This window comes from Bacillus cereus group sp. RP43 (genome assembly GCF_040459645.1).
Lineage (GTDB): Bacteria > Bacillota > Bacilli > Bacillales > Bacillaceae_G > Bacillus_A > Bacillus_A mycoides_C.
Map to the genome: position 1 here is coordinate 2,190,169 of NZ_JARVHQ010000001.1, position 461,373 is coordinate 2,651,541.

The following is a 461,373-nucleotide window of genomic DNA, read 5'->3' on the forward strand; positions in this document are numbered from 1 at the left end:
CTGGTAACAATTCAAATGATCAAGAATAATTGATCTAACAGATTTCGTTAGATTGCCATCATCTTTTTTGTAATAGAATAGATTCATTACCGTTTCAAACCTATGTATGAATTCATAACCTAACAGTAAAAGGGGGGATGATTGAAGGTATGGCGATTAATGAGGAATCAATTTGTCAACAGTTTGCAAGAATTATCGATGGCCAAGAAGGATTCGCCGGTGGAAAATGCGTGGCAACAATAAACCGAGATGAAATACAAGCAACAATCTTAGGAAAACGTTTTAGAGTAACAACTTCTTTCTCATTCGAATCAAGAGATAATAAAACTGGACGTGCATTATGTCTAGGGCGGGTAGCACTTTTACAAAAGGAAGTTACTGAATTTGTTGCTACAATTATTAAACAAGGAATAATTGTGTCGTCTATACACAATGAGTGGTTATGTGATGATCCAAATTTGATTTACGTTAATATCGAAGACGTTGATGATCCACTAAGTTTCGCAAGAAAAGTTAGAAGAGCGTTATGCAATTAACCGACTTTTTTAGTTAATTGAGTGATTATGTTGATTAGAATATTTCAGAGTGTTGAATGGTATATTTGGAAAATAGATTTAAGTGGATGGTTTTATAAAATCTCATATATAGCTAAAAAGAGTAACTCCATTTTGATCACTCTTTTTCAAAATGGAGTTTTTGTAATTACTTTTAAATAAGGAGTGAAGAGAGCTTTTTAATCAATCTTTATTCTGAAGCTACAGACGAGCATACATTATGCTCGTTTTTCAATTGGTAGTTTAAATGTAAAAGTACTGCCTTCTCCTAATTCACTTGCAACGGTAATTTCTCCTCCGTGTAGTTCTATAATCCATTTTACCATCGACAATCCTAAACCTGTGTTTCCATTGTTTGAAGATGTTCGTGCTGCGTCAACTCGATAGAAGCGGTCCCATATTTTCGCAATATGTTGCTCGCTGATGCCTATGCCATTATCGGAGACTTTACCTATTATGTTGGTTTCATCCCGGAACAGTTGCATATTCACAGTGCCGTTCGCTTTGCTATAAGCAATCGCATTCGTTAGTAAATTCATTAATAAACGCATCATCAATGTTTGATCTGCTTTAATAAACAAGTCTTCCTCTATATTAGTTGTTATATTAATCGAAGCTTCTTGAACCATTAATGAAAGCTCTTCTACAACGATTTCCGTTAATTCACTCATATTGATACATTCAAATTGAAAAGTATTATGCTTTTCTTGGTCAACTCTTGCTAATAATAAGAGTTGCGAGATTAACGCGGACATTTTACGTGACTGCCTTAAAATTACTTCTAACGATTCTTCCATTTCTTTCGGATTCTTCCTCTGCGATAAAGCGTATTCGCATTGCGAAATAATAACAGATGTTGGTGTTCTTAATTCATGAGATGCGTCAGATGTAAATTGTTTTTCACTTTCAAATGATGTCTCTAATCGCTCAAACATTTTGTCAAAAGTTTGTGCTAAATGATACATTTCGTCTTTCGGTGAACCTTGTAAATTAATTCTCTTCGAAAGGTCTTTACCATCACCAATTTTACTAGCTGAATCACTCATTTGTTGCACAGGTCGAAATGCTCTTTGCGTAATAAAATATCCTCCCACTGCGGCAATGAGAATAAGTAATGGGAATGAGATGAGTGTTATCACAATAAGCGTATTCATGGTTGATGATAATTGGTTCATAGTCATTATTCCACGAACCCACACTTGCTCACCGCCGCCTGCATTATGGAGAAAATCATATACTATCCATTCTTTATTACCGTCTTTAATAGTTTGTATTTCATCGGATTTAAGCGATATCTTTTTATTAAAGCTTGTTGGACTATTACCTGCCAGCAGCTCACCTTGTTTACTATAAATGATGATATTTACTCCATCTTCAAAGGTTTCAAAATCATCGTCCATCTTTAATTGTCCATGCTTATATTCGATATCTTCAATGCTTTCTTTTACTGTGCTCTTCAATTGATCTTTCATATTAAAAAGCAAAACTTTATCTGAAGAAGTTAAAATAAAAGCTAACACGAGTGCCATAATAATTACAATTAGCCCCGTATACCACAGGGTCACTCTCATTTTTATTGATAGTCTTTTCATGATTCAACTCGCAATACGTAACCAGTTCCTCGTATTGTATGAATTAACTTCGTTTCAAACTGGCTATCAATTTTTTTGCGAAGATAGCGGACGTAAACATCAATAATATTCGAGCCACCTTCATAGTCGTAATTCCACACATGTTGCTCAATTTTATCTCGTGTCAACACAACTTCTTTATTACGAATCATATATTCTAAAATAGCAAATTCTTTACTGGAAAGAGTGATAACCTGGTATCCTCTTGTTACTTTATGCATATTGCAATCCACCACTAGGTCAGCGATTTCAAACACATTAGATGTATTTCCTGTTTTTCTTCGCATCAACACTCGAATTCTTGCTAACAGTTCATCAAAAGCAAACGGCTTTACTAAATAATCGTCCGCACCTAAGTCGAGTCCTGTTACGCGATCATCAATTGTATCTTTAGCTGTAAGAAGCAAGACAGGAGTTGTATTATTGTCCGCGCGTAATCTTTGTAATACTTGTAAACCATCTATTCCGGGAATCATTATGTCAAGCACAATCAAATCATAGGTAGCCATGTTTATATAATCCAAGGCATCTTCTCCATTCCCACATGAATCGACACTATAATGTTCTGCATTTAATCGTTTTACCAATATATTTTGTAAGTCTTGTTCATCTTCGACAATAAGAACTCGCATTAACATTCTCCTTTTCTTCTTATTAATATGTATCACTATAATTCCAAAACATTAAAGAAAGATTAGAAACTATTTAATTATATCATTTTATTTTTTGTACATTAATCTTCCTTTAATGTTTGTTCAGTAATATAAAGGCAAGGATAAGGTGCACATGTAAAGGGAGGAAAACAGAATGGGAAAATGGATGTTGATTGGAGCAATGTCTTGTTTATTCTTAACAGCTTGTTCTACTCAATCTGATAACAATACAGAAGTAAAACAACTGAAAGTGGAAAATGATAAATTACAAAAAGAAGTTGCTCAACTGCAGCAAGAACCAAACAAAACAGGGCCTGCTATGAATGATACTAAGCAAACACAAGATTTCAAAAACGAAGTCACATCTATTGTTGAAAAGGCAAATAACACGAAACCAGTTGGAGCAAAAGAAGATAACTTAAATACGTACTTAGCAGCAAAAAAAGAAATTGACCAATTAGATGAAAAGATAGATCTATCTGATGATCAGCTAGAAGCAGATTATCACGCTGGAACGATAACTGTTGAACAATATCAAATACAAGAAAGAGAACAAGATATACTTGAAGATCAATTAGAGCAAGCAGAAAATGCACTTGAAGCAAGATTTGGAATAGATGATTAATCATTAAGGAGTGGATGAAAATGTTAAAACATAAAAAGAAAATAATCATAAGTGTAATTGCTATTTTAGTAAGTGGTATTGCTATTGTTGGTGGATATTATGGTATGGGTTACAATTATGCCAAAAAGAATGAAAACTACACAGAGAAACAAGTTCGTGAAATTTCTTTAGCTCATACAAATGGAGAAATTATTAATGTGAAAAAAGAATTCGAATTAGAAGATGACAACTTAGCACAATCTAAATTTGAATATGAAGTGGAAATCAAGACACCTGATAATCTATTAAATATTTTAAAGGTTAGTGCTAGAACAGGCACAATAGAAATCAATAATGAAGATTGAAGAAATATTGACAAATAACATATCACGTATTTTAAAAAACTCCTAACAAAATTTGTTAGAAGTTTTTTTACGTTTATACTCTACTATTCTAAAAGGGGACCCGCTACATCGCTATCAAGTTAAGAAATACACTCATCTTTTTCGTTTTTGGGACAATTACTCGCTTAAGTTGATAGATGTGTGGCGGTAGCCCATACCTATCAGGCTAAGAAAAGCAAATACCCCAAAATAAGAAAATCGACATCCTCAGGTGAAAATGTACAATTTTTTATTTTGGGGATACTTCAAATTGTTAGGTTTCTGGGCATTTGGTGCTATTTTTTATTATACATCTTTAAATTTTAGAGAATGTTTACAGCTGTAATTTTGCAGGTTGAAATAGCAAACCTAACGATTGTAGTTGGATTTATAGGTAAAGTACCTAGAACTATACCAAGACCTGTTTGTTCCACGTTAAAACCTGCTGCAGTAGAACCAGTACTTGCTAAAAGGTTCACTGTAGTACCGATAAGCGTATCCAATAACTCCCTAATCGGTCGTTCACGACAATCACATTCGCATCCTGAGTCTACAGGCGGAAGTAATATTATAGATGGACCTGGTGGTAAAAATCCTACCCCTGTTACATCAGAAATATTGACCACAAAGGATGTGGTACCATCTGTAACTGTAACTAAAAAATCATTTACAGAAGTGATAGTAAATAAAAAGAAAAGAGGGGGGACGTTGGGCGCGTCTGCAATAGTCCCAAGAATCACAGTTTCCCCAATAAGTTGTTGCAAAACATTCTGCATAGGTAAAACACAGCAATCACAAAGACAACCTTCAGTTGCTCCTGTTGGGCCTGTTGCTCCTGTTGGGCCTGTTACTCCCGTCGGGCCTGTTGCTCCCGTTGGACCTGTTGCTCCCGTTGGGCCTGTTGCTCCCGTTGGGCCTGTTACTCCTGTTGGGCCTGTTGCTCCCGTTGGGCCTGTTGCTCCCGTTGGGCCTGTCCCTCCTGTTGGGCCTGTTGGTAGAGTAAATGGTGGAATTGGTGGCAGTGTAGGGCCAATTAAATTTGGATTCAATGCATTAGCTTGAAGTATTTCGTTTTTATCAAACATATAACTCCCTCCTACGGTTATACTTTATATACAGTTATCTTACATAAAATTTATTTATCATTATATAATATGCTATACCTTTACTATTGTGTGTTTTGTGATGACCCAATGACAGTATTTTTGTATTAATAGTAAATCCGGTTGTGACACAAAGAGTGTACCCATTTGAAAGAGGTATATTAGAGTTTTAATGGAACCTGTTCTTGTGAGCATCTCACAAAATGCCCATCAAATTAGGCGTTTTTAATATTCATAAAATGGAGTAAATGTTTCAACGGACCAAACAAAGGTTAATACAACAAGTAGTATACAATATACATATGGAGAGCCGTGGGGTTGATTTGCATACGTTATTATATTTTAAGATGAATATTGTCTTATCCGATTACAAAAAACCTTACTATCAAAGATAAGGTTTTTTGCTGTTAAAATGAAACAAAAGTTTCATTTTAGAGGGTAAAATAAAGGGGGAAGTTGTGTGTTTATGTTGTTAGAAAGTATGTAGAAAGGGGTATTTTTCAATCTAGCTTTAGAGAATTATGTGAATAGCACCCATTAAAAAGACCTCTATTTTTATATTCTTGAAAAAATCAGATATTTTGCTGCGCGCTCAGGTTGTAACAATTCTGTTCAGATATATAACTTAAAGGAAAGAAATAGGGTATTCTATTTCTTTTTATTTCTATAATAATTAGAAGTAATAATTCTAAAAGTGCTTCTGTTTTTCCATTTTGTAAAGATTTAATAAAGAAATCCCATTCTTTTTCATAGGGGGGCTGTACCCAATTTCGTTGCAGTCCTATATACATTCCATTTAAGAAAAAGATAACACTTAATAGAATCCTTCCAATAAATACAGCAACTACTGTTAAACTCCAATCCTTTATCTTGATTATATAAAGGATTGGAAATAGTATAAGCACCCAAAAAGCAAGAATTTAAACAGTATTCATCATTCTCTATACTCCTAACAAAATGAATGATCCTTAATCTTGGTGAATTTTCAGGTTGAAGGTATGTTTAATTGTTAATGGTCGCTGCACTTACAAAAACAAGGGCCGAAATTCCGGCTCCTTTTTTATCTCTCCGTCTCAAAAAACTCAATCCACTCTCCATCAGGGCCAGCGAAGAATATGTAACGTGTTCCATCTGGTAATGTTTCGATTTCTTCTCCTAGTAAAAATGTTACTTTGTGGCTTTCTAGTCTTTTGATTTCATCTTCTAATGAATCCACTTTAAAGCAAATGTGATGTACTTTTCCTTCGGCTGGAAGGGAAGAGTTATAACCTTCAATTAGTTCAAGTATCGTTTCTTTTGATTCTTCTACGCCTAAAAATGCGAGCTTTAAGTTTGGGTTTGGATGTCCCATGCGCTTAATAAGTTGTAAGCCAACTACTTTTTCATAAAATGAAATAGATGTTTCTAAATTTGTGACCATAAGTCCGACGTGTTCGATTCTTCTAACTGGCATGTGCACTCCTTCTTTCTGAAAATTATATACAATATATTATTGAAAATTAAGAAAATAAGCAAGATAAAAACCTTACAAATTTTAGCGTGTTATATGGTATAGTGAGAAAGTATGTTTGGGGAGAAGGAAGGAGATTATACTATGAATACAACTACTCAAACTCCTTCATTATCGGAAACAATGAAAGAGTGGCATTATGCATTAGCATATGAAATTAAACATTGGAAAACGATAGGTGGTAGTAAAATCTCTATCATTAACGGTCGTTTTTTATATACAGATTATGAAAGTACAGTATACGTATTTCAGCTTATATCGGAAGTAAGTTTACCTGAAGGTTCACCAATTCGAATTGAGTTCGATGGTGAGGAAGCGACGGGGGAAGTATTATCTGTACATGGATTAGAAATCGAATTGAAGTTAAATGATTATATACAAGGCGAAATACGAGAAGCTGTTTTATACAGTGAACCGTGGCAATTGTTAGAACAACTGCAAGAGAGATTGAAAGAAGCACATAAAGATAAGCTGAAACGTAATCGTATAAAGCGTCTTGTTGATGGGACGAGCAGTCCGAAACATATTGAAAAGATGAAAAATACGAAAAATGAATTGGCTTACCGTTCTTTTTACAATCCGACAACGTATGTGTGGGGACCGCCTGGAACAGGGAAGTCGTACAATTTATCACGTATTATTTCGGCTCATTATCAAAAAGGAAAATCGGTACTTGTGTTAGCTCATAGTAATGCGGCAGTTGACGTATTAATGAGCGAAGTAACGAAGCAAATTGAGAAGAAAAAGAAATGGACACCTGGTGAAATCGTTCGTTACGGTTTTAGCCAACATGAACATATACGAAATCATGAAACGTTACTTGCATCGAAGTTAGTTGAAACGACGAACGGATCTTGGGGAGAAGAAAGACTCTATTTAGAAGAGACACGACAAGATCTTCGTGAAAAGATTTTATCATATAAAGCGACTTCTGCTGATAAGAAGCGTATACAAGAGATTGAAAGTGATCTTCGAAAGCAAAAAGCGAAAATTAAAGAAGTAGAAAAAGAATATATTGAAAATGCGCAAGTAATCGGTGCGACTTTATCGAAATGTGCCATTGATTCACTTATTTATGAGCGTACATTTGATTTAGTTGTCGTAGATGAAGTAAGTATGGCATATGTGCCGCAAATCGCATTAGCTGCTTCTCTTGGAAAACGTATCGTCGTTTGTGGCGACTTTTTACAATTGCCTCCGATTGCGATGGCAAACCATGAACTTGTTAGAAAATGGCTCGGCGAAGATATGTTTTACCATGCAGGGATTGTTGATTCTGTAAATAAATCAGAAGCACATCCCAACCTTTTTATGTTGCAGGAACAAAGACGTATGCATGCGGATATATCGAAGTTTACAAACTCATTTATTTATAAAAATAGAGTATATGACCATCCGTCTGTTTCAGAGCGTAAAGAACTTGCGCAATTGCAGCCGTTCGCAAATGAGGCGAGTGTTTTATTTGATACGAGCTTAATGGGAGCATTTTCCTTAAAAGACGCTGCATCTGGTTCTCGTTTTAATATTATGTCTGGTTTAGTAGCGATGCAAATGATGTTAATCGGACTGCTAGATGGTGTGCAATCTATCGGTGTGGTTACGCCTTACAGGGCGCAGTCACGCTTTTTATCAACGTGTATCAGGGAAATGTTGCAGAGAACGAAATATCAAAACATACCAGTATTAGCGGCAACAGTTCATAAGTTTCAAGGGTCTGAAAGAGATATGATGATCTTTGATACAGTTGATAGTTATCCGCAAGAACGACCTGGTGTGTTATTCTTTGATCATAAAAACCATCGTCTCGTCAATGTAGCAGTAACGAGAGCGAGAGGGAAGTTCATTCAATTATCGGATTGCCATTATATGCGTAAAAATCTTTCGAGAAAACAAGCGTTATCACAATTAACAGCTCATATAGAACGTCACGGAGATGTGTATGATCGCACGACATCAAGACAATTATGGGAGAGAAAAATATCGAAACGATTACGCTGGTTTATGGAAATGAATCTCGAGGAAACGAAAGGGCTATTAAAAGATATTTTAGCTGCAAAACGAAAAATCATTATTTCACTTCCAAGTACGAAGCAAGTAGATAAACGAGTATGGCAAGCGTTAATGCGTACGAATGCACAAGTAACGGTATATAGTGACGGACCAGTTCCATTAAAGAATGTAAAGTTACAAAGGCAAAACAAAGCGTTCCCATTTATAGTAATCGATGATGAAATCTTTTGGGCAGGGGCACCTCTCACATCTCAAATGATGTTTGAAGGTAGTACGGAATTTCCGTACATATGTGCAAGATTACAAGCACCTGAAACAATTGGTGTATTAAAAGGGTTTTTAGATATTCGGTAAATTCGGATAGGAATTCCTTGACTTTTATTCGGAATAAATTTAGAATGAAAATAATTTAATATAATTTAATATAATTTTATGAAAATTCTTATCACGAGAGGTTGAGGGACTGGCCCTATGACACCTCGGCAGCGGATTCTTTATGAATACTGTGCCAATTCCAGCAAGGTAACTTGAAAGATAAGAAAGAAGCTCATTTTGACTGTATATACAGAAGCCTCTTTCTATCTTTTAGAAAGAGGCTTTTTTACGTGAAAATAAAAGGAGGAAGAAAAATGGGAGCGACAGGAGTAACGTCACAAAGAAAAACAATTGAAGAGAGTATCGAAAGAAATAAGGAAAAGTACATAAAAACAAGTCATGATATTCATGGGAATCCGGAGATTGGTAACCAAGAATTTTATGCATCAAGAACGTTAAGTTTATTACTAGGTAGTGCAGGATTTCAGTTGCAGCACAATATAGCTGGTCATGAAACAGGTTTTATCGCACGAAAAAGTTCAGGGAAACAAGGACCAGTTATCGCATTTTTAGCTGAGTATGATGCTTTACCAGGACTCGGTCATGCGTGTGGTCACAATTTAATTGGCACAATTAGCGTTGCGGCAGCAATCGCATTATCAGAAACGCTTGAAGAAATCGGCGGAGAAGTTGTCGTGTTTGGAACACCAGCAGAAGAAGGCGGGCCAAACGGTAGCGCAAAGTCGAGTTATGTAAAAGCTGGGTTATTTAAAAATATCGATGCAGCGCTTATGATTCATCCGAGCGGAAAGACAGCGACGACGAGTCCTTCATTAGCAGTCGATCCACTTGATTTTCATTTTTACGGAAAAACAGCTCACGCCGCAGCTTCACCTGAAGAAGGGATTAACGCATTAGACGCGGTAATTCAGCTTTATAACGGTATTAACGCACTTCGCCAACAACTTCCGTCAGATGTGAGAATTCATGGCGTCATTACAGAGGGCGGAAAAGCACCTAACATTATTCCTGACTACGCTGCCGCACGGTTCTTCATCCGTGCAGCTACGCGAAAAAGATGTGCGGAAGTAACAGAAAAAGTAAGAAATATTGCACAAGGAGCAGCGTTAGCAACAGGCGCAAAAGTAAAAATCCATCAATTCCAAAATGAAATCGATGAACTACTCGTAACAAAAACATATAACGACATCGTAGCGGAAGAATTAGAACTATTAGGTGAAGATGTAAATCGCAAAGAAAGAGTAGGGATCGGTTCAACCGACGCCGGAAACGTAAGCCAAGTCGTACCGACCATTCACCCGTACATTAAAATCGGACCAGATGACTTAATTGCACATACGAATGAATTTAGAGAAGCAGCACGTTCAGAACTAGGAGATAAAGCGTTAATTACATCGGCAAAAGCATTAGCAAATACAGCGTATCGATTAATTACAGAAAAAGGACTGTTAGAGAAGGTGAAAGAGGAGTTTAGAGAGGCGCAGAGGAATCAGGGGTAGAGGGTTAAAAGGAGTGGATCATCCACTCCTTTTTCTTTTTTGAGGAAAGCTGGTGCCTATCAATTTAAATAAAGTGTTCATTTTCACATTGAGATGTCAATTCTCTTATTTCTTTATCAAAACGACAATTTCTCCTCAAATTCACTCTTTAAAACAATTAAAGGAGACGATAATCCAAATTGCATTAAAGAGTCTAAAAATGCAGCGAGAGAATCCATCGAATCGCTCATGACTTTCATCATATAATTAAATTCCCCGCTAATTCGATATAAATCTGTTACTTCAGGAGCGGCATTACAATATTGGATAAAATCAGAGCATTGACTCGTTTTAAACATGATGAATGCTTGAATGTTCTTATTAATTTTGGAAGGCTCAAATTTCGTTCGGTAAGCAGCTATAACCCCTTGATCTTCAAGTTTGTTAATACGCTCTTTTACAGCAGGTTGCGTCATGGATATAATTCGTCCTATTTCTGAAACAGAAATTCTCGCATTTTCATACAACAAGTTCATAATTTTATGATCGATTTCATCCAGTTTTACTGTGTTTTGCATTGTGTAGCCTCCTTATTTTATTTTTTAAGTAAATCACAAATTATAACTATAATATCATAAGTGAACGAACTAAATTACCTATAAATCTATATTTGAAATTATTGGTTTTTGAATAAAAATATAAGTATAGGATTTATTAAACGGAAATTTAGGGAGGATGGAAAAAATGAAAAATCTTGATGGGAAAGTAGCGTTAGTAACAGGAGCGAGTCGCGGCATTGGCCGTGCCATTGCAATGAGATTGGCGAAAGATGGGGCATTAGTTGTGATTCACTACGGCCGAAATAAAACAGCTGCAGATGAAACGATTAGTGAGATTGAATCTAATGGAGGAAAAGCGTTCGTAATTGAAGCTGAGCTCAATTCAATTGATGGTGTCAAAAAGCTAGTAGAACAATTAAAAAATGAATTACAAACAAGAGTTGGTACATCAGAGATTGATATTTTAGTAAACAATGCAGGCATAGGTACACAAGGAACGATTGAAAATACGACAGAAGAAGTTTTTGATGAAATTATCGCCGTAAATATGAAGGCACCGTTCTTCTTAATTCAGCAAACATTACCGCTTCTACGAGAACAAGGACGTATTATTAACATTTCATCAGCTGAAGTACGGCTTGGTTTTACAGGATCAATTGCATACGGTTTAAGTAAAGGTGCGCTTAATACGATGACACTTCCTCTAGCTAAATATCTTGGAGAAAGAGATATAACAGTGAATACAATTATGCCGGGATATACGAAGACAGATATGAATGCGAAATTGCTAGATAATCCGGAAATACGAAATTTTGCTACGAATTCATCTGTGTTTGGACGAATAGGGCAAGTTGAAGATATTGCAGATGCAGTAGCGTTCCTTGCTTCTTCTGATAGTCGCTGGGTAACGGGGCAAATCTTAGATGTTTCAGGAGGCTTTTGTTTATAAGGGCAGCACTCTACAATTATCAAATTGAAATTTTTTAAAAAATATAGAGACTCCACTCCTTGGAAATATTTTCACTATTAAGTTGTAACAAAAACCGTAGTTTTTCATTTTTGAAAAGGCTATGGTCCTTTTTAGTTGTAGCAAAGATATGATGCGAGGAAGGTTTTTATAAATCAAAAAAACTTGATTAATTAGTTGCATAAGGGCTTAATCAGCGTATATACTATAAATATCAAAAAAAGTTGATGAAGGGAGAGTGAACTACAGTGGCACAAGATTTTCAGCTCTATGAGAAAAAATTTAAAGCGTTGGCTGATCAGAAGCGTTTAGAGATTATGTATGAACTTTGTCAGCGAGGCCAGACTTGTGTATGTGATTTAACAGAGATTTTTGAAATGACGCAATCTAAGTTGTCATATCATTTAAAGATTTTATTAGATGCAGGTTTAATTGTAAAAGAAACAAAAGGTACGTGGAGTTATTATGATTTAAATGATGCGGAAGTAAATAATTTATTATCAGAAGAATTGTGTTGTATTTTTAGAAAAACCGGCAAAGGAAGCTGTTGTTAAAATTTTACACTATTAATCAAAAAAACTTGATTAATAACATGTAAAGAGGAGGAATAAGCTATGAGATATGTTCATGTTGGTATAAATGTTACTAATTTAGAGAAGTCTATTGAATTTTACGAAAAGGTATTTGGTGTGTCACCAGTTAAGGTGAAAACGGATTATGCAAAATTTTTATTAGAGATGCCAGGACTTAATTTCACGCTGAACGTGCGAGATGAAGTGAAGGGAAATCAGGTAAATCATTTTGGTTTCCAAGTGGATACAGCTGAAGAAATCACATTACATAAAGAAAGATTAGAAAAAGAGGGTTTCTTTGCGCGTGATGAGATGGATACTACTTGTTGCTATGCGGTACAAGATAAGTTTTGGGTAACGGATCCTGATGGTAACGAGTGGGAGTTCTTTTATACAAAAGCAGATAGTGATGTTCATAAAATAGAAGAGTCATCTTGTTGCACGACTTCTAATGAAGTAGCTAAAAATTCTTGTTGTTAATGGGAGATGGAAAATAAAATGAAACGTTTATCTTTTCTAGACCGATATTTAACACTATGGATCTTTCTAGCGATGGCTATTGGAATTGGTTTAGGATTTGTGTTTCCTAGTGTAGTAGACGGACTGAATACATTACAAGTTGGCACGACGTCTATTCCGCTCGCTATTGGTTTAATTGTAATGATGTATCCACCATTAGCGAAAGTTCGCTATGAGGAAATGGGCCGAGTATTTAAAGATGTAAAAGTGTTAGTTCTATCTTTAGTACAAAACTGGATTATTGGTCCGGTACTTATGTTTGTTTTAGCAATTATTTTTCTTCCAGATAAGCCTGAATACATGGTCGGACTCATTATGATTGGTTTAGCCCGTTGTATTGCAATGGTGATTGTTTGGAACGATCTTGCTGATGGAGATAAAGAGTATGCGGCAGGTTTAGTGGCTTTTAACTCGGTATTCCAAATGTTATTCTTCTCCCTTTATGCATACGTGTTTGTAACAGTAATTCCGGAATGGTTAGGCATTGAAGGGGCTATTGTCGATATTACAATGGTAGAAGTAGCGAAATCAGTATTTATCTATTTGGGAATTCCTTTTATAGCAGGTATGTTGACACGTTTTGTACTAGTAAAGCTAAAAGGAAGACAGTGGTATGAAAAGGTGTTTATACCTAAGATTAGTCCACTTACATTAATTGCATTGCTATTTACGATCATCGTTATGTTCTCTTTAAAAGGGGAAATGATTGTTAGCGTGCCGCTAGATGTAGTAAGAATAGCGATTCCGTTATTAATCTATTTTATTGTGATGTTCTTTGTTTCTTTCTTTATGGGAAGAAAAATTGGTGCAAACTATCCGGTAACAACAACGTTAGCATTTACAGCAGGTAGCAATAACTTCGAGTTAGCGATTGCTGTAGCAGTTGGTGTGTTTGGTATTCATTCAGGCGCAGCATTTGCAGCGGTTATCGGTCCTTTAGTTGAAGTACCTGTCATGATTGCACTTGTAAACGTCGCTTTTTGGTTTAAGCGTAAATATTTTAATGATCAACCAGTATAATTTAAAAACAAAGGTGGAAAACAACATGGAAAACAAAAAGACAATCTACTTTTTATGCACAGGAAATTCATGCCGCAGCCAAATGGCAGAAGCCTGGGGGAAACAATATTTAGGAGATAAGTGGAATGTATATTCTGCAGGAATTGAAGCACACGGAGTAAATCCAAATGCTATTAAAGCAATGAACGAAGTAAATATTGACATAACGAATCAAACATCGGATATGATTGATTCAAATATTTTAAATAACGCTGATTTAGTTGTTACGCTTTGTAGTCATGCGGATTCTGTTTGTCCTTCGACATCTCCGCACGTAAATCGTGTTCACTGGGGATTTGATGATCCAGCAGGAAAAGAGTGGTCTGAATTTCAACGTGTTCGCGATGAGATTGGTGAACGTATAAAACGATTTTCTGAAACAGGGGAGTAAATAAAGGAAAGAGCCAATTTTCTATTATATAGGGGATTGGTTCTTTTTTATTATATATTTCATTGGTTTAAAACAATTATTAAAACGAATATAGAATATTCTGTTATCTCATTTAGATGGATATGGTGAGTTTATAAAGTTGTTAGAAAATAAGGGTGGTACATGTAAGGAATTGCAGAGGTATATGGATCTAGCAAAGTATCATATAGAATGCGCATATACGACTGATTTGAGGTTTATTGTACAAACAGATTTAAATCCTTTAAATGTCATATGGAACTCAAATCAATGTGTAAAAGGAATTGTAGATTTTGAATCGATTGGATATATTGATCGTATTGAAGGGTTAGCCTTTTTAATAAAGTGGTATTCCCGGACAAAAGGAATAGAGTCACATGAAGTATATTCAAGTGTTGCTATTTCATTTTTAGAAGGGTATAGGGCCCATAATATTTTAACCTCAAATGATTATAAGAGACTTTCTTCATTATTATGGTTATCTGGTGCTTTGAATTGGAACTTCGTTAAAAAAACGTTAAGTATGTTAGATGATGTGGGGCGGTTAGAAGAACATTTGAAAGTTTATAGAGTAAGGGGAGAAAGATTGTCCTCGCTAATAAGTAGAGAAAGAGCCAAATCGTGTGAGTAGGCTCTTTCGTTTGTATACAATTATACCTCTTTATAAAACTATCATTCGAAATGTTGATGATAGTGAATATGATGTTTTTAAAAATTTATATATGTGCTCATAAATTTATGCAGAGAACTCATATGACTTCGCAAAAATACTTGAATATGCCGAAGACTATGGTTCATATAGGTCAGGATTTATTTCTTTAGTGTTATTAATTGAAAAAAGACTGTTACCAGAATATAGTGCTAACTTATCAGGAGCTTGTAGACTAAAAATTTAATAAGACTCATCCCGCAAAATCGAGGAAGCAGGAATGTGTACAGATAATTGATGATTTTTCTGATCCGCTCATTTTAATAATAGTAAGGGAAAATAGAGGGAATCTTTAAGGGAGATAAAAGAGAGTTTAATAAAGAAAATGAATAATTAATATTAAATAAAAGAACGCAATTTAGAATTTATTTCTAATTACGTTCTTTTATTTTGTAACAATGCTATGTGTAAAGAACTTGGTAATTTATTCAGAAAAAAATAAAAAGAGAGTCTTGCAAACAAAGGTTTCATTTTATAGAAAAAGAGAAATTAAAAAAGAGCACTCTATATAAGTGCTTTTTAAGATAGGGAGTAACTCATTGGGCAGAACGTCTAGGATAGTAGTATATGATGTGAAAAAATAAGAACAAATTTTATTATTAACTCCATATAAAAGAGTAACTTATTTCCTATTGATCGTATTTGGTATGATGCCTTAGAAAAACTTGCTTGGACTCCTTCTAGTATGACAATCGGAATTATTTGGGCTGTATTATAGGGACTTATTGCATTATCAGTTGCAATTATTTACAATAAGTATGGATTTAATCCAAAAACATTTTGGTTTTTATTCCTTTTAAATTATGTCTGCAATCAAGCATTTAGTTATTTTCAATTCAGCGAAAAAGATTTATTTTTAGCAACAATAGATTGTTTACTAGTTGCTATTACTACGTTGCTTCTTATAGTGTTTTCTTCCAATTTATCTAAGGTATCAGTATGTTTGTTCATTCCATATCTTTTATGGTCTGCGTTTGCTACATACTTATCTTGGGCAATTTATAGTATAAATTAGAGGTGTAAATGAAAACTTGAGCATAATAAAAATGCTCAAGTTTTTTATGTTTGTTAGTCGATATATAGAAATAGCGGAAATAAAGAAACAAAGTTTCCGCTCAAGAAAATCTTCTTATAATTAATTGTTGTTATTTAATTCTTTTATACATTCTTGAACAAGTGTGACTGCCTGACTCATGGTAGGGCCTCCGCCAAATGCAGCTGTTACTCCAACCGTTTCAAGGATTTCTTGTTCTGAAGCACCTTGATCAATACATCCCTTTGTATGATAAATGATGCAATACTCATCCTGAGAATAAAGACTTATACCCAATGCAATCAATTGTTTTTCCTTCTTTGATAACTTACCATCTTTGAAGCACTCTTCTGTAAAAGAATTAAATTGTTCAGTGAATTTTGGCATTTTCTCAGCAAATAAACCCAATCCATATTTGTATTGTAATAGTGCAGCTTCTGTGGAATTTTTATCTTTATGTTCCATTTTGAATTCAACTCCATATTTAGTATGTATTAAACAAAGATTAGTATGGGCGTAAGTAGTTTTGATTAATCATAATTGTAAAAAGAAAAACAGATAAGAAAATTAAATTGAATCTTTCTTCAGTCTCTAGTGCTTTAATGAATGAAAAATATTTTTCAGTGAAAATTCCACATATTTTTACTGAAAAGAAAAATACTAATACCTGTTTTAGTACTTTACTCTTAAAGCATTAAAACAAAATTACTAACTACGATACAAGGAGGCAATCACTGTGGATATTCGTGAAGGATTAATTCCAACGGCACTAGGTACAGCAGTGACAGCAGCAGGTTATGCTCTTAAACAAACTCGTGGAACTAATAAAATGATTGCAAATACAGTATTTGGATTTGGTTTAGCTCATGTTGTTTTAGGTGTAATTGATCTTGTAGAACATCGTCGTTAGAACAAAAGGCAAGCATATATTAATGCTTGCCTTTTGTGTATTACAATCAACATTCATATTTTAAAGTGCATTTACAGGAAAACATTTACAATTTATAACTTTGTACATTGAATTTTATAAAAAGAAAAGGTGATTGAATGGAATTTTCTAATGAAAGTAAAGCTTACCATGCTGGAGATATTGTTTATATTTTTTACCGAAATCCCCACACTCAGGATGTAGCAAATATACAAGCTGCAGCAGTTGTAAATAATCCTGAAAGACCTAATGAATTAGCACTATTTCTTTATGAAACGTATTATCCACTAGCAAATGAGATGGCTGTATATGCTACCGAAGATGAGGCAAACCAAGCGTACAATTACTATTATGGGGATATTTCAGAGGAGATGTTAGAATGAATAACCCATTTATGCCTAAGCTTGTATATTTTGAACCAAAAGCATTAGATTATCCGTTAGGGAAAGAGCTTTTTGAGAAGTTTTCAAAGATGGATGTTGAAATTCGGCATACTACTTCCCATAATCAAGTGAGAGATTTGCCAGGCGATAACGATTTTCAAAAGTATCGAGTAGCAAAGTCTACTCTTGTTGTTGGGGTTAGAAAAACTCTGAAATTTGATACTTCAAAGCCTTCAGCAGAGTATGCTATTCCTTTTGCAACAGGGTGTATGGGGCATTGTCATTACTGTTATTTACAAACAACGATGGGGAGTAAGCCATATATCCGTACTTATGTAAATGTCGATGAAATCCTAGAAGCTGCTGATAAATATATGGAGGCTCGTATACCTGAATTAACAAGGTTTGAAGCCTCGTGTACATCAGATATTGTAGGGATTGATCATTTAACTCATACTCTTAAGCGTGCGATTGAACATTTTGGAGGCTCTGAATATGGGGAATTACGATTCGTGACGAAATTTCATCATGTGGATCACTTGCTTGATGCAAAACATAACGGAAAAACAAGATTTCGCTTTAGTGTAAATGCTGATTATGTTATTAAAAACTTTGAGCCAGGTACTTCGCCCTTAGCTAAACGAATTGAGGCAGCAGGAAAAGTAGCCAGAGCAGGATATCCCCTGGGGTTTATCGTGGCTCCTATTTATCTTCATGAAGGGTGGCAGGACGGGTACTATCATATGTTTGAACGCCTTGATGCTGAATTACCCCTTGATGTAAGGGATGATATTACATTTGAATTTATTCAACATCGTTTTACAAAGCCAGCTAAGAGGGTGATTGAAAAAAACTACCCTATGACCAAATTAGAATTAGATGAAGAGAGAAGAAGATATAAATGGGGGAAATATGGAATTGGTAAATATATCTATCGAAAAGAAGAAGAAGAGGATATAAAAAATTATCTTTATTCTTATATGAAAAAGTTCTTTCCAAATGCAAAATTAGAATATTTTACATAATAATAATTAATAGCATTAAAATACAATGCGTAATTAAGGAATCTGCAGACCAAAGATCAAAATTACATGTATGTTTGTTGAGTTTTATTATTTACTTACACTTATACGTCGTAAAGTAAGAAAAGTTTTAATTATCATAAAAATATTTAATTGATATGAAAAGGAAGGGGAGAGCTTTAGTTCCCTTCCTTATTAAATATAATTTAATGCTTATTTTACAGTCTCTTTTAAACCTTACACTTCTGTAAATTCAATTTTTTCCTCTAGTAATAGGCGGTATATAGGAGGATTACGTCTTGGGTATGTAATAAGTATATGAAAACTAATAAACGGTACAGATACCTTTTTTAAGAGATTTTGTGATTTAATCTAGGTAAACATGAACAGATATGTGGACATCTTTTTAGTAAACAGTGATTCTGCAGATACTTAATTAAATTAATTACTATATGTTTTGGTGTTTCCTGAAAGTGCTACAATATCAGCTACAAATAAAAAACATTTTATATTGAGACCTTACATGTTGTATATTACATTCTTTCATATCTAATATACATTGGTATTAATTATGAAAAGCTTTTAAATTTAAAATAACTCAAATGAAAGCAACCGTTCCTTAAGCCTTCATACAAATTATATTTAATCATAATAATATTATGTAACAAGGAAGTTGAACTAAATTAGAAAAAAACAGTAAGGGAAGCGAGAAGATAATATGAAGAGATTCGCAAATCAACATGTTGATTACATGAATTCAAAAAAATATGTTGAACTTTTAAAAGTTATGGCACACCAATGTGTTAAAAACTGATTAGTGAGCTTTCTAGGTATAAAACATTAAGTGCAAAATAGGTGACAGAAATTTAAAATATTCCACAATTAACTGTGTAACAATTATCTCTTAGGCTTTTTTTGTTTTTTTTGGTAAAAATAAAACTGGAGGTGTCTTTTAGATGAGTAAAGACTGGATTAAAGTATTTGTTGCTGCTTTCTTTGAAATTTTTTGGGTTACTGGTTTAAAATATGCTGATGACTTTTGGACTTGGACGGGAACTATCATTGCTATATTTTTCAGCTTTTATTTAATGATTATGGCAGGAAGAAAGCTTCCCGTGGGAACCGTTTATGCTGTTTTTGTTGGGTTAGGTACAGCTGGAACTGTCTTTTCTGAAATCCTATTCTTCGGTGAACCGTTTAAAGTGGGAAAAGTACTCTTGATTTTATTTTTATTAGCTGGAGTAATTGGCTTGAAATTAGTCACAGATGACAAAGTTCAGGGAGGTGACGAATCGTAATGGCATGGATTTCTTTAATCTTAGCAGGTTTGTTTGAAATGTTTGGTGTTGCTATGATAAATAAACTGCATAAAGACCGAAATTGGCAATCATTAGTTTTCTTAATCCTCGGATTTGGATTAAGTTTTATATTCCTTGCTTATGCAATGGAAACACTACCTATGGGAACAGCTTATGCAATTTGGACTGGAATTGGTGCGTCTGGTGGTGCAATTATAGGTATGGTTTTATATGACGAATCAAAAGATTGGAGAAGACTTGTTTTTATAGGTATGGTTTTAAGTGCCGCAATTGGTCTAAAACTCGTTTCATAAATAATTTTTCAGATTAATTTATTAGGAAGATACTCTGTTTTTATTAAGCAAATTATCTTCTCACTTTTTTTAAGTATGTAGTTTAATTTAAGAATTCAAATTATAAATAAAGTGTACAGCGCGAAAAATCTACCGCTGAAAAAACGTTAATTTTCTTGTTTACAAACAAGAGGGCATAGGAGTAATATATTGTACATAAATTCATATCACAATTCGCTGAATCCATATGGAGCGGGGGAACCAAATTTTGTGCGATTGCACTCGGGGTGAATCCTTCTTAAATGAAGGTAGGGCTACTCTCAAGGCCCGAATCCGACAGCTAACCTCGTAAGCGTTTCGAGAGGGGATACTATGGTGATTTTTAAAAACACTGGGTGAACTTTAGTGTCTTTTTTTATACTCTTTTTTAGAAAATAATTCAAAAAAAGGATGAGACACTTGAAAGAAACACCCATAAAAACGAGAAATTCACTTTTTTCTTTTTCTTCTAACTCCCAGCCTTCTGAATTAAGAAGAGAATTAGGGATGAGACATTTAACAATGATTTCTATAGGTGGAAGCATTGGAACTGGGTTATTTATTGCAAGTGGAAATACGATTCATACAGCAGGACCTGGTGGGGCAATTATAGCTTATTTGTTGATGGGTTGTATTGTTTACCTGTTGATGACCAGCTTGGGAGAGATGGCAGCGTATATGCCTACATCTGGTTCTTTTAGTACATATGCTGCTAAATTTGTAGATCCTGCATTTGGTTTTGCGATTGGTTGGAATTACTGGTTTAGCTGGACTATTACTCTTGCAGTTGAAATTTCATCAGGAGCTATTCTTATGAAATATTGGTTTCCATATAGTCCATCTATTCTTTGGAGTGCGTTATTCATACTGTTTATGTTTGGAATTAATATTCTTTCAGTGAAGCATTATGGAGAAATGGAGTTTTGGCTTTCACTTGTAAAAGTTATTACTATAGTCACGTTTATTATATTAGGAATAGCCACGATATTCGGAATTTTCAAAGGGAATCCTATTGGATTTCACAATCTAACAATTGGAGACGCACCGTTTCATGGAGGTATTCTTTCCATTTTTAGTGTGTTTATGATTGCGGGGTTTTCCTTCCAAGGTACAGAAATGGTCGGAGTTGTAGCTGGAGAAAGTAAGGCTCCTGAAAAGCATATTCCAAAAGCTGTGCGGCAAATCTTTTGGAGAATTCTCTTATTTTACATACTTACCATTTGCATAATTGGAGTCATAATTCCCTATACAGATCAGAATCTAGTTAACAATGACATTAGTAATATTACAATGAGTCCCTTTACCCTAGTTTTTGAGAAAATTGGATTCGCATTTGCAGCTTCTATTATGAATGCGGTTATCTTGATATCTGTTCTATCAGCTGGTAATTCTGGAATGTATGTTGCAACCCGAATGTTATGGGTAATGGCAAAAGAAGGGAAAGCTCCAAATTGCTTAAAAAAAGTAAATAAACAAGGTATTCCTATTAATGCTTTACTTATGACAACGGCTGTGTCAATCGTAGCGTTTGCAGCTTCTTTATTTGGAGAAGGGCAAGCATTTATATGGCTTTTGAATGCTTCAGGACTTTGTGGATTTATTGCATGGTTAGGAATTGCTATAAGCCATTATCGTTTTCGTCAGGCTTTTTTACATCAAGAAAAGAATTTAAATAAGCTCCCGTATCAAGCAAAGTGGTATCCCATCGGTCCTATTTTGGCTTTTGTAATATGTACTATTATTATTTTAGGGCAGAATTATTCAGCCTTTATGGGATCACATGTCGATTGGTATGAAGTGCTTGCTACTTATATTGGTTTACTACTGTTTCTTGTATTTTGGTTCGGCTATAAAATTATAAAAAAAACAAAGGTGATTCCATTACAACAAGTCAATTTAGATCATGATAATCATTAAGAATGGAAATTAAGGAGACAGAAATATGGAACTAGACATTCTACTTAGGTTACTTGTAGCAATACTTGTTGGAGCAATGATTGGATTAGAGCGCCAATGGCACAATTGCATAGCTGGATTACGTACAAATATACTTGTTTCCGTGGGTGCTGCACTTTTTGTACTATTAAGTGTACTCACTCCAACCGATAATACACCTACAAGAATTGCTTCTCAAATTGTAAGCGGGATTGGTTTTTTAGGTGCTGGAGTTATTATGAAAGATGGATTGACAGTTCGAGGACTGGATACCGCAGCAACTTTATGGTGTTCTGCAGCTGTAGGAACGTTAGCTGGTAGTGGTTATTTACTTATAGCTATAACAGGCACCATTCTTATTGTTAGCATAAATAGTTTACTAAGACCTGTTTCGAAGTGGATTTCCGAAAAATCTGAAAAGGGTTTTAAATATTCCCAACAAGTTACTTCTCTCTCTTATAGAGTAAAACATAAATCATCAGAGAAGAAAGATTGTTAACGAGAAGCTAATTTAAGACCGTTTAACTACAAACACGCTCTCGAAAATCCTGGATGGTTAAATGCCAATAGTGATATTAGTAAATATAATGTTAAAGTGGGTAGAGATGAATGTAAAAATGTCTGGCATGAAAATGTATATAAAAATTACACTGATTTTAATAATTGGAAGCAGCAACTCTTAACCTGCTGTGAGTTCAGGAAATTCACTCATGTAGAACTACAAGAAATCAAAAATGAAATTGATAAATAGATGACTTAAAATGTTTCAGAAATGAAACTAATTGAGTCATCTATTTTTATTATGTAGGGAATGTTGTAAAGTAAATGGAGAAGGTACTTTTTACTTGGTTAAAATCTAAGTCTATTAAAAAGTAAGTCAAAAACTTTCTTTTGTACAACAAAGTAGCTAGCTTAAGCAGCCAACTACTTGTTGTACAAAAGAAATCAGGCCATACAAAATGATATGTAACTTTATGGTTCTTAAATTTATTAAGAGACATGGATTAATATAAGCTAGAATATATTAATCAAAAAATAGATTAGACAATTGCATAATGAACTCGGGGCACGCATCAAACGCTTTGCTGAAAGAAGAGAATAAAGACTCTTATAACATATATATAGCCAGAGATAGACAAAACGCAGATTTCGTAGGTTATCAGATAAAATATAAAGCTCCTGACATATTATATATGACGAATATGTTAGGAATTTTTATTTATTCATTCGTTTTTGATCTCGTTAAAACCATAAACAAAGTAATTATACAAAAAGCAATTAACACTAAGAAGGGGATAGTTATAAAACCTAGCCAATTTATATAATCAACATTATTGTTTGTTTTTCCTTCTCATTCTTATCTGTCATGACAGTTTTCTCCTTTTTGAGATAAACAAGCATCGTTTTTATCACATGACGCTACTACATTTTGTACGTCATGAAAGACAACATCAAACATAGCGAGTAACTGTTCAATTTGCTGATTGCGCAAGGAATAGTGGACGTATTTTCCTTCTTGTCTACCTAGAATGATTCCGCATCCTTTTAAACAATTTAGATGCTGAGATACGTTTGATTGATTTCCTTGGGTGATTTCTACAATTTCAGATACTGTTTTTTCACCATCCATCATACATTGAAGAATTTGTAGTCTTGTTTTATCAGCAAAGCCACGAATGAACTTTGCTTTTACATCTAAATCATTTGAGTTGCACAATTGTATCCTCTCCATTCGTATTAGTAATGACTAATATGTGTGTCAAAAAGAATTAAGAAAAGTTTGATATTTTTTGTTTTTTAGGGGATAAGTTTTCACAATATATTCATAAACTAGTAAAAAGCAGTTTACAAATTTGTATCTAGCTTATATAATTTGACTCATATAAAAAAGTTTCCTTAAGGAAACTTAGTTGTGAATTTACATTCGCATTATATTTTTTTGTTTGAAAGTTGCCTTTACGCAAAAAAATTACATATACGAAAAAAAGAAAGGAGGATGCATAAAAAATGACTGAGGCTATAATTGTCAAAGATTTATTTGTATCCTATCAAGGGAATCAAGTAGTTCAAAATGTTTCTTTTGAGATTGAAAAAGGAAAGCTCGTTGGGATTATTGGTCCAAACGGAGCAGGAAAGTCGACTTTGATGAAAGCTATTTTAGATTTAATCCCGAATGATAAGGGATATGTTCGGGTTCTTGGAGAGGATATTCGAAGCGCTAGAAAGCGTATTGCGTATGTACCACAAAGAAGTGATATAGATTGGGATTTCCCGATTACAGTTTTAGATGTAGTGCTAATTGGAACGTATCCATCTTTAGGGATGATGAAAAGACCGAGGAAAGAGCATCGAGATTGGGCATTTGAATGTCTAAAAAAAGTCGGAATGGAGGAATTTAAAAATCGCCAAATTGGTGAGCTTTCAGGCGGACAACAACAACGTGTCTTTTTAGCGAGAGCATTAGCACAAAAGGCGGAGATATTTTTCTTAGATGAACCGTTTGTTGGAATTGATGTAACGAGTGAAGAGACAATTATTAAAATTCTTAGAGAATTACGTAAAGAAGGGAAAACAATTGTTGTTGTACATCACGACCTAAGTAAAGCAGAGTCCTATTTTGATAAATTACTATTATTGAATAAGAGCTTAATTCATTACGGGGAAGTACGACAAGTATTAGAACCAACAGTTATGTCAAAAGCATATGTGAATCAAGGAATATTCTTCAATAATCCAGCGGAGGTACATTCATCATGAAGATTGTAGAATTTATAGATGCGTTAATGCAGTACGGTTTTCTGCAGAAGGCGTTATTAACTTCCGTGATGGTAGGAGTTATTTGTGGTGTAATTGGATGTTTTATTATTTTACGAGGTATGGCATTAATGGGTGATGCCATTTCACATGCTGTTCTTCCAGGAGTAGCGCTTTCTTATATGATTGGAATGAACTATTTTATAGGAGCAGTTTTAACAGGTGTTATAACTGCAGTTGGAATTGGATTTGTAAGTCAAAATAGTCGAATTAAACATGATATGGCTATAGGGATTATGTTTACATCTGTTTTCGCTGTTGGAATTATTTTAATTACCTTTATGAAGAGTAGTTCTGATTTGTACCATATTTTATTCGGGAATGTTCTATCGGTTCGTTCTTCTGATATGTGGATGACACTTATTATCGGAGTGGTCATTATTAGTCTTGTAATTTTATTTTACAAAGAATTACTTGTATCTACTTTTGATCCAACGATGGCGCAAAGTTATGGATTGCCAAATAAATGGATTCATTATGGCTTAATGATTCTACTTACAATGGTTACAGTTGCTTCACTTCAAACCGTGGGAATTATTTTGGTTGTTGCGATGCTGATCACACCAGCGGCTACAGCGTATTTATTAACAAACCGTTTATGGGTCATGATTTATTTAGCGGCAGGCATTGGTGCGCTTTCATCTGTAGTGGGGTTATTCTTTAGTTTCTCTTATAATCTTGCTTCAGGTGCAACGATAGTTCTTGTTGCAACATTCTTGTTCGGATTAGCATTCTTTTTCTCACCGTCACAAGGTTTGTTTTGGAGAGCTATCAAAATTAGAAAAAATAGAGCAGAGTTGTCATAATTGATTGGAGGATAATGATGAAATTTAAAAATATTTTATTATCGGTAATTTGTATGTTCGTATTTGCATTAACAGCGTGTTCTAGTAACACAAATGGAAAAGAAGAGGGTAGTGGAAAATTAAAAGTTGTAACAACATACTCAATTATATATGATATGGTGAAGCAAATTGGTGGAGATAAAGTTGAGATTCATAGTCTTGTTCCAATTGGAGCTAACCCGCATGAATATGATCCGCTACCAAAAGATGTTATGAAAATGACAGATGCAGATATGGTGTTTTACAATGGGCTAAACCTTGAAGAAGGCGGAGCGTGGTTTAAAAAGCTATTGAAAACGGCAAATAAATCAGAGAAAGATGCACCGGTTTATAAAGTAAGTGAAGGTGTAGAAGCTATTTATTTAGAAACAAAAGGATTAGAAAAAGAACCAGACCCACATGCTTGGATGAACATTAACAATGGTATTGTATACGCTGAAAATGTGAAGAAAGCATTAATTAAAGAAGATCCTAAAAATAAAGAGTTCTATACTAAAAATGCCGACAAGTATGTAGCAGAACTTCAAAAATTACATGATGAGACAGTAAACAGAATTCATCAAATCCCGGAGGAAAAACGTTTCTTAATCTCCAGTGAAGGTGCTTTTAAATACTTTGGAAAAGCATATGGTATTAAGACAGGATACATTTGGGAAATTAACTCAGAAAATCAAGGTACACCAGATCAAATTCGAGATGTTGTAAGTTTAATTCAAACAAACAAAGTTCCAGCTCTATTTGTAGAAACTAGTGTAGATCGACGTAGCATGGAAACTGTTTCAAAAGAAACAAACGTACCGATTGCCGGTACAATCTTTACAGACTCACTAGGTAAATCAGGTGAGGATGGAGATACTTATTTGAAAATGATGAAATGGAATATAGATACAATTATTAATGGGTTACAAAAGTAAAATCTAGCTGTTTTTCAATGTAGCGTAACTATTGAAATTTTATAAAATAAGAGAAGAAAGAGCCAGCTCATATGAGTTGGCTCTTTTATTTATCCCGCTATTTGCGGGCCGGTAAGACTCCCACCTTAAAATTCGGCGAATGCGAGGGAGTTAGGTGGGAGTCGGGATGCACGTAAAAGCACGATTGGTTTGGGCTATTAATCATTGGGGGATGGCCCCCCAATGATTAAAGTTTCATTTTATAGTTTTTTACTTTATTAATAATGGATTTGTTAGAAAGGATAATCATTTGTTTGATATAATTAATGGATGTGAAGTAGGAAATAGATAGAAAGATACTTCTAGCGATTTATACTTAAAATGTAGGGAGACTGAATAGAGTTATGGGGAATGAAAAAGAAATTAGTTCCGCTAAATTAATATGGAAGATGACGAGACCACACACATTAACGGCGACGTTTTCTCCTGTAATATTAGGGACTGTGGCATCACTTTATGTTGCCGAGATTCATTGGCTTTTATTTATTGCGATGATGTTTGCATGTTTAGCATTGCAAATAGCAACGAATTTATTTAATGAGTACTATGATTTCAAACGTGGATTAGACACTGCTGATTCTGTTGGAATTGGTGGTGGAATTGTCCGTCATGGATTGAAGCCAAAAAATGTTTTAACAGTTGCGCTTTTATTGTATGTAGTAGCAGCTTTTATTGGCATTTATATTTGTATGAATAGTAGCTGGTGGTTAGTGGTCATTGGTTTAATTGGGATGGCGGTTGGCTATTTATATACAGGTGGTCCATTACCAATTGCGTACACCCCATTTGGAGAATTAGTTTCTGGCTTGTTAATGGGGACATGTTTTGTACTCATTGCTTTCTTTATTCAAACGAATACTTTAACGATTGAAAGTGTATTGATTTCCATTCCAATTGGTATTTTAGTAGGTGCAATCAACATGTCGAATAACATCCGAGATATCGATGAAGATATTAAAGGTGGAAGAAAGACGTTAGCTATCCTCCTTGGGCGAGAGAAAGCAGTGGCAACACTAGCTGCAGCCTTTTTTATTGCTTATTTATGGATCGTTGTGATTGTGTTGATGGGTTATATAGGCCCTTGGGCATTAGTTATGTTCCTAGGTTTGAAAAAGCCAATCTCTGCAATTCAAGGTTTCCAAAAAGGAGTAAAGGAACCTGGATATATGCGCATAGCAATGAAATCAACAGCGATGACAAATACGATTTTTGGCTTCTTATTATCAGTCGGATTATTAATCAGTTATTTGTTTTAAATGAAAAACTATTGTTAAGTGATTAAACCCAAATTTTTCAATTTTAATATAGAGAAATTTGGGTTTTTATTTTTGGATTTTTATAATGTTGTAAATATATTTTTTACTGGTGGTAGCCCATGCCAATCAACCTAAGATTTTAAAGTATCCCCAAAACAAAAACTAAGCGAAATGCAGGGATTTTAGGGATGAAGTTGCAGCTACGAAAGAGAAGAAGAAGCCGTGGTGGAAGTTCTGGTAAGAATAAGATTTTATTGGACAAATGTACAAGCTAAGTTACTTAATTTGAATATCAATAATTATATTGATTTTCAAAAAAAGGTGGTGAATTATTTTGAACTCATATTTTTCAAAATCTAAGGGATGCTGTGGTAAGTTTCTTCCCGCTCATCCACCTGCTGTTCACTCGTTAGAATTCTCACCAGCGTATCGTAATTTCTGGCAAAATACATTTGTTACGATACCTAATGGACAGAACATTCCATTTAACAACCAAAGTATAGCTAACGCAGGAGGAATTGTTTTACTTTCTCCTACTACAGTATTTATTCCATTAGCTGGAGATTATGAAATTAACTATGTAATTACAACTGCTGTTTTTACAGAAGTAAATCGAGAACAACAAGTAACGGCTATTCTAAACGGAGCGCCAGTACCTAATTTCCAAACATCTTTTGGAACGATAACCAACATTGGAGAATCATGTGACCAATTTTCAGGAACAGCTATTTTAAGAGTACCAGCTAAATCAATTTTTTCATTAAGAAATACAAGTCTTAATGGAAGTTCTATCTCTCTTTGTAATCTAGTTGAAAGTGGTGCAGCACTAAACATTAAAAAATTAAGTTAAAATTTTTTAAAAAGGCTAGAAAAAACAGCTTTTCTATCGGTTATTGCAGTCTGTATAGTAATGTGGCATAAACTAAAATCTCCTTCAAATCCTCTAAAGGAGATTTTCTAGTTTTTTAGATGTACTAAAAAAGCAAAATGTTACTTCAACATTTTTTATGCAAGGTAGCAATTTACAAAATACAGGTTTTCAGGAAAATGTTATCTAATTTTACTGATAAAGAAGCCGATGGTGCTCAGGGCAACTTCTTTTAGAATTGATTCATGCAATGTAGCCTATGGGAAAAGTAACATTATAAAACAAAATAAAAGAGCCAGCTCATACGAGTTGGCTCTTTTATTTATCTACTATTTCCAATTGTCCTCTTATTTTCTCCGGTATGTCCTTTTCAGAAACAACGTCGTAAGAATAGACATACTTTCCTTTCACATGAATTTTTAAGTAAGTTTTTTTTATAAAATCATTAGGGGTGTTAGTTCCTACTGTATATTCTTTCTCATTCCTTGATTCATCAACACCTTTTAGTGAGTACATAGCTCTTCCTTTATGATGATAATCCAGAACGCCATATCCCTTCGCAATGGCGTTATTGAATTACGCTTCTAAAAAAAAGAAGAAAACGCAATATCGAGTGAATAAAGTAATACAGTTAATGATTAAAGAAGGACAAAAAATCAATTTTAATTCAGTTTCAGAAAAAGCACTTGTTTCTAAAGCATATTTATATAGAGAACCCTTAATCAGAAAAACGATTGAAGAGTTACTTCAACAACAAGAAGGAATACATGATTTTAAAAAGACATCCGATGCCTCAAAAGATGTAATCATAAAAACTTTAAAAAATAAAATCAACCTTTCAAAACATAGGAACAAATTATTAGAAAGTGAAAATGCGCATCTAAAAACACAACTAAAAAAAATTAGGAAAAGTATATGGAAATTTATAAATAGGAAGAAACATCGTATCATTTTTAAAATAACATACTTAACAGTACTAGGGTCTTTGCACACTTTTATGTTAAGAAAAAGAATTTAAATCATAATGATACATATTAAAATCTTTTGCAAATATCTCTTGAACCAACTGAAGTGTTTCTGCGTCATAAAAACTATCATAAGTAGGTAATCGTGGGAAAAGAGGCTTGGTAATATCAGCTTCTGCATAAATCCCTTTGTAAATCATCTTGCTACTTTGATAATGCCAAGATTTTGATAACAGATCTAATGGTGATTTTTTTAATTTATATACTTCTTCTAGTTTCGAAATTCCTGTGTTGAAATTTTCTAGATAAATATAGTTCGTAACGAATTCCTCTTCTCCTTGTATATATTGTTGTGTAAAGTGAGGATCTACTTGATCTAATTTGGTCATATGTGCTTTTAAATAATACAAAAATAGTTTAAAGGAAATGGGTTTATTGCAGGTTTCATCACCATACAGAAATTGTCGAATGGGTTTCCATGCGGGATTCTCAAAATTTGGTGGCGGAATCAGAGCAACAAAAGAACTTACTGCTCTTCTATAAGGATTTCTTACTAGTTTATACGTATTCTTCTCTTTAGTTTGTAATCCACTAGCTAAGTGTGCTAAATAATGTGTAGAGCTTTTATATACTTCATACTCATAGTTGTGAATGAACGGGTTGTATTTTATCGCTTCTTTAAATAAATTAATTTGATAAAAAAACCAGTGGGCTAGCGAAGTACAGCCGCTTTTTTGGCTCCAAAATAAGATTAAGGGGAAATCTTTATGGAAATGAGGGACACGCCCTTGTTTGTATATAAAATTATATAGTTCTGTATGATCCATTTTGAACCTCCATTCTTATATAGCAAAAACATAAATTTTTTTTAATAAGCGATAACTAACTTTAGTCCACTAATACCAATAATGATAGCTAGAAATATTTGAAGGGGTTTAACGGGAATCTTAGTGGAGAATTTACTACCAAGTATGACACCTGGGATAGAACCAATGAGTAAATGAATTAACAAGAGATAATCTACGTTGCCTAAATTCATATTTAGTATGCTTGCAACCGTCACTAATAAAAAAGCATGTGTAATATCTGTGCCTACTAACTCGGATGGTCTCAGTTGATATAAATATATCATTGCAATAGCGAATAAAGAGCCTGACCCCACAGAAGTAAGTCCCACGATAAAACCGAGTATTGCACCAATAAGAATTGTTAGGCTCTTTTTTTGTACCATAGTCTGTCTTTGAAAATAATTTTGTGTAGATTCATTATAGAAAAATGCCTTTATGAAAATAGAAATTGCCGCAAGGATTAGAACATATCCTAATATATACTTTATAATTCCTTCTCGACTATAGTGAAAGATCGGTAAGAAATGAATCGTTACTACTGCGATAATTGCACTAGGTATACTCCCAATAGCTAGATATTTTACTAGTCTAAAATTGATGGTCTTCTGTTTCCAGTGTTGGGATATTCCAAACATTTTAGTAATAGAGTTATATACTAGATCAGTTCCAACAGCTACAGAAGGACTTATACCTAATGTTAGAAGAAATGGAGTCAGTAATGCGGCCCCACCTATCCCTGTTACTCCAACCAATCCCCCTATGATGAAACCCATCATTATAATAGAAATACTCATTATAATTCCCCTTCCATACCGCTGGCTTTTAATAGTGGTTTTCGTTTTTAAAGAGACTCTATGCATAGTGGGGGGATAGGTATATTAGTTAAAAATTAATTTCATTCTTTTTATATCCATATGCTTCAAAATCGTCATTATATATTTCTGAAACAAGCTTTAGAGCTTCTTCATCATAAAAACTTCGATAGGTTGGTAATGAAGGGAATTGTGGATTTGTAATATCTCTATTTGCATAGTTTCCTTTATAAATCATTTGATGTGCCCTATGATGAGTGAAGTTTGTAAGGAGTGATATATCAGAAGAAAGTAATCCATATTCTTTCTCCAACTTCGGAATTATTGTATTAAAATTCTCTAGTTTTATATTTTGTTTGATGACCTTTTCTTCCCCCTCAATATATTGTTGTGAAAAATGTTGATCTAACTGACTGGATTTAGCTCCTATTTCTTTTACATAATATAAAAATTGCTTAAATGAAATTCCTTTCGAATCATTTTTATCATTATAAAAATATTCTCTAATCTGTTCCCAGTGTTTCGAGGCATACGGGTTGCACGCAGGTTTTATGGTATCCTTACTTAGTTTCAAGAGCTGCATTTCTAAAATTGTGTAGTAATCAATTTTATTTTTGTATATTTCAGATTTATAGTAATGAATGAACGGTGCATATTTCATTGCTTCCTCATATAACCCAATTTGGAAGAAAAACCAATTCGTCAGGGAAGTTCAACCGCTTCTGTGACTCCAAAATAAAATTATAGGGAAATCCTTATGATAGTGCGGAATACGTTCGCCATACTCAATCAATTCTTTGACATTGTCCTTCATTATTTATGATATTTCATACTGGCAGTTATAATGAACGCTTAAATATAATGGTAACTACTCATACCATTGTATTTAAACATTACTGTAAAGGTACTTATTTGCATATAAAATCCCAGTGTATTAAAAATAACTTATATATGTACCTGAATTTTCTAAGCATATCGAAACGTAATAATTACTTATCAAATTTTAAAATATAGAAATCTGTTATAAGGAGAATTATGTATGAAGATATGTGTACAAAGATAGAGGTATTAATATCGCTACAATAATTTATAAAATGTCTTGATAATATGGTAAAGTGGCAACAGTTTGCTAGTATGCCAGAACAGTTCGCCTGTATTAAAGAAATGATACAGGAGCAAACGAAAGTCTCACGTCCAATCTTAACGCAAGATGCAAAAGAACGGATTGAAAGTAAGCTGTTATGTTCATTTTTAGGTGAGGAAGAGGTTTTGCTTACATATTATAAAGATGGCTACTTATATAAAAATTACATAACAGCGGTCGATATTAATCCATTACATGAGATGATTATATGTACTGATGCTTTTCGTAATAAGAGAATGTTTAATTTTGGTGATGTAATTGAAGTGAATTAGAGGGGGAGAAATAAAAAAAATTACCTCTTCCTAACTTAATTATATCATGTAATTAAAGGTCAAAATAGACTGTTTATTCTCATTTACTCTTGCTACAATCAATAACACATGAATAGTAAGGAGAGATGCCGAATGAGTTCTTTTGTTCTCGATTTTCAGGAAGTAGAAAAAACGCAGCTTACGCTTGTTGGTGGAAAAGGATTGAATTTAGGGGAATTATCAAATATTCAAGGGATACAAGTGCCAGAAGGATTTTGTGTTACAACGGTAGGGTATGAAAAGGCCATCGAACAAAATGAAGAGTTTCAAACTTTGTTGCAGCAGCTAACAAAGTTGAAAATTGAAGAGCGAGCTCAAGTTGGTGAAATTAGCAGGAAGATTAGAGAAATCATTATGGCAGTAGAAATTCCTTCTGATGTAGTGGAATCAGTAGCTCATTATCTCTCTCGCTTTGGAAATAAACATGCGTATGCAGTGCGTTCTAGCGCTACTGCTGAAGATTTACCACATGCATCGTTTGCAGGTCAACAAGATACGTATTTAAATATCATCGGAAAAGAAGCAATTTTGCAACATGTAAGAAAGTGCTGGGCTTCTTTATTTACAGATCGAGCAGTCATTTACCGAATGCAAAATGATTTTGAACATAGCCAAGTTTCTATATGTGTTGTCGTTCAAAAAATGGTTTTCCCGCAAGCTTCGGGAATTTTATTTACTGCTGACCCAATTACTTCTAATCGGAAGGTGGTATCAATCGATGCTAGCTTTGGACTTGGCGAGGCTTTAGTAGCAGGCTTAGTATCTGCTGATAACTATAAAGTGAAGGAAGAAAAAATCGCCGGAAAGATGGTCGCAACTAAAAAATTGGCTATCTATGCCTTAAAAGAGGGCGGAACAGAGACAACACAAATTGCCCTGAATCAACAAAATATTCAAACACTTACAGAGCAACAAATTTTACAACTAGCACAGCTCGGAAGGCATATCGAAGCTTATTTTGGTTGTCCGCAAGATATTGAATGGTGTTTAGTTGATGATGCATTTTATATTGTTCAAAGTCGCCCAATCACGACTTTATATCCAATTCCAGAAGTAAATGATCAGGAAAATCATGTGTATGTATCGGTTGGTCACCAACAAATGATGACTGATCCTTTGAAGCCATTAGGAATGTCTTTATTCCAGTTAACATCCTTTGGACCAAGGTTTCAAGCTGGAGGAAGGCTGTTTGTTGATGTTGCACAAAGATTGGCTTCGCCTGCTAGTAGAGCACTTTTATTAAATACAATAGGGGACTCGGAGCCGCTTATTAAAGATGCATTAACGACTGTAATAGAGCGAGATGATTTTATCAAATTGTTACCGGATGATGAAAAAGAAAAGAGTCTTGGTAAAAGTATGCCACCTGCAAGTTCGCAACCACAAATCGAAAACGATCCGGCAATCGTTATGGATTTAATAAAGAATAGTCAAGCATCGATCGAAGAGTTAAAACAAAACATTCAAACGAAATCAGGGCTGGATGTACTTGATTTTATTTTGGAAGATATTAAGCAATTAAAGAAAATATTATTTCACCCGCAAAGTATGGCTGTCCTTATGGCAGGTATGAATGCTTCATCATGGATTAATGAAAAGATGGAGCAATGGCTAGGTGAAAAAAACGTAGCAGACACACTTTCACAATCTGTACAAAACAATATTACGTCAGAAATGGGGCTAGCATTATTGGATGTTGCAGATGTGATGCGGCCATATCCAGAAGTTATTACGTATTTACAGCATATAGAAGAGGATAGCTTTTTAGATGAGCTAGTTAAGTTTGAAGGCGGGGATAAAGCACGAGATGCAATCTATGCTTTTCTGAATAAATACGGAATGAGATGCAGCGGAGAAATCGATATTACGAAAACGCGCTGGAGTGAAAAGCCAACTACAATTATTCCGATGATTTTAAATAACATAAGAGATTTTGAAATTGGTGCTGGTAAAAGGAAATTTGAAGCAGGGCTGCAGGAAGCTTTGAAAAAAGAAGAAGAGTTATTAGAGCGATTGCAGCACTTGCCGGATGGTAAACAAAAAATAGAAGAGACGAAGCGAATGATTAGTAACATCCGGAATTTTATCGGTTATCGTGAATATCCAAAATACGGCATGATTAATCGCTATTTCATATATAAGCAGGCAATATTGAAAGAAACCGAGCAACTCTTGCAAAATAACGTTATTCATGAAATAGAAGATATATACTATCTAACTTTTGAAGAACTTCACGAAGTTGTCCGTACGAATAAACTGGATTCCGAGGTTATTAATAAACGGAAAAATGAGTACAAATTATATGAAAAACTAACACCTCCGCGTGTTATGACGTCTGATGGAGAAATCATTACAGGTAAGTACAAACGAGAAAACCTCCCGGCCGAAGCGATAGTAGGTCTGCCTGTTTCTTCTGGAGTGATTGAGGGGAGAGCGCGCGTTATTTTAAACATGGAAGATGCGAATTTAGAAGATGGAGATATATTAGTTACTGCCTTTACTGATCCTGGATGGACACCATTATTTGTGTCTATAAAAGGATTAGTTACCGAAGTTGGCGGACTCATGACACATGGAGCAGTTATTGCACGTGAATATGGATTACCAGCAGTTGTCGGGGTAGAGAATGCGACGAAAATAATAAACGACGGTCAACGAATTCGGGTACATGGAACGGAAGGGTATATCGAAATACTGTAGTTAAAAAGATCATTCGCTATATGTAGTGGATGATCTTTTATTTTTTTGGCTCTGTTAAATTTTAATGTTGATAATCGAGTGAATTAGAGGGAAATCCTTATATTTGGGTTTCTCGTTTTTATACTTTCGACTTTTTCGCTGTTAAGAAACATTTTTTAGCCAAGTAATAATTCGAAGTACCTGAAATGGTTCAAACCAAGTAATTAAAAACATCACAACGAAGAAAGAAATAAGTGATATGAATTTCAATGTTCCTTTTTCCCGTTTAGCAACTGCTATAAAATTTAGTACAATTCCAACTAAAAAAGAAATAAAACTAAAAAGGACAATCAGTTCAGAATAGCCATCTATTATCCAATTTAATCCGAATAATAATAGCCCTATAAACATCAAGAGCATTGATAACTTACTGAATTTTTCCATAATTACACCTCCAAATATGATTTTACCATTTTAAGGAGTAAATGATAATTATTTTTTATTGCATAAGAATTAACAATTACACGATAAACGTAAGCTCTCATACGTATCAATCATTTCATACACAAATGACGATAGGAGAAACTCTTTTATATTGTGTTTAGTGCTTTCGTTACTACAACTATCAACAAATGTAATACATTCGTCACTTTTTCGAGTACGGTAAAGAACGGTATTCGTTGTATCAGTAAATGTTTTACTACAGCACTTGCAACGATCATTATACTTTCCAAACCTTACAACATGTTCGGAAGCACAAAGAGGACATTCGAATCCCTCTTTGAAACGTGTTTCACGCATTTCATTGATTAAATGATCACCGACAGAGGAAGAAGGCTCTACATAACGTTTTACCCATTGAAACACTCGCTCTTTTTCTATGTGGGGTAATTTGTTGATATGTTTTAATAAATGTCTGAACGCTTTGCTCAATCTTGCCACAACTTGAACGTTTGTTCTTTTTATACTTAGTTTCAGGAGAGTTATCAAATATGAACATTTACCTTTAACAGAGCCATTTTTTAGCCAACTGCTATCACCTGAAACTGAAAATCAAAATAAAAATGAGCATATGAATTGGATTTTTTTGAATGTCCCTGTCGTAAAAGAAAACATACATGCCACGATTCGAATTCACATGCAAGAAGCAACCATAAACATCGATGAATCAGAATGTATACCAATCTAAAACAAAGAATATTTTCAAAAATATTACAAATTAAGACAATATATTGCGAATTATCAGAATATTATTTATTATATAAACGTTGTAACGTATTTAATATTGGGGAGGAATGGGGATGAAGAAAAAGCCTTTTAAAGTGCTGTCTACGCTTGCGGCGACAGCTGTGCTTAGTTGCACATTTGGATTTGGTAGTCAATCTGTTTATGCAGCAACGCCGTCTAATGTAGGAGCTTTAAGTCCAATTGATGAAAATTTAATTCCAGAGGAGCGTTTAGCAGATGCGCTCAAGAAACGCGGTGTAATTAGTGAAGCTACGTCGAAAGAAGACACATTAAAAGCTGTTGAAAAATACGTAGAGAAGAAAAAAGGCGAAAATGCTGGAAAAGAACCAGTAGCGGGGGACAGTGTTACGAGAGAAGCTTCTGATTTTTTGAAAAAGGTTAAAGATGCAAAAGCAGATGAGAAAGAAAAAGCAAATCAACCTGTTAGTGGCCCGGTAGCTGGACAAGAGCCGGTTAAAGGGGGATTAAACGGAAAAGTACCAACTACTTCAGCGAAGCAAAAACAATATAACGGTGATGTTCGTAAAGATAAAGTTCTTGTATTGCTAGTAGAGTTTGCTGACTTTAAGCATAACAATATTGATCAAGTACCAGGTTATATGTATTCAAATGATTTTAATCCAGAACATTATCAAAAAATGTTATTTGGTGATGAGCCGTTTACACTCTTTGATGGTTCAAAAGTCCCAACATTTAAACAATATTATGAAGAGCAATCTGGTGGTAGTTATACAGTCGATGGGACAGTAACAAAGTGGTTGACAGTTCCTGGTACAGCAGCGGATTATGGTGCAGATGCAGGAGATGGCGGTCATGATAATAAAGGACCAAAAGGACCTCGCGATTTTGTAAAAGAGGCATTAAATGCAGCTGTAGAAAGTGGTATTGATTTATCTGAATTTGACCAATACGATCAATATGACAATAATGGTGATGGCAATAAAAACGAATCAGATGGTCTTATTGATCACTTAATGGTCATTCACGCTGGAGTTGGGCAAGATGGAGGCGGTGGTAGACTAGGTGATGACGCAATTTGGTCACATCGCTGGAACCTTGGAACACCATATCCAATTGAAGGAACAAAAGCAAAGGTTGATAACTGGGGCGGTAAAATGGCAGCATACGATTACACAATTGAGCCAGAAGACGGAGCAGTTGGTGTATTCGCGCATGAATTTGGTCATGATTTAGGTCTTCCAGATGAGTATGATACGAAGTATTCAGGAGCAGGTGAGCCAATTAACTCTTGGTCTGTGATGAGCGGCGGCAGCTGGGCTGGTAAAATTGCAGGTTCAACGCCACCGAGTTTCTCTCCGCAAAATAAAGAGTTCTTTCAAAAGAACATGGGTGGAAACTGGGCAAATATTGTAGAAATCGACTATGATAAATTAAATCGCGGTATCGGTCTTGCGACGTACTTAGATCAAAGTGTAACGAAATCAAATCGCCCTGGTCTGATTCGCGTTAACTTACCAGATAAAGATGTAAAAGGTATTCAGCCTGCATTCGGTAAGAAATATTACTATAGTACAAAAGGCGATAATCTTCATACAACAATAGAAACGCCAGTGTTTGATTTAACAAATGCAACAATGGCGAAGTTTGATTACAAATCATTGTATGAAATTGAAACAGATTATGATTTCCTTGAAGTACATGCAGTGACAGAGGATGATAAGAAAACGTTAGTGGATCGAATTGGCGAAAAGAATGTGAAAAATGGTCTAGACACAACGGATGGTAAATGGGTAGATAAGTCATATGATTTAAGCCAATTTAAAGGACAAAAAGTAAAACTAGTATTCGAATACATTACAGATGGTGGTTTAGCACCGAACGGTTTTACTCTTGATAACGCTACATTAACTGTAGATGGAAATGTTGTGTTCTCTGATGATGCAGAAGGCGAAGCGAAATTAAAATTAAATGGTTTCGTTACAGCAAACGGTTTTGATAAGAAGAAACATAACTATTATTTAGAGTGGAGAAACTACGCTGGTGCTGATCAAGCGTTAAAATATAGCGGTGGTGTACCGTATAATACAGGTCTTGTTGTATGGTATGCAGACTCTAGCTTTACAGATAATTGGGTTGGTATTCATCCAGGCGAAGGTTTCTTAGGGGTTGTTGACTCTCATCCAGAGGCAATTATTGGAACGCTAAACGGCAAACCAACTGTTAAAGGTAGTACACGATACCAAATCGCAGATGCTGCGTTCTCCTTTAACCAAGCGCCAGCATGGAAAGTTGTATCTCCAACACGCGGAACATATGATTACAAAGGGTTACCAGGTGTAACGAAGTTTGATGATTCTAAATTGTATATGAACGATTTAATCCCAGATGCAGGACGTAAAGTACCGAAGCTTGGATTGAAATTTGAAGTAGTTGGACAAGCAAATGATAATTCTGCAGGAGCAGTTCGTTTATATCGTTAATAATGGAGAAGCTGTTGAAGAGGATTCCTTTCAACAGCTTTTTTCATAGGAACATAAATTTCAAGTTACTAGTAAAAATAATAGTAACTACTCAGCCATACATTTCATTTAGAAGGTTGTTGATGCTCAGATTGATTAAAGCATGTTTCTATGCAGGGCAAGCTTATTTCTTTAAACCAGCTGCATAGAAAGGACCATGAACTGCGATTGTTGATAAAATACGAGCAATTTCCTCCGGTGTTTCTTTTTGTCCATTATTTAACCATTGTTGAATAACACCTATATGAGCAGATGCCATATAAGAAGCTAAGTATTGGCTTGGAACAAGTAAATTCTCCTTATTAATGAGAGCACCATTCGTATCTTCAAATAGCGTTTTCCACATAAAGTCTTTCAATTTTGTTTGGAAAGATAAATCTCCTTTTGTGCTTAGTACAGCTTTCATAAAATCACTATTTTCATTTAGAAATTCAAGGATAGAAGTGATAAGTACAAACGGCGTTGTTGGAGAAGGATTTGATCCAAGGTCAGCAATAACTTCCGGAAATTTCTGTTTGGCGATGCTAGAAAACTCATACATAATTTCTTCTTGGCATTTCGTCATTAAATCGAATTTATCTTGATAGTGCGCATAGAAAGTACCGCGATTTATGTTTGCTTTCGTTGTAATATCTTTCACTGTAATGGCGTCAAAACCTTTTTCCTCAATTAACTCAACCAATGCATTTCGTATGGCAGTTTTCGTACGAATAACACGTAAATCTAAATTACTATCGCGCAAAGCATGTCCCTCCTTACATTTTTTTCAACACATTTAGAAATTGTGTCTTATAACCGACACATTCACGATTTTTGATTATTGTATAAGATTTAACTCAAACATATAATTCAAATATAAATAAACAACACGTTGTTGGTTATTATAGATCAAATTAAAGGAGGAGAAAAGAAAATGTTAAAAAACAAGCTCTTATTTTTATCACCAATTATTGCACTACTTGTTGTTTTTATTTTTTCATTAACATTATTTCCAAGCGTTCAACCTAAGCCGAAAAACTTGCCAATTGCAATTGTGAATGAGGATCAAGGAGTAGAAATTCCGAATCAAGCCAAAATGAATATGGGACAAACAATTGTTGATATGATCAAAAAAACATCAAAAACAGATGAAGAACCTGCGGTAAAATGGGTAGAAGTAAAAAATAAGGAATCTGTTCAAAAAGGTTTAAATAATCAAGAGTATTACGCAGCGTTAGTCATTCCGAAAGACTTTAGTACAAAACAAGCATCATTACGAACAACACAGCCATCTTCACCAGAGGTAGAAATATATATAAATCAAGGAATGAATACGGCAGCTTCAACTATGGCAGGGCAAATGTTAAATGGAGTAGTTGATAATATGAACAATAATATTCGTACTCAGTTATTAGAAGGATTTAAAGCAAAAGGGACTACTTTAACAACGGACCAAGTTTCGAAATTGGTAACACCTATTACAAAGAAAGTGACAAATGTAAATGAAATCGGCAAAAATAGTGCGAACGGTAACTCGCCAATTTCTTTATTCCAACCGTTATGGATTGCAAGTTTAGCTAGTGCAGCGATTATCTTTATTGCGATTAGTAGAATGCCAGTAGGTACAAGAAAAGAAAACTTTGTATTAAAACTAAAACAGATAATAACAGGAGCTATCGCGGCGCTTGTAATTGGATTCGGTCTTACATGGATCGCAGATGGAATGGTAGGGTTAAATATTTCGAATTTCACGGATACGGCTTTGTTCTTATCCATTACTTCTTTTAGTTTCTTGTTAATGATTTCTGCGGTGCTTTCATTAGTTGGTTTAAAGGGAATCGGGTTATTTGCACTGTTACTTTTCTTTGGTGCACCGCTATTGGCGCTAGCACCTGAAATGATGTCTCCATTTTATCAAGACTGGATTTACTCCTGGTTACCGATGCGATTCATGATAGAAGGTCTAAGAGAAATCTTCTTCTTCGGAAAAGGATTAGCTTGGAATACTCCTATTACTGTACTCGTTTGGATTGGTGTAGTAAGCATGGTTATCATACTTGGAACAGCTTTAAAACGTAGCGTAGTAAAGGAACATAAAACTGAAGTAAATGCTTGAAAAATAGTAGAGGAAAAACCGTTTCACTAGTAGTGGGGCGGTTTTTTTGTTGGGGAATACAAGCTAAATAGTAGTGAATTACGTTATATAATGTATTAAACAGAACAGAAATAAATAAGAAAGGAGCAAATAAATGAAAAGGGGAATTACAGTCGATATTCCAAATGAATATGATAATTTACTTTGGAAAGTGTTAATGCCGATTGATATTACTGCATTTGATTGGTGGGGAGTGAGGAGTCGTACTTAGTAGCACATGGTGGATTGGATGAAGCATTATTTCCAGAAGAACCAACTATAGTAGAAGGATCAGATTTGAAAAGATTATTTAAAGGCAACATATATTATGTTATTTTTGCAGATTTAAAAGCGTATCCAAAAGGAGAGGAAGTAGTAGATATTGAAACATATAAAGAATTTAAAGAGAGTGAGTGTGAATTAGTTTTACTAGTTGCGGATTGTACATACGTCACAATTTACGCTAAAGACCAAAACGCAATTAAATTGATGTATGAAAATGCAATTGATCAAGGGTTTTATGTTGAATATGTTACAGATGGAAATGATGGAAGAACTCGTTTATCCGTGTGATAGGTATATAAAGGGGGAAGTAAATGAATCATATTACTGCTGATTTAGTTAAAAAGTTAATACAAGAGCAATTTCCTAAATGGGCACATTTAGAAGTGAAACCTGTAAAGCTTAGCGGGAACGATAATAGAACATTTCATTTAGGGGACGAGATGAGTGTTAGGTTGCCAAGTGATGTAGCATATGTACCGCAAGTAGAGAAAGAAAATACTTGGTTACCTATATTAAGTAAGGGACTTTCTTTACAAATTTCTGCACCAATTGCGAAAGGGAATCCGACTAAAGAATATCCGTGGCCTTGGTCTATTAATAAGTGGATCGAGGGAGAGACGGTGACGAAAGAAAATATTCGTGATTTAGATGAATTCGCAGCAGACTTAGGAGCATTTTTAATAGATTTACAATCAATTGATGCGAGTAACGGACCAATAGCTGGAGAACATAATTTTTACCGAGGCGGGCTTATATCTGTATACGATGAAGAAGCGAGAGGGGCTATCGAAAATAATAAGGATGTTTTTGATGAAACAGTATTAAAGCATCTTTGGGATGTAGCACTTCGTTCAACATGGGACCACAAACCAGTTTGGGTTCATGGAGATGTTGCGCCAGGAAACTTACTCGTTAAGGATGGAAAACTTTGTGCCGTAATTGATTTTGGTATTTTAGGAGTAGGAGATCCGGCTTGTGATGCAGCGATGGCATGGACATTTTTTGATAAAAATAGTAGAAACATATTTAAAGAAGTATTGCGCATAGATGAAGAAACGTGGAATAGAGCGAGAGGGTGGGCGCTTTGGAAGGCGTTAATTACATATGATGCGAATAGGGATAGTAAAGAAAAAGTAGCCGAAGAATCGTATCGTGTAATTCAACTAATTGCTGATGATTATGGGGTGTAATAGAAAAAGCCTATTTTGAATCATATGATCAAAATAGGCTTTTTACATTATTAATCGATACTTAAAGCTTTTTTACCCATTTGATTATAACTGTGCTCAAATCGGGATTTTACCATTGGTTGGTCTTTTTTACCGTCTAATGGGTCATTATAGTAAATGTTACGATCATCTACACCAGTTATGATAATCGTATGTGCATTTCTGTATCCATTCACGGTTTTTCCTTGAGGTGTTTGCCAAGTATGTTCTAGTTGCGGAGCAGTTATTTTGTTCCCTACCCACGCTACAACTGGTTTGCCATTACGTACATAGCTTTCTAATACAGAGAAATCCTGTCCTGTTAAATCTGTACCTCTTGCATGTTTATCAAGTAATTGTTTCAATGGTGCTGGGTTAATAGAGTAACCATAGCTCTTTCCACTTACGTCACCAACGAATCCGATGTCTGGATCACCCCAAACTGTAACTTTTCCGTTTCCATCAGTCTTGCGTCGCGTTGTATCAAATGGCATTTGATTAGCAAAGTCTACTTTATGTAATGAACGTCCTGTATAGTATTCTAAAAGCATTTGCAGTGAAACAACTGTACTTCCTTTTTGTAGTTCCGGCAATTGATTAATAGCAGGAACATTTAAGAGAAGCTTTGGACGTAAGAGATAAGACATATTTACCCATTTTGGTCCTTTATCTGTACGAATTTGTACCCATCCGTCATCTGTCTTAGCTAATTCTTCTATACCACCTTGTGGAGCATACTTTCCAGATACTTTAGAAGAAAAATTAGGGCTATCGTAAGCAAAAAATGTTCTTGGTATGTATGTTAGTTCTTTTCCTTCACCCTCTTTTAAATATGGATTCATCCATTGAAGACCTTCGCTAGTACGAATTTTTAACCAGATGCTATTTTCTTCAACGACAGTTACAGTTTGAGGGGGATACTTACCAACCACGTATCCTGTTCTTGACGGTCTATCAAAGGTAACAAAATTTATATCAATATATACTTGTTTTTCTTGTAATGGTGTCCACTTCAACCCATGATCCGTAGCGATTTTAATCCATCCGTTTTCAAATTCATCGAATACAGTAACGGTTTGTGGTGCATATTCAGCAAGTATACTTGAATGAAGAGAGGATTCAGGATAAATAAAATAATTTTGTTTCATAGTAACTTGCTTTAATTTAATTTCTTTATCTTTCGATTGGTCTGTGCGAGCAACTAAACTTGCAGCTTCTGCACGGGTAATAGTGTTATCTGGATACCAATGACTACCACCATAACCCGCTGAAATACGAAGAGCAACAAGAAGATTGGCCGACTTTTCACTCCAGTGTCCTTTTAAATCTTGAAATACAGTAGGTAATAGTTCAGTAGATTTTTTGTCTAAGTTATATGAATGAGCAAGCATAGAAGCCATAGCAGCTCTCGTTAGTTTTCCAGAAGGATTGAAATTCCCATTACCTACTCCTTTAATAATTCCAGCTTTCTCAACTGCAGCAATATAAGGAGTAGCCCAATGGTCTTGGGAGTCCTTAAATGAGGGCTTAGCTGAAGCATCTATTTGTAAGTTTAATATTTTTGCCATGATAATTGCGGCAGAAGCTCTATCGATTTCAAGGTTAGGTCCAAATGTACCGTCTGGTAAACCAGATAAAACTTTTTTCTTTACTAAATAATCAACGGACGGCTTTGCCCACCCAATAACATCGGGAAACTGATAGTAGTTATCGTCTTCATGAATTTCAGGCTGTGCATTACTTTTTGGTGTTACAGTTTCACTCACAGCTAAAGAACTAGATGGAGCGATGAGAGCGCCAAGTAGCAGTGTGCTTGCCATAGTTATTTTTATTGTTTTCAATTTTACATTCTCCTTCTATTTTAAGTAGGTTAATTTAATGAGTAAATTGACAAAAGGAAATAAAATGGTTACAAATAATATGTTTTAAGTATGTATATGTAACATTACTGAAGAACATTATATGATAATTTTTGGAGACTGACAATGAAAAAGTAAGATTATTACTTGTTTAATTGTCGATTAATAAGGAGGAATTCTATATAATTATACGGAATATTTAGATAATAGGAGGTGTCGAATTTTGAGTGAAATTGAATTAAAAAGGAATGTAATTAAGACAGGGCGAGAGAAGGGGATTATTCTTCGGTTTATACTCGCTAGTTTAGTTGGGGTGTTTATGTTTTTCGTACCAGTTACGATAAACGGTGCTTCGTCTATTATGATTGATCATATTGTATCGTGGATCCGGACTTCAGTTCCTTCTGTAGTACCATATTACGCACTACTTGTAATGATAATTGGTGCGATTTATCCATTTTATACGAAAAAATGGAATGCATCTATTGTAGATATTTGTTTTTCTATTTTAAAAGTAGTAGGTGTTGTTTTTGGCGTATTATATTGTTTGAAAGTAGGACCAGCTTGGTTCTTTGCGCCAGATGTTGGACCGTTTTTGTATGAGAAGTTAGTTATATCAGTAAGTTTACTCGTCCCAATTGGCTCGGCATTTTTAGCGTTATTAGTCGGGTACGGATTGCTTGAGTTTATCGGCACGTTTTGTCGTCCGATTATGAGACCGTTATGGAAAACACCTGGGCGATCAGCAATTGATGCGGTTGCTTCATTTGTAGGAAGCTATTCGTTAGCCTTATTAATTACTAACCGTGTTTATAAAGAAGGAAAGTATACGACGAAAGAAGCAGCAATCATCGCAACAGGCTTTTCAACGGTATCCGCAACATTTATGATTATCATCGCAAAAACACTAGACATTATGCATTTATGGAATGTTTATTTTTGGACTACGCTGGTTGTAACATTCATCGTGACCGCTATCACCGTAAGAATCCCACCACTTAGTAGAAAACCAGATACATATATTACGAAAGAAGGGTTCCCAGAGCCAGTTTATAAAGAGAAAATGTTAGAACGAGCTTGGGAAGATGCATTAGAAGTATCAAAATCAGCACCGGGTATTATGAAAAATATCGCAGTGAATTTGAAAGATGGATTCATTATGACGATGGGGATTTTACCATCGATTATGTCAGTAGGATTAATTGGTATCGTCTTGGCAAAGTTTACGCCAATATTTGATTGGATTAGTTATATTTTTTATCCATTTACATGGGCTTTACAGCTTCCAGAAGCGGAACTAGCTGCAAAAGCAGCATCAGTTGGTATTGCAGAAATGTTTTTACCTTCTCTTTTAGTTGTAAGTGCACCGCTTGTGACAAAGTTTGTGATTGCGGTTGTTTCGGTATCATCTATATTGTTTTTCTCCGCATCAATCCCTTGTATATTATCGACAGATATTCCGTTAAAAGTATCGGAACTTATTATTCTATATGTGCAAAGAACAATTTTAACGTTGCTTATTATTACGCCGATCGCATACATACTTCTATAATGAATGAGCTCGCTTTAAAGAAAAGCGAGTTTTTTTATGACACTTACTTTAAGATATATAAATAATACGTTATCGTTTCGTATGATATAGTTACAAGAGAGGAGGGGTAATAAATGGAAATTGTTCACGAAAGAGCAAAGTTACGGTTAATGGATAGCAATGATGTCGAAAAAATGTTTTCAATCGTGGAAGGAAATCGAGAAATTTGGGCGTATTTAATCTTTAAAATGGATACTGTTCAAGATATGCAGCAATATGTTCAAAAGGCGATAAAAGCTTATGGGGCAGGGAAGGATTTGCCATTTGTTGTTGTGGATCAAAAGACGAATGAAATAGTAGGGAGTACACGCTTATATAACATTTCAGTTGAAGATAAGACGGTGGAATTAGGGCAAACGTGGTACAACCCAAGTGTGCAACGTACGAGTATGAATACAGAATGTAAGTATATGTTATTACAATATGCTTTTGAAAAATTGCATATGAGGAGAGTACAAATTAAGACGGATGCACGAAATGAAAAAGCACAAAGAGCAATTGAAAGACTCGGTGCAGTAAAAGAGGGTGTACTTAGAAACGAAAGAAAATTGCCGAGCGGGCATGTTAGAGATGCAGTTGTGTACAGTGTTATTGCAAGTGAATGGCCAGCTGTAAAAGAACGGTTATTAGAAAAATTAGAGTCTTATAAAGAAAAACGATAATTCATATTAAGAAAGGTGTATTGATCGTCAAGATGAAAAATATACCTTTTTTCTTACAAAACGGTTACTTCTTTTATTTACTTTTGTTTCATCATTCCATTATGATAAAAAATTCGTTACAATGTAGTTGTATGGTAATAAACTTATAAATTACACAAATGTAATGAAACCGCAAACGAAAAATGAATTGATAATCCTCAATTTTAAATGAAAACCCTTTAATGAATATATATGACAAGAAAAATTCCTTCTTTTAAACAAATTCAAACAAAATGATTTGATATATACGTTTTTATATAGAAGTATGGATGATGTACGGAGGCAGTTATAAATGAAAGAAAATAAGAAAAGTAAGAAAAGAAGAATCTTGCAAGTATTCTTGCTTATGATTTGTTCTATTATTTTATATGTAAGTTATGCAGCTTACGATATTTGGAGTTATCGCTTTAAAACAGATGATGATGTGAAGACAGATGCTGGTATCGTACTGGGAGCAGCTTCATGGAACGGAAAACCATCTCCTGTATTTAAAGAAAGAATTAATCATGCAATTTCTTTATATAAGAACGGTAATATTAAAAAGATTATTTTCACAGGCGGTACAAAGTTTGAGGCAGAGCTTGAGGAAGCGCGCACTGCTAGAGTGTATGCACTGAAACATGGTGTAAAAGAAGAGGATATTCTAATTGAAACAAAGTCCCTTTTCACAGAGGATAATTTAAAGAATGCAAAGCAAGTTGGAATAGAGAACGGAATACGCACATATACGATCGTGAGTGATCCACTTCATATGAAGCGTGCGATGAAAATTGCGAAACATATTAAAATTGAAGCGTATGCATCACCAACTCCAACGTCAGCGTATAAAACGTTAGATACAGAAATTCCCTTCTTTTTTAAAGAATTATGTTCGTATATTGGATATGTAACCTCTTTGCCATTAAAGGCATTGAAAGGGGATTAATATAAGAAAAGAACCTATCCTTTTATAGGAACTTTTCTTATTGTTCAAAAGCATTGTATTTTTATCGGAATAGTGAAACAATAGAGAGGTAGCTTCATATAATCATAATGAAAAAATGAACGGTTTATGAATCGAACATAAAGGAGATTATAGTATGGCACTCTCATTTGTTGAAACAGAAGAACAATCTTTAGTTATTGAACAAATAAATAAATTGATTCCGAAGTTCATGGAAAGGGAGCATCAACTAAGTGAATTAGGATCATTTCCGTATGAAAATATTAATAATTTGAAAGATATCGGATATACGAAATTAACGTTGCCAAAAGAATTGGGAGGCAATGCGATTTCTTTATATGACTTTGTTTTATTTCAAGAGAAAATAGCAGAAGGCTGCGGTGCTACCGCATTATCAATTGGATGGCACCTTGGCATTGTAAAAGAATTAGCTGAAAATCGCTCTTGGAATGAGGAAATGTTCACTTGGTTTTGTGAAGAAGTGCGTAATGGTGCGCTTTTTAATCGAGCAGCGACAGAGCCGAATACAGGTAGTCCTACGCGCGGCGGGAAACCAGAGACGTTAGCTGTCAAAAAAGGTGAGAAGTGGATTATAAATGGAAGAAAAACGTTTACGACAATGGCACCAGTACTTGATTATTTTATCATTTCAGCAAGTATTGAAGGCCAGGAAGATATCGGAGAGTTTGTCATTCCAAAGAATACGCAAGGCGTGACAATTGAAGAAACGTGGGATAGCATCGCAATGCGAGGAACTGCGAGCCATGATCTCGTTTTACAAAATGTAGAGATACCAGATCGCTTTTTCACTGATATAAAGGGTTCAAAAGTTAAAGCTAAGGGTATTGGCTGGTTGCTACATATACCAGCATGTTATTTAGGAATTGCACAATCAGCAAGAAATTATGCAGTTCAGTTTGCGGTATCATACAAGCCAAACAGTTTAAATCATTCTATAAGTTTATTACCGAATGTTAGAAGGTTAGTTGGAGAATTAGAACTTGAGCTTATGCAAGCTCGTGTCTTTTTATATCAAATTGCGAAAAAATACGATGAGGCAGAAGATAAATTATCATTGCAAGCTGAACTAGCAGCTGCAAAATATGTTGTAACGAACGCGGCAATATCTATTGTAGATAAAGCAATGCGCATCGTAGGAGCGAAAAGCTTATCAGAAGAAAATCCGCTTCATCGTTATTATTTAAACGTCAGAGCAGGACTACACAATCCGCCGATGGATGATGCAACACTATCTATGCTGGCGGATGCGGCGTTTCGGTCGTAATGAAGAAATATAAAGTCTGTTCCGTTCTGGAACAGACTTTTCGTTGTCGGTGAATCAGTATTCTATGTTGAATCGTTGATATATTTAGAGTTATGATAGATATATTTGAAAAATTGTTGATATAATTCCATGTATTATGTCATTGTTCAAAGAATAGGGAATTCTCGTTTTACAAATTAAAAAGGCTATCCTTTTGATAAGAGGATAGTCTTTTTAATTTGTTCTATTGTGGTTGTACTTCAAGATTCATACTACTTTCAGAACCGTCTTGATTATGTGCAAATAACGAATAATCACCTGGTAAAGGATTAGCGATAAGTGAACGTAAAGTAAAGGATTGGCTTTCATTTGGCTGTAACGTGTGTTTGACTAAACGATCTTCTTTGAATTTAATTGAATACGTAAAACTGTTTGTACCAGCATTTTTAATCGTAATATTTAAGTCACCTTGGCCGCTAAAGTCAAAGCCTGTACCTGTGTCACCTTTGAATGTATGTGAATTATTAAATGAAGATGAACGAAATGTTGGGATTTCTTCTTTATTACTTGATGAAAGGGTAATAGTTTCTCTTTCTATACTTGAAGATGAGGAATCTAGTTTTGTATTTTGCTTTGTTAATAAAGTAATCGTGCAAAGTGATGCGATGAGAATAAATGAACTAGAGATAACGAACCCTTTTTTTGTAAAAAGTATATATCTCTCTCCTTTTATAAGAATATAAGAATGTATAATCGCAAGAAAAACATAACATATATTCCATTTATTATCAATTTAAAAAATCTTTCTTTTCATTCTTCTTTTTGTAGTTTTATAGTGGAATGCTATTTTTCTTATTTCACCTACTGTATAATAAGAAAAAAGTACGAAAAGAGGTTATCTCATGCTAGAGGTTATTGCAACTTGTTTAGAAGATGTGAAGCGAATTGAAAAGGCTGGTGGAAATCGAATTGAACTCATTTCATCGTATACAGAAGGTGGTTTAACACCGAGTTATGCTTTTATAAAAAAAGCAGTAGAAGCAGTGCAAATACCAGTTCATGTCATGATTCGTCCGCATGCGAAGTCTTTTACATATACGGAAGAAGAAATTGAAATGATGAAAGAAGATATTGTAGTTGCTCAAAATCTTGGGGCTGCTGGTGTTGTATTAGGTGTATTAAATGAACAAAATGAAGTTGATGAAGAGGAATTAGCAGATTTATTATCTGTTGTAGATGGAATAAATGTAACGTATCACCGTGCGATAGATGATACAGAAAATCCAGTAGAAGCGATGAAAGTTTTGAAGAAATTTAATAAAGTTACTCACGTGTTAACTTCAGGCGGACAAGGAAATGTAGTAGATAATATTCCGGTGCTTACAGAGATGCAAAAGGAAAGTGAAGGGAATATACAGCTTGTTGTCGGAAGCGGAGTAACGAAAGAGAATGTAAAACAATTGCTAGATGAAACTGGAATTACGCAGGCGCATGTAGGTACAGCGGTTAGAGAAGATAAGTCATGCTTCTCTGAGATTGACCTAAAGTTAGTACAAGAATTAGTTGAAATAATAAAGTAAGTATTTAAGAAAGAGGAGAAACGATGAAGACAAATACGAAGAAAGAATTGATCTCATGGATTAAAACGATAGGTATTACACTTGCGATTGCCTTTATCGTTCGCGGGGTGCTATTTACGCCGTCATTAGTACAAGGTGAGTCGATGATGCCAACTTTAGAAAATAATGAGCGCGTTCTCGTTAATAAGATTGGTTATAGTATAAACGGATTAGATCGTTTTGACGTTATCGTCTTCCACGGGAAAGAAGGGTACGATTTAGTAAAACGAGTAATTGGTTTACCAGGTGATACAGTTGAGTATAAAGATGATGTTTTATATGTAAACGGAAAAGCGATGGAAGAACCGTATTTAAAGGAATTTAAAGAAAAGGCGTCAGGTCGTGTATTAACCCCTGATTTTACGTTAGAACAAATCACAGGGAAAACGAAAGTGCCAGAAGGCCAAGTGTTTGTTTTAGGAGATAATCGTGAAGTATCTAAAGACGGTCGTATGTTTGGATTTATTTCAGAAGATGAAATTGTTGGAAAAGGACAAGCTGTTTTCTGGCCATTGAAACAAGTGAGAGCGTTATAAAGTAAAGCAAAAGTATGGGAGAAATATTCTTCCATACTTTTTTTGTTTGTGAAAAATATATTGATAGAATTGAAAGAATATTTTATAATTTTAAATTATATGTTTGTTTCGAAAAACGGAATTGAAGTTCCGAAATTCGGAACACAAAGGAGATAGGATGAGTATAAATAAAACGGCAGTTAAGACAATGGATATTTTAGAGTTGTTTTATGAGCATGAGGAGCTAAGTTTAACAGAGATGGTTCAGCTTACGAATATGCCGAAAACATCTGTTTATCGTTTAATTGGTTCGTTAGAAGAAATGGACTTTTTACAAAAAACAGAAAAGGGCAAGTATCGTCTCGGAGTCGTTTTTTTACGATTTGGTCAACTTGTTTCACAAAGGTTATCCGTAAGAAATATTGCGATTCCTTATATGAAAGAGCTTAGAGATAGTTTAGGGCAAGCAGTAAATTTAATTATTCAAGATGGCAATGATGCAATTTATGTTGAAAAAATGGAAGGAGCTCAGCCGGTACGTGTTTATACGGCGGTTGGAAGAAGAGCACCGCTTTATGCGGGTGCGTGTCCGAGAATTTTACTATCGTATTTTTCTGAGGAAGAGAAAAGAAAGTATGTAGAGGAAGCAGATTTAAAACAGTTTGCGGATGGAACGATCGTGAATAAGGAGCATTTGTTAGAAGTATTACATATGGCGAAAAAAGAAGGGTACACAATTAGCTACTCTGAATTAGAAAATCACACAGCGGCTATAGCAGCACCAATTTTCGCAAGTGATGGAACGGTTGTAGCTGGCATTAGTATTTCGGGATTAGCAATTGAGTATAGCGAAAGTAACATTTCATATTTTACTGCGAAAGTGAAAGAAACAGCATATCGCATTTCAAAAGAACTCGGCTTTTGGGCATAGAAAGAGGGAGTGGGATGAAATTTTCTGCGTTAGGGGATCAAGCAATTATTGTTACATTTGGTGAAGAAATTGGGATGGATATATACGAAAAAGTACAACGATTATTTCAAGCGGTGAGGCGGCATCCATTTACAGGAATGGTTGAATGCGTTCCGTCGTTTACTTCATTAGCGGTGTACTACAATTTGTACGAAGTATGGAAGGAAAATGATAGAAATATAAGGCCATATGATCACGTTTGCCAGTATATAAGGGAGCTATGTGATTCATATAAAGAAGAAGTGAACCGAGATGTGAAACATATTTCTATACCAGTCTGTTACGAGGGAGAATATGGACCTGATTTAGAAGAGGTTGCACATTATCAAGGCTTACAAGTAGAGGATGTTATTCGAATACATAGTGAAACAACATATTTCGTGTATATGTTAGGTTTTACACCTGGGTTCCCGTATTTAGGCGGGTTACGAAAAGAACTAGAAACACCTAGAAAAGAAACACCGCGGTTACAAATTGCTTCTGGTTCAGTAGGTATTGGCGGAAATCAAACGGGTATTTATCCGCTTGAAACACCAGGAGGCTGGAATATTATCGGCCGAACACCTATTTCTCTATTTAATCCAAAAGAAGAAACACCAACATATATTCAAAGTGGTATGTATTTACGATTTATACCGATAACAAAGGAAGAGTACGTATCGCTTGAGGGGGCTAAAGAATGGATGTAGAGGTTTTGCATGCAGGAATGTTTACAACAGTCCAAGATTTAGGGAGATTTCATTATCAGCAATACGGTGTACCTGTTGGCGGGGCTATGGATAAAAATGCGCTCAGGATGATTAATATGTTAGTAGGCAATGAAGAGAATGAGGCTGGACTCGAAATTACAATAATGGGACCTAAATTGTTAATAAAGAAAACGACATTGCTCGCGATTGGCGGAGCGGATATGGAACCGTTATTAAATGGAGAGCGCATTCCATTATGGCGTCCCATATTAGCTGAAGAAGGAAGCATGCTTTGTCTCGGAAAAGCGAAAAGCGGTTGCAGAGCATATGTGACTTTTGCGGGCGGTATAAATATTGATCGTACGATGGGAAGTAAAAGTACTTACATACGTGCTGCTCTTGGCGGTATTGAAGGGAGAATGCTGAAAAAAGGAGATTATTTTCAAATTGGTACAGGGGCAGAAGTTGCAAGTCGTTTCATTCAAAATTTACAAGAAGAAGAGCGTATAAAAACGAAGTGGGCAATTTGTAACGATGCTTTACCAAAATATAAGAAGCATCCTATTCTTCGCGTCATAACAGACTTTGAATATGATCAATTTACAGAAGAAAGTATAAAGTCGTTTTTTTCGAAAGAGTATAAAGTATCCAATTATGCTGATCGCATGGGGTATAGGCTTGACGGAGATGTTTTAAGTAGAGTTGAAGAGATAGAAATTTTATCGAGCCCAGTTACATTCGGAACAATTCAAGTACCGAATGGTGGACAGCCTATTATATTAATGGCGGATAGACAAACGACAGGTGGTTATCCGAGAATTGGAAATGTAATTTCAGTAGATTTACCTCTTCTAGCGCAGCTGAAACCAGGAGACTATGTAACTTTTGAAAAAATAACTATGGAAGAAGCTGCACAATTATATATAGAACAGGAAACAAATATGAGTCTATTAAAGAAATTCATCGCTTTACGAAGCTGAGATTAGGAGGAAAACATCGTGACTACAATCGATTTAAACTGTGATTTAGGAGAAAGTTTTGGAGCTTATAAAATGGGGAATGATGATGAAATTCTTCCGTTCGTTTCCTCTATAAATGTTGCTTGTGGTTTTCATGCCGGTGATCCGGCTGTTATGCGGCAAACGGTTGAAAAAGCTCTGCAGCATAACGTAGCAATAGGAGCGCATCCTGGATTTCCTGATTTAATTGGATTTGGAAGAAGGAATATACATGTTTCAGCAAGTGAAGTATACGATTATGTTTTATATCAAATTGGCGCATTAGAAGGATTTGTTAAAGCTGCTGGAGGGAAAATGCAACATGTAAAACCGCACGGTGCCTTATATAATATGGCAGCAACGGATTCGGAAATTGCGGATGCGATTGCAAAGGCAATTTATCATATTAACCCTGGATTATTACTTTACGGATTAGCGAATAGTGAGGCATTTATAAAGGCAACAGAAAAATATAATATAACTCTCGTACAAGAAGCTTTTGCTGATCGCACGTATAAGCAGGATGGAACTTTAACGAGCCGTACAGAAGAAAATGCTCTTATAAAAAATGAAGATGAAGCAATAAAACAAGTACTTCAAATGGTGAAAGAAGGGTATGTAGAATCGGTTAATGGGGAGAAAGTAGCAGTTCAAGCGCAAACGATATGTTTACACGGGGACGGAGAGAAAGCAGTCCAATTTGCGGGAAAAATATACAGAACATTCGAACTTAACGGTGTTTCTATAAGTGCACCGAAATAATAAATGAGGGGAAGTGCTGGAAATGATTAAATTAATTGGGATACTACTTGTTGCAGTTGGGTTTTTATTTAGATTAAATACACTGTTAGTAGTAATGGTTGCGGGTATTGTTACTGGTATGGTTTCAGGCTTAAGCTTTTATGATGTGATCAGCATGTTCGGTAAATTTTTCATAGAAAACAGATATATGTCTATGCCAATCATATTAACTTTACCGGTAATCGGAATTTTAGAGCGTTACGGTTTAAAAGAAAGAGCAGAAGCACTTATAACGAAATCAAAAGGAGCAACAACTGGAAGAGTATTAATGTCATATTTTACGATAAGAGAATCATCAGCAGCGCTTGGACTTAATATCGGTGGTCATGCGCAAACAGTGAGACCGCTAGTTGCGCCAATGGCAGAAGGAGCTGCACAAGGTAAATATGGTAAACTCCCTGAAAAATTGAGAGAAAAGATTAAAGCAAACGCAGCAGCTGCGGAAAATACAGCTTGGTTTTTCGGAGAGGATATTTTCATCGCAACTGGTGCCATTTTATTAATGAAAGGGTTCTTCGATTCAGTAGGTATGCATGTCGGTGTATGGGATATGGCGCTTTGGGGTATTCCAACTGCGATATCTGCCCTTATTGTGAGCTGGATTAGGTTTAAAAGGTTTGATAAGTATATAGAGAAAACAATGAAGGCAGAAGAAAAACAAGAGAAGGAGGCTATATAAGATGAACATCATAACAATGGATACAATTTATTATGTATTAGGAATAATCGTTGCATTTATCGCTGTTCGTATTGCATTTGATCGTGAACATCCAAACCGATTCGGTTCTAGCTTATTTTGGGCATTGTTTGCAGTTACATTCATATTCGGAAATGTAATACCTTCATTTTATGTTGGCTGTATTGTGCTCGCTATGGTCGTTTTAGCTTCATTAAATAAAGTAACAAAATCTGAGGAGAAAGAAGTACCAGTGCAAGAACGTGTGAAACATGCTGAGAAATTAAAGAATAAAATTTTCATGCCTGCACTATTAATACCTATTTTTACGATTATCGGTACATTAACGTTAGGAAAAATAAAATGGGGAAATGTCGCACTTGTTGATCCAGATAAAGTAACGTTAGTTGCATTAGCATTAGGCGCACTACTCGCATTCATTGCGGCAATGCGTATTACAAAATCAAAAATAACAACACCTGTTCAAGAAGGAAGTAGGTTATTACAAGCAGTTGGTTGGGCAGTTATTTTACCACAAATGTTAGCAGCGCTTGGCGGTATTTTCGCGAAGTCTGGCGTTGGCCAAGTTGTTTCTGATTTAGTCGGACAAGTGTTACCGACAGAGTATCCATTCGTTGCTGTTATGGCGTATTGTTTAGGAATGATGTTGTTTACAGTCGTAATGGGGAATGCATTCGCCGCGTTTGCAGTAATCACTGGCGGAATTGGCTTACCTCTAATTGTACAAATGCACGGAGGGAATCCAGCTATTATGGCGGCACTTGGTATGTTTGCTGGATATTGCGGAACACTGATTACTCCAATGGCGGCAAACTTTAACATCGTTCCGGCAATGCTTTTAGAATTGAAAGATAAGAATGCTGTCATTAAGGCGCAAGTACCAATTGCTCTTTCCATTTTCATTATAAATATGTTTATAATGTACGGCCTTGTCTATCGTTTCTAATTAGGAGAGTGAAACTATGAAAACAGTATTATTAACAGGATTTGATCCATTCGGCGGAGAAAGCATCAATCCAGCTTGGGAAGTCGCAAAAAGTTTGCATGAAAAAACAATCGGAGAGTACAAGATTATTAGTAAACAAGTTCCAACCGTATTTCATAAATCAATAAGAGTATTAAAAGCATATATAGAAGAATTGATGCCTGAAATTATTATATGTATTGGACAAGCTGGGGGCAGACCAGATATTACGATAGAACGAATAGCAATTAATGTTGATGATGCAAGAATTGCTGATAATGAAAGAAATCAGCCAGTGGATATGCCGGTTGTAGAAGAAGGACCTATTGCGTATTGGTCTACACTTCCGATGAAAGCAATCGTGAAAAAACTTCGCGAAGAAGGTATACCAGCTTCTGTTTCACAAACGGCAGGTACATTTGTTTGTAATCACTTATTCTATGGTCTCATGCATGAACTAGAAAAACATGATAAGAAAATAAAAGGTGGATTTGTTCATATTCCGTTCTTACCAGAACAAGCTACTAACTATCCAGGTCAACCGAGTATGTCACTTTCTACTATTAGTAAAGGGATAGAATTAGCAATCGAGGTAACGACGGAAGTGGAAGTAGATATTGTAGTGTGCGGCGGTGCGACGCATTAAGTAAAAAGCATGTTAATTAAAGAGGGCTGATGCAGCCCTCTTTGTGTGTTTGTATTTTGTAATTGAAGATGCAGTATAGAATATAAAGAGAAAGGTTGCAATGGGAGTATTCTAACAAATATGGAATTGTTCCAAATAAAAGGCAACTTTTTAAATAGTTTCTTAATGATGTAGAATTTTCGTCTATATGAATGGATAAAAAGTTAAGTTCTGATAAACTCAAAGACATATAAAGTAATGATTTTAAAATGGTGTGATAAAAAATATCACACCATTTTTATGTAAAACAAACAGAGTGAATTTTTGCCATTAGTAAAGTATAACTGGGTAAGAGATAATCATCAGAATTGTTAATTGTACTATGAATTTTCAAAACTGCTAAATTTAAATATAAGTACGGTAAGAATGCAATATTTATCTAACTTTTACAAAAAAGAGTATTATAATATATTTATATAAGAAAATCGATATAGATGCTTTGAGAATTAGTTATCTAATAAAATATAGGGAATTTGGCTTTAGTTGAAGCACTTACTGGAATTAACAAGAATGAGGGATGAAAATGGCGAAAGATTCAACAAAATTAATTCAAGAGAAACTCAAGGAAATTGGCGAGGATTTAGGGTTTTATAGTGAAAAGGAATTTCAATTTTCCGATAGTGGTTACGCACCTCAATGAGTTGGAGTTTTGGTCTTTTATTCGCAAATTTCCCGTTCATCGAGTAAATCGATGACGCAGTCTTTATGTTTAAGAAACTCCTCTTTAGATAAATAGTCAGCTCTCTTACCAAGTTGCATTAGTCTATTAGGTATGTTTTGTTTTCCTAGAAATATCATTGCTCCAGCATACATTATATTGCGTTTGTGTGGAGATTGCTATGGTTATACAAAAAAAGAGTAACCCGTTTGGCTACTCTTCACATAGAAACTTGTATTTGTTCATTTCAATAAGAGACCGTTATTGAAGTCCCTTCATGAAATTTTGGATTTTTGATGATAATGCAAACAGCAGGATGCTAACTAAAATGGAGATAGCACCAATAACACCAAAGTAAATTGCTTCTGTTGCAGGATTATACAGTTTAACAACTTGGGCATTTATTGCTTGCGCAGACGCAGTTGATAAGAACCATAAGCTCATGGTTTGCGAAGAGAAAGCAGCTGGAGCCAGCTTCGTCGTTATTGATAACCCTGAAGGAGATAAACAAACTTCTCCAATTACAATTAAAAAGAAGCTAAGGACTAACCACATAGGATTCACTAAAGAGTGAGTACCGTTGATTAAAGCCGGAATAATCATAACTAAGAATGAGAAACCTGCAAATAGCAATCCAATAGCGAATTTTTTTGCCGTTGAAGGCTGCTTCTTGCCTAACTTTATCCAAACCCATGCAAAAATCGGGGCAAGCGTTACGATAAAGATTGGACTTAATGATTGGAACCAAGCGGAATGCAATGTAATTCCATTGAACTGTAATTGAGTTCGTTGATCCGCGTATGTCGCTAAGATAATAGCACCTTGTTCTTGTATAGACCAAAATATTGTAGCTGCAATAAAGAGTGGTATATACGCAAGAAGACGAGATTGCTCTACTTTTGTTGTTTTAGGACTACGATACATATAAATGAAATAATAGGCTGGAATAACAATCCCTAAGATACTAATCAAGAATGTAAAACGATTTATAGTTAACAACCCAGTTGGAATTGTAACCACACCTAGCAATGTTAATACAACCAGACCAACACTGAAATACTTAATAGTCTTTTTTCTTTCCGAATCTGATAATGGATTAGGTACTTGCGTACCGACTAGACCAAGGTTTTTCTGTTTTGTTCCAACAAATACCCCTAACCCAATTGCCATACCAATTGCTGCAACTCCAAAACCAAGGTGGAAATTATATTGCTGACCTAATGTTCCGACAACTAAAGGTGCAAGTAAGGCACCTAAGTTAATACCCATGTAGAATATACTGAACCCTGAGTCACGACGCGCATCTGTTTCACTGTATAAACTTCCTACGATGTTCGATATGTTAGGCTTTAACAACCCTGTTCCTAGAACTAAGAAGACCATAGAGATAAATAACGCACTTTTACTACCCGGTAAAGCTAAAATAAGATGGCCAATCATAATTAAAACCCCACCAAAGAATACGGTTTTACTTGGACCAAATAAACGATCCGATATCCATCCACCGATAATACTAGACATGAACAGTAAGGAACCGTAAATTGCCATTATCGAGGTTGCGGTAGATTGCTCAATTCCTAATCCACCTTTTGCGACCGAATAGTACATATAATACAGTAAAATAGCTCTCATTCCATAATGAGAAAACCTTTCCCAAAACTCAGTGAAGAATAAAGAGAATAATCCTTTTGGATGCCCAAAAAATCCTGTTTGAGGAATACTTTGAACAAGTTCGTTTTTTTCTTTCATAATGTTAATATTACCCCTTATTAATTTTTGATATTATACAAGTATAACTTAAGAGGCTCCCAGTAGTCCATAACTATCTAAGCCCATCGATGAAGAAAAGCAGCCTTCTGGCTGCTTTCTAAATGAAGTGAAAAATCGTCATTTGCTCATTAGACACATCTACCTCTAAACAATCCAAAATTGATTGTGAGAGTGCTTTAGCTACTAAGAATGCTACGCCATTACCAACAAGTGTATCTTTGTGTTTCCTAGCAAGGCCGACTACATTCTCCATAACATAATCAGTTGTGAATTTATTTTAATGGAACAGTAGTTACCTTGGAAATTGTAATTACGCCCAAAAAAGTTTGGGTTTAGATAATGCAACGTAGTAAGTAAACCGAATTGTACAACACCTCCTGTAAACAACTGGTATAATAAGTATAGGAAAATATATAGAGGTGATTTTTGTGCAGCAATTTGAAGAAGTACGTTCAATTTTAGAAAAAGCGAAGAAAATTACAGTGTTAACAGGTGCTGGTGCAAGCACAGAAAGTGGAATCCCTGATTTTCGTTCAGCAAATGGATTATATGCTGATGCGAATGTAGAGATGTATTTGTCGAGAGGCTATTATAATAGAAATCCGAAAGAGTTTTGGAAGCATTATAAAGAAATCTTTCAAATTAATACGTTTCATCAATATAAACCAAATCGAGGGCATCGCTTTTTAGCGGAGCTAGAAGAACAAGGGAAAGACATAACGATTTTAACGCAAAATATTGATGGTTTGCATCAAGTAGGTGGTAGTAAACATGTAATTGATTTACATGGAACACTTCAAACTGCACATTGTCCGAAGTGTAAAACGGGATATGATTTACAATATATGATTGATCATGAAGTACCGCGTTGCGGGAAGTGTAATTTCATTCTAAACCCAGATGTTGTTTTATACGGAGATACGTTACCACAATATCAAAATGCGATAAAACGTTTATATGAAACAGATGTACTTCTCGTAATGGGAACGTCATTAAAAGTACAGCCTGTCGCTTCATTCCCAGAAATCGCAAAGAGAGAAGTAGGCGCAACAACAATTTTAGTAAATGAAGAGTTAACAGGGCAAGAATACAATTTTGATTTTGTTTTTCAAAATAAGATTGGTGAATTTGCCAAAGGGTTATCTTCGATTAAATAAGTTTTTGTTTTCGTAAAGAAACTGAGGTGAATGATGTCCACCTCAGTTTTTTTGTATGAATTATATTCATGTTATTGCGTATAAGGGGAATGGTAATAAATAGGATGAGAAAATAAAAAACTGAAAATTAAATCTTTTATTTCTTTTGTAATTAATATAAAATTCTATATATAGCATATAAATAAATTTAATACATAATGATTCATGCGTAGAAATGTTAATAGAATGAAGCGAGGGAGCAAAATGAGACAGAAAAAGGAGAAACAGAAACAGTCGAAAAAGAAAAAGACTCATATTCCGTTTCGGTTAAATGTACTATTTTTTATCGTTTTTCTTTTATTTTCAGCTATTATTATTCAATTAGGTAAAGTACAAATCATTGACGGAGAAACGTATCGAAATGAAGTGAATAAAAAGGAAGATGTAACGGTGAGTACGCCAGTTCCGAGAGGGAAGATGTTTGACCGGGAAGGGAAAGTTATTGTAAATAATAAACCGTTACGAACTGTTACATATACGAAGATGAAAGGAGTGGACTCAAAAGAGGTTTTAATAGTGGCAAGAAATTTAGCACAGCTAATTGAAATGCCGCAAGAAGATATGGACAAGTTAACAGAGACAGATAAAAAAGACTTTTGGATGCAGTTAAATGAAAAACGCGCAGCAACAAAAGTAACGAAAGAAGATGAGAGTAAATTTAGGAAGCAGGAAATAGAAGGGAAAGACTTAGATAAGAAAGTAGAAGAGTTGAGACGAGAAAGAATTACACAAGAAGAATTAAACGAGCTTTCGAAAGAGGATATAGAAGTACTAGCAATTAAAAGCAAAATGAATGCGGGATATAAAATGACGCCACAAATCGTCAAAAAAGATGTAAGTCAAAATGAATATGCAGTAGTGAGTGAAAGATTATCGATCTTGCCAGGCGTAGATACGACTGTGGATTGGGAACGAGAATATCCTAATGATAAAATACTACGTTCTGTACTTGGTAGTGTTTCTACTGAGAATGAGGGATTACCAAGGGAGCAATTAGACTATTATTTAGTGCGAGATTATAACCGAAATGATCGTATTGGTAAGAGTTACATCGAAAAACAATACGAAGATGTGTTACATGGAACGAAAGAACAGTCTAAAAATATTACGGATAAAGCTGGAAATATTATTCGGACTGAAAAAGTGACAAAAGGAAAAAGTGGAAATAATTTAATGTTAACAGTTGATATGGATTTACAGAAAAAGGTGGAGGAAAGTCTTGAAAGGAATTTAAGGGCATTTCATTCTTCTGAACCGATGATGGATCGTGCATTCGTCGTTATGATGAATCCGAAAAATGGTCAAATTCTATCATTAGCAGGAAAGAAAATTGTAAATAAAGATGGCGGGATGCAAATAGAAGACTACGCTTTAGGAACGATGATAAGTTCTTACGAGTTAGGATCAACGGTGAAAGGAGCTACGTTATTAGCTGGATATCAAGCAGGGGTGATTAAGCCATATACGCATTTCTTTGATGCACCAATGTACTTTAAAGGAAGTTCGAAGCCGAAGAAATCTTGGAAAGAATTTGGAGATATTGATGATTTAAGAGCTTTGCAAGTGTCATCGAACGTATATATGTTTAATACAGCTTTAAAAATGGCAGGTATTGATTATGTACCAAACAATCCGTTAGATATTAAACAAGAAACATTCAATAAAATGCGCTATTACTTTAGACAATTTGGTTTAGGTGTACCAACCGGTATTGACCTTCCAAATGAATCGATTGGTCAAATGGGTAGAACAGATGATATACCTGGTTTTTTACTTGACTATGCCATTGGACAATATGATACATATACGCCGCTTCAGCTTGCGCAATATATGTCAACGATTGCAAATGGTGGTTACCGAATGAAACCACAAATTGTACAAGAAATTAGAGAGCAACCGAATAGACCAGAGGAAGTCGGGAAAGTTATGCAATCGATGGAACCAGTTGTGTTAAATCGAGTGGATATGGATCTGTCATATATAAATCATGTGAAAGAAGGATTTAGAAGGGTTTTCCAAGAGGCTGATGGGACAGGTACTGGAACTTTTAAAGGCTTACCTTATAAACCGGCTGGGAAAACAGGAACAGCAGAAACAGTGTACGGTGGAGAAAGTGATATTGGAAGAGATGAAAACAACTATCGAAAAAAATGTTATAATTTAACTCTCGCCGGGTATGCGCCATATGATGCTGATCCGGAAGTTGCTTTTTCTGTTGTTGTGCCATGGGTAAATAATGATAAATCAGGTATTAATTCTGCAATTGGTAAAGAGGTTTTGGATGCATATTTTGACTTAAAAACGCAGAGATCGGTTGCAAGTCCAGTCCCAGTAGCACAATAGCCGAGTAAGGAACAGTAAAAAACTTCAAATTGTAGTATATCACTGCGCAAATGAAAGCATATTGTGCAGTGATATATTTTTGAGTTGAAAAGTGTTTTGATAAGGTGGGAATGGATATGAAAGAGAAGATTAAGAGAGGTTGGGGAAAGTACATACTATTTATATTTGTCCTAGTAGTAACGTACCAGTCTTTCACTCTATGTAAAGTGGAAGGAAAATCAATGCAGCCAACTTTACATGAAGAAGACTACGTATTTGTAAATAAAGCCGCTGTACATTTTTCTAGCTTACAGCACGGAGAAATCGTCATTATTAAGGAAGAGGATGAGTCGAAATATTATGTGAAACGCGTAATAGGACTTCCTGGTGACGTAATTAACATAACGAATGGAGCTGTATACGTAAATGACAGAAAGCAAGATGAACCTTATATAAATAAAGATTTATACAACAATACACAAGTGTTTTACAACTTTCAAAAGACAAAGATTCCGCCAAATAAGTTATTTGTAATGGGAGACAATCGTGAACATAGTAAGGATAGTCGAAATGGTTTAGGTTATATTGAAGAAGATAACGTTATTGGCAAGGTGGAATTTATATATTATCCTTTTTCGAAAATGAAAATACTAGACTAGTTTATGTAAAACATCTCGTTTCACAATAGGAAAAGATGCGTTAAAATACTAAGAAAAAGCCAAATCCTTTATTGGGATTTGGCTTTTTTGTAGTGAATGCTAATTCAAATTTTACTCTTCATAATTTGCTTTAATAATAAAGCGGTGTTGCTTCACATCGAAATATCCTTTTTGCAAGATGATTTCATGTATGCGATACAATTCCTCATTATAGCTTTCTACTGTAAATTCAGGAATTTGCCACGGAATTGCTTTTAGGTAATAGACAACAGAACCGACATCATAAAAACGCTGAAGAGGGAACTCTTCCTTCGCTTCTAAAATTGTAAATCCGCTTTTCCTCAATTCACTACATGCCGTTTTGAGTGACCAACTTGAAAATTCGCTATTCAGCGGTGTGCCAAACTGCTCATTAAGTTCCGCACAATCAAGACCACCGACTTGTTGTGTAAGAAATGTTCCATTGGTGGAAAGAATTCTTTTCACCTCAGAAGCAGAATATGATTCATGTTGATTCACAATTAAATCAAACTGATCATCTTGAAATGGTAAAGTAGTATCATCAGTCACTTTTACAACTGTAACTCCTAGAGGTTCTAATTTCTTTCGTGCAATTGGTACATTTGGAGCATAGCCCTCAGTAGCGTATATAGTTGGCGGGAACGGTTGTAACATAGATAAAAACTCTCCGCCACCAGTCCCCATATCTAGCACTGATTTTGCACGCTGCATAAGCTGGAAAGCAGTGCTACCGTATGACCATGATAGGGGCTCGCTATTCATACGGCCAGTTTCTGAAATGAAAGAGAAATCCCAGCCGCTAAAGTTTGTCTTTGCACTTTCTAATAGTGCTGAAAATAATGGATCACGTTTCATATTGTTGTCCTCCTACTTCGTTAATGAATGATATAGTAAGAAAAGAAAAAGGGAGGACCTCTTATTAAAATGAAGCGGTTTTACGTTTCGTGTTCGAATAAATTCATATAAATTCGCTCCTTGTGAGAATGGTTATTTATATATTCGGGAGTATCGAGTGAAAATCCTTTGAAATTATAGGGGAAGGCAGTTGTTTAATGAAAAATTGGATGGAGTTTACAGACAAAGAGTACGACCAAATTTGGGACATGATAGATAGTAAGCTTAAGTTTTTGCCAAGTGTCTCTATATTCCCATCATTTAAGGTGCCAAGTCCTTTTGTAACATATGATATTTCTCATTACTTCGGAGAGTCGGTAGATTTAAATGTATATGACGATCTGGAAGAAAAAGCATTACTAGTTTTTAAAGAGAATACAGTATCGGATGAATATATAATGGCACTTGATTGGCAACATGAATGTTACTGGGTAAATCCACATTTAAAGTTCGATAGAAATGAATTTGATGAGTGGACAATCCCGATTTTTCCAAATGGAGATTACTATTTCTTTATTCAGAAGGACTTTAAGTGGGGGTATTTAGGTCATCCTTGGGAGAAGAGTATAACGATATTTGGAAAAGAATTAATAGATGCTTTTGCACAACATAAACCGGAAATGTTTTATAAGATTTTAAGACAAGGTTAATGTTTAAAAGAGAAAAAACGTTTATACTTCCAAATGAAGTATAAACGTTTTTATTATTAGCTGTTTTCATATAGATTGTTGCTTTCTTTACAAATACTTAAAAACAAAAATCTTTTGGTAAAGTGCCATTTTTTATCATCGTTCTTAATCCATGTTTCATAATCCAAGGATTAACAGGATGGTTTTTATCGAGTAATTGTTGCAACCATTGAAAAACGAGTTCGTTATTTTCTTTCGTAATATCATTAATGTGATTGGCTACAGATTTTTGAACATACTTAGAAGGATCATTCATTAATGGCTCAAGAAGCTTTAAATTATTTCTGTAGTCACCTTTCAGAGCTCCGATTTTTTTTGCCCAAGGAAGTCTTGGTCTAGTACCTTCTGAAACTAATCTCCTGATGTGGCTGTTTTCGTCACGTAACCACTGTTGCAATATGTCCAAGGTTTCTTCATGGTATTTTTCAAGATAAGGACGAATGGCATATTCAGCAGTATTTCTTTTTGTTATTTCATACATTGCGTTGAATGAGGAGTCAAAATCGTTAAGGCCATATTTTTCAACGTATTTTGCGATAGGCATATACATATAACCCTTTGTAAATGTGCCGACTTCTGTTGTATTTTCTGGTCCTAATGTTTTCAGTAATATATGTATTGCTTCATTAAAATCTTTTTGTAATGCATTGTGTAATTCATCTGCTATTACTTCTACACGTTGCTTTAACTCTAAATTTTCAACTTTATATGTTACGGAATCTATAAATTTTTTTTTAGAGAAATTAGAATCATGTTTAGAAATAGAATCAGCCATTTTTTCTGCTAATTCTTCGTTGAATAAAAATTTTAACGGAACATATTTGCCCATTTTTTCACCTCAGTGGTCAGTTGAAACAATTGTTATTTTTTTATCGACAATCCATACACCAACGTCTCACTAGGAGTCGTAATGCTAAAACCAGTCGTCTTATAATCAAGTTTTAACGTATCACCAGTGTAGTCTTTCGTGAATGAGTCCATTTGTACAATAAGCTGTTCATCTTCATAAACAACATCATCTGCATTATATGTATCCCAAATTAAATCAACATCAACGAAAATGCTGCAAGAGTTTGTCATAGTTCCTCTAATGCGAATAATCTTTTTGTCTTCACGTTCTAGTCTATGTATAGCTACTATTGCTTCATCAGTAATACGAATGTTCATGTAATCCCAACCTTTATTTATATTTCCTCTATTATTGCAAAAACAGTGGCAATAGGGAAGGGAGATGAATTGTAATAAAAAACGAGCAAACAAATTTGTTTGCTCGTTTTGCTATACTTCCTTCTATTTCAGTTCACATTTATCAAGTGGAATTACTTTCGTTTTCTTAGTGAATTTATATCCTAACCATAGTACTAAAAAGAGTGGTAAACCGATGTAAGAAACGAGTACACCGTTCCAGTCGATAGATGCTCCCGTAAATGCTCCGTAGTTTTGACCTAAAATAACGATAACACAAAGTGTAAATGCAAAGATTGGACCGAACGGGAACCATTTCGCTTGATATGGTAAATCTTTCAAATCTTTCCCTTGTGCAATATAAGCTTTACGGAAACGGTAATGACTAATAGCAATCCCTACCCAAGCAATAAATCCTGACATCCCAGAAGCATTTAATAACCAAATGTATACAACACCGTCACCGAATAAAGAAGCGATGAAAGCGACGCTACCAACTACTGATGTTGCGATTAATGCGTTAACAGGTACACCGCGGCTATCTAATTTGCCTAAGAACTTTGGTGCTTTTCCCTGGCGAGCTAAATCCCAAAGCATACGAGTTGATGCATACATTCCAGAGTTACCAGCAGATAGAACTGCAGTTAAAATAACAGCGTTCATAACAGAAGCAGCGAAGGCAACGCCCGCTTTTTCAAATACAAGTGTAAATGGACTTACTGTAACATCACTCGCTGCAAGGCTTTCAGTCGTATAAGGAATTAATAAACCGATAACGAGAATTGCTAAAATGTAGAATAATAAAATACGCCAAAAGATAGAACGAATTGCTTTTGGAATATTGCGTTCTGGATCAGCAGTTTCACCAGCAGCTACTCCTAATAATTCAGTTCCTTGGAATGAGAAACCAGCAGCCATAAATACACCGATAATTGCCATGATTCCACCGTTAAATGGTGCATCTGCAACAGTGAAGTTTTTAAAGCCGACAGATTCGCCACCCATAATTCCAAAAATCATCATAAAACCGACAATTAAAAAGATAATAATAGTAACTACTTTAATAAGTGCGAACCAATATTCAGATTCACCAAAACCTTTAACAGATAAATAGTTTAAGAGAAAAATAATAGCTAAGCAAAGTCCACTCCAAATAAGAGAAGGGGTATCTGGGAACCAAAATTTCATAATTAATGTTACGGCTGCAAGTTCAGCTGCAATCGTAATCGCCCAGTTATACCAATAGTTCCATCCAAGTGCAAAGCCAAGTGATGGATCAACAAATTTTGTTGCATAAGTGCTAAAAGATCCAGTAACAGGCATGTAAGCTGCGAGTTCAGCTAAGCTTGTCATTAAGAAATAAACCATAATTCCAATTGCGGCGTATGCGACTAGTGCACCGCCAGGACCAGCTGAATGGATCACACCACCGCTGGCAAGAAATAGTCCGGTACCGATTGTACCACCGAGAGAAATCATCGTAAGGTGACGAGATTTTAATCCGCGTTTTAATTCACCTTGTCCTTGTGTAGTTTGCGTTTTAGAGGTAGATTGATTTGTTGCGCTATTCATGTTCAACACTCCTTTTCTTGTAGGTTAGGAAGGAGCGGGGGAGAAAAATACAAAAAACCGCCAAAGGAATTAGGCGGAACGTTTCACAAATAACCACCCCATCATACCCTTCCGTTAAGATAGCACCCCACGTTTACACGGTAATTTTGTAAACGTGACAGTTCTGTTCCTTTCGGAGACAGACCCAGCTCATATTTCCAGAGAAGAAATACAAACTTCGGCAACTTTTCCTTTCAAACGGAGTCAGTGACATTCTCTGTGTCTCGTCCGTTTTACTTTTAAAAGTCGCAACCTCTACCTCATCGGATTGATGAGGATTTATATATTGCTAAGATATTTAATATATGGCAATTGTAATGACTTTCTGAATATATTGCAAGGAATTTTGTTAGGAAAAGTCAAAAAATATCGGTTATTGTATAGGAAACGCTTGCAAAACTCCACCCGAACCTACTATTATGTAGCAATAAGCAAAGAAAAAATTGTTATACAAATGTTTCGCAAAAAATAATGAAAAACCCTTTAAAATTAAAAGAAAATTCAGAAAATATAATTCGACATAACTATTGAAGGGAATCACCTCTTTTATTTTGTTTCAAAGAAAAAACATAAGTATAAATTAAAAGAGTGAATATTCTTTCTTTTTGTAGTAAAATCGAAGTACCGTTTAATTAAAAAGGGGACGTCGTTATGAAATTAGAAACGGAAAGATTACATATTATCCCATGTGCAGAAGAATGGGTTCAAATTGCGAAGAATCAAGGATACAATAGTGGCCCGCATATTGCAGGGCATGTAGAAAGTGTAAAACAAGACGCAGCTTTATTACCTTGGGGTGCGTGGTATGTCATTCGAAAAGAAGATGACATCGTACTAGGGGATATAGGATTTAAAGGGAAACCGAACGAGAAACGTACAGTAGAAATTGGTTACGGTTTTATTAAGAAATATTGGAATAAAGGGTATGCTACAGAATCTGTAGATGAATTAATAAAGTGGGCTTTCCAGACAGAAGAGGTAGATACAATTATTGCGGAGACACTCCTTGAAAATGGTAGTTCGATTCGTGTATTAGAGAAATTACAAATGAAGAGAGTAGATACAACAGATACGATGATTAATTGGAAAATAGAAAAATAAAAAATACCGCTCGATATAGTTCGAGCGGTATTTTTATCATTATGGTAGCATTTGTTTTTGATCTTTCGGATAACCATCTGTCGATACGTTAGAACGATTGGAATGATTACGGACAGCAATAAAAATGGATATAATAACGACAAGACCAACTGCAATGTAAGAAAGTGAAATAATAGTTGGATCTACTTTAAATGTAGTAAGCAGTGTACGAATATTCGTAAAGATTATAAGGCCACCAACTAGTACGCCAAGCAAATGTGCTGGAACGATGCGAACTAACCATGCGGCGATTGGTGCAGCGACAATACCACCGAGCATGAGAGCAAATACCCAAACCCAGCTTACTTGTTCCCAGCCAAGTGAAATGAAAAAGCCAATCGTTGCAGCGAGTGAAACAGGAAATTCACTCGTATCAACAGATCCAATAACTTTTCTAGCTTCATTTCCTCTTGCAAGAAGTACAGGTGTTGTAATCGGTCCCCAACCACCGCCGCCTGTTGAATCGACGAATCCAGCGAATAAGCCGAGTGGCACAAGTTGTTTGGCAGACATGCGCTTTTTGGAAGTAACAATTTGTTTTTGAATAATGAATCGTAATAAAATATAAACGCCTAAAGTGAATAAAAATATTGAAATGTACGGTTTAATCACATCGCCAGGTAAATTACTTAAAAAACATGCCCCAATAAATGCGCCAATTGCCCCTGGTAATGTAAGTCTGGAAACCGTATATTTATCAACGTTTCCAAATTTGATATGCGATGCACCAGAAGCTGCGGTTGTAACGACTTCAGCTAAGTGAACAGATGCGGAAGCTACAGCTGGTGCAATACCAAACATTAATAATAGTGAGGTAGATGTTACCCCATACGCCATTCCAAGTGCGCCATCGATCAATTGAGCGAAAAATCCAATAATAGCAAAGACAATTAATTTCTGCATAAATAATCCCCCTGTAATAATAAATGAAAAAGGCACTTTTCCCGTATGAGAAAAGTGCCTTTGGTTTTTCCAATCAGCAATAATTAAATTTGTTTCATTATAATACACATTAATCGTATAAATCAACTGGGTTTTAAAGTTTTTTGAATTGAATGAAAGAAAAATAAAATATACAATAAAAGGATGGAGAGAAAGGGGAGAAAGACTATGTTAATGTTTGATCATCTCGTTCACGCAGTGAATTGTACACCGGAGGAAGCGGCAAAACAAATACAGGCACTAGGTTTTCATACTGCGTTAGGCGGAGAGCATACGAACTGGGGAACTTGGAATAGTTTATGTTATTTTGATTTATCATACATAGAATTTTTAGCTGTGCAGCATGAAGAAAAAGCGAAAGAAGCAGAAAATCCATTAGTGCAGGAAACGGTTGTTAAATTGCAAACTGGAGAAGGAATGCTACAAATCGCAATTCGAACAGATGCAATTGAAGAACTAGCAGTTAAGTTAAGCAAACATGGGTTACATACGATAGGGCCATTTAAAGGGAAACGTATGAGAAAAGATGGCCGGCTTTTAGAATGGAAAATGTTATTTGTAAAGCAAGAAGAAAGCGGGCCGAAATTACCTTTCTTTATACAGTGGAATGAAACCGATGAAGAAAGAAGAAACGACTTACGTAACATAGGGACGATCAAGGAACATAAAAACAAAGTGCAACAAATTGAAGTGATCCATTATGCAGTGAAAAATGTTCGAGAAACAGCGCGAAAGTGGAAAGAAGTAATGGGGCTAACTGCAAGTTCAGTCACAAAAAATAAAAAATGGAATGCTGAGTGCCAAAGTGTAGCGTTTGGTGACATTCATGTACAGTTTTGTGAACCGATTGGGGAAGGGCTAGTGAAAGAACACTTGAATAAGAATGGTGAATATCCTTTTGCAGTGGAATTTAAAGGGGAAAATAGACGAGAGTATGAAGTGTTAGGTAGTTTGTACATATATGAATAGAGGAGATGTTTTGGAAGGAATAGTAAGAGAGATAGAAAGAGGACTAGAGTGGCCCTGTATTATAAAATGTACAGCCATTACAAAAGGTTTTTCGCATGAGGAGAAATATAAAATTGAACTAGAGAATCGAGAAACGTATTTTGTAAAAGTGTGTGATTCTGCTAATTTTGAACGAAAACAAGAAGAATATACGTATATGAAACAATTAGAGTTATTACATATTCCAACGCCCAAGTTAATTCATTTCATAAAACTTGAAGAATTAAATAAATGTGTTCAAGTATTTGAATGGATTGACGGAATAAATGGTGAAGAGAGCTTACGGAAGTTATCGGTGGAAGAACAGTATGATGCAGGAAGAAAAGCAGGAGAAGTATTAAAGAGAATTCACTCAATTGAAAGAGAAAGTGCAAGTAATAAATGGGAAACATTTAGATGGAATAAATACGAAAGATACATAGAGGCACTAGCAGATTACGAGGTGAATTTTCTGGATTTGAAACCAGTATTAACCTTTGTAGAAAACCATAAAGACTTATTAAAAAATCGTCCAATCACATTTTTACACGATGACTTCCATCCAGCAAATAGTATGATTCATAACAAGGAGTTTATCGTTATCGATTTTGGGGGATATGATTTTGGTGATCCCATACATGATTTTTATAACGTAGCGATTTTTACTACAAGAATAAGCAAACCATTTGCGGTTGGACAAGTTCATGGTTATTGCGGAGGCGATCCGTCGCTCCATTTTTGGCAACTGTATTCATTATATGCAGCAATGACGTTCCCAGCGGACATCGTTTGGACAAACCGAAGCACGCCACATTTAGTAGATGATATGAAGGAAAGACTTAATGGAATTTTAGAAGAACATACTCATTTTTCGTCCTATGTTCCAAGATGGTATCAATCCTATCATATGGATATAATGAAAAATAAATAATGGAGGGATTCATTTGGATAAAATAGCAGTAATTTCAGATATTCATGGTAATATTCCGGCACTAGAATCTGTGCTGAAAGATATTAAATTAAGAGGAATCGAGCGCATTATTTGTCTTGGAGATTTAGTAGGGAAAGGTCCTCATTCTAGCGAAGTAATTGAAATCGTTCGTAAAGAATGTGAAGGAGTTGTAATGGGGAATTGGGATGATTTCATTACAAAGCCGACTGAATTTGAAGCGTTAAAATGGCATCAAAAACAATTATCAGAAGAACAAAATGATTATTTAAGAAGTTTACCATTTTCAATGGAATTTTTTATGAGCGGCAAACTGATTCGTATGTTCCACGCTTCACCAAGAAGTTTATATGAAAGAATACAACCGCATGCCTCAAGAGAAGAGCGTATTAGTATGTTCGAAAATAGTGAGCTCACAGAGAATATAGAAGGGGAAAGAAAACCAGATGTCGTTTGTTATGGTGACGTTCACCAAGCGTTCGTTCAAAATTTTAGAGGGAAAACGTTATGTAATGCTGGTAGTGTAGGAAACCCACTTGAAATTACACAAGCCTCCTATTTAATCTTTGAAGGAACTTACAATGAAAAAGAAGCAGCGAGCTTTTCCATTCAACTCGTACGAGTACCATATGATATTGAATTAGCCATCCGATTAGCTGAAGAGTTGGATATGCCAGAAATTGAGGAATACAAACAAGAATTACGGACTGCATTGTATCGAGGGTTTAAGGGGAAGTAAGGAAAATATAAAACAAAAAAATATATCAACGATTCGACAAAGGATATGGACTTACCAACAAATAGTGGTAAAATCATTTATTATAATTATATTATGTAAACTTGTTGTGGGAGGTAATATCATGCACCGAAAACAATGTATGAAAGAAATTGCTAATCATATTTTAAGGTTAAACTTAACCCATTCAATACGAGTTGGAGTAAGCGGTATTACAGCTTCAGGAAAGACAACATTTGCAAATGAGCTGGCAGAGGAAATGAAAAAACGAGGAGTACAAGCAACACGCGCAAGCATTGACGATTTTCATAACCCGAGAGTGATTCGTTATGCACAAGGAAAAGAGTCTGCAAGAGGATATTATGAAGATGCACATGATTATTCAGCTTTTAAAGAAAGATTATTGAAGCCTTTAGGACCTAATGGGAATTCACATTATGAAACGATATCTCATAACTTAATAACGGACATCCTTGTACATAATGAGCCGCTAGTGGCCTCTCAAAATATGGTATTAATAGTAGATGGAACATTTCTATTGAAAAAAGACATTGCACATCTATTTGATTATAAAATTTTTGTAGATACAGATTTTGAGATTGCGAGAAAACGTGGTGCAAAGCGAGAGACTGAAGCTTTTGGAAGTTATGAAGAAGCAGAGAAGATGTTTTTGAACAGGTATCATGCAGCTTGCCGGATATATATAGACGAGCATAATCCGAAAGAGTGTGCGGATGTTGTATTTTCTAATAGTGATTTTGAGAATCCAGAAGTTGTATTTAAAGGAATATAAAATCGTTTATATAGCAGAATAAAAAGGTAGAAAGGGGGTAGCTATCTATGCTTGAAACTCTACCAAATATAGATGTAATAAAAATCATTGCAGTTTTGAATGAGTTAAAATAATGAACTGAAATAATTTGTCTCTATAAACATGGAATTTCAACATAAAAAATAGTGTTATAATTTGTGAAAGGAGATGTTTTGGATGGATAAAAAAAATAATCCAAATGATTGGCCTTTATGGGCGAATGAGTCAGTAGAGATAGTTAATGCAAATCCTGATTGGCAAGATAAAGGAAGATGTGAAGAACAGCAACTTTATGAACTGCTTACTCCTCTCGGTATAAGTAAGGTAATACATATAGGAAGTACATCCATACCTGGTTTACCTGCAAAACCTATCATTGACCTAATGGCTGAAACAGAATCATTTGATAGAGTAGTAGATATTTCAGCTAAATTGGCTATATATGACTGGCATTATGTAAGCCCAGAAGTAGATGAAAGACCTTGGAGAAGGTTCTTTGTGAAAGTAAAGAATAATAGGCGTGTAGCTCATCTGCATTTGATGGTTAAAGGAACTGAGCGATGGGAGCAACAACTTTTATTTCGTAACCGCTTACGAGAAAATACACAATTAGTTTATGATTATTCAAATCTAAAGCAAGAGTTAGCAAAAAAGTTTAACCAAGATAGAGAAGCATATACAAAAGCTAAAACAGAATTTATTAAACAAGTTCTAAAATGATTTGAATTTTGATTGTAACTACGTTTGAATACAAATGAAAAAACATAATTTATTTTATAACCTAAACTTACATGAAATGCATGTAAACAAAGTGAGAAGCTTTGGTGTTCCAATGTATTTCCTTTTATTTCTCGGGAGAAATTTTATATAATTGAATCAATTTCATAGAAGGATAGATACTTAGTGAAAACGATTTTAGAAATCTACTTAATTTTATGAAATGAATTGAATTGCAGGGAGATAAGGTAAAAGGGGAAATATAAAAAAATCTTTAAAAAGGGGATAGGAAATATAATGACAGAAGTACTAGAATTAAAAGAAGAATTACAACAAATTAAAAATAATAATTATGCTGTGCCAGAAGACGTAGACGCATATCCATATGCACAGTGGATGCTAGATTATATCGGATCACCTGATGCTGAATTACGTGATGATTTGATATATAGTACGCTTCACACATGGATTACAAATGATGTATTTAGACAAAAAGAATTACGAGGATTAATGTTACAAGCGATTAGTCCTGATTATTTATTTTATAAAATTGGTGAAAAGGGAACAGATTCTGTATTTAAACGTGCGTTCTCCGTATTAATTCCGCCGCTTATTTTATCTGTTCATGAAAGAGAACCGCTGTTATCTGAAGAACAGCTGTATAGTGTGGCAGAACAAGTTCTGGAATATGTCTATTTAGAAGAAGATGTAAGGGGTTACGTAGAAGGAAAAGGCTGGGCACATTCTACTGCACATGCGGCAGATGCACTAGATGCTTTAGCACGTACAATACAAAATCGCGAGTTTTCATATGCAATACTAGCTGCTGTTCGTCAAAAAGTTCGTATGAATGACTACGTATACATACACTTTGAGGATGAGAGATTAGTAACGCCAATTATGTCGTTACGTAATCAAAATCTTTTAACTGAAGAAGAGTGGAGCAACTGGCTACATAGTATAGCAATTGTTGAAGACATCCGACATCCTCAGCATGCTATTTTAGTACAAAATATTAGAGCTTTCTTAAGAAGTTTATATTTTACAGCTTTAGAGAATGAGGGTGCTACTGCCTTTACAGATGATATATTGGAGACTTTGAAGGATTTGCGTAGGTATTAAAAAAGGCATTTGAATTGGAAATTTTAAAAGAAATTCATACTTAGAAACAAAGAGAAAATATTAATTTTGAAAAATTTATTAGAAATTTATTTTTACATTGTACCCTTTCAGTATGGGCTGAAAGGGGTGTCAAATGAAAAAATTATTGAAGATAGTAAAGATTATATTTTTTGTGTGTAGTAGCATTATTTTCCTTGGAACAGGCGCTGTATTTGTATATCATAACTATCAATTAAGAATGGAATCGAAATTAATAAATAATGAAGGTGAATTTGTTAATTTCAATAATAAAAAAGTGAATGTTTATAACGAGGGGAGCGGGAAGGATACGTTTGTATTTATGGCCGGATCTGGAATTGCCGCTCCTATTTATGAATTGAAAGGCTTATATAGTGAATTTTCGAAAGAAAACAAGATTTCTGTAATTGAGAGAGCTGGTTATGGATACAGTGATGTTTTTCAAGATGATAGAGATATTGATACGATACTAGAACAAACGAGAGAAGCACTTATTCAAAGTGGAAATAAACCACCATACATTTTAGTACCACACTCTCTATCGGGAATAGAGGCTATTTATTGGGCACAAAAATATCCAAGTGAAGTAAAAGGGATTATTGCGTTAGATATTGGTTTACCTAAACAGTACGTAACTCATAAAATAGGCATGGTTGATTCATTAAAAATAAAAGGGATGAATATTTTAACGAAAATTGGTTTTCAGAGATTAGTTCCCTCTATCACTTATAATCCCGAGGTCATTCGGCAATCCTTTTTAAACGAACAGGAAAAAGATGTTTATAAAGCGCTTACGTATAAGAAGGCTTTTAATGATGATATGAAGCAAGAGCTTTTACAAAGCTACAATAACGGTAAAAAATCAAATTCCTTATCAATCCCAAAAGAAACACCTATTTTATTTATAGATGCGATTGCTAGGCAATATAAAGATTCGAAGTATACAAAGCAAAAAAACGAAGATTATAAGGAGTTTGCTAGCAAGTTATTAATAGCTGATGTGAAAATAATTGAAGGTACACATAGTATTTATTTATACGCTCCTGATAAAATATATGTATTTGCTATGGATTTTATTAATAATAAAGTAGTTAAGAACTAAGCTATTGTTATTATAGCGATGAAAGGTCTACATAATGAAAGTATATAACATATTAATTGTTGAAGACGATTTAATTATAGGCGATTTATTACAAAAAATTTTGCAGCGAGAGAAGTATAATGTGTATTGGGAGAAAGAGGGAAGGAAAGTTCTTGATGTAATTCATGAAATAGATTTAGTCATAATGGATGTTATGTTACCAGGTGAAGATGGTTATCAAATTACAAAGAAAATAAAAAAATTAGGATTAAATATTCCAATTATATTTCTATCAGCTCGGAATGATATTGATAGTAAACTAAAAGGTTTAACTATTGGAGAAGAATACATGATAAAACCCTTTGATCCTAGAGAATTATTGTTAAGAATTCAGAAAATGTTAGATAATCAATATGGTACTTTCACGCAAATTAAACATTTATTTTTAGATGCAGAATATAAAAGAGTTTTCATTAATGGTTTACGTGATGAAGTTGCTTTTACTGCAATTGAGCGTAAGATATTCTTCTATTTATATGAAAATAGAGATAGAATTTTATCGAAAGAACACTTCTATGATTACCTATGGCAACTCGAAGATAGAAATCAAAATATCATGAACGTACATATAAAGAAAATCAGGACCAAAATTGATGATAAAACAGGTGATATTATTCAGAACATATATGGAGAAGGGTATAGACTAAATACCTATACGAAGAAATGAACTTAAAGAAAAAGTACCAGTTACTACTATTCTCCGCTATTATTAGCGTACCACTGTTATTGTTGTCGATTAGTATCTTTGTATCAGTTATTTATAATGCTGCCTTTAAAACTAAGAATAAGAACATTCCTTTTCACGAATCCTTTGCATATCCTACGATGTTAATCATATTTTTATTATCACTATTAGTATTAGCTTTTGTATTTTCAAAATCGATTAACACAGTATTAAATAAAATTAATGTATTAAATCAAACGATTCGAGATTTAGCTAGTGATAAAAAAATCCCTAATATAATAGATGTTAAAAGTGAGGATGAAATGGGTGAACTGATTAGGTCAGTAAACTTGCTTATAGAAAGAACGACTTATCGTGAATTAGAACTACAACAACAGGAACAAATTAAAAAGGAACTATTAAATAAATTAAGGCATGATATTAATACACCCTTAACAGCTGTTAGATTGCAATTATATTATTTAGAAGACGAATACGAAGAACAAGCAACAGTACTTGAATCAATGTATAAACAGATACAATATATTAGTGATCTAACTAACGAATTTAATATTCAATCTACAGAAACTTTAGAGGATACTTATATTGTGAATGATGAAGTGAATATACATAATTTAATAGAAAATACGATTAAAAAATGGAGCTATTTGTATAGCATTCATAAAATTGAATTAGTATATAATCCACAAGATAAAGAGTTGATATGGAATAGTAATGAGTTATGGATTCAAAGGCTATTTGATAATATTTTTCAAAATGTCATTAAACATTCAAAAGCTAAAAAACTCAAAATCATTATAGGTAAAGATATTGTTTCCTTTAGAGATAATGGGATTGGGTTTGATATAAATAGTAAAGGAACGGGCCTTGGTTTGAAAAATATTGAAGATATATCAAAGATGTTCGATATAAAATACACTTTACAATCAAATAGTGAGGGTACTATGTTTTCATTTAAAAATACTAAAGTTTAGAGCAAATTACATAAAACCAACACCTCCCAACCATACTAATAAAATGTGTTGGAGGTGAGTTTTATGGACAAAAAAGACTTTGAAAAAGTTTATAATGATTACTTACATCAAGGAGAAGCGCAAGCTCAATTTGAAGTAGACCATGAAGTCAATTCAGGAGCAGAACAAATTATTGCCGTTCGTAAAAATGATGATGGGGATTTAATTGCTTTTAAAACAAGTAGCGGGAGAGAGTTAGATTATATTACTGTTCTTAGTGAAGCGAAATCAGGGAAGTTAGCACATGTGGACGTATTTCATAAGTATGGTAGGGATATTATACGTAGTGAACCTGATGGAATAAAAGAAAATAACTTAGATAATTTACCTTCATTTTAAACGGGTAAACCCCAAGAAGAGAATGTTCATTTGGATATTCTCTTCTTTTTTATAAAGCTTTCCCTATAAATAGAAGATCCATTTCTAAAGTGCAATCATACTTTTAAAGAGCGCTCTAAATTTCTCTTTATCTTCTGCTGTAAATGGTTTTGGTCCCTTTGTACGCTTACCGCTCTTTCGAACCATTGCACTTAAATACCGTGTTTGTAATAGTTGTTCAATGTTTTCATTTGTATACTTGTACCCTTTATGGTGTAGCACGATACAGCCTTTTGCTAAAGCGAGTGAAGCAAGACCGTAATCTTGTGTTACGATTAAATCTTCTTTTTTTGCTAACTGCATAATCCGATAATCTGCAGCATCTGCTCCAGAATCAACATAAATTGTTTCTACGCCTGTTGGCTGTTCTGCATTAGAATAATGAGAAAAGCTAGTAACGAGGATAACAGGGATTTCTACATTCGTAGCTTCGGAAATAATCACATCTTTTACAGGACAAGCATCTGCATCAACGTAAATTTTCATTTTATCACTCCTAAAACTAGGTTCGAGTTGATGATAATGGTAGATTTAGGTTTTGTCAAACGATGATTTTGTATTTTAACTTACAAAAATTGTATATTTTAAAAAATTATGCTAACATAGAGTTGAAGGAATAATAAAAATTTTCAGAAAGAAGGAATTGAATGATTTATAAAGCAGATAACAATGTAAGGGAAAAGTTAGTTGAGATGTTTGATAATTTTGATAGTACTATTGTACTTTCATATCTACAAGGGCATATGGGAAGTGCATGGGTAGACAATCTTGAAAATCCAACTGTTGCTCAAATAACTGTAGGGATTTTTGTGTTTTATGCTGGGAATCCAAATGTAGAAGAAGCGAAAGAGTTACTATACAATCTTCCTGATTTTACTCTCGCTATTGTTGATTCGAATGAATGGAAAGAACGGATAGAGGCTATACATAAAGGATCAATTGAGAAGTTTAAAAGATTCAGATTTAATAAGAACCCTGACGATTTAGATAAAGGATACATACGGGATCTATTGTCTACATTACCTCAAGATTACGAAATGAAAAGAGTCGACAAAAATATAGCAAAGTCTTCGTCATTCCATGCACTCTCAGAAGATTTTATAAGTCAGTTTGATTCAATCGATGATTTTATTGATAGAGGCGTAGGGTATGCTATTTTAAATAAAGGAAAAGTTGTTTCTGCGGCAACATCATTTAGTGTATATGATGATGGAATCGAGATTGAAATTGCTAGTCATCCTGAACATAGAAGGAAAGGTTTAGCAACAATTGTAGCATCTGCACTAATATTAGATTGTCTAGATAGAGGGAAATACCCTAGTTGGGATGGAGCAAATTCTGAGTCTGTTGAACTAGCAAAAAAGCTAGGCTACACTTTTAAAGAATCTTATGATACATATTTTATTGAAATAAAAAAATGAACCAATACAAGTACATAAACTAAAGTGTTTTTAGTTTATGTACTTAGTTAAAAATTAATTAAATTCTATTGACGATATTTAAGGATGCTACTCATTTTTCACATACCAAAATAGCCTCACGTAAACGAGAAATACCTTCCTCGATTTGATCAATATTCACTTTTCCATAAGATAAACGAATATAACCATCTTTCGCGCCGAAAATACTACCTGGCATAAAAGCAATTTCTTGTTTTAAACTTTGCATAATAAGCTGTTTTTCGTTTATCGGTTCTTTTAATTTCCCCCATATGTATATACCACCGGTCGGGTTGGAAAAAGAGATTTTATCGTGAAGTTGCTCGTTTAAAGCACGGACGATAACATCTCTTTTTTCTGCCAGTTGTTTTCGTAACGGTACGATATGCGACTGAAATGGTACAGTTTCAAAAAATTGTTGCATCAGCCACTGGGGAAATATGCTCATACCTAATTCCATTTGGTGCCGTGCATCGGATAATCGCTCTACTACTGACTGCGGAGCGACAAGCCAGCCGACTCGTAACCCTGGTGCAATCATTTTTGATAAGGAATGTACATATATGACAGTTCCATTTTCATCAATAGATTTCAAAGTAGGGCAAGGTTGTTTATTTTCTAACGTAAGTAAACTAGATGGATCATCTTCAACGATCGCAATTCGTAAGTCTGCGCAAAGTGATAAAAGTTTTTTTCTACGGTTTGGATGCAGCATCGTTCCCGTAGGGTTTTGGAAATTTGGATTTAAAAAGATCATTTTAATACGATGCTTTCTATATAACTCTTGCACATCATCCGGATTAATACCATGCTCATCGACAGGTAATGGGAAAATACGAATACCTGCTGATTGGAATAACGGTAATGAATAGCAGTGAGAAGGACTTTCGAAAGCGACTGCATCACCTGGATTTAATAAACATTGTACGATAAGGTGAAGTGCTTGCTGCGCGCCAGATGTAATCATAATCGACTGTTCGGTCGCTTCAACCTTCAAATATTCTTTCATATATTTTACTACCGCTTGTCTTAGCGGTAGATACCCTTGCGGATGATCGTAACTTAATGACTGCGTTAACGGTTGTTCTCGTAAAATCGTTTGTAGTTGATCGTGAGGATAGAGGTTACAACCGAGCTCCCCGTTTGCGAAATCAATAATGTTTTCATTTTGCTGCACTTCTGCCCGAATATGGCGAAGTAACGGTAAGTTTGGTAAGAAAGTCCCGCCTTCTACGAAACCTCTCCAGTTCGGCGTTAATGTTGGAGAAACACCCCACATATGTGTACTCACACGTGTACCTTTACCAGTCGTACTTTCTACAATTCCCATAGCCCGCAGTTCATTATAAGCAGTCGTTACCGTACTTCGGTTTACATTTAACTGCGTAGCTAATTTTCGTTCTGAAGGGAGGAAGCTACCTGGAGGAAGCTCTCCGTATGTAATACGTCTTTCAATAAAGTCAACAACTTGCTGATAAATAGGAATTTTACTGTCACTATCTAGCTTCCATTCCATAAAAAACGCCTCCGTATCTTTTCACTACATCAAGTATAACAAATTGGCTGGGTAAAAAAACAGCCAATTGGACGGTGTTTTATCCAGCCAATTTTACTATGCTAAATAGGGAAGGGGAGATTCGGATGAAACGATGGCAAATGGAGTGGCTCCTAGTATCAGTTGCATTAGTATGGGGAGCAAATTATACAATTGGAAAGTATGGCGTGGCATTTATGTCATCCATTCAATTTAATAGTTTACGATTTTTAGTAGCATCACCGGTATTATTACTTATTACATTTTTAATGGAACGCTCATTACGTATTGAAAAAAAAGATTGGTTACGATTATTAGCAGTCGGTATCGTTGGAACGACAATGTATCAAACGATGTTTATGCTATCTGTGAAATATACTTCAGCAACGAACGCCTCATTATTAATTGCGATGTCACCTATATTTACAGGGATATTAGCAGTATTACACAAACAAGAACGATTTTCGATGAAAGTACAAATTGGTTCGATAGTAGCATTTATTGGTGCAGCATTCGTTTTATTAACAGGGCATACAGGAGGAGCTACTTACGAGTATGCATGGCTTGGAAATATAATTGGATTACTCGCAGCGATTGCGTGGGGATGGTATCCAATATTAGCGCAGCCTCTTATTACAAAATACTCCGCAATGAGAGTCACATCATGGTCTACTTTAATTGGAATTGTACCACTCGTTGTATATTGTTTATTCAACGTAAATACGTTAACGTGGCCAGTAGACATGCCAAGCTGGGGATCACTAGCATATTCAATCGTCTTTGCGACAATCTTTGGACTTGCAATGTGGTATGTCGGTATTAGTAAAATCGGCTCAACGAAAGTAATGGTTTATATGTATCTCGTACCATTGTTCGCAGTTATCTTTGCGGCTGTAACTATTGGAGAGCAAATAAACATGATGCAACTAGTTGGCGGTCTAATTATCTTTATCGGTTTATATGTTGTAAAAAAAGGCGGAATCAAAAAGCCAGCTCTCAATTTGAAAAAAGTAAGTTAACAGTAAAAATGATCTCTTTCATATAGAAGGAGATCATTTTTTGTTTCGTAATAAAAGCGCTTGTTCAACAGCCCATTTTTGATGATTATGAATTAGAAGCTCTACAGCATGTAATGGGGACACCCACTTTAAAACATGATCTTCTTCACAGTTATCGGTTTGTTTCTGTACCATGTTTGCAATGTAAAAGAACCCATCGTTTAAATAATATGTATCTTCCTTTTCCGCATAAAAATATCGCGTTGCATTACCGATATACTGTTCGATTTCAATTGTCCATCCTAATTCCTCGAGTAATTCACGGTGCAAACATTTTTCTTTTGTTTCATTACCTTCCATACCGCCACCTGGTAAAAAATAACGTTCTCCATTTTGAATGATAGCTATGTTTGAAGTAGTTGGATCAAAAATAACCGCATAACAGCTTGGCCGTAATACATACTGAACAGTAGGTTTTTTATAACCAAATGTGAGTTTCGAAATCATAAAACACGACCTTTCTCTATAAAATACATAAAAGGGATAATAAGGTAAATGTCGAATTATATTAAGATAATCATAGTTGATTGGAGTGATAACAAAATGATAAATCGAAAATGTTCAAGGTGTAAAAAAATAACAGGGACAATACATGGTGGTAAAAAAATTAATGAAGAATTTTTATGCGAAGATTGTCTGCAAAAAGGAATTGCGAGTGGGGAAATCGAATTATCACAAGTGGAGAAAGAACAAACTTCGTATCTTTCTATAAAAATATTAAAAATAATGAGTGTTATTTATCTAGTAGTATCTATTATAACCACTTTTTCTGCTGGAGCACTTATACAGGATCCAGGGCTTGGTGGGATATCATTTTCAATAACAGGTGCAGTTGGTGTTATGATAATTGGATCGATATTCCAATCTGTTCTTGTATTTTGTGGTATTTGGGTGTTCATCCTTCTAGTAGAAACCGTCATTAAAATATATGAAAAAATGAAGTGAGTGAGAGGGAGAAATACATGCGCGTAAGAAACATTCAAGGGGAAGATTATGAAAAGATTCATTCTGTTTTAAATGATTGGTGGGGCGGGAGAGACATGGCTCATATGTTGCCAAAATTGTTCTTCGTTCACTTTCAAGAAACGAGTTTTATCATTGAAGAAGAGGAAGAAACGTTAGGTTTCTTATGTGGATTCTGTTCACAAACACATAAAGAGGAAGCTTATGTACATTTTATCGGTGTAAATCCAAAGTATAGAAGAAGAGGAATCGCATCGACATTGTATTCTTATTTCTTTGATATTGCTCGTGCAAATAATCGTAAAGTTGTAAAAGCAATCACATCACCAGTTAATAAAAAATCGATACTATTTCATCAAGAAATTGGTTTTCGAATTGAGGCTGGGGATGATGAAATAGAAGGTGTATCCGTACATACAAATTATGATGGGAACGGCGGGAGTAGAGTTTTATTTTTAAAACATGTGTAAAGTAGGCTAACGTGAGGTTAGCCTTTTTGTTGTGAGGAGGAAAGAACATGGAGAGTTCTCAAAGTAGAAACGAGTATTTACGACGTATTTATAAAGTGCAAGATTATATAGAATCACACATAAATGATTCACTTTCCATTGAAGATTTAGCTAATGTGGCAGGCTTTTCAAAATTTCATTTTCATAGAATTTTTAAAGGGATGATGGATGAGCCATTATCTCGGTATGTGAATCGTTTAAAGCTAGAAAGAGCAACAAATCTACTTACATACCGTCGAGATATGACGATTACAGATGTTGCTTACCATTTTGGTTTCACAGATTCAGCAGTTTTCTCCCGAACATTTAAAAGTCATTATGGAGTAAGTCCGTCTTACTATAGAAATCACAATAGCAAGAATTGCAAAGACGTTAGGCAAGGTTCTCAATACAATGAGTGTAAGAAGGTTCGAGGAGAGGTCGAAATTGTAACAGCGGACAATGTAAACGTCGCATACATAAGACATGTAGGTACATATAAAGACTTAGCTAAAGCTTTTCCGGAAATGATAGAAAAATTATTTCATTACGCAATGGAGCAAAATTATCATGTATTCGAGGATACGAAGATATTAACAATTTATCACGATCATCATGAATTCACAGAAGACAATCATTTAAGAACAAGTCTATGTATAACAATTCCAGATGGAGTAGAAGAAGGAAATAGCGAAATTGGACTAATGACAATACCATCAGGGAAATATGCAGTAGGACACTTTGAAATATCGCAAGATGAATATAAAGGAGCATGGGATTTTTTATACGGTGAATGGCTGCCGAATAGCGGATATAAACCGAGAGATTCGTATCCTTTTGAAGTATATAGAAATGATGCAGGGCAGCATCCGGAAAATAAACATATAGTCGATATATATGTACCTATCGAACCTTTTTAATCATAGATTAAGGGGGAAGAAGAATGAAAACGGCTGAACAGTTAGATTGTGTTGTAAAAGAAGAATATAAAAATATTAATGGTATGTTAGTAATGCAGAAAGGTAATGTTACTTTTGAAAATTATTATAATGGTTACGGTCCAGATGATGCATATCATGTAGCATCAGTAACAAAAACGATAATCTCTGCATTAATTGGGATATGTGTAGATAAAGGTTATATAAAAAATGTTGATCAAAAAGTAATAGAGCTTTTTCCAGAATATAATCTAAAGGAATCTGAGGTAACAGTAGGACATCTTCTTACAATGACAGCTCCATATCCTTATGTGGACTGGCAGGAACCGTTAGAAGAATTATGCACACAACAGGACTGGGTGCAGTATACACTTAATCGAATTGGGAACGGCGGGCAAATTGGAGCTTTTAAATATTCATCTGCAGGAGCTCATTTACTATCAGCAATTATTACGAGTGTAACAGGGAAAAGTGCTCGTGAATTTGCGAACGACCATCTATTCCAGCCTATTGGCATGAGAGAAATTCCAAACTACAATATGAAAGCATTTGGATTTGATGACTTATTCGGAAAAGATGTGAAAGGATGGGTTCACGATCCAAATGGTATTACAACTGGCGGCTGGGGACTGACGTTAACGGTTAGAGATATGGCTAAGTTTGGACGTTTGTATTTAAACGAAGGTATTCATAATGGAGAGCAAATTCTATCAAAATCATGGGTAAAAGAATCAACAGCAATGAATTCGAATCAATACGGTTACTTATGGTGGTTACGAGAAGAAGATGGTGTCTATTCATATTGTGCAATGGGAGATGGTGGAAATGTAATTTGTTGTATACCGGAGAAGGAATTGGTGGTGGTAATTGCGTCTGAGATTATACCGGAAGCGAAGGATAGATGGGAGCTAATTTCGAAATATATTCTTTCTTGTATACAAACAAATAATTAATTTTAGCAAAAAAAGATGGTATGAACTGGAATTTCATAACGTCTTTTTTGCTATTATGTATAAGTAAGAGATAGAAAGAGATTTCTCTAGATGGATAAAAGACGTTGTTTGAAAGGTGAGGGTATGATGACAAAGTCTAATGTTGTGGAAATAATTTCAGCTTTAGTAGCTATTATCGGTGTGTATATACTAATAAATACACCAGAAATGGGGAGTAAGGCAGCAAGTGAAGCTGTTGCAGAGCAAGGCGGTCATATGGATACGGGTACATATGTAGCTATATTACAAGGATACGGAAATTCTTATACAATTCTAGGTGCGATTTGTTTATTCATGGGGTTGCTCAGTTTAATTTCGATTATTTCAATTCAAGTGTATAAAAATAAATAGAGGTTAAAAAATAATGCTCCTGCTAATTTGGTAGGAGCATTACTTTTATAAATAAGATTTTTATATTATATGTTAATTATTATATTGGGATAACTGCTTTTTATTGGTTCCGTTGGCTCGAAATAGGCAAAGACTTAGCATTTGATAAAAGAGTAAAGCAAATGCTTATTTCAGTGTGTCAGAAGTCTATAGACCAGTTGAAATTAAGGTATGCATAGAGAAACAGACCCTTTAAAGAGGATGTTTAAGCGGTTTTACCTTGTTCCTCCCAAGATATGAAATTACCAATGCAATCGGAGCAACAAAAGGTAAAAGGGGAGTCCAACCAATGAAATAAAATATTGGTGCTAAGAAAGCCATCCCACCAAAGAGCATTGTTAATTGGGATTTTTTCTCGAATCCATAAACAACTAATAATAATCCTGCTACTATCAACATTACAAAAGAGATATTAAGCAAATTCATATAATCACCTCCGACTAATCTGTAAAATAATTCTATATATATTATATACCAAATTACATGAAAATTTCATTTCATAAAAAACAACAATGTTTACGAAAACAGCCAATATTAATTAAATGTAAATGATGTGTTGGTAATGTGAAATTTTCCATCTCCTGATTTTGCCCTATGTTTTCTATGTATAATAAAAATACTAAATCAATGTGCCTATATAAAGCACTAATAAGAACATTATCAATTTAACCTCTTCCATTTCACTCACCTTAAAAAAATAAATACATTCAGTAGTTTCATAGTAAAGATTTATACATAATCAAAATCATTAAAAAGGTAATAAAAATGCGGAGGATATATGAATCTAATATTAAAAGAAATAGCAGTGAACAGAAAAATATTCATTATGTTACTTATTGGATTTGTATTAACGATATTGCCGATACTAATAGCTATATCTACTCGTGATTATTATGATGAGAAATTTTATGAGCGTAAAAATGGTTACTTTAAATATTACTATTCTATTCATCTTACGAGTAAAGGGGAATTAAGTTTTAGTGAAATAAGAAGGAATAGAGTTCATAAAACAAGAAATGAAATAATCGGGTTTATTTTTCAATATTTCGCGTTGTTAAAAGAACATACTGTACTGGATAATGTAGCACTACCGCTAACATATAGAAAGTTAAAGCAACGGGAAAGAGAAAATAAGGCGAAGTTCTATTTGGAAAAAGTAGGTTTAAAAGAACAAATGCATAAAACACCCGATGAACTATCAGGTGGTCAGCAACAGCGGGTAGCTATCGCAAGAGCGTTAGTAGGCGAACCAGAATTAATTTTGGCCGATGAACCGACTGGAAATTTAGATAGGAAAACGGGAGAAGAAATTATGAATCTGCTATTACAACTGAATGAAGAAGGTAGAACGATTATCATTGTAACGCATGATATTGAAGTAGCGAATCAGTGTAATAGAATAATTGAGTTAGTTGATGGGGAAGTTGTGCAGAGTTAAAGAATTAATGAACAGAATGAGAGTTAGCAATTCAGCTAAGGTACATATAAAAATACAATTACTTACTATTTAAGAAACCATGATGATTAACTTTTTAAAATGGTTTCTTTTTAGTATATGGACTTGAAAGTGTAGTGGAAAAATAAATTATTCACCCGTAACTTTCCACAATAAAAAATCGTTAAACAATAGAGATGATTTTTAATCATGAATGGGGGAGAAACATGAAGATTTTAATTCTAGGTGGTACACGTTTTTTAGGAAGAGCTTTAGTAGAAGAGGCTTTGAACAGAGGGCATGAAGTTACATTATTCAACCGTGGAACAAATAAAGAAATTTTTCCAGACGTAGAGCAGTTAATCGGTGACAGAAATGATGATGTTTCAAGTTTAGAAAATCGAAAATGGGATATGGTCATAGATACGTGTGGATTTTCCCCTCATCACATTAGGAAAGTAGGAGAAGTACTTAAAGATAATATAAAGCATTATACATTCATCTCAAGCGTTTCCGTATATAAAGATTGGATCCCGCATCACATAAAAGAAGATTATAAATTACTACCTGAACCACCAAGTGATAAGGTAAAAGCTGTAGAGAATGGAGAAATATCTCCATATGAGTATTACGGTGCGCTAAAAGTATTATGTGAAAAAGAGGCAGAGAAGTATTGGCCTGGTCGTGTTTTACACGTAAGAGCAGGACTTCTTTCAGGAATGTTTGATTATACAGATAGACTTCCTTACTGGGTTCAGCGCGTAGCAAAGGGCGGCAATATATTAGTTCCCGGCAGGAAAAATCGACCAGTGCAGTTTGTTGATATAAAAGATGTTGCAAGCTGGGGATTAAACATGGCAGAAAACAATAAAGTAGGTACATTTAATGTAACGGGTCCGAAAGATGAATTGACGATGGAGGAGTTATTAAATACGTGTAAAAAGGTTACGAATAGCCATGCTGAATTCGTTTGGGTCGATGAATCATTTATGAATGAGAATAAAGTGCAGCCATGGACAGAAATGCCATTATGGCTTCCGGAAACTTTTTCATTAGAAGGTGAAACGAAGCCGTGGAAAGGTGGATTTTCTATTAGTATCGAGAACGCTGTTAAAGAGGGGCTCGCTTTTAGCACTTTAGAAGATACAGTTACAGATGTGTATGAGTGGATGAAAGAAACGAAAGATAGGGAATTAAAGGCAGGTATTTCAATTGAAAAAGAAAAGGTGCTGTTAGATAAGTGGTACGAAATAAAGAGAGTTTAAATAAGAATCCTATGAAAAAAGGACTCTGTTTATTGGTTAAACAGAGTCCTAATATTAGTCTACCACTCAATCGGATCTTCCCCGTACATTTCCCATAGCATAGGAAACATCTTTTTCAATCCTTCTTCGTCATATTCATCCCAATCTAATTCGATGTCAATATTAGAAGCTCTTTCATTTGAAAGTACATGATAAAGTGTAAAGTATGTATCTTCTTCATTCCCAGTCTTTTCTTCATATACAGTTTGACCATAATATAGAGTAAGTTCTTCTAATTCTGGGACGTCATCTTCGCTCATATTGTCTAACACAGGAATTAACCGTTCTGGATCTTCAATACACGCTTCATAAACTTCTTTTCCTTGGAACAATAACCATCCGCGGAAGTAATCAAAAGAATCATCCGAACAACCACCCATAATAATATAGGCCGCTGCCCATAAACGAGAAGTATAGGAATCTTTCAAAATACGATGCATATGTGTATCAAAAGCTACAATTTCATGTACTGTACGTTTAGCAAGATGAGAAGTAAGCCATTCTAGTTGTTCTTCTTGATCTTCATCTTTCGTTTTTGCACGAGCGAGTAGCTCCCAAAATTCTTCTTCCGTTATCGTCTTTTCTTTTATGTAATCTTCTCCAAGAATAGGGTCTGTATATCCTTTTTTTCGTTTGGAAGCGATTAGTTTGTTAGCTTCTTTTATACACTCTTCTTCTGTTTCAAATTCTTTCGCTTTCACACTACCAACTGTGCCGATTTTTCCGTAAAACACAACATAGTCTCTATCTTTTACAACGATTTTCCAAAACTTATTCGATTTCTCAGTTTGCTGGATTAATAACGTTTCCATTCGTACCCCCATATTGCTTTTCTAGTGTGCATTGTGATTGTAACATACGTATAAATACCTGTAATGACAAAAAGGTGAGTGTAGTTTTTGGAAAGTTCGAAAATCATTGAATGCAATAGAAAAATTTAGTAATCTTATTTGTACAGCACATACATATTAGTTTTTTAATGATTCGATATTTAAATAAAATATAGGGGGAAATCGGTGTGGATCTTACGTTTAAAGTAGAGGAAACATGTTTTAATTACCGCGTCGGAGCAATTTGTAAACACGATAATAAAATACTCATTCTTCAAAATGAAGGCGAAGATTATTGGTACGTACCAGGCGGGCGCGTGAAAATGCTAGAAAATAGTGAAGATGCGTTAAGACGGGAGCTTGCAGAAGAACTAGGCGTTCCTATTGAAGTGAAAAGATTAATATGGTCAGTAGAAAGCTTCTTTACACTTTCTGAGCGAAAGTTTCATGAAATCAGTTTTTATTATGAAGTAGAGCTGCATGAATTACCTGCAAATGGGGTGGATCAATACATTCTTGAAGAAGAAGGAAGAACGTATGTATTTAAGTGGGTACCGGTGGAAGCGTTAGATGCATATAACTTACAGCCGGCATTTATAAAAGATAAAGTAAAGGACATGGCTATTCACGTAGAGCATATTCTTTTACAAAATTAAAGGCATTCGGAGGGGAAAACGGTGAAAGGGACTAAAAAAGAGATTCATATAGATGACAAAGTAATTCGTTACACACATATAGAAAAGGGCTCTAAAACGATTTGCTTTATGTTTTCAGGTTCCGGTTACAATTATGATAAGCCGTTATTTTATTATGCAACGATGCTTATGCTTGAAAATAAAATAGATGTAGTACATATTCATTATTCTTACGACGAACAGGCAATGAATAAACCAATGGAAGAAATAACGAAAATAATGATGGATGATATTAATCCTATAATGAATGAAGTATTAAAAAATGGGCAATATAGCAATTCGATGTTTTTAGGGAAATCACTCGGAACAATCCCGATTGCAAATGACTTAATGAAGAGAGAAGAATACTTACATTCAAAAATGATATTACTCACACCCTTACTGACGTTTGATTCGATTTTTGATTCTATCTTACATAGTCATCACGACGGGCTTTTAGTAATTGGAGACAAAGATCATCAATACAATGCAAATCAAATTGATCAGTTACATAAAACGAATTTAAAAATCGATGTTGTCAAAAACGCAAATCATTCTGTAAATGTTGGGGAATATGAAACAGAGAATTCAATTGAAGCTATAGCGAAAGTAATAGAAAAACTTAAAGAAGTTGTTAGGATGAACTAATTTAAGTTTTTAATACATGTAAAAAGAGATGCGAATTGCACCTCTTTTTTATTTAATAAGCCTTCAACACATGAAGTAAATAATCTTTCCGATTTAGCGGATTAAAGTCAACACGTTTTCGAGTAGGGAAGGGAGCCGTAAGCTTTGTGAAACCAGTTGGCTTTGTTGTGAAGATACCTTCTCCTTCAGTAAATGAATGGAGCATTTGTTTAAAATTCTCTGTTTTCGCAATAGGTAACGATCCAGTTAAGTGATAAGAATCATTATGCAATATAGGCTCTGCGAAAGTTGCTGGAATGGCTGCGAGCTTATACATTGCGGTACTAATTGCGTGCTCCGGTACAGTTAATTCAAATTCGTTTAATGGCTCAAATACACAAGTTTCAGCTTGCTGTAAAGCATCCATTAAAACGAGCGGTGTTAAGTTTCTAAAGTCACTCGCTGTTGTAACAGGGCTTGCATAACCAGTATGTGTTAACGTGACAGAAATGTCCGCAACTTCCCAGCCGTATAAACCTTGTTTTAACGATTGAAATACAGTATCTTCAATCGCTTTATGAAATGCTAAAGGTAGTGATCCAAGTTCAACGCCTAAGTTATACGTTATGCCAGAGTTAAGTTCACCCCGTTCAACTTTGAAGCCGATTGTTGCGTAAAAAGGATTCTCTTTTTCACCCATTACTTCAACGCTATTCCCTAAGCCAATTGGTTTTTCAATACATACAACTCGTGTATTTGAAAAAGTAACTTGTAAATTGTATTTTTCATAAAGTGTTGTTTCGATAACTTCTTTTTGTACTTCACCGAACAGGCGAATGTATAGTTCATTATGAACATCGTCTTTCCACACTTTAATGAGTGGATCTTCTTCGCACAGTTCCATAAGTGCAGCGTATAAATCATGAATTCGCTCTTTAGGCACTGCATCAATTGCAGCTTCCATTTGTGGTTCGGCAAAGTAAATGTCCTTAATATAATCTGTCCGTTCACCGATAATATCCCCAATTTTAATATTCGTAAGTCCCCACACTTTGCAAAATTCTCCACTATGAATAGTAGAAGCTTGAACTGTATTTCCGTTATGAAATATGCACATTTTTTTAATCTTTTCTTTACGTGACAGATATTCACCACGCTGAATATCAATATATTTTCTAACATGTAAACAACCAGAAAATAATCTTACGTAAGCAATCTTTTCACCAGAAGGTTCACGTTCAATTTTAAAAACAATACCGGACAATTTTTCATCTTGTGACGATTTAGTAGCTGGAATTAGGGCTGAAATATTTTCAAGTAACTCAGTTACTCCAATACCTGTCATTGCTGAACCAAAAAAGATAGGAAACACATTTGCTTGCTGTATTTGCTTTTCGAGTTCTTTTCTTAATAGTGCGTCCGGTATTATTTCGTTATTTACATATGATGCAAGTAAAGATTCGTTATATGGCGCTAATTGTTCGATACAATCGTCATATGATTTATATTCAATAATACGAGCTTCCTTTGTCCCTTCGTTCTCTACAGAGTAGAAGGAGATTGCATCATTTGAAAGAATTTCTTTTATTTGCTTCACAACTTTTTCAGTATTTGCGCCACTACGATCAATTTTATTAACAAGTAAAACAGTCGGTATGTTTAATTTCTGTAATGTTCGCATTAAAATCTTCGTTTGTGCTTGCACACCTTCAACGGCAGAGATGACTAAAATTGCACCGTCTAAAACACGGAATGATCGCTCCACTTCAGCGATAAAATCAGCGTGTCCTGGTGTATCAATGACATTTACTTTTACATCATCAATAAAGAAAGAAACGACAGATGCTTTAATCGTAATTCCGCGTTGTCTTTCTAATTCCATTGAGTCAGTTTGCGTACTTCCGCTATCAACACGGCCAATTTCTTTAATTACATTCGTTTCAAAAAGAATTCGCTCAGTCAAACTCGTCTTGCCAGCGTCTACGTGCGCGACAATCCCTATATTTATTGTTGTCATATGTGAATATCCTCATTTCATTTTCCATTGTCATTTCCTCATTTCTATTTGTGTATTGCCGCATTACAATCACTCTCCAGTCATTTAAATTATTACTATTATAATGTAATTTACATTTTTTGTAACGCTACAAAGCGCCTTAATTTGGAAAAAATAAAATGAAAACAAAATGCTTGCATTCTAAATCGATATAGATTATATTAATTGACATATCAACTATTGATACATCAAACGTTTTTAATTTGGATGTAAAGGAGGGGTAATTTGACAAGTTCATGCTCAAAAGAAGCGATTATTTTATATAAATTACACTTTCTAAATAAAGAAGTAAGTTCGAAGTTTGAAGGGTGTACGGGTATGAGTCAGTCTCGATTAGAGCTTATACTTCAGTTATTTGAAGTAGGTGAAATTAGTCAAAAAGCACTTCAGCAAGAAGTGAATATTGATAATGCTGCGATTACGAGGCATTTAAAACAGCTTGAAGCAAACGGAATGATTGTAAGACGTAAAAATCCGGATGATAACAGAATTACGCTAGTTTCTCTTACTGAAGAGGGGCGAAATAAAATTCAAGCGTTTCAAGAGGAAAAAGAACGTTTTGCAGCATCTGCATTTAAAGGATTAAGTGAGGAAGAACGCGATAATCTTTTAAATATGTTAAATCACATTCAAGAAAATATAAAAGAATTATAAAAAAGGGAGAATACAACTATGACTAACTCAGTAAAAACAAATGATTTTAACGAAATTTTAACAGGACGCCGTTCTATTCGTAAGTACGATCCTTCAGTGAAAATTAGTAAAGAAGAAATGACTGAAATTCTTACAGAAGCAACACTTGCACCATCTTCAGTAAACATGCAACCATGGAGATTCCTAGTTATCGAAAGTGACGAAGCAAAAGCAACACTTGCGCCACTTGCAAAATTCAATCAATCTCAAGTAGAAACATCTTCAGCAATGATCGCTGTATTTGGTGACTTAAACAACTTTGATAACGCAGAAGAAATTTATGGTACAGCAGTAGAGCGCGGATTAATGCCAGCTGAAGTAAAAGAAGATCAAATGCAAAAACTTTCAGCTTACTTCTCAATGGTTCCACCAGAAGTAATGAAAGATACGGTACTAATTGACGGTGGTCTTGTAGCGATGCAATTTATGTTAGCAGCTCGTGCTCACGGCTATGATACATGTCCAATTGGTGGTTTTGAGAAAGATCAAATCGCTGAAGCTTTCGGATTAGATAAAGAGCGTCACGTACCAGTAATGTTAATTTCAATCGGAAAAGCTGCAGACATGGGTTATCAATCAGTACGTCTTCCAATTGAAAAAGTTGCTGAGTGGAAGTAATTTTATAAAAACAGAAATAAGTGAGATATGAGAGGGGAAACACCATGATTATTATTCACGCAATATTTCAAGTAGATCCAGCAAAAAAACAATCATTTTTAGAAGAAATTCAGCCACTACTTCATGGTTCAAGAGAAGAAAGTGGAAATGTATCTTATGACTTATATAAAGATACAGAAAAAGAAAATGTTTATACGATGGTAGAAGTATGGAAAGATGGAGAAGCAGTTGCGAGTCATAATACGAGTGAACACTTCACATCTTTCGTTAGTAAAGCAGCACAATTTTTGACTGCTCCGCTTGATATAAAGGTTTATAATGGAGAGTTAGTAAAATAATGAGGTAGAAAAAGATGACTTTAGCGTATGCTAGGTCATCTTTTTTATTTTGATAGGAATATATTTACTTCTAACTTAATGTGTTATAATTTGGAAAATAAATATTCTTAATTTTTAAAATATTAAAGGTGGTAGTGAAATATATGAACATATTAAAGAAAATCACTAACAATATTTCAAAGGTCATTATAGGAAAAGATGAATCGATTGAACTCGCAGCAATAGCTCTTATAGCAAGAGGACATATTTTATTAGAAGATGTACCTGGGACTGGAAAAACAACATTAGCAAAAAGCTTAGCAAAAAGTGTGGACGCTAAGTTTCAAAGAATTCAATTCACAGCTGATACTTTGCCGGGAGATGTCATTGGCCTCGAATATTTTAATGTGAAAGAATCGGAATTTAAAACGAGGTTAGGGCCTATTTTTGCAAATATAGTATTAGTTGATGAAATTAATCGAGCTGTACCGAGAACGCAATCTTCATTACTTGAAGTTATGGAAGAACGTACCGTTACGATTGCGAAACGGACACATTCATTACGAGAACCTTTTTTAGTTATTGCAACGCAAAATCCTCTCGAGTCAGCCGGTACATTTCCTTTACCCGACGCTCAATTAGACCGATTTTTACTGACTATACGTCAAGGTTATCCAACAAGAGAAGCAGAAAAGGAAATGATGAGACGATTTCAAACGAATGATCCTCTAGAAGCATTACATTCTATTATTTCAACTGAAGAAATTATTGATATACAAAAAAGAGCAAGAGAAGTGTTAGTAGGGAATGATGTGCAGGATTATCTTCTTGAAATCATTGAGGCAACGCGTAAGCATGAACTGATTGAAATTGGTGTAAGCCCGCGAGGTACATTGGCATTTATGAGGGCGATTCAAGCACGGGCGATATTAAATGAAAGAGATTACTGTACGCCAGATGATATAAAGACACTTGCTGCATCTGTCTGCGCCCATCGGTTAACGTTAACGATTGAAGGGGAGATGAAAACGACAAAAAATCAAATCATTAAAGAAATTTTTCATACGATTAGTGTACCAGTGGAGAATGTACGATGAATCAACAGCTCGTGTATACACCGTTAGCGGAACCCTTCGTAATAGGAGTTGTGTCAGTTGTAGCCGTTATTTTATGTGTATTTTCAAGTGATCTACTGTTTTTATCTCTCGTATTTTTGTATTTAATTTTAATAGGTGCTGCGCATGTATACATACGGAAAGTATCTCGCATTAACTGGGAATACGAACAAGGAAATTCAAATGTTTTTATCGGTGAGACGAACACGTGCAAAATAAAAATTTCAAACAACTCGATATTTCCTATTTTCAATATCGTATTTCGATTTAAATGTGAAAATAAGCTAGCTTGGGAGCATGATGAACTAAACAAAAATCATAGTACAGGTTCAAATTATTATATGAATTTCAATATAAAAGGTGGAGAGACAGTTTCATTTGATTTACAAGCTATAGCATTAAAAAGAGGTATTGCAAAATGGGAAGAAGTTGAAATTGTTATTACTGATCCCTTCGGATTCATAACGAATCATATAACATATAGTCATGTTGATACACCGTCCTATTTAGTTTTGCCAGCTGTTCCGAAAATACAAGTACCTGAATTACAGGAATGGTCACGCGGATTTCGAAAAGCAATGTCTTCTCCGCTATATGATGAAACGAAAGTAATGGGCGTGAAATTTTATGAAAATGAAGATTTTCGTTCTATCCACTGGGGTGCAACAGCAAAAACAGGGACGATAACAGCCAAAAAATACGAACGAACACAATCAGATAAATACGCGGTTTATCTTAATTTACAAAATAAAAGTGGCGTTTCTTTGCGAAATGATACAGAGGAACTAATTGAATTAACAGCAGGCATATGCAAACAATTGCTCATGCAAGATTGTTCATTTGAATTATGGATTAATAGCGTGAAAGATAACGGATTGTTGCATATAAAGAACGGCGATAATCGAAAACATTTGCAAAATGTATTAAAAGTACTTGCCTCAATATCGGACCAAGATACTCCTGTATCTTCTTCTTATTTTTACACAGCTGGTTTTCGTCGAAAGGAATTGGATGCAGTTCCTTTAATTCTTGGTACTTCCCCAAGGAAATACAGTAGAACGAATAAATGGATTGTAATTAAAGAATAAGAAGGGGCTTATGTCATGATTAATAAAAAGAGGCATATGAAAGTGAAGTTTTGGAGTGTAAGAGCTTTAATCATACTTTTCTTTGCGATTAGTGCGATAATGTTATCGCAAGGTGTGGTGCATGTACAAGACATAGTAAAAGAGCGTTTTTTTAGTGAAAAGAAATCTAAAGAAATTTATAAGGAAACAATAAACTCCGGAAATATTGAAGATTATGGAACACCTATAGAAGATAAAAAAGTGGGAGATAATGTGGAAAGAACAACAACGGGTAAAAAATTTAAAGGTTTCGAACGGGAAAATTCATGGAGAGGCGTATTTTTTGTGCTTTCAAATTCATGGATTACTGTAGCTTTTTCTGTAATTATTGCAGTGGCAATCATATATTCTTTCTACAAGTATATTAGGAAAAGATTGATGAAAACAGAAATAGAACAGGAGAAACAATCTGAAACAAAAGAGAATTCGGTAAGAACCGTAAAGAATGAAAAAGTCATTCATCAGTCAGAGCAGCCACTGCCTAAAGATACGATAAGGAAAACGTTAGTTGAATGGGAAAGAACTTTACCATTTCATGAACAGCGAAGGTCCTATGAAACGATGCAACAATGGTTAAGAAGAATTTGTAGAACGAGAGATATTATTCCTATATATGAGTCTGTTCGTTATGGTGAAAAGACGTATACGAAGTTAGATGTAGAAAAGGCGATGCGATGGATAGAGGGAGATGGGAAAGGGCGGAAATAATCTGAATGTAAAAATTATATAAGTAAATAAAATTAACTGTAAATTAATTTTATTTACTTATATTTAATTGCATGTTAATGTATACTTAATTTTTTATATCTCTACCAATGGAAAAGAATATACAAGCTATATGTAACTCTTTGTAGAGTATTGCTTATTAAATTGTTCATGGGTATATCTTTATTTTATTAATATAGAATGAAAAAAGGATGTATTAAAGCTAAACGATTAACGGGTAGCATGTAAATAAAAAATTGCATGAGTTTAGTAAAAACTTATAATTTATTTTTAAGGGTGTGAAAATATAATGAAACCGATATTGAAAAGTATACTTCTTTCCTTTATTTTTTCTGCAGTAGGGATGTGTTGGCTACTGTTCATGTTATTTAGAGGAGGCGGAGACTGGTTATTATCTTGGATAGGTGTATTAATGGCATATTTATCTTTATACACTTTAATAGATTTATATTGTAAAAATACATACGAAAAAACATTAAATAAATTGCTTATAAAATCAACAGTTACTACCTTTAGTTTTGGAGTATTAGGAATCACATTTGGTATAATACACGAGCTATTAACACCATGGAGTCTCAGTTTAATGGTTTGGTATTGGTTGCTAATTCTACTTTTATTTTTAACGACCATAATATTAGTAGTGATTTTAGTATTTGTAAATCGTAAAGATCATAATTTCTCTGGGGTATATAGAATACTTATACTTCTAAATATACTTCTTACGTTAGGGCCGGTACTGTGGCCACTTTTGCTCACTATTCTTGGAAATGGTATGAATGCTAGTGCGGGATGGTAAGAGTGAATGAAGATTAGTTGTATAAAGAATAGAATGGAATAAAAAATTAATATAAGGTTTTAAATATTTAAGAGAGCGTGTTTACATAAAAAATGAAAACACGTTCTCTTTTTATTTGCATACATAACCCTTTCTCAGCTTATCGTATCAAAATTTGAACGTAAGTATTTCGTAAGGAATGGATAAGAAAAAAGAGAGATTTATCATATAGGATTAAAGTATAACTTGAATCAATACGATATTAACAGAGAAGAGGAAGCCTTATGAAAAAATGTGATTCAATTAAGTTAGCAAGTTTGGCAATTTTATTAGCGGGTACTACTCTATTCACACCAGGTTTTACTGTGAAAGCAGAGTCTGTTCAAAATTTATCTAGTCCGTCACAAGCACATGATCAAAAGAACCGGAATGGTTGGAAACAAGTAATGCAGGAATCAGTACAGCTTGGAACACCAGGGGTATTAGCTAAGACGTTTAACAACGGAAAAACTAGTAGCTATACTGCTGGCGTGGCAGATTTAAGTACAAAGAAACCGATGAAATCGGATTATCGTTTTCGGATTGGTAGCGTGACGAAGACGTTTACTGCTACGACTGTTCTTCAATTAGTAGGAGAAAATCGCGTACAACTTGACGATCCAATTGAAAAGTGGCTACCAGGTCTCATTCAAGGAAATGGGTATGATGGCAATCAAATTACGATACGTCAACTTTTGAATCATACGAGTGGTATAGCTGAATACTTAAAGTCAAAAGACGCTGACATAATGAATTCAAAAAAAACGTATACAGCAGAAGAAATAGTAAAAATGGGACTTTCTCTACCACCTGATTTTTCGCCAGGTAAGGGGTGGTCGTATTCAAACACAGGATACGTAATATTGGGAATGCTTATTGAAAAAATAACTGGAAATAGTTATGCAGAAGAAATTGAAAAGCGAATTATTGAACCTTTGGATCTGTCAAATACGTTTTTACCAGGGAATTCAACCGTTATCCCAGGAAAGAATCATGCTCGAGGGTATATGAAAATTGAAGGAACAAGCGAATTGAAAGACATAACGTATTATAATCCGAGTTTAGCTAAGTCAGCTGGAGATATGATTTCTAATGCGGACGATTTAAATAAGTTCTTTTCATCTTTACTCGGCGGTAAGTTATTGAAGGAAAATCAACTAAAAGAAATGCTTACTACAGTTCCTACAGAAGGAGAAGGCGTTGGTGATGGATATGGCCTTGGAATCTATGAGACTAAACTTCCAAACGGTGTTTCAATTTGGGGTCACGGAGGAGCAATTCCTGGATTTACAACTTTTGCTGGGGGAGTAATTGGAGGCAAACATACATTGGCGGTCAGTATTAACTCTTTAGGTGCGATTGATATTATTAAGCAGTTTAATAAAATGATGCAAATTGAATTTAAAAAATAGATGAAAAGAAAGTGAATTGGATTCTGCTATAGTTGTATATAAAAGAGGAGATTTTTGAATTTTGCAAATATTGACAGTGTTAGCATTTATGATATGGCATCAAGTTTATGTGGAACATAAATACGATATAACTGCATTTCAAAGTGAAAGTCAATCTTATAGCTCTTAGTATAAAAATAAAAGGGATGTCAGTTGCGTGACATCTTTTTTATTTTGGAGCAAAGAGGTATATCTTTAATTCTGAAAATTGTTATTTTTTCAATCGTTCCATATAATAAAGGTTATAGTGATTTATACAGGGGAGTTATGAATGGAGAATACTTTAGTTGATTAACTATTTCTCGTTTTAACCAATATAACAATTAATAGATTTGGAGTTGAGTACATTGGGACAAAATCATTATAAATGGAGTAATAAGCAATTACGAGAACATGTTGAAGTACTAGATGGTACGAGAAGTCCACACATTTTATTAAGGAATGCAACATACTTAAATTCCTATATGCGTGAGTGGATGAAAGCAAATATTTGGATCTATGATGACCGCATTGTATATGTAGGAGAAAAATTACCAGAGCAACTACAAGAATGTGAAGTGATTGATTGCGATGGAAAGTATGTAGTTCCTAGTTACATAGAACCGCATGCACATCCATATCAATTATATAATCCAGAGACTTTAGCAAATCATGCGATGCAATTTGGTACAACAACTTTCATTAATGATAATTTAACTTTGTTTTTCACATTACAACGGGAAGTAGCGTTTCGTTTATTAGATGAATATAAAAAGATTCCGGCAAGCATGTATTGGTGGTGTCGTTTCGATGGACAAACTGAGTTGCAAAATGGCCAATCGTTGTTTAATAGTGAAGAAATAATGGAATGGCTGAACCATGAAGATGTTCTTCAAGGAGGGGAGTTAACAGCATGGCCAAAACTATTAAATGGCGATGAGGAAATGTTAAATTGGGTACAGGAAACAAAACGATTACAGAAGAAAGTAGAAGGTCATTTTCCCGGAGCGTCTGAAACAACTTTAGCAAAGTTAAAATTGTTAGGTACGGATTGTGATCATGAAGCGATGACAGGGCAGGAAGCATTAACACGCCTTATGCAAGGTTACACTGTTTCTCTTAGAAATTCTTCTATCCGTCCAGATTTAGAAATTTTAGTAAAAGAATTGCTAGAACTAGGTGTTAAACAATTTGATAGATTCATTTTCACAACAGACGGTTCGCATCCGTCATTTTATGAAAACGGAATGACAAATAGATTGATAGAAATAGCGATTAAGCAAGGGATACCAGTTATAGATGCCTATAATATGGCAAGTTATAACATTGCTCGTTATTATAATATGGAGCATTTACATGGTGCGATTGCCACAGGGAGAATCGCCAATATTAACATTTTGGAAAGTAAAGAAAATCCAACTCCAATAAGTGTAATTGCAAAGGGTAAGTGGATGAAGCGTGAAGGAGTAAACAAAAATAAATCAGTAAGTATAGAGTGGGATAAATTCCAAGTAGCACCTTTACAATTAGACTGGTGTTTGCAGAAAGAAGATATGATTTTCACTGATACAAATGGTATAAAATTATTAAACGACGTCATAACAAAGCCATATGTTAGTGAAATCGAATTAAACTGTGATGAACTTTCCCTTGACCATGATGAGTGTTTCCTTATGATGATTGCTCGTGATGGTACGTGGCGAGTGAATACAGTTGTGAAAGGTTTTGCGAAAGAATTAGGAGGCCTTGCTAGTTCGTATTCCGGAACAGGTGATATCATTCTTATTGGAAAGAGTAAAGAAGATATGCTTACAGCTTTTCATAGAGTGAAAGAGCTCGGTGGCGGGATCGTAATAGCTGAAAAGACTGAAGTGATACACGAAATTGCTTTACCATTGCTCGGGATTATGTCTGATTTAAAAATGAGCACATTAATACATAAAGAGAAAAAGATGGTGAAATTATTGCAAGAGCGAGGCTACGCCTATAACGATCCGGCATTTACGATTTTATTCTTTTCTGCAACGCACTTGCCTTTTATACGGGTAACACCTATAGGTTTATATGATGTGAAAAGTAGTAAGCTACTTGCTACGCCTGTGAAGTTAATAAAGCAATATTAATATGAAAGGTCCTATAAAAGTCTAATTTATAGGGCCTTTTATATTATTAGCATAAGAATAGAATCTCCTCAAAAACAAATAATATAGTATCTAAATTATTTGAGGTGATACTTAAATATGAAAAAAATATTGTATGTTTTAAGTGTATTTATTTTGTGTGTATCTATACAGCATGTGGTACATTCTCAGTCAAATGCACCAAGGTTGTCTTCGGATTGTCTGGAAGAAAGTAAAATGCGTGATGAAAAGTATGTGAAAAATATTATGAAGGACATCATATCTACGTTTGATTTAAATATTGATGAAAATAGTTTTATGGAAGTCAGCAAAAGAGATCTAGAGGCTGCACATTTGATGTATGGTGGGCGGGTTGATGATTCTTATTATAATTCACTAACTAAAATTTATGATAGTGGTGGATATAGAGGAGAGCCTAGGTTGTTTGTGAGGGCGCAAGAAGCATTTTTACTTTATAAAGAAATTGACGATACTAATGTAATGAAACGCTTAAACCTTGAAAAAGGGGAATGGGTTGTTACCGAAACGAAAAAGAAGCAAGGGAAAATCGTGGAATACAGACCGTTACAATGTGAAAAAGATTATCTGAAAAAGAGAAATGAGTACCATAATATGAAATGAGATAAAGAAAATCTTGAAGGGGAAAGATTTCGTTAATAAATGTACAGTGGCCGATAGAAATCACTAGTAAGTTCGCCATAAAAAAACGTCATTTTCATCATTAAAAATGACGTTTTTTATATTTTTAAAGCCTTTGCATCGCACTCTCAATCCTATTCACCAAATCAGCTGACACTTTATGAAAATACCCCAAAACTACCTTTTTAATATCCTCAGATATAACTTTCAAATCACTAGCTAAGTTTTCGGCAAGATGTTCTTTTTCTATCGGTTGTAACTTCGCATAAAATTCACCAGCCTGCTTAAAGTCATCTTGTTTAGTTATAGAAGTTCTTTCAAGTTTTCCTTCAACATATCTTCCGTCACCGCTTGTTGCTTGATTAGCAGGTGTCCAATCTTGCTGTTGGTTAACCTGTAATTTACGAAATTCAGCCCCAATCCTTCTTCTTTGAGAATCACTATAAATATTAGCGCGGCCTTGCAGTATTTTATCATCAGATAATTCTGTGCCGTCTAGTAAATTAGAAGGGGAGAAGGCGGCTTTTTCTACTTGTTCCATATAATTATCAGGATTTTTATTTAATACCATTTTGCCTACTGGTATTAGAGGATACTCTTTTTCATCCCATACTTTTGTATCGTCTAAAGGATCATAAGAAAGATTTGCTTCATCCTTAGGGTCCATAAGCTGAACATATAGGCCGTATTCCACCGGTTTGCCACCCGCAATCGCATCGTATAAATCTTTACCAGCGTAATCAGGATTTTCAGCGGCTAGTCTATTTGCTTCTTCGCGACTAATGTATTGTACACCTTCAAATGGGTACCAATGGTATTTAACGTACTTTCTAATACCTTGAGCATTTCTCCAAACATATGTATTTACACTATGTCCTGGAATGTGGCGAAGACTTTTTATCGTACCAGCATCAGAGTATAAACGTACAATAAAATGAATCGATTCAGGCGCTCTTGCTACAAAGCCCCAAGACCTATCAGGATCAATTAAATTATTTTTAGGTGAAGGTAAGAATGCTTTAATAAATTCCGGGAAACGCATCGGATCACGAATAGAAAAGACAGGAATGTGATTACATATAAGGTCAAAAATGCCTTCTTCTGTATAAAATTTTGTAGCAAAGCCACTTACATTTCTAGATGTATCAGGTGTTCCTTTTATACCGACAGCTAAAGAAAAGCGAACCATAACAGGGATTTTCTCATTAGAATTTTGTAAAAATATCAGTTTTGTATGCTCAGACATCGGATATATCGTTTGGAAATAACCAAATGCACCAAATCCTTTTACATGAACAGGTCTTTCTAAAATTTTTTCATGAATAAATTCTTGTAACGACTCATGAAGTACACTATCTTGCTTCAAAACAGGCCCACGTGAACCAACTGTTTGAGAGTGAAGTTTAGCTGGTTCATTAAGTTCTCGATTGCTATTTAAGTCTTCTCCTAATAAAGATTGCCTCTGTTTATCATGTTTTTCATTCATCGACATAGCCTCCAAAAATTTTTCGTTGATTGTTACTAAATATGATTTTTTAACCTTAATTATGTATTACATACGAAGTTCAAATTAGTAACATACCGCTAGATGAAAAAAATGCGCATAGCGTGGACCTGTTGAAATAGAAGAAATTATGGAAAAATGAATATCGGGAAGAGAAATAACACGTTTTAGTAAAAGATAGAAGAAATCACAATTAAAATTTCAATCATAAAAATTAATTTATAAATGACTTATAGACAATGAACATGAAAAACGGGAAAAATAATTAGGAGGAATTTAACATGTCGGATTGGTTTCAATTAGATAAAGAATATATGATGCCTACGTATTGTCGTACGAAGGTTGCGATAGAAAGAGGAGAAGGTTGTAAACTGTATGATGTAGATGGTAAAGAGTATTTAGATTTATTTTCTGGCGTAGGAGTAAACGTATTAGGATACAATCATTCTAAAATTGTGCAAACGACAATGGAGCAAGTTACGAAATCGTTGCATCTACCATTTCACTTTTTAAACCCAGTTGCGATTGAGTTTGCAAAGAGATTAGTTGATTGCTCTTTAAAAAATGGAAAAGTTTTTTTTACAAACTCTGGTACGGAAGCGACAGAAACAACGTTAAAATTAATTGATAAATATAAATCTATTACGAATGAAGAACGTGACGGAGTCGTTGTGCTGAAAGATAGTTTCCACGGGCGAACATTAGGGGCGTTACATTTTACGAGACAAGAAAGTGTATATCAAAACTTCCCGAAAACATCGATTCCTGTATATGAAGTGGAACGTGAAAATATAGAGCAATTAGAAGATATGATTGTTAAAGAAAATCCAATTGCAATTATGCTAGAGCCTGTCTTAGGAAGCGGCGGGATCTATCCTTTATCAAGTGAATATCTACATGGTGTTCAACATCTTTGTGATAAATATAATGTGCTGCTTATCGTGGATGAAGTTCAAAGTGGTATGGGGAGAACGGGGAAATTGTTTGCTTATCAAAATTTCAATATTACACCTGATATTATTCAAATTGGTAAAGGTGCAGGAGGCGGGATACCGCTAGGTGGGATTATTGTAGGGGAAAAGTTATGTGATGTGTTTTCACCAGGAGATCATGGAACAACGTTTGCTCATTCATCAATGGGAACGGCTTTAGGTTTAACGGTTTTAAATACATTGATTGACGATGGTTTAATGCAAGAAGCGTATGAAACATCACACTATCTAAATGATAAATTGCAAGAAATTCAGAAAGAAAATTCTTATTATATTCAGGAAGTACGTCATGCTGGAATGATGTTTGGAATTAGTTTGAATGATAAGAATGAAAATGTTAAGAAATTACAGGTGAAGCTAATGGAGAAAGGAATGTTAGTTGATGTTACACAAGGGAACATCATCCGTTTACTTCCTCCATATATAATTACTAAAGAAGAAATTGATGCATTTATTTATGAGTTTATCTCCTGTATTCATAGCTTATCAGCTATAGCGAGTGTTTAAAAAACTTTATAAAAAAGCACCTTATTTTTAATTCAAATAGGAAGAAAATAGGGGTGGGAAAAATAAATTTACGTATTAAAATAAAAAGCTGAAAAAGGTACTCGTATAGCGCCTTCTTCAGCTTTTTAAAATAGTAAATTACTTAATCTAGGAAGCATCTCGTTGGACAAATAATTAATTATGTGAAACAATAATAACAGATAAGGAGACGTTGCTTTTCCTTAAGTGCTTCGTATTGAATTTATTCTAGTAAGAGAAGGTGTGCTTAAAGAAGTTAAATTAAATAAGGAGCTGTTTTATTATATGCAACAAAATAATGATTTAAATTTTGAACCTCAAGACGTTAATATTGTCAATCCTAAACAAGCCAGGAAAGCAGTCGTTGCTACTGGTATAGGGAATGCAATGGAGTGGTTTGACTTCGGATTATACGCGTATTTAGCGGTGATTTTAAGTCAATTATTCTTCTCAGGTGTGAATAATAGTGGTTTGCAACTTGTACTAACATTTGGTACATTTGCGGCGGCCTTTCTCGTTCGACCAATCGGAGGTATTTTCTTTGGTAGAATAGGAGATAAATACGGCCGAAAGATTGTTTTAAGTACAACTATTATTTTAATGGCACTTTCTACATTATTCATCGCATTACTACCAACCTATGAACAAATTGGTGTATGGGCACCAATACTACTTTTAGTTGCTCGAATGATTCAAGGCTTCTCTACAGGCGGCGAATATTCAGGAGCAATGGTTTATATCGCAGAATCTTCTCCAGATAAAAAGCGTGGTATACTCGGTAGTGGTCTTGAAATTGGAACACTCTCAGGTTACATTGCTGCCTCGGTAATTGTTACCATTTTGACGTTATTATTAACAGATGAGCAAATGCTCAGCTGGGGATGGCGTATTCCTTTCTTAATTGCTGCACCAATTGGTTTGGTCGGTTTATATTTACGACGTCATTTAGATGAATCTCCCATCTTTGAAGAGATGGAAAAAGCACAAGAGGAATCTGAAGACAACGAACAATTTTCATTTATGGATATATTAAAATATCACAAAAAAGACTTCTTATTAAGCACAGTAATTGTTGCCTTCTTTAACATTACAAACTATATGATCCTTTCGTATATTCCTTCTTATTTAACACAAGTACTAAAAGTCAAAGAAACAACTGGCTTATTAATTATTTCAATTACGATGGCACTTATGATTCCACTGGCACTTTATTTCGGTAAATTAAGTGATAAAGTAGGTAATAAACGCGTAGTACAAATTGGTTTACTTGGTTTAGCATTATGTTCAATTCCAGCATTTTTATTAATTGGTAACGGACATATTGTAGCCATGTTTGCGGGTATTTTCGTCTTAGGTTTCTTCCTTAGTGTATATGAAGGAACATTGCCTTCGTTATTACCAGCACTCTTTTTCACCGATGTACGTTATCGTGCACTTTCTATCTCCTTTAATATTTCTGTATCTATATTCGGTGGTACAACGCCGCTCGTATGTTCATACTTAGTTCATGCTACTGGTAATCCACTAGCACCAGCATTTTATTTAACAGGTGTAAGTGTAATTGGATTAATTGTATTTAGTGTACTGTTTGTCACAACATCAGGACGTGCACTAAAAGGATCTTATCCTACTGTAGAATCGAAAAAAGAAGCACATCAAATCGCTAAAGAGGATCCTGAAGAAACACTATGGTGGCATGAAGAATCTTTAGAAATTGAAGCAGGGAAAAAAGCATAAATTGTGAAAAGTAACGTGGACTTTTACACAAAAAGACTCCTAGTTTAATAGGAGTCTTTTTGTATACATCATTTTCTCTTCTTCTTCAAACTCTTCTGATATGCATAAAGCTTATGAATCTCTTCCTTAAATTTATGCAAAAGTACAGTGTTTTCACCATTTGAATACCGTACTGTATTATAAGCATCTATAATAATATGACTCTGAATATTTGCACCTTCTTCAAGATTTATTCTTTCTAGCCAAGCCTCAACCGTTTCTCCTCGTTCTCGGTTTAAAGGGGGGAATAGTTTGCTCTCGAGTTTGAAAATTTCTTTCCGAATTTCGTTATTTGGTGGTTTATTTCGTTTGAACCGTTTTTGGCTAATGCCTTCTTTATCAGTAATGATTGTAGATTCAAAGACAGGCATATTTGGTAAACTTAAATGTTTTCGTTTTTTTACTATTTTCCAAACGACGTAAATAGCGATGGCTGTACAGGCTATTATTGTAATGCTATTAATGAGAGTTGGATCAAAAGGACGCTGCCCCAATTCCTCTTTAATTTGAGGATCTTTTAAATTTCCTTTATTCGACCAAAAGTCGTCTGTATCTTTTAATGCAGCTGCCGAGAACAATGGATTTAAAGCATAACCAAATCCTAAGGCAACTACTTGTATGATATAAGAAAAAAGAAGCCGAATATAAGGAAATACCGGAATAAGTAAAGCGCTAATTATTCCAATCGTAATAATAGAAGTGAAACGTAATAGCTGTTGATTGCGATTGGAACCTGTTAACCAAAATGTAATCATTATGTGTAAAGTTAATAGTAACAATTTCCACAATGGCGGAAAGGGGGCATAAAATATAGCTGAAACGACAAACCATACAATACCGCCTAACGATTTTTGTACTGGATATCCCGGTCCAACAGAGTGTACGATAAAGAAAAACAGTGGTAATAATATTGTGCCTAAAATAGAGAAAGGTAGAAATAAAGAACAACCGATTATTTGAATAACTAACAGTAGTACAAAACCTGTTGTTTTTATATTCATAAATTTATGAATAAGAAATACTCCTACATAACCGGTCATTAAAAATATAGCAATACCAATGAGTTCATCTCTTTCCGTTAATAATGAAAGAAGGAGGAGTAGAATAAAGTCATTAACGTGATAGAGCCAAGTTTTCAAGCTTTTCCACCATCCCTTCATTATTAATGAGAAACGTAGGCTGAGATAGAAGAGGGAGCTCATGCTTCTGCGTACCAATGTATATCATTGTAGATGAGCGCTCTCTTTTTCTCGTTATATAGTGAAGAAATCCTTGTTTCGGAAGTAACGTACTATCTTCTGTAATACGTGCTAATTCCTCTAAAGCTTTTGCATATTGCGTTTGTCCTTCATTTAACGGTAAATGTAATGCACCCCCTTCTGCTAATACACTAATAAACAATTCAAACGGTATTTGATGTTTCGTTGCGAATTGACAAATGTATGTTGTAAATGAAACAAGGTCTTCTACATTTTCTTTCCAACCGAATCCGCGATCAGCAGCTAAAGAAAGACAAATCGTCCAACTATAATTTTTTACAGGTTCATATTGCTTCGCTTGTAACACCTGCATTTTGGCGGATGCTTTCCAATGAATAGAGCGGAAAGATTCACGTTCATATCGTTTAATACCGATAATGGAAGTTTCATCATTGTAAAAAGAGAAATTCGTTCGATAAGAACCTGTTAATAATTGCTGAAGTTTTTGTAAACCGGCTACTTCTTTAGGAGTAGGGTATACAATAATTTCAGTCTTTAATTTATCGAAAACAGGTAAATGTACAGTTAATAAATGAAAAGGGTCTTTTAAAACACATTCAAATTGTTCAATTTGAAAAACACCACGCTTCGTTGCGGTTAATGTTAAATCCCATTTTTGCGCTGAATGAGCAGGTTGTGAAAATGGGAAAGAAAATAACGTTTTTGATATTTGTTCAATCCCTTGATCTTTATGCGGTATAAGGGACGAATTTAAATGAAAATAACAAACACCATTAACGAGTGGTATATTTGCTCCATTTTTTAAATGAATAAAAAACTGTCCGGATTCATCAGGGAAAAGCCGAGTTGTTTGTTTTTCATTTATAACTTGAAATCTTTTCTCTATGTAAGCGACATATTTATAAATGAAAAGCGCAAATAAATAATAGAAGAAAAAGAGAAACATAATAATCCGTTGCGGTAGAAAAAACGTAAAAAGTAAAGCGATGGGCACAGTTAATTGAATAATGTGGATTTGAAAAAATAAAGGTACAGTTACAACGCGCTGTCCATTCATGCTTGTTCAATCTCCACAGGTACGTCAACTTCTTTTAAAATCCTTTGCATTAATTCATTTTTTGTCGTACGTAAAGCTCCTTCCATTGACAAGACGATACGGTGATTCCAAACAGAAGGAACTAAAAATTGTATATCTTCAGGTGTGCAATATTCTCTCCCGCGTAAAAAGGCTAATGCTTGAACGGCACGCACTAAAGCTAAAGTGGCACGCGGGCTTACACCGTTAGCGATGTAATCATGATTTCTTGTAGCGTGAGCAAGTTTAATAATGTAATGTTCTAACGGTTCTGATACGAAAATTTCTTTCACTTGTTGCTGCGCTTCTAAAATGTCTTCTAAAGAAATGACAGATGTGACGCTTTCTAACGGTGCATTGTTACGAAAACGGCGCATCATTTTTAATTCATCTTCAGGAGCCGGATAACCAATTGAAATCGTCATTAAAAAACGATCAAGTTGTGCATCTGGAAGCGGGAAAGTCCCTTGTGATTCAATCGGGTTTTGCGTCGCAATAACAAAAAATGGTTTCGGAAGAGGAGTAGACTGCTTTTCAAGCGTTACTTGTCGTTCTTCCATCGCTTCTAACAAACTAGATTGTGTTCTCGGCATCGCGCGGTTAATTTCATCTGCGAGTAGTATATTTGTCATAACTGGTCCAAGTCTTAATTCGAATTCACTAGTTTTTGGATTGAAATATTCAATACCTGTTACATCACTCGGAAGTACATCAGGGGTAAATTGAACGCGAGAAAAATTACCACCAATGCTTTTAGAAATTGTTTTTGCAAGTAATGTTTTTCCGGTGCCAGGCACATCTTCGAGTAGTACATGTCCATCAGCAAGCAGTGAAACGAGGAGTAAATCAATTACATTTTCCTTACCGACAAAAACAGATCCTATGTTTTCTTTCAATTTATTTATCATATGTATCATTCCTTTCAAAATAAAAGTGGATATTTCTATATTTTAACAAATTATTCAGAAAATTGATATGATTTTTTAATTCAAAGAAATGGATATTTAATTATTAAATTACTCTTGCATATTTTGGAATATGATTATATAATATCGACATACGATATATCGTAATTCGATATATTAGTAAGCGATGTATCGGAGGTAATTATAATGAATGCGAAAGCGCAAAAATATATTCCGTTAACTGAGGCAACATACTACATATTATTGTCACTTGTGAAGCCAATGCATGGTTACGGAATTATGCAAATGGTAGAAGAGATGACAAATGGGGAAGTAAAGCTCGGCCCCGGTACTTTATACGGCAATACGACGAAGTTATTAAAAGAGAAGTTAATTGTTGAAGTTGCCTCTACAGACAGAAAGAAGTGCTATGAGTTAACACCATTTGGTAGAGAAGTGTTAGAGCTGGAGTACAACAGGTTGCAGAGATCTGTAAGGAATGGACATAGTATATTAGGGGAGTGAATGGAAGATGGAGACAAAAAGGGTATTTAAATTTTTTACGGCATGGAATTTAGAAAAAGAAGAAGCTTTTTTACGAAAGATGCATCAAAAAGGTTGGGCATTACAAAAATACAATTTAATGTATACGTTTAAGAAAACTGAGCCAAAAGATGTAATATATAAAGCTGATTTTAGATTGGTTTATAGAGATTCGAAAGAACAACAACAAGAGTATTTTGAAATATACGAAATGTCAGGTTGGAAACGCGTGACGAGTTTTACAAGATGGAATTATTTTTGTAAAGAAGTAGAAGAGGTAAATGAATTGCCCGATATATACTCAGAAAAGGAGACGAGGATACAAAAACTAAATGAATTACTGCTATTCCTTGTTATTATATCAGCAAGTATATTACCATCAATGTATAACCTATTTTTAAGCCCGATGGAATCAAGAGTGCCAATTTGGGCGAAAATTATGACAGGTCTTACAGGTTGTATGTGGATATACTTCTTTATAAGACTTTCTTGGAAAATTAAGAAACTAAAAAGTGAAATATTATAATAAAGAGTGGAGTTAAAAAGAAGTTGATTTTAAGAGAAAGTCAGGAGTCGGAATCAACTTCTTTAGTTTCTAAATAATTGTATTTTGTTCACTCTTTTTTATATAATAAAAATCTGTATAAAGGTACAAAAATAACAGTAACATAAATAATAAATCCCAAAATAATAAATGAAGAAAAAACGATCCATATAGAGGGCAAAAAATAAAAGATGACTAAAAAGGTGTGGGGTGTAACTTATAATAAGGAAGAAAAACATTTTTTTATTAACATTTTAAATGGAAAACCCCCTATAGAAAATTGGTAGGGGGTAATAAAAATGTTTAAGAAAAAGACTGATTTTGAGCAGGTTTAATAAATTGTTCTGGGTTTTCAACAAGCCCGCATACAGCACATTGGACGCGGTAAGTAGGTCCTTGATAAGCCATATGAAAAGCGTTCATCGTTTCATTTGTGTATTCTTCTTCTACTTGACCAGTTTGTGGATTTAATTTGACTGGTTTTACTTGTTGCTCAAGAATATTAAAGCGAGTTCGGTTCGTTTTACAACTTGGACATAGCATTGGTTCCATATGTATACACCTCCATTTGTAGCATTTCTTAAGCGGTATGATTTTATGCAAGTAAAAAAACTTTCTCAATATAAATAGGTGTTTAATGTATTTAAAATTCAGAAAAAATAAAATATAATAAAAGTACGAACTGGTTATGTCCAAACCAAATCTCCTGTTTTATGCCAATAAGCTGGGGGGCCGAGAAATCGGCCTCATTTTTTTGTGCTCGGCTCTATGAGGTACAAGGTTTTTAAAAACATTTGTCGAATTTTTAGAGGTGAAGGTAAAGGGGGAATAATTATGAACTTAAAAATGAAATACATTATTTTATATGTAGAAAAGTTTGAACAATGTCTTCAGTTTTATAAAGAAATTTTAAAATTACCAATAAGAGCTGAACACGGTACATATATTGAATTTGAAACAGGAGCAACAATTTTAGCGATGAATACACGAGAGGATGTTAAGGCGTTAACGGGACTACCTCTTACAGAAGGTGTACTACAATCTTCTCATTTTGAGTTAGGGTTTGTTGTAGAAGATGTAAAGGGAACGATTGAGAAATTAAAAGAACAAGGGGTTAAAGTTCTAGTTGAGCCAATCGTAAAACCGTGGGGACAAACAATTGCTTACATTGCCGATCCAGACGGTAATTATATTGAAATTTGTAGTTCATTAGAATAGAAGGAGAAAAAGAGGATGGGGTTTCCAAAATTAGAAACAGAACGTTTACTATTAAGAGAACTTACACTATTAGATGCAGAAGCGATGTTCCATTATTTTTCAAAAGAATCTGTTATTCGTTATTTCGGAATGGACTCTTTCGAAAATATTGAGCAAGCGAAAACGACTATTCAAACGTTTAGAAAGCGTAATGAAGAGGGAAATGTGTTTCGCTGGGGGATAGAGAAGAAAGGTACGGATCAATTAATCGGTACGTGTGGGTTTCATTTAATTAACAATCACCATAAACGAGCTGAAATTGGCTATGAGCTAGATGATACATATTGGGGACAAGGATACGCGACTGAAGCACTGCAAGCAATGCTAGCTTACGGATTTGAAACGTTGCACTTTATAAGAATTGCAGCTGTCGTATATATAGAAAATGAAGCTTCCCGTAATTTATTAAAGAAAGTCGGGTTTCAAGAAGAAGGATTACTTCGAAAATATATGATTCAAAATGATGTTGCTCATGATACGGTCGTTTATTCATTATTAAAAGAAGATTGGAAAAAGCAATGAGCACAAATGATATAATGAAAGTTATTCAGGAACATAAAGATGAGCGATTTATAATCGGTATAGACGGACTAAGTCGTTCGGGTAAAACAACATTGGTAAAAAAATTAGAAGAAAATATGAAACGAAGTGGAATCTCGTTTCATATTTTTCATATTGATGATCACATTACCGAGCGAAATAAGCGATATAATACTGGATTTGCAGAGTGGTATGAGTACTACAGCCTTCAGTGGGATATCGATCGGTTACTACGAAACCTTTTTCAAAAGTTACAAAGCGACATTGAATTAGAATTACCTTTTTATCATGATGAAACAGACTCATGTGAAATGAAAGAAATACAGCTTCCTTTAGTAGGTGTAATAATTGTAGAAGGAGTTTTTCTTCAGCGAAAAGAATGGAGAGATTTCTTTCATTATATGGTGTATTTAGATTGTCCAAGAGAGACAAGATTTCTGCGAGAAAGCGAAGAGACACAAAAGAAACTTTCGAAGTTTCAAAATAGGTATTGGAAAGCAGAGGATTATTATTTGGAAATGGAATTGCCGAAGGATCGGGCAAATTTAGTCATACAATGATTGGAAAATAGAAAGGTGAATACAATGAATATTTTATGGGACTTTGATGGTACGTTATTTGATACGTATCCTGCATATACAATGATGCTATCTGAAATATTGGGTGATAGTGTAGATGAACAAGAAATATACAAAAACCTAAAAATATCATACTCTCATGCAATTCAGTATTATAATATTTCATGCGAACAGGAAGAAAAGATTAAAATTTTGAAGGGAAAATTCAATCCAAAAGATATGAAACCTTTTGCAGGTGTCGAAGAGATTTTGAAATATGCGGATAAAAATGTGATTATGACCCATAAACATAGGGCGGGGGTTATGGGAATTTTAGAATATTACGGCTGGAACAAATACTTCGTAGACATGGTTACAATTGACGATGGTTTCCCCCGAAAACCGAACGCTTTATCTTATGATTATTTGCATAAAAAGCATAAGATTGATTTAGCTATTGGTGATAGAGAATTAGATTTATTACCTGCAAAAGAATTAGGTATTTCAACATGTATGTTTCAAGGGAATTGTGATGTAGCGGATTATTCTTTATCGCATTACGCGGAATTTTTTAAGGTAGTGATTGATAGAGAGGTTTCTTTATAAAGTAAGTTTTTATTAAAGACTGTATCTTTAAATTTAAAGGTACAGTCTTTAATTTTTAGAGCAATTGTATTTTTATTTTCTATATACTTCAATACGTTCTTTCCCCCATGTATGCAACAAATTATCTATATTTACTAATTGCCATGGATTAAAGAATGATTGACCATCTTTATTAAAGAAATAGCCGTTTCCTAGATGAAAAGAAGCGTGTATAATTTTGTTATTTTCATTTTTCCACACAAGGATATCGCTAGGCAGTAAAGAATCGATAGAAACTGATTTCACCCCATATCCTTTCATTATTAAACCTTTTAGAAAACTATTATCATGTACCCATTTCGTAATAACCCATTGCGCTTCAGATTTTTCGGTACAAATACTTGCTAAAGTAGCTGCAAGACAGTTTGCTCCGTTTGCAGTAGAAAAAGTATTAAAATACGGAGCAATATGGGGAAACTTTCCTTCAAACTTTTTGATTTGCTCTGCACTTAATGAAGTTTGACAAACAAATTGTGTCGTTAGTAAAAGTAGAAATTTATATTGAAATTCTTTATGTAAGTTATCCCATAGTGATTTTTGCATACTTATATAGCGTTTTGAATCATTTTCAAACGAATAAAAAGATAAGAGTTCCAATATGGAAGTTTTAATTGAAGTAGATCGGATATCTTCCAATATTGATTCAATAATATCCCATTTATAAATAGAACCTCTGTTTACTTCAAGTTGAGTTTGGAATATGCTTTTACGTGTTTCTTTGTCCCATTGAGTAATCAAACTAGGGTTTGCTACACAAACGAATTGAATGTCTTTATGAATATTCCATACTTGATAGCTATTTCTACTATCAATATTGTTGAAGATGGAATGGTTAGAAAATTCTTCTTTAGACATAAGTAAAGTATTAGAATTGAAATGTTTTACTACAGTTCCGTACTTTGCAGGGAAAAAGAATAAATCATATTCAGGTAGAAATTGTTCAATCCATTTATTTAGTATATTTATTTCTATTTGTATACTATTCATTAAAAATCACCTCTAATCTAAATTCTATAATAGTACTTCAAATGCCTTTTTAATATATAGAAAAAACGATGTTAATTATCATTGAATATGAAAATTTAGGGAATATTATTCAGTATTTGTAAGTAATCATGTTATTCTAATAATAGATTTCAATAAAGCGAGTGATAACATGAGTATTTTCATTTTAGAAGATGATGTCATACAAGCACAGCAAATGAAGCGGCTAGTTGAAGAGATTTGCGAGAAATATATGTTACCTTTTGATTTTATAGAGGTGACTAGCAAAAGTGAAAACATCATTACTAACATTCCTAAGGCAAGGTATGTCCCAATCTATTTTTTAGATATAGAGATAAAAAGAGAAGAGCGTAAAGGTTTAAACGTGGCGCAAGAGATACGAAAGTATGATACGCAAGGAATTATTGTATTTGTAACGACACATTCTGAATTTGCACCTATTTCATATCAATATATGGTATCAGCTTTAACTTTTATTGATAAAGGGTTGCCATACGAGGAAAGGCGTAAAGTTTTTGAACAATGTTTACTTCAATATGAAGTGCGTAATAAACACCTCATTCCATCCGATGATTTTATCATTGAAAATAGTAATGCGACTGTGCGGGTTCCTTTTCATGAAGTTGAATATGTTATGACTGATGAACCGCATCGTTTAGCGTTAGTGACGTTAGATCGAATCGTTTATTTTTATGGAACATTAAAGGAGATTGAAATAATAGATGAACGCTTATTTCGTTGCCATCAATCATATATCGTGAATACGAAGCAAATGTCTTCTTATGATGCGAAGCAAAAAATGATAGTTTTAAAAAGCGGGAAACGTATTCCAGTATCACGTCGTTTAGTGAGTAAAGTACGTAACATATTAAAGGGTGAGATATAATGTATATTTATGATTTATTTGCAATACTGCTTACTAGTATGAGCCATACGTTTTTATACATTCAATTAATCCGGTACAACAGGTTGTCAGTTAGAATGTTAATAGCTTTAAGTGCAGTATTCATTATTTTACTTGCGATTGTTGTAACGGTAACGAGATATCCAGAGTTGAATAGTACCATTGTGTTATTTTTAATAAGCTTAGGATTAATGCAAAATGAATTGAAATTGAAGCATAATTTATATTTTGCACTAGTGAGCATGGTGATTATAACGTTAGTGAAAATGTTGCTATTTGATTTAGGAATGAAAATCTTTATGTTAACGCCATTCAATTTATATTTATGGACAGGTAGCATGATTCATCTTATCGTATCGACACTTACTTTTATCGGTATTTTAGTAGCTCGCAAAAGAATTCAAAAAATTGCTCAATATATAGTAGGTAGTCCGTTATACTATGTAACTTATATATTATTAATTGTCGGATTTGTTATTGAACTAATTTTAACTCGGCCATCTACTGAGTTTTTAGCAAAGCTAAATCAACAATACAGTGATGTAAGTTATATTTCAGCGATTATTGTATTTTTATTATTAGTCATCATAGTACTTATAAGTTCACACTTATCGAAAGCAAAGTTACAAGAAGAGCATGAAAAACGCTTAGATAAAGAGTTATTAGATTATGTGGAGAAATTAGAGGATATGCATGACGAGCTTGCTAGTTTCCGTCATGATTATATGAATGTATTACTATCGTTAGAAGAGGGGATACGTACAAAAAATGTGAAAGAAATTGAGCAAGTGTACTATGACGTTATAGCTCCTACGTTAAAAACAATAAATGATCATGAACTTGATATTGCGAAATTATCTCGCGTACATATTCCTGAAGTGAGAAGTGTATTAAGGGCGAAAGTTGGCACTGCCCAGCACCAACAAATAAAAGTAATGCTCGATATACCAGAGAACATTGAAAGGGTTTCAATGACGATTATTTCATTTATCCGCATCATTTCAGTTTTAGTAGACAATGCAATTGAAGAAGCAATGCATAGTGAGGAAAAGATATTGCAAATCGCATTCTTTGAAATGGATTCACGACAATATTTTATTGTGCGTAATAGTTCAAAGAGTGAAGCGATTGATTTACAAAAAATTTATGAGAAAAACCATTCAAGTAAAGAAGGAGCTCGAGGATACGGGCTATTCTCATTAAAACGTATCATGAATAAAACAAATAACGCGACGTTAGAAACAACTTATGTAAGTCCTTATTTCACGCAAACATTCATATTAAAAGAGATGAAATGACCATCTATGATTAAAATGAAACCGAATAGGAAAGAACTACATACTTTCTTCACTCGTTTTTATACACTTCAAGTAAGAGGTGAAGCGAGATGAATGGTCTTATTTTTACAGCAATGATTAGCTTTGGTTTACCGCTTGTTGCACTTTTATATGCTTTTTGGAAGAAACGCTATATTCCATATATGTTAGGTGTATTGGCTTTTGTTGTATCACAAATATTGATTCGCATACCAATACTGAATTATGTAAATGGAACTAGCACAAATTTTCAAATGTTTTCTGTTATGCAGCCTGTACTATTTGTACTTTTGCTTAGTTTATCAGCTGGTATTTTTGAAGAGATAGCTCGTTTTATTGCAATGCGTTATTTTATGAAGCAACGAGATTGGCAGTCTGGTTTTTTATTTGGAGCAGGGCATGGTGGTATTGAGGCGGTGTTGATAGTTGGTATGCCGGTAATATCCCTATTATTGTCACAAACAGTCATTCAAAATGGTGACAGTTACTATTTTGGCGGTATTGAGCGCATCTTCGCGATGGTATTGCATATTGGGCTTTCCTTCATTGTATTGCAAGCTGTCGTCCAAAAGAAATTTCGTTATGTTGTATATGCAATTCTCATCCATGGGACTGTAAATGCAATAGCTGGTATTATATTGCAATATGTACCAGGGAAAAGCGGGATCATTATGTCAGAAGTTTCAATAGCAATTTGTGCTTTACTCGTTTTTAGTTATAGTTTCATTTTAAAAAGAAAGGGTGTATTAAAATGAGAAGAATGTTACTAATTATTATAAGTGCTATCGCGGCGTTCGCACTTGCAGCATGTACCGGTAATAAAGTAGATGAAAGTACATCAAAAAACTTTATTCCGAAGGCGGAAGAAATTGTATCACTATTAAATGAAGCAAATTATAAAGAAGTACACGAAAAATTTGATAGTAAAATGAAAGCTGCATTGCCAGAAGAAAAGATGAAAGATCTTACACCTGTAATTGAGAAAGCTGGTACGTTCGAAAAAATTGAAAAACAATCGATTGAAGAAAAAGATGGTTTATATACTGTTATTCTTGTAGCGAAATATAGTAAAGAACAACGGACATTTATTATAACTTATAATGATAAAGAAGAAATAGCAGGTTTAGTTATTAAATAAAAAGCAGATACAGTGGGAATTTCCGCTGTATCTTTTTTGCTTTAACCAAATTATGGTTATTTGTGCTAATATGAACTCATAGCTATAGAGAAGGGGTGGGTTAGTATGAAAACTGAAATAGTTCCTAAAAAGAAGTACAGTATAATAAGCTATATATCTTTACTCATCGGCATTTTATGTTTTCTGTTCGTTTTTATTACACCGACAAGGATAGCGAATGCAGGTAATATAGTGGGAGATTATATTACAATTGCTCTGACAGGCATAGGTATCATACTTTCAATAATCACAATGACGAAAAAAACTGAGAAGAAGGGGCTTGCTATTATTTCATTAATACTGTCCTCATCATTTGTTATATTTTGGATAATCGCAATTATTTTAGTATTGACTGGTCAAGTTAGCTTTGCACCGTAATGAGCAATAAAAAGAGTCCTTCATTAATAGAAGGACTCTTTTTATTCGGTATCTTCAGGTTGATATTCTAAAATATCCCCAGGTTGGCATTCTAATGCTTTACAAATAGCATCTAAAGTTGTAATTCTAATTGCTTTTGCTTTTCCATTTTTTAATATAGAAAGGTTAGCCATTGTAATTCCAACCTTCTCTGAAAGTTCAGTTACGCTCATTTTTCTTTTCGCTAGCATTACATCAATATTCACGATAATTGCCATGTTATTCACCTCAGACCGTTAAATCATTTTCTGATTTTATATCTATCGCATCTTTTAGAAGTCTTTGGAGAACGGCAGCAAAGACTGCGATAACCATTGAAGCAAAGATTAGGAGCATGCCAAGTATAATAATACCAGGTGCATCATCTCTTTCCGCCACAAGATAGAAGAGTGGCATACCTACCACATATAAAATACTGATTGTTACTGCGCAGTTTTTTATCTTTTTTAAAGCTCTAACAGATAATTTCGAGAAAGCGTTACCCTTGTCAATGAAGCTTACAAGTTTAAAAGCTTGATACAGAGCGAAATAAAAAGGTACCACCGTTGCATACAGATTGATTAAAATAAGATATTTTATATATGCAATATCGGGATACAATTCCGCTGCATAATTCCCTATGTTAGGAACTAAAAATATACACAAAGCAAGAACAGGGATTCCAATCAGAATAATAGCTGTCTTTAAAAAGAGTGTTGATCCTTGTTTCATATAAAGCACCTCATTTATTAATTGTCTATTTAATCTAACATGAAATTTATCGTTTAACAATAAATTTTTATTTATTATAATCGTGTTTTTATTGTTAAGTAAATTTAAATTTCAGATGAAAATAAAAAGTACTACTCTTTATAAAAAAGTATGGTGAATATAACAAGGTGATATATATCATTGTTCCTTTGACGAAATATAGTAAAGATAATCGTTCCTTCTTTCTGTAAATGATGTTATGTTAAAAGTAACGATTCAGTCTTTCTTATAATAAGAGTTTTTAGAAAATCAATATTTTGCGTAATTTGACGAGGTGTTAATGAAATGAAATCGTACACACAATTTGAACGAAGAAAACACATACTAGATGAATTAGAAAAGTATAACCGAGTGATGGTAAATGATTTAGCAAAGGTATTAAATGTTACAACAGAAACGATACGAAGAGATTTAGATATGTTGCACAAGGAAGGGCAGCTTACGAAAATACATGGTGGTGCAATTAAGAAGAAAGATCAAACACTAGAATTTCATTTTGATAAACGTCGATCTGAGAATATTGAAGAAAAACGAAAAATTGCAATGGAAGCAAGTAAAATTGTAGAAGATAATGATATTATCGCAATTGAAATTGGGACAACCACAATGCAAATTTTAGATTACATATACGATAAAAAGAATTTGACAATTTTAACAAACTCGATACCAGCTGTAAATAAAATTATTGAGCTGAAAGACCAGTATGATTCCTTTGATTGTAGGTTAATAGTCATAGGGGGAATATTGAATACGAATTCCTTAGCATTGTCTGGAGAAATGACGTTAAACTATCTGGATCATTTCACTGTTAATAAATTATTTGCTTCTTGTGATGGTATTTCATTAGAAAAAGAACTGACATGTTCGTATATTGAAGATGCACAAATATTTAAGCAGTTAAAGAATAATGCAAAACAAGTTGTAATGATGGCTGATGAGTCAAAGTTTAATTTAACAAAGTTTTATAAAAGCGGGAGTTTTAGTGATATAGATGCATTGTATACGAATGCAAAGCTTGATGAATCATGGCAAAATGTGCTAACAAGTAATGGGGTTGAAGTAATAACAGTATAGAAAAACTAAAAGAAGACTATTTCTTAGTAAGTTGAGAAATGGTCTTCTTTTCTTGTTTATATGTTGTTTTATTTTGTTAATTTGTTGTTTTTTTACAATTAGTTAACAAATTAACAACATTGTGTTAATAATGTACCCGTACAATATGAATTAGGAGGTGGCAAGAATGCAAATAAAACTATCAAAAGCTGTGTTCTTTTTACTACCAGTTGGAATACCTCTAATCTTGTTTTGGATTATTCCGAATTTCATTAGTTTAGGTATTAGTTTTACTGATTGGGATTTTATGACGAATGATTTTAACTTTGTTGGTTTAGAAAACTATTTTAATTTATTTACACAAGATTCTTTTATGCAAGCATTGCTCAATACGTTTTATTTCGGAATTGGAACAGTCATTCCAACAATTGCATTGGGCTTAGGTTTCGCATTATTCTTCCGAAAAAAATTTAAAGGTTCCGCATTGTACCAATTAATGATTTTTTCACCTTGGGTAACGCCAACAATAGCTGTATCCATTGTGTGGTCACTTTTATATGAACCTCAATTTGGAGTTATTAATAAAGTGCTAAACTTTTTCGGGATACCAGGTTTGGACTGGCTTCAAAGTAGTCAAACAGCGATGTTAGCAGTCATTATTATGACGGTTTGGAAATTAGTTGGTTGGACAATGATCTTCTATATCGGTGCATTAGAAAAAGTTCCAGATAGTTTATATGAAGCAGCTAGTATTGATGGGGCAAATTCATGGCAGAAATTCCGATATGTAACACTGCCGATGGTTTCATCAACAACTTTCTTCTTAGTTGTCGTCAATACAATTTCTTCGGTGCAGGCTTACGATCAAATAAAGATTTTAACACAAGGTGGGCCTAGTGGTTCGACGCGTACGTTACTGTATTTATTCTTCCAACAAGGGTTTGAACAGTTTGATATGGGATCTGCAACAGCAATCGCATTTATCATACTAATTATTACAATTTTCCTATCTGTTATTAACAAAATAATAGGTGATAAGTGGGTGAACTATTAAGGTGAATAATATGAAAAAAGGTCCATTAATCGTAAAGCATCTCTTTTTAGCATTATCAAGTATACTATTTGTTTTTCCGTTCATATGGATGGTACTTGGTTCGTTTAAAACATCTAGTGAAGTATTACAAGGAGGTTTTTGGCCTAAAGAATTTCACTGGGAAAATTATCGGCAAGTATTAGACATACTACCATTTAACACATATTTATTTAATAGTTTTTATACATCTTTCATCATTACTATATATGTGCTCGTTTCATCTGCACTGTTTGCTTATATGTTAGCATTTTACAAGTTTAAAGGTAAAAATATTACATTTAGTGTCGTGATGGCAACCTATATGATTCCTGGAGCTGTTTCGTATGTTCCTGTATATGTAATGTTAGGGAAATTCGGGCTACTTGATTCACATTTTGGATACATGATTTCTATGGCTGTTAGCGTATTCGGTATTTTCTATTTAAAACAATCGTTTCACAAAGTTGGTTTTGAAATAGTAGAAGCAGCCAAAATTGATGGAGCAAGTGATTGGCGTATTCTTTGGAAAATTATTTTTCCAATGACACGATCATCATTTGTAACACTAGGATTGGTCACATTTATTGGTAATTATAATAATTACGTCTGGCCAGCTCTTATATTGAAAGATAATACGCAAAAGTTAATTACGAATGGAATTGCTGATTATTTCATTAATAGTTCCTTAGGGCGAGATTGGTCACACATTATGGTTGCAAGTACAATCGCAACAGTGCCGCTCTTAATCGTATTTTTGATTCTACAAAAATGGTTCTTATCTGGTGTTACTGATTCAGGAATAAAGGGGTAATTAAATAGTAAAGGAGAGTTGTGGGATGAAAAAATTATTCATGCTTCTAACAGTTATAACACTGTTTGTTGGTGCACTTGCGGGTTGTTCAGGCGGAAAAGGAAGTACGGTTAAAGCGAGTAAAGAAGGGGAGAAGGTTGTTGTTCCATTCATTAATGGAGTAGGGGGCTCTCTTGCAGATCGTGTAGATAAGATTGTGGAAGAATACAATAAAAGTCAGGACAAATATGTAGTGAAAACGACAAAAGCGGGTAGCTACGATGAGTCATATCAAAAGTTACAAAGTGGCTTTGCAGCGAATAACCAAGAAGCAATTGCATTACTAGGTTCTGATGTCATTCAAGAATATGCTAAAAAACAGTTAATCGCACCTATAGATGAATATGTTAAAAATGATACTAATTTCAAAAAAGAAGATTATGGAAAAGGGTTTATGGAGCAAGCAACAATTGACGAGAAGTTGTATGGAATTCCATTCTACGGTACAACGCAAATTCTTTATTACAATAAAAAAGCATTAGCAGAGAATGGCTTTACAAAAGTTGATTTAAAGACGTGGGAAGGTGTAGAAAAGGTAGCAAAAACAGTCGCAAAACGTGGTGAAAATGGAAATGTGACATATGCGGGCTGGATGCCAATGTGGGGAACTTCCAATTTAATTGATGCGGTTCGCAGTGCCGGTGGAAACGTATTAAGCGAAGATGGTAAAAAAGTATTAATTAACGATGACACTTGGGTTTCGGTATGGGAGAAATTCCGTACATGGCTACATGAAGATAAAATTATGAAAATACATTCAGGTGGTACTGGATGGGAATATTGGGATAAAACTGTAATTGATTTAGTTGAAGGTAGAACATTAGGATTTACAGGATCATCTGGTGATCAAGGATTTGTTTTTAAATCATTAGGTAAAGGAATGACGGAAGAAGAACGTCTTAACACTTTTGAAGCATTACCTCAACCAGCTTGGGGGAATAATAAACCAGCGCCAAAATTAGAAACATACTTATTCACATTAACGAGAAATATTGATCCAGAAGTAGCAAAAGGCGCGTATGACTTTATGAAATTTGCGACAAGCACTGAGAAAACGGCTGAATGGTCAATGGCAACAGGCTATATCCCTGTTCGTAACAATGTAACAGATTATGGTCCATATGCTGAATTCGTTAAAAAACAACCACAAGCATTAGTTCCATTAGAACAAGCTAATAATAATGGAGTGGGACCATTTGTAGATCCAACGGGCGGTAAAATTAATGACGCCTTAAATGTAGCGAAAGATAAAGTAGAGATTGAAGGAGTTCCAGCGAAAAAAGCATTAGATGAAGCAGCTAAAGTTGCGCAAGAAGAGTTAGATAAAGTTCTGAAAAAGAAGAAGTAATATTACCAACATGAGGTGCTTTTGAACGAAGGAAGTGCCTCTAAAATTCCATCATTAAAACGTAAAAAGGTGTGAGAACGATGATCGAAATAACAAGTACGATAACACTCTCTCCATTCGTAAAAAATAAACATTGTTTCCAAATGGATGAAACTGATATTAAAAATTTCACATTAACTATTGATCAAGGGGACAGCCGGAAAATCCCGCTTTTATTAATCTTGCGAGACCCGAACGGTTATGTACGTATACAATATCAAACTCCAGTTACAAATGAAAAACTAGTCGTTTCGAAAGATTTAAAGTTTTGTTCCGCAGGTTGTAGTGGAGGAGAAATAGAGTCAGGTAATTGGGAATTAGAAGTCGTCTATATTCCGCATTGTGCAAAGAAAGTAGTAAAGTTTACCGGAGAAAAAGTTGACTATACAGTAAATATAGTAGTGAACGATCAGTTGGAACGTAAGTATAATAGAGATCATTTTTGTAAGGGAAATGTTTTTATCGATGAAGACCGTTTTAATAAGGTAGTAAATGAAGAATATCGCTGGTACAAAGGGGATTTTCATGAACATACAGATTTAACAGACGGAGAGATAGATGATGAACTTGGAATGACAGTATGTGAAAAACAAGAATTAGATTTTTTATATGCGACGGAACACAATATTGTTATGCCATCGTATCAAAAAGGAAACACATTAATTATACCATCTATGGAACTTACAACTCCTTTCGGTCATTACAACATATTTGGTATAAGAGAATTCATTGATTTTACAGAGTATGTAGATGAAGCATTTAGCGCTGAAAAAATGAATGCACTATTTTTACTCACGAAAGAAAAAGGCTATTTATTGAGTGTGAATCATCCGTTTATGAAGCCTTGGGCGAACCAAGTGAATATTAACTTAGAAAATGTTCATACGATGGAAATTATGTGTGATCCAACTTATAAAAAAAGTAAATCATCTACTTTAGAAGCTTTGCGTTGTTTCGATCAAATGTGGTCAAATGGTCTTAAAATCTGGGGAATAGGAGGAAGTGATTCTCATTTACATCCGTCTAAAACCTTCCCAGGATCAAAAGACCCATCAATTTACGGTGATCCAGGAACATATGTATTATGTAACGGTTTATCAATTAAAAACTTAAAATTTGCGATCAAAAACGGAAGAATTTATTTCTCTCGATTTAGAAAACTAGCGATAGATATTCAAAACGAAGGTGAAACGATTTATGTCGGTGATGAGGCTAAAGGAAATATTATTTACAACATTGCTACTGACAAACCGTGTGAGTGGAGACTACTTATAAATGGACAAACGATTGAAAAAGAATACGGAAGCGATGTAACCTTTGCATTCTCTTTAAATGAAGGGGCGTACGCTAGAGTTGAGGGATGGGAAGAGGACGAATTAGTAGCGTTTATTAATCCTATTCATAATAAAGTTCAGTATAAAAATATAAAAACATGGAATGAAGTTATAGGGGGAATAAAAGGTGAATAAAGCGATTATTTTTGATAAAGATGGAACATTAATACAGTTAGATTCAGTTTGGTACAAGATTGTGCATCGTGTGTTAGATGATATATTTCAAACGTATCCAAATGAAAAAAGTAAACGAGATGATTACTTATCGATTATTGGTATGAATGATAACGATTTTGAGAGTACGAGTTTACTAGCATGTCGCACAAATTACTTCATTGCGGCTGCATGGTATTCGTTGTTAGAAAATCAACATGTGAATAAAGAGGATTTTATTCAAAATGTATGTCTTCTATTCAAAAAGTACTCTACAGCAGATGATCTTGTATTTACAGAAGTGGAAGGTGCAAAGGAAACGTTACGATATTTAAAAGACAATGAATATATTATTGGGGTTGTTACGGCAGACGATGTTGATGCAGCGATTCATTCTCTAAAAATGACTGAGTTATATGATTATGTAGATTTTTTAGGTGCAGATGACGGTGTGAATAGAACAAAACCTGAAAGTGACTTTTATCATATGTTTAAAGAAAAATTTTCATTAACTGAAGAAGATGTACTAATGGTAGGTGATACATTAACAGACGTTACATTTGCGAGAAATAGTAACATTAAAGTAGTGGGCGTCTTATCGGGTGCAAGTAGGAAAGAAGATCTAGAAGGGAAAGCGGATTATATTTTAGACAGTATGAAGGATATTTCGAAGATTTTATAATTCATGTCATCATAATTTTTAACAATATCTATAAATATAGCTCAAATTCTAGGAGGATATTATGGCTCAACTATCATTCAAAAACATTTACAAAAAATATGATCATGATGTGACAATCGTAAAAGATTTTAACCTAGAAGTAAATGATGGAGAATTTATCGTTTTGGTTGGCCCTTCAGGGTGTGGGAAATCTACAACATTACGTATGATTGCAGGACTTGAAGAGATTTCAGAAGGCGACTTTTATATTGACGGAAAACGTGTAAATGATGTTACACCGAAAGATAGAGATATTGCAATGGTATTTCAAAACTATGCACTTTATCCGCATATGAGTGTGTATGAAAACATGGCATTTGGATTAAAACTAAGAAAGTATAGTAAAGAAGAAATTGACCAACGTGTGCAACATGCAGCAAAAATTCTTGGGCTTGAGCAGTATTTAAGCCGAAAGCCAAAAGCACTTTCAGGTGGGCAGCGTCAGCGTGTTGCCTTAGGCCGAGCGATTGTTCGAAATGCAAAGGTATTTTTAATGGACGAGCCTTTATCAAACTTAGATGCGAAATTGCGCGTTCAAATGCGTGCTGAGATTACAAAATTACACAAGCACCTGCAAACAACAACTGTGTATGTTACACACGATCAAATAGAAGCTATGACGATGGCAACGCGCTTAGTTGTACTAAAAGATGGTATTGTACAACAAGTCGGTACACCAAAAGAAGTGTATGATAATCCAGAGAATGTATTTGTTGGCGGATTCATTGGTTCTCCTGGAATGAATTTTTTCAAAGGAGTATTAACAGATAATGCAGTTATGATTGATAAGTGGAAAATTGAAGTGCCGGAAGAGAAGATGAAAGACTTGCGAAATAACGGCTATACGAATAAAGAAATCATAATAGGAATACGTCCAGAAGACTTTTATTATGGAAAAGCAATCGAGGCTTTGTCATATAACGCAAAAGTAACAGTACCGATTGATGTAGCAGAATTAATGGGGGCAGAAACATATCTATATTCTAACATTAATGGACAATCTTTTGTTGCACGTGTGGACACATCTTTAGATGTGCAAAGTCAATCAAATATAGAGCTCGGTTTAAACATGGACAAAGTTCATTACTTTGATTCAGAAACTGAGAAACGGATTGTTTTATAGATAATAATTAATATGATTATACCTTTAGAATTTCTTCAACTACTACAAATAAATGAATAGCAAAAAGCCGATTATCCTTTAGATTACAGGGAATCGGCTTTTTTATATAAAAGATTGCTTAGCGTATATTATCAAGACCTAAATCCAAAAAACCCTTAAAATATCACGCTCCTAACATATTGTATATGACTAATATGTTAGGAGCGTTTATTTTTGGTAATGAGTTTTGAAACTGAATTTGAATAGTATTTTTCTCAATCTGGATAAAAATAAGGAAAGTACCATAAACGGTCGTTTTGGGTACTTTCCTTATTTTTTTGTAGGTTTAAATTAAAGCTCGATCAAAAACATGTATTAGAAACATATAATTTTTCTTATTTAATTAACAGCGGATAGGTGTCTGCAAATAAATTATATCAATCAGAAGTTGTCTACAAAGAAATATGTGATTCTAAAATTGTTGCGGAACTAGCCGTTGCATACCGAAAGACGAATATAAACCTAGAGTTACAAGAGTTTTTGAAAATAGCGAAAGGCAAGGCGATGAACACATTTACAAAATGACAAAACTGTAAGAATGCACGAATGTATGTAAGAAAGTTCGATGTTTTCCTTTTTCTTTTTTTATTATAGTGAAAAAGAAGAAAGAAGAAGGAGATGTCATACTCATGGTGATGCCTATTTTTATGAAAGTAAAAAAGCGTGGGAGAGGAAGGAAGATGACGCTTTCTCAGCTCGCGTTTAAAAACGTTAGTCGAAATATACGTACGTATGCCGCTTATTTTTTAAGTGAAAACGTCATGTTAGAGGAAGAAACAGTACATTCACATAGTTAAGAAGTAGTTAAGTCCCATTTAAACCTTTTTTCCCATAATAAAATTATAAGCGTACAAGAAGGTTGGTATTTTTGGATGAGTACAATAATCAAAACTATTCATGTAATGAAGGTATATGGCAATCAGTTAAACACCTTACTATAAAGGAGGGATTTGAAAATGTCTTTTTCTCAATTCAATATTGATATTTTTCGAGCAATTAATGATTTAGGTAAACAATATTCATTCCTAAACTCAGCCATGGTATTTTTGGCAGAATATATGGTATATATTTTTGGTTTAATTATTATAGCTTATTGGTTTACCGGGTCCAGAAAAAGTAGGGTGATGGTTATTCAAGCGATGGTTGCTTTTGTGATTGCTGAGGTGATTGGAAAAATAGCAGGGAAATTTCATTTGAATTATCAACCGTTTGCAGTATTGCCTGATGTTAATAAACTTGTCGACCATGCTGTAGATAATTCATTTCCTAGTGACCATACGATTCTCTTTTTTTCGATTTGTTTTTCGTTTTGGATTGTTCGTAAAAAGACTGGATGGTTATGGATTATACTTGCATTTTGTGTAGCGATCTCTCGTATTTGGGTAGGGGTTCATTATCCTTTTGATGTTGCAATGGGGGCTTTAATAGGATGTGTTTCAGCGTTATTTTCGTATTGGTTAGTACCGAAATTTTCTTTTATCAAGCAATTGCTTACTCTATATGAAAGAGTAGAGAAACATGTTTTACCATCCAAAAACAAATCAAAGGGATTTTGAGTATACAAGTATAAAAGTTAGCGTGAAAGATACAGATGCTGACGACCTATATACGGAATGTATTCATGTTGCAGCTATTGCTGAACAAATTAAAGAGCAACAATAAATGAAGAAGGCTTCTTAATTTGTTGTGTTTGTGGATGTGATAAGCGCCCAGGTTTTAGGCAGTGTTGCGGTTCTCTTTCGTTGCAAAGTAAACGTCAAGTAACTTCAAAATATACAATACAAGTTGGTTTTGGAGTTATTTTTTGTTTGCTTCACTTTTTTTCGGCACTCTACAGCTAGATGGTATTACTGACACGTACAAGTTATCAACAATCTTTATGTTGAAAGAATCTTAGCGTACGAAAATCGCTTTTTGTTGGCAGTGCCCTGTCACAATCAAGCTGAGAAAAACAAATAATCCAAAACGAGAAAATTCTTAAGTTGATGGATGTGTGATGCTACTCCTATGTTAAGGTTCGAGTCATTTTAAACAGCAACCTCTATATTGAGTGGTGTTAAAGCGACCTATATGATAAAAAAGATGTATCGCTTGTAAAAAATTTCATCACCTTGAATGAGCTAATACGACAAGAATTCGTGTTGGGCCTAATTAGGGAAGGCAGTACAGATTAGTATATAGTATACAAGCATTCCCTTTCTATAAATACGGTATGTTTTTAATATAATTAAAAGAAAATTTTTGTGTTCTTTAATATGATGTGACATAATACCAGTTTTTTTCTATTTTTGTGATTTCTTTATATTCATTATTAAAGTCGTATTTGTTTGGTCTAGTATCATTTGGTGTGTAAATAAATCCTGAAAAATTATCTAATATACCACGATAAGTAAAAAAGAAAACAGAAATACTATTTTTATTTTGTTGAATAATTACATCCCCACCGTTTTTGGAAGTGGATGCAAAATGTTTAGGTAAATGAATTTGTCTACTATCATAATGAACATTAGGAGTTAATTCTTTATGTTCTATAAGTGCTATAACTTTTTCACGGTCTTCTTTATAGATAATAAAATCTAAATTTATATAAATCTCATTAAATGGTATACATATCCAAGTAATTACTATGATTAGTTGAATAATTAACGGTTTCCAATTTTTGTATTTGATGAGGTGTATGATTGTGAAAATTAATATTAAGAAAAACAATCCATGAACTATTATTGAAAGAAACGGCATAACAAATGGGGTAAGGAATTCAACTAAATACCATTTAAAAAAATGATAAAGTATAAGAGCGATACCGCTTATTAATGTAATTTTGGTTAAATGCTTATTCAAATTTTGAATCTCCTTTATATACTAAAAACTATGTGATTTTAGTATGAATATAAAATATTTTTTCATAAATTTACCTTGTTTTCATTTTATTAACTTTGCATGATTAATATTTTGAATATATCATAAATTTAAAATTAAATAAACGGACATTAAATTTTTATATTTTATATAGAATAACCGTTAAATAAAAGTGAAGGAAGTTTTCAAAATAGACTAGTTTTTTATTTTAAATGTAATTTGATTTGTTTCATGAAATAGATCCAGTTCCGGTAAAATCAGTTGCAACAAGTGAACATTACGTTCATCGATAGATTAAGGGGGAAACTAAGAGGAGCATATCAAAGTCGGTGACACCGACTTATGGGACAGCTCACTTCTGGTTGTGGAAACGGGGCAGTACAGAAGTGAAAAAAACTCTGTGTTTCTTTTAAATTAATATATTTATTTGGAAAAACTTTGGGGTTTACGGCACAAATGCTCCTTCTATCCTATAATAGAAGCTATTTTGGACGTAAGCAATTTGTAAGGAATGAGTAAGAAAAAAGAGATTTTCATAGTATAAAATATTTATTATACCTACGTATAACACCTACTACTAATAATGTGTTATAATACGAATTAGCAACATAAAGGAAAGGAATTAGAAAAAATGACCTTACAAAATACTAAAAATTTAAAAAAACAAGTTGCTCCTTTTGAAAAATCAACGGCAAAAAAAAGTGTTTGGCAAATCATCAATACGGTAGTGCCATTTATTATCTTATGGTACCTTGCTTATAAAAGTTTGTCCGTTTCTTATTGGTTAGCATTAGTTCCATCTCTGTTAGCCGCTGGATTTATGACACGGGTTTTCATTATTTTTCATGATTGTACCCATCATTCTTTCTTTAAAAGCCGTCGTGTAAATAGAATAGTAGGGACATGTATGGGTGTTTTAACTTTATTCCCGTTTGATCAATGGGGGCATGAGCATTCCGTTCATCACGCTACAAGTGGTAATTTGGATAAGCGAGGTACAGGAGATATTTGGACCCTTACAGTGAATGAATATTTAGCAGCGCCATTTAGACTCCGTTTAGCATATCGTTTATATCGCAATCCATTGGTTATGTTTGGTTTAGGTCCGATTTATGTTTTCCTACTTAAAAATAGATTTAACAGAAAAGGTGCTAGAAAGAAGGAACGCATGAATACCTATTTAACGAATGTTTTAATTGTTGCTTTAGTAGGGTTACTTTGCTGGGCAATCGGATGGAAATCGTTTCTTTTAGTACATGGTTCCATATTCTTAATAGCAGGTTCAATAGGTATTTGGCTGTTTTACGTACAGCACACATTCGAGGATTCTTATTTTGAAGAAGATAAAGAGTGGGAATATGTGAAAGCGGCAGTGGAAGGAAGTTCTTTTTATAAACTTCCCAAAATCCTGCAATTTCTAACTGGTAATATTGGGTATCATCATGTTCACCATTTAAGTCCAAGAGTACCTAACTATAAACTAGAAGAGGCACACAATAATGCGCTTCCTTTAAAAAATGTACCAACGATTACTCTTGCTACAAGTTTGCGGTCACTCCGTTTCCGTCTTTGGGATGAGCAAAGTAACAATTTTGTTAGCTTTAAAGATGTTAAAAATTTAGTGAAAAACAATGTTTCTATTCCAGTAAAATCAGAACTATAACTTCATCAAATATGACTGACTCCCCTTAATCATTTTCGATTTAAGGGGAGTTTTTGTTTAACTAGTAGATGCACGATATGGTGAAAACTTAAATGATTTAAATTGTAATTGCGGAGGATTAGGAAATAGTAGGTATTAATATAAGAAGACGATAAAATTATTATGTTAACTATTTTGGGCGATTGATATTACTTTTTTCAATAGATATTATGCTTAGTCTCTGAGTATATTTCATCTGCTGTGCATCATGTCTTACAAGAAACGTATGATTTAAAACTTAATACAATCTGCAGCAAATACATATGAAAATGATGTTACCTTAATAAATAAAAGGGTATTACGCTATGAAATAAATGATAATAAGAATAGGTGAATTATTTTAGAATAACAAAATACAAAACGGACAAACTCAATTATCCTTGAATTTGTCCGTTCAGTTACGGGTGAAAAAGGAGGAGTATGTAAATGGAATATGCATATAGTCTAAAACTATTTAAAGATATGTGTATTCAGCTAAAGTGATCTCTTTTACAGTTTTTACTCTTTAGTTTGCCTAGATAGTTCAACAGACTTTTGTGTACAACGCTGCATAGCTGAAATGATGGCTGTTCGTAAGCCTTTTTCCTCTAATGTTGCTACAGCTTCTATTGTCGTTCCGCCTGGAGAACAAACCATATCTTTCAATGCACCTGGATGTATTCCTGTTTCTAGTACCATTTTTGCAGAGCCTAACACAGCTTGAGCTGCGAATTTATATGCTTGATTTCTTGGCATACCATCTAATACAGCTGCATCTGCCATCGCTTCTATAATCATATATACATATGCTGGCGAAGAACCACTTACAGATGTTACAACATCCATTAATTTTTCACTTACGATCTCTGTTTGACCAAAACTATTGAAAATGATTAGTACATCTTCTAAATCTTTTTCTGTCACCATTTCATTAGGACATAACGCAGACATTCCTTCTCCAACAAGAGCAGGTGTATTAGGCATTACTCTTACAACCTTTAACTTTTTATGAAAAGCATCCTCAGTACTTTTGATGCTTTTTCCTGCAGCGATCGTTACGACGATAACATCGTTTTTTATCACTTCTTTTATTTCGTTAATTATTGATGCGTATAGGTCTGGTTTAATTGATAAAATTAAAATATCAGCATTTTTAGCTACTTCATTGTTGTCAGTTGTTGTAGTTAGTCCATATTTTTCACTAGCATTTTTTAAATTCGTAGTGTTTAAATCTGAACAAATGATTTTATTTGAAGGCACTATATTTTTGTTTATCATCCCGCCAATCATAGCCATCCCCATATTTCCGCATCCGATGAATCCAATTTGTTTGTCCATAATAACTCAATCTGGCTCCTTTTATAATAAATTATATCGGTCTGATATTGTTATTCTAAAATAATAATGATATCTCCATGCAATATAAAGAAACATTTTAAGAGAGTGTGTGCCTTTTTGCAATACAAAATATAAAAATAAATTATATTCGACATTATGTAAGTATACGCATTATATTTAAAGATTGTATATTATCCCGCTATTTGTGGGCAGTAAAACTCCCACCTCAAAATTCAGGTGGAGCAAAGAAGTTAGGTGGGAGATAAACTGCCCGTAAACGCCTTCACTTTATATACCTTGGTATGGAGAACAATATATGTTATCAATCGCATGAATGACAGGAGAGATTTTTTTCAAGATTTTATGTTTATGAATATGAGTATAGTTATATCAATTTTCACTATCATCCAGTATGTCCATAATCTCATACAAGAAATTTGTCACCATATTCATTTTGCAAAATACCTCTTGACACAAAAACGAACTATATAGCATAATATAAAAAAATTAAATTGAAAATCGTTGAAGGGAATTAGTACATATGTCTTCTTACGAAAGAGAGTGGAATTCACCGGCTGAAAGATTCCTCGTATAGAATGTATCGAACCTATCCCTGAGTCTTAAATGAAAGTTTAGGCGTTCGCCTGCGTTATAGGCGCCAAGTGGATATCTATGTATATCAATTAAGGTGGTACCGCGGAACAATGACCGTTTCGTCCTTTTTATTTTATTAAGGGCGAAGCGGTCATTTTTATTTTGCCCTTTAGTACTATAGGTGCAGCATTGATGAGGATAGACATAGCTGCAAACTGTATAAATAAAAGTGTAATTTATAAAAACTTTGATTTTAGACTTGGGGGATAAAAAAGTGAAAAAACAACGAATTGTTGTAAAGATTGGGAGTAGTTCCTTGGCAGCGAGTCATGGAGGCATCTGTAAAGAACAACTTTCAGATCACGTTGCCGCATTGGCACGATTGAAAGAGGAAGGGCATGAAGTTTTGTTGATTACATCCGGGGCCGTCGCTGCAGGTTTTTCTGCTCTAGGGTATCCTAGCAGACCTGTGACAATTAAAGGGAAACAGGCTGCTGCCGCTGTCGGGCAAAGTTTATTAATGCAGGCATACACGGAAGAATTCCGTAAATATGGTATCGTTACTGCACAACTTTTACTAACGAGAAGTGATTTTTCTAGAAAAGAACAATACAGTAACGCTTACGCTACTTTAGGAGAGCTACTAAACCGTTCCGCTCTTCCTATAATCAATGAAAATGATTCCATTTCTTTAGAAGAGCTGACGTTCGGTGATAATGATATGCTGTCAGCTTTAGTAAGCGGACTGGTTTCGGCAGATATGCTCATGATTTTTACCGATGTGAACGGTTTATATGACCAAAATCCTCAAAAAAATGCGGATGCAAAAAAATATCATTTCCTTCCTGAGGTAACGGAAGAAATTGCTTCTTTTGCAGGAGATGCCGGCTCAAAACTTGGGACTGGCGGTATGAAATCAAAAATCGATGCTGCAAAGACGGCACTATCTCTTGGAGTGAGTGTATTTATCGGAACGGGATGTGGACAGGAGAAGTTTTTAGATGTTATGAAGGGCAAAGGTGATGGAACATATATCGGGAATGCTCCTCAAAAATTGATTAAGATGAACAAGCAATGGATCGCCTTGCATTCGCTTGTTAGCGGACAAATTGAAGTAGATGCGGGGGCAGCCACTGCCATCATTCAACATGGAAAGAGTTTACTTCCTGCTGGTGTTACTAATGTATCAGGATTTTTCCAAGTGGGTGAAGTTGTGGAGGTAATCACGCAACAAGGGCGCGTAATAGGAAAAGGACAATGCACATATAGCGCAGAGGAACTAAGGAATTTAAAAGGTATGCAAAGCCAAGATATTCAAGCAAGAGGCGAAAGACATAATTATGAAGTCATCCATAGAGATCACTGGGTTTCATTTTAAGAAAAGAGAGCACTCAAATTTTAATGGGCAGGAAAGATTTAGATACTGGTGTTAAATGGTTCTCAAATAAAAACTGATTAACCTTAAAAAGGAGGAAATAAAAATGAATGAAGTGTTGGCAAAGGGGAAAAAGGCGAAAGAGGTTGCTAGAGAACTTGTGCTTAAATCTACAAATCAAAAAAATGAAGCACTTGCTGCGATTGCTGATCAGCTGATAGTAGAAACAGCTTATATTTTAGAGGAAAACAAACAGGACATTGAAGAAGGTAAGGCAAAAGGATTTTCTGAGTCACTTCTTGATCGCCTTATGCTGAATGAACAGCGTATCATTGATATGACTGAAGGAATTAAGCAGCTAATTGATTTACGTGATCCTGTTGGAGAATGTGTAAGTGCATGGGAAAGACCAAATGGATTATCTATTCAGGAGATGCGCGTACCACTTGGTGTTGTCGGAATGATTTACGAGGCAAGGCCGAATGTGACAGTGGATGCTGCTACAATTTGCTTAAAAACAGGAAACGCAGTAATACTACGTGGTAGTTCTTCTGCTATTTATTCTAACAAAGCCATCGTTAGCGTTATTCACCGGGCGCTCAAACAAACAAGCTTGCCTTCAGAAAGTGTACAGCTCATAGAAGATACAACACGTGATAGTGCAAAGCAGTTGTTTACATTGAATGAGTACTTGGATGTTCTTATCCCAAGAGGCGGCAAGCAGTTAATAGATACTGTAGTGAGAGAAGCATCTGTTCCAGTACTTGAAACAGGTGCGGGAAATTGTCATATTTTCATTGATGAAACAGCGGATAAACAAATGGCATTTAATATTATTATAAACGCAAAAACGCAGCGTCCATCTGTATGTAATGCAATTGAAACGATTATACTTCATGAGAATTGGGCGCAGCAATTTGGTAGCGAGCTATTTTCTTCCTTGAAGGAAAGAGGCGTGGAGCTACGTGGTGATAATAAAGCATTGGCAATTGATTCTTCTATTGCATTAGCTTCAGAAGAAGACTGGGAAACAGAGTTTTTATCTCTTACACTGGCGGTTAAAGTGGTTTCCTCAGCGGAAGAAGCGATTCATCACATAAATACGTATGGATCCATGCATTCCGAAGCGATTATTACAGAGAACGAGGAAAACGTCAGTAAGTTTTTCACATCTGTTGATGCCGCAGCACTCTACCATAACGCATCGACTCGTTTTACAGATGGATCTGAATTCGGATTCGGTGCAGAAATTGGCATCAGTACACAAAAGCTACACGTAAGGGGACCAATGGGGCTACCTGCATTGACTTCCACAAAATATGTGATTCGTGGAAATGGACAGATTCGGGGATGAAAATTATAAAAGAACAAGTGAAATAATAACAAAAGACACCCAATTTCATTTAGGTGTCTTTTGTTATTATAAGTATTTATTTACCACACAAAAAGCCCCACGAGCATAGCGCTTAACAAGGAAACAGCCATTCCGCTAACAAGAAGCTTCCAAACATTTTTACCGATTATCGATGATTTTTCTCCGCCAAATAATGAATTGTAAGTTCCGTAGATCATACCTACTGTACTAAAGTTAGCAAAAGAAGCTAGAAATGTAGTTGCAACAGCAATCGTATGCGGTTGTAAAGACTTTAAGTTTGATTTTAAATCCATCATGGCAACAAATTCATTCGTTGTGATTTTGATCCCCATTAATTCAGCTACATACATAGCATCACTGCCTGATAAACCAAGTAAAAAAGCGAAGGGACTAAAGATAATCGAGAAGATTTTTTGAATTGTTAAACCTGCTACAAAAAAGCTCAAAATACCATTTAAACATGCTGTTAATGCTACATAACCAATTACCATCGCTAAAATAACGATAACCATGTTCATCCCGACTAACATACTGTTTGAAATAGTAGAAAAGAAATCTTTTTTTTCATTTTTTGAAGGTGAATAAATAACATCATCTTCTTTAGTAACTTCTACAGGATTTAAAACATTAGCCAAGATTAATGCGTTAATACAGTTTAAAGGTATGGCGCTGAAAATATATGTTGCGGGAACCATTGATAGATAAGCACCAAGAATGGATCCGCTGACGCTACTCATACTCATAATTCCAAAAGTCAACAAACGATTTTCTTTTAACACAGATAATTGATCACGAACAACTGCAAGTGCTTCCGTATTTCCTAAAAACATCATTTGAATGGAAAAGAAGCTTTCTAACTTTGGTAAACGAGAAATCTTTGAAATGATTGCACCAACTTTATCGATAATCCAAGTTAAGATTCCAAAATACGAAAGAATATCAAAAAAAGTGATAACAAAAATGATGGGTAGTAATGCGCTAAAGAAGAAATCAACGGTTTGATTTTCCATAGCTGAAGGAAATGCAAATCGAATACCTTCATTAGCGCACGATAGTAACCAACTGAAAAATGATGCAATTTTATTAATGATAATACTGCCCAATTTGGTTCCTAACATAAACCACGTAATAAAAAGCTCCAATATTATTAGAATAACGATTGGTCTCCATTTTATTTTTCTTTTATTAGGCGAACATAGGAAAACGATTAATATTACAACGAAAATCCCTAACATATTTAATATGAAATGCATGTCAACAACTCCTTGAGGCTTATTATTTGTATATAAAAAAGCCCCTATTCTTCCAAATTTGGATTATGATCAGAAGTTATGAAGAATGTAAATTATGTTTGGGATTAATCTATTTCAATTAATGTACTAAAAATTAATGTTTTTTCGCTTTATAAAGGATATTTATTAATAAGGTAAAGCAACAAAATAAATCTATTGGCGGAACGAAGGACAACTAACAACTGCATCCATTTTTAAATTGTTTAGGTGAAATACCAGTATGTTTTTTAAAGATCTTTGTAAAATGACTTTGGTCGTGAAAATTTAATAATGTAGAAATTTCGGATATAGAATGTCTCGTATAAGTCATTAACTTTTTTGAAAAGGGAAGATAAATAACTAACTAGGGTTTAATGTGACTATTTCTGCTAGATGGGATAGTGATGCCTCTGAAATGATGGATGATATGCCATTACGAGCATTAGTGAACTTTAGCGCAGGTGCTTTTACAGAAGAAATGTTGAGTGAAATAATTGGGCTATTGAACGATGCACAAATGAATTAATAAGCGGTGAATGCAAGGAAGTTAGGCGGGAGATAATGGCCCGTAAATGCCTAATTAAAGTTTTACTTTATCCATTGAACATTCTTTGTTGAATTTTAATTAAGCTTAATAATTCATTGCAGGACGTTTCTCCAGCATGCAAAAAGGCAAATGAGAGTTAGAATCTCATTTGCTTTTTTTGTACTTATTCTGCTAAATGTAGAATCATATGCTTGTCTATCATCTTTAATCATTGCTTATAAATATGAACGATGAGATGGCCATGAACCTTGGAGTTTACGAAGTTGTATAATTTGACCTGTATGATAAGCATCGTGCAATAGGATATTCAGATATTGTTGCCAAACTGGTAGAGAAGGACTTGGTTGATCCAGTTCTGCTTCTTGAAGGGATGTTAATGAAGATTGTAAGGCATCATGTACTTGAAGCGTTCGCTTCACTGTTTGTTGCCACGCTTCATCATCATTAGGTCCACCTTGGACAAACGTGTCATCATTATTTTGTGGAGCAACAAATGTGTCATCCTGATGTAAGCGGGAAAGTAAACGCTCTTTAAAGGTTAGTAAATGGTTTGCATTTTCCCAAATCGTATTACTGGCCGTTCCTTCTGGTTGCCAACATGCTTGTGCAGCGGTAAGATTCTTTAACGCTTCTGATATCGGTGGGTACCATTCTTCTTCGTAAAAAACTTGCTTGACCCCATTTTGTAATATTTCTTTTTTACTCATTCGTATAGCCCCCTTAACTATGAGATAGACCAACAATAAGTGTTAGATAAATTAGGTAGAAACGTACTTACTTATCATCTGATTGATGTTTGGAAGGTTCTAAAAGAACAATATGGCGCCGTTGTAGTAATTGCAGAAACAAACGTATGCTTTCTAAATCATTTTTCTTACTGCAATAAATTCTCCTTTCTCTTTAATAAACCTGCCTCATAGTTGAACAAGAAAATCAATTGCAGCTTAAATTTAAAAATTTGTAGCAATATAAAGTTTTAGAAGGTTTTAAAATTCTAAAAAATTAGAAGGTATAATTCGATAAATATAGAATTTAATACATAGCAAATAAGGAGGGGATTAAATGGAAGTCTTTCACGTAACGAGTAGAAAGAGGGAAACGTACAACGTTCAAATGAAATATTCGATACTTTTCGAATGTGCACTTGGCATTGCGGCAGTTACTCATAAAAGGTTAATCGACACGCTTGAAAAATCTCAAAGCGAATGGGAAGAAATTAGACAATCATTATCGGTAGAGATGAGAGAGCATTTACAGTTTGTAGAAGAAAATAATACATGGAAAGCATTGCTTCAGTTATTGTATGAGGGAGATTTTCAGGATCTATCACAGTTTATTGCAAATATCGATTCACTTTCAGAAGAAGATTTAAAGTATATATGTTTACCGTTTTTAGGAGAAGCGTATCAAGCGAAAAGACGTTTAGCCGCAAGCGGAGAAGTATCTGTAATACATGAACTAAAGGAACTGACACATGATCATCAGTTTTTCTCTACGTATATAGAGTTTGTATGTCATGCCGATGTGCGCGAACTAAAAACGCATTTAATCGCCGTTATGACAGGTTGGTATGACAGTGTTGTTAAAAAAGAGGCAGAAGAAATTGTTTCTATACTACAGCGAGATTATGAAGCGAAAAATGAAATGAATAAAAAGATGAAACCGGAAGAGTTTGTCGAGTGGGCTACAGGTGGCGTTACATATATGCCAGAGCCAAGTGTTCATCACGTACTTCTTATCCCGCAAATTACGTACAGACCGTGGAACATAGAAGCTGATATTGAAGATACGAAAGTGTTTCATTATCCGGTCGCAAATGAAAGTATACATCCAGAAGATCCGTATGAACCGAGTTATTTTTTAGTTCATAAATATAAGGCGCTCGGGGATGAGGCAAGACTCCGTATTGTAAAACTACTATTTGAACAAGAGCGTACGCTGCAAGATATAACGGAAAGATTACAACTAGGAAAATCGACAGTACATCATCATTTGAAACTTTTACGTTCAGCAAAGTTAGTTGATATTCAAGACGGAAAATATGTATTGAGAAAGAAAGCAGTGCAGTCTTTAGCGAAAGAATTAGATGCATTTTTGAATAGATAATATACAACGAGAATGTACATAAAGGGAGGAATTTAATAGAAAAGTTGGTGAGCTATAGTGAAGAGTGTATTGAAAAACCGTTCATTCCTTTTTATGTGGATAGGTAGTGCAATTTCAGAATTAGGCGGGGCTTTCGGGACGTTATGTAATTCAATTCTCGTGTATGAATTAACAGGATCAAAAACCGCATTAAGTAGCATGTGGTTACTATATTTTATCCCGTCGCTCATACTACAACTTATAAGCGGGCCATATATTGATAAATGGAGCAGAAAGTGGATTATGATTTTTTCGCAATGGATGCGGGCCTCTGTTTTCTTACTGCCTTTAGTAATGCTTGTTACTAACAGTGTAGAAGTGTGGCACATTTATGTTGTTCAAATTATAGTAGGGCTCATTACGCCGCTTTATACACCTGCCAGTCAAGCGATTACACCAAGCATTGTAAGTAAAGAACAGCTTCAAGACGCAAATGCGTATATTGATGGGATGACTCGCCTTATGATGTTTCTAGCGCCAGTATTAGGTGGTATCGTTATTCATTTTATTGGAATGGAGTTAACACTATTTTTTGTGTGTATTTGTCTATTCATTAGTGGAGGGTTGTTGCTTTTCATTAGAGAAAAGAGGATAAAGCAAGAACTTAGAAAAACGTGGCTAGAGCAATTTCTTCATGGATTTACATATTTTTTCACAAGACCAGTTATCGTTTGGCTTGGTATCTTTCTAACATTCGTTCAATTTGGAGTAGGAGTAACGATGGTTACGAATCTTCCTTACATTAAAGATGAACTATCGGCAGGGTATGCTGAATACGGTTATTTTATGGCCGGTTTCCCACTTGGCTATGTAGTTGGATCAATATTAGTCGGAAAAGTAACATATAAAAGCCGGCGAATACTTATGCTTGGAGGATTGTTTATAGGTGGCCTTACATACATTTCTCTAGGGTTCAATCACAGTATTATAATTGCGGTAATTATTGAAGTAATTGCAGGTATTTGTATTTCATTTTTCAATGTTCATAATACGACGATATGCCAACAAACAGTCCCGAACAATATGATAGGGAAAGTATTTTCAGTACGACTATTCTTCATACGATCCGCTATGCCATTAGGTGTGTTATTAGGGGGAATACTGAGTGAAATGTGGGGAGTGAGAGCACTATACTTTATCATTGGTTCGATTATATGTGTCACTTCTTTAATAGGAATATTGCTTCCGTATTTCAAATTTTTAGATGAGGCGATTGAGGAGAAGTCAGCATAATTCTAAAAATTTAAAACTTTACAATTGAAAATAATTATCATAATCAATTATAATGGAAGAATACTAGTATTCGTATTATAAAAAGGGAGTGGGATTAAATGTTTATCGAAACTAAAACATTTACAGTAAAAGAAGGTACATCTAATATAGTTGTAGAGCGTTTTACAGGAGAAGGCATTATTGAAAAATTTGAAGGCTTCATCGACTTAAGTGTTCTCGTGAAAAAAGTGAGACGCGGAGATGAAGAAGTTGTAGTTATGATTCGCTGGGAATCTGAAGAAGCATGGAAAAACTGGGAAACAAGTGAAGAGCATTTAGCTGGACATAGAGCGGGCCGCGGTAAACCAAAACCAGATCATATCATTAACGTTGAACATGGGGTTTATTATGTGAAATCATCGAAATCGGCTTATCAGAAGTCGTAATAATATAAGCAGAGGATACATGTTGTAGAAACTAACATGTATCCTCTTTTTTAGTACTGGGGGGATGTAAATGACAGAGAACCTTTCATTCATTGCATATGAAAAACATAAAAAATTGGTACAAACAATATTAAGTGAAAGTGTATCTATGTATAAGGTAAATGGATTAATGCTCATCGGATCTATCGCAAGAGGTGACGCATACCCGGAATCCGATTTAGACTTATATGTTCTTTTAGAGAAGGGACAAAAGAAGGATTTTCATGCAGAAATGAGAGAAGATATTTTAATTGAATATAAGTATGCTGATTTTAATCTAATACAAGTAAACTTTAAAAACAATCCGATGGAACTATACTCATTTTTAGAAGGGAAATTTTTATTTGATAAAAGCGGTGAGTTGAAAAAGTTAAAGGAAATAGCTAAACATGAATTTGAAAACTACCGTGTTTCTAGTGATAAAGTAAAAGGCATTTCTCATTGGTTACATAGTTCGCTAATTAAAATTAAGACTGCTCTGAAAGCAAAAGATGAGTTAAAAGCATCATATATAGTTCAAACATCAACTTGGACATTGTTAGAGGGAATATGGGCTATTAATAACAAGCCAGTACCGCCAGCTGGATCTGTTTTGAAATATATTGAAACATTATCTAAAGTACCAACGAATTTTGCAGGTTTTATATATAAATTGTTTTTAGGTGATACGACAGAGCGCATCTCTTCAGCAATTTTCTTGATTGAGTGGGTTTTACTTAATTTGGAGAATAAATAATATGGCTATAACACTTGTCAATTTATATAGGTAAATCGATACTCCATATCGAATTGTTCATATGATTGCATTCATTTCGAAAAACGTTCTAAGCTATAGGAAAAAGCATAAGACTATTAAAAAATAGTCTTATACGGAACACTTGAATATCTTTCCTTACATATGTAAGTGTTATTAATATGAGTATATATACCCTCTGCTTAAAAGGAGATGAGTGAATGAAGTTGAATCATTTAAATCTATGTGTTGATGATTTATCAGAAGCTAGACATTTCTTTGAAACATTTTTTGATTTTCAATTTTTGGAGCAAAAGGGAAAGGCACTTGTAGTAATGAGTGATGAGAGTGGATTTATACTTGTGCTAAGTGATCCAAAAGCATTTAAGGGGAATAAGGAAGTTATGTATCCTGAAGCTTTTCATATTGGTTTTTTAGTGGAAACTTCAAGTGAAGTTGATCAATCATATAATCGTTTAGTAGCTGGTGGCATTGAAATAGGCAAGGAACCTTATACGATGAGAGGTAGTAGTTATGGTTTTTATTTTACAGTATTTAACGGCTTATTAATCGAAGTGTCTTGTATTGATTATAGAGATGGTAAGAAATTTTCAAAATCCAATGACACTCATCAAGAGTAATTGTTTGAAGGTGTATATGTAGCCCCTTATCCAGTTTGGAAAGGGGCTTGATACCATTTTAATCCTCTTTTTTAATGGAACACTAAAGTGAAAAAGAAGCGTCTTTTAGTCAGAAATTCGACTTATGAGACAGTTCCTTCATTTTTGTTTTCATATTTTATTATAACTGAAACAATTCCCATTTTTCGCAATGTAATCAATTAATCGAAATATTGCGAAAAATGGGATGTTTATGTGTTAAAATAAATATAGAAAACCATTTATTAACTATCGGCAGGTTAATAGAAAAAGGGTGTAAATAGTTAATAATGTCACAATTAAAATGCAACTAGATAGTTAGGAGGAATCATTATAGTGGATACTACACAACAAAATAGTAATGCATGGGATAAGAAGGTTGAAGAAGGTTCTAGATACACTCAACCTGTAAGTAGTGAGGTTATTGAAAAAAGTAAATCAGGTGAATGGGAAATCACAGTCACCACAGAAAAATCAGTTCCTAGAGATTGGTTTCCAAAGTCATTAGAGGGATTAAAGATACTTTGTTTAGCATCAGGTGGAGGGCAACAAGCACCAGTACTGGCTGCTGCTGGAGCAGATGTAACAGTTACTGATATATCTAAGAAGCAATTGGAACAAGATGAAAAGGTAGCGGAACGGGATGGATTAACTTTAAAAACAGTACAAGGAGATATGTCAGACCTTAGTGATTTTGAAGATGAATATTTTGATATTGTCATAAATCCTGTTTCTAATTTGTTTGTAAAAGATGTTTATCTTGTATGGAATGAGATTTCAAGGGTTTTAAAGAATAAAGGTATTCTTATTTCTGGATTTACAAATCCTTTACTATGGATTTTTGATGACAACCAAGAACAAAAAGGTATTTTGGATGTTAAACATTCAATACCTTCATCGACATTGGATTATTTACCAGAGGATGAAGTTCAAGATTACATTAATTTAAATCAAACAATAGAATACGCACATACTCTAGAAGATCAAATCCAAGGTCAAATTGAAGCTGGTTTTGTTATAATGGGTTTTTATGAGGATGATTTTGGTGGAACAAGGATATTAGATAAGCATATTAAAACTTTTATTGCTACAAAAGCTATAAAGTTAAAGGTTGATTAAAATTTTTGGCTCGTTAGTCGAAGAAGGAAACTTGAAAACAGTAAAAGTTCAATGTATGTCAAAAAGGATGGCACTTGCCATCCTTGAGTGTCAAAACAAGTTTTACACCTCTTAACCGAACCGGTTATAATAAATAGTCTGTCATTTTCCCCTTAATTTTTCACATCATTATATAGTTCCAGCGCCTCTTTCACATTCAATCTATTTTTCACAATGCCATGAATTGCTTGAATCATCGCAGCTGGATGTTCGGATTGCCATATGTTTCGGCCCATGTCTACTCCGATTGCGCCTTCTTGCAGCGCATTGTACGTAATGTTTAATGCGTCTTCGATTGAATCTAGTTTTGGGCCGCCCGCGATTACGACTGGAGCAGGGCAGGTACTTGTGATTTTTTCGAATCCTTCGCAGTAATACGTTTTAATAATGTCAGCTCCCATTTCAACACACACGCGGGAGGCGAGTGCTAGAAAGCGAGCTTCACGTTTTTGTAGCTCTTTCGCAACGGCGGTAATACCGAGTACTGGTAGGCCGTAATCGTGAGCTTCAGAGACTACATTTGCGAGATTTGAAACAGTTTGTGTTTCATAGTCTGATCCAACAAAGACAGAAACGCCGACGCCAATTGCGTTTTGTTTTACTGCTTCTTTCACAGGTGTAACAATTGTTTCATTCGCTAAATCTTTGCCGACTACAGTTGCACCGCCTGATACACGCATAACCATCGGTGTGCTGCAGTTTTCAGGAATACAGGAGCTGAGTACACCTCGTGTTAAAAAGAGGGAGTCTGTATATGGCAGCAAGTTTTTAACTGTTTCTAGCGGTTGTTCAAGTCCGTGAATTGGTCCTAAAAAATAGCCGTGATCTATCGCTAACATAACCGCTCTGCCGTCAGGTAAAATTGTGTTTAATCGATTTTTAAATCCCCAAGTCATTAGGAATCACTCCTTCGTTAATTTTGGATTTTCAGTTTGTACAGTATCTTTATTTGGTAAATGTGGTGACTTTATAAAAACAGCTTTAAAAGGTTTGTCAGAATGGTTAATAAGATAGTGAGATTCATGAGGTCGAACTTGCAAGACATCACCTTGTTTGATTGGAACTCTTTCGTTATTTATATAGAAATCTATTTCACCTTCTAACGCATAGAAGACTTCTTCGCACGTTGTATGATAGTGATTTTGAAACTCTTGCCCAGGCTGAATAACGACTAGGCCAAGATCGATATTTGGACCTTGTATTAAATATTTCGGCCCGTTATCACCGAAGCGATAGGTGAAATCGTCCTCATTCACTTTAAGCATAGAAATCACTCCTTTATGTAAAATGTGTTACAGCGCACCTGGGGCAATCCACATATGTGATGTGAGGCCTTTATCAGCTAAAGAAAGTTGGCTAGCATACACTGTTTTCCATGTTTCATAGAACCCTTTATAAAGCTCATGATTTTCAGCGTTTGGCTTAAATGTGTTTTCCCACTGTACAAATTGTTCGGCAGTTTCTTCCATCGATTCAAAAATGCCAGCGCCAACTCCAGCGGCAATTGCCGTACCTAAAGCAGCGGCTTCTTTTACAACGGGTACTTTAACAGGGATTCCTAGGACATCTGCTAGTATTTGTGGCCAAAGTTTTCCTTTAGCAGCGCCGCCAGCAAAAATCACTTCAGAAGGGAATTTCCCTGTGAGAGCCTCTATTAATTTCAAGTTGCCGAATGTAACGAAGGCGGCATTTTCTTCTATTGCGCGGAACATTTCTTTTTTACCGCATTTTTCAGCATCTAAACTTAAATTTAAAAAGGATGGTGCAGCATGTCGCCAAGAAATATAGTTCATTACATTTGAAAAAATAGGGATTATACCGTGAGAGCCTATAGGAACATCTTTTGCTTGTTCTTCTAGTAATTCATAAGCATCTACGCCAAATTTTTCAGCAAGCCTTTTTTCTTCTTGGCAAAAAGCATCTCGAAACCATCTCATAACAAGGCCAGGGAAGAAAGCGATTGTTTCGTATTGCCATAGGTTAGGAATGACGTGACAATTTACACGAATCGCCGCATTTGGATCAGTTTCTGGTTTTGTTATATTTACTTCTTGTTGCCAAAAACTGCCCCCGCATATAAATGTTTGTTCAGGCTTTACAACTCCAGTTCCAAGCGATGCCATTTGTGCATCTCCGCCGCCAGCAACGATCGGTGTTCCTTCGTGTAATCCTGTTAATTCAGCACTTTGTTTTGTGATATTCCCGATAACTGTACCAGCTTCATTTACTTTTGGAGAAAAGGTTAGAGTAAGACCGCATTGCTTAGCAACACAGTTATCCCAAGCTCTATTTTGTAAATCGAATATACCGGACGTACATCCATTTGAAGAATCAATTTGCAGTACGCCGCACAATTTATATAAAATCCAATCGTTTAACATTGTGAAAGAATGAATGTTTCTGTATACGTCTGGTTCATGTTTTTTAATCCAAAGTAAGCGAGGTAAAGCACCTAACGAAAAAGTTTGACCTGATTTTCTATATAAATCTTCTTCAATTTCGGAACGAATTTGTTTTAGCTCACTAACTTCCGCTGATGCGCGGCCATCAACATTTGCACAAGCCCATATTTCTTGCCCGTTTTTATCGTATAAAACAAAGCCCTCGCGCATACTCGTTGCACTAATACCTTTAATAGAAGAGGGGGGCGTATTACTTTTTTGAAGTACTTCTTTCGTACATTTTTGAACGAGCGGCCAGTTTTCCATTACATCAAAATTCATAGAACCAGGGTAACGACTATCTGATTTATGAATCCATTCTTTTTGACTAACAGCAAGTTGATTACCGTTTAAATCAAAAAGAACTGCTCGAATGCTCCCTGTACCAGCGTCGTAAGCTAAAAGAGTAGACATTAAGAGTCACCTTCCTTTCTTATTAAGGAGAGGGCAGTTTCTTCATCGGTAATTAATGTATGAATGAATTTCCCTTTTAAGGCGCCGTAAATTGCATCGATCTTTTCCGTGCCGCCAGCTACACCGACGACATGTTTCATATTTTGAAGAACAGAGAGTGGTGTGCCGATAAGACGGTTATGATGGAGAAGTTCTAATTGTTTTCCATCAGTATTATAAAATTGTCCTAAAATATCTCCTGCCCCGTTTTGACTACGTATATAAGTCATTTCACGTAGTGTTAATTTTTCTTCTTTCACAATTGTGGCGTCTTGAGATAAACCGCCAATGCCAACTACTGCTGTATGAGCGAGTGAAGCGACGTGAAGCATATCTTTCACGCTCGGTTCAGATAGAATAATTTGCGTCATTTCGTTTGTCGATGTTAGAAAAGGGGTAGGAATAATATGAAGATCGCCTTGCATGTAGTTTAAATAGCTTTGGTTTCTTGGAACATAGTGGTTTACGCCTCCTGTAAGAGTAACGATTGAAAGATTCATAGAGCTATCAAAATGAATGTTTTCTAGCATTTTACTTATCGTCTCTCCCCAGCCAATCCCAAGTAAATCTCCTTGTTGCAGATGAGTTTCTAAATATTGTGCGGCAGCTTTTCCGAGTGAACATGCATAATCTTCTGTTGGCGTTGGAATAACGAAAGCATCTTTGAGATGGAATTTTTTCATAAGGTCACGCTCGATGCTTAAACAGTGCAAACCAGTACCTTTTACGTGAAATGTGACGACACCTTCCGTCCGCGCTTTATCTAACAACCGAACGACTTTATTTCTTGAAATGTGAAGAAGTGAAGCAATTTCTTGCTGGGTTAATTGATCTTTATAATAGTACCAAGCTACTTTTGTTAACAAATTGTCTTCAAAGTTGAGCTGTGACATACTCTTCATCCCTTTCAACAATTGACCACTGCTTAAACATATGTGTTCGTTATTTTGTTTATTCCAGTTGAAGGGATAAATAGTCCGGTGAAAAAAGTGTTCTAGATATGGAAAAAGAAATATACAATGCTACAAAACAAGTAGAACAAAAAATCATTTTCTCAAAAAATGTTCTGCATAAAGGCAGGTGACAACATGTGGAGAACGTGCCCTTATTCCAAGTTACAAAGATGAGTAAATCATTTGCAGATCAACTAGTATTAAAAGAGGTGAATTTACAATTAGAGCCTGGAGATGTATACGCTTTAGTCGGAGGAAATGGTGCCGGGAAATCAACGTTAATGAAAATATTAACGGGTTTGTATTCATACGATGCTGGCAAGATGTATGTGAAAGGGGAAATACAACAGTTTTCAAACACAGCAGAAGCACATCAACATGGCATATATTTAATACCACAAGAGCCACTCATCTTTCCGCATATGACAATTGAAGAGAACATTTGTATCGGAATGAAAGCGAAAAAGAAAGAACTTCGAAATAAAATTAATAAGTTGCTAGAAGGCTTAGGTTGGAACATTCAACTTCAGAAGCTAGGGTTATCGTTATCCATTGCCCAGCAACAATTAGTAGAAATATTGAGGGGATTAATAAGGGAAGCTGAGATTCTTATTCTAGATGAGCCAACATCGACATTAACAACTCACGAAATTAAGAGTCTTTTTGTGTTGATAAAAAGCTTAAGAGAAAAAGGAATTGGCATGATATACATTACGCATCGTTTTCCAGAAATCTTTGAAATTGCAAATAAAGTAGCGATTTTGCGTGACGGTATGATTGTAAGTCAAGGGGATGTATCAAGCTATACATATGACATGCTAATGGAGGGGTTATTACCGAAAGGTTATAAACTTGAGGAGAAGAAAGAAATCGCGCAAGAAGAAATAGAGCATTCGGAAAAAGTATTAGATGTCATGAATGCGTCTAGTTATGCTTTTCAAAATGTATCATTAACTGTACACGCTGGAGAAATTGTCGGGATTTCAGGTATTGTCGGATCAGGTAGGACTGAATTAGCTGAATCAATATTTGGATTAATGCCTTTGAAATCAGGTTCCGTTTTATTAGAGGGAAAATCCATTACGAAGTATTCGGTACATAAGCGAATAAAGGAAGGTATGGTGTATGTACCGGAGGACCGAGCAGGGAATGGTATATTTTCAATTGCGTCTGTTAAGGAAAATATAACATCTGCATCTTTAAAAAGTATGAGTAGCTTCTTTTTAAACAACAAAAAAGAAAGCGCTTTATCAGAGTTGTATATAAAACAGTTTCAAATTGTTGTCCCTCATATGAATGAGAAAATGACGTCTTTATCAGGTGGGAACCAACAGAGGGTCGTGCTAGCGAAATATCTTGCATGTAATCCGAAAGTGATTATTCTTGATGAACCGACCCGCGGTATTGATGCGAAAGCAAGACTAGAGGTATACGAAACGATACAAAGTTTGAAGAGAGAGGGACTTGCGATCATATTAATCTCTTCAGATGTAGAAGAAATTGTTCAATTAGCGAATCGGGTATATGTGATGAGAAACGGAGAATTCGTCTCTCATTTAGAGAAGAAGGAAATTTGTATTGATGAAGTTACACGCCTTGCGTACGGAGGAAAGGGAGGTGTAACGGAGTGAAGCGTTTATTTAAAATGCATGAGACGTCTATTATTATTTTATTACTTCTTTACATAGCCTTCGTTGGAGTAATGAATCCGAGTTTTGTGCAGTTTAGCTCTTTATCTTTAATTATGAAATCAAGCGTTATTTTAGTTATTTTGGCAATTGGTCAATCTTTCGTATTGTTTACGAAAAATATAGATGTATCAGTAGGATCTATCATGGGATTAAGCGCTGCGGTTTGTGGGATGTTGTTAACAGATGGATACAGTGCTTTTATTTCGATATTTGCGGCAATTATATTTGGTGCTCTTATTGGTATGGTAAACGGAATTGGCGTTACGAAATTTCGAGTGCCAGCCATCATTATGACATTAGGAATGCTCGGTATTATTAGAGGTGCAATGTTAATATTTACGGGCGGAAAGTGGATTGAAGATATTCCGAATGAGTATAAACAAATTGCTTCTATTATGATGTTAGGTATTCCGATAACGGTATGGACCGTTCTTATCATATTACTACTACTATATTTCTTTTTAATGAAAGTTCAAATTGGAAGATATTTTTATGCGGTCGGTGATAATGAAGATGGTGCAAGGCTTATTGGAATACATGTAGATAAAGTGAAAATATACGCGTTTATCATATCAGGCATAAGCGCTGGGCTCGCTGGATGTATATTCGTAATGAATATTGGATTCGTTCCAAATCAAACAGGTACAGGAATAGAATTGCAAGTTATCGCCGCTGCTGTTTTAGGTGGTATTCATTTAAAAGGAGGAACAGGCTCTATATTTGGAGCGGCATTAGGTGCATTCTTCTTAGAAGTGATAAGCAGTTCACTCGTCTTTTTAAAAATACCTGCATTTTGGAATAGTGCTATTTCAGGATTTTTACTTCTACTCATCATCGTATTAGATAGTGTCTTAAAAAAATGGAAGAAACTCCGGCAATTAGAAGAAAGGAGGGTGAATCTATGAAAGGAATACGTAGCTTGTATAGATGGGAAGGGGTTCTTCTCATATTGCTTCTCGTAGAATTCATTCTCTTTAGTTTCATAAATAGTGATTTCTTAAACATTAGTAACCTCCTTTTTAGTATGAACGATTTCCTCATTATTTCAATCGCGGCTATTCCGATGACATTTGTTATTGTAACCGGTGGAATTGATGTATCAGTAGGATCTATTATGGGACTTACTTCGATTCTTATCGGAGTATTTTGGATGAATGGCATGCCTATACTGTTGGCCGTTATCATTGCGCTCGTAGTAAGTTGTATAGCGGGCGGATTAAATGGACTTATTATAAAAATGACAGATGTAGAACCTCTTGTTGTTACACTTGGAACGATGTTTTTATATGCGGGAATCGCCCTTGTTATTTCAGGTGGTTCGGGTGCAGCGGGCTATGAAGGAATAAGTGGTTTACCAGATTCGTATGTGCAACTGGCAAATGGTAGTTTTATCGGTATACCTAATCTATTATGGCTCCTTGTCATTTTAACGATAGTATTTACGATATTGTTTCACCGTACAACATATGGTCGCTACGCAAAATTAACTGGCGTAAATGAAAGTACGGCGAAATATTCCGGTATTCGAACGAAGAAAGTAGTGATTATTGCTTACGTACTTTCTGGGTTAGGTGGTGGATTAGGAGGAGCTTTCTTAACAGCTTATTTCGGTTCTGCTCGTGCTGATATTGGAAGTGAAACGATTTTGCCAGTTATTACGGCAGTTGTATTAGGCGGCACACTTATTACGGGCGGAAAAGGGAGTATTATTGGGACGGTACTAGCGAGTATTTTTATAGGACTCATGCAGTACGGTTTGCAAATGACGGGCTTAACGAATGAACAATCAAATGTAGTAATAGGTATTATCCTTATTATTTCTGTTATTATGAGACATTTCAAATTACAACGATTCACTACGGGGAAAAGAAGGAATTTGCATAAGGGGGAAATGTCATGAAGAGAAAACTGGGGATTGTTATGATTATGTGTATTTGTTTAATCGGTTTAATTGCTTGTTCTAGCCAAACAGCGGATAAGAAAAAAGCAGATGATGTAAAATTTGCGTTCATTCCGAAATTAACGGGAGTTGGCTTCTTCACATCAGGCGGTGAAGGTGCAAAAGAGATGGGGGATAAGTTAGGTGTACAGGTGAAGTACGATGGACCGTCTGAGGCGAGTGTATCAGGGCAAGTAAAATATATAAACAATTTCATTAATCAAAACTACGATGCAATTATGGTTTCATCTACGTCAGTTGATGGTCTCTCGCAATCACTGCAACGTGCAAAGAAAAAGGGGATGACTGTATTAACGTGGGATTCTGATGTGAATCCGAAAGACCGTTCGTTTTATATTAGCCAAGGTACACCAGATCAACTTGCAAATTTATTAATAGAAATGACATCTAAGCAAATTGGAGATAAAGGGAAGGTCGCATTCTTTTATTCAAGCCCAACTGTAACAGATCAAAACCAATGGGTAACGAAGGCGAAAGAGATTATAAAAGAGAAATACCCGAACTGGGAAATTGTAACGACGCAATATGGTGAAAATAATGCACAAAAATCTTTATCAGTAGGGGAGAGTATTTTAAAAACGTATCCGGATATTAACGCAGTAATATGTCCAGATGCAACAGCACTTCCAGCGATGGCGCAAGCAGCTGAAAATTTGAAAATGGATAAAAAAGTAGTCGTAACTGGTTTTTCGACACCGAATGTTATGCGTGATTATGTAAAACGAGGAACGGTACAACAATTTGGATTATGGGATGTAAAACAACAAGGTGCACTCGCAACGTATGTCGCAAATGAAATTGTTGTAAAAGGGAAAAAATTAAAAGTAGGCGATAGCTTCGAAGTAAAAGGAATCGGCAAAGTGAAAGTAGAACCAAACTCTATTCAAGGGTATGACTATGAGGCAGCAGGAAACGGTATTATCGTACTTCCTGAACGAGTTGTATTTACGAAGGATAATATTGATAAATATAATTTCTAGTTGAGAGTTAACGGAGGTTTTTCATTTCTTGTCGAATTGCTGATATAATTTTAGTCACTATATTTCTTCGTCAAACATAATAAAAACGTCCGAATATATCGGACGTTTTTATTATGTCGTTTTTTTAATCTATTCATTAATTGTGAACAGCTTCTTTTTCATTTAACCCAAGTGTGCGTCCTGTTGAAGCGTGAAGTTCTTGGAACAGTCTTGGATTTTCCGTAAGTGATATACCATATGAAGGAATCATTTCTTTTATCTTTGGCTCCCATGCTAGTATACGTTCTGGGAAGCATTTTTCTAATACTTCAAGCATAACGTGAACAGCAGTAGAAGCACCTGGAGAAGCACCAAGTAACGCAGCGATTGATCCGTCATTTGCACTAACAACTTCTGTACCAAATTGAAGTGTTCCTTTACCACCTGCGTCAGTATCTTTAATTACTTGCACACGTTGTCCAGCAACGACAGTATCCCAATCTTCACTTTTAGCGTTCGGAATAAACTCACGTAATTCTTCCATACGCTTTTCGTGTGATAACATGACTTGTTGGATTAAGTATTTTGTTAATCCCATTTCTTTTACACCGGCTGCTAACATCGTTAAGACGTTATTCGGTTTTACAGAGCCAATTAAATCAAGATTTGAGCCAGTTTTTAAGAATTTAGGTGAGAAACCTGCAAATGGTCCAAACAGTAAAGCTTTTTTGTTGTCTATATATCTTGTATCAAGGTGAGGTACAGACATTGGCGGAGCGCCAACTTTAGCTTTTCCGTATACTTTTGCATGATGCTGCTCTACAACTTTTTGGTTTTTACATACCATAAATAGTCCACTTACTGGGAATCCTCCAATATGTTTTGATTCAGGAATACCAGTTTTCTGAAGTAGAGGTAGACTACCGCCACCGCCGCCGATAAAGACAAATTTTGCAGTATGATGCTCGATTTTACCACTATTCATATCGTGTACTTTTACTTCCCACAAACCATTTTTCGTGCGTTTAATATTTTCGACACTATGTTTGTAGTTTAGTTCGACATTTTTAGTTTGTAAGTAATCAAACAACATGCGTGTTAATGCACCAAAGTTAACATCTGTTCCAGAGTCAATCTTCGTTGCAGCCATCGGTTCATCAGGTGTACGGCCTTCCATTATGAGCGGAAGCCAATTTTTTAATGTTTCAGGAGCATCAGAAAACTCCATTCCTTGAAACAGTGGATTTTTTGAAAGCGCTTCAAAACGGTTTTTTAGAAACTCTACATTTTTTTCCCCTTCTACTAAACTCATATGAGGAAGTGGCATAATGAAATCTTGTGGATTACGAATTAATTTGCTTTTTACAAGATATGCCCAAAATTGTCTTGAAAGCTGGAATTGCTCATTCACTTTTACAGCCTTACTAATATCTATAGATCCGTCAGATTTTTCGGAAGTATAGTTCAGTTCGCATAGCGCAGAATGCCCTGTACCTGCATTATTCCATTCGTTAGAGCTTTCTTCCCCGGCACTTGCGAGTTTTTCAAAAACTTTAATTTCCCATTCAGGTGCTAATTCTTTTAGTAATGAGCCTAACGTTGCACTCATAATTCCTGCACCAATTAAGATAACGTCTGTTTTTTGCTGCATGTTGCTCATGATAATCTCTCCATCCCCTATATTGGCAAAAAAGAGTAGGTGTTTTCTATGTCTAAGCCGTAAAAGAGAAACACCGCCTAGGCCCCACCTAGGTGTATACCTTTTTTGTCTCAATTATATAACCATCTCATACTCTATTATAATAATTAATAGACTAAAATATCTAGTGTTATCTGATAATTTTAAACTATTTAACGTTTTATTTCATAGAATTCTTCTGTCATAAGGGTAAAAAGCATAGTAGTAAAGCGGAATTTGGAGAAGAATTCCAATTTGATGTTATCCCGGAAAAACTTCTATTTTTATGTTTTATCTTTGGAAACTAGTGAAATTCTATTTTTGTAACATCTAATTTGAAAAAATAGAGTAAATAACAAACAAATGATAAGATTATTCTGAAAATAAAACAGGAGGGATACCAATGCTTACAAAAGAAAAAATAGCAAACTTATTTCGAAATTTTTCTACGAATGAATGTAAAGGATCGAGTCCTTTATACGAATACTTATCAATAAAAATTTCTGAAGATGAGGAAGTTCTTACGTTAGCTTCCTACGCAAAACCTGGTCAACCGGTTCCGAACTTATTAGTAGGTGCGGTCCATTATTTATTGTTAAAAGGAAAAGAGCACAGTTTAAAAAACTATTATCAAAGTTTAGTTGGAAATGCTCATATAAATTTTGAAAATGCCTTTTACCAATTTAAAGATTTTTGCCATGTATATAGAGAAGAAATTATCTCTTTATTACAAACGAAACTTGTTCAAACGAATGAAGTAAGACGATGTGCCTATTTATATCCAAGTTTCTGTTACATATTTAACAAAGTGAACAAACCATTGGCGTTAATAGAAATTGGTACAAGTGCGGGATTACAACTATTTTGGGATCAATATCGTTATTCATATGGAACAGAAGAAGTGTATGGAAATAGACAATCAAATGTTCATTTACAATCAGAAATAAAAGGGGAAAAGAAGCCATCCTTTTTAAAACAAAGTCCACCTGTTGTAGAAAGAATCGGACTAGATTTACATGTGAACGATTTAAATGATGACGAAGATTATTTATGGTTACGCGCGCTTATTTGGCCAGAACATAAAGAAAGACTTGAATTATTCGATCAAGCAGCAACGCTTGTAAAAGAAAAATCAGTGCAATTAATTGAAGGGGACGGTGTAGCACTTCTTCCGGCCATTGCAAATCAAATAAGGGAAGATGCTGTAATCTGTATTTTCCATACACATGTAGCAAACCAAATACCTGAAAATGTAAAACATACGCTAGAAAAACAAATTAAAGAAATTGGTGCAAAACGTGATGTATTCCACCTATATAACAACATGTGGGACCGGGACCTTCATATTGATTATTATATTAACGGAAACGAATATTGTGAAACTGTTGGGGAAACGGAAGGGCATGGGAGATGGTTTAGTTGGAAGTTGGGGGATGAGACGCTTTGTTAATGTAATCCTATAGGATGGGGACTTTTTGTTTTAAAATTAAAAACTTTTGATTAATATGATAATAATTTATGATATGTTGTATATAAGGATAAAATAAAAAGGATGATAAGCATGCAAAAGAGACCAGAAGCAAATGAATATAACCCGTATTATTCAACGTACATAAACTTAATACCAGATGGAGATATCATACATATTCTAGAGCAACAAATGAAGGAAACGAATCTTTTATTGAAGGATATTTCTGATAGTGAGGGACATTTTAGATATGCTCCTAATAAATGGAGTATCAAAGAAGTAATCGGTCATATTGCGGATACTGAACGTATTATGGCGTATCGATTGCTTTCCATAGCAAGAGGCGAGACAGCAGAACTTCCTGGATATAACGATGATATGTATGTTCTTAGAGCAGCTTTTGATAAGCAATCTATGCAAGATCTTCTTGAGAATTTAACAGTTGTTCGCCAATCTACTATGCATTTGCTTAAAAGTTTAGATAAAGAAGCTTGGTTACAAAGTGGAATTGCGAACAATTCTGAAGTCACGGTTCTTGCATTAGCAAACATAATTGCTGGTCATGAGCTTCATCATCGTCAACTTATAAAAGAACGTTATTTGGGTTCTAAGGCATATCCAGCATGTTGAAATATGAAAATAAAAAGAGAATGATTCATAGGGAATTTCTGAATTATTCTCTTTTTATTTTTCTGCTATCAGTGGAATTATAAATGTTTTTTTACAAGGTCTATTCCTTCTCGTTTATGCTAATAGGGGGCACTATACATGCCCATCCAGCTAAGGATGGGTATTGGGGTTTGTGTAGCAATGGAGCCAAATCACGCAATAAGCATTAGCGAACATTAGAAATAGTAAAAATGCCACTTTTTCCTGTTAAAACGAGGTGATTTTAAATTTCAAATTCTTCTTTTACAACAGTCGCTAGTCCATCAATTGATTTACGTAAATCTGTTGCCCCTTGTGCAAGCTATACCTTTTCAATTGTGATTTCTGACAGCTTATTTATTAGTAAATTCATCGGGAGTCCAAGTAGCGATTTCATTTCCAGGTACAGCAACTACAAGCCAATCCTCACATTGTACCCCAGCTTGCCAACATTCATAATAGTTATGAAAACCATTTACAAACAAGCTTTGTCCGCTCTCAAGTAGGATAAACAAATGTGGAGTTTCCTTACCTAATTGCACGTCTATAACTTTTTGCCTTCTTATTTTAAAAATTCTATTATATTCTTCTTCCTCGGAATAATCGTCAAATTCATCCTCATTAGACGGGTACTTTTCTGGTGGATTATTAAATAAAAACCATTTCGATTCGATGTTGATATATAATTGCCCATCATAATCAACTACAGCTTCAAAATTTGTAAAATGAATTTTTATAGTTGTTGGAGAAATACCAAATTGCAATCCATCAACTTGTGCTCCTATGAAGAGATGCTTTAATACATTTTCAGCATAAAGTTTGTCTTCTTTGTTCATTATACGAATCATCCTTTCTGTAAAATATATATTATATTTTTATTGTAATAAATAAATTTTTATGTAAAATGAACTTTTTATGAGAAACGGACGAATATAGTGTGAAGGATCATGAGAGGGGAACGTAATTTTGGATGAAGTAGAATTAAAAGAATGGCTATATAAAATGGAGTCTGGGGACAAAGAAGCCTTTCAAGTTATTTATAAATTAACAAGTAAAGATATTTATAGCACAGTAGTATTTTTATTAGGGAATCAACACCAAGATGTAGACGATATAGTTAATGAAGTGTACATAAAAATGTGGAAGTCTGTAACGAATTATGATATGAACCGTTCATTTCGTTTTTGGTTACATGGACTAGTTGTCAAGCAAGTACAAGATTGGCGTCGTAAATCATGGCGACGATTTCGAATCTTTGAAAAGAAGAAAATGTATGAACAAGATCGGTCTTACATAATGGATGAAGGTATTTTACATAAAGAAACACGTAGTGAATTAGTGGAAGTTGTACAAAAATTATCTTATAAGCATCGTGAAGTTGTTATTATGCGTTACTTCCATGAATATAGCTTAGATGAAATTGCCGCACTTCTTCAAATCCCTGTTGGTACAGTGAAATCTCGATTACATATGGCACTAAAACGATTAAGAACAGAAATGGAGCATATGCCAGCCAGAAGAGAGGGAGAAGTAAATGGATTTTGAAAAATATATAACGGATGAATTGAAAAGAAAAGCAGGGTCAATCGAACCAACTACTAATTTAGAAGATCAATTACAAACCTCTTTTCATAAATACCAACAAATGAAAAAGAAAGGGAAAACTTCTATGAAGAAAAAGTTATTACTTGGCTTTGTAGCAGCGGCGGTTCTTATACCAACCGGTACTTTTGCGGGTACAACAATAATCGATAAAATCTTAGGTACACCTGAAGAAGCGAGAAAGGATATGGGAATGTCAGTGGAAGGTTATACAGGATTGATGGAGAGGATAGAAGTTGCTAAAAACTTATTTGCAAAAGAGGACTTTGAAAAGTATGTAGAGTTATTACAAGAAACATATCATTTTTATAAGAAAGTTAGTGTCGTAGAGAACGGCGAAAGAAAACATACAGCTATAGGTCGTTTAAATACTGATGAAGAAAAAAGAGATAGTGAGGTAATGGAAGAGCTAAACAAATATGAGGAAAAAATAAATCAACATTTTACATATACATTTGAACAAACAGGAGAAATAACTGGTTTTCCAATAAAGCGTCCTAGCTATATTCCAAAAGACTATGTTCTTATTTCAGAAGAGGCAAAGGCAGATGCCACAGTAGGAAAACCAAGACCTCTTATTACAATGAGGTATGAAGATAGTAATGTGAAAAAGGGACCAACTACATCAGATGTGGATTTAGGGTTTAGACTATACCAATCTGGAATATTCGATGATAATAAAGATTATATGGATAAACCGTTTGATCAAGCAACTGAAAAAGGTCCACATTATTATAAAGATATAAAGACTTATCAATTAAAAGGATACGATATTACGTATGGGGAATATAAAGAATCCAATGTACGAGCTATGAAAATAGTGGTTCCTGCAACAGAAGGGAAAAATGCATACCAAGTCTATATAAATGGTAGTACATTATCAAAAAAAGAACTTGAGAAAGTTCTCCTTTCGGTAGTTGAATAGTGTACTAAATCTAAAGAATAAATATGAAGTAATGAAAAAATTGGATTTTATTGAAAGATAAAAACCACTTCATAATATTGTTATGTAAACAAAAATGATGAACGTACAGCTTGTTAAATAGTTCAATATTTTTGATTTCTCTCTGGCTGCATAAGTATGATGTTTGTAGGAGGGGATCATATGAGTATACACAAAAAAATCATAGCGATTTCAGGAAGTATTAGGGAAGGATCATCCAACACAAACATATTAAAAACTTTAGCGGCATTTATTCCAGAAGGTATAGATTACACTATTTATAATGGGATAGAGGAACTACCTCATTTTAACCCGGATGTAGATCGAGTTGGAGCACCGGTTGTTGTTGAAGAATTTCGAAAGACATTAAGTGAAGCTCATGCACTTATTATTTGTACACCAGAGTACGCAAAAAGTATTCCAGGAGTTTTGAAGAATGCTTTAGAATGGCTTGTTTCATCAGCGGAACTTTATAAAAAGCCAGTTGCTATTATAACAGCTTCACCGTCGATTGCTGGAGGGGATAAAGCCCATGAATCATTATTACTTACGCTAGGTATGCTAGATACAATTGTCGTTCAAAATGGCTCGCTATTAATCCCATCTGTGCGAACTAAATTTAGTGATGATGCAAAAGTAACAGATGAGGATACAAAGAAAGCTCTTAGCTCTTTAGTTCAAAGTGTAGTAGACGAGATAAAGAAATAATGATTTAGTTCGTATTAAGGTAAAAATGGGACTTTTATAATAAAAAAAGATAAAGGCAATGCTACGGTTAGTTCAAATGTAGCATTGCTTTTTTATATAGTTAAATATATGTACTCAAAATCTCCCCAGGTAATCCATCAACCTCACATACTTTCTCAGATGTAAAACCAACGTTTATTAATATTTTTCGAGAGGGGATATTGTTTGGATCGATAATTGCCTTTAGTACGGTTACTTCTGTCTGCTTCGCTATTTCAATTAATTCTCTTGCAATACAACTACCATATTTTTTTCCCCAGTGTTCTGGCAATAGCATATAACCAAGTTCAGCTTCTTTAAAATCATCCTCATTTACTGTTATATGTCCAAGTCCGATAAATTCATTTGTAGCACTGTCATAAACTTTATACGACCCAAGCAGTTTATGTTTTTCATTACGTATTAACAATTTTTCATAATCATTTTGCGCTTCTGTTAACGGAATAGCACGCTCCGTAATTTGTGCCATCACTATTTCATTTGAGACAAGCTGGAAGTATAGATTAAAATCTGTTGCTTCAAATTTTTTAAAATGTAGCTTATGCATATGCGTCCTCCAAACTAATTTTCATGTGTTCTTCAGAAAAGATAAAACGATCGTTAAATAGTGATTTCTATTTGATTGCCTTCTGGATCGCTTATTACACTTTCGGAATAAACGATCCAGTGAAACGTGGTCCATTTAATAAAGGATAACCTGCTTCTCGTTTTTGTCAGTGCATTCACACGTTCTTCACTTTCAACAGAGAATGTCATATGTGCATAACTAGTAATATTAAGGTTAGGCTCATTTTATATACCTTTTTACGCATGAGTTCAAGCCTTGCTCCAGATTCGAACGTAATAAAATAAGATTCAAATTGTTTTGCTTCGTTATGGTATAAAGAGTTTGCCTTGTCGTTGAAATACTTCGTATAAAAAGTACGCATTAATTCTAAGTTATATACCCAAATGGCTATATGTTCGATTTTCATTTGTTTCAGCAATCCTATCTTTATGTAAATTAATAAATATTTACTCTGTAATAATTAGCGAAGGTGAATAACACTAATTAGATGTTCACTGTATTAAATTTGCAACCATATTGCAAGAAATAAGAATGGGCGTTAGGAGAAATCAAATGATAATGATTTTACTAAAGGAGTTTGTTAATTTTTAGGTCACAACATGCATACAATGTCTAATTAAGTGAATTACGTACGTAACAATTGCAAATAAGGAGGGACTAATTTGTGGGGCAAATTGAACAAATGATGATTGTCGGCATTTCTATGTCTTTTATACTATCTATTATGATATTAGGGTCTTCATATTATAATCCTCGTCTTTGGCTAAATGATTATCCGAAAGATATTCAAAAAGTAGTTTTGCCAAAATCGATAAATGAAAAAAAGCAAACATATTATTTCGGAATTATTTACAATATTATTCTCTTCGGAACGCCTTTAGTTTCTACGTATATACTACATCAACATGAAAAATTATTGTATATTGAGGCCTATTTACATACTTTTGGGATTGTAATGATTTTCAATTTAGTAGATTTATTAATAATCGATTGGCTTATTTTTTGCTGGATTACCCCGAGGTTTGTTGTTATTCCTTGTACGGATGGGATGAAGGGATATAAAGATTACATGTTTCATTTAAGAGGGGCTATAGTGGGTACTCCATTTTTAGCAATTGTAAGTTTATTTCTGGCAGGAATTGCGACAACTATTTAGTATAAAGAAGAAAGATAGGAAACGTTTATATAAGGTAAGGAGATTTATAATTTATAGAATTAAAAATGAGAATTTGATACTATTGAAGCAAAGGGTTCTAATAGCGGTATATTAAGCGATATAAATATACGGTTACTAATGTTTTGATATTCCATGAAATCACCTGATTTTATGGAAGCATTTGATAGAACTCGAAAAAACGCAATGGAGGCTAATATGAAAAAGATAATTGGCGCAGCAACAGCAACAGTTCTTGGATTGGGGGCTTTTACCACATCTGCTATCGCAGAAACTATCGTAACAGCGGATGTACTCAACGTACGTGAAAAGCCAACTACGGAATCAAAAGTTGTCGAAAAAGTAAAAGAAGGACAAAAGTTAAAGGTCATACATACTGAAGAAGGATGGTCAAAAATTGATTTAAATGGTAAAGAATTGTTTGTAAGTTCGGAGTATACAAAAGATATTTATCATGTAACAGCAAACCTATTAAATGTACGTTCTGAAGCAAACACAGAATCAGAAATTCTTGGCAGACTGAAAAAAGATGATGTAATTGAATCAACACATCAAGTTAAAGATGGATGGCTACAATTTGAGTATAAAGGAAAAACAGCTTATGCAAATGTTTCTTTCCTATCAAGTACAGCACCAAGTGAAAAGAAAGCTGAAGAGAAAACGAAGAAAGTAGCGAAAGTACAAAAAGCGGTAAAAGCAAAGGAAGAAGCAAAAACGCAGAAAGTAGCAAAAGCACAGGAAATAGCAAAGCCTAGGGAAGAAGCAAAAGCACAGGAAATAGCAAATTCTAGGGAAGAAGTAAAAGTACAAGAAGTAGCAAGGCCTAGGGAAGAAGTAAAAGTACAAGAAGTAGCAAAGCCTAGGGAAGAAGTGAAAGTACAAGAAGTAGCAAAGCCTAGGGAAGAAGTAAAAGTACAAGAAGTAGCAAAGCCTAGGGAAGAAGTAAAAGTACAAGAAGTAGCAAAGCCTAGGGAAGAAGTAAAAGTACAAGAAGTAGCAAAGCCTAAGGAAGAAGCAAAAGCACAAGAAATAGCCAAAGCAAAAGAAGAAGCGAAAGCGAAGGAAGAAGCAAAAGCACAAGAAATAGCCAAAGCAAAAGAAGAAGCAAAAGCACAAGAAATAGCCAAAGCAAAAGAAGAAGCAAAAGCACAAGAAATAGCCAAAGCAAAAGAAGAAGCGAAAGCGCAAGAAATAGCCAAAGCGCAGGAAGAAGCGAAAGCGCAAGAAATAGCCAAAGCAAAAGAAGAAGCAAAAGCAAAAGCAAAAGCACGAGAAATAGCAAAGGCTAAGGAAGAAGCAAAAGCAAAAGAAGTAACAAAGGCACAAGAAGTATCTAAAAATAACACACAGTCTGCTAAACGTGAACTAACGGTAGTAGCGACAGCTTATACTGCTGATCCAAGTGAAAATGGTACATATGGTGGACGCGTTTTAACTGCGATGGGGCATGATTTAACGGCTAATCCGAATATGAGAATTATCGCAGTTGATCCGAAAGTAATTCCATTAGGATCAAAAGTATGGGTAGAAAATTATGGTGAAGCAATCGCTGGTGATACCGGAAGTGCAATTAAAGGTAATCGTATTGATGTTTTAATGGGTTCAAAAAGTAAGGCAATGAATTGGGGAAGACAAACAGTTAAAGTAAAAGTTCTATAATAACGATAGTTATCCAAAAAGAAGTCAGTTCTCTTTATTGAGACTGGCTTTTATTTTTTTGGTTAGTGCAACTCATTGAAAAACTCTGTTGACCTGGCCTAGGATTTTTAAGAGATTTATTACTAAATCTTCACCAAAACTTAAATTAAATATGAAACTTGCATCATGTCTATAAAATGAAACTATATTAAGAACGAGGTGAGTTTAATGTTTATTTAAATGAGTTTGAGGTGTGGAAATATATATTTGGTATCACGAAGATGCCGGAATTGAAGAAATAGCCACAAGTTTAAAAGAATTTATTATAAAAACCATTCAGAAAGATAACGACTTTTAGTGTTCTCTTTCTTATAATAAGGTGGATCAGATTTATATTAAGCGAGGATGGAATATGACAACAGAATTATATGGCACACATTACACTGAAATAAAAGGGTATAGAGTAATTGAAGGGAAAGATTCATATAATCATTACTTTGGTGGTCAAGATTGCAATTTGCCAGTATGTAAGCTATGCGGTGAGAAGATGCATCAAATTCTCTGTTTTGATTTGAAAGATGAGAGGGTTGCTGAATTTAAAAGTGGTGAATTAAATGTTTTACCATTAGTTTCTTGTCTGAACTGTGCGATGGTGTGGGAACCTCAATATTTTCAGTTAAGTAATGGGGGTAAAACAGTTCAAATAATAAAGCAGGATAATACGGAAGATTGGGTAATGGAAGATGAGGATAAGCTACCGGTTCACCTACTAAAAACGAATGTAAAGTTAACGAATATGAAAAATGAAGATATACCTACTGATGAAGATAGTTACTGGGAAGCTTTCGACTTGTTCGGTTCAGAATATGTTTGTAGATTATTAGGGGCACCATTATATGAAGATCTTCCAGAGGATTTGGCATGTCCAACTTGCTCTAAAGAAATGAAGTATGTTGCTACAATTACACAAGATATTGAGGAGCGGAAACTTATTTCAGTAGTTGATTTCCAGTTCGGGGAAATGAATATATATTTTTACTTATGTAAAGATTGTTCAATTATAAAAACCGAAATATAAAGCACATAACGAAAATAAGACTGACATATTCTGTCGGTCTTATTTTCGTATCGCAACATCATTAAGAATCGCATGAAATATATCTTTTTGCGTGAAAGCATCTGTAAAAACAGTCTCCCTATTCACTACAATTGTATCGTGAGGATTATACCATTTTCGTAATGAATCCTCTCCAAACTCAATTCGTTTTTCTCTTGTATTATGGCGTCTAATCGTTTCCTCTAATGATAAATCGAAGTAGTATGTATATGCGTTTCCGTCAAAATGCTGTATTAATTCTTTCAGCATATCACCGTATCTACAACTGTTTAAAATACCTTCTAAAATAACAAATTCGCATTTTCCTTTTCCATACTTCGTAATTTCGAATAGTAAATCATGAGATAAGTTACCCATTGTGTCGTGTACTTTTAGCATATCTCTACGCACGACATCTTGTGAGACTAGTAGTGTACCTTGCCCGAAATGTTCTTGCAGTTCCTTTGCGATTGTTGTTTTTCCACTTGCGGAGTTTCCCCGAAGGATAATTAAAGTTGATTTTTGTATAGGATTAGACATCATATATTTCCCCCAACATCTTTGATTGTATAGAAAATTTTAACAAATAAAGGGAGGAAAGTGTATAATCAATATGATAGAAATAAAAAAGGTTAGAGATAGATGGAAGATACATTAAATAAAGTGTAGCCGATTTGGAATTGAATTTGGTTTCGGTATTTAGGGGCATTTTTAATTGTACAATTCATCTTTATTACTTGTGATGTTACTGAATGGAAACCAAACTTTAGACTAGGCGAAGAGTTCTTTAATAGAATTTTAAATTCTCAATTTTTCACGGAATGGTTCACACCATATAAAATCTCGCAATTTAATGTATTTACAGTATTTTTTGCGATAACATTACTATCATATGCACTAGTAGGTGCAAGTAAAGATGTAATAGTAAAGAAAAATATATAGGAACAATAGAGGTGTCACATGCTTTTTCAAAAAGGAGCTTTATTGGTTAGGTACGTAATAGAAGATGACGCACCAATCATTTCTAAATGGCTAACAGACCCAGAAGTTTTGCAGTATTACGAAGGGCGAGATAATCCGCAAACTGTAGAAAAGGTGCTTAATCATTTTATACATAATCCAAGTAGTAACGAAAAAAGATGTTTAATAGAATTTGATGAAGTGCCGATCGGATACATTCAAATGTACCAAGTTGATTCTGAATGGAAAGCGTTATATGGATATGAAGAATCGCATAATGTATGGGGGATGGATCAATTTATCGGAGAACCGACTTTTTGGGGAAAGGGAATTGGCACAAAACTTGTTCAATCAGCAAGTACATACATTATGGAGAGTTTAGGAGCAGAAGCGATAGCGATGGACCCTAAAGTAAATAACGAACGTGCGATAAAGTGTTATGAAAAATGCGAATTTAAAAAAGTGAAGATTTTAAAGGAACATGAACTGCATGAGGGAAAATTAGAAGATTGTTGGATGATGGAATATAAACAATTATAATGATTTATGAAAGGGCTTATACAAACAAAGGGGGATGCGCGAAATGAAAAAAGCATTAATAGTAATTGATGTGCAAGCAGGTATGTATACAGCAGGAATGCCAGTACATAATGGGGAAAAGTTTTTAGAAACATTGCAAGAGCTTATTGAAGAATGTCGCTCAAATGATATTCCGGTTATTTATGTCCAACATAACGGGCCAAAAGATCACCCGTTAGAAAAAGGTACAGATGGCTGGAAGGTGCATGTGGCAATTGCACCACAAGAGGTTGATAGTATTGTTGAAAAGACGACGCCAGATTCATTCCATAAAACAAACTTAAACGAAGTGTTACAAGAAAAAGGGATTGAGCATGTTATTATTTCAGGAATGCAAACAGAGTACTGTGTGGATACGACAACGCGCAGAGCGTTTAGTGAAGGGTATAAAGTAACATTAGTGAGTGATGCGCATAGTACGTTTGATACAGATGTATTGCGTGCTGAAGATATTGTGAAACATCATAACTTAGTGTTTGGAGCATTTGCTGATGTTGTTACGTTAAAAGATTTGAAAGTGGCTGTCTCTAAATAAGAGGCAGTTTTTTTATTTGAAGATAACGTATCAAATATTGTCGGTAAGTTTATATCATTTCATGTACCGAAATGATAGTACAAAAAAAGGAGCCCACATGATTAAAAAGGGAGCTCCTTTATCAAAACGTTACTTTTTCTTATCTTTATCCAACACATTTTGTTCTTCAGCAAACTCCGTACCATATGCAAACCGGCGATTAATTCGAATGTTATCATTGTTGTGCCTTGTGTGGGAATTAGAAAAGCGATGGACGATTACTTCTGATAATGTAAAGACGATGGCAGAAAGGATACTGCCCCACGCAATTTGCATGTAGTTGTCTAATAAAATATTACCGAAAATCCAAACGCTTAAATACGTAAGTAAGAAATCCGTCATAATGGCAGCGGAATTGCCAATTCGATTTAAAATAATTTTATCAACAAACATATAAGAAACGATTGTGACGAAGAGACTAAAAGAAATGATTTGGACGAACGTTGCTGGGAAAAATAGAGCTAGTCCGATACTAAAAGCGATGATGCATGATATAAATTTGATAAGTATTACAGTAATATCACTCAATATTTACACCTCCCATTTATACATAGTTTTACAATAAATTCAGGAGTTCATACATTGGAACGGTTTAATTTATATAAAACTTTATCATGCTGAAATTTTATCTAAATATTAAAAAAACAATTTAAAAATGTTATAGTGAAATGAGAGCGTATGACATTTTTAGGTAAGGGGGAATCCGGGATGTGGATTACTTCAGAAGTAGAAATTCCAGATGAGTTAATTGATCACCTTGAACAAGGGAAGTTAGTATTATTCGTTGGAGCAGGAGTTTCTATGAAGGGGAAATCAAACTTGCCGAATTTCGATGATTTAGTTGATGAAATTTCGAAAGCTTTATATGTCGAAAGGCGTGAGATGACAGAACCCCACGATTATTATCTCGGTAAAATTGCGAAAACGAAAGATGTGCATCAAGTTGCAAGAGACCTCGTTAATATAGAAAAATCAAAACCAAATCCATTACACTATGCGATTCCAAGGCTGTTTCCGTTAGATACGGATGTTCGAATTGTAACGACAAACTTTGATCAACATTTTACGTCTGTAATTACAGAAATGAATAGAGAGCTGAATATTTATTATGCACCTGCTTTACCGACAGGGAGAGCGTTTAAAGGGTTGGCTTACATACATGGGAATGTAGAACAAGAGAAAGAAGCTTTAATTTTAACGGATGGTGATTTTGGAAGGGCTTACTTAACAGAAGGATGGGCGAGACGATTTTTAGTTGATTTATTCTCAAATTACACTGTTTTATTCGTTGGGTATAGTCATAATGATCCTGTAATGAAATATTTAGCAACAGGCTTACCACCGAGTACAAGGCGTTACGCTTTCGTCGCACAAGGTGATAATACATATCATTGGGAGCATTTAGGGATAAGACCGATTGTGTATCCGAATAAGGCAAATAATCATCAGGCACTTGTGAAAGCAGTGAAGCGGTGGGCGGAATTAATGGGGGATAATTATATTACGAAAAGAATGCGTATTCGTGATATTGTAACCGTTCCTCCATCAGTAGAGCAGGAGCAATTATCCTATATAAAACAGTCAATAAAAAAAATTGAAACTGTTCGGTACTTCGTTGAATTTGCTCGTGATTATGAATGGGTGGAATGGCTTGAAGCAGAAGGGAAACTAAGAAATTTATTTCTGCTTACAGCAAATTATGATGAAGTAGATGAATTGCTTGCGGAATGGTTAGTGGAGCAATTTCTATTTAGTCATCAAAAAGAACTATTTCAATTGATTTTTAAAAATCATTCTAAAATATCCCCGTTATGGTGGCGAACAATTTGTACTTACTTAAACGAAACGAAAGAAACGATGGACCCTTTGTTGTTTGCAAGATGGACATTGCTTTTATTAGAAACAGCAGAGAAAGATAGTAGCTCTATTGAAATAATCACATATTTATTGCAAAAATGTTCTTTCCCTGAGCATAAAGAAATTGGCTTGTTGCTATTAACGTTTATTTTAGACGGAAAACTTAAACTGAAGCGTGTAAGAAGATGGGGAAATGATACGCGAGAGTCGATTGAACTCGAGGAATCGAGTCGTATACCGATGCCTATTTTTTCTCATGTGGAGCGAATTTGGAAAGAAAAAATGAGACCGCATATTACTTACTACGCAAATCCAATTATGGTTATGGGATTAGAAAAGATACAACTATTGTCATTAAGACAACATGCACTGAAAAAAAGAGATAGAGAAATTTCAGAGCAGGAGTTACAGCAAAATGATTTTACATTTTTAATTCAAATTGTAAAAGAGTGTCTTACATATTTATGTGAAAACAATGAGAAAAAAGCAAATTATTATATTACAGAAATGATAGAAACTGATAGTGTACTTCAAAAGCGAATTGCGATTGAAGCAATGATTAATAATGTATTCGTTACAGCGGATGACAAACTGAAGTGGTTGATACATGCAGATGTTCTGTTAGATTTCACATGTAAACATGAAGTGTTTCAACTTGTAAAGAATTATTACGCAGATGCTTTAGAAGAAACTAAAGAAGAAGTAATTCAACATGTATTAGAGTATCTTGCAGAAGAGAGGACGTTTGATGCTTGTCTTGTATTGGACTTACTATTCACGTGTGATCCGAATAGTAAGTCTACGGGGGAAGGATACGAGCTAATGAAGCAGAAACACCCTCATTTTTCTTCAAATCAATACAGTGTTCCAAAGAAAGAGTCAAATGAACAACGTATTACATGCAATGTAACAGCTGATGGATTACTGCAGCTGAAAGACGATGAAATAATGGAGCAAGTTCGGCAATTTTCAAGAGACGGTGTTTTTGAACAACGCCATTTTTTAGAGATGTTATCAAAAGCGTGTAAATTGAATGTAGAGTGGAGTATTTCGTTTGCTTATCAACTAGTAGGCGTGCACGAAATTAGTAATGAAGTATGGTTTGTTTGTATTAGAGAGTGGCGAAATAATAGGAATTTGACGAATGAACAAATTCAAAAGATTATACCGTTATTGCAGAAGTTTGTTAGAAATACTGCTTTTCATTGGTTAATTAGTAGTTTTCTATATGAAATTAGTAACCGATTAGAAGAGTTAGATGAGAATAGTATACGGATTGTAAAACGCTTTGCTTTTTCTGTACTTCCACAAGTTATGAGAGGAGAATCGGATTTTAAGATTGGAAAACAAGATTTTTACAATGAATCTATTCAGCACCCTGTCGGGAAGATGACTGCTGTATTACTAAAATTGTTAGCATATGATCATTTATACGATCGCAACGTGTATGAATATTTATTTTTATTTGAGGAGCAGGTAAGGGTTACTTCGGAAAGAACGAACTTCATGTTTGCTCGTTTAACAGCAGATATTACGTTTTTATACCATATTGAGAAGCAATGGTGTCGAAAAAATTTATTACCTTACTTAGATTTAAAGAAAGAAAGTGAGCTTACGAAATATGCGTGGGCGGGATTATGTTATACGCAAATTAATGTACCTTTGTTTACAGAAATAAAGAGATATATTAAGTATGCGGTAGAACATTTAGATGCACTACATCCATATACGAGAGAAGCATTTTTAAAATGGCTTAGCTTTGTATTTATTAAATGCGTATTATATTGGGAGCAAAAAACAGATTGGTTATATCCACTTTTGATGCAAGAAAACGAAGAGAATAAAATTAAATTTATGCAGTATTTATGCTACTACGTAAAAACTTTAAGTGGTAAGGAACAACAAAAATTTTGGACAGCGTGGCTTAGTGTGTTTTTAAGAGAACGTCCGAAAATGGGCGTAATATCAACGAGAGAATACATGATGCTTTTACGTATTGTTTTATGCATGGATGAGATTTTAGAAAAAGGACTAAATATTATTTCGAGTAAATTTCAAGGTGTGGAAGGACAATGTAATCAAGAAGAAATGAAACAGTTGTTTATAGAGATACTTGAAAAAAAAGAGAGTATGAAAGCGTATAAAGAATTGTATGCAAATGTGTTTTTCACTTTACTTCAGACGTGTCAAGAAGCCGATTTACTTGAAAGTGAGATCATACAAATAAAAGAACTATCAACCAAGTATGGAGTAGAAAGACATGTATTAAATTTAATAGAAAATGAAATAATTCGCATCGGAATCGTAACGGAGAATTTACAAGAGGGATCATAGGGCGAAAATGGAATTTTAAAAAATAAATAAAAAGTTGTTGACAGTGTTTTGAAAAGCGTTCTATAATACGAATCATACTTATTCAATTTCAAAAACATTTGAATAAACAAAGTGCAATGAAGAGATCACAGTAGTGGTTAGTCTTACTGTAACAGAGAGCTGGTGGTTGGTGTGAACCAGTACAGGGATAATCATGAATTACAGTCTTGGAGCATCTTTTTCGTAGTAAAGATAGTATTGTCTTTATGAAGAAAGAGCGGTCAAATGATCGTTAACAGTGAAGAGAGGTAGACGGAAAGTTAGTCTACAACTAGGGTGGTACCGCGATAAATATCGTCCCTACTGATTTATTCAGTAGGGACTTTTTGTATTTTAATGGTCCAACTTGAAAATAAAATATATATGCGTTGAAAGGAAAAGGAGTAGTTGTTGTTTCCCTGTAACAGAGAGCTGGTGGTTGGTGCGAACCAGTACAAAAACAAGAGCGAATTACAGTCCTGGAGCATCTTTTTCGTAGTAAAGATACTATTGTCTTTATGAAGGGAAAGACGGTCAGATGATCGTTAACAATGAAGAGAGGTAGACGAAATAAGTCTACAACTAGGGTGGTACCGCGATAAATATCGTCCCTACTGATTGAATCAGTAGGGATTTTTTGTACAAAAAAAGTGATTTTTAACTAGTAGATAGTGTCTTTATGGTAATTATTAGTTTAAAATAAGTAGAGGTATCGATTCCACGAAACAATTGTATAATTTATCAGTTCAGAAAATAGAGAATTTTACATTCTCTTACTATACTTTTAAAACATTAGAGGAGGATTTCCAAATGGCAAATCATGAATTAGATCAATTACGTAAACAGGTAGATGAAATTAACTTACAACTATTACACCTTTTAAACAAACGCGGTGAAATCGTTCAAAAAATTGGAGAGCAAAAACAAGTACAAGGTACGAAACGCTTCGATCCAGTACGTGAGCGTGAAGTGCTTGATATGATCGCAGAGCATAACGAAGGACCATTCGAAACGTCAACGGTTCAACATATTTTCAAAACGATTTTCAAAGCAAGCTTAGAATTACAAGAAGATGATAACCGTAAAGCATTACTAGTTTCACGTAAAAAGAAAAAAGAAAATACAATTGTTAATGTTAAAGGTGAATTGATTGGAAACGGAACACAAACGTTCATTATGGGACCTTGTGCGGTAGAAAGTTTAGAGCAAGTTCGCCAAGTAGGGCAAGCGATGAAAGATCAAGGACTTAAATTAATGCGCGGCGGTGCTTTCAAACCGAGAACATCTCCATACGATTTCCAAGGTTTAGGAGTAGAAGGTTTACAAATTTTACGACAAGTAGCAGATGAATTCGACTTAGCGATTATTAGTGAAATTTTAAATCCGAATGACGTAGAAATGGCGCTAGAATACGTTGATGTAATTCAAGTTGGAGCACGTAACATGCAAAACTTCGATTTACTACGAGCTGTAGGTAAAGTTAATAAGCCAGTATTACTAAAACGTGGATTAGCAGCAACAATTGATGAGTTCATTAACGCAGCTGAATACATCATTGCACAAGGTAACGACCAAATTATTCTATGTGAGCGCGGTATCCGCACATACGAAAGAGCAACACGTAACACATTAGACATTTCAGCAGTACCGATTTTAAAGAAAGAAACACATTTACCAGTTATCGTAGACGTAACACATTCAACAGGGCGTAGAGATTTATTATTACCAACAGCAAAAGCGGCACTTGCAATTGGAGCAGATGCAGTAATGGCGGAAGTACATCCGGATCCAGCAGTGGCGTTATCAGATTCTGCGCAACAAATGGACATTCCAGAATTCCATAGATTCATGGATGAGTTAAAAGGTTTCAAAAATAAATTATCTTAATTCCATATCATATATGCGCTGAAGAGGAAAACAGTAGTGCTTATCTCACTGTTAAAGAGAGCTGGTGGTCGGTGTAAATCAGTACAAAGATAAGCATGAATTACAGCCTTGGAGCATCTTTCCCGCCAACTTTTGAAGGGAAGGACGGTCAAACGATCGTTAAAGAAGAAGAGAGGTAGACGAAATAAGTCTACAACTAGGGTGGTACCGCGATAAACATCGTCCCTACTGAGCGCTCAGTAGGGACTTTTTTGTACAAAAAAATAATAAAGGGGCAAGAGAAATGAGATACATTACAGCTGGAGAATCACATGGGCCGCAGTTAACAGTTATTTTAGAAGGTGTACCAGCAGGTTTAACATTAACAGCGGAACATATTAATAAAGAATTATTAAGAAGACAAAAAGGGCACGGACGCGGAAGACGTATGCAAATTGAAACTGATACAGTTGAAATTGTAAGTGGTGTTCGTCATGGGATGACACTTGGCTCACCAATAACGTTAATCGTTAAAAATGATGATTTCAAACATTGGACGAAAGTAATGGGTGCAGAGCCAATTTCGGAAAAAGAAAGTAAAGATATGAAACGTACAATTACAAAACCACGTCCAGGACATGCGGATTTAAACGGAGCAATCAAATACGGTCATCGTGATATAAGAAACGTACTAGAGCGCTCATCTGCAAGAGAAACGACAGTTCGTGTAGCTGCTGGTGCAGTTGCGAAACAAATTTTGAAAGAATTAGGCGTAGAAATTGCAGGGCATGTTCTTGAAATTGGTGGGGTACAAGCGAAACGAATTTCAAACTTACCAATAGAAGAAATTCAAACGGTTACTGAAAATTCACCAGTTCGATGTTTAGATAAAGAAGTAGAACAAGAGATGATGGATGCGATAGATAACGCTAAAAGTAACGGGGATTCAATCGGAGGTATTGTTGAAGTCATTGCAGAAGGTATGCCAATAGGTGTTGGTAGTTACGTTCATTACGATCGTAAATTAGATGCAAAACTTGCTGGTGCAATTATGAGTATTAATGCATTTAAAGGTGCTGAAATTGGCGTTGGTTTTGAAGCAGCAAGACAGCCAGGAAGTAAAGTGCATGATGAAATTTTATGGGATGAAGAACAAGGATACACAAGAAAAACGAATAATGCCGGCGGTTTAGAAGGTGGTATGACAACAGGAATGCCAATTGTCGTAAGAGGTGTTATGAAGCCAATTCCTACATTGTATAAACCGTTAGCAAGCGTAGATATTGATACGAAAGAAGCGTTCCAGGCAAGTATTGAAAGATCTGATAGCTGTGCAGTACCAGCAGCAGGTGTTGTAGCTGAAGCTGTTGTTGCGTGGGAACTTGCAGATGCACTAGTCGAACAATTCGGAAAAGATCGCATGGAATTATTAAAGCAAAACATTTTGCAACATAACAAATACGCAAAAGAATTTTAATGAAAAGGTGGATTTAACATGCGAGTAAAAGATCAATTATCATCATTACAACCGTATAAACCAGGTAAATCACTAGAGCAAATGAAAGAAGTATACGGGGACCATTCATTTGTTAAGTTAGCATCAAATGAAAATCCATTTGGCTGTTCACCTCGTGTTTTAGGGGAATTACAAAAATCTTGGCAGGAACATGCATTGTACCCAGATGGCGGAGCTACAACGCTCCGTCAAACGATTGCAGAGAAATTACAAGTGCAAATGGAACAAGTGCTTTGTGGTAGTGGGCTCGATGAAATCATTCAAATTATAAGCCGTGCAGTGCTCTGTAAAGGAGATAATATCGTAACTGCTGGCATGACATTCCCTCAGTACCGTCATCATGCGATTATTGAAGGATGTGAAGTGAAAGAAGTTCCTTTAAATAACGGTGTATATGACTTAGATAGAATTTCTTTAGCTATTGATGAACATACAAAAATCGTTTGGATTTGTAACCCGAATAATCCGACAGGCACATATGTTGATGAGCGAAAATTAAATCAATTTATTGAGGGAGTTAGTGAAAATACGTTAATTGTCATTGATGAAGCGTACTATGAATACGTAACAGCAAAAGATTTCCCAGAGATATTACCTCTTCTAGAAAAACATAAAAACATTCTTGTACTTAGAACGTTTTCTAAAGCGTACGGATTAGCTTCTTTCCGCGTTGGATATGCAATTGGACAGGAAGAGTTAATTGAGAAATTAAATGTCGTCCGCTTACCATTTAACGTGTCTTCATTAGCACAAAAAGCAGCAACGATTGCCTTTAGTGATGAAGCGTTTATTGAAGAAATAGTACGTGTTAACGAAGAGGGATTACAACAGTACGAAAGTTTTTGTACAGAAAATGAAATCCCGTTTTATCCGTCGCAAACGAACTTTATCTTCTTACCAGTAGATGATGCTGGGGAAATTTATGAAGCTTGTGCGCATGCAGGGTTTATTATTCGTCCGTTCCCAAATGGCGTACGCATTACAATTGGAACAAGGGAACAAAATGAAGGAGTGATTTCAGTGTTAAAACAACACTTTGAAAATAAAAAAAGTAAGTCTCGAGATGAGGCAAATGTGTAAAAAGGTAGTACTAATAGGTACTGGATTAATAGGAGGCTCACTTGCATTAGCGATTAAAAAAGAGCACGATGTAACGATAATCGGCTATGACATATTTAAAGAACAAGTAGAGCGCGCAAAAGAATTACATGTAGTTGATGAAGTAGCAGTAGATTTACAGCATGCATGTGAAGAGGCACATTTAATTGTTTTTGCCTCTCCAGTTGAAGAAACGAAAAAGTTATTACACAAACTTGCATCATTTCATTTACGAGAAGATGTTATTGTTACCGATGTAGGAAGTACGAAAGGGACAATCATGAATGAAGCGGAAGCTTTATTATCAAAGAAAGTTTCTTTTATTGGCGGACATCCGATGGCAGGTTCTCATAAAACTGGCGTTGAAAGTGCAAAGGCGCATCTTTTTGAAAACGCGTTTTATATTTTAACGCCAATGAATCACGTGCAGGCGGATCAGGTGGATAAGCTAAAAGAATGGCTAAAAGGAACAGGCTCACATTTTCTCGTTTTAAATACAAAAGAACACGATTATGTAACAGGCATTGTTAGTCATTTCCCGCATCTTATAGCAGCAGGATTAGTAAAACAAGTTGAGAAACATGCCGGGGATAACCCGCTTATTCACCAACTAGCGGCAGGCGGATTTAAAGATATAACACGTATCGCATCAAGTAGCCCGAAAATGTGGAGTGATATTGTAAAACAAAATCGCGGGCATTTATTGGAACTATTAGAAGAATGGATCTCAGAAATGGAAGAGTTATATAAGACTGTTTCTAAAGGAGATGCAGGTGAAATACAAAACTATTTTGCAGATGCGAAAGAATACCGTGATTCTTTACCAGTGCGAAAGAGGGGCGCAATTCCTGCCTATCACGACTTATACGTCGATGTTTTAGATAAAGTAGGGGCTTTAGCTCATATTACGAGTATTTTAGCAGAAGAAGAAATTAGTATTACAAACTTGCAAATATTAGAAGCCCGCGAAGGACTACTTGGGGTGCTTAGAATTAGTTTCCAAAGAGAAGAAGATCGCATGAAGGCAAAGTTGGCGCTAGGAAAAGAAGAATACCAAACGTATGAAACAATTTAAAAAAGAAGGTGAGAACGTGAAAGAAACAACAATACAACCTGTAACTAATGGATTGAATGGCACAATCACAATCCCAGGTGATAAATCAATTTCGCATCGCGCTGTCATGTTTGGCGCAATTGCAGATGGAAAAACAACAATTAAAGGATTTCTTCCTGGTGCGGATTGTTTAAGTACGATTTCTTGTTTTAAAGAAATGGGAGTAGAGATTACGCAAAATGAAGACGAAGTTACGGTAATTGGAAAAGGATTAGAAGGTTTGCAGGAACCAAAAGCTGTATTAGATGTTGGTAATTCTGGTACAACGATACGATTAATGTCAGGAATACTTGCAAACACACCATTCTTTTCTTGCGTGCAAGGTGATGATTCAATTGCGAAGAGACCGATGCAGCGTGTAACAAATCCACTAAAGCAAATGGGTGCAAAAATTGATGGCCGAGAAGAGGGGACGTTTACGCCGCTCACAATACGCGGAGGAGATTTAAAAGCAATTGAGTACACTTCACCTGTAGCAAGCGCACAAGTAAAGTCAGCTATTTTACTTGCAGGTCTTCGTGCAGAAGGTGTAACAACTGTTACAGAACCACATATTTCACGCGACCATACGGAAAGAATGCTTGAAGCGTTCGGTGTAAAGGTAACTCGCGTGGGGAAAACCGTAAAACTAGTGGGTGGCCAGAAGTTAACAGCAACAGACGTTCATGTGCCAGGTGACGTATCATCAGCGGCATTTTTCTTAGTAGCAGGTGCAATTATCCCAAATAGTAAACTAGTATTACAAAATGTAGGAATGAACCCAACACGTACAGGTATTATAGATGTTTTAGAGAGAATGGGTGCTACATTTACTGTAGAGTCAATTAACGAAGGGGCATCTGAACCAGCTGCAAATATTACAATCGAAACGTCTTCACTAAAAGGAATCGAAATTGGCGGAGATATAATCCCAAGATTAATCGATGAAATTCCAGTTATCGCCTTAGCAGCAACACAAGCAGATGGAATTACAGTCATTAAAGATGCACACGAGCTAAAAGTGAAAGAAACGAATCGTATCGATACAGTCGTTGCTGAACTAACGAAACTCGGAGCCCGCATTGAAGCAACTGATGACGGAATGATTATTTACGGCAAATCAACTTTAAAAGGTAGTACAGTACATAGTCACGGAGATCATCGCATTGGCATGATGCTTGCGATCGCCGGCTGTATTGCAGAAGGAGAAACAACGATTGAAGATGCAGAAGCAGTAGGCGTATCATATCCTACATTTTTTGAAGAGCTTCAAACGTTAGCTAAATAAATTGATGAGAAGCAGATGCGTAATGTATCTGCTTTTTTATATAAGATAGGTCGATATTCTTTGTTGAAGTGCCGATATAATTTCATTCACCTCACTGGAATATTAAGAATTATGGTACAATTCAAACAGAGGATGGAGGGAGAAATATATGAACGTCATACAATTAAAAGAAGATAAATTCAGAGAAGCACTAACCTTATCAGAATACGCTTTTCAATATAAAGCAAGTGAAGAACGAGTAGAGCAACAACTTACTCGAATGAAAGAAAGCCATGAAATATACGGTATTATGGAAGAGGGAAACTTAGCAGCAAAACTCCATCTTATTCCGTTTCATATTTACATAGGAAAAGAAAAGTTTAAAATGGGCGGCATTGCAGGGGTAGCGACGTATCCAGAGTATAGAAGAAGCGGATATGTAAAAGAGTTGCTTCAGCATTCACTGCAAACGATGAGAAAAAATGGATATAGTGTATCGATGTTACATCCATTTGCAGTGTCATTTTACCGTAAATATGGATGGGAACTTTGTGCGGATCGCCTTATATGTCATATGACAAAGAGCGATTTAGTTATGAAAAAACAAGTGAATGGTACTGTGAAACGTTTCAATAAAGAAAATCACCCAGAAGAAGTAGAGAAGATCTATGAAACATTTGCGGAACGTTTTTCAGGTATGCTAGTTCGCAGTGGAAAATGGTGGTTACAAGCGGTCTATCATGATTTAACATTAGCGATTTACTATGATGAAAATAAAACAGCAGCTGGTTACGTGTTATATAAAATAGAAAATTATAAAATGACAGTAGAAGAATTTGTTCCATTACATAATGAAGCGAGAAATGGCCTATGGAACTTTATTTGCCAGCATGATTCTATGATTAAAGAAGTTGAAATGATATTAAGTGAGAAAGAACCGTTGTTATATACATTGCAAGAGCCGCGAGTGAAGGTGGAAATGAAACCATATTTTATGGGTAGAATTGTAGATGTGCAGCAGTTCTTAAATCAATATGAGTTTAACTGGAACACTATGCAACAAGAAGTGATTTTACATATTACAGATTCATTTGCTCCGTGGAATAACGTAACTGTGAAACTTGTAAATCATGAAGTAACAATGATAAAAGAAGAGACATTAAATAAAGGAATTAGACTGGATATCAATGTGCTATCTACAATAATGTTTGGCTACAAACGTCCGTTAGAGCTAAGTAATCTTGAATTAATTAGTGGAAGCGAAGAAGAGATACGAACATTTGAGAATGTAGTCCCGGTGCGTGAAGCGTTTATTTATGATTTCTTTTAATTTGTAAATAGGAAATCGAGCTGTTCAAAAAGAAATTTTGGGACAGCTTTCTCTTATTTTATCAGTTTTTGTCGGCAAATCGATATATATTGAAAATCGCCGATATAAAAATTCTACACTACTTTGAAACACCCTTGACTTTTAATCCATGTAATTTATAATTAAAAACGGAATGAATTTTCATTCCTGAAAATTGAGGTGGAAAAAGTGGCTAAAAACAAACAAGAGGATATTTTTGATGCTGCGATACAACTTTTCGCAGAGCGTGGTTACGATGGTACGACAATTCCGATGATCGCTGAAAAAGCAAAAGTCGGCGCTGGTACTATTTATCGCTATTTTGAAAATAAAGAGGCACTCGTTAACTCACTATTTTCAAAAAGCATGTTGCAATTATCTGAAATACTAAAAACTGATTTTCCTGTTGAAGCAAATATTCGTGAACAGTTTAGTCATATTTATAACCGTTTATTTGAATTTGCGAGAAACAATGTGGATGCTTTTCTTTTTACAAATTCTCACTGTGATAGTTATTTTCTGGATGAACAGAGCAACAAAATATTTGACGATTTTATAGGCTTCTTTATGAATATTATAGAAGATGGAATCGCAAAAGGTTTTCTCCGTCCATTGCCTCCAGTTGCTTTAATTATTATTGTATATCAACCGTTAGAAAAATTAACTAAAGTAATGGCAACAGGGCAATTAGAATACTCAAAAGAATTAGTAAAAGAATTGGAAGAAAGCTCTTGGAATGCTATTAGAATCATTTGATTCTATAGCTTTATAAGGACAGGAATGAACATTCATTCCTAAATAAATATAAAAAACTATTACAGGAGATGATATATCCGTACAATCAAAGGAATGAATATTCATTCCGCAGGTAGAGGTTTGATAGAATTGAAAAATAATTTAATAGGATAATAGGAATGAATATTCATTCCGTTTAGAGTATAAAAGTTTATGAGTGGGAGAGGATCGATATGAGCAAGCTAAAAAGTTGGAGAAGTTTATCGTTTCTATTATGGATAGTTATTACTATTACAATGATCGTAACGATGCCTAATATGGATAAATTAGTGAAAGAAAAAGGGCAAATTACGATTCCTAATACAGAACAAAGTAGTATTGCTGACAAGATAATAAAGGAGATGGATAAAGAAGGGACTGAAAAGTATGAAATTATAGCTGTCTTTAATAGTGGAAGTAAGAAGGCTTTAACAAATGAGCAAAAAGAGGAAATAACGAAAACGATCAATGCTTTACAAAATGAAAAAGAGCAATTAGGAATTAAGGAAGTTGTTTCACATTTAGATAATAAAGATTTGGAAAAACAGTTGATATCTAAAGACAATACGACCATTTTAACGCAAATCTCAGTAGATAAAAAAAATGGTGAAATATCAAAAGTTGCAAATGGGCTTCATAAAAAAGTGCAAACGAAAGGGGTAAAAACGTACTTAACAGGAAGTGATTTAATAGCGGGTGATTTTCTTACTTCCTCTCAAGAGGGAGTGAAGAAGACAGAAGTTATTTCTATCATTTTCATTCTAGTTGTATTAATCATTGTATTTCGTTCGCCAATTGTTCCGATTGTTTCCCTTCTTACTGTTGGTGTATCATATTTAGTTTCAATGGGGATTATTGCACATTTAGTGGATCAATTTAATTTTCCGTTTTCTAACTTTACACAAGTGTTTGTAGTCGTTGTCCTGTTTGGGGTTGGAACAGACTATAACATTTTATTATATACAAGATTTAAAGAAGAATTAAGTAAACAAGAAAATGCATTTTTGGCTACGAAAGAAACGTTTAAATCAGCAGGGAAAACCGTTTTATATAGCGGGATAGCAGTACTAATTGGTTTTGCATCTCTTGCTTTAGCGAGTTTTAAATTATATCAATCTACTTCAGCCGTAGCAATTGGTGTTGCAGTATTACTACTCGTATTAACTACTTTAAATCCATTTTTTATGGTGCTTTTAGGAAAAGGAATGTTTTATCCAGTTAAAACATTTAAAGGTCATGAGGATAGTCGCTTATGGGGATTTCTTGCGAAAAATTCAGTAGCAAGGCCATTTTTTGCTTTAATCATTGTATTCGTGATATCGATTCCTTTCGTATTAAAATATTCTAACACACTTAATTACAATGATTTATTTGAAGTAGATAATAAGTATGAATCAAAAATGGGGATTAACGTAATAGAAGAGCATTTCCCGCCTGGTTTCTCTTCACCGGGTACGCTAGTTATTCAATCTGAGAAAAAGCTAGATGAAGCGACTTCTCTACAAAATTTAGATGAACTAACTGAAAAAATTTCGAAAGTTAAAGGGGTTTCAGAAGTATATTCACCGACGCGTCCAACTGGAGATAAGATTAAAGAATTATATATAAATAAACAAGCCGGAGAATTGAATACAGGCTTAGGAGATGCAAATGGTGGTATAAAAGAAATTAATGACGGATTAACTGATGCGAAAGACAAAATGGGTGATAATGACTCAAATAGTCTCGCAAATGTTCAAAAGTTAATTGATGGAACAAATGAGGCGAAAAATGGCGTATCAGCATTAGGAACAGCTTTAAATCAATTATCGAATGGAATAAACAATGGAGCACAAGGGGCGAAGCAAATAGAGGATGGGCTAGCATCATTAAACGGAAATATCAATGCCCTTTCAAATGCAACTTCGCAGCTTCATGCTGGTTATGCTCAGTTAGAAAAAGGTTTAAGTTCGTACGATCAATATTTCGGAAGCATTTCTCAAGCGATTGATGGTGCGAAAAAAGGATATGAACAAATTGAAACGTTAATGAACAATTTCATTCAAACAAAACCAGAATTAGCAAATGATCCTAATGTGCAGCAAACATTAGGAATTGCAAAAGAAGCTCAGAAGCAATTAAGTGTCGTTTCAAATGAATTAAATCAATTAGCGACGCAGCACAAAGCAGCAATGAGTTCATTTAAAGAAGCAAATCAATCGTTACTAAAAGTAGATAATGGTTTAAAGGAAATGAACAATGGAGTAACGCAATTACAAAAAGGAGCAACCGAGCTGAAAAATGGCTTGAACGAAGGAGCTACAGGTTCAAAACAAATTACGAACAAGTCAGGTGAGTTACAATCTGGATTAACGAAAATAAACGATGGGCAAGGGCAGTTATTAACGGGGCTAAAAGATTTGCAAGAGAAGATGGGCCAATTACAATCAGGCTTATCTAAAAGTACAGAAGGTTTAGGAAAAGTAAGTAACGGTCTAGGGGACGCTCAAAAATATTTAGGTGAGCTGAATGAATCGAAAAGCTCTGAGAAGTTTTATATTCCAAAAGAAGTTTTGGAGGGAGAGGATTTCCAAAAAGCACTGAATACGTATATGTCACATGATAGAAAAACTGCTAAAATGACAATCATTTTAGATGTAAATCCGTATTCAAAAGAAGCGATGCCTATTATTCAAGAAATAAATAAAACAATAGATGGCACTATAAAAGGGACGGAAATAAATGATGCGAAAACAGCAATCGGAGGGACAACAGCTAGAAATGTTGATTTAAAAGAAGTAACTGGGCAAGATTTCTTGCGTACTGCTACGATTATGTTGATTGGAATTGGGATTGTATTAATTGTAATTACCCGTTCATTCTTAAATTCAATTTTTATTATCGGATCTTTAATTTTAACGTACTTCACATCACTTGGTATAAGTGAGCTAATAAGTACGCATGTATTAAACGTTGAGTCATTAAGCTGGAATGTTCCATTCTTTAGTTTCATAATGATTGTCGCTTTAGGAGTGGATTATAGTATCTTCTTGATGATGCGCTATAACGAGCTAGAAGGGGATTCAGTAACGAAAATTATAACCGCATCTCGTCACATAGGCGGAGTCGTATTATCAGCAGCACTTATTTTAGGCGGGACATTTGCAGCTTTAATACCTTCAGGTGTATTAACTCTTATACAAGTTGCATTAGTTGCTGGCATCGCTCTTATACTATTAGCTTTAATTGTTATGCCAATTTTATTACCAGCTTTAATAGGGTTAACGAGTAAAATACAAAGTTATAAAAAGAAAATAATTGATACGAAGTAATAAAAAAACTGTAGAGAGTGTGTTCTCTACAGTTTTTTATTGAAAACAGAGTGAAGAACGTTTGCGAATAAACGAAAAAATACTTTCTAATATATGGTAAAATATAGTTGGGGAAATACGGAAAATATTCACGCCCTTTTTTGTAGTAGGAGGGATTTATGGGTAACAAACAAATCATTCGTTTATGGTATGTTAAGTTTTGTTGGGGCAATTATATTCTTGAGGTTGTGCGAATATCTTTTTGATATGAATTTGTATAACGAAATGACCGATTCATTTATATTCACTTTTCTTTCATACATAATATCCCAATGGAATATCGTGTGTTTCCGTTTGTTTTGAGTATTGTTACTAGTTACGTATACCGAAAAACAAATTCATTGCTAGCACAAATCCTTATTCACTATATATGGAATTTAACTAGTATTATTTAAAATGCTGTATTAACCAGTAAATCAATGTAATAACCACACGATAAAAGTAATCAACCGTTGCTATTCATCCAGCTTCTACTATATAATAGCTATAGTCTACAATAATTGAGTCGTAATATGCGATTTTTTAAGACAATCGGTGAGAAAACGCTGAAATAAGTGGTATTAGTAGGAGGACACAAATGATTACAGTAAGTAACGTTAGTTTGCGTTTCGCGGATCGCAAATTATTTGAAGATGTTAACATAAAATTCACACCAGGTAATTGCTACGGTTTAATCGGAGCAAACGGTGCTGGTAAATCAACATTTCTAAAGATTTTATCTGGTGAAGTTGACCAATCAACAGGTGACATACATATTACGCCAGGTGAGCGTCTAGCAGTATTAAAGCAGAATCACTTCGAATATGAAGAGTTCCCGGCACTAGAAACAGTAATGATGGGTCACACACGTCTTTATAAAGTAATGCAAGAGAAAAATGCAATTTACATGAAAGAAGACTTTAGTGATGAAGATGGCATGCGTGCTGCAGAACTTGAAGGTGAGTTTGCTGAGCTAAACGGTTGGGAAGCTGAGTCAGAAGCTGCAATCCTTCTAAAAGGATTAGGTATCGGCGAAGATATTCATGATAAAAAGATGTCTGAATTAACAGGGGCAGAGAAAGTAAAAGTATTACTTGCTCAAGCTTTATTCGGTCAACCTGATATTCTATTACTAGATGAGCCTACCAACCACTTGGACTTAAAAGCGATTCAATGGTTAGAAAACTTCTTAATGAACTTTGAAAATACAGTTATCGTTGTATCCCATGACCGTCACTTCTTAAATAAAGTATGTACGCACATGGCTGACCTTGATTTCGGTAAAATTCAATTATACGTTGGTAACTATGACTTCTGGTATGAATCAAGCCAATTAGCATTAAAACTAACTCAAGATTCTAACAAGAAAAAAGAAGAGAAAGTAAAAGAGTTACAAAACTTTATTGCGCGCTTTAGCTCAAACGCATCTAAAGCGAAGCAAGCAACTTCTCGTAAAAAATTATTAGATAAAATTACATTAGATGATATTAGACCTTCATCACGTCGTTATCCGTTCGTTGGTTTCACACCAGAGCGTGAAGTAGGAAATGACTTATTAACAGTTGAAGGTATTTCTAAAACGATTGATGGAGAAAAAGTATTAGATAATGTGAACTTCATTTTAAATAAAGGTGATAAAGTTGCATTTATCGGCCGTAACGATATTGCGATGACAACATTATTTAAAATTCTTATGGGTGAAATGGAGCCAGACAGTGGTTCATTCAAATGGGGTGTAACAACATCTCAAGCTCATTTCCCAAGAGATAACTCTGAGTACTTCGAGAACAGTGATTACAACTTAATTGATTGGTTACGTCAGTTCTCTCCACAAGATGAATCAGAAAGTTTCTTACGTGGTTTCTTAGGCCGTATGTTATTCTCAGGCGAAGAAGTTAAGAAGAACGTTTCTGTATTATCTGGAGGAGAAAAAGTTCGTTGTATGCTGTCTAAGATGATGTTAAGTGGTGCAAACGTATTAACATTGGATGATCCAACGAACCATTTAGACCTTGAGTCTATTACGGCATTAAACAATGGTTTAATCGCATTTAAAGGTACGTTACTATTCACATCTCATGACCATCAGTTCATACAAACAATTGCAAACCGTATTATTGAAGTAACGCCAAACGGTGTAGTCGATAAGGAAGCAACATATGATGAGTTCTTAGAAAATGAAGAACTTCAAAAACAAGTTGTTGCAATGTACAAAGGTTAATAATGAATGATTAAAACCCTCGCTCTCTTTTAAGAGAGCGGGGGTTTTATGTAATATACTTCAAGTAAAAAAACATTCGTTTTAATATGAAGTGGAGGAGAGTTAAGATGAATAATTATTCAAAAATAACATTAGCGATGGTAAGAAACTTTGATGCTGCACCTGAAGAAGTTTTTGAAGCGTGGATAAACCCTGAAATGATGAAGAAATGGTTTTTTACATTGGAAGGGACGAATAAAGTAACGGAAAATACTCCTGAAGTAGGAGGAAGTTGGGAAATTGTTGATCATCGTGATGGAAAAGATTATCGAGCAATTGGGGAATACATCGAAATGAATCGTCCAAAAAAATTAGTATTTACATTTAAAATGCCACAGTTTAGTGAATTAGAAGATACAATTACAGTTGAGATAAAAGATCATCAACAAGGATCTGAAATGACATTTTCACAAAACATTATCGTTCCTCATGAAGAAAATTGGACAGAACTTCATATTGAAAAAGCGCTTAAAGAGCATCATGACGGGTCTGAACATGGTTGGAATTTAATGTTTATGGGGTTAAAGGAATTAGTTGAAACTGGGGAAGTTAGTTATAAAGGATAAGATTGTAGAAAAAGTGTAGTTTGAGCAATTACTTCAAACTACACTTTTTCTTATGTGAAATATGTACCAAAACTGGAGATAGATTAGTTTGCAAATGAGGAAATAAAGGATTATAGTTTGTGGAGTCATAATTAGTGGATGAGCCCCTGGGAGAAAATAGGAAATGTTACAAATGTATTTTGTTAAATAGAAACCAAGGTCAAAATGTTTAAAAAGAAATAGTTGAATAAATAAAAGCTACAAATTATAATTACTAATATTCTTCATATAGTTAAACAAATAAAATCTATTTGAAGAAGAAAAATTGAATAGAGAGACAGACTTATATAAAATAAGCCTTGGATGATCAAAAGAGGTGGAGAGATGCAACAATTTTTATTAAAGAGTAAAAGAGTATTAAGTAATCATTTTGGATTTTTCGTATTTGCTGTTATTTTACTTTGGTTAAAAACATATGCAGCATATGTGACAGAATTTAATTTAGGGATATCGAACACAATCCAAAAGTTCTTACTGTTTTTCAACCCGTTAAGCTCAGCAGTTCTATTTTTAGGGCTCGCATTATTCGCAAAAGGGAAACGAGCTTACATTTGGTTAATTATTATTAATTTGCTAATGTCTATACTTTTATACGCAAACGTAGTATATTATCGCTTTTTCAGCGACTTTATTACGTTCCCGACATTAACACAATCGAATAACTTTGGAGATTTAGGTGGTAGTATTTTTGCGTTGCTACACTTATATGATCCACTATATTTCTTAGATACAATCATTTTAATTGTTTTAGTCGCAACGAAATTTGTAAATCCTAAACCAATCCGTGTTGCGAAGCATAAATTATCTCTAGTATTTGTAGCAGGTATTTTATTCTTTAGCGTTAACTTAGGTCTGGCAGAATCTGACCGTCCTGAATTGTTAACAAGAACATTTGATCGCAATTATATCGTGAAATATTTAGGGGCGTACAACTTTACGATTTATGATGGTATTCAAAGTGCGAAAGCATCAACAGAACGAGCATTAGCGGATGGAGATAATATGACAGAAGTTAGAAACTATCTTTCATCAACTTATGCAAGTCCAAATCCTGAGTATTTCGGTAAAGGAAAAGGAATGAACGTAATTTATATTCATTTAGAGTCGTTCCAAAACTTTTTACTAAACTACAAACTAAATGGTCAAGAGGTCACACCATTCTTAAACTCATTTACAAAAGATGCGAATACGTTATACTTTGATAACTTCTTCCATCAAACAGGACAAGGTAAAACATCTGATGCGGAGTTCATGTTAGAGAACTCAATGTTTGGATTACCACAAGGATCTGTTTTTACAAATAAAGCTCATAACACGTATCAATCAGCACCGGCTATTTTAGGCCAACAAGGATACACATCAGCAGTGTTCCACGGAAATTATAAAACGTTCTGGAACCGTGATGAAATTTATAAATCATTTGGCTTTAATCAATTCTTTGATGCGTCATACTATGATATGAACGAAAAAGATGTAGTAAACTATGGTTTAAAAGATAAACCGTTCTTTAATGAATCAATTCCGTTATTACAAACGTTAAAACAACCGTTCTATACGAAGTTCATTACGTTATCGAACCATTTCCCTTATCCGATTGATAAAGCGGAAGCAACGATTGAACCAGCTAAAACAGGTGATTCATCAGTAGATACGTACTTCCAAACAGCACGCTATTTAGATGAATCTGTAAAAGGATTCATGGATTACTTGAAACAATCTGGTTTATACGATAACTCAATTATCGTTATGTACGGTGACCATTACGGTATTTCAGATAATCATAGCGCAGCAATGTCTCAAATAATGGGTAAAGAAATGAACTCATTTGAAAATGCTCAATTACAACGTGTACCTTTAATCATTCGCGTACCAGGAATGAAAGGCGGCGTACAACATCAATACGGCGGAGAAATTGACGTTCTTCCAACGTTATTACACTTACTAGGTACAGATACGAAAAATTATGTTCAATTCGGATCAGATTTATTATCACCAGAGCATAAACAAGTCGTTCCGTTCCGTAACGGTAACTACGTAAGCCCAACAGTTACTGCACTTAACGGCAAATATTATGATACAGCGACTGGGAAACCTGTAGAATTTACAGATGAAATAAAACAAAATGAACAAATGGTTCAAAAATCACTAAAATACTCCGACCAAGTTGTTAACGGTGACTTATTACGATTCTACACACCAGAAGGATTTACACCGGTAGATCGTTCTAAATATAACTATAACAATCGTGATAACAATAAAACGAAGGTGAAGACGACTGAAGACGGGGAAACAAAATAAATAATAAAAAATCCTACTCGTATAGAAAATGAGTAGGATTTTTTGTTTTAAGATTTACTTTCGGATTTTTGGATTGCTACTTTTTTAGGCATAAAACATGCAATAATCAAAGCTACAAAGGATAAGACTAACATAAATACGTAGGCATCACTTGAGCTGAAGATAGAAGATAATTTCGTTACTTGCATAGCTGAGATGCTTCCGTGCTCACTAGATAACTGTGAAGTATGTGCAGTGGATTGAATTGTATACACAGTGATAATGAATGCTGTTCCAATAGCACCTGCTAATTGGCGAATTGTATTATTTACTGCTGAACCATGCGAACCTAGTTCTCTTGGTAAAGCATTTAAGCCTGCTGTATTTAAAGGCATCGAAATGAAACTTAACCCAATTCGTAGAATAATGGTACGAACCATTAAATACATATAAGTTGTGGATTCGGTCAAATCAATTACACCCAACATCGAAATAACGATACATATTAATCCTGTGATAAAGAGTGGTTTTGCTCCGTATTTATCAAACATTTTCCCTGTGATAGGTGATAAGAAGGCATTAATCACAGCTCCAGGTAAAAGAAGTAAACCTGATTCAAATGCAGTAAAACCTCGTCCATTTTGCAAGTAAATTGGTAATAGAATTAAATCTGCATACATAATCATCGTAATGAGTACGTTAATGACTGATGTAAGAGTGAAAACTTTATACTTAAATACTGATAAATTTAATAAGGGATCGTTAGACTTTATTTGACGTAAACAGAATAAAGATGTAACGATTATACCGATGATAATTGTTGTAATAACAACTGGATGATCCCATCCTTTGCTTCCTGCACTACTAAACCCGAATATAATACAACCAAAGCCAATCGTTGATAAAATGACACTTACGATATCTAATTTTGCTTTTGTTGTCTCAGCAACATTCATTAAATATTTTAGCGCGAGAAGAATAACGATTAATACAAATGGAGCTAATCCAATAAATAGCCATCTCCATGATACATATTCAATAATAAAGCCAGATAATGTTGGAGCGATAGCTGGCGCAAAAATTATGGCGAAACCAATAGTCCCCATAATGCTTCCACGCTTTTCACTAGGGTACAAATATAAAATAACTGTCATCATTAGTGGCATAATAATTCCTGCCCCAACTGCTTGAATCATTCTTCCTGTTAACAAAATGCCAAAATTCATGGCGCATGCACAAAGAACAGTCCCGATAAACAAAGAGAGCATGGAGCTAATAAATAGCTGCCTTGTAGTAAATCGTTTCATTAAAAATGCAGTAATTGGCACTAGAACGCCATTTATGAGCATAAAGCCTGTTGATAGCCATTGTACTGTTGCAGCCGTAACATCAAATACTTCCATTAAATTACTCATCGCCACATTTAATAGCGTCTGATTTAATGTTGATAAAAAACAGCCGGCAATGAGCACAACTAAAATGATTTTTTTATTTCTTGCCGAAATTTCCTTTTGCATTGATAAACTCCTTCATTGTTTTCTTGATTTATCGACATGGTGTCGATAAAATTAATGGTAACAAAATAAATTTTCTTTGACCATGAACAGTTTTTTTGAAAATGTTCACTACTCGACATAGATGGTATATGATGTCGATAAAGTTAAAGAAAATCTATAAAGGGGTTTAAAAATGTCTACACCTAAAAAAGAAGATCCTCGTACAGTACGTTCAAGAGAAATGTTTAAAGATGCTGTTATTTCACTCTTATGTGAGAATTCTAGTATTTCAAGTTTAACGATTCAGAAAGTCGCAACTAAAGCAGGATTAAATCGAACAACATTTTACTTACATTATCAAGATATTCAAGATTTAATAGGCCAAATCACGAATGAGATTTTAAATGAGCTTTCTAATAAAATTGTTGATTTAATGCATGCAAAAGATTTATCAGAAAAACAAAAGCTAACACAATTACTTGATTATATATATATCCACCGAAATTATTTATTTATATTATTTAAAATGAATCAATTTGAAGAGCAATTATTTTTATTTTTAAAAGAATTAATTGAAACGAGAAGAGAGAATACGAAAAAGGATTTACCTGATAATTATGTTGCGGTTGATATTAAAACAGCCTCATTGGTAGGTATTATCATGTGGTGGATAAGGAATGGACTTCACTTTAGTTCAGATTATATTGCAAATCAAATTTATTTTATGTATAAAGGGTAATAAATTTAAACAATTTATCCGTATTAAAAAAAGATTAAAATAACCTAGTATAATTTAAAGTATCGGGATTAATAAAAATTTATAAAACAAAAGATCCAGAGATAGAAGGGGGATATTCATGAATTTTAAAAATGAAAAAATATCATTACATTTAGAGGTTGTAAATTACCAATATAAAGATGCGAAAGACGAGTGTGATAGAAATTGGTTAAGAGTAAAAGCGAGACTGTCAGAAGAAAATAAAGTTTTTGAAACGATGGATCCTTTTTTACAAACACCCGATTTACAGTACATGATAAAATGGTTTCAATCATTACCAAACCCTACATATAACGAACTAGATTTCATCGAGCCAAATTTAGCGTTTGAATTTATGGGAGAAAAAGAAGGGGAGTTTCACCTTGTTATTCGCTTATCGCTGGAACTTAATCCTTCATGGTGTAAGGAAGAGGAGTACGAATTTTCTATCAGTATCACTCAAGATGATAGAGAGAATATTATTCGTTCTATTGAAGAGCAACAAAGGAAATTCCCAAAACGATAATAAAAAGACTTGATAACCTACTAGAGGAAATCAAGTCTTTTTTATTAAATACGATTATCATGCCAGAAGTTTAATGGGAAGTGTTCGTTCTCATGATAACTTTCTAATTCATATCCTCTTTCTTTCAGCCCTTTAATAATTCCAGGTACTGCTTTAACTGATTGTGGATGAATATCGTGCATAAGAATAACTTCTGTTGGATTTGTAGCACCAGCTAGAACGTTTTCTACGATTTTAGCTGAAGCAGCATCAACTGGCATTTTGTTGTATTTCCAGTCTAATGAATCAATTGTCCAATCCCATACTTTTAAACCATTCTCAACAACTTTGTTGCGAAGGGCTTCATTTAATCCTGGCATTGAGCCGTAAGATGGGCGAGTTAATACTGGTGATTTACCGAGAACGCCAGCGATTAAGCCTTGGTCTTCCTTCATTTCATCAACGTAGTGACCTTCTGTATACAGTTTCTTGTAGTTATGAGTCATACTGTGCATCCCAACATAGTGGCCTTCAGCATCTTCACGTTTTACAAGATCAGGGAAAGCTTTCACGTTTGAACCAATTAAGAAGAATGTTGCTTTTGCATTTTCGCTCTTTAACATATCTAAAAGCTCAGCTGTGTATTTTCCAGGACCATCGTCAAATGTTAAGTAAGCAACTTTTCTAACTTGCCCGTTATAGTGCTTTGGAGCTTCTTTCGGGGCAAGGGATGTTTGAATTTCACTTACAAGTTGAACAGATTTAGCTTCATCCTCTGTACTTGCTAGAGCGATATGTGTTGATCCGTAAACAGCTTCGTATGTAAATAATACCCCAGCGCAAATCAACAGAGCCCTTTTCACTAAAGTTGTCATCCGAATTCCATTGTGCATAATTTTCCTACTCTCTATAAAAGTTCTACTCTACTATATTAGCAATTTTAGAGGGGGAAATGCAAAAAAACTTTTTTACAAGTGTAAAAAAGTTTTTCCAAAAGTATGCAAGATTTTATAATAATTGCGTTTTGAAAAAATGGATAATTTGAATCTTTAATAGGAAACACTACAAAGGATATTAATTTTAGGAGGTGCTTTAATTGAAGTATAAAAAAATGCTTTCTATATGTATGACAAGCATATTTACAGTAGGACTGCTATTTGGGTGTAATACAGCTCAAAAGGATGAACAGGAACCAGATCCAACGGAGGAACCTTCTGAGCAAAAACAACAGGATAAGAATAAACAGGAAGATCCTTCTAAAGAAAAAAATAATGAGTTAAATAAAAAAGATGAACAGGAGCCAGATCCAACTGAAGAACCTTCCGAAGAAAGAAAAGAGAAAAAAGAAAATGAGTAATTGTGGATTAGTAAAATTCACAGCATGAAAATGAAAAATAGAAGTAAGTAACTTTAAATCATAAAAGCCCTTTTCTCTTCATTTAAGGAAAGTGGCTTTTATACATTTTAAACATTCCTTTAGAAAGCCCATTCTTATTAATAGATTTTATTGTATCCATCGGTCCAACGATATAGATTGGGCCAACTTATACTGTATTGCTTAGGAAGTGAAATGGTTATGGGATAAAAAGATGAAAAGTTTTTTTGAGGACAGTTTTAAAATTTCACATACCGTACTTAAAAAATAAATATAGGAAAACCAAAAAGTAATGTAGAATATATCGTACATACGTATATGAAGTCAACATAAAACATAAAAGAGGTGGGCATATGTTACTTGAAGAAGTAATGCAGCAACTAGAAGAATATGGGACAGAACAAACTCGTAAGACATATAAAAACCATGGGGCGAAAGAGCCGTTATTTGGAGTTAGTTTTGCGAATTTAAAATTGTTAAAAAAGAAGATAAAAAAGGATCATGATTTAGCAATTTCATTATGGGAAACGAAAAATATGGATGCAATGACTTTAGCAACGATGATTTTAGATCCGAAGGAACTAACGTCAGAACAACTAAATAGATGGGTTCAGGATGTTGATTATTATTGTTTAATGGACGTTCTTATGACGGCTATATGTACGTCGCCAATCGCGATAGAAAGAATGGCAGAATGGACGAAGTCTGATGATGAATGGATTGGAAGAGCAGGTTGGTCATTATTAGCGAATATCGCAATAAAAAATAAAACGTTAGATGATGACTACTTCTTACCGTATTTAGAAGAGATTAAAGTTCAAATACATAATGAAAAAAATAGAAAAAAGGAAGCAATGAATAGTGCTTTAATTGCGATAGGGATTCGAAATGAAGCTTTAGAGCAACAAGCAATTGAAATTTCACGTGAAATTGGAAAAGTAGAAGTTGATCACGGTGAAACGTCATGCAAAACACCAGATGCAGAATCCTATATTAAAAAGACACGAGAAAGAGCTGAAAAGAAGAAAGTAAAATAAGAGAAGGAGAAAGGCTATGAAACCACTTGAAGCGGCACAAAGTATTATTACATCACAATTTTCGAATTGTGATGTTGCTTTACTAGGGGGAAGTGTTGCTAGAGGAGAGGCTACGAAAACATCTGACCTTGATATTGTAATATTCGACCAAAGTTTGTCATCTTGTTATAGAGAATCTTTCTATAGTAATGGTTGGCCTGTTGAAGTATTCGTACATAATTTTGAAACGTACAAAACCTTTTTTAAAAGTGATTGTGAGCGCGGGCGACCTTCATTACCTCAATTGGTTTCAGAAGGTATTGTGTTAAAAGGAAAAGATGAAATTGTAGAGATAATCAAAAGAGAAGCAAATGATTTATTAAATAAAGGTCCTGAAAAATGGTCAGAAGAAACGATGAAGCAGAAGCGCTATTTTATTACGGATACTTTGGATGATTTCATTGGTGCAACAAAGAGAGAAGAAGAATTGTTCATCGCAAATCTATTAGCTGATTTAGTACATGAATATGTTTTAAGGATAAATGGTAGGTGGCTTGGAAATTCAAAATGGTTTATTAGGGTGTTAAGAAGGTATGACGAGCAATATGCAGAACATTTTGTAGCAGCTTTTGATCATTTTTATAAAACAGAGAAGAAAAATGAATTAATTAGTTTTATAGAAAATACGTTAGAGCAGTATGGAGGAAGAGTTTTTGAAGGGTTTTCTATCGGGAAATGAAAAGGGGATAGCAAAATGAATGTACCATTCGTTCAATTAAGAGAATTGACACAAGACGATGTAGAAGATCGATATCAATGGTCATTAGATACAGAAGTAACAAAGCATTTAGTTGTACCAGATCAATATCCACCGTTCACTCGTGAAGATACGAAAAAATGGATTGAAGCATGTATAAGTCGAGAGAATGGTTATGAACAACGAGCTATCGTTACAAAGGAAGGTATACACATTGGATGGGTAGACTTAAAAAACTTTGATAATACAAATAAAAATGCTGAACTAGGGATTGCAATTGGAAATAAAGAATATTGGGGTAAAGGATATGGAATGGCAGCTCTGTACAATATGTTACAAATTGGCTTTTCTGCATTCGAATTAGAAAAAATATGGCTACGAGTAGACGAAGATAATTTACAAGCTAGAAAGAGTTATGAAAAAACAGGATTTGTTTGTGAAGGAATAATGAGAAATGATAGATTACGTCATGGTAAATTCATTCATCGATATCGTTATAGTATGTTAAAAGAAGAATATCAATCAAATAGTCTATAAAAATATTATGTAAACTTAAAGGGGATAGAGAAATGATTCGATTACTTACGAAAGAAGATGCAGAAAAATATTGGGACTTACGTTTACAAGCATTACAAGTAAATCCAGAGGCATTTGTAACAACTTATGAAGAAGCGGTACGGCAAGAAAATCCTCTTGAGCGAGTTGCAAATAATTTAACATCTAATACTAGCTGTACATTCGGTGCTTTTAATGAAGAAAATCAATTAACTGGAGTTGTCACTTTACTAACAGAAGAGAAAGAGGCGTATAAGCATAAAGGTCATATCGTTGCGATGTATGTAGATGCACAAAATAGACGGAACGGTTTGGCACGTGAGTTAATTGCAAATGCAATTCAAAGAGCGAGAGAAATAGAACTAGAGCAATTGAACTTAGGTGTTGTATCCACAAACGAACCAGCAAAAAAATTATACGGATTAATGGGCTTTAAAACTTATGGAATTGAAAAGAGAGCTTTAAAGATGAATGGTGTATATAGTGACGATGAATATATGGTGTTATTTCTTTAAAGAATACATATATAATGAGAATTGCGAATTTTAATTATATTTATTTTGTTGTATAGTATAACAAGAAACTAAACAAGGGGTTTTAAAATGAAAGCTATTGCAGTAGGGATATTGGCATCGTTTTTCTTTGCCTTTACCTTTGTTTTAAACCGGTCGATGGACTTAGAAGGTGGAAGTTGGATTTGGAGTGCATCTTTACGGTATTACTTTATGGTTCCAATGCTATTACTTATTGTCATGTATAGAGGGAACTTAAAACAACTCTTTCAATATATGAAAAACAATCCGAAAGAATGGTTGTTATGGAGTATTGTTGGATTTGGTCTCTTTTATGCACCGCTTAGTTTTGCGGGTGCGTTTGGACCGGGGTGGCTCGTTGCTTCAACTTGGCAAATTACGATAGTCGCAGGGATTTTATTAACACCATTTTTCGCGGTAGATCCATTACATAAAAAACTTCCTATGAAGGAATTAGTAATGTCAGGCATTATTTTATTCGGTGTTGTTCTTATGCAAGTAGAACATGCTTCTTTAGGGATTCGTGAAACTGTTTTATGTGTAGTTCCTGTACTCATTGCAGCGTTTGCGTATCCACTCGGAAATAGAAAAATGATGCAAGTATGTAAGGGCGAATTAGATGTATTCCAACGAGTTCTCGGTATGACATTAGCAAGTTTACCATTTTGGTTATTACTATCTGGTTACGAAGTATCTACAAGCGGATTACCGTCAAGTAACCAAGTTTTTCAATGTTTTATCGTTGCGATTAGTTCCGGTTTAATTGCGACAGTATTATTCTTCTATGCGACAGATCTTGTAAAAGATGATCCGCAAAAATTAGCAACAGTCGAAGCGACACAGTCCGGTGAAGTTTTATTTGCGTTAGTAGGAGAGCTTATCTGGTTATCTGCTCCAATTCCGTCTTCTTTATCTTGGATTGGAATGAGTCTCGTTATTGTCGGAATGATACTTCATAGTTATGTAGCTGTAGTTGTGAAAAAAGACGAAAAAATAACAGCGTAATGAGATTAGCTCTTTTTCATAAAGAGCTAATCTTTTTTCATGAAAAGGGATGGCGATATGATGTTACAGCGTGTTAAGCATATAGAAATAGATCCAATTAAGAAAGTGTTAAAGCATGCGACTGGTCCGAGTGAAGTAAGCTTAATAAAAGCAGTTTCATTGTATGAAAATAATCATGCAGTACTATATAAATATTGGAATAAGGGTTGCATAGGTATAGCGCTAATTCATACAAATAGAGCGAGAATATGTCACATAGCGGTTTCTAAAAAATATCGCAATCAAGGAATTGCACTTCAAATGATTAAAGAAATAATTAGGAAATATGAGTTAACATATATTGAGGCTGAGACAGACAAAGAGGCAGTCGGATTTTACAAGAAATGTAACTTTAAGATTGAAAGTTTGGGAGAAAAATACCCGGGGGTAGAAAGGTTTTATTGTTATTTAGAGAATGAATAAAATAAAGAGCTCACCATTTGTGATGGACTCTTTCATATGAGTATAAAGTTTAAATTAAGATTGCTAGAGTGAAAGTTTTTCATTGCTGTGATGTAACGCTTTCATTTTGTTTCATTACAAAAATTTTCTTACCATCTTCATCTACAATTTTAATAGAATCTCTAAGTTTAGGCACACCGATATACATAACAGGGTTTTTATCTTTTCCTTTGTTTTTTTCAATACGTAAGACGATAACGGATGTATCTTTTTCGTCTTTAACTTCTTTTACTGTAATTTTATCGTTTTTATACTTTTCTCCAAATGCTAAATATACCATTCTCTTTCCTTCACTAATGCTATCATTTGAGTAATGAATCATAGTTGGATCTTCTTGTGCTTTTTCGTATAAGTGTGAAGGACCATATCCACCTTCGTTATATCTAGACTTTTCTAACACCCAAAAATCTTCATATTCATTATTAGAAAAAGTACAGCCACTTAAGCTAATAATTCCTAATATGAAAAGGGGTAATATAATTTTCTTCATTGTGTTCACCTTCCTTTATTAATTTCAAATAAACATACCATAATTTAACTGTTTTCGATATGATAAGAACGATAGGTGTATAGTGATATAAATGATTATGTTAAAAATTAAGAAAAATATGATAATATATGTATGTATTAGTTTAAAGCAAAATGGGGGAACAATCGTGAAAATGAATGAAATAGTGGCGAGTACACAACTTCCAAATACAATCGAAACAATTACTAATGATTTAAAAGAATTAGGGATAGAAAAAGGAATGACAGTTATTGTTCATTCATCATTAAGTTCGATCGGTTGGATATCTGGTGGGACAGTTGCCGTAGTAGAAGCGTTAATGAAAGTTGTTACAGAAGAAGGAACGATAATTATGCCAACTCAATCTTCAGATTTATCTGATCCAAAACATTGGTCAAGACCACCTGTACCAGAAGAGTGGTGGCAAATTATCCGGGATAACGTCCCAGCATTTGACCCACGTATAACACCAACAAGGGCAATGGGAAAAGTAGTTGAATGTTTTCGTACATATCCGAATGTATTGCGCAGTAATCATCCGCTCAGTAGTTTTGCAGCATGGGGGAAATACGCAGAAGAAATTACAGCGAATCATTCACTTTCCATAAGTTTTGGTGAAGAATCGCCATTACGAAAAATATACGATTTAGATGGATACATATTATTACTTGGTGTCGGTTATGACTCCAATACGTCCATACATTTATCTGAGGTACGTACAGGTGCACGCGAGTTAATAAAGGTAGGAGCGCCTATTATAGAAGAAGGTGTAAGGGTATGGAAAGAATTCGTTGAAATGGATTACGATTCTGACACGTTTGTAGAAATCGGAGTTGAATATGAGCTTAAAGGAACAGTTACGCGTGGGAAGATAGGGAATGCGACGTGCCGTTTTATGAGGCAGCGTGATGCAGTTGACTTTGGAACAGAGTGGTTTCGTGCGAAAAATCAGTAAGGGATGGTTATTATGCAGGGGAAAAAAGTATTAATTACGAGCGGCGGCTGCCTAGAAAAATGGGATCAAGTACGCGGACATACAAATTTAGCAAAAGGTACGATTGGAAGAATTATGGCGGAAGAGCTTATGGCAAAAGGAGCACATGTTATATATTTGCATGGCTATTTTGCTGAGAAGCCAATGGGTGTAAATAACCAATTAGAATTGCACCCATTTGAGGGGATTATTGATTTACAAGATAAGATGAAAAGTATTATTACACATGAAAAAGTAGATGCGGTTATTATGGCTGCAGCTGGCTCAGATTGGGTTGTCGAAAAGATTTGTGATCAAGATGGAACTGTTCTTAATATGAACGGAAAGATTTCAAGTGATATCGCACCAATTATTCATTTTCAAAAAGCGCCAAAAGTATTAAAACAAATAAAGAGTTGGGATCCAGAAACGATACTCGTTGGCTTTAAACTGGAAAGTGACGTAAATGAAGCAGAACTTATTGAAAGAGCCAGCAAAAGAATGGAAAGTGCAAAAGCGAGTGTAATGGTAGCGAACTCACCGCATTCTTTATATTCTCGCGGTGCTGTACATCACGTTATTGGACAAGATGGTAACGTGAAGTTATGTAATGGGAAAGATGAAACTGCAAAAGAAATTGTCAATATGTTAGGGCATTTATGCAATCGTATTACTGCTATGGAAATTTAAGCTTTTAGAAAGAGCCGTAGTCGCATAGTATATAATGGAGTTAATATTAAATTAGTGGGGGAACGTATCCCTCACTGATTATTAAATTGAGCCAATAGAATAGGCCATTAGCTGCCCGTAAATGTGTAATACATGATATATGCATAATGAACATTTTGTGAGGAGTGGATTGTATGGAACATTTATTAAAGCAAGCTATTAAACTTAGAAATGAAAAAAAATATGCGCAGTCTAGAGAGATACTTATAGGATTAACAAACTTTACGAGGGATGCAGAAGTGCTATATCAATGCGCTTGGATACATGATGCCATGGGTCTTGAAACGGAGGCGGTTCCTTATTATGAACAGGCAATTGCGAACGGACTTGATGGTGAATCCCTTCGCGGTGCGTATATCGGTCTTGGCAGTACGTATCGTTGTATAGGGGAATATGATAAAGCAATTACTGTATTAGAAGCAGGGATAAAGAAATTCCCAGAAAATGATGTAATGAAAGTGTTTTTATCATTAGCAAAATACAATGTGAAAGATCATGAAGAAGCGGTGAAATTATTGCTTGAAACGGTCGTAAAAGTAGATGAGGTAAAAGAATTTGAACGTGCTATCTCATTTTATAAAGATAATTTAAATGAGGTCTTTAAATAGAGGAGAGAAGGAATGAATCCATCAATTTCACGAAGGAAAAAAGGTATTTGGATTGGACTCGTATCTTTAATTATGTTGTCAAATTATTTATTGTATGCCCTTCCAATAATGCCAGCTGCCCCGAAAGAAGTAGTCCTCGGTTCATTATTAGATTTTATGTTTGTAATTCCAGTCATCACATATTTCTTTATTATACGGAAAAGATATTCGTTAACGTATATGTTTCCTGTAGTTATAGCTGGATATGTATTCGCAAGATTTATAATTCCTAATGATTATTTACAAGCTTTTTCATTTGTTTCGTATGTAATAGTTGCTGGAGAAATTGCGTTCGTATGTTTTGAACTGTTTCTTATATATAAAATTATAAGAGTACTTCCTAAAATAATAAAACGATATAAAGAATATCGAAGTGAGTATTCTTCATTTTCTTATGCGATTGATGCAGCATTTGATGTTAATATGAAGAGAAGTAAGACAGTAAATATCATTCTAACAGAGTGTAAATTACTCTATTATGCTTTTTTATCGTGGCGTGAAAAAGTACTAGAAAATGAATTCACATATTCATATCATAAGAAGACCGGTGCAATAGGTGTTTATATCATGATTATTCATGCAACATTAATTGAAAGTATCAGTTTTCATTATTTACTTCATCAATGGAATCCAGCTATAGCTTGGATTTTACTCATTTTGAACATATATGCGATGGTTTATTTTTTAGCTGAAATACAAGCGATGCGTAAAAATCCAATTGTCGTAACAGAAGAACAAGTTATCATTCAAATTGGATTAGGAAAGAAAGTTGTATTGCCATTTACACAAATTGATAACATTGTGTTTTATAAAGGTGAATCTTTAACGAAAGAAGAAGAGAAAGAGGTTCTTGACGCAACTGTTATGGAATTTATAAAGGAACCTGCAACTTTTGAAATAACGTTAAAAGAGCCAATTAAAGCGCAGTTGTTATATGGATTTTCTAAAACAGTAAGTCGTGTCCATTTAAATGTTGATAATGAACGGAAATTTTATGATGCGGTTATGGAGAAGTTAAAATAGGAGTAAAATGCTAAAGTCTCACCGTGCGTTTGGTGTATATGGAGTTTGTATTGAAAAAAATAAAAGACCATATATGAATTGTGGTTAATAAAATAGTAGTAGTTCATTAACTCCTTCCATTATAGAAGGAGTTTTTATGATGCGGAATACGGTATACTTTCTTAATCAGGAGCGTAAAGGATATAATTAAAACGGACGCATTATATGATAGAAGGGGTAACTAAAAAATGAATTGTTTACGTACATCAAGGATTGAAATTATAGAAAGAAAAATACGTTACGATTCTACAACTGTAGATCATGTTTGTTTATTAGTAGAAGCACAACCGAAGAGAATCGTACTATTTCATGAGGTACAGTATCCTTTTACTATGACAGCAAAGGAAATAAAATTAACTATTCCTAAAGGTAGTTATACAACCGCGTATTACTGGGGAAATCGTCCGTATAATTTATACATATGGAGAGATAGTGCAGGACAATATCTAGGTTCATATTTTAATATTGTAAAAAACACAAACATAACAAATGAGTTAGTATCCTTTGAAGATTTAATTATTGATATTATGGTTCTTCCTAACGGTGAATATTTCATATTAGATGAAGATGAATTACCTGAGTCATTAGATAAATTTGAGAATGGTTATGTGAAAGAAGCTCTTAACGTATTAACGGATACAGTTCATGTCTTCTTACCTCAAATGATTTTAGAAACGGAGACTATATTTAAACAGAAAGAGATTTTTTCTACATGAAAAATAAAAAAACTCGCAGCTTAATAGCTTGCGGGTTTTCGTCGTAAACAATTAAAAAATATGATAAAATTAAGAGGTAACTTATGGTACGGCTGGTTGTTCAATTATCACTTCTCCGAGTAGGAGGGGGGTGATAATACGTGAGTGAAATTACGTTGCTGCTGCAAGGTGGACTGTTTCTCATTGCATTGTTAACGTTTATTGTCGTCTTAATTGACAAGCTCAAAAAATAACAACCCACCTATGCCTATAGAATGTGGGTTGTTGTGTTTGTACGAAACAAATAGGATAAATGAACAATCCAATCTGCTAAGTTACGTGGACTAGTGTGTAGCCGCACACTAGTCTTTTTTATTTATATACAGTTTTTAATTGTTTTATGTGATTGTATTGTTCTTTTCATACTCATTATAACACAGTGTCTTTTCATGAAGAAAGGAGACCGTATGTTCTTATGTGGATTAAATAGAACGTGTAGTTTCTTTAAATAGCCCATCCATATACTGTTTTAAACTTTCCACAAAAAATCCTTTTTTGTCTACATTATTTACGCCGACAATTGGTGATGGAAGATTGTATCTCTTTTCTGATAAATGAACAACAACATCAAAAATATCAAATAGGCGAATGAAGCAGAACAGACCGTCTTTATCACTAAGTAAAATAAAGTAATGGTTTTCGCTCGTTGTATTTAATGTATTCCATAAAGAACTTTTGCTTAAGTCACGAACGATACTCTTTTCCTTTAATTCCATGAAATCGGCATTTAATAGAATGGTAGAAATATCAATCGCATCTGGATCGTCAAAGTAGCCATCAATTGTTTGTACAGCAAAAGTATAAGCCATTTTTAATACACTCATCTTATATTTACGGTTATCTAAAAGCAATTCACGTTGAATCGAACTAGCCACTTTTGTTACGCGCTCTTCTTTCCAAATTTCATTATGTAATGAAATATCGTGCTTTTTACATAGTTTCATAATTAATGCATTGGAATAAAGTATCTCATCACTTACTTCGACTACATCTGTCTCAGCGGCTGCTAGCTCCTCACCATGTTCATTCGTATAGAGAGGGGAGTCGATTTGTTTTTTCATTTGCTCAATCTTATATTGACTTAATTTATGTCTAATTAAAGGACGGTCAATATTTGTTGTCATATGTTCATGACAGGAATCACAAATTGAGTTTGTGAAATAATATCCACATAATATCTCTGGAATGACATATTGTTCACTAAGTTCTTTCGTATCTTTTCTGCAAATGATGCATTGTGTCATATTTATCACCTTTACCTGCAAATTTGTCTGTAATCTCATTGTAGTGTATTTAATGGTATTTTGGAATATTGTAAAGGAAAATATTATGTAAAATTCATGTTTATTTTGGTACAATGAAAAGAAGTGCTAGTTTAAAGGAGGATGTTTTTTTGAAATCGAAAGTGCACTTTTGGACATTAGAAGTGCTGATGGTTGTAGGAATTATATTTATTTGCACAAAAATATCGTTTCTATTTCAACCGATTGGTATCTTCATATCAACATTATTTTTCCCGATTTTAATCGCGTTATTTTTATACTTCATATTTAACCCAGTGTTAGTCTTTTTGGAGAATAAAAAAGTACCTAGAGGTTTAGCGATTTTACTACTGTATCTTTTTATCATCACATTAACTGGAGTTGCTATTGGAGTAGTTGTTCCAACCATCTCACAACAGCTAATGGATTTAGTGAAAAACATGCCGACTTATATAAAAGAGGGGAAAGTATACATACAAGATCTATCCCATCATAGGTTATTTGAATGGTTATCAACACAAAACTACGTTTCCATTGAAACAATTGAGAAAAATGCGATTGAATACTTAAAGGAAATACCAAACACAATTACGTCGAGTGCAACGGCTTTATTTGGTATCATCACGAACGTTGCGTTAGTTATCTTTACAGTACCGTTCATTTTATTTTATATGTTTAAAGATGGACATGCATTTCCAGGAAAAGCTGTTAGTGTATTACCAGAGTCTTACCGTGAAGAAGGACTTCGTATCATAAAGGAAACGAACGAAACATTATCTGCATATATTCAAGGTCAAGCGCTCGTTTGTTTATTTATAGGTGCCTTTACATTTACTGGTTACTTAATTATCGGTTTACCGTATGCTTTCGTTTTAGGAATTATCGCAGCATTTACAAACATCATTCCAAACTTGGGCCCATTTATCGGAGCAGCACCAGCTGTCATTATAGGTCTGTTCGTATCTCCGATGCAAGCTTTGTATGTTATTATTATTGTAACAATTGTACAACAGTTTGAAAGTAACATTATATCGCCACGTATTATGAGTTCAAAATTAAACATCCATCCGTTAACAATTATCATCCTTATTTTAGGGGTAGGTAATTTCGCGGGAATTATCGGAATGATTTTAGCAGTGCCTGCTTATGCGGTAACTAAAACAGTTGTTTCGAACTTAGTGAGATTGTTTAAGACGAAACGAAGTAAACGGAAATAGAATATGTTGAGAAAGATACACCGCTTAATAAGTGATGTATCTTTTATTTTTTTGAGTGTATGAAATACTTATTATTATATATTTTTTATACATCAAATCAGTCGGTAAATTTTTGTTAAATAAACTTTATCCCGCTATTTGCGGACAGTAAAACCCCCACCTCAAAATTCAGGTGAAGCAAAGAAGTTAGGGGGGAATCGGGCTGCCCGTAAACGCCCGATTGGTGAGGGCTAATAATCAGTGGAGGACGAACAAAATCCCCACTGATTAAAGTTTCACTTTATAAACTATGTGGAATCCCTCTGAACTATCCAAATCATTTCTTTACACCGCGTCATTAACATCATAATCGACTCCTTTCATTTCTAATATAAGTTCAAGCAATTATAGGTGAGTGTAGTACTTGCTTCTACGATCACGAATTTCATCTATAATCTTTTTATACTGTTTCTCTTGTTTTGCTTCATTTGCAGATATAGTTTCTTTTTGAATCGTAATGGTTAAAAAGAAAAGGTGAAACTTCATACATGAATTCCTCCTTTCGAATAGGAATTACAGGTGACTACAATAATGACTTTGTCGTTCTTTTACATTGTCCATCGACTGTTCAATTTGTCGGTCATGAAGTATATCAGACTCAGACAGTTTATTTTTTTGAATGGTAATAGTTAAAAATAATACTCTGAATTTCATTGGATTTTTACCCCTTTATAATTTAATTAGTAAAGACGATTGTAATAAGAGGACTGTCGTTCTTTTACTTCGTCCATAATATTTTTAATTTGTTGTTCACGTAAGATTTCAGCTTTTGAAGATTTACGTTTTTGAATGGTGATAGTTAACAAGAAAGCTTTAAATTTCATTAGGATATTGCCCCTTTATAATTTAATTAGTAAAGACGATTGTAATAAGAGGACTGTCGTTCTTTTACTTCGTCCATAATATTTTTAATTTGTTGTTCGTGAGAAATTTCGTCTTTTGAAAGTTTACGTTTTTGAATGGTAATCGTTAAAAAGAAAGCTTTAAATTTCATTAGGATATTGCCCCTTTATAATTTAATTAGTAAAAACGATTGTAATAAGAGGACTGTCGTTCTTTTACTTCGTCCATAATATTTTTGATATGTTGTTCGTGAGAAATTTCATCTTTTGAAAGTTTACGTTTTTGAATGGTAATCGTTAAAAAGAAAGCTTTAAATTTCATTAGGTTATTACCCCTTTAAAAAATATTTTTAATACATTTGTGTATAATACGAACTTTTAATGTCCGTTATTTTATCCATAGTTTGTTTTAATTGTTGTTTACGAAAGATTTCAGCTTCAGATAAAGTTTTTTTCTGAAGTGCAGTCGTAAAAAAGAAAATATGAAAAGTCATAATCGAATTCCTCCTTTCGAAAAGGAATTACAAGTGATCGCAATAATGTGCTTGGCGCTCCTTAACACGATCCATTGCTTTTTCAATTTGTTCATTATGAAGCATTTCAGCCTTTGAAAGTGTGTTTCTTTGAATCGTAATACTTAAAAACAATACGTTAATAGTCATCGAATGTTGCTCCTTTCTTAAAAAAATAATGTAAGAGACTAAAAAATCGCACAAAAAAGCCACAGGAAGATATCGTTCTCCTATGGCTGGGCGTGAAAAAGCCACAGGAAAGTATACGACCTCCTGTGGCGAATTTATGAATTAATAGAAATAAAGTACGATTTTCAATTCTCCGTTAGGGTGGTCGAATTCATATTTAATTGTCCGAAAAACACAGGTGCAGTTAACGCTAAAGTTAAAGCATGTAATTGTAATTTCATCATTTCCTTCGACCTCCTTTTAGAATATTTTTCTTACGTTAGTAAGTATATACAATTAATGGATAATTGTAAACATAAAAATTGAAAATTTTTAATTTTGATTAAAATGCGTATATTTTAAAGGGTACGTTGTATCGATTGGATAATAAATAGAACTTGGGGGGTGTCTAATGAAGTATATGAATAGAATAGCAGGTGTTATGCTAACAATTTTTATATTTGGTACTGCTTGTTCTAATGGAGAACAAATAAAAGAAATACTACATATTGAACCTGGGGCTTTTAAAAAATATACGGGGACATACGTTGGAAATAATTCCGACGTGTTTGCGATTGTTAAAAACTTACCTGGTGGTGAAACAGTTCAAAGTTTAAATTTAGAAAATGAAAATATTAAAGTGGAATATGGTGCAAAAGAGAATGGAAATCTTACAGAAGAAATGATTGAGACGTATTGGTTTGATGGGAAGGATACGATGAAGAAGAATTTTCTCTTTAATGCTATTTATCTTGCAGTTTTAGTACCGAATGCGAAAGGGTATGAGTTTCGGGTTGAAAATCAAAGTTTTGCATTGAAAAGAGAAGAACTTTTACCCATACTCTATAAAGAATTTTATGATTTGCCAAAGGATGATCTTATATGGAATAGGGCAATCGTAATGAACTTCTTTTACGGTAATCAAAAAAATAGAAAGGCTAGTTAATAATAAAGATTTTCGAAAGCAATTTTTTGATAGATATCCTGTACGGGAATCTAAGTTATAGGGAGGGAGATGGGGTTATTTCATGATTGAAAATACGAACATTTTTAAAGGGAGTCATTCATTATCGAATGACTCTTTTTCGATGAAAATTATGGAAAAAAATATAACGATGTGCTATGGTTAATTACATAAGTAATGAACCTATGAACTTAAGGTGGTGAAATCGTGAAACCTACTTTAGAACAAAATAAGTTAATATACATACAAATTGCAGAAACCATTGAATCTGATATTTTAAAAGACATATTGCTTGAAGAAGAACAAGTTCCATCGACAAATCAATTTGCGAAGATGTTACAAATTAATCCGGCTACAGCTGCAAAAGGAGTAAATCTACTAGTGGATGAGGGGATTTTATATAAAAAGAGAGGGATCGGGATGTTTGTTACAAAGGGAGCAAAAGAAGTCGTACTAAAAAAAAGACAAAATACTTTTATGACCGAGTATTTACCTAAAGTGTGGGAAGAAGCAAAAGTACTAGAAATATCAAAAGACGAATTGATGGAAATGATACAAAAAATTACGAAGGAGGGGAAAGAGTAATGTTTGCACTTGAAACGAAAGGTTTAACGAAAAAATATAAAAGGAAACTAGCTGTAAATGAAGTAACAATTTCATTGGAAGGACATAAAATATATGGTTTGCTTGGAAGAAACGGAGCGGGGAAAACAACATTATTAAACCTTCTTGCTGGACAAATTATTTCAAGTAGTGGAAGTGTATCTATATTTGGCGAAAATGTTTTTGAAAATAGTAAAGCGATGCGAAATATTTGTTTCGTAAAGGTGAAAGAAAACATTAATTTAAGTAGTAAGGTAAAAGATGTTTTTTATTTGTGTAACATGTTTTATGAAAATTGGGATCAAGAATATGCTGAGGAACTTATAAAAAAATTTCAATTGAATGCAAAAGAAAAATATTATGATTTATCCCATGGCATGCAAACAATTGTTGGTATTATTAAAGGTTTAGCTAGTAGAGCACCAATTACTATTTTTGATGAGCCGACTACCGGTTTAGATGCAGCACATCGAGAGTTGTTTTACGAATTACTATTGGAAGATTATAGTGAATATCCACGAACAATCATCTTATCAACACATTTAGTTGAGGAAGTGTCCCATGTTATAGAAAATGTAATCATATTAAAAGAAGGATCATTAGCTGTTCAATCCTCTGTGGAAGATTTTTTAGAAAAAGGACACATAATATCAGGACATAAAGATAAAGTGACAAATTTTTTAATGGGGAAAAATGTTGTAAAGCAAGAGTTGTATGGGAATAAAGAGATTTCTGTGATATGGGAAGATCTTTCTGCTAGAGATTATGAGCTGTTAGAAACTGAAGGGTTAGAAATAGACAGAGTAACACTGCAAAAACTATTTATTTATCTAACAGATAATGAGGTGAAATGAAAATGCTTTTAAAACAATTAAAGTTACATATGAAATTTCATTATAAGGCTGTTCTTATCTTTTGGTGTGTGGCATTACTTATAAAATGGACAACAACTGCAACTGATATAAAGGGACTAAAGGTAGCATTTTTACATGATATCTTCAATAATTCATCTATTGCAATTGCAATATTTATTGTGGCAGGTGTTTTTCTTGTTCAAGATGACATATTTCGTACAGTTGTCTCATTTGGCGTTACTAGATTACAATTCTTTATTGGTTCAGTATGTTTTATTATATTACAATCAGTAATTTTTTCATTTCTTCAGGTTTTGCTTTTACAAGGTACATTTTATGAAACGAAACATATAAATTTAGGAGCACATACAATCGAACAATTCTTTGCACAGTTCGTGTTCTATCTTTTATTAGCTAGCTTATTTCAATTAACAACTATTTTTCAGAAAAGATTTAATTGGATAGGCTTTGCTTTTAGTGTGATTTTTTTCTTGGGGTTGACGAGTACAATTTATGGTAAGGTAGGTTTGAAAGAATTGGTATTTATTGATAGTAAATCGTTACTTGATATACCTAATTTTATATCAATTTCGATAGTGCTTATTTTAATATACTTTATAATTAGCGCTCTATTTATTCGTAAAGTTTCTTTTGAGGATACGATTTAAGCACAATTACTTGAAGAGAGAAGGAAGACTGTATGGGAGATACTTCTTCACTAATAACCGTCTTTTTATGCGTAGCACTGCTGATTTTTTGGCGACGATATCGTTCTATGTATAAGCCGATAAAGGGACAGGGAAAACGTATTTTGTGGCCATTACTATTTTTAACACCAGGTATTATATTGTTTTTTGGTCCAGTACACCCAGCTATATTACAAGTGACTATAGCGGTATTCATTGGGGCTCTTTTCGCCGCACCACTTATATTTCTTACAAATTATGAGCGAAGAGAAGACGGAAACATTTATACGAAAAAAAGTGCAGCCTTTTTAATTACCTTTATCGGAATTGTTATTTTAAGATATGGTTCAAGACAATCTATTGTTGACTTAGATCAGCAAACAATTGGTTTATTATTTTACGTCGTTGCAGTATCGTATATTATTCCGTGGAGAATTGCTTGTTATATAAAATTCAGGAAAGTTTTGAGAGAAAATAATAACCATGCTATATGAAAACTTCTCAAATGAGAAGTTTTTTATTTTTATATGCAAGCAAAATAATTTGTTGAGGTTCACGCTACCATACAATATGATAAATATAAAAAAATTGAGTGGAAGTAGGGGATATAAAAGTGCGTACAATTTTACTGTTTTTACATAACATGCCCATTGATGAAATAGAAAGTATCAGAGAAAAGCATGATCCTTTATTCAGATTAATCCCTCCTCATATAACAATTGTATTCCCATTCGAAAGTTCCATTTCGAATGATGAGCTGGAATTACATATGTTGAAAGTGACAAAAGGGGTTCATCCGATTGAAATTGAGTTTTCTAGCTGGATAAGTAGCAAGGGAGAGTATCTATTTTTGGAAGTTGAAAGAGGGAAAGAAAAAATAGAAGAATTGCACGATAGATTGTATATAGATCCTTTACTACAATTTTTGAGAACGGATATTGTATACATACCACATGTAACAGTTGGAAGGAAAGGTAGCACGGAGTTAGCAACTGAAATAGCGAAGGAGATTCCTAGTTTTCATGAGAAGTTGAACTGTGTAATTAATAGAATTAGTGTGGAACGAATTGGTGAGAATGGGGAATCAATTATTGAATTTGAAGTACCATTGCAAAAAAGCTGACAAAAGTCAGCTTTTTTATTTCGTAACATGAAGTAAAGCACCAATCGCACCACTATAACCGTCGTCTTGTAAAAAGACGGGTATTTTGTTTTGATATTCTGTATAGCTACTTATAATATTTTGAAGATGTACGTTATTACATAGAGTAGAGCCGATGTAAATGATATGGTCAATATTTTTCGCTTCGGCGAATTGAAGGCTTAATGCTGTGACGACTTCACCGACAAGTCCTTGAACGGTAGCTAGTATATCTGAATTACTATAATTTGAGTCTGTAATGGTCGCTTTTCCGAAATTGCTAGCAGTTAAGTTATTATCAATAGGGGAGAGAATCCCTCCATAAATATCTCCAACTGTAATATCTAGACTGTTTCTTGAACCAATTTTCGTAAGCGGAATCACATCTTCAAAATGATCTATATTTGTTAATAGTTTTGAAAGACCCATAATAGTACCACCGCCAACTCCAGTTCCACCAGCACGAACGTATTGCTTGTCGTGAACGTAGTGAATAGAAGTACCTGTACCGATATTTGTTAATACAAAGTTGTTTATAGCACGTTTTTCTTCTTTTAGAATGTAGCGTACGCCTGTTAAAGTAGCTTCAAACTCGTTCAACTCTACTATTTTATATGAACCTGAAAGTAGTTGTTCTAACTGTTTAGCTTTGCCACCTGTAATGCATAATTGTGTAATTGAATTATGATTTTGAAGCCATTCTTTAATTCTTTCTTGTTCATATGAATAAAATTTTTCGAAAACTAATTTGTTCATTTCGTTAAAGTAAGCAATTTTTGTTAATGTTCCCCCAGCATCAATACCAGCAACATTCCGCATTTTTCTACTCCTTACTATGTAATCTGTTTAATCAGCTTGATATATTAATAGCTTTTCAATGGTAACGATTGATTGACCGTTTACAGAGGCAATTCCTTTCCCAAGAATAAACCCTCGTCTGTTACGTGTTAATTCATAATGTAAGTCAAGTTTATCACCGGGATACGCATTTTCATGAAATTCCACCCCATCTAAAGAGGAGAGGAAACCAAGTCCTTCAGATTCACCTGTACTTACAAAAGCACTAAGTTGAGCAAGTGCTTCTACAATTAACATATGAGGCATATAGTTTTGATTTTCATTAATAAACCACTCGTTATTTGTAATCAGTTTGTATCCTGTAGCTGATTGAGATTCTTTAACGTTTGTAATTTTATCGATCATTAAAAATGGATAGCGATGTGGAAGAGTATCTTTAATATTCATATCGTACCTCCAGGAATAATAATACCCCTGCTAAAGTTAAGCAGGGGAGTTATTATTAATTTTTAACTAATTCTTCTACTTTTTCAATAGAGAAAATACCGCTATTTTTAATGTTTTCAACTGCTTCTTGTAATACTACTTTATCTTGAACAAGTGCAATACGTACAAAGCCTTCTCCATGAGGACCGAATGCATGACCTGGTGTGACAACGACATTTGCACGATCCATAAGTGCATAAGCGAACTCTAGAGAAGTCCATCCTTTCGGAATTTCAGCCCAAACGAACATACTTCCAACTGGTTTATCGACATTCCAGCCGAATTTGCGGAATCCGTCCACTAAAGTATCTCTACGTTCTTGGTAAATGCTTCGGTTTTTCTCGCAAAATGCAGCGCCGTGTCGTAATGCAGCGGATGCAGCTTTTTGAATTGGTAAAAACACACCGTAATCTGTATTAGACTTAAATTGCGTAAGCGCGCCGACAATTTCTTCGTTACCAATCATATAACCAATACGGCTACCAGCTAAACTATAACTTTTAGATAAAGAATTAATTTCTACACCAACTTCTTTTGCACCAGGCACAGATAAGAAGCTAATTGGCTTTTGGCCATCAAAATAAAATTCAGCATAAGCAAAATCATGGATAACGATAATATTATGTTTTTTCGCGAATGCGATTACTTCTTTAAAGAAATCTTCATGAGCCATTGCTGGAACTGGATTTCCTGGGAAGTTCAAAATCATCATCTTCGCTTTATCGGCGATTTCTTCAGGAATAACTTCTAAGTTAGGTAAGAAATCATTTTCTTTCTTTAATGGCATGTAGTAAGATGTTGCACCGGCCATTTGAATTCCTGTTTCATAAGCTGTATATCCTGGGTCAGGAACTAGTATTATATCTCCCGGATTTGCAAAAACCATAGGTAAATGAACGAGTCCGTCTTGTGAACCCATTAATAATAAAACTTCTTTTTCAGCATTTAATATAACATTGTGAGTGTTGTTGTAATATTCAGTTACAGCTTCGTGAAATTCTTGTATGCCTGTTAATGTGTATCCATAACTTTCTTTTTCACTCGCCGTATGTACCATTTCTTCTCTTACAAAATCAGCAGGAGGCATATCAGGATTCCCGATACTTAAATCAATCATTTTATGACCTGCTGCAATTTTTTCTTTTTTATAGGCCCCTAATTCACTAAATATAGAAGATTGGAATGCTTTCATTCTAGTTGCTAACGTGTAAGTCATCAAAACCCCTCCTAAAAACAGTGTTTTCTTTCTACGTTTTTAATTATTCTGAAAACACATGTTTACATTTTATCATTTTTTTATGAAAATTAAAACGATTGACAAATTTAGAGGGAGGATAATAAGGAGAGAAATAAAAATAACTCAGAAAATATTTTCTACGTTATAAATGGAGATTAATTGTTTGTTTTTTTATCCCGCATTAACGGGCAGTAAAACTCCCACCTCAAAATTCGGCTGGAGCAAAGAAGTGAGGTGGGAGTTGGGCCGCCCGTGAACACCCGATTGGTGAGGGCTAATAATCAGTGGGGGATGCCCCCCCACTGATTAAAGTTTCGCTTTATATGTACATGTTTTTTCAGTTGTAAAAAAGTATACAATTAATTTATTATCGACAACTTTTAAAGATTGATCTGATGTAAACGAATTACCATAATCAATATGATAAACGTTAGAATTTTTAACAAACGACCCTTTAAATAAATCCTCTTTTTTATTGGTTGTTTGCATTTCCACTAAATTGTGAACAACCTTTTCTTTCTTTTCTTCTTTTACAACTGTTTCAAATTTATAATACACAGGGCATTCACCTTTTTTATTATCAATGACTTCCCAAGAGCCGTATATATCATTATTGCTACATCCACTAAGTAGAACGATTAATATAGGGAAAATAAGTAGAAACTTTTTCATTGTGTACTCCTTTCTTATTATTTTTTATAAACGTGCGAATACAATAAGAATATTGTAATGAATAAAGTTTAAATTTTTATAAAGAATTAATAAATTTCACATAAAAATTTGGAGAAGGGTGGGATTTCAAAATAAAAAGGCATGAATCTAGTGTAATACCAGATTCATGCCTAGAACTCTATCTTATGTTATGTCTTTTGAGGATAAATGAAGCGGAAAGAAGAATGACAATTCCATTTACAACATACGTATTTGCACTAATAAAGGCTAGGTTAGCTGCGCCAAATCCACCTTTATCGAATATGGTAGCGAATGCTGTAGTAGTCAAAAAGATAATGGGAGTTAACAGTAAGAATAAGAAACCTGCAACAATCCTTCTTTTAAAGTTATTTTGAGATAGGGAAATGGCTAAAAAATTAAGGACGCCAAACATAACGAATGAAAACAGAAGGGTAATTAATAATTGCATACCAGCAGACATTTCCACAGCTCCTTTTTGAAGAATCTATAATTTATTGTATTCGAAAGTAGTAGGGGATACTCCTTTAAAAATTGGAACTATACAAAGCATATAAATTTCAATCCTAGAAATTGAAAAAGAATGGAGCCATATTAAAATATTGGATCCATTCTTAAGAAGTATTAGTTTTATAAATTCGCAGATTGTGACGTTTGTTTTTCAAATTGTTTCTGCTTAGATAGGGAAATAAATATAATCAACAACGAAATGACGCCGAAAATTAGAACCATATACTGTAATCCAATTGTATCTAAGAAGAAGCCAGTTCCAAGTAAGACAATTTGGAACATAACTCTTTCAAACATATTACGGAATGAGAAGAGGCGGCCGTGATAGCTTTTTTCTACTTTCGTTTGGAAAATTGTCGACATAATAGGGAAGAAACAGCCGACACTAAAGCCAAACAAACCAAACGATGTAAGAGCCATCCATTTTATATCGCTAAAGAACAATGAAAGGTGTGCAAAAGCGGTACAAATTGCGAAGAAATATAGTAACTTTTCAGGTTTGAAATGATCAGATAAACGTTTAATAACGAAGGCACCTAACATAAATGCTACACCTTCAATTGTATATATGAATCCTTTAATCGTTGGATCGTGTTGCATTTCGCTAATGTTAATAACCATTAAATTGAATCCAGCTATAAATAATAGAGGGATAATACTTAATATAAGTGCTGTAAAAGCGATAGGAATTCCTTTTAAAATACGAAATACTTCCATAAAGCTATTATCTTTAGCTGATTCTTTACTTGATGTAGTTGACTTTTTATCTTCAAATTGTAGGAAGAAAGTTGAGAGGAATAATAAAGCGTATGCTGCCATTGAGAAGGCATACATATACTGTAAACTCATTACAACTAAAAGAATTCCACCTAGTGAAGTACCCGCAATACGAGCGATTGTACCAACATTCATATGTACACCGTTCATCTGTAATAACTCATGCTCACGAACGATTAGAGGAATTACAGATTGTAATGCAGGAAAATAAAATGCAGCTGAAATTTGAAGTGCAATCATAAATGCAATCATGAATGCGATACTTTCATATTGAATGGCGAAAAACATGAAAATAACACTAATAACACGACCGAATCCAGCGTAAAGAAGAACTTTCTTTTTTTCATATTGATCAATGACACGCCCAGCCATTGGACCAACTAGAACACCAGCTAACAGTCCGATAAATAATATAACGGATTTCATAAAATCAGAAGGGACGTATTTTTGCATAAATTCAAGATTACCAAGAATACCAAGCCATAACCCTAGACCAGCAATAAACTCCCCAATTAATACGATCCAAACATTTTTATTACGCCACATAATTTAAACCTCTCAGTCTTTTAAAATTAAAAACTCGTATATAAAACCTCCGTATTTATTCATTATTTTTTAACGCGCTTTTTTAGAGTCAGAGTCTATATTACGTGTTTCATTAGTGGATTTCAATTTTTTTGATTTGTTGAAAATTTGATTAATTATATGATGAAATAAGTAATTCAAAATGTGAAAAACTCTTGATTAAATACAAATTGAAAATAAAGAAAAACATAGAGAAAATAAAAAAGTGAGAACGTAGTTACTACTTCTCACTTTTCTCAAATGCAACATCAAACACTAGATTCTTTTAGCGACACTTATGATCTTGTCCAATAGCTAAACCGCTAAAAGATAGTGGACCAACAACATCTGCACTTGCACCACTAGTAAGGTTTTCTACAGTTAATGAATATTCGTGAGTCCCGCAGCTAACATTTTGATCTATAGCTTGAAATGTTTGCGCGTAAAATTGCTCAGAATCTGTAGATTCAATTCCTACTTGAGCGTTGAAGATTTCTGTATTGTCACGGAAAATTCGGAATAAAACTTGTGAAATCTCAGTTATACCTTCAACTCCAACTGTAGCAATTAATTCTACTCGATTATTACATGCATCTCTTCTAGAAATTTTTAATTTAATATTAGCTAGAATTGCTTTGTTTGGGGAATGGGGAATCGTAAAAGTAGTTTCACCAGTTTTATTTATTGGTTGAGTAGCTTGGTAATCAATGATATGAGTCATGTTCGTCACCTCCTTATATGCTAAGATATGAAAGTAACGATGAATTAGCTTGGACATATACTAGAAGATGTTAATAGAATTGAGAATAAAGTTGAATATAGGGCGATAATATAAAAGCATCGAGAAAGAATCACAATACTGTGAGTTGTTCCTTGATGCTGTTTGTACATTAGGCAGAATATTCTTCTTTACGCACTTCAAAGAATTCATTACGGCGTAAGTAATTAAAAATTTTTTCCGAAACCGCTTCTTCTTGAGATATTAAGAAACGATGATCAAAAGCATAGAAAGATTGACCTTTAATTAATTTTACGTAGTATATTTTACACGCCTCCTTTAAATTAGGATTCTTAAATACTTTCTATTATGATGACCTATCTGGTTGTTAATAATACTTAAAGTTTCAAAGGGAAGAAGTATAAATTCAAAAAAATATTGAAACAGCTTACAAATCTGTAATGTTTTTGTCACCTTTAACGATAGTTAAAATCAACCAATATCTCCTATGCTACAAATAAGTTACATAAAACAAGGAGGTAGAAAGATGGAGGAAGTAATTGGAGAAGTTGTAGCAGAGATTTGTGAATTTGTAGTTGAAGTTACGGTGGATGTTTTAGGAGATTTAGTTTCCGGAAATGATGAAGAGAAAGAAACATTATAAAATTTGTAAAAAGTTTAAAGATAAACAATGTGTAAAAGCTGATTTCTAAAGGGAAGTCAGCTTTTATATTTTTTACATTATATTAATAATATTTAAACATCGACCTGTTATGATATTAATGAAACCAATAAGGGAGCTGATCGATATGAATATGCCTAATTCTAGATGTGATGTACCTGATTCTAGTAAGATTGTGGCGACTATAAATGAAAAGGAATATCACTTTATGGTTCGTAAACATCCACTTGCAGGAAAGATTATAGCGCTATTTGAAAATGGGAAAGAATATGGTTTGCTTGATAAGCAAATCGCTAGTAGGGGTAAATTTATTAGGTCAGAACTTACTAAGTTGGAGCATTTTAACATAGATATTCTTTATGATAGTCCTGGGTGGATATGGATTGGCATGGATCAATATGGATTGCATGCAAGAGAGGCTACTAATAGCGAAGTAGAAGTTCTTGTGAAGTTACAGGAGGATTAAGTTATTTAGACGTGTAAGAAGATTCTCAAATATAAGAGATACTTTGTCGGGTTATGGGATAAGTTCCCATAACCTTTTTTGTTTTGTACTTAAAAATAAAAGAGTTAAATTTTTTTGATAGAAGGTCTCTAATAGAAGAGACGATACTAAAAGAGGATTTGAAATTATATAAAGAGAACTTATAAATTAAATATAATACTTTATAGAAAGAAGATGATAAAAATGAGTAAAGAAGAACTTGTGAAACAACAATTTGGTAGTAATGCAGAGAAGTATGTGAAAAGTAAAATTCATGCAAAAGGACCAGATTTACAATATGTAGTTCAGCAAGTTGAAACTCGTCATAATACTCGTCTTCTAGATATTGCTACTGGTGGTGGACATGTTGTAAATTTGTTAGCCCCAATGTTTAAAGAGGTAGTCGCTCTTGATTTAACAGAAAAAATGTTAGAAAAAGCAAAAGGTTTTATAGAAGGGAACGGGCATGAAAATGTATCATTTGTAGCAGGAAATGCAGAAAATTTACCATTTGCTGATGAATCCTTTGATACAATTACATGCCGAATTGCAGCACATCACTTTGTTGATCCCTTGCAATTTATTTTTGAAGTAAATCGAGCGTTAGAAGATAATGGATTATTTATATTAATTGATAACGTTTCACCAGAAAATACTGAATTTGATACATTTTATAACTTTATAGAAAAGAAGAGAGATCCAAGCCATGAACGAGCTTTGAAAAAAACAGAATGGATTACTTTATTAGAGAAACATGGTTTGCAAATGCAGTCATGTCATACTTTTGACAAGAAGTTCGATTTTGATTGGTGGTGTGATATGATGGATGTACCTTTGCAAAAACGTGTAAAGTTAACAGAGTGTATGATGAAAGCATCAAATGAAATGCAGGAATTTTTCAAAATTCAATTTGAAAATAATAAAATAGAATCGTTCTATACTGAAATGGCACTGTTCGTATGTAACAAAAGTTCAACATTAAAAAGATAAATTTCTTGCAGTCTTTCTGATGTACGATATACTTAGTACAGAGAAAATGAGAATTGAGGAATAGCAATAATGATTCGTGTACGTATTGAGGGAACTGAGGAAGAGATGCTTGAATTTTTAGAGGAAATGCCTGACATTCCTGGGTTTGAAAAAACACATATGAGAGAACCGAGAAAAGGGAATAATCCGAAATATGATTCAAGCAAAAATGTATTAGCGTATTTATCGTATAAGAAGATTGAAGTCGCCAATAAATAGGCGGCTTTTTTAATTATCTCCGTTTCACCGCCTTGTCTTTTTCGCATAATAATAATAGTAGATTATGCTGGAGAGGGGTGAGGAAAGTTAATCAAAAAATAATCTTTTTCGGAGATTTTGGTATTGATGATGCAGTAACGTTAATTTATGCGAATAAAACATGCAAGTTAGATATTATAGGTATCGTTGCAGAGTATGGAAATGTATCAAGAGAAATTGTAACGGAAAATGTTTATTTTTTAGAAAGATACTATGCTACAAAAGTGAAAATTATTGAAGGTGCCAGTAGACCGATGACAGCTGAAGAACCTTTATTTTCCCCTGAAATTCATGGGGATCACGGTTTAGGTCCAATTATTCCACCGAAAATGAGAATTTGTGAAAGAGAAAATTTTTGTGAATTGATTAAATTAATTGAGCCTTGTCCAGAAGATATTATTATAGTGGCGACGGGACGATTAACAACACTTGCAACATTATTTTTATTGTACCCCAATTTAATGAATTGAGTATGTTCTTATTATATAATGGGCGGTGCTTTTCTATTTCCAGGTAATGTTACACCAGTATCTGAAGCCAATTTTTACGGCGATCCAATTGCGGCAAATATCGTAATGAGATATGCGAAGAACGCTACTATATATCCGTTAAATGTAACGCAAGAAGCATTTATTACCCCTGAAATGGTCGATATTATTGATAAAGAGGGAACAGGACAGGCGAAACTTATTAAGCCAATGATCGATTTTTATTACGAGAACTTTTACAAAAAAGAATATCCAGGTATTGCTGGGAGTCCGATTCACGATTTACTTCCGTTCATTTCATTTATTAATGATGACATTTTTGAATATAAAAAATCAGCAGTTTGGATAAGTACGACAAATGATGTAACGAGAGGTCAAAGTGTTGCAGATTTTAGAAGAATAGCTGAGCCAACGACGTTTGATAATCGTCCTATACAAAGAATTGCGGTTGAATTTAATTATCAAGCGTTTAAAGATGAATTTATGAGAACAATATTGAAGCCAGATGGTCCTTAATATGTTGAGCAGATTTGAATGATTTTCATAAGACGAATAACTTATGAAAAATGTAACATAACTAATGGTAAGCAATTGTTTCTGATTATAATTTTATTGTTCAAAAATAAAGGAGGTAAATATATGATTTGGTATTTAATCGTCGGTGGTATATTGGGATGGTTTGCAAGTTTGATTACTGGAAAGGATGTACCGGGCGGTGTAATTGGTAATATTATTGCGGGTATTATCGGTTCTTGGCTTGGTACGTTATTACTTGGTAAATTCGGTCCTGTTATAGGGGGATTTGCAATTATTCCAGCTTTAATAGGTGCGATTATTTTAATCTTCATCGTGAGTTTTCTATTACGAGCAATACGGAAATGAATTTAGTTGGACTGTTTACATTTGTAAGCAGTCCATTTTATATGTTATGCTACTATTATACAATCAGGAGGTGTCAGCATTGAAATCATTTACAGTAAATTTTCATCAAGAGGATAATGCAAAGGCAACAACAGTACATAAATTAAGTGAAGAGGACTTCGATAAAGCAACAGAAAAAGGTACTCGTCATCTATTTGATTTAGATACAAACGTTGGTTTCTTCGTATTCTTTGATGCTGAAGATGCAGAAGGAAACGAGCAATACTTAATGTTACAATATGAAGGAGATCATGAAGAGCCAAGTGCTTGCTACGGATTTGATTTGAAATTGTTCTATCAATTTTTAGCACTATACTTAAATGATCTTGAATTCCAAGGTGAGACAAATGAAGAAGAGGAAGAAAATGGTCCAATTCATCATTTAGCACACCTACTTTACCATATCGTTGAAGACGGTAAATCTATCGAAGTGTAAAAATACATATTTGAAGCTGTCCTTAAATAGGACAGCTTTTTTAATTATATGAATAGGCAATCTTAGTAGGTGTAGTTTTATATTTCTTCCATGTTTCACCCGCAACATTTCTGTTATAATTGGCGTAACTAAATTCATGGAGGCTATTTCTATGCTCGTAGATGTAAAACATTTTATAAAAGCAGCAGGATTAACTGTTATCACATCGTTAAGTGGAGACAATACATTGGCTCACAATTTTGAAACTGTAAAAAGCACTTTCACTACATACATAAAGAAGTTAAGATTAACCTTTTAATTTTATTTTTATAATTTAAATAGACACATTACTTAGGGGAGATAATTTGTTTACAATAGAAAATTACACAAATTCTTTAAAAAAAGGCCTCGAAGAAAAATCGGATGATTTGATTCGAAAGATAAAAGAGACACTTCAGTTTAATTATTATGAAGGAATAGATATATTAGATTTCACAGCTTTTGTTCAGTCATTTGAAATGTCCGTTGTCATGTTTTCGATGGATAGAGGAGCAAATGAAGTTTTTTATGAAGGAAAGGATAGCAGTGTCTTTTCTGGTAGTCACGATTTGATAGATGATGTGGAATATTATAAATTCCATGATGACGAATCAGACGGATTTTGGGAGTTTTATGAAGAAAACGATGAAGCATTATCTGAAATTGAAACGAAAGCTATAGTGGAATGGTTTGCTATGTGTTGGAATAAAGCAGGTGGTACCACTGCTAAATTACCGTCTTATTTTACTTTTCATGATTATGATGAATGCTTCGATTTACATAACAATAAATGGATTTCTGATGGAGACAAATGGTTTGATTAAACTCAAAAACAAAAGGGAAAGATTTATCTTTCTGTTAACAAGTAAAACAGTCTTTTACTGAGCAAAGGGTTCTGTAACAGGTTAAATCTACAGAAGTTATTGATTGAAAATAAAAAGCATGACAATTTTATGTCATGCTTTTTATTTATATACGTCAAATTTAAATACTATAAGTGTACGTGATTTATAAATAGTTTGGTGTGATTTAACACATATAACTTTCTTTTGTCATATCCAGCTCCATATATAACTTTACATGTGCCATAGTAGAAAATACCTTACTTTATTTATATAAGAAAGATTTCTTAACCTCATTTTATTATTAAGGATAGCTAGATTATGTTTGCGAATGATATCATATCGGACGATCAAGTGGCTTAAAATTCATTTATTAATATGTTTAATGCTTTTGATTTTATTCTTTCATACTCCATAGCTTCAGTGAGTTCAGCAGCAAGTAATGGTGATTTTCTGACGTATTTTTCACGGATTACATCATATAATTCGTAGGGAAATAGCATATCAATAAACATGATTTTTTTTTGCTCGGCTGTTAAAGGAGAAACTGATTCATATGCATTAATCATAATGTTAAATTGTTCTTCGTTCCATGTACCTGTTGTATCTAATAAAGGAATAATCATTTTGCGTAAATCCCGAATCGGTAGATCGAACGAAACGGTATCTAAATCAATTACCCAAATTTGATTATTCGTATCCAGTAAAGAATTTCCTGTTCCATAATCCTGGTGACATAAATTGGGGGATGCTCGTAATTCTTCTGTCCACTTTCGATATTCAGACTCTAATAAACGTTGATACGTAAGTTTTGCTTCTGTAATAAAAGGATCGATTTCAGCTAAGTATAGTTGTGAAAAAGGGTCATCAATCAAGGTTTCAGATAGGTTTTTCCAAACCTCCATCTGTTGAAATCTTTTAATATAATGATTAGGCCAACGACCTAATTTTGTAAAGATAGGTATACCTGGTGGTGGCTTATAACCAATAGAAGCTACGTGAAAATCTGCTAATCCCTTCATAATCATTTCAAGATCTTCTTGCATAGTCAGTTCAAAAGGTCTACCTTCAATCCACTCGTATAAAACAAATAAAAATGGACCGTGTTTTGTATAGAGTTGGTCCTTTTTATTAGGAATTATATTTGGAACACGCATGCCTTTTTTAGAAAGATAATCTTGAGCATGAATTGAAAATAAAGCTTTCTTTTCAGGTCGATGAATTCTTTTTAAACAAAATGGTCCATCTGAAGTATGAATTTTCCATACTAGGGCAAGTTGCCCACCTTGTATAAGTTCGATTGTAGTTGTATGAATATCCCAATGTTTAACCATGCTTTTTGCTAATGATATTAAATTTAGTTCCTCTTCAGGTGATAGTATATATTCCGCTTCCTCATTGTGAATTTCCAAATATGTCACCATCCTTTTGTGTTCTCTTATTACTTTATGGTGCATGGTCATTTTTGTTTGAGATATTCGCCTATAAAACAAAAAAGTGATGTTTTGCCTAATTTAATTGTAAAGAATAGAAAAAACAATGAATAATTCACAAAGATAAAACTTATTCCGTAACATATACTGAAAAGAATTATATTTTTATGAAATAGGGAGGGTAAAGAATGAAAATTGCAATAATTGCTACTGAAAAGCTACCTGTACCTGCCGTGAGAGGGGGGGCTATTCAAATTTATATAGATTCCGTCGCCACCATTATTGCCTCTAAAGGAAATGATGTAACAGTTATCTCCATTACGGATCCAAATTTAAAAACGGAAGAAAAAAATGGTGGTGTAAGATATATACGTTTTGCAGAAGAGGGATATCTTCATGATATTCTTGAACATTTGAGAAATGAACAATATGATGTGATTCATTTATGTAATCGTCCTAATTGGATTACGTTATTAAGTGAAGTGGCAACAAAGACAAAATTTGTATTAAGTGTGCATAATGAAATGTTCGCGTATGAAAAGATGAGTGATCAAGAAGGAGAAGCATGTATTAAAGCCGTTTCGAAAATTATAACAGTGAGTGATTATATAGGAGAAACGATTACCTCGCGCTTTAAGACAGCACAGTCTAAAACAAAAACAGTATATTCAGGTGTAGATTTAAATGAATATTATCCGGATTGGACTATAAATGGAAAAGAAGTTAAACGTTATGTAAAGAAAGAGTTGAATTTGCAAAATAAAAAGGTGGTTTTGTTTGTTGGGCGCCTGAGTAAAGTGAAGGGACCTCATATTTTGCTACAAGCTCTCCCTAAAATTATTGAAAAAAACCCAGATATTGTAATGGTTTTTATTGGATCAAAATGGTTTGGTGATAACAATGTAAACAACTATGTTAAACATTTATATACATTGGGAGCAATGTTTCAAAATAATGTAATCTTTATTAAATTTGTTAAGCCTAAGGATATTCCAACACTGTACACTATGTCAGATATTTTCGTTTGTTCTTCTCAGTGGCAAGAACCTCTTGCCAGGGTACATTATGAAGCAATGGCGGCAGGATTACCAATTATCACTAGTAATCGGGGTGGTAATCCTGAAGTAATTGAAGAAGGAAAGAATGGTTATATTGTCAATGATTTCGAGAATCCTGATGCATACGCAGAGAAAATTATTAGTCTATTAAATAATGAATCTAAGAGAGAACAAATGGGGAAATATGGACGTTTGAAAGTTGAAAAGGATTTTGGTTGGAATCGCGTTGCCATGAATTTAATTGGAGTATATAAGGAAGTGCTATAGAATTCAAGAGGAGGATGAAGAGAATTGGAAGAAATAGCTGGATTAGAGAAAGAACATTTAAATAGAATCCTTAGTTTTTATCCATTTGAGGTAAATAATATTATTCTGCAATCAAGTAGAAGTGGGAGAACTGTTTGGGAAGTGGAGACAAATGAAGGGTTAAAAATATTAAAACAAGCACATATGAAACCGAAAAGAATGTTATTTATTGCTGGAGCACATTTACATCTTTTTCAAAAAGGATTGCCAATCACAAAAATGCATAAAACAAATAGAGGAGGGGTTTGTATTGGAGCTGATGAGTATGCATATGTATTATATGATAAACATCAAGGAAAAGAAGTAATTTATTATAATAAAGAACAAATGGAAAAAGTGCTTATATATGCAGGTAAGTTTCATCAAGCATCAGAAGGATATATCCCACATCAAGAAAGTAAAATGAGAAGTCGATTAGGAAAATGGCATAAGTTATATAGGTGGAAATTACAAGAATTAGAAGGAAACAAAAAAATTGCACAATCTTATCCTAATGATGTGTTTTCAACAATGTTTTTAGAATATGTTGATAAAATGATAGCTCGTGCCAAAAGGGCATTACAAGAAATTGATGAACCATTTTATAACGAATGGACAAAACAAGTAATTGCATCTAAAGGTTTTTGTCAACAAGATTTTACATTGGCAAGATTTGAGGAAATAGATGATTCTATTTTTATGAAGGAGTTACATTCTATTACAAATGATTTACCAGTAAGAGATTTACGTATTATTTTAAATAAAGTAATGAAAAAAATGTCAGTTTGGGATATTAATTTAGTGATTCATATGCTGAGTGCTTACGATTCAGAAAATCCATTATCAGAAAAACAATATCGCATACTTTGGACGGATTTAACGTTTCCTCATTTATTATGTTCGATTGCACATAAATATTATTTAGGGCAAAAGCGTTCGTGGTCTGATGAAAAATATATTTGGGCATTACAAAATATAATTGCACTTGAAGATTCTAAAGAGGAATTTTTATCTCGATTTTCAGATATTTATGACGAAATCAAGAATAAAAGTGGAGGAGGAAGAAAATGAAATTAGAACCGGAAGAAATAGTCATACCTATTTTAGATTTAGAAAAATTTATGTTTTCTCCACCAGGGCCAATGGGATGGGAAATGTCAGAATATGAGCAAACATTAGAGAAGCAAAAAGATATTGTACTTGATGAATCATCTATATTAGAGAATTTAGCGATTATTAATGACATAGAATTAGTGGAGTTACCAACAGTTGGATTACTAGAGTTAGAAACAATAAGCAGTAAAACAAACACAATAGTTAAGGACATTGTAGATGAAATAAATGATGAAGATATTCAAATCGTTGAAGAGGAAGCCGTACAATCGGATTTCAGTACTACTGAACCAGAAAAACCAAAAATAAAAATACAAATTATTACACCTAACGAGCCATTAAAAAGACCATGGATAGCTGAAGTTTTAAAACATTTCAAGGGAAAAGAATAATGAAAAGTCCGCAATTACAACAATCATTTTTTACTTTCTAGCATATTTTAAATATAAGTCAAATAAGGAAGGAGTTATGTAAATGGCTGATGTAAAAAGAGCAAAAATAAAAATAGATTTTGAGAATGGCTTTAGTATTAATTCTGATCAAGATATACAAGAGGTATTAAAACTTTTGGCTGAAGTTATTCAATCTGGTGGACATACTGGTGTAGAAGTAGAAGTTCAATATATTGATGAAACAGAAATAACCTTTACTGACGAAGAAGAAGAGGACGAAGAGGACGAAGAAGAAGAGGACGAAGAAGACGAAGAAGAAGAAGAAGAAGAAGAAGAAGAAGAAGAAGAAGAAGAAGAAGACGAAGACGAAGACGAAGACGAAGAAGACGAAGAAGACGAAGAAGACGAAGAAGACGAAGAAGACGAAGAAGAGGACGAAGAAGACGAAGAAGACGAAGAAGAGGACGAAGACGAAGAAGACGAAGAAGACGAAGAAGACGAAGACGAAGAAGACGAAGAAGACGAAGAAGACGAAGACGAAGAAGAGGACGAAGAAGACGAAGAAGACGAAGACGAAGAAGAGGACGAAGAAGAGGACGAAGACGAAGAAGACGAAGAAGACGAAGAAGACGAAGAAGACGATGCATAAGACAAATCCCCCCTAATATAAAGGGGGGATTTGTCTTATACGCTTGTTCATTTTATGAAATTAAAATACTAAATGAGAGGTTGAAGTTAAGGACGAATTTATTTGCTGTGGTTCTGTAAAGGATAAATGTATTTGTCAGTAAGTTTAACTTTCACGCATTAACTGCCCGTAAAAGCCCGAGTGGTGCAACTAATAACCAGTGGGGGGAAAAACACTGATTAAAGTTTCATCTTATATAATTTGAATTTTAAGTGGCCGCATTAGATTTTTTACAGGTTGATTTGTTGGTATTATAACTTGCTTATATACTTGTTTTAACTTATTAGCTGTATGCATAAATGTAAAGTTTTTTTCAACAATCTGCCTGCCATTTTGAGCCATCAATTTTGCGAATTCTGGTTGAGATAGCAAACCTTGGATAAGCCTAGAAAACTCTTTCGGGTTATTATATTGTTCAATTAAGCAGCCGTTATGTTCATCTGTTATAACTTCTGCATTTCCACCACGGTTTGTTGTAATGATAGGGGTTCCAGCAGCCATTGCTTCATAATGAACACGTGCTAATGGCTCATGCCATTGCGAGCTGCAAACAAATATGTCTCCCATTAAAAATATATTATGAATTTGATCCGCCGGAATAAATTTAGTGAAAATCACGTGTTCTTTAATAGGTTTAGCGAGTTTATGCAATTTTTTAATATATTTATTTATTCTGTTATCACTAAACCATTTACCTCCAACTATAACGAGTACCGCATCTTTATGGATTTTAATAATCTCTTTCATAGCATGGATGAGTATATCTGGTCCTTTGTTTTTGGTCAATCTACCGACAAATAGAATCACCTTTTTATCTTGGATAGCGTATTTCGTCCGAAATTCATTTCTAATTTCTTGTCCTTTGCGTGTCCAAATTGGAGGAGATGTTTTTATGTTTACACCAGAGTAGACAATCGAAATTTTATGTTCAGCATGTGGAAATCGTTCAATTACTGTTTCTCTAATATAGTTACTAACAGTAACGATAGCTGTAACCATTTCAATAATTAGGTTGCCTTCAGGGATGGATATTTTGTGTTCAGCAAACATATCGTTATGAAGGCCTAATACAAATTTACTGTCTGGAGAGGCTTGTTTATATAGGGGGATATTTTTGGGACGATTAAAAACGTGTATAATATCAAAGGTATTGGATTGCAGTGCTTTTATAACATTCTGCTCATATTCTATTTGATGGAAATACATGTAATGAATATTGTCTTGTGTTGATTGTTTTGGAAGACTTGGGTCCGAGATGGAAAAAATAGTGAGTTCGAATTCTTGACATATATAGGGGGATACTCCATCAATCATCATTTGAATTGCACCACCTTTAATTGCTGGAGAAGGTAATTTTTCAGTACATACATATGCGATTTTCATAAACTAGTCTCCTTTATAAAGTTGTTTTATATATTGATATTCTGCTTCCAATCCATTGGATAAAGAAACAACAGGATGATATTGTAATAGTTTATTAGCCTTAGATATATCTGCCCATGTTTGTTTTGGTTCGCCAGGAATTGATTTTAGAAAAATTTTATTTGCTGATTTACCTAATATTTTTTCTAGAGTAGAAATGATATTTAAAATGGAAGATCGTTCTGTTCCACCGATATTTATAACTTCTCCTACTATATGTTCGCTTGTCTCTAAAGCAGCTATGGTTCCTCGTATACAGTCATCGATATAGGTAAAATCACGTGTTTGTGTTCCATCACCAAATATTGTGACAGGTTTATTTTCTAGCATTTGTTTAATTAATCTGTGGAATGCCATGTCAGGTCGTTGTCTCGGTCCATAAACTGTAAAATATCTTAAAATCACAATTGGTATATGAAAATTTTTGTGATAAATATGACATAGGTGTTCACTACTTAATTTTGTGACACCGTATGGAGAAAGTGGAATCGGTAATAAGTTTTCAGAAACCATCCCAGATTTTTCTCCATAAACAGAAGATGTTGATATCTGAATGAATTTCTCTAACTTTACTTCCTTACATGCTTCAAGTAAATATTGTGTAGCAAGTATATTATTGGTTACATAAGGATCGAAATCTTTTCCCCAGCTTGTTCTTACGCCAGGGATAGCAGCTAGATGATAAACGACTTTTACATCTTTTAAAAGCTTGGGTAAATCTGTAGTTAATATATTGTCTCTTATAAATTGAAATCGTGGGTTCATTTGGAGGGTTTGAATATTATCTGTTTTTAAGGCCGTTGGGGTAGGGCCAATAAAGTGATCAATTCCAACTACATGATATGACTTATTCTTAAGTAATGCTTGACATAAATGAGAACCAATAAAACCGGCGGCGCCTGTTACAAGTATTTTCATGAACGACCAACTCCTATATAGCGTAAACTGTACTGCTCTATTTCATCTTTATCAATACAATTTCGTCCATCCACAATTGTGCATCCTTTCATTAATTGTTTGACTTCTTGCCAATTAAGTTTTTTAAATTCATCCCATTCTGTGGCAAGAATAATACAATCAGAATTTGTGATTGAGGATTTTAGTTCTTTATGTTGTGTAACTTGTTTATTCAAATACGGAGGAAGAGAAGCTTTTGGATCATACGCATGAAGGTTGTAACCAAGAGGAAGTAATTTTTCAAGAAGTTCTACAGCAAGTGAATTACGAATATCATCAGTGTTTGGTTTGAAGGAAATTCCTAAAACAGTTATTTTTTTTGAAGATGGCACTTTTATGGTATTTTTAATTTTTTCAACATAGAGGTCAATCTGTGTAGAATTAATGGATTGTACAGCTTGCAAAATAGGAACTGTTACCTGCCTATCATTTGCTGTATATATGAGTGAATGTAAATCTTTTGGGAAACACGATCCTCCATATCCCATTCCTGCTTGAAGAAAATGGGGGTTAATTCGAAAGTCGTAGCCAATTCCTTTTGCCACTTCATTAATATCAATGTGATACGCGTCACAAATTCGGGCGATTTCATTTATAAAAGATATTTTTGTAGCCAAAAATGCATTGGCGGTATATTTAATCATTTCAGCTTCGCTTAGACCTGTACAAAGGAATGGAGCATTAATCTTTTTATATATATTTTGCATAACTTTTAATGACTTTGTGTCATTTTTTTGGATACCAATAATAGTTCTATCTGGAATAAGCATATCTTGAACAGCAGATCCTTCACGGAGAAATTCAGGGTTAGAAACAATATTAAATAGGGATGACGGTACACCATTTTTGATGAGCATTTCATATAAATGTTGATTCGTTCCAGGTGGAACTGTACTTTTTGTAATAATTGTTTTATAGGATGTTATTGCTGGAACTAGTAGGTCAATAACAGAGTATAAATATTTTAAGTCTGTCTTTCCGCTGGGGCTAGAAGGGGTTCCTACAGCAATAAGAATAACTGGTGATTGTTGTATAGCTAGACTAATATCATGCTGGAATTGTAGTTGTTTTTGATTTTTGTAAATAAGTTCCTTTAAACCAGGTTCGTAAATTGGACATTCGCCCCTCTGGAGAGCTTGGATTTTATTAAAATCTTTATCTACACAAATAATAGAATGACCTAAATCGGCTAAAACCGCCGCCGATGTGAGCCCAACATAACCAGATCCTATAATACATATATTCATATGGCAATCACCTTTCTGAAGTTATTACTAGTTTTTACAGTATATTAGTGGACAAGTTAGATTGGTGACATATAAAAAGGCCTATTCATACAAGCGATGTAAGATAGGAGCCTTTTTTTAATTTGTGATGCGCGGTTAAGGGTTCTATTGAGTATAATATTGAAAACATGTTGAAGAAGGGAGGAGAGAGGAATGATAAAAAAAGCGATCATTCCAGCTGCTGGTTATGGTACAAGGAGTCTTCCTATTACAAAGGTAGTTCCGAAAGAAATGTTTCCAATAGGTAATAAACCTGCAATTCATTATATTGTAGAAGAAGCTATGAAGTCAGGTATTGAACAAATATTAATTGTTCTTTCAAGTAGAAAGAACTTAATAGTTGATTACTTTGATTATTCATTAGAACTAGAGGCATTTTTAGAAAGGGAACAAAAAGTCGAATTGTTAAAAAAATATAATATTCCTAACATTCAAATCCATTATGTAAGACAGCCGTATGCGAGAGGACTTGGTGAGGCAATAAAATTAGGAGAAACATTTATTGGTAATCATCCTTTTGCTGTGCTTTTGCCAGATGATATCATAATTTCTGATAAAGAAACTGCCTTAAATCAACTAATTAAGATATACGAAGAGACAAAAAGTAGTGTATTAGGTATCCATACAGTACCAGATGAAGATTTAGGGAGATATGGAATTGTAAATGGGAATAGTGTTAAAGCAGATTATATTCAGATTACAAATATTGTTGAAAAACCAAAAGTAAATCCTCCATCTAATCTTGCGGTGATTGGACGCTATATTTTTACGCCAAATATATTCCAGTTGCTAAAAAAGGTTGCGCCTGGACACGGAGGTGAGTATCAACTAACTGATGCAATAGAGTCTTTGCTTATGACTAAGAACGTGTATGGCAAAATTATTGATGGAAAAAGATTCGATATTGGACAAGAAAATGATTATATTCAACTTCTTAATTTTATACATGAAAAAAATAGAACAAACATGAATTGAAATGGTGTGAAATTTCTTAATATACATGAACTTAAAAAATCCAATGTGGATATACGCTTACTTAAATCATTGATAGTACAGGAATAAAGCGAAATATGATTTTGAACTCAAGAAAATCTCAATGTATTTTCTACTTCATACCGTGCAAATGAGATTATTAATAACTGTATATAATAATGGGATATAAAAAAGTTCTTTATTAAAATGTGGTATGTATACTACTTTTTAATAAAGAACTTTTTTATGTAACGACAATTTTTTTGTTTTTTTTATTTAAAGTGAATTTTGTAACAATTCATTTTAAGTTATAGTAGAAGGATTGTAATAAGTAATGAGAGAAGGTGTATACAAGGAGATGAATAAGATGATTAACAATACAATTCCAAGCTTTTTGAAGCTTTTGGAAAGCGATGATATAGGATTATATGACTTGAAAAAATATTATGATATGTACCCAGAAGCCTTCGAAGAGTATTTTAATTATCATTGTCCTAAGACGGAAGAACGTCTTTCTAGTGCAATTAAAAAGTATCCTGAAAAACTAGAAGACATTCGTATTATTTCGGAAATTTTACCATCTATTATTCAAGAAATTAGTGAGGAGTATCGCATTCAATTTGGTTTTAATATAGATTTGACTTTTCATCTATTTGTAGGTGGATTTGGTTCCAATGCATTTGTAGAAAGAGATATTATGGGGGATATATTTCTTGCGGTAGAAAAATTATCTCCTGAAAGGGAGCATCTTCGTGTTATCGTTGCCCATGAAATCGGTCATATATATCATAATTTCGTATTGCAAGAGAGTGGAATGGATTGGACTAAAGCACAATGGGCTGATGCAGCGGTTAGTTTATATCGTGAGGGAGTCGCGACATATTTATCGCAAAGAATAGCTAAAGGATTAAGTAAATCAGTCTATTATTCATATGATAATGATGGTGACGATTGGTTGTATTGCTATGAAGAACATAAAGATCAAATTAAGAAACATTTTTCACAAGATTATATTAAAGGGTGGACAGATGAAAAAGAGAAAGAATGGTTCCGTTTATCAGGAGGGACTTATTTCGGATACAACCGACTCGGTTATTTTTTAGGAAAATCATATATAGAATATATAGTCCATACTTTCGGAGAAACCGAAGCACTTACTTTTTGGAGTAAAAATAATTTAAAGAGTAGTGTTATGGAATGGTTACAAAAGTGAATATGATGAAAAGGGAGGCTGAAAAGGATGAAAGTATATATGAAAGTGCTTATATTGTTCCTAACTTTAACGTGTGTAGTGGCTTTAACCGCGTGTAATAACGCTGAGGAAAAGAAACAAACTAATTCAACATCAGAAAATAGTACAGAAAAAAAGAGCGATACGTCAGAAACGGGTAAAAAGAATGAGGACACCGCTCAAAAAACAGAGAAAGAGTCTATGGAAAAACCAAAAGGTCAAGATTCGGTAAAACCATCAACGGAGTCTAATACGAAAAATACAGTGCTTAATCAAAAATCAATTAACCATGTAAAAGATTTATTTGAGCAAGCGAAAGAAGGTAAAGTACCTAACGTACCATATGCAGCACATACAGGTGACATCGAGGAAATAGAAAAAGCGTGGGGAAAAGCAGATAAAACTGATCAAGCGGGCAACGGGACGTATGCAACTTTTACAAGTGAAAATGTAGCATTTGGCTTTAACAAAGGATCTCAAGTCTTTGACGTTCGCTCATATCATTCAGAACTCAAATCGATTACGTTACAAGAAATCGAAAAGGCTTTAGGAAAACCAGCGTCAGTTAAAGTAAATGGTAATGATAAAATTTATGTTTATAAAGTAAATGATCAGTTTGAATTGAAATTTATAATTCCGAAATCGACCGGTAAAGTACATCATATTTCTGTGTTCTCACCGGAGGATAGCATAAATAATATGGCAGGTTAAATAAAAGAGCTGTTCCTATAGGGACAGCTCTTTTGCTTTTGTTCTCTCTAACGACTGAACAAAAAATGCTTGAATGATACCACCAATTATTAATAAGAAGGCACAAATATAAAATAGAGTACTACCGCTTAATTTACTTAATAACAATGCACCTACAAAAGGCCCGCAAGTTCTTGAAATATCCCAATGTATACCATATATAGAAAAATATAATCCGCGTCTATGACTTGGGGCGATTTGTGAAACGAATCGTAGTAAGTGATTCAAAGCTATACTTTGCCCAATTACTAAAAGGAGCAATGTGAAGAATAATGACCATATTGTTGTGGAATAACCGTAGCCAATCGCAGCTAACGTATAGCAAGTATAGGAAATAACAATGATTTTAGGCATAGAAAATCGTTCAGACCATTTCACAAGGAAAATTTGGAGAATAACCTCCATGATTGCTTTGCAAGTTGAGATAAACACGAGTATGAATAAAAAATTTGGAAATACACTTTCGGCGAATATACGATAATTCGATTCGGTTTGAGCGTAGAAAAAACTAATAGGTAGCGTAGAAACCATAAGTCCAAACACAGCATAATGCTTTGAAATAAATTGTTTTGGCGAATATACTTCTTTAGTTTTATTAACGCTTTGTCTGAGTGGGACCGTTTCAGGAAGCTGCGTCCAAACGAGAATAGCATATAGCGTAAGGGCTACACCTTGCAAAATAAATAAATATTCAGGGTGACTAGTATAGAAAAAAGCACCAATTAATGGTCCGATTACAGAGCCAATCGCTCCCGTAGTATGCAGAACAGCAAATATTTCTGCCTGTTGTTCTTCCTTCGTTAAGTCAGCGATTTGAGCTCGCTGTGCCGGAATATATAAAGAGCGTCCAATACCATTTATGACATACAATAAAGCGAAAAAAGTGACTGATTCAGCAAAAACGAATCCGCTTACGGCAAAAGCTTGTAAAAGTAATCCGAGTAACATGATTTTCTTTCGGCCGTATTTATCTGTTACCCCCCCAGCGATTAATGTAAATACTATATCAGCGAGTGGCTGTAATCCGAAAAGAAGCATTGTAACTATGACATTACCATTTAAAGCTTTATTAACGTGAACAATAAAAATGATAGCTAACATCGCTTCAGTCGTTCGAACTAACAATTCACCGAACAACCGAATGCGGATGGGCTTATTATAACGTTTTAAAAGATGATTCATTTCTAACTCCTCCTTTCTATATTTAAATGATAAGATGGAAGCTAGAAATGAAAAAGGGTAGAATGAAAGAGGAAGATTTTTCATCTTTTAGGGGGCGTTTTATGACTATTTTGGAGCAATATATGCACCTGTGGCTCCAGTATGGAAAAGGGAGAGCAGAGGGAGAACAATTAGAAATAACTATACAAAATATATCTGAAACTTTATTTTGTACAGAGCGAAATAGTAAATTAATCATAAAAAAATTAGAAGAATTAAATTGGATTATGTGGTTTCCAGGCCGAGGGAGAGGGAATCGTTCAAAATTGTTATTTCAAAAATATCCACTTTCTTTAATTTTAGAAAGAGGAAAAGAAATAACGAAACAAGGGGATGTAAAAAGCGGAAGTGCATTTATTGAAAGGTATAGCTCATATTTTCCATCGCTTCAAACTCAATTTCAAACTTGGATAGATTCGATATTCGGTTATCAAGTCGAAAGGACATCTAAAGGGAGAAGAGATGTGCTACGTTTGCAAGTACAAATGAATCTAGATATTGCATTAGACCCTGTATACGCTACGATGCGTTCGGAATGTCATATGGTAAAACATATATATGACGCATTAGTGTATGTAGAAGGAAATACAAATAGTGTAGAGCCAAGACTTGCGTTTTATTGGGAATATGATGACCAAAAATATAAATGGACTTTTTATTTACGAAAAGGTGTTCAGTTTCATAACAGGAAAGAATTTACCGCTCATGACGTTGTGCATACATTTAAACGATTTATGAAAGCAAAAAATAACCCGCATGCTTGGATGTTACAGCACGTTGAAAGTTTACATATTCTTGATGACTATATTGTGCAGATTCGTTTATCTACAGATAATAAGTTGTTTTTACATGCTTTAAGTACAGAACAGTGTTCGATTGTAAATGAAGATCAAGACGGGAAGTTAATCGGTACTGGACCGTTTCGGTTATGTGAAAAGAATGAGGATGTATTCGTATTAGAAGCAAATGATTTATATTTTCGCGAGCGACCTTTTCTCGACCGAATTGAATTATGGAATGTAGAGCACAGAGTTAATACGTGCGATATATTAGCGAAAGCACGTTATAAAAATATAGAAAGCCATCATAAAGAAGTATCTAGACTTGAGTCGAATGTAACTTACATTACGTTAAATACTGCAAAAGAAGGACCTATGCAAAATGTGATGTTTCGTAGAGCTTTATATAAAATTATTCATGGTAATAAAATTGTTGAAGAATTACAGGGAGAGCGCGGAGAAGTAGCGGATGGATTAGTACTCACAAAGAACGGTACAATTCAAATTAACAGGGATATACATACATTTATTAAATGCAGCTCTTACCGTAATGAAACACTGCGATTATATACATTTACAGGGCAAGATCACATTGAAGATGCGCATTGGATACAAAAAGAATGTGCAAAATACGGAATTAAAATTGATATTGAGTTTCTTGAACAAGAAGAGTTATTGCAAATGAGTACGATACAAAAGGCTGATATAATGCACGATAGTGCGACAATTAGCGAACGGATAGAAGAGAGTTTACTATATATGTTTCTTACAAAAAACAGCTTTATTCATCAGCATAGCAATATAAACTTTAACGAAGTATTGCAGCCTTATTTTACAGAAAATCAATTAGAGAAACGGGTGACACTGTTACGCGATATTGAGGGCACACTGTTACGTGAAATACATATCATTCCTTTATATCGTAATAAACAGCGAGTAAGTTCACACGAAAAAATACAAAATGTAATGATTAATTCACAAGGCTGGATTGATTATTACGATATATGGTTTAAAGCTTGATATATAAAGGTTCTTATGCATTTTGATGAAATGCGTAAGAACCTTTTTTTATATAAAAAGGAGGTTTGTTTTACACATTGTTACGCTACTTATTATAAAAGTCCGTTTACAGCGTAACAGTGTTATGTTACATTGTTATCAGGAAGGAGTGTTATACAGTTGAGTACAGATTTAATTTCAAAAAAAGATTTATTAGAACTAACTGGTATTTCATACGGACAGTTATATAGGTGGAAGAGAAAAAATTTAATACCGGAAGATTGGTTTGTACGGAAGTCAACGTTCACAGGTCAGGAAACATTTTTTCCGAAAGAAAAGATATTAGAACGTATTGATAAAATCCAAACGATGAAAGAGGATTTATCACTTGATGAATTAGCAAATATGTTTTCACCGAGCGTGACAGAAATTCTTTTAACAAAGGATGATTTGTTACGTAAGGGTATTGCATCAGAACCAGTCTTACAATTTTTTATAGAACAAACGAATAAAACGGCAGAGTTTCAATTTGCAGATATTCTTTACGTGTATATGTTAGAAGAACTTCTTCAATCAGGAGACGTTAGTTTAGAAGAGGGGAAAATGGTCTTACAAGTATTAAGTGAAAATTACGAAGCGATTAAGCATAAAAATTGTGACGTAATTATCGTTCGAAAGTTAGGGATTTCTACATGTTTCTTAGTTTCAAACGTGGACGATTTAATTTTTGAAAAGGGAACAAAAATTGTTTTACGGGAAGCAATTACGAAATATACCGAAGCATTAAAAACTAAACTGTTGTAGTGGAGGAAAAATCATGCGTACAGAAAATTTAATTATAAACGGTTACGGTTCATCGAATGGTGGTGAGTTTCACAAAGTACAGCTAAACGGAAAAGGAACTGTTAATGGAAATGTTGAATGTGAGCAATTTGAATGTAATGGTTACGGTGCAGTTACTGGTGATTTGAAAAGTAGTAATGCAAGAATTAGCGGATCGGGTAAAGTTGATGGTACAGTTAGCGCAGAAATGATGCGCATCGATGGGAAAGCGACAATTACACAAGATGTAAAGGCGAACAGTTTAAAAATTGCAGGAAAAGGTACGATAGGTGGAAATGTCACCGGTGAAGAATTTAAAATCAATGGTCAAGCGACGATTGATGGTAATTGCGAGGTTGATGTTTTTTCTTCTGAAGGACAATTTACAGTTGGTGGATTATTAAGCGCAGATGAAATTAATATTAATATTCACGGCACATGTAGAGCGAAAGAAATTGGCGGTCAAACAATTAAAGTAAGACATAGATTGAGTACTTTTAGTAAACTTTTTAAAACAGTATTTGGCCTGCAGTTAGAGGCTGAATTGTTAGAAGGTGACAATATCGATATTGATTATGCTCACATTAAAACGGTAAGAGGAAACAACGTTACAGTAGGACCGAACTGTGAGATTGATCTTATTGAATATACAGGTGTACTTAATGTTGATAAAAACGCAAGTGTGAAAGAAATTAAGCAGGTTTAAAGGAAGGGAGCGATCGATATGGAAAATCAACATAGTCTTACTGTAAATGGATCAGGTAGCTCGGCAGGTGGAGATTATAATAAAGTGAAGATTCGCGGCGAAGGAACAATCTCTAATCATATGAGTTGTAATGATTTTAAAACGTATGGTACGAGTGAAGTACGTGGCAATATGAAGGCGAAAAATTATGTCGTGTATGGAGATAGTGAAGTACAGGGGAATATGGAGGCGGAATATGTAAAAGTATATGGCAATGCCCAAGTACAAGGCGACGGACAAATTAATAAAACAAAAGTTAGAGGTATGATAGAATTTAAAGGGAAGCTATCCGGCGATTTCGTAGATGTGAAAGGCGCTTTAAATGTGAAGGGAGATATAGAAGTAGAGGAATTATTACTAACTGGTGGTCTTGAAAGTGATGGTTTGCTTAATGCTGAAAATATTGAAATCTCACTTCGTTATGAAGGAAGTAAAGTGAGAGAAATCGGTGGGAAAAAGATTAGAGTACGTAAAAAAGCGAGATTTATTCCTTTTACAAGTCATGCAGGAAGCCTTCAAACATCAATTATTGAGGGGGATGATATTTATTTAGAACATACAATAGCAGATGTAGTAAGAGGAAATCATGTTATAATTGGCCCTGGCTGTGAAATTAGTGTTGTAGAATATCATACTAGTTTTAACCAAAAAGGGAATTCAGTCGTAAAAGAAAACAAACAAATATAAGTAGTATGAGGGAGAGCAAGAAATATGGTTGAGAAGAATAATAAACTCGGCTTCGTTGTTGCCGGTTTATTGCTAGGTATCTTAATGGCATCAATGGATAATACCATTGTCGTAACAGCGATGGGAACAATCGTTGGTGATTTAGGAGGCCTTGAAAATTTTGTATGGGTCGTTTCTGCCTATATGGTCGCAGAAATGGCAGGTATGCCGATTTTCGGTAAACTATCAGATATGTATGGTAGAAAGAGATTCTTTATTTTCGGTTTAATCGTCTTTATGATTGGTTCGGCACTTTGTGGTACTGCTGAAAATATTACACAGTTAGGCATTTATCGTGCTATTCAAGGTATTGGCGGCGGGGCATTAGTGCCGATCGCGTTTACGATCGTGTTTGATATTTTCCCTCCTGAAAAGCGCGGGAAAATGGGTGGTTTATTTGGAGCAGTATTTGGTTTATCAAGTATTTTCGGGCCATTACTTGGCGCATATATTACAGATTATATTAGCTGGCACTGGGTATTTTATATTAACTTACCGCTTGGCATTTTAGCACTTATTTTTATTACATTCTTTTATAAAGAATCACGAGTTCATAGAAAGCAAAAAATTGATTGGTTTGGCGCAATTACTTTAGTTGGTGCAGTAGTTTCTTTAATGTTTGCCTTAGAGCTTGGCGGACAAAAGTATGATTGGGATTCTAGCTTTATTTTAAGTTTATTTGGTGGATTCACTATTTTAATAATCGCCTTTATTTTTATTGAACGAAAAGTAGAAGAGCCAATCATTTCATTCGAGATGTTTAAACAACGTTTATTCGGAATGAGTACCATTATTGCATTATGTTACGGGGCTGCATTTATGTCAGCGACTGTGTATATTCCGTTATTTATTCAAGGTGTATATGGGGGTACCGCAACAAACTCAGGGTTATTACTTTTACCGATGATGTTAGGATCAGTCGTAACAGCGCAGTTAGGCGGATTTTTAACGACGAAGCTTAGCTACCGAAACATTATGATTATTTCTGCTGTTATTATGCTAATTGGACTATTCTTATTAAGCACATTAACGCCAGAAACAAGTCGAATATTATTAACGGTTTATATGATTATCATTGGATTTGGAGTAGGTTTCTCATTCTCTGTACTAAGTATGGCAGCTATTCACAACTTTGGTATGGAACAGCGTGGATCTGCAACTTCAACGAGTAATTTCATTCGTTCATTAGGAATGACACTAGGTATTACAATCTTCGGAATGATTCAAAGAACAGGTTTCCAAGATCAATTAGAAGAAGCTTTTAAAGGTATGAGCGGAGGAATGAATACAAACGCTTTAGGAGATTCAAGAGCTATTTTATCAGAATCGGCTAGATCTCAAATTCCGCCGCAAATATTAGATAAAATTATTGACGCTCTTTCTAGTTCAATCGTTCAGACATTTATGTGGGCGTTAGTCCCAGCAAGTTTAGCGTTCGTATTCATTTTCTTTATGGGAAATGAGCGCATGGTATATAAGAAAGAACAAAATAAGGTGAAAAGTGAAACATCAAAAGCGTAAAGAAAAAGCTCCTTTCAATTTTGAAAGGAGCTTTTTCTTATGTACGGAGTCGAATTAGCCTTCGATAATTTCGTATTCTTCGTCTGCTAATAATAAAATATGTGTTTTTTTACCTTTGTTTTGAACTTCGATTACATCATATGTACCTAAGTCTCTTAGCTTGCTTTGAGAAGCGTTAACCATAACTTCCATAGAATCAATTAAGATATCTTCTTCAATGTATGATTCAGGCAATGCCATATCTTCAGTATCTAATACACATGCGTATAGATTTTGTAAGTTTTCAGCAGTTGGGTTTTGTTCCTCAACATCAATAATGTTTTTTACTGCTTCCATATTTTCTTCTTTTACTTGATATACTTTAATTTTAGTCATTGTTTTAATCTCCTTTATAACGTAATCTTAGAGGCTGCACCTCATTATAACGCTTTTTCATTGAAAGATGAAATTGTTATATGTATTTATAGTAAAAATTATGTGTTATTACTTATTATTGGTGTAATTTCCATATTGATGTTAGGCGTAACTAATTATATTCTTACGTTAAAATTATATTGTCCAAGCTTTTCATATATCCCGCTCATATTATGTGTATTAGATAAAAACATATAGGGAAGGGATTGAATGTAAGTGGATTGCGAGCCGAAACGAAATTGTCAATGTTGTCAAAATAGTATATGTGAATTTTTGAAAAGCTTAGATCCTTATTCTAGGATTGAGAGTATCACAATAGACGGAAACGAAATAGTTGTATCCTATTTCATTTCATTTAATGAGATAAAAGGTATAGTTGCATTTGCACAAGAAGACAGTGAGGTAATATTTGTAGATTGTTCAAGAATTGATGCGATTCGAATAGGAAAAGTGTGTAGTTGTAAAGCGAAAGTTAAATTTATTGAAGAGGATTTTAGTCTCCTTGGAAATGTTTGTCCACAGTGTTTAACGGAGGGAAGTACACTCTTTTTCGACTTTTATAATTCTGAATTGAATTTATCTCTACAAGCAAAAACAATTGATGCGCCTAGATGTATTGAATTTACTGATGAACTTGGGAATGTAGTAAAGCAAATTACAATAGTAGGTGAAGCGATTGTTTCTAAAGATTTTGTTCAAGTGCCAGAACTGTTAGATTTTCGATTGATATTATCGGATACAGCTGCAAATCCTTTGAACTTCGGAGTACTGTTCATTAATTTCCCTGATATTACGTTTATCATTCTTTTCGCATCAAGTGGATATCTCAACATTTCAAACTGTTTAAAAATAGAGAGTGGAACTGGCAATGCGGAAATAGAAGAGATGAAAAAAATGATAATTAATGATAATAATACGTACAAGTCAATTATTAAATTGACTAAAATATATAAAAATGGTGAGACAGAATCTTATATTTCTAAGAATGAGATATAACGTATCTATTACAATTATCCCTCGTATATTATAATGAGGGTTTTGAAATGATTAAATACAATATTGCTACATTAATATTTGGTTGTTTATTATGTGGAAGCGGAAATTATTTCTTTTTCCTTTGTATACATTAATGAAAGTAAAGGTTTTTATTGTTTTCTATACTGGATATGCCGTAGTAGCGTGTAATAAGCTGGTTCGTATTTTCAATTATGCATCCAGCTTACGCAACAAAATATGAAAGAAATCAATTGCAGCGGGATTTTTATTTAAGTGTAAATAAATGTAGCGCTGGAGTAGGAACTTATACAATATTAGTAAAATAATTAAAAAAGGGCTGCTACGACAGCCCTTTTTTAATTATGTAAATACCTGCTGTTATTTTTTTATGGAGTGAATTTTATTAGGGGTAATTAGTCATCATAGTTACCATACATCGCCATCAAGTTAACGAAAATACAATACCAATTCTGATTTTAGACAGGATTGATTTTTTATTAAGATTTTACTTGCTAAGCTCTCTTTGGGCTCCCATATAGCTACCAATGATATTTTGATAACTTGGAAGATGTTTAGCAAGTAAAGCTCCGAAACCTTCAACATCATTTCGCCAGTCACGCTGTAATTCTGCTGCAACGCTAAACCAATTCATTAGTTGGACCCCTCCATGAGCCATACGCAAAAGAGCAGCATCTGCTACTTGTTTACTAACAGTTCCTGATGCATCGGTTACAACAAAAACCTCATATCCTGCGTTTACAGCGGATAGTGCTGGGAACGCAACACAAACATCAGTGACTACCCCTGCGATAATTAGTTGTTTATTACCTGTTGCCTCAATGGCTTTAACGAATTCTTCATTGTCCCATGCGTTAATTTGTCCAGGACGAGCTATTTTAGGTGCATTCGGAAATAGTTCGATTAATTCCTGCATGAGTGGGCCATTAGGGCCGTCTTCAAAGCTTGTTGTTAAAATGACTGGTAAATCAAAAAACTTAGCGGTATTAGCAAGAGCTAAAACATTGTTCTTGAATTCATCAACACCATAGTCGCGCACTAGACTGGAAATAAGACCTGTTTGATGATCCACTAGAAGAACGGCGGCATCACTTTTTGAAAGACGAGAATACAAATCAGACATTTAATAATCCCCCTTAATAAGCTTATTTACAAATCAATCTTACAGTTATTTATCTTGATTTGGTATACATGCAAAAATTTATCAATAAATAGGTTTTATTAGAATATCAAGATGTTTTTATTTTATTTGAGGAATTACAAATTTTTCGTTTTGGTGAACAATGTATTTATTGAGTGAATAGTAATGTTTTTACTTGTAAATAGAAAATGAGATATGAGGATTAAAATGAATCTGAAAATAGCAATTCTTGATTGGGAAATCATTTCAATGTAATTAGATGTTATAATAAATTTGCATTTACGTATAATTTATAATTATTTGATATTTGAGTTTCATAGACATTTACTTAGATAATAAATAAGTGTGTATAAGAATACTAATAAAAGTCAACTCATGAAAATGTTGAGTCTAGTTGATTTTAAAGAAAGCGGGAATGTAAATGATATATGAGGCAAAAATACATACAAGAAAAAAATTAGTTTCTATGTTCGAGGATTTTAATAATGTTGTTCTACTTTCTTATTTACAAGGACATATGGGCAACGCCTGGGTGAACGATCTTGAAAACCCGACAGTAGCGCAAATTACGGTAGGGATTTTCACATTTTACGCTGGGGATCCAAATGCAAAAGAGACAGAAGAGTTATTACGTAACATCCCTGAAAGAATTTTAGTAATCGTAAATAGTGATCAATGGAAAAAGCGTTTAGAAATATTCCACGAAATAAAAATAGATAAGTTTTTACGGTATAAATTCAAACGGAATTCAGAATTGTTTAATCATACAAAATTACAATCTTTTATATCGGCACTTCCAAAAGGATATGAATTAAGAAAGATAGATGAGCATATTGCGAATAACCCATCATTACACAAGGTTTCTGAAGATTTTATAAGCCAATTCCGTTCAATAGATGATTATGTAAATCGAGGTATAGGTTATTGTATTTTGTATAATGGAGAAGTCTTATGTGGTGCATCATCATATAGCATTTATGATGGTGGTATTGAAATTGAAGTTGCTACTGACCCGAGTCATAGAAGAAAGGGATTGGCAACTGTAGTTAGTGCAGCATTAATATTGGAGTGTTTAGAAAATGGGAAATATCCAAACTGGGATGCAGCGAATAGCACTTCTGCTAAACTAGCTGAAAAGTTAGGATATGTTTTTGATAAAGCGTATGATACTTATTTTGTGAATAATAGGTAAATGAACGAGTTTGTACAAATTAAATTGTACAACATAATAAGGCTGGCAAATCCTATTAAATTAACATTAATTAGTCCCTTTTTAAAATTATAAATTAAAATATCCAAAGATAATTTTACCTAAGCTAAAGACATTAAGAAAGATGTTAATTAATAGAATTGAAAGGGAGAATAATGACAAGATTATTTTCTTTAGAAGCGTTGATAATTTCTATTGGAAAAGGTGAGAGTAAAACAACGATATGAATGACAAAGATGAAGTGATTCCACAACAATTTGGGTATAAAAGCCGACTTTATTAAGTCGGTTTTTATTTTTTAATAATAAGGTGCTACCAATATTAAATTGCAGTTGCATAGATATTATGAAATGAAGAAATCAATAAATTTAAGAATAGATTTTTTGAAAGTTCCTTTAAAAATATGGTTATCTTTTTTACTATTGAATTTAATTAACATATCATTTTATTCTCCTACGATGAGAGTTAATAAATTTTATTTTTTATCGGTAAACACTCATAAAAACTCAGTATATTAAGTTGTGTATATTTGACTATTAAAGGGAAATTACTCTTTTTTTTGTAAATGATAAAAGTGACTATGATACAAACCCACGCATTAATAGAAGAGATACATATACAGTATAGAGAGTTTAAAAAAGCTCTAAATTTTTCATATAAAGGAGATTATAAAATATGAGCGAACAATGCCCGATTAATGTACCATGTCAGGTAGAAGGACAAACTCAAACACCATTAAGTGATGCAGCTGCAACACCAATTCTTACTCCAGGAGCACCGATTGTAAAAATACCAGTTGTATTAGCAGAAAGAACAATTCAAATTGTTGTAGAATCTGATATTTCATTAGATCCTCCAGCAGTTGAAATTAAACGTATCTTAAAAAACGTGTTTTTAACACAATGTAAATTAGTTCCTGTAGCATTTACTCCAGTACCAGGTACAAATTACCGCCGAGTTACAAGAGCAAAATTATTTGTACAAGGATATATTCGTAAAAATATTGAATATGCAAATGATGAGTGTAATGGAGTGCTATATGATCGTATTGCAAATGTTCCATTTTCTGGTTTTGCAGATTTAACAGCAGCAGATTTTCTATCACAAGCTATAGTAGCTTCTTCTTCAGATACTACATCTCACTTTATTAATCCTAAAAATGGTGATTTACCACGTTTAGACAAATACTTCTTCGAAAATACAGTGTTTTATAATGAACAACCATATTGTGAATTAGTAAGCGCTCAATTTTTTGAATTAGACTTTTCACCTTGTCCAACAGAATTAAACGAGCCATTTGGAACTCTTCGTGAAAAAATTGTACTAGACCTTACTTTAAAAGTTTTACAAGTACAACAAGTACAAGTATAAAACTAAAAAAGCATTGTCTTTATTAAAAAGACAATGTCTTTTTTATTATTATAAAACATATATAATGATGAAATGGTCGCGTACAAAAAGCATATTTTTATGAATTTCATCAGATGGGGGGATGGTGATGAATAAGCCATGGGTTGGTAAGGAAATATGGAACAAAGTTTACAAAGGGAAAATGCTGAATGTTCAAGATGATTCGCGCGAAATAAGAGAAAAAAAGGAAAGTATAGAAACTGAAGCAGAGAAAGAAGGTATAGCAATTGGATTAGAGAAAGAAAGTGAAGAAACTGAATTAAAAAAAGAAGATAAAGTAATTAAATCAGAGAAAGAAAGTAAAGAAACTGAATCAAAAAAAGAAGATAAAGCAATTAAATTAGAGAAAGAAAGCGAAAAAACTAGATCAGCAAAAGAAGATAAAGTAATTGGATTAGAGAAAGAAAGTAAAGAAACAGAGTCAAAAAAAGAAGATAAAGTAATTGGATTGGAGAAAGAAAGCAAAGAAACAGAGTCAAAAAAAGAAGGTAAAGTAATTGGATTGGAGAAAGAAAGTAAAGAAACAGAGCCAAAAAAAGAAGATAAAGTAATTGGATTAGAGAAAGAAGAAATGGCAATTGAATCAAAGAAAGAAAGTGAAGAGACTGAACCAGCAAAAGAAAATAAAGTGATTGGATTAGAGAAAGAAGAAGTAGCAAATGAATCAGAGAAAAAAAGTGTAGAAACTGAATCAAAGAGAGAAAGTATAGATTTAGGATCAAAAATAGAGACTTCAGTGCATTCAATGGTAGTGAAAACTCCATTTTCTATTATTTCAGAAGTGTCTAGCTTTAAAGTATTTCCAAAAATAAATGTGAAAAATCAAGATGCATTTGTATTTCGAAATGGAAAAGATGCAGAGGGGCGTGAATTAGATTCTAAGTTATTAACTACAGTGCAACAGTATCATTCGGAGGCTTATTGTAAAATAGTATCTTTAAACCTTAATGAAAAGAGAGTTCTTTTTGAATTATATAACCAAAAAGTTAAAGGGAATAATGAAGAGAATAAGGTAGAGACATCTTCATGGATTCCTATTCACAGCATAATATTAGAGAGTGAAAATGGGGGAGAAGTAAATAATTTTATAACAGCGAAACTACCAATAGAAATAGGAAGATATAAAGGTGAAATTAGTTTACGAGAAAAAGTTATATTTAAAGAAAAAGTCATAGGAATAAAAGAGGTGGAACAGGAGATTATTTTGACAAAAACCGAATTTTTAGTACCAAAAGTAAAAAAGAATGGACAAAATAAATTTAAAGTTGAAAAAGGGAGCTTATTGGTAGAAGGATATATATATCAATGTATTGAATACATATCAGAACAAAGTACATTTCATGATAATGTGTATCAGTTAGTACAAAATATTGTATTGGAATTAATAATTCAAGTAATACAAGAACAGGAAGTACAAGTGCGAATTACATAAAAATGATTATATTCCCTTGATTAGCTGATTATTTTTATTCGTAGCATATCGATGCGTATTCTTTTGTAAATCACTCAGTGCTATAGAATATCCTCCAAACAGTTTATCTTCAATGAATTCATTTTCATATTTATGAAGGATGATATTGTTGCTAGTTAGGATAGTTACTTAATTGTATGAATTTCTTCAGGTTTATGTTTTAAAAAAGTGCTAACAAGTTTTTAAACGTTCTTGCTAACACTTATTTAAAACGGACATAAAATTGGCGTAAATGTTGTTTGATTAATGAAGCTAATTAAATAACATAGATAATTACATCTTATAACCTAGGGTGTAATATAAAGTATATTCACTCCTTTTTTACAAAACTCACAATTTAAATAGTAAAACATGTTTATCGTAATTTTCCAAACACCAATTATATTTTTTTAGAATAATTGGGTGGACGTCTTCTTCTGTAGTATCGACTTCAGTATAGCCGTATTTTTTATAAAAGCTTTCTAGTTCTTCAAAAGGAAGACAATACACATTTTGTATTTGTAATTTTTTCGCAGTTTGTACTAAAAATGAAACAAGTTCCCCAGCTAATTGTAGACCCCTGAATTTAGGAAGAATGAAAATTCCACCCATTTCAATTGTATCTTCATCTATTTGGACTAAACGTCCAACACCCGCATACTCTTTGTTGTATGTAATGATCGCAACCTTATCTCGTGATAAATCACTCGGTACAAATCCGATTGATTCGTATTGGTTATTAATCCATTCTATATCATTAGGTATAGCTAGTTGAATTCCCATTTTTAGGCCTCCATTTGAAATGTTTTAATATTTCTATTATATAAAGAACGATACGAGTTGTAATTCATAATTGGCACAATAAATTATGGAAATAGGAGAAAACGGTATCATTTTTAATAATAGTTCAAGTTTTGAAGAAGAGTGCATATAATATAAAGTCTTTTCCTTTCTTCATTTAAGTTTTACGTATATAATTTAAAAGTACTATTTTTATTTTATATTTTTTATATTTATAACAGAATAGAGGTTTAAAAATGGGTGTTAAAATCATTACGGATAGTGCGGCGGATTTACCGGTAGAATTGCTGCAAGCATATGATATAGATTTAATTCCACTCCGTGTATATGATGAAGCAGAAACAGAGTATTTAGATGGGGTTACATTAAAATCAGTTACATTACTGCAAAAAATGAGAGAAGGCGCAGTTTATAAAACGTCATTGCCTTCACTTGAAACATTCCAAGAAAAATTTGTTTCCTATGCAAAGGAAGGTAACCCTTGTATATATTTAGCCTTTTCATCTGAATTGTCTGGTACATATCAATCGTCAGTTCTCATTAAAGAAGAAGTGAAAGAAACATACACTGATTTAGATTTAGAAATTATTGATACAAAATGTGCCTCACTCGGTCAAGGTATTGTCGTATTAGAAGCTGCCAAAATGGCAAAAGAGGGTGCGTCAAAAGAAGAAATCTTAAACCGTGTCGCTTTTCTAATGGAGCATATGGAACATATCTTCACTGTAGCTGACTTACAGTACCTTGTTAGAGGTGGACGTTTAAGTAAAGTGGCCGGTTTTATCGGTGGTTTATTAAACATTAAGCCAATTCTAAATGTGGATGAAGGAAAACTTGTACCACTTGAAAAGGTAAGAGGGAAAAAGAAAGTATTAAGCCGCATTGTTGATATTATGGAAGAGCGTGGCAAAGATCTTAAAGGTCAAACAATCGGTATGACTCACGGTGATGATTTAGAAACCGCCGAAGCATTAAAAGCATTAATTACTGAAAGATTCGGCTGTGAAGTATTTATCGTAAATACAATTGGAGCAGCAATCGGAGCGCATACAGGACCTGGTGCGTTAACATTGTTCTTCTTAAATGAAGTAGAGTAAAGGATTGATCTTTTGATCAATCCTTTTTTAATTCTAATATAATTGTTCTATGCGAATGAAAAATATGTAATGTTTTATTAGTTAGTAGCTTTCTTTTTAGTAGGTAAGAAGGTAGATAGGAAACTGGTGAAGGCTAGCATGAAACCAAATGTTTCAGTATCATCAACTACTAAACCATTGTTCCACTGATAAAGGAAGGATGCTAGTATTAAAAGAGTAGCGAATCCTCCAACATATCTTACTATTTTTCGTGTTGAATCGTTTTTAGGTTTTACAATCATATTTATCGCCCTTTCATATTTAATAAATAATTCGATGAACTAACTTATAGGATGTGATATTTGGAATTCATCTATTAAGCCTATTTAAATCAAGAAAGATAGTTAACATTTGATGAATCTTTTTTAAATTCTAAAATAAATGTTTTATGCGAATGAAAAATATGTAATTACTTCTTAACTTTCTCTTTAAAAGGTAAGAAGGTAGATAGAAAAGTAGTGATAGCTAGTGCAAAGCTGATTCTTTCAGTATGATCAATTACTAAGTCATTTTTCCACTGATAAAGGAAAGAAGCGATTATTAAAAGTAAAACGGCCCCTCCAACATATCTTACTATTTTTCGTGCTGATTCATTTTTAAGTCTTACAATCATGTTTATCATCCTTTCATATTTAATAAATAATTCGATAAACGAACTTATAGGATGTGACGGTTATAATCAATCTATTAAGATTAATTAATTTCTTTCGGATTTACAATAGATGCTCTCTATGTAATCGGCAAGTTTAACCAACCATACTATCCAAATCAGGAATGATAGTTTACATTTAGTTAAATCCCTTTTATTAAGTTTATCGTAATTCAAGTATATGGCGCTGTCTTTGTTAATAACAAGAAGTAAAATTGTATGAAAAAAGTGGTCAAAAACCCTAAATTTAAACCATTAAATTTAACAAGCTATCTAGAAATAATCATAATATGAATGTAAAATTAATATGGATGATACATTTTTTTACATTTGTGAAATTATACACTTTATTTAGTATGAAAGATTAAGAAATACATAATGACTTAATTAGCAAAAAGAATGAAATGGTTAGACAGGGAGAGTAGAGAGATGGAAATAGGGGAACGTATTCGGCAAGTTCGTATGCATAAAGGATTAACACAGGGGGATCTCGTATCAGGAATATGTTCAATAACATATTTAAGCAGAATAGAAAGTGGGAAAATCAAACCATCATCATCTTTTTTAATAAAAGTTTCAAAGAAGCTGGGTGTTAATTGTGATTTTCTTATAGATGGTAATCATGAGGAGATAAAGCTTACTATTCTTGAAATATGTGATAAATATAAAAAAGATAAAAGTATAACTGAAGCTGAATTATCTTTGTTAGAATTATACGTTCGTGAAGTGGACTCAATTCCTTTATTATTAAAGACGTATGGCGTCATCATATACTATCATGTCCGAAATAAAAACGTATTATATGTGAAGTTATTTGTAGAACAAGCTTCGCAAATGATTCCAAGTCAAGTGGAAATGAAAAATACTGAAGATTATATATATTACTTAAGAGCTCGAGGTCTTTATTTTTCTAATAAAGGGGATTATTTTACAGCATATGAAGTTTACAAAAAGATAGAAAATATGCTGGAACCAGAAGAGACAGAGTTGCACGCAGATACGTATTACAATCTAAGTATAGTAAGTCAGAATCTTAATAAAGATCAAAGTATTAGTCGCATATATGCAAAAAAAGCATATACATTGTATAAAAAGTTTAATATAGAACAATATAAAATTTATGCGTTAATACTTCTTGCGATGCAATATAACAAAGATAAACAGTATGAACAAGCATATGAAACTTTAAAACAAGTAGAAAATGAATCAAAGGTGGAAAATGAGCCATTAAATTTATGTTTTTTGAAATATAATTACGGGAAAATTTATCAAGCATTAAAAGATTATAAAAATGCAATAAAGTGTTACGAGGAAAACTTGATTCTTTGTGAGTATTTACCAAACAAAGAAGGTAAGGTATATACAATTCGGAATTTAATAGAAATTTATATAGAATTAAAAGATTGGCAAACAGTAACTAAACTTATAGATGAGGCATTTGAAATTTTATCGATTTGTGATGTACCGTATGCCCATGTTCAACTATATGGATTTAAAGCGGAAAAATCTAAAATATGGGCAGATTATAATGGATATGAGAAGAATATGAAAACAGCAATTGAGATGGGGATAGAAAAACAGCAATATAGCTTGGTTACTGAATTAGCTTATAAATTAGGAGATTATTATTATGAGAATCGTTCCTATAAATTATCTGCAAAGTATTTTAAAATATCAGCTGAAAATAAAATGGATTAAAACAGGGTTTCAGTAATATGTTTTCTTAGTTTATAAATTATTAGAGGTTATCCTAAAGAGTACGTGTTTTAACGCTCTTAGGGAGAAACTTTTTTTATCCCGCATTAGCGGTTCTGTATGGAAAAAACCGCTAATGTGAATTGCATATGCGAAGCAAAATAAAAAAGAAAAAGCCAATGTCCTAATCGTATGGAAATTGGCTTTTGTTTATCTATATTATAGAAACCGGCCTACTGGAAAATCAAGATTAATAGTGGTATGGCGCAACATTGATTTATGGGAGTTCGCTTTTTTGGAAAACAAACGTATTAAAACAGCAACTTCTAAGGATGCACTAGATAAAGCATTTTCATCTTCTCTACCAATAAGTACTACATCCGGTATAACAGGCCAAGAGCCAGCACGATTATAAAAGGGAGCTAAAGACGGTTTACATGTAAATATACCGAAATCTATATCGCTTTGTTTTTCAATCCATTCGGTAGCGGCAGTAACTGTATGTAAACCTAAACCTTGACCATGATAATCTGGATCAGTCGCTACACAACTCAGTCCGGCTATATTAAATGGTTGTCCCTTATGATGGATAGTTTTGCGCACTACACCTGCATAGCTGACTAGCTTTCCATCTATATAGGAATAAAATGAGCGTACATTAAATTTTTTAAGATGTGTTTCAGGAATTTTTTCCTCAGGAAGGGGATCGAAATCTGGCCAAACCCGCTGTAGCATTACAGCAATTTCGCGTCGTAATGCATCAGATACTTGGTTATAGTCGGTCGATTGTACAATATAAGTTGTCATAAGTTATTTTCCCACTTTCTTCTATGTTTAAATTATATATATCGGTAAAAGTCAGCATCTTTAGATTGTTAAGTTGGTATTTTCTTCGATCTGTTTGAAATATATTTAAAAATCAGTTCCAGTCATTCGAGCTAGCATAAATGTTATTAAAAATATTGACTCGCAAGTAAAAGCTCTGATTTATTTGATGTTTAATAAGCTAAGAATAACATAAAAAGAATAGTCATTATTTTTTAGAGCAGCCGAAAGTTTATCATCTAATAAGCCTGGAGTGAATCTCATGCTAAAGAGTAAACAATCCCTAATAATTTACGGAATTTTAATAATGGTCATATTTGCATCTCCGAAAGAAGGAAACGCAGCTAACATATCTGATAAAGATTTTTATGGTTCCTATAACACTTTATTGGCTCCGTATGCAAGTCGAACGATTCAAAGCAAACTTGGACCGTATCATCAGTATAGTTTAACTGATGCGAAGGTTATAAAAATTGACCGATTCCCAAAATACACTTTTAACTTCATTGTCGTTGCAAAGTATCGAACTTATACCAACATCCATAATCCTCCAAATCATGTTGTAACAATTACTTATAATATTAATCCAAGTGGAGTAAAAGTTATAAACTTCAAACTTAAGAAAGAGTAAAAAAGCAGAGCTGTATATTCGAACATAGAAGTTCCTTAAAAGAAGTAGTAATACTTACAACTTATATAGATAGGTAGAAACAGAAAATGAAGTGTCAAATTACATTCATATAAGTCGGAATATTTCAAGATGTTAAAAATTAAATAGTTCATATATAATAGTGAAGAGAGTGGAATTTTGTAACTATTTGTAAAAAAAGGAGGATGTAAAATGAATAAAATAATACAAGCCCAATCTGAATCACAATGGGATTTGGACAGGCTATATCCTCAAGAACAAAACTTCACGTTTTCTATAGAAACGATAGAAAGATTAAAAATTGAATATAAAGCAACAAAAGACTCAGTAATCCTTTCACAACTTATACAGGCTATTGAAAAAGCAGAGTATTACTTATATTGCCGTGCTGCTGAAGATGAGAAGCATCCTGAAGATACTTTACTAAGTGTAAAAGTAAATCAATTAAAGAAAGAAGTTCAACTATTAATAGAATCTAGTAAGCAAGAACATATTAATACTAATAATTTAAGTATTAAACTAATAGAAAATGAACTAAAAGCTTGGGAAGATATGTACATACAATTACGGAATAAATTAGAAATAACTCACGATAAAGAGACTTTATCTTTTGGACAAGCGAATTATGTTGCGATGAATAGTGATGATCATAATGAAAGGTTAAAAGTATTCAATTCTCTTACAAATGCTTTGAATAAGGAAAAAGAAATCTTTGCTACTGTATTGAATCAAATAGGAAGATTACGTAACACAAAGAGTAATGAATTAGAAAGGAGAGCAGTTTTAACTCAATCCCTTCAAATGAATGGCATTTCTGAAGTTGTATTATCACAAATGTGGGATGCAACGGAATCTAAACTTGATAAGCTAGTAAGTGCTTTAAACACTTTTAAAAAGGAAAAGAATTCGATTACATGGCATGGACTCATGACATTAAAAGAAAGTAATGAGAATGTTTTTCCTTTTTCAGTAGGAGTACAAAACATATATGATGCATTTGAAAATGTAGATAAAGAATTGGCAAAGTTCGCGCGGAATGCGATAGCGAATGGTTGGATTGATGCTGAACCGAGAGATAGTAAACCACCAGGGGGTTTTTGTGCTCCTTTTTTCAGTGAAAAAGAATCCCGTATATCAATGCGTTATGATGGAACAATTGATAGTGTAAGAGTACTTGCTCACGAACTAGGACATGCTTGGCATTTTTATGTAATGAGTTTTGAACAGTCTACTACATTTCTAGACGATTATCTTCCGATGAGTATGGCTGAATCAGCATCTATTTTCTTTGAAATGGTACTCGTAGATCACTTAATTAAAACAGCAGAATGTACAGAAATGAAAAAGTCATTGCTTAGCTGGAAAATTAGAAATAGCTTTAATTATGTTATGGCAATTCGTGCATCGTTCCAGTTCGAAAAGAGTTTTTATGAAAAAAGTAAAGAAGGTCCTATAAGTGCTGATGAAATTGAGGGATTATCTATAGCAGCGCAAGAAAAGGCGTACGGAAATGCACTAACAGAATATCAGCCGTTTGTTTGGATGAAATACGTTCAGTTTTATATAGCAGATGTTCCTTTTTATAATTATCCATATACATTTGGTTATTTAGTAAGTTTTAGTTTATTAGAATTAGCGAAAGAAAATAAAAGTGAATTTCATTTGAGGTATAAAGAATTTTTGCGAGAAACGGGAAAAGCTCCAGTTGAAGAACTTATGAAAATACATTTTGAAATCGATTTAACAAATTATGAATTTTGGAATAAAGCTTTTATACAAATTGAAAAAGATATTGATGAATATTTGCAGATTATGTAGGGGGAGCAAAAATTAATAAAGGGGACTACACACATGAACAGAATCGGTATTATTGGAGCAATGCAAATTGAAATAGACTTACTTTTAGAAAAACTACATATAAAAGAAGAACATACAGTTGCGGGAATGCCTTTTTATAAAGGACACTTCATGGATACAGAAGTTATTATTACACGCTCTGGTGTAGGAAAAGTTAATGCAGCTGCATGTACACAAATATTAATTAGTAAGTTTGATGTAGACTCTATCATTAATACAGGTGTTGCGGGTGGATTACATTCGGATGTGAAAGTTGGCGATCTAGTTATTTCTACAAATGTTACGCATCATGATGTTAATAAAAATCAAATGAAGAATCTATTTCCGTTTCTAGAAGAGTTTCATGCAAGCGAGGAATTAAGAGCTTTAGCCCGAAAAGCTGTTAATAGTAGTAGTTTAAATATTACTGTTCATGAAGGAAGAATCGTCAGCGGAGAATGCTTCGTCGAGGATTCAAAATTAAAGGAGCAATTAGTCACTGAATATGCACCTCATTGTACAGAAATGGAAGGAGCGGCAATTGGACATGTTGCTTATATAAATGACATACCGTTTCTCGTTTTGAGATGCATTTCTGACAGTGCAGATGATTCAGCGCAAGTTTCATATGATGACTTTGCGAAAACCGCAGCGAATTATTCTTCAAAAATTATTGTTGAGATGCTTAAAAATAAATCTTATAAAACTGTTTTATAGTTTAAATGTAGAGAATGGGAGAGATTGAAATGTTACAAGCACTAATTTTTGATATGGATGGAACTTTATTTCAAACAGATAAAATCTTAGAATTATCACTAGATGATACATTTAATCATTTACGTTCACTACAATTATGGGATGCGGAAACACCTATTGATAAATACCGTGAAATTATGGGTGTTCCTTTACCTAAAGTTTGGGAAGCGCTGTTACCTGATCATTCAAATGAAGTGAGAAAGCAAACAGATGCTTATTTTTTAGAAAGATTAATTGAAAACATAAAGAGTGGGAAAGGTGCTTTATATCCGAATGTAAAGGAAGTTTTTAGTTTTATAAAAGAAAATAACTGTTCCATTTACATTGCTAGTAACGGTTTAATGGAATATTTACAGGCAATCGTATCTTATTATGATTTAGACCAATGGGTTACGGAAACGTTCAGTATTGAGCAAATACAATCGCTTAATAAAAGTGACTTAGTAAAAAGCATTTTGATGAAATATGATATAAAAGAGGCAGCGGTAGTTGGTGATCGTTTATCTGATATAAATGCAGCTAAAGACAATGGTTTGATTGCGGTTGGATGTAATTTTGATTTTGCACAAGAAGATGAACTTGCTCATGCTGATTTAGTAATTGATGATTTAATGGAACTGAAGGGGATATTACTAGAATTGAAGAATACGTACATAACAAAATGAATAAGTTCACATTCAAATGAATGCTCAGGATGATATATTCTTGGGCATTTTTATTTTTCAAAAAGATACATTTGGATAGAGAAAGTGGGGGATTAAGCTGGAAGATATACAAATTAAGCAGATTGAAGATTTGTTTAAATATGAGATTAATCACCTTATTCAAGAAAGTACAAAAGAGGGATTTAACTTCTTAATAAAACTAATAAATGAATATGAAAGTAAAAGAAATACATTTAGTAAAACGGGCGAATGTTTATATGGCATTTTTCGAGGGGATACGTTAATTGGAATGGGGGGATTAAATCAAAATCAGTATACGAAAGATAATAAGATTGGCCGATTAAGAAGGTTTTACATTGCAAAAGATTACCGGCGGAAAGGATTAGGAAGGTTACTATTAGGGAGAATCTTAAGCGACGCAAAAATCTATTTTACTATTGTTGTCTTACATACAGATACTAAACAGGGGGATCAATTTTATACTTCGAGTGGATTTGTGAAGGGGAAAATGTATGTAGGAACAAGCCATTATCTAGACTTAGATAAAAGGATGTAGTGAATTATTATTTGACCTTAAAGGGAACGTTCGTTCTACCTTATGTAGATTTATGGTATAATTTATTTGAATCTACTATTAGAATGGGGATTAGATGATGGGAGAAAATAAAATTATTAATGATTTTAAAGATTATTCAATGTGGATAACCACATTGAAAGGTATGAAAGAAGAAGTGTGGACAGCGCCAATATCAGAGGGGAAATGGACTATTGGTGAGATTGTATCTCATATTATGAATTGGGATGACTATCTTTTACGTGAGACATTATCATCAGTGAGAGATGGACAGGGAATGGAGTTCCCTGACTTTGATACATATAATAAACTAGCCTCTAATTATGCAAAATCAGGTATATCTAAGATAAAACTTCTTGAAGAAGCACAAGCTAAAAGAGATTTACTTGTTCAAGAGCTTAACCGACTGTCTATTGGAAAGCTAAAGGAACATTTAACTGCCAATGGAGTATCATATTGTCCTCATACTGGAATGCCGTACTCTCTAATATATATTATTAAAGAATTCGTAGATCACGATAACCATCACAAAAGGCAGATTATTAATTTTTTAAATGAAAATCAAGTTGTTAACTGATAAAAAAAGATCCCGCGAATGATACTTGCGGGATCTTTTTTAATTATAATTTAACATTCATTTGTTTCAATAAACCCTTCGGATCACCTTTTACATAATAAAAATGGGGATTATTCTCATCATCGTAAAGCATAATGTAAGGTTTTTCATTAAGTGGGAGTAGGATGAGTACTTCATCAATTGTTGTATGTAACCATTGATTTGTAATAGGAACAGGTTTTGATAACGGGATTTTTATCATATGACCATCTTTCGGAACGACATTTAAGTTTTTAAATGGACCAGTAATTGATTTTGCATATTGAACTGCTTCTTTTTGAATAGCCGCATCTAAAGATTGTTTTTGGATTACCATTTCTTTTTTGCAATCAAATACTTCAATTTGTTTATTTGTATTTGCGAACGCATTTGTTGATAATAAAAAGAAGAGAAGAGTAATGACTCCTATTTTTTTGAACATGAAATAACACCTCACACTTACTATACCCTCAAACGTTGTAAATATTTTTCTGTCACATTCATGTAACAAAGAAGTTGTATGATAAAATTGATATTTGTTTATAAGTAATGGAGGAAATGTAATGAAAGTATTAATCGCGGATGATGAACAAGATATGCTAAAAATTTTAAAAGCGTATTTTGAAAAAGAAGGCTTCGAAGTTTTATTAGCAAAGGATGGAGAGGAAGCACTTCAAATATTTTATGATGAGAAAATTGACTTAGCTATTTTAGATTGGATGATGCCGAAAAATAGTGGTATTACTGTCTGCCAGGAAATAAAAAAGAATTCAAGTGTAAAAGTATTAATGCTTACTGCGAAAAGTGAAAGTGAAGATGAATTAGCAGCTCTTCAAAGCGGGGCAGATGAGTATGTAAAAAAACCATTTCATCCAGGAGTGCTAATAACCCGAGCGAAAAAGCTTGTGCAGCATGAAGATGTTATTCAAGTTCAAGATTTAAAAATAGATTTCACCAAAAATAAAGTATATAAAAATGAGAAAGAATTAGACATTACAAAGACAGAATTACAATTAATAAAGTGCTTTTTAAATCATAAAGGCACGATTTTAACGCGAAAAAAGTTGTTAGATATCGTCTGGGGATTTGATTATTTCGGGGAAGAGCGAACGGTTGATACGCATGTAAGAAGGTTGCGTAAAAAAATAGGAGAAAATATTATAAAGACACATCGTGGTTTAGGATACAGTTTGGAGGAAGAGTGTGAATAAGCTCGGTAAAAAGTTATTTTTCAGCATTTCTTTAACAGTCATCCTTATTTTTGCCATCTCTTTATTATTAATTAACTATTTTTTACCAAAATATAATGTGCACAAAACACGTGAAAGCTTAGAAAGCATTACAGCGGAAATACAGTCGATACCGCGTGAAGAACTTGATGATGCTATAAATCGCATTGAAAATGAAGGTAATGTTACGATTGCATATACATCAATAAATAATTCAGAAGATGCTATTAATGAAGAATTACGCATGCAACTTACAAAAAAGAGAGTGGCACTAAACAAACTTTGGATTACGAAAGAAGAAATAATGAAAGTGAAGAACGTCGGTCAATCAAATAAAATTTATGATCAAGAGAAGATCAAATCTAGTTTTTTTGTAAAGTACATTGCGAAAGAAGATAAGTTAATTTTAGTAGGGGTTTCTATCGCAAATTCAAATGAAGTGATAAAAACACTTAATTCATTTTATTTATACATTTTAGGATTTTCGATTTTTCTTATTATCGTGCTCGTTTGGATTCTTTCAAAAACAATCACTACTCCACTGAAAGAATTAAGTGATGTCGCAGAAGATATTTCACGTCTGAAATTTAAACGGACGAAAGTTAAAACGAATGATGAAATAGGTGATTTAGCAAATAGTATTAACATCATGAGTGATAAATTACATGAAGCACATCAAGATTTAACAGATCGAAATGACCACTTAAAACGATTTATGGGCGATGTAACTCATGAATTAAAAACACCAATCGCATTAGTAAAAGCATATTCTATAGGAATAAAAGATGGTTTAGATGATGGCACATATGTTGATACAATCATTAAACAAACAGATCAAATTTCAAATTTAATTGAAGAGTTATTGCGATTTTCTAAACTAGAAAGAGATATTTTACAAAAAGAAGAATTCCCTATTGAACCACTAGTCCAAAGTATAATAGATAAGCATAAAATTGAACTGGATTCGAAAGAAATCAAGTTGCAAGTGAACTATAGTGCTGGTGATACGATTGTTTATGCTGATTTAAATAAAATGAGAATGGTCTTTCAAAATTTAATCTCTAATGCGATAAAATATACAACGAATCAAAATATACAAATCACATTAGAAGAGAAAAATGACGTTGTGTATTTTCAAATTCAAAATGGTATTGCTGCTGAGGGCAGTAAAGAGATAGATCAAATTTGGGAACCTTTTTACGTATTAGAATCTTCTCGTAGTAAAGAAAAATCAGGTACTGGATTAGGACTAGCGATTGTAAAAAGTATTTTAGAAAGGCATGGATTTGAATACGGGGTTTCGGTAGTAGATGGGGAAATACAATTTTATACGTATATAGATAGGAACTAATTGTTATTAGTTCCTTTTCTTGTATATAAAAAGATTTGATAGTTCTACAAATTTCCCAACTTTTTATAAATATAAACTGAATTTTCTGTATTTTTAATGTATAGTAAGAGAAGGAACATATGGGGAGGGAAGGGCATGAAGCAAAAGAAATTAGCAATTACACTTTCAGCTATAGTATCTTTAACAATTACTTCAGGAGTTTCTAGTATAACTGCACATGCGGAAAATAAGGAAGGGAGCTTCTTAAAAGAGAATGATGTTAAGTTAAATGGACAAGTTTCAGAAGCTTTAACTCCAAATACGAAAATTCAATTGGAAAATGGGATGACAAAACCAATCTATTCACTTGATGAAGCCATTGTAGAAGATCTATTTGTAGAGACAGAAGTTGATAGTGATCGAGATGGTAAAAAAGATCGTGTATCAGTAAAGGTTATGCGTCCAAAGACGAATCCAGATGTGAAAGTTCCCGTTATTTATGAAATGAGTCCATATCGAGCTGGTTTAAAAGATGTTCCTGTTTATAATGTTGATGAAGAATTGTATGCGTATGGAGGAAAACCGTATGGGGCAGTTAATCTTGGATCGTATGGTAATTATTATGTTCCGAGAGGATATGCAGTCATTTTAGGTGAAAGTATCGGAACTGGAAAATCAGATGGATGTCCGACAACTGGAGATGAGCAAGAAATACTTGGGACGAAGTCTGTCATTGATTGGGTGAATGGTCGTGCAAAAGCATATACAGAGGATGGTAAGGAAGTAAATGCAAATTGGTCTACGGGAAATGTAGGGATGACAGGGGTTTCTTATAATGGTACGTTACCAAATGCTGTCGCAACGACAGGAGTGGAAGGGTTAAAAACAATTATCCCAATCGCAGCGATTAGTAGTTGGTATGACTATTATCGTGCAAATGGGGCAGTAATTGCACCAGGAGGTTATCAAGGAGAAGATACAGACAATATGGCAGAAGCAGTACTAACAAGAAAGAACCCTGAAGTTTGCGGGCAAATTATTAAAGAACTAACAGCTGGACAAGATCGTAAAACAGGCGATTATAACGAATTTTGGGATAAACGTAACTATGTAAAAGATGTAAAAAATGTGAAAGCAAGTGTATTTGTTGTTCATGGGCTAAATGATTGGAATGTAAAAACGAAGCAGTTTTCACAGTGGTGGGAAGCTCTTGGCGAAAATAATGTTCCTCGTAAAATGTGGTTACATCAAGGTGGGCACGGCGGAACATCAAGTAATAACTGGCAACAAACGCAAAATAAATGGTTCGATTATTGGTTATATGGAATTGAAAATGGGATTATGGATGAACCGATGGTAGATGTACAACGTGAAAATAAATCGTGGCAAAAAATAAAGAATTGGCCAGATCCAGCGGCTGTACCATCAAAAGTCCGTATGTATTTAAATAATAAAGCAGTCAATCTACCATTAAGTATGGGATCAGTAAACAATGTTTTCTCATTAGTAGATGATGCTAAAATAAAGTCAAATCAACTAGTAGAAAACCCTGAGTTAGAAATAGCGAATCGATTAGTATATACAATGCCTGTACTGCAAAAAGATATGCGAATAAGTGGTACGCCTAAGATTTCAATAAAAGGAAATATTGATCGATCTGTTTCAAATTTAACAGCTTTACTCGTTGATTACGGCGGAGCGAAGCCTGAAATTGTAACGAGAGGTTGGATGGATCCGCAAAACTTAAATAGTATAGAAAATTCAACAGCGATTCAACCTGGTAAAGATTATACATTTACATGGGACATGCAGCCAGATGATTACGTATTTAAAGCAGGACATCAAATGGGGGTCGTTTTAATCGCAAGTGACTACGATTATACAATTAGACCGAAAGCAGGAACAAAGCTTACGGTGAAATTGAGTGAAGTAACATTACCGATTGTGAAATAAATGGTTTTTGATGAAGAGCTTACTATAGTAAGCTCTTTGTTTATAATCAGAATTTTCAACTTTGATATGTTCAATCGTGAGGAAATAGTATACAATGGAAATATATTACATAGAAAGTGAGTGATAAATTATGATAGTCAGCTCTTTCGAATTCTCATTAAAATTTGAGGTACGGAAAGATTAAGTAAATTAAAATCTTCCGTACACATAAAACGGAGGAGAAAATAAATGTTTAGTTTTTATAGTACACTTTGTACAGAACTTTATGATTACACAAAACCTGTCGGTTACTCTTTGAATGGTGATATTGAATATTATCAAGACCGTTTGAATAATTGTGGGGGCAGAATTCTCGAAGCAGCAGTAGGATCAGGGCGTGTCATTATACCACTTCTTGAAGCTGGTTTTAAAGTTGATGGGATAGATTATTCGCCTGAAATGCTAGATTCTTGCCGAAAGCGTTGTAAAGAAAGAAGTTTAAATCCTAATTTATATCAAGGAAGCTTACAACAATTTTCACTGCCACATAAATATGAAGCGATAATAATTCCTACTGGCTCCTTTTGTTTAATTGAAAATCGTGATGATTCTATAAAAGCTTTGAAATGTTTTTATCAACATCTTAATCCAGGTGGGCGTTTAATTGTAGACCTTGGACTTCCGTATGATTGGAAGAAAGGTGAGATTCATACATCGACTTTTTCGTTACCAAGTGGAGATGGGATTACACTAGAAAATAAATCAATTGAAATAGATTGGCTTAACCAAGTAACTGTATCATATTTAAAATATGAAAAATGGAGTAAAGGACAGTTAGTACAAACTGAACTCCAACGCTTTGCAATGCGTTGGTACGGAATAGAAGAGTTTAGACTCCTTTTAGAAAGTATAGGTTTCTCTAACATTACTTGCTCTGCGGACTATGTTTATGAAAAAGCGCCGTCAAATGCAAATCAAATTATTACTTTTGAAGCTGTGCGAGAAGAATAATACAAGAATTATTCATGAAAATAAGGTAATCGACATAACATCGACTGCCTTATTTTTAATTTAAGGAGAAGTTTCGATTGTAAATTACTTAAATGTTGTTACGCTTTCATTGTCCAAGCATTCTCTAACTAACTACATATACTATTTATGTTAAAGTCAGTCACTATTTTAAATAGACTGCTATTTTACTATAAATGATACTTTAGAGTAGTGGGAGGAATAAATTTGGAGAACGAAGAACAAGGAAGAATTGAAAATCAAGTGTATTCTAATCGAGTATTAAGATCGGAATTTGATGAGAATTGGGCAACTTGTATTTCGAAAAGTGGATATGTAATATATACGGCTACAAGTGACAATGCGGAAGTAGTAGTTTTACTTTCTGATGGTTCAAGAAAATTATTAATCTTTGAAAAAGGCGGTAAAGTAATAGTAGGCGGTGGTGGAACAAGTCATTATAGTAAACCGCATATTGCAAGAGATATTCTATAAGGTTAAAAATGCTAATCAAAAAGACACTGACAGTCCCATGATTTTCAATTTGTATATATGTGTATCATTTTGTAAGGGAAATAAGATGAAAAAGATCTTTAATTATTAAAGGTCTTTTTTGTTTTATTCATACATAATTTCCATAGAGGTGAGCTAATTATGAAAAATATTGGTGCATTCTATGTTCTTTCTGGAGTTCTTCTTTTTGGCCTTACATATATAACCACTGCAATTTACGGGAGTTCATTAGAAATTTGGGATAGACCAAGCGGAAAATTCTTTACTGCATTTTATGAAATTCATGGTACAATTTTATCGATAATTTCAATTTGTTTTATTATAGTGGGAATATACTGTATACATAAAAAAGTGTAGTGAAAACCAATCAGCCTTTCATGTACTATACATGAAAGGCTGATTGGTTTTATGTATTGAAAGAGTTTTTTATAAGAATTGTAGTTTTTAGGTTGATAGTTAAAAATGTAACTGCTTAAGTATGATTAAAGTTATTTTGTCAAATGAATGTCACATAAAAATCTTATAGTTTATATAGAAGGTGAAACATACATAAAGCAGGAGATGAAATGATGAAAAAGGCGCTACAATATATATTCATATTACTTACGCTATTTACTTTAAGTTATGTAATTTTTACTAATTATGAAAAACAGAAAGAGATTAAAAATAATAAACAAGTAATTAGTGAGGTTGCAAAGAGGTATGGTATTCCAGATTGGATACCATTATCTATTGCTGATCATGAAACGAAGTTTAATCGAAAAGCGATAGGGGACAATGGAACATCTTTCGGATTATTCCAATTGCATCGCGGTGGATTAGCACCAGCACAATTATCGGAAGAGAGCTTAATGGATTCACAAATAAATGCAACAATAGCGATTTCTAATATGGTTAAATCGTATGAACGCGGTGTGAAAAAAGGCTTGGCTGATTGGGATTTACTTAAATATATTGCCAATACATCAGGATGGCCAGGAAACTTAGGGGGAGAATGGACGGATAATAATACAAAATATAATAAAGGGCTAGAACAATCATATCAATTATATAAGTAAGAGAGATACATATAAAAGGCATTTCCAATTTGGGGAAATGCCTTTTATATGTTATAGTATAATAGCGTTTAAAAGGTATTATATATCGATATATCTTTAATTTTGTTATGTAGTATTTTTATATTAAATAATTGCTAAAATCATTTTTTTATATAAGGAGTAATAATTAGGAACATGAAAAATATAGATTTTATACTAGAAAGCGATGAAACATTAAAACCGTCAGAACGATTAGTACTATTATTATTAGAGAAGCATAGAATGTTATACACGAATGATCTATTAGCTCTTTCAAATTTATCATATAAAACATTAACGGATTCACTAACAGCACTCGTTTTAAAGTCTTATGTACTGAAAGATACAGGTAAGGGAAGAAGACAGAATTGTTATAGATTAGTATGATAAGAGTACTGCTATAGAGCTTAGTTACATATGTTTTTTCAAATGTAAGGATAAATCTAATTTTTGTTTCCAAATGAAAAAATCTTTTAATGTAAGTAAATAGCCCGTTTCGATATGCAAATAGTTCATGGCTGCTAAATATATAATTTTATTTCATTTTTATTAATGCTAATTCGTTGTAAATAAAAACGCTAATTTTTTAAAAATTATAAAAATGAATTTCAAAAACAATCTACTCATTAGAGGGGGTTGTTTTTTTATTAGAATAACCAATTGTAAAAATAATATTGTTATGTAAACTTAATTGTTTAGAAAGGAACATGTGAGTATAAATAGAATTTATAAAGTGGTACTTAATATCTGTATACATGGAGGTTCATTATGGAAAAAATCATATCAATATCGCAAGCAGTCATAAGCGGAGAAAAAGAAAAAGTAGTGGAGATAATAAACTTGGATCAAGGTATTGTAAATTCATTTAGTGAAGATGGTTGGACACCGCTTCATTTAGCTGCTTATTTTGGACAGAAAGAAATTGCAAGCTTCCTTTTAGAACAGGGTGCAGATATACATATTAGAGCAAAAAACGAAAATGAAAATACATCTCTTCAAGCAGCAATTGCGAATAAGCAAAGCGAGCTTGTAGCTTTCTTAATTGAAAAGGGATCAGATGTGAATGCTGTGCAAAGTGGTGGCTGGACAGGACTTCATGAAGCAGCGTTATTAGGAGATGAAGAAATCATTATATTACTTCTTGAAAATGGTGCTAATAAAATGATTAAGAAAAATGATGGGAAAACCGCATATGATATTGCTTTAGAAAAAGGGCATGAGTCCCTATTACATCATTTGCAAGAGGAAGTGAGCTTATGATGAGCCACTGGAATGTAGGGATTTTTCTTTTTAATGAAGTGGAAGTGTTAGATTTTGCGGGCCCATTTGAAGTGTTTTCCGTTACAGCAACAAGTGAAGGTCAACCATTTATAGTTCATACTGTTAGTCAAGATGGAGAAATGATTACAGCGCGAAATGGATTAAAGGTACAACCGGACTATAGTATCGAAAACTTGCCTCCAGTTGATATTTTAATTATTCCTGGTGGGTTAGGTGTTAGAGAAAACGAAATGAAAAATGAAATAATAACAAATTGGATCCGCGAGCAAATGAAAGAAGTAAAGTTAATGACTTCTGTTTGTACCGGTGCGCTTTTACTTGCGAAAGCTGGATTACTCGATGGCTTAAAAGCGACAACACATGGGGCAAGTATTGAAAGTTTTAGAAATGATTTTCCGAATATTGAAGTATTAGAAAATGTAAAGTTTGTAGATGAGGGGCATATTATTACGTCTGGTGGAATTTCAGCCGGAATTAACATGTCATTTCATATTGTGAAAAACTTGTTAGGTGCTCGGATTGCTGAAGAAACAGCGAAGAGAATGGAATATGATGTAGATTTAAAATATTAAAAGTAAAACAAGACCAGCAGTTGGGTGTTTTCAACTGCTGGTCTTGTTTTATAGTGAACGAATATATGCTAATTCTTCATCTGTAAAAAGGGGACGAGTTGACGCACCTGTGTTTTCTTTTGCTTGCTTTTCTGTTTTCGCACCAGGAATTGCGACCGATACCGCTGGATGAGTGAGGACATAACGAAGTGCAAGTTGCCCTAAGGTTTGATTTTCATTTGAGAGTAATCGTAGTTTCTCTACTTTTTGTAAATCTTTTTGAAACCAAGTTTCTTTTGGCCATTCTTTTCGTAAATCTCCGTCAGGAAAAGTTGTTTTATTTGTAAACTTTCCAGTTAATATCCCCATTTTTAAAGGGCCGCGTATAACAGTTCCTAAATTGTTCTCTTGTAGGAAGGGCAGTATGTCGCTTTCTGGTTTTCGGTTTAATATGTTGTAATCAAGTTGCACAACATCAATTTCATCGTTTTTATTGAAGTGTTTTATATATTGTAGGTCGTGAGTTGAAACACCAACAGCTCTTACTTTTCCGTCCCGTTTTAATATTTCAAATGCGCGTAAAAATGCTTCTGTTTCTTCTTGTTTATCCCACCAAATGTGACAGAAATAAACATCAATATAATCTGTTTCTAGGCGCAGTAAGCTAGTTTCAAATACTGCGATCACTTTTTCGGCAGTATTATAAACAGGCTCTCCACTTGGATCATAGTGATGCCCAATTAAACCGCCTTTCGTTGATAAAATGATATTATTACGATGCTCTCTTATCGCTTGATTTACTAACCTTTCACTGTGTCCTAATCCGTATACATCAGCAGTATCAATAAAGTTTACGCCGCATTCAATTGCTTTTTTCATAGCGGTTATAGATTGTTTGTCGTTAACAGGACCCCATTCATCGCCGCCAATCGCCCACGCTCCAAAGCCAATTTCAGAAACAATAATTCCAGTTTTACCTAATGTACGGTAGTGCATCGCTTTTCCTCCTTGTATGCATGTTATAACATCGGTATGCCAAAAGTGGAATTTATGTGTGTAAAAATGTTTTCTACAATTGGGGAAAAAGAATAACATAAACTACTATTTTATAGCAGCATAAATAAAAATTTTCATTTTAAATACAGAGATGTCGTCGAACGTTATCTCTAATTGGTTAATTTGTGAGATTTTTTTGTGAAGGAGCTTATTTTATAAGAATAGAATTTAAGTTAGTAAGAGATCGTGCCTATGGTAGTGAAAAAATATGGGTTAGGGGGATTTGAAAATGAGGAAACTCAAAAGAGTAAATGTTCCTAATATACCAGAGCAACTATCACAGCCTAACGACAATCGAACTATAAATAAGAAGAAGTTAAGGCGCTTTATTTTCATGTTCATTTTTATCGCTGCGACTACTTTGTACGTTCAATATATTTTAACGAAACAACAAGAAGTAATTAATGGCAAAAAAAATACAATAACGAACCAAAAGAAACAATTAGTTTCTTTAAAGAAAGATCAAGGTTCTTTAAAGACTAACATCGAGAATTTAACGGATAATGAAGAAGAAATTTTAAAGTTTGCGAGAAAAGAGTATCAATTTTCTAAGTCAAACGAAACAATATTCGTATTGCCAAAGTGAAGTGGTGGAACAGTTAGCGATAGCTAACTGTTTTTTGATGTATGAGGAAAAATGGTGTTTGTAGTGTGAATGTCATGGTACAAGGAGCAATGACATATTGTAAAAATGAGAAGTTTGAGCCATTTTTAATTGTTTTAAGAGATTTTCATAATTATGGAATATATGTCAAAATAAATATTGTTAAAATTCTGTCAATTGTATATAATACAAGGTAAGCGGATACATTTTTTGATCAACGTTGAGTTAACAGCTCATACGTCTGTTAAGAAAACCGTTATCCTCGTATAAGAAAGGAAGATAGCTGTGTACGCTTCAAATACAATTTACGTCGTAGGGGATGCGAAAGCACCTCAAAATAATCCCATTACCGAAAAGTTCAAAAGTTATTTTGTAGCATTTGTACTTGAGAAGGATACAGGGGAAATTGTAGATGCAGATTGCTCAGCAACAATTGCATTAACATCTCAATTTGTTAAATATTTATTTCTACATAAAAATATTAATGACCCAGCATTAGTAACAGAAATAAAAAATCGTTATTTCGGTTCGTCTCAAAAGGCGTTGCTTGTAGCACTGAAAGATGCACAAAAAAAATATAATCAGATCGCTGCTTTGTCTACCCACTCATAGACAAAATCCAGCCGTAAGAATCTTCTTATGGCTGGATTTTTTTGTTTCGCATTAACGGGCAGAATAAAGCCTCCCGTGGATTAAAGTATCACTCTATAAACAACGAAAGGATGAACAAAATGAAAATTACCGATGTGAAGGTAAACCGCCGACATGTAAAGCTTCATACACCGTTTAAAACAGCGCTTCGTACTGTAACGGAAATCGAAAGTATAGATGTGTTTATTCATACAGATGAAGGAATTGTTGGAAAAGGAGCTGCTGCAGCAACGCCGGTTATTACAGGTGATTTTGCCAACGGGATGGAGGAAGCAATATTAGGACCAATTCGTTCTGTATTAGTTGAAAAAGATGTACTGCAATTTCAAACGTTATTGTTACACATTCAAATGAGTTGTATAAGAAATACAAGTGCAAAAGCGGCGGTAGATATGGCTTTATACGATGTGTATTGTCAATTTCACAACATACCGTTATACGCATTACTAGGTGGAAAGAAAGAGATTTATACTGATATTACAGTAAGTGTAGATGAACCTTTATTAATGGCAAAAGAAGCGAAAAAGCATATTGAAAAGGGATTCCAAACACTAAAAATTAAGGTGGGTAAAGAGGCACATTTAGATTTGGAACGCATAGAGGCAATTCGAAATGTAGTGCCAAAGAATACGACGTTACGTTTAGATGCAAATCAAGGATGGAAACCGAAAGAAGCGGTTTCTATTATTAGAGAAATGGAGGATAGAAATTTAAATATAGAATTTGTAGAACAACCAGTTCATGCGAAAGATTGGGAAGGATTAAAGTACGTGAAGGACAATGTACAAACGTCTATTATGGCAGATGAAAGTATGTTTTCGGCAAGCGACGCATTAAAGATTGTCCAAGGAGGATATGCAGACCTACTTAATATTAAATTAATGAAATGCGGTGGTATTCGAGAAGCATGGAAAATTGCGGATATTGCGGAAGCAGCAGGTGTGAAATGTATGGTTGGAAGTATGATGGAATCTTCACTTTCAGTTAGTGCTGTTGCACATTTAGCTGCGGCTCATCCGAACATTCATTACTTTGATCTTGATGCACCGTTATGGTTAGTAGAAGAGCCAGAAGGAATGACTTACACTGGTCCAAAGGTAAACCTGCATTCTGTAGTGAATATACAATCTTAGAAGTAGTACCTAGTAAACTATCTTTTAAGGGGGATATATATGAAAAAAGTAGGAACTGTATTTTTAACAACTTTATTTATATTTTCATCGTTTACATCGGCAAATGCTGAAGAGAAGAAGGATAATAAAGCATTTATAGATGTATCTGCTGCAACGCTTTGGACTGCGCCTGATTCATTACGACCAATTGATGCACCGAGCACAACAAATCCAGTTGATTTGTGGAAGTGGACGAAATCAATGACGCTTGATGAGAAGCTTTGGTTAACGAGTGCAAATAAATTAGAAACGCAAGCGCTACTCGGTCAAGAGGTAACGGTCATTGATAAAAAAGGTGATTGGGTAAAAGTACTAGTGCATGGACAGCCAACGCCGCGAAATGAGGAAGGGTACCCAGGGTGGATGCCTGAAAAACAATTAACGTATAATCAAGAATTTGCAGATAAGGCAGGACAGCCTTTCGTTTTAATTACAAAACCGACAGCTATTTTATATATAAACCCTTCTGGAAAACATAAATCACTGGAAGTCAGCTATAATACGCGACTGCCGCTATTAAGTGAAGATACGATTTCATACCGCGTGTTGTTGCCAAATGGTCAGAAGGCGTGGCTACGGAAAAATGATGGAACTGTTCACCGTTCTCAAAATGATATCCTTGCGCCAACAGCTGATGATTTAATAAACACTGGCAAGATGTTTTTAGGATTACCATATATATGGGCTGGTACAAGTGGGTTTGGTTTTGATTGCTCTGGATTTACACATACGATTTATAAATCACATGGCATTACAATACCGAGGGATTCTGGGCCACAATCAAAAGCGGGAATTGCGGTTGATAAAGAAAACCTACAAAAGGGCGATTTAATATTCTTTGCACATAACCAAGGAAAAGGTAGTGTTCATCACGTTGGAATGTATATTGGTGATGGAAATATGATTCACTCACCAAGAGCTGAAAGATCAGTTGAAATTATTCCGTTAAATACACCAGGATATATAGAAGAATACGCTGGTGCTCGTCGTTACTTACCTTAAAAAATAGAGGGGGTTTTCAAATGAAAAAAATTGTTCGTTACTCATTAGTTAGTACTCTATTAGTTTCGTCATTTTTAGTGGGCTGCGCAAAAGAAAAAACAACGACAAAGCCGAAAGATGAGAAGAAAGTATTACAGCTACTAGAAACGGGTGAAATTCCATCGTTAAATTCAGGAAAAGTAACAGACGCCGTATCGTTTAACGTTTTGAATAATGTAATGGAAGGGCTGTTCCGTTTATCGAAAAATGATGAAGTGATTCAAGCGGAAGCACAAAAATATGAAGTGAGTAAAGATGGAAAGACTTATACATTCCACTTGCGTGATACGAAATGGTCTAACGGAGATCCAGTAACAGCACAAGATTACGTATATGCTTGGAAGCAACTTATTAATCCAGATACAGCCTCGCAATATGCGTATATTGCGTACGATGTGAAAAATGCGGAAAAAATAAATAAGAAACAATTAGGATTAGAAGAATTAGGTGTGAAAGCAAAAGATGATAAAACGTTCGTTGTGGAATTAGAACATCCGGTACCGTATTTTACAAAACTACTTATTTTACCGTCGTTCTATCCAATTAATGAAAAGTTTGCGAAAGAGCAAGGTGATAAATACGGGTTAGAGGCAAATAAAGCAGTGTATAATGGGCCATTTACGTTGTCGGAGTGGAAGCACGAAGCAAGTTTTACAATGAAGAAAAATGATAAGTATTGGGATAAAAAAGAAGTGAAGTTAGATGAAGTAAACTATCAAATTGTTAAAGAAATTTCAACTGCGGTAAATTTATATGAAACGGATAAGGTTGATAGAGCGGTCATTTCTACAGAATTCGTAGATAAATATAAAACTAATAAGGAACTGAAACAATATACAGATCCAGTAATGTATTTCTTCCGTTTCAATGAAAATGTACCGATTCTTAAAAATAAAAATGCGCGTCTGGCGTTAAGTACAGTGTTTGATAAGAAGGGTCTTGCGATTTCATTTTTAAATGATGGTTCTGTTGCTGCAAACTACTATGTACCAAAAGGGTTTTTAAAAGGTCCAGATAAGAAAGACTTTAGAAGTACAGCGGGCGAGTTTAATAAGACAGACGTAAAACTGGCAAAAGAATATTGGGAAAAGGCAAAGCAAGAAACAGGAACGAATGAAGTAACGCTTGAGTTATTAAACTATGACTTAGAAAACTTTAAAAAAGTAGGCGAATATATTAAAGAACAGCTTGAGAAAAACTTACCTGGGCTAAAAGTAAATGTGAAATTACAACCACATACGCAAAAACTAGCGTTAGAGAAGAAAAAAGAATATGAAATGTCTTTATCCCGCTGGTTACCTGATTATCCAGATCCAATGACGTACTTAGAAGTTTTCCTTTCGGGAAGTACCGTAAATAATACAGGATATGCAAATCCAGAATATGATGCGTTAATTAAGAAAATTAAAACTGAATTAGGTAATGATGAAAAAGCCCGTTGGAAGGCATTGCAAGATGCGGAAAAAATGCTCTTTGATGATGCAGTAATCGCACCAGTATTCCAGCGCGGATTATCTTACTTACAAAAACCATACGTAAAAGAATTATATGTACATCAATTTGGCCCAGCAACAAGCTTGAAATGGGCAGATGTACAAAAATAAAGTGATGGAGAAACAGACTTCACGTATGTGATAGTCTGTTTTTTCGTATAGCTTCCAATGAATTATAGACATTTTATATATTTTTTCACTGTTTAAAAATAAAATTATTACTAAATTTCCAGTGTGAAATATATGTAGAATCTTGTATAATTAACGTGTTTCTTTGGAAACATTTTCTTGCGCTATTTGTATAGGACTTAATAGAACAAGGAAGGAAATACATACATGTATATAATAGATAAATAGAATGGAACATGTATAGAGAAAAAGGAGAGAAAAAATGACGTGTCAAAAACAAGGGTTACAATTTAATAGTAATGGAAAGAGGAATATTTGATGAAGATGAAGCATGCTTTCGGACCAATTATTTTAGCCTGTGTACTTTTTTTCATTGTATTGCTTATTCCATCTAAAAGTTTAGTATCGCTAATTAGTGATAAAAAGATAGAAGATGCGGCAACGTCCTTACAAAAAGAAAAACTACAAAGTGTTTTCTTACAACAGAAAATGTTAGAGAATTCGCAGTATTTACCGATGTACGGTTCATCTGAATTTTTACGAATGGATGCATACCATCCATCTAACTATTTCAAAGTAAATCCAGCAGGTTTTACACCATTTTTAATTGGAACTGGCGGTACGCAAAGTTTAGCTCATATTTTAAATCTGACGTCTACAATGGATGATTTGGAAGGTAAAAAAGTCGTCTTTGTTCTTTCGCCACAATGGTTTACAAAAACAGGTGTATCACAAGGGGATTTTACTAATAATTTCTCCAAACAACAAGCATATCATTTTATTTTTAATGATGAAATTAAACCTGAAATGAAGAAGCAGATCGCGAAACGACTATTAGATTATAAAGTTGTTCAAAAAGATGATATATTAAAAAATTCATTAGAAGGTATTGTTTATAATGATACGAAACATAACATAAAAGCAGGTCTAGCCAAACCACTTGCTTATATGCACCGAAACATTTTAGATCATAGAGATTTATTTAATTCTTTATTTAAGATTGAACCGATGAAAGAGAAAACAAATATGGGACTACGTTCAATTTCTTGGGAGAATGCACGTAAACATGCGGAACAAGAAGGGCAAGCGGAGTCTACTACAAATACATTTGGAATTGAAAACCCGTATTACTATAAACATAATTTAAAGAAAAAATTAAAAGGCCTAAAAAATTTTAGAGCAAATGAATCGTATGATGAATCACCAGAATATGATGACTTACAAATTGTTTTAGATCTTTTCAAAGAAAAAAATGTTAAGCCACTCTTTATTTCTGTACCTGTAAATGGACCTTGGTATGATTACGCGGGTTTCCCGAAAGAACGTCGTGAAGTGTATTATACAAAGGTTAGAGAGAAAGTTGAGAAAGCAGGGTATCCAGTAGTCGATTTCTCTAGCCATGAATATGATAAGTATTTCTTAAAAGATACGATTCATTTAGGCTGGAAAGGCTGGATCTATTTTGATGAAGCTGTGCAGAAGTTTTATTCTGAGAAATAACAACTTAGAAACAGGAACGGCAATAAAGCCGTTCCTGTTTTTTAGTATAAAGGATTTTGGTGTGGGCAATTTGGAAAGGCGTGTATATCTTGAATTTGTCTAAAGTCATAATGTTTCATTGCAAATTGAGCTTGGTAAAGGTATTCATAAACAAATAATTGATTATTTTGTACGCCGCATAAAACGCCAGATGTCCCTTGCCCATTAATGAGTGAAACACCAACAGGGCGTCCAATTAAGTATGGTACTTTTTGCTGCCAGTGCATAGGGGAATCACTCCTTTTAAGTTACTATACGAATTATATGACTGAATTGTTGCTTATCCACGTAAATCTTAAACTGGAGGGGTTTTTATGTAATGTCTAGAAGTTATATATGAATCGATTATTAGTGTGAAAGAAGAAGGAATGAATTATGGAGAAAGAAAGTATTCTGGAAGAAAAGTTAAGACTAATAGAATGGTGTCAAACATTGAAGTGTGTAACTAATGATGTATGGTTTGAACCTTTTAGAAAAGGTTCATGGGGAATTGCGGATGTGATTTCACATTTTATCGTTTGGGATAAGTTTTTAATGAAGTTTAGAATTCCATACTTTTTAAGTGAACAATCTGTACCCAATGTTCCAACAGATGTTGAGGAAATGAATGAGGGTGCAATAAAATATGCGAGATCAGGTATTTCAAAAGAAGAACTAATAGATCAATTTAGCTTTACTCGTAAACAATTAGTGGAGCAAATTGAGCGGATTCCCACCCAATATTTTTATAATGACTACCAATTTGGTACAAAAAAAGTGAGATTAAATAATTACTTTTTGTCACTCATTCAGCATGACTTGAAGCATAAAGAAGAAATAATACAATTTTTAATACGTAATCAAGCCTATAATAAAAACCGCTATAATTCTGAATGAATTTTTAGCGGTTTTCTTATTATCTTAAGCAAGTTTTTTACGTTTTTTTGTCCACTTTTTTATTACGAAATATAAAAGAATAAGTACGACGCCACCGATAGCGAACGATTTCACATACGGTCCAGCAATATCATTAATATTCTCCCAGTTTTCACCTAGTTTTTCACCTAAATAAATAAAAATAATAGACCAAGGGATGATTGCAAGTGCCGTTAATGTAGTGAAACGTAGTAATGGCATTTTTGTAATACCAGCAGGGATTGAAATCGCATGACGCACTACTGGAATGAAGCGCGCTGTGAAAATTACGCCAGTTCCGTAACGATTAAACCAATCTTCGGCAGCATCGATTTGTTTTTTATGAATAAAAATATATTTTCCGTAACGTTCTAATATAGGGCGTCCACCGTATCGTCCAATCCAATAAATAAAGATTTGAGCAATAACGCCGCCAATAGTACCAAATACAACTGCACCAATAAATGAGATACTACCATTGAATACTAAGAATCCTGCATAAGCAAGGACAATTTCACTTGGAATAATCTCAATCATTAGTCCAAGCATAATGCCCCAATAACCTAATCCTTCAAAAAACGTTAATACTGAGTGAATAAAACTACTTAACATTGTTGCACCTTCTAATGTGTGGATTTTTGAATGTATGCCCTTTTACTTAATGACATAAAAGGTTCACTATATGTAGATTATACCTTATTTATATAGGGGATTGCTATTTCAATTCTTTTATGTCTCGTATAAGTATTATAGTAAAGGACATAAGCCCAGTTTTCATGAAGAGATAATGAAAAGTTTATTAAAAATTTCTCATATATTAATGATAATAGACTGAAAATTAAGTATAATAATATAGGTTTTAATTTACAAAATAGGAGGAGAATGTATGCATGTTGCAGATCCGATTTATGGCCAAATCTCTATTCATGATAGAGATATCCTTCAATTGATAAATACAAAAACATTTCAAAGGTTGGCCTATATTAAACAACAAGGACATACTTATTTTTTACATGAGAACGCAATACATACGAGGGAAGAACATTCGATAGGTGTATATGTACTAGTAAATAAAGTGATAGAACACCTTACTGAGATTGGTGATATACATTTATCGAAATATGAACGAAAGCTAGTATCTACTGTAGCTCTTCTACATGATGCTGGACATGGTCCATATTCACATTGTTTTCAGCAAATATCAGGTGAAGATCATGGTGAGTGGACGATACGAAACATTCAAGAGGATGAAAAAATACGCACGATTTTAAATCAGACTCCTGGATTATTAGATGATGTAACGAAAGCTTTAACAGAAGTTGGAGTTTTCCAATTATAGATGAACTATTATTTAATTCATTAGGAATGGATCAATTAGATTTTTGGAATAGAGATTTATATTATTCCTCGCTTGAATTCGAGTGCTTACGAATAGAAGGAGAAAAATCTTTCGTTCTATACCCCTGAGCTACAAAATTTCTTTTATAAAAGAAGATAGAGATAGAGGACTTTCTTCCGTTACAAGATGAAATGATTATAAATGAAATAAAGTGCTTTGCAAAATCAGATGACATAGAAATAGCAGCATTAATCCATCTTTATTTTTCAGCAACTAAAAGTTTGTCATTTGAAAAAGGAATAGAGGGTGATTATAAAAAGGAAAATAGCACCGCAGTGGTAATAACTGAGAAAAAGGCTTACAGTTCATACGTAGGTGGTATTTACGTTTATAGTGAGGGGCAGATAGAGGACATTTTAGAAAAATCGAATTTCATTCAAGAGATAGTAAAATTGCCTAAAAAAGAATATGCCTATTCAATTTGATTTGGTTCGAAAATAAAAAATGAATGAGATGGAAACGTGAATTCAGAGGAGGGAATAAAATACATGAAACATAAAATTGCTGTACTGGCAGATGTTCATGGAAATGCAACTGCTTTAAAGGCAGTTATCGAAGATTCTATGAAAGAAGGTGTGACTAATTATTGGTGTTTAGGAGATTTAATTATGCCTGGTCCTGGATCGAATGATTTATTTGAAATGTTAGATAGTATTAACGTTGATACTTATGTACAAGGAAACTGGGAAGATAGCTTTCTTGACGTTCTTAATAAAAACATTGATATTGATAACGCAACTGATATTTATGTTTCTAGATTAGTTCAGTATCAATGTGAAAACTTGGATAAAAACTATATTAATCATATTAAAAATTTACCATTACATATAACAAAACAGGTTAATGATTTATCAATCAGTATTAGTCATAATCTACAAAATAAAAATTACGGAGGAGATTTATGGCCCACTAATAATCAGGAACAGTTTGATCGGTTATTTGATCGTGATTATGATATTGCGATTTACGCTCATACCCACCATCAATTGTTGCGCTATAGTAGCAATGATCAATTAATTATTAACCCAGGAACAGTTGGACAACCTTTTTACAAGTGGAATAAGCTAAACTCTGACTTACGTGCTCAGTATGCAATTCTTGAAATTGATGAGGCAGGGATTGCTGATGTGAGGTTTAAAAAGGTTTTTTACGATGTAGAAAAGGAATATAAAAATGCCACTAATAAAAATCTTCCTTATATTGATTTATACCGTGAGCTGCTAGAGACAGGAAAAACTCATACGCATGATATTGAATTATTACAAGAAATTAATGATAAATATAATTATAAAAATGAAGTAATTAAGTTTATCGAGAAAATCTGATAGGGATCTAATAGAAAGAAATGAACATTGTAGAATGAAACTTAAATGTAAAGTGATTTGTGTATTTTATATTGATTGAAAACAAGCATCCCCCTGTCCTACATATATGACAGGGGGATGCTTGTTTTTTACGGCTTCACATCTAAATTTTGTAAAAATAATGTTGCTGTCACATAACGTTTCGCTAACATTTGTACATAAGCGGTATGTACAGAGAGTGTAGCGATAATAATAGCGTTACGAATTGCTTCGCGTTGTTCGTTATTTATTTGATCGAACTTGCTTGCGATTTTATCAGCTTTTTCTTTTACAATATTTTCAATCGTATGAATCGTATCTGTAGCATTTAGTTGTATGCAATTCCCTTGATTCAGTTCTTCAAATAAAGAGGAATAAGCTACATATAAATGAACAGGGTTAATTAAATCATCACTTCGGTCGGCCGGATCATTTACGATGAGTCGTAACAGTTTACGAATAGATTCAAAATCAAGTGCTGTTTTTAAATCTTCAACAATAAATAGTAAGGCTGCTTGTTCGATTGAGTATTTCTTCCCTTTTTGAGGGGAGCCAATCATTTCTTTTATATCTCGTTTCACCCAGTTTTGCATAGCAGTTACAGAGAAACTCGTGTTTTCAATCTGATTACCAAGCGCAACTATTTCATTTAAAGAAAAACCAACATCTGTATCATCGATTTTAATTAATTTTTCAAAAATAGGTGAAAGTGCGGTTGTAATAAAAGCTGTAACGCTTTGTCCGCTTTCAATATCTTTTTTATGTGACTTTGCCCAAGCTTCTTGTAAAATGCTAAGAGGCTTTTTCGGATTCCATCCTCTAAGTGATAGAAGGAGCGTTGCCATTTCGTTTCGTGTGAGATGAAATGTTTCCATCTTTTCACCTCCAAAATTATAAAAAGTTCTTATGAACTTATAATATGTTTTGTTTCATTTAAAGTCAATTCCGTTTTTCTTAATTTTTCCTTTGTTATGGAATTATTGTCGATAGTAAATAATACTTGCACATTTCGACAAAAGTTCATATAATGAGTTCATAAGAACCTTTAAAAAGGTTTTAAAATAAATCTATCATTCTTGTTTTAAAAGAAAGATAGATTTCACATATATCTATATAAAAGGAGAATGGATATAATATGTTGAAAAAACTTGTAGCAGTAATGACAGCATTCATGGTTATCTTTGGGGCTAGTAGCTTTATGTTCGTAAATCACGCGGAAGCGAAAAGTTACAAATCTGGTAAAAAATCATATTCACCAAGTTCTGGTCAAAATTCAAAAGTGGATTTAAACAAAAAAGATTCTAATGTAAATTCACAAAAAACGACAACAGATTCAAAAACAAAAGCAACAAACACAGCACCAAAAAGTAATAAAGGTGGCTTTATGAAAGGTTTATTACTAGGTGGTCTTGGTGGTTTACTAATGGGTAGCTTATTTGCAAATATGGGAGCTCTTGGTTCTGTATTAGCGTTTATGGTAAATATGTTAGTAATGGCTGGTATTGTAATGTTAGCAGTTCGTGCATTTAAATACTTCAAAGATCAACGTAAGAAAAAGGCAGATGAAGTAGCATGGAAACAATAAAAATTTCTGAACAAGAATTAATAAATGCGCTTTGCGTATATATCGCTGAAAAAAGACAAGTGGGTCCAGAAGAAGTTTTAGTTGAACTAATGTATGATGACGACTACGGTTTCTCTGCTGAAGTAGAGGTAAATGGTCGCAAACAAATATTAATTCAAGCAAACCTAATCGAAGCGCTACGCTTACTACTTGATCGAGAATACAACGTCAATTCATTTGCAGCAAGATTGCAACTTGAATTAGATGATGAAGAAGGCATTTACGCATTAGCGAAATTTAATAATAATGAACAATAAAACTGTTAGAGCCTTATGCTCTAACAGTTTTTTATTTGGATTAATATTGCTAGTATGTTTCTTCTTTTAGAATAAAATCCAGTATTTCATGTGTCTTCAATTTAGTATTTGCATCATTTTATCTATCTAATCCAAAGTTGGCTATCCAAATAAATAATAATTTTGACATAAAACGACTTTTATTTATCTATTCGACGAATTACGACAAATAAATCGCAACTATATTTGATATGCTATTTCAGAAATCTTATATTTTATTATTCAAAGCGAGGTAGAAGAATGATGGTTTGAATTTAGCTGAATTTGCTCATGAGGCTTCTGGTAAAAAAGAAGTGTGTATATCGAGAAGATTAGAAAAGTTCGAAAAAGGAGAACGGAACATGGAAACACAAACTTACAAGTATCCTAGACAAAAGATTAATGGGATTTGGCTAATAATTGCTGGAGCAGCAATGTTTTTACTTTTAATAAAACATAACGGCTATCCAAACGTGTGGCCTTTTATTATTGTTTATACATTAGGAATGATATGGCAATTGAACTCTAAAACTAGGAAGAAATTTGCAGTTGGTTCTGGAACACCGGAACAAAAAAAGTGGGCTAATTTTTCAATGATTATATTGGCTATTTTAGTTTTTCTCATTTTTCATTTTGTTGGTGATGATTATAGAAATTGCTGGCTATTAATTCTTTTAGCTGTAGGTGTTCATTTTTTAATGTTTATTCCGGTACATGGAAAAATGATGTTTTTTCTATCCATCATTTTAATAATCAATTCATTCATAGGATTAATCATTACTAACGTAAATCTAGATGTCTTTTTTATAGTAGATGGTTTAATAAAAATTTTAGTTGGTGTAATTTTTATTAGGTTAAGCCCTATTGATTTTTAAAATACAGTTGATTAATACATTAGAAAAGAAGGCGTAGTAATGATATTTTTTATGTTAGCTATTAGTGTAGGATTAATATTTTTTGTTCATTATATAACGAAACAGATGTTTAAATACGAAGTAAATCACTCAAGTTCAAAAAAACGCTTTTTAATAAATCTTTTGCAATTTGTTAGATTTGCACCAGTAATTGTATTACTTGTAATATGCATACTGGTATTAACAACTTTGCACACGAAAACAGGTATTCGACTATCTCATGCATGGTATGCTGCGCAATTTTGGGCCTATTATACGTTTTTGTATTGTATTTATATGATAACTAGGAAAAAACTGCTTCTGTTTTCCATGGTTATATCCTTAATTATGGCCATTTATTACACTCCGTTGTTCCACTTTGAAAACCAATTTATAGGATTGTATGTAATTGTCGCTGATATTTGCGGAATTTTAATGTTTATAAATTTATGGATGTCGATATCGAAAGTTTTAGTCGGAATGAAAAATAGGTAATACTTTTGGTTCCTGTAATTGACGTAACAGAAATACTAGATGTAGTACAAAAATTATAAAAAAGGCGGTGGAAATGAATCCACCGCTTTTTTATATGCTAGTTTTTCACGCTTTCATTTGTTGATTTTCTTCAAATGATTGAAAATCACGCCAGATCTCATTCATTTTCCGTCTCCCAACATCAACCATCGGGTTAAACTGAATGGCAGCTTGTTGACGCACAGTGTGGACATCTTGAATTGCTTGTTGCAAGTGTTGTTCAACCGAATTGGATGTTTGCATTGCTTGCTTCACGATTGAAAATCCAGCGACATTTCCTTGCGCCATCGCGATTTTACCGCTTTCAATGCCAGTAATATTTCCAGCTACAAATAAACCATGAAGAGGGGTTTCCATTTCTTCTGAATGAAGTGGAACATGTCCGCCTAATTCCGGAATGTAATGGAAAGGGCATCCAGCTACAGCCGCAAGCTCAGCAAGAGGATACAAACCTCCGGCAATACAAACGAAGTCAGCCTCATATATCTTTTCTGAGCCATTAATAACATTTCCGTTAGAATCAATATTAGCTACACGCACACCCTCAACTTGATCTGTACCGATAATTTCAAGTGCAGCTTTCCGGAGATGAAGTGGTGTCCCATTTATTTTCATCCCGTTATTTGGATAGAAGGTTAATCCAGCTTTTCGAATCCAATCATATTTCATAAAACGGCTACCTAAACGCAGAAAAGCAGAAGGAGCGAGGTGAGCTGCATTTAAAAGAGAGTTCAAAACTTCTTCTGGTTCACCAGCCTTTTGGCTTAACTCACTTTTTTCAGGAAGTACAATATGTTCTACTTTAATTCCAGCTAATTGTAATTCATTTAAAATAGCGAATGACAAAATGTTAGCACCAATAATGATTCCTTTTTTCCCAACTTGAACTCGGTGAACATTTGTCATAACTTGAGCTGCTCCAATTGACATAACTCCTGGAAGTGTCCAGCCAGGAAGGGGAATAGAATACTCAGCAGCCCCGGTAGCAATTAGTACGAACGGTGCTTCTAACGTACCGATATTTGTATGTACGAACCAAGACCTCTCATCTTTATCTAAGTTATATACGGAAACACCGCACCGAATATCGACTGAAAGGGATTTTGCTTCTTCATGAAGGCGCTTTGATTCTTCTATTCCGTTCCACCATTCCCCAGTAGGCTCTTGATGCAACTGTCCTAACAATCTCCCGCCCGGCTTCATAAATTCATCAATAACAAGTACGTTAAGTCCAAAACGTGCACAAGAGATGGAAGCTGATAATCCTGCTGGTCCTGCACCAATAATAATTACATCGATCATCGCTTTTTCACCATCTCTCTCACGATATTTGGATGCTGTTTTCCGCTTGCAACAACCATATCGTTTTCAACTACAGTTAAGCAAGCTCGTACGTTCGTTTGATTGTTTACAGTCACGCGGCATTCTGAACAATGTCCAATATTACAATAAATACCTCGCGGTGTCCCGCTATCTTCATGTACTCGTAACGTTCGTATTCCGTTTGCAAGTAGAGCGGCCGCTATCGTTTCATGTTCATATGCTTCATATTGTTGACCATTAAATTGAAAATTGATACGCTGACTACTATTTAAACTACCTAAAATAGGGTGATGTGTAATTCTACTCATTGATTGTCACCTACTGCTCCAAAAGTAACCGCACGCACTGGTGGTTGATATTTTAATGGAATTTCATTTTGGGATATGTTAGGGTTCGCACTTTCTACCATTCGTTCTATTGTCATTCTACATGTTCTACCGCCGCAAAAACCCATACCAGCACGTGTTCTTAGTTTTAACTCACGAGCTGAGCAATTATATTCAGCAATTGTCGATTGAAGTTGTCCGTATGTAACTTCTTCACAACGACAAACAATTAAGTTCTCTTTATTCGTCATATGTATTCCTCCTCTAGTTCGGTTTATGCAAATTATTATGCAAAAACTATGCCAATATAGAGGAGGAGAGGGGTTATCCCGCTATTTGCTGGGCAGTAAGACCCCACCTCGAAATTCAGTGAAAGCAAAGAAATTAGGTGGGGGTCGGGCTGCCCGTAAAAGCCCGATTGGTGAGGGCTGATAATCAAGTGGGGATGAACAAAACCCCCACTGATTAAAGCTTGACTTTATTGTAACCCCAGTCTTTTTAAACGGTTATATAAAGTGGCCCTCGTTACGCCAAGTTGTTTCGCACATTCTAATTTATTACCATCTAAAATGCGTAAAGCTCTTTCAATTACCTTTTTCTCGTGCTCATCCATTTCTTCTTGTAAAGAAAGAATCGTATTATTGTTGAGTAATAGGGATTGAGCCGTATGATTGTCTAAAGTTTCATTTGTATGAAATGGTAAATATTCTTGTTTAATAATGCCGTCTGTCGCAAATACGACGAGTCTTTCAACTACGTTGCGGAGCTCGCGAATATTACCAGGCCAATTGTAATGAAGCAGTTCATGCATAATATTTGAAGGTAAGTCGCGAATAGGCCTGTTATAGTTTATTGAAAAATCGTTTAAGAAGGAATAGGTTAATTCAATAATATCCTCTCGTCTTTCGCGTAGTGGCGGAATATGCAAGCTAACTACATTTAAGCGATAGTATAAATCTTCTCGGAAAGTTCCTTTTCTCATTTCTTCTTGTAAATCACGATTTGTAGCAGCGATAATGCGGAAATCAATATTTATTTCTTTTTCTCCACCAACTCGGTAATACTTTCGTTCTTGTAGTACACGCAAAAGTTTCACTTGCATATCGAGAGGCATTTCTCCAATCTCATCAAGGAATAAAGTACCGCCTTGCGCGAGCTCTATTTTCCCTTTTTTACCTTTACTATTTGCACCAGAAAATGCTCCGCGCTCGTAACCAAATAATTCACTTTCAAAAAGCGCTTCTGGGATTGCGCCGCAGTTAATTGAAATGAAAGGGGCATTTGCTGTCTCGCTTGCTTCATGAATTGCTTTCGCAAACACTTCTTTTCCAACACCGCTTTCGCCGAGTATTAAAACAGTTGATTTTACTGAACAAACCTTTTTAGCTAATTGAATCGTTCGTTGTATAACAGGGCTTTTTCCATTCATCGCAAGGAAAGGATCGGATGTATCTTTATATTTTGCTACTTCTTGTTCTAAACGGTGCATTTCATGTGACATGTTAAATAGTTTCTCATTCAATACAACTTGATTTGTAACATCTGTTTCTGAAACGACTGCTCCTATAATTTCATCGTTACAGTAAACTGGGTTTGAATTTATTAATACGAACAAATCAGGACGAGGCTGATGGAATTGAGCGATTATTCTTTTTCCATCATGCAATGATTGCAAGATTTCCAAATCTTTATAATCAAAAAAACGAGTAATTGGTTGTCCGATAATTTCATTATGTTTAACTGAAAAGATTTTTTCAGCACCATCCGTCCACGTACGGACACATTCTTTTTCATCAATGACTGTAACAGAAGAATCAGTCGTTTGAATTACAGTGTTATAAAAAGATTGTAGCTCAGTGTAAGACTTATAAAGAAACGGAATCACTTGCTGAGCCGTTATACAACATATTGGCTCTTCGTTTTTGTTAATGATGACAACGGCTAATGCATGTGAAAGCGCATCAATTAAAGCAGTGAACGAGTCGTCCTCATATATATAGCCGCAACTATATTCTTCTGTAGTAGAAGGGAGGTAATAAAATGTCCCATCTACTTTGCTAATGTGTTGAATGCTACTTTTATAATCGATAGACAAAATTTTCATAAACTCTTTGATTGTTGGAAATGAAAATGTCATAGCGCCCTCCTGATATGTATAAAAATTTAGACAGTGATAAAAAAATAATACACCTATTTACGATAAATTTAAAATATTTTTACAAATAAAAATTATTTCATATAAATAGTTCTGTATGTAGAGTTGGCACATCAATTGCATAAATAGATAGTGAGAGATTTAGGAGAAAGGAGGGGTGCTAGGTGAGACACTGTGACGTTTTAATAATAGGCGGTGGTATTATAGGCTGTTCTATCGCTTATTACACTTCAAAATACGGAAGAGACGTAACAATCATTGAAAAAGGGGAATTTGTCAGTGGGACGTCTTCACGGTGTGACGGGAATATTTTGGCTATTGATAAAGACCCAGGTTTTGATAGTCAAATGTCGTTAGTAAGTCAAAAATTAGTAACTAATTTAAGTGAAGAGTTGGAGCACTCATTTGAATATAGGGCGCCAGGAAGCATTCTCGTTTGTGAATCAGACGAAGAAATGGAAGCAGCACAGCAATGGGTAAATCGTCAAAAAGAAGCTGGATTACCGTTTCGAATGCTTGACAGGCAAGATATAAGAGAGGAATCACCATTTTTTGCAGATGATTTATTAGGCGGTTTAGAATGTGCAACGGATTCGACTGTAAATCCATATCTTCTTGCTTTTTCACTTCTTGCAGAATCGAAGAAATTTGGTACAAAAGCTTTTAATCATACAGAAGTGAAAGAAATGAAAAGAGATATAGATGGTTCCTTTATTGTAGAAACGACAAATGGGACGTTTACTGCGAAGCAAGTGGTGAACGCAGCCGGTGTGTGGGCTCCTAAAATCGGACAGATGTTAGATGTGAATATCCCAATTGAACCGAGAAAGGGACATATTATTGTAGCTTCAAGGCAACAACACGTAGGTTGCCGTAAAGTAATGGAATTTGGTTATTTGATTTCTAAATTTGGTGGAAAACGAAAAGTGGATGCTTTAACTGAAAAATATGGGGTAGCTCTTGTATTTGAGCCGACAGAAAGCCAAAATTTTTTAATTGGTAGTAGTAGAGAGTTTGTAGGTTTTCATACGAGGATAAATAACGAGGTTATTAAATGTATTGCGAACAGAGCAATTCGTTTTTATCCGAAAATGGCGGATATGATGGTGATTCGTTCATATGCTGGATTACGTCCGTGGACAGAGGATCATTTGCCGATCATTTCACGTGTGGAACATATCCCGAACTACTTTATAGCAGCAGGGCATGAAGGAGATGGCATTAGTCTTGCCGCAGTTACTGGGAAAGTGATTGAAGAGTTATTAAACGAAAAAGAAACAATCATTCCTATTGAACCACTTCGTTTGAGTCGTTTTACAGAAAGGGTGTTAAACGGATGAGGTCACAAAGAGTCTTTACGACGATTGATACACATACGGGTGGGAATCCAACGAGGACATTAATTAGCGGACTTCCTAAGTTAATTGGAGAGACGATGGCAGAAAAGATGTTACATATGAAAAAGGAGTATGACTGGATTCGCAAATTGTTAATGAATGAGCCACGTGGTCATGATGTAATGTCAGGAGCACTATTAACAGATCCGTGTCATCCTGAAGCTGATATAGGTGTTATATACATAGAGACAGGTGGATATTTACCGATGTGTGGCCACGATACAATTGGTGTATGTACAGCTTTAGTTGAATCAGGTTTAATTTCAGTAGTTGAACCGGTTACTTCTTTAAAGCTAGATACGCCAGCTGGCTTAGTTGAAGTAGATATTACTGTTCAAAATGGTAAGGCGAAAGAAGTCTCCTTCTGTAACATACCAGCTTTTTTACTGAAAAATATTTCTGTACACGTCGATGGAATTGGAACTGTAGAGGCTGAAATTGCGTATGGAGGAAATTTTTATGCCATTATCGATGCGAAGTCAGTAGGACTAGAGTTAGTACCAGAAAACGCATCTACAATCATTGATAAGGCGATTCATATTCGAAACACAATTAATGAGAAGTTTGAAATCATTCATCCAGAGTATTCGTTTATAAGAGGATTAACACATATTGAATTTTATACAGATCCTACTCATGAAAGTGCGCATGTGAAAAATACAGTTGTTGTTCCGCCGGGAGGAATAGATCGATCTCCATGTGGTACAGGAACATCAGCGAAGTTAGCTGTATTATACGCTCATAAAAAAATCGACATCGATGAAGAATTCGTTCATGAGAGTATTGTAGGTTCACTATTTAAAGGGTGTGTTATGAATACGACATATGTAGAAAACATTGAAGCTGTAGTAACGAAAATTACGGGATCAGCTTGGCTTATGGGAATGCATAGATTTTTTTACAATGAAAAGGATCCGCTTAAAGAAGGCTTTTTGCTAATTCCGCCGATGGAGCATGAAACGGAGGATGTAAAATGAACATTCAAAAAATGTATACAGCAGTAGATGTGCACGTAGCTGGCGAAGCATTTCGTGTAATGAAAGACGTACCATGCAAATACTACTACAGTTTAGAACATTTAAATGAACAATTTTCAGGCGAATTAGCAGAAGAAATGAGGCTTTTATTAAATGAACCACGTGGTTTTATCGGTTTAAATGGATGTATTGTCGTTCCTTCTATTCATACGGAAGTGGATGCAGCGGTATTGTTTTTTAATCATGAAGGACCAATCCCTCTTCATTATGGTGGTATTGTCGCCGTAATAACGATGTTACTAGAAAGTGGATATTTAAAAAAGAGGGAGTCTAATCAATACAAAATTGAAACGCTATCTGGAATATTTTCAGTTCATGCGTATGTAGAGAATGATGAAGTTATATCTGTTTCGTTTGAAAGCAAACTATGTTATATGATTGAGAAAAATTTAAAGATTGGTAATATAAGTTACTCTCTTATACAGGCAGATAAAGTATATGCAGTTGTAGAAAAGGATACGAAATCACCAGAAATTCGTATTGAAAACATTTCTGAATTGAAAAAATGGGGAGAAGCTACACTTCAAGCTATACAAAAACAGTCATTAATAAAAAGACTTATTTTAGTAGATTCTATGCAAAAAGAAAAGAACCATATAAAGTCGATTACATTTCATGAAGATAACTTTATAGTGCGTTCACCAGGTTTTGTTTCTACTATTGTGTCTTATGTTCATGCTTTATTTAAAAATGAATATATAGCGGATAAAGCTTTTAAAAATGAAAGTATTTTTAATAGCTTTATAACAGTGGAACAAGTGAAGAAAGAAGAGCCAGGATACATTTTCCGTTTTGAAAGTAGAGGGTTTATTACAGGCATGCAGACGTTTCTATTAGACCCTACAGATCCGTTTCCAACAGGATTTCTATTAAAATAAAATGTTTAAGGGAGAGATAAAAATGCAAAATATTAAAGGGGCATTTCCAGTATTAATAACACCAATGGATGAGTTTCAAGAGATTGATTGGAAAGGTGTAAAGCAAAACGTAAACTACTTTATTGAGAAAAAAGTAACTGGAATTATTATTAATGGAAGTACGGGAGAATTTGTTAGTTTATCAAAAGAAGAACGATTTAACATGGTAGAAACAGTATTAAAAGAAGTCGATGGCCGTATTCCAGTCATTGTTGGAACTGCAGCAGAAACGACGAAAGAAACGATTGAATATACGAAACATGCAGAAGCACACGGAGCGGATTGCGCATTAATTATAAACTCTTACTATTGTAAACCGAAGGAAGAGGAAATTTATTTTCATTTTAAAGAAATCTCAAACGCTGTAAATATACCAATTATGTTATACAATAATCCATTTACTTCTGGTGTTGATATGAGTACAGAGTTAATGCTTCGAATTGGAAAAGAGTGTGAAAATGTTACACATATTAAAGAGTCTAGTGGAGATATTCGTAAAGCGAGAGATTTAGTAAGACAAGGCGAAGGTGCTTTCCAAGTTTTCTGCGGATCTGAAGATTTAGTTATGGAATCTTATTTAGTTGGTGCCTCAGGATGGGTTTCAGTAGCAGGAAATATCGTACCAGGACTCGTTACGAAAATGTATGAGCATTTTCAAAATGGTGAATTAGAAAAAGCATGGGAGATAAACGATGCGATTTTACCTCTTTGTGAATTTCTTGAAGGATCAGGGAAATATGTACAAATCGTTAAACGGTCAATGGAATTACACGGGCAATCCGGAGGACCTTCTCGTTATCCAAGATTAGGATTAACTGAAGAAGAAGATCAAAAACTTCAAACTATTTTATCAGAAATTGCAGCTCATGCAGCTGTTTAAATAAGGAGGAGAGTATATATGTTAACGACAAACATTGAGCTGAAACCAAAAGTGAAAGCGTTTTTAAATGAAGAAATTAAAATGTTCATAAATGGCGAATTTGTTCCTTCTATTAGTGGGAAGACATTTGAAACATACAATCCAGCGACAGAAGACGTTCTAGCGGTCGTATGTGAAGCACAAGAAGAAGATGTTGATATCGCAGTAAAAGCGGCAAGATTTGCATTTGAATCAGGCCCGTGGGCAGAGATGACTACTGCTGAAAGAGCACATCTTATTTATAAATTAGCAGATTTAATTGAAGAGCATAGAGAAGAATTGGCACAGCTGGAAGCTTTAGATAATGGAAAACCATATCAAGTAGCACTTGAAGATGATATTGCAGCGACGGTTGAAAATTATCGTTATTATGCAGGGTGGGCTACAAAAATTATCGGACAAACAATTCCGATTTCAAAAGATTACTTAAATTACACACGCCATGAACCGGTTGGTGTTGTAGGTCAAATTATCCCGTGGAATTTTCCGCTTGTTATGTCTTCTTGGAAAATGGGAGCTGCACTCGCGACAGGTTGTACGATTGTATTAAAACCAGCAGAGCAAACACCTTTATCTTTACTATATACAGCGAAGCTTTTTAAAGAAGCTGGGTTTCCAAACGGTGTTGTAAACTTTGTACCAGGTTTCGGCCCTGAAGCAGGTGCTGCAATTGTAAACCATCATGATATTGATAAAGTAGCTTTCACAGGTTCAACAGTTACAGGGAAATATATTATGCGACAATCTGCAGAAACAATTAAACATGTAACATTAGAACTTGGTGGTAAGTCACCAAACATCATTTTAGAAGATGCTGACTTAGAAGAAGCGATTAACGGTGCGTTCCAAGGAATTATGTATAATCATGGTCAAAATTGTAGCGCAGGATCTCGAGTCTTCGTTCATCGAAAGCATTATGAAACAGTCGTAAATGAACTTGTAAAAATGGCAAATGAAGTGAAGCTTGGAGCAGGTATGGAGGCGGAAACTGAAATGGGACCGCTCGTATCTAAAAAACAACAAGATCGTGTGCTAAATTACATTGAACAAGGAAAAGCTGAAGGTGCTACTGTTGCAGCTGGCGGTGAACGTGCATTTGAAAAAGGTTATTTTGTACAGCCAACAGTATTCACAAATGTTACTGATGATATGACAATTGTTAAGGAAGAAATCTTTGGACCGGTTGTCGTTGTTCTCCCGTTTGATTCGACAGAAGAAGTAATTGAAAGAGCGAATCGCTCTTCATATGGGCTTGCTGCGGGTGTATGGACACAAAATATTAAAACAGGGCATCAAGTTGCCAATAAATTAAAGGCAGGAACAGTTTGGATTAATGATTATAACTTAGAAAATGCTGCTGCACCATTTGGTGGATATAAGCAATCTGGTGTTGGACGTGAATTAGGTTCATACGCCCTTGATAACTATACAGAAGTGAAAAGTGTTTGGGTAAATATTAAGTGATACTCTATTCAGTCGGGAGTCTTTTAATCCCTGCTGAATAGTAGTTGAACCAATCAGGTATTTACGGGTAGGTGATTTTCCAATTTACTTCCTTTGTGTTCAACGCATGACATACTACCCGTAAATAGCGGGATAAAAAAATGATGAAATATAGTAAGAGATGCGGACAACTGGTAGGTAGATTAAAGGTTGTCCGTTTTCTTATATATAAAATTGCTTTTTCAAAAGAATAATAAGGGGGATTTGGATGGAGAAATTAGTAGAATGGTTAGTAGGGCAAGTATGGAGTATTGGTTTAGTTGTTTTTGCATTAGGAGCAGGAGTGTATTTCACAATTGCAACTCGTTTTTTACAAGTTCGTTATTTTAAAGAGATGATTAAACTATTATTTGAAGGGAAGAGCTCGGAGACGGGAATATCATCCTTTCAAGCATTTTGTTTGGCGTTATCAGGTAGGGTTGGAATAGGGAATATCGCAGGAGTCGCGACAGCTATCGCTTTTGGCGGACCTGGAGCTGTATTTTGGATGTGGATGATGGCTCTATTAGGAGCGGCTAGTGCATTTGTTGAATCAACATTAGCACAAGTATATAAAAGTAAAGTTGGAAATGAATACCGCGGTGGTACACCATATTTCATTGAAAAAGGTTTGAAAATGAAATGGTTTGCGGTCATTGTAGCAGTGGTTGTAACACTTTCATATGGCGTTTTATTACCAGGTATTCAATCAAGTAGTATCGCGGTTGGATTTGAAAACTCTTCTGGCATTAGTAAATATGTAACTGGTATATTTTTAGTTGTATTACTGGCAGCGATTATTTTTGGTGGAGTAAAGAGAATTGCAGGCGTTTCACAAATGTTAGTTCCATTTATGGCAATTGGTTATGTAATTGTTACATGTATCGTATTAATTGCAAATGTAACGGAAATTCCAAGTATGTTTGCTTTAATTTTCTCAAGCGCATTTGGTGTAAATGAAATGTTTGGAGGAATCGTTGGGGCAGCTATTGCATGGGGAGTAAAGCGTGCAGTATTTTCAAACGTTGCTGGTGTAGGAGAAGCAACATATAGTTCTGCAGCTGCTGAAGTATCACATCCTGCAAAACAAGGGTTAGTTCAAGCGTTTTCTGTATATATCGATACAATTGTAGTATGTACAGCGACAGCTCTTATGATATTAATAACAGGTATGTATAATGTTATACCTGAAGGGAAAAGTGCTATTGTACAGAATATAGGAAATGTGGAAGCAGGTCCAATTTATACACAACAAGCAGTTGAAACTGTTATGACCGGATTTGGTCCAATATTTATTTCAATCGCAATCTTCTTCTTCGCATTTACAACCTTACTCGCTTACTACTATATTGCTGAAACGACGCTTACTTATTTAGATCGTGGGCTCAAATATAGCTGGTTAAAACCAGTATTAAAAATTGGATTTTTAATTATGGTATACATCGGTAGTGTAGAATCAGCTTCGTTTTTATGGAACCTCGGAGATTTAGGAATTGGTAGTATGGCATGGCTAAACCTTATAGCAATCCTATTGTTAAGTAAAACTGCATTAAAAGTGTTAAAAGATTATGAAATGCAGAAAAAAGAAGGGAAAGATCCTGTTTTTGATCCTAAAAAAGTAGGAATTGAAGGTTTAACAATTTGGGAAGAGCAGAGTAAAGAGGTTGAAAGGAAAAGTTCTAAAGAAAAAGTATCGGTGGATGATAGTGTTAAATTTTAAACATGCAAATTTTTAAGATTAAAAAACTGAAAATTCAATCTTTTGTCAGGGTTATATATTGTCCTTGTTTGTTCTTAAACAAAAGGCTGATCTTAGTAAAGTGATTTTAGAAGCTTGTTTTGTTTTAGCTACAATTTCAGGAGAACTGAAATGTGCTAAGCGATGATTTTAGTACAAGATTGTATGGTGGAATTGAAAAATCAAAGTTATTAAACGTGAAAAAGCTCTCCTTAAATTATGCTTGTAAGGAGAGCTTTTTATTTTAGCCTAATTTTTTTGAAAGAGTTTCAATTGTTTCATATAATCAATAGCTTTCGTTTTATTTTTTTGTGCAGAAACATATTGTGCCTCGTTTATATCTCTATAATAATTATTAAATATTCCTTCAGAAAGAATACCGTTAGATACAGCCTCTTGAACTGCACAGTGTGGTTCATTAGTATGCGAACAGTTAGAGAATTTGCATTTCTTGGATATATTGGCTACATCTTCATATCCAAATTCAAAGTTACCTTCATGATTTATTAAGTCAAATCCTATTTTACTAATAAGTAATCCCTCCACTTTTAAATGAGTTTTTTAGAAGCATACTTACAAATTGTATCGTTTTTAAGTTATGATTGTTTTAATATTCTGTATTTTTATAAATTGATTTCTCTACATCAGGGAGAAGTGTGTAAATGCTCTTACCGATTAAAGATTCTAATTCTTTCTTAATTGCATAGAATCCTTTCCAATGTAAAGAGGTATGAGATGTTGTTCCATGACGTAAACCAACTGAAATCAATCTTTTTTCAAGAGTAGTAAAGCCTTCCGCATCAGCGAGAGCGTCACAAAGGGTAATTACTTTATTGTATAAGTCATAGTCACTATGTTCATTCAATATTTCAATTAACCAGCTTTTCATATAATCGGGAACAAGGCTCCACTCTGCTGCGATATCTAAATGCTCATTTTTGCAAGGAAATGAATGCGTCACACATATAATGGCGTTTCCTGTATACCCTAAATCATTCATATACATATAACCATCATAGGAATGAATAACAGATTTAGTAAAACCTTTATATCTTCCTATGTCATGCAGGAGGGCAGCGTTGTATGCTATGTCAGCATCTAGATCGTACCCATTATTAATAAGTTCTACAATTATGTTTTCAGTTGCAAGGGCAACATTACGTGAATGTTCAAACCACGGACCTGGATTTTGTTCATATGCCCAATCCAGTAATTCTCTTGCGTATTTCCTTTCTAATATATATTTCATATAGTGATCCTTTCTTTAAAAAATCGTATCTTAATTAATTTCATCTTAATATTTAATTATTCCTGCTATGAAAATTGTTAAAATAAAAACAAAAGGGGGAAAAATAATGCGAAATTTAGTAATTGAAGAAATGAAGCAACTAGAAAATCAGATTGAAGATCTTTCTAAACTTTTGACAACGGTTGTAGATGATGGGGCATCAATTGGTTTTTTACCTCCACTGGAACAAAAAGCAGCAACAAATTATTGGCAAACTGTATTAGCACCAGAAGTGATATTGTATGTGGCTAAAATAAACAATGAAGTAGCGGGAAGTGTTCAATTACATCTTGTTACAAAGCCTAACGGGATCCATAGAGCCGAAATTTGTAAGTTAATGGCTCATCCAAACTTTAGACGTAACGGCATTGGACGTTCACTTATGCAAAAAGCAGAGGAACGAGCAAAGCAAGAAAACAAGTCTCTTTTAGTATTAGATACTAGAGAAGGAGATCCTTCCAATAGGTTGTACAAGTCATTAGACTATCAAGAATCTGGAAAAATACCAGGTTATGCAATTTCTCCGAATGGTGAGTTAGATGCAACGGTAATTTATTATAAAATGATTTAGTTTTTTATTTGAAAAGGGAGATAATTTCAAACGACATATTTGTTATTATGTCTGTGTGTTGATTTTTAAAAAAGATTGATAATTTAAAATAAAGTTTGATAAAACCCTGTACAATAGTGTTTTTCTTTTGACCCTTTAACTTCATCTGGAATGTTCAAGTAAATGGCCATTTTGTAGAAGGTTTTAACAGTTTTTTAGAGTTATTATTTAAATAGGAAATTTGAAGTCTTTTGGTGAATATTAAATGCTAATCTAAAAGATGGAGGTTGCTGTGATGTTGAAACTGTTTCAATATAACTGGCAAGTTCGTGATGATTGGTTTACATTTTGCGAAGATATGTCGGATGAAGAACTATTAAAGAAACGGGTCGGTGGGTTCGGCAGTATACTACATACGCTATTTCATATTGTAGATGTGGAATGTATGTGGATCTTAGGTTTGCGAGGTGAACCAGTGCCTGAGGAACCGTTATTTAAAGATTATTCCAGCTTGCAAAAAGTGAAAAATCTTTCTGCTCAATACCACGAGAAAGTGAAGCCGTTTGTGACCTCTTGGACAAATGAAATGGATTCTCGAAAACTTTCAGAAACTGACTTCAATGAAGAACCGATTAGTTCTAGAGACGCACCAATTAGGCGCCGAGTCATTGAATGTACACACGGAGAGATAATACGTCATGTCATTGTCCACGAAATCCATCATATCGGCCAGTTATCTATATGGGCACGTGAGATAGGAAAGGAGCCTGTTTCTGCAAATTTGAGAGGAAGAGGGCTATTCGATAACTAGACCACCTTTGCCAATTTAGTAATTTATTTATAAACGAATGGTTTAATTGAGTATATTTAAAGCGTGTTTAGATCAATCTTTTTCAAAACACACTTTTTCTTTGTATTATTTTATCTAGGTTTATAGAGTTAATGTAATCAAACTTTTTTCGAAGCTACACTGAGAGATATAATTGTAAGTAATTATTAACTACTTTAACGCCGTTTGTATTTTCAGACGGTGTTATAAGTATTTAACAGTACAACGACAAAATAAATAATAGACTTGATAACTGGTAATTAAAATGCGTGAAGAATTGATATTTTTGTAGCTAGAAGAATTTGAGAAAGTTTTTAGAGGGTTCTTTTAGTAATACTCTTCCACTTATAATGGATGTAGAGAAGATGACTAGGCAACTATAGTTATTTTCATTTCATTTTTGGGAAGGGGATGAAAGAATGAAAAAGACAAGTTTACAAAAGGTGAAGAAGGTTATATTAAGTGGCGGGATATTACTTACGGGATTATTAACATTTGGATTTTCAGAAAAGGCTTCAGCTCATGGGTATGTAGAATCACCAGCGAGCCGATCTTATTTATGTAAGCAAGGGGTAAATGTAAATTGCGGTCCAGTTCAATATGAACCACAAAGTGTAGAAGGAATAGGGGGTTTTCCGCAATTAGGACCTTCTGATGGACAAATCGCAGGAGCTGGCCATTTTCCTGCTTTAGACGTTCAAGCAGTTGATAGGTGGAAGAAAGTTACGTTAAACGGCGGGATGAATACATTCAAGTGGAAACTAACCGCTCCTCATAGTACGAAAGAATGGAAATACTACATTACAAAGAAGGATTGGAATCCAAATATGCCTTTAACAAGGTCTAGTTTAGATTTAGTGCCGTTCTATGTGAAAAATGATGGCGGAGTTAGACCGGGGACAACAGTAACGCATGAAGCAAATGTGCCAACTGACCGTAGTGGCTACCATCTTATTTTAGCTGTTTGGGAGATTGCGGACACTGGAAATGCGTTTTATCAAGTTATTGATGTGAACCTTGTGAATAATGGTTTAAATTCCAATTTTGCTTTTAACAATGTAGTGCAAGTTCCTACACTATTTTAAATTAAATATACATTTTGATCATCTAATTCATTTTAGATGATTTTTTTTATGAAAAATATAGAAGAAAGTACAATTATTTATAAAAAATTCGGCTTTAAATATTGTCATATTTGCTTCTTTAAGATATCCTTTTCATGAAGAGGTGGAAAACATGGAAAAAGTACTAGTTTTCGGGCATAAAAACCCAGATACAGATGCAATTTGTTCTGCAATTGCTTATGCAGAATTGAAAAAAGAATTAGGAATGAATGCTGAGCCTGTACGTTTAGGCGAAATCAGCGGTGAAACTCAATTTGCGTTAGACTATTTTAAAGTAGAAGGACCGCGTTTTGTTGAGACAGTTGCAAGCGAAGTGGACAACGTTATTTTAGTAGACCATAACGAGCGTCAACAAAGTGCTAACGATATCGAATCTGTTCGTGTGTTAGAAGTTATTGACCATCACCGTATTGCTAACTTTGAAACAAGCGATCCTATATACTACCGTTGTGAGCCAGTTGGATGTACAGCTACAATCTTAAACAAAATGTACAAAGAAAACGGCGTTGCAATTCGTAAAGAAGTTGCAGGTTTAATGTTATCTGCAATCATTTCAGATTCTTTACTATTCAAATCTCCAACTTGCACAGAGCAAGACGTAGCAGCAGCTCGTGAATTAGCGGAAATCGCTGGTGTAGATGCAGATAGCTACGGCTTAGAAATGTTAAAAGCTGGTGCTGACTTAAGCGGGAAAACAATGGAGCAATTAATCTCCCTTGACGCTAAAGAATTCCAAATGGGTAACGCGAAAGTTGAAATCGCACAAGTAAACGCTGTTGATACAAACGACGTTCTTGTACACCAAGCGGAACTTGAAAAAGTTATCTCTGTAGTAGTAGAAGAAAAAGGTTTAGACCTATTCTTATTTGTTGTTACTGATATCTTAACTAACGATTCTGTTGGCCTTGCGATCGGCAAAGCAGCAGACGTTGTTGAGAAGGCATACAACGTAACATTACAAAACAACAAAGCTACTTTAAAAGGTGTTGTATCTCGTAAAAAACAAATCGTTCCTGTATTAACAGAAACATTCCAAGCTTAATATTATTGAGTTCGGATAAACAAAAAAGGACAAGTAGTCGGATTGACTACTTGTCTTTTTCTATCTATAAAAAACAGAAAATTGAAATTAAAAACAGGGGGATTGTGTATGTTTAATGATTTGGAAACATCGAAAAGTAAATTACAGGCACTTTTCGAGCGGAATATTACTTCTGTTTTAGAATTAGAGAGTTGGCTTTTGGATGAACAGTGTTTAAACGCTGAAATAGAAGAGGAGTTAACTAATAGTTTAATTGCTATATATAGAGATACAGACGATAGTAATTTACGTGATTTACATATGTATAATCAAAATACAATTCAACCACTTTTAAAAAGATACAATGCAAAATTTGACCAGAAATTTAAAGATTGTCCGTTTGTCGATTTATTAGATGAGCAGAAATATGGATTTATGAAAAAAGCAAGATTGGTGAAAAGTAAAATATTTAATGAAAAGAACATTGCTCTTTCCATTAAAGAGCAAGAGCTTATAACGAAGTATAGAGAAATAATGTCTAACATAGCTATTCATTGGGAAGAAGAACAAAAGACGTATGCATACGTAAAAGCACAGCTAGATAACCCAGATAGAGCTATTCGAGAAAAGGTATGGTATGCTTTATGCGAAGCAAGAAGTGTAGTGAAAATAGAAATAGATTGTATTATGAAGGAACTTGTACAATTACGGAATCAGATAGCGTTAAATGCAGGATTTAATAATTATAGTGAATATGCTTTTAAACAAAAAAATAGAGATTACAGTATTGAAGATTGTTATAAGCTTCATGAATCTATAGAGAAGTATGTTGTACCAATTTGGAAACAGTTAGGAAGTCATTTCAAAAAGAATCTCGGTGTAAAAACGTACCGCCCTTGGGATCTTGCTCCTTGTAATTTGCAAAAAATTCCGTTTGAAAATTACATTGATTTATTGGGTGGGGTTGAAGAAATGTTACGGAAGACAGATTCGTGCTTTCATGGGGAATTTACTCATATAAGGAAAGCGGGATTAATTGACGTAGAAGAACGAGAAAATAAAGCGCCAGGAGCTGCTTGTTTTACCTTACCTCATAGTAAAGATGTTTTTGTGTATTCTAATTTTAGTCCTTCATTTTATGCAATTAATGCACTAATACATGAAATAGGCCATGCATTACATTTTTATAAACAATTTAACAATGAAAGTAGCATGCAGGAAAGATATCTTTGTGAAGAGGTGGCTGAACTTTATTCCCTTAGTCTTGAGTTACTATTAATGGATAAGCTTAATATTTTTTATAAGCAAGAGGGTGAGTATAAGGAAGTGCAGCAAGTACAATTGTTTCGTACGTTGTCTTTATTAATGTCGTCAGTTTCAGGAGATGTATTCCAACACTGGCTCTATACAAATCCAAACCATACACCAGAAGAGCGTGGTAAGAAATATGTTGAACTATGTAAAAGGTATCAATATTCATCGGTCGATATTGCAGGATTAGAGTATGAAATCGGTGCAAGCTGGTTAGAGTCATTTCACTATTTTCAGTTTCCTTTTTATAAAATTGAATATGCAATTGCACAAATAGGAGCAATGCAATTGTTTCAAATTTATCGGGAAGATCCAGAAAAAGCGATTGCTTTCTTTAAAGTGGGAGCGAGTTCAGATTGGAATTTATCTATACAGGAAATATATGAAAATACAGGTGTTAAGTTTGACTTTTCGGAAGAAAGGATAGAAAGTACTGCTAGCGCTATTCTGGATCTGATTAACGAATTAAAATAAGGATAGCCTTTAGCTATCCTTAAAAACGTTTATTCGTAAGACTTTTTCTTGTTTATATAAAATGTAATAATAGCAGCAATAATGAAAATAGGTATTGCGTACGCTTGCCCAACGAATAATTTCCATCCTACATTATTATAGCCGTCAGATGCTGGAATGATAATTGCGATGATACAAACAATAATATAAGCTAATAATGCTGGGAGTATATTTTTCATAGTTGTTCACCTCCTTCTTATATTACATTTATATATTGTACTATTGAATAGTGATAGGGGGATTAAGTATACTTGATTTTACGAAATCTTTACAAATTCACTAAAGGATGAGGGGTCTGCATGCTGTATGAAAGTGACTTTAGTACGGTGTGTTTATGTAATAATACATATGCTTAATTGACTGTTCTAAAAGAAATTAAACCAAATATAGAAGATAATGTAATTTAATCTTTCAAGATTAGTATATAGTATTCTGTAAAAAAATGTACTGGAAAATTGATATTTCATAAGAAATATAGAAGCGAGGTAAGAAATAACGATGAAAAGGTTATGCATAATTCCATGTGGAAAGAAGAAGATTTGGGATAAGTACCCAAATTTCGGTGAGGCAGAGGCAAAAGATGTATATATTAGTCCATTCGGAAAAGCATGTCAGGCGTATGCAACTGAGTTTTTCGAGAATTGGGTTATATTATCAGCAAAGCATGGATTTTTAAGACCAAATGATATTGTAAAGGAAAACTATGATCTTGCATTTGATTCAAAGAGTAATGAAATTATTAGCATAGAACAATTAAAACGACAGATGATTGATAAAGGCTTACTTCAGTTTGATGAAATAGTTTTACTTGCAGGGAAGAAGCATAAGAAAGTAGTGACGAAGCTATATCCAGAAGAAATCATTACATATCCATTAAAAGGGTGTAAAGGAATTGGGTATATGTTGCAGAGGTTGAATGATGCTGTGGAAGCGCAGCAGGAAATATAGGTATGAATTAGTACTTGATTCAAATTACATCACATTTATACATTTAAAATAGACTATTAAACAAGCCTTTTTACACTTTTAAACATAGAATATGATGAATTCTAATATGTATTAGGGGGAGTCATATTCATGGGAAATAATTGTCGTTGTAGACATTTCCGAGATTGTAATAGATTTTGGGATGATTTAATGTTTGGAAGATGTAGACGCAGAGATTGTGATGATTGTCGTTGCAATCGTAAACGTCATTGTGATTGTGATGATTGCCGCAGCAATCGTAAACGTGACGATGATGATGATGATGATAAATGCCGTAAGTGGTAATTTTCTTTGAAAGAGTACTTTGAAGTAAAGTACTCTTTTTTTGTATGAACCTTTTAAATTCCTTTTTGAACAGATTTCTTTTCAATTTCCCATGAATCTTGCTTTTTAACTTTTAAAGCTACATTTGTACCATTAGATTCTGTATAAAAGATATATCCGTGGTTTGATTTAACGTAAGTTGAAGGTTCACCTATGCAATCTTGAGAACAAGATGTGTTAATAATTTCGATTAATGATAGTTCGCTCGGATCAGTCTTGCTTGCATCTATTAGAATATCAAGGTTCGTTTTACGAAAACCTTGTAAGTTTACATCGAAATTCTTTTCTATTTCTCCAGTAACGTTAATATTCATTACTTCAACTGAATTTTTCTTTTCTTGAAGAAATCCGTTTTCATAAAGTAATTTTGTATATCCAAGCCATGCGATTAAAACTAGCATGAAAAACATACCAGACATTTTTAGTGTTCGAAGCCGTTTACTAACAATTGTTTCTGAGTATTTCATTCAGTCTAATCCTCCAATGTTTTTAATTTAAAGTATGCCTGTATACATACATTTAGAAGAGGATGAAAGGTAACGAGTTCTTGATTCAAAAAAGAAAACATCAAAAATTAGATGCTTTCTTTTTGAATGATTATTGTTATCTGTTAGTTACTTGTTTCATAAGAGGTCTTATTTCTTTAACAGGTGGTTTTTTATCATAGGCATCAACGTAAGAAAAGTAGTAATTTAAGTTTCTGAGAAGTCCTTTTCCTATTTTAGCGCTTAAGAAGGGGAATACTTGTCCAGTATAATCATCGAGAGATTTACAGTAGTATTTTTCATCTAAATATATACTGTACTTACATGTTAGTTCTACTAATGAGTTACCTTCATCATCAAATACTTCCTTAGAATCAATAATGTCTATTAATGCGAATTTTTCATTCAGATAAACTTTCTTCTTTTTCTCGTGTTTATTTGTGAGGATAAATACGAGACCAATGGCGTTAATCAAACTATTTCCTCCTATAAAAAACGGATATTAATAAAATATATCGATATAAGCTAAATGTAAAGAGGAGAGGCGTAAAATGTGAACTAGATTTCAATAATAATAAGCCGATTTGAAGACAAATCGGCCTATTATTATTGAAATACTTGCGGAAATTGTTTTACGATTGCATCTGTTATAGTATCAGCCATTTCTAATGCTTCTTTTTCAATTTTATCGTATAGTTTTACACTGGCATCATAATCTTTATTTAGGAAGGCGAGTGCTTCCGCTTTCGTTAACGCTAAATGCTCATAAAACATTTTTCTAAATTCTTCTTTTTCTATATATGGGTTGATACTGGTTAGAAACTCAACAATTTCATCACCATTAGCGTACCACTTCTTTTCTATAGCGGCTGCTGCGTTTTGATCGCCAGCTTTTGCGGCTTTAACAAGATCAGCTGCAATTACTAAGTGGTCTTTAATTAATGCACTATATTTTTTTACTGCATTTTCTCCATAGAATGGTTCAAGTGAAAGCCCCATATGTGTTGCATTTTGTAGAAGACGCCCAACAGTAACGTTTACGTCTGGCAAGTTAAAGATGATGCCTATAATGGCTAATCGCGTCCAAGTGACGTGTTGTTCCCATAAAGAACGCATATATCCTTTTAAAAAGTTTTCGTTTTTACTAACTCGGTAATTTCGTACAAATGAATCGAAGTTTCCATTAGTGATATGATAAGGGGAGTAATACGATTGCCAATAAGTATACATAAATAGTTACACTCCTTTGAACATGTATATCTCACAATATGATAAACGTTATTTTTAAGTTACGTGTCCAAGAGTTTTTTTGAGAGTTGGAAAAGGAGAAAGTTGAAGGGGAATAAAAAACACATTTATGATATATACGAATCAAAAGAATTTTAAAATAATAGAGGTCCTGCAAGGGAAATTGCAGGACCTCAAAAGGGTATTGCCGAGATGTCGGACTCGACTACGTAATATTAGCATAAAATTTTTAAAAAATAACCTGGTAAATGTGTCCAAATAAAAAGGAGACTATTTAATAAAGTTAAAGGGATCTGCTTCCCGCAGCAGATCCCTTTAACTAGATAATGTTGATGAGCAAAAACTCATCTAGAGTACCTTCATAGTAACAAATGAAATTCACTTTGTGTATTGAGAAAAAATGAATTGCTTGTATGAATGTAGCGGATTTATATTTTGCTTTTTGGAATTATAATCATTTGTGGAGAGCGGAATAGGGTTCTAAAATGGAGAAAAGACTTTTCAGCCAGCCTACGATACATTGCAATATGTAAGTATAAAAAAGACCTGCTAATTTAAGCAGGTCAACATAAGGGGTTTATCTAACAGATTATTATATATGGTAACAACTGTATTGGAGTAAGTCTATAAGTTATATGTTGAGAAAATTTGATTGAATGATATATATTTGGCACATGTATTAACGTTTAAAAAGTTGGGAAAGGAAATTCATAAGCTTGCTATAAGAAAATAAGGGCTGATACTTATAAAATGATTCATATTTCCACGCATCATTATTAGAGAATTGGAGTTGTTTATTTGACTCTTTAGGCTTGATGGAACTATTGTAACTACGTTTCATAATGTAACCTCCTCAAATTCACATGTATACGATTAGTAGTATTCTAGGAAGGCGAATAAAATGAATATTTATATTGAAATTCTATCTTCATGTGTACTAGATTTGTGTTTTATATGTTGTAAAACGTAGAAAGCAACTAAAACACTGATACTAATTAATATCCAAAATGAAGAGAAACTTAGAATAATGAAAAAGCATGCTATTAAGCTTAAAGAGAGTACTTTGTTAAAAAGTCCAGGTAATAATTTGTATGCAGCGAAAATGCCACAAATAGCATTACAAATGAAAAATGCATTTGCGATTGCTACAATTTGTTCAATTGTAATGAACTTGTTGTAAACACAGATAAATACAGTTGTATGTACCGTGATTAATAACAATAAAGAAAACACTGGGACATTCGCTTTTGTTCGATAGGAAAGTATAGATAAATTGTTTATTTGTTTTGTTTCAGAAGAAATAAGCCGAGTAACACCTCCAACAACTAATAAATATGTGCTCATGCAAAGAACAGTAGTTATAAAAGCTATAAGAGGAACTGTAAATCCTCCAAATATAGTTGATAAAATAGATATAATTTGTAAGTTTTCTCTGTATGAATTAGGTAGTTCAATCCACTGAGTTGCCGCGGCTACGAATAGACAAACAATTGTTACGGTTAGTGTGCTAATTACAATCGCTTGTGGAATAGTTTTCTTCCTGTCTTTTACCTCCATACTGTAGTTTCCGATAATCTCCCAGCCTACTAAAGCCCAAAAAAGTAGTAAAATACTATATCCGAAGTCCCCGAAAGAGAAAGCCGTTTGGAAATAGTTCTCTGACCTAAAATACGGAATAGAACTAATACTGCCACTTAATAAAAGTACAGTTGCAGATGTTGAAAAAATAAATGATATTTTTCCGATAGACGATATATCAAGTAATAATATAAATACGCATATTCCCATTAATATAATGCCGATAACTTCAAGGGGAATGTCCGAATTTGGTAGTACTAAAGAAATGTATTGACTAGCTGTCATTAATACTGCAGTTGGACCTAAACAACCGGCAACAATAAAGAAGATAGAAGTTAATTGCTTTATAGAAGTACCAAATGCTTGATTCACTGCGTTAGAAACTCCAGATTCACTTGGAAAGTGAACACTAAGTTTACCGAATAGCGAAGCAAATAAAAATCCAATTCCCATAATAAGCAGCCAAGCGATAATGGCATAATCTCCTGTTGTTTTATAAATAAGTGGTGGTAGTAATATAATCCCTGATCCTAAAATTGGTCCGATAATTAAACCGCTAAGTAGTATAGGACCTAATTTTTTCTTGTTCATCATATGTAATTGCATCTCCTTTAGAAAATTCGAATAATTAAGTCTGTTTTATTGTAAATCGTAGCTACCTATCAGTAAAATAGATATATATGAAGTTAATGATCGGAAATTATGATGTTAGGAAAAAGGAGGTTTTTTATGGAGATTCGTCATTTAAAAACGTTTAAAACAATTGTTGAACTTGGAGGATATACAAGAGCTGCCGATTATTTAGGGTATGCGCAATCTACAATAACAGGGCATATTCAAGCAATTGAACAAGAAATGGGACAGCCTTTATTTAATCGATTGGGGAAAAAGATGGTGTTAACAGATGTGGGGAAACATTTAATACCATATGCTAATGAAATGATAGATTTATTTGAGAAAGCGAAACAAGTTCCGAGCGCTGAAAATGAAATTAGAGGAAAAATAATTATTGGTGCACCTGAGTCATTAACAATTTATCGTTTACCATCTATTCTTCATGAATATAAAAAGAAATTTCCAAATGTACAAATTACTTTAAAGCCTTCAACGTGCCTTGAGTTACGGAATGATTTAAGGAATGGACATGTAGATTTAGCTTTTCTTTTAGATACAGAACGGCATGAGGAAGATTTGAAAATTGAGCAACTGGTAATAGAACAACTGGCATTTGTTTTTCCGAAAGATTATATTGTCACAGAAACGGATTCGAATACTGTACAGTTTACGAAAGAAGAAACGTTTTTATATACAGAACACGGGTGTAGTTATCGAACGTATTTTGAACACTATTTACAAAAACAAGGCATTAAACACGAGAGTACATTTGAGTTTTGGAGTATTGAGGCAATTAAGCAATGCGTCATGTGTGGTTTAGGTATTTCTTTATTACCAGTTATTACAGTAGCGCAGGAATGCCATGATAAAAAATTACAAGCTGTTGTTACAGATGAATCGCAATTTGCAACACAAATCGCATATCACAAAAACAAGTGGATTTCCCCAGCATTAAAGGAATTGTTAACAATTGTACAAGATCATGCAAAAGGATGGCGAGAATCAGTTTGATACGTGATGATATATAACTCTTTCATTCAGCACTTTCATGACGCATAAGTGATGATATAATAGGAATAGATGAAAGATATAGAAAAGCAGGTGACTCTTTTTTGTTTACAAAAGCACAAGAACTTTTAGCGTCTTATTTCGGTTATTCGTCATTCCGAAGAGGACAAGATGAAACAATTAAAAATGTATTAGATGGGAAAGATACAGTTTGTATTATGCCTACGGGCGGTGGTAAGTCAATTTGTTATCAAATTCCCGCATTAGTATTCGAAGGAACGACATTAGTTATCTCACCTTTGATTTCACTTATGAAAGATCAAGTAGATACATTAATACAAAACGGTATTTCCGCTACATATATTAATAGTTCTATTTCTATTACAGAAGCGAATCAACGAATTCAATTGGCGAAACAAGGGCATTACAAGTTGCTTTACGTGGCGCCTGAGCGTCTTGATTCTATGGAGTTTGTTGATCAACTTATCGATATGAAAATCCCGATGATAGCAATTGATGAGGCGCACTGTATTTCGCAGTGGGGTCATGATTTCCGTCCTAGTTATTTACATATACATCGCATATTAGATTATCTTCCAGAAAAACCGCTCGTTTTAGCATTAACAGCAACAGCAACACCACAAGTACGTGATGATATTTGCACTACGCTTGAAATTAATCAAGAAAATACAATTATGACAACGTTCGAGCGCGAGAACTTATCGTTTTCAGTAATTAAAGGACAGGATCGTAATGCGTATTTAGCGGATTATATTCGTCAAAATCAGAAGGAATCTGGGATTATTTATGCAGCTACAAGAAAAGTAGTCGATCAGTTATATGAAGATTTAGGGAAAGCAGGAGTTTCGGTATCGAAATATCATGCTGGTATGAGTGATCATGATCGAAATGAACAGCAAGAACTCTTTTTAAGAGATGAAATCAGCGTTATGGTAGCGACATCAGCGTTTGGAATGGGGATTGATAAATCGAATATTCGTTACGTTATTCATTATCAACTTCCAAAAAATATGGAAAGTTACTATCAAGAAGCAGGACGTGCTGGTCGTGACGGATTAGATAGTGAATGTATTTTGTTATATTCTTCTCAAGATGTGCAAGTACAACGCTTTTTAATCGATCAATCAACTGGAGAATCACGTTTTTCAAACGAACTTGAAAAACTCCAAAATATGACCGATTACTGTCATACAGAACAATGTTTACAATCATTTATTTTGCAATACTTCGGAGAAGAGCCGAAGGAAGATTGTGGCCGCTGCGGTAATTGTACGGACGACCGTGAAAGTATCGATGTGACGAGGGAATCACAAATGGTACTATCTTGTATGATTAGGACGAACCAACGATTCGGAAAGCAAATGATTGCACAAGTATTAACTGGATCTAAAAATAAGAAAGTCATTGAATTTAATTTTCATACTTTGCCAACGTACGGTCTTTTGTCAAACCGTAGTGTAAAAGAAGTTAGTGAGTTTATTGAGTTTTTAATTTCAGATGAGTTAATTGCAGTTGAACATGGTACGTATCCGACATTAAAAGTAACGGAAAAAGGAAAAGAAGTATTACTTGGTAAAGAGAACGTTTTACGCAAAGAACGAGTAGAAACGAGACAAATTGTTCAAGACCATCCTTTATTTGAAGTACTTCGTGAAGTGCGTAAAGAAATTGCGCAAGGAGAAGGTGTACCACCATTCGTTATTTTCTCTGACCAAACGTTAAAAGATATGTGTGCGAAAATGCCACAAAGTGATTCCGAACTCCTAACTGTAAAAGGAATCGGAGAACATAAGCTTGTGAAGTACGGGTCTCACTTCTTACAAGCAGTTCAGCACTTTATTGAAGATAATCCAAACTATGCTGAATCAATTAAGACTGAAGTTGTTTCAGAGCGTAAAAAATCAGGAAAAGCGTCAGCGAATTCTCATATAGAAACATATGAAATGTATAAACAAGGCATTGATTTAAATGAGATTGCGAAAGATAGAGGTCTATCAAGACAAACGATTGAAAACCACTTAATCCGCTCTTTTGAAGATGGTATGGAAGTAGAGTGGCAAAGCTTTGTTCCAACAGAGTATGAAGCTCTTATTGAAACTGCCGTACAAAATGCAGAAGGTGGTTTGAAATCTATTAAAGAACAGCTTCCAGGTGAAGTGAGTTACTTTATGATTCGTGCATATTTACAAATTAGAAAGTAGAGAGCAATAAAAAGGGGATAGGGACATATGCATCATGTTTTCGTGTATGGCACGTTAAGAAAAGAGCAAACGAATGATCATTATATGCAAGGTGCAACATGCATCGCAGACGTAGCATGGACATATGGCAAATTATTTGATACAAACGAAGGGTATCCTGCAATGATTTGTTCAAACGAGGAAAAGATATATGGGGAAGTTTATGAAGTAAATAGTGATGTTCTGCAAAAATTAGATGAACTTGAAGAATATACAGGTAATGCAGAGAGTGATTTATATGACCGGATCACCCAAACTATTTATTTTGGGGATATAGAAATACATGCATATGTGTATGTTGCTCAAGATAGAGAAATGTTAAAGAAAGTTATCATTTCTGGGGATTGGGTGGAGTATCAAAAAGGAAAATAAAAGTATCTATAGAATGATGTGAAAGCAGATAGTGGAATAATCCATTGTCTGCTTTTTGAATTTATACTTTTAAAATTCTTATTATTTTGATAAATTGTTAATGTAGGAAAATAATAAGGTTTTTTTTCATGGGTGTCAGAAATTTAGTTTCTCACCTGTAGTAGAAAAATCTATGGCAGGAGGAAAATAATAATGAACGAATTAAATGTGAAGGAATTTTACAAAAAACAATTTGAACTGTCGAATTATGATATAAATAAGGAAAACTGGCTAGAGCAGGTTGCTAAAGAAGTTCAAGAACAAGTTGGTCATCCATTTCAAACGATGTTAGAACTAGGAGCAGGAAATGGTGGATTCGCAAGGGCGATGTCTAAGTTAAATGTAAAAATGACTACAGTTGAACTTGTGACAGAATTAGTTGAATTTGCAAGGGATCATTCAAGTAAGGATATTAAGATTCACCATGGTGATTTCTATCAAATTGACATTCCGGAAGAATTTGATGTAGTAAGTTATTTAGATGGATTTGGTGTAGGAACAGATGATGAGCAATTGTTTCTACTAAAACGGATTAAGAATTGGATGAAGGATGATGGATGTGCACTTATTGATATTTATCAACCACTGTATTGGAAAAAGATAAGTGGACAAGAAATGTCATTAAGTTCAGCTATGCGAAAATATGAATATGATAGTATAAATGAAAGAATGTTAGATCATTGGTGGAAACCTAATGATCCAAATGATATTGTGACTCAGTCTTTACGTTGCTATACAGTAGAAGAGATTAGCCATCTATGCGATGAAGCAGGTTTAAGTATAGTAGGATTCTTCCCAGGCGGAGCATTTGATTTTGAAAAATCGCGATATAAAGAGCAAGCTTCTTTACATGAGTGTTTATCGTATCGTATAAAAGTAAAAAAGAAATAAAGAATAGATTTGGCTTCTCCTTCATACACATTAAGCTGAATTTATGTGAAGGGAATTTCAAATTTATAGAATCTAATAACGAAAATAGTTGGTATACATTGTTGGTTGAGTGCTTCTATACTCATATAAATATCTTTGTTAGTTTCTAAAAGTCTGAAAGGTTGGGTTAATGAAGAATGAGCTATGTTTTGGCTAAATGAAACAAAAAGGTATACTAGTTTTTGTGAAATATATTCACATGTTTGTTAAGCGAATCAAACCTTTCTAACTAATCACTCCAAATTATTAGGCAGCATATATCGTTGTGATTATTTGAAAACTAATACTAGTTCATTAAAAATCGATAAATTCATATTAAAAACGCCATCCTTTTTGTATATTTCTATAAAAAGAATAGCGTTTTTTTCGTTATATGGATACAAATTTACATTATCTTGATAATAGTAATAGGGCGAGAATCTATTATGTTTAACCAATAATAAAATGACACAATTGACAAAACATGCATCGGTGTTATAATGATAAATTGTTATCAAGGTAACAAAATAGCGTTTTTTTACATTAGGGATGTGAAATTATGAACCAAAATAATAAACAAATAAATGAAAAAAATACAAAAATTAAAGTTGAACGTGTGCAAACTGGTATTAGGATGGAAAAAAGAATGGTAAAAGTTTTGAAAGCGATGGCAGAATATCATGATATTTCGCTAGGCGTTCTTCTTGAAAGAATCGTTCTACATTCTTTTGAAAATAAACCTGTATTTAGCGATGCAAGTCTTGAAAAAGTTAAAGCTATAAAAGAAGTTTACGATATGGATTATGGCCTAGAAATAAGTCGTAAGTGGAATGATTCGGATAACTAGAATGATTATTTTTACATACAGTGCCATCTAGATCTTTTGTAAGCAACCTATGAAGTGAAAAAAATAAAGAGAGAGAAAATTTTGTTCTAAGGATACTTCAAAATCTTAGATAAAGAGGCATGCTTTTCTATATTTCGGAAAATTATAAATCTAGCTATTGACTTTATGAATGGATTTTTAATACAATTATGTCTTGACTAAAAAAATTGGAACGGACAGGAGGGAATCATCAAATGAACAACACTTTTGAAGAAGAGTTACAAAAAATGAAAGATACTTTAAGTACGATGGATGATCAATTAGAACAGCTTGAAAAAATTCCGGTTTATTATGGAGAAGATTTTAAAGAGCAAATTCTTGAAAGTATGAGGGAGTCTAATAGACAAAGCTTACGTATTGGTGTACATGAGCCGTATTTTGGAAGATTAGACTTTCAGGAGGATGGCAAGGAAGACGTTATGCCGATTTACATCGGTAAAGTAGGTGTTTCAGATAAAGATACGATGAAACCAATTGTAATTGATTGGCGTGCACCTGTCGCAAGTATGTTTTATTCATTTACCGGTGGTGAAGAATTAGCATTTTATCATTCACCAGACGGGTTAGTAGAAGGCGATGTTTATTTAAAACGAAACATTTCCATTCGAAAGAGAGAACTAGAACGTGTTGTTGATACATATGTGAAAGGAAATGAAGATGTCTCGCATGCTGATGATTTTCTTCTATATCGATTAGGTGAGAATAAAGATAATAAATTAAAAGATATCGTTTCGACTATACAATCGGAGCAAAATGATATTATACGTGCGGAAAGAAACTTACCATTATTAATTCAAGGGGTTGCAGGGAGTGGAAAAACAACGATCGCTTTACATCGCCTTGCTTTTTTAATTTATGAGTATCGTGAACAACTTGAAGCGGAGAGAATGATCGTATTCGCTCCAAATAGTTTGTTTTTAGACTATATTTCGAGTGTACTTCCTGAGTTGGGGGTAGGAAATATTAGTCAAACAACGTTTTCAGATTGGGCATTACGTACGTTAGATGGTTCGGTGAAACTAAAGCAAACAGAAGAAAAATTGAAAGAAGCTTTTTCAATTAATCGCGACGAAAAAAAGGTTATGCTCGGTAAATTAAAAGGCACGCTGGAATTTAAGTCGTTTATTGAAGAAAGAATGATTCAATTTGAAAAAGAGTTAGTGCCAACAAAAGATTTTGAGGCATGGGATAAAGCAGTTATTCCAGTGGAAGACGTTAAAAAGTGGATGCAAGTTGAATATAAACATTATCCATTAAAGAAAAGAAGAGAACGTTTAGTCGGCCGAATGAAGCGCTGGATTGAAATTGAACTGAAAAAGTTTGGAGAAACAAACGAGAAAAAGTTACTAAAAAAAGAAGCGACAAAGAGATTGAACACATATATGAATTTTTGGCCAAAAATGAGCCCGCTTTCACTGTATAGTTCAATGTTGAAGAGTAAAGAAATACTCGAATTATTACCTGAAGAGCTTGTTCAAGAAACAGAAAAGAATAGTCGTAAAAAAGAAGTGTATGTAGAAGACTTACCAGCTTTAATTTACATACATCATCGCATAACAGGAATTGAAATCGGACAGAAGTTCCATCACGTCGTTATTGATGAAGCACAAGATTTCTCTCCTTTCCAAGTTTATGTATTAAAAGAAATTACACTAGGTAATTCTTTCACTATATTAGGTGATTTATCTCAAGCGATTTATGATTATCAAGGAATTGAAGACTGGGGTGCTTTTAAGGAAGTATTCCAAGAAACAGGTTATTATGAACTGACGAGAAGTTATCGTTCTACAAAAGAAATTATTGAATTCGCGAATGAAATAATTAAAAATGCAGAGATTCCAGTAGGGCTTGCTACACCTGTTTTCCGTAGTGGTGAAGAAGTAAAGGTAATTCATGCAGAGGATCAATTCACTGAAATTTTGAAGACATTACAGCATTTGCAAAATGAAGATGTGAAAACAATTGCAGTAATTGGAAGAACGGATGAAGAGTGCCGACAAATGTATGAGAAATTAACAAATGCAGGATTGACTGTTAACGTCATTGAAGCAGATCAAAGTAAATACGAGGGCGGTATTTCGGTAGTACCTGTATACTTAGCAAAAGGTTTAGAATTTGATGCTGTTCTTCTAATTGATGTTGATGAGGAGCATTACAAAAATACAAAACATGATGCAAAGTTATTATATGTTGGATGTACGAGATCTCTTCATGATTTATGGATTTTCCATGGCGGGGAAGTATCACCTTTAATTAAGGGATTAAAATAAATAAAAAATTCAAGAGGACTTTCTAGTAATGAAAAGAAAATCCTCTTGTTTTTCTATATAAAGATAGGGGAGAGAATGAGTATGATTACAAAAGTAATAACCAAAAAAAATTGGGAAGTCGCAAAAACAACTGGAGAAATTAATGAAGCCTCACTTAATGAAGAGGGATTTATTCATTGTTCATTATTAGACCAAACTTTAAAAGTTGTTCAAAAACATTTTAATCATGAAGAAGAGGTTTTATTACTTACAATAGATCCATCTCTTGTAAAAGCAGAAATAAAATATGAACTTGCTTCAAATGGTCAAGAATACCCGCATGTATATGGAGTAATCAATGTTGAGGCGATTGTAGAGGTTGTCCCATTTCCTAAAGAAAAAGGAGAGTATATATTACCAAAGGTACAAAGTTAAGAAGGTTATAGGTATTTAAGTTAGCTAGAAAAGCACAAATCATATAGTTTGTGCTTTTAATTATGTATTTTTTTGGTAAATAATCTTTGTTTTTGTCACACTAATACTGTACGATACATAGTATAAAACATATACTGTATGACATATAGTGATGGAAATGGGGTGAATAAATGGATGCTTTATTAAATTCGTTAATTACTGAGCTAAGAAGAGGGACATTAACATTAGCGGTTTTAAGCCAATTAAGAACACCGCAGTATGGATATTCACTGGTCCAATTATTGGAGCAATCGGGGATTATAATTGATCAAAGTACTTTATATCCACTACTTCGCCGTTTAGAAAAACAAGAGCTAGTGACGAGTAGTTGGGATAAAACAGAGAGTAGACCTCGTAAATATTATGTTTTAAGTGAATATGGATTAGAGATATTCTTGCAGTTGAAAAAAGAATGGATAAAGGATTCGAAAGAACTTTATAATCTATTAAAGGAGGAGGACGAAAATGAGTTTAATTGATATTTACGTCCATGAAGTTGCGAAGAGATTACCTGAAAAAAATCGTGAAGATATTACACTTGAACTACGGTCAACAATAGAGGATATGTTACCAGACGATTATAATGAGGATGATGTGAAGAGCGTACTCGAAAAATTGGGGAGTCCAGTTTCATTAGCTAATGGGTATTTGGATAAACCGATGCATTTAATTGGACCACGTTATTTTGATGTATATACGACGTTATTAAAAATGATTATACCAATTGCGGCAGTTATTGCACTTATTTCAATGGTTGCAGAAAATTTTATAGGCTATAATGGTGATCAAGCGGTATTAAATGTTATTTTAAAATTGATAGGTAAAGGCATTGGGGAAATTGTCGAAGTAGGCATCCATGTATTTTTCTGGTTGACACTTGTATTTGCTGTTATAGAAAGAACTGATAAAGAAAAGGATCCACACCCATTAACAACAAGTTTAAAAAAATGGACGCCAGATGATTTGAAAAATATTTCGTATATCCCGAAGAAAAAGGCGATCTCAAAGTTTGAAGTTTTTGGAGGTTTAATGTGGACGGCAATATGGGCTACACTTTACTTTTATGCAAATCATCTCGTTGGCGTATATAATGGTACGGAAAACGGGTTGCAGTTTGTCGCGCCAACATTTAATCAAGATGTATTACTTCAATATTGGCCAATCGTTTTGGTTATGATCGTTTTCGAAGTAGCTATATCTCTTTATAAGTTAGTACAGGGACAATGGACGAAAAGATTGGCAATTGGGAATGCGATTCTTCAAGTAGTCGGAACAATCATATTCATTGTAATTGTAGTAAATCCAAATTTATTTAACGAAGGATTTATTACGTATTTGGCAAATGCATTTACTATTTCCCCAGAGGAATTTAAAACGTGGCTAATTGGGGGTGGAATTTTCTTCTACATGCTGTCTGCTGCAATAAATATATTTGATGGTTTCCGAAAAGCTAGAATTCGTATATAGAAATGAGTCTGAAATTTCTGTAAGATAAAAGTGATAAAAGGATAGTTAAAGAAGATAATCACTATGAAAGGAAGAAAACAATGATAAGGGAAGCAATGGAAAACGATTTAACATCTATTTTAGACATTTATAATGATGCGATACTTTATACAACAGCTGTGTATGCATATAAACCTGTAACCCTTGAAAATAGAATAGATTGGTATGAACAAAAAAAGGCTGACGCTTATCCAATTTTAGTATACGAACTAGATAATAAAGTAGTAGGCTTTGCGACATTTGGCCCATTTAGAGCTTGGCCTGCCTATAAATATTCAATTGAACATTCTGTGTATGTGGATAAGGAATATAGAAAAAATGGAATTGGGTCCTCTTTAATGGAAGAATTAATCACAATTGCAAAGGAAAGAGAATATATGACCTTAATTGCCGGAATTGACGGAGAAAATGAAAAAAGCATTGCTATGCACGAAAACTTTGGATTTGTTCATTCAGGCACAATTAAAAAGGCCGGTTATAAGTTCAATAGATGGCTAGACTTAGTCTTTTATCAATTGGAGCTTAACGGGCCTGAAAATCCTACTGAGAAATAGATATATCAGTTATGCGAAATGATTTTTTAAAAAGATAGTGTGAAGAACTTTCATACTATCTTTTTCTTATTGTATTCAAGAATATCATTTAACAAATAAAGGGTTTTTACATTCTATATCGAATTTTCAGAGGGTGATAAAACGATATAGAAAGAGGAATGAAGATGGAAACTGTCATACGAAAAATAAAAGAAATACAAACTGGCCAAGTCGGAATACTCGTTTATTCAACAAAGAATGGAAATATAGTTGCTTCCCATAACAATGAGCTATATGTTCCGTTAGCATCAGCAGCAAAAGTAGCAATTGGATTTGTAGTAACAAAGATGGTAAAGGACAAACAAATTAGTTGGAATGATACACTTCATCACATTAAGTTTAATCCAAATGAGGATAGTGAGCAGTTATATCCTCATTTACAGGGAAGAAATACATTAACACTTAATAAAGCGGTTGAAGTGATGATAGCTTGTCACGACAGTTATATTGCTAAGTCAATTGTTATGTATTGCGGAGGATGGGATACTGTCAGAGAATATATTTCAACATACTTTTCGAAGATTCATATACAGGAAAATCCTAGAGATGAGCAAAATGTAGGAGAGTTAAATCAAGTTCTTTCACTTTTAGTACATATATTTCAAGGTTACAAATCAGAACCAGTAGTATGGGAGCCAATTATTAACGGAATGGTAAGACAGCAAGGCGAATATGAAGGAATACCTTCATATCATTTAGCTCATATGACAGGTGGATTGCCCACAGCTACAATAAATATTGGTATAATAGGAATGTTTAACGAATTCCCATTTCTTTATGTTATTGGGGGGAAAGGTTTACCTAATCGACGTGAAAATATAGAGGTAGATGAAGCTTTTGCAGTATCTTTGAAGCGCATATACATAGAACATATTGAAAGCATGTTAGGGGTGAACGATTGAAAAGAAACTTAAAAACTTCAACGATCATCATTTTAATTTTAATAATTATTGCTTTGGAAGTTGGAATCGCACTATATGATCGTACGTTGTCATTAAATACAATTTACTTTGCAGCGATTCTCATTTGTATTGTATTGCTTTTTGGCACACGTGTTTCTGAAGAGAAAGAAAGTACATCGAAACAGAGGCGAAGACAAACAGCTCTTATATTTTGGCCATCTATTTTATTGTCAATCGCTAGTTTTGCAGTTATAAGTTACGTAAGAACGGGCTATGTCTCTGTACCAGGAATAATTGGTTTTTCATGCTTTGTTACATATGGCGGATTTGTATTCATTAGTCTTTTAAAGAGAAGAAATAAAAATTAAAAGTAGTTTACGAACTGGAAAGGATGAAATATATATGAAGCGTATAGAGAACGGTACACGCACTGAAGGAGAATACATTAAAAATAAATTAATTCAATATAACATGTCTGTGCTGTCAGATGAAGTAAAACAGCCAATGGAACAAGTAAGTTTCGTAGTGAAAGATGAGGAAGGGAAAATCTTTGGTGGGGTAACAGGAATGATGTATTTTTATCATCTACACATCGATTTTTTATGGGTTGATGAATCAGTTCGCCATGATGGTTATGGCAGTCAACTGTTACATAAAATTGAAGACATTGCGAAGGAAAAAGGGTGTAGACTAATCATTCTAGATTCCTTTAGTTTCCAAGCACCTGAATTTTATAAAAAGCATGGTTATCGAGAGTTTGGGGTCGTTGAAGATCATCCTAAAGGATATAGTCAACATTTTTTAGAAAAGAGATTATAATAATATTATGTATACTAGCTGATGGGAGAAAGAAAATGTACACGTATAAATTACAGCATGAACAACCAATCTGTGTAGAAAAAATAAAGAGAATTTACGATTCTGTAGGTTGGTGGCCAGAAAGAAAAGAAGTCGATATTCAAAAAATGTTAAAGAATAGTATAGCAATAGGAGTATGGGAAGAAAGTGAATTAATTGGATTTGCTAGAGTTGTTACTGATGGTGTTTTTCGAGCGTATATTGAAGATGTTGTCGTACATGAAAGTGTAAGAAACAAGGGAATTGGTGAGAAGATGCTTACAATGTTACTTCAAGAGGTATCCCATATTGATATTGTTAGTCTATTTTGCGGAGAGAAACTAATAAAGTTTTATGGTGAACAGCAATTTCAAGCGACGAAGCAAATTGTGATGCATCGTAATCAAATAGTGAAAGAATAAGAGGTGCCAATTAGAATGAATGCAACAAGAGCATATTGTTTATCGAAAAAAAAAGCGACAGAAGATTCTCCAGATGGCTGGAGTGCAACATGTATGAGGCTCAATAATAAAATATTTGCGATAGTGAATCATGAAGAAGGCGAAAAAGCTGCGATTACATTAAAATGTGATCCAGAACTCTCTTTACGAATAAGAGAAGATTACCCAGAAACAATAATTCCTGGATATCATATGAATAAAAAGCATTGGAATACAGTGTATATACATAAGGATGTAGAACAAGAACAAATTAATAAAATGATAGATTGGTCGTATGATTTAGTACTACAATCGTTTTCAAAGAAAAAACAGCAAGAGTTATTGGATTAAATACAAAGTGAAGTCGACCATAAATAGCTAGTAAAATGATTATATTTTACTAGCTATTTGCAGTTTTACATTATATATTAGGGGATTTTGAAATGAATACCAAACGAAATAGATTACTATATGCACCGTTTACTATAGTTGTTATTATTTTAGGTCTTAGTTCAAGAAAGTTTGCTTTTGCGTTACCGGATTTGTTAAATGAGTACTTAGGTGATGCTTTATGGGCATTAATGATTTTCACTGGATTCGGATTTTTGTTTCCTAAAATAGAAACGAAGAAATTAGCTTTTATAAGTTTAATATTTTGCTACGGGATTGAAATTAGCCAATTGTACCATGTGGTATGGATTGATAGCATTCGTGCAACGACTTTAGGTGGACTCGTATTAGGTTATGGATTTTTATGGAGTGATTTAGTGGCTTACACAATTGGTGTTGGAGTAGGAATGTTTTGCGAGTTTATGTTACGGAAAAAATAGGAGATTTAAAAAAAGGGGATTTGTATATGGAGCATGCACTGGAAATTGCAAAGTTTTGGTTTCAAGATAAAGATGTCACAGCCACTGAAATTCAACCAAACGTAACGAAGATCCATTGTAATAAAAAAACGTATATTTTAAAGGAAAAGGGATTGATAAAACAGTTTCTAGTTGAACTAAATGTATTAGAACAGCTTGATGAAAAAGGAGCTAAAGTACAAAAATTAGTAAAAACGAGAAATGATGAAAGGTACGTATTTTATAAAGAGAAGAATTATTGTTTGTACGAATATGTTGCCGGAAGTGTACTAGAAATCAAAGATACAGAAAATCTAAAAGTGCTAGGAAGCACAATTGGAGAGGAAATAGCTAATTTACATCACGAACTAAATTCAGTGAATAGTGCTAACGAGTTAATAAAAAGAGAGTTATATAAAGTGGTATACGAATGGGCTTTACCGAATTTAGTAAAGAATGAGCATGTTCATCAGGATGTAATTCAAAAAATGGATCAAATACATACAACTTTTAAGGAAACGGTTCACTCATTACCGAAACAAATTATTCATCGCGATATGCACTTATCAAATGTAATCTTTAGAGAAAGTGATTTTCAAGGGTTTATCGATTTTGAGCTTCTAGAAGAAAACGTTAGAGTATTCGATTTATGCTATTGCTGTACAAGTATTTTAAGTGAGATATTTAGTGATGAAACATTAAGAAGGAAATGGTTACAAATTGTAAGTGAAATTTTTAGAGGATATTATAAGCAAAACATTTTAACGAGAGAAGAACTAAAATCAATTTGGTATGTAATGCTTTCAATTCAAGTTATATTTATTACTTATTTTGTTCAGTTAAAAGATGTACTAAAGTTAAATGAAGAGATGTTTTTATGGATTTTTGCTAATAAGGAAGATATTGAAGAATCTATAGAAAGAATCGTACTCATATGAAAAAAATTATATTAATTGGTTCTGGTGGTTCAGGAAAATCTACATTAGCAAGGCAGTTAGGTAATAAACTAAATATTAAGGTACATCATCTGGATGCTTTATTTTGGAAACCGAATTGGGAAGGTGTTCCGAAGGAGGAACAAAGAACAGTTCAAAATGACTTAATTAAAGAAGAAAAGTGGATTATTGATGGGAATTATGGCGGGACAATGGACATAAGAATTAACGCAGCTGATACAATTATCTTTCTTGATATTCATAGAACAATATGTGTTTATCGTGCTTTTAAAAGAATTGTGCAATATCGGAATAAAACAAGACCGGATATGGGCGCCAGATGTGAAGAAAGGTTTGACTTGCAATTTTTCAAATGGATATGGGAATACCCTAAGTCGAAAAGACCTGCAATTTTAAAAAGACTCGATCAATTCAATAAGGATAAAAGAATTATTATTTTAAAAACACCAAATGAGGTTCAACGATTCATAAAGGAAGTGCAGTAAGTATAAATTGGTGCATTAAAAACATTAAATTATGTTCCATTTTGAATGGAGGAATAATATTGAATGAAATAATTCGCTTGATTGATTCTTATATGGTAAAAATTCCAGCAGGGGAGATAGTTTTAAGAGACGATCGAATTAAAAGAGAATGGAAGGCCCAAATTAAGCCGTTTCTTCTTGCACAATATACTGTAACGATGGAATTATATTATACTGTTATAAATGAATCATCAAATTCTTTTCTAGGCAATCATAAACCCGTTGTTAATATTTCTTGGAATGCTGCGATTGCGTTTTGTAATTTACTTTCAAAAAAAGCGGGATTAAAAGAGTATTATTCTATTAGTGATGGCGGTCAAACGGTCAGTTGTAATTTAGATTCAAACGGCTACCGATTACCTTCTGAAGCAGAGTGGCAATATGCGTGTAAGGCAGGAACTACTGGATACATATATGGAGAGCTTAAAGAGATTGCTTGGTATAATGGAAACTCAGATGAACATGTTCATGAGGTCGGTAAAAAAGAACCGAATGCATGGGGATTATATGATATGTTAGGTAACGTTTGGGAGTGGTGTTATGATTTGTATGATGAAAAGGTGTATGGATCGTACCGAATTTTTCGAGGCGGTAGCTGGGCTGAGGAAGCGAGAGGGTGCGGTGCTACTTGCCGTCGTCGTAGCCATCCTACATTTCATATAGATGATCTTGGGTTTAGGCTCGCTAGGTCCATTTAGAAGAGATAGGAGTATGGGAAGTGCCTACACTCCTAATGACAACATAGAAATCATTTAACTTAAGGAGTGTTTACATTGGCACGTGTTTTATTCATTAATGCTGGATCAGAAGGTCATATTAATCCAACAATTAAAGTTGTAGAAGAACTTATTTCCCGCGGTGAAGATGTAGTTTATTTTTCAATAGAAGCTTTCAGGGAGCGTATTGAAAAAACTGGAGCTACTGTACGAACAATTGACGACCAAAAGTTTATAAAAGCTTTTCTTTCCGGTGGTCGAAATTATTTACCAGAAAGAATAAATGGTCTTTTACATACTGCAGATATTATTATACCGAGTGTTCTTGAACAAATTGAAGGAGAACATTTTGATTACATCATTCACGATTCTATGTTTGGCTGTGGACATCTAATTGCTCAAATTCTTAAACTCCCATCAATTAATTCGAGTACATCTTTTGCGCAGGATGAAAAATCATTTACAAGGATGTTAGAACATCTTTCGAAAAATATCTCAGAGGAATCTATTGGAAAAATAAAAAATGATTTTCAAAACTTAACAATAGGAATTAAAGAAAAATATGGTGTTGAAATCAAATCACCATATGAAGTTTTCTATAATCCTGCACCACTTACAATTGTTTATACAACTAGGGAGTTCCAACCTTTTGGAGAATCTTTTGATGAATCATATAAATTTGTAGGACCATCTATTTCTACACAATTAAGAAAAGAAAACTTCGATTTTACTGCAATCGAAGGAAAAAGTCCGATTTATATTTCACTAGGTACGGTTTTTAACGAGGCCATTACTTTCTATAAACTTTGTTTTAAAGCGTTTGAGAATACTGATTATACTATTGTTATGTCTATCGGTGAAAAGACTAAAATAAGTGATTTAGGTGAGATTCCTAAAAATTTCATTTTGAAAAATTATGTTCCACAAACTGAGGTGCTTACATATACAAAATTATTTATTACACACGGCGGTATGAACAGTACGCATGAAGGGCTATATAACGGTGTTCCGCTCATTGTAATTCCGCAAAGTGCAGATCAGCCAGTAATCGCGAATCAAGTGGAGAATCTCGGGGCGGGAGTCACATTACAAATGCAAGGGTTAACTGAGAGTCGACTACATGAAAGTGTGGATTTTGTGTTAGGTGAATCATCATTTAAAGAAGCTGCGCTGAATATGAAGGAATCTTTCCGAAAATCCGGTGGGGATAAGCAAGCTGCTGATGAGGTTTTCAAGTTTAAAAGTCAGTATGATATGTAATTTTAAATCTAAACGTAAATATGAGGGGGAATGTCTATATTACATGCTATAGGCATTTTTCTATTATATAAACGATTTCATGTTATATGAAGGAAGGGCATTATATGGAAAGAATAAAAAAGATTAAAGTGAATTTTGAGGATATGAGCGCAACACCATTTTTTCAAGTGCAAACAAATTACAGAATTAGGTTTGGTAAAGAGTCGATTGAAAATAATCTGAAACTATTACGAGAAATATTGGGTGAAATATTTAAAGAAAATGATAGAATCGATGTTTCATTTATTTCAGGTTATATAGCGTACGATAAGAGTAAGAGAACTTATGAAAAAACAAGGATAGGCAAGTTTGTTGAAATTCAAAATTGGAAAGAAACACAAATAACAGATGATGATCTTGAAAATACAGTAATATTTACTACGATAAAAGGTGTACATAAAGATGAAGTATACAAGTATTGCAAGTATGTCGTTAATGGTGGTCAGCAAGCGTATATTTCTTTTTATAACGATACTTATTTGTTATATATAAATTCAGATGTAATTGATATTATTTCAGCAGATGCAAGTTTAATAGAAAAATTAAAACTTCAATACAGAGAAGAATATGATAAGTTTTATGAAATAGAAGAATTAGAATAGGATACAGAAAAGGTGTTATATAAATCAATAATGCAGATTTATATAACACCTTTTCTTATGATAACACTTTCGTCATAAGAATATGTGCAATTCCATCTTCCATAAATACGTCGGAAGAAGTTTGATAGCCTAATTTTTCATAAAACCCTTCAGCTTGTGTTTGACCGTGTAGTTTAACTTTGTTTGCTTCTTTGTTACGAGCAATCTCTTCTAGTGCTTTGATTATTATTTTTCCTAATCCGTATTTGCGATAGTCTTTTAAAATACAAATTCTTTCTAGTTTACCCATTCCGTCCACAAAACGTATACGGCCAGTTCCTACAGGAAGTTCATTATAATAAACTAATATATGTTTGCATGTCTCACCAATTTGGTCAAATGCATCGAATTCATCTTCAAGGGGGACACCTTGTTCTTTTACAAATACTTCTTTTCGAAAGTGAAAGGCAGTTTCTAAATCAGTAAGTTCTGTTATGAGTTTGGATTGCAAATTGTTCAGCCCTTTCTAGTGTGATATGAATGTGTTTTCATAGTATATCATAATGTAATGCTATAAAAGAAAAAACTGACTTGCAAAAGTCAGTCTTTAAAATGGTTAATATTCTTTTATACCGTTTTTTGTTCCGATGATTGCTTTGCTCGTCATATTGATAAATAATCCAGTTTCAACTACACCAGTAATCATCTTTAACCCTGTATGTGTGTCATTTGGATTCAGTATTTTGTTTGGAAAAATACAATCAATAATTAAATTGCCGTTATCAGTTATAAATGGTCCGCCATCATTCATACGCAAATGTGTTTCGCATCCTAAAGATTGAATTCTCTTTTCAGTTTGCTTCCAAGAGAAGGGGATGATTTCAATAGGAAGTGGAAAGGCACCTAAGTGTGAAACGAGCTTAGATTCATCTGCAATAATAATAAGTTCTTTAGAGGAGACGGCAACAATTTTTTCGCGAAGTAACGCACCTCCGCCACCTTTTATTAATTGTAAATCATTATTGATTTCATCTGCACCATCGATGGTAAGATCGAGTATGTCGGCTTCATTTAAAGAGATTAACGGAATAGATAGTTGTTTAGCTAATACTTCAGTTTCTTTTGACGTCGGTACAGCTTGAATGGATAAACCTTCTTGCACACATTTCCCTAACTTTTGTATTGTCCAATATACAGTTGAACCCGTACCAAGTCCAACCTTCATTCCATCTTTTACAAAGCCAGCAGCATATTCACCGGCTAACTGTTTTAAATTCATCATTTTACTCCGCCGGGCGTGGTCCAGCATCTAAACCGGAACTTTCAACTGTAAGTATCGGGCGAACAGTAATATCTTTATGTACACGCATTTGGCACGATAATCGTAAGTGGTCTTCAATTCCTTTTTCCGTAATAGCTTGTTTTTCATCATTTGTAGCCTCACAAAAATCACCTGCAATGACTTCAACTCTACAAGTTGTACATCTTGCTTTGCCACCGCAACGATGAAGAATGTGTACACCGTTATCTTCAAGTGCTAATACTAATTTCGTTCCTTTTTTTATATCGAAAGTTCCGGTACCTTCCACTGTTAATTTTGGCAAATTGATTCCTCCTCATGTAAAATGCTATATAACATATTTATGACCCGTATTCATGAACATAAACATAAAATTAATTATAAGCCCCGTAACTTTTTTCTTTGTTCAATCGTTTAATAAGTAAGCGCTGAAAAGGAGTGGTTATTTTGTGCACAAAAGTAACTCAGGTTTTAAAGGATCATATTGATATGAATCATTCAAATATAAATTTTTTAATTGAACATTATGCAGAGGTAAAAAGATACTGTACGTTTTTGACGAAAAACAAATGGGATGGGGAAGACCTTGCCCAAGAAGCAATTTGCAAAGTTCTTCAAAAGTATAGTGAGAAGGAAATTTGTATAACGCTTCTGTATAAAATTGCTCGAAATCAATGGTTAGATCAAATGAAATCAAAATCCGTTCAAGAAAAGTTAGAACAGCAAAATACATTTGAAGAACCACATGGGAAAATTGCAGATTTGCATGAAATGGTAGGGAAAGTATTGTCTTCGTTAAATGTGCAACAATCTGTAATTTTATTATTGAAGGATGTTTTTCAGTATAGTATCGCGGATATTGCTAAAGTGTGTTCGGTATCAGAAGGTGCAGTGAAAGCATCGTTATTTAGGAGTAGAAATAGGCTGAAAACTGTAAGTGAAGAGGGTATTGAAATAGTGGAGTACACGGATGATATTGAAATCGTTGTAACTTCTATTCGTGAAGAAAGACCTGAATTGTTGACGAAACTTCTCTCAACAATAGATTTCACTAAGTTACCATCAATACAACCGGTGTTATTATTCAGTATGAAAAAGCCTTCTTCTTATAGTTGTATGCTTAGTGCGGCATAAAATAGATGGAGGGATTTAATATGAATGCAATTCCTTACGTAGTTGAACAAACGAAATTAGGAGAACGCTCCTATGATATATACTCAAGGTTATTAAAAGACCGAATTATTATGATTGGTTCAGAAATTAACGATCAAGTTGCAAGCAGTGTAGTAGCACAATTATTATTTTTAGAAGCGGAAGATGCAGAAAAAGATATATTCCTTTATATCAATAGTCCTGGCGGCTCAACTACAGCAGGATTTGCAATATTAGATACGATGAACCTTATTAAACCAGATGTGCAAACGCTTTGCATGGGCTTTGCAGCATCATTTGGTGCACTTTTACTATTAGCTGGCGCAAAGGGAAAAAGATTTGCGCTCCCTAATAGTGAAATCATGATTCATCAACCGCTCGGCGGTGTAAAAGGGCAAGCAACGGAGATTGAAATTACAGCAAAAAGAATATTAAAGTTAAAATATGATATTAACAAAATCATATCTGATCGAACAGGGCAACCAGTAGAAAAGGTAGCTCATGATACAGAAAGAGATTATTTTATGACGGCAGTAGAAGCGAAGGAATATGGAATTGTTGATGCAGTTATTGAGAAAAAATAACATGAAACAGGCTAGAGAATATGATAAATTCCCTAGCCTGTTTTTGTCATTCTTTTATCCATTCATCAACTAAAGCTTGATTCTTTTTAATCCATTTTCGCGCGGCTTCTTCCGGATCTTTCGTTTTATTTAGCATAACCATTAAAGTACCAAGCTGTTCATCGTTCATTTTCCATTTATCAAAGTATTTCACAATATCCGGATGATCATTTTCGAAACCTTTGCGAACTGAGTAATAAATATCATCTTTTTCACCATATACTTTCTTAGGGTCTTTTAAATATTTTAAGTCAAATTCTGAAAAACCCCAATGTGGATTCCAAAGCGTAACAGCGATTGGTTTCTTTTTCGTATATGCCTTCTTTAGTTCGCTCATCATCGCAGCTTCTGAAGATTGGACAAGTTTTAGTTTTATATCATATTCCTTCATTGCTTTATTCGTTAAATTCATTAGGCTACTACCAGGTTCAATCCCAACAATTTTATTATCTAGCTCATCTTTATGTGCATTTAAATCTTCAATACTGTTAACGTTTTTCACATAAGAAGGGACGACTAAACCAAGCCCGGTACCTTCATACCATTTTGATTTTAAGACGAAGTCATCTTTGTAACGGGCATTTAATGGTTTATCCGTAACAGGAAGCCATACTTCTAGATTCGCATCAACATCACCACGTGCGACGCCAGTCCATATCGCAGCTTTTTCTAAATACATGAGTTCAACTTTATAGCCTTTTTCTTCTAATAAAACTTTCCACATATTTGCGGTTGCGATATTTTCTTTCCAACTTGTTACACCAAGTTTAATTTTTCCTTTCGAATTTGCATTTGTTGCATTACAAGAAGTGAAAATCATACTAATAAATAGTAACAGACTTATAATCCATATTTTTTTTCGCATTCAAAACCTCCTGTGAAGCTTTTGCTTTTTATAAATTAATCTATAAGTGAACCTTCTTATTATGAACGGAAACAAGAATTTTTAAAGAAATCTTATATATGTCATTTTTATGTAATATTTCTCTGTAAAATCGCAACACTATGTAAATAGATGGGTAGAAAAGGAGTAGTGACATGGATAATACAAAGGTACGTGTTGAAAATGTAACAAAAGTCTTTGGGAAACATCCGCAACGAGCGCTTACCTTATTAAAAGAAGGAAAAAGCAAATCCGAAATTTTAAAGGAGACAGGAATGAACGTTGGTGTGAAAAAGGCAACGTTTGAAGTATACACTGGAGAAATTTTCGTTATTATGGGTTTGTCTGGTAGTGGGAAATCTACATTGGTTCGAATGTTAAATCAATTAATTAAACCGACAGCGGGGCATATATACATAGATGGTGAAGATATCGCGACGATGGGAAAAGAAGAGTTACGAAGAGTAAGAAGAACGAAGATGAGCATGGTGTTTCAAAAGTTCGCTTTATTTCCGCACCGTACAGTGATACAAAACGTTGCGTACGGGTTAGAAATTCAAGGAGTTCCAGTAGAAGAACGAGAAAATAAAGCGTTAGAATCGCTACAGTTAGTAGGACTTGATCATCATAAAGATAATTATCCAAGTCAACTTAGTGGCGGGATGCAACAACGAGTTGGTATTGCAAGAGCGCTTACGAATGACCCAGATGTTTTACTCATGGATGAATCATTTAGTGCATTAGACCCGCTTATTCGAAAAGAAATGCAAGATGAATTATTAGAGCTACAAGACAAAATGGAGAAAACAATTATTTTTATTACACATGATTTAGATGAAGCTCTTCGAATTGGTGATCGTATTGCATTAATGAAAGATGGAGAAATTGTCCAAATTGGAACACCGGAAGAAATTATGATGAGCCCTGCAAATGAATTTGTAGAGAAATTCGTTGCGGATGTGAATTTAGGAAAAGTAATTACGGCAGAATCTATTTTAAAAAGACCAGAAACGTTATTGATCGATCGTGGACCTCGCGTAGCACTTCAAATTATGAGGAATGCGGGTGTTTCTACAGTATATGTTGTAAACAAAAAGTATGAGTTTTTAGGTATATTAACCGCAGATGATGCAAGTAAAGCAGTACAAAAACAGTGGCCAATTGCTGATTTATTACTTAACGATATTCCGCACGTATATTTAGATACATTACTGGAAGAAACGTATGCAAAAATGGCGGAGATGAAATATCCATTACCCGTAATTGATGAAAAGAAAAGGTTAAGAGGAATTATTAAACGTGAAAGTGTCATTCAAGCTCTTGCAGGAAACATCGAGGAAGAGGTGAAAGACGATGAATAATATTCCGCGCATTCCGTTAGGTGAATGGGTCGATTCATTTGTTGCGAGTTTATATGAGAACTTTGAAGGCTTGTTCCGAGGGTTTTCTTATATTATCGGTGGATTCGTTGATTTGCTCACTAATTTTTTAATAATAATACCAGCTATATTGATGATTATTATCTTATGTTTCCTCATTTGGTACACAACGAGAAAATTATCTTTAGTCATTTTTACGCTCATCGGATTATTATTTATTTTAAATATTAACTACTGGGCACAAACGATGCAAACATTAGCACTCGTACTTACTTCCGTTATTATTTCAATCATTGTCGGAATTCCAATTGGTATATTAGCATCGCAAAATGAACGTTTCTCAAAATTTTTAAAACCGACATTAGACTTTATGCAAACGATGCCCGCATTCGTATATCTCATTCCCGCAATTACATTTTTCGGAGTAGGTGTAGTACCTGGAATTATTGCATCAGTAATCTTTGCTATGCCACCGACAATCAGATTTACAGACTTAGGAATTAGACAAGTTCCAGAAGACTTAATTGAAGCTGCGAATGCGTTTGGTTCTACCGCATCACAAAAATTATTTAAAGTACAATTACCGCTCGCAACCGGAACAATCATGGCTGGCGTGAATCAAAGTATTATGCTTTCGTTATCAATGGTTGTAACGGCTTCACTTGTAGGGGCACCAGGACTTGGAGTCGATGTATATCGCTCAGTTACACAAGTAAATATCGGAATGGGATTTGAAGCTGGAATAGCTATCGTCGTCATTGCGATTATATTAGACCGAATTACACAAGGGTTTCATACAAAAAGAAAATAATGCAAAAAACACACTTTATACTCCAAAGTGTGTTTTTTGCATTTGAATTACATACGTACAATAACAGAACCTCCAGCTGGTGCACAAACTTGGTTTTGCTGTTGTTCCATTGATTTTATTAAATGATTGTTTTCTTCGATTAAAGAGATCAATTTAGCTAATTGGCTTTCAAGGCTTGCGATGCGCTGCATCATATATTGCGAATCATAATGCAGTGTATTTCTTACGGGATGGGGGGAGTAAGCATATTGTTGATTTATATTTGGATTCCAATGAGGATGCATTTGAATCGTTCCTCCTTCAATGAATTACTGATCTTTCTTATAGTAAATGCCCATGTATATGTAATGGTGACTTGAAAATCCTTTCAAATGAAGAGGATTATGTAGGGGGAATGGAAAAGTAATATATTTAAAGTTTAAAGTACATTTTTTGGAAATATTCAAGAGGAATAGCGAATATATTATAATATCAATACATTTATGTAAATGGATATTATATAAGGAGAAATGATGAGAGGAGATACAATTTTGTCTAAAAATAAAAAAAAAATGATGCAATGACAATTGGTGTCGCTATAGGTGTTGTAATCGGCGTAATTCCTGGTGTATTTACTGATAATATAGCAATCGGAATAGCGATTGGGATTATAATTGGTATCGGGATTACAGTTTTGAAGAAATAATGAGTTGCAAATTTAAAATATGAAATTTGATTGAATCGTATATATGATTTTAATGGAATTGTAAAGTTAAGTGAGTGAATTTTCGGAATATAAAACCTATTTTTCCTTTTTTTATGATATTATATATGAAAAGGATGGTGATGGATATGCCAATAAACAAGCAAGCAGAACAAAACTGCTTTATTTGCGAAAAACATAAAGGAAACATTATAGTTCCAGGTGGTGCTATTTATGAAGATGCTCTCATATACGTTGGGCATGTCCATTGGGATAAAGAAGAAACATATCTTGGTTATGTAATGATTGATATAAAAAGACATGTACCTGGTCTCGCTGAATTAACTGAAAATGAGGCAAAAGCATTCGGGCTGATAACAAGTAGAGTAAGTAAAGCGCTAAAAGAATGCGAAGGTGCAGAACATATTTATACTTTCGTTTCAGGAAATGGTGTACCACATATGCATATGCACATTATACCGCGTTATCCAAATACACCAAAAGAGTTTTGGTCACCGACTGAAGTAGCAAATTGGACTGGTGCACCACATGGAGATTCAGAGAAAATTAAAAAACTATGCGAAAGAATACGAAAGTATATGGTAAATGAGTATGCATACAACAAATAATACACAATATTCATGGGTTGGAAGTAGGGAAATGTGTTTAGACGAAGTTTCAGTAAAGCAATATGGTGATATCGTACTTGGTAAATACGGCGGGAATATAAGTGCCGGAGCAAAAAAGAATGAAGACGGTGCATTAGTTTGGTCGAATGGTGATTGGGAATTCACCGTTATATTAGACGGACATAATAGTGCAGAAAGTGTTGATTTAGTAGTAAATACAATCCAAAAAGAATATGAAAATATAAAAGCGATTATGAAAGAATCAATTGAAACCGTATTTCGATCTGTTGAAAATTATATACTTATGATTTTTCAATCCCTCTCATTTAAAGAAAAGTGCGAAAAAGTAAAAGGTGAAACTGCTTGCTTAATATGCGTAAGAAAAGAAAATTACATATGGTGGCTTTCGATAGGTGATTGCTTGGTTTATGTATTTCATGAAGAATTACATAAATTAGGACAATATACATTGAATCAACGCCACTTTTACGAATGGATTGGAAATGTAAACACATTTGATTTACCCGTTCCTTGCTATTCTTCAGGAATTCGTGAATTACGTACTGGAAAGAATCGAATTGTAATGGTGACAGATGGGGTATTAGAATGCGGGGAACGCTGTTATGAAACACCATTAAATCTTTATAATGATATGAATGGAAATAATATTGGGCTAAAAGAAAATATTCATAATGTGTTAGAACACGTTCATCATCAATTAGGACGAGATAGTGCTACCATTATTAGTTGGGATTATGAAAATGATGCATATGCTACGTATCCGAGTGATCAGCCGGAGAAAATTAAAGTAAAAAAATAAAAAGGAGGGATTTTCTGTCAATTACAAAAATAGCTTTATTAATTTTATGGGTGCTATCTTTATTGGTTTTTGAAAGAATAGCGAGAAGACAGTTAAATATACCGAAACAAAAAGGATGGAATAACCAATATGTGAATGATACACATAAGTGGGGAAATAGAATTATCATTTTCTCTTATATAGTTGTTATTACTATAAGCACTTTTCTTCCAAATCGTATATTTATGGGCTATGTACCTCTTTTATTTTTTATTACGTTATATGGATTTTAATCATATATGGAGTGGAAATATGATAAGGAATCGCGTGAGTTTTTGATTTCATTATTAGGAGTTGCAGCATTAATAATAACAGGGTTCATACTATATTTCTTCCTTTAATATAGTATAAATTTAAAGTAAGAGGGAGAGAAGAACTGAAAAGACCTTTCTTACGTGCAGAAGCGATCATTTTTAATGAAGATCATTCAAGAATACTCGTTCAATAACCGTTAATATAGTTCACTTTATTTTAAACAATTCAATGAAGTAATAGGAGGAATGATATTGAGGACCTATACATTTTGGATTATAATTTTTGTTTTTTGTATAGCGGGCTACTTTTTGGATCGATTTTTAAGAAGAAAATTGAATATGCCAAAGAGCGGGTTTTGGGGATATAATAAATATGTAAATAGCTTACATAAAAAATTGGAAATAGGACTGTTTTTTGTTTATTTAATAATTAGTTTTATTTACATCTTTAAATTCGAAAGCACTAATATTTGGTTTATCATTTTCACTTATTTAGGGGTTACGTGGATCCTAAGGACATGGATGGAATGGAAGTATGATAGAGAATCGAAAGAATATATTTTTTCGATAATTGGATTATTTGCATTTATTTGTATGACTTCGATGCTATTTTACTTCGTTCCACCAGCTACATAATAAAAAAATATTGATGCGAGAGATATAAGAGGATGGATTATTTTGGATTTTACCGTAATTTTAAAATGGATTCGTGAAAAATATAAAGAGCAATCACTTATAATAATAGGTATTGATGGTACAAATGTTGAGATCATAAAGTAAATAGTAACCATTTATCTGAAAGATGATAAATGGTTACTATTCGTGTTAAAGTTGCATCTTCTTAAAACTCCTCAAAACAAGAAACTCCCACAATCTCCAAGGAAGAACCTTCTTCGCAAAGATCATAAATTTTACACCTTTTCCAATTGGATATCGTAATGTAGTACGTTTCGCTTCAGCAATTTCAACGAGTTTATTAGCAACATCTATCGGATTACCAAATGTATCACTGCCGCTATTAATATGTTTTTGAATTTTATCCATATATTCCTTATAAGGAGAGGCAGCTTCGGAGGAATTCTCAGCTAGTTTTTTGCCAACTTCCCAAATGTTCGTGTTATAAGAACCAGGTTCAATTAAAGTAACATCTATTCCGAAAGGTTTTACTTCTAAACGAAGGGATTCACTCCAGCCTTCTAATGCATATTTTGAAGAAACGTAAGGGGATAAACCAGGGAATCCGATTTGGCCGCTAATGCTGCTTATATTAATGATTTTTCCGCTTTTCTGTTCTCTCATATATGGTAAGACAAGCTGAGTGATTGATATAGCTCCAAAAAGGTTCGTTTCAAATTGTTTACTGTATTCCTCTACTGGAATTTCTTCTACAAAGCCCCCATTTGCATATCCTGCATTATTAATGAGAAGGTCTACTCTGTGTATTTCTTTTAAAAATAATTGAAAGCTATGTATAGAACTTTGGTCTGTTACATCTAATTGTTGAACTTTTATATTTTGTTGTAAGTTGAGTTTCGCAGCTTGAGATAGTAAGTTTACTTGCTTTTCAAGGTTTCTCATTGTAGCAATGACTAAGTAGTCTTTTTTTGCAAGTTCAAGTGTTGTTAAAAGACCGAATCCACTTGAAGCACCGGTAATAACTGCAATTTTTTTATTCATTTTTCGCTCGCTTTCTTTTTCTTTAATCATAACGAGTTATAAAGAGAAAATCTATTTATTGTATAAAGATATTTGTTATAATTGAAATCGATTATCAATTAAATTTTAGTTTTTACATAAAAGGAGTGTGGATTTCATGGAGACTAACGGTTTTCATGATATTTTTCATAAATATTTTCAGGGTTTACAAGTTGTAGAGGAAAGACATATGAATGTTCCTAAAACAATAGGTAAGGGTAAAATACGAAGATGGACTTCATTTTCAGGGATGGAAATTGTGTTATCAAATTATCAATTTTATAAAAATCATCGCATCCAGTTTGCATCTGATGCAGCAATGGTGGAGCTTAATTTTTGTTTGAAAGGGTCCGGAGAAGTGCAAATCGGTCATTCTTCGTATGAATTAATGTCTGGAAATAGCTATTTATATTTTATGAATGATTTTGATGTTTTATTTGAATATGAAAAAGAGAACCCTCTATATTCACTAGCTATTGGAATTCCTGTACCATTGTTTAATCATTTTATGCTGAATAATGCTATTGAAAAAAGTCTTGATTTTCATTCTATATTAGGAAATCAATCTTTTAAAAAGTTTCAAAATCCAATTGATACTATAACATCTAATCTTATTAAGAGAATGATAGAGCATCCCAAAAAGGATCGTATTAGTCAACTAGAAATAGAAAGTAAAGCGCTCGAATTGCTTTCTATACATTTTGGGAGAGTGTTGCTTAATGATCGTGACGCAAATAAAAGGAGTCAATTATCAAAAAAGGATTTGAATAAAATAAAACTGGCCGAAGAAATTTTACTGCAACGAATGGAGTCACCCCCATCATTATTAGAATTGGCTAAAATAGTAGGATTAAATGATTATAAATTAAAAATTGGGTTTAAAGAATTATTTGGGACGTCCACATTTGCATATTTACGAGAAAAACGTATGGAACATGCGATAGATTTATTGCGTTCGGGAAATAGTAATGTGACCGAAACAGCAGTTGCAGTTGGATACAATAATGTCAGTCATTTTTCAGAGTTGTTTCGTAAAAAGTATGGAATGAATCCATCAGAACTTTTACGTATTTATTAACGTAAAACAGGAATAATCCGCTATACCGTAAATTCCTCCGTCATTTGGTAGTTGCTTTTGGTAATGGTCATTATAATTACAAACAACATCCAATTGGAAATAACTTTTTATGGAGGAATTTAAATGAAAGAGCGGAATGAAAGACATTTTTGGATATTTGTATTAACAGGGATGTTTCTTATTATAACAACGACTGGGTTTGCTCGTATGGCATACGGGGTTATATTACCTTTTATGCAAGAGGGACTCCAAATATCTACTTCACAATCAGGCATGTTAGGGACAATACTCTTTTTAGGATATTTATTAACAGTCGGAACATCTGGAATACTCACCATTCGTTTTGGAGCAAAATCAGTTTTATTAATAGGGAGTTGGCTTGTCGTTATAAGTTTAATAGGATTGGCAGTTGTTTCTTCATTTTTGATAGCTTCTATTTGTATGTTATGTGCTGGAGCAGGTAGTGCTCTTGTATATACACCACTCATGTCAATAACTGTAGGATGGTTTCCAGACAAAAGAGGAACTGTAATGGGACTGTTATTAAGCGGTGCTGGCATAGGCATGCTATTTAGTGGAATAATTGTTCCTTATGTAGTACGTACATTTCCAGAGTATAGTTGGCGTAGTTCATGGTTTTTGTTTGGCGTTATTACATGTATCGTTGTATTCATTGCCTCAATTGTATTGAAGAATCCAGAAGTTACTGAAGATGAGGGGGAAAGGAATGATAAGTCGTTTTTATGGAAAACGAAAGAGTTATACATCATTGCATGGATGTATTTTATTGTGGGCGTTGTTTATTTAATTCCAAATTTATATCAAACTAGTTTTATGATTAATAATGGTATGTCGGCATCAATTTCGGGAACTGTTTATGCGATTGCTGGTATGTTTTCAATCGTAGGAGCTCCTGTCTGGGGATTGATTTCGGATCGGATTGGTATAAAGAGGGCGTTAAGTATTGCGCTTTTATTAGCTGTAATAGGTGATATGATTCCAATTATATTGGGAAATATAACTGGCTTTATCATATCGGCAATTATTTGGGGTTCTAGCCTCGGAGGAATCCTTTTATTAATTCAAGTTGCAGCAACAAAGCAAGTATCCCCCAAATATGTCTCAATGGCAATTAGTTTTATATCCGTTTTCTATGCAGTTGGTCAAATGATTGGACCAGGACTTGCGGGATGGATTATTGGGGAAATTGGTTATACTGCAGCGTATGGATTAGGTGCTTTCGGTTTCTTTATGTGCATATGTATGGGATTGAGACTAAAAAAAGGGAATCTTGCAAACTCAGCGTATATAGAGAAGTGAGTATTGTCATGAAATGAATCTTTTTAACGGGGGGAAGCAAAGTGTTCCATGTTAAAGACGTTTTAGCAGATCAGTTATTAGCAAATGCGAATGATCCTAGTTGGTATATTCCATTTTCAGATGCAGTTAAGGATTTATCTGAGAGAGAAGCTTTCTGGAAACCGAATGAAGAGAGTAATAGTATAGCTGAAATTGTACAACACTTACTGTATTGGAACTCGACGTGGCAAACTAGGTATAAAGAATCAAATGTTAATGCCGTGCCCGCTATTGGTGATAATAACAAAAGTTTTATGCTATCTGATAATCAAACATTTGAAGAGTTAAGAGAAAAACTATTAGAGAAACTGTTACAGTGGCAAAGTCTAATAAATGAAGACAAGGTTGAAAGTGATGTAATTGGATTTCCTGTATCTGCGAAGTGGTGGGAAGTATTAGCTAATGTAACGACTCATAATGCGTACCATATTGGTCAAATTATTTACATTCGGAAATTGCAGAAGAGTTTTGATAGTGAATAATGTCAGGATTCTCTAATTTATTTGAATCGATTTATGAAGCATTATTGTAGGCCGTAAGACACGCTGTACATGCTTGAAGGGTGAAAGACCAGTCTAAAATGACTGGTCTTTCAATTATCTAATAATATTTAAGTAGCAATTTATGTGAAACTATATAAAAATATAGTTCCACCTATTCAATTGAAATGCCCTGTTACTATTTAATTTCAATAGCTGAAGTTATATCGTTCCAATCTGCAGCTAAATTAGCAGTTTGACCATACCAATCAGAGTGTCTAAAGGAGACACCTTTTCCATATCCTTGTGTTGAAGTATGTTCCCATAGCGTTGTTGAATAACTTGCAGAAGGTGAAGCTGTACTTACAGAAGAAATTCTGTCGTTCCAGCTAGAAGGTAGGTTTTTAAAGCCGCTGCTCCAATAAATATACTGTCCACCTTTATTTTGATGCTCATAAAAATCGGTACTACCAGCACCACTACCTAAAGGGTTAATTTGATTTTTAAGTGCCTTTTTATCCTTTTCAATAAAAGCATTCAATGTTTCTCTGCTAGTAAAGCCATAAGCTAACCAATCTCCATTTTCATTTTGCTTAGGTAGTACCATAGTAATTTGGATGTCTTTTTTTGATTGATCGCTTAATTTTGTGAATGAATTAACATTCTTTTCATCAACTTTTAAATAATCAAATGATTTAATTGTATTATCTTTTTCTGCAGCACTTACTACTCCTAATCCTCCAGTTAATGCAAAACCTGCTACTAATGTCCCTGCTACTAATTTCTTCAACATATAACCATCCCTTTTTGTTTAGATTTTTGTACAGGTAAAACTTGTACATGTAAAATGTATTCTAATTTCACATTTCTGTAAATATTCTGAAGTTTTAGAAATAATAGGCGGAATATTTACAGTTTTGCATTTATTCTTTAGAAAAAATGGTTATTGGAATGATATAATAAGTGAATGTATTGCTTTTCTTGGATGTTAAAATGTTTTAGGAGAGATATCATTGAAATATTTCACAAGAGATTGGTATAAAGAAATGCAAATTTGTATAGTAACTTATAATAAAGAGAGTTTCTTTTGCTGAAGTTTACAAGTTCGATAACAAAAAAACAGTCATTTAAGACTGTTTTTTATTTTGATACTAGATTATCAAGCTTCCAATATGTATTTGTTAATGGAGCAACTTTACTATCTATGTACAAATACATATTATTTAAATCTTTTGGTGAATTTTTCATATTAAATACAATGTCAGTAGTTAAAGAGAACTCAGATGGAACCTTTTCAGCGTTTTCATTTTGTATAAATTCACCTTCGTATTTTTCACCAGTTTTTTCATCTTTTATGAAATATTTTATTTCTGTAAGATCTATTGTTTGTCCGTCAGCACGAGCATTATTAATTGTAACACGAGCTGTAAGACGCCACTCTTTGTCTATTTTTTCAAATTTTGCGTTTTCAACTGTTGCTCTATAGTATCCGTTTTTAAATATTTCCCCATAATGCATTGCATTCTTTTCGAGAGCGCTCTTTTCTTGTTTTGGTGCAGTACTACCATTACATCCTGCCATTATTCCTGTAAATATTAATGCTGTACAAGTTACTTTAATTAAAGATTTCATAGTAATTCCTTTCTGTATTAAAAAGTAAAACATAGGAATAATTTTACATCATCAGGGAAATAAATGGGAGTCTTTTTGTGGAATATGCAAATATGCATGTATTTGGTATTAAAATTAATGAAATAGAAAGAGAGAAAAAACTCGCATAAAGCTGGGGAAATAAGAATTGAAAATATTGTAAAACGGAAGAAACGTGCATATAATTAATATGAAGTTTAAATTTCTGAATCTTCAATAATGGTGGTGAGAACATGTTTACTGAAGAGCGTCGAGAGAACATTTTAAAATTGCTTAAGAAAGATGGAAGAGTAATCGCAAAGGATCTTGCGGAAAGCTTCGACATGTCTATCGATTCTATAAGAAGAGATTTGTCTATTATGGAGAAGGATGGTTTATTAAAAAGAACTCACGGAGGTGCAATTGAACTTACGCGAGTGAGAAACTTAGCTGCTGAACCATTTAAACGTTTTAGTGATAGTTCAATATACGAAGAAGCAATTGCTAAAGTTGCTGTATCTTATATACAAGAAGGAGATTCCGTTTTTATTGGTGGGGCTTCAATTCATTGTGCCATGTTAAAATTTTTACCTGAAACATCATTTACAGTTATAACGAACTCTATAGAGATAGCTAGTTCGTTACGAGAATATAAGAACATAGAAGTGTATTTAATTGGTGGTAAGGTAAAACCTTCAGGAAATATGACAGATACACTTGCCTCTGAATTGATAAGTAGATTATCTATTGATCTTTATTTCTCTACAGGTGGAGGCATTTCATTACATGGTATAAGTACTGCAACACCGGAAGTTGCTTATTTTGGAAAAACAGTAAGTAAAATCGCTAGAAGGAATATTTGTTTAGCTCCTCATAATAAACTCGGAATAGACTGCTTTATAAAAGGAGAGTCACTGAAAGAAATTGCCCTTATAATAACAGATGAAGAGGCTAGTAAAGAGGCAATTCAAGAATTTGAGAAACAAGGTAAAGCAATTGTAATAGCGCCAATAGACTGCATTTAAAAGGAGTTTGAAATGATTATAAAAGGACAAGAGTTTCATATAAATGGATTAACTTATACAATTCGATCTGCAGCTGAAACAGACGCTGAGCAGTTATCAGAAATTAGAATTCAGATCGATGGAGAAACTGAAAATATGGATAGAGAAGCTGGAGAGGGATTTATAGATAAGATAGGTTTTCAGGAAATAATAAAAACAGATAGTGAAAAAAGGAAGAATCTCTTTTTAGTTGTAGAAGTTCACAATCGAATCGTTGGATTTTCAAGGTGTGAAGGATCTGATTTAAAGAGGTTGTCTCATAAAGTTGAATTCGGTGTTTGTATTTTAAAAGAGTTTTGGGGATACGGAATCGGTAAGAGTCTATTACAACAATCTATCAATTGGGCTGATAAAAATGAAGTGAAAAAGGTATCATTACAAGTGTTAGAGACAAACGAGAAAGCCATTCAGCTCTATGAAAAATTAGGTTTTGAAGTAGAAGGCGTTCTGAAAAATGATAAAAGGCTATCGGATGGTAAGTATTATAATACAGTAATAATGGGGAGGTTTACTGATACTTTTCATAAAAGAGGTGAAGAGGTATGTTTTACAGAAGGAAGTATTATATAGTAAAAGATGAATTCATAGAAATATTTAATGATCATTTCAATAACACGAATTTACCTAATCAAATAAAATATGGTTCTCGTTTAATAGGACGCTGGATGAAAGATAATAATGATGGTACGAATGAAGTATTTGCAATATGGGAATACGATAGTTATGAAAATTATGAAGAAATTGAAACTAAAATTAGAAGTGACAAGATGCATGTTAGAAGAATACATGATTGGTATGAAAAACATGGAGGGAAAGAATATGTTTTACGAGAGTACATAATAGAGATGAAAAATGAAGAGTTACTATGTACTGTAAAATGATAGGGAGTGAAGCCTAATGGAGATTAAAACGAAATTATATATTAGCTTAGCATCCACTATTTTATTCGCAATAGCGATGATAGTTTTCTTTATAAATAACAATCCGCAAAAATGGTTTTGGTTATGTATTTTCTTTGGATCCATTATACAAAATATAGTGCTACTAAAAAAGAATAAAGAAGCGCATTAAAATATTCGAATTTTTAACATACTTGTATCTTTTTCTAATTATGTTGAAAACACTATTTCTCCTGTTCGATTGAGTCTTCACATCATGGTAACTTCAATTGCCCATGCGATTGAACGTGAATTAGCATTCAAATACATCAAAATAAACTATATTTAATTCACCGCTTTTTAGATGAAATTGATAGTGATGGAGAAATTGTTATTTGTAATCAATTTTCAAAATATAAATGGACGGGAAATATGCGAAACGTAAATATCATTTTATTACAGACAATGATGGGAAATCAAAATAAATTGAGTTACAAAATGGAAATGTTTCATTAGCTGCCAAACTATTAGATGTGCCACGCAGTACATTTTATAAACGTATGCAAAAAATTAGGCTATAAAAGTAGATTTTTGTAATCTACTTTTTCTTTGTGGGCTCACGTTCTGTCGGAATGTGCGCTTCCCAGGGAAATAATAGAATAGTTAGAAAGAAGATTTCCTGAAGGGGGTTAGCATGTGAAGTATATTGAAATTGGAATCGGGAATAGATGGTTCGTTCGAACAGAAACTGAAAATAAAGATGGAACTGAATTTGAGGAACGAGGAATTATCAAACCTATTTATTTTGAGTCTTTATATGTACGAATTTGGTTTCGGAAAACGTGTTTTATTTTTGATACGAAAGAGGGCTTTAAGAAAGTAAGAAAAAATAGAGCTGAGTATAAGTTTATTGTTGGAATGGTGAGTAGGTTAAAACAATAGAATCAAACAGGGGGTGCTTTTATGATTAGAATTATCACATTCATACTCGCAATTGTTGTAATGGTCTATTCCATCTATAGTTGGAATAATGATTCGAAACAAAGTATGCTTATTTTACAATTACTGTTAGGTTTCGTGGTTGCTGGTATGGGGATACAAAACGTTAAGAAGGATGAAAAAGAGAATAAGAATATGGGGCTGCTGCTTTTACTTACATCGCTATTTTGTATCATCGTATCGTTAATAAAATATTTAAAATAAACTGTTACTTAACATATTGAGTAACAGTTTATTTTTTTGAAGTTTTCTCATTAAAAATTTCAGTAGCTGTTTGGTACATTTTTTTATTAATACAAAATTTTTCTGTTATCCAATAAGTAAGTTCAAAAGAGGTAAGGTTATGCTCTCTTTTCTTACCTTGGAAATATCGTTTTAAAATATTATCATTAATAGAAGTTGGAATGCCATCGATATAACCGAAAATTTGAATTTTCTTTAATACAGGAGAAGAATGCCAGTCATTAGACTTTATAATGAGTTCTTTCATACTTGTTAAATGTATTGGCTCTGTATTTAAGATTTTTGCTGGCCCTGGATCTCTAGTAATTTCAATTATGTTATTTGAGACTTGATAAGTAAAAGTTTCTCTTACATTACTTACTTGAAATGATTCATAAAGTGGATATGCTTGAAATAAAGGTGCACAGTAACCAACATCGACATTATAAGGTTGCTCTAAGTTAACACGTAAGCATAAATGTCCAGGATCCATATACATAAACTGCACAGAAAAACCTAGATTTGATAATAGCCAATGAAATCCAATAGAATGAGTCCAACAAGTACCGCCCATACCTTTAGTTGTAATTCGATTTATGTATGTCTTGATGGAAGGAAAGTAATTACCTGTTTTATTACCTTTTTCCCAGTCAATTATTTTAGTAAGAGTTTCCCACGTTACTTTCTCTTGATGAGCTTTAACAAGTTCATTTAAAAAATTTAAACTTACAGGCTTTTTTGTAACGGATAAAAATGATAGAAAATGATTTATTAGTTTTTCTTGTGACATTCGATCTTCCTTTCTAGATAGAAATTGATATTAATAATATTATATAATAATTATCGGAAAATACAGTTATTTATTGCGAGGGAGAAAATCAAATGCCGATGTCAATATATTATAAAAGACTTCGTGAAAAATTAGGATCTGAACTTATTTTTATGCCGAGTATAGCTGCTGTAATTAAAAATGAGCAGGGGGAAATCTTATTTCAATATCCTGGAGGAGAACACTGGAGTTTGCCAGCAGGGGCAATCGAACCAGGAGAAACACCAGAAGAAGCGGTTGTTAGAGAAGTGTGGGAAGAAACAGGATTAAAAATAAAAGTGAAAAAAGAAAAAGGGGTATTTGGAGGGAAAGAATTTCGTCATACATATTCGAATGGAGATCAAGTAGAGTATATTGTTGTTGTATTTGAGTGTGGAATTATCGGAGGCGGGTTAAAAGCAGTTGATGGAGAATCTGTAAAACTAAAATATTTCCCTTTATCTGAAAAGCCACCTTTAGCATTACCGTATCCCGATAAAATATTTTTATAGATGAAAAATAGCACACCTTATGAGTAAAGGGTGTGCTATTTATATAGACCTGCCGTATACATCACTGTCAATGTATGTACAACTTCTTCTAAATCTAGCTTTTTATCATTTTGCACAATTTCCCAAAGAAACATTTCATTCATCGCGAACCAACCACGTGCTACAATCTCTTTATTTAATTCAGGCTGCGCCAATCCACTTTCTTGAGAGTAAGTAATATCCTGCATAATACTTTTTATAAAGCGTTCACGAATCTCATCCCATTTTTGACTTATCTCTCTTGATAATCCTATTGCTTCTTCGACAACTTGCAAAATATCTCGTTCTTCTTCCGCTAATTGCAAAAAGGCTCTAACTTGACTTTGGATCATATCACATGCGTCTAACTTTGTTTGAGGTGAAAAAGAGCGATCAGCAATATTATAAAAGCGATTCATAACATCTTCCATCAAAACGACGAGGAGAGCATCTTTGTTTTTAAAATATACATATGCTGTTCCATAACCAGTTTCTGCATGTTTAATAATTTGCGTGATTGTAGTTTTCTGAAATCCGTTTCTTATAAAAATAGTATAACCGGAATGTAATAGTTTCCTTTTTGTTTCTAAGGAGCGGTGTTTTCTTGTTGAAAGAGTAGAATTTTTCAAGGAATCACCTCTTTATACTGAAATATCTGAAAATATAATTGTATTGTAAAAGAAGTTCGTATATAAAGTCAACTGACATAATATCATTGACGTTATATCAATTTAAGTGATATATTTCAATTAGTTAGAATAAAAAGAAAATTAAAAGAAGGTGACACCATGTATAAAGAACCATTTCAACCAACTTATGAGTATGCGCTTGAATGTGATAAACATGATGAACTGAAAGATTTTCAATCTGAATTTTATAAAAAAGAAGGAACAATATATTTAGATGGTAACTCTTTAGGGTTACTTTCAAAAAGAGCAGAAAAATCGTTACTTACCTTGCTAGATTCATGGAAAGAGTTTGGAATTGATGGATGGACTGAAGGTGAGCATCCGTGGTTTTTCCTTTCGGAGAAATTGGGTGAATTGACAGCACCTCTTATTGGGGCTTTACCGGAAGAAACAATTGTAACCGGTTCCACAACTACGAATATACATCAGGTTATTGCAACGTTTTATGAGCCGAAAGGAATACGAACAAAAATTCTTGCGGATGAATTAACGTTCCCATCAGATATATATGCGCTTCAAAGTCAAATTGGTTTAAAAGGATTAGATCCAGAGGAACATCTAGTTCAAGTGAAAAGTAGAGATGGTAGAAGACTTTCAGAAGAAGATATTATTTATGCGATGACCGATGATATCGCTTTAATTTTATTGCCTTCTGTACTATATAGAAGCGGACAAATTCTTGATATGAAGCGATTAACAGCTGAAGCTCATAAACGTGGTATTCATATCGGTTTTGACTTATGTCATTCAATCGGTTCTATTCCGCATCATTTTAAAGAGTGGGATGTAGATTTCGCTGTATGGTGTAATTATAAATATTTAAATGCAGGTCCTGGTGGTGTTGCAGGCCTTTATGTAAATAATAAACACTTTAATAGACTCCCAGGATTATCTGGTTGGTTTAGTTCTAGAAAAGATAAGCAATTTGATATGGAGCATTCATTAACTGCGGCTGACCATGCTGGAGCTTATCAAATAGGGACACCTCACGTATTAAGTACTGCACCATTAATCGGTTCTCTTGAAATTTTTAAAGAAGCTGGCATTGAAAAGTTACGTGAAAAATCATTACATATTACGAGATATATGCTCGATTTAATTCAATTAGAGTTAAAGGATATGGGATTTACAATCGGAAATCCGCTAGAGGATGAAAAACGAGGCGGGCATATTTATTTAGAACATGCTGAGGCGGCACGTATATGTAAAGCGTTAAAAGCAAATGGAGTGATTCCAGACTTTAGAGCTCCAAATGGAGTTAGACTTGCGCCTGTTGCTTTATACAATACGTATGAGGAAGTATGGAACTCTGTACAAATCTTAAAGAAAATTATGAAAAATGAAGAATATAAAAACTTTGAAAATAAGCGAGAGGTTGTGGCGTAAGCATGAAAACATCGCAGTGGATTGATATTTCACAACCGCTAAATAATGATATCGCGACATGGCCAGGGGATACACCGTTCTCGTATGAAGTTTCATGGTCAAAAGAAGACAGTGGTTCAGTAAATGTCGGAAAGTTAACGATGAGTATCCATACAGGTACTCATATTGATGCACCATTTCATTTCGATAATGACGGTAATAAGGTGTTAGATTTAGATATACACGTATATGTAGGCGCAGCACGAGTTATCGATGTGTCAGGGCTGGAGAGTATCGGTAAAAAGGAATTAGAACGTTTTAAATTAGAAGGTGTAGAGCGATTATTATTACGTACATCTTCACATGGTAAAGCAAATGAATTCCCAGATGTAATCCCGCATTTACGCGCAGATATTGCACTCTTTCTTTCTGAAAAGGGAATTCGTTTAATCGGGGTGGACGTACCATCAGTTGATCCTTTAGATGATAAAGAACTAGCAGCACATCATCAATTATTTAAACATGGAATTCACATTTTAGAAAATGTCGTACTCGATCACGTAGCAGACGGCGATTACGAACTTATTGCCTTACCACTTGCATTAACAGATGCAGATGGAAGTCCAGTTCGCGCTGTTATTAGACCAATATAAATAGAAATGTTAAAAGGGGCGTTTGACTAATATGAAAGAAAACGAAAAGGTAATTATGGAAAAAGGGATTCACACTGATTTTAAGGAGAATATGACGTACGGAGAGTATTTACAGCTAGATAGCTTATTATCTAGTCAACAAAGATTATCAGATCATCATGATGAAATGTTATTTATCGTTATCCACCAAGCGAGTGAGCTTTGGATGAAACTAATTTTACATGAACTAAATGCAGCAATTGAATCTATTAAACAAGATAAATTACCACCAGCTTTTAAAATGTTAGCACGTGTATCAAAAATTCAGTCGCAAATTATTCAATCTTGGGATATTCTTGCGACATTAACGCCATCAGAATATATTCAGTTCCGTGATTCACTTGGTCAGGCTTCAGGTTTTCAATCGTATCAATATCGAATGATTGAATATGCACTTGGTTATAAAACACCACATGCATTAAAGATTTATGAAAAGGACCCAGAATTACATGCTCGTCTTCATAAAGCACTTCATGCACCAAGTTTGTATGATGTGGCGATACAAGCCCTTGTTAAAGAAGGATTCCCAATTCATAAAGATGTGTTAAATCGTGATGTTACGCAGCCTTACGAAGAGGATGCAACTGTAGAAGCGGCTTGGATAGAAGTATATGCGGACGTGCAAAAATATTGGGATTTATATCAGCTTGCAGAGAAATTAATAGATATTGAAGACTGGCTACAACAATGGCGTTTCCGTCATATGAAAACGGTAGAACGAATTATTGGTCATAAAATGGGAACAGGTGGCTCTTCTGGCGTATCTTATTTAAAGCGAGTGCTTGATCAATGCTTCTTCCCAGAGCTTTGGAACGTTCGAACGAAATTATAAAAATAAACTTGTCAGCTATTAAATGCTGGCAAGTTTATTTTTTTGTTTTAAAAACAAATATGATTTAATAGAGAGAACGAGATAAAATGAGACAAACAATAAATACAATATAAGCATTTAGATGGAGGAAGATTTCTTGAATTTCGAGCAATTACAAAATAAATTTGAAAAGAAAAAGGTTAATACATTTCTTGTTTATCAAAAGGGGGAATTAACGACTGAGTACTATAAAACGATAGACTGTGCAAATGACTTATTTAAAATTAATTCGATTACAAAAAGTATCGTATCTATATTAATTGGTATCGCAATTGATAAAGGATTTATAAATGATATACATACACAAATCACAACATGGATTCAAAATGCACCGGAGAAAAAGAGGGAACTAACGCTGTATCATTTATTAACGATGACAACAGGAGAAGATTGGCAAGAGTTCGGAAATGGGGTTATTTTCCCAAATGACTTTGTGGAATCAGACAATTGGGTGCAATACATTTTAGAAAAGCCGCTCATTGAAGAAATGGGTACGAAAATGAATTATAATTCAGGCTCTTCTCACTTACTTAGTTACATCATTCAACAAGCAACTGGAATGTCGACGGAGCAGTTCGCGAAAAAATATTTATTTGAGCCGTTAAACATTACGGAGTATGAGTGGCAACAAGACCCGCAAGGTATATATGTTGGCGGATTCGGTATGAAAATGAAATCTATAGACTTATTAAAGTTAGGAAAATTATGTTTGAACAATGGATATTGGAAGGGGAATGAAATTGTATCATCGAAGTGGTTAGCAGAATCAAATACAGCTCTATTTGAAACGTATGAACATGTCGGGGCATATGGATATCACTGGTGGGTATTACATAACGAAAGATTTCACATACCGTATTGTATGTATTTTGCTATGGGATACGGAGGACAATACATTATTATCATTCCGCAGTTAGAGCTCATAGCTGTAATTAGTAGTCACATGCCAAAACGTGGCCTCGTACCATTAAAGTTATTTATAGAGCATATAAAAGAGAATTCCAATCATAAATAAGAAGAGAAATGAGGTGTTTTATGAGAAGTGCAAAAATGATAGCGATTTATAGACTGTTATTAAGTCTTCTAGCGTTTAGTGCACTTATTACTCAATTTGTTACAAGGGCACAAGTGAAACCGTTCAATCCAGTTAACTTTTTTAGCTTCTTCACAATTGAAAGTAATATTTTAGTGGCGGTAATTCTACTATTAAGTAGCTTGGGGACAGCCACATTCGGACGTTCCGAGCAGTTTGGAGTTCTTCGCGGCGCAGCTACAGTATACATACTGACAACGGGACTTATTTATTTTTTGTTATTAAGGGGATTAGAAGAGTCACTTCAAACGCCGATACCGTGGGTAAATACTGTGCTCCATTACATCATGCCATTAGCAATGATTTTAGATTGGGTTATAAATCCACCTACGAAGGCCATTACATGGAAACAGGCTACGAGTTGGCTTGTTTTCCCGCTTTTATATGTTGTATATAGCTTAATCCGCGGTCCATTCGTGAATTGGTACCCATATCCGTTTCTCGATCCGAGAATAGGTGGATATGGGAAAGTACTTTTATATAGTATCGGAATAGCGGTTGTAATTGGAGTTATTTGTGGATTGGTGAAAATGTTAGGGAATCGATCTTTAAGTTTAAAACAATAACTTTCATTATTAAATGTGTATGAATAACCCCCTCTGTTTTACTTAAAACAGAGGGGGTTATTTGTTCTATCGACTTGTTTTCTGAAATGACATCTTTAAAAACTTCTCTGTTTTCGTATCGAATTCTACATCAACAAAAACACCATATTCTTTTCCATTCTCACGAAGCCACAATTTAAATTTTTCAACTGTTATTTGAATAGTTTTTGGTTTTCTACCTATATGAAGGTAATCAATAATCTCTGCTTTCGGATATTGTTCTTTCGTTTTTTCAACGGCCAGTTTACCCCATTTTGCATAGGGCGGCTGTGCGTGAACTATAGATGGACCCGTATATATATTTGAACATGTTGTTATTAAAGAAATTATAAATGCTGTACGTGTAATGAGTTGCTTCATAATAAGCTCCTTTTATTCTTTTTGTATATTGTTTACATATTTCTTTAAGCATATAAGTTTGGATTTTTTTGACTTCTTTACATAAAAGCGAGGGTTTTACAAAACATAACCATGAAATCATTTCCGTAATTAAGGAGGGAAATACATGCATCAAAAGACTGTCTTTAAGATAGCGATTTTACTCGTCTTTATCGGGCTATCTTTAATGGTAAGTAGTGTACAAATGAAAAATGTAGAAGCCTTTTCGAATCAAGTTATTCAAAGAGGGGCATCTGGTGAAGATGTTATTGAACTGCAATCTCGTTTGAAATATAACGGATTTTATACGGGAAAAGTAGATGGTGTTTTCGGATGGGGTACATACTGGGCACTTCGGAATTTTCAGGAGAAATTTGGACTACCTGTTGATGGTTTAGCGGGTGCTACAACGAAGCAGAAACTTGTTAAGGCAACGAAGTATGATAAGTCCACCGCTAATAAAGGTACTACAACGAATAAAGGGAATAGCGGCGGTACTGCACAAGAAAATAAACCACCACAAAGTAAAGGGACAAATGTTCCAAACGGTTATTCTCAAAATGATATTCAGCTAATGGCAAACGCTGTTTATGGAGAGTCACGTGGTGAGCCATATTTAGGACAAGTAGCAGTGGCTGCTGTTATTTTAAATCGTGTTACAAGCGCATCGTTTCCAAATACTGTTTCAGGTGTAATCTTTGAACCGAGAGCCTTTACAGCAGTAGCGGATGGACAAATATATTTAACGCCAAATGAAACAGCGAAAAAGGCTGTATTAGATGCGATTAATGGATGGGATCCAACAGGGAATGCACTTTATTATTTCAATCCAGATACTGCGACAAGTAAATGGATTTGGAGTCGTCCACAAATTAAAAAAATCGGTAAACATATTTTCTGTAAATAGAGCGGAGGTGGAAACATGTTACGAGGTATTATCATTGTACTATTAACAATAGGTGTAGTCGGAACAGGATATTGGGGCTATAAAGAGCATCAAGAAAAAAATGCAGTATTAATTAGAGCGGAAAATAGTTATCAGCGCGCGTTTCATGATTTAGCGTATGAGGTTGACTTATTACACGATAAAATCGGGACAACACTTGCGATGAATTCACGTGCGTCTCTATCGCCAGCATTAGCAGATGTGTGGCGTTTAACATCTGAAGCTCGTTCTGATGTAGGTCAACTACCATTAACATTAATGCCATTTAATAAAACGGAAGAATTTTTAGCGAATATCGGTGATTTTAGCTATCGTGCAGCGATTCGTGATTTAGAAAAAGAACCGCTAAATGATCAAGAGTATAAAACACTGCAAACGTTATATTCAAATGCAGGAAATATACAAGATGAACTAAGAAAAGTGCAACATCTTGTGTTGAAAAACAACTTGCGCTGGATGGACGTTGAAATGGCACTTGCATCAAACCGAGATCCAGCAGATAACACAATTATTGATGGATTAAAAACAGTTGAAAAGAATGTAACGTCGTACTCGTCTACTAATTTCGGACCTACTTTTACAAGCGCACAAAAAAATAAAAAGGGCGGATTTGAAGCAGAGGGTAAAGCGATTTCTAAAGATGAGGCTGCAAAAATCGCAAAATCATTTTTAAATTTAAAAGGAAATGAAAAAGTAGAAGTTGAGAAAAGCGGAAAAGGCGCAAAAGAATCTTTCTACAGTGTGAAAATTAAAGATCCAGCAACAAACAACGAATATCACATGGATATTACCGGAAAAGGTGGATACCCAATTTGGGTAATGAATAATCGAGAAATTAAAGAACAAAAAATTAGTTTAAATGATGCAGGAAGTAAAGGATTAACGTTTTTAAAGGATCACAAGTTTACAAATATGGAGCTATTTGATAGTTCTCAATATGATAATATCGGTGTGTTTACGTACGTTGTAAATGAAAATGGAGTGCGTATTTATCCAGAAGCAATTCAAATGAAAATTGCTTTAGATGATGGATCGATTGTTGGTTTTTCGGCAAAGGAATATTTAGCATCGCATCAAAAACGAACAATTCCGAGTGCGAAGCTAACTGCTGCTGAGGCGAGAAAGAAAATTAATCCCGATGTAAAAGTTATGGAAGAACGTAAAGCTGTAGTAGTAAATGACTTGCATAATGAAGTACTTTGTTATGAATTTATTGGTACTTTAGGGAAAGATACGTACCAAATTTTCATTAACGCAAATAGCGGTGCAGAAGAAAAAGTGAAGAAGATGCAAGCTGTTGAAAAAATTTATGATTAAACATCAATGATAAAGTGGTGAAAATAATGAAAATCATTATATATATGTTAATGCTTTGTTTCGTCATTACTGGATGTAGCATTGGAAAAAAAGACAATCCTAATGAAAAGCCAGAACAAAAAAATGTCTCGATGAAAAATGTTAATTATACAAACAAATCAAATAAGCCAAACGAAAAAGCTGCTGATCATTTAGCATCTTTAGCCGCAAGTGTACCAGGTGTGAATGATGCGACAGCGGTAGTAGTGGGGAAATATGCTGTTGTAGGTATTGATGTAAAAGCGAAACTTGATCGAACTCGTGTTGAGTCAATTAAGTACTCCGTAGCAGAAAGTTTGAAAAATGACCCAAATGGTGCTAATGCAGTCGTTGTAGCAGATGTTGATACGTATGAAAGATTAAAACAAATAGGTAAGCAAATTAAAAAAGGTAAAACTGGTGAAGGTATACTTGATGAACTAGCAGCAATTGTTGGCCGTGTAATGCCGCAAGTTCCAAATGATATGATTGAAAATAGAGAAACAAACCCAATTAAAGATAATGATAAACAATTACCAAAAGATGAAGAACAAGAACTACGAAAAGAACAAGATGATCAATCAAATAATCATTTGAAAAAATAGTGGAAGTCCCGTACTAAATTGTACGGGATTTTTTTATAAGATTAAATATTCAGTTTATTTTTAAGGGAAAATATGGTTTAATAATGAGGGGAGGGACAACCGTTATGATGAAAAAAAGCACACTCATATTGTGTAGTTTATGCATAGGTTTTAGTATGACAGCGTGTGACCAGAAGAAAGAAGTGAAGAAGAAAACTGCTACATCTTCTACTATAACGGAAAATAGAAATCAAAAATCCATTAATGTAAATCATTTCTCAAATATTAATGAAGGAATGACATATTTAGAAGTGAAAGATTTAATCGGTTTTGAAGGGGATTTACTCATAGAAGAAGGGGAAGAACATTCTACACGAATTAAACAAATTTTTGCTTGGAAAGGCAACGATCCAAAATCATTTGCTGAAATTACATTTTTGGATGGAAAAGTGCATTCTAAAACACAGCAAGGTTTAAGTTAATTTGATAAAAAACGGGAGAGTTAAGCATGAACATACATACAGGGGAAATACAATTAGTTCCGTATAAGGAGCAGTATAAAGAGAGAATAGAATCATTTAGTTTACCAAGTGAACAAGTGCGATTCACAGCGAATCCAGGTGAATTACTGGAGAAAGCGAAAAATGATCGAACTAAAAATGTAGTTGTTATTTTGGACTTTAGCGGAGTACCTGTCGGTGTTTTTGCATTACAAACGGGTGACAGAGTACAGGAGTTTACAGAAAATAAAGATGCTATACTTTTAACTTCTTTTTCTATCAATCACAATAAACAAAGGAAAGGATATGCTAAAAAATCATTGGCGTTATTACAAGACTTTGTAAAATATTATTATCCAATAAAAAATGAAGTGATTCTTGCTGTAAATGAAAAAAATATTCCAGCGCAAAAGTTATATGGAAAAGTTGGGTTTCAAGATAAAGGGTATAGAAGAATGGGACCGATTGGACAACAATTAATATTACATTTACCGATAACCAAATAATTTAAAAAGCTTACTCTTGAAAAATCATGTAGTAAGCTTTTTTGTTTGAGATATTGCCCATGCATGATATGTTAGAAGAATTAAAGCCAGTATCCGAGAAATATGAAGGTGCAAAACAAATCGATTGCTAAGCATTTAAATACGTGAGGGGTAATTATATGACAATTTATATTGCACTACTACGGGGAATTAATGTAGGTGGACATAAAGTAATCAAAATGGCAGATTTGAAAAAAATGTTTGAATCAATAGGGTTAAAACAAGTGAAAACATATATTCAAAGTGGAAATGTAGTATTTGAATCAGAAGATGATATAAGTTTTCTAAAGGAACGGATTGAATGTGAAATTAAGAACGTTTTTGATTTCGATGTTCCGGTCATGTTAAGAGCAAATGATGAATTTATTAATAATATTAAAAAGTGTCCTTACGAGACCCATTCGTTATTAGAAGGAGAAAGTGTACATGTGGCCTTTTTAGCTAATCCACTTTCTGAAGAAGACAGTAAGCGGTTACTTATGTACAAAAGTGACATAGAAGATTGCCATATCGAAGGAACATTAGTGTATTTATTTTTCAAAAAAAGCATTCGGAATTCTAAACTAATGAACCAGTTTCAGAAGTTACATACACCAGCTACAGTAAGGAACTGGCGAACTGTGAATAAGTTAAAAGCAATAGTAGAAGAGGTCCAAATATAAAAAATGTGGTTTTCTGCATATAGAAAACCACATTTTTTTATTTATATTGTTTGGCGACAATGAGTTCAACAATAGGGAAAATAAGAAAGGATGAACAGAGTGCAATAAATAGTGGAAGGTTTTTTACACCATCCAAATTGGAACCCATAGAAAATCCTTCTGAGCAGAGTAATATAAGGAACATAACAACTACAAGCACAAAATATGCGATTTTAAAGCTTTTATATGTGATTTGTTGTCCCATTTCATCTTGACTTTCTTTTGATACTCCGTTTGGATCTCCCCATGTAATATGATTTATTAAATTACTAAGTATTAAAGAAGCGGCGAAAATTGTCCCGCCCAAAATCGAGCCTTCAGTTGCATATTTGTATGCGCCATGTCCGAGTATCGCGATTAACGATAAAACAATGATTACAAAAATAATCTTTTTAGTATTCAATATATAATTGCACCTCCACCATTGTAAAAAACTCTTTACAACCATAGTATAAAATTGGAAAAGTTTTATGTCAAATATTTTTTACATATGAAGTGAATGTTTATGATATTTTGTTTAAAGGATGAAGAAAAAATTACATTACATTTGAATGTAAAAGAATGGGCTCGCATATATTTGGAAGGGATGTCAGATTAATTTAGGGGGTAGTTATGTCTATTCTTTTAAAAGCTGGTGCAGATGCAGGAAATAATGGTTTGAAGTTAATGGTGAAAGGGCAGGAACCCATTTTTATTCCGAGTATTTATTCTTTATATATAGGTGAGCCTACGGGGTTGTTAGATGAGGTTGATGTTTCATCGTCAGAATTAGAGAATCACATTGATGTGACCATTAGTTCTCCATCGCTAATGTTAAATAATGTACGATACATCGTTGGAGAAAAAGTGATTCAAGATCAATTAAAAGGTACTGAAGTGGAGAAAAAATCAAATAAATCTACTGATGAGTTAATGGTTATTACAATCCTTTCAGGTTTAGCGATAAGTGCTATGCGTCAAAGCCCTACTTCAAGTCATATTAATATTCGTTATGATTTATCGGTGGCTCTTCCAATGCAACTTATTACACAGGAAATCGCTGCTGAAAATGCGAAACGGTATATGGGTAATCACAAGGTCATATTCCATTATCCAAATGGGCGCGATGTTACGATTAATGTTTCTATTGAGTTTTGTAAATGTCTACCTGAAGGCGCTTCTGGGACGTGGGGAATTGTATATGATGAGGAAGGAAATGTTGTGAAACATAAAATAGAATGTGAACAAAATCAAGTTTCAGAAATTGATTTTGTTGATAAAACTTTATTGTCTTTTGATATTGGCGCAGGGACAACGGAAGAAGTTGTTTCATTAGGGGTAAATTTCCGTCCGCAATTAAGTAAAGGATTATCGTACGGTGTAAAAGAAACGTTACTACAAATTATTACGAGATGGAATCGGAAATATCCTACGAAAACGATTGATAGTATTACAGAATTTAATCAAATTTATTTAAATGAAAAGCACCCAAGAAATGCATTGTTAGTTGAGGAATCGCAACCAGCGTTTTTAGGTTTAGCAGCACGTGTTGCAACGGATATTATTAACAAAATTGATGATATGAAAGACGATCCATATGTATTTATTTATGGTGGGGGTGCAGTTATTATTAAAAATAGCTTGAAAATGATTTTAAAACAAAAAGGACGTTTGAAAAATGTAATTTTTGTAGATAACCCGTTATTTACAAATGCACGTGGGTTATTAGTATATACATGTTCACCAAAATATAGAGAGCATAAGCAAAAAGAGTTAGGGTTTACAAACTTAACGATAAGTTAGTTGGTGGTTGTATGCGATCTAGGCGATATAAACGTGGTGATCGAGTGAAAATTAATATTAATAAATCAGTATCGCCTGAAATGATTGCTTGGCTTAATAAACAATCCAATCCAACTAATTTCTTTTTCTTTGCAGCCCAGCAATTATTTAAACAGGTAGGAGATATTGATGTATCGAAAACCTTGCCAAGTAGCCATGTTTTTTCTTTATATGTAGAACCATCATCTCTACTAAAAGTTGAAATGAATCCATTTAAAAACGTATCACTAGAAAATAGTAAATCCACCGAAAATGTAAAAAAAAAATCGTGGGAATCTGTTGATCAATTAGATTGTCCATTCTTTTGAACATAGAAAATCATATGTAGAGCCCATCACTATACATAAGGATGAAGTGATGGGCTTTTGTTATTGTATCGTAATATCTATAAATAGAAGGGGACAAAACAATTTGTGCCCCTTCTAAAAGTTATCCTTATCTTATATAGGATATATGTTCTGAAATTGCTTTAATAATTTTATCCCAGTCATCGGGGTGATTCTCATGTCCTGTACCTTCAAGGGTTAATAGTTTTGAGTTCGGAATTTCGTCAATAAGTGCGAGGCCATGTTCAAGTGGAAGAGCTCTATCGTCCGTACCATGAATTACTAAAGTTGGTACCAGAATTGATTTAAGTATACCCTCATAAGAATCATCACCTGTTAGGAGGGCGTGATTAAACATACTTAATAGATTGTTAGCACGTTCTATTTCTTGTTTTACTTGTTTCAAAGTTCTTGCTTCATCAAATATACGCTTTGATCCACAGAGTAGACGTGATCCTGTAACTAAATATTTCGCTATAACATCTTTATTTGTCCAATCTAAATTCGCACCATTAGCATGATGTGTCAAAATTCTTTCATCCATTGGAGGCAAATCACGAGTATTGTTATCAGATCCAATAACGCTTGTTGCTAGTAATGTTAAGGTTAATATTCTTTCTGGGTGTTTTACTGCAGCAATTTGAGCAATCATACCTCCTAATGACATGCCCAGAAGGTGTGCCTTGTCAATATGATACGCATCGAGTGCCCCGATTGCATCTTCAGCCATGTCTGCTACAGTGTAATTGGAAGTCCCAGGCTCATATGTAATAGAGCGCCCAACATCACGGTTATCATAGCGAATGACAAATCTTCCTGTGCTAGCTAACCTTTCACAAAATTCTTCATCCCAATAAACCATTGAACACGTAGCTCCCATAATTAATAATATTGTTGGGTTATTAGGATTGCCAAAGCTTTCTGTACATAAATCAATACCGTTCACTTTGAAAACTTGTTCACTCATAGTACACTCTCCGTTTCATTTAAAGTTCATTAACAAATAAATAAAATATAACTTTGGTTGTTTCTTAAACTTATACTAGATAAAGTAAGGTTAATGTTTTTTGCACTCATGATGCTTAATTAGTAGAGTAGCATAAATATCACCTCCAAATATAATTATTTTCATTAAAAACAAAATATTTTGAAAAATAAGTATAAGTTACTAAAATAAACAACAAGGAGGAGTGGAAATGAAAGCAATTATTATTGATCAATATGGTAGTGATGAAAAATTACAAGAAAGACAAGTTCCAAAGCCGGTTATTAAATGTAATGAAGTATTAATACGCATACACGCGACATCTGTCAATCCTGTTGATTGGAAAATAAGAAAGGGAGAATTACAAGAGAAGCTGCAATTTTCATTTCCAATAATATTAGGTTTAGATGTTGCTGGAGTAATTGAAGAAGTTGGAGAAGATGTGGACCATTTCAAAATAGGAGATAAAGTGTTTACGAAACCAGAAAATATAGGGAAAGGCTCCTATGCTGAATACATTACAGTAAAATCAGATTTAGTAGCTTACATGCCAAATAATCTTAGTTTTGAAGAAGCTGCGTCTATACCTCTTGCAGGACTAACAGCTTGGCAAAGTCTTGTTGATTACGCACAAATAAAAGAAAATGATCGAGTATTAATTCATGCTGGAGGGGGCGGAGTAGGTAGTTTTGCAATTCAAATCGCGAAATCATTTGGGGCCTATGTCGCTACAACTGCAAGTAGTAAAAATGAAGAGTTTTTAAAGTCTTTAGGTGCTGACCTCATTATTGATGATAAAAAAAATAAATTTGAAGAGCTACTATCGGATTATGATATTGTGTTAGATACAATCGGCGGTGAAGTACAAGAGAAAAGTTTTCAAATTATTAAGCCTAGTGGTGTTCTAGTTTCTATCGTTCATGAACCACTGCATGAAGTACAAGGGATAAAATCAGGATTTTTATGGTTAAAACCAAGCGGAAAGCAATTATACGAATTATCAGGTTTGATTCAAGCTGAAAAAATTAAACCAATCATTAGTAAGGTTGTTCCGTTTAATGAAAAAGGAGTTAGAGAAGCTCATATTTTGAGTGAAAGTCAGCATACTAGAGGGAAAATTGTAATTACGATGGAATGATATTTACATAAATATACGAGTGGTGACTTAAAAAGAAAATTGTCACCACTCAAATAAACTACAATTTTTGCATGACAAAAGTAATCGCATTCGTATTTAATTGAATGTGTGTACCGTTTCGTACAATATCATACGCTAAATTTTTTATTTCAACTTTTACTTTTTGGCATTCGGTATAAACGCCTTTTAGTGTACGTATCATTTCTTCCGTAGAAAGGTTAATTTCAATTAAAGCATCTAATTCTTGATTCGTTTCCAAGTCAATTTCTTGAATGTTAGAGTTAACTATTAAACAATTGATACCACCACTCTTTGTCCCATTTTTCATAGAGTGCAGCACTTTTTTAAAATCGTCTATTGATCGGACATGCTCTAAACTTGATACCGCAACGATGTAGTTAAAGGTCTTAGAAGGAATATAGTAGTCTTCAATTGCTGATTGTTCCGTTTTTATGTATTCAAATACACTATGTTCTTTGCTATAAACTTGTAACTTCGTTAAAGCCGAATCAAGTAGATCGACACAAGTAACAGTGCCGCCACTATTCATGATTTTTTTATGCAATCTGAATACTGTTTCTACCGACACCAGAGCCAAGGTCAAGTATTTGTAGGTCTTTCTGTCCTTCAAAATAGTTCAGCATGTTCATAATGTTTCAGCTCCAATAGTTTCATGGCGAAATGAATAGGTTGGACAACCTTTAATATTTGTTTGAATTCGAAATATACCACCAGCATGTGGGTACTGTTTTAATTCCGCATCCGTCATTCTTGTTCGGGCTGTTGTGATGTATAAATCGGTCAAATTAGGTCCTCCAAATGTACACGACGTTACATATAAAGCAGGAATCGGAATACTTAAAATCTGTTTTCCAGTAAAGGGATTCCATCTAGTAATCTTCGAGCCTCCCCAATGTGCAATCCATAAACAACCTTCTACATCAATTGTCATACCATCGGGTATACCTTCATTTTCAGGGAAGATGATAATATCTGTTGGATTGCTAATTACACCAGTATGTATGTCATAATCAAAACGAACAACTTTTTTAGTAGGCGTATCAATGAAATAAAGAAATGTATGATCAGGGGACCAAGCTATACCATTTGATGTATTTACATGTGCAACTTTTTTATCTACGTTGAAATTATTGTTTAAACAATACAAGGAACCAGCCGCATTAATACCATATAAGTCTGTAGTGCCTGCCCAAAAGCGGCCAGCTGGATCGCATTTTCCATCGTTAAAGCGGTTTTCTAATAAATCTGGTTCAGGGTCATAAATATGTGTAAGTTTTTCTGTATTTAGATTAAGAGAGTAAAAGCCTTTTTCTACAGCTAAAAGTACTACATCATCTAAATATGGAACGACACAACCGATTTGTTGATCGAGAATAATCACTCGGTTCATATTACTAGTAGGACTGTAGAGGCATAATTTCTTCTCTATAATATCAACCCAATATAATATTTGTCTTTTTTCATCCCAGCAAGGACTTTCACCTAAACTCGCTTTTGCATCTACGACTAATTCAATATTTCTGTGCAATCTGTTTCACCTCAATTCATTAGAGATACATATAAAGTTCGATAAAAATGGAGGTAAACCTTTTGTTTGATTGGAATAAAGATGTACTACAAAAAAACGAAGACCTTCTCATGTAACTCGAAAATAGCATAAAACTATGGGGAGAAAGAGCTATGTGATGTTTCATGTGAAAATGTATTCCAAGTATATGAAGGGAGTGAAAAATATAAGCGATTTAAAGAGAAACCGAAAGTGACATATTATTGTGATGGTGTAGTCACAAAATTCAACTTGAAGGAATAATATATTTTTTAGATAGGGAAAATATATGTTATTAATTTCTGTTCAGAAAAATTTGACAATACATCTGTTATAAATTATCATATGTAAAAAACTAATATACAATTTGGCATTGAAGAGAAGAGTAGTTAAGAATGAATGCATACAGAGAGCTCTGGTAGCTGAGAAAGAGCGGTTAAACATCTTAACGAAAAAAGACTTGGAGCTGCGCAAAGAACTAATTTATTTAGGGATGGTGCGACGGATTCTCCCGTTATAGAGATAGGGTATAAGCATATTTGGCCGTACCTGAAGAGGTTAATATGGTGACGTATTAACAAACTGAGGTGGTACCGCGAAGCTAATAACTCTCGTCCTCAAGATGAATAATCTTGGGGGTGGGAGTTTTTTTATTGCATAAAACTGAAAATGTGAAAACAAAAAACAATTGAGGTGAGTATATGCATTGGGCGTATGAAGTAGCACATGAATTAATTAGAAAACATCCAAATAAAGAAACTTATGTTTGTGCATCTGGAATTAGTCCATCTGGTTCTGTTCATATTGGGAACTTCCGTGAAATAGTAACGACTTATTTAGTTGTAAAGGCTCTGCAAGATTTAGGGAAAAAGACTCGTTTTATCTTTTCATGGGATGATTATGACAGGTTTAGAAAAGTTCCTAAAAATATTGATCCATCTTTTGGAAGATACATTGGTATGCCGTACTGTGATATCCCTGATCCACATGGGTGTCATAACTCATATGCGGAGCATTTTGAAAAAGAGTTTGAAAAATCGCTCCAAGCATTTGGGATTGAAGTGGAATTCATATATCAACATGCTGAATATAGAAGCGGAAGGTATAACGGAAACATATTAGAAGCTTTGTGTAAAAGAAAAGAAATATATGATGTTTTAATGGATTTTAAAACAGGAGTACACCGAGAAGAAGATAGAGAAAACTTTTATCCAGTTACGTTATATTGTGAGAGGTGCGGGAAAGATGCAACAACTATTACACATTTTGATGAAGTATTAAAAACAATTCGGTATGACTGTGAATGTGGAAATCAAAATGAATTATCGGTATTAAATACAAATAAAATGAAACTGAATTGGAAAATCGATTGGCCGATGAGATGGATGATAGAGGATGTTATTTTCGAACCGGGCGGAAGAGATCATTCATCGGAGACAGGTAGTTATAATGTATCAAAGGAAATTGCAAGGAAAATATTCAATTGTGAAGCCCCTCAATACGTTGCTTATGATTTCATTGGAATTAAAGGGCATCATGAAAAAATGTCCAGTTCTTCAGGGAATAGTATTACACCTAGCGACTTATTAAAAGTGTATTTACCAGAAGTAATTCTTTTTATGTTTGCAAAATATAAGCCTGATGCAGCTTTTCATATTGGACTTGATGAAGATGTGATTCGCAATTATACAGAGTATGAGAGATTGAAGGATAGTTATGAAAATAAAACACTCAAAAATGAAGATTTATTTGATGCAATTAAACTTTCTAGACTTGATAGCCGATTTAAAGAGCATCCAAAGTTTAATCAAGTAGCAGGAACTTTACCGTTATTAAATTTTGATTCATCTATTTTACAAGATATATTAGAGAAAATAGATAGGAGCTATGCATTACCTGAAATGATAGCGATAAGTAATCGTGCTGAGTATTGGATAAGAAACTTTCAATCTAAAAAATTAATTGCGGTAAATAAAGAGAAAAATACGGAGTTTTATAACACATTAGATGAACGGCAGAAAAAATGGCTAGTAGAAGTTTGTAAAATAATTCGTTCTAATAACGATCATTCTAAACTAATGAAGCAATTGTATACGATTTGTCATCATGAAAATAAAAAAATAATGAAAGAAAATCAAAAACAATTATTTATCATTTTATATAGGCTCATTATGAATCAATCAAGTGGTCCACGTATACCATTATTAATACATGTGGTAGGCGCCAGAAAATTCATCACATTATTAGATTTCTAAAATATAGTTAAAAGCAACGCAAGTACTCAATAGAATAAGTACTTGCGTTGCTTAATTTTTACTATCGTGAATACATTTTTGGACATTCATCACCACGTGGTTCGTAAAAACAATGGCTTTTAAATTGCCCTGCAAACGGCTGATTATACCATTCAGGTGGACAAGCTCCAACTGGACGGAAATACCAAAGAGCCCATCGTGCTGGCCAGCGCCATTCACCTTGTAAAACTTTTCTTGCGATTTCTTTTTCTGATTCACGGGCACGTTGATAAAAGTATCCGTATTGAACCGCTTCAAATCCGCCAGGGCTTTGATATACTGCATCACGCACAGATCGAAGGTCTTTAAAATCTAAGCAATCACAAAATACACGATTTACTACAACACATCCAACAAGTTGTTCACCTTGTCGTCCTTCGCCCTCAGCTTCAGCACGGATTAAGCGTGCTAGTAAATCAACGTCACTTTCGTTGTATGGAATAAGGGGCATTGTAATACCACCTTTCTATAACTGTTATAGTAAAGAGTGTATGTTTCAAAATGAGCTAAGTGCTTTTGTAATCTGAAAATAACTTTTAATTTTAACAAGGAGCTTGTATGAATTAAAGCTAATTAGTTATAGAAGATAATAATGGAAAGGGAGAGGTACTATGCATCGTATTCATAAAGAACATATCATTTACGCAATGTCACCAGAAAATAATCCATGTATTGAAGTAGAAATTGGGAGTCGTCTTGTATTTGAAACATATGATTGCTTTGAAAATCAAATTCAGTCTGAAGATGTTGTGTTTCAAGAATTAGATTGGAACCGAATTAATCCAGCGACTGGGCCTGTATATATTAAAGGCGCAGAACCTGGCGATATTTTAATGGTAACGATTGAAAAGATTAAAATTTCAGAGCAGGGTGTTTTAACGACAGGTGCGAACCTTGGTGTAATGGGGGATGAGCTAAATGAAAATACAGTGAAAATTGTCCCAATACATAATGGATATGTTTCATTATCAAGTGAACTACAAATCCCGATTAATCCAATGATTGGGGTAATTGGTACTGCACCGAAAGAAGAGAGCATTTCATGTGGCACACCGCATGATCACGGCGGAAATATGGACTGTAAAGAAATTAAAGAAGGAACAACATTACTACTACCAGTTAATGTCCCAGGGGCACTATTAGCATTAGGTGATTTACACGCAGCAATGGGTGATGGTGAAATTGGTGTTAGTGGAGTGGAAGTTGCTGGAGAGGTAACTGTAACTGTTCAAATTATAAAAGAAAAGAAATGGCCATTACCAATGGTTATCCAAAAAGAAAAAATAATGACGATTGCTTCAGAGAAATTGTTAGACGATGCAGCGAATCGTGCTGTACATAATATGGTGACATTTTTACATGAGGAATTAGAAATGTCTAAAGCTGATGCAACCCTTTTATTATCAGCAGCAGGTAATTTAAAAGTTTGTCAAGTTGTGGATCCACTAAAAACGACGCGGATGGAACTAAGAATGGACTATGTGGAGAAGCTGGGTTTTAATTGGAGTAAATTTAATATTAAATAAGAATAATAGAAGAAGGATGCTGTTTTATAAAAGTATCTTTTTTAATTTACGGATTAAATAAAAAGAGATAGTATTTATTTTGTATAAGTATATTTGAGATTGTGAATTAAAAGGAGTTTAAGAATGGTTAAAATTATGATTGTAGAAGATGATATGAAAATTGCGGAGCTATTATCAACTTATGTTGCGAAATACGGTTACCAAGGAATTGTTATATCGGATTTTCAAAACGTGTTAGAAATATTTTTAGAAGAACAACCAGAGTTAGTTTTATTAGATATTAATTTACCAAGCTTTGACGGTTACTATTGGTGTCGTCAAATTCGCGGAGTTTCCACGTGTCCAATTTTATTTATCTCGGCCCGTGAAGGTACGATGGATCAAGTTATGGCGTTAGAAAATGGTGGCGATGATTTTATTCCGAAGCCTTTTCATTATGAAGTTGTAATGGCAAAAATTCGTAGTCATTTAAGACGTGCTTACGGAGACTATGCACCGAAACTAGAAGAACGAATGGTTGAGCAACAAGGTCTTTGTTTATATCCAGAAAGACTTGTGTTAAAACTTAGGGGGCAAGAGATTGATATAACGAGAAACGAAGCTATTTTATTAGAAACGCTAATGAAAAATTACCCGCGTGTTGTGAGTAGAGAAGTGTTACTTAATAAATTATGGGATAGTGAATCTTACGTTGATGATAATACATTAAGTGTAAATACAACACGTGTGCGTAAAAAGTTAAAAACCTTACATATTGAAGATGCGATTGAAACAATTCGTAGTGTTGGATATAGGTTGCATATTACTTGGGAAAATGGTATGGAAAAATGATAAGGCTGTTTATACGTGACCATATACCACTTATTTGTTTTACAGTGCTCCAACTATTAGCCATATTCCTCGTATATTGGTTTGATGGACATAATCATATTACAACAGCATTATATGCAATGTTTTTAGGTGCTTTTTTTATGGTAAGCTACTTAGTATTTCGTTATTTTACACATCGTTCTTTTTATGAGCGTTTAGCAAATCCATTGCAATCTTTGGATGAATCCGTTCAAAAATCTGATTTTGCAGTTTTATCTACCGCACTCCAAGATTTGCTTGATGCACAATATCGTCATTATCAAAATCAGCTGCAATTACAAGAGAGAAAAAATAATGATCATTTAACCTTTATGAATCAGTGGATTCATCAAATGAAAACACCTCTATCTGTAATAGAATTAATTACACAGGATGAAGTGGATTCGCGTTTTGAAAGTATTAATGAGGAAACAGATCGGTTGAAAAAGGGATTAGAGATGGCATTATATGTCGCGCGTTTAGAAGCATTCACACAAGATTTTTATGTAGAAAGAGTACAACTACATAAAGTAGTAAATGATTCCGTGCATGAACATAAACGCTTCTTTATCCGGAGTTTTGTATATCCAGAGCTTGAAATTGATAAAGGTATTACTGTAGAAAGTGATGCGAAATGGTTGCAATTTTTAATTGGACAAATTATATCGAATGCGATTAAATACTCATCAGGTAGTAGAGAAAAGATTAAAGTGAAAGCATGTAGAGAAGGTAATACAGTTGTACTTGAAATTGCCGATAGTGGCGTCGGGATACCGAAGCAAGATTTACCAAGAGTATTTAAACCGTTCTTTACAGGAGAAAATGGTAGAGATTTTAAAGAATCAACTGGAATGGGGTTATATCTTGTATATGAAATTACAAAACAATTGGGACATAGTGTAGAGATCCATTCAGAAGTTGATAAAGGTACCGTTGTACGAATAATATTTTTTAATGTGTAACAAGTGATCAAGGCTAAAGAACTTTGGAGATAAGTTTTTTTAGCCTTGTTTTGTACCACTTGAAAATAAAAAATTATTTACCTTAGAGAAGTAAAAGCGAAGTGTTTATTATTTGTTTATGGTAGGGGGGATTGTAATGGATATTCGTAAAATGAGATATTTCATAACAGTGGCAGAAGAATTAAACTTTAGTCGTGCAGCAGAGCGTCTTATGATGGCACAACCGCCTTTAAGCCAAGAAATTCGAAAATTGGAAGAAGCATTAGGAGTTCAACTTTTTTACCGGACAAAAAGAATGGTTGAACTTACCGATGCGGGGAAAATCTTTTTAGAAGGTGCTCGGCAAACGTTACTTCAAGTAGATAGAACCATTAAAGAAACACAGCTCGCGGATGAAGGGAAGATTGGGCATTTAATCATTGGTTTTGTCGATTCTACAGAAACAGTTATAGACATATTAAAAACATTTCGAGAACGATTTCCTAAAATTCAGCTCATATTACGTGAGATGACAACAGACCAGCAAATAAAAGCGCTCTATGAAAAACAAATTCATATAGGATTTATACGTTCCGAGCAAAATAATGAAATATTATCTTCTGAAGTTTGTTCTGAGGAGTGTTTGAAATTGGTTTTGCATGAAGAGCACCCTTTCGTTACGTTACGTAAAATTTCAATCAAATCATTAGTGGATGAACCATTTATTTTATTTCCACGTCATTTTGGTACAAACTTTTATGATTTAATTATTAGTTACTTTTGGGAACATGGAGTAAGTTTAAATATTGTTCAAGAAGCGATTCAAATGCAAACGATTGTGAATTTAGTTGCAGCAGGAATAGGGATTTCTGTCGTTCCATCATCAGTGGAAAGTTATAAAAAATCGGGAGTTATATATAAAGAAATTCAAGAAAATACACCAAAAATAAATTTATATGCTGGATGGAGACTAGATGAAAAGTCTGTTGTGTTAGAGAACTTTTTAACAGTTGTTAGAGAGGTTTATACGACTTCACAATGTGAATGTAAAAGATAAAAGCCCATCTTTATAGAATGGGCAGTGTGGATTTGGAAAGGAAAGCTTCTTTATAGGGAGAATTCACTGATGTTTTAACCTGTTTTGCTCGTATCGTACTCAATGAAACCTTTTAGTACATCATCAATTTGATTCATAATTTCAGGTTGTAATTTAACATTAGAAGCAATTACGTTTTCTCTTATTTGCTCCGGATTTGATGCGCCAATAATTGCAGAGGAAACAGCTGGATTTTGTAGTACCCAAGCAACTGCGAGTTGAGATAAGGTAAGATTAGTTTCTTGCGCGATGGGATTAAGTTTCTGAATTGCAGTGAGTACATCCTCACTCATCCAACGTTGCACGAGTTTTTGGAAAAATGGTTTACCAGCATCAGAGTTAGCACGTGATTGATTCGGCAAGGGTTTACCAGGTTGATATTTTCCTGTGAGAATACCTTGTGCAAGGGGAGACCAAACAACTTGACCAAGTCCCTCACGTTGACATGTTGGTATTACATCAGTTTCAATAACTCGCCACAACATCGAATATTGAGGTTGGCTAGCGATAAGTGGAATGTTCAATTCTCGTGCAAGTGCTGCACCGCGGGTAATTTGTTCTGATGTCCACTCACTTACGCCTAAGTAAAGGACTTTACCTTGTCTTACAAGGTCAGCAAAAGCTAACATCGTTTCTTCAAGGGGAGTTGTTGTATCAAATCTATGTGCATAATAGACATCAATGTAGTCTGTCTGCAACCGTTTTAATGAGGCATTACAATTTTCTATAATATGTTTTCGCGATAATCCACGATCATTTTTTCCAGGTCCGGTCGGATGACATACTTTTGTACATAGTTCTATACTTTCTCGGCGTATACCTTTTAAAGATCGGCCAAGTACTTCCTCGGCTATCGTGTCCGAATAAACATCAGCAGTATCAAACGTTGTAATTCCGACATCTAGTGCGGTTTTCACACAATCATTTGCAGTATTTTCATTTACTTTTCCACCATGGTTTATCCAGTTTCCGTATGCAATCTTACTTACTGTTAATCCACTGTTTCCGAGTTTGCTAAATTCCATTGTAGAATTCCTCCTTAAAAATGATAACTTTATTATAAGAACAGAAATGTAGTATGTATAATATATAATTAAACATAAATTTATATAAAAATTATATAAGAGGGAGTGCTTGGAAGTTTATTACTAGGGAAATATAAAGCAAGAAGTACAACAAATGTTGTTTGTGCTTGATCGATCTGAAGTGTAGAAATGATAAATAGACCTAAAAGAGAGCAATCTTTTTAATAGCACATATAATTACATTTACTCATACAGTACCACTATGGTACAATATGGTTACTAACGATGGAAAGGAATGATGGGTGGACGATGATTAACTAATCTTATTTTTAAATGTTGAAATTAAATAAATTTCAATTTACAAAAAATAGGATTAGTCTACCCAATTCCATTCAACGGTTTTGCTATTTGATTTGCGTAATAGCTTATTTGGGTATAAATAATGTAACGACTAATCCTGCCAAAATTAATTTGGGAGGATTTTTTTGTTCTCCCTTAATGAAAGGGATCGGTAATATGAAAGAGCTTTTAAAATTAAATGATGTTTATGTTGAAATAAAGGAAAATACTTTGTTAGAGAAAATGAATGTTACAGTAAAACAAGGGGATGTTATCGGATTAATTGGTAAAAATGGTGCCGGTAAATCAACGTTACTTCAATTAATAAATGGGAAGATTGAGCCATCAAAAGGAATTGTTGAATGGCAGCAAATGAATATGACAACGGCATATGTTGAACAAGAAATAGAATCTTTTATTAGTAATGATGTGATTGCAAAAGAAGCAGAACTTCTTGCGAAATGGGGCGTGCCAACGAACGATTTTCTTACTTTAAGTGGTGGTGAAAAGCTGAAAATTCGACTAGCAAAAGGCTTTGCTAGAAATCCTAATGTTTTAATATTAGACGAACCGACAAATCACTTAGATGAGATGAGTACGGAATTTCTCATTAAACAAATAAAAAATATGAAAGGTACAGTTATAGTTGTATCGCATGATCGATATTTTTTAGATGTTGTCGCAACAAAAATATGGTCAATTGAAGATAAAAAATTAATTGAACATAGCGGTAATTATACGAGTTATATGAAAGCACGTGAGCAAAGAAGATTGACGCAGCAACGTGAATATGAAAAGCAGCAAAAAAAGATAGAACAAGTAGAAACACATATAAAAGAATTAACTTCCTGGTCACATAAGGCACATGCACAATCTACAAAACAAGAAGGTGTTAAAGAATTTTATCGTGTAAAAGCGAAGCGAATGGATGCGCAAGTGAAGTCAAAACGAAAACGTCTCGAAAAAGAGCTGGAGAAAACGAAGGTAGAACGTGTGAGAGAGGAGTACTCAGTTGAGTTCTCTATCCAAGCGAATAAAAAAGTAGGAAAACGCTTTTTAGAAGTAAAGCAATTAAAAAAAGACTTTCATGGAAAAACATTATTTGAAAACGTTAATTTTACAATTCAGCACGGTGAGAAGGTTGCGATTGTTGGACCAAACGGTAGTGGGAAAACAACATTACTGAAGATGATTATGGGAACGGAAACTGTGCAAGGAGAAATATGGATTTCACCATCTGCAAACATCGGTTATTTAACACAAGAAGTATTTGATTTACCACTTGATAAAACGCCAGAAGATTTATTTTTTAAAGATTCATTTGAAGAAAGAGGGAAAGTTCAAAATTTAATGAAACATTTAGGGTTCCAAGCTTCTCAATGGAAAGAGCCGATTGAACATATGAGCATGGGAGAACGAGTGAAATGTAAGTTAATGGCTTATATTTTAGATGAAAAAGATGTACTTATTTTAGATGAACCGACAAATCACCTTGATCTTCCTTCACGTGAACAGCTTGAAAATACATTAGCGGAGTATAATGGAACACTAGTTATAGTTTCTCACGATCGATATTTTCTAGAGAAAACAACTAATACGAAACTTGTGTTTTCAAATCATATGATACAAAAGCAGCTAGAGAAACCTATTAAAACAAGAGATGATATTGAAGAGCTACGTTTAACGTTAGAAACAGAGAGACAAGAAGTATTAGGTAAATTAAGCTTTTTAACTTCTAACGACAAAGGATATAAAGAACTTGACGAACGCTTTATAGAACTTACGAAGCAGTTAAAGGAACTTTAATGTAATTATGGTATGGGTACCTCTAGCTAGGAGGTATCTATATTTACTTTCAATTTCAAACGTAATTAAGGGGGATTAACATGGGAGAAGAGAGTTCGACTAAGTTATTTAGACTAGATTGTGGTGATATTTACTTACAAGAGTTTTCCACCAAAGATGCGGAGAGTATTTATAAAATATCGAATCAGCCTGAAATAGAAAAGTTTTTACCAGACTGGAAATCAACGAAAGAACAGAGGGTTCATTGGATTATAAATGATGAAATACCAGCAAATCAAGCATTTGTTGATGCAGTGGAAAATACATCCAACATTGATGGTCATTTATTAAAGCTAGGAATATTTATTAAAGATACAAATGAATTTGTTGGATGGTGCTGTACAGGCATGAAAGAAGAACTTCCATCACCGAATAGAGAAATTATGTATGCCATTTCAAGCGAGTATCAAAATAATGGATACGCTACAAAAGCGTCTAAAGAGTTGATTGATTATTTGTTTAAAAATACAAATGTAAATATTCTTAATGCAGTGGCTTTAATTAACAACGTACCGTCAAATAAAGTTATTGAAAAATGTGGGTTTACTTATAAGAGTCAACAGACGATAGAAAACCAACTATATAATCATTATCTATTGAGTAAATCAGAATGGATAAAAAATATAGCTCTTTAAAAGGAGTTATTATGGAATGCAATCAGTAAAAAATCTTAGAGTTAAAACTCTAAGATTTTTTACATTCAAGTGTACCAGTTATCATATCAAAGAGACAATTTGGATGGGGTCTTGATGGATTTGCTTTTTACCAAAAACAGGGACCCAAGCTGTACATGCGAGACCTCTTTTATAAAAATCATATACGAAAAGGAATTTGGAAGATTTTGTCGAATTTGTGTATCTATGAAAACACCACTCTTTTACTCAAATCATCCTGCAAATGAATCACTTTAAGTTTAAGTAGAAGAATGCATGGCAAAAGTGAAGGCGAGCGAAGATTTACATATAAAACTAACGGTTGAGTGTTAGTGGGTTAAATGTTTTAAAATATGAAATAGTTTAAATGAGGGAGGGGAACGCATATCATAATTTGGTTTCGACACTTGCCACAGATAAGTATGGATTTTTCAGAATGGACTCCTTTTATACAGAATAATTGGTATCGAAAACATTATATGAAGTTTGTATATCTACTTCAGTTAATTATTTTTCTGATACCTTATTTCTTTGAAACAGGTTTCAATCATATTAATATATTTTATCTTATCATAATAGGTATTTTTGTCTTTATCATTCACGAATGTCTACACATTTTGGTCATAAGTAAAAAAGGTGATATTAGTTTAACACGTAGTGGAACATTTTTTTGGCTAAATACAAATGCAATCTTATCCAAAACGAGATTTTGGGTCTTTATGAGCTTGCCCATTATTGTATTATCGGTAGTCCCTACCGTGATGTCGTTCTATGTATCAGGAAATACGAAATCAATCATATTATTTATATGTTGGATAAACACATTCATTTCCACCTCAGATATCTACAATTCATTTTTAATTGCAATTAAACCGAAGAACTCAGTTTTTTACAGAGGTTATTATCAAGTGAAATAGTATTAAATAGGTTACTCAAATAAGTTTCAACTAAAGACATTAGTTCAAAATATGGTATATGAAAGTAAAAAGACCGATAAAAAAATCGGTCTTTTCTCATTCATATAATAACGATTAGAAATAAATAGCATTGTATTTCATGCCGCTATGCAAATATTATAAGATAGATATACATCGGTTATAGCTTGGAAATAGGTTTGTTATTAGTTTTTTTAGAAATCTTACAAGCGTGTAAGATAAATGAAAGATGAATCAATATGAGATGTTAGACAATTCCTTTACACTTTATAGTGAGCAGTACAAATGAAGGGAGAATACAAATGGAAATTTTACATGCAAAAAGTATTAGTAAAGTATATAAAGGGAAAATACCTTTTAAAGCATTAGTAGATATTGATTTATCAATTCAAGAAGGTGAATTTGTAGGAATTATGGGCCCGTCAGGTAGTGGGAAAACAACGTTATTAAATATGGTATCTACTATTGATTCTCCATCATCGGGAGAAATTTTTATTAATGGCACAAATCCTTTCCAATTATCATCAGAAGATTTAGCGTTATTCCGCAGGAAACAATTAGGATTTGTATTTCAATCATTTAATCTTCTTAGCACACTTACTGTAAAAGAAAACATCGTATTGCCGATGACTTTAGATGGTGTTTCTGTGCAAGAAATGAACACACGAGTGGAAGAAATTGCAGAGAAATTAAACATTACAGATATATTGAGTAAAAGAACTTTTGAAATTTCAGGGGGACAAGCTCAAAGAACAGCAATCGCTCGTGCTATCGTTCATAAGCCGCAATTATTACTTGCAGATGAACCGACAGGGAACTTAGACTCTAAATCTTCAAATGATGTAATGGAGATGTTAGATACTCTTAATAAGGAAGAAAAGGCAACGATGATGTTAGTTACACACGATCCGTATGCAGCGAGTTTTTGCAGCAGAGTCATATTTATAAAAGATGGTCAACTATATAACGAAATTTATTGTGGTGAAAGCAGGCAAGCATTTTATCAAAAGATTATGGATGTCCTTTCTTTGTTAGGGGGGAAGAGGCATGACTTTTCGTCAGTTCGCATTTAATAATATTTTTCGTAATAAGCGTACATACGCTGCCCATTTTTTAAGTTGTGCATTTTCTATTATGATTTTCTTTACGTATGCCCTGTTATTATTTCATCCTGATTTACAAGGGGAATTAAAATCGACGAGTACAACAATAAGTGCATTTGGAACATTAGGATTTACAATTTCGCAAGGCTTGATTTTTGTATTTTCATTTTTCTTTATTCTATATTCAGTAAGTTCATTTTTAAAAACACGTAAGAAAGAATTTGGCATTTTAATGATGCAAGGTATGTCAATGAGGCAACTTAAGAAATTATTGTTGATTGAAAATATGTTAATTGGAATTGGATCAATTTGTATAGGAATTATCATTGGTCTCATATTTTCTAAATTAGTTTTATTGATAAGTGCAAGTGTATTAATGATCAATAATGGTTTGCCTTTCTATATACCGATACAAGCGGTACTATTAACAGTCATCACGTTTCTTTTCTTATTTTTAATTGTTTCGCTTGTTACTTTTAAAATGGTAAAAGTAACAGAACTTGTAGAACTCATTCAAGCAGAAGAAAAACCAAAACCTGAACCGAAATCTTCAATTTTATTATCGCTACTTTCTTTAATTAGTATAGGGTGTGGATATATTTCAGTATTTCGATTTATCTCAAGTCACAGTTTTATTATGCTTGGAATTGGTGTACTCCTTGTAATTATAGGAACGTACTTTTTATATACACAGTGTAGCGTTTATATATTGTATCTTGCGAAAAGGAGTGAATCTTTCTTTTTAAAAAGAACAAATATATTAACATTCTCAGAATTAATTTACCGTATGAAAGATAATGCAACCATGTTTTTTATAGTATCTATTATTTCAGCAGTTGCATTTACAGCAATTGGTACGACAGCTGCTCTCGGTAATAGGGATCTGGTAAGAATGACAAATCCGTATACATTTCTGTATGTAAGTTTTGAAACAGACAAAGAGGTAAATAAAAATCTCTCTACTATAAAAAAACATCTTGCTGATGCTAATATTCCTTATCGAATGGCTTCGTCTTCAAATAAATATACAGAAAGTAACGTATATGTAATAAAGTTAAGTGAATATAACGAACTTGCGAGAGCACTCGGGTATCAACAAGAAACGATTGAAAAAGAAGATGAAATTTTACTAATCCCTGGAATGGTATCCCAAAAACAAGAATTTAAAAATGGTGACTATAAAAAGAATATTGAAGTCATTCAAGGAGATTGGACAAAGACATTTCGTGTGAAAAAAGCTGTAGAAAATTTAGTTTTACCGCATGATACTAGAAGTATTTATATTGCTGTTCAAGATCATGTGTATGATGGAATCCCTGTTTCTCCTGACCAAGATGATATAGGTGATCAAAATCGTACTTACGGATTTGTTGTAGATGATTGGATGAAAACGAAAGAGATTTCAAACCAATTAAATAGTATATTTGAAAAAGATGTTAGCAAAGATAATTTCTACTTTCAAGCTTTAACATTAGATTTGTTAAGTGCAAAGCAAACGAATGGATTATTACTTATGGCAAGTGTTTTAGTCGGAATCGTCTTCTTCACATTCGCTGCTAGTTTTATCTATTTTCGATTATATACTGATTTGGATCGCGATCAACAGCAATATAAAATGATTTCGAAAATGGGATTAAGTAAACGAGAATTAAAAAAAGTTGTAACGAGACAGTTATTATTAATGTTCTTCTTACCGATTGTCGTTGCAGTGATTCATACTGTAGTCGCTTATACGGCATTACAACAATTAGTCGATTTTTCTATTTTAAATAGCTCTATCGTTATTTTAATTTCATTTATATGTATACAAGTTTTATATTTCTTTATAACTCGTTGGCGTTACCTACAAAAGCTGTATAAAACTATGGAACAATAGAGGATATCAACTATTAAGATTACAGAAAATCATGTAAAAAACAAATTGAATTATGAAAGGAACCGTGATGAAAAGAACACTAACTATCTTCATGTTAACTATAATAATTTTAATAAGCTTAAGCGCATGTTCTAAAAATGAAGACTTATTCCCAGCTAACGGTGTACTAATCATTGGAGATGAGAATAATACTTCACCAATTATTAATCGTTATAAGGAAAATACGAAAGAAAATGAAGTTTATTCAGTGAAAACAGGTGAATTTGGAAAAGGGAAGGTACTAATATTAAATGAATCTACTGCGCAAGCGATGATTAAAGAAAAGATTTTTTGTAAACGGGATAATGTATCCAGTTCTATGCCTATAGACACATTACCGAATTTTCCAAAAGAAGGCTCACTATTATTTACGCATGAAGACGAAAAGACTATACAAAGTATTGAAATAGAAGGAAGAGAGATTCCTGTTAAATATGATAGTAATGCTTGGATTGGTAACACTCGTAATTATGGGTTTCAATGGTATGTGATTGTAGCGAAAAATAGTGTATATAAAGAAATAAAAGCAAATGAAACGAAAATGCAACTTCTTCATCTGAAAAAATCTTTAGGTGACGAAAAACCTAAAATGTCGACAGATAATACATTGATTAATGAAAATGTAAAAGTAAGAAAGCTAATTAAAGGTTTAGAAGGAGAAGTATCTTTTCAGTTTGTAACGATTGGAGAAAAATCTTAAAAAAAGAGTTCGAGGTTGATAATATTTTTATCAACCTTGAACTCTTTTTCGTTTATAGATAACTCATGTAACATAGTTTACATTACTTCATTTAATTGGGTCTCGCTTGTTTCTTCAATCACATTTGAACTTTGAACCGAACTATTTTGAGCTTCTTTTTCTTTACGGGATTTTTGTAGCATTTCAAGTATGATCCATAAAGGAACACCTTTATCTTTCAACACGCCCCATAAATCTAATTCGTTAAATTTATGCTCAGGTTGTTTCATTTCTTTTCCAGATGAACGAATATCAAATTTGATTGGATCATTTGATTTCTTATCTTCAAGTTTAGTAGAAGAGATAGTATTATGCTCAAGATTAGATGGAGTTATTTTAGTAGGTTGAGATAATGTATGAATGTTTGATCCGATTTGCATGCTTTTTTCCTCCTTTTCAAGCAATGAAATTAGTTTTCTTATGAATATTAAATCCATTTAACATGAGGAAACTACATTCAATTATAAATTCTAATAATAAGATTTACAAGTTGTATTGTAAAAAGTAAATGTTTACTTGAATTAATATTTATCAACATTTGTGTATGTTTTCTATATATACAATGTATATAAAATACTTTACATTATGTTTAAGTTAAAAACGAATTGTGTAAATCTTTTTCACGGAAAAATGTAAACGTTTTATTAGGGGGAGAAAGTATGGGGAAGCTATTTTTAAAAATATGTTTTTTTGCATTAGTGACTGTTTGTTCATTTGTAGCGAAAACAACTTACGCTGAAGAGAGGCAACAAAATAATTATCCTATCATTTTAGTGAATGGATTTGCTGGATGGGGTAGGGAAGAAATGCTAGGGGTAAAATATTGGGGTGGTGTTCATGATATACAGGAAGATTTAAAAAGAAATGGTTATACAGTTCATACGGCTGCTGTTGGCCCTGTTTCTAGTAATTGGGACCGTGCATGTGAATTATATGCGCAAATTAAAGGTGGAACAGTAGATTATGGTGCGGCGCACGCTGAGAAACATGGACATAATCGTTTTGGTAGAACTTATAGTGGATTTGCACCGAATTGGAGTGAAACAAATAAAGTACATTTAGTTGGGCATAGTATGGGTGGACAAACGACGCGAACATTGGTACAGCTATTAAAAGAAGGAAGTTTTGATGAAAAAAATTATATGAAAAATCATCCAAACACAAAGGTATCACCACTATTTGAAGGTGGTAAATCGTATGTTCATAGTGTTACAACATTAGCAACTCCTCACAACGGGACAACACTTGCGGATGGTAGTCTATTGCTTCCGTTTGTTAAAGATCTACTCATTACAACTGCAAGTTTAGGAGGAAACAATAATTTATCATTATATGATTTTAAATTGGATCAATGGGGAATAAAGAAGAATGCTGGAGAGTCCTTTTTCCAATATACTGATCGTATTCTAAATAGTTCACTTTGGAAAAATACAAAAGATATAAGTCAATGGGATTTAAGTACTGATGGTGCAAAGGAGTTAAATAATTGGGTACAGACGCAATCGGATGTGTATTACTTATCCTATAGTGGACATGCATCGCAAGCAGCACCAATAACAGGTTTACATTTACCTCATATAACGATGAACAAAGTGTTAATGGGTAATGCATTTTTCTTAGGTTCCTATGCAAGATATGAAGAAAATCGCCCATTAATTGATACATCTTGGTGGCAAAATGACGGTGTAGTAAATACAAATTCTATGATTGCGCCTTCGTCTAATATTGCCGTAAATAATAATGAGTCTTTACAGGTTGGAAAATGGAATCATATTGAAACGAAAGCAAATTGGGATCATCTCGATATGGTAGGATTAAGCGTTTCAGATACGTTAGGTTTTTCTAATATTCAAGAGTTTTATAGAACAATTGCAGAAAAATTATCACGGTTACCGAAATAGATAATAATAAAGCGCTCTCGATGGAATTCGAGGGCGCTTTATATTATATTGAAAGAGGGATTTGGTAGAAAAATATGGGGGGATATTATGAAAATTCAAGTTGTTTTATCAGGATATGGGACAGTTGGTAAAGAATTTATTAAATTGTTAAACGAAAAATATTTATATATAAATGAAACATATGGAATTGAGTTAGTTGTTAGTGGAGTGATAGGAAGAAATATTGCAATACATAACGGGAAAGGTTTGCAGATTAATGATTTATTGACGTATGGTGATGGTTCTGCGGCAATTGAAAAATATATCGCCCATTATCCAGAGGAACGCGGAACGATTAATATAAATGGTACTGTATTGGTTGAATCAACTGCTACAAATCTTAAAAATGGAAATCCAGGGAAACAGTATATGAAACAAGCTATTGAAAATCAAATGGATATAGTAGCTATTTCAAAAGGTGCACTTGTTACAGCTTGGAGTGAACTAAATGAGGCAGCGCGTATTTCAGGCTCACGCATACGGTATAGTGGCGCAACTGCGGCTGCGTTACCAACATTAGACATTGGACAACTAAGTTTAGCTGGCTGTCATATTGAAAAAATAGAAGGAATATTGAACGGGACAACAAATTATATTCTTACAAAGATGTATGAAGAAGATAAGACGTTTGAAGAAGCATTGCAAGAAGCACAAAATAAAGGAATTGCGGAGACTAACCCGTTATTAGATATAAGCGGGATGGATAGCGCTTGTAAATTATTACTTTTGACGAATAGTTTAATGGGAATAGATTATTCACTCGAAGATATACAAATAAACGGAATAGAGCACGTTACAACGCAACAAATTCAAAATGCAAAGGAACAAAATAAATTTATTAAATTAATTGCATCAGCATATAAAGATGATAATGGAAAAGTAAACCTTAGTGTACAACCTTGTAATTTAGAGAAAGAACATCCATTGGCAAATATAAATAGTACCGAAAAAGGAATTACATTCTTTACGGATTCAATGGGACAAGTGACAACGCTTGGAGGGGCCTCAAACCCACGTGGGGCAGCAGCAGCCGCTTTGAAAGATGTAATCAATCTATATCGAAAGGATTTATAGGCTCTATAACCGTACCGCTATTCATAAAAAATACATATGTAGTGGACCTTTTGAGAAAGAAATAAATATGCAAAAATAATTGCAGGGGGTAAGAAATTGTTTAAAGATTTTAAAGTTGTAAAAGATCGTCCCGTTTATATTCAATTAAAGGATTATTTAAAAAAGATGATTATGAAAGGGCATTTGCTCGGTGATCAAAAAATCCCATCAACAAGGGAACTGAGTGAATTATTATCAGTGAGCAGAAATACAGTACTCTCTGCTTATGCGGATTTAGAACAAGAAGGACTCATTTATGCAGTTAAAGGAAAAGGAAATTTCGTTGCGAAGGTGGATATATCTAACACCTCGTCTGTTGAAATAGATTGGAAAAATAAACTTAATACTGTTACCATATTAGCGGATGAATTAGACTTAATGAAACATGGAGTTCGCTGGGAAAAAGGAATGATTGTTTTTAATAGTATAGCCCCGGACGAAAAGCTATTTGATGTTGAAAATTTCAAAAGAGCTTTTCTTACTCGTATGTCCATTGAAGGGGATATCGTATTGAACTACGGATATGCAAAAGGTTATCGACCGTTAATGAATTATCTACTTCATTACATGGAAATGAAAGGTGTAGATATTTCGAACAAAGATATTTTAATTACAAATGGATTTACAGAAGGGTTAGATATTGTACTATCTTCTTTATCGAAAAAATCAGGGCGTGTTATTTGTGAGAATCCAACTCACCATGCTGCATTGAAACTTTTTCGCTTACATGGACTTGAAGTTCATGGGATAGATATGAATGATGATGGTATTGATACGACTGAAGTAGAAAAAAGTTTACGTGAAAAGGATTTTGATTTTGCGTATTTAATTCCTTCTTATCATAATCCAACTGGTATTGTTACGAGTTCGGAGAAAAGAACGGAATTGATGAGGTTATTTTCGAAATATAAGGTTCCTATTATAGAGGATGGATTTAATGAAGAATTACGTTATTCAGGTTCACATTTATCGCCATTATTAACTTTTGCTGGTGCTGGTAATAATGTGATTTATATTAGTAGCTTTTCGAAGGTACTTTTCCCTGGTTTACGTGTAGGGTGGATTATTGCCGATAAAGAACTGATTCATTATTTAGAAAGTGTTAAAAGAGCAAGAACCATTCACACATCTACGTTAGATCAAGCTGTTCTGTTTCAATATTTACATGAAGGATATTTTGAAAAATATTTAAAAAAGGCAAGATCTGTTTACAAGAAAAAATATGAGTTAGCTGTTGGGGCTTGCAATCAGTACATTCCGTTTAAAAGGATGACTGGAGATGGCGGACTTCATTTGTTTATAGAGTTGGAAGAAAAAATTCATGCTCGCACACTTTTACAAAAGTGTTATGAGAAAGGCGTAACGTTTTCTCCTGGAGATGTTTTTTATTCTGATGGAGGGGGAGCGAATACATTCCGCTTAGGTTTTTCACGTTTGAAGGAAAAAGAAATAGTTAGTGGGATTCAAATAATTGGTGAAACTTTAAAAAATGAAACTTGGAGTTGAGAAAATGAGAATTGGCGTTATTATGGGAGGAGTATCCTCTGAAAAACAAGTATCAATTATGACTGGGAATGAAATGATTGCACATTTAGATAAAAATAAGTATGAAATCGTTCCAATTATGTTAAATGAAAAAATAGATTTAATTGAAAAAGCGAAAGACATTGATTTTGCATTGCTAGCATTACACGGAAAATACGGAGAAGATGGTACGGTTCAAGGGACGCTTGAGAGTTTAGGTATTCCATATAGCGGAAGTAATATGTTATCTAGCGGTATATGTATGGATAAAAATATTTCGAAAAAGATTTTGCGTTATGAAGGAGTAGAAACACCAGATTGGATTGAACTTACAAAAATGGAGGATCTAAAGATTGATGATTTAGATAAGTTAGGATTTCCGTTAGTGGTAAAACCAAACTCTGGTGGCTCGAGTGTTGGCGTAAAGATCGTCAATGATAAAAATGAATTGATCTCAATGCTGGAAACGGTATTCGAATGGGATTCTGAAGTAGTAATTGAGAAGTATATAAAAGGTGACGAGATTACATGTTCAATTTTTGATGGTAAACAGTTACCTATCGTTTCCATTCGACATGCAGCTGAGTTTTTCGACTACAATGCAAAATACGATGATGTTAGTACAATTGAAGAAGTTATTGAACTTCCAGCTGAAATACAGGAACGTGTAAATAAAGCGTCACTGGCTTGTTATAAAGCATTAAAATGTAGTGTTTATGCAAGGGTTGATATGATGGTGAAGGACGGAATTCCATATGTAATGGAGGTTAATACATTACCAGGGATGACCCAATCAAGTTTACTGCCAAAAAGTGCAGATGCCGCGGGGATTAATTATAGTAAACTATTAGATATGATAATTGAAACTTCATTAAGAGTGAGGAAAGAAGAAGGTTTTTAAGATAATTATACAATTAAAACTTTTGATAGTTCCACGAAGTATGCTATGATAATTACAATACGACAACTAAATATTTATCCACTAGGGGGGCCTTTTGTAGGCTGAGATCAAACATATTTTTGAGACTCTTAGTACCTGATCTGGTTAATACCAGCGTAGGGAAGTGGGAAGACGATTATATTTAAAGAATACATTAATATTGTCTATTTCACTTTCTTTACGCCTGTAAAGAAAGTTTTTTTTGTTTTACTGATTTAATAACTGTGGATAAATACGTATATTTTATACATTATTGGAGGAATTTAAATGACTTTTTCACAAACATTACGTAAAGAAGTAGATTCTATTTGGGAGGCAAGTTTTCATCATCCTTTTGTAAAAAAACTTGGCGAAGGAACGTTAGATTTAGCTAGTTTCCGTTATTACGTACTTCAAGATTCATATTACTTAAGTCATTTTGCTAGAGTACAAACGTTAGGTGCTGCAAAGGCTCTTGAATTAGAAACGACGGCCCGTATGGCGCATCATGCACAAAATACGTATGAAGCTGAGTTATCATTACATGAGAATTTCGCAAAGAAATTAGGGATTACGAAAGAAGAAAAAGATAATTTTATTCCTGCGCCAACTGCATATGCATATACATCTCATATGTATCGTGCAGCTTATGAAGGGCATTTAGGAGATATTATTGCAGCTATTTTACCTTGTTATTGGTTATATTATGAAATCGGTGAACGATTAAAAGAATGTCAACCAGAAGAGCCAATTTATCAAGAATGGATTTCTGCATATGGATCTGATTGGTTCCGTACTCTAGTAGAAGAGCAAATCACACGATTAGATACTATTGCTGAAAAAGTAACAGAGGCAGACCGTAATCGTATGAGACAACATTTTATTTTTAGTAGTCAATATGAATATTCATTTTGGGAAATGGCATATACATTAGAAAAATGGCCGGTGAATGAAGAAATTAAAGGTGTTATTTAATAAAGAGTATATAAAAGGTATCGCTATATAAAGAGGTGATACCTTTTATTATATTTAGTTTCTGTAATTTTTTTGTAAATCATAGATAAAAAATATAAAAATAAATTATAATGATTTAGTGATGTACATAGTGACATAAGGAGGTATTTATATGTTAATAGGAACTTTTTATTAATTTGGTTTTAATAATGTATCATTTATATAATTAAATGTATTGTAGCTATTTCCTTTAATGTGCTTGGTTTAAATTTGATTCGTTTATGCTTAAAAAAATTGGTATCTTTTCTAGTATTATTCATGATCAATATAAATTAAGAGAGGAAGTATTAATAATATGGAAAAATTACGGTTATTAACATTTAAAAATATAATAGAACCCCTCTATAATGAGAAAGTATCGTATATTTACTTTCCTATTGAATGGCTTGAAATTGTAGAGATACATTATAGAACATTTTTATTAACGAGCAAATTAAAACTTGTAAATGAAAGATTGTATGATATGTTTTCTGATATATTATTCATTCAGCATAATCCATATACATTAAAGGAAGATACACCTTGGATTGTGGCTAAGGAACCAATGAGACAAGAACAGTTAGACTATATTTTCCAAAGTTGGTATGAGGTTATTCGTGATTGGAAACCGAATAAATTAATAGATCCACCACATTTAGAATGGCAGTATGATTTAATTAGTAATTTACCAGTATTACATGATAAAAAAACGTTTTCTAAATGGGTACCAGCTCTAATTACTCATATCTTTTGCGAACAGCCTTTACGTATGGAAAATAAAAATGAGGAAGAAATATATTTTTCACCACTGCGATCACAACATATTTCTGAAGCGATGTCTGAGCCAATTAAAGATGAAGAAACACATGATTATTTCGCTTATGTATATCGGTTTGAATACATAACTCGTGGAGGTGAGAATATTCCGCTATTAAAAGTATCCGTAGGGATTAGGCGGTTTTATCAACAATATAATCATAAAGATATTCCTATACTTTTAGGGCGAAAGCGGAGCCAAATACTGATTTCAACTCCTGAATTTGAATTAAATAAGAAACAGCAAAGGTTTATAAAGTTAAAAGTGCAACAAGCTGAAAAAGGAATAAAATGGATTAAACGTTTTAGAAATTTAAAAGATGATTATAGGATAGGAGGAGAAGTTAAATTAGAGCACATTCTCCAATGTCCGAAAGAGTATATTAGAGGAACTAATGTAAGAGTACTTCTTCCATATAACGAAAATATATATAAAGTTCAAGGAACAAAAATAAAATTTGGTATAAAACTAAGAGAAAAAGAGGAACTTTTTAATGAATTCCAACGAATATTCCCATACTTCACATTACTTCCAGAGTGTGAAAAAGTATTAACTAATAATGAGAATGAGTTATTACCTTTATTTGCCCCAAAGGGATTAGACACAATTACGTTAGAAGTATGGTCAGATGATATAGTAATAGAGATAGAACAAGCGTTATTAGATAGCAAAATAGTTTTAGCTCAAAATGAAGATTCCTACTATGTATTAAATGCAGACAATCCAGTACTTTTAAAAATAGTAAGATATAACATTGAAAAAGTGTTACAAAATCCATATAGAATGCAATATAGCCATAAAAACAAAAAGAAACTAGTAGACGATGTCGTAAAAGCTGTACATGCTACGGCAGGTGAGCAAAATGAAATGAAATTAGCATTAATTGCAATGAAAAATTGTGATGGTCGCGAAAAAATTAATCCAAAGCAAATCATTCGGGAAGGATTCGCTCGAACGCAACGTATTTCAGCATTCATTAATTTATTTATTGGACAAAGTATATCTAAAAAAGAAATTATTAATGCCATTCTTAGTTTATTAGAACAAAAGGGGTTTTTAAAGCGTAGTTGGAATAAGATAAAATTACCGGGTATAATTGTAAATTTATCAATTGAGAAAATGTCTAAATATGATTTCTTACCTATTTTTTCAAAAATAAATGGGAGAGAAATATTATATAAATTATGTGGTCAAGAAGAATGGGGCACAATTGATCATACTTTGTTAAATATAGGTAATCATAAAGTGTTTTTACCACAACCATCAAAAAGGAATGATATAGGAGTCCGTTTTAAACAATTTATGTTAGAAACATTAGTTGAAATTTCACAAGATGCACATAAACAAAATAAAAAAGTTTATTTTATTGTAGATGCAAATATGAGGAAATATTGGATAGAAGAATTGCAAAATGAAAGTGTTAATATTGGGGTTTCACCTGAAATAATCTCAAATTTTAAAGAGGATATAAATATAATTAGAATTAATACTAACTCAGATGTACCGAACTATATTGTTAGAGACCAAGAATATGTTATGGATGAAACGAGATTATTTGTAGATCAAATGGGAATTTACTATAGCACGGCTGCATACGAATTAAATAGTAATGAGATAGTACAGCGGTACATACTCGAAGTTATCCCGTTTGGTGTAAAATTTGAAGAAAGAGAAGAAATCGCCAAAATGATACATTACATGTGCTGTAAATCAACCTTACTCCCGGAACAAAATATTCATAATACGCATGTAATGCATATGGTTAAATTAATTAAAAATTATACTACCGATATTGATTCAAGGGAGTTTAAAGAATTCAATGACGAATTAGATGAAGATGTAATAATTTTAGAAAAAAAAGATGCATTAATATTAATATAAATAATAGTATACAAATCCTGCTAGTAATAATGAGCAGGATTTGTCATTTTTCATTGTAAATATAGATATGATTTGTCATGTATATTTTCGGTTTCATATTTACTTTATTTACTTTCGGGATTAAGATGTTTTTTAGAAATACAAAAACTGAATTACATGGAAAATTAATTTTAAAACTTAATAGAAATTTGAAAGGAATGGGGAATTGTGAAGAAATTAGATGTATTATTAATGCTACTGAGCGGCCTCTTTCCAATTGCAGGAATGTTAAAGCAAATCCCTCTTGAACAATCTTTATATATTGGAGGACTTTTATTTTTTACTAGTTTCGGTAGTTACTTTGCGAAAAAGATATATTCACGTATATGTAGCTGGATAGCATATGCACCATTTATAACACTACTGTTAGTTATTTGGAATCAGGATATTTCAACAAGTGCTATAATAGCAAATGCCAAAATTGCCGCCTGTATCGCTTTAATACCTTGTATATTCCGCTTTCGTACATACGGGCTTACTTTAGGTTTATTCTCATTATGGGCCGCTTTATTATGGGATATAAAAGAAGTACAGTCGTTAGTCATACTTGAGCGTATGATGAATTTAATGACAAGCCATTATTTATATATTCTCCTTTTAGTTGGAGGACTTATATTAGGTGGATTACTTGCGATGTTATTACACCGTAAAGAGAAAGAGGCTAATAAAGAAAATACTAATTTATTTAAACAAAAAAAGAAGCGTAAAGGGCTATCCTTTAAGGTTCGCCTTCCAAGATTACCGAAACTTAAAATGAAATTATTTAAGTTTAGTGGAAAAGCATCTAAACATAAAACACCAGAAAGAGTCCAAGAACGTAATTACGAAGAACCAGTTGCGAAATATGAAATGACAGAGCAAATAGATCAATGCAATGAAGGCACTGTTCAAGGGCAAACAAGGATGGAACGCCGCAGAAGTAGGTATAATGCATAATGAAATTTAGTAACCCCTTAATGATTAATCATTAAGGGTTTTTTTTATGTAATTAAATTTAGGTTGCTAATGAAGGATTCATAGCATATTTTAAAGGTGGGGACCTCAATAAAATAATGGGAGGGTCAAAATGCTTATTATATATATATCTGCTTGTATATTATTCTTAGTTAGCTTTTTACATGTCTATTGGGCTTTCGGAGGTAAGTGGGCGACAAATAGTGTCATTCCAACTAAAGCTGGAGAAAAGGCGTTTACACCAGGTGCAGGAATGACATTGTTCATTGCGTTATTATTAAGTATGGCAGCAATGATTTTATTACAACAAGCAAATATTGTTCATTTCGCAGTTCCAAATGTTTTTGTTCAAATAGGATCCTGGGTTTGTATGGTTGTTTTTTTCATAAGAGTAATTGGTGAGTTTCATTATTTTGGTATCTTTAAACGAAAAAAAGATACGCAGTTTGCTAAAATGGATACTGTTTTATATGTACCACTTTGTGCATTTTTATCTTTATCCTTCTTATTAGCAATAATAACGTGAATATATAAAAGATAATTATGTGGTAAATTCAATATAAATAAATATACATATATCAAATAAGCGGTTTCTGATTACACAGAAACCGCTTATTTTGTATGATTGCATTTTATTGCAAGTGACACATTATAGCGTATGCACAGCTTTAGAAGTATTAGTCAATTAAATAATAACTTCATGTATATCTTGAGGTATGTATTTGTGAAGATAATTTCTTTTTCAATCATATAATACATTAGGAGGAGGGAGTATCTTGACCGAAATAACAATTAGTTTATGCATGATTGTAAAAGATGAAGAGCAAGTTATCGCAAGGTGTCTAGATTCAGTAAAACACATAGTTGATGAAATAGTTATTGTAGATACTGGATCTACAGATAGAACTAAAGATATTGTTCGAAAGTATACAACTAACATTTATGATTATAAATGGAATGATAATTTTGCGGCGGCCAGAAATTTTTCATTTTCTAAAGCGAACAAAGATTATGTTTTATGGTTGGATGCTGATGATGTTTTATTTGAAAAGGATCAGCAGAAATTTTTAAATTTAAAACAAGAAATGGATAATGATATTGACGCGGTATTAATGTTTTATCATTTGAATACTGGATTAAGTATGGAGCCAATGTATATTACAACACGTTATAGGCTTGTTAATCGCTCAAGAAATTTTCAATGGATTAACAAAGTACACGAATTTATACAAGTTGAAGGAAATGTGTTGCACACGGATATAACTATTACTCATTGTAAAGAAAAACCAAGAATTGATCAGAATTTTAAAATTCTCCAATCCATAATTGAGACAGAAGAAGTTACGCTTACAGATTGGTTCAATTATGCGAATGAATTTATGTTTCAGCAAAAGTATGATCAGGCAATTCAATTTTATAAAAAAGTATTAGATAGTAAAGAAAAATGGGGAGAAGTAAATATTTATGTGTGCGGAAACTTAGCGTATTGTTATATGCAACTTCAAAAGTGGGATGAAGCATTAGAAACTTTTACAAGGGCTTTTCAATACGGGAATCCAAGAGGGGAAATTTGTGTTGGGATAGGGCATGTCATGATGGAACAAGAAAAATATAAAGAAGCAATTCGTTGGTATTTAGCAGCCACGAAAATTACATATCCTAACGAGGCGATACTTTATAACCCCGCAAGTTACAATTGGGTTCCGTATTTCCATATAAGCTTGTGCTACAGTCATTTAGGAAACTATGAAAAGGCGTTGCATTATAATGAATTAGCAGCAAATTATATACCTAATCATCCAGCGGTAATATATAACCAGGAATATTTTAATACTTTATTACAAAGTAAAGAGAAGGGTTAATTAAGCAAATAAAGTCAAGTTGTTTTTATTAATGATTTCATTTTCTATAGTGATATACACTTAATTATGAGGATGATTGCTTCTGTTTGGTAAGTAACTAAATAAATTATTACAACTATGTAAGGTTAATGTAATGAAAATCGATAGTAAATTAAGATGTTTGAGTGTATTGTTAATAGGATTTAAAAGTACTTTTTATCTATAAGGGGAAATAATATTTAATATGGATCGAGCACAAGTAGGTCATTTGTTCCATTATCGCAATCTTCTATTTGTCTTGCTGATTGTGTTTGTTCAACAGGAGTTGTATTAGGGTTACTAGGAACAGTGACATTTGGAGGATTAATGTTATCTGTATGTTCTCTTACATAAAGAAAAAAGGACACCCACTTAAGGTGTTCTTTTTTTAGTTACTTAGGAGAGCTTTTGAGATAGGAGGGACATGGATTCAAATCTATAGTTAGTCATTTTTATTGTGTTGTGTAACTCGAAAAGGTAAGTATCATTAAGCTGTGAATATCAAGAAATCTAGCGTTTGACTTAGTTACACAAAAAATAAGATATGAGTAACTGGAAGACATCTAATATATAATATTTTTCAAAAGGCGATTGAAAAATATTTTGTACATCGAATAACTAGTTGTGGTTCTCTATTGATTTTTTAAAATTGTCTAAGCAGTTACTTCACAACGGTTTCGTTTCAATTATAGTTTTCTTTAACCGTTGATTTTAAACTTATCTTTAACGTTAATAAATATTAAGGTTAATATAATAGCAATAATTAAATTAGATAAATAGAAATTTTGGTGAAACAGTAGTTCAAAGATGACATCGAATGTATACAATAAAGCGACGGCAGGTAATATACAAATAAATATAAGTCTCCAATTTTTTAAATAATGTTTATAATTAGTAAGTACTTTCTCCATTAATATTGCTCCTGTATTTTTTATTTTCTATATAATTATACATTTAAATAAAAAGATTTACAAATTATTTAGCAACTAATGTGATTTTGGGAGATAGATAAGGAAGAAGCGAAAAATATTATAGATCTATAGTTTGAGAGGAATATAGAGAAAGCTTTTGTTAAAAACTTAGATGGTTGCAGCAATTTGGGTAATAAACGATTTGATTTTAAAAAGACTTTTAATCATCTGGGCTGAAATGATACACTATAATCTACGCTATTTTAGAAATGAATAGAGGGATTTATATGATAGATAAAATTAAAAATGTTGTTGAGGATATGTATGAAGATGAAGCAAAACATTTACTTCAAAGTATTCTAATACAGTTAGATGTATTAGACGGAAATTATAGCGAAGATATGATAAAAAATTTAACGAGTATCCCTAAGCAATTGACGAGTCATACAACTCAGGAAAAGAATTTAGAAGAAAGTACACACATTCATATTGCCTTTGATGATTCAACAGCTGGATGTTTAAAATATATGTTGAAACAAGAAGGATTACACGAGGAGAGTGTTGTCTCATACTCTGAATTCTTTTCAATTGGCCCCATACATCAATTACATACGAATGAAGGTCAATTAGCAAGGTCACAGTGGTTATTAAATAACTTAACTTCTTATGATTGTTATTTTGAAGAAGAGTATTTACCAAGATTTAAGGAGACTTTAGAAGAGCTACATTCAATTCCGAATGAAACACCGATTACCATTTGGAAGGCGGATAATGCCCATGAGCATGTAGGGCTTTGTTTTGCAATTGCGCAATTAAAAGATAAGAAAAATATTCGTGTTATAAATACTTCTGAAGCGAGTAGAGAAATATTAAAACAAGATTATGATATTCGTGGAACTGGAGAATTATCTCCTGAAAGTTTAGCTCTTTTCCAAAAAAGTTTTGTGGAATTTCCGTATTTAACTGAAGAGAAGCGAATGAAGTTTGCACATGAGTGGGATAGATTATCGCAAAGCATGGAGTTTTTAAGAATTTGGAAAGACGATGAAGTGCATTCTGTACAAGAAGGTTATTTTGATCAATTCATTATTAAGTGTGCGAAAAATGTAGGAGCAGATAAAGAATTTCATAAAGCTCCGAGAGTAATAGGTGAAGCGCTTGGTCTTGTGGATCAATTGGTTGGGGATACGTTTTTGGAATATCGTTTGAAAGAATTAATTAAGCAAGAAGTATTTGAATATGAAGGTTCATTAGATCAAATGCGTTTTTATAGTGTGAAGTTAATAAAATAAAAAATATATCTTGTTTATAAAAAATCTCGTATTTAAAAAATACGAGATTTATTTTTTAAATGAATTTAGGCTATACATAAGCTTCCTATGAATGACGTATCACATATGAATGTTAAAAGAAACAAATGAAAAGAAGGTGATGGGTTATTATGTATAACCAACAAAACTATCCATATGATCAAGAGATGTATTATAATCCACAAAACTACGGTTATGAATCTACAAATGAAGTGAGAGATATTGAACAAGAAGACTACAGACCAGATGATGCGGAAGATGCTCCAACGTCACCACCACCGTCACAAGCTCCGTCGTTACCGTCCACATTTGCTTCTCCAGCACAAGCAGGTAATATGAAATCATGGATGTGTAACTGTCTAGGAAGATGGGGCTATTTACGTTTACATCGTCCTGGTCCTTTCGGAAGAGATTTATGGTTCTTTCCAACTGAGGTAAGAAGAAACGGGGTTTCAGGTTATACTTGGCAAGGTGGTCGCCGTCGTAAAGTAAGTTACCGATATCAACAAATTAGTAACTTTATGTGCTTCGCATAAAGAAAAGTGAGAGAGTAGAATACCTTTACTCTCTCACTTTTTTATTTTTCAATATACGAAGTAAGATTTTAAATGAAAATTTACAATTTTCACGTTTTTATTAGAGTATAATGCATATGTTGGTTGATTTTCAAAAACAAGTGAGAGTGAGGGAATGCAATGTCAATGAAAAACAAAGTGGGCCTAAGAATAGAGGATGGCATTAATTTAGCTTCAGCTCAGTTTAAAGAAGATGCGTATGAAATTTATAAAGAATCGAGAAAAGTGCAGCCTATATTATTTGTAAATCAAATTGAAATCGGTAAAGAATGGCTCATTACAAGATATGAAGATGCTCTGCCGCTTTTAAAAGATAATCGCTTAAAAAAAGATCAGGCAAATGTGTTTCCTCAAGATACAAAGAACATGTATCTTTCCGTTGACAATAGTGATCATTTAACAACGCACATGTTAAATTCGGACCCACCTAACCACAGTCGTTTACGATCTTTAGTTCAAAAAGCTTTTACACCGAAGATGATTTCACAATTAGACGGAAGAATTCAGAGAATAGCGGATGATTTAATAAGTGAAATAGAGCGAAAAGGTACATTAAATCTTGTGGATGATTATTCATTCCCATTACCGATTATTGTAATAAGTGAGATGCTTGGAATTCCAAAAGAGGATCAAGCGAAATTTAGAATTTGGTCTCATGCTGTCATTGCATCGCCAGAAACACCTGAAGAAATAAAAGAAACCGAAAAACAACTATCTGAGTTTATTGCATATCTCCAATATATAGTTGATGTAAAACGAAAAAATCCAAAAGAAGATTTGGTTAGTGCGTTAATACTTGCAGAAAATGAAGGGCATAAACTTAGTGCTCGAGAGCTATATTCAATGATCATGTTATTAATTGTAGCCGGACACGAGACGACAGTGAATTTAATAACAAATACGGTATTAGCACTTCTTGAAAATCCGAAGCAATTACAGTTATTAAAAGATAATCCGAAATTAATTGATTCAGCTATTGAGGAAGGATTGCGTTATTATTCTCCAGTTGAGGTGACAACTGCAAGATGGGCGGCTGAGCCGTTTCAAATTCATGACCAAACAATCCAAAAAGGAGATATGGTTATTATCGCATTAGCTTCAGCAAACCGTGATGAAACAATATTTGAAAACCCAGAAGTATTTGATATTATGCGTGAGAATAACCGTCACATTGCTTTTGGACATGGTAGCCATTTCTGTTTAGGAGCTCCACTTGCTAGGTTAGAAGCAAAGATTGCTATTACTGCTCTGTTTAAAAGAATGCCTGAACTACAAATAAAAGGCGATCGTGAAGATATTAAATGGCAAGGAAATTATTTAATGCGTTCTTTAGAGGAATTGCCTTTGACTTTCTAGAATAGTTAAAATGAGACATGCATACATTGAAAATGTTTTACATAGAGTATGTATGTGTTATTTAAATTCGAAACGGAAGGGTGAAAACATCCCAATGATCAACTAATTCTATTTTTAAGAGATCTTCGTTAAAAAACGAAATATTCTTCTGAATAGGATTAGTATGTACATTTATAGAAAAGGGATGTGTTTCGCACTGCGAAAAATATAGTCTTTTCATATGATTTGTGCTGCCTCCTGTTCAGAACATGAAATAGGAGGCTTTTTTATGTCGACGACTATAGAATCGAAACAAAATCATGGGGTATCACAAGTATTGAAAAACCGATTTGTACAGGGAATTCTTGCATCAGCATTATTTTTACAAATAGGAATATGGGTTCGAAACTTTGCGGTATTATTGTATGTTATGGAAATGACGAAAGGTGATGCTTTCGCTATATCAATGATTTCAGTTGCTGAATTCGCCCCAATTTTTATTTTCTCATTCATTGGTGGAACTTTTGCTGATAGGTGGAAGCCGAAGAGGACAATGATATGGTGTGAAACGTTAAGTTCTATTTCAGTATTCGCTGTATTACTTACACTTATGTTTGGAACGTGGAAAATTGTGTTTTTTGTGACGCTAATCTCTGCAATCCTTTCGCAGTTTTCTCAACCATCTGGAATGAAGTTGTTTAAACAACATTTATCGACGGAACAAATTCAATTAGCAATGTCTATATATCAAACGATTTTTGCGATATTTATGGTGTTAGGACCAATTCTCGGAACATTTATTTTTCATAGTTTTGGAATTTATATTTCAATTATCATAACAGGTATCGCGTTTTTACTTGCTGCAGGTGTATTGTTATTTCTTCCGAAAGATCTTGAAAACGAAGCAGCAAAGAAAGATATTACTTTGTTACAGGAAATGAAGGATGGTATTAAGTACGTCAAAAAGAAAAAAGTATTAACCTTACTTGGTCTATGTTTTATGGCAGCAGGACTAGGTATAGGCTTAATTCAGCCACTAGGTATATTTATTGTGACTGAGCAGTTAGGGTTATCAAAAGAGAGTTTACAATGGTTACTAACAGTAAATGGCGCAGGGATGATTGTTGGTGGAGCTTTAGCGATGGTATTTGCGAAAAACGTTGCGCCGCAAAAAATGTTAATCGTAGGTATGCTAGGCCAGGCTATTGGAATTGGTATAATTGGTTACTCCACAAATTTATGGGTGACACTTACGGCGCAACTTTTTAGTGGGTTAGCTCTACCGTGTATTCAAATAGGTATTAATACACTTATTATACAAAATAGTGATACGGATTTTATTGGTAGAGTAAATGGCATTTTAAGTCCACTGTTCACCGGTTCAATGGTAGTAACGATGAGTATTGCTGGTTCATTAAAGGAGATGTTTTCGTTAAGTATGATGTACGAGGGGACGGCTCTACTATTTATTATTGGATTATTGTTTATTTTACCTATATACAATTTAAAGCCAGTAATAGCAGTAGAAAGTGAAATGAACGGTAAAGGAAGTGCTGTGCAACATGAATCCTAATCCAAATGTTAAATACCCAATTGAAGGAAATCAAAACGTTCATTTTATAAAAAATACAATAACGAAATCTAATATACTCGTTGGTGACTATTCTTATTATGATGCGAAACATGGGGAAACATTAGAAGATCGAGTATTATATCATTATGAATTTATCGGAGATCGTCTCTTCATTGGGAAGTTTTGCTGTATTGCATCTGGAGTTACCTTTATTATGAACGGAGCAAATCATCGAATGGATGGATTTTCGGCGTATCCTTTTAATATTTTTGGCAATGGGTGGGAGAAGTTCACACCAGATTTGTCTGAATTACCGTATAAAGGAGATATAGTTGTAGGAAATGACGTTTGGATCGGTATGGATACAACGATTATGCCCGGAATTAAAATAGGAGATGGTGCAATCATTGCAGCGAAATCTGTTGTGACTAAAGACGTCGCACCATATACAATTGTTGGTGGAAACCCTGCAAATAAAATAAAAGAGAGATTCTCAAATGAAATAATAGAAGAATTATTACAAATTCAATGGTGGTATTTTGACATTGAAAAAATAACTGAAAATATCGATGCTATTGTACGAGGGAATATAGAATCATTAAGAAAGCTAAAAAGGTAATAAAAAATAGATGACAAAGAGTATCATACCTCCGAATTTTGTTAATGATAATAGAACAAGGAGGTGTGATACTATGGCACAAGACGTTTTATGTGAAGTAAACAACTGTAAATTTTGGGCTAACGGTAATAAATGTAGTGCAGATGCAATTTATGTAGTTAGTAATAAAGGGAAACAAGCATCTACAACGGAAGAAACAGATTGCAAAACTTTCGATCCAGAATTGTAAATTTTTGAAGGGTAGCCAAATCGTGGTTGCCCTTTTATTAATACTAGTATTGATAATAAATCTCATTTTCATTCATTGTTTTTAACTTTTCTTGTTATTTTTTATATTTTCTTCATAAGTGATGTAATCCAACGTAGTTCATGTTCAATACGTGATTTAGTAAATTCAACAACTTCTGTAATAAAAGGTGAGACAACATCAAGGGATTGGATGGCTGTAAGTTGTTTTTGAAGCACGTTTTGGCGCGTAGTTAAAATTTCTATTCTAGCCTCGTAATCAAGTTTGTCGAAAAGCGCGATACGTACAAGGACCTCAGCATTGTTTGTCGCGATCTTTTCGGGGAATTCTCTTAACATTTCATAAAAAATTTCTTCTCCTGTTTCTGTTATATTGTACATATTTCGATTTGGTTTTCCGACTTGTTTCTGTACATTTTTCGTTATGGCTCCCATGTTTTCAAAACGTCGAAGAGAGGGGTAAAGCATGTTATGATTTAATTCAAAATTATTGCCTAACCGATTTTGAATATTTTTCTTTATTTCATAGCCATGTTTTGGCCCTGTTGTTAATTCTGCAAGTAATAAAATATCAACATACATAAAAAAGCCTCCTCATATATTTCTCAAGTTTTTATTTGAAAAGTTTCGCTATGTATATGTTAAAATAACATATGTTAGTTTATACAACTTTGAATTACCTACCTATCACTTTTATTGTAAAAGAAAAGGGAGGAAAGAACTATGGCTTCACCTGAAAATGTTATTTTAGTTCATGAAATTTCAAAGCTGAAAACAAAAGAAGAGCTGTGGAACCCGTATGGATGGTATCAATTTATGAGGGATAATCACCCGGTACATTATGATGAAGAGCAGGATGTTTGGAATGTTTTTTTATATGAGGATGTAAATCGTGTTTTATCAGATTATCGCTTATTTTCAAGTAGAAGGGAGCGGAGACAATTCGCAATCCCTCCTTTAGAAACTAGAATAAATATAAACTCTACAGATCCGCCAGAACACCGTAATGTACGTTCAATTGTTTCTAAAGCATTTACTCCAAGAAGTTTAGAACAGTGGAAACCACGTATACAAGCTATTGCAGACGAACTTGTAAAAAATATAAAAAAGTATGATGAAGTTAACATTGTTAATCAATTTGCTGCACCTTTACCTGTTACCGTTATATCAGATCTATTGGGAGTACCTACTACAGACCGTAAACAAATTAAAGAATGGTCTGATATTTTATTTATGCCGTATAGTAAAGAAAAGTTTAATGATCTGGATGCCGAGAAAGGGATCGCATTAAATGAATTTAAAGCATATCTTTTACCGATCGTTCAAGAAAAAAGATATCATTTAACCGATGATATTATTTCAGATTTAATACGAGCTGAATATGAAGGTGAAAGATTAACTGATGAAGAAATTGTAACTTTTTCATTAGGTTTATTAGCAGCTGGTAATGAAACGACTACAAATTTAATTATTAATAGTTTTTATTGCTTTTTAGTGGATTCACCTGGAATTTATCAAGAATTAAGAGAAGAACCTAAATTAGTTGCAAAAGCGATTGAGGAAGTATTACGCTATCGCTTTCCTGTTACATTAGCTCGGAGGATTACAGAGGATACAAACATATTTGGTCCTTTAATGAAAAAGGATCAAATGATTGTTGCATGGGTTAGTGCAGCAAATTTAGATGAGCATAAATTCTCACATGCTTCTAAGTATAATTTACACCGCATAGGAAATGAAAAACATTTAACCTTTGGTAAAGGTCCGCACTTTTGCTTAGGGGCACCGCTTGCACGTTTAGAAGCTGAGATTGCATTAAGTACCTTTATAAATGCTTTTGAAAAAATAGAATTATCTTCATCTTTTTGTTTAGAAGAATGTATATTGGAAAATGAACAAACATTAAAATACTTACCTATTCGATTGGAAGCTAAATAAAACTCTTAACAAGGTGCATACATTTGCATCTTGTTTTTTTGTTTCTCAATTGTGAGTTCTCGATAATTACCTTAATATGGAATTGTATAAAACGTAGAGGAGGAGGATTCTTATGTTGACTTGTAATGGAAGTAAATCATTTCAAAAGTTTATTAAAGGTGTTACAGATCTTATGGAAAATTGTTTATTTGAAGAAGAAATAGTGTGTGGCATTGAAAAGTTACTAGAAGAACTTTTAGAAAAGAAAACATGGCTTCCGTTAGATAAACAGAAGGCGAATTCGGCTCAATATGCACGACACTTACTGTATGAAGATCCGTTAAAACGTTTTGAAGTATTAGCTCTCGTATGGAAAGATGGACAATCTACACCATTACATGATCATGATGGCACATGGGGAGTAGAAGGCGTTTTTTCAGGAAGGATAATGGTGCAGAACTTTGTTCAAACGAAGCAGCTTGGAAATTCACTTTCTTATTTAAGACATACAGGAAATCTTTATTTGGGAGAAGGCGAAACAGATAAAGTAATTCCACCAGCTGATTGTCATATCCTAGAAATGTCTGAAAATGAAAGCGTAATCACTATTCATATATACGGAAAACGTTTAGAAAAGTTTAAAGTATATATCCCAACAGAAGAAAAAAACGTATACAAGTGTGAGACAAAATATATTAGTTATAATTCATAGCTTAAAATCCAAAGCTTTTCTTTAAAAAGAACAGTTTTGGATTTTATTTTTAATTATTTCTTGACCTGAAACGCTTTTCATAAATTATAAATAAGGAGTACTTCACGAGATTCGTATGAAAACGATACCTTCTATTTAATAAAAACTCGTGTATTTATAGAAAGTGGTGAAGAAATAATGAAATTAATCGCAATTGATCTAGATGGAACTCTTCTTTCAGGGAATAAAATGATTAGTAAAGAGAATGCAGAAGCAATTCGAAAATGTCAAGAAGCAGGCCATGTTGTAGCAATTTGTACAGGACGTTCTATTGTGGATATTGAACGACTATTGTTAGAAGTTGATTTGGAGTGTCCGATTATCGCAGAAAATGGTGCACTTATATATAAAGATAAAAAAATGATGAAGAGATATCCAATTCAAAATATGCAGGCACTTGAGATTGTAGAATATCTTGAAGAGAATGGCTTGTATTATCAGCTTTATACTAATAAAGGTGTGTACGTACCGGATTATGGAGTAGAGAGTGTACGTAATGAAATCGAGTATGTGAAGAATGCAAAAGAAAATTTCGATTTGAAAGAGTTAGAAACGATTGCTGCATTATACCTTGAGCATACAGCATTTCATAGTACAGAAAGCTGTAAACCAATTGTAGAAATGGATATACATGTGCATAAACTTTTACCGTTTTCTTATGACATAGAGAAATTAAAAAAATTAAAAGAAACGTTTCTGCATAATACAGATTTAGCTATTACATCTTCCTATTGGCATAATTTAGAGATTAATCATCGAGATGCTCAAAAAGGAAATGGATTATATACTTTAGCAGAACATCTTAATATTCCAGTTGAAAACACTGTAGCAATAGGCGATGGCTTTAACGATGTTTCTATGATGGAGAAAGCAAATATATCAATTGCAATGGGAAATGCAGTTGAAGAAATAAAAGCGATGTGTCAATACGAAACGTTAACAAATGAAGAACACGGTGTCGCACATGCTTTATATAAATATGTAATGTAATAAAAAAAGAAAAAAAGAATCCAAATAGATTCTTTTTTTCTTTTTATTAGGGGTAAGGTATTCTATGAGATTCATAGAAGCCTTATTACACCTCATTATATAGAATATATTGGAATAAATGTTTATATTTTTCATGGAATTTGTGAAATTTTTGTGAATTTTATGTTTATTGTATTTTTATACTGCTACTATCAGCACGTAACACTCCCATATTATTTTCTGTTTTTAATTGAAAAATAGAATTTGTTCGAATAATTATTCTACAGCTATATACCTAGGAGCACTTTCTTCGTATAATGAAGAAGTATGAATTTTGAATTTGTATAAATTTTACATATCGAGGTGAAAAAGGAATGAATGCGCGGCTAATGGAACTTATTGATGTGAGTACAATAGAAACCATGGCAGAACAATTTTATAAATTAACCAACATATCACATCAACTTCTTGATGCTGAAAATGAATGTATATTTTCATTTGGAATTAATGAAATGAAAGTATGTAAACTTCCAAAAATTGAAATCCCCCTTTTCTTATACAATCAATATTTAGGATCTTTTGTTGTATGGTCCAAACGAAGCGAAATTTTCAATTGCCAAAAATATTTTGAAATGCTTTCTAACCTGATTATAACTGGGGTGAAAAAAGCAGTTCAAAGTAAAAATACATCGTTACGTTCTCGAAAAGAGGAAGAACTACATACGATCTTACAAAACATGCCTGTTATGGTTGATGCGCTTGACTATAATGGAGATTTTGTTTTGTGGAATCGAGAATGCGAGATTGTAACAGGTTATACTGCTGAAGAAATAATTGGGAATCCAAACGCTCTTCAATTACTGTATCCTGACCATGATTATCGCCATCAAATACAAAATAAATTTTTGACTCGTGGAAAAAATTTTAGAGATTGGGAAATGAGCTTAACATGTAAAAATGGAGAAATTAAAACGATAATGTGGTCCAATATATCAGAGCAGTTTCCTGTAACAGGATTTAGTTACTGGGCTGTTGGGGTAGATATTACACATTTAAAAGCGATAGAAGGGCAATTAAAACAACAAACCTCTGAATTAGAATTAATTTTCAAAGCCTTACCAGATTTATGTTTTTTAACAGAAGATGATGGGACAATTATAGATTATAAAGCAGGATCTCCTACAAAATTTTACGTGCCCGCAGAAGCTTTTATGGGAAAAAAGTTTTACGAAATATTACCGTCTTCAGTAGCACAGCAATTTAAAGAAGCAATTCGCCAATTGAAAGAAGAAGGAACGAATGTAATTGTAGAATATCCTCTAACAATTAATGGAAGTATCGATTTCTTTGAAGCTAGATGTTTACCATTATTACAAGATAAAATTATGATCATTGTCCGCGATATTACAGAGCGGAAAAAGACAGAAGAATTGCTAAGTAAATCTGATACCCTTGCTGCAATTGGACAATTAGCAGCTGGTGTAGCTCATGAAGTGAGGAACCCGTTAACTGTAGTAAAAGGATTTATTCAACTATTTCAAATCAACAAAGAAGATCAAGAAAAATACTTTGACCTTATGATTTCTGAAATTGAGAGAATTGAAGCGATACTTCAAGAGTTTTTATCGATTGCTAAAACAGATGAAATCCCAACTGAAAAGAATAACATTTATCAAGTCTTTAAAAATGTTGTGTCTTTAATTAACACAAAAGCAATTATGATGAATATTCAAGTTGAGTTATTTGTAGGTTCCAATGAACCTATTATTGAATGCTCTGAAAATCAATTGAAACAAGTATTTATTAATATTTTGCAAAATTCAATCGAGGCAATGCCAGATGGTGGGAAAATTTCTATTCACATGAAAGAAATGAATGAAGATGGAGTAATTATAGATGTAGTCGACGAAGGAATAGGAATACCCAAGGAAAGAATAAAAAGGTTGGGTGAACCTTTTTATAGTACGAAAGAAAAAGGTACTGGAATAGGATTGATGTTAAGTTATAAGATTATCGAAAGTCATCAAGGAACCATTAGTATTAAGAGTGATGTTGGTGTTGGGACAACGGTAACTATTTTTTTACCAAAAATTCAAAGTGAAAAATCTAAATCCAAGAGTAAGGATAGATGTGTAACGCTACGTTCTATTGCTAACTCTTAATAAATTTAATAGGCGATAAGAAAGGGCTTAGTTAACTAAGCCCTTTCTTATCGCCTATTTTTATATTTAATTTAGTAAACTTTACCTTTTCTTAATTATTTTTTAAATTTCTATTAAGTTTTAAATATTATATTAATATTTATATATTGTAATAAAAATTTAGTTGGAAGGAGATTATTACGAGGTGAAAAAGAAAAAAGAGAAAAGCAGTAGAGCGCTACCTATAAGATTAAATATTTTATTCTTTTGTGTGTTTTTATTATTTTCTGGAATTATAATACAGTTAGGTAAAGTGCAAATTTTCGATGGAGAAACATATAAAAACGAAGTAGAAAAAAGAGAGAATGCAACTGTTAGTCTTACAGTACCACGCGGTAAAATTTATGACCGTGAGGGTAATCCAGTTGTTGACAATAAGTCTTTACGTACGATTACATATACAAAGGTGAAAGGTGTAAAAGCGGAAGAAATGTTAAAAACTGCAAGACAAATTGCAGAAATAATTGAAATGCCGCAAGAAGATATTGATAAGTTAACTGAGACTGATAAAAAAGATTTTTGGATGCAATTAAATCCAAAACTTACTCAAAACTTAGTATCTAAAAAAGAAATAGATAAGTTTAGAGAAAAGAATATTACCGGAAAAGAGCTAGACAAAAAAATAGAAGAGTTAAAAAGAAAGCGTGTTACAGATAAAAATCTTCAAGAATTAACAGCAAAAGATATAGAAGTGTTAGCTATTAAAAGTAAAATGTCTTCAGGTTATCAAATGGCACCTCAAATTATTAAAAAAGATGTTAGTGAAAAAGAATATACTGTGATTAGTGAAAATTTAGCAAATCTCCCAGGTGTAGACGCATCAGTTGATTGGGAAAGGCTCTATGTAAATGATGGCTTATTCCGTTCAGTCCTTGGAAATGTTTCGAATGCTGATGAGGGATTACCACGTGAACGATTAGATTATTATTTAGTGCGGGAGTATAGCCGGAATGACCGGGTTGGGAAAAGTTACATCGAACAGCAATACGAAGATGTACTTCATGGCACGAAAGAAGAAGTAAGAAGTATTGCTGGTAAACAAGGTAATACAATTAGAACGGAGACAGTTTCTGAAGGGAAAAGCGGCAAGAATTTAACGTTAACAATTGATATGGAATTACAGAAAAAAGTAGAAGAGAGTATAGAAAAAATATTAAAGGCATATAAAGGTTCAGAATCAATGTTAGACCGTGCTTTCGTTGTAATGATGAATCCGAAAAACGGCCAAGTATTATCGATGGCTGGGAAAAGACTTGTAGAAAAAGACGGAAAAACGGAAGTAGAAGATTATGCTTTAGGTACGCTGACAAGTTCATACGAGCTTGGATCAACTGTTAAAGGTGCTACAGTATTAACCGGATTTGAAACAAAAGCTATAACACCGGGAACACATTTTTATGATGCACCTATGAAGTTTAAAGGAACTAAGGAGAAAAAGTCATGGAAAGATTTTGGAGATATAGATGACCTAAGAGCTTTACAAGTTTCCTCTAACGTTTATATGTTTAACACAGCATTAAAAATTGCTGGTATGGATTATGTAAAGAACAGTTCACTAGATATTAAACAAGAATATTTTGATAAGATGAGATATTATTTCAGACAATTTGGTTTAGGTGTTCCAACAGGCATTGATTTACCGAATGAAACAGCGGGGCAAATCGGGCGAAAAGATAATCAGCCAGGTTTCTTATTAGACTTTTCCATTGGTCAGTATGATACGTATACACCACTTCAGCTTGCACAATATATTTCAACTATTGCAAATGGCGGGTATCGTATGAAACCACAAATTATTCAAGAGATTAGAGAACAAACTGTGCAAAAAGATGAAATCGGTAAAGTCGTGCATTCAATAGAACCAGTTGTTTTAAATAGAGTGGATATGAAAGAAGATTATATAAATCAAGTAAAAGAAGGGTTTAGAAGAGTTTTTCAAGAAGGAGATGGAACGGGAGTAAGGGCGTTCCAAAAAGCACCATATAAACCAGCTGGTAAAACCGGGACAGCACAGACAGTATATGGTGGAGAAAGCGACATAGGAAGAAATGATAAAGGTGAACGAATGAAATGTTATAATTTAACATTAGCAGGATATGCGCCATATGATGATCCAGAAGTAGCATTTTCAGTTGTTGTGCCATGGGTTATAAATGATAAGTCGGGTATTAACTCTGATATTGGAAAAGAAGTTTTAGATGCTTATTTTGATTTAAAAAATAAGCGATTAACTGGCGAAGCACCAAAAATAGATGACTCTAAAGAGAATTAAAATATACGAAACGTCTCTAGCATTTATATGGACTAGAGACGTTTTTACATACGAATAGATTAGAAATGAGGTATATATGAAGCAATTGATTCTAAAAGATTGGAGAAAAATATGTAGCTATATTTTAATTATAATAGGAATTATTATTATTAATAAGTCATTTTTATTTTGTATGGTAGAAGGAATTTCGATGCAACCTACTTTGAATGAAAATAATCGCATACTAGTTAATAAGGCTAGTGTCTATTTTTCTTCTTTTCATCATGGTGATGTTGTAATAATAAAAATAGAAGACGAGCCTACATACTACGTGAAACGAATTATTGGATTACCAGGGGATAACATACAATTAAGAAACGATGTGGTATATATTAACGGTAAAAAGCGAGATGAGTTGTATATACAGTTAGATATGTCACAAGTATCAAATCGTTTTTCAAACTTTAGAGAAATGAAAGTTCCCTCGCATAAATTATTTGTATTAGGTGATAATCGAAATCATAGTAAAGATAGTAGGAATACACTTGGACTTATCGATGAGTCACATGTAATCGGTAAAGTGAAAATGGTATATTATCCATTTGATCAAATAAAGTGGTTAAAATAATTCTATTAACTATTCACGTTTTATAAAATAATTCATATATTGATAGCATAGGACAAGCAGAAAAGCTTACCCTAACCTCACAGAACACTCCTTATCACAGTTAGGCATCTACTTATGTAGATGCCTTTTCCGATGACTGATAATTATTTATCAACCTAAAGTAGTAAGCATATTGGGACTATTAGAGGAAGATTGCTTGTAATAATAACAGTACGATTAATAAGAACATTGAATTGTAAGGAGTGAGAAATACGTGTTGAATATTTTAATAGTTAATTTTCCTGCAGAGGGACATGTGAATCCTACATTAAGTTTAGTAAAGGCCTTTACTGAAAGAGGAGATAACGTACACTATATTACAACGGAAAACTTTAAGGAAAGGCTTGAAGTTTTGGGGGCTATTGTACATACTCATCCGGATTTATTAAAGGAGATTTCTATTGATAATGAAACTTCATATGGATTAAAATCTTTCTTTCATGTACATGTTCAAACTTCTTTTTATATATTAGAAATTACGAAAGAATTATGTAAAAGCATAAATTTTGATTTCGTAGTTTATGATATATTTGGTGCCGGAGAGTTAGTAAAGGAATATTTACAAGTTCCAGGCATAGTTTCCTCTCCTATATTTTTAATTCCACCAGAATTATTGGAAACCTTGCCTTTTCATCCAAATGCAGAAATACAATTCCAACCCGATGAACTCTCTGAAAAGTTGCTGTATCAAATGGAACATGAATTTGGAGTAAAGCCCAAAAATAATCTTCAATTTATGCATAATAAGGGAGATATTAGTCTCGTGTATACAAGTCGTTATTTTCAACCTAATAGCGATTCGTTCGGAGAAAACAATATTTTTATTGGACCGAGTATTATAAAGCGCAAAACAAATGCAAAGTTTCCACTTGAATTGCTTTCAAAAAAGAAAGTTATTTATATTTCAATGGGAACACTTCTTGAAGGGCTCGAACCATTTTTTAATACGTGTATTGATGCTTTTTCAAATTTCGAAGGGATTGTAGTAATGGCGATCGGTGATAGAAATGATATTTCAAAAATTAAGCAAGCGCCAGACAACTTTATTATAGCCCCTTACGTACCTCAATCAGAAATATTAAGTGAAGCAGATGTTTTTATTACACATGGTGGAATGAATAGTGTGCACGATGCAATTTATTACAATGTCCCATTTGTGATAATACCGCATGATAAAGATCAACCTATGATAGCGCAAAGATTAACTGAGCTTGAGGCAGCACATAGATTATTGAAAGAGCATGTTAATGAGCAAACTTTAAAAGAGGCGGTAACAGACGTTCTTTCAAATAAAAAGTATAAACATGGCATTCGAAAACTGAATGAAAGTTTTTTAGAGTGTGGTGGTTCCAAAAGAGCCATTGCAGTTATTGATGCTCTTTTAAATAAATAGTCCGGACAATATAAAAGCATAGAGGATCTACCTTTATGCTTTTATATTATTATCCAGCAAATTGTACAGCAGTATTTGCATGTAAAAAAGCAGTATCAAAAACAGGAACAGTAAGGTCATTTTGGGAAATAAGCAATGGTATTTCAGTACAGCCTAGTAATATACCTTCCGCACCGTTTTGAATTAATGAATTGGTAATTTGTATTAGTTTCTCTCTTGAAGTTTCTGAAATAATGCCTCTACTTAATTCGTTTAATATGACGTGATGGATAAAAGTTCTTTCTTCGTCATTTGGGATAATTGTCTCAATGTTATATTTTGCTAGTCGTGATGTATAGAAATCTTGTTCCATCGTTTGTTTTGTTCCTAATAGTCCGATACGTTTTATATTCTGTTCTACCATTTCTTTAGCACTTACATCACCGATATGAAGAAGTGGGATTGATATTGCTTGTTCTACTTCCTCAGCAAATAGATGTACAGTATTAGAACACATTAGTAAACATTCAGCCCCAGAGTTTTCTACCTTTTTGGCTACTGTGACTAACTCATTTTTCACTTCTTCATATTGATGATTTTGTAATAATGTAGTTACCTCACCAAAGTCCATGCTATATAAAACAAGCTTCGCATTTTGTTCATATTGAGAGAGGGTTAGTGTATTTATATGTTTATAGTATAACGATGTTGATTCCCAACTTAGTCCGCCAATTAGGCCAATAACTTTCATCATGTATTCCTCCCGTAACAATTTTGAATTCATTATTTCATAATTCCGATAAGAATACAATGATTTAAGTGAACTATTTATAGAAAAATAAAAAAATTAAGCAAAGTGTTGAATTTTTTAATTGTTAGTGCCATAATACAGATTACAAATACATACTTATCCAGAGAGGTAGAGGGAACGGCCCTACGAAGCCTCAGCAACCCCTATGTAAATGCATAGGAAGGTGCTAATTCCGCAGAGGACATTTATATGTCTTTTGAAAGATAAGAGGATTCTTGTACGTGAAAGAAAATGACCTCTTAATTTAAGGGGTCATTTTTTGTTGTATAGAAAGGAAGTGTCGATGCATAATTCATTTTCAAAATAAATATAGAGTATTAAAAGCGGGATAATAGGAGAGGAGAATTGTAATGAACAAATTAACGACAAAACTAGTAGTAGCAATCGGAATTGGAGCAGCTTTATACGGGATATTAGGGCTTTGGGGATTTTCTATCGCACCCAATACATTTATTAAACCAGCATTGGCTATATTAACAGTTTTTGGTGCGTTATTTGGCCCAGTAGCAGGACTATTAATAGGGCTTATTGGCCATACCGTTACAGATACAATCGCTGGTTGGGGTATTTGGTGGGGATGGGTGTTTAGTTCGGGGATTATCGGATTTTCAATGGGTCTTATACAAAAAAGAACTGGTTTCAGTGTAAAAAATGGAGCGTATAATAACCGTGATATTTCTTATTTTGCAATAGCGGGGTTAGTTGGAATTGTCATTGCCATTATATTTGCGGGTGCATTCGATATTATTGTGATGGGAGAACCGTTTGACAAAATCGTTATACAAGTACTAGGAGCAACCATTTCAGACATTATCGTATTTTTAGTTCTTGGATTACCAATCACGATTGGTCTAGCTAAAGCAAATAAGAAACATACACATTTAAAAATTGAAAAGTAGGGATGTATACATGCAACCAATTATATCTTTTGAACAATTTACCTTTCAATATGGGCATGCCGCACAGCCTACTTTAAAAGAAATTACATTTCATATATATCCTGGGGAAAAGGTACTAATAGCTGGAAGAAGTGGTTCAGGTAAGTCAACATTAGCTCATTGTATTAATGGGCTAATCCCATTTTCTTACGAAGGGATTAGTACTGGTAATATTTTAATAGCTGGAAAGGATCCGAGAGAGGGAAGTATTTTTGAACAGAGTAAACATGTAGGAACAATATTACAAGATCAAGATTCACAATTTATTGGTCTTACTGTCGAAGAAGATGTAGCATTTTCATTAGAAAACGAATGTGTAAATCAAAATGAAATGAAAAAAATTGTTAATGATTCTTTAAAAAAAGTAAACATGCAGAATTTTCATGCACAAAGTCCTCATGAATTATCAGGAGGGCAAAAACAGACAGTCTCTCTTGCAGGTTTACTAACGACAAATGCAGATATATTATTATTTGATGAACCGTTAGCTAACTTAGATCCAGCAAGTAGTTTGAATACTATAGAACTCATTAAAGATATTCATGAGAAATATAATAAAACAATTGTAATTATTGAACATCGAATAGAAGAAATTTTAAACCTTGATTTAGACAAAATTATTTTAATCGATGAAGGAGAAATTGTTGCGATGGGTTCACCGGATAAAATATTAGCATCTAATATATTACCAAATATCGGGCTAAGAGAACCTATTTATATAGAAGTTCTAAAGAAATTAAATTTTGTCAATAACAATAACCTGTTGTTCCCAATTGAAAATCTCTGTAATGAAAAAGTTAATAGCGTAATGAAGAATTGGATGCAGAAACAAGTTTCATTTGAAGACACACATAAAAATAGAGAAGTATGTCAAATAGAAAATTTATCATTTTCGTATAATAACAAACATACAGCATTAGAAGATATAAACCTTTCAATAAGAGAAGGTGAAATAGTAGCGTTATTGGGTCATAATGGAGCAGGTAAATCGACACTAGCTCATAGTCTAATAGGAATAAATAAAACAAAAAATGGGAGAATTACATTCGCTGGAGAAAACATAAATACGTGGTCTATCCGTAAACGTGGCGAAGTTATTTCGTATGTTATGCAAAACCCAAATCATATGATTACACAACGTACTGTTTTAGAGGAGGTTTCATTCACATTAAAATTAAAAAAGGTTTCTAAAGAAGAAATTAGTAGTAGAGTGGAAGTTGTTTTGAAAATTTGTGGATTATATCCATTTCGTAATTGGCCAATTCAGGCATTAAGCTACGGGCAAAAAAAGAGACTAACCATTGCTTCTGTACTTACAACAAACCCAAAACTTATTATATTAGATGAGCCGACAGCAGGGCAAGATTACTACCATTACAAACAGTTTATGTCGTTTATAAGAACATTGGCTGAAAAGGGCATATCCTTTATTTTTATCACACACGATATGAATCTTGCTTTAGAATACGCAAATCGAGCGGTAGTTCTGCATGAAGGGAAAATTATTGCGGACAATACTGTATCTGCTGTTTTAGGGGATCAAGGAACGTTACAAAGAGCTAATCTACGGGAGATTTCATTAATAAAACTAGCTAAATTAAGCGGAATTCCAACTCCAGAAACATTTGTGAAACTTTATATTGAGGCTAATAGGAGGGAGGAATATGCATAATACATATTTTCATCGTATGGATGGTGCAATTAAGTTATCTTTATTTATATTTTGTATGACTCTTACTTTTTTATTTTTTGATTTTCGTATATTGCTAATTTTATTTATTATTGGATGTGTCGGCCTCTTAATCGCTAAAATTCAGTTTCGTAAAATTATAGTTGTTTTCAGTGTTATATTTACATTTAGTTTATTAAATTCTGTTATGATTCTTGCTATTACTCCAGCACATGGATCGGAATTAACAGGAACATACACATCTTTTTTTCATATAGGTTATGCAACAATTACATACGAAACATTATTTTTTGCCGCTACACTTTCATTAAAATATTTTACGTTATTACCATTTACACTTCTTTTTATTTATACAACTCATCCAAGTGAATTTGTCAGCAGCTTAAATAAATTTGCTATTCCTTATAAAATTACATATGCAATAAATATTGCACTGCGTTATATGCCAAACATTCAATCTGAATATATAATCATTAAACATGCACAGGAGGCAAGAGGCGTACCTTTTGAAAAGGGAGAAGCAAGCTTATGGATTCGTATGAAAAATCGTATTTTGATTTTTTGGCCACTTATTATTCATTCTTTAGAAAGAATTGATACAGTTTCAAATGCAATGGATTTAAGAGGGTTTGGAAAGAAAGACAAACGTACGTGGTACTATGCAAAGAATGCTCAAAAAGTAGATTACATCACTCTTTTTGTTGGTATTATCATTTTAATTATTGCAGTGTACTTAAAAGTAAATGTATTCAAGAATTTCTGGTACCCATTTTAAAGCACTCTCAATAGAGTGCTTTTACTAATTTTATGAAGACATGCTCAAAAAAGGGAGATACACATACTGTATAATACGAACCAGTTAAAATGATCAACTACCTATTAGTTTTCAAACCAAAAGGAGGAGAAAATATGAGTTTCGGCGGTTCTTGTGGTTTTGGTGGAGGTTTCGCATTATTAGTTGTGTTATTTATTTTATTAATTATTGTTGGATGTAGCTGTTGGAGCTAAGGTTACTAATTTCTAATTAATCTCTACAAAATGTAAACTTTAAAAAACATAGCAGATACTTTTTGTATCGAAATAAATGAAAAAGGAGCTTAATAGCTCCTTTTTCATTTATTATACGAAATCTCCTCATTACTGTATTTAGGTAATGTGATGGTTAAAGTAGTTCCTTTATTTATAACACTTCGGATTTTCAATGTGCCTCGCATCGTTTCGATAATTTTTACAGCAACCATCGTTCCTAAACCCGTACCTTTCGTTTTTGTACTAAAATATGGTTCACCAAATCGATTGATTTGCTCTTGCGACATTCCAATCCCACTATCTTGAATCCGTATTATAACTTTATTATTACTAACAGATGCAGAAATAATAAGATCACCGCCATTCGGCATTGCTTCAATACTGTTTTTAATTAAGTTTAAAAAACATTGATGGAAGTGCTGTGTATTACCAATAATTGTTCCACCGGAGAACTCTTTTGTAATATTAATAGTATTCATGTTACAAAAAGGCAACATCATATTAATAACTCGATTTAACTCGTGCCCCACTGAAATATGATCTAGTCTTTCTGAAGCCGGCTTGGCAAAAGTTAAGTAATCATCAATAATTGCTTGTGCACGATTTAACTCTTCAAGAATATGTTCAATATACTCATCTTTGGATTGTTGAGTAATATTGGGTGTTTTTAAAAGTTGTGTAAATCCTTTTACAACAGTTAATGGATTCCTTACTTCATGTGAAATACTTGCAGCGAGTTGGCTGACAATCTCCATTTTTTCAACTTTTATTAATTTTGATCGCATGAATATTGCATCTTTTAAAACTTCATTAAAATAGACCATAAATAATATTAAAATAGTTGGTAATAGAATGAAATAAATAATGTACAAATTATTCACTTCAAAATCTGATAGAGTTAAAACAATTACTGTTGTAAATATTGCAAGGAAAAAAGTTAAAAACATAGATGAAGCTACTTTTATTTTCCTATTGTATGTATTAAATTTTGATGATGCGAATGCTGTAATTATTAACATCGTTCCATAAACAATGATTGTTAACAGGCTAAAACCATAAAACATAAAACGTATTATTAATAAAATCATGAGTAATGCAATACCGACAGGAAATCCACCATAAAGTGTACCAATTAAAAAGGGGATTTGTCTTAAATCGTGAATATAATTTTCATCCATATAGATGGGATACCGCATACATAAAATTAGTGGGATACTCGTACAAAGAATGATAAGTAGTTTCTTATATTTCTTCCCGAAGTACCCACTATCATAAATAAAATAAAAAACAAATATACTGCTTAAAATATAAAGAAGATTATTTAAAACATTTTGATTAATATAAACAAAGTTCATAATACATGCCCCGTTATCCTGAATTTCAATCCCATATGTATTATACATTATAAAAGTACAAGTTTTACATGTACTTTTATAATGTATGTAGTTTTTATAACTTTTCAGTGTTATAGACTTTTAACCATGCATTATTAAACTCTTCCATTGACGCATAGCGCTTACTACGATTTTCATTTACAGCACGGTATGCTACTTCATATAATCCTTCGCCAGCTTCCCATTTTATAAAGGAACGATCTTGCCCGCCACCTAATAGTGCGAAAGCCATAGCCCCCATATTAAATACATTAGTTTTCCCGTCTATTATAGCATTAAGTTGAAACTCTTCAGGTGACATAAAACGAGATGATCCCCACATTCGCCCCATCTTATTTACATACGGTTTGTTACTGTATAAATCAATATCACAAATTTTTGTTTCATTAGTTTTAAAGTTGTACAAAATACTACCGTCATAAAAATCAATAGCTACATAGTTTTTGTGTTCAACGTAAGTATGGAAATTAAAAATAGAATTTAATGAAATTAGCCTATTTTTAACGGATAATTTCTTATATTTATAAAATGGTGAGTTAGGATCATTATATTTTGCTGAGGGTGGGAAACTCCAGTGCGGGTGAAGACACTCACCGTCAAACCAATCAAAAATTAAAACATATCCATGTTGTACAGGGTAGTGATCAATTAAATTTATAAGAGAAATGTGTTTTAATTCATTGTATATAGTAACTGAGCTTTTTAATCTTTTTATAGCTTCATTTGTAGAAGCATTATATGCGAGTGTTTGTGCCCCTGCATATTTAATAAAGTTCTTTTTCCCATTCTTTTCAACACCGAAACTTATATTACCGGAATCTTGTTGGTCAAAAACTGCAAATACTGTTCCTAGTTTCGTAAGCCAATCAAAATTATGATGTTTTTTTAGTTGGAATGTTATAGTATCTAACTGAATTTTAACTGGAATATCTTTCATGATTCACCTCATATTTAGTATAATTAAGTTGTCTATTATAATATTCGACATATTTTGTAAAATCCCTATGTTAATACAATTAAATTTTATAAATATAATGATGTGTAGTTATAAGGAGGAAAGAAAATGGATGGAAAAATCTTAATTAAACCGTACGAACATTATTGGCATACAGAGTTTTTAAATGAAAAAAATAAAATTGTGCCGTTACTAAATGAAGAAATTATTGCTATTGAACATATAGGAAGCACGGCCGTAGAAGGATTAGGGGCTAAACCGCTTATTGATATGATGATTGGCGTAACAAATTTACAAATTACCGAAAATTGGAGGGAACCCCTAGCGGAAATTGGCTATGAATATGTTCCAAAAGAAACACTTAATTGGCGTTTTTTTAGAAAAGGTAAATGGAGAGCTGGTACCCACCATTTACATGTTTATATTTATAATAGTGAAGAATGGAAGAACAACCTTTTATTTCGAGACTTTCTAAAAAATCATGAGTGGGCACGTGAAGAATATAGAAAATTAAAAGAGAAACTTGCTGCTACATATCCTTTTGATCGTGTTTCATATACAAATGCAAAAGCACCGTTTATTTGCAACATATTAGAATTGGCCAAAAAGAGTATTAACAAAGTATAAGTAGTATCAATTAAAGTCCTTCCTACAAAAAAGTGAGGGGAGGATTTTGTTTTTTCATCATAATGATTTTTATTATTTTTTAGTTGTTACAATCAGATTATTTTATTTATTTGGATAATTTTAGTACACTAAAATTATTAAGGGGGATTATTAATGAACGCTATTGTACATCAACATAAAAAAGGATTAGACGGTTTAGAATATAAATTATCACCTGAGATAACTCCTAACATTGGAGAGGTTAAAGTGAAATTAAAAGCAGCAGGTTTAAATCATCGTGATTTATTTATAATGAATAATAGAAAAGAAATCGAATTACCTTTAATTTTAGGATCAGATGGTGCAGGTATTGTTACGGAATTAGGAGAAGGAGTTTCAAATATTGCACTACATACAGAGGTTATTATAAATCCTAGTATTGGATGGAATAATACTCATGAAATACCAGAGTTACCTGAAGTACTAGGTGGACCAGCAGATGGAACATTTGCTGAATATGTTATTGTACCAGCAGAAAATGTAGTGGAAAAGCCATCCTATCTTACGTGGGAAGAATCTGGCGTTTTATCTTTATCGGCATTAACTGCATATAGAGCGCTTTTTACAAAAGGTAGATTAAAACCTGAAGAACATGTCCTAATTCCGGGAATTGGCGGTGGTGTAGCTACTTATGCTATGTTATTTGCTAAAGCAATTGGAGCAAAGGTGAGTGTTACTTCAAGGATAGAGGACAAAAGAAAGGCTGCTGAAAAATATGGAGCAGACTTTTCTTTTAATAGTTCTGGTAATTGGGAAGAGTGCCTACATGGAGAAAAAGTGGATTTAATTATAGATAGTATAGGTCCGGCGACTTTCTTAAAATATTTTGATATATTAAAACCAAATGGAAGAATCGTTAACTTTGGTGCAAGTTCAGGAGATAAAATCGAATTACCGTTACGAGCATTATTTTATAATCAAATCGATATTATGGGAACATCAATGGGGAGCAGTGAGGAATTTAATAAGATGATTCATTTTATAGAGGAATATAATATTAAACCAATCATTGATAAAGTATATCCATTAGAAGAAGCAATTCAAGCTTTAAATCGAATGCAGCAAGGAGAACAATTCGGTAATATTGCCCTTCGTATGGAATGAAAATATGATTTCGTTGACAGTATATTGAAATGAACATGTTAAGTATTCTATTCATGCATAGAGTGATTACCATACTATTTTAAATGTTTTATAGCCTTTATACATATTTAGCTCTTGTAAATAGTTACACAAATGTCAAATGAATAGTAGCAAAATGAGAATTTGATGAGAAAAGCTTAAGCCCATTTTCATATTGATAGTGTATACTGTGTAAATCAAGAACACTTGTATCTTTATTTAAAGTGCAATAAAAATAATAAGGAGAGAGTAATATGAATTACACAGTATTTCAATGGGTTAATAATTTTGCTGGATCATCCAAGCTATTAGATGCACTAATGATCGCTATTACAAATAGTGTTCCATATGTCGCTATACTATTCATGCTTATCCTATGGTTCAATAATGGAAAGAAAGAGAATGCAATTAAAAAACAATATACAGTATTATATACAACACTTTCAGTCAGTATTGCATTATTAGTAAATGTTCTTGTACATGCGGTATATTATCATCCGCGCCCTTTTATTACGTATCATGTAAATCAATTAGTACCGCATGCAGCAGATTCATCATTTGTAAGTGATCATTCTGTACTTGTATTTTCTATTGCTTTCGTATTTATTCTAAGAGGAGAAAAACTTAAATATATTGCGCTTATATGGGCAATATTAGTTGGTGTATCACGCATGTACGTAGGTGTTCATTATCCTCTAGATATACTTGGTGCTGCGTTCTTAACATTTATTACAAGTGGATTAGTGATGCAAAGCGCACGTATATTTGAACCGTTAGCAAGTTTTATTTTCAAAATGTATGCACTAGTAGCAAAACGGGTGCCATTTTTAGCGAAATATAACCATATAGCTTAATCTTAAGAACCTACAAAAAGTAGGTTCTTTTTTTTGAAGATTCTTAAATTTCATTTACCGTATTTTATATTAAAAAATACAAAATTAATAAAAAACAAATAGCAACAGAACCGGTTTTCTTATTGTTATAGAGGAATTAGTGAAAAAACTTCGAAAAATATAGTATCTACTATATTAAAGAACATATTTAGTAGCGCATCTTCGCATTAATGCATTGTAAAGGAAAGGAGATTAGTATGCATAAACTTCAAACGAATAAAGGCGCTCGATATATGATGATTGCTTTTATTGTTTTGTTTCTTACTATGCTTTTACGTATATTTTATATTCAAGCAGTAGGAGTCGTGCATAATGTTAATGTAAAGGATCTTGCGAAGGAACAACAAAACAAAAATGGAGTTTTAGAGGCAAATCGTGGGACAATTTATGATCAAAACGGTAAAGTATTAGTCCAAGACTCAACGACATATCGCATCGTTGTAAACTTAAAAGGAAAAGATAAATTAAAAGATAAAGAAGATACTGCACAACGTTTAGCAGATGCGCTTGAAGTTGATAAAGAGGAGATCATGAAAAATTTTCATGAAGGACGTACGCAAGTTGAAATTGGTAAAATTGGACGTAACTTATCTAGAGAAGCGAAGGAAGAACTTAAAAATTTGAAAATACCAGGTGTATCGTTTACAACAGAAAAAGCCAGAGTATACCCAAATGAAGACTTCGCCTCGTATATACTTGGTTTTGCAAGACCAGATGATAAAGGTAATGCGGAGGGGAAGTTTGGGCTTGAAGAAAGTTTGGATAAATATTTACGCTCTACAAACGGAAATGTAAAATATGTAGGTTCACGAAATGGTATCCCACTTACAAATGATATAGGAAAAATAGAACCTGCTAAAAATGGAAATAACGTATACCTTACGCTTGATAAACAAATTAATAGTTTTTTAGAAGACGCGATGAATAAAGCTGCGCAACACTATGATCCTTCTATGTTAGTAGGTATTATTGCGGATCCAAAAACAGGTAAGATTTTAGCAATGTCTAGTAAGCCTAGTTATAATCCTAACAAAGGAGACATTGAATATTTTTTAAACGATCCAATTGCGAATGCATTCGAACCAGGGTCTACAATGAAAGTTTTTACATTAGCTGCTGCAATTAATGAAGGTGTATATAATGGGAAAGAATATTTCCAATCAGGAAAATACGCAGTTGGTTCAGCTGAGATTAAAGATCATAATGGTGGCTATGGATGGGGCTCAATTACATTTGATGAAGGGTTTGAACGGTCATCGAACGTTGCTTTTTCTATTTTAGAAGACCAGTTACTGAAACCAAATAAATTCAAGCAATATATGAATAAATTTGGTTTCAATCAAAAAACAGGGATAGATTTGCCTGGAGAAAGTAAAAATACATTATTATTAAATACTCAAATTCAACAAGTTACTACCTCTTTCGGCCAAGGCTCAACTGTAACTCCTATTCAAATCGTACAAGCGGCCACAGCTATAGCAAATGACGGGAAAATGATGCAACCTTATATTGTTGATAAGGTTGTAAATCCAACAAATAAACAAGTTATTATGGAAAATCAACCTAAAGAAATAGGGAATCCGATTAAAAAAGAAACTGCAGATAAGGTAAGGAACTTAATGGAGCGTGTTATAACATCATCTAAAGGAACGGGAACGATGTATAAAATTGATGGCTATCCGATTGGTGGTAAAACAGGGACAGCGCAAATTCCGAATCCTGAAAATGGACGATATATGGAAGGGAAAGATAATTATATTTTTTCATTCTTAGGAATGGCTCCAATTGATGATCCGCAATTAATCGTATATTTAGCCATTAAGCAACCTAAATTAAAGGGGAATGAATACGGTGCTCAGCCTCTTGCTGAAATTTTCAAACCAGTTATGAAAAATAGTCTAGAATATTTAAAAGTGAAACCATATACAGAAAAACAAATGGCAGATGCAACAAAGCAATCTGAAATAAAAGTACAAAATTATGTAAATCAAACGATGGATACTGTGAAAAATATTGCAGAAAAAGCGAAACTTCAACCGGTAGTATTAGGAGAAGGAAAAATAATAAGACAATTTCCACAGACTGGCGAGGTAATGAGTGAAGGAGATCGCATATTTCTAGTGGGAAATAATGTGGAAATGCCTAACCTTAAAGGTTGGTCAATGCGTGATGTTATGTATTTCTCCAAGCTATTAAAATTAGATTTAAAAACTGCAGGTATGGGCTATGTAACGAGTCAAAGTATTGAAAAAGGACAAGATTTACAAGAGGGTGATACTTTAGAACTAGAATTAGAACCACCGCTAGAACCGTTATCAGAAGCGAATACAAATTAATATCGATTTTTGTAAGAGTCTATAGTATAATAGGCTCTTTTTGTTAGAGTTACAAGTAATTTCACGCACCGTATTAAAAAAATAAATAAAAAATCAAGTTACAAAATTAGAACGGATGCTCACTTTTCTAAAAAACTGATTATTCTTTTTAATCATTTACAATATATAACCTATATGATAATATGGATAAAATTACATGCGATGATGAGAAGAGTAGATAAAATGAATTTTTCACAGAGAGCTCCATTTAGCTGAAAAGGAGCAAAAATTCTTTATTGAATCAAGCCTCTGAGCAGCACATCGGAACCTTTAATAAAGGGGGTGGTGTGACGGGAGCTCCCGTTATAGGGCTAAGGTATAAGCGTTATGCAGTACCTGATAAGGTTAATATGGTGACATATTAACAAACTAGGGTGGCACCGCGATGATAAATCTCGTCCCTAAGACTTTAAGTCTTGGGGGTGGGGTTTTTTTATTGGTTTAAAACAATTTAGAAAGCGGGTGCCTAAAATGAAAAAATTACTTAAAGATTGGAAATATCCTTTATTACTACTGTCCGGAGTGGGTATTGCAAATTTAGGTGCATGGATTTACTTAATAGCACTTAATGTACTTGTCTATAATATGGGTGGCTCAGCTTTAGCGGTTGCTACTTTATATGTAATTAAACCATTTGCTGCTTTATTTACAAACGCTTGGTCGGGAAGTATGATAGATCGTTTAAATAAACGAAAGTTAATGATTCACCTCGATATATACCGAGCAGTATTTATCGTCATTTTACCTTTGCTTCCATCCCTTTTGATTGTCTATCTCTTAGTATTTTTTATAAGCATGGCTAGTGCGATTTATGAACCAACCGCTATGACGTATATGACAAAATTAATTACAGTAGAACAAAGACAACGTTTCAACTCACTACGTAGTTTAATAGGGTCTGGTGCATTTTTAATTGGTCCAGCAGTGGCGGGGATATTATTAATAACTGGTACACCAGAGTTTGCTATATATATGAATGCTATAGCATTTCTGTTATCAGGGTTAATTACATTACTTTTACCTGATCTTGATAAAAAATACGATTCTAATACATCCAATGATAAATTTTCACTAACTGTATTAAAGAAAGATTGGAACATAGTTTTAAATTTTAGTAAAAAATCTATGTATATTGTTTGTGTTTACTTCTTATTTCAAGGGATGATGGTATTAGCTACCGCTATTGATTCACTTGAATTATCATTTGCGAAAGAAGTTTTATTGTTAACAGATAGTGAGTATGGCTTTTTAGTTAGTACCGCTGGTGCGGGTTTTATTTTAGGAGCAATAACAAATACAATTTTATCAAAAAAATTAGCACCTTCATTTCTAATTGGAATAGGATCATTATTCATTGCAATCGGATATTTGATTTATGCTTTTTCAAGTGAGTTTTTAATAGCTGCTATTGGATTCTTTATTCTATCTTTCTCTATGGCATATGCAAATACAGGGTTTTACACATTTTATCAAAATAATGTTCCTGTTCATATAATGGGACGGATTGGGAGTATATACGGGCTTGTTATTGCAGTCATAACAATTTTTACAACGATACTGTTCGGAGTAGTAACTCAATTTAGTTCCATTCAGTTTATAGTCATTGTAGGAGTAGTTGTAATGCTACTTACTACTATCATATTGTGTTTGTTTACTTTATTGCCGTCGAAGTCTAGGATATATTCAACTGAATCAATAGATTCGAAATGATTTTAGCATCTTTGTGGCATTCAATAAGAGGTTTTATTCCCCTTTATATTGAAAAATAATAAGGAGAACGAACAATATTGAAAGACAAGGGTGGTTGTCGTGATAAAAATAAAAGATGAAATCGAGAAAATTGTAAAAGAATTGCACCAGAAATTAGATTTTTCTGGGGTAGTTTTAGTGAAAAAAGAAAAAGACTTAGTCTATGAAGAGGCGTTTGGCTACGCAAATCGAAGTGACGGTATATATAATACTCTACAAACAAGATTCGGAATCGCTTCAGGATGTAAATTATTCACTTCTATCGGTATTTGCCAACTTGTTGAAAGAGGTGTGCTATCCTTTCATACAAAACTCAAAGATTGTTTGCGTATTGAATTTCCGAATTTTGATAAAGACATTACAATTCATCAACTTTTAACACATAGCTCTGGTATTCCAGATTATTTTGATGAAAGTATTATGGATAACTTCGAGGATCTTTGGAAACAAACACCTATGTATCTTTTAAAAAGTTTAAGAGATTTTTTACCATTATTCCAAAATGGTAATATGATGTTTGCACCAGGAAGTAAGTTTCACTATAATAACGCAGGTTTTATCATACTTGGATTAATTATAGAACAACAGACAGGGCTTAAATTTACGGAATATATAGAAAAAAACATATTTGTTCCAGTTGGCATGAATGATTCCGGCTATTTCTCTTTTGATAATTTACCAAAACATACAGCTCTCGGATATATAAAAGATGTAAATAATCAAAAATGGAGAACAAATGCATACTCTATCCCTATAAAGGGAGGTGCTGATGGAGGTGCTTATATTACCTCTCCAGATATGTTGAAATTCTGGGAAGCATTATTTAGCAATAAATTATTGAGCCAAGAATATACGAACATACTTTTAGCCCCTCATATTCTTGTAAATAATAGTCAATCTTATGGATATGGCATATGGATCGAGAAAAGGCAAGACAACATTTTTAAATACCATGTAATGGGATATGATCCAGGTGTGAGTTTTCGCTCGGCTGTTTATCCAGACTTAGGAATTACATTAGTTATTCCTTCAAATAAAGGGGCAGGACCTGAAAAAATAATGAAAGAACTAGAAAAAACTTTTTGAAAAAGTTAAAAGAGTTCATGAATATCCTTGTTTTGAATAAAGGTACTTAAGACGTACGAGTAAAAAGTACGTCTTTTTACTTTTATAAATAACACTTAAGGCTGATGGGGAATCATATTCCATATTTTACAAATTAAAGTAACTATCGTATTTCAAGTATGGTATGAACAGCGACGAATATAATTTTCAAAGGTAAACAAGTATATAGGAGGACTCTAAATGGATATTCTATTTGTTACTCTACTTGTTATTCTTATAATTGTATTAATGCAAGGTAAGGAATACAAAGTGAATATTAATCGTATTTGGCTCATTCCGGCTTTGCTGTGCTTTGTAACAATCCAGTCCATTATTCATATGGGACAATTAAATATATTGCACGTACTACTATTCGTTGCAATGCTCGGAATTGGATTGGGTCTTGGAGTTATTAGGGGAAAAGCTTTAACATTTCGATTAGATAGTGAAACAGGTCATGTATTACGAAAAGGAAATTGGTTAAGTACAATTATTCTACTTGTTATTTTAAGTGCAAAGGTTTTGATTAAGCAAAGTATGTTTCCTGGCAGTACTCACCACACATTAATAGCTGTAACGAATGCCTTTTTATGTATCACATTAGGTACTGTAATTAGTAGACGCTATTATATTTGGAAAAAATATAATGAATTAACACAAAAAGCGTAAATACATTCGTCCCTTGTTTAACAACGCTGTGAACGGTAATACTAAATAATATTGAACTTTTACAACAAGGGATGATAATATGATATTCATTTACACAGATTTCGGTGGAACGCATACAACCTCGCTAGCTGCAGCTTATCATTTAAATAAATTACCAACTGATCGGAAGTTAACGAAAGAAGAAATTTTAAATGTGGAGTACTTTAATAAATTGAAAACAGAAGATATGGGGAAAATTATTTTTCATGGACAAGATGAATATGGGAATCCCGTATATACAATTGGCTGCGGGGCATCAAAGGTCGTTGTACCTGCGATGAAGCATTTAGGAGAGATTTTGCAAAAACATTATCAAAACCATGATAAGATTATTTTTTCTAATACATCACCAACAGTTCCATTGCCAATGACTTTAGGCGGTTTGTTTTCTAGAAGATTTCATATTGATTTTATTGGTGTACCGTTACTCGTATGGGGAGCAAAGATTTGCTGTGATAACATCCAGCGGCTTGTCAGTTATACGAAAGAAGCGGGGCGAATGACGAATGATTATGTTGTTATTTTAGATAACGAAACATTTAAGTAATGTAATGTTAAAAGAAGGCCGGAAAATTTTGTGGTTTTCTTTTTTTTTGATAAATAGACAAAAAACATTCACATTTATTATACATCTACTATAGCCAAAATAATAAAGTCCTGTTACTATTACAGGGGATATTCTCTTTTCGTAAGATAAATATATAGAAAAGTCAGAAAAGAGGAACAGAATAAGGGAGGAACAACATGAAGCGTGTTGCTTGGTTTACTGATAGTACAACTGCGAGTTTTACAACAGATGGTGATAACTTTGTTATCCCAATTGAAGTTATTATTGATGGAGTGTCTTATAAGGATTGTGAAGAAGGAGTTCATAAACGTCTTTATGAAGCGTTAAATGACGGAAGAACCGTTACTACTTCGCAACCTAACATAGGGGAAATGGTAGAATTATTTACTAAATGCAAAGAAGAATATGAAGAAGGCTTTGCAGTTGCTATTAGCGGAAAAGTAAGTGGGACCTATCAAAATATGAAATTAGCTGCTGATATGGCAGGTTTCCCTTTAACTGTATTAGATAGTGAAACGACAAGTTATCCAATGGATGAACTTTTGAGAAAAGCTAAAACGTTATACAATGATGGTATGACTTTACAAGATATACATAAAACATTAGTAGATGAAAAAAGAAGGCCTTTTTATGTATTTCCAAAAAGCTTAAAAGGTTTGTATGCAAGTGGTCGAGTAAAGGGAGTTCAATTTTTACTTGGAAGTTTATTAAGTGTCAACTTAATCTTAGAAGTAAAAGGCGGAGAACTTTTACTTGAAAAGAAAGTGCGTAAAATCCAAAAATGTAGAGAATACATTAAAAATGAGCTTGAAAAAGAATTACCAAAAGTACTTCATATGTTCTATGCTAACGATAAAGATGGAGCTGAAGAATGGATTTCAGATATTAAACAAGCATTCCCTGAAATGGATTTCAAGCTTTATCCATTGCCAATTTCATTTGCTGTCCATGCAGGTGAAGGAACAATAGCAATTAGTTATTAAGAGGAAAACCCGCGAATAATTCGCGGGTTTTTTATTTTTTCTACAACAAATATGAAGTATTCATTGAATCTACCCCATACTAGATAATTATGTATAGATAGATAAAAGGATTTCCTACTATTAGAAAAGAAGTATTTATAAACAAATACTAAAATGGTAGTGATATTATGAAAATCGGTAAATTTGGAGAAAAAAATAATTTAAGTATAGATGCGATTAGACATTATATGGATCTCGGGCTAATTATCCCCGAAAAGAAGGGTGGCCATTATTTTTTTGATGAGTATTGTCAAAAGGATGTAGAGCTTATATTAGAGTACAAATGGCTAGGATTTAGTTTGAATGAAATTAAAGAACTTTTTCTTTATAAAAGTTTAGCAAAATCTATAAATTATGAAAAAGATACTTTTTACCAATCTTTATTTAAATTGAAATATGAAAAGGTGGAACATGAAATAAAAAATTTAAAGGAAAGAAGAGATAAATTAAAGGCAGTGTTAAATGATTTATCTCTAACAACTCAGATTTCTAATTCAATTTTAGGGATAGATTTAAGGGTACTTAATTTTCTTACATGTTTTAAGTGTAGCGGACATTTAATTCTTCAAGATGGAATTATTAATAGCAATCAAATTACGGAGGGGAAATTAACTTGTAATTGCGGCGCAGAGTATGTTATTAATTCAGGGATTTTAACAGCAGGTAAATCGTTTGAAACGTCTGACAGGGCTTCTTTTGAAGATCCTATTTCAAATTATATCCATGAAACTGATTCTTCTTATTTGGAGAATATACATAGAGTAGGAGAATGGGCGAAAAAGAAACTAAAACAACTAGATTTAAATGACAAGGTAATACTTGATATAGGATCGGGTCTTGGATTCTTTTTACGAAATATTTATGAAGAGCTGCCAGAGGATTGCTTATATATTGCTGTTGATCGAGATTTGAATAAACTTATATTTTTAAAAGATGTAATTGAAAAAAGAAACCCTAAAAGAAACATTATATTTATCTGTGCCGATTTTTTAAACATACCTATTCAAAATTATTCTGCTGATATTGTAATTGATCAGTCTGGTACAAGTAATTATAGTTTTGAGTATGAAAACTTTTTGTTGCATGAATTAAATCCACTTTTTAAACCAGAGTGTTATATGCTAAGCTCATTTATTTTATTTAAAAATTTCAGCATAAATAGTCATATACCAACTAGATTACGAGAGAATTTTACCTCTTCAAAAGTTAAGGGAGAAATTCAAAAACTACAGTTTCATTCCATTGATGAAAGAACTTCAGAATATATAGAACGAGGAGGAAAATACGAGGATTTCTTTGTTCAAGGAGAAGAAATTTATACATATTCATTTTTCGGAAAAAGATGGGGTTAACCCCATCTTTTTTAATTTTTCTTTTAAAAGTTTTTAATACTAGCATATTGATATTGGGTTGACCCAAGAACTTACACTATACGTAATACAAAGTTAAGTGGGAGGGAAAAGTTATGGAGAGTTTACGAATACATTTACAAAATGAAAAAAGCAATCAAGAACTAAGAAATATTTGTCTCTATGTAATTGGGAAAACAGTATCAATATTTGGTAGCTCTATTTATAGTTTCGCATTAGGATTATATGTTTTACAAATAACCGGATCAGCATTAAATTTCGCAATTACACTCATTTTAGGAACGATTCCAATGATTGTTATGAATCCATTTGCCGGCGTAATCGCAGATAAGGTTGATAAAAAGAAGCTGGTTATTTGTATGGATCTACTAAATGGATGCTTGTTAATTGCTGTTTATATAGTAAGCAGCAATTATGGATTAAACTTATTCATCATTTATGCTACTACCTTTCTTATGTCGGTATTTACAACATTCTTCGGAATAGGATTAGAAGCCGCAAAACCAAATATCATCTCTAAAGAGAAGCTAATGAGTATTAACGCTATAAGTAAAATTATCGATTCTGTATCTTTGATTCTCGGTCCTATGTTAGGTGGCATCATTTTTGCTGTATTAGATATAAAAACTTTTATAATTATAAATGGTATTTCATTTATTCTTTCGGGCATATCCATATTGTTTATTCACTTTAAATTGTTCGAGTACAACATAAAAAATGGATGTTCAAAAAGAGAAATTAATTTTATTAAAGATATAAAAGAGGGGTTTTCTTACTTAATTGAAAGGGAAAGCTTAAAAAATACGTTTCGTATTTTAACTTCACTTAATTTCTTCCTAGGTTTTGCTGTAATCGTCCCATTACCATACATAATAAACACAGTTCTGAATCTTAGTTCGAAGCAATTTGGCATGATTCATGGGACTTTTCCAGTAGGAATGATAGTTGGTGCAATATTAGTAAAAAAGATAACTGATCGTTTTTCTTATTCCTATCTTTTAAAAAAATCAAGTTTTATGTTGGCAATTTTTATGATAATTTTAGGGATTCCAATTTTATTCAAAAGTATTGAAGTAGATAATTTTGTATACGTTACTACGTATTGCATTATTATGTTCTTTTTAGGGCTAATGATAGCACTAATTGATATTCCTTTAACTTATTTCATGCAAAAAGAGATTCCCGATGAATATAGGGGAAGAGTGCTCAGTATTGGATTAAGTATAGGTAAAATGATGCAGCCAATAGCACTAGCATTATCAGGTCTATTATTAAATTATATTCCAGCCTACATGCTTCCAATTGCAGGAGGGATAGTATTTCTTATTTTGAATAAAGCTTACTCAAATAAGTTGAATTTAGAAATTCATTCAAAAGATTATAGTGTTTTGCGTAGCTAAGTGATATTGTTAAATGTTTAAAAAGCACAGGATCCACATCCTGCGCTTTTCTATCGTAATTCAGCCGTCTTTCTAATAACAATCTTATCAATATCATCCTCTTCATCACCAATAAATAATCCTCGTTCTTTTAAGTATGTTTCAAAGTATAAATCTGCTTCAGCGCGTTCATCGTACGGCTTTACAGATAGAACGAAACCTAATTTGTTTTGTTCCTCTAAATGAGAAGTAGAGATGTATGCTGGTACATTGTGGCGTAAAAAGAGCTCTTTAACCGGAATAATCATATCTTTCATTAATTTCGTTAACATACCCATTTCAAACTCAAAATTAAAGCGATCTATACTAGATAAATCCGCGAATACTACACCAATAAAACCTGTATTAAACACTTCTTGATATTCTACTTCCTCGTCACCGTAAAAATTCTTTTCAATTAAATAATTTATAAAGTACGCAACGCCATCACTTTCTTCAAATGGTTTTGTTGAAAGAACGAAGCCAATTTTCTTTTGTTTATGTAAATACACACATGACATGTATGCAGCGATATTATGTTCTTTAAATAATGCACTCGTTGCTCCAGATAGACCATCTAGTACGTGATGCACAATTTGAAGTTTTTTACGAGCGAAATAATAGGATTTCTTTTGTAACTCCAATGTATCAATAAAGACAGAGCCGATAAAGCCTGTATTTGAAATAATAGGTGTTTGCTTTTTTCTTCCTCTGCGCTTTGCTTGAGTCATTGTTAAAATCATCCCTTCATGTACAATTAAAATAAAAAGAACGTTTGTTCGTATATTTATATTTTACTATTAAAACGCTCTAAAGTAAAGGGTTTTTGACGAAAAAACAATAAAAAAGACACCTATAAAAGGTGCCTTAAACGTTGCAGGGAAGAGGTTTCATCCCATTATTTATATTAAGATACAGATACAATCTCTTCTGTATCTTCTACATCTAAATGACAGTCCATAGTACGAACATCTTGATCTTCATGACTTCCGAAATAAATAGTAATTTTCATATGTATCGCTCCTTTATTCTAGGAATACCTAAAATAATTACTAGTAATGTTAATATTTATTATATACCACTTTTTTCATTCCGACAATGTTATATCATTTTTAATTCTTATTATGCTACATCGTGTGATATAAAGGGGTTACAAAGGGGAATATCATTGATTAAGTGAAATTTCTTATATGTTATATTTAAAATAGGTGTTATTTAATTACTATTTTTTAAAAGGAGCATAATTGATGAATTATCAAAAGTTACTTATAGATAATTTTATATACAAAACTTCATATGTTGCTCGTCATGTGCAAGGGATGAGTGTAAAGAAAACGAAGGATTATATTGCCGTTAACTGTGGTTTACCTACAGATACATTTAATATAATTACTTTGTTAAACAACAACTTAACGGAAGGAAACGAAGAATTATGTGCGGAGATAGAACACTTTAATCAAAAAGGGTTCCCTATGAGTGTTTGGTGTTGGGATGCAAAGCGAGAGAATACACTTAAGAACGATTTACTAAAACTTAGATTAATAGAAGCAGAAAATAATATTGCAATGGTTGCAGATTTACAAACAATTCTTCCTACAATAGACATACCAGCAGGTTTTACAATACAAAAAGCAACTTCGCCGGTACAAATACAAAAATTTGGCGAAACATTAGCGGCTTTATTCGGTACATCAGCGGAAGGCTCTAATGTTCAATCATACTATAATCAAATCTCTTCTTTAGATTTATGGAATAGCGATGACATGAAACTATACCTAGGTCTTTATAAAGGTGAGGTAGTATCTGTTGGCTCTTTAGTATGTACGAAAGATAGTGTCGGTATTTATGATATTGCGACTAAAGAAGAAATGAGAGGACAAGGATTCGGCTCTACTATGTTTAATTTCTTGCTGCAAGAAGCTAAACAACTAAAAAATACGTATTGCGTATTACAAGCTTCACCTGATGGAATAAATATTTATAAAAAATCCGGCTTTCAAGTTGTAGGACAAATGACTGTTTTTGAAAATCGGCATTTATTTGAGTAAATCATCCAAGTCCAATTGTTTTAAATATAGGAGTTAACATACCGTTATGAAAAAAACATCTATAATTACAATCATTTGTTTCTTCACAGTAATAAGCATCTTTGTTTTTCAACAAGTAAATGAACATAGTTATATAAAAGCTACTAATCAATCAAATCATATAAAAAACATTGCGCATAGAGGTGCTTCTGCATATGCACCAGAACATACAATAGTGGCTTATACATTAGGACAACAATTAAAAGGTGACTATATAGAAATAGATCTCCAAATGACAAAAGATGGACATTTAATAGCTATGCATGATGAAACATTAAACCGTACAACAAACGGTGTGGGATTAGTTAAAGAACATACATTAGAAGAAATAAAGAAACTAAATGCAAGATCTTTTTTCAATAAAAAGCATTCCAATTTAGCAAAGAAAGAATTTGAAGATGCTACAGTTCCAACACTAGAAGCAATTATTGAAACGTTTGGACATAATGCTAACTATTATATCGAAACAAAATCGCCAGATGAATATCCTGGAATGGAAGAAAAACTATTAGAAATTATTAATCACTACCAAATAAATGATAAAGTTATTATTCAATCATTCAGTGAAGAAAGTCTGCGAAAGATTCATAGTTTAAATGCCAATATACCGCTAGTACAATTATTATCATATAAAAAAGCAGTTCAATTAACAGAATCAGAAATAGAAAAGTATAAAGCATACTGCATAGGTCTTGGTATGAATTACAAATATATTGATGCAGCCTACGTAAAAAAAATAAAGAATTATGGATTAGAAGTTCATCCATTTACAGTAGATAATGAAAAAGATATGAAAAAGTTACTAGTATGGGGTGTAGACGGCATGTTTACTAATTATCCGGATCGTTTACATTCAATATTGGATTTGAAAAATCATAAATAAAAAGAATTACCCGATAGGAAATGATGTACGGCTGTTTTCCTGATGGTAACATAATTGAATACATTGAGCTGAAGTTTAAATAACTATGCAAAAGAGAAAACAAAAAGAATCCAATAAAAATATTGGATTCTTTTTATTTAGTTCTATGCACCCATCGTGAAACAATAGGATAATGAAATTCTTTATTTTGTAATTCATATAAAATCCCTTTAAGTGGTCCTAAAATTACGGCGGCTAAAAGTATTATATATAGTGGAATTGTTCCGAAAATAACAAATAAGGAATTTGTACTCAAGTCAATGTGTAATAAGGAAAGCATGATCGTACGGATTACTACGAAGTTCCAAAGAAATACAGCGAGCCATACTCCAAATTGGAAAAGGGCTGATTCTAGATTCATCTCTTTTATACTTTGTGATTTGAAAACGAAATAAAGTATGAGCGGTATAAAGAAAAGTGTATTACCAAAGAGGAAAAAGGCCAAGAAAGATAATAAAGTAATTGCATGTATCACTAGTTTAATGTTTTTATCTTGTGATAGTATCATTAAAATCCTCCTATATTTAATTTAGATGGTAAAAAACAATATAACCTATTATATCATAGGAAATATGGAATCGAAATAATCATACTATTTGCTGTATTAAGCATAATTTTTCATAAGATTACTCAGAAAGTAATCAAAATGCAACTAATTCTTCCTCTGTTTTTTATATTTTTTTGATACACTGGCTACGAGAGGAATGCCAATTAAGGTAGGTAAAAACCAAAACCATATAGGCGGCAGTAAATTAATAATTGGAATATGAATTCCGACGTTTACTAAAAGTGCGGTTACAGCACCGATATAGGAGCCTAACATACCTCTAATATGGTGGCGAATCCAATTTTTCCAACGCTTTTTTCTTGCAAGGTAGCCATAAATCGCAAATGAATAAGAGAAAATTGCTACATAAAATAAATATGCGATTTCATCCCACTTTATAATGGCCAATATAATTGCCGTCAGGGTTATGACAACATAAGATGCATGATATATTTCGCCCCATTCCGTGTGTTTTCCTTTCTTTTTTTGAGCAACCATCGCTACAATACCAGTAATTAAACATATGGTTCCAAATAATATGTGTATGGTCAAAAGAATGTTGAAAATGCTCATAAAAGTTCCTCCTTTTTTATTTTTATAGTATTGCAGTATAGGAGAAAAGTTGAAAAATATAGTTAGTTCGCCTTAATATATTGAAATAAAGGTACTCCTAGAACAAAATGAAATGATTAAATTTTTTCTCAAATTTAGTGAGATGAGTATTACGTTAAATGAAGGAGAGGCTTCTATGTTTACATCTATCACATACTTACAATCTGGGAACGATAAACAACAAAAAGTTTACGAAGTTATGAATAAACTAAACATAATGGCGGATTTAGCTTTGTATAGTCCTGTACTTTGCGGGACAATCCCTATTAGAATTGATACCCTTCACTCTGACTTGGATATTGTAATGGAAGTACATGATTATGATGTTTTTGAACAGGAAATTAGATCTTTGTATGGTTCATATGAAGGATTTGAAATGAAAAAGAAAAACATTGGAAATATCTTAACAATAAAGGCAACTTTTCAATTTGAAGGTTTTGAATTTGAATTATTTGGTCAACCGCGGCCAGTGCGTAACCAAAATGCATATAAACATATGATAGTGGAGCACATGCTATTAATACAGCATCCCCATATTAGAAAAAAAATCATCCAATTAAAAGAACAAGGCATAAAAACAGAACCAGCTTTTGCACAAGTATTAAAAATTGACGGAGATCCTTATGAAGAACTTATTTTATTAGGACAGGAAATGAGATTGTGGTAAATAAGGTACACATAAAAATCCTCTTTATATAAAAGAGGATTTTTATTATGCCATTAACTTACGAATCAAATTACTTAATATATAAATACCTTGAGTAATTTGTTCAGGGGAAGCATATCCATACGATAAGCGTATGCACTGATCCGATTCTTCTTCATAAATACGTCCTGGGTTTAAAAGAACTCCCTTTGATAGTGCTTCTGAAAACAGTTTTTTCATTGGAATGTTAGGTACAACCGTTAGCCATATAAAAAATCCGCCACTTGGAATATCCCATGTAGCAATATCTGCACAATACTTGTCTAAAGCTTGTAACATCATTCGTCTGCGCTCTTTCAGTTGGATCCGTACGTTCGCAACGTGTTCTTCATAAAATCCTTTACTCAACCATTCTGCAGCAACTCTTTGTGATAAAGAACTTGATCCATAGTCAGTTTGCATTTTTATGTCTGACAAACTCTCAATAACAGGCTCTGGTCCGATAATCCAACCAATCCTAAGTCCTGGGCTAAGTGTTTTAGATAAACTACCGATATATAAAACATGTCCATGTTTATCCATCGACTTTAAAGGAGGCGGCGGTAGTTCATCCATCCATAACTCACGGTAAATATCATCTTCAATGATAGGCAATTGTTCTTTTTCGCAAACTTTTAGTATCTCTTTTCGTCGCTCTTTGGACATTAATATCCCCGTTGGGTTTTGAAAGCAAGGTATCGAATATAAAATATTTTTCTTTTGACTATATTTAATTCGTCTTAACAAGTCATTAGGGAAAATGCCCTGTTGATCCATATGTATTCCAGCAAGGTGAATATTAGCTGATTGAAATACGTGAAGCGAATATAAGTAAGAAGGTTGTTCAAGTAATACAGTTGATTCTCTATGTAATAGACCGATTGATATTAATTGTAATGCCTGTAATGCACCAGAGACTATTAATATAGAACTTGGTGATGTATTTATTCCAAATGATTTTACATAATTACTTATTGCTTCACGTAAAGGCAAATATCCTTTTTGTTCCTCGTATCCAAAATAATCTAGTTCCTCACATACGTTTCGCATAATGAATTGCATAGTTTCTAACGGGAAAAGATGAGGTGCAAGTTCACCTTTACTAAGATGGATAAGTTTGTTATTTGCTTCTGCCTCATTTATTTCTCGTACCATTAATTTGCTTGGCTTATGAATACCAGCCTTTACATATTCACTCCAATCGGGCGGGGGATTAGTCGCTAATAATGACCATGTATTATTCTTTACAATTGTTCCTACTCCGATTTGCCCTTGAATTAAGCCATCTGCCATAAGTTCTTCTAGTGCGGTTATTACAGTACTACGATTTACATGAAATAATTTTGCTAACTGCCGCTGACTAGGAATCTTACTTCCAATCGGCCATTCTCCGTATTCGATTTTTTCTTTCATATGGTCTATTATCTGCCGATATTTAGGCAGCTTTTTATCAGTAGACATATTAAAAACTCCCTCATTCATTTTAAAAATGCAAAGTGGTTGGTTTTTTCCAGGAATAACTGGTTGAAGACATTCTATCAACTATTAAATATGATGAAAAGAAATAATTGGTAATTAGAAAATAGCTGATTTATTGGAGAGGGAGAGAAAATATGTACAATAAAAAATGGAATCCTCATATTGTATGTGCTCATGCTTTTACGATTCTTATATGGGGAACAGCTTTTCCAGGAATTCGGATGGGGCTTGAAGCTTATACGCCTGAACACCTTACTTTGCTACGATTACTAATTGCTTCTTTGATTCTTCTTCTGTTTTCACTTATATACAAATTACGGTTACCTGATTTAAAAGATATTCCAGTAATTTTTATATTTGGCGCTTTGGGATTTACGATTTATCATATTGCACTAAACTACGGTGAAAAGAGTGTGAATGCTGGACCTGCTAGTTTCATTGTTTCAGTAACACCGATATTAACAGCAATTCTTGCTTCTGTTTTTTTGAATGAAAAAATGAAATTAAATGGTTGGATCGGTGGTGTAATTAGTTTGGTAGGAATAGCTTTTTTATCATTAAGTCAAGGAGATGCTGTTCATTCGAATAGTGGGGTATTACTAATATTATTAGCTGCAATTTCAGAAAGTCTATTTTTCGTTTTTCAAAAACCATATTTAAAAAAGTACGGTTTCTTGCCATTTATAATATATACAATTTGGTCTGGTACTGTATTTATGCTTATTTTTTTGCCAGGGATTTATGAAGAAATTGTAGCAGCTCCTATTGGAACTACTTTGAGTGTAATATATTTAGGTGTGTTTCCGACAGTACTGCCGTATATTGCATTAGCGTATATTACATCCCATTCCGGTGCTTCTGAGGCAACAAGTTCTCTATATTTAACACCAGTAACTGCTTGTGTTATTGCTTGGATATGGTTAGGCGAGGTACCAACCTTTGTTTCGATTGTTGGAGGGATAGTTACTATACTTGGAGTTGTGATTGCTCATTTAACATTTAAAAAAGATAAATATAAGCAAATCGAGAGCGAAAAAGTATGGTAAGACACTTCTGCGAGTAGTTGCAATTTGAAAGTAACAATATTGAAATAATATGGGATTTTTAATATAGATATAACGGGAAATATCTATATTAAAATGCACTAGTCCAGCATTTGTACGGAATTAAATTATACTGTTAGATGATCACCAGAGTAAGAACTAGTATAATACTAGTTCTTTTTTATCGACACACTACTCACCATTAATATTTGCTTAGAATTGTATAGATTTAAATTTTTTCCACATATACATAATTATCTTACCTATGAAAGGAGTGCATTTCTTGGAGAAGGTTTTATTTTTTGGAGACCCAGGTATTGATGATTCGTTTGCAATTATGTATGGCTTACTGCATCCTGAAATTGAAATTGTTGGTATCGTAACTGGATATGGAAATGTTGAACATATACATGCCACTCATAATGCCGCATATATTTTACAGTTAGCAAACAGACAAGATATTCCTGTAATTAGCGGGGCAACAAAGCCACTTACAAATGAAATTACAATGTATTACCCTGAAATTCATGGACCAGAAGGATTAGGACCCATACATGTACCGGAAAGTGTGTTATCCATTCCGATATACAATTTTGGCAGTATTGCTGCGATTCTTGTAAAGTATGGAGAAGATTTAACAATTGTCGATGTAGGAAGATCTACCTCTTTAGCAATTGCGTTTAATTTATGGAACGACTTGATGTTAAATGTAAAAGGGATTTATTTTATGGGTGGTGTCTTTTTAGAAGCAGGGAATGTTACTCCATTAGCAGAGGCAAACGTGTACGGAGATCCTATAGCCAGTCAAATTGTGTTTCAGCAAGCGGAAAATTTAACGTTATTCCCTTTAAATGTAACAAATAAAACAGTTTTAACCCCAAATGTATTTAGTTATATTTTAGCTAATACAAAAAATCCATTTAAACCGATTATGAAACCCATGTACGATTATTATTTATCAGCATACCAAAAGCTCAATCCATCTATTGAAGGGCCATTATTACACGATGTACTTGCTATAAGCGGTTTAGTGAATCCTACATTTTTAAATTATACATCCCGAACAGTGACTGTAGATATATGTGGCGAAACGAAGGGACAAACTTTTGCTGATTTTCGCCCACACTCTAAATCTGAAGGGGCGCGTATAGCGTTACAATTAGATGAGGAAAAATTTATTCAGGATTTTATGAAAATCATGTTATAAGGTGATGTCGAAAAAGGGAATTATTTCACTCCGTTGAATATAAAAGATAAATTCTCTTTTTAAAGGAGCTTAAAATAGTGAACGTCCAATTAAAAATTGTTACGAGAGAAAATTGGGAAGACGTATTAAAGTTACGAGTTAAAGAAAATCAAATGCAATTTGTTCCGGCAGTGGCAGTATCACTTGCTAAAGTATACATAAAACCAGATGGTGAAAATGTCGAATATATTCCATTCGCTATATATGATGGTGACCTTATAGTCGGTTTTATTATGCATGCTTTTGTACGTGAGTCAACAGATATGTACTGGATTAACGGATTTATCGTTGATGAAAAAGAGCAAGGAAAAGGATATGGAAAAGCAGCATTAAAGGAAATCATTAACTTAATAAAAAATAACTTTAAAGAGTGTGAGGAAATTAGATTAACTGTCCATAAAGATAATATTTCTGCAAAGAAACTATATGAATGTTATGGTTTTAAATCATTAGGAAATGTATATGACGGTGAGGAAGTATATCGCTTATTGTTGTTGAATTAAAGATGTGCGATTTTGAATAAAGTTATATCGTGTATTTATTGTGAAAAGGTAAAGGACATCTAGAATTGAAAGATCGATTAAGAAACTGTTTAGAAACAATAAGTTGTTCCGTTAAAGGGCCATATTGTGGAGAATTGGTTGTACTAATTCATATAAATTATCGCAAATTGAATTCACGCAATTATTTAAACATTTTATTATAAAACAGTATTTATATATACTTAAACTATCATTAATAAAGACATCAAGGGAGGAACTAATATGAAAGAGAGCAATAAAAAAGAGTTGTCAATAGAGCAACGTGAAGAATTACTACAAACATTGAAAGATCGTTTTGAGAATAACATGAACCGTCATAAAGGGCTAGAATGGGCTAATGTTCAATCAAATCTGGATGCTAATACTGAAAAGTTGTGGTCGCTTAATGAAATGGAAAGAACTGGCGGAGAACCTGATGTTGTTGATTTTGATAAAGAAAAAAGCGAATACATTTTTTATGATTGTTCAGCAGAAAGTCCTAAAGGTCGTAGAAGTGTTTGTTATGATCTTGAAGCGCTAGAATCAAGAAAGAAACATAAACCAGAAAATAACGCTATCGATATGGCAACTACTATGGGCATTGAACTATTAACGGAAGAAGAATATCGGGCGTTGCAAAATCTTGGGAATTTCGATTTGAAGACATCGAGTTGGGTGCAAACACCTTCTGATATTAGAGAACTTGGTGGTGCCCTTTTTTGCGATTATCGCTTTGGACACGTCTTTGTATATCACAATGGGGCAGAATCTTACTATGCCGCAAGAGGCTTTCGTGGTTCGTTAAGAGTCTAAAATTTGTACAGGCAGGTAAATTTGAAATAGAGAATAGATTTGCTTAGGGAAAAGTAGTGATTGCATACTTTAGCCACGGCTTCGATTTTGAGGCCGCAAAGAATACAAACCTTATTGTAAAAAAATGAATCAGCTAAAAATATTAAGAGTATGTTTCGATGATTTATTTTCATAAACATACTCTTTTTTAGAATCGTTTATCAAGATTATTAGTTTTAATTAAATTGTAAACGAGAACATGTAAAATGTTATTTAAATAAAAATTTTCGAGCAAGTATAAAGTGAATGATTAGGAGGAATACAAAATGAAAAGTAAATTCCATCATATTGTACGAGCTATCATGATAAAAGATGAAAAATTACTAGTTGCTGAATACATAGGACATCATTATTTTTTACCCGGTGGCCATGTTGAAATTGGGGAATCAGCAGAGAAAGCACTAATAAGAGAGTTGCGAGAAGAACTTGGAGTAACTTGCAGTATAAAACAATTTTTAGGCGTCATAGAAAATCAATGGCAAGCCAAAGAAATGCTCCACCATGAAATTAACCACATTTTTGAAATAGATTCAAATGAGTTAAAACCCGATTCCACTCCAATATCTAAAGAGTCCCATTTAGCATTTCACTGGATTGATTTTAATAAAGAAAATATAAACTCCTATACAATAACGCCAACACCTTCAGTAAAAGAATTACTAGAAAGAAAATTAAGTGATGAACTATTAACTTGCTGGATTAGTAACTTTTAATCGTCTCTATTTATATTAATTCCGTCCACTAAAAGAATATAAAGAAAATAGGCTCATAAACAAGGTACATCACCTAGTGTAAAGTCATATTTTGTTGATGTACGCATTTAGTCTATAGCCTTATTTCTACTTTATTTTTAAAAGTAAATAAACTTGAAAATTTGGACGGAATTCACATTTGTAAATGGAGGGTTTCATAATGAATGAGTTTCAACAAGAACTACAAGCGTTAAACCTTAATGATTATCAACCTGGTAATGTTGTTTATTGGGATCAGCAACAAAATCAATATCCATATTATTACATTCAAGACGATGCACGTCGTTGTGGCGGATGCGGTGGTTGTGGCGGACGTTGTGGTGGCTGTGGCGGTCGCTGTGGTGGTTGTGGCGGCGGACGTTGCGGCGGTTGTGTAGGTTGCGTTGGCTGCGTTGGTTGTTTCAGCTGTTCTAATTGCTGGAACTGGTGGTTTATTTAAGTACAGAATAATATTTCACATGAAAGAAAAGTGTAAATACCAGTTTATGTTGTGTTAACGCTTTTCTTTCATGCTGTCATTTTTATATGTTTTAGGGGGATATTTATTTGTACAAATATGAAAAATTAATTTCATGGGTAGAAAGCATTAAAGAGACCAATCAAAGTTCTACGGCAGCACTTTGTATTATGAAAGATAATAAGATTGTACTAGAGCATTATAGTGGAACGCATTCAAATACTCCTACTAGTAAAAAAGTAACCATATCTTCACAGTTCAATGTCGCTTCCGCAAGAAAAAGCTATTTAGGATTAATGGTAGCTTATGCAGTTTATGAGGGGAAAATAAAATCTCTTGATGACGAGGCAGTAAATTATTTTGAAAACCATGATCCTTCATTACTCGGTAAGACAACGATAAGACATTTAGTAACTCATTCACACGGTTTAAATGAAACCGATGATGGGACAGTTTTTCGTGAGTTTGAGCCGGGACAAGCTTGGGGGTACAGAGATATTAATGTAAGAATGGTCACGAAGCTTATTTATCAGCTGTATAATAAGAGTTTTCCTGAATTATTAAAGGAGCGTGTATTCCTACCTGCCAACTTCAATGAAACTGGATGGAGAATAGAACATGATGAAAATTTAGTTAAGGTTATTGTAAATCCAAATGAAGATGCTATAGAAAGTGTCGGTGCAGTAGATGACGGCTCCGAGAAAAATTTGTTTGTCTCTGCGAGAGAATTTGCATACTGGGGGAATCTGCATTTAAATAACGGGTTCTTAAATGGTAAACAAATTGTGCCAAAAGAAGTTATAGCACTTGCTACCAGCTTACAAAGTCCAGAGTATAAAAATAAAGAACTACCTCAAAACGGGTTATTTTGGTTCGTTCAAAATGAACCTGCTTTATTTAGCGAACTTGGTGAGCGAGTTCCGAAAGGTTCCTATCAAATATTAGGAATTACAGGACCAACGATATTAGTCATTCCAGAATATAATGTCGTCGTTGCTAAAATGTACAATAAAAGATACAACTATGGTGGGGATAATTATTTATATTATTTACGTGAATTTAGCAATTTAGTCGCTGATACATTTAGTAGCAGTAAAAATAATATGGTTAGGGCATAACTACTCCTATAATAAAAAGGAGTGAACTTTAATGAAAAATGAAGTGAATAAAAATAAAAAGCGAAATATAAAGGATGTAAACACAGAACAAAACGCGATTTATAGCGATCCGAAAGATGCAGCTAACATGCAAACTGTACCGCAGCCGAAAGACTTCGAGGAAATTGAATATTAATTTTCTCTCCGACTTATTTATGAAAGAAAAATACGTCTTAAGTCTCATCACTTTCATCAAATTATTTGATAACATATGTACATAAGCATTCGAAAATGTCTTATCTTAACAAAGCTTTCTTTAAATGCTGTATATAACCTACAAAAAGGCACTTCTTCAATGAAGTGTCTGTTTGTGTAAGCTAACTTAATTTCCATTTTCCGTACAGTATCGTGCAATTTATCATGGATATACTAACTGTGAAAATTCATGTCATGATAAAAGAAGGGGACAGTTAGTATGAAACAATCATCTATAAATCCGTTGCTAATTGTTCTAGGTACAATCATTGTTCAAATTGGCCTAGGAACAATTTACACATGGAGTTTATTTAATCAACCCCTTGTAAGTAAGTTTGGATGGAACCTCAATTCAGTCGCGATTACTTTCTCAATTACGAGTTTTTCTTTATCATTCTCAACTCTATTTGCAGGAAAGCTACAGCAAAAATTTGGACTCCGTAAACTAATCGCTACTGCAGGAATTGTTTTAGGACTCGGTTTAATACTTAGTTCACAAGTTTCCTCATTACCATTACTTTATTTATTAGCTGGTGTTGTCGTTGGATATGCTGATGGAACAGCGTATATTACCTCACTATCTAATTTAATTAAATGGTTTCCAAACCGTAAAGGGCTTATTTCTGGTATATCTGTTTCGGCATATGGAATGGGAAGCTTAATCTTTAGATATATAAACGGAAATCTTATCAACAGTCTTGGGGTATCACAAGCATTTTTATATTGGGGTATTATCGTCTTACTTTTAGTGTTGACAGGATCATTCTTCTTACGTGAAGCAATTGTAAGTAACACTGTAACTGAAACATTACACAATGATTATACGCCGCGTGAAATGATGAAAACAAAACAAGTATATCTCTTATTTTTCATGCTATTCACATCATGTATGGGCGGACTGTATTTAATCGGTATGGTAAAAGACATTGGGGTGCAGCTCGTCGGTCTTAGTGCAGCGACTGCCGCTAATGCCGTCGCAATGATTGCAATCTTTAATACAATAGGTAGAATTATTCTTGGAACGTTATCAGATAAAATAGGCCGATTAAAAATCGTCTCTGCTACATTTATTATTATTGGATTGTCCGTCTTCACTTTAAGTTTTATTCCACTAAATTACGGGATTTATTTTGCTTGTGTAGCAAGTGTTGCCTTTTGCTTTGGTGGTAATATCACTATATTCCCGGCCATTGTCGGGGATTTCTTCGGATTAAAAAACCATAGTACAAACTACGGGATTGTTTACCAAGGTTTCGGATTTGGTGCACTTGCAGGATCATTCATTGGAGCACTACTTGGCGGATTTCAACCAACCTTCATTACAATAGGTGTTCTATGTGTAATATCTTTCGTTATCTCTATAGTAATCCGCCCTCCAAATGCAGAAAAGGAGAAGGAAATACAATCGTTAAATCGAAAAATAGCTTAATGCTAAGAAAGAGTCCTTATGCTAGGGCTCTTTTTAAAAGGTTATCTCATTATAAGATAATGTGTAAACAATGTACTCCACATCAAAATAAAACCACGTAAAAAGGATAATTACAATTAGAGTCTCCACTCGAAATATCTGGACTTCAGCCTTTACTTATTACGTAACCTACTATTAATAAAGACAGGATAATTTAATTATTAAATTGAATAGATTACGTAAATATAAAAAGGTGCGTGATACTGAAAATGAAAATTCAAAAACAATGGATTCAAGAAGATAGTGATTACATAAGAGAGAAAGTAATTGAATATAACCAAAAACATCTTTCAAATGAAGAGAAAACACCTTCAGAAAAGGTAAGTTTTATAGTAAGGAATGAAAAAGAAGAAATAATCGGAGGGGTAACAGCGATAACTTTTTGGCATCACTTGCATATTGACTTTCTGTGGGTGTCTGAAGAATATAGACACGAAGGCTATGGCAGCAAATTAATGAAACTTATTGAAGAATTTGCAATCGAAAAAGAATGTCGGCTGATAAACTTAGACACTTTTAGTTTCCAAGCTCCAAACTTTTATAAAAAACATGGATACAAAGTGATCGGAGTCAGTAAAGATCATCCTAAAGGACATCATCACTATTATTTAGAAAAAAGGTTGTAAAAAACATATTAAATTTATAGTTGCTATTGCTTGGTATGTTTTAACCGAATCGATTTTTTAACATTTAGTGGGCGTGTTTTGATTATTCTTTTTCAAAACATGTTCTTTTTCTTTTTTGTGAATAAAAACCATTTAATGATAGAATGAAATAAAGACAGAAAATTCGTATCATTGAAGGGGATTAAATATGAAAAAGGTGAATGTTACATACGCGCTTTTATACGATGAAACTCACGAAAAGCTCTTAATGGTTAAAAACAAAGGGAAAAATGGCTCTTATTACACTTTACCAGGTGGAGCAGTTAAATTAGGTGAAACGTTAGAAGAGGCAACAATTCGTGAAGTAAAAGAAGAAACTGGACTAGATATATCCGTAAAAGGGGTTTGTTCCATTAGTGAAGCGTTTTTTGAGGAAAGGGGACATCATGCAATCTTCTTTAATTTTTCAGGAGAAATAATAGGAGGAGAGATATGTATATCGCGTCCAAAAGAGATTGAAGAGATTACCTGGATGGAATTACATATAGCAGAGCCTTATTTACGTATACCAGAACACTTAAAAGGTGTTTTACAAAAGAAAGAAACGGTTCCTTATATTTTTAATGGAACTATTATTCATCAATCTTCATAAAGATAGTATTTCATTTAAGGCGGGGGAAAAATGGAGTTTATCGTTAATCACAAACAATTTACACAAGCTCTTTCAGAAGTAAGTAAAGCTATCTCAACAAAAACTTTAATTCCTATATTATCCGGAATAAAAATAACAGCAGATCAATTTGGAATTACTTTAATCGCAAGTAATTCGAATATTTTCATTGAAAAATTTATACCTATTTCAATTGAAGACGAACAAATTGCAACTATTTTAAAAGCAGGGAGTATTGTTGTACCAGCAAAGTATTTCATTGAAATTATTAAGAAAATGCCAAGTGAGATTTTAATAAAAAGTATGAATGAGCAGTTGATTACAATTCAATCTGATGAAATTACTTTAAACTTAAATGGATTCTCGGCGAACGACTTTCCAAATGTACCATTTATAGACGAACATGGAGAAATACAAGTAGAAACGGAACAGTTGATTGAAGTCTTTAAACAAACTGCCTTTGCAGCTGCTAAAAATGAATCCAGACCAGTTCTTACTGGCGTACATATCGTATTTGATCACAATAAATTAGTTTGCGCTGCGACTGATTCACATAGACTGGCTTTACGTGAAATACTAATTTCATCTCATGCGAAAGCAAATTGCATTATACCAAGTTCAACTATTAGTGAACTTCTAAAATTAATGAACAACAATTTAAATTTTGTATACATATATCTTTCAGAGAGTCACATTATTTTTAAATTCGGTACAATTACGTTGTATTCAAGACTAATTGAAGGAAAATACCCTAATATATCTAGCCTAATACCACGTGAATTTCAAACAGTAATTAACATAGATAGAAAAAAGATTTTACAAGGTGTAGATCGATCCAGTTTATTAGCAAGTGAATGGGCGAATAACAACGTAAATTTAGAAATCATCGATGAATCCACAATAAAAATCTCTTCTAATGCTTCTCAGGTCGGTAAAATATCAGAAACACAACAAATAGATACCATTCACGGACAAAAGCAATTAAATATATCTTTCGATGGACGCTTTATGGTTGATGCTTTAAAAGCAATGAAAGAAGATATAGTTACTTTAAGTTTTGGTGGTTCTATGAGACCGATATTAATTGAAGCAGGAGAACAATCTGCAGCAGTACATCTTATATCACCAGTTAGAGCTTATTAAGAGAAATGAAAGAAAAAGAGTTTGTCATTTAATATAAGAGAAACAATCAATATAAGAGAAACAATCTAGAAAACACAGCAATGAATTCATAATTTAGAGGAGAGATTCATTATGTGGAAAATAAATCAAATTGAAACATCACGTGGGAAGTTTGAGTATTTTCAAAAAGGAGAAGGGGCTCCTTTATGCGTTACACATTTATATAGTGAGTATAACAATAATGGAAATACTTTCGCGAATCCATTTACCAAGCACTATAGCGTGTATTTAATTAATTTAAAAGGCTGCGGTAATTCAGATCCAGCAAATGACGATGCGGAATATAGTATGGCAGAAGCCGTAAAAGATTTAGAAGCGATTAGAGTAGCTTTACATATAAATAAGTGGGCTTTTGCGGGTCATTCTACAGGAGGTATGCTAGCTCTTGTTTATGCAACTGAAGCACAAGAAAGTTTAACAAAAATTATTGCTGGTGGCGCATCGGCAAGTAAAGAATATGCATCTCATAAAGATTGTATATACTGCAGTGAAAATAAAAATTTCAATAGAATCGTTTCAATTATGAATTCTTTAAATGACCCTAATACACGACAAGAAGAAAGAAAAACATTAGGTAGAGAGTGGGCACTTATGTCTTTTTATTCTGAAGAAAAGCTTGAAGAATCATTAAAACTGCCGAATAGCGGGAAGGTAGTTGGAGATCGGTTAAATTATTTTAGAGCAGTTGAATATAAAGACTATGATGTCCGTCAGAAACTTAAACATGTTAAAATACCAAGCCTTATATATTGCGGGAAGCATGATGCACAATGCCCATACATATTCTCACAAGAAATAGCAAATCTAATCCCGAACGCAACGCTAACAACATTTGAAGAAAGTAATCACAATCCATTTGTCGAGGAAATGGATAAGTTTGAAACATTTGTAAAGGATACTTTATATTAAATATATGTTTTAGAGCTTAATAGGGGGGAGATGTAAAGAAAGGAGGAGTTCATGAAAAAAGAAAAGCTTTTATTTTGGATTAATATCACTAGTATGATTACTATATTATCCTCAATTATTTATTTAGCTTTTGCAGCATCTATCAAAAAAGATACTCTTACTCAATTAAAAAAGCTCCAAATATCCCATCTACAATTTAAGACTCAAACAATACAGAGGACTCTTCAGGATATTGGACAAAAGAAAAGATGAAAAATGCACTTCCAGTAGATATAAGAGAAATCCATAATAAGTGAATTAACAAAAAGCGAACTATATTAAATCAGTTCGCTTTTTATAATGATTAAACTTCTCGCCACCAAGCTGACGTAGGATATTCTCTAGATTTTAACGGAATAGCTTCACCGATTTGTGGCATTGCAATATTAACCCCTAAACGATTTGCTTCTTTCGTAATTCGCTCAATTGGATCACTCCATTCATGTAACGCTAACGTAAAAGCACCCCAATGAATAGGAACAAGCCATTCTCCTTTAACGTCAATATGAGCTTGTACTGTTTCTTCTGGCAACATATGAATTGCAGACCATCTCGCATCATATTGTCCACATTCCATTAAAGTAAGATCAAATGGACCGTATTTATTACCAATCTCCTTAAAGTGCGGAGCATATCCACTATCACCACTAAAGAAGACTTTCGTTTCTTGACCAAGGATAACCCATGAACACCATAACGAATTATCTCTATCTGTCATACTTCGTCCAGAGAAATGCCTTGCAGGTGTACAAACTAATTTAATATTATCAAAAGTAATTTCATCCCACCAATTATGCTCACTAATTTTACTAGGTGAAACACCCCATTTAATAAGATAACGTGCAACTCCAGTCGGAACATAAAAGTGCTTTACACGATCTTTTAACTGCATAATACTTTTGTAATTTAAATGGTCATAGTGATTATGCGAAATGATAATCGCATCAATTTCTTGAAGATCTTCACGTTCTAAAGAAAAAGCACCACTATAACGTTTACTATTAAAAACAGGAAACGGGGAAGAGGCGTCGCCAAACATAGGATCTAATAACAGCTTTTTACCTTCTATTTTTAAAAGAGAAGCAGAATGACCAAACCATGTAATACTATCTATAGATTCATCATGCAGATTCGGTAACACAATAGGTAAATTCTTTATAGGACGCAGCTTTGTTTTCATTTTAAAGTAATCAGTCATTAAACCGATAATATCTTTCGGATTAAAACTTACATCAGTATGAATTTGATTTATATATTTCTTTTTCATTAGTTCTCCTTTTTACGTTTAACAATATACGTATGTTGTTATTCTAGCTGTTATTAGTGTAAACTATATCGTTTTACCTTTCATCTTTAATGCAGTACATTTCATAAATTCTTCAAATTTATTATTTGGATATATAAAATAGAATTCATTTAGCAGCAGCTAAAACTAATAATATGTATTTGTAAATTGTTTTAATTAAGTAAATTCTTTCTCAAAAATCACGAAGAATGTATGTTTCGTTGTATGTTTAAGAAGCAGATATGTCCCTAATTATCCAAAAGGAGCATACTAAGGTTTATAATTTAAGATTATTAAAGGATACCTATTTTTATTTATAGAACATAGTAAATAAATAGATTTTACAATTAACTTATTTAAAAAGGAGGGATGTAATGATGCTTGCTAATAATACTCCAGAGAAAATACTACAAACAGCTTATGAGACTAAAATGATTTCATCTGGAGATAATTCGCCATCTATAAAAATAAGTGGAACAAATCTTCAATATTTACTTGTGATGCTGCATCTTGGTATAGGATCCAATGCTATAAAAACGAAGCTAAATTGGACTAACGAGGAATTCGAAAAACAAATACATACATTAGAACTAGAAGGTGATAGGAGGGAGTTACTATCCAACGTGTATGGTTATAACAGCTAATGAAGGAGAAAAGCTGTATAACCTATGTGAGCCTTTAATTAAAGCTACACTTAACATAATTGAAAAGTATTCTAATCAAATTGATGCTATGTCTAAAAGAATCGAGACATTTAATCATTCATCTAAAGAATCGTATAGTCTTTTACTTTATAGCGGTGTGTTATTAGATTCTGGACAAATAATTAACATTGAAGAAAACTATTTAGAAACAGAACGGCCTTTGAGAAACAATAAAAGATATTATTATGCGATTCTAGAACAAGAACAAACAGACAAAGAGGCCTTTGAAATGTATGGTAATACGTATTTGGATTTAAGGGAATATCAAATTGGTCTTTATGGAAACACTCGATATACAACTTTGAATTTAATAACTGCGAATAAAGAAACGTTTGAAGAATATTTTCATGATGCAATTACTGATATTAATTATACAAAAAACAATTAGTTTAAATTTTTGTAGCGGCAGATAGACCAGTAGACTTAAATTTAAATTTATTATACGAAAAATTAGGCTTATATAAAAATTCGCAATCAATTATCCCAGTATTTAAAGCCAAAGACTTATCTATACTTAGCGAAATCGCGAACACGATCAGTAAAGATTTGATCTTATTATGTAAAGAAAATGAGAAACCTTTAAAAGAATACTTTGCAAGCAGCAGATACTCAAAAGAAATAACTTACGAAGAATTTTTTATTTGGTGGTATCACTTTTTCTATACAAAAGTAACTGAAGAATTAATACAACAAGGCATAATTAAACTTAGCACTCAAGAAAATCAAACATATATAATCTATTAAATACCTAATTTTATAAATATAAGCAGCGTATTATAACTTCACATATGTAGCAGAAGGCTATGTGAAAAATTATTTGTAAAATAGATAGGCATCTAAAATTAAACATAAAGAAAATACGATATAAAAAGGAGAGAAATACATTGCAAAAGAAATTTATCAATCCGGAAACTATGCCAGCAACTTTTGGATACTCACATATTGTTGAGGTTAGTAACGCTAAACGGACAATTTACATATCTGGACAAGTAGCGATTAATGCTGATGGGCATATAGTCGGGAATGGAGATTTAGGTGCACAAACGCGCCAAGTATTCGAAAATATTAAAATTGCATTAGAAGCTTCAAACTTAAATTTTAATGATGTAGTAAAATTAACATTTTTCTTGACGGACATTTCTCAAATGGCCATTGTTAGAGATATTCGAGATCAATACATCAACACAAACAACCCACCAGCAAGTTCAGCTGTAGAAGTTAACAAATTGATTAACGATAAATTATTAATCGAAATTGAAGCAATTGCTGTAGCAAACTAATTTAAAAACTTATCATCAATTAAATTAATATCGAAGCAATTTGTTTGAAGTTAACGATTAAACAAATTGCTTTTTTGTCTTAACTAAAATTTGTTTGCGGCATTATTTATGAAAATAAACAACAAAAATATATTAGAGCAATTTATCTATAAGCTATTAAGCTGTATCAATTCATATAACACACAGCCAATCATGAACAAAGAAAAGGGAAGTTTAAAAACCAAAACCAATATATAATAAGTTTATTACTTTTTTCTAGTTAACATAATATATATTATACAAAGTTGTATGGAGTAAGTGTTTATCTGTATCAAAAACCAAGTAAACTATACTTAATGAGACGGAACGGAGATTTTTAATGAGATTTATACTAAATCAAACTTAAATGATTTTTTACGTTTTTATTACTAAATTTATATTTAATCCGTTTATAGCAAATCCGAACTTAAAATTCATGAATCGTTCTATTTACAAACACAAAAAAATTTTACGTAACGATACATTTAAAATAAAAATTAAAAATCGATTAAAGTGTTTTTATTACTAATGAATTTTCCAATGATTAATTTATCATTTTTAGCTACATATATGATTTGCTACATGTTACATTATTTTTATTTATTTCATATCATCGCTTGACTTTTATTATGATTGCTATCTTTTAATTTAGTTAACATAATTAAATATTGTTAAAACAAAAATCACCCTAACTGTTAGGATGATTTTTTAGCCCTTAAACATATATACACCAATAAATTGAGTCCTTTTCCCTATTTAAACATAAGTAATGCTCTAAATTGTTATTTTAATAGCAATCCCAATTGTAAATAACATTGGAAAAATCTAGGTTCAACAAATCTTCCTTGCGTATAAAGAAATTAGCAACACCAGAATCTCCCCACATAATATTTAATGAATCGTCTGTATCGATTTGCAACAATAATATATCGTGTTGTTGGTATTTTTCTTCCCATTCCCTCGGATCTGTCTGTGTAAAAAATGGATAACCGCCAATTTTATGCCCTTGATCTTCGCATAGATCATCATACAGTTCGCCTAATTCTGTTTTATTTTCTTCATCAACAATTTCTTCCCAATCAATGTTTTCATTAAAAATCTTTTCAAATCGATAATCTCTTGATGTTACTGGTTGATAATCCAATTCAAACTTTAGTTTAGCTGCTTCAGGTATGATAAAATGCTCTAAATCTAAAGTGTTTAAATAACTAAAATCGGTAATAACCTTAGTTAAATCTTCCGTTATTGTAGAATGATAAATGATTCGAAAGTCTTTTTGGCTTGTTGGATGATCAAAATCTGCTCCAAAAAGCTCATCATCAGCACTTACGAAAAATTGTAACATGCCCTTTTGAGGCATATATTCAATATGCGGAATTTCTTCAAGGTTTAACTGCGCAAGTAACATCATAGGTTGGCCATTAGAATCTTTAGGATGTTCTTGATTTATATGTACATACGGATACCCGCCAAACTTGCTCTCAAAAAGTGTTGTTTCTGCTTGAGTTCCAAACACTTTAATATAAGGTTTTACACTTTCTTCTAAAATACTTCGATACTGCTCTAGTTCTTTCGGTAATTGAAGCTGATACGTATTCTTCATTTCTTCTGCCTCCCTTTAAAGATAATTAATAAATGCCTACCTCAATTATATTGCAAAAGATGGTTTCATTAAAAAAAGCTAAAAATCCGTTTTAACCCTCATTTTTTGCGCACTTGGCGGACAAAGTAAATTATGTTCTGAGACCTTTTTATTAATAATTTGAATTAAATTTGCTGCTTCTGCGGTATTTGTTGTTTCTTTTAGAGTTTCTTTTAAAACATCAATTTCTTTTGAAAGTTCAATCCACCTAGGTAAAATATGATTATTCTTCAAAGTTCTATAAAGTTGCTTTTCAGGATTGTACGCAAGATCTTTATCAAGATTAAGAGGTTTCCCTTTACCAGGTAAATCATTAAAAGCGCCTTTCTTTTCTGCCTGTTTAACGATAGAACTAATGTAATCCTCATACGTGAATGACCAAACTTTCTCATCTTTCACTAAAATTTCTTGTTTTTTTAGCTTTTTATCTAGATCATCTTGATTCATAGATTCATTCCTCTTTTCATTTTATTTTTATAGTGTTGTTTTCGAATGTTTTAATGCTCTAAATCCATCCGGTAGCTTTTTACGCCACCAAATGCCATCGTGACCGCCTTTAAACTCTTCATAAATGGTTTTGTATCTTTTTCCTTTTAAATCTTTATAGAGACGTCTATTTGCCGTTAAAAGAGGTTCATTTTCAAGTTTTCCTGATTTCGTATGAATTTGAAGATGAAATGTATACTGGTTAGCCGATGTAATAAGAACTTCTTGAAGGTGTGAAGTGCGAGAATAATCATGTGGTGTATAAAGATGAATCTTACGTGTATTATTTAAAATTGAACTATAGAAAGAATATGTTTAAAGCTTGCTGTAAAGTGATAGCTATTTAATTTTGATATGAAGAATATAAGAGCCTTGCTACATTTTATTTGTAATGAGGCTCTTTAAAGTTGTTTAATTCTTATTGAACTAACGCATCCTTTTAGATCAGTTATTTATTAGAAAAATTATCAATTGCTTGAATAGCTTGTTCCAACGCTTTTATTCTTCTTTCTAAAAGCGTTCTTTGAGGACTGCCAGCCTTTGACTTATCATACGCCCTCTCAATTGACGGAAGCAAACCAGTAAGAACATTACAAGCTTCTGCTATATCTTGCTGGGTATAATTATGGGTTCTTTGATTCCAAACGTTTTCTAGCATTGCTAAGCCGACGCAAACAGCTTTCAGTCGTTTCTTTACTAAAGTAGTATTTGCACCTTTTTGAGTCATCTGCGACAAAGCATTTTTTAATTTATTGATTGTTGATTGTAAAGACTTTATTGATTCTAATTTATCTACATTTGATACATTTTCCATGTTAGTGCTGTCCCTTCTTCGTTTCTAAATTATTTTGCTTGATACTTGATGAAATCGATAAGAACCTGATTTCACTCGGAATATTTTAACATAAACAACTAACAATATTTGAAAGGATTTCTCAAGAATCCGACACAATTGTTGAACACAAGTTAACTAACCTATCTGATAGTCCAATAAGAATTAAAAAACTTTTATGTCACTTAACATTTACATGATGAATAATGATTTAAAGGAAAACGACCGCAAAACTAAAATCCTCTTCCCTCCTCTACAGTATTCTATAAGTACTTCTTTCTTCACATTAGAATTCCTATTTAAGCAAGTTGGAAATATTGTATATTTTATGAACTAAAAAACGCACAAGCTATTTAAACTGTGCGTTTTCGTCTTTATTCAGTAAGGTAGTAAAGTAACAGTTTCCGAGCCTTTTCATAATTCATGAAATCTCTATATAAAATGGGGTATTTTACAATTTTTGTTTCAAGAAAACAATATTGCGGAAACCATTCGAAAAACGATTTTCGTAACCATTTTATTTGCTGAAACGTAATATTCTCTTCGTTTTCATTTAGTACAGAATTTAAAGTTGCTGCTGTATGCATCCGATAATGATTAAAATCAGCATTTATCACGTCATCTTCTGTAAATTTACTTTTTAAGTCTCGCTGCAATTTTCCTGTAGCACGATACGGAAACGGTTTATGCAGTGGACTATGCATTTTCTGTAATTCATTAAAAATAACCTTTTTTCCTAATATCAACTTTCCCCCCTTTATTTCTCTATCCAATTTAATAAGTTTTCGAAATGATATTGAGCATCCTTATACCCAAGATTATATAAATTAACGAGCTTTTCTTTATCTCTTTCTATTCCACTTATTGGAAGCTGCGCACTTGGCTGAATTACATAAAAATTATCTTTTTGTTCGTTGTGATTCATATAAGATACAGTTTCATTATAAAAACGATAATGTTCTACTAAGTGCTCTGCGATTTTTGGATATTTTCTATATAAAATTTTAGCTAGTCCAGAAAATTTATTACGCTGCTTCTCGTATCCTTCTGGCTTTGTCATAATAACAACGTTCTTTTTATAACCATCATTCTGTGCTTTGAAAACTGGAATAGGATCTATAATCCCTCCATCTAACAATTTTCGATTATCATATTCTACAGCAGGTGCTATAAACGGCACAGAGCTTGATGCACGAATAATTTTTAAAATATCATTTCCATGTTCTGTTTTATTATAATAAACTGCCTGTCCTGATTCGCAATCAGTCGTTCCGATTACAAACTGTTCATTTGAATTTAGGAAAGTTTGAAAATCAAACGGTACAATTTTGTTTGGTACTTCATCAAATAAAAAATCCATTCCAAATAATTCACGTTTTCGAATTAAGTTTCGATAAGATATATACCTGTGATCTGCTACTAGCTCTGTATTTACTTTCTTATTTCTTCCTTTTTGACGTGACAAATATGTTGCACCCATACACGCTCCAGCAGATACACCGACTACATACGGAAAGAATAAGTCCCTTTCCATAAAATATTCGAGTACTCCTGCAGTATATAACCCTTTCATTCCGCCACCTTCTAATACTAAACCGATATTCTTCATGCTTAATCCCTCTGCTTCTGTTTTCTTAATTACATGTTAGCACAAGATTTTAGGATGAGGTTATATAAATTAATTGCAACAATAGCAAAAAACTATAGAAGCAATGTCATAATTTCTTATTCAATAGCATGGTACAATATAAGAAACTAATTCCACATAGTATAAGGAGGAATTTCATATGGGTCTATTTAGTGGTATTTTAGGAAATGCATCAAATGCGAGTACAGAAAGCGTAGAACGTGATTTAGAAAAGATAATGTTAGATGATGAGAAAGTCGAGCATGCTTATAAATTAATTCGTGATTTAATCGTATTTACAAATCGCCGTCTTATTTTAGTAGATAAACAAGGAGTAACTGGTAAAAAAACAGAATACCATTCTATCCCTTATAAAAGTATTACACAATTTAGTATTGAAACAGCTGGGCATTTTGATTTAGATGCAGAACTTAAAATATGGGTATCTAGTTTGAGCGCGCCAATTACGAAAGAATTTAAAGGCGATGATAGCATATTAAGTATTCAAAAAGCGTTAGTAACATATACGACGAAATAGTTCGTTTTTTGTATATTTATTCAAATTCAAAATTACTAACCCGAACTTTTTGGAAAAATATACATTAAAATTGTATATTTAATCTAAAACAGTACAAAAAGGTAAAGCGTTTAATATGTGCTTTACCTTTCTTTTTTATAATAAATTAAAGTTGCTTTATCATTTAATTTCTTTTTAAATTCCGCTTTTCTATATCCCATCTTTTCGTATAGAAAACAATTTCGTTCTTCCTCTAAAATTGTAGCAAGCTCCCAAGTCGTTATTTCTGGAAACATCTCCTCGATTAAAATTAATACTTTTTGAGCAATTCCGTTCCCTTGATAGTCTGGAATAATAAACATCGGGCTGATCCAAAATTTAGATGCCTCTTCTTTACGTGATATACATATCGCTCCGACAAGATTCGTATTTACAAAAATTTTATAAAATCCACCGTCCAGGTTATTTATTCTTGAAATCGTTTTTTCAATAAGTTCATTTGCCGGACTTGTTTCATAGTCCTTATACTTTTCTAATAATGAACTAAATGATTCTACTTGCATTTGAAATATAATCTCTGCATCAATTTCTGTCGCCTTCTCTAAGGTTACCAATTTAAACGCTCTCTTAAAGAAGTAATATGAGCTGTATGATGACGACCGTGCCATGCATATAGTCCAATTGCAGCAGCAAGTTTTTTTTCTCCTGATTCAGGATGATTAAATGTCTTTTCTAAATCTGCTGGTTCTAAAGAATATAATAAGTTAACCCATCTTTTATGTAATGAATCTAGCATTACAAGTGAAACATCTACTGGTAATTTTGAGTCAGGTAGCTCTGCCCATTTTTCTTCTTTATACGGTTTAATAGTTGGATTCTTTTCTGTCAGTGCTAATTTAAAGCGTATGTAGCTATTCATATGACTATCAACAACATGATGAACAACTTGGCGAACAGTCCATCCACCAACGCGATACGGTGTATCTAACTGCTTCTGATCTAAATCTTTTATCGCTCTTGCTAATTCATTAGGTAAATCCTCAATTTCTTGAATCCATTTATCAATTATTTCTTCTGTAATAGTGCCTACATAAGTAAATTGGCCTATTGGATAACGCAAATCATTATTCATGAATATGCCTCCCTATTATTTTGAACACGAAGTAGTTCTGCAAATATAATGTACAAAATTTACACGTTCACCGTTTAATTCTACAGAAGTTGTATCTGCTTCATTATTAAAAGAAAATCCGCTTTTTTCTAGTACAATTTGTGATGCGAGATTATTAGTCGTTGTTTTAGCATGAACCTCATTAATTTCATTATTTTTCGCTACGTTTAAAATTAATTTTACAGCTGCTGTTGCAACTCCTTTTTTTATGAATTTTTCTCCGACTCGATAACCTAACGAACTGATTCGAGTTTCGGTATCGATATCTACTAAGTTTATTCGACCTACAATTTCTTTTTCTTCATTACGAATTAAATAAAAATAAGAATTTCCATCTGCCTGTTCTATTAATAAATCGTCTAGTAGTTTTTGAAAATATTCAAAATCGAAATATTTCGAACCACGATTTGGTACCATTGTTTCAAAAAAAGATTTATTCGTAAGTTCAAACGTAAATAAATCCTCAGCATCTTGTTTCTTTAGTTGCTCTATGTATATTTCCATCCCGTATTCTCCTTCTTGATTTACTAACTGTTATACATTCTTTTTTAATCGATTATTTTCCTGCTATTTCTTTCGATTAAGTAATACAGCAAGTACCACTTTCGGATGAAATAGATGAAATGGACTATGAATTAAATTCATCACCCGCACTAATCGAATATACACATCAGAATCACTTGCAGAAAGTCGATATATTTGTTTCGTATACCAAAGCTGAAAATTTTGTTTCATAGTTAATTCTCTCTTTAGCTGAGGGTGACGTGATATTTCCGTAGTTGTCATTTCCCAAGGGGTTTGTATTATGTTTGCGGCTTTCTTATAAAATTGTTGTGTAAATGTTTTATCGAGCTTTTTTCTCCCTTGTAGAAGTAGTTGCAACTGGTGAGCTTCCATTGCTGCAACTGAAACGCCTTGACCGAAAACCGGATCAAAACGACAATGTGCATCTCCAACTATTAATAACCCTTCTGGCATATTTGTAACGAGATCGAATCTTCTGCGTACTTGAAAAGGAATTTTGTATGTTTTAATATCAGTAATTGCCTCAGCTCTATTTAGGAAATCTATTACATGACGGATTGAGAGGTTTTCAGCAAAATTATAAAACTCATCATCTGTTTGTGGTGCCTTCTCATTTGCATATCCACTGAAAGTAACAAAATAACGATCATCTTCAATCGTTTGAATTAGAACACCATAAGGATTCTCAGGAAAACTTGGAGACATTAATATATTACAGCAGTCTAACTTCTCATTTTCTTTGAGTTTAAACAATCTAGTTGCATAAAATAAATCAATACGCACTTTTTCTTCTTGCACTTCAATATTGTATTCTCGTAACCACTCTATACTTTTTGAACCGAACCCACTTGCATCAACAACAATATCTGCATGAACTTCTTCGTGTACACCTGTATCTAAACATTTAACTTTTACTCCACACACTTTATTACGGTTTTCATCTATTAGTAATCTTCCAACTAACATTTCATACTTCGTAGTAATATTTGAAATTTGTTCAATTCGTTTTTGAATATGTGATTCTAGCATAGGACGACTTTGCTGAATCATATGCACTTCTCCTGTGAATGACTGTTTCCATAAACCAAATTGATGCCATTTTAAATCACGAGTAAAGTTATTTACGATGCTGCCTGCTTCTATTAATTCGTTTGTAATAGTAGGGAACAATTCCTCAATTGCCTTTTCTCCGCCTTTTAATAACACATGAGGGTGATTACTTTGTGGAACTCTTTTTCTCGAAGCTTCTCCATCCCATCTTTCACCGGCTTCTATAATGATTACTTCTTTAAAAGACGTTGATAATGCTTTTGCTGCGAGTTTTCCTGCCATACTTCCACCAATAACAATAGCCTTATTAAACATATTTTCCCCCTTAATGAAAAGAGATCCTGACTTTTATAAATAAAACAGGACCTTAACTACTTAGCTTCTTTATCATTATAATTTAAAACACATGAGTAAATTGCAACATTAAAATTAAAATACCTAATCCCCATACGTAATACGCGAATACTTTTAAAGAATGACGTTTTAAATATTGAATCATCCATGAAACTGCTATGTAGCCAAAGAACGCTGCTGATAATGTTCCGACAATTAATGATGTACTAGAAATAGATTCAGCTTTCCCTTGAAAAACATCTACAAATTGCAAGATGATAGCTCCGACAATAGCCGGTGTTGATAATAAAAATGAAAAGTACGCCGCTGTTTCACGGTCTAACTTTCTCCATAATGCAGCGACAATTGTCATTCCAGAACGAGAAATTGCTGGAAATATAGCTACTGCTTGAAATGAACCAATTATGAGTGCATCTTTATATGTAATATCATTCATTTTTTTACGACCGTTCTTTTGTTTATCGGCCATATAAAGAAATAAACCTGTCACCAAAAACTCCCAACCTATTGTTATACCTGTTTTTGAAATATCTTCAAAAAAGTCTTTAAATAATAAGCCAATTACAACCGCAGGTATCGTCCCGACAATAAGTAAAAACATAAGCTTTGAAAATGGATTTTTTATTAAATAAATAAATTCTTTTCTATAATAAATAAACACTGCAAGCAAAGTTCCGATATGCAGCATCGTATCTAAAAACAAACCTGCCTCATCTAACTGAAAAATATGCCGCCCTAAATATAGGTGACCTGTACTGCTTATAGGTAAAAACTCTGTCAGCCCTTGAATAATTCCTAAAATAAAAGCTTCTAGCCAATTCATGATGATCTCCTTTCCCATTTGCTTGTACCAATATATGATGCTTTATTTTTTGTTATGAAAGAAAATATATTTCTCTTGGGGATTTACTTTAACCTTTATTTAGAAGTTATGGATTGTAATATCTATGGATATATATGTAAAAAAGGAGGGGCTTATATGGAGAAACACACAAAATTAGGCAACATATTACTTTGGATTGGACCTGTTCTTGTGTTCTTAGGCTTATGTATGACAAATGTAATTACAGACATACCTTTCTTTGAAGGAAAGCATAAAACTCTTGGAATTATTATGTTATTTATAGGGGTACTTTGTTTAATTGCTGCTCATTACTTTAAAATACGAAAAAATTCTGCCGATTAAATACTATATTCCCTTATAAGGAGGAACAAATGCGAGGAAAATCATTACGGACAAAAATTACAAAATTATATAAATAAAAACAATCCTAGTGTATGTACTAGGATTGTTTCATTTCGCTAATATTGTTTATTTATAAAACACTTTATCAACGTTATATTTCGCTTTGTATTCATTAATGATGTAAGTTTCGTAAATTTCTCTTTCTGTTGGATCTTCTACGATACATGCATCGATGCGGTATACTTCATCACGATTATTTTTGATTGGTGAAACATTATCTTCAAAATGCTTTTTAATACGTTGTCTAATTTTACGAGCTTTACCTACGAAAAGAAGTTCGTCATTAATGTTGTAAAACATAAAAATGCCGCCTTTATCTCTAGGGAACAAGTGGAAATCGATAAAACCGTTAATTGGAGTAATTAATGGCTCGTCTCCTTTAATAACTTGTTTACGTTCAGTAATTGAAACATCAGCTTCAGGAATATTAATTTTAATCAAGTTCATTCACGTCCTCTTTTATTATAAAGATAAATAATAGCATAAGTATGTAAGAAAAGCTATGTTCAGAGACATATTTCATTTTATAATTCAAATATTATAGGTATATCATGTAAACTTTTTTTCCAAATCATATGATCAATTGATTCGCCCCAATAATCCTTCAGCACATAACTAGGTTTTCCAAACTTTTTCGTCCATATACTTTGTGCTTTTTTGTATCCACTATCTAAACAGTATTCGGTTACTCCTCTGCTAAGTAATGTAAGATACATTGTATTTAGTAGTAAACTCCCTATACCTTTTCTTTGATACTCCGGAAGTATAAATACAGTTCCTATTTCATACAAACCCTTAAGTACACCGCCTGTACAACTATTAATTAATGTACTCGCTGGACCGATTTCAATCGTTCCAATGATTTTATCGTTATTTGTATCTATTGCTAATAAAAAGTAACGACTTTCTCCATTACTATCAAAATCGTTTTTCAAATATTGCTTTTTTGAGTTAATTTCATTTTCTATGTCATCTAATAATTGGGATAACCCTTCATTTTTATATGTATTCGTAATAACTATACGGAAAAATAAATATAGTTCATCTACATGATTCAAATTCGGTCTTCTAACTGCAACGTTAGTCATGAATGCATTCTCCAATCTTCATTATGCCATTGTCAATACAACACTTTATATAATCTATTCATCATTATTCTGCAAAAACCTGCATAAATCCAGCAGTATAGAAAGCTCAGTATAAATATTGATAAAATAATTTTTATGTCCATAGTTGTATGAACAGTAGGACCAAGTACCGGAAAACGGAAAACATCGAGAACGATCATAATCCCTATAAGTAGACAAGTCGCTGAAAAGGAAACAATCCAAATTCTCCTCTTGAATTTTAAAAAGGCTAGTCCTAAGGCTAGACCTAATAAGCCTGTAGTAAAAGGAAAGACAATTAGTTCACTTGGCTCAATAATAAATAATAGAAAAATAGTAAGAATATAAGAAAGTATTCCCTCACGAATAGAATAGAAAATAGCAAAAAAAATCGGTAATGTCGAAAATGGACTAATGAGCAAACCTATACCAGGAATTAAGTTCCCCGCTGCTTGAAACATGGTGGCTAATGCACTCATCAAAGCTGTAAGTACTAACTTATTCGCAAAGGACAATTTTCTTTTATGAACAAAGCTTGTATCATGCTCTATCATCAGTTGATACCAATAACGTACAAACCGATTCATTAAAATACCCCCTAAAGATACCTCATTCATTACTTTCTATATTATTCGTACACATATGGTTTATGAGTTACTTTCTACAAATTAATAGATGCTCATACATTGAAGATTTTTAGGGAGACAAGTTAAGTCGTGCATTTTGGAAACAGAATAAATTCCTTATATTTTTAGACTGATAATTTGTATCGTATCAAGGGATAATTTCATAAATAGTACCTTTATTAAAATCAGTTACTTTCATAGAACCGTAAACTCCTAAATATAACCTAGTTTGATTTAAGTTTGTTCCTAAACTAACATAATAAGCTGATTGAGCACCAAAATCATAATTGGTTTCAATAACATGAAAATTATTACGTTTACCGTCTATACTTGCTCTAGTATAAGCTAACACTCCCTTTACTGGAGATTGAGATTCTTCTTTCTTGGCAAGATCAGTAAACACGACACTACCTGATAAATTTTGGATTGTAGTCCCCATATATGGCTGAACTCCTGTAAGTGAAGTTCCTCCAAACTTATCGGCCCTGGAATCTTTATGAAAATAACTGATTAGAGGCTGAATACGTCTCACTGACGTTTGAATTGTTTCATTATAATAAGCCATTGTTCTCTCATCCAAAGTAGGATTCTCAGAACAGTGCCTTATAAAAGAAGTAGGTAATTCTCCTTCCCATCCTCGCCAACCAAAATTAATAAATCCATTTTGATTGGGAGTGAATCTCATTAAATGCGTTTGAACAAGTTCGGTAACCGGTATGGGTTTATACTGAACAAACGAAAAAATAGACTCTACAATATCCTGCCCGACATTTCCAGCATATTTGATATACTGATTATAAAACCTTTGAAATGAAATACCTGTTATATTCCGAACCCCTTTCGCAATTACTATAAGTGTTTCTTGTATAGATAAAGGAAGTTCATTAAAGCGCGTAACTACTGGAGGGTTATTCATTAATGTATTTTTACTTACATCAATTTCAATTATTTTACCCGCTATTTCTAAATCATCCTGGCTTAAATTAAATGGATCATAACCCGATCCACCATCTCCATTTGTAAAAACAAGTTTTCCAGTCTCAGGTGAAAAGTTTAAACCATTGACTCCGTTATGATTAAAAAATGGCCGTTTTATATTAAGTAACGTTCTTCGTTTTTCAGGTTGACCGTTTGATTGTAAAATCCATTCTTCAATTGTATCAATATGATCATATTGAGTATCTCTATTTATCCACTTTAAGTTTAAAGTTTTCGGGTCACAAGGATTCGGTTTAAATTGTTCTGCAAGTGCACCTGGTCCTTGAGTCCCAGCCATTGAATAATGAAGATAAAATAAGCCATTATGATTAAATTGCGGATGAAACGCTAGTCCTAGCAATCCTCGTTCATCATAACCACTACTAGAAACCCCTTCTTCAGATGTGCCTAATTTTATGATTCGCGGGCGAATATTTAAAAATGTTTTTATTACATCGTCTCCTATATAAAAAATCTCTCCTAATTGGGTTGCAATAAATAGTCTTTCAGCCGATTCACCTGGAAGTATGGCTGTTTTTATTACAGTTGGTAAATTTATGTTATGAACGATGGGCCGTAAACTAACCTTAACTTTTGTCAACTTACTTTACACCCCTTTAATTGCGTTTTATTAAAAGAGTATGATTAGAACTGTTCGATTAGTATTCAATTAGGGACTAGGGAATTGGAATTGGATACTATTTCTGACCGCGCTGCATTTCCTGCTTCTCCATATAACTACGCATCCGTCGCATATATTCAGGTGCGTCCATCGGATTCCCTGCGATCATTTCAATTATACAGAGTCTTTTGGCGCTTTCCTTTTCAGCATGGATTATAGCTTGATCAAGCTCTCCATAGGTCCGGACCGTAACGGTAAACGCGTTACCTCCAAAAGCTTCGGCCAGCTTGGTGTAAGACCATCGAGGGATTTGGTTGTACTTTTGATCCTCTGTTTTGACATTTAAATATCTCTCGATCGTATAACCACCGTTGTTCAAGACAAAGATTATGGGCTTGCAGCCGTAATAGAGCATAGAACTGATTTCCTGTACTGTTAGCTGCAGGGCACCGTCACCTGTAAACACCAATACTCGGCGTTCCGGCGCGGCCATAATAGCACCAAACGCCGAAGGGATTGCGTAACCGATGGACTGCCATCCACCTTGTCCAATATATGTTACATTGCCCGGCAGTCTTACCTCTCCCATTCCATAATAAAACGTTCCGGTCTCGGCGATTACAATATCCCCATCTTTCAGCATGCGCTGAAAACGTGGATAATAGTCGACCGCCAATAGACGTCCGTCGACATTAGTTGTGAATTGCTCATAAGGGAATGCAATTTTCCCTGTCAAACCTTTGCCCTTATAACCCACCTTCTGCACGGCAAGTAGCATGTCGGCTGCAAGAACATTCGGATATTCCGCCTCAGCGATTTTAACCATATCTGGTTGAATATTGACAGTTATCAGTGGGTTTAGCTTTGCGGTAAAACTTGCGGTGTTTGTGTCCGCCCATACCATGCCAATCGCAATGATACAATCTGCATTCTCCACCGTACTTTGGACTTCAGTACTCCCGAAAGAGCCTAGATACATTCCGATATAATTTGGATGGGTCTCGTCGAATCCCCCCTTCCCGTACAGCATCGTTACAACAGGCACATTCATTGCATCGGCTAGCTGCCGAGTTGCTGTCTGAAGACCGAAACGCATCGTTTTCACATCCACCAGGATAACCGGTCGGTGGGCACGTTTCAAAAGCGGACGGACATGATTCACTGCAGCCTGAAGGGTATTCGGGTTGGATGTTGGACGTGTTGGTATTGGCTCTGCCCAGACTTTAATTGGCTTGGTCACTAAATCATTAGCCACAACCAGATATACTGGCTTTTTCTTTTCCTTAGCAATGCGAATCGCAGTCTGAATTTCAATCTTGGCATTTTCCGGCGTAAGCACCGCGGTATATGCCGTAATCTGTTCATACACCTTGCGAAAGACGTCAAAATTTCCATCCATTAAGGTGTGATGCATCAGCTTATGCTCTTTTTGATCCTTCTCAGGAGGCGAACCCACAATATGTATTATTGGTACATGCTCGCTGTTGGCTCCCGCTATCGCATTGCAGGCGCTGAGCTCCCCGACCCCGAAGGTCGTAATAAGAGCCGATATTCCTTTGATTCTTGCATAGCCATCTGCAGCATAACCTGAGTTTAGTTCGTTTCGTCCTTCTATAAAACGGATGCCGTTATAACACTCCAAAGTATCAAGAAGTGTAAAATTATAGTCCCCTGCGACACCAAAAATTTCGGTAATGCCCTCGAGTTTCAGGCAATCGAACAAATACTGGCCAACCGTTTTTTGAGCAGGTCCCCTTTGTGAACCAAAGTTGTCCGTATTAATCATGTTGTCCATCGCTTGCTCACTCCTTATCTATTTCTTGGGCTCGTTCTGTTTTATAGTACCCTTTTTGATAATTCCCTTTAATTAAACAGGTTATCCGTTGGGCAACAATTAATGGGGAAGAAATGCTCCTTATCTTTGGAGAAAGTCATAAAACAAGAGAAGGAGGAGAAACACTAAGACATTACGAGGCTTTGAAAGTATTCGGACTCGAAAATATTGCATATCGGTGAAATCACCTCTGGTCAAAAGAATGTATTAATTAATATTCTAATGCTTTCTTTAACTCTTCTCGATCACTTTTAGCTCACTTTGTTTTAAGGTGAAAATTTTTGTACAACCATATATTACAACTACATTCTTCGTATTTTATATATCATCAATAAAGAATTCAGAAAACCCATAAATAAAAAAACGAGTGCCGTGAAGAAACGCACTCATTGAAAGGAATTTACCAATCTCGACGATTATCGCGATCACAGTCACGATCATGGTTTCCCTTTAAAATATCCCATTTATCATGCTCCTCACTTTGTTTTGCAAAAGTCTAGCTTACTTTTAAAAACTTTGTAACAGAACCTTAAAAATGATAAAAACCCACGAAGAAAATGAATTTTCACCGTGGATTTTTATCATTTAAATGGACTTTCGGGACACCTAACTCAAGAAGCATCCGCACCTTCAAACTGACTATTATAAAGCGAAGCATAGAAACCATCAGATTTCAATAACTCTTCATGATTACCTTGTTCTACAATATCCCCGTCTTTCATGACAAGAATTAAGTCTGCATCACGGATTGTTGATAATCTGTGAGCGATGATAAAGCTTGTTCTGCCTTCCATGAGGTTTTCCATCGCTTTTTGGATGAGTACTTCTGTACGAGTGTCAATGGAGCTTGTTGCTTCGTCGAGTATTAATATTTTCGGATCCGCTAGAAGGGCGCGAGCAATTGTTAGTAGTTGCTTTTGTCCTTGGGATACGTTGCTTGCTTCTTCGTTTAGTTCCATTTGATATTTATTTGGTAATGTTTTTACGAAGTTGTGAACGTGAGCTGCTTTCGCTGCTTCAATTACTTCTTCGTCTGTAGCATCGAGTCTACCGTAACGGATATTTTCCATGATTGGTCCGTTAAATAGCCAAGTGTCTTGCAGTACCATACCAAACATGCTGCGCAGGTCTTCTCGCGTGAAGTCTTTTATATCGTGACCATCTATACATATCGCACCGCTGTTTATGTCATAGAAACGCATTAACAGTTTTACGATCGTTGTTTTACCAGCTCCGGTTGGTCCAACGATTGCTACTTTTTGTCCAGGTTTAATGTTAGATGAGAAATTATTGATGATGATCTTATCTGGATTGTATCCAAATTGAACATCTTGGAAGGTAACTTCTCCTTGAACTTTTTGCAGCTTCACTGGATTTTCTGCTTCTGGCACTTCCTCGTCTTCTTCTAAAAATTCGAAGACTCTTTCTGCAGCAGCTGCAGTGGATTGAAGTACGTTCGCGATTTGCGCTACTTGAGCGATTGGTTGCGTAAAGCTTCTAACATATTGCACAAAGGCTAAAATGTCTCCAACTGCGATGGTTCTCTTTACCGCAAGCCATCCGCCTAAAATAGATACAGCGACGTAACCGATATTACCGATAAATGTCATAATCGGCATCATCATTCCAGATAAAAATTGAGATTTCCATGCGGAGTGGTAAAGGGTATCATTTACCTCTTCGAATTTTTTTACTTCTTCTTCTTCTTTGTTAAAGGCTTTTACGATATTGTGACCACTATAAATTTCTTCGACCTGACCGTTTACGTGTCCTAAATATTCTTGCTGGGATTTGAAATATTTTTGTGATCGTTTTACGACTGCCATGATGAGAATCATCGATACTGGCAATATTAAAAGTGCCACTAATGTCATTTGCCAACTGATTGATAGCATCATGATGAGTACACCGATGATCGTAATAACAGATGTAATGATTTGCGACATACTTTGGTTTAACGTTTGGCTCACCGTATCTACGTCATTTGTAATTCTTGATAATACTTCGCCGTGCGTTGTTTTATCAAAGTAATTCAGTGGCATACGATTAATTTTTTCGTCGATTTCTTTTCTGAAGTTATAGGATACTTTTTGAGCTACTCCAGAAATAATGTACCCCTGAATAATACCAAACGCAGTGCTCAGTAAATATAATCCAAGGAGTAAAATGACAATGTTTCCGATATAGGTAAAGTCAATGGCCGCACCGGGTGCTCCTGATACTTTGCTTACGAGTCCTTCGAAAAGTTTTGTTGTCGCATTTCCTAAAATTTTTGGACCAACGATTGTAAAGGCTGCACTACCGATTGCGAAAAGGATAACGACTAAGATTGATAATTTATAGGGCTTCAAGTATTGAAGGAGTTTATTCATCGTTCCTTTGAAGTTTTTTGCTTTCTCAATCTTTCTCATGCCGCCGCCCATATGACCGCCACCGCCAGGACCAGGACCACCTTGTCTGCTATTTTCTATTTTTCTATCACTCATGATGACAACTCCTCTCTTGAAAGTTGTGATAAAGCAATTTGCTTATAAACTTCACAGTTTTCCATAAGCTCTTCATGAGTACCAGTTCCAACTATTTTTCCTTCGTCAAGTACAATTATCTTATCCGCATTCATGATTGTGCTGATTCTTTGGGCAATAAGTAAAACGGTACTTCCTGTAATCTCATTGTTTAAAGCTCTGCGCAATGCTGCGTCTGTCTTAAAGTCAAGAGCTGAGAAACTATCATCGAATATGAAGATTTCCGATTTTTTCGTAAGAGCACGCGCAATAGAAAGTCTTTGTTTTTGACCACCAGAAACGTTCGTACCACCTTGTGATATTTCTGTACGGAAGCTTTCAGGTTTCGCGTTAATAAATTCTATAGCTTGCGCGATTTCTGCTGCTTTTGCGAGTTCTTCTTCAGTTGCTTCTTTCTTACCGTATTTCAAATTACTCTCGATTGTACCTGAGAAGAGAACTCCTTTTTGCGGTACATAACCAATTTTCTCTCTTAATTCCTTCTGCGATACTTCTCTAACATCTGTGCCATCTATTAATATTTGGCCGCTTGTGACATCGTAAAAGCGTGGAATTAAGTTGATTAATGTTGATTTACCACTACCTGTACTTCCGATGAAAGCTGTCGTTTCACCAGGTTTTGCAGTAAAGGTGATATTGGAAAGCACATCTTCTTCTGCACCTGGATATCTAAAGCCGACATTTTTAAATTCAACGTAACCTTTCTTGTCTGCAGCGAATGTCTTCGGCTCTTTTACATCACTAATAGTAACGTCAGTATCTAAAACTTCTGCGATACGTTGTGCGGAAACTGAAGCACGTGGAACCATAATAGATACCATTGAAATCATTAAGAAGGCCATGATGATTTGCATCGTATATTGCATAAATGCCATCAAATCACCAACTTGCATATGTCCCATATCCACTTGGTGTGATCCAACCCAAATAATAAGTACAGTAACGGCATTCATGATAAACATCATCATTGGCATCATAAATGACATTAAACGGCTTACAAATAAATTTGTTTTTGTTAAATCTTGATTTCCTTTTTCAAATTTCTTTTCTTCATGTTTTTGATTATTAAAAGCACGAATAACGAGCATACCTGTTAAAGATTCACGAGTAATTAAGTTAATTTTATCTACTAACTTTTGGATACTCTTAAACTTAGGGATCGCGATGCTAAATAAACCAATGACTAAGCTTAAAATCGCGATTACTGCAACTGCGATAATCCATCCCATTGAAAGGTCTGTAGTAAGTACTTTAATAATGCCGCCGATACCTAAAATTGGTGCATAGAATACAATGCGCAGCATCATAACCATAAGTGTTTGAACTTGCTGGATATCATTTGTACTTCTTGTGATTAGAGATGCAGTGGAAAACTTATCAAACTCCGCATTCGAGAAGTTTGTAACTTTCCGGAATACTTTCTTTCTAAGGTCTCTGCCGAGTCCAGCAGCTACTTTTGCAGCAAGTAAACTCACGATAACGGTAGCTGCCATACTTACTAAGGATAAAAGCAGCATTTTCCCGCCGGAAATAAGAATAAAATTAGATTGAAGCTTATCTATATTGATACCGATCTTTTTATACTCATTCTCAATGAATGAAACGGCTGATTGTGTTACCATGCTGCCTGGCATATTCTTAAACTTTTCATCTGCCTTTTCTTTCATTGCATTGATTTGATCTTGAGGAAGTTTCGCAATGACTGCAAAAGGATCTGTATTTGGCGGAAGCTTCGCTGGTGTTTTCGTGTCACCTGTCGTAGCAGGAGGGAAAGCAGATGCGCCGCCTTTTTCAATTCCTTGTGTAATTAACATTGGTTTCCCAAAGATATCGTTAAGTTCGTTAATTATATTTTTATCTTCTGTATGTAGCTTATAAAGTGGCTCTTTATCAAGCTGCGGATAATCTTTTAAGTCATTTTTCAGTTCGCTTTGAGAGAGGTTGTTCTTATCTAGAAGCACATAGTTGTCATCAACTTTTTTCTTCTCATTTTCATTCATAAAGAGTGTGAGTTTATCCATTTCACTTTTACGAATAACCTCAGGTACTGCATTTTCTACACCTTTTTGTTGAATTCCTACATTGACAATGTTAGACATGTAGTCTGGCAGTGATAGATCGCATACTGCCTGTACAGTTAACAGACATACAACTGCAATGATGGAAGTAACAAATGGCTTTAAATGTTTGATGATTTTTAACATTTAATTCATCTCTCCATTTTCCTTGTCTAATTTTTTTAGTTTTTACTCCGTTTCTAGCCTTTATTCTTCGTATTCTCAGTAATTCATTCCAGCAGCTCTTTACGTATTTTCGACTACAGATTAATTTTATGACTATATAAAGATATGATGCAACTTTTAGGGTGTAGATGTTGTTTTATAGGACTTAAATCCCAAAATAGAACACACATGTTTCTTGATAAAACGATGATTTTGTTTCACTATATAATCAAGATATCTAACTAATCTTTTCTAGTGAAAAACCAAAAATTCGTAAATTACTTGACTTGATTGATGAATATCGGATTAATATGTTTCCTGTAGTCTTAGGCAGTGGACTACCTTCATTTAAAGAAATTACGGACAAGATCAATCTTAAACTCATAAAAAACAATACATTTAAAACAAGAGTGGTTGGTCTTATCCACCAACCGGAGGAAAATGCTTGACTACTCGGCACTTCAACTATCGGGTGCTAATGTTCAACAACGCGTACCGAAAATAATCAAACATATTTTATAAAAAGTGATTCTATAAAATATGTTTAGAGCCTATTTTGATAA

484 protein-coding genes, 24 pseudogenes, 5 riboswitches and 6 other annotated features are annotated in these 461,373 nt (G+C 33.7%); of the genes and pseudogenes, 364 read left to right on the forward strand and 144 right to left on the reverse strand.

Annotated elements, in window-relative coordinates; translation table 11 throughout:
- The first annotated feature begins 149 nt into the window (after positions 1–149).
- Positions 150–536 carry a DUF1259 domain-containing protein gene (locus tag QCI75_RS11500; protein WP_353761520.1) on the forward strand — a complete coding sequence of 129 codons (387 nt, stop codon included), beginning with the start codon at positions 150–152 and terminating at the stop codon, positions 534–536.
- Between the two features lie 236 nt (positions 537–772).
- Here QCI75_RS11500 and QCI75_RS11505 read toward each other — a convergent pair whose 3' ends face one another.
- Both QCI75_RS11505 and QCI75_RS11510 read right to left on the reverse strand, forming a co-directional pair.
- Positions 773–2,146, reverse strand: coding sequence for a sensor histidine kinase (locus QCI75_RS11505; protein WP_353760500.1), 1,374 nt, complete (start codon positions 2,144–2,146; stop codon positions 773–775).
- Positions 2,143–2,817 (reverse strand): response regulator transcription factor, encoded by a 675-nt coding sequence (locus QCI75_RS11510; protein ID WP_353760501.1) that lies wholly within the window; start codon positions 2,815–2,817, stop codon positions 2,143–2,145. The genes QCI75_RS11505 and QCI75_RS11510 overlap by 4 nt, the downstream gene beginning before the upstream one ends.
- Positions 2,818–2,992: 175 nt before the next feature.
- On the opposite strand from QCI75_RS11510, the gene QCI75_RS11515 reads away from it, so the two are divergent.
- Both QCI75_RS11515 and QCI75_RS11520 read left to right on the forward strand, forming a co-directional pair.
- Positions 2,993–3,463: a hypothetical protein gene (locus QCI75_RS11515; protein WP_353760502.1), complete on the forward strand. Its 471-nt coding sequence runs from the start codon at positions 2,993–2,995 to the stop codon at positions 3,461–3,463.
- Between the two features lie 20 nt (positions 3,464–3,483).
- Positions 3,484–3,807: a PepSY domain-containing protein gene (locus QCI75_RS11520; protein ID WP_002137174.1), complete on the forward strand. Its 324-nt coding sequence runs from the start codon at positions 3,484–3,486 to the stop codon at positions 3,805–3,807.
- Positions 3,808–4,148: 341 nt separating this feature from the next.
- On the opposite strand, the gene QCI75_RS11525 is transcribed toward QCI75_RS11520, so the two are convergent.
- From QCI75_RS11525 to QCI75_RS11535, 3 genes are all read right to left on the reverse strand, one after another.
- Complete coding sequence (locus tag QCI75_RS11525) at positions 4,149–4,910, reverse strand: collagen-like triple helix repeat-containing protein (protein WP_353760503.1); 762 nt, start codon at positions 4,908–4,910, stop codon at positions 4,149–4,151.
- Between the two features lie 590 nt (positions 4,911–5,500).
- Complete coding sequence (locus QCI75_RS11530; protein WP_353761522.1) at positions 5,501–5,848, reverse strand: hypothetical protein; 348 nt, start codon at positions 5,846–5,848, stop codon at positions 5,501–5,503.
- A 140-nt stretch (positions 5,849–5,988) separates the two neighbouring features.
- Positions 5,989–6,381, reverse strand: coding sequence for a VOC family protein (locus tag QCI75_RS11535; RefSeq protein ID WP_144506273.1), 393 nt, complete (start codon positions 6,379–6,381; stop codon positions 5,989–5,991).
- A 111-nt stretch (positions 6,382–6,492) separates the two neighbouring features.
- Here QCI75_RS11535 and QCI75_RS11540 point away from each other — a divergent pair, with 111 nt between their 5' ends.
- Together QCI75_RS11540 and QCI75_RS11545 are read left to right on the forward strand one after the other, a co-directional pair.
- Positions 6,493–8,802 carry an AAA domain-containing protein gene (locus tag QCI75_RS11540; protein WP_144506272.1) on the forward strand — a complete coding sequence of 770 codons (2,310 nt, stop codon included), beginning with the start codon at positions 6,493–6,495 and terminating at the stop codon, positions 8,800–8,802.
- An 85-nt stretch (positions 8,803–8,887) separates the two neighbouring features.
- Positions 8,888–8,989, forward strand: a riboswitch (SAM riboswitch).
- An 88-nt stretch (positions 8,990–9,077) separates the two neighbouring features.
- The gene (locus QCI75_RS11545; RefSeq protein ID WP_353760505.1) at positions 9,078–10,283 is read left to right on the forward strand and encodes a M20 family metallopeptidase; all 1,206 of its coding nucleotides are present in this window, start codon (positions 9,078–9,080) and stop codon (positions 10,281–10,283) included.
- Between the two features lie 116 nt (positions 10,284–10,399).
- Here QCI75_RS11545 and QCI75_RS11550 read toward each other — a convergent pair whose 3' ends face one another.
- Entirely contained in the window at positions 10,400–10,840 is a 441-nt protein-coding gene (locus QCI75_RS11550; RefSeq protein ID WP_001181721.1) for an Lrp/AsnC family transcriptional regulator, read from the reverse strand.
- A gap of 166 nt (positions 10,841–11,006) precedes the next feature.
- Here QCI75_RS11550 and QCI75_RS11555 point away from each other — a divergent pair, with 166 nt between their 5' ends.
- The 7 genes and pseudogenes from QCI75_RS11555 to QCI75_RS11585 all read left to right on the forward strand — a co-directional run bounded on the left by QCI75_RS11555 (position 11,007) and on the right by QCI75_RS11585 (position 16,072).
- A complete protein-coding gene (locus QCI75_RS11555) occupies positions 11,007–11,771 on the forward strand; it encodes an SDR family oxidoreductase (RefSeq protein WP_353760506.1) in 765 nt (254 codons plus the stop codon).
- Positions 11,772–12,037: 266 nt separating this feature from the next.
- On the forward strand, positions 12,038–12,343 hold the full coding sequence (gene arsR, locus QCI75_RS11560; RefSeq protein WP_000046014.1) for an arsenical resistance operon transcriptional regulator ArsR: 306 nt from the start codon (positions 12,038–12,040) through the stop codon (positions 12,341–12,343).
- Between the two features lie 60 nt (positions 12,344–12,403).
- A complete protein-coding gene (locus QCI75_RS11565) occupies positions 12,404–12,841 on the forward strand; it encodes an ArsI/CadI family heavy metal resistance metalloenzyme (RefSeq protein ID WP_353760507.1) in 438 nt (145 codons plus the stop codon).
- A gap of 18 nt (positions 12,842–12,859) precedes the next feature.
- Complete coding sequence (arsB, locus tag QCI75_RS11570; RefSeq protein ID WP_353760508.1) at positions 12,860–13,900, forward strand: ACR3 family arsenite efflux transporter; 1,041 nt, start codon at positions 12,860–12,862, stop codon at positions 13,898–13,900.
- 25 nt (positions 13,901–13,925) lie between these two features.
- Complete coding sequence (gene arsC, locus QCI75_RS11575; RefSeq protein ID WP_353760509.1) at positions 13,926–14,330, forward strand: arsenate reductase (thioredoxin); 405 nt, start codon at positions 13,926–13,928, stop codon at positions 14,328–14,330.
- A gap of 106 nt (positions 14,331–14,436) precedes the next feature.
- Positions 14,437–14,979: pseudogene (locus QCI75_RS11580) on the forward strand (phosphotransferase); the annotation flags it as partial.
- Between the two features lie 709 nt (positions 14,980–15,688).
- Positions 15,689–16,072 (forward strand): annotated as a pseudogene (locus QCI75_RS11585) (TspO/MBR family protein).
- Positions 16,073–16,192: 120 nt separating this feature from the next.
- Here the strand turns inward: QCI75_RS11585 and QCI75_RS11590 are convergent.
- Entirely contained in the window at positions 16,193–16,555 is a 363-nt protein-coding gene (locus QCI75_RS11590; RefSeq protein WP_144506265.1) for a carboxymuconolactone decarboxylase family protein, read from the reverse strand.
- A 271-nt stretch (positions 16,556–16,826) separates the two neighbouring features.
- On the opposite strand from QCI75_RS11590, the gene QCI75_RS11595 reads away from it, so the two are divergent.
- The 7 genes from QCI75_RS11595 (at position 16,827) to QCI75_RS11625 (ending at position 22,487) form a co-directional block, all read left to right on the forward strand.
- Positions 16,827–17,000: a hypothetical protein gene (locus tag QCI75_RS11595; protein ID WP_000354585.1), complete on the forward strand. Its 174-nt coding sequence runs from the start codon at positions 16,827–16,829 to the stop codon at positions 16,998–17,000.
- Positions 17,001–17,137: 137 nt separating this feature from the next.
- Positions 17,138–17,401 (forward strand): transcriptional regulator SplA domain-containing protein, encoded by a 264-nt coding sequence (locus tag QCI75_RS11600; RefSeq protein ID WP_353760510.1) that lies wholly within the window; start codon positions 17,138–17,140, stop codon positions 17,399–17,401.
- Complete coding sequence (gene splB, locus QCI75_RS11605) at positions 17,398–18,426, forward strand: spore photoproduct lyase (protein ID WP_353760511.1); 1,029 nt, start codon at positions 17,398–17,400, stop codon at positions 18,424–18,426. The genes QCI75_RS11600 and splB overlap by 4 nt, the downstream gene beginning before the upstream one ends.
- 953 nt (positions 18,427–19,379) lie before the next feature.
- A complete protein-coding gene (locus QCI75_RS11610) occupies positions 19,380–19,721 on the forward strand; it encodes a DMT family transporter (RefSeq protein WP_353760512.1) in 342 nt (113 codons plus the stop codon).
- Positions 19,721–20,035: a DMT family transporter gene (locus QCI75_RS11615; protein WP_144506262.1), complete on the forward strand. Its 315-nt coding sequence runs from the start codon at positions 19,721–19,723 to the stop codon at positions 20,033–20,035. The genes QCI75_RS11610 and QCI75_RS11615 overlap by 1 nt, the downstream gene beginning before the upstream one ends.
- Before the next feature lie 204 nt (positions 20,036–20,239).
- A riboswitch (cyclic di-AMP (ydaO/yuaA leader) is annotated at positions 20,240–20,385 on the forward strand.
- Between the two features lie 88 nt (positions 20,386–20,473).
- Positions 20,474–21,970 carry an amino acid permease gene (locus tag QCI75_RS11620; RefSeq protein ID WP_144506261.1) on the forward strand — a complete coding sequence of 499 codons (1,497 nt, stop codon included), beginning with the start codon at positions 20,474–20,476 and terminating at the stop codon, positions 21,968–21,970.
- Between the two features lie 25 nt (positions 21,971–21,995).
- Positions 21,996–22,487: an MgtC/SapB family protein gene (locus tag QCI75_RS11625; RefSeq protein ID WP_144506260.1), complete on the forward strand. Its 492-nt coding sequence runs from the start codon at positions 21,996–21,998 to the stop codon at positions 22,485–22,487.
- 720 nt (positions 22,488–23,207) lie between these two features.
- Here QCI75_RS11625 and QCI75_RS11630 read toward each other — a convergent pair.
- Positions 23,208–23,321, reverse strand: a pseudogene (locus QCI75_RS11630) (disulfide bond formation protein B); the annotation flags it as partial.
- A 24-nt stretch (positions 23,322–23,345) separates the two neighbouring features.
- A complete protein-coding gene (locus QCI75_RS11635) occupies positions 23,346–23,705 on the reverse strand; it encodes an ArsR/SmtB family transcription factor (RefSeq protein WP_353760513.1) in 360 nt (119 codons plus the stop codon).
- 290 nt (positions 23,706–23,995) lie between these two features.
- Between QCI75_RS11635 and QCI75_RS11640 the strand changes: the two genes are divergently transcribed.
- From QCI75_RS11640 to QCI75_RS11665, 6 genes and pseudogenes are all read left to right on the forward strand, one after another.
- Positions 23,996–24,745: a metal ABC transporter ATP-binding protein gene (locus tag QCI75_RS11640; protein WP_144506258.1), complete on the forward strand. Its 750-nt coding sequence runs from the start codon at positions 23,996–23,998 to the stop codon at positions 24,743–24,745.
- Positions 24,742–25,608, forward strand: coding sequence for a metal ABC transporter permease (locus tag QCI75_RS11645; RefSeq protein ID WP_199709687.1), 867 nt, complete (start codon positions 24,742–24,744; stop codon positions 25,606–25,608). The genes QCI75_RS11640 and QCI75_RS11645 overlap by 4 nt, the downstream gene beginning before the upstream one ends.
- Before the next feature lie 17 nt (positions 25,609–25,625).
- On the forward strand, positions 25,626–26,561 hold the full coding sequence (mntA, locus tag QCI75_RS11650; RefSeq protein WP_144506256.1) for a manganese ABC transporter substrate-binding protein/adhesin MntA: 936 nt from the start codon (positions 25,626–25,628) through the stop codon (positions 26,559–26,561).
- Positions 26,562–26,944: 383 nt separating this feature from the next.
- Positions 26,945–27,856 carry a 1,4-dihydroxy-2-naphthoate polyprenyltransferase gene (gene menA, locus QCI75_RS11655; protein ID WP_144509122.1) on the forward strand — a complete coding sequence of 304 codons (912 nt, stop codon included), beginning with the start codon at positions 26,945–26,947 and terminating at the stop codon, positions 27,854–27,856.
- A 334-nt stretch (positions 27,857–28,190) separates the two neighbouring features.
- The gene (locus QCI75_RS11660; protein ID WP_353760515.1) at positions 28,191–28,706 is read left to right on the forward strand and encodes a BclA C-terminal domain-containing protein; all 516 of its coding nucleotides are present in this window, start codon (positions 28,191–28,193) and stop codon (positions 28,704–28,706) included.
- Positions 28,707–28,818: 112 nt separating this feature from the next.
- Positions 28,819–28,908, forward strand: a pseudogene (locus QCI75_RS11665) (polysaccharide deacetylase family protein); the annotation flags it as partial.
- Between the two features lie 134 nt (positions 28,909–29,042).
- On the opposite strand, the pseudogene QCI75_RS11670 reads toward QCI75_RS11665, so the two are convergent.
- Positions 29,043–29,291: pseudogene (locus QCI75_RS11670) on the reverse strand (YxeA family protein); the annotation flags it as partial.
- Positions 29,292–29,337: 46 nt separating this feature from the next.
- Here QCI75_RS11670 and QCI75_RS11675 point away from each other — a divergent pair.
- Positions 29,338–29,742, forward strand: a complete 405-nt coding sequence (locus tag QCI75_RS11675) for a DUF6262 family protein (RefSeq protein WP_353760516.1) — start codon at positions 29,338–29,340, stop codon at positions 29,740–29,742.
- Here QCI75_RS11675 and QCI75_RS11680 read toward each other — a convergent pair.
- The 3 genes and pseudogenes from QCI75_RS11680 to QCI75_RS11690 form a co-directional block, all read right to left on the reverse strand.
- Positions 29,725–30,516, reverse strand: a complete 792-nt coding sequence (locus QCI75_RS11680) for a sulfotransferase family 2 domain-containing protein (protein WP_144508933.1) — start codon at positions 30,514–30,516, stop codon at positions 29,725–29,727. The two genes, QCI75_RS11675 and QCI75_RS11680, sit on opposite strands and share 18 nt — an antisense overlap.
- A gap of 41 nt (positions 30,517–30,557) precedes the next feature.
- Positions 30,558–31,331, reverse strand: coding sequence for a sulfite exporter TauE/SafE family protein (locus tag QCI75_RS11685; RefSeq protein ID WP_353760517.1), 774 nt, complete (start codon positions 31,329–31,331; stop codon positions 30,558–30,560).
- A gap of 88 nt (positions 31,332–31,419) precedes the next feature.
- A pseudogene (locus QCI75_RS11690) lies at positions 31,420–32,163 on the reverse strand (sulfotransferase family 2 domain-containing protein).
- Positions 32,164–32,456: 293 nt separating this feature from the next.
- On the opposite strand from QCI75_RS11690, the gene QCI75_RS11695 reads away from it, so the two are divergent.
- Positions 32,457–32,765, forward strand: coding sequence for a YolD-like family protein (locus QCI75_RS11695; protein WP_144508411.1), 309 nt, complete (start codon positions 32,457–32,459; stop codon positions 32,763–32,765).
- Positions 32,766–32,897: 132 nt separating this feature from the next.
- Positions 32,898–35,504, forward strand: coding sequence for a phosphoenolpyruvate synthase (ppsA, locus tag QCI75_RS11700; RefSeq protein WP_353760518.1), 2,607 nt, complete (start codon positions 32,898–32,900; stop codon positions 35,502–35,504).
- 141 nt (positions 35,505–35,645) lie between these two features.
- Here ppsA and QCI75_RS11705 read toward each other — a convergent pair whose 3' ends face one another.
- Together QCI75_RS11705 and QCI75_RS11710 are read right to left on the reverse strand one after the other, a co-directional pair.
- Positions 35,646–35,927, reverse strand: coding sequence for a hypothetical protein (locus tag QCI75_RS11705; protein ID WP_353760519.1), 282 nt, complete (start codon positions 35,925–35,927; stop codon positions 35,646–35,648).
- Between the two features lie 180 nt (positions 35,928–36,107).
- Positions 36,108–36,416: pseudogene (locus tag QCI75_RS11710) on the reverse strand (transposase); the annotation flags it as partial.
- A gap of 368 nt (positions 36,417–36,784) precedes the next feature.
- On the opposite strand from QCI75_RS11710, the gene QCI75_RS11715 reads away from it, so the two are divergent.
- Entirely contained in the window at positions 36,785–39,172 is a 2,388-nt protein-coding gene (locus QCI75_RS11715; protein ID WP_353760520.1) for an immune inhibitor A domain-containing protein, read from the forward strand.
- 163 nt (positions 39,173–39,335) lie between these two features.
- On the opposite strand, the gene QCI75_RS11720 is transcribed toward QCI75_RS11715, so the two are convergent.
- Positions 39,336–39,953, reverse strand: a complete 618-nt coding sequence (locus QCI75_RS11720) for a TetR/AcrR family transcriptional regulator (protein WP_144508415.1) — start codon at positions 39,951–39,953, stop codon at positions 39,336–39,338.
- A gap of 171 nt (positions 39,954–40,124) precedes the next feature.
- Here QCI75_RS11720 and QCI75_RS11725 point away from each other — a divergent pair, with 171 nt between their 5' ends.
- The 3 genes and pseudogenes from QCI75_RS11725 (at position 40,125) to QCI75_RS11735 (ending at position 42,799) form a co-directional block, all read left to right on the forward strand.
- The gene (locus tag QCI75_RS11725) at positions 40,125–41,306 is read left to right on the forward strand and encodes a YhgE/Pip domain-containing protein (protein WP_353760521.1); all 1,182 of its coding nucleotides are present in this window, start codon (positions 40,125–40,127) and stop codon (positions 41,304–41,306) included.
- A gap of 133 nt (positions 41,307–41,439) precedes the next feature.
- Positions 41,440–41,897 (forward strand): annotated as a pseudogene (locus tag QCI75_RS11730) (DUF2691 family protein).
- 23 nt (positions 41,898–41,920) lie between these two features.
- Positions 41,921–42,799: an aminoglycoside phosphotransferase family protein gene (locus QCI75_RS11735; protein WP_353760522.1), complete on the forward strand. Its 879-nt coding sequence runs from the start codon at positions 41,921–41,923 to the stop codon at positions 42,797–42,799.
- 50 nt (positions 42,800–42,849) lie between these two features.
- Here QCI75_RS11735 and QCI75_RS11740 read toward each other — a convergent pair whose 3' ends face one another.
- Positions 42,850–44,658 carry an S-layer homology domain-containing protein gene (locus QCI75_RS11740; protein WP_353760523.1) on the reverse strand — a complete coding sequence of 603 codons (1,809 nt, stop codon included), beginning with the start codon at positions 44,656–44,658 and terminating at the stop codon, positions 42,850–42,852.
- Between the two features lie 241 nt (positions 44,659–44,899).
- Between QCI75_RS11740 and QCI75_RS11745 the strand changes: the two genes are divergently transcribed.
- The 14 genes from QCI75_RS11745 (at position 44,900) to pcp (ending at position 57,074) form a co-directional block, all read left to right on the forward strand.
- On the forward strand, positions 44,900–46,228 hold the full coding sequence (locus tag QCI75_RS11745; protein ID WP_353760524.1) for a YjiH family protein: 1,329 nt from the start codon (positions 44,900–44,902) through the stop codon (positions 46,226–46,228).
- Positions 46,229–46,341: 113 nt separating this feature from the next.
- Positions 46,342–46,929 (forward strand): GNAT family N-acetyltransferase, encoded by a 588-nt coding sequence (locus QCI75_RS11750; protein WP_144505462.1) that lies wholly within the window; start codon positions 46,342–46,344, stop codon positions 46,927–46,929.
- 331 nt (positions 46,930–47,260) lie between these two features.
- Complete coding sequence (locus QCI75_RS11755) at positions 47,261–47,893, forward strand: YdcF family protein (RefSeq protein ID WP_002146866.1); 633 nt, start codon at positions 47,261–47,263, stop codon at positions 47,891–47,893.
- Positions 47,894–48,047: 154 nt separating this feature from the next.
- Positions 48,048–49,196 (forward strand): acyl-CoA dehydrogenase family protein, encoded by a 1,149-nt coding sequence (locus QCI75_RS11760; protein ID WP_353760525.1) that lies wholly within the window; start codon positions 48,048–48,050, stop codon positions 49,194–49,196.
- Positions 49,197–49,561: 365 nt separating this feature from the next.
- On the forward strand, positions 49,562–49,918 hold the full coding sequence (locus QCI75_RS11765; protein WP_353760526.1) for a hypothetical protein: 357 nt from the start codon (positions 49,562–49,564) through the stop codon (positions 49,916–49,918).
- Positions 49,919–50,077: 159 nt separating this feature from the next.
- Complete coding sequence (locus QCI75_RS11770) at positions 50,078–50,755, forward strand: copper homeostasis protein CutC (RefSeq protein WP_144505466.1); 678 nt, start codon at positions 50,078–50,080, stop codon at positions 50,753–50,755.
- Between the two features lie 23 nt (positions 50,756–50,778).
- On the forward strand, positions 50,779–51,330 hold the full coding sequence (gene lepB / locus QCI75_RS11775; RefSeq protein ID WP_002120448.1) for a signal peptidase I: 552 nt from the start codon (positions 50,779–50,781) through the stop codon (positions 51,328–51,330).
- Positions 51,331–51,487: 157 nt separating this feature from the next.
- Positions 51,488–52,240, forward strand: a complete 753-nt coding sequence (locus QCI75_RS11780) for an IclR family transcriptional regulator (RefSeq protein WP_353760527.1) — start codon at positions 51,488–51,490, stop codon at positions 52,238–52,240.
- Between the two features lie 14 nt (positions 52,241–52,254).
- Positions 52,255–52,968 (forward strand): 5-oxoprolinase subunit PxpB, encoded by a 714-nt coding sequence (gene pxpB / locus QCI75_RS11785; protein ID WP_353760528.1) that lies wholly within the window; start codon positions 52,255–52,257, stop codon positions 52,966–52,968.
- Entirely contained in the window at positions 52,959–53,948 is a 990-nt protein-coding gene (locus QCI75_RS11790) for a 5-oxoprolinase subunit C family protein (RefSeq protein WP_353760529.1), read from the forward strand. Before pxpB ends, QCI75_RS11790 begins: the two co-directional genes overlap by 10 nt.
- Positions 53,949–53,966: 18 nt before the next feature.
- Positions 53,967–54,728 carry a 5-oxoprolinase subunit PxpA gene (gene pxpA, locus QCI75_RS11795; RefSeq protein ID WP_353760530.1) on the forward strand — a complete coding sequence of 254 codons (762 nt, stop codon included), beginning with the start codon at positions 53,967–53,969 and terminating at the stop codon, positions 54,726–54,728.
- 22 nt (positions 54,729–54,750) lie between these two features.
- Positions 54,751–55,446 (forward strand): DUF969 domain-containing protein, encoded by a 696-nt coding sequence (locus QCI75_RS11800; RefSeq protein ID WP_144505471.1) that lies wholly within the window; start codon positions 54,751–54,753, stop codon positions 55,444–55,446.
- Position 55,447: 1 nt separating this feature from the next.
- A complete protein-coding gene (locus QCI75_RS11805) occupies positions 55,448–56,410 on the forward strand; it encodes a DUF979 domain-containing protein (protein ID WP_144505472.1) in 963 nt (320 codons plus the stop codon).
- 16 nt (positions 56,411–56,426) lie between these two features.
- Positions 56,427–57,074 carry a pyroglutamyl-peptidase I gene (gene pcp, locus QCI75_RS11810; protein WP_144505473.1) on the forward strand — a complete coding sequence of 216 codons (648 nt, stop codon included), beginning with the start codon at positions 56,427–56,429 and terminating at the stop codon, positions 57,072–57,074.
- Positions 57,075–58,032: 958 nt separating this feature from the next.
- Here pcp and QCI75_RS11815 read toward each other — a convergent pair.
- Positions 58,033–59,520, reverse strand: a complete 1,488-nt coding sequence (locus QCI75_RS11815) for a peptide MFS transporter (protein WP_144505474.1) — start codon at positions 59,518–59,520, stop codon at positions 58,033–58,035.
- 118 nt (positions 59,521–59,638) lie between these two features.
- The gene (locus QCI75_RS11820; protein ID WP_186320854.1) at positions 59,639–59,794 is read right to left on the reverse strand and encodes a hypothetical protein; all 156 of its coding nucleotides are present in this window, start codon (positions 59,792–59,794) and stop codon (positions 59,639–59,641) included.
- A 175-nt stretch (positions 59,795–59,969) separates the two neighbouring features.
- On the opposite strand from QCI75_RS11820, the gene QCI75_RS11825 reads away from it, so the two are divergent.
- The 3 genes from QCI75_RS11825 to lepB (QCI75_RS11835) all read left to right on the forward strand — a co-directional run bounded on the left by QCI75_RS11825 (position 59,970) and on the right by lepB (QCI75_RS11835) (position 63,718).
- Positions 59,970–60,698: an NAD-dependent protein deacylase gene (locus QCI75_RS11825; protein ID WP_140152316.1), complete on the forward strand. Its 729-nt coding sequence runs from the start codon at positions 59,970–59,972 to the stop codon at positions 60,696–60,698.
- 225 nt (positions 60,699–60,923) lie between these two features.
- Complete coding sequence (locus QCI75_RS11830; protein WP_353760531.1) at positions 60,924–63,080, forward strand: peptidoglycan D,D-transpeptidase FtsI family protein; 2,157 nt, start codon at positions 60,924–60,926, stop codon at positions 63,078–63,080.
- A gap of 116 nt (positions 63,081–63,196) precedes the next feature.
- Complete coding sequence (gene lepB, locus QCI75_RS11835) at positions 63,197–63,718, forward strand: signal peptidase I (RefSeq protein ID WP_144505476.1); 522 nt, start codon at positions 63,197–63,199, stop codon at positions 63,716–63,718.
- 111 nt (positions 63,719–63,829) lie between these two features.
- Here lepB (QCI75_RS11835) and QCI75_RS11840 read toward each other — a convergent pair whose 3' ends face one another.
- Complete coding sequence (locus tag QCI75_RS11840; protein ID WP_144505477.1) at positions 63,830–64,594, reverse strand: class I SAM-dependent methyltransferase; 765 nt, start codon at positions 64,592–64,594, stop codon at positions 63,830–63,832.
- Between the two features lie 197 nt (positions 64,595–64,791).
- Here QCI75_RS11840 and QCI75_RS11845 point away from each other — a divergent pair, with 197 nt between their 5' ends.
- A complete protein-coding gene (locus QCI75_RS11845; protein WP_144505478.1) occupies positions 64,792–65,283 on the forward strand; it encodes a DUF2716 domain-containing protein in 492 nt (163 codons plus the stop codon).
- Between the two features lie 97 nt (positions 65,284–65,380).
- On the opposite strand, the gene QCI75_RS11850 is transcribed toward QCI75_RS11845, so the two are convergent.
- The 3 genes from QCI75_RS11850 to QCI75_RS11860 all read right to left on the reverse strand — a co-directional run bounded on the left by QCI75_RS11850 (position 65,381) and on the right by QCI75_RS11860 (position 68,079).
- The gene (locus tag QCI75_RS11850; RefSeq protein ID WP_353760532.1) at positions 65,381–66,151 is read right to left on the reverse strand and encodes a DNA alkylation repair protein; all 771 of its coding nucleotides are present in this window, start codon (positions 66,149–66,151) and stop codon (positions 65,381–65,383) included.
- A 32-nt stretch (positions 66,152–66,183) separates the two neighbouring features.
- Positions 66,184–66,489, reverse strand: coding sequence for an iron-sulfur cluster biosynthesis family protein (locus QCI75_RS11855; RefSeq protein ID WP_144505479.1), 306 nt, complete (start codon positions 66,487–66,489; stop codon positions 66,184–66,186).
- A 123-nt stretch (positions 66,490–66,612) separates the two neighbouring features.
- On the reverse strand, positions 66,613–68,079 hold the full coding sequence (locus QCI75_RS11860) for an amino acid permease (RefSeq protein ID WP_002013597.1): 1,467 nt from the start codon (positions 68,077–68,079) through the stop codon (positions 66,613–66,615).
- 112 nt (positions 68,080–68,191) lie between these two features.
- Positions 68,192–68,384, reverse strand: a riboswitch (Lysine riboswitch).
- A 385-nt stretch (positions 68,385–68,769) separates the two neighbouring features.
- Here QCI75_RS11860 and QCI75_RS11865 point away from each other — a divergent pair.
- The gene (locus tag QCI75_RS11865; protein WP_353760533.1) at positions 68,770–69,219 is read left to right on the forward strand and encodes a GNAT family N-acetyltransferase; all 450 of its coding nucleotides are present in this window, start codon (positions 68,770–68,772) and stop codon (positions 69,217–69,219) included.
- A 39-nt stretch (positions 69,220–69,258) separates the two neighbouring features.
- On the opposite strand, the gene QCI75_RS11870 is transcribed toward QCI75_RS11865, so the two are convergent.
- Complete coding sequence (locus QCI75_RS11870; protein ID WP_235676329.1) at positions 69,259–70,161, reverse strand: sulfite exporter TauE/SafE family protein; 903 nt, start codon at positions 70,159–70,161, stop codon at positions 69,259–69,261.
- Positions 70,162–70,368: 207 nt separating this feature from the next.
- Here QCI75_RS11870 and QCI75_RS11875 point away from each other — a divergent pair, with 207 nt between their 5' ends.
- The 10 genes from QCI75_RS11875 to QCI75_RS11920 all read left to right on the forward strand — a co-directional run bounded on the left by QCI75_RS11875 (position 70,369) and on the right by QCI75_RS11920 (position 78,718).
- Positions 70,369–71,169 carry a VOC family protein gene (locus tag QCI75_RS11875; protein WP_144505482.1) on the forward strand — a complete coding sequence of 267 codons (801 nt, stop codon included), beginning with the start codon at positions 70,369–70,371 and terminating at the stop codon, positions 71,167–71,169.
- A 10-nt stretch (positions 71,170–71,179) separates the two neighbouring features.
- Positions 71,180–72,118: an aminoglycoside phosphotransferase family protein gene (locus QCI75_RS11880; RefSeq protein WP_144505483.1), complete on the forward strand. Its 939-nt coding sequence runs from the start codon at positions 71,180–71,182 to the stop codon at positions 72,116–72,118.
- Between the two features lie 13 nt (positions 72,119–72,131).
- The gene (locus QCI75_RS11885; protein WP_144505484.1) at positions 72,132–72,875 is read left to right on the forward strand and encodes a metallophosphoesterase family protein; all 744 of its coding nucleotides are present in this window, start codon (positions 72,132–72,134) and stop codon (positions 72,873–72,875) included.
- Positions 72,876–72,996: 121 nt separating this feature from the next.
- On the forward strand, positions 72,997–73,665 hold the full coding sequence (locus tag QCI75_RS11890; protein WP_144505485.1) for a nucleoside/nucleotide kinase family protein: 669 nt from the start codon (positions 72,997–72,999) through the stop codon (positions 73,663–73,665).
- A gap of 195 nt (positions 73,666–73,860) precedes the next feature.
- Positions 73,861–74,403 carry a GrpB family protein gene (locus tag QCI75_RS11895; RefSeq protein ID WP_144505486.1) on the forward strand — a complete coding sequence of 181 codons (543 nt, stop codon included), beginning with the start codon at positions 73,861–73,863 and terminating at the stop codon, positions 74,401–74,403.
- A 294-nt stretch (positions 74,404–74,697) separates the two neighbouring features.
- Entirely contained in the window at positions 74,698–75,522 is an 825-nt protein-coding gene (locus tag QCI75_RS11900; RefSeq protein WP_144505487.1) for a DUF2785 domain-containing protein, read from the forward strand.
- Positions 75,523–75,655: 133 nt separating this feature from the next.
- The gene (locus QCI75_RS11905) at positions 75,656–76,642 is read left to right on the forward strand and encodes an alpha/beta fold hydrolase (protein ID WP_144505488.1); all 987 of its coding nucleotides are present in this window, start codon (positions 75,656–75,658) and stop codon (positions 76,640–76,642) included.
- Positions 76,643–76,676: 34 nt separating this feature from the next.
- Positions 76,677–77,348 carry a response regulator transcription factor gene (locus QCI75_RS11910; RefSeq protein WP_098080631.1) on the forward strand — a complete coding sequence of 224 codons (672 nt, stop codon included), beginning with the start codon at positions 76,677–76,679 and terminating at the stop codon, positions 77,346–77,348.
- Complete coding sequence (locus tag QCI75_RS11915) at positions 77,345–78,340, forward strand: sensor histidine kinase (protein ID WP_353760534.1); 996 nt, start codon at positions 77,345–77,347, stop codon at positions 78,338–78,340. Before QCI75_RS11910 ends, QCI75_RS11915 begins: the two co-directional genes overlap by 4 nt.
- 63 nt (positions 78,341–78,403) lie before the next feature.
- Positions 78,404–78,718, forward strand: coding sequence for a DUF3892 domain-containing protein (locus QCI75_RS11920; protein WP_353760535.1), 315 nt, complete (start codon positions 78,404–78,406; stop codon positions 78,716–78,718).
- Between the two features lie 84 nt (positions 78,719–78,802).
- Here the strand turns inward: QCI75_RS11920 and QCI75_RS11925 are convergent, their stop codons facing one another.
- A complete protein-coding gene (locus QCI75_RS11925; RefSeq protein WP_144505490.1) occupies positions 78,803–79,243 on the reverse strand; it encodes a YaiI/YqxD family protein in 441 nt (146 codons plus the stop codon).
- A 161-nt stretch (positions 79,244–79,404) separates the two neighbouring features.
- Between QCI75_RS11925 and QCI75_RS11930 the strand changes: the two genes are divergently transcribed.
- Entirely contained in the window at positions 79,405–80,178 is a 774-nt protein-coding gene (locus QCI75_RS11930; protein WP_002146926.1) for a GNAT family N-acetyltransferase, read from the forward strand.
- A 91-nt stretch (positions 80,179–80,269) separates the two neighbouring features.
- Here QCI75_RS11930 and pdxR (QCI75_RS11935) read toward each other — a convergent pair whose 3' ends face one another.
- A complete protein-coding gene (pdxR, locus tag QCI75_RS11935) occupies positions 80,270–81,712 on the reverse strand; it encodes a MocR-like pyridoxine biosynthesis transcription factor PdxR (RefSeq protein ID WP_144505492.1) in 1,443 nt (480 codons plus the stop codon).
- A gap of 125 nt (positions 81,713–81,837) precedes the next feature.
- Here pdxR (QCI75_RS11935) and QCI75_RS11940 point away from each other — a divergent pair, with 125 nt between their 5' ends.
- Complete coding sequence (locus QCI75_RS11940) at positions 81,838–82,749, forward strand: DMT family transporter (RefSeq protein WP_353760536.1); 912 nt, start codon at positions 81,838–81,840, stop codon at positions 82,747–82,749.
- 33 nt (positions 82,750–82,782) lie between these two features.
- On the opposite strand, the gene QCI75_RS11945 is transcribed toward QCI75_RS11940, so the two are convergent.
- A complete protein-coding gene (locus tag QCI75_RS11945) occupies positions 82,783–83,235 on the reverse strand; it encodes an NUDIX hydrolase (RefSeq protein ID WP_353760537.1) in 453 nt (150 codons plus the stop codon).
- 96 nt (positions 83,236–83,331) lie between these two features.
- On the opposite strand from QCI75_RS11945, the gene QCI75_RS11950 reads away from it, so the two are divergent.
- From QCI75_RS11950 to QCI75_RS11975, 6 genes and pseudogenes are all read left to right on the forward strand, one after another.
- Positions 83,332–83,733, forward strand: a complete 402-nt coding sequence (locus QCI75_RS11950) for a DUF3980 domain-containing protein (protein WP_144505495.1) — start codon at positions 83,332–83,334, stop codon at positions 83,731–83,733.
- A 17-nt stretch (positions 83,734–83,750) separates the two neighbouring features.
- Positions 83,751–84,221, forward strand: coding sequence for a GNAT family N-acetyltransferase (locus QCI75_RS11955; RefSeq protein ID WP_144505496.1), 471 nt, complete (start codon positions 83,751–83,753; stop codon positions 84,219–84,221).
- A 47-nt stretch (positions 84,222–84,268) separates the two neighbouring features.
- Complete coding sequence (locus QCI75_RS11960; protein ID WP_353760538.1) at positions 84,269–85,159, forward strand: AraC family transcriptional regulator; 891 nt, start codon at positions 84,269–84,271, stop codon at positions 85,157–85,159.
- A gap of 23 nt (positions 85,160–85,182) precedes the next feature.
- The gene (locus QCI75_RS11965; RefSeq protein ID WP_144505498.1) at positions 85,183–86,130 is read left to right on the forward strand and encodes a serine hydrolase domain-containing protein; all 948 of its coding nucleotides are present in this window, start codon (positions 85,183–85,185) and stop codon (positions 86,128–86,130) included.
- Between the two features lie 90 nt (positions 86,131–86,220).
- Complete coding sequence (locus QCI75_RS11970) at positions 86,221–86,520, forward strand: hypothetical protein (protein WP_144505499.1); 300 nt, start codon at positions 86,221–86,223, stop codon at positions 86,518–86,520.
- A 101-nt stretch (positions 86,521–86,621) separates the two neighbouring features.
- Positions 86,622–86,738, forward strand: a pseudogene (locus QCI75_RS11975) (IS1595 family transposase); the annotation flags it as partial.
- A gap of 13 nt (positions 86,739–86,751) precedes the next feature.
- Here QCI75_RS11975 and QCI75_RS11980 read toward each other — a convergent pair.
- The gene (locus QCI75_RS11980) at positions 86,752–86,985 is read right to left on the reverse strand and encodes a hypothetical protein (protein WP_144505500.1); all 234 of its coding nucleotides are present in this window, start codon (positions 86,983–86,985) and stop codon (positions 86,752–86,754) included.
- Between the two features lie 352 nt (positions 86,986–87,337).
- On the opposite strand from QCI75_RS11980, the gene QCI75_RS11985 reads away from it, so the two are divergent.
- Together QCI75_RS11985 and QCI75_RS11990 are read left to right on the forward strand one after the other, a co-directional pair.
- Entirely contained in the window at positions 87,338–87,997 is a 660-nt protein-coding gene (locus QCI75_RS11985) for an ABC transporter ATP-binding protein (RefSeq protein ID WP_337692280.1), read from the forward strand.
- Between the two features lie 224 nt (positions 87,998–88,221).
- A complete protein-coding gene (locus QCI75_RS11990; RefSeq protein ID WP_144505501.1) occupies positions 88,222–89,259 on the forward strand; it encodes an SDR family oxidoreductase in 1,038 nt (345 codons plus the stop codon).
- A gap of 59 nt (positions 89,260–89,318) precedes the next feature.
- Here QCI75_RS11990 and QCI75_RS11995 read toward each other — a convergent pair whose 3' ends face one another.
- Positions 89,319–90,110 (reverse strand): DUF4240 domain-containing protein, encoded by a 792-nt coding sequence (locus tag QCI75_RS11995; RefSeq protein ID WP_353760539.1) that lies wholly within the window; start codon positions 90,108–90,110, stop codon positions 89,319–89,321.
- Positions 90,111–90,316: 206 nt separating this feature from the next.
- Between QCI75_RS11995 and QCI75_RS12000 the strand changes: the two genes are divergently transcribed.
- Together QCI75_RS12000 and QCI75_RS12005 are read left to right on the forward strand one after the other, a co-directional pair.
- Complete coding sequence (locus QCI75_RS12000) at positions 90,317–90,784, forward strand: NUDIX hydrolase (RefSeq protein WP_002146952.1); 468 nt, start codon at positions 90,317–90,319, stop codon at positions 90,782–90,784.
- A gap of 21 nt (positions 90,785–90,805) precedes the next feature.
- Positions 90,806–91,450, forward strand: coding sequence for an alpha/beta hydrolase (locus QCI75_RS12005; protein WP_353760540.1), 645 nt, complete (start codon positions 90,806–90,808; stop codon positions 91,448–91,450).
- 52 nt (positions 91,451–91,502) lie between these two features.
- Here QCI75_RS12005 and QCI75_RS12010 read toward each other — a convergent pair whose 3' ends face one another.
- Positions 91,503–93,446, reverse strand: a complete 1,944-nt coding sequence (locus QCI75_RS12010; protein WP_144505504.1) for an elongation factor G — start codon at positions 93,444–93,446, stop codon at positions 91,503–91,505.
- A 264-nt stretch (positions 93,447–93,710) separates the two neighbouring features.
- Here QCI75_RS12010 and QCI75_RS12015 point away from each other — a divergent pair, with 264 nt between their 5' ends.
- The 10 genes from QCI75_RS12015 to QCI75_RS12060 all read left to right on the forward strand — a co-directional run bounded on the left by QCI75_RS12015 (position 93,711) and on the right by QCI75_RS12060 (position 103,087).
- Positions 93,711–94,139: a MarR family winged helix-turn-helix transcriptional regulator gene (locus tag QCI75_RS12015; RefSeq protein WP_000204166.1), complete on the forward strand. Its 429-nt coding sequence runs from the start codon at positions 93,711–93,713 to the stop codon at positions 94,137–94,139.
- Positions 94,140–94,157: 18 nt separating this feature from the next.
- A complete protein-coding gene (locus QCI75_RS12020; protein WP_144505506.1) occupies positions 94,158–94,796 on the forward strand; it encodes a nitroreductase family protein in 639 nt (212 codons plus the stop codon).
- 44 nt (positions 94,797–94,840) lie between these two features.
- Positions 94,841–95,134 carry a putative quinol monooxygenase gene (locus tag QCI75_RS12025; protein ID WP_353760541.1) on the forward strand — a complete coding sequence of 98 codons (294 nt, stop codon included), beginning with the start codon at positions 94,841–94,843 and terminating at the stop codon, positions 95,132–95,134.
- A gap of 128 nt (positions 95,135–95,262) precedes the next feature.
- Positions 95,263–96,210, forward strand: coding sequence for an AAA family ATPase (locus QCI75_RS12030; protein ID WP_186321020.1), 948 nt, complete (start codon positions 95,263–95,265; stop codon positions 96,208–96,210).
- Positions 96,207–97,316, forward strand: coding sequence for a DUF58 domain-containing protein (locus tag QCI75_RS12035; protein WP_353760542.1), 1,110 nt, complete (start codon positions 96,207–96,209; stop codon positions 97,314–97,316). The genes QCI75_RS12030 and QCI75_RS12035 overlap by 4 nt, the downstream gene beginning before the upstream one ends.
- A gap of 15 nt (positions 97,317–97,331) precedes the next feature.
- Positions 97,332–98,063: a signal peptidase II gene (locus QCI75_RS12040; protein ID WP_353760543.1), complete on the forward strand. Its 732-nt coding sequence runs from the start codon at positions 97,332–97,334 to the stop codon at positions 98,061–98,063.
- A gap of 307 nt (positions 98,064–98,370) precedes the next feature.
- A complete protein-coding gene (locus QCI75_RS12045) occupies positions 98,371–98,877 on the forward strand; it encodes a DUF3902 family protein (RefSeq protein ID WP_144509023.1) in 507 nt (168 codons plus the stop codon).
- Positions 98,878–99,140: 263 nt separating this feature from the next.
- Positions 99,141–100,307, forward strand: coding sequence for a serine hydrolase domain-containing protein (locus tag QCI75_RS12050; RefSeq protein WP_144509024.1), 1,167 nt, complete (start codon positions 99,141–99,143; stop codon positions 100,305–100,307).
- Between the two features lie 386 nt (positions 100,308–100,693).
- Complete coding sequence (locus QCI75_RS12055; RefSeq protein WP_353760544.1) at positions 100,694–102,448, forward strand: adenine deaminase; 1,755 nt, start codon at positions 100,694–100,696, stop codon at positions 102,446–102,448.
- A 117-nt stretch (positions 102,449–102,565) separates the two neighbouring features.
- The gene (locus QCI75_RS12060; RefSeq protein ID WP_353760545.1) at positions 102,566–103,087 is read left to right on the forward strand and encodes a hypothetical protein; all 522 of its coding nucleotides are present in this window, start codon (positions 102,566–102,568) and stop codon (positions 103,085–103,087) included.
- 124 nt (positions 103,088–103,211) lie between these two features.
- On the opposite strand, the gene QCI75_RS12065 is transcribed toward QCI75_RS12060, so the two are convergent.
- A complete protein-coding gene (locus tag QCI75_RS12065; RefSeq protein WP_353760546.1) occupies positions 103,212–104,591 on the reverse strand; it encodes a catalase in 1,380 nt (459 codons plus the stop codon).
- A gap of 299 nt (positions 104,592–104,890) precedes the next feature.
- Here QCI75_RS12065 and QCI75_RS12070 point away from each other — a divergent pair, with 299 nt between their 5' ends.
- Together QCI75_RS12070 and QCI75_RS12075 are read left to right on the forward strand one after the other, a co-directional pair.
- A complete protein-coding gene (locus QCI75_RS12070; protein WP_353760547.1) occupies positions 104,891–106,108 on the forward strand; it encodes an aspartate aminotransferase family protein in 1,218 nt (405 codons plus the stop codon).
- A 303-nt stretch (positions 106,109–106,411) separates the two neighbouring features.
- The gene (locus QCI75_RS12075; RefSeq protein ID WP_353760549.1) at positions 106,412–107,863 is read left to right on the forward strand and encodes an MFS transporter; all 1,452 of its coding nucleotides are present in this window, start codon (positions 106,412–106,414) and stop codon (positions 107,861–107,863) included.
- Positions 107,864–107,931: 68 nt separating this feature from the next.
- Here the strand turns inward: QCI75_RS12075 and QCI75_RS12080 are convergent, their stop codons facing one another.
- From QCI75_RS12080 to QCI75_RS12090, 3 genes are read right to left on the reverse strand one after another with little or no spacing between them, the layout of a single operon-like run.
- A complete protein-coding gene (locus QCI75_RS12080; RefSeq protein WP_353760550.1) occupies positions 107,932–109,041 on the reverse strand; it encodes a DUF4018 domain-containing protein in 1,110 nt (369 codons plus the stop codon).
- On the reverse strand, positions 109,016–110,179 hold the full coding sequence (locus QCI75_RS12085; protein ID WP_353760551.1) for a DUF58 domain-containing protein: 1,164 nt from the start codon (positions 110,177–110,179) through the stop codon (positions 109,016–109,018). The genes QCI75_RS12080 and QCI75_RS12085 overlap by 26 nt, the downstream gene beginning before the upstream one ends.
- A complete protein-coding gene (locus QCI75_RS12090; protein WP_353760552.1) occupies positions 110,176–111,105 on the reverse strand; it encodes an AAA family ATPase in 930 nt (309 codons plus the stop codon). Before QCI75_RS12090 ends, QCI75_RS12085 begins: the two co-directional genes overlap by 4 nt.
- Before the next feature lie 204 nt (positions 111,106–111,309).
- On the opposite strand from QCI75_RS12090, the gene QCI75_RS12095 reads away from it, so the two are divergent.
- Positions 111,310–111,627 (forward strand): PadR family transcriptional regulator, encoded by a 318-nt coding sequence (locus QCI75_RS12095; RefSeq protein ID WP_353760553.1) that lies wholly within the window; start codon positions 111,310–111,312, stop codon positions 111,625–111,627.
- Positions 111,628–111,634: 7 nt separating this feature from the next.
- Positions 111,635–112,171: a DUF2812 domain-containing protein gene (locus QCI75_RS12100; RefSeq protein WP_353760554.1), complete on the forward strand. Its 537-nt coding sequence runs from the start codon at positions 111,635–111,637 to the stop codon at positions 112,169–112,171.
- Positions 112,172–112,492: 321 nt separating this feature from the next.
- On the opposite strand, the gene QCI75_RS12105 is transcribed toward QCI75_RS12100, so the two are convergent.
- A complete protein-coding gene (locus tag QCI75_RS12105) occupies positions 112,493–112,741 on the reverse strand; it encodes a hypothetical protein (RefSeq protein ID WP_000433610.1) in 249 nt (82 codons plus the stop codon).
- Positions 112,742–113,023: 282 nt separating this feature from the next.
- On the opposite strand from QCI75_RS12105, the gene QCI75_RS12110 reads away from it, so the two are divergent.
- The 4 genes from QCI75_RS12110 to QCI75_RS12125 are packed head-to-tail and all read left to right on the forward strand — an operon-like array spanning position 113,024 to position 115,149.
- Positions 113,024–113,407, forward strand: coding sequence for a VOC family protein (locus tag QCI75_RS12110; protein WP_001049872.1), 384 nt, complete (start codon positions 113,024–113,026; stop codon positions 113,405–113,407).
- A 15-nt stretch (positions 113,408–113,422) separates the two neighbouring features.
- Positions 113,423–113,968, forward strand: coding sequence for a GNAT family N-acetyltransferase (locus QCI75_RS12115; protein ID WP_000506647.1), 546 nt, complete (start codon positions 113,423–113,425; stop codon positions 113,966–113,968).
- Complete coding sequence (locus QCI75_RS12120) at positions 113,965–114,546, forward strand: kinase (RefSeq protein ID WP_353760555.1); 582 nt, start codon at positions 113,965–113,967, stop codon at positions 114,544–114,546. The genes QCI75_RS12115 and QCI75_RS12120 overlap by 4 nt, the downstream gene beginning before the upstream one ends.
- Positions 114,547–114,570: 24 nt before the next feature.
- Positions 114,571–115,149 (forward strand): HAD-IA family hydrolase, encoded by a 579-nt coding sequence (locus QCI75_RS12125; RefSeq protein ID WP_353760556.1) that lies wholly within the window; start codon positions 114,571–114,573, stop codon positions 115,147–115,149.
- 72 nt (positions 115,150–115,221) lie between these two features.
- On the opposite strand, the gene QCI75_RS12130 is transcribed toward QCI75_RS12125, so the two are convergent.
- On the reverse strand, positions 115,222–116,175 hold the full coding sequence (locus tag QCI75_RS12130) for a hypothetical protein (RefSeq protein WP_353760557.1): 954 nt from the start codon (positions 116,173–116,175) through the stop codon (positions 115,222–115,224).
- 169 nt (positions 116,176–116,344) lie between these two features.
- Here QCI75_RS12130 and QCI75_RS12135 point away from each other — a divergent pair, with 169 nt between their 5' ends.
- From QCI75_RS12135 to QCI75_RS12155, 5 genes are all read left to right on the forward strand, one after another.
- Complete coding sequence (locus tag QCI75_RS12135; RefSeq protein ID WP_353760558.1) at positions 116,345–117,079, forward strand: response regulator transcription factor; 735 nt, start codon at positions 116,345–116,347, stop codon at positions 117,077–117,079.
- Positions 117,079–118,395: a GHKL domain-containing protein gene (locus tag QCI75_RS12140; RefSeq protein ID WP_353760559.1), complete on the forward strand. Its 1,317-nt coding sequence runs from the start codon at positions 117,079–117,081 to the stop codon at positions 118,393–118,395. The genes QCI75_RS12135 and QCI75_RS12140 overlap by 1 nt, the downstream gene beginning before the upstream one ends.
- A gap of 89 nt (positions 118,396–118,484) precedes the next feature.
- Entirely contained in the window at positions 118,485–119,168 is a 684-nt protein-coding gene (locus tag QCI75_RS12145) for a YhfC family glutamic-type intramembrane protease (protein WP_353760560.1), read from the forward strand.
- A complete protein-coding gene (locus QCI75_RS12150; protein ID WP_144506335.1) occupies positions 119,165–119,551 on the forward strand; it encodes a DUF3887 domain-containing protein in 387 nt (128 codons plus the stop codon). Before QCI75_RS12145 ends, QCI75_RS12150 begins: the two co-directional genes overlap by 4 nt.
- A gap of 105 nt (positions 119,552–119,656) precedes the next feature.
- Positions 119,657–119,968 carry a hypothetical protein gene (locus QCI75_RS12155; protein ID WP_144506334.1) on the forward strand — a complete coding sequence of 104 codons (312 nt, stop codon included), beginning with the start codon at positions 119,657–119,659 and terminating at the stop codon, positions 119,966–119,968.
- A 41-nt stretch (positions 119,969–120,009) separates the two neighbouring features.
- Here the strand turns inward: QCI75_RS12155 and QCI75_RS12160 are convergent, their stop codons facing one another.
- The gene (locus QCI75_RS12160) at positions 120,010–120,225 is read right to left on the reverse strand and encodes a helix-turn-helix domain-containing protein (protein ID WP_144506333.1); all 216 of its coding nucleotides are present in this window, start codon (positions 120,223–120,225) and stop codon (positions 120,010–120,012) included.
- 10 nt (positions 120,226–120,235) lie between these two features.
- The gene (locus QCI75_RS12165) at positions 120,236–120,718 is read right to left on the reverse strand and encodes a DUF2975 domain-containing protein (RefSeq protein ID WP_144506332.1); all 483 of its coding nucleotides are present in this window, start codon (positions 120,716–120,718) and stop codon (positions 120,236–120,238) included.
- 324 nt (positions 120,719–121,042) lie between these two features.
- Here QCI75_RS12165 and QCI75_RS12170 point away from each other — a divergent pair, with 324 nt between their 5' ends.
- From QCI75_RS12170 to QCI75_RS12220, 11 genes are all read left to right on the forward strand, one after another.
- The gene (locus tag QCI75_RS12170; RefSeq protein ID WP_144506331.1) at positions 121,043–121,831 is read left to right on the forward strand and encodes a DeoR/GlpR family DNA-binding transcription regulator; all 789 of its coding nucleotides are present in this window, start codon (positions 121,043–121,045) and stop codon (positions 121,829–121,831) included.
- Positions 121,832–121,997: 166 nt separating this feature from the next.
- Positions 121,998–122,864, forward strand: coding sequence for a carbohydrate ABC transporter permease (locus QCI75_RS12175; protein WP_144506330.1), 867 nt, complete (start codon positions 121,998–122,000; stop codon positions 122,862–122,864).
- Between the two features lie 10 nt (positions 122,865–122,874).
- Positions 122,875–123,693, forward strand: coding sequence for a carbohydrate ABC transporter permease (locus QCI75_RS12180; protein WP_144506329.1), 819 nt, complete (start codon positions 122,875–122,877; stop codon positions 123,691–123,693).
- Between the two features lie 25 nt (positions 123,694–123,718).
- Positions 123,719–125,080 (forward strand): extracellular solute-binding protein, encoded by a 1,362-nt coding sequence (locus QCI75_RS12185; protein ID WP_353760561.1) that lies wholly within the window; start codon positions 123,719–123,721, stop codon positions 125,078–125,080.
- A gap of 80 nt (positions 125,081–125,160) precedes the next feature.
- On the forward strand, positions 125,161–126,588 hold the full coding sequence (locus tag QCI75_RS12190) for a CehA/McbA family metallohydrolase (RefSeq protein ID WP_144506327.1): 1,428 nt from the start codon (positions 125,161–125,163) through the stop codon (positions 126,586–126,588).
- A complete protein-coding gene (locus QCI75_RS12195; RefSeq protein ID WP_144506326.1) occupies positions 126,581–127,288 on the forward strand; it encodes an HAD family hydrolase in 708 nt (235 codons plus the stop codon). Before QCI75_RS12190 ends, QCI75_RS12195 begins: the two co-directional genes overlap by 8 nt.
- A 61-nt stretch (positions 127,289–127,349) precedes the next feature.
- The gene (locus QCI75_RS12200) at positions 127,350–128,450 is read left to right on the forward strand and encodes an ABC transporter ATP-binding protein (RefSeq protein ID WP_144506325.1); all 1,101 of its coding nucleotides are present in this window, start codon (positions 127,350–127,352) and stop codon (positions 128,448–128,450) included.
- Between the two features lie 396 nt (positions 128,451–128,846).
- Positions 128,847–129,014, forward strand: coding sequence for a type 2 periplasmic-binding domain-containing protein (locus QCI75_RS12205; protein WP_186320891.1), 168 nt, complete (start codon positions 128,847–128,849; stop codon positions 129,012–129,014).
- A 68-nt stretch (positions 129,015–129,082) separates the two neighbouring features.
- A complete protein-coding gene (locus QCI75_RS12210) occupies positions 129,083–129,286 on the forward strand; it encodes a hypothetical protein (RefSeq protein ID WP_353760562.1) in 204 nt (67 codons plus the stop codon).
- A 159-nt stretch (positions 129,287–129,445) separates the two neighbouring features.
- Positions 129,446–130,045 (forward strand): undecaprenyl-diphosphatase, encoded by a 600-nt coding sequence (locus QCI75_RS12215; protein ID WP_144506324.1) that lies wholly within the window; start codon positions 129,446–129,448, stop codon positions 130,043–130,045.
- On the forward strand, positions 130,008–130,151 hold the full coding sequence (locus tag QCI75_RS12220; RefSeq protein ID WP_186320890.1) for a hypothetical protein: 144 nt from the start codon (positions 130,008–130,010) through the stop codon (positions 130,149–130,151). The genes QCI75_RS12215 and QCI75_RS12220 overlap by 38 nt, the downstream gene beginning before the upstream one ends.
- A 588-nt stretch (positions 130,152–130,739) precedes the next feature.
- Here the strand turns inward: QCI75_RS12220 and QCI75_RS12225 are convergent.
- A complete protein-coding gene (locus tag QCI75_RS12225; protein WP_144506323.1) occupies positions 130,740–131,330 on the reverse strand; it encodes a hypothetical protein in 591 nt (196 codons plus the stop codon).
- 649 nt (positions 131,331–131,979) lie between these two features.
- Here QCI75_RS12225 and desA point away from each other — a divergent pair.
- Positions 131,980–133,011, forward strand: coding sequence for a Delta(5) desaturase DesA (gene desA / locus QCI75_RS12230; RefSeq protein ID WP_144506322.1), 1,032 nt, complete (start codon positions 131,980–131,982; stop codon positions 133,009–133,011).
- A gap of 537 nt (positions 133,012–133,548) precedes the next feature.
- On the opposite strand, the gene proC is transcribed toward desA, so the two are convergent.
- A complete protein-coding gene (proC, locus tag QCI75_RS12235) occupies positions 133,549–134,367 on the reverse strand; it encodes a pyrroline-5-carboxylate reductase (RefSeq protein WP_353760563.1) in 819 nt (272 codons plus the stop codon).
- Positions 134,368–134,880: 513 nt separating this feature from the next.
- Positions 134,881–135,091, forward strand: a binding site (T-box leader).
- A 144-nt stretch (positions 135,092–135,235) separates the two neighbouring features.
- Here proC and proB point away from each other — a divergent pair.
- Both proB and QCI75_RS12245 read left to right on the forward strand, forming a co-directional pair.
- Complete coding sequence (gene proB, locus QCI75_RS12240) at positions 135,236–136,339, forward strand: glutamate 5-kinase (protein WP_144506338.1); 1,104 nt, start codon at positions 135,236–135,238, stop codon at positions 136,337–136,339.
- 103 nt (positions 136,340–136,442) lie between these two features.
- Positions 136,443–137,690 carry a glutamate-5-semialdehyde dehydrogenase gene (locus QCI75_RS12245; RefSeq protein ID WP_353760564.1) on the forward strand — a complete coding sequence of 416 codons (1,248 nt, stop codon included), beginning with the start codon at positions 136,443–136,445 and terminating at the stop codon, positions 137,688–137,690.
- Between the two features lie 80 nt (positions 137,691–137,770).
- Here the strand turns inward: QCI75_RS12245 and QCI75_RS12250 are convergent, their stop codons facing one another.
- Together QCI75_RS12250 and QCI75_RS30525 are read right to left on the reverse strand one after the other, a co-directional pair.
- Entirely contained in the window at positions 137,771–138,964 is a 1,194-nt protein-coding gene (locus QCI75_RS12250; RefSeq protein ID WP_144506319.1) for a nucleoside transporter C-terminal domain-containing protein, read from the reverse strand.
- Positions 138,965–139,178: 214 nt separating this feature from the next.
- Positions 139,179–139,325: pseudogene (locus QCI75_RS30525) on the reverse strand (helix-turn-helix domain-containing protein); the annotation flags it as partial.
- A gap of 33 nt (positions 139,326–139,358) precedes the next feature.
- Between QCI75_RS30525 and QCI75_RS12260 the strand changes: the two are divergent.
- A complete protein-coding gene (locus QCI75_RS12260) occupies positions 139,359–139,508 on the forward strand; it encodes a hypothetical protein (protein ID WP_165497923.1) in 150 nt (49 codons plus the stop codon).
- Positions 139,509–139,744: 236 nt separating this feature from the next.
- Here the strand turns inward: QCI75_RS12260 and QCI75_RS12265 are convergent, their stop codons facing one another.
- On the reverse strand, positions 139,745–140,236 hold the full coding sequence (locus QCI75_RS12265) for a DinB family protein (protein ID WP_144506318.1): 492 nt from the start codon (positions 140,234–140,236) through the stop codon (positions 139,745–139,747).
- A gap of 355 nt (positions 140,237–140,591) precedes the next feature.
- On the opposite strand from QCI75_RS12265, the gene QCI75_RS12270 reads away from it, so the two are divergent.
- The 6 genes from QCI75_RS12270 (at position 140,592) to QCI75_RS12295 (ending at position 145,882) form a co-directional block, all read left to right on the forward strand.
- A complete protein-coding gene (locus QCI75_RS12270) occupies positions 140,592–141,635 on the forward strand; it encodes an ArsR/SmtB family transcription factor (protein ID WP_353760565.1) in 1,044 nt (347 codons plus the stop codon).
- Positions 141,636–141,692: 57 nt separating this feature from the next.
- Positions 141,693–142,907 carry an MFS transporter gene (locus tag QCI75_RS12275; RefSeq protein ID WP_144506316.1) on the forward strand — a complete coding sequence of 405 codons (1,215 nt, stop codon included), beginning with the start codon at positions 141,693–141,695 and terminating at the stop codon, positions 142,905–142,907.
- Positions 142,908–143,005: 98 nt separating this feature from the next.
- Positions 143,006–143,332, forward strand: coding sequence for a heme-degrading monooxygenase HmoA (gene hmoA, locus QCI75_RS12280; RefSeq protein ID WP_070139454.1), 327 nt, complete (start codon positions 143,006–143,008; stop codon positions 143,330–143,332).
- A gap of 70 nt (positions 143,333–143,402) precedes the next feature.
- Complete coding sequence (locus tag QCI75_RS12285; RefSeq protein ID WP_144506315.1) at positions 143,403–144,107, forward strand: nucleotidyltransferase family protein; 705 nt, start codon at positions 143,403–143,405, stop codon at positions 144,105–144,107.
- 218 nt (positions 144,108–144,325) lie between these two features.
- Positions 144,326–144,745 (forward strand): VOC family protein, encoded by a 420-nt coding sequence (locus tag QCI75_RS12290; RefSeq protein WP_144506314.1) that lies wholly within the window; start codon positions 144,326–144,328, stop codon positions 144,743–144,745.
- A gap of 354 nt (positions 144,746–145,099) precedes the next feature.
- Positions 145,100–145,882: a class I SAM-dependent methyltransferase gene (locus QCI75_RS12295; protein WP_144506313.1), complete on the forward strand. Its 783-nt coding sequence runs from the start codon at positions 145,100–145,102 to the stop codon at positions 145,880–145,882.
- 152 nt (positions 145,883–146,034) lie between these two features.
- On the opposite strand, the gene lsrF is transcribed toward QCI75_RS12295, so the two are convergent.
- Genes lsrF through QCI75_RS12315 form a run of 4 tightly spaced genes read right to left on the reverse strand, consistent with a single transcriptional unit; the run spans position 146,035 to position 149,708 of the window.
- The gene (lsrF, locus tag QCI75_RS12300; protein ID WP_002084866.1) at positions 146,035–146,817 is read right to left on the reverse strand and encodes a 3-hydroxy-5-phosphonooxypentane-2,4-dione thiolase; all 783 of its coding nucleotides are present in this window, start codon (positions 146,815–146,817) and stop codon (positions 146,035–146,037) included.
- A gap of 6 nt (positions 146,818–146,823) precedes the next feature.
- The gene (locus QCI75_RS12305; protein ID WP_144506312.1) at positions 146,824–147,186 is read right to left on the reverse strand and encodes a cupin domain-containing protein; all 363 of its coding nucleotides are present in this window, start codon (positions 147,184–147,186) and stop codon (positions 146,824–146,826) included.
- A gap of 27 nt (positions 147,187–147,213) precedes the next feature.
- On the reverse strand, positions 147,214–148,776 hold the full coding sequence (lsrK, locus tag QCI75_RS12310; protein WP_144506311.1) for an autoinducer-2 kinase: 1,563 nt from the start codon (positions 148,774–148,776) through the stop codon (positions 147,214–147,216).
- Positions 148,776–149,708, reverse strand: a complete 933-nt coding sequence (locus QCI75_RS12315; RefSeq protein ID WP_353760566.1) for a sugar-binding transcriptional regulator — start codon at positions 149,706–149,708, stop codon at positions 148,776–148,778. Before QCI75_RS12315 ends, lsrK begins: the two co-directional genes overlap by 1 nt.
- A 197-nt stretch (positions 149,709–149,905) precedes the next feature.
- Between QCI75_RS12315 and QCI75_RS12320 the strand changes: the two genes are divergently transcribed.
- The 4 genes from QCI75_RS12320 to lsrB are packed head-to-tail and all read left to right on the forward strand — an operon-like array spanning position 149,906 to position 154,399.
- Positions 149,906–151,399: a sugar ABC transporter ATP-binding protein gene (locus QCI75_RS12320; protein WP_353760567.1), complete on the forward strand. Its 1,494-nt coding sequence runs from the start codon at positions 149,906–149,908 to the stop codon at positions 151,397–151,399.
- Positions 151,396–152,364, forward strand: a complete 969-nt coding sequence (locus tag QCI75_RS12325; protein WP_353760568.1) for an ABC transporter permease subunit — start codon at positions 151,396–151,398, stop codon at positions 152,362–152,364. The genes QCI75_RS12320 and QCI75_RS12325 overlap by 4 nt, the downstream gene beginning before the upstream one ends.
- The gene (locus QCI75_RS12330; RefSeq protein WP_144506786.1) at positions 152,361–153,359 is read left to right on the forward strand and encodes an ABC transporter permease; all 999 of its coding nucleotides are present in this window, start codon (positions 152,361–152,363) and stop codon (positions 153,357–153,359) included. The genes QCI75_RS12325 and QCI75_RS12330 overlap by 4 nt, the downstream gene beginning before the upstream one ends.
- On the forward strand, positions 153,356–154,399 hold the full coding sequence (gene lsrB / locus QCI75_RS12335) for an autoinducer 2 ABC transporter substrate-binding protein LsrB (RefSeq protein ID WP_144506787.1): 1,044 nt from the start codon (positions 153,356–153,358) through the stop codon (positions 154,397–154,399). The genes QCI75_RS12330 and lsrB overlap by 4 nt, the downstream gene beginning before the upstream one ends.
- Positions 154,400–154,535: 136 nt before the next feature.
- Here the strand turns inward: lsrB and QCI75_RS12340 are convergent, their stop codons facing one another.
- Positions 154,536–156,038 carry a malate:quinone oxidoreductase gene (locus tag QCI75_RS12340; RefSeq protein WP_353760569.1) on the reverse strand — a complete coding sequence of 501 codons (1,503 nt, stop codon included), beginning with the start codon at positions 156,036–156,038 and terminating at the stop codon, positions 154,536–154,538.
- 421 nt (positions 156,039–156,459) lie between these two features.
- Between QCI75_RS12340 and QCI75_RS12345 the strand changes: the two genes are divergently transcribed.
- Both QCI75_RS12345 and QCI75_RS12350 read left to right on the forward strand, forming a co-directional pair.
- Positions 156,460–157,506 carry a DUF2332 domain-containing protein gene (locus QCI75_RS12345; RefSeq protein ID WP_144506789.1) on the forward strand — a complete coding sequence of 349 codons (1,047 nt, stop codon included), beginning with the start codon at positions 156,460–156,462 and terminating at the stop codon, positions 157,504–157,506.
- Between the two features lie 111 nt (positions 157,507–157,617).
- Positions 157,618–158,154, forward strand: a complete 537-nt coding sequence (locus QCI75_RS12350; protein ID WP_144506790.1) for a DinB family protein — start codon at positions 157,618–157,620, stop codon at positions 158,152–158,154.
- Positions 158,155–158,525: 371 nt separating this feature from the next.
- Here QCI75_RS12350 and QCI75_RS12355 read toward each other — a convergent pair whose 3' ends face one another.
- On the reverse strand, positions 158,526–159,008 hold the full coding sequence (locus QCI75_RS12355; protein ID WP_144506791.1) for a hypothetical protein: 483 nt from the start codon (positions 159,006–159,008) through the stop codon (positions 158,526–158,528).
- Between the two features lie 130 nt (positions 159,009–159,138).
- Here QCI75_RS12355 and QCI75_RS12360 point away from each other — a divergent pair, with 130 nt between their 5' ends.
- The 3 genes from QCI75_RS12360 (at position 159,139) to QCI75_RS12370 (ending at position 161,425) form a co-directional block, all read left to right on the forward strand.
- On the forward strand, positions 159,139–159,717 hold the full coding sequence (locus QCI75_RS12360) for a sigma-70 family RNA polymerase sigma factor (protein WP_353760570.1): 579 nt from the start codon (positions 159,139–159,141) through the stop codon (positions 159,715–159,717).
- Positions 159,707–160,699: a hypothetical protein gene (locus tag QCI75_RS12365; protein WP_144506792.1), complete on the forward strand. Its 993-nt coding sequence runs from the start codon at positions 159,707–159,709 to the stop codon at positions 160,697–160,699. Before QCI75_RS12360 ends, QCI75_RS12365 begins: the two co-directional genes overlap by 11 nt.
- Before the next feature lie 180 nt (positions 160,700–160,879).
- Positions 160,880–161,425, forward strand: coding sequence for an NADPH-dependent FMN reductase (locus QCI75_RS12370; RefSeq protein ID WP_144506793.1), 546 nt, complete (start codon positions 160,880–160,882; stop codon positions 161,423–161,425).
- A gap of 100 nt (positions 161,426–161,525) precedes the next feature.
- Here QCI75_RS12370 and QCI75_RS12375 read toward each other — a convergent pair whose 3' ends face one another.
- Both QCI75_RS12375 and QCI75_RS12380 read right to left on the reverse strand, forming a co-directional pair.
- Complete coding sequence (locus QCI75_RS12375) at positions 161,526–162,011, reverse strand: GNAT family N-acetyltransferase (protein WP_144506794.1); 486 nt, start codon at positions 162,009–162,011, stop codon at positions 161,526–161,528.
- Positions 162,012–162,064: 53 nt separating this feature from the next.
- A pseudogene (locus QCI75_RS12380) lies at positions 162,065–162,438 on the reverse strand (VOC family protein).
- A gap of 258 nt (positions 162,439–162,696) precedes the next feature.
- On the opposite strand from QCI75_RS12380, the gene QCI75_RS12385 reads away from it, so the two are divergent.
- The 4 genes and pseudogenes from QCI75_RS12385 to QCI75_RS12400 all read left to right on the forward strand — a co-directional run bounded on the left by QCI75_RS12385 (position 162,697) and on the right by QCI75_RS12400 (position 165,922).
- Complete coding sequence (locus tag QCI75_RS12385) at positions 162,697–163,188, forward strand: nitroreductase (protein ID WP_144506795.1); 492 nt, start codon at positions 162,697–162,699, stop codon at positions 163,186–163,188.
- A gap of 216 nt (positions 163,189–163,404) precedes the next feature.
- Positions 163,405–164,865, forward strand: coding sequence for a cell wall-binding protein EntB (gene entB, locus QCI75_RS12390; RefSeq protein ID WP_353760571.1), 1,461 nt, complete (start codon positions 163,405–163,407; stop codon positions 164,863–164,865).
- A gap of 235 nt (positions 164,866–165,100) precedes the next feature.
- A pseudogene (locus QCI75_RS12395) lies at positions 165,101–165,202 on the forward strand (SMI1/KNR4 family protein); the annotation flags it as partial.
- Positions 165,203–165,256: 54 nt separating this feature from the next.
- The gene (locus QCI75_RS12400; protein ID WP_144506796.1) at positions 165,257–165,922 is read left to right on the forward strand and encodes a hypothetical protein; all 666 of its coding nucleotides are present in this window, start codon (positions 165,257–165,259) and stop codon (positions 165,920–165,922) included.
- Positions 165,923–165,961: 39 nt separating this feature from the next.
- Here QCI75_RS12400 and QCI75_RS12405 read toward each other — a convergent pair whose 3' ends face one another.
- Complete coding sequence (locus QCI75_RS12405) at positions 165,962–166,483, reverse strand: kinase (protein WP_144506797.1); 522 nt, start codon at positions 166,481–166,483, stop codon at positions 165,962–165,964.
- A 141-nt stretch (positions 166,484–166,624) separates the two neighbouring features.
- On the opposite strand from QCI75_RS12405, the gene QCI75_RS12410 reads away from it, so the two are divergent.
- From QCI75_RS12410 to QCI75_RS12420, 3 genes are read left to right on the forward strand one after another with little or no spacing between them, the layout of a single operon-like run.
- On the forward strand, positions 166,625–166,882 hold the full coding sequence (locus QCI75_RS12410; RefSeq protein WP_235676369.1) for a YfzA family protein: 258 nt from the start codon (positions 166,625–166,627) through the stop codon (positions 166,880–166,882).
- A gap of 18 nt (positions 166,883–166,900) precedes the next feature.
- Positions 166,901–167,440, forward strand: coding sequence for a GNAT family N-acetyltransferase (locus tag QCI75_RS12415; protein ID WP_144506798.1), 540 nt, complete (start codon positions 166,901–166,903; stop codon positions 167,438–167,440).
- A 43-nt stretch (positions 167,441–167,483) separates the two neighbouring features.
- On the forward strand, positions 167,484–168,014 hold the full coding sequence (locus QCI75_RS12420) for a cysteine hydrolase family protein (RefSeq protein WP_144506799.1): 531 nt from the start codon (positions 167,484–167,486) through the stop codon (positions 168,012–168,014).
- 129 nt (positions 168,015–168,143) lie between these two features.
- On the opposite strand, the gene QCI75_RS12425 is transcribed toward QCI75_RS12420, so the two are convergent.
- On the reverse strand, positions 168,144–168,581 hold the full coding sequence (locus tag QCI75_RS12425; RefSeq protein WP_144506800.1) for a YndM family protein: 438 nt from the start codon (positions 168,579–168,581) through the stop codon (positions 168,144–168,146).
- Positions 168,582–168,731: 150 nt separating this feature from the next.
- Here QCI75_RS12425 and QCI75_RS12430 point away from each other — a divergent pair, with 150 nt between their 5' ends.
- The 13 genes from QCI75_RS12430 to ltaS all read left to right on the forward strand — a co-directional run bounded on the left by QCI75_RS12430 (position 168,732) and on the right by ltaS (position 189,716).
- A complete protein-coding gene (locus QCI75_RS12430) occupies positions 168,732–172,244 on the forward strand; it encodes a DUF4020 domain-containing protein (RefSeq protein ID WP_144506801.1) in 3,513 nt (1,170 codons plus the stop codon).
- A 107-nt stretch (positions 172,245–172,351) separates the two neighbouring features.
- Positions 172,352–172,588, forward strand: a binding site (T-box leader).
- Positions 172,589–172,642: 54 nt separating this feature from the next.
- Positions 172,643–172,878 (forward strand) — a binding site (T-box leader).
- Between the two features lie 194 nt (positions 172,879–173,072).
- Positions 173,073–174,149, forward strand: coding sequence for a bifunctional 3-deoxy-7-phosphoheptulonate synthase/chorismate mutase (locus tag QCI75_RS12435; protein ID WP_001273572.1), 1,077 nt, complete (start codon positions 173,073–173,075; stop codon positions 174,147–174,149).
- A 9-nt stretch (positions 174,150–174,158) separates the two neighbouring features.
- Positions 174,159–174,379 (forward strand) — a binding site (T-box leader).
- Positions 174,380–174,432: 53 nt separating this feature from the next.
- Positions 174,433–175,605 (forward strand): chorismate synthase, encoded by a 1,173-nt coding sequence (aroC, locus tag QCI75_RS12440; RefSeq protein WP_353760572.1) that lies wholly within the window; start codon positions 174,433–174,435, stop codon positions 175,603–175,605.
- An 18-nt stretch (positions 175,606–175,623) separates the two neighbouring features.
- Positions 175,624–176,724, forward strand: coding sequence for a histidinol-phosphate transaminase (gene hisC, locus QCI75_RS12445; RefSeq protein WP_353760573.1), 1,101 nt, complete (start codon positions 175,624–175,626; stop codon positions 176,722–176,724).
- On the forward strand, positions 176,717–177,817 hold the full coding sequence (gene tyrA / locus QCI75_RS12450) for a prephenate dehydrogenase (RefSeq protein WP_144506804.1): 1,101 nt from the start codon (positions 176,717–176,719) through the stop codon (positions 177,815–177,817). Before hisC ends, tyrA begins: the two co-directional genes overlap by 8 nt.
- A gap of 16 nt (positions 177,818–177,833) precedes the next feature.
- Entirely contained in the window at positions 177,834–179,123 is a 1,290-nt protein-coding gene (gene aroA, locus QCI75_RS12455; RefSeq protein WP_353761523.1) for a 3-phosphoshikimate 1-carboxyvinyltransferase, read from the forward strand.
- Between the two features lie 148 nt (positions 179,124–179,271).
- The gene (locus QCI75_RS12460; protein ID WP_353760574.1) at positions 179,272–180,432 is read left to right on the forward strand and encodes a GNAT family N-acetyltransferase; all 1,161 of its coding nucleotides are present in this window, start codon (positions 179,272–179,274) and stop codon (positions 180,430–180,432) included.
- Positions 180,433–180,639: 207 nt separating this feature from the next.
- A complete protein-coding gene (locus tag QCI75_RS12465) occupies positions 180,640–181,206 on the forward strand; it encodes a TetR/AcrR family transcriptional regulator (protein ID WP_071746311.1) in 567 nt (188 codons plus the stop codon).
- Positions 181,207–181,418: 212 nt separating this feature from the next.
- Positions 181,419–184,535 (forward strand): MMPL family transporter, encoded by a 3,117-nt coding sequence (locus QCI75_RS12470; RefSeq protein ID WP_353760575.1) that lies wholly within the window; start codon positions 181,419–181,421, stop codon positions 184,533–184,535.
- A 296-nt stretch (positions 184,536–184,831) separates the two neighbouring features.
- Positions 184,832–184,969, forward strand: coding sequence for a CPBP family glutamic-type intramembrane protease (locus tag QCI75_RS12475; RefSeq protein ID WP_353761525.1), 138 nt, complete (start codon positions 184,832–184,834; stop codon positions 184,967–184,969).
- Between the two features lie 182 nt (positions 184,970–185,151).
- Positions 185,152–186,774: an ABC-F family ATP-binding cassette domain-containing protein gene (locus QCI75_RS12480; RefSeq protein ID WP_098777942.1), complete on the forward strand. Its 1,623-nt coding sequence runs from the start codon at positions 185,152–185,154 to the stop codon at positions 186,772–186,774.
- Positions 186,775–186,881: 107 nt separating this feature from the next.
- Positions 186,882–187,379: an SRPBCC family protein gene (locus QCI75_RS12485; RefSeq protein WP_353760576.1), complete on the forward strand. Its 498-nt coding sequence runs from the start codon at positions 186,882–186,884 to the stop codon at positions 187,377–187,379.
- Between the two features lie 363 nt (positions 187,380–187,742).
- On the forward strand, positions 187,743–189,716 hold the full coding sequence (gene ltaS, locus QCI75_RS12490; RefSeq protein ID WP_144507837.1) for a lipoteichoic acid synthase: 1,974 nt from the start codon (positions 187,743–187,745) through the stop codon (positions 189,714–189,716).
- Positions 189,717–189,763: 47 nt separating this feature from the next.
- Here ltaS and QCI75_RS12495 read toward each other — a convergent pair whose 3' ends face one another.
- Positions 189,764–191,212, reverse strand: a complete 1,449-nt coding sequence (locus QCI75_RS12495) for a DHA2 family efflux MFS transporter permease subunit (RefSeq protein ID WP_353760577.1) — start codon at positions 191,210–191,212, stop codon at positions 189,764–189,766.
- A 172-nt stretch (positions 191,213–191,384) separates the two neighbouring features.
- Here QCI75_RS12495 and QCI75_RS12500 point away from each other — a divergent pair, with 172 nt between their 5' ends.
- Complete coding sequence (locus QCI75_RS12500; protein ID WP_144507833.1) at positions 191,385–191,930, forward strand: TetR/AcrR family transcriptional regulator; 546 nt, start codon at positions 191,385–191,387, stop codon at positions 191,928–191,930.
- Positions 191,931–192,048: 118 nt separating this feature from the next.
- Complete coding sequence (locus tag QCI75_RS12505) at positions 192,049–192,474, forward strand: WapI family immunity protein (RefSeq protein ID WP_144507831.1); 426 nt, start codon at positions 192,049–192,051, stop codon at positions 192,472–192,474.
- A 44-nt stretch (positions 192,475–192,518) separates the two neighbouring features.
- On the opposite strand, the gene QCI75_RS12510 is transcribed toward QCI75_RS12505, so the two are convergent.
- Positions 192,519–193,346, reverse strand: a complete 828-nt coding sequence (locus QCI75_RS12510) for a peptidoglycan-N-acetylglucosamine deacetylase (RefSeq protein WP_353760578.1) — start codon at positions 193,344–193,346, stop codon at positions 192,519–192,521.
- A 203-nt stretch (positions 193,347–193,549) separates the two neighbouring features.
- Between QCI75_RS12510 and QCI75_RS12515 the strand changes: the two genes are divergently transcribed.
- The 7 genes from QCI75_RS12515 (at position 193,550) to QCI75_RS12545 (ending at position 198,156) form a co-directional block, all read left to right on the forward strand.
- A complete protein-coding gene (locus tag QCI75_RS12515) occupies positions 193,550–193,810 on the forward strand; it encodes a hypothetical protein (protein WP_353760579.1) in 261 nt (86 codons plus the stop codon).
- Positions 193,811–194,181: 371 nt separating this feature from the next.
- The gene (locus QCI75_RS12520; RefSeq protein WP_144508742.1) at positions 194,182–194,865 is read left to right on the forward strand and encodes a DNA alkylation repair protein; all 684 of its coding nucleotides are present in this window, start codon (positions 194,182–194,184) and stop codon (positions 194,863–194,865) included.
- 16 nt (positions 194,866–194,881) lie between these two features.
- Positions 194,882–195,583, forward strand: a complete 702-nt coding sequence (locus QCI75_RS12525; protein ID WP_144508743.1) for a nucleotidyltransferase domain-containing protein — start codon at positions 194,882–194,884, stop codon at positions 195,581–195,583.
- Between the two features lie 15 nt (positions 195,584–195,598).
- Positions 195,599–196,138 carry a GNAT family N-acetyltransferase gene (locus QCI75_RS12530; RefSeq protein ID WP_353760580.1) on the forward strand — a complete coding sequence of 180 codons (540 nt, stop codon included), beginning with the start codon at positions 195,599–195,601 and terminating at the stop codon, positions 196,136–196,138.
- A gap of 32 nt (positions 196,139–196,170) precedes the next feature.
- A complete protein-coding gene (locus tag QCI75_RS12535) occupies positions 196,171–196,671 on the forward strand; it encodes a GNAT family N-acetyltransferase (RefSeq protein WP_144508745.1) in 501 nt (166 codons plus the stop codon).
- Between the two features lie 87 nt (positions 196,672–196,758).
- The gene (locus tag QCI75_RS12540) at positions 196,759–197,694 is read left to right on the forward strand and encodes a DMT family transporter (RefSeq protein ID WP_353760581.1); all 936 of its coding nucleotides are present in this window, start codon (positions 196,759–196,761) and stop codon (positions 197,692–197,694) included.
- Positions 197,695–197,754: 60 nt separating this feature from the next.
- Positions 197,755–198,156, forward strand: a complete 402-nt coding sequence (locus tag QCI75_RS12545; protein ID WP_144508747.1) for a GNAT family N-acetyltransferase — start codon at positions 197,755–197,757, stop codon at positions 198,154–198,156.
- Positions 198,157–198,235: 79 nt separating this feature from the next.
- On the opposite strand, the gene QCI75_RS12550 is transcribed toward QCI75_RS12545, so the two are convergent.
- Positions 198,236–198,685, reverse strand: a complete 450-nt coding sequence (locus QCI75_RS12550) for a hypothetical protein (protein WP_144508748.1) — start codon at positions 198,683–198,685, stop codon at positions 198,236–198,238.
- A 172-nt stretch (positions 198,686–198,857) separates the two neighbouring features.
- On the opposite strand from QCI75_RS12550, the gene QCI75_RS12555 reads away from it, so the two are divergent.
- The 6 genes from QCI75_RS12555 to QCI75_RS12580 all read left to right on the forward strand — a co-directional run bounded on the left by QCI75_RS12555 (position 198,858) and on the right by QCI75_RS12580 (position 203,063).
- Positions 198,858–199,658, forward strand: coding sequence for an AAC(3) family N-acetyltransferase (locus QCI75_RS12555; protein WP_144508750.1), 801 nt, complete (start codon positions 198,858–198,860; stop codon positions 199,656–199,658).
- A 12-nt stretch (positions 199,659–199,670) separates the two neighbouring features.
- Positions 199,671–200,366 carry a phosphopantothenoylcysteine decarboxylase domain-containing protein gene (locus QCI75_RS12560; RefSeq protein ID WP_353760582.1) on the forward strand — a complete coding sequence of 232 codons (696 nt, stop codon included), beginning with the start codon at positions 199,671–199,673 and terminating at the stop codon, positions 200,364–200,366.
- A gap of 173 nt (positions 200,367–200,539) precedes the next feature.
- Entirely contained in the window at positions 200,540–201,013 is a 474-nt protein-coding gene (locus tag QCI75_RS12565; RefSeq protein ID WP_219919072.1) for a tetratricopeptide repeat protein, read from the forward strand.
- Positions 201,014–201,025: 12 nt separating this feature from the next.
- A complete protein-coding gene (locus QCI75_RS12570; protein WP_353760583.1) occupies positions 201,026–202,075 on the forward strand; it encodes a hypothetical protein in 1,050 nt (349 codons plus the stop codon).
- Between the two features lie 227 nt (positions 202,076–202,302).
- Positions 202,303–202,830: a ribonuclease FAU-1 family protein gene (locus QCI75_RS12575; protein ID WP_353760584.1), complete on the forward strand. Its 528-nt coding sequence runs from the start codon at positions 202,303–202,305 to the stop codon at positions 202,828–202,830.
- Positions 202,831–202,970: 140 nt separating this feature from the next.
- Complete coding sequence (locus QCI75_RS12580) at positions 202,971–203,063, forward strand: putative holin-like toxin (RefSeq protein ID WP_087945754.1); 93 nt, start codon at positions 202,971–202,973, stop codon at positions 203,061–203,063.
- A 228-nt stretch (positions 203,064–203,291) separates the two neighbouring features.
- Here the strand turns inward: QCI75_RS12580 and QCI75_RS12585 are convergent, their stop codons facing one another.
- Positions 203,292–204,113 carry an HNH endonuclease gene (locus QCI75_RS12585; RefSeq protein ID WP_002110427.1) on the reverse strand — a complete coding sequence of 274 codons (822 nt, stop codon included), beginning with the start codon at positions 204,111–204,113 and terminating at the stop codon, positions 203,292–203,294.
- Positions 204,114–204,262: 149 nt separating this feature from the next.
- Here QCI75_RS12585 and QCI75_RS12590 point away from each other — a divergent pair, with 149 nt between their 5' ends.
- Positions 204,263–205,348, forward strand: coding sequence for an AI-2E family transporter (locus tag QCI75_RS12590; protein WP_098777966.1), 1,086 nt, complete (start codon positions 204,263–204,265; stop codon positions 205,346–205,348).
- 384 nt (positions 205,349–205,732) lie between these two features.
- Here the strand turns inward: QCI75_RS12590 and QCI75_RS12595 are convergent, their stop codons facing one another.
- Genes QCI75_RS12595 through QCI75_RS12625 form a run of 7 tightly spaced genes read right to left on the reverse strand, consistent with a single transcriptional unit; the run spans position 205,733 to position 206,891 of the window.
- On the reverse strand, positions 205,733–205,873 hold the full coding sequence (locus QCI75_RS12595; RefSeq protein WP_002142199.1) for a YrzI family small protein: 141 nt from the start codon (positions 205,871–205,873) through the stop codon (positions 205,733–205,735).
- A 27-nt stretch (positions 205,874–205,900) separates the two neighbouring features.
- Positions 205,901–206,041 carry a YrzI family small protein gene (locus QCI75_RS12600; RefSeq protein ID WP_098498463.1) on the reverse strand — a complete coding sequence of 47 codons (141 nt, stop codon included), beginning with the start codon at positions 206,039–206,041 and terminating at the stop codon, positions 205,901–205,903.
- Between the two features lie 26 nt (positions 206,042–206,067).
- The gene (locus QCI75_RS12605; protein ID WP_353760585.1) at positions 206,068–206,211 is read right to left on the reverse strand and encodes a YrzI family small protein; all 144 of its coding nucleotides are present in this window, start codon (positions 206,209–206,211) and stop codon (positions 206,068–206,070) included.
- Between the two features lie 26 nt (positions 206,212–206,237).
- Positions 206,238–206,381 (reverse strand): YrzI family small protein, encoded by a 144-nt coding sequence (locus QCI75_RS12610; RefSeq protein WP_098341357.1) that lies wholly within the window; start codon positions 206,379–206,381, stop codon positions 206,238–206,240.
- 26 nt (positions 206,382–206,407) lie between these two features.
- The gene (locus QCI75_RS12615) at positions 206,408–206,551 is read right to left on the reverse strand and encodes a YrzI family small protein (protein WP_353760586.1); all 144 of its coding nucleotides are present in this window, start codon (positions 206,549–206,551) and stop codon (positions 206,408–206,410) included.
- A gap of 28 nt (positions 206,552–206,579) precedes the next feature.
- Positions 206,580–206,723 carry a YrzI family small protein gene (locus tag QCI75_RS12620; protein WP_000142704.1) on the reverse strand — a complete coding sequence of 48 codons (144 nt, stop codon included), beginning with the start codon at positions 206,721–206,723 and terminating at the stop codon, positions 206,580–206,582.
- Positions 206,724–206,750: 27 nt separating this feature from the next.
- Positions 206,751–206,891, reverse strand: coding sequence for a YrzI family small protein (locus QCI75_RS12625; protein ID WP_097829482.1), 141 nt, complete (start codon positions 206,889–206,891; stop codon positions 206,751–206,753).
- 430 nt (positions 206,892–207,321) lie between these two features.
- Between QCI75_RS12625 and QCI75_RS12630 the strand changes: the two are divergent.
- The 6 genes and pseudogenes from QCI75_RS12630 (at position 207,322) to QCI75_RS12655 (ending at position 211,139) form a co-directional block, all read left to right on the forward strand.
- Positions 207,322–207,916: pseudogene (locus QCI75_RS12630) on the forward strand (DUF4825 domain-containing protein).
- A 164-nt stretch (positions 207,917–208,080) separates the two neighbouring features.
- On the forward strand, positions 208,081–208,458 hold the full coding sequence (locus tag QCI75_RS12635; RefSeq protein ID WP_098777972.1) for a GntR family transcriptional regulator: 378 nt from the start codon (positions 208,081–208,083) through the stop codon (positions 208,456–208,458).
- A complete protein-coding gene (locus tag QCI75_RS12640) occupies positions 208,458–209,330 on the forward strand; it encodes an ATP-binding cassette domain-containing protein (protein WP_144507554.1) in 873 nt (290 codons plus the stop codon). Before QCI75_RS12635 ends, QCI75_RS12640 begins: the two co-directional genes overlap by 1 nt.
- A complete protein-coding gene (locus QCI75_RS12645) occupies positions 209,327–209,998 on the forward strand; it encodes a DUF4052 family protein (RefSeq protein WP_353760587.1) in 672 nt (223 codons plus the stop codon). Before QCI75_RS12640 ends, QCI75_RS12645 begins: the two co-directional genes overlap by 4 nt.
- A gap of 32 nt (positions 209,999–210,030) precedes the next feature.
- Positions 210,031–210,510: a CcdC family protein gene (locus QCI75_RS12650; protein ID WP_353760588.1), complete on the forward strand. Its 480-nt coding sequence runs from the start codon at positions 210,031–210,033 to the stop codon at positions 210,508–210,510.
- 119 nt (positions 210,511–210,629) lie between these two features.
- Positions 210,630–211,139: a 2'-5' RNA ligase family protein gene (locus QCI75_RS12655; protein WP_144507552.1), complete on the forward strand. Its 510-nt coding sequence runs from the start codon at positions 210,630–210,632 to the stop codon at positions 211,137–211,139.
- A 15-nt stretch (positions 211,140–211,154) separates the two neighbouring features.
- Here the strand turns inward: QCI75_RS12655 and coaW are convergent, their stop codons facing one another.
- The 8 genes from coaW to QCI75_RS12695 form a co-directional block, all read right to left on the reverse strand.
- Positions 211,155–211,976 (reverse strand): type II pantothenate kinase, encoded by an 822-nt coding sequence (coaW, locus tag QCI75_RS12660; protein WP_353760589.1) that lies wholly within the window; start codon positions 211,974–211,976, stop codon positions 211,155–211,157.
- A gap of 27 nt (positions 211,977–212,003) precedes the next feature.
- Positions 212,004–212,402, reverse strand: a complete 399-nt coding sequence (locus QCI75_RS12665) for a 3-hydroxyacyl-ACP dehydratase FabZ family protein (RefSeq protein ID WP_144507550.1) — start codon at positions 212,400–212,402, stop codon at positions 212,004–212,006.
- 55 nt (positions 212,403–212,457) lie between these two features.
- Positions 212,458–213,657 (reverse strand): LL-diaminopimelate aminotransferase, encoded by a 1,200-nt coding sequence (locus tag QCI75_RS12670; RefSeq protein ID WP_353760590.1) that lies wholly within the window; start codon positions 213,655–213,657, stop codon positions 212,458–212,460.
- Between the two features lie 327 nt (positions 213,658–213,984).
- Positions 213,985–214,350, reverse strand: coding sequence for a hypothetical protein (locus QCI75_RS12675; RefSeq protein ID WP_353760591.1), 366 nt, complete (start codon positions 214,348–214,350; stop codon positions 213,985–213,987).
- A gap of 178 nt (positions 214,351–214,528) precedes the next feature.
- A complete protein-coding gene (locus tag QCI75_RS12680; RefSeq protein WP_353760592.1) occupies positions 214,529–214,831 on the reverse strand; it encodes a hypothetical protein in 303 nt (100 codons plus the stop codon).
- Between the two features lie 167 nt (positions 214,832–214,998).
- On the reverse strand, positions 214,999–216,201 hold the full coding sequence (locus QCI75_RS12685; RefSeq protein WP_144507543.1) for an MFS transporter: 1,203 nt from the start codon (positions 216,199–216,201) through the stop codon (positions 214,999–215,001).
- 304 nt (positions 216,202–216,505) lie between these two features.
- Entirely contained in the window at positions 216,506–216,940 is a 435-nt protein-coding gene (gene exsC / locus QCI75_RS12690; protein WP_144507541.1) for an exosporium protein ExsC, read from the reverse strand.
- Positions 216,941–217,109: 169 nt separating this feature from the next.
- Positions 217,110–217,262: a YqbF domain-containing protein gene (locus QCI75_RS12695; protein WP_080018204.1), complete on the reverse strand. Its 153-nt coding sequence runs from the start codon at positions 217,260–217,262 to the stop codon at positions 217,110–217,112.
- 484 nt (positions 217,263–217,746) lie between these two features.
- Here QCI75_RS12695 and QCI75_RS12700 point away from each other — a divergent pair, with 484 nt between their 5' ends.
- The 8 genes and pseudogenes from QCI75_RS12700 (at position 217,747) to QCI75_RS12735 (ending at position 222,077) form a co-directional block, all read left to right on the forward strand.
- A complete protein-coding gene (locus QCI75_RS12700) occupies positions 217,747–218,085 on the forward strand; it encodes a hypothetical protein (protein WP_144507539.1) in 339 nt (112 codons plus the stop codon).
- A 222-nt stretch (positions 218,086–218,307) separates the two neighbouring features.
- Positions 218,308–219,093, forward strand: a complete 786-nt coding sequence (locus tag QCI75_RS12705) for a class I SAM-dependent methyltransferase (protein WP_353760593.1) — start codon at positions 218,308–218,310, stop codon at positions 219,091–219,093.
- A gap of 69 nt (positions 219,094–219,162) precedes the next feature.
- A complete protein-coding gene (locus QCI75_RS12710) occupies positions 219,163–219,351 on the forward strand; it encodes a DUF3970 family protein (RefSeq protein WP_144506388.1) in 189 nt (62 codons plus the stop codon).
- A 77-nt stretch (positions 219,352–219,428) separates the two neighbouring features.
- A pseudogene (locus QCI75_RS12715) lies at positions 219,429–220,394 on the forward strand (nucleoside hydrolase).
- 123 nt (positions 220,395–220,517) lie between these two features.
- The gene (locus QCI75_RS12720; protein WP_144506390.1) at positions 220,518–220,760 is read left to right on the forward strand and encodes a GlsB/YeaQ/YmgE family stress response membrane protein; all 243 of its coding nucleotides are present in this window, start codon (positions 220,518–220,520) and stop codon (positions 220,758–220,760) included.
- A gap of 79 nt (positions 220,761–220,839) precedes the next feature.
- The gene (locus QCI75_RS12725) at positions 220,840–221,235 is read left to right on the forward strand and encodes a hypothetical protein (protein WP_002110404.1); all 396 of its coding nucleotides are present in this window, start codon (positions 220,840–220,842) and stop codon (positions 221,233–221,235) included.
- Positions 221,236–221,386: 151 nt separating this feature from the next.
- Complete coding sequence (locus tag QCI75_RS12730) at positions 221,387–221,533, forward strand: chorismate mutase (protein WP_144506391.1); 147 nt, start codon at positions 221,387–221,389, stop codon at positions 221,531–221,533.
- 46 nt (positions 221,534–221,579) lie between these two features.
- The gene (locus QCI75_RS12735; RefSeq protein WP_144506392.1) at positions 221,580–222,077 is read left to right on the forward strand and encodes a hypothetical protein; all 498 of its coding nucleotides are present in this window, start codon (positions 221,580–221,582) and stop codon (positions 222,075–222,077) included.
- 377 nt (positions 222,078–222,454) lie between these two features.
- Here the strand turns inward: QCI75_RS12735 and QCI75_RS12740 are convergent, their stop codons facing one another.
- Entirely contained in the window at positions 222,455–223,558 is a 1,104-nt protein-coding gene (locus tag QCI75_RS12740; protein ID WP_144506393.1) for a spore coat kinase CotI, read from the reverse strand.
- 158 nt (positions 223,559–223,716) lie between these two features.
- On the opposite strand from QCI75_RS12740, the gene QCI75_RS12745 reads away from it, so the two are divergent.
- The 4 genes from QCI75_RS12745 to QCI75_RS12760 all read left to right on the forward strand — a co-directional run bounded on the left by QCI75_RS12745 (position 223,717) and on the right by QCI75_RS12760 (position 227,025).
- Positions 223,717–224,853: a glycosyltransferase family 4 protein gene (locus QCI75_RS12745; RefSeq protein WP_353760594.1), complete on the forward strand. Its 1,137-nt coding sequence runs from the start codon at positions 223,717–223,719 to the stop codon at positions 224,851–224,853.
- A 24-nt stretch (positions 224,854–224,877) separates the two neighbouring features.
- Positions 224,878–225,942, forward strand: coding sequence for a spore coat putative kinase CotS (gene cotS / locus QCI75_RS12750; protein ID WP_144506394.1), 1,065 nt, complete (start codon positions 224,878–224,880; stop codon positions 225,940–225,942).
- Positions 225,939–226,376 carry a hypothetical protein gene (locus tag QCI75_RS12755; protein WP_144506395.1) on the forward strand — a complete coding sequence of 146 codons (438 nt, stop codon included), beginning with the start codon at positions 225,939–225,941 and terminating at the stop codon, positions 226,374–226,376. The genes cotS and QCI75_RS12755 overlap by 4 nt, the downstream gene beginning before the upstream one ends.
- A gap of 82 nt (positions 226,377–226,458) precedes the next feature.
- The gene (locus tag QCI75_RS12760) at positions 226,459–227,025 is read left to right on the forward strand and encodes an AAA family ATPase (protein ID WP_353760595.1); all 567 of its coding nucleotides are present in this window, start codon (positions 226,459–226,461) and stop codon (positions 227,023–227,025) included.
- Between the two features lie 231 nt (positions 227,026–227,256).
- On the opposite strand, the gene QCI75_RS12765 is transcribed toward QCI75_RS12760, so the two are convergent.
- Genes QCI75_RS12765 through QCI75_RS12775 form a run of 3 tightly spaced genes read right to left on the reverse strand, consistent with a single transcriptional unit; the run spans position 227,257 to position 230,690 of the window.
- Positions 227,257–228,447, reverse strand: a complete 1,191-nt coding sequence (locus QCI75_RS12765; protein ID WP_353760596.1) for a glycosyltransferase family 4 protein — start codon at positions 228,445–228,447, stop codon at positions 227,257–227,259.
- Positions 228,448–228,450: 3 nt separating this feature from the next.
- The gene (locus QCI75_RS12770) at positions 228,451–229,404 is read right to left on the reverse strand and encodes an NAD-dependent epimerase/dehydratase family protein (RefSeq protein WP_144506397.1); all 954 of its coding nucleotides are present in this window, start codon (positions 229,402–229,404) and stop codon (positions 228,451–228,453) included.
- Positions 229,401–230,690: a UDP-glucose dehydrogenase family protein gene (locus tag QCI75_RS12775; RefSeq protein ID WP_353760597.1), complete on the reverse strand. Its 1,290-nt coding sequence runs from the start codon at positions 230,688–230,690 to the stop codon at positions 229,401–229,403. The genes QCI75_RS12770 and QCI75_RS12775 overlap by 4 nt, the downstream gene beginning before the upstream one ends.
- A gap of 192 nt (positions 230,691–230,882) precedes the next feature.
- Between QCI75_RS12775 and QCI75_RS12780 the strand changes: the two genes are divergently transcribed.
- The 3 genes from QCI75_RS12780 (at position 230,883) to QCI75_RS12790 (ending at position 233,643) form a co-directional block, all read left to right on the forward strand.
- The gene (locus QCI75_RS12780) at positions 230,883–231,704 is read left to right on the forward strand and encodes a UTP--glucose-1-phosphate uridylyltransferase (RefSeq protein WP_353760598.1); all 822 of its coding nucleotides are present in this window, start codon (positions 230,883–230,885) and stop codon (positions 231,702–231,704) included.
- 364 nt (positions 231,705–232,068) lie between these two features.
- Positions 232,069–232,914: a DUF5700 domain-containing putative Zn-dependent protease gene (locus QCI75_RS12785; protein ID WP_353760599.1), complete on the forward strand. Its 846-nt coding sequence runs from the start codon at positions 232,069–232,071 to the stop codon at positions 232,912–232,914.
- 27 nt (positions 232,915–232,941) lie between these two features.
- Positions 232,942–233,643 (forward strand): YjgB family protein, encoded by a 702-nt coding sequence (locus tag QCI75_RS12790; protein ID WP_353760600.1) that lies wholly within the window; start codon positions 232,942–232,944, stop codon positions 233,641–233,643.
- 15 nt (positions 233,644–233,658) lie between these two features.
- Here the strand turns inward: QCI75_RS12790 and QCI75_RS12795 are convergent, their stop codons facing one another.
- Positions 233,659–234,864 (reverse strand): MDR family MFS transporter, encoded by a 1,206-nt coding sequence (locus tag QCI75_RS12795; RefSeq protein WP_144506402.1) that lies wholly within the window; start codon positions 234,862–234,864, stop codon positions 233,659–233,661.
- A 62-nt stretch (positions 234,865–234,926) separates the two neighbouring features.
- Here QCI75_RS12795 and QCI75_RS12800 point away from each other — a divergent pair, with 62 nt between their 5' ends.
- From QCI75_RS12800 to QCI75_RS12820, 5 genes are all read left to right on the forward strand, one after another.
- Positions 234,927–236,702, forward strand: a complete 1,776-nt coding sequence (locus QCI75_RS12800) for an SgrR family transcriptional regulator (protein ID WP_353761526.1) — start codon at positions 234,927–234,929, stop codon at positions 236,700–236,702.
- Positions 236,703–236,861: 159 nt separating this feature from the next.
- A complete protein-coding gene (locus tag QCI75_RS12805; RefSeq protein WP_002161451.1) occupies positions 236,862–237,485 on the forward strand; it encodes a YhbD family protein in 624 nt (207 codons plus the stop codon).
- Between the two features lie 13 nt (positions 237,486–237,498).
- A complete protein-coding gene (locus QCI75_RS12810) occupies positions 237,499–238,209 on the forward strand; it encodes a polymer-forming cytoskeletal protein (protein ID WP_002136823.1) in 711 nt (236 codons plus the stop codon).
- An 18-nt stretch (positions 238,210–238,227) separates the two neighbouring features.
- Positions 238,228–238,935 carry a polymer-forming cytoskeletal protein gene (locus QCI75_RS12815; RefSeq protein ID WP_144506404.1) on the forward strand — a complete coding sequence of 236 codons (708 nt, stop codon included), beginning with the start codon at positions 238,228–238,230 and terminating at the stop codon, positions 238,933–238,935.
- Between the two features lie 24 nt (positions 238,936–238,959).
- The gene (locus QCI75_RS12820; protein ID WP_144506405.1) at positions 238,960–240,495 is read left to right on the forward strand and encodes an MDR family MFS transporter; all 1,536 of its coding nucleotides are present in this window, start codon (positions 238,960–238,962) and stop codon (positions 240,493–240,495) included.
- A 54-nt stretch (positions 240,496–240,549) separates the two neighbouring features.
- On the opposite strand, the gene QCI75_RS12825 is transcribed toward QCI75_RS12820, so the two are convergent.
- Positions 240,550–240,870 carry a hypothetical protein gene (locus QCI75_RS12825; RefSeq protein WP_002136820.1) on the reverse strand — a complete coding sequence of 107 codons (321 nt, stop codon included), beginning with the start codon at positions 240,868–240,870 and terminating at the stop codon, positions 240,550–240,552.
- Between the two features lie 255 nt (positions 240,871–241,125).
- Between QCI75_RS12825 and QCI75_RS12830 the strand changes: the two genes are divergently transcribed.
- Positions 241,126–241,905 carry a BC_2878 family exosporium-associated protein gene (locus tag QCI75_RS12830; protein WP_144506406.1) on the forward strand — a complete coding sequence of 260 codons (780 nt, stop codon included), beginning with the start codon at positions 241,126–241,128 and terminating at the stop codon, positions 241,903–241,905.
- A 505-nt stretch (positions 241,906–242,410) separates the two neighbouring features.
- Here the strand turns inward: QCI75_RS12830 and ycaC are convergent.
- A complete protein-coding gene (gene ycaC / locus QCI75_RS12835) occupies positions 242,411–243,046 on the reverse strand; it encodes an isochorismate family cysteine hydrolase YcaC (protein WP_144506407.1) in 636 nt (211 codons plus the stop codon).
- Positions 243,047–243,485: 439 nt separating this feature from the next.
- Between ycaC and QCI75_RS12840 the strand changes: the two genes are divergently transcribed.
- The 3 genes from QCI75_RS12840 (at position 243,486) to QCI75_RS12850 (ending at position 247,116) form a co-directional block, all read left to right on the forward strand.
- Positions 243,486–244,256 carry a GNAT family N-acetyltransferase gene (locus QCI75_RS12840; protein WP_353760601.1) on the forward strand — a complete coding sequence of 257 codons (771 nt, stop codon included), beginning with the start codon at positions 243,486–243,488 and terminating at the stop codon, positions 244,254–244,256.
- 693 nt (positions 244,257–244,949) lie between these two features.
- Complete coding sequence (locus tag QCI75_RS12845; RefSeq protein ID WP_144506409.1) at positions 244,950–245,645, forward strand: CsxC family protein; 696 nt, start codon at positions 244,950–244,952, stop codon at positions 245,643–245,645.
- A 127-nt stretch (positions 245,646–245,772) separates the two neighbouring features.
- Positions 245,773–247,116, forward strand: coding sequence for a BC_2427 family protein (locus QCI75_RS12850; protein ID WP_353760602.1), 1,344 nt, complete (start codon positions 245,773–245,775; stop codon positions 247,114–247,116).
- 369 nt (positions 247,117–247,485) lie between these two features.
- Here QCI75_RS12850 and QCI75_RS12855 read toward each other — a convergent pair whose 3' ends face one another.
- The gene (locus QCI75_RS12855; RefSeq protein ID WP_002012927.1) at positions 247,486–247,917 is read right to left on the reverse strand and encodes a GNAT family N-acetyltransferase; all 432 of its coding nucleotides are present in this window, start codon (positions 247,915–247,917) and stop codon (positions 247,486–247,488) included.
- A 254-nt stretch (positions 247,918–248,171) separates the two neighbouring features.
- Here QCI75_RS12855 and QCI75_RS12860 point away from each other — a divergent pair, with 254 nt between their 5' ends.
- Positions 248,172–249,032 (forward strand): DegV family protein, encoded by an 861-nt coding sequence (locus tag QCI75_RS12860; protein ID WP_105584985.1) that lies wholly within the window; start codon positions 248,172–248,174, stop codon positions 249,030–249,032.
- A gap of 77 nt (positions 249,033–249,109) precedes the next feature.
- On the opposite strand, the gene QCI75_RS12865 is transcribed toward QCI75_RS12860, so the two are convergent.
- Both QCI75_RS12865 and QCI75_RS12870 read right to left on the reverse strand, forming a co-directional pair.
- On the reverse strand, positions 249,110–249,313 hold the full coding sequence (locus tag QCI75_RS12865; protein ID WP_353760603.1) for a hypothetical protein: 204 nt from the start codon (positions 249,311–249,313) through the stop codon (positions 249,110–249,112).
- A 167-nt stretch (positions 249,314–249,480) separates the two neighbouring features.
- Entirely contained in the window at positions 249,481–249,684 is a 204-nt protein-coding gene (locus tag QCI75_RS12870; protein ID WP_144506412.1) for a hypothetical protein, read from the reverse strand.
- A gap of 465 nt (positions 249,685–250,149) precedes the next feature.
- Here QCI75_RS12870 and QCI75_RS12875 point away from each other — a divergent pair, with 465 nt between their 5' ends.
- Complete coding sequence (locus QCI75_RS12875) at positions 250,150–251,418, forward strand: helix-turn-helix domain-containing protein (RefSeq protein ID WP_353761527.1); 1,269 nt, start codon at positions 250,150–250,152, stop codon at positions 251,416–251,418.
- A 216-nt stretch (positions 251,419–251,634) separates the two neighbouring features.
- On the opposite strand, the gene QCI75_RS12880 is transcribed toward QCI75_RS12875, so the two are convergent.
- Positions 251,635–252,222, reverse strand: coding sequence for a GNAT family N-acetyltransferase (locus QCI75_RS12880; protein ID WP_353760604.1), 588 nt, complete (start codon positions 252,220–252,222; stop codon positions 251,635–251,637).
- A gap of 280 nt (positions 252,223–252,502) precedes the next feature.
- Here QCI75_RS12880 and QCI75_RS12885 point away from each other — a divergent pair, with 280 nt between their 5' ends.
- From QCI75_RS12885 to QCI75_RS12910, 6 genes are all read left to right on the forward strand, one after another.
- The gene (locus tag QCI75_RS12885; protein WP_353760605.1) at positions 252,503–252,871 is read left to right on the forward strand and encodes a DUF3888 domain-containing protein; all 369 of its coding nucleotides are present in this window, start codon (positions 252,503–252,505) and stop codon (positions 252,869–252,871) included.
- A 210-nt stretch (positions 252,872–253,081) separates the two neighbouring features.
- Positions 253,082–254,707, forward strand: a complete 1,626-nt coding sequence (locus QCI75_RS12890) for a M3 family metallopeptidase (RefSeq protein ID WP_353760606.1) — start codon at positions 253,082–253,084, stop codon at positions 254,705–254,707.
- A gap of 33 nt (positions 254,708–254,740) precedes the next feature.
- Entirely contained in the window at positions 254,741–255,442 is a 702-nt protein-coding gene (locus QCI75_RS12895; RefSeq protein WP_353760607.1) for a 5'-methylthioadenosine/adenosylhomocysteine nucleosidase, read from the forward strand.
- A gap of 29 nt (positions 255,443–255,471) precedes the next feature.
- The gene (locus tag QCI75_RS12900) at positions 255,472–256,146 is read left to right on the forward strand and encodes an HAD family hydrolase (protein ID WP_353760608.1); all 675 of its coding nucleotides are present in this window, start codon (positions 255,472–255,474) and stop codon (positions 256,144–256,146) included.
- 97 nt (positions 256,147–256,243) lie between these two features.
- Positions 256,244–256,702, forward strand: a complete 459-nt coding sequence (locus QCI75_RS12905) for a GNAT family N-acetyltransferase (protein ID WP_353761528.1) — start codon at positions 256,244–256,246, stop codon at positions 256,700–256,702.
- Between the two features lie 97 nt (positions 256,703–256,799).
- Positions 256,800–257,297, forward strand: coding sequence for a DinB family protein (locus QCI75_RS12910; RefSeq protein ID WP_002165607.1), 498 nt, complete (start codon positions 256,800–256,802; stop codon positions 257,295–257,297).
- A 43-nt stretch (positions 257,298–257,340) separates the two neighbouring features.
- Here QCI75_RS12910 and QCI75_RS12915 read toward each other — a convergent pair whose 3' ends face one another.
- Positions 257,341–257,757 carry a hypothetical protein gene (locus QCI75_RS12915; protein WP_353760609.1) on the reverse strand — a complete coding sequence of 139 codons (417 nt, stop codon included), beginning with the start codon at positions 257,755–257,757 and terminating at the stop codon, positions 257,341–257,343.
- 121 nt (positions 257,758–257,878) lie between these two features.
- Between QCI75_RS12915 and QCI75_RS12920 the strand changes: the two genes are divergently transcribed.
- The 10 genes from QCI75_RS12920 (at position 257,879) to QCI75_RS12965 (ending at position 266,256) form a co-directional block, all read left to right on the forward strand.
- On the forward strand, positions 257,879–258,526 hold the full coding sequence (locus tag QCI75_RS12920) for a response regulator transcription factor (RefSeq protein WP_144507089.1): 648 nt from the start codon (positions 257,879–257,881) through the stop codon (positions 258,524–258,526).
- Positions 258,519–259,895 (forward strand): sensor histidine kinase, encoded by a 1,377-nt coding sequence (locus QCI75_RS12925; protein WP_144507090.1) that lies wholly within the window; start codon positions 258,519–258,521, stop codon positions 259,893–259,895. The genes QCI75_RS12920 and QCI75_RS12925 overlap by 8 nt, the downstream gene beginning before the upstream one ends.
- A 135-nt stretch (positions 259,896–260,030) precedes the next feature.
- Positions 260,031–261,827 (forward strand): Xaa-Pro dipeptidyl-peptidase, encoded by a 1,797-nt coding sequence (locus tag QCI75_RS12930; protein ID WP_353760610.1) that lies wholly within the window; start codon positions 260,031–260,033, stop codon positions 261,825–261,827.
- Between the two features lie 228 nt (positions 261,828–262,055).
- Positions 262,056–262,817, forward strand: coding sequence for a class I SAM-dependent methyltransferase (locus QCI75_RS12935; RefSeq protein ID WP_144507092.1), 762 nt, complete (start codon positions 262,056–262,058; stop codon positions 262,815–262,817).
- 225 nt (positions 262,818–263,042) lie between these two features.
- Complete coding sequence (locus tag QCI75_RS12940) at positions 263,043–263,309, forward strand: hypothetical protein (RefSeq protein WP_144507093.1); 267 nt, start codon at positions 263,043–263,045, stop codon at positions 263,307–263,309.
- 159 nt (positions 263,310–263,468) lie between these two features.
- Positions 263,469–263,684 (forward strand): hypothetical protein, encoded by a 216-nt coding sequence (locus QCI75_RS12945; protein WP_353760611.1) that lies wholly within the window; start codon positions 263,469–263,471, stop codon positions 263,682–263,684.
- Between the two features lie 209 nt (positions 263,685–263,893).
- Positions 263,894–264,385, forward strand: coding sequence for a transglycosylase SLT domain-containing protein (locus tag QCI75_RS12950; RefSeq protein WP_144507094.1), 492 nt, complete (start codon positions 263,894–263,896; stop codon positions 264,383–264,385).
- A gap of 174 nt (positions 264,386–264,559) precedes the next feature.
- Positions 264,560–264,790 (forward strand): hypothetical protein, encoded by a 231-nt coding sequence (locus tag QCI75_RS12955; protein WP_000789035.1) that lies wholly within the window; start codon positions 264,560–264,562, stop codon positions 264,788–264,790.
- A 381-nt stretch (positions 264,791–265,171) separates the two neighbouring features.
- Positions 265,172–265,663 carry an ankyrin repeat domain-containing protein gene (locus QCI75_RS12960; RefSeq protein WP_144507095.1) on the forward strand — a complete coding sequence of 164 codons (492 nt, stop codon included), beginning with the start codon at positions 265,172–265,174 and terminating at the stop codon, positions 265,661–265,663.
- A complete protein-coding gene (locus tag QCI75_RS12965; protein WP_353760612.1) occupies positions 265,660–266,256 on the forward strand; it encodes a DJ-1/PfpI family protein in 597 nt (198 codons plus the stop codon). The genes QCI75_RS12960 and QCI75_RS12965 overlap by 4 nt, the downstream gene beginning before the upstream one ends.
- A 48-nt stretch (positions 266,257–266,304) precedes the next feature.
- Here QCI75_RS12965 and QCI75_RS12970 read toward each other — a convergent pair whose 3' ends face one another.
- Positions 266,305–267,231: an aldo/keto reductase gene (locus QCI75_RS12970; RefSeq protein WP_353760613.1), complete on the reverse strand. Its 927-nt coding sequence runs from the start codon at positions 267,229–267,231 to the stop codon at positions 266,305–266,307.
- 289 nt (positions 267,232–267,520) lie between these two features.
- Between QCI75_RS12970 and QCI75_RS12975 the strand changes: the two genes are divergently transcribed.
- The 7 genes and pseudogenes from QCI75_RS12975 (at position 267,521) to dltD (ending at position 273,881) form a co-directional block, all read left to right on the forward strand.
- Positions 267,521–267,877: an FtsB family cell division protein gene (locus QCI75_RS12975; protein WP_088078723.1), complete on the forward strand. Its 357-nt coding sequence runs from the start codon at positions 267,521–267,523 to the stop codon at positions 267,875–267,877.
- A pseudogene (locus tag QCI75_RS30530) lies at positions 267,816–268,092 on the forward strand (hypothetical protein). The gene QCI75_RS12975 and the pseudogene QCI75_RS30530 overlap by 62 nt, the downstream one beginning before the upstream one ends.
- An 88-nt stretch (positions 268,093–268,180) precedes the next feature.
- Positions 268,181–268,507 (forward strand): DUF3870 domain-containing protein, encoded by a 327-nt coding sequence (locus tag QCI75_RS12980; RefSeq protein WP_002012954.1) that lies wholly within the window; start codon positions 268,181–268,183, stop codon positions 268,505–268,507.
- Positions 268,508–268,617: 110 nt separating this feature from the next.
- The gene (locus QCI75_RS12985; RefSeq protein WP_353760614.1) at positions 268,618–269,679 is read left to right on the forward strand and encodes a dipeptide epimerase; all 1,062 of its coding nucleotides are present in this window, start codon (positions 268,618–268,620) and stop codon (positions 269,677–269,679) included.
- A 39-nt stretch (positions 269,680–269,718) separates the two neighbouring features.
- Entirely contained in the window at positions 269,719–270,720 is a 1,002-nt protein-coding gene (locus tag QCI75_RS12990) for a C40 family peptidase (RefSeq protein ID WP_353760615.1), read from the forward strand.
- A gap of 20 nt (positions 270,721–270,740) precedes the next feature.
- A complete protein-coding gene (locus QCI75_RS12995) occupies positions 270,741–272,363 on the forward strand; it encodes a peptide ABC transporter substrate-binding protein (protein ID WP_353760616.1) in 1,623 nt (540 codons plus the stop codon).
- A 336-nt stretch (positions 272,364–272,699) separates the two neighbouring features.
- Positions 272,700–273,881 carry a D-alanyl-lipoteichoic acid biosynthesis protein DltD gene (dltD, locus tag QCI75_RS13000; protein WP_353760617.1) on the forward strand — a complete coding sequence of 394 codons (1,182 nt, stop codon included), beginning with the start codon at positions 272,700–272,702 and terminating at the stop codon, positions 273,879–273,881.
- A 41-nt stretch (positions 273,882–273,922) separates the two neighbouring features.
- Here dltD and QCI75_RS13005 read toward each other — a convergent pair whose 3' ends face one another.
- Positions 273,923–274,147: a hypothetical protein gene (locus tag QCI75_RS13005; protein WP_002032598.1), complete on the reverse strand. Its 225-nt coding sequence runs from the start codon at positions 274,145–274,147 to the stop codon at positions 273,923–273,925.
- A 148-nt stretch (positions 274,148–274,295) separates the two neighbouring features.
- Here QCI75_RS13005 and QCI75_RS13010 point away from each other — a divergent pair, with 148 nt between their 5' ends.
- Complete coding sequence (locus QCI75_RS13010) at positions 274,296–274,796, forward strand: DinB family protein (RefSeq protein WP_144507102.1); 501 nt, start codon at positions 274,296–274,298, stop codon at positions 274,794–274,796.
- A 24-nt stretch (positions 274,797–274,820) separates the two neighbouring features.
- Here the strand turns inward: QCI75_RS13010 and uptA are convergent, their stop codons facing one another.
- A complete protein-coding gene (gene uptA, locus QCI75_RS13015; RefSeq protein ID WP_353760618.1) occupies positions 274,821–275,426 on the reverse strand; it encodes an undecaprenyl phosphate transporter UptA in 606 nt (201 codons plus the stop codon).
- 274 nt (positions 275,427–275,700) lie between these two features.
- Between uptA and QCI75_RS13020 the strand changes: the two are divergent.
- Both QCI75_RS13020 and QCI75_RS13025 read left to right on the forward strand, forming a co-directional pair.
- Positions 275,701–276,638, forward strand: a pseudogene (locus QCI75_RS13020) (HD domain-containing protein).
- A 63-nt stretch (positions 276,639–276,701) separates the two neighbouring features.
- Complete coding sequence (locus QCI75_RS13025) at positions 276,702–277,538, forward strand: metallophosphoesterase family protein (RefSeq protein WP_144507243.1); 837 nt, start codon at positions 276,702–276,704, stop codon at positions 277,536–277,538.
- A gap of 128 nt (positions 277,539–277,666) precedes the next feature.
- Here the strand turns inward: QCI75_RS13025 and QCI75_RS13030 are convergent, their stop codons facing one another.
- Entirely contained in the window at positions 277,667–278,431 is a 765-nt protein-coding gene (locus QCI75_RS13030) for a DUF1836 domain-containing protein (protein ID WP_000447223.1), read from the reverse strand.
- 260 nt (positions 278,432–278,691) lie between these two features.
- On the opposite strand from QCI75_RS13030, the gene QCI75_RS13035 reads away from it, so the two are divergent.
- From QCI75_RS13035 to QCI75_RS13050, 4 genes are all read left to right on the forward strand, one after another.
- A complete protein-coding gene (locus tag QCI75_RS13035) occupies positions 278,692–279,141 on the forward strand; it encodes a hypothetical protein (RefSeq protein ID WP_097810928.1) in 450 nt (149 codons plus the stop codon).
- Positions 279,129–279,437, forward strand: a complete 309-nt coding sequence (locus QCI75_RS13040) for a YxcD family protein (protein WP_002172318.1) — start codon at positions 279,129–279,131, stop codon at positions 279,435–279,437. Before QCI75_RS13035 ends, QCI75_RS13040 begins: the two co-directional genes overlap by 13 nt.
- A gap of 380 nt (positions 279,438–279,817) precedes the next feature.
- A complete protein-coding gene (locus QCI75_RS13045; RefSeq protein ID WP_144507245.1) occupies positions 279,818–280,330 on the forward strand; it encodes a DUF6609 family protein in 513 nt (170 codons plus the stop codon).
- Positions 280,331–280,369: 39 nt separating this feature from the next.
- Positions 280,370–280,843 carry a hypothetical protein gene (locus QCI75_RS13050; protein WP_144507242.1) on the forward strand — a complete coding sequence of 158 codons (474 nt, stop codon included), beginning with the start codon at positions 280,370–280,372 and terminating at the stop codon, positions 280,841–280,843.
- 105 nt (positions 280,844–280,948) lie between these two features.
- Here the strand turns inward: QCI75_RS13050 and QCI75_RS13055 are convergent, their stop codons facing one another.
- From QCI75_RS13055 to QCI75_RS13070, 4 genes are all read right to left on the reverse strand, one after another.
- Entirely contained in the window at positions 280,949–282,184 is a 1,236-nt protein-coding gene (locus QCI75_RS13055) for an NAD(P)/FAD-dependent oxidoreductase (protein WP_144507241.1), read from the reverse strand.
- On the reverse strand, positions 282,181–282,513 hold the full coding sequence (locus QCI75_RS13060; RefSeq protein WP_144507240.1) for a (2Fe-2S)-binding protein: 333 nt from the start codon (positions 282,511–282,513) through the stop codon (positions 282,181–282,183). Before QCI75_RS13060 ends, QCI75_RS13055 begins: the two co-directional genes overlap by 4 nt.
- Positions 282,510–282,782 carry a (2Fe-2S)-binding protein gene (locus QCI75_RS13065; protein WP_144507239.1) on the reverse strand — a complete coding sequence of 91 codons (273 nt, stop codon included), beginning with the start codon at positions 282,780–282,782 and terminating at the stop codon, positions 282,510–282,512. Before QCI75_RS13065 ends, QCI75_RS13060 begins: the two co-directional genes overlap by 4 nt.
- A 227-nt stretch (positions 282,783–283,009) precedes the next feature.
- A complete protein-coding gene (locus QCI75_RS13070) occupies positions 283,010–284,668 on the reverse strand; it encodes a sigma-54 interaction domain-containing protein (protein ID WP_144507238.1) in 1,659 nt (552 codons plus the stop codon).
- Between the two features lie 182 nt (positions 284,669–284,850).
- Between QCI75_RS13070 and QCI75_RS13075 the strand changes: the two genes are divergently transcribed.
- From QCI75_RS13075 to QCI75_RS13100, 6 genes are all read left to right on the forward strand, one after another.
- Positions 284,851–286,026, forward strand: a complete 1,176-nt coding sequence (locus QCI75_RS13075; protein ID WP_353760619.1) for an NAD(P)/FAD-dependent oxidoreductase — start codon at positions 284,851–284,853, stop codon at positions 286,024–286,026.
- On the forward strand, positions 286,023–287,060 hold the full coding sequence (locus QCI75_RS13080) for a proline racemase family protein (RefSeq protein WP_144507236.1): 1,038 nt from the start codon (positions 286,023–286,025) through the stop codon (positions 287,058–287,060). Before QCI75_RS13075 ends, QCI75_RS13080 begins: the two co-directional genes overlap by 4 nt.
- On the forward strand, positions 287,057–287,998 hold the full coding sequence (locus tag QCI75_RS13085; RefSeq protein WP_353760620.1) for a proline racemase family protein: 942 nt from the start codon (positions 287,057–287,059) through the stop codon (positions 287,996–287,998). The genes QCI75_RS13080 and QCI75_RS13085 overlap by 4 nt, the downstream gene beginning before the upstream one ends.
- A 22-nt stretch (positions 287,999–288,020) precedes the next feature.
- On the forward strand, positions 288,021–288,917 hold the full coding sequence (gene dapA, locus QCI75_RS13090; RefSeq protein ID WP_353760621.1) for a 4-hydroxy-tetrahydrodipicolinate synthase: 897 nt from the start codon (positions 288,021–288,023) through the stop codon (positions 288,915–288,917).
- Positions 288,918–288,935: 18 nt separating this feature from the next.
- Complete coding sequence (locus tag QCI75_RS13095) at positions 288,936–290,420, forward strand: aldehyde dehydrogenase family protein (RefSeq protein ID WP_144507233.1); 1,485 nt, start codon at positions 288,936–288,938, stop codon at positions 290,418–290,420.
- Between the two features lie 247 nt (positions 290,421–290,667).
- Complete coding sequence (locus tag QCI75_RS13100) at positions 290,668–292,158, forward strand: alanine/glycine:cation symporter family protein (RefSeq protein ID WP_353760622.1); 1,491 nt, start codon at positions 290,668–290,670, stop codon at positions 292,156–292,158.
- A 267-nt stretch (positions 292,159–292,425) separates the two neighbouring features.
- On the opposite strand, the gene QCI75_RS13105 is transcribed toward QCI75_RS13100, so the two are convergent.
- Both QCI75_RS13105 and QCI75_RS13110 read right to left on the reverse strand, forming a co-directional pair.
- Positions 292,426–292,722, reverse strand: coding sequence for a P-loop NTPase family protein (locus QCI75_RS13105; protein ID WP_186320938.1), 297 nt, complete (start codon positions 292,720–292,722; stop codon positions 292,426–292,428).
- Between the two features lie 61 nt (positions 292,723–292,783).
- The gene (locus QCI75_RS13110; RefSeq protein WP_353760623.1) at positions 292,784–293,425 is read right to left on the reverse strand and encodes an HD domain-containing protein; all 642 of its coding nucleotides are present in this window, start codon (positions 293,423–293,425) and stop codon (positions 292,784–292,786) included.
- A 106-nt stretch (positions 293,426–293,531) separates the two neighbouring features.
- Here QCI75_RS13110 and QCI75_RS13115 point away from each other — a divergent pair, with 106 nt between their 5' ends.
- The 5 genes from QCI75_RS13115 to QCI75_RS13135 all read left to right on the forward strand — a co-directional run bounded on the left by QCI75_RS13115 (position 293,532) and on the right by QCI75_RS13135 (position 298,773).
- Positions 293,532–294,035: a GNAT family N-acetyltransferase gene (locus tag QCI75_RS13115; RefSeq protein ID WP_353760624.1), complete on the forward strand. Its 504-nt coding sequence runs from the start codon at positions 293,532–293,534 to the stop codon at positions 294,033–294,035.
- A 274-nt stretch (positions 294,036–294,309) separates the two neighbouring features.
- Positions 294,310–294,825 carry a DinB family protein gene (locus QCI75_RS13120; protein WP_353760625.1) on the forward strand — a complete coding sequence of 172 codons (516 nt, stop codon included), beginning with the start codon at positions 294,310–294,312 and terminating at the stop codon, positions 294,823–294,825.
- A gap of 437 nt (positions 294,826–295,262) precedes the next feature.
- Positions 295,263–295,928, forward strand: a complete 666-nt coding sequence (locus QCI75_RS13125; protein ID WP_002012991.1) for a lytic polysaccharide monooxygenase — start codon at positions 295,263–295,265, stop codon at positions 295,926–295,928.
- 151 nt (positions 295,929–296,079) lie between these two features.
- On the forward strand, positions 296,080–297,009 hold the full coding sequence (gene ppaC, locus QCI75_RS13130; RefSeq protein WP_144508719.1) for a manganese-dependent inorganic pyrophosphatase: 930 nt from the start codon (positions 296,080–296,082) through the stop codon (positions 297,007–297,009).
- Between the two features lie 108 nt (positions 297,010–297,117).
- Complete coding sequence (locus tag QCI75_RS13135) at positions 297,118–298,773, forward strand: M3 family oligoendopeptidase (RefSeq protein ID WP_353760627.1); 1,656 nt, start codon at positions 297,118–297,120, stop codon at positions 298,771–298,773.
- Positions 298,774–298,802: 29 nt separating this feature from the next.
- Here the strand turns inward: QCI75_RS13135 and QCI75_RS13140 are convergent, their stop codons facing one another.
- A complete protein-coding gene (locus tag QCI75_RS13140; RefSeq protein ID WP_353760628.1) occupies positions 298,803–298,991 on the reverse strand; it encodes a DUF4017 family protein in 189 nt (62 codons plus the stop codon).
- A gap of 319 nt (positions 298,992–299,310) precedes the next feature.
- Between QCI75_RS13140 and QCI75_RS13145 the strand changes: the two genes are divergently transcribed.
- Positions 299,311–299,760, forward strand: coding sequence for a DUF6884 domain-containing protein (locus QCI75_RS13145; protein ID WP_144508716.1), 450 nt, complete (start codon positions 299,311–299,313; stop codon positions 299,758–299,760).
- A gap of 129 nt (positions 299,761–299,889) precedes the next feature.
- On the forward strand, positions 299,890–300,084 hold the full coding sequence (locus QCI75_RS13150; protein ID WP_353760629.1) for a hypothetical protein: 195 nt from the start codon (positions 299,890–299,892) through the stop codon (positions 300,082–300,084).
- 53 nt (positions 300,085–300,137) lie between these two features.
- Here the strand turns inward: QCI75_RS13150 and QCI75_RS13155 are convergent, their stop codons facing one another.
- From QCI75_RS13155 to QCI75_RS13170, 4 genes are all read right to left on the reverse strand, one after another.
- Entirely contained in the window at positions 300,138–300,590 is a 453-nt protein-coding gene (locus QCI75_RS13155) for a hypothetical protein (protein WP_144508714.1), read from the reverse strand.
- Positions 300,591–300,726: 136 nt separating this feature from the next.
- Positions 300,727–301,083 carry a hypothetical protein gene (locus QCI75_RS13160; protein WP_000606233.1) on the reverse strand — a complete coding sequence of 119 codons (357 nt, stop codon included), beginning with the start codon at positions 301,081–301,083 and terminating at the stop codon, positions 300,727–300,729.
- 131 nt (positions 301,084–301,214) lie between these two features.
- Positions 301,215–301,838, reverse strand: coding sequence for an acetylglutamate kinase (locus QCI75_RS13165; RefSeq protein WP_088078706.1), 624 nt, complete (start codon positions 301,836–301,838; stop codon positions 301,215–301,217).
- Between the two features lie 927 nt (positions 301,839–302,765).
- Positions 302,766–304,025, reverse strand: a complete 1,260-nt coding sequence (locus QCI75_RS13170) for an APC family permease (protein ID WP_144507796.1) — start codon at positions 304,023–304,025, stop codon at positions 302,766–302,768.
- A gap of 138 nt (positions 304,026–304,163) precedes the next feature.
- Between QCI75_RS13170 and QCI75_RS13175 the strand changes: the two genes are divergently transcribed.
- The 21 genes from QCI75_RS13175 (at position 304,164) to QCI75_RS13275 (ending at position 321,470) form a co-directional block, all read left to right on the forward strand.
- Complete coding sequence (locus QCI75_RS13175; protein ID WP_353760630.1) at positions 304,164–305,060, forward strand: LysR family transcriptional regulator; 897 nt, start codon at positions 304,164–304,166, stop codon at positions 305,058–305,060.
- A 101-nt stretch (positions 305,061–305,161) separates the two neighbouring features.
- Entirely contained in the window at positions 305,162–307,279 is a 2,118-nt protein-coding gene (recQ, locus tag QCI75_RS13180) for a DNA helicase RecQ (RefSeq protein WP_144507792.1), read from the forward strand.
- Between the two features lie 27 nt (positions 307,280–307,306).
- Positions 307,307–307,690, forward strand: coding sequence for a gamma-glutamylcyclotransferase family protein (locus tag QCI75_RS13185; RefSeq protein ID WP_144507790.1), 384 nt, complete (start codon positions 307,307–307,309; stop codon positions 307,688–307,690).
- Positions 307,691–307,882: 192 nt separating this feature from the next.
- The gene (locus tag QCI75_RS13190) at positions 307,883–308,620 is read left to right on the forward strand and encodes a class I SAM-dependent methyltransferase (RefSeq protein ID WP_144507788.1); all 738 of its coding nucleotides are present in this window, start codon (positions 307,883–307,885) and stop codon (positions 308,618–308,620) included.
- A gap of 577 nt (positions 308,621–309,197) precedes the next feature.
- Complete coding sequence (locus tag QCI75_RS13195) at positions 309,198–309,485, forward strand: hypothetical protein (RefSeq protein WP_353760631.1); 288 nt, start codon at positions 309,198–309,200, stop codon at positions 309,483–309,485.
- Positions 309,486–309,718: 233 nt separating this feature from the next.
- Positions 309,719–311,794 (forward strand): HelD family protein, encoded by a 2,076-nt coding sequence (locus QCI75_RS13200; RefSeq protein WP_144507784.1) that lies wholly within the window; start codon positions 309,719–309,721, stop codon positions 311,792–311,794.
- 81 nt (positions 311,795–311,875) lie between these two features.
- Entirely contained in the window at positions 311,876–312,208 is a 333-nt protein-coding gene (locus QCI75_RS13205; RefSeq protein ID WP_141436333.1) for a DUF952 domain-containing protein, read from the forward strand.
- 170 nt (positions 312,209–312,378) lie between these two features.
- Positions 312,379–312,726 carry a PadR family transcriptional regulator gene (locus tag QCI75_RS13210; protein WP_097903687.1) on the forward strand — a complete coding sequence of 116 codons (348 nt, stop codon included), beginning with the start codon at positions 312,379–312,381 and terminating at the stop codon, positions 312,724–312,726.
- A complete protein-coding gene (locus QCI75_RS13215; RefSeq protein WP_098990212.1) occupies positions 312,713–313,714 on the forward strand; it encodes an HAAS signaling domain-containing protein in 1,002 nt (333 codons plus the stop codon). Before QCI75_RS13210 ends, QCI75_RS13215 begins: the two co-directional genes overlap by 14 nt.
- A gap of 80 nt (positions 313,715–313,794) precedes the next feature.
- A complete protein-coding gene (locus tag QCI75_RS13220; RefSeq protein WP_144507778.1) occupies positions 313,795–314,307 on the forward strand; it encodes a GNAT family N-acetyltransferase in 513 nt (170 codons plus the stop codon).
- Between the two features lie 164 nt (positions 314,308–314,471).
- On the forward strand, positions 314,472–315,248 hold the full coding sequence (locus QCI75_RS13225; protein WP_144507776.1) for a serine hydrolase: 777 nt from the start codon (positions 314,472–314,474) through the stop codon (positions 315,246–315,248).
- Positions 315,245–315,616: a hypothetical protein gene (locus QCI75_RS13230; RefSeq protein ID WP_353760632.1), complete on the forward strand. Its 372-nt coding sequence runs from the start codon at positions 315,245–315,247 to the stop codon at positions 315,614–315,616. The genes QCI75_RS13225 and QCI75_RS13230 overlap by 4 nt, the downstream gene beginning before the upstream one ends.
- 34 nt (positions 315,617–315,650) lie before the next feature.
- Complete coding sequence (locus tag QCI75_RS13235; RefSeq protein ID WP_144507772.1) at positions 315,651–316,067, forward strand: GNAT family N-acetyltransferase; 417 nt, start codon at positions 315,651–315,653, stop codon at positions 316,065–316,067.
- 35 nt (positions 316,068–316,102) lie between these two features.
- Positions 316,103–316,507 (forward strand): GNAT family N-acetyltransferase, encoded by a 405-nt coding sequence (locus QCI75_RS13240; protein ID WP_144507770.1) that lies wholly within the window; start codon positions 316,103–316,105, stop codon positions 316,505–316,507.
- Positions 316,508–316,522: 15 nt separating this feature from the next.
- Positions 316,523–316,876: an MmcQ/YjbR family DNA-binding protein gene (locus QCI75_RS13245; protein ID WP_144507768.1), complete on the forward strand. Its 354-nt coding sequence runs from the start codon at positions 316,523–316,525 to the stop codon at positions 316,874–316,876.
- A gap of 92 nt (positions 316,877–316,968) precedes the next feature.
- Positions 316,969–317,355 (forward strand): ribosomal maturation YjgA family protein, encoded by a 387-nt coding sequence (locus QCI75_RS13250; RefSeq protein WP_353760633.1) that lies wholly within the window; start codon positions 316,969–316,971, stop codon positions 317,353–317,355.
- Positions 317,356–317,381: 26 nt separating this feature from the next.
- Positions 317,382–318,311 (forward strand): phosphotransferase enzyme family protein, encoded by a 930-nt coding sequence (locus QCI75_RS13255; RefSeq protein WP_353760634.1) that lies wholly within the window; start codon positions 317,382–317,384, stop codon positions 318,309–318,311.
- Positions 318,308–318,814: a DNA topology modulation protein gene (locus QCI75_RS13260; RefSeq protein WP_353760635.1), complete on the forward strand. Its 507-nt coding sequence runs from the start codon at positions 318,308–318,310 to the stop codon at positions 318,812–318,814. Before QCI75_RS13255 ends, QCI75_RS13260 begins: the two co-directional genes overlap by 4 nt.
- Positions 318,815–318,873: 59 nt before the next feature.
- Positions 318,874–319,551 carry a formylglycine-generating enzyme family protein gene (locus QCI75_RS13265; RefSeq protein WP_353760636.1) on the forward strand — a complete coding sequence of 226 codons (678 nt, stop codon included), beginning with the start codon at positions 318,874–318,876 and terminating at the stop codon, positions 319,549–319,551.
- 75 nt (positions 319,552–319,626) lie between these two features.
- On the forward strand, positions 319,627–320,829 hold the full coding sequence (locus QCI75_RS13270; protein ID WP_353760637.1) for a macrolide family glycosyltransferase: 1,203 nt from the start codon (positions 319,627–319,629) through the stop codon (positions 320,827–320,829).
- A gap of 104 nt (positions 320,830–320,933) precedes the next feature.
- Positions 320,934–321,470: a phosphatase gene (locus QCI75_RS13275; protein ID WP_353760638.1), complete on the forward strand. Its 537-nt coding sequence runs from the start codon at positions 320,934–320,936 to the stop codon at positions 321,468–321,470.
- A 55-nt stretch (positions 321,471–321,525) separates the two neighbouring features.
- Here the strand turns inward: QCI75_RS13275 and QCI75_RS13280 are convergent, their stop codons facing one another.
- The 3 genes from QCI75_RS13280 to QCI75_RS13290 all read right to left on the reverse strand — a co-directional run bounded on the left by QCI75_RS13280 (position 321,526) and on the right by QCI75_RS13290 (position 323,053).
- Positions 321,526–321,960 (reverse strand): GNAT family N-acetyltransferase, encoded by a 435-nt coding sequence (locus QCI75_RS13280; RefSeq protein ID WP_353760639.1) that lies wholly within the window; start codon positions 321,958–321,960, stop codon positions 321,526–321,528.
- Positions 321,961–322,065: 105 nt separating this feature from the next.
- Entirely contained in the window at positions 322,066–322,728 is a 663-nt protein-coding gene (gene rpiA, locus QCI75_RS13285; protein ID WP_144508606.1) for a ribose 5-phosphate isomerase A, read from the reverse strand.
- A 4-nt stretch (positions 322,729–322,732) separates the two neighbouring features.
- Positions 322,733–323,053 carry a 2Fe-2S iron-sulfur cluster-binding protein gene (locus tag QCI75_RS13290; protein ID WP_085311523.1) on the reverse strand — a complete coding sequence of 107 codons (321 nt, stop codon included), beginning with the start codon at positions 323,051–323,053 and terminating at the stop codon, positions 322,733–322,735.
- Positions 323,054–323,196: 143 nt separating this feature from the next.
- Here QCI75_RS13290 and QCI75_RS13295 point away from each other — a divergent pair, with 143 nt between their 5' ends.
- Both QCI75_RS13295 and clpP read left to right on the forward strand, forming a co-directional pair.
- Positions 323,197–323,883, forward strand: coding sequence for an RNA polymerase subunit sigma-70 (locus QCI75_RS13295; RefSeq protein WP_144508599.1), 687 nt, complete (start codon positions 323,197–323,199; stop codon positions 323,881–323,883).
- A 20-nt stretch (positions 323,884–323,903) separates the two neighbouring features.
- Entirely contained in the window at positions 323,904–324,485 is a 582-nt protein-coding gene (gene clpP / locus QCI75_RS13300) for an ATP-dependent Clp endopeptidase proteolytic subunit ClpP (RefSeq protein ID WP_353760640.1), read from the forward strand.
- A gap of 46 nt (positions 324,486–324,531) precedes the next feature.
- On the opposite strand, the gene QCI75_RS13305 is transcribed toward clpP, so the two are convergent.
- Complete coding sequence (locus QCI75_RS13305; protein ID WP_144508598.1) at positions 324,532–325,389, reverse strand: glycine betaine ABC transporter substrate-binding protein; 858 nt, start codon at positions 325,387–325,389, stop codon at positions 324,532–324,534.
- 173 nt (positions 325,390–325,562) lie between these two features.
- Between QCI75_RS13305 and QCI75_RS13310 the strand changes: the two genes are divergently transcribed.
- Positions 325,563–326,768, forward strand: coding sequence for a quaternary amine ABC transporter ATP-binding protein (locus QCI75_RS13310; protein ID WP_000370621.1), 1,206 nt, complete (start codon positions 325,563–325,565; stop codon positions 326,766–326,768).
- Complete coding sequence (locus QCI75_RS13315; protein ID WP_353760641.1) at positions 326,761–327,597, forward strand: ABC transporter permease; 837 nt, start codon at positions 326,761–326,763, stop codon at positions 327,595–327,597. Before QCI75_RS13310 ends, QCI75_RS13315 begins: the two co-directional genes overlap by 8 nt.
- Positions 327,598–327,644: 47 nt before the next feature.
- Here QCI75_RS13315 and QCI75_RS13320 read toward each other — a convergent pair whose 3' ends face one another.
- Positions 327,645–327,881, reverse strand: a complete 237-nt coding sequence (locus QCI75_RS13320) for a hypothetical protein (RefSeq protein ID WP_144508920.1) — start codon at positions 327,879–327,881, stop codon at positions 327,645–327,647.
- A gap of 228 nt (positions 327,882–328,109) precedes the next feature.
- On the opposite strand from QCI75_RS13320, the pseudogene QCI75_RS13325 reads away from it, so the two are divergent.
- The 5 genes and pseudogenes from QCI75_RS13325 (at position 328,110) to QCI75_RS13345 (ending at position 330,657) form a co-directional block, all read left to right on the forward strand.
- Positions 328,110–328,282 (forward strand): annotated as a pseudogene (locus QCI75_RS13325) (glycine zipper domain-containing protein).
- A gap of 134 nt (positions 328,283–328,416) precedes the next feature.
- A complete protein-coding gene (locus QCI75_RS13330; RefSeq protein ID WP_070170223.1) occupies positions 328,417–328,908 on the forward strand; it encodes an HIT family protein in 492 nt (163 codons plus the stop codon).
- Positions 328,892–329,728, forward strand: coding sequence for a PP2C family serine/threonine-protein phosphatase (locus QCI75_RS13335; protein ID WP_353760643.1), 837 nt, complete (start codon positions 328,892–328,894; stop codon positions 329,726–329,728). The genes QCI75_RS13330 and QCI75_RS13335 overlap by 17 nt, the downstream gene beginning before the upstream one ends.
- 62 nt (positions 329,729–329,790) lie before the next feature.
- Positions 329,791–330,108: pseudogene (locus tag QCI75_RS13340) on the forward strand (DUF4181 domain-containing protein).
- A gap of 165 nt (positions 330,109–330,273) precedes the next feature.
- Entirely contained in the window at positions 330,274–330,657 is a 384-nt protein-coding gene (locus tag QCI75_RS13345) for a DUF4181 domain-containing protein (RefSeq protein WP_353760644.1), read from the forward strand.
- Positions 330,658–330,846: 189 nt separating this feature from the next.
- Here the strand turns inward: QCI75_RS13345 and QCI75_RS13350 are convergent, their stop codons facing one another.
- Entirely contained in the window at positions 330,847–331,698 is an 852-nt protein-coding gene (locus tag QCI75_RS13350) for an oxidoreductase (RefSeq protein WP_353760645.1), read from the reverse strand.
- A 136-nt stretch (positions 331,699–331,834) separates the two neighbouring features.
- On the opposite strand from QCI75_RS13350, the gene QCI75_RS13355 reads away from it, so the two are divergent.
- The 3 genes from QCI75_RS13355 to QCI75_RS13365 all read left to right on the forward strand — a co-directional run bounded on the left by QCI75_RS13355 (position 331,835) and on the right by QCI75_RS13365 (position 334,635).
- The gene (locus tag QCI75_RS13355; protein WP_353760646.1) at positions 331,835–332,794 is read left to right on the forward strand and encodes a helix-turn-helix domain-containing protein; all 960 of its coding nucleotides are present in this window, start codon (positions 331,835–331,837) and stop codon (positions 332,792–332,794) included.
- Positions 332,795–332,917: 123 nt separating this feature from the next.
- A complete protein-coding gene (locus QCI75_RS13360; RefSeq protein WP_353760647.1) occupies positions 332,918–334,114 on the forward strand; it encodes an MFS transporter in 1,197 nt (398 codons plus the stop codon).
- A 41-nt stretch (positions 334,115–334,155) separates the two neighbouring features.
- Entirely contained in the window at positions 334,156–334,635 is a 480-nt protein-coding gene (locus tag QCI75_RS13365; RefSeq protein ID WP_071746145.1) for a DinB family protein, read from the forward strand.
- Positions 334,636–334,831: 196 nt separating this feature from the next.
- On the opposite strand, the gene QCI75_RS13370 is transcribed toward QCI75_RS13365, so the two are convergent.
- Together QCI75_RS13370 and QCI75_RS13375 are read right to left on the reverse strand one after the other, a co-directional pair.
- Positions 334,832–335,425, reverse strand: coding sequence for a hypothetical protein (locus QCI75_RS13370; protein WP_002147420.1), 594 nt, complete (start codon positions 335,423–335,425; stop codon positions 334,832–334,834).
- Positions 335,426–335,772: 347 nt separating this feature from the next.
- Positions 335,773–336,264: a hypothetical protein gene (locus QCI75_RS13375; protein WP_144508454.1), complete on the reverse strand. Its 492-nt coding sequence runs from the start codon at positions 336,262–336,264 to the stop codon at positions 335,773–335,775.
- A 251-nt stretch (positions 336,265–336,515) separates the two neighbouring features.
- Between QCI75_RS13375 and QCI75_RS13380 the strand changes: the two genes are divergently transcribed.
- From QCI75_RS13380 to QCI75_RS13410, 8 genes and pseudogenes are all read left to right on the forward strand, one after another.
- Positions 336,516–337,286 carry a DeoR/GlpR family DNA-binding transcription regulator gene (locus QCI75_RS13380; RefSeq protein ID WP_144508452.1) on the forward strand — a complete coding sequence of 257 codons (771 nt, stop codon included), beginning with the start codon at positions 336,516–336,518 and terminating at the stop codon, positions 337,284–337,286.
- A gap of 12 nt (positions 337,287–337,298) precedes the next feature.
- Positions 337,299–337,895, forward strand: a complete 597-nt coding sequence (locus tag QCI75_RS13385; RefSeq protein ID WP_144508451.1) for a GNAT family N-acetyltransferase — start codon at positions 337,299–337,301, stop codon at positions 337,893–337,895.
- The gene (locus QCI75_RS13390) at positions 337,868–338,206 is read left to right on the forward strand and encodes an NIPSNAP family protein (RefSeq protein ID WP_144508450.1); all 339 of its coding nucleotides are present in this window, start codon (positions 337,868–337,870) and stop codon (positions 338,204–338,206) included. Before QCI75_RS13385 ends, QCI75_RS13390 begins: the two co-directional genes overlap by 28 nt.
- A gap of 16 nt (positions 338,207–338,222) precedes the next feature.
- The gene (locus QCI75_RS13395; RefSeq protein ID WP_186320980.1) at positions 338,223–338,396 is read left to right on the forward strand and encodes a hypothetical protein; all 174 of its coding nucleotides are present in this window, start codon (positions 338,223–338,225) and stop codon (positions 338,394–338,396) included.
- Between the two features lie 84 nt (positions 338,397–338,480).
- Positions 338,481–338,605, forward strand: a pseudogene (locus QCI75_RS30535) (helix-turn-helix domain-containing protein); the annotation flags it as partial.
- 83 nt (positions 338,606–338,688) lie between these two features.
- Positions 338,689–338,784, forward strand: coding sequence for a helix-turn-helix domain-containing protein (locus QCI75_RS30540; RefSeq protein WP_425290603.1), 96 nt, complete (start codon positions 338,689–338,691; stop codon positions 338,782–338,784).
- Between the two features lie 115 nt (positions 338,785–338,899).
- Entirely contained in the window at positions 338,900–339,145 is a 246-nt protein-coding gene (locus QCI75_RS13405) for a DUF3977 family protein (protein WP_144508449.1), read from the forward strand.
- Positions 339,146–339,166: 21 nt separating this feature from the next.
- Positions 339,167–339,406, forward strand: a complete 240-nt coding sequence (locus tag QCI75_RS13410; protein ID WP_144508448.1) for a DUF3953 domain-containing protein — start codon at positions 339,167–339,169, stop codon at positions 339,404–339,406.
- Positions 339,407–339,434: 28 nt separating this feature from the next.
- Here the strand turns inward: QCI75_RS13410 and QCI75_RS13415 are convergent, their stop codons facing one another.
- Positions 339,435–340,214, reverse strand: a complete 780-nt coding sequence (locus QCI75_RS13415; RefSeq protein WP_353760648.1) for an arylamine N-acetyltransferase family protein — start codon at positions 340,212–340,214, stop codon at positions 339,435–339,437.
- 92 nt (positions 340,215–340,306) lie between these two features.
- On the opposite strand from QCI75_RS13415, the gene QCI75_RS13420 reads away from it, so the two are divergent.
- Entirely contained in the window at positions 340,307–340,744 is a 438-nt protein-coding gene (locus tag QCI75_RS13420) for an NUDIX hydrolase (protein WP_353760649.1), read from the forward strand.
- Positions 340,745–340,779: 35 nt separating this feature from the next.
- Here QCI75_RS13420 and QCI75_RS13425 read toward each other — a convergent pair whose 3' ends face one another.
- Positions 340,780–341,391, reverse strand: coding sequence for a TetR/AcrR family transcriptional regulator (locus QCI75_RS13425; protein ID WP_098890177.1), 612 nt, complete (start codon positions 341,389–341,391; stop codon positions 340,780–340,782).
- Positions 341,392–341,550: 159 nt separating this feature from the next.
- Between QCI75_RS13425 and kynU the strand changes: the two genes are divergently transcribed.
- From kynU to QCI75_RS13450, 5 genes are all read left to right on the forward strand, one after another.
- A complete protein-coding gene (gene kynU, locus QCI75_RS13430; RefSeq protein WP_353760650.1) occupies positions 341,551–342,837 on the forward strand; it encodes a kynureninase in 1,287 nt (428 codons plus the stop codon).
- Positions 342,838–342,839: 2 nt separating this feature from the next.
- Positions 342,840–343,469, forward strand: a complete 630-nt coding sequence (gene kynB / locus QCI75_RS13435) for an arylformamidase (RefSeq protein ID WP_144507105.1) — start codon at positions 342,840–342,842, stop codon at positions 343,467–343,469.
- Positions 343,470–343,500: 31 nt separating this feature from the next.
- Positions 343,501–344,340 (forward strand): tryptophan 2,3-dioxygenase, encoded by an 840-nt coding sequence (gene kynA, locus QCI75_RS13440; RefSeq protein WP_144507106.1) that lies wholly within the window; start codon positions 343,501–343,503, stop codon positions 344,338–344,340.
- Between the two features lie 136 nt (positions 344,341–344,476).
- Positions 344,477–345,394: a serine hydrolase domain-containing protein gene (locus QCI75_RS13445; RefSeq protein ID WP_144507107.1), complete on the forward strand. Its 918-nt coding sequence runs from the start codon at positions 344,477–344,479 to the stop codon at positions 345,392–345,394.
- 20 nt (positions 345,395–345,414) lie between these two features.
- Positions 345,415–346,038, forward strand: a complete 624-nt coding sequence (locus tag QCI75_RS13450; protein WP_144507108.1) for a Pr6Pr family membrane protein — start codon at positions 345,415–345,417, stop codon at positions 346,036–346,038.
- Positions 346,039–346,104: 66 nt separating this feature from the next.
- Here the strand turns inward: QCI75_RS13450 and QCI75_RS13455 are convergent, their stop codons facing one another.
- The gene (locus QCI75_RS13455) at positions 346,105–346,437 is read right to left on the reverse strand and encodes a DUF3889 domain-containing protein (protein WP_353760651.1); all 333 of its coding nucleotides are present in this window, start codon (positions 346,435–346,437) and stop codon (positions 346,105–346,107) included.
- A 145-nt stretch (positions 346,438–346,582) separates the two neighbouring features.
- Between QCI75_RS13455 and sleB the strand changes: the two genes are divergently transcribed.
- From sleB to QCI75_RS13485, 6 genes are all read left to right on the forward strand, one after another.
- Positions 346,583–347,362 (forward strand): spore cortex-lytic enzyme, encoded by a 780-nt coding sequence (gene sleB, locus QCI75_RS13460; RefSeq protein ID WP_144507111.1) that lies wholly within the window; start codon positions 346,583–346,585, stop codon positions 347,360–347,362.
- A 15-nt stretch (positions 347,363–347,377) separates the two neighbouring features.
- Complete coding sequence (ypeB, locus tag QCI75_RS13465; protein WP_353760652.1) at positions 347,378–348,718, forward strand: germination protein YpeB; 1,341 nt, start codon at positions 347,378–347,380, stop codon at positions 348,716–348,718.
- A 26-nt stretch (positions 348,719–348,744) separates the two neighbouring features.
- Positions 348,745–349,341, forward strand: coding sequence for a YhcN/YlaJ family sporulation lipoprotein (locus QCI75_RS13470; RefSeq protein WP_144507113.1), 597 nt, complete (start codon positions 348,745–348,747; stop codon positions 349,339–349,341).
- 104 nt (positions 349,342–349,445) lie between these two features.
- Positions 349,446–349,802, forward strand: coding sequence for a hypothetical protein (locus QCI75_RS13475; protein ID WP_144507114.1), 357 nt, complete (start codon positions 349,446–349,448; stop codon positions 349,800–349,802).
- A 26-nt stretch (positions 349,803–349,828) separates the two neighbouring features.
- Positions 349,829–350,326, forward strand: a complete 498-nt coding sequence (locus tag QCI75_RS13480) for a GNAT family N-acetyltransferase (protein ID WP_144507115.1) — start codon at positions 349,829–349,831, stop codon at positions 350,324–350,326.
- Positions 350,327–350,484: 158 nt separating this feature from the next.
- Positions 350,485–351,027 (forward strand): DUF1697 domain-containing protein, encoded by a 543-nt coding sequence (locus QCI75_RS13485; RefSeq protein ID WP_353760653.1) that lies wholly within the window; start codon positions 350,485–350,487, stop codon positions 351,025–351,027.
- Positions 351,028–351,064: 37 nt separating this feature from the next.
- Here QCI75_RS13485 and QCI75_RS13490 read toward each other — a convergent pair whose 3' ends face one another.
- Complete coding sequence (locus QCI75_RS13490; protein WP_353760654.1) at positions 351,065–351,469, reverse strand: hypothetical protein; 405 nt, start codon at positions 351,467–351,469, stop codon at positions 351,065–351,067.
- Between the two features lie 209 nt (positions 351,470–351,678).
- Between QCI75_RS13490 and QCI75_RS13495 the strand changes: the two genes are divergently transcribed.
- Positions 351,679–352,848, forward strand: coding sequence for a ParM/StbA family protein (locus tag QCI75_RS13495; RefSeq protein WP_002065756.1), 1,170 nt, complete (start codon positions 351,679–351,681; stop codon positions 352,846–352,848).
- Between the two features lie 11 nt (positions 352,849–352,859).
- Positions 352,860–353,195 carry a hypothetical protein gene (locus QCI75_RS13500; RefSeq protein WP_105584874.1) on the forward strand — a complete coding sequence of 112 codons (336 nt, stop codon included), beginning with the start codon at positions 352,860–352,862 and terminating at the stop codon, positions 353,193–353,195.
- A 127-nt stretch (positions 353,196–353,322) separates the two neighbouring features.
- On the opposite strand, the gene mleBCA is transcribed toward QCI75_RS13500, so the two are convergent.
- Positions 353,323–354,180 (reverse strand): BCA family alpha/beta fold macrolide esterase, encoded by an 858-nt coding sequence (mleBCA, locus tag QCI75_RS13505; RefSeq protein ID WP_353760655.1) that lies wholly within the window; start codon positions 354,178–354,180, stop codon positions 353,323–353,325.
- A 229-nt stretch (positions 354,181–354,409) separates the two neighbouring features.
- Between mleBCA and QCI75_RS13510 the strand changes: the two genes are divergently transcribed.
- Positions 354,410–355,336, forward strand: a complete 927-nt coding sequence (locus QCI75_RS13510; protein ID WP_353760656.1) for an NADP-dependent oxidoreductase — start codon at positions 354,410–354,412, stop codon at positions 355,334–355,336.
- A 58-nt stretch (positions 355,337–355,394) separates the two neighbouring features.
- Here QCI75_RS13510 and QCI75_RS13515 read toward each other — a convergent pair.
- Positions 355,395–355,986, reverse strand: a pseudogene (locus tag QCI75_RS13515) (class I SAM-dependent methyltransferase).
- A complete protein-coding gene (locus QCI75_RS13520; RefSeq protein WP_353760657.1) occupies positions 355,983–356,885 on the reverse strand; it encodes an SMP-30/gluconolactonase/LRE family protein in 903 nt (300 codons plus the stop codon). The pseudogene QCI75_RS13515 and the gene QCI75_RS13520 overlap by 4 nt, the downstream one beginning before the upstream one ends.
- A gap of 147 nt (positions 356,886–357,032) precedes the next feature.
- Here QCI75_RS13520 and QCI75_RS13525 point away from each other — a divergent pair.
- Both QCI75_RS13525 and lysS read left to right on the forward strand, forming a co-directional pair.
- Positions 357,033–357,202: pseudogene (locus QCI75_RS13525) on the forward strand (DUF2197 domain-containing protein); the annotation flags it as partial.
- 65 nt (positions 357,203–357,267) lie between these two features.
- Positions 357,268–357,525: a binding site (T-box leader), on the forward strand.
- 79 nt (positions 357,526–357,604) lie between these two features.
- Positions 357,605–359,158 (forward strand): lysine--tRNA ligase, encoded by a 1,554-nt coding sequence (gene lysS, locus QCI75_RS13530; protein ID WP_353760658.1) that lies wholly within the window; start codon positions 357,605–357,607, stop codon positions 359,156–359,158.
- A gap of 61 nt (positions 359,159–359,219) precedes the next feature.
- Here lysS and QCI75_RS13535 read toward each other — a convergent pair whose 3' ends face one another.
- The gene (locus tag QCI75_RS13535; RefSeq protein ID WP_128854472.1) at positions 359,220–359,648 is read right to left on the reverse strand and encodes a cell wall hydrolase; all 429 of its coding nucleotides are present in this window, start codon (positions 359,646–359,648) and stop codon (positions 359,220–359,222) included.
- 160 nt (positions 359,649–359,808) lie between these two features.
- Between QCI75_RS13535 and QCI75_RS13540 the strand changes: the two genes are divergently transcribed.
- The 4 genes from QCI75_RS13540 to QCI75_RS13555 all read left to right on the forward strand — a co-directional run bounded on the left by QCI75_RS13540 (position 359,809) and on the right by QCI75_RS13555 (position 363,570).
- Positions 359,809–360,723 carry an acetamidase/formamidase family protein gene (locus QCI75_RS13540; RefSeq protein WP_144507122.1) on the forward strand — a complete coding sequence of 305 codons (915 nt, stop codon included), beginning with the start codon at positions 359,809–359,811 and terminating at the stop codon, positions 360,721–360,723.
- 123 nt (positions 360,724–360,846) lie between these two features.
- The gene (locus tag QCI75_RS13545) at positions 360,847–361,554 is read left to right on the forward strand and encodes a response regulator transcription factor (protein ID WP_144507123.1); all 708 of its coding nucleotides are present in this window, start codon (positions 360,847–360,849) and stop codon (positions 361,552–361,554) included.
- Positions 361,551–362,534: a sensor histidine kinase gene (locus QCI75_RS13550; RefSeq protein WP_002110227.1), complete on the forward strand. Its 984-nt coding sequence runs from the start codon at positions 361,551–361,553 to the stop codon at positions 362,532–362,534. The genes QCI75_RS13545 and QCI75_RS13550 overlap by 4 nt, the downstream gene beginning before the upstream one ends.
- 136 nt (positions 362,535–362,670) lie before the next feature.
- Positions 362,671–363,570: a LysR substrate-binding domain-containing protein gene (locus tag QCI75_RS13555; RefSeq protein ID WP_353760659.1), complete on the forward strand. Its 900-nt coding sequence runs from the start codon at positions 362,671–362,673 to the stop codon at positions 363,568–363,570.
- Positions 363,571–363,644: 74 nt separating this feature from the next.
- Here the strand turns inward: QCI75_RS13555 and QCI75_RS13560 are convergent, their stop codons facing one another.
- Positions 363,645–364,634, reverse strand: a complete 990-nt coding sequence (locus tag QCI75_RS13560) for an aldo/keto reductase family protein (RefSeq protein WP_353760660.1) — start codon at positions 364,632–364,634, stop codon at positions 363,645–363,647.
- 516 nt (positions 364,635–365,150) lie between these two features.
- Between QCI75_RS13560 and abc-f the strand changes: the two genes are divergently transcribed.
- The 6 genes from abc-f (at position 365,151) to QCI75_RS13590 (ending at position 372,124) form a co-directional block, all read left to right on the forward strand.
- Positions 365,151–366,779, forward strand: coding sequence for a ribosomal protection-like ABC-F family protein (gene abc-f / locus QCI75_RS13565; protein WP_353760661.1), 1,629 nt, complete (start codon positions 365,151–365,153; stop codon positions 366,777–366,779).
- Positions 366,780–366,859: 80 nt separating this feature from the next.
- On the forward strand, positions 366,860–367,453 hold the full coding sequence (locus QCI75_RS13570) for a GNAT family N-acetyltransferase (RefSeq protein WP_144508421.1): 594 nt from the start codon (positions 366,860–366,862) through the stop codon (positions 367,451–367,453).
- Positions 367,454–367,893: 440 nt separating this feature from the next.
- A complete protein-coding gene (locus QCI75_RS13575) occupies positions 367,894–368,388 on the forward strand; it encodes a DUF3267 domain-containing protein (protein WP_144508426.1) in 495 nt (164 codons plus the stop codon).
- A gap of 320 nt (positions 368,389–368,708) precedes the next feature.
- A complete protein-coding gene (locus tag QCI75_RS13580; RefSeq protein ID WP_002110222.1) occupies positions 368,709–369,479 on the forward strand; it encodes an ABC transporter ATP-binding protein in 771 nt (256 codons plus the stop codon).
- Positions 369,454–371,385, forward strand: coding sequence for an ABC transporter permease (locus QCI75_RS13585; protein ID WP_353760663.1), 1,932 nt, complete (start codon positions 369,454–369,456; stop codon positions 371,383–371,385). Before QCI75_RS13580 ends, QCI75_RS13585 begins: the two co-directional genes overlap by 26 nt.
- A 52-nt stretch (positions 371,386–371,437) precedes the next feature.
- Positions 371,438–372,124, forward strand: a complete 687-nt coding sequence (locus QCI75_RS13590) for a lipoprotein BA_5634 family protein (protein WP_144508419.1) — start codon at positions 371,438–371,440, stop codon at positions 372,122–372,124.
- 77 nt (positions 372,125–372,201) lie between these two features.
- Here the strand turns inward: QCI75_RS13590 and QCI75_RS13595 are convergent, their stop codons facing one another.
- Positions 372,202–372,543, reverse strand: a complete 342-nt coding sequence (locus QCI75_RS13595) for a DUF3914 domain-containing protein (protein ID WP_144508418.1) — start codon at positions 372,541–372,543, stop codon at positions 372,202–372,204.
- A gap of 279 nt (positions 372,544–372,822) precedes the next feature.
- Here QCI75_RS13595 and QCI75_RS13600 point away from each other — a divergent pair, with 279 nt between their 5' ends.
- The 10 genes and pseudogenes from QCI75_RS13600 to QCI75_RS13645 all read left to right on the forward strand — a co-directional run.
- Positions 372,823–374,064, forward strand: coding sequence for an esterase/lipase family protein (locus QCI75_RS13600; protein WP_353760664.1), 1,242 nt, complete (start codon positions 372,823–372,825; stop codon positions 374,062–374,064).
- Positions 374,065–374,151: 87 nt separating this feature from the next.
- Positions 374,152–375,177 carry a homoserine dehydrogenase gene (locus QCI75_RS13605; RefSeq protein WP_353760665.1) on the forward strand — a complete coding sequence of 342 codons (1,026 nt, stop codon included), beginning with the start codon at positions 374,152–374,154 and terminating at the stop codon, positions 375,175–375,177.
- A 96-nt stretch (positions 375,178–375,273) separates the two neighbouring features.
- On the forward strand, positions 375,274–376,722 hold the full coding sequence (gene pdxR / locus QCI75_RS13610; RefSeq protein ID WP_353760666.1) for a MocR-like pyridoxine biosynthesis transcription factor PdxR: 1,449 nt from the start codon (positions 375,274–375,276) through the stop codon (positions 376,720–376,722).
- Positions 376,723–376,726: 4 nt separating this feature from the next.
- Positions 376,727–377,641: a D-alanine--D-alanine ligase gene (gene ddlB / locus QCI75_RS13615; RefSeq protein ID WP_353761531.1), complete on the forward strand. Its 915-nt coding sequence runs from the start codon at positions 376,727–376,729 to the stop codon at positions 377,639–377,641.
- Positions 377,642–377,714: 73 nt separating this feature from the next.
- A riboswitch (TPP riboswitch) is annotated at positions 377,715–377,820 on the forward strand.
- A 127-nt stretch (positions 377,821–377,947) separates the two neighbouring features.
- Positions 377,948–378,634, forward strand: a complete 687-nt coding sequence (tenA, locus tag QCI75_RS13620; RefSeq protein ID WP_353760667.1) for a thiaminase II — start codon at positions 377,948–377,950, stop codon at positions 378,632–378,634.
- Between the two features lie 334 nt (positions 378,635–378,968).
- Positions 378,969–381,350, forward strand: coding sequence for a pPIWI_RE module domain-containing protein (locus QCI75_RS13625; protein WP_353760668.1), 2,382 nt, complete (start codon positions 378,969–378,971; stop codon positions 381,348–381,350).
- A gap of 207 nt (positions 381,351–381,557) precedes the next feature.
- On the forward strand, positions 381,558–382,325 hold the full coding sequence (locus QCI75_RS13630; protein ID WP_353760669.1) for a DUF3959 family protein: 768 nt from the start codon (positions 381,558–381,560) through the stop codon (positions 382,323–382,325).
- A 130-nt stretch (positions 382,326–382,455) separates the two neighbouring features.
- Entirely contained in the window at positions 382,456–382,869 is a 414-nt protein-coding gene (locus QCI75_RS13635) for a DUF3995 domain-containing protein (protein WP_144507306.1), read from the forward strand.
- Between the two features lie 277 nt (positions 382,870–383,146).
- Entirely contained in the window at positions 383,147–384,205 is a 1,059-nt protein-coding gene (locus QCI75_RS13640) for a glycosyltransferase (RefSeq protein ID WP_144507315.1), read from the forward strand.
- Between the two features lie 222 nt (positions 384,206–384,427).
- Positions 384,428–384,577, forward strand: a pseudogene (locus tag QCI75_RS13645) (homoserine dehydrogenase); the annotation flags it as partial.
- Between the two features lie 344 nt (positions 384,578–384,921).
- Here the strand turns inward: QCI75_RS13645 and QCI75_RS13650 are convergent.
- Positions 384,922–385,134, reverse strand: a complete 213-nt coding sequence (locus QCI75_RS13650) for a hypothetical protein (protein ID WP_353760670.1) — start codon at positions 385,132–385,134, stop codon at positions 384,922–384,924.
- A 287-nt stretch (positions 385,135–385,421) separates the two neighbouring features.
- Here QCI75_RS13650 and QCI75_RS13655 point away from each other — a divergent pair, with 287 nt between their 5' ends.
- The 6 genes from QCI75_RS13655 (at position 385,422) to QCI75_RS13680 (ending at position 390,775) form a co-directional block, all read left to right on the forward strand.
- Positions 385,422–386,426: a DUF1835 domain-containing protein gene (locus tag QCI75_RS13655; RefSeq protein ID WP_144507304.1), complete on the forward strand. Its 1,005-nt coding sequence runs from the start codon at positions 385,422–385,424 to the stop codon at positions 386,424–386,426.
- A gap of 149 nt (positions 386,427–386,575) precedes the next feature.
- Positions 386,576–386,980 (forward strand): hypothetical protein, encoded by a 405-nt coding sequence (locus QCI75_RS13660; protein ID WP_060751207.1) that lies wholly within the window; start codon positions 386,576–386,578, stop codon positions 386,978–386,980.
- 159 nt (positions 386,981–387,139) lie between these two features.
- Positions 387,140–388,375 (forward strand): cytochrome P450 family protein, encoded by a 1,236-nt coding sequence (locus QCI75_RS13665; protein ID WP_353760671.1) that lies wholly within the window; start codon positions 387,140–387,142, stop codon positions 388,373–388,375.
- 268 nt (positions 388,376–388,643) lie between these two features.
- Complete coding sequence (locus tag QCI75_RS13670; protein WP_353760672.1) at positions 388,644–389,927, forward strand: MFS transporter; 1,284 nt, start codon at positions 388,644–388,646, stop codon at positions 389,925–389,927.
- A complete protein-coding gene (locus tag QCI75_RS13675; protein WP_144508591.1) occupies positions 389,917–390,546 on the forward strand; it encodes a Vat family streptogramin A O-acetyltransferase in 630 nt (209 codons plus the stop codon). Before QCI75_RS13670 ends, QCI75_RS13675 begins: the two co-directional genes overlap by 11 nt.
- A 73-nt stretch (positions 390,547–390,619) precedes the next feature.
- Entirely contained in the window at positions 390,620–390,775 is a 156-nt protein-coding gene (locus QCI75_RS13680; RefSeq protein ID WP_000046094.1) for a DUF1540 domain-containing protein, read from the forward strand.
- Between the two features lie 101 nt (positions 390,776–390,876).
- Here the strand turns inward: QCI75_RS13680 and QCI75_RS13685 are convergent, their stop codons facing one another.
- The gene (locus tag QCI75_RS13685; protein ID WP_353760673.1) at positions 390,877–391,374 is read right to left on the reverse strand and encodes a PadR family transcriptional regulator; all 498 of its coding nucleotides are present in this window, start codon (positions 391,372–391,374) and stop codon (positions 390,877–390,879) included.
- A 141-nt stretch (positions 391,375–391,515) separates the two neighbouring features.
- Here QCI75_RS13685 and QCI75_RS13690 point away from each other — a divergent pair, with 141 nt between their 5' ends.
- The 7 genes from QCI75_RS13690 (at position 391,516) to QCI75_RS13720 (ending at position 400,941) form a co-directional block, all read left to right on the forward strand.
- Entirely contained in the window at positions 391,516–392,730 is a 1,215-nt protein-coding gene (locus QCI75_RS13690; RefSeq protein WP_353760674.1) for a cytochrome P450, read from the forward strand.
- A gap of 112 nt (positions 392,731–392,842) precedes the next feature.
- Positions 392,843–393,421, forward strand: a complete 579-nt coding sequence (locus QCI75_RS13695; protein ID WP_144508588.1) for a cysteine dioxygenase family protein — start codon at positions 392,843–392,845, stop codon at positions 393,419–393,421.
- A gap of 177 nt (positions 393,422–393,598) precedes the next feature.
- Entirely contained in the window at positions 393,599–394,450 is an 852-nt protein-coding gene (locus tag QCI75_RS13700; protein WP_144508587.1) for a Cof-type HAD-IIB family hydrolase, read from the forward strand.
- 353 nt (positions 394,451–394,803) lie between these two features.
- Complete coding sequence (locus tag QCI75_RS13705; protein ID WP_353760675.1) at positions 394,804–396,591, forward strand: ATP-binding protein; 1,788 nt, start codon at positions 394,804–394,806, stop codon at positions 396,589–396,591.
- 184 nt (positions 396,592–396,775) lie between these two features.
- Positions 396,776–398,902 (forward strand): peptidoglycan D,D-transpeptidase FtsI family protein, encoded by a 2,127-nt coding sequence (locus QCI75_RS13710; protein ID WP_144504537.1) that lies wholly within the window; start codon positions 396,776–396,778, stop codon positions 398,900–398,902.
- 76 nt (positions 398,903–398,978) lie between these two features.
- Complete coding sequence (lepB, locus tag QCI75_RS13715) at positions 398,979–399,509, forward strand: signal peptidase I (RefSeq protein WP_144504535.1); 531 nt, start codon at positions 398,979–398,981, stop codon at positions 399,507–399,509.
- A 253-nt stretch (positions 399,510–399,762) separates the two neighbouring features.
- Positions 399,763–400,941: a macrolide family glycosyltransferase gene (locus tag QCI75_RS13720; RefSeq protein ID WP_144504533.1), complete on the forward strand. Its 1,179-nt coding sequence runs from the start codon at positions 399,763–399,765 to the stop codon at positions 400,939–400,941.
- Between the two features lie 49 nt (positions 400,942–400,990).
- On the opposite strand, the gene QCI75_RS13725 is transcribed toward QCI75_RS13720, so the two are convergent.
- Positions 400,991–401,674 (reverse strand): aspartate/glutamate racemase family protein, encoded by a 684-nt coding sequence (locus QCI75_RS13725; RefSeq protein ID WP_353760676.1) that lies wholly within the window; start codon positions 401,672–401,674, stop codon positions 400,991–400,993.
- 150 nt (positions 401,675–401,824) lie between these two features.
- Positions 401,825–401,941, forward strand: a riboswitch (SAM riboswitch).
- Between the two features lie 140 nt (positions 401,942–402,081).
- Between QCI75_RS13725 and QCI75_RS13730 the strand changes: the two genes are divergently transcribed.
- The 4 genes from QCI75_RS13730 (at position 402,082) to QCI75_RS13745 (ending at position 405,367) form a co-directional block, all read left to right on the forward strand.
- Positions 402,082–402,630: an ECF-type riboflavin transporter substrate-binding protein gene (locus tag QCI75_RS13730; protein WP_144504531.1), complete on the forward strand. Its 549-nt coding sequence runs from the start codon at positions 402,082–402,084 to the stop codon at positions 402,628–402,630.
- Positions 402,631–402,640: 10 nt separating this feature from the next.
- Positions 402,641–404,341 (forward strand): energy-coupling factor transporter ATPase, encoded by a 1,701-nt coding sequence (locus tag QCI75_RS13735; RefSeq protein WP_353760677.1) that lies wholly within the window; start codon positions 402,641–402,643, stop codon positions 404,339–404,341.
- Positions 404,334–405,134 carry an energy-coupling factor transporter transmembrane component T family protein gene (locus QCI75_RS13740; RefSeq protein ID WP_353760678.1) on the forward strand — a complete coding sequence of 267 codons (801 nt, stop codon included), beginning with the start codon at positions 404,334–404,336 and terminating at the stop codon, positions 405,132–405,134. Before QCI75_RS13735 ends, QCI75_RS13740 begins: the two co-directional genes overlap by 8 nt.
- A gap of 134 nt (positions 405,135–405,268) precedes the next feature.
- Entirely contained in the window at positions 405,269–405,367 is a 99-nt protein-coding gene (locus QCI75_RS13745; RefSeq protein ID WP_000007808.1) for a YjcZ family sporulation protein, read from the forward strand.
- A gap of 104 nt (positions 405,368–405,471) precedes the next feature.
- On the opposite strand, the gene QCI75_RS13750 is transcribed toward QCI75_RS13745, so the two are convergent.
- Both QCI75_RS13750 and QCI75_RS13755 read right to left on the reverse strand, forming a co-directional pair.
- Positions 405,472–406,791 (reverse strand): LytS/YhcK type 5TM receptor domain-containing protein, encoded by a 1,320-nt coding sequence (locus QCI75_RS13750; RefSeq protein ID WP_353760680.1) that lies wholly within the window; start codon positions 406,789–406,791, stop codon positions 405,472–405,474.
- Between the two features lie 46 nt (positions 406,792–406,837).
- The gene (locus tag QCI75_RS13755; RefSeq protein ID WP_144504524.1) at positions 406,838–407,719 is read right to left on the reverse strand and encodes a protein kinase family protein; all 882 of its coding nucleotides are present in this window, start codon (positions 407,717–407,719) and stop codon (positions 406,838–406,840) included.
- Positions 407,720–407,845: 126 nt separating this feature from the next.
- Here QCI75_RS13755 and QCI75_RS13760 point away from each other — a divergent pair, with 126 nt between their 5' ends.
- The 11 genes from QCI75_RS13760 to QCI75_RS13810 all read left to right on the forward strand — a co-directional run bounded on the left by QCI75_RS13760 (position 407,846) and on the right by QCI75_RS13810 (position 420,714).
- Positions 407,846–408,364: a GrpB family protein gene (locus tag QCI75_RS13760; RefSeq protein WP_144504522.1), complete on the forward strand. Its 519-nt coding sequence runs from the start codon at positions 407,846–407,848 to the stop codon at positions 408,362–408,364.
- A gap of 153 nt (positions 408,365–408,517) precedes the next feature.
- Positions 408,518–409,507: a zinc-binding dehydrogenase gene (locus QCI75_RS13765; RefSeq protein WP_353760681.1), complete on the forward strand. Its 990-nt coding sequence runs from the start codon at positions 408,518–408,520 to the stop codon at positions 409,505–409,507.
- Positions 409,508–409,779: 272 nt separating this feature from the next.
- Positions 409,780–410,379: an undecaprenyl-diphosphatase gene (locus tag QCI75_RS13770; RefSeq protein WP_144504518.1), complete on the forward strand. Its 600-nt coding sequence runs from the start codon at positions 409,780–409,782 to the stop codon at positions 410,377–410,379.
- A gap of 236 nt (positions 410,380–410,615) precedes the next feature.
- Positions 410,616–412,754: a penicillin-binding protein gene (locus tag QCI75_RS13775; protein ID WP_144504516.1), complete on the forward strand. Its 2,139-nt coding sequence runs from the start codon at positions 410,616–410,618 to the stop codon at positions 412,752–412,754.
- Positions 412,755–412,946: 192 nt separating this feature from the next.
- Positions 412,947–413,199, forward strand: a binding site (T-box leader).
- A gap of 65 nt (positions 413,200–413,264) precedes the next feature.
- Positions 413,265–414,503, forward strand: coding sequence for an MFS transporter (locus QCI75_RS13780; protein ID WP_353760683.1), 1,239 nt, complete (start codon positions 413,265–413,267; stop codon positions 414,501–414,503).
- 99 nt (positions 414,504–414,602) lie between these two features.
- Entirely contained in the window at positions 414,603–415,628 is a 1,026-nt protein-coding gene (locus QCI75_RS13785) for a serine hydrolase domain-containing protein (RefSeq protein WP_144504512.1), read from the forward strand.
- A 219-nt stretch (positions 415,629–415,847) separates the two neighbouring features.
- Positions 415,848–416,315: a CcdC protein domain-containing protein gene (locus QCI75_RS13790; protein ID WP_353760684.1), complete on the forward strand. Its 468-nt coding sequence runs from the start codon at positions 415,848–415,850 to the stop codon at positions 416,313–416,315.
- 79 nt (positions 416,316–416,394) lie between these two features.
- The gene (locus QCI75_RS13795; RefSeq protein ID WP_002085266.1) at positions 416,395–416,901 is read left to right on the forward strand and encodes a DUF3189 family protein; all 507 of its coding nucleotides are present in this window, start codon (positions 416,395–416,397) and stop codon (positions 416,899–416,901) included.
- Between the two features lie 197 nt (positions 416,902–417,098).
- Complete coding sequence (locus tag QCI75_RS13800; protein WP_002127627.1) at positions 417,099–417,905, forward strand: DegV family protein; 807 nt, start codon at positions 417,099–417,101, stop codon at positions 417,903–417,905.
- A gap of 167 nt (positions 417,906–418,072) precedes the next feature.
- Positions 418,073–419,296: a methyltransferase domain-containing protein gene (locus tag QCI75_RS13805; protein WP_353760685.1), complete on the forward strand. Its 1,224-nt coding sequence runs from the start codon at positions 418,073–418,075 to the stop codon at positions 419,294–419,296.
- A 113-nt stretch (positions 419,297–419,409) separates the two neighbouring features.
- Positions 419,410–420,714 (forward strand): MFS transporter, encoded by a 1,305-nt coding sequence (locus tag QCI75_RS13810; RefSeq protein ID WP_353760686.1) that lies wholly within the window; start codon positions 419,410–419,412, stop codon positions 420,712–420,714.
- 50 nt (positions 420,715–420,764) lie between these two features.
- Here the strand turns inward: QCI75_RS13810 and QCI75_RS13815 are convergent, their stop codons facing one another.
- A complete protein-coding gene (locus tag QCI75_RS13815; RefSeq protein WP_144504504.1) occupies positions 420,765–421,463 on the reverse strand; it encodes a hypothetical protein in 699 nt (232 codons plus the stop codon).
- Between the two features lie 516 nt (positions 421,464–421,979).
- Here QCI75_RS13815 and QCI75_RS13820 point away from each other — a divergent pair.
- Entirely contained in the window at positions 421,980–422,780 is an 801-nt protein-coding gene (locus tag QCI75_RS13820) for a GNAT family N-acetyltransferase (protein WP_144504502.1), read from the forward strand.
- A 46-nt stretch (positions 422,781–422,826) separates the two neighbouring features.
- On the forward strand, positions 422,827–423,702 hold the full coding sequence (locus QCI75_RS13825) for a glycerophosphodiester phosphodiesterase (RefSeq protein ID WP_144504500.1): 876 nt from the start codon (positions 422,827–422,829) through the stop codon (positions 423,700–423,702).
- Positions 423,703–423,835: 133 nt separating this feature from the next.
- Here QCI75_RS13825 and QCI75_RS13830 read toward each other — a convergent pair whose 3' ends face one another.
- Together QCI75_RS13830 and QCI75_RS13835 are read right to left on the reverse strand one after the other, a co-directional pair.
- Positions 423,836–424,249 carry a magnetosome magnetite crystal formation protein family gene (locus QCI75_RS13830; RefSeq protein ID WP_002141962.1) on the reverse strand — a complete coding sequence of 138 codons (414 nt, stop codon included), beginning with the start codon at positions 424,247–424,249 and terminating at the stop codon, positions 423,836–423,838.
- A 144-nt stretch (positions 424,250–424,393) separates the two neighbouring features.
- On the reverse strand, positions 424,394–424,861 hold the full coding sequence (locus QCI75_RS13835) for a DUF2306 domain-containing protein (protein WP_002136583.1): 468 nt from the start codon (positions 424,859–424,861) through the stop codon (positions 424,394–424,396).
- A 175-nt stretch (positions 424,862–425,036) separates the two neighbouring features.
- Here QCI75_RS13835 and QCI75_RS13840 point away from each other — a divergent pair, with 175 nt between their 5' ends.
- On the forward strand, positions 425,037–425,567 hold the full coding sequence (locus QCI75_RS13840; protein ID WP_353761532.1) for a DUF4269 domain-containing protein: 531 nt from the start codon (positions 425,037–425,039) through the stop codon (positions 425,565–425,567).
- Positions 425,568–425,612: 45 nt separating this feature from the next.
- Here QCI75_RS13840 and pdxR (QCI75_RS13845) read toward each other — a convergent pair whose 3' ends face one another.
- Positions 425,613–427,046 (reverse strand): MocR-like pyridoxine biosynthesis transcription factor PdxR, encoded by a 1,434-nt coding sequence (pdxR, locus tag QCI75_RS13845; protein WP_353760687.1) that lies wholly within the window; start codon positions 427,044–427,046, stop codon positions 425,613–425,615.
- A gap of 152 nt (positions 427,047–427,198) precedes the next feature.
- Between pdxR (QCI75_RS13845) and QCI75_RS13850 the strand changes: the two genes are divergently transcribed.
- The 14 genes from QCI75_RS13850 (at position 427,199) to QCI75_RS13915 (ending at position 438,373) form a co-directional block, all read left to right on the forward strand.
- The gene (locus QCI75_RS13850; RefSeq protein WP_353760688.1) at positions 427,199–428,110 is read left to right on the forward strand and encodes a DMT family transporter; all 912 of its coding nucleotides are present in this window, start codon (positions 427,199–427,201) and stop codon (positions 428,108–428,110) included.
- Between the two features lie 280 nt (positions 428,111–428,390).
- Positions 428,391–429,314 (forward strand): nucleoside hydrolase, encoded by a 924-nt coding sequence (locus tag QCI75_RS13855; protein ID WP_353760689.1) that lies wholly within the window; start codon positions 428,391–428,393, stop codon positions 429,312–429,314.
- 77 nt (positions 429,315–429,391) lie between these two features.
- On the forward strand, positions 429,392–429,856 hold the full coding sequence (locus QCI75_RS13860) for a GNAT family N-acetyltransferase (RefSeq protein ID WP_144504488.1): 465 nt from the start codon (positions 429,392–429,394) through the stop codon (positions 429,854–429,856).
- A 261-nt stretch (positions 429,857–430,117) separates the two neighbouring features.
- The gene (locus QCI75_RS13865) at positions 430,118–430,687 is read left to right on the forward strand and encodes a DUF4256 domain-containing protein (RefSeq protein WP_353760690.1); all 570 of its coding nucleotides are present in this window, start codon (positions 430,118–430,120) and stop codon (positions 430,685–430,687) included.
- A 305-nt stretch (positions 430,688–430,992) separates the two neighbouring features.
- Positions 430,993–431,439 (forward strand): NUDIX domain-containing protein, encoded by a 447-nt coding sequence (locus QCI75_RS13870; RefSeq protein WP_353760691.1) that lies wholly within the window; start codon positions 430,993–430,995, stop codon positions 431,437–431,439.
- A gap of 199 nt (positions 431,440–431,638) precedes the next feature.
- On the forward strand, positions 431,639–431,917 hold the full coding sequence (locus QCI75_RS13875) for a heterocycloanthracin/sonorensin family bacteriocin (RefSeq protein WP_353760692.1): 279 nt from the start codon (positions 431,639–431,641) through the stop codon (positions 431,915–431,917).
- A gap of 107 nt (positions 431,918–432,024) precedes the next feature.
- On the forward strand, positions 432,025–433,053 hold the full coding sequence (locus tag QCI75_RS13880) for a serine hydrolase domain-containing protein (RefSeq protein ID WP_353760693.1): 1,029 nt from the start codon (positions 432,025–432,027) through the stop codon (positions 433,051–433,053).
- A gap of 31 nt (positions 433,054–433,084) precedes the next feature.
- On the forward strand, positions 433,085–433,228 hold the full coding sequence (locus QCI75_RS13885) for a hypothetical protein (protein WP_186320837.1): 144 nt from the start codon (positions 433,085–433,087) through the stop codon (positions 433,226–433,228).
- A gap of 279 nt (positions 433,229–433,507) precedes the next feature.
- Positions 433,508–434,716, forward strand: a complete 1,209-nt coding sequence (locus tag QCI75_RS13890; RefSeq protein WP_071746049.1) for an L-lactate MFS transporter — start codon at positions 433,508–433,510, stop codon at positions 434,714–434,716.
- Between the two features lie 248 nt (positions 434,717–434,964).
- Complete coding sequence (locus QCI75_RS13895; protein ID WP_144504478.1) at positions 434,965–435,381, forward strand: GNAT family N-acetyltransferase; 417 nt, start codon at positions 434,965–434,967, stop codon at positions 435,379–435,381.
- A gap of 187 nt (positions 435,382–435,568) precedes the next feature.
- Positions 435,569–436,012 (forward strand): NUDIX hydrolase, encoded by a 444-nt coding sequence (locus QCI75_RS13900; protein ID WP_144504476.1) that lies wholly within the window; start codon positions 435,569–435,571, stop codon positions 436,010–436,012.
- 30 nt (positions 436,013–436,042) lie between these two features.
- A complete protein-coding gene (gene dnaN, locus QCI75_RS13905; protein ID WP_144504474.1) occupies positions 436,043–437,173 on the forward strand; it encodes a DNA polymerase III subunit beta in 1,131 nt (376 codons plus the stop codon).
- 111 nt (positions 437,174–437,284) lie between these two features.
- Positions 437,285–438,121 (forward strand): alpha/beta fold hydrolase, encoded by an 837-nt coding sequence (locus tag QCI75_RS13910; RefSeq protein WP_144504472.1) that lies wholly within the window; start codon positions 437,285–437,287, stop codon positions 438,119–438,121.
- A gap of 51 nt (positions 438,122–438,172) precedes the next feature.
- Positions 438,173–438,373, forward strand: coding sequence for a hypothetical protein (locus QCI75_RS13915; RefSeq protein WP_235676319.1), 201 nt, complete (start codon positions 438,173–438,175; stop codon positions 438,371–438,373).
- Positions 438,374–438,464: 91 nt separating this feature from the next.
- On the opposite strand, the gene QCI75_RS13920 is transcribed toward QCI75_RS13915, so the two are convergent.
- Positions 438,465–439,427, reverse strand: coding sequence for an MBL fold metallo-hydrolase (locus QCI75_RS13920; RefSeq protein ID WP_353760694.1), 963 nt, complete (start codon positions 439,425–439,427; stop codon positions 438,465–438,467).
- 395 nt (positions 439,428–439,822) lie between these two features.
- Here QCI75_RS13920 and QCI75_RS13925 point away from each other — a divergent pair.
- Both QCI75_RS13925 and QCI75_RS13930 read left to right on the forward strand, forming a co-directional pair.
- Positions 439,823–440,893 (forward strand): annotated as a pseudogene (locus QCI75_RS13925) (hypothetical protein).
- Between the two features lie 140 nt (positions 440,894–441,033).
- Positions 441,034–441,429: a RidA family protein gene (locus QCI75_RS13930; RefSeq protein ID WP_353760695.1), complete on the forward strand. Its 396-nt coding sequence runs from the start codon at positions 441,034–441,036 to the stop codon at positions 441,427–441,429.
- Between the two features lie 805 nt (positions 441,430–442,234).
- Here the strand turns inward: QCI75_RS13930 and QCI75_RS13935 are convergent.
- The 5 genes and pseudogenes from QCI75_RS13935 to QCI75_RS13955 all read right to left on the reverse strand — a co-directional run bounded on the left by QCI75_RS13935 (position 442,235) and on the right by QCI75_RS13955 (position 446,016).
- Positions 442,235–443,050, reverse strand: coding sequence for a YwqG family protein (locus QCI75_RS13935; protein WP_144504466.1), 816 nt, complete (start codon positions 443,048–443,050; stop codon positions 442,235–442,237).
- A 78-nt stretch (positions 443,051–443,128) separates the two neighbouring features.
- A pseudogene (locus QCI75_RS13940) lies at positions 443,129–443,890 on the reverse strand (DnaJ family domain-containing protein); the annotation flags it as partial.
- A gap of 133 nt (positions 443,891–444,023) precedes the next feature.
- Positions 444,024–444,389: a hypothetical protein gene (locus QCI75_RS13945; RefSeq protein WP_353760696.1), complete on the reverse strand. Its 366-nt coding sequence runs from the start codon at positions 444,387–444,389 to the stop codon at positions 444,024–444,026.
- A gap of 392 nt (positions 444,390–444,781) precedes the next feature.
- Positions 444,782–445,153: a YxiJ-like family protein gene (locus QCI75_RS13950; RefSeq protein WP_144504463.1), complete on the reverse strand. Its 372-nt coding sequence runs from the start codon at positions 445,151–445,153 to the stop codon at positions 444,782–444,784.
- A gap of 11 nt (positions 445,154–445,164) precedes the next feature.
- Positions 445,165–446,016: a patatin-like phospholipase family protein gene (locus QCI75_RS13955; RefSeq protein WP_144504461.1), complete on the reverse strand. Its 852-nt coding sequence runs from the start codon at positions 446,014–446,016 to the stop codon at positions 445,165–445,167.
- Between the two features lie 178 nt (positions 446,017–446,194).
- On the opposite strand from QCI75_RS13955, the gene QCI75_RS13960 reads away from it, so the two are divergent.
- Complete coding sequence (locus tag QCI75_RS13960; RefSeq protein WP_025149061.1) at positions 446,195–446,572, forward strand: PH domain-containing protein; 378 nt, start codon at positions 446,195–446,197, stop codon at positions 446,570–446,572.
- 122 nt (positions 446,573–446,694) lie between these two features.
- On the opposite strand, the gene QCI75_RS13965 is transcribed toward QCI75_RS13960, so the two are convergent.
- From QCI75_RS13965 to QCI75_RS13985, 5 genes are all read right to left on the reverse strand, one after another.
- Positions 446,695–447,219, reverse strand: coding sequence for a GNAT family N-acetyltransferase (locus QCI75_RS13965; protein ID WP_353760697.1), 525 nt, complete (start codon positions 447,217–447,219; stop codon positions 446,695–446,697).
- Entirely contained in the window at positions 447,159–447,683 is a 525-nt protein-coding gene (locus tag QCI75_RS13970; RefSeq protein WP_128280143.1) for a YfiT family bacillithiol transferase, read from the reverse strand. Before QCI75_RS13970 ends, QCI75_RS13965 begins: the two co-directional genes overlap by 61 nt.
- 15 nt (positions 447,684–447,698) lie before the next feature.
- The gene (locus QCI75_RS13975; protein WP_144504457.1) at positions 447,699–448,226 is read right to left on the reverse strand and encodes a GNAT family N-acetyltransferase; all 528 of its coding nucleotides are present in this window, start codon (positions 448,224–448,226) and stop codon (positions 447,699–447,701) included.
- A 63-nt stretch (positions 448,227–448,289) separates the two neighbouring features.
- Entirely contained in the window at positions 448,290–449,612 is a 1,323-nt protein-coding gene (locus QCI75_RS13980; RefSeq protein ID WP_144504455.1) for an FAD-dependent monooxygenase, read from the reverse strand.
- Between the two features lie 82 nt (positions 449,613–449,694).
- Positions 449,695–450,474: an undecaprenyl-diphosphate phosphatase gene (locus QCI75_RS13985; RefSeq protein ID WP_144504453.1), complete on the reverse strand. Its 780-nt coding sequence runs from the start codon at positions 450,472–450,474 to the stop codon at positions 449,695–449,697.
- A 156-nt stretch (positions 450,475–450,630) separates the two neighbouring features.
- Between QCI75_RS13985 and QCI75_RS13990 the strand changes: the two genes are divergently transcribed.
- Entirely contained in the window at positions 450,631–450,837 is a 207-nt protein-coding gene (locus tag QCI75_RS13990; protein ID WP_098778345.1) for a hypothetical protein, read from the forward strand.
- Positions 450,838–450,963: 126 nt separating this feature from the next.
- On the opposite strand, the gene QCI75_RS13995 is transcribed toward QCI75_RS13990, so the two are convergent.
- From QCI75_RS13995 to QCI75_RS14025, 7 genes are all read right to left on the reverse strand, one after another.
- On the reverse strand, positions 450,964–451,344 hold the full coding sequence (locus tag QCI75_RS13995) for a nucleotide excision repair endonuclease (protein WP_070143087.1): 381 nt from the start codon (positions 451,342–451,344) through the stop codon (positions 450,964–450,966).
- A gap of 77 nt (positions 451,345–451,421) precedes the next feature.
- On the reverse strand, positions 451,422–451,985 hold the full coding sequence (locus QCI75_RS14000; RefSeq protein WP_353760698.1) for a GNAT family N-acetyltransferase: 564 nt from the start codon (positions 451,983–451,985) through the stop codon (positions 451,422–451,424).
- Positions 451,986–452,017: 32 nt separating this feature from the next.
- A complete protein-coding gene (locus tag QCI75_RS14005; RefSeq protein WP_353760699.1) occupies positions 452,018–452,590 on the reverse strand; it encodes a hypothetical protein in 573 nt (190 codons plus the stop codon).
- Positions 452,591–452,777: 187 nt separating this feature from the next.
- Complete coding sequence (locus tag QCI75_RS14010) at positions 452,778–454,208, reverse strand: PQQ-dependent sugar dehydrogenase (RefSeq protein WP_353760700.1); 1,431 nt, start codon at positions 454,206–454,208, stop codon at positions 452,778–452,780.
- 97 nt (positions 454,209–454,305) lie between these two features.
- Positions 454,306–456,024, reverse strand: a complete 1,719-nt coding sequence (locus QCI75_RS14015; protein WP_353760701.1) for an alpha-keto acid decarboxylase family protein — start codon at positions 456,022–456,024, stop codon at positions 454,306–454,308.
- Between the two features lie 650 nt (positions 456,025–456,674).
- Positions 456,675–458,549, reverse strand: coding sequence for an ABC transporter ATP-binding protein (locus QCI75_RS14020; RefSeq protein WP_144504445.1), 1,875 nt, complete (start codon positions 458,547–458,549; stop codon positions 456,675–456,677).
- Positions 458,546–460,792 (reverse strand): ABC transporter ATP-binding protein, encoded by a 2,247-nt coding sequence (locus QCI75_RS14025; RefSeq protein ID WP_353760702.1) that lies wholly within the window; start codon positions 460,790–460,792, stop codon positions 458,546–458,548. Before QCI75_RS14025 ends, QCI75_RS14020 begins: the two co-directional genes overlap by 4 nt.
- Positions 460,793–461,373: the final 581 nt, after the last annotated feature.

Bases quoted from the DNA above. Each gene is read 5' to 3' on its own strand.
- QCI75_RS11500 (WP_353761520.1), top strand. From the start codon at position 150: ATGGCGATTAATGAGGAATCAATTTGTCAACAGTTTGCAAGAATTATC.
- QCI75_RS11505 (WP_353760500.1), bottom strand. From the start codon at position 2,146: ATGAAAAGACTATCAATAAAAATGAGAGTGACCCTGTGGTATACGGGG.
- QCI75_RS11510 (WP_353760501.1), bottom strand. From the start codon at position 2,817: ATGCGAGTTCTTATTGTCGAAGATGAACAAGACTTACAAAATATATTG.
- QCI75_RS11515 (WP_353760502.1), top strand. From the start codon at position 2,993: ATGGGAAAATGGATGTTGATTGGAGCAATGTCTTGTTTATTCTTAACA.
- QCI75_RS11520 (WP_002137174.1), top strand. From the start codon at position 3,484: ATGTTAAAACATAAAAAGAAAATAATCATAAGTGTAATTGCTATTTTA.
- QCI75_RS11525 (WP_353760503.1), bottom strand. From the start codon at position 4,910: ATGTTTGATAAAAACGAAATACTTCAAGCTAATGCATTGAATCCAAAT.
- QCI75_RS11535 (WP_144506273.1), bottom strand. From the start codon at position 6,381: ATGCCAGTTAGAAGAATCGAACACGTCGGACTTATGGTCACAAATTTA.
- QCI75_RS11540 (WP_144506272.1), top strand. From the start codon at position 6,493: ATGTTTGGGGAGAAGGAAGGAGATTATACTATGAATACAACTACTCAA.
- QCI75_RS11545 (WP_353760505.1), top strand. From the start codon at position 9,078: ATGGGAGCGACAGGAGTAACGTCACAAAGAAAAACAATTGAAGAGAGT.
- QCI75_RS11550 (WP_001181721.1), bottom strand. From the start codon at position 10,840: ATGCAAAACACAGTAAAACTGGATGAAATCGATCATAAAATTATGAAC.
- QCI75_RS11555 (WP_353760506.1), top strand. From the start codon at position 11,007: ATGAAAAATCTTGATGGGAAAGTAGCGTTAGTAACAGGAGCGAGTCGC.
- QCI75_RS11565 (WP_353760507.1), top strand. From the start codon at position 12,404: ATGAGATATGTTCATGTTGGTATAAATGTTACTAATTTAGAGAAGTCT.
- arsB (WP_353760508.1), top strand. From the start codon at position 12,860: ATGAAACGTTTATCTTTTCTAGACCGATATTTAACACTATGGATCTTT.
- arsC (WP_353760509.1), top strand. From the start codon at position 13,926: ATGGAAAACAAAAAGACAATCTACTTTTTATGCACAGGAAATTCATGC.
- QCI75_RS11590 (WP_144506265.1), bottom strand. From the start codon at position 16,555: ATGGAACATAAAGATAAAAATTCCACAGAAGCTGCACTATTACAATAC.
- QCI75_RS11600 (WP_353760510.1), top strand. From the start codon at position 17,138: ATGGAATTTTCTAATGAAAGTAAAGCTTACCATGCTGGAGATATTGTT.
- splB (WP_353760511.1), top strand. From the start codon at position 17,398: ATGAATAACCCATTTATGCCTAAGCTTGTATATTTTGAACCAAAAGCA.
- QCI75_RS11610 (WP_353760512.1), top strand. From the start codon at position 19,380: ATGAGTAAAGACTGGATTAAAGTATTTGTTGCTGCTTTCTTTGAAATT.
- QCI75_RS11615 (WP_144506262.1), top strand. From the start codon at position 19,721: ATGGCATGGATTTCTTTAATCTTAGCAGGTTTGTTTGAAATGTTTGGT.
- QCI75_RS11625 (WP_144506260.1), top strand. From the start codon at position 21,996: ATGGAACTAGACATTCTACTTAGGTTACTTGTAGCAATACTTGTTGGA.
- QCI75_RS11640 (WP_144506258.1), top strand. From the start codon at position 23,996: ATGACTGAGGCTATAATTGTCAAAGATTTATTTGTATCCTATCAAGGG.
- QCI75_RS11645 (WP_199709687.1), top strand. From the start codon at position 24,742: ATGAAGATTGTAGAATTTATAGATGCGTTAATGCAGTACGGTTTTCTG.
- mntA (WP_144506256.1), top strand. From the start codon at position 25,626: ATGAAATTTAAAAATATTTTATTATCGGTAATTTGTATGTTCGTATTT.
- menA (WP_144509122.1), top strand. From the start codon at position 26,945: ATGGGGAATGAAAAAGAAATTAGTTCCGCTAAATTAATATGGAAGATG.
- QCI75_RS11680 (WP_144508933.1), bottom strand. From the start codon at position 30,516: ATGGATCATACAGAACTATATAATTTTATATACAAACAAGGGCGTGTC.
- QCI75_RS11685 (WP_353760517.1), bottom strand. From the start codon at position 31,331: ATGAGTATTTCTATTATAATGATGGGTTTCATCATAGGGGGATTGGTT.
- QCI75_RS11695 (WP_144508411.1), top strand. From the start codon at position 32,457: ATGGTAAAGTGGCAACAGTTTGCTAGTATGCCAGAACAGTTCGCCTGT.
- ppsA (WP_353760518.1), top strand. From the start codon at position 32,898: ATGAGTTCTTTTGTTCTCGATTTTCAGGAAGTAGAAAAAACGCAGCTT.
- QCI75_RS11705 (WP_353760519.1), bottom strand. From the start codon at position 35,927: ATGGAAAAATTCAGTAAGTTATCAATGCTCTTGATGTTTATAGGGCTA.
- QCI75_RS11715 (WP_353760520.1), top strand. From the start codon at position 36,785: ATGAAGAAAAAGCCTTTTAAAGTGCTGTCTACGCTTGCGGCGACAGCT.
- QCI75_RS11725 (WP_353760521.1), top strand. From the start codon at position 40,125: ATGTTAAAAAACAAGCTCTTATTTTTATCACCAATTATTGCACTACTT.
- QCI75_RS11735 (WP_353760522.1), top strand. From the start codon at position 41,921: ATGAATCATATTACTGCTGATTTAGTTAAAAAGTTAATACAAGAGCAA.
- QCI75_RS11750 (WP_144505462.1), top strand. From the start codon at position 46,342: ATGGAAATTGTTCACGAAAGAGCAAAGTTACGGTTAATGGATAGCAAT.
- QCI75_RS11755 (WP_002146866.1), top strand. From the start codon at position 47,261: ATGAAAGAAAATAAGAAAAGTAAGAAAAGAAGAATCTTGCAAGTATTC.
- QCI75_RS11760 (WP_353760525.1), top strand. From the start codon at position 48,048: ATGGCACTCTCATTTGTTGAAACAGAAGAACAATCTTTAGTTATTGAA.
- QCI75_RS11770 (WP_144505466.1), top strand. From the start codon at position 50,078: ATGCTAGAGGTTATTGCAACTTGTTTAGAAGATGTGAAGCGAATTGAA.
- lepB (WP_002120448.1), top strand. From the start codon at position 50,779: ATGAAGACAAATACGAAGAAAGAATTGATCTCATGGATTAAAACGATA.
- QCI75_RS11780 (WP_353760527.1), top strand. From the start codon at position 51,488: ATGAGTATAAATAAAACGGCAGTTAAGACAATGGATATTTTAGAGTTG.
- pxpB (WP_353760528.1), top strand. From the start codon at position 52,255: ATGAAATTTTCTGCGTTAGGGGATCAAGCAATTATTGTTACATTTGGT.
- QCI75_RS11790 (WP_353760529.1), top strand. From the start codon at position 52,959: ATGGATGTAGAGGTTTTGCATGCAGGAATGTTTACAACAGTCCAAGAT.
- QCI75_RS11800 (WP_144505471.1), top strand. From the start codon at position 54,751: ATGATTAAATTAATTGGGATACTACTTGTTGCAGTTGGGTTTTTATTT.
- QCI75_RS11805 (WP_144505472.1), top strand. From the start codon at position 55,448: ATGAACATCATAACAATGGATACAATTTATTATGTATTAGGAATAATC.
- pcp (WP_144505473.1), top strand. From the start codon at position 56,427: ATGAAAACAGTATTATTAACAGGATTTGATCCATTCGGCGGAGAAAGC.
- QCI75_RS11815 (WP_144505474.1), bottom strand. From the start codon at position 59,520: ATGAAAGAAAAAAACGAACTTGTTCAAAGTATTCCTCAAACAGGATTT.
- QCI75_RS11820 (WP_186320854.1), bottom strand. From the start codon at position 59,794: ATGGAGAATGTAGTCGGCCTTGCTAGGAAACACAAAGATACACTTGTT.
- QCI75_RS11830 (WP_353760531.1), top strand. From the start codon at position 60,924: ATGAAGCGAGGGAGCAAAATGAGACAGAAAAAGGAGAAACAGAAACAG.
- lepB (WP_144505476.1), top strand. From the start codon at position 63,197: ATGAAAGAGAAGATTAAGAGAGGTTGGGGAAAGTACATACTATTTATA.
- QCI75_RS11840 (WP_144505477.1), bottom strand. From the start codon at position 64,594: ATGAAACGTGATCCATTATTTTCAGCACTATTAGAAAGTGCAAAGACA.
- QCI75_RS11845 (WP_144505478.1), top strand. From the start codon at position 64,792: ATGAAAAATTGGATGGAGTTTACAGACAAAGAGTACGACCAAATTTGG.
- QCI75_RS11850 (WP_353760532.1), bottom strand. From the start codon at position 66,151: ATGGGCAAATATGTTCCGTTAAAATTTTTATTCAACGAAGAATTAGCA.
- QCI75_RS11855 (WP_144505479.1), bottom strand. From the start codon at position 66,489: ATGAACATTCGTATTACTGATGAAGCAATAGTAGCTATACATAGACTA.
- QCI75_RS11860 (WP_002013597.1), bottom strand. From the start codon at position 68,079: ATGAATAGCGCAACAAATCAATCTACCTCTAAAACGCAAACTACACAA.
- QCI75_RS11865 (WP_353760533.1), top strand. From the start codon at position 68,770: ATGAAATTAGAAACGGAAAGATTACATATTATCCCATGTGCAGAAGAA.
- QCI75_RS11870 (WP_235676329.1), bottom strand. From the start codon at position 70,161: ATGCAGAAATTAATTGTCTTTGCTATTATTGGATTTTTCGCTCAATTG.
- QCI75_RS11875 (WP_144505482.1), top strand. From the start codon at position 70,369: ATGTTAATGTTTGATCATCTCGTTCACGCAGTGAATTGTACACCGGAG.
- QCI75_RS11890 (WP_144505485.1), top strand. From the start codon at position 72,997: ATGCACCGAAAACAATGTATGAAAGAAATTGCTAATCATATTTTAAGG.
- QCI75_RS11895 (WP_144505486.1), top strand. From the start codon at position 73,861: ATGGATAAAAAAAATAATCCAAATGATTGGCCTTTATGGGCGAATGAG.
- QCI75_RS11900 (WP_144505487.1), top strand. From the start codon at position 74,698: ATGACAGAAGTACTAGAATTAAAAGAAGAATTACAACAAATTAAAAAT.
- QCI75_RS11905 (WP_144505488.1), top strand. From the start codon at position 75,656: ATGAAAAAATTATTGAAGATAGTAAAGATTATATTTTTTGTGTGTAGT.
- QCI75_RS11910 (WP_098080631.1), top strand. From the start codon at position 76,677: ATGAAAGTATATAACATATTAATTGTTGAAGACGATTTAATTATAGGC.
- QCI75_RS11915 (WP_353760534.1), top strand. From the start codon at position 77,345: ATGAACTTAAAGAAAAAGTACCAGTTACTACTATTCTCCGCTATTATT.
- QCI75_RS11920 (WP_353760535.1), top strand. From the start codon at position 78,404: ATGGACAAAAAAGACTTTGAAAAAGTTTATAATGATTACTTACATCAA.
- QCI75_RS11925 (WP_144505490.1), bottom strand. From the start codon at position 79,243: ATGAAAATTTACGTTGATGCAGATGCTTGTCCTGTAAAAGATGTGATT.
- QCI75_RS11930 (WP_002146926.1), top strand. From the start codon at position 79,405: ATGATTTATAAAGCAGATAACAATGTAAGGGAAAAGTTAGTTGAGATG.
- pdxR (WP_144505492.1), bottom strand. From the start codon at position 81,712: ATGGAATGGAAGCTAGATAGTGACAGTAAAATTCCTATTTATCAGCAA.
- QCI75_RS11940 (WP_353760536.1), top strand. From the start codon at position 81,838: ATGAAACGATGGCAAATGGAGTGGCTCCTAGTATCAGTTGCATTAGTA.
- QCI75_RS11945 (WP_353760537.1), bottom strand. From the start codon at position 83,235: ATGATTTCGAAACTCACATTTGGTTATAAAAAACCTACTGTTCAGTAT.
- QCI75_RS11950 (WP_144505495.1), top strand. From the start codon at position 83,332: ATGATAAATCGAAAATGTTCAAGGTGTAAAAAAATAACAGGGACAATA.
- QCI75_RS11955 (WP_144505496.1), top strand. From the start codon at position 83,751: ATGCGCGTAAGAAACATTCAAGGGGAAGATTATGAAAAGATTCATTCT.
- QCI75_RS11960 (WP_353760538.1), top strand. From the start codon at position 84,269: ATGGAGAGTTCTCAAAGTAGAAACGAGTATTTACGACGTATTTATAAA.
- QCI75_RS11965 (WP_144505498.1), top strand. From the start codon at position 85,183: ATGAAAACGGCTGAACAGTTAGATTGTGTTGTAAAAGAAGAATATAAA.
- QCI75_RS11970 (WP_144505499.1), top strand. From the start codon at position 86,221: ATGGATAAAAGACGTTGTTTGAAAGGTGAGGGTATGATGACAAAGTCT.
- QCI75_RS11980 (WP_144505500.1), bottom strand. From the start codon at position 86,985: ATGAATTTGCTTAATATCTCTTTTGTAATGTTGATAGTAGCAGGATTA.
- QCI75_RS11985 (WP_337692280.1), top strand. From the start codon at position 87,338: ATGAATCTAATATTAAAAGAAATAGCAGTGAACAGAAAAATATTCATT.
- QCI75_RS11990 (WP_144505501.1), top strand. From the start codon at position 88,222: ATGAAGATTTTAATTCTAGGTGGTACACGTTTTTTAGGAAGAGCTTTA.
- QCI75_RS11995 (WP_353760539.1), bottom strand. From the start codon at position 90,110: ATGGAAACGTTATTAATCCAGCAAACTGAGAAATCGAATAAGTTTTGG.
- QCI75_RS12010 (WP_144505504.1), bottom strand. From the start codon at position 93,446: ATGACAACAATAAATATAGGGATTGTCGCGCACGTAGACGCTGGCAAG.
- QCI75_RS12020 (WP_144505506.1), top strand. From the start codon at position 94,158: ATGACTAACTCAGTAAAAACAAATGATTTTAACGAAATTTTAACAGGA.
- QCI75_RS12025 (WP_353760541.1), top strand. From the start codon at position 94,841: ATGATTATTATTCACGCAATATTTCAAGTAGATCCAGCAAAAAAACAA.
- QCI75_RS12035 (WP_353760542.1), top strand. From the start codon at position 96,207: ATGAATCAACAGCTCGTGTATACACCGTTAGCGGAACCCTTCGTAATA.
- QCI75_RS12040 (WP_353760543.1), top strand. From the start codon at position 97,332: ATGATTAATAAAAAGAGGCATATGAAAGTGAAGTTTTGGAGTGTAAGA.
- QCI75_RS12045 (WP_144509023.1), top strand. From the start codon at position 98,371: ATGAAACCGATATTGAAAAGTATACTTCTTTCCTTTATTTTTTCTGCA.
- QCI75_RS12050 (WP_144509024.1), top strand. From the start codon at position 99,141: ATGAAAAAATGTGATTCAATTAAGTTAGCAAGTTTGGCAATTTTATTA.
- QCI75_RS12060 (WP_353760545.1), top strand. From the start codon at position 102,566: ATGAAAAAAATATTGTATGTTTTAAGTGTATTTATTTTGTGTGTATCT.
- QCI75_RS12065 (WP_353760546.1), bottom strand. From the start codon at position 104,591: ATGAATGAAAAACATGATAAACAGAGGCAATCTTTATTAGGAGAAGAC.
- QCI75_RS12070 (WP_353760547.1), top strand. From the start codon at position 104,891: ATGTCGGATTGGTTTCAATTAGATAAAGAATATATGATGCCTACGTAT.
- QCI75_RS12075 (WP_353760549.1), top strand. From the start codon at position 106,412: ATGCAACAAAATAATGATTTAAATTTTGAACCTCAAGACGTTAATATT.
- QCI75_RS12085 (WP_353760551.1), bottom strand. From the start codon at position 110,179: ATGAATGGACAGCGCGTTGTAACTGTACCTTTATTTTTTCAAATCCAC.
- QCI75_RS12090 (WP_353760552.1), bottom strand. From the start codon at position 111,105: ATGATAAATAAATTGAAAGAAAACATAGGATCTGTTTTTGTCGGTAAG.
- QCI75_RS12095 (WP_353760553.1), top strand. From the start codon at position 111,310: ATGAATGCGAAAGCGCAAAAATATATTCCGTTAACTGAGGCAACATAC.
- QCI75_RS12100 (WP_353760554.1), top strand. From the start codon at position 111,635: ATGGAGACAAAAAGGGTATTTAAATTTTTTACGGCATGGAATTTAGAA.
- QCI75_RS12105 (WP_000433610.1), bottom strand. From the start codon at position 112,741: ATGGAACCAATGCTATGTCCAAGTTGTAAAACGAACCGAACTCGCTTT.
- QCI75_RS12110 (WP_001049872.1), top strand. From the start codon at position 113,024: ATGAACTTAAAAATGAAATACATTATTTTATATGTAGAAAAGTTTGAA.
- QCI75_RS12115 (WP_000506647.1), top strand. From the start codon at position 113,423: ATGGGGTTTCCAAAATTAGAAACAGAACGTTTACTATTAAGAGAACTT.
- QCI75_RS12120 (WP_353760555.1), top strand. From the start codon at position 113,965: ATGAGCACAAATGATATAATGAAAGTTATTCAGGAACATAAAGATGAG.
- QCI75_RS12125 (WP_353760556.1), top strand. From the start codon at position 114,571: ATGAATATTTTATGGGACTTTGATGGTACGTTATTTGATACGTATCCT.
- QCI75_RS12130 (WP_353760557.1), bottom strand. From the start codon at position 116,175: ATGAATAGTATACAAATAGAAATAAATATACTAAATAAATGGATTGAA.
- QCI75_RS12135 (WP_353760558.1), top strand. From the start codon at position 116,345: ATGAGTATTTTCATTTTAGAAGATGATGTCATACAAGCACAGCAAATG.
- QCI75_RS12140 (WP_353760559.1), top strand. From the start codon at position 117,079: ATGTATATTTATGATTTATTTGCAATACTGCTTACTAGTATGAGCCAT.
- QCI75_RS12145 (WP_353760560.1), top strand. From the start codon at position 118,485: ATGAATGGTCTTATTTTTACAGCAATGATTAGCTTTGGTTTACCGCTT.
- QCI75_RS12150 (WP_144506335.1), top strand. From the start codon at position 119,165: ATGAGAAGAATGTTACTAATTATTATAAGTGCTATCGCGGCGTTCGCA.
- QCI75_RS12155 (WP_144506334.1), top strand. From the start codon at position 119,657: ATGAAAACTGAAATAGTTCCTAAAAAGAAGTACAGTATAATAAGCTAT.
- QCI75_RS12160 (WP_144506333.1), bottom strand. From the start codon at position 120,225: ATGGCAATTATCGTGAATATTGATGTAATGCTAGCGAAAAGAAAAATG.
- QCI75_RS12165 (WP_144506332.1), bottom strand. From the start codon at position 120,718: ATGAAACAAGGATCAACACTCTTTTTAAAGACAGCTATTATTCTGATT.
- QCI75_RS12170 (WP_144506331.1), top strand. From the start codon at position 121,043: ATGAAATCGTACACACAATTTGAACGAAGAAAACACATACTAGATGAA.
- QCI75_RS12175 (WP_144506330.1), top strand. From the start codon at position 121,998: ATGCAAATAAAACTATCAAAAGCTGTGTTCTTTTTACTACCAGTTGGA.
- QCI75_RS12180 (WP_144506329.1), top strand. From the start codon at position 122,875: ATGAAAAAAGGTCCATTAATCGTAAAGCATCTCTTTTTAGCATTATCA.
- QCI75_RS12185 (WP_353760561.1), top strand. From the start codon at position 123,719: ATGAAAAAATTATTCATGCTTCTAACAGTTATAACACTGTTTGTTGGT.
- QCI75_RS12190 (WP_144506327.1), top strand. From the start codon at position 125,161: ATGATCGAAATAACAAGTACGATAACACTCTCTCCATTCGTAAAAAAT.
- QCI75_RS12200 (WP_144506325.1), top strand. From the start codon at position 127,350: ATGGCTCAACTATCATTCAAAAACATTTACAAAAAATATGATCATGAT.
- QCI75_RS12215 (WP_144506324.1), top strand. From the start codon at position 129,446: ATGTCTTTTTCTCAATTCAATATTGATATTTTTCGAGCAATTAATGAT.
- QCI75_RS12220 (WP_186320890.1), top strand. From the start codon at position 130,008: ATGTTTTACCATCCAAAAACAAATCAAAGGGATTTTGAGTATACAAGT.
- desA (WP_144506322.1), top strand. From the start codon at position 131,980: ATGACCTTACAAAATACTAAAAATTTAAAAAAACAAGTTGCTCCTTTT.
- proC (WP_353760563.1), bottom strand. From the start codon at position 134,367: ATGGACAAACAAATTGGATTCATCGGATGCGGAAATATGGGGATGGCT.
- QCI75_RS12245 (WP_353760564.1), top strand. From the start codon at position 136,443: ATGAATGAAGTGTTGGCAAAGGGGAAAAAGGCGAAAGAGGTTGCTAGA.
- QCI75_RS12250 (WP_144506319.1), bottom strand. From the start codon at position 138,964: ATGCATTTCATATTAAATATGTTAGGGATTTTCGTTGTAATATTAATC.
- QCI75_RS12265 (WP_144506318.1), bottom strand. From the start codon at position 140,236: ATGAGTAAAAAAGAAATATTACAAAATGGGGTCAAGCAAGTTTTTTAC.
- QCI75_RS12270 (WP_353760565.1), top strand. From the start codon at position 140,592: ATGGAAGTCTTTCACGTAACGAGTAGAAAGAGGGAAACGTACAACGTT.
- hmoA (WP_070139454.1), top strand. From the start codon at position 143,006: ATGTTTATCGAAACTAAAACATTTACAGTAAAAGAAGGTACATCTAAT.
- QCI75_RS12285 (WP_144506315.1), top strand. From the start codon at position 143,403: ATGACAGAGAACCTTTCATTCATTGCATATGAAAAACATAAAAAATTG.
- QCI75_RS12290 (WP_144506314.1), top strand. From the start codon at position 144,326: ATGAAGTTGAATCATTTAAATCTATGTGTTGATGATTTATCAGAAGCT.
- lsrF (WP_002084866.1), bottom strand. From the start codon at position 146,817: ATGACTTGGGGATTTAAAAATCGATTAAACACAATTTTACCTGACGGC.
- QCI75_RS12305 (WP_144506312.1), bottom strand. From the start codon at position 147,186: ATGCTTAAAGTGAATGAGGACGATTTCACCTATCGCTTCGGTGATAAC.
- lsrK (WP_144506311.1), bottom strand. From the start codon at position 148,776: ATGTCTACTCTTTTAGCTTACGACGCTGGTACAGGGAGCATTCGAGCA.
- QCI75_RS12315 (WP_353760566.1), bottom strand. From the start codon at position 149,708: ATGTCACAGCTCAACTTTGAAGACAATTTGTTAACAAAAGTAGCTTGG.
- QCI75_RS12330 (WP_144506786.1), top strand. From the start codon at position 152,361: ATGAAAGGAATACGTAGCTTGTATAGATGGGAAGGGGTTCTTCTCATA.
- lsrB (WP_144506787.1), top strand. From the start codon at position 153,356: ATGAAGAGAAAACTGGGGATTGTTATGATTATGTGTATTTGTTTAATC.
- QCI75_RS12340 (WP_353760569.1), bottom strand. From the start codon at position 156,038: ATGAGCAACATGCAGCAAAAAACAGACGTTATCTTAATTGGTGCAGGA.
- QCI75_RS12345 (WP_144506789.1), top strand. From the start codon at position 156,460: ATGCTTACAAAAGAAAAAATAGCAAACTTATTTCGAAATTTTTCTACG.
- QCI75_RS12350 (WP_144506790.1), top strand. From the start codon at position 157,618: ATGCAAAAGAGACCAGAAGCAAATGAATATAACCCGTATTATTCAACG.
- QCI75_RS12355 (WP_144506791.1), bottom strand. From the start codon at position 159,008: ATGAACAAAGAAGACAAACTTTATGCTGAAAATGTATTAAAGCATCTC.
- QCI75_RS12365 (WP_144506792.1), top strand. From the start codon at position 159,707: ATGGATTTTGAAAAATATATAACGGATGAATTGAAAAGAAAAGCAGGG.
- QCI75_RS12370 (WP_144506793.1), top strand. From the start codon at position 160,880: ATGAGTATACACAAAAAAATCATAGCGATTTCAGGAAGTATTAGGGAA.
- QCI75_RS12375 (WP_144506794.1), bottom strand. From the start codon at position 162,011: ATGCATAAGCTACATTTTAAAAAATTTGAAGCAACAGATTTTAATCTA.
- entB (WP_353760571.1), top strand. From the start codon at position 163,405: ATGAAAAAGATAATTGGCGCAGCAACAGCAACAGTTCTTGGATTGGGG.
- QCI75_RS12400 (WP_144506796.1), top strand. From the start codon at position 165,257: ATGACAACAGAATTATATGGCACACATTACACTGAAATAAAAGGGTAT.
- QCI75_RS12405 (WP_144506797.1), bottom strand. From the start codon at position 166,483: ATGATGTCTAATCCTATACAAAAATCAACTTTAATTATCCTTCGGGGA.
- QCI75_RS12415 (WP_144506798.1), top strand. From the start codon at position 166,901: ATGCTTTTTCAAAAAGGAGCTTTATTGGTTAGGTACGTAATAGAAGAT.
- QCI75_RS12420 (WP_144506799.1), top strand. From the start codon at position 167,484: ATGAAAAAAGCATTAATAGTAATTGATGTGCAAGCAGGTATGTATACA.
- QCI75_RS12430 (WP_144506801.1), top strand. From the start codon at position 168,732: ATGACATTTTTAGGTAAGGGGGAATCCGGGATGTGGATTACTTCAGAA.
- QCI75_RS12435 (WP_001273572.1), top strand. From the start codon at position 173,073: ATGGCAAATCATGAATTAGATCAATTACGTAAACAGGTAGATGAAATT.
- aroC (WP_353760572.1), top strand. From the start codon at position 174,433: ATGAGATACATTACAGCTGGAGAATCACATGGGCCGCAGTTAACAGTT.
- hisC (WP_353760573.1), top strand. From the start codon at position 175,624: ATGCGAGTAAAAGATCAATTATCATCATTACAACCGTATAAACCAGGT.
- tyrA (WP_144506804.1), top strand. From the start codon at position 176,717: ATGTGTAAAAAGGTAGTACTAATAGGTACTGGATTAATAGGAGGCTCA.
- QCI75_RS12460 (WP_353760574.1), top strand. From the start codon at position 179,272: ATGAACGTCATACAATTAAAAGAAGATAAATTCAGAGAAGCACTAACC.
- QCI75_RS12470 (WP_353760575.1), top strand. From the start codon at position 181,419: ATGAGCAAGCTAAAAAGTTGGAGAAGTTTATCGTTTCTATTATGGATA.
- QCI75_RS12480 (WP_098777942.1), top strand. From the start codon at position 185,152: ATGATTACAGTAAGTAACGTTAGTTTGCGTTTCGCGGATCGCAAATTA.
- QCI75_RS12485 (WP_353760576.1), top strand. From the start codon at position 186,882: ATGAATAATTATTCAAAAATAACATTAGCGATGGTAAGAAACTTTGAT.
- ltaS (WP_144507837.1), top strand. From the start codon at position 187,743: ATGCAACAATTTTTATTAAAGAGTAAAAGAGTATTAAGTAATCATTTT.
- QCI75_RS12495 (WP_353760577.1), bottom strand. From the start codon at position 191,212: ATGCAAAAGGAAATTTCGGCAAGAAATAAAAAAATCATTTTAGTTGTG.
- QCI75_RS12500 (WP_144507833.1), top strand. From the start codon at position 191,385: ATGTCTACACCTAAAAAAGAAGATCCTCGTACAGTACGTTCAAGAGAA.
- QCI75_RS12505 (WP_144507831.1), top strand. From the start codon at position 192,049: ATGAATTTTAAAAATGAAAAAATATCATTACATTTAGAGGTTGTAAAT.
- QCI75_RS12510 (WP_353760578.1), bottom strand. From the start codon at position 193,346: ATGCACAATGGAATTCGGATGACAACTTTAGTGAAAAGGGCTCTGTTG.
- QCI75_RS12520 (WP_144508742.1), top strand. From the start codon at position 194,182: ATGTTACTTGAAGAAGTAATGCAGCAACTAGAAGAATATGGGACAGAA.
- QCI75_RS12525 (WP_144508743.1), top strand. From the start codon at position 194,882: ATGAAACCACTTGAAGCGGCACAAAGTATTATTACATCACAATTTTCG.
- QCI75_RS12530 (WP_353760580.1), top strand. From the start codon at position 195,599: ATGAATGTACCATTCGTTCAATTAAGAGAATTGACACAAGACGATGTA.
- QCI75_RS12535 (WP_144508745.1), top strand. From the start codon at position 196,171: ATGATTCGATTACTTACGAAAGAAGATGCAGAAAAATATTGGGACTTA.
- QCI75_RS12540 (WP_353760581.1), top strand. From the start codon at position 196,759: ATGAAAGCTATTGCAGTAGGGATATTGGCATCGTTTTTCTTTGCCTTT.
- QCI75_RS12545 (WP_144508747.1), top strand. From the start codon at position 197,755: ATGTTACAGCGTGTTAAGCATATAGAAATAGATCCAATTAAGAAAGTG.
- QCI75_RS12550 (WP_144508748.1), bottom strand. From the start codon at position 198,685: ATGAAGAAAATTATATTACCCCTTTTCATATTAGGAATTATTAGCTTA.
- QCI75_RS12555 (WP_144508750.1), top strand. From the start codon at position 198,858: ATGAATGAAATAGTGGCGAGTACACAACTTCCAAATACAATCGAAACA.
- QCI75_RS12560 (WP_353760582.1), top strand. From the start codon at position 199,671: ATGCAGGGGAAAAAAGTATTAATTACGAGCGGCGGCTGCCTAGAAAAA.
- QCI75_RS12565 (WP_219919072.1), top strand. From the start codon at position 200,540: ATGGAACATTTATTAAAGCAAGCTATTAAACTTAGAAATGAAAAAAAA.
- QCI75_RS12570 (WP_353760583.1), top strand. From the start codon at position 201,026: ATGAATCCATCAATTTCACGAAGGAAAAAAGGTATTTGGATTGGACTC.
- QCI75_RS12575 (WP_353760584.1), top strand. From the start codon at position 202,303: ATGAATTGTTTACGTACATCAAGGATTGAAATTATAGAAAGAAAAATA.
- QCI75_RS12585 (WP_002110427.1), bottom strand. From the start codon at position 204,113: ATGACACAATGCATCATTTGCAGAAAAGATACGAAAGAACTTAGTGAA.
- QCI75_RS12595 (WP_002142199.1), bottom strand. From the start codon at position 205,873: ATGAAGTTTCACCTTTTCTTTTTAACCATTACGATTCAAAAAGAAACT.
- QCI75_RS12600 (WP_098498463.1), bottom strand. From the start codon at position 206,041: ATGAAATTCAGAGTATTATTTTTAACTATTACCATTCAAAAAAATAAA.
- QCI75_RS12605 (WP_353760585.1), bottom strand. From the start codon at position 206,211: ATGAAATTTAAAGCTTTCTTGTTAACTATCACCATTCAAAAACGTAAA.
- QCI75_RS12610 (WP_098341357.1), bottom strand. From the start codon at position 206,381: ATGAAATTTAAAGCTTTCTTTTTAACGATTACCATTCAAAAACGTAAA.
- QCI75_RS12615 (WP_353760586.1), bottom strand. From the start codon at position 206,551: ATGAAATTTAAAGCTTTCTTTTTAACGATTACCATTCAAAAACGTAAA.
- QCI75_RS12620 (WP_000142704.1), bottom strand. From the start codon at position 206,723: ATGACTTTTCATATTTTCTTTTTTACGACTGCACTTCAGAAAAAAACT.
- QCI75_RS12625 (WP_097829482.1), bottom strand. From the start codon at position 206,891: ATGACTATTAACGTATTGTTTTTAAGTATTACGATTCAAAGAAACACA.
- QCI75_RS12640 (WP_144507554.1), top strand. From the start codon at position 208,458: ATGTTTGCACTTGAAACGAAAGGTTTAACGAAAAAATATAAAAGGAAA.
- QCI75_RS12645 (WP_353760587.1), top strand. From the start codon at position 209,327: ATGAAAATGCTTTTAAAACAATTAAAGTTACATATGAAATTTCATTAT.
- QCI75_RS12650 (WP_353760588.1), top strand. From the start codon at position 210,031: ATGGGAGATACTTCTTCACTAATAACCGTCTTTTTATGCGTAGCACTG.
- coaW (WP_353760589.1), bottom strand. From the start codon at position 211,976: ATGCGGAATGTTGCTGGTATTGATGCTGGGGGAACATTAACAAAAATT.
- QCI75_RS12665 (WP_144507550.1), bottom strand. From the start codon at position 212,402: ATGAATATTAAAGATACTCTTCCACATCGCTATCCATTTTTAATGATC.
- QCI75_RS12670 (WP_353760590.1), bottom strand. From the start codon at position 213,657: ATGACTTACACGTTAGCAACTAGAATGAAAGCATTCCAATCTTCTATA.
- QCI75_RS12675 (WP_353760591.1), bottom strand. From the start codon at position 214,350: ATGAAAAAGTTTCTACTTATTTTCCCTATATTAATCGTTCTACTTAGT.
- QCI75_RS12680 (WP_353760592.1), bottom strand. From the start codon at position 214,831: ATGTCTGCTGGTATGCAATTATTAATTACCCTTCTGTTTTCATTCGTT.
- QCI75_RS12685 (WP_144507543.1), bottom strand. From the start codon at position 216,201: ATGTGGCGTAATAAAAATGTTTGGATCGTATTAATTGGGGAGTTTATT.
- exsC (WP_144507541.1), bottom strand. From the start codon at position 216,940: ATGACTCATATCATTGATTACCAAGCTACTCAACCAATAAATAAAACT.
- QCI75_RS12700 (WP_144507539.1), top strand. From the start codon at position 217,747: ATGAATATGCCTAATTCTAGATGTGATGTACCTGATTCTAGTAAGATT.
- QCI75_RS12705 (WP_353760593.1), top strand. From the start codon at position 218,308: ATGAGTAAAGAAGAACTTGTGAAACAACAATTTGGTAGTAATGCAGAG.
- QCI75_RS12710 (WP_144506388.1), top strand. From the start codon at position 219,163: ATGATTCGTGTACGTATTGAGGGAACTGAGGAAGAGATGCTTGAATTT.
- QCI75_RS12720 (WP_144506390.1), top strand. From the start codon at position 220,518: ATGATTTGGTATTTAATCGTCGGTGGTATATTGGGATGGTTTGCAAGT.
- QCI75_RS12730 (WP_144506391.1), top strand. From the start codon at position 221,387: ATGCTCGTAGATGTAAAACATTTTATAAAAGCAGCAGGATTAACTGTT.
- QCI75_RS12740 (WP_144506393.1), bottom strand. From the start codon at position 223,558: ATGACCATGCACCATAAAGTAATAAGAGAACACAAAAGGATGGTGACA.
- QCI75_RS12745 (WP_353760594.1), top strand. From the start codon at position 223,717: ATGAAAATTGCAATAATTGCTACTGAAAAGCTACCTGTACCTGCCGTG.
- QCI75_RS12755 (WP_144506395.1), top strand. From the start codon at position 225,939: ATGAAATTAGAACCGGAAGAAATAGTCATACCTATTTTAGATTTAGAA.
- QCI75_RS12760 (WP_353760595.1), top strand. From the start codon at position 226,459: ATGGCTGATGTAAAAAGAGCAAAAATAAAAATAGATTTTGAGAATGGC.
- QCI75_RS12765 (WP_353760596.1), bottom strand. From the start codon at position 228,447: ATGAAAATCGCATATGTATGTACTGAAAAATTACCTTCTCCAGCAATT.
- QCI75_RS12770 (WP_144506397.1), bottom strand. From the start codon at position 229,404: ATGAAAATACTTGTAACAGGCGCCGCCGGTTTTATTGGTTCTCATTTA.
- QCI75_RS12775 (WP_353760597.1), bottom strand. From the start codon at position 230,690: ATGAATATATGTATTATAGGATCTGGTTATGTTGGGCTCACATCGGCG.
- QCI75_RS12780 (WP_353760598.1), top strand. From the start codon at position 230,883: ATGATAAAAAAAGCGATCATTCCAGCTGCTGGTTATGGTACAAGGAGT.
- QCI75_RS12785 (WP_353760599.1), top strand. From the start codon at position 232,069: ATGATTAACAATACAATTCCAAGCTTTTTGAAGCTTTTGGAAAGCGAT.
- QCI75_RS12790 (WP_353760600.1), top strand. From the start codon at position 232,942: ATGAAAGTATATATGAAAGTGCTTATATTGTTCCTAACTTTAACGTGT.
- QCI75_RS12795 (WP_144506402.1), bottom strand. From the start codon at position 234,864: ATGAATCATCTTTTAAAACGTTATAATAAGCCCATCCGCATTCGGTTG.
- QCI75_RS12800 (WP_353761526.1), top strand. From the start codon at position 234,927: ATGAAAGAGGAAGATTTTTCATCTTTTAGGGGGCGTTTTATGACTATT.
- QCI75_RS12810 (WP_002136823.1), top strand. From the start codon at position 237,499: ATGCGTACAGAAAATTTAATTATAAACGGTTACGGTTCATCGAATGGT.
- QCI75_RS12815 (WP_144506404.1), top strand. From the start codon at position 238,228: ATGGAAAATCAACATAGTCTTACTGTAAATGGATCAGGTAGCTCGGCA.
- QCI75_RS12820 (WP_144506405.1), top strand. From the start codon at position 238,960: ATGGTTGAGAAGAATAATAAACTCGGCTTCGTTGTTGCCGGTTTATTG.
- QCI75_RS12825 (WP_002136820.1), bottom strand. From the start codon at position 240,870: ATGACTAAAATTAAAGTATATCAAGTAAAAGAAGAAAATATGGAAGCA.
- ycaC (WP_144506407.1), bottom strand. From the start codon at position 243,046: ATGTCTGATTTGTATTCTCGTCTTTCAAAAAGTGATGCCGCCGTTCTT.
- QCI75_RS12840 (WP_353760601.1), top strand. From the start codon at position 243,486: ATGATATATGAGGCAAAAATACATACAAGAAAAAAATTAGTTTCTATG.
- QCI75_RS12845 (WP_144506409.1), top strand. From the start codon at position 244,950: ATGAGCGAACAATGCCCGATTAATGTACCATGTCAGGTAGAAGGACAA.
- QCI75_RS12850 (WP_353760602.1), top strand. From the start codon at position 245,773: ATGAATAAGCCATGGGTTGGTAAGGAAATATGGAACAAAGTTTACAAA.
- QCI75_RS12855 (WP_002012927.1), bottom strand. From the start codon at position 247,917: ATGGGAATTCAACTAGCTATACCTAATGATATAGAATGGATTAATAAC.
- QCI75_RS12860 (WP_105584985.1), top strand. From the start codon at position 248,172: ATGGGTGTTAAAATCATTACGGATAGTGCGGCGGATTTACCGGTAGAA.
- QCI75_RS12865 (WP_353760603.1), bottom strand. From the start codon at position 249,313: ATGATTGTAAAACCTAAAAACGATTCAACACGAAAAATAGTAAGATAT.
- QCI75_RS12870 (WP_144506412.1), bottom strand. From the start codon at position 249,684: ATGATTGTAAGACTTAAAAATGAATCAGCACGAAAAATAGTAAGATAT.
- QCI75_RS12875 (WP_353761527.1), top strand. From the start codon at position 250,150: ATGGAAATAGGGGAACGTATTCGGCAAGTTCGTATGCATAAAGGATTA.
- QCI75_RS12880 (WP_353760604.1), bottom strand. From the start codon at position 252,222: ATGACAACTTATATTGTACAATCGACCGACTATAACCAAGTATCTGAT.
- QCI75_RS12885 (WP_353760605.1), top strand. From the start codon at position 252,503: ATGCTAAAGAGTAAACAATCCCTAATAATTTACGGAATTTTAATAATG.
- QCI75_RS12890 (WP_353760606.1), top strand. From the start codon at position 253,082: ATGAATAAAATAATACAAGCCCAATCTGAATCACAATGGGATTTGGAC.
- QCI75_RS12895 (WP_353760607.1), top strand. From the start codon at position 254,741: ATGAACAGAATCGGTATTATTGGAGCAATGCAAATTGAAATAGACTTA.
- QCI75_RS12900 (WP_353760608.1), top strand. From the start codon at position 255,472: ATGTTACAAGCACTAATTTTTGATATGGATGGAACTTTATTTCAAACA.
- QCI75_RS12910 (WP_002165607.1), top strand. From the start codon at position 256,800: ATGGGAGAAAATAAAATTATTAATGATTTTAAAGATTATTCAATGTGG.
- QCI75_RS12915 (WP_353760609.1), bottom strand. From the start codon at position 257,757: ATGTTCAAAAAAATAGGAGTCATTACTCTTCTCTTCTTTTTATTATCA.
- QCI75_RS12920 (WP_144507089.1), top strand. From the start codon at position 257,879: ATGAAAGTATTAATCGCGGATGATGAACAAGATATGCTAAAAATTTTA.
- QCI75_RS12930 (WP_353760610.1), top strand. From the start codon at position 260,031: ATGAAGCAAAAGAAATTAGCAATTACACTTTCAGCTATAGTATCTTTA.
- QCI75_RS12935 (WP_144507092.1), top strand. From the start codon at position 262,056: ATGTTTAGTTTTTATAGTACACTTTGTACAGAACTTTATGATTACACA.
- QCI75_RS12945 (WP_353760611.1), top strand. From the start codon at position 263,469: ATGAAAAATATTGGTGCATTCTATGTTCTTTCTGGAGTTCTTCTTTTT.
- QCI75_RS12950 (WP_144507094.1), top strand. From the start codon at position 263,894: ATGATGAAAAAGGCGCTACAATATATATTCATATTACTTACGCTATTT.
- QCI75_RS12955 (WP_000789035.1), top strand. From the start codon at position 264,560: ATGAAAAATATAGATTTTATACTAGAAAGCGATGAAACATTAAAACCG.
- QCI75_RS12960 (WP_144507095.1), top strand. From the start codon at position 265,172: ATGGAAAAAATCATATCAATATCGCAAGCAGTCATAAGCGGAGAAAAA.
- QCI75_RS12965 (WP_353760612.1), top strand. From the start codon at position 265,660: ATGATGAGCCACTGGAATGTAGGGATTTTTCTTTTTAATGAAGTGGAA.
- QCI75_RS12970 (WP_353760613.1), bottom strand. From the start codon at position 267,231: ATGCACTACCGTACATTAGGTAAAACTGGAATTATTGTTTCTGAAATT.
- QCI75_RS12975 (WP_088078723.1), top strand. From the start codon at position 267,521: ATGAGGAAACTCAAAAGAGTAAATGTTCCTAATATACCAGAGCAACTA.
- QCI75_RS12985 (WP_353760614.1), top strand. From the start codon at position 268,618: ATGAACAAAATGAAAATTACCGATGTGAAGGTAAACCGCCGACATGTA.
- QCI75_RS12990 (WP_353760615.1), top strand. From the start codon at position 269,719: ATGAAAAAAGTAGGAACTGTATTTTTAACAACTTTATTTATATTTTCA.
- QCI75_RS12995 (WP_353760616.1), top strand. From the start codon at position 270,741: ATGAAAAAAATTGTTCGTTACTCATTAGTTAGTACTCTATTAGTTTCG.
- dltD (WP_353760617.1), top strand. From the start codon at position 272,700: ATGAAGATGAAGCATGCTTTCGGACCAATTATTTTAGCCTGTGTACTT.
- QCI75_RS13005 (WP_002032598.1), bottom strand. From the start codon at position 274,147: ATGCACTGGCAGCAAAAAGTACCATACTTAATTGGACGCCCTGTTGGT.
- QCI75_RS13010 (WP_144507102.1), top strand. From the start codon at position 274,296: ATGGAGAAAGAAAGTATTCTGGAAGAAAAGTTAAGACTAATAGAATGG.
- uptA (WP_353760618.1), bottom strand. From the start codon at position 275,426: ATGTTAAGTAGTTTTATTCACTCAGTATTAACGTTTTTTGAAGGATTA.
- QCI75_RS13025 (WP_144507243.1), top strand. From the start codon at position 276,702: ATGAAACATAAAATTGCTGTACTGGCAGATGTTCATGGAAATGCAACT.
- QCI75_RS13030 (WP_000447223.1), bottom strand. From the start codon at position 278,431: ATGGAAACATTTCATCTCACACGAAACGAAATGGCAACGCTCCTTCTA.
- QCI75_RS13035 (WP_097810928.1), top strand. From the start codon at position 278,692: ATGTTGAAAAAACTTGTAGCAGTAATGACAGCATTCATGGTTATCTTT.
- QCI75_RS13040 (WP_002172318.1), top strand. From the start codon at position 279,129: ATGGAAACAATAAAAATTTCTGAACAAGAATTAATAAATGCGCTTTGC.
- QCI75_RS13045 (WP_144507245.1), top strand. From the start codon at position 279,818: ATGGAAACACAAACTTACAAGTATCCTAGACAAAAGATTAATGGGATT.
- QCI75_RS13050 (WP_144507242.1), top strand. From the start codon at position 280,370: ATGATATTTTTTATGTTAGCTATTAGTGTAGGATTAATATTTTTTGTT.
- QCI75_RS13055 (WP_144507241.1), bottom strand. From the start codon at position 282,184: ATGATCGATGTAATTATTATTGGTGCAGGACCAGCAGGATTATCAGCT.
- QCI75_RS13060 (WP_144507240.1), bottom strand. From the start codon at position 282,513: ATGAGTAGAATTACACATCACCCTATTTTAGGTAGTTTAAATAGTAGT.
- QCI75_RS13065 (WP_144507239.1), bottom strand. From the start codon at position 282,782: ATGACGAATAAAGAGAACTTAATTGTTTGTCGTTGTGAAGAAGTTACA.
- QCI75_RS13070 (WP_144507238.1), bottom strand. From the start codon at position 284,668: ATGACATTTTCATTTCCAACAATCAAAGAGTTTATGAAAATTTTGTCT.
- QCI75_RS13080 (WP_144507236.1), top strand. From the start codon at position 286,023: ATGAGGTCACAAAGAGTCTTTACGACGATTGATACACATACGGGTGGG.
- QCI75_RS13085 (WP_353760620.1), top strand. From the start codon at position 287,057: ATGAACATTCAAAAAATGTATACAGCAGTAGATGTGCACGTAGCTGGC.
- dapA (WP_353760621.1), top strand. From the start codon at position 288,021: ATGCAAAATATTAAAGGGGCATTTCCAGTATTAATAACACCAATGGAT.
- QCI75_RS13095 (WP_144507233.1), top strand. From the start codon at position 288,936: ATGTTAACGACAAACATTGAGCTGAAACCAAAAGTGAAAGCGTTTTTA.
- QCI75_RS13100 (WP_353760622.1), top strand. From the start codon at position 290,668: ATGGAGAAATTAGTAGAATGGTTAGTAGGGCAAGTATGGAGTATTGGT.
- QCI75_RS13110 (WP_353760623.1), bottom strand. From the start codon at position 293,425: ATGAAATATATATTAGAAAGGAAATACGCAAGAGAATTACTGGATTGG.
- QCI75_RS13115 (WP_353760624.1), top strand. From the start codon at position 293,532: ATGCGAAATTTAGTAATTGAAGAAATGAAGCAACTAGAAAATCAGATT.
- QCI75_RS13120 (WP_353760625.1), top strand. From the start codon at position 294,310: ATGTTGAAACTGTTTCAATATAACTGGCAAGTTCGTGATGATTGGTTT.
- QCI75_RS13125 (WP_002012991.1), top strand. From the start codon at position 295,263: ATGAAAAAGACAAGTTTACAAAAGGTGAAGAAGGTTATATTAAGTGGC.
- ppaC (WP_144508719.1), top strand. From the start codon at position 296,080: ATGGAAAAAGTACTAGTTTTCGGGCATAAAAACCCAGATACAGATGCA.
- QCI75_RS13135 (WP_353760627.1), top strand. From the start codon at position 297,118: ATGTTTAATGATTTGGAAACATCGAAAAGTAAATTACAGGCACTTTTC.
- QCI75_RS13140 (WP_353760628.1), bottom strand. From the start codon at position 298,991: ATGAAAAATATACTCCCAGCATTATTAGCTTATATTATTGTTTGTATC.
- QCI75_RS13145 (WP_144508716.1), top strand. From the start codon at position 299,311: ATGAAAAGGTTATGCATAATTCCATGTGGAAAGAAGAAGATTTGGGAT.
- QCI75_RS13150 (WP_353760629.1), top strand. From the start codon at position 299,890: ATGGGAAATAATTGTCGTTGTAGACATTTCCGAGATTGTAATAGATTT.
- QCI75_RS13155 (WP_144508714.1), bottom strand. From the start codon at position 300,590: ATGAAATACTCAGAAACAATTGTTAGTAAACGGCTTCGAACACTAAAA.
- QCI75_RS13165 (WP_088078706.1), bottom strand. From the start codon at position 301,838: ATGTATACTTATTGGCAATCGTATTACTCCCCTTATCATATCACTAAT.
- QCI75_RS13170 (WP_144507796.1), bottom strand. From the start codon at position 304,025: ATGAACAAGAAAAAATTAGGTCCTATACTACTTAGCGGTTTAATTATC.
- QCI75_RS13175 (WP_353760630.1), top strand. From the start codon at position 304,164: ATGGAGATTCGTCATTTAAAAACGTTTAAAACAATTGTTGAACTTGGA.
- QCI75_RS13185 (WP_144507790.1), top strand. From the start codon at position 307,307: ATGCATCATGTTTTCGTGTATGGCACGTTAAGAAAAGAGCAAACGAAT.
- QCI75_RS13190 (WP_144507788.1), top strand. From the start codon at position 307,883: ATGAACGAATTAAATGTGAAGGAATTTTACAAAAAACAATTTGAACTG.
- QCI75_RS13195 (WP_353760631.1), top strand. From the start codon at position 309,198: ATGAACCAAAATAATAAACAAATAAATGAAAAAAATACAAAAATTAAA.
- QCI75_RS13200 (WP_144507784.1), top strand. From the start codon at position 309,719: ATGAACAACACTTTTGAAGAAGAGTTACAAAAAATGAAAGATACTTTA.
- QCI75_RS13205 (WP_141436333.1), top strand. From the start codon at position 311,876: ATGATTACAAAAGTAATAACCAAAAAAAATTGGGAAGTCGCAAAAACA.
- QCI75_RS13210 (WP_097903687.1), top strand. From the start codon at position 312,379: ATGGATGCTTTATTAAATTCGTTAATTACTGAGCTAAGAAGAGGGACA.
- QCI75_RS13215 (WP_098990212.1), top strand. From the start codon at position 312,713: ATGAGTTTAATTGATATTTACGTCCATGAAGTTGCGAAGAGATTACCT.
- QCI75_RS13220 (WP_144507778.1), top strand. From the start codon at position 313,795: ATGATAAGGGAAGCAATGGAAAACGATTTAACATCTATTTTAGACATT.
- QCI75_RS13225 (WP_144507776.1), top strand. From the start codon at position 314,472: ATGGAAACTGTCATACGAAAAATAAAAGAAATACAAACTGGCCAAGTC.
- QCI75_RS13235 (WP_144507772.1), top strand. From the start codon at position 315,651: ATGAAGCGTATAGAGAACGGTACACGCACTGAAGGAGAATACATTAAA.
- QCI75_RS13240 (WP_144507770.1), top strand. From the start codon at position 316,103: ATGTACACGTATAAATTACAGCATGAACAACCAATCTGTGTAGAAAAA.
- QCI75_RS13245 (WP_144507768.1), top strand. From the start codon at position 316,523: ATGAATGCAACAAGAGCATATTGTTTATCGAAAAAAAAAGCGACAGAA.
- QCI75_RS13250 (WP_353760633.1), top strand. From the start codon at position 316,969: ATGAATACCAAACGAAATAGATTACTATATGCACCGTTTACTATAGTT.
- QCI75_RS13255 (WP_353760634.1), top strand. From the start codon at position 317,382: ATGGAGCATGCACTGGAAATTGCAAAGTTTTGGTTTCAAGATAAAGAT.
- QCI75_RS13260 (WP_353760635.1), top strand. From the start codon at position 318,308: ATGAAAAAAATTATATTAATTGGTTCTGGTGGTTCAGGAAAATCTACA.
- QCI75_RS13275 (WP_353760638.1), top strand. From the start codon at position 320,934: ATGGAAAGAATAAAAAAGATTAAAGTGAATTTTGAGGATATGAGCGCA.
- rpiA (WP_144508606.1), bottom strand. From the start codon at position 322,728: ATGAATTTAAAACAGTTAGCCGGTGAATATGCTGCTGGCTTTGTAAAA.
- clpP (WP_353760640.1), top strand. From the start codon at position 323,904: ATGAATGCAATTCCTTACGTAGTTGAACAAACGAAATTAGGAGAACGC.
- QCI75_RS13305 (WP_144508598.1), bottom strand. From the start codon at position 325,389: ATGCGAAAAAAAATATGGATTATAAGTCTGTTACTATTTATTAGTATG.
- QCI75_RS13310 (WP_000370621.1), top strand. From the start codon at position 325,563: ATGGATAATACAAAGGTACGTGTTGAAAATGTAACAAAAGTCTTTGGG.
- QCI75_RS13315 (WP_353760641.1), top strand. From the start codon at position 326,761: ATGAATAATATTCCGCGCATTCCGTTAGGTGAATGGGTCGATTCATTT.
- QCI75_RS13320 (WP_144508920.1), bottom strand. From the start codon at position 327,881: ATGCATCCTCATTGGAATCCAAATATAAATCAACAATATGCTTACTCC.
- QCI75_RS13330 (WP_070170223.1), top strand. From the start codon at position 328,417: ATGGTGATGGATATGCCAATAAACAAGCAAGCAGAACAAAACTGCTTT.
- QCI75_RS13335 (WP_353760643.1), top strand. From the start codon at position 328,892: ATGCATACAACAAATAATACACAATATTCATGGGTTGGAAGTAGGGAA.
- QCI75_RS13350 (WP_353760645.1), bottom strand. From the start codon at position 331,698: ATGAATAAAAAAATTGCAGTTATTACCGGTGCTTCAAGTGGATTCGGT.
- QCI75_RS13355 (WP_353760646.1), top strand. From the start codon at position 331,835: ATGGAGACTAACGGTTTTCATGATATTTTTCATAAATATTTTCAGGGT.
- QCI75_RS13360 (WP_353760647.1), top strand. From the start codon at position 332,918: ATGAAAGAGCGGAATGAAAGACATTTTTGGATATTTGTATTAACAGGG.
- QCI75_RS13370 (WP_002147420.1), bottom strand. From the start codon at position 335,425: ATGTTGAAGAAATTAGTAGCAGGGACATTAGTAGCAGGTTTTGCATTA.
- QCI75_RS13375 (WP_144508454.1), bottom strand. From the start codon at position 336,264: ATGAAATCTTTAATTAAAGTAACTTGTACAGCATTAATATTTACAGGA.
- QCI75_RS13380 (WP_144508452.1), top strand. From the start codon at position 336,516: ATGTTTACTGAAGAGCGTCGAGAGAACATTTTAAAATTGCTTAAGAAA.
- QCI75_RS13385 (WP_144508451.1), top strand. From the start codon at position 337,299: ATGATTATAAAAGGACAAGAGTTTCATATAAATGGATTAACTTATACA.
- QCI75_RS13390 (WP_144508450.1), top strand. From the start codon at position 337,868: ATGTTTTACAGAAGGAAGTATTATATAGTAAAAGATGAATTCATAGAA.
- QCI75_RS13395 (WP_186320980.1), top strand. From the start codon at position 338,223: ATGGAGATTAAAACGAAATTATATATTAGCTTAGCATCCACTATTTTA.
- QCI75_RS13410 (WP_144508448.1), top strand. From the start codon at position 339,167: ATGATTAGAATTATCACATTCATACTCGCAATTGTTGTAATGGTCTAT.
- QCI75_RS13415 (WP_353760648.1), bottom strand. From the start codon at position 340,214: ATGTCACAAGAAAAACTAATAAATCATTTTCTATCATTTTTATCCGTT.
- QCI75_RS13420 (WP_353760649.1), top strand. From the start codon at position 340,307: ATGCCGATGTCAATATATTATAAAAGACTTCGTGAAAAATTAGGATCT.
- kynU (WP_353760650.1), top strand. From the start codon at position 341,551: ATGTATAAAGAACCATTTCAACCAACTTATGAGTATGCGCTTGAATGT.
- kynB (WP_144507105.1), top strand. From the start codon at position 342,840: ATGAAAACATCGCAGTGGATTGATATTTCACAACCGCTAAATAATGAT.
- kynA (WP_144507106.1), top strand. From the start codon at position 343,501: ATGAAAGAAAACGAAAAGGTAATTATGGAAAAAGGGATTCACACTGAT.
- QCI75_RS13450 (WP_144507108.1), top strand. From the start codon at position 345,415: ATGAGAAGTGCAAAAATGATAGCGATTTATAGACTGTTATTAAGTCTT.
- QCI75_RS13455 (WP_353760651.1), bottom strand. From the start codon at position 346,437: ATGAAGCAACTCATTACACGTACAGCATTTATAATTTCTTTAATAACA.
- sleB (WP_144507111.1), top strand. From the start codon at position 346,583: ATGCATCAAAAGACTGTCTTTAAGATAGCGATTTTACTCGTCTTTATC.
- ypeB (WP_353760652.1), top strand. From the start codon at position 347,378: ATGTTACGAGGTATTATCATTGTACTATTAACAATAGGTGTAGTCGGA.
- QCI75_RS13470 (WP_144507113.1), top strand. From the start codon at position 348,745: ATGAAAATCATTATATATATGTTAATGCTTTGTTTCGTCATTACTGGA.
- QCI75_RS13475 (WP_144507114.1), top strand. From the start codon at position 349,446: ATGATGAAAAAAAGCACACTCATATTGTGTAGTTTATGCATAGGTTTT.
- QCI75_RS13480 (WP_144507115.1), top strand. From the start codon at position 349,829: ATGAACATACATACAGGGGAAATACAATTAGTTCCGTATAAGGAGCAG.
- QCI75_RS13485 (WP_353760653.1), top strand. From the start codon at position 350,485: ATGACAATTTATATTGCACTACTACGGGGAATTAATGTAGGTGGACAT.
- QCI75_RS13495 (WP_002065756.1), top strand. From the start codon at position 351,679: ATGTCTATTCTTTTAAAAGCTGGTGCAGATGCAGGAAATAATGGTTTG.
- QCI75_RS13500 (WP_105584874.1), top strand. From the start codon at position 352,860: ATGCGATCTAGGCGATATAAACGTGGTGATCGAGTGAAAATTAATATT.
- mleBCA (WP_353760655.1), bottom strand. From the start codon at position 354,180: ATGAGTGAACAAGTTTTCAAAGTGAACGGTATTGATTTATGTACAGAA.
- QCI75_RS13510 (WP_353760656.1), top strand. From the start codon at position 354,410: ATGAAAGCAATTATTATTGATCAATATGGTAGTGATGAAAAATTACAA.
- lysS (WP_353760658.1), top strand. From the start codon at position 357,605: ATGCATTGGGCGTATGAAGTAGCACATGAATTAATTAGAAAACATCCA.
- QCI75_RS13535 (WP_128854472.1), bottom strand. From the start codon at position 359,648: ATGCCCCTTATTCCATACAACGAAAGTGACGTTGATTTACTAGCACGC.
- QCI75_RS13540 (WP_144507122.1), top strand. From the start codon at position 359,809: ATGCATCGTATTCATAAAGAACATATCATTTACGCAATGTCACCAGAA.
- QCI75_RS13545 (WP_144507123.1), top strand. From the start codon at position 360,847: ATGGTTAAAATTATGATTGTAGAAGATGATATGAAAATTGCGGAGCTA.
- QCI75_RS13550 (WP_002110227.1), top strand. From the start codon at position 361,551: ATGATAAGGCTGTTTATACGTGACCATATACCACTTATTTGTTTTACA.
- QCI75_RS13555 (WP_353760659.1), top strand. From the start codon at position 362,671: ATGGATATTCGTAAAATGAGATATTTCATAACAGTGGCAGAAGAATTA.
- QCI75_RS13560 (WP_353760660.1), bottom strand. From the start codon at position 364,634: ATGGAATTTAGCAAACTCGGAAACAGTGGATTAACAGTAAGTAAGATT.
- abc-f (WP_353760661.1), top strand. From the start codon at position 365,151: ATGAAAGAGCTTTTAAAATTAAATGATGTTTATGTTGAAATAAAGGAA.
- QCI75_RS13570 (WP_144508421.1), top strand. From the start codon at position 366,860: ATGGGAGAAGAGAGTTCGACTAAGTTATTTAGACTAGATTGTGGTGAT.
- QCI75_RS13575 (WP_144508426.1), top strand. From the start codon at position 367,894: ATGGATTTTTCAGAATGGACTCCTTTTATACAGAATAATTGGTATCGA.
- QCI75_RS13580 (WP_002110222.1), top strand. From the start codon at position 368,709: ATGGAAATTTTACATGCAAAAAGTATTAGTAAAGTATATAAAGGGAAA.
- QCI75_RS13585 (WP_353760663.1), top strand. From the start codon at position 369,454: ATGACTTTTCGTCAGTTCGCATTTAATAATATTTTTCGTAATAAGCGT.
- QCI75_RS13590 (WP_144508419.1), top strand. From the start codon at position 371,438: ATGAAAGGAACCGTGATGAAAAGAACACTAACTATCTTCATGTTAACT.
- QCI75_RS13595 (WP_144508418.1), bottom strand. From the start codon at position 372,543: ATGCAAATCGGATCAAACATTCATACATTATCTCAACCTACTAAAATA.
- QCI75_RS13600 (WP_353760664.1), top strand. From the start codon at position 372,823: ATGGGGAAGCTATTTTTAAAAATATGTTTTTTTGCATTAGTGACTGTT.
- QCI75_RS13605 (WP_353760665.1), top strand. From the start codon at position 374,152: ATGAAAATTCAAGTTGTTTTATCAGGATATGGGACAGTTGGTAAAGAA.
- ddlB (WP_353761531.1), top strand. From the start codon at position 376,727: ATGAGAATTGGCGTTATTATGGGAGGAGTATCCTCTGAAAAACAAGTA.
- tenA (WP_353760667.1), top strand. From the start codon at position 377,948: ATGACTTTTTCACAAACATTACGTAAAGAAGTAGATTCTATTTGGGAG.
- QCI75_RS13625 (WP_353760668.1), top strand. From the start codon at position 378,969: ATGGAAAAATTACGGTTATTAACATTTAAAAATATAATAGAACCCCTC.
- QCI75_RS13635 (WP_144507306.1), top strand. From the start codon at position 382,456: ATGCTTATTATATATATATCTGCTTGTATATTATTCTTAGTTAGCTTT.
- QCI75_RS13640 (WP_144507315.1), top strand. From the start codon at position 383,147: ATGATTGTAAAAGATGAAGAGCAAGTTATCGCAAGGTGTCTAGATTCA.
- QCI75_RS13650 (WP_353760670.1), bottom strand. From the start codon at position 385,134: ATGGAGAAAGTACTTACTAATTATAAACATTATTTAAAAAATTGGAGA.
- QCI75_RS13655 (WP_144507304.1), top strand. From the start codon at position 385,422: ATGATAGATAAAATTAAAAATGTTGTTGAGGATATGTATGAAGATGAA.
- QCI75_RS13660 (WP_060751207.1), top strand. From the start codon at position 386,576: ATGTATAACCAACAAAACTATCCATATGATCAAGAGATGTATTATAAT.
- QCI75_RS13665 (WP_353760671.1), top strand. From the start codon at position 387,140: ATGTCAATGAAAAACAAAGTGGGCCTAAGAATAGAGGATGGCATTAAT.
- QCI75_RS13670 (WP_353760672.1), top strand. From the start codon at position 388,644: ATGTCGACGACTATAGAATCGAAACAAAATCATGGGGTATCACAAGTA.
- QCI75_RS13675 (WP_144508591.1), top strand. From the start codon at position 389,917: ATGAATCCTAATCCAAATGTTAAATACCCAATTGAAGGAAATCAAAAC.
- QCI75_RS13680 (WP_000046094.1), top strand. From the start codon at position 390,620: ATGGCACAAGACGTTTTATGTGAAGTAAACAACTGTAAATTTTGGGCT.
- QCI75_RS13685 (WP_353760673.1), bottom strand. From the start codon at position 391,374: ATGTATGTTGATATTTTATTACTTGCAGAATTAACAACAGGGCCAAAA.
- QCI75_RS13690 (WP_353760674.1), top strand. From the start codon at position 391,516: ATGGCTTCACCTGAAAATGTTATTTTAGTTCATGAAATTTCAAAGCTG.
- QCI75_RS13695 (WP_144508588.1), top strand. From the start codon at position 392,843: ATGTTGACTTGTAATGGAAGTAAATCATTTCAAAAGTTTATTAAAGGT.
- QCI75_RS13700 (WP_144508587.1), top strand. From the start codon at position 393,599: ATGAAATTAATCGCAATTGATCTAGATGGAACTCTTCTTTCAGGGAAT.
- QCI75_RS13705 (WP_353760675.1), top strand. From the start codon at position 394,804: ATGAATGCGCGGCTAATGGAACTTATTGATGTGAGTACAATAGAAACC.
- lepB (WP_144504535.1), top strand. From the start codon at position 398,979: ATGAAGCAATTGATTCTAAAAGATTGGAGAAAAATATGTAGCTATATT.
- QCI75_RS13725 (WP_353760676.1), bottom strand. From the start codon at position 401,674: ATGATGAAAGTTATTGGCCTAATTGGCGGACTAAGTTGGGAATCAACA.
- QCI75_RS13730 (WP_144504531.1), top strand. From the start codon at position 402,082: ATGAACAAATTAACGACAAAACTAGTAGTAGCAATCGGAATTGGAGCA.
- QCI75_RS13735 (WP_353760677.1), top strand. From the start codon at position 402,641: ATGCAACCAATTATATCTTTTGAACAATTTACCTTTCAATATGGGCAT.
- QCI75_RS13740 (WP_353760678.1), top strand. From the start codon at position 404,334: ATGCATAATACATATTTTCATCGTATGGATGGTGCAATTAAGTTATCT.
- QCI75_RS13745 (WP_000007808.1), top strand. From the start codon at position 405,269: ATGAGTTTCGGCGGTTCTTGTGGTTTTGGTGGAGGTTTCGCATTATTA.
- QCI75_RS13750 (WP_353760680.1), bottom strand. From the start codon at position 406,791: ATGTATAATACATATGGGATTGAAATTCAGGATAACGGGGCATGTATT.
- QCI75_RS13755 (WP_144504524.1), bottom strand. From the start codon at position 407,719: ATGAAAGATATTCCAGTTAAAATTCAGTTAGATACTATAACATTCCAA.
- QCI75_RS13760 (WP_144504522.1), top strand. From the start codon at position 407,846: ATGGATGGAAAAATCTTAATTAAACCGTACGAACATTATTGGCATACA.
- QCI75_RS13765 (WP_353760681.1), top strand. From the start codon at position 408,518: ATGAACGCTATTGTACATCAACATAAAAAAGGATTAGACGGTTTAGAA.
- QCI75_RS13770 (WP_144504518.1), top strand. From the start codon at position 409,780: ATGAATTACACAGTATTTCAATGGGTTAATAATTTTGCTGGATCATCC.
- QCI75_RS13775 (WP_144504516.1), top strand. From the start codon at position 410,616: ATGCATAAACTTCAAACGAATAAAGGCGCTCGATATATGATGATTGCT.
- QCI75_RS13780 (WP_353760683.1), top strand. From the start codon at position 413,265: ATGAAAAAATTACTTAAAGATTGGAAATATCCTTTATTACTACTGTCC.
- QCI75_RS13790 (WP_353760684.1), top strand. From the start codon at position 415,848: ATGGATATTCTATTTGTTACTCTACTTGTTATTCTTATAATTGTATTA.
- QCI75_RS13795 (WP_002085266.1), top strand. From the start codon at position 416,395: ATGATATTCATTTACACAGATTTCGGTGGAACGCATACAACCTCGCTA.
- QCI75_RS13800 (WP_002127627.1), top strand. From the start codon at position 417,099: ATGAAGCGTGTTGCTTGGTTTACTGATAGTACAACTGCGAGTTTTACA.
- QCI75_RS13805 (WP_353760685.1), top strand. From the start codon at position 418,073: ATGAAAATCGGTAAATTTGGAGAAAAAAATAATTTAAGTATAGATGCG.
- QCI75_RS13810 (WP_353760686.1), top strand. From the start codon at position 419,410: ATGGAGAGTTTACGAATACATTTACAAAATGAAAAAAGCAATCAAGAA.
- QCI75_RS13815 (WP_144504504.1), bottom strand. From the start codon at position 421,463: ATGACTCAAGCAAAGCGCAGAGGAAGAAAAAAGCAAACACCTATTATT.
- QCI75_RS13820 (WP_144504502.1), top strand. From the start codon at position 421,980: ATGAATTATCAAAAGTTACTTATAGATAATTTTATATACAAAACTTCA.
- QCI75_RS13825 (WP_144504500.1), top strand. From the start codon at position 422,827: ATGAAAAAAACATCTATAATTACAATCATTTGTTTCTTCACAGTAATA.
- QCI75_RS13830 (WP_002141962.1), bottom strand. From the start codon at position 424,249: ATGATACTATCACAAGATAAAAACATTAAACTAGTGATACATGCAATT.
- QCI75_RS13835 (WP_002136583.1), bottom strand. From the start codon at position 424,861: ATGAGCATTTTCAACATTCTTTTGACCATACACATATTATTTGGAACC.
- QCI75_RS13840 (WP_353761532.1), top strand. From the start codon at position 425,037: ATGTTTACATCTATCACATACTTACAATCTGGGAACGATAAACAACAA.
- pdxR (WP_353760687.1), bottom strand. From the start codon at position 427,046: ATGTCTACTGATAAAAAGCTGCCTAAATATCGGCAGATAATAGACCAT.
- QCI75_RS13850 (WP_353760688.1), top strand. From the start codon at position 427,199: ATGTACAATAAAAAATGGAATCCTCATATTGTATGTGCTCATGCTTTT.
- QCI75_RS13865 (WP_353760690.1), top strand. From the start codon at position 430,118: ATGAAAGAGAGCAATAAAAAAGAGTTGTCAATAGAGCAACGTGAAGAA.
- QCI75_RS13870 (WP_353760691.1), top strand. From the start codon at position 430,993: ATGAAAAGTAAATTCCATCATATTGTACGAGCTATCATGATAAAAGAT.
- QCI75_RS13875 (WP_353760692.1), top strand. From the start codon at position 431,639: ATGAATGAGTTTCAACAAGAACTACAAGCGTTAAACCTTAATGATTAT.
- QCI75_RS13885 (WP_186320837.1), top strand. From the start codon at position 433,085: ATGAAAAATGAAGTGAATAAAAATAAAAAGCGAAATATAAAGGATGTA.
- QCI75_RS13890 (WP_071746049.1), top strand. From the start codon at position 433,508: ATGAAACAATCATCTATAAATCCGTTGCTAATTGTTCTAGGTACAATC.
- QCI75_RS13895 (WP_144504478.1), top strand. From the start codon at position 434,965: ATGAAAATTCAAAAACAATGGATTCAAGAAGATAGTGATTACATAAGA.
- QCI75_RS13900 (WP_144504476.1), top strand. From the start codon at position 435,569: ATGAAAAAGGTGAATGTTACATACGCGCTTTTATACGATGAAACTCAC.
- dnaN (WP_144504474.1), top strand. From the start codon at position 436,043: ATGGAGTTTATCGTTAATCACAAACAATTTACACAAGCTCTTTCAGAA.
- QCI75_RS13910 (WP_144504472.1), top strand. From the start codon at position 437,285: ATGTGGAAAATAAATCAAATTGAAACATCACGTGGGAAGTTTGAGTAT.
- QCI75_RS13915 (WP_235676319.1), top strand. From the start codon at position 438,173: ATGAAAAAAGAAAAGCTTTTATTTTGGATTAATATCACTAGTATGATT.
- QCI75_RS13920 (WP_353760694.1), bottom strand. From the start codon at position 439,427: ATGAAAAAGAAATATATAAATCAAATTCATACTGATGTAAGTTTTAAT.
- QCI75_RS13935 (WP_144504466.1), bottom strand. From the start codon at position 443,050: ATGAAGAATACGTATCAGCTTCAATTACCGAAAGAACTAGAGCAGTAT.
- QCI75_RS13945 (WP_353760696.1), bottom strand. From the start codon at position 444,389: ATGGAAAATGTATCAAATGTAGATAAATTAGAATCAATAAAGTCTTTA.
- QCI75_RS13955 (WP_144504461.1), bottom strand. From the start codon at position 446,016: ATGAAGAATATCGGTTTAGTATTAGAAGGTGGCGGAATGAAAGGGTTA.
- QCI75_RS13960 (WP_025149061.1), top strand. From the start codon at position 446,195: ATGGGTCTATTTAGTGGTATTTTAGGAAATGCATCAAATGCGAGTACA.
- QCI75_RS13965 (WP_353760697.1), bottom strand. From the start codon at position 447,219: ATGGCACGGTCGTCATCATACAGCTCATATTACTTCTTTAAGAGAGCG.
- QCI75_RS13970 (WP_128280143.1), bottom strand. From the start codon at position 447,683: ATGAATAATGATTTGCGTTATCCAATAGGCCAATTTACTTATGTAGGC.
- QCI75_RS13975 (WP_144504457.1), bottom strand. From the start codon at position 448,226: ATGGAAATATACATAGAGCAACTAAAGAAACAAGATGCTGAGGATTTA.
- QCI75_RS13980 (WP_144504455.1), bottom strand. From the start codon at position 449,612: ATGTTTAATAAGGCTATTGTTATTGGTGGAAGTATGGCAGGAAAACTC.
- QCI75_RS13985 (WP_144504453.1), bottom strand. From the start codon at position 450,474: ATGAATTGGCTAGAAGCTTTTATTTTAGGAATTATTCAAGGGCTGACA.
- QCI75_RS13990 (WP_098778345.1), top strand. From the start codon at position 450,631: ATGGAGAAACACACAAAATTAGGCAACATATTACTTTGGATTGGACCT.
- QCI75_RS13995 (WP_070143087.1), bottom strand. From the start codon at position 451,344: ATGAACTTGATTAAAATTAATATTCCTGAAGCTGATGTTTCAATTACT.
- QCI75_RS14000 (WP_353760698.1), bottom strand. From the start codon at position 451,985: ATGACTAACGTTGCAGTTAGAAGACCGAATTTGAATCATGTAGATGAA.
- QCI75_RS14005 (WP_353760699.1), bottom strand. From the start codon at position 452,590: ATGAATCGGTTTGTACGTTATTGGTATCAACTGATGATAGAGCATGAT.
- QCI75_RS14015 (WP_353760701.1), bottom strand. From the start codon at position 456,024: ATGGACAACATGATTAATACGGACAACTTTGGTTCACAAAGGGGACCT.
- QCI75_RS14020 (WP_144504445.1), bottom strand. From the start codon at position 458,549: ATGAGTGATAGAAAAATAGAAAATAGCAGACAAGGTGGTCCTGGTCCT.
- QCI75_RS14025 (WP_353760702.1), bottom strand. From the start codon at position 460,792: ATGTTAAAAATCATCAAACATTTAAAGCCATTTGTTACTTCCATCATT.